The sequence below is a fragment of the Paenibacillus sp. FSL F4-0243 genome (genome assembly GCF_037963295.1).
Classification (GTDB): Bacteria; Bacillota; Bacilli; order Paenibacillales; family Paenibacillaceae; genus Paenibacillus_AQ.
In genome coordinates this window covers 2,015,251-2,476,623 of the sequence record NZ_CP150151.1, presented here as the reverse complement: position 1 = coordinate 2,476,623, position 461,373 = coordinate 2,015,251, and the positions used below count along the sequence as shown (strand labels likewise).

Annotated in this window: 374 protein-coding genes, 4 tRNA genes, 1 other RNA gene, 1 pseudogene and 1 riboswitch (2 of these 381 cut by a window edge); of the genes and pseudogenes, 100 read left to right on the top strand and 280 right to left on the bottom strand. The window is 43.8% G+C overall.

Annotated elements, in window-relative coordinates; translation table 11 throughout:
- Both NSS87_RS10805 and NSS87_RS10800 read left to right on the top strand, forming a co-directional pair.
- Positions 1 to 1,277 carry the 3' portion of an RsmB/NOP family class I SAM-dependent RNA methyltransferase gene (locus NSS87_RS10805; RefSeq protein WP_339246956.1) on the top strand. Its footprint begins 127 nt before the window's first position, so only the last 1,277 of its 1,404 coding nucleotides appear in the window; the start codon falls outside the window, past its left edge; it ends in the stop codon at positions 1,275 to 1,277.
- Between the two features lie 111 nt (positions 1,278 to 1,388).
- Positions 1,389 to 1,484, top strand: a complete 96-nt coding sequence (locus NSS87_RS10800; RefSeq protein ID WP_197069771.1) for a sporulation protein YjcZ — start codon at positions 1,389 to 1,391, stop codon at positions 1,482 to 1,484.
- A gap of 70 nt (positions 1,485 to 1,554) precedes the next feature.
- On the opposite strand, the gene NSS87_RS10795 is transcribed toward NSS87_RS10800, so the two are convergent.
- The 3 genes from NSS87_RS10795 to NSS87_RS10785 are packed head-to-tail and all read right to left on the bottom strand — an operon-like array spanning position 1,555 to position 3,767.
- Complete coding sequence (locus tag NSS87_RS10795; protein ID WP_339246954.1) at positions 1,555 to 2,145, bottom strand: class I SAM-dependent methyltransferase; 591 nt, start codon at positions 2,143 to 2,145, stop codon at positions 1,555 to 1,557.
- A gap of 15 nt (positions 2,146 to 2,160) precedes the next feature.
- The gene (locus NSS87_RS10790; protein ID WP_042186883.1) at positions 2,161 to 2,802 is read right to left on the bottom strand and encodes a histidine phosphatase family protein; all 642 of its coding nucleotides are present in this window, start codon (positions 2,800 to 2,802) and stop codon (positions 2,161 to 2,163) included.
- Positions 2,803 to 2,828: 26 nt separating this feature from the next.
- Complete coding sequence (locus tag NSS87_RS10785) at positions 2,829 to 3,767, bottom strand: 2-dehydropantoate 2-reductase N-terminal domain-containing protein (RefSeq protein ID WP_339246951.1); 939 nt, start codon at positions 3,765 to 3,767, stop codon at positions 2,829 to 2,831.
- A 163-nt stretch (positions 3,768 to 3,930) separates the two neighbouring features.
- Here NSS87_RS10785 and NSS87_RS10780 point away from each other — a divergent pair, with 163 nt between their 5' ends.
- Positions 3,931 to 4,500, top strand: a complete 570-nt coding sequence (locus tag NSS87_RS10780) for a TetR/AcrR family transcriptional regulator (RefSeq protein WP_042186879.1) — start codon at positions 3,931 to 3,933, stop codon at positions 4,498 to 4,500.
- Between the two features lie 5 nt (positions 4,501 to 4,505).
- Here the strand turns inward: NSS87_RS10780 and NSS87_RS10775 are convergent, their stop codons facing one another.
- The 5 genes from NSS87_RS10775 to NSS87_RS10755 form a co-directional block, all read right to left on the bottom strand.
- A complete protein-coding gene (locus NSS87_RS10775; RefSeq protein WP_231573419.1) occupies positions 4,506 to 5,489 on the bottom strand; it encodes an ATP-binding cassette domain-containing protein in 984 nt (327 codons plus the stop codon).
- A gap of 22 nt (positions 5,490 to 5,511) precedes the next feature.
- Positions 5,512 to 6,294 (bottom strand): ABC-2 family transporter protein, encoded by a 783-nt coding sequence (locus NSS87_RS10770; RefSeq protein ID WP_339246946.1) that lies wholly within the window; start codon positions 6,292 to 6,294, stop codon positions 5,512 to 5,514.
- The gene (locus NSS87_RS10765; protein WP_339246943.1) at positions 6,291 to 7,112 is read right to left on the bottom strand and encodes an ABC-2 family transporter protein; all 822 of its coding nucleotides are present in this window, start codon (positions 7,110 to 7,112) and stop codon (positions 6,291 to 6,293) included. The genes NSS87_RS10770 and NSS87_RS10765 overlap by 4 nt, the downstream gene beginning before the upstream one ends.
- Before the next feature lie 49 nt (positions 7,113 to 7,161).
- The gene (locus NSS87_RS10760) at positions 7,162 to 8,334 is read right to left on the bottom strand and encodes a serine hydrolase domain-containing protein (RefSeq protein ID WP_339246940.1); all 1,173 of its coding nucleotides are present in this window, start codon (positions 8,332 to 8,334) and stop codon (positions 7,162 to 7,164) included.
- 300 nt (positions 8,335 to 8,634) lie between these two features.
- Positions 8,635 to 9,483, bottom strand: a complete 849-nt coding sequence (locus NSS87_RS10755; protein WP_339246937.1) for a DUF6612 family protein — start codon at positions 9,481 to 9,483, stop codon at positions 8,635 to 8,637.
- Positions 9,484 to 9,600: 117 nt separating this feature from the next.
- A riboswitch (cyclic di-GMP riboswitch) is annotated at positions 9,601 to 9,692 on the bottom strand.
- 204 nt (positions 9,693 to 9,896) lie between these two features.
- Here NSS87_RS10755 and NSS87_RS10750 point away from each other — a divergent pair.
- Entirely contained in the window at positions 9,897 to 10,415 is a 519-nt protein-coding gene (locus NSS87_RS10750) for an RNA polymerase sigma factor (protein WP_339246934.1), read from the top strand.
- Entirely contained in the window at positions 10,399 to 12,012 is a 1,614-nt protein-coding gene (locus tag NSS87_RS10745; RefSeq protein WP_339246932.1) for a DUF4179 domain-containing protein, read from the top strand. Before NSS87_RS10750 ends, NSS87_RS10745 begins: the two co-directional genes overlap by 17 nt.
- A gap of 141 nt (positions 12,013 to 12,153) precedes the next feature.
- On the opposite strand, the gene NSS87_RS10740 is transcribed toward NSS87_RS10745, so the two are convergent.
- The 6 genes from NSS87_RS10740 to NSS87_RS10715 all read right to left on the bottom strand — a co-directional run bounded on the left by NSS87_RS10740 (position 12,154) and on the right by NSS87_RS10715 (position 18,001).
- Positions 12,154 to 12,954, bottom strand: a complete 801-nt coding sequence (locus NSS87_RS10740) for a Cof-type HAD-IIB family hydrolase (protein ID WP_042186870.1) — start codon at positions 12,952 to 12,954, stop codon at positions 12,154 to 12,156.
- A gap of 271 nt (positions 12,955 to 13,225) precedes the next feature.
- Positions 13,226 to 13,990 (bottom strand): pseudouridine synthase, encoded by a 765-nt coding sequence (locus NSS87_RS10735; protein WP_339246930.1) that lies wholly within the window; start codon positions 13,988 to 13,990, stop codon positions 13,226 to 13,228.
- A 2-nt stretch (positions 13,991 to 13,992) separates the two neighbouring features.
- Entirely contained in the window at positions 13,993 to 15,519 is a 1,527-nt protein-coding gene (locus NSS87_RS10730; protein WP_339246927.1) for an RsmB/NOP family class I SAM-dependent RNA methyltransferase, read from the bottom strand.
- Between the two features lie 102 nt (positions 15,520 to 15,621).
- Entirely contained in the window at positions 15,622 to 16,074 is a 453-nt protein-coding gene (locus tag NSS87_RS10725; RefSeq protein ID WP_042186863.1) for a DUF309 domain-containing protein, read from the bottom strand.
- Positions 16,064 to 16,876: a GTP pyrophosphokinase family protein gene (locus tag NSS87_RS10720; protein ID WP_042126350.1), complete on the bottom strand. Its 813-nt coding sequence runs from the start codon at positions 16,874 to 16,876 to the stop codon at positions 16,064 to 16,066. The genes NSS87_RS10725 and NSS87_RS10720 overlap by 11 nt, the downstream gene beginning before the upstream one ends.
- Before the next feature lie 30 nt (positions 16,877 to 16,906).
- Positions 16,907 to 18,001 (bottom strand): quinone-dependent dihydroorotate dehydrogenase, encoded by a 1,095-nt coding sequence (locus NSS87_RS10715; RefSeq protein ID WP_339246923.1) that lies wholly within the window; start codon positions 17,999 to 18,001, stop codon positions 16,907 to 16,909.
- Between the two features lie 211 nt (positions 18,002 to 18,212).
- On the opposite strand from NSS87_RS10715, the gene NSS87_RS10710 reads away from it, so the two are divergent.
- Positions 18,213 to 18,350 (top strand): hypothetical protein, encoded by a 138-nt coding sequence (locus tag NSS87_RS10710; RefSeq protein ID WP_167348489.1) that lies wholly within the window; start codon positions 18,213 to 18,215, stop codon positions 18,348 to 18,350.
- Here the strand turns inward: NSS87_RS10710 and NSS87_RS10705 are convergent.
- From NSS87_RS10705 to NSS87_RS10695, 3 genes are all read right to left on the bottom strand, one after another.
- Positions 18,347 to 19,780, bottom strand: coding sequence for a L,D-transpeptidase (locus NSS87_RS10705; RefSeq protein ID WP_339246920.1), 1,434 nt, complete (start codon positions 19,778 to 19,780; stop codon positions 18,347 to 18,349). The genes NSS87_RS10710 and NSS87_RS10705 overlap by 4 nt on opposite strands.
- Positions 19,781 to 19,914: 134 nt before the next feature.
- Positions 19,915 to 20,157: a ferredoxin gene (locus NSS87_RS10700; protein ID WP_042186857.1), complete on the bottom strand. Its 243-nt coding sequence runs from the start codon at positions 20,155 to 20,157 to the stop codon at positions 19,915 to 19,917.
- A gap of 150 nt (positions 20,158 to 20,307) precedes the next feature.
- Positions 20,308 to 21,600 carry a DNA polymerase IV gene (locus tag NSS87_RS10695; protein WP_339248521.1) on the bottom strand — a complete coding sequence of 431 codons (1,293 nt, stop codon included), beginning with the start codon at positions 21,598 to 21,600 and terminating at the stop codon, positions 20,308 to 20,310.
- Between the two features lie 218 nt (positions 21,601 to 21,818).
- Here NSS87_RS10695 and cimA point away from each other — a divergent pair, with 218 nt between their 5' ends.
- The gene (gene cimA, locus NSS87_RS10690; RefSeq protein WP_042186855.1) at positions 21,819 to 23,438 is read left to right on the top strand and encodes a citramalate synthase; all 1,620 of its coding nucleotides are present in this window, start codon (positions 21,819 to 21,821) and stop codon (positions 23,436 to 23,438) included.
- 97 nt (positions 23,439 to 23,535) lie between these two features.
- Here cimA and NSS87_RS10685 read toward each other — a convergent pair whose 3' ends face one another.
- Positions 23,536 to 24,099, bottom strand: a complete 564-nt coding sequence (locus tag NSS87_RS10685) for a TlpA disulfide reductase family protein (protein ID WP_339246917.1) — start codon at positions 24,097 to 24,099, stop codon at positions 23,536 to 23,538.
- 150 nt (positions 24,100 to 24,249) lie between these two features.
- Between NSS87_RS10685 and NSS87_RS10680 the strand changes: the two genes are divergently transcribed.
- Positions 24,250 to 24,726: a M67 family metallopeptidase gene (locus NSS87_RS10680; RefSeq protein WP_339246914.1), complete on the top strand. Its 477-nt coding sequence runs from the start codon at positions 24,250 to 24,252 to the stop codon at positions 24,724 to 24,726.
- Here NSS87_RS10680 and NSS87_RS10675 read toward each other — a convergent pair.
- Genes NSS87_RS10675 through NSS87_RS10665 form a run of 3 tightly spaced genes read right to left on the bottom strand, consistent with a single transcriptional unit; the run spans position 24,708 to position 27,961 of the window.
- A complete protein-coding gene (locus NSS87_RS10675) occupies positions 24,708 to 25,457 on the bottom strand; it encodes an exonuclease domain-containing protein (RefSeq protein WP_339246911.1) in 750 nt (249 codons plus the stop codon). The two genes, NSS87_RS10680 and NSS87_RS10675, sit on opposite strands and share 19 nt — an antisense overlap.
- Positions 25,454 to 26,527 carry a DUF294 nucleotidyltransferase-like domain-containing protein gene (locus NSS87_RS10670; RefSeq protein ID WP_339248518.1) on the bottom strand — a complete coding sequence of 358 codons (1,074 nt, stop codon included), beginning with the start codon at positions 26,525 to 26,527 and terminating at the stop codon, positions 25,454 to 25,456. The genes NSS87_RS10675 and NSS87_RS10670 overlap by 4 nt, the downstream gene beginning before the upstream one ends.
- 39 nt (positions 26,528 to 26,566) lie before the next feature.
- Positions 26,567 to 27,961, bottom strand: coding sequence for an ammonium transporter (locus NSS87_RS10665; RefSeq protein ID WP_042186849.1), 1,395 nt, complete (start codon positions 27,959 to 27,961; stop codon positions 26,567 to 26,569).
- Positions 27,962 to 28,507: 546 nt separating this feature from the next.
- Between NSS87_RS10665 and NSS87_RS10660 the strand changes: the two genes are divergently transcribed.
- Together NSS87_RS10660 and NSS87_RS10655 are read left to right on the top strand one after the other, a co-directional pair.
- On the top strand, positions 28,508 to 28,942 hold the full coding sequence (locus NSS87_RS10660; protein WP_042186848.1) for a MerR family transcriptional regulator: 435 nt from the start codon (positions 28,508 to 28,510) through the stop codon (positions 28,940 to 28,942).
- Positions 28,943 to 28,977: 35 nt separating this feature from the next.
- The gene (locus NSS87_RS10655) at positions 28,978 to 29,649 is read left to right on the top strand and encodes a zinc metallopeptidase (protein ID WP_042186846.1); all 672 of its coding nucleotides are present in this window, start codon (positions 28,978 to 28,980) and stop codon (positions 29,647 to 29,649) included.
- A 35-nt stretch (positions 29,650 to 29,684) separates the two neighbouring features.
- Here NSS87_RS10655 and NSS87_RS10650 read toward each other — a convergent pair whose 3' ends face one another.
- Together NSS87_RS10650 and NSS87_RS10645 are read right to left on the bottom strand one after the other, a co-directional pair.
- Entirely contained in the window at positions 29,685 to 30,599 is a 915-nt protein-coding gene (locus NSS87_RS10650; protein WP_042186843.1) for a LysR family transcriptional regulator, read from the bottom strand.
- A gap of 4 nt (positions 30,600 to 30,603) precedes the next feature.
- Positions 30,604 to 31,239: a rhomboid family intramembrane serine protease gene (locus tag NSS87_RS10645; RefSeq protein ID WP_339246907.1), complete on the bottom strand. Its 636-nt coding sequence runs from the start codon at positions 31,237 to 31,239 to the stop codon at positions 30,604 to 30,606.
- 116 nt (positions 31,240 to 31,355) lie between these two features.
- Here NSS87_RS10645 and tpx point away from each other — a divergent pair, with 116 nt between their 5' ends.
- Positions 31,356 to 31,874 carry a thiol peroxidase gene (tpx, locus tag NSS87_RS10640; protein ID WP_042186841.1) on the top strand — a complete coding sequence of 173 codons (519 nt, stop codon included), beginning with the start codon at positions 31,356 to 31,358 and terminating at the stop codon, positions 31,872 to 31,874.
- 299 nt (positions 31,875 to 32,173) lie between these two features.
- On the opposite strand, the gene NSS87_RS10635 is transcribed toward tpx, so the two are convergent.
- From NSS87_RS10635 to NSS87_RS10625, 3 genes are all read right to left on the bottom strand, one after another.
- Positions 32,174 to 32,563, bottom strand: coding sequence for a DUF1499 domain-containing protein (locus NSS87_RS10635; RefSeq protein WP_042186839.1), 390 nt, complete (start codon positions 32,561 to 32,563; stop codon positions 32,174 to 32,176).
- A 159-nt stretch (positions 32,564 to 32,722) separates the two neighbouring features.
- A non-coding RNA gene (gene ssrS, locus NSS87_RS10630) (6S RNA) lies at positions 32,723 to 32,914 on the bottom strand.
- Between the two features lie 104 nt (positions 32,915 to 33,018).
- Positions 33,019 to 33,843 carry a DUF624 domain-containing protein gene (locus NSS87_RS10625; protein WP_042186837.1) on the bottom strand — a complete coding sequence of 275 codons (825 nt, stop codon included), beginning with the start codon at positions 33,841 to 33,843 and terminating at the stop codon, positions 33,019 to 33,021.
- 186 nt (positions 33,844 to 34,029) lie between these two features.
- On the opposite strand from NSS87_RS10625, the gene NSS87_RS10620 reads away from it, so the two are divergent.
- Positions 34,030 to 34,125, top strand: coding sequence for a hypothetical protein (locus tag NSS87_RS10620; RefSeq protein WP_042186834.1), 96 nt, complete (start codon positions 34,030 to 34,032; stop codon positions 34,123 to 34,125).
- Between the two features lie 120 nt (positions 34,126 to 34,245).
- Here NSS87_RS10620 and NSS87_RS10615 read toward each other — a convergent pair whose 3' ends face one another.
- Entirely contained in the window at positions 34,246 to 35,892 is a 1,647-nt protein-coding gene (locus NSS87_RS10615) for a DEAD/DEAH box helicase (protein ID WP_042186833.1), read from the bottom strand.
- Positions 35,893 to 36,224: 332 nt separating this feature from the next.
- On the opposite strand from NSS87_RS10615, the gene NSS87_RS10610 reads away from it, so the two are divergent.
- From NSS87_RS10610 to NSS87_RS10595, 4 genes are all read left to right on the top strand, one after another.
- Entirely contained in the window at positions 36,225 to 37,046 is an 822-nt protein-coding gene (locus NSS87_RS10610) for a YitT family protein (RefSeq protein WP_283911229.1), read from the top strand.
- A 192-nt stretch (positions 37,047 to 37,238) separates the two neighbouring features.
- Positions 37,239 to 37,427 carry a hypothetical protein gene (locus NSS87_RS10605; protein ID WP_036689649.1) on the top strand — a complete coding sequence of 63 codons (189 nt, stop codon included), beginning with the start codon at positions 37,239 to 37,241 and terminating at the stop codon, positions 37,425 to 37,427.
- A 230-nt stretch (positions 37,428 to 37,657) separates the two neighbouring features.
- Positions 37,658 to 38,866 (top strand): putative glycoside hydrolase, encoded by a 1,209-nt coding sequence (locus NSS87_RS10600; RefSeq protein ID WP_076283173.1) that lies wholly within the window; start codon positions 37,658 to 37,660, stop codon positions 38,864 to 38,866.
- 143 nt (positions 38,867 to 39,009) lie between these two features.
- Positions 39,010 to 40,383: an MATE family efflux transporter gene (locus tag NSS87_RS10595; protein ID WP_339246899.1), complete on the top strand. Its 1,374-nt coding sequence runs from the start codon at positions 39,010 to 39,012 to the stop codon at positions 40,381 to 40,383.
- A gap of 66 nt (positions 40,384 to 40,449) precedes the next feature.
- Here the strand turns inward: NSS87_RS10595 and pfkA are convergent, their stop codons facing one another.
- Both pfkA and NSS87_RS10585 read right to left on the bottom strand, forming a co-directional pair.
- The gene (gene pfkA, locus NSS87_RS10590; protein ID WP_042126307.1) at positions 40,450 to 41,421 is read right to left on the bottom strand and encodes a 6-phosphofructokinase; all 972 of its coding nucleotides are present in this window, start codon (positions 41,419 to 41,421) and stop codon (positions 40,450 to 40,452) included.
- Between the two features lie 66 nt (positions 41,422 to 41,487).
- Entirely contained in the window at positions 41,488 to 42,570 is a 1,083-nt protein-coding gene (locus tag NSS87_RS10585) for a tetraprenyl-beta-curcumene synthase family protein (RefSeq protein ID WP_042193615.1), read from the bottom strand.
- 201 nt (positions 42,571 to 42,771) lie between these two features.
- Here NSS87_RS10585 and NSS87_RS10580 point away from each other — a divergent pair, with 201 nt between their 5' ends.
- A complete protein-coding gene (locus NSS87_RS10580; protein ID WP_076283175.1) occupies positions 42,772 to 44,019 on the top strand; it encodes an MFS transporter in 1,248 nt (415 codons plus the stop codon).
- 212 nt (positions 44,020 to 44,231) lie between these two features.
- On the opposite strand, the gene NSS87_RS10575 is transcribed toward NSS87_RS10580, so the two are convergent.
- Complete coding sequence (locus tag NSS87_RS10575; protein ID WP_042126303.1) at positions 44,232 to 44,429, bottom strand: cold shock domain-containing protein; 198 nt, start codon at positions 44,427 to 44,429, stop codon at positions 44,232 to 44,234.
- A 174-nt stretch (positions 44,430 to 44,603) separates the two neighbouring features.
- On the opposite strand from NSS87_RS10575, the gene NSS87_RS10570 reads away from it, so the two are divergent.
- From NSS87_RS10570 to NSS87_RS10545, 6 genes are all read left to right on the top strand, one after another.
- Complete coding sequence (locus NSS87_RS10570; protein WP_036689271.1) at positions 44,604 to 44,837, top strand: hypothetical protein; 234 nt, start codon at positions 44,604 to 44,606, stop codon at positions 44,835 to 44,837.
- A gap of 6 nt (positions 44,838 to 44,843) precedes the next feature.
- Positions 44,844 to 45,014 (top strand): hypothetical protein, encoded by a 171-nt coding sequence (locus NSS87_RS10565; RefSeq protein ID WP_167348490.1) that lies wholly within the window; start codon positions 44,844 to 44,846, stop codon positions 45,012 to 45,014.
- Positions 45,015 to 45,234: 220 nt separating this feature from the next.
- Complete coding sequence (gene pepF / locus NSS87_RS10560; protein ID WP_042186822.1) at positions 45,235 to 47,025, top strand: oligoendopeptidase F; 1,791 nt, start codon at positions 45,235 to 45,237, stop codon at positions 47,023 to 47,025.
- Between the two features lie 87 nt (positions 47,026 to 47,112).
- Positions 47,113 to 47,424 carry a lipopolysaccharide assembly protein LapA domain-containing protein gene (locus tag NSS87_RS10555; RefSeq protein WP_339246892.1) on the top strand — a complete coding sequence of 104 codons (312 nt, stop codon included), beginning with the start codon at positions 47,113 to 47,115 and terminating at the stop codon, positions 47,422 to 47,424.
- A gap of 2 nt (positions 47,425 to 47,426) precedes the next feature.
- Positions 47,427 to 48,467, top strand: a complete 1,041-nt coding sequence (locus tag NSS87_RS10550) for a M42 family metallopeptidase (protein ID WP_339248515.1) — start codon at positions 47,427 to 47,429, stop codon at positions 48,465 to 48,467.
- Complete coding sequence (locus tag NSS87_RS10545) at positions 48,451 to 49,281, top strand: hypothetical protein (RefSeq protein ID WP_339246889.1); 831 nt, start codon at positions 48,451 to 48,453, stop codon at positions 49,279 to 49,281. Before NSS87_RS10550 ends, NSS87_RS10545 begins: the two co-directional genes overlap by 17 nt.
- A 54-nt stretch (positions 49,282 to 49,335) precedes the next feature.
- Here the strand turns inward: NSS87_RS10545 and NSS87_RS10540 are convergent, their stop codons facing one another.
- From NSS87_RS10540 to hemE, 10 genes are all read right to left on the bottom strand, one after another.
- On the bottom strand, positions 49,336 to 49,806 hold the full coding sequence (locus NSS87_RS10540; RefSeq protein ID WP_339248512.1) for a tetratricopeptide repeat protein: 471 nt from the start codon (positions 49,804 to 49,806) through the stop codon (positions 49,336 to 49,338).
- Positions 49,807 to 49,860: 54 nt separating this feature from the next.
- Positions 49,861 to 51,798, bottom strand: coding sequence for an ABC-F family ATP-binding cassette domain-containing protein (locus tag NSS87_RS10535; RefSeq protein WP_339246887.1), 1,938 nt, complete (start codon positions 51,796 to 51,798; stop codon positions 49,861 to 49,863).
- Between the two features lie 54 nt (positions 51,799 to 51,852).
- The gene (locus NSS87_RS10530) at positions 51,853 to 52,455 is read right to left on the bottom strand and encodes a TetR/AcrR family transcriptional regulator (protein WP_042186811.1); all 603 of its coding nucleotides are present in this window, start codon (positions 52,453 to 52,455) and stop codon (positions 51,853 to 51,855) included.
- Positions 52,456 to 52,466: 11 nt separating this feature from the next.
- Complete coding sequence (locus tag NSS87_RS10525; RefSeq protein WP_339246883.1) at positions 52,467 to 53,270, bottom strand: DUF92 domain-containing protein; 804 nt, start codon at positions 53,268 to 53,270, stop codon at positions 52,467 to 52,469.
- Positions 53,271 to 53,293: 23 nt separating this feature from the next.
- Positions 53,294 to 53,917 (bottom strand): fumarylacetoacetate hydrolase family protein, encoded by a 624-nt coding sequence (locus NSS87_RS10520; protein WP_042186808.1) that lies wholly within the window; start codon positions 53,915 to 53,917, stop codon positions 53,294 to 53,296.
- A 36-nt stretch (positions 53,918 to 53,953) separates the two neighbouring features.
- On the bottom strand, positions 53,954 to 54,688 hold the full coding sequence (locus tag NSS87_RS10515; protein ID WP_339246881.1) for a glycerophosphodiester phosphodiesterase family protein: 735 nt from the start codon (positions 54,686 to 54,688) through the stop codon (positions 53,954 to 53,956).
- 18 nt (positions 54,689 to 54,706) lie between these two features.
- Positions 54,707 to 56,095, bottom strand: coding sequence for a CapA family protein (locus tag NSS87_RS10510; RefSeq protein WP_339246878.1), 1,389 nt, complete (start codon positions 56,093 to 56,095; stop codon positions 54,707 to 54,709).
- A 180-nt stretch (positions 56,096 to 56,275) separates the two neighbouring features.
- Positions 56,276 to 57,697 carry a protoporphyrinogen oxidase gene (gene hemG, locus NSS87_RS10505; RefSeq protein WP_339246875.1) on the bottom strand — a complete coding sequence of 474 codons (1,422 nt, stop codon included), beginning with the start codon at positions 57,695 to 57,697 and terminating at the stop codon, positions 56,276 to 56,278.
- A complete protein-coding gene (hemH, locus tag NSS87_RS10500; RefSeq protein ID WP_139328657.1) occupies positions 57,694 to 58,650 on the bottom strand; it encodes a ferrochelatase in 957 nt (318 codons plus the stop codon). Before hemH ends, hemG begins: the two co-directional genes overlap by 4 nt.
- 35 nt (positions 58,651 to 58,685) lie before the next feature.
- The gene (hemE, locus tag NSS87_RS10495) at positions 58,686 to 59,747 is read right to left on the bottom strand and encodes a uroporphyrinogen decarboxylase (RefSeq protein ID WP_042186799.1); all 1,062 of its coding nucleotides are present in this window, start codon (positions 59,745 to 59,747) and stop codon (positions 58,686 to 58,688) included.
- A gap of 278 nt (positions 59,748 to 60,025) precedes the next feature.
- Here hemE and NSS87_RS10490 point away from each other — a divergent pair, with 278 nt between their 5' ends.
- Positions 60,026 to 61,246 carry an MFS transporter gene (locus NSS87_RS10490; RefSeq protein WP_042126273.1) on the top strand — a complete coding sequence of 407 codons (1,221 nt, stop codon included), beginning with the start codon at positions 60,026 to 60,028 and terminating at the stop codon, positions 61,244 to 61,246.
- A 7-nt stretch (positions 61,247 to 61,253) separates the two neighbouring features.
- Here NSS87_RS10490 and NSS87_RS10485 read toward each other — a convergent pair whose 3' ends face one another.
- Positions 61,254 to 61,883 (bottom strand): O-methyltransferase, encoded by a 630-nt coding sequence (locus tag NSS87_RS10485; RefSeq protein WP_076283186.1) that lies wholly within the window; start codon positions 61,881 to 61,883, stop codon positions 61,254 to 61,256.
- A gap of 216 nt (positions 61,884 to 62,099) precedes the next feature.
- Between NSS87_RS10485 and NSS87_RS10480 the strand changes: the two genes are divergently transcribed.
- Together NSS87_RS10480 and NSS87_RS10475 are read left to right on the top strand one after the other, a co-directional pair.
- Positions 62,100 to 63,239: a class I SAM-dependent RNA methyltransferase gene (locus tag NSS87_RS10480; protein ID WP_042186795.1), complete on the top strand. Its 1,140-nt coding sequence runs from the start codon at positions 62,100 to 62,102 to the stop codon at positions 63,237 to 63,239.
- Positions 63,240 to 63,442: 203 nt separating this feature from the next.
- The gene (locus NSS87_RS10475; RefSeq protein ID WP_339248511.1) at positions 63,443 to 65,413 is read left to right on the top strand and encodes an LTA synthase family protein; all 1,971 of its coding nucleotides are present in this window, start codon (positions 63,443 to 63,445) and stop codon (positions 65,411 to 65,413) included.
- A gap of 86 nt (positions 65,414 to 65,499) precedes the next feature.
- Here the strand turns inward: NSS87_RS10475 and NSS87_RS10470 are convergent, their stop codons facing one another.
- The 9 genes from NSS87_RS10470 to NSS87_RS10430 all read right to left on the bottom strand — a co-directional run bounded on the left by NSS87_RS10470 (position 65,500) and on the right by NSS87_RS10430 (position 71,264).
- The gene (locus NSS87_RS10470; RefSeq protein ID WP_042126265.1) at positions 65,500 to 65,739 is read right to left on the bottom strand and encodes a DUF1450 domain-containing protein; all 240 of its coding nucleotides are present in this window, start codon (positions 65,737 to 65,739) and stop codon (positions 65,500 to 65,502) included.
- 41 nt (positions 65,740 to 65,780) lie between these two features.
- The gene (locus NSS87_RS10465; protein WP_042126263.1) at positions 65,781 to 66,083 is read right to left on the bottom strand and encodes a heme biosynthesis protein HemY; all 303 of its coding nucleotides are present in this window, start codon (positions 66,081 to 66,083) and stop codon (positions 65,781 to 65,783) included.
- 125 nt (positions 66,084 to 66,208) lie between these two features.
- The gene (locus NSS87_RS10460) at positions 66,209 to 66,460 is read right to left on the bottom strand and encodes a hypothetical protein (RefSeq protein ID WP_076283188.1); all 252 of its coding nucleotides are present in this window, start codon (positions 66,458 to 66,460) and stop codon (positions 66,209 to 66,211) included.
- A gap of 110 nt (positions 66,461 to 66,570) precedes the next feature.
- Complete coding sequence (locus NSS87_RS10455) at positions 66,571 to 67,779, bottom strand: M14 family metallopeptidase (RefSeq protein WP_339246869.1); 1,209 nt, start codon at positions 67,777 to 67,779, stop codon at positions 66,571 to 66,573.
- A gap of 207 nt (positions 67,780 to 67,986) precedes the next feature.
- Positions 67,987 to 68,793, bottom strand: a complete 807-nt coding sequence (gene racE, locus NSS87_RS10450) for a glutamate racemase (RefSeq protein ID WP_042193608.1) — start codon at positions 68,791 to 68,793, stop codon at positions 67,987 to 67,989.
- Positions 68,794 to 69,047: 254 nt separating this feature from the next.
- On the bottom strand, positions 69,048 to 69,500 hold the full coding sequence (locus tag NSS87_RS10445; protein ID WP_052404235.1) for a YtxH domain-containing protein: 453 nt from the start codon (positions 69,498 to 69,500) through the stop codon (positions 69,048 to 69,050).
- 100 nt (positions 69,501 to 69,600) lie between these two features.
- Complete coding sequence (locus tag NSS87_RS10440; protein WP_042186789.1) at positions 69,601 to 70,266, bottom strand: metalloregulator ArsR/SmtB family transcription factor; 666 nt, start codon at positions 70,264 to 70,266, stop codon at positions 69,601 to 69,603.
- Between the two features lie 59 nt (positions 70,267 to 70,325).
- Entirely contained in the window at positions 70,326 to 70,766 is a 441-nt protein-coding gene (locus NSS87_RS10435; RefSeq protein ID WP_339246864.1) for a HepT-like ribonuclease domain-containing protein, read from the bottom strand.
- A 210-nt stretch (positions 70,767 to 70,976) separates the two neighbouring features.
- Entirely contained in the window at positions 70,977 to 71,264 is a 288-nt protein-coding gene (locus NSS87_RS10430; protein ID WP_042126253.1) for a Dabb family protein, read from the bottom strand.
- 164 nt (positions 71,265 to 71,428) lie between these two features.
- On the opposite strand from NSS87_RS10430, the gene NSS87_RS10425 reads away from it, so the two are divergent.
- Positions 71,429 to 72,013: a helix-turn-helix transcriptional regulator gene (locus NSS87_RS10425; protein WP_076283191.1), complete on the top strand. Its 585-nt coding sequence runs from the start codon at positions 71,429 to 71,431 to the stop codon at positions 72,011 to 72,013.
- Between the two features lie 147 nt (positions 72,014 to 72,160).
- Complete coding sequence (locus NSS87_RS10420) at positions 72,161 to 72,964, top strand: MBL fold metallo-hydrolase (RefSeq protein ID WP_042186783.1); 804 nt, start codon at positions 72,161 to 72,163, stop codon at positions 72,962 to 72,964.
- A gap of 58 nt (positions 72,965 to 73,022) precedes the next feature.
- Here NSS87_RS10420 and NSS87_RS10415 read toward each other — a convergent pair whose 3' ends face one another.
- The 4 genes from NSS87_RS10415 to rpmG all read right to left on the bottom strand — a co-directional run bounded on the left by NSS87_RS10415 (position 73,023) and on the right by rpmG (position 75,736).
- Positions 73,023 to 73,763: a GNAT family N-acetyltransferase gene (locus NSS87_RS10415; RefSeq protein ID WP_339246861.1), complete on the bottom strand. Its 741-nt coding sequence runs from the start codon at positions 73,761 to 73,763 to the stop codon at positions 73,023 to 73,025.
- Between the two features lie 15 nt (positions 73,764 to 73,778).
- Positions 73,779 to 74,204: a DUF6157 family protein gene (locus NSS87_RS10410; protein WP_081382746.1), complete on the bottom strand. Its 426-nt coding sequence runs from the start codon at positions 74,202 to 74,204 to the stop codon at positions 73,779 to 73,781.
- Between the two features lie 120 nt (positions 74,205 to 74,324).
- Positions 74,325 to 75,536: a GTP-binding protein gene (locus NSS87_RS10405; RefSeq protein WP_339246858.1), complete on the bottom strand. Its 1,212-nt coding sequence runs from the start codon at positions 75,534 to 75,536 to the stop codon at positions 74,325 to 74,327.
- A gap of 50 nt (positions 75,537 to 75,586) precedes the next feature.
- The gene (gene rpmG, locus NSS87_RS10400; RefSeq protein WP_076283195.1) at positions 75,587 to 75,736 is read right to left on the bottom strand and encodes a 50S ribosomal protein L33; all 150 of its coding nucleotides are present in this window, start codon (positions 75,734 to 75,736) and stop codon (positions 75,587 to 75,589) included.
- 199 nt (positions 75,737 to 75,935) lie between these two features.
- Between rpmG and NSS87_RS10395 the strand changes: the two genes are divergently transcribed.
- The 3 genes from NSS87_RS10395 (at position 75,936) to NSS87_RS10385 (ending at position 78,874) form a co-directional block, all read left to right on the top strand.
- Entirely contained in the window at positions 75,936 to 76,964 is a 1,029-nt protein-coding gene (locus NSS87_RS10395; protein ID WP_339246855.1) for a GTP-binding protein, read from the top strand.
- 74 nt (positions 76,965 to 77,038) lie between these two features.
- A complete protein-coding gene (locus tag NSS87_RS10390) occupies positions 77,039 to 77,950 on the top strand; it encodes a permease (RefSeq protein WP_339246853.1) in 912 nt (303 codons plus the stop codon).
- Between the two features lie 48 nt (positions 77,951 to 77,998).
- Positions 77,999 to 78,874 carry a TIGR03943 family protein gene (locus NSS87_RS10385; RefSeq protein WP_339246850.1) on the top strand — a complete coding sequence of 292 codons (876 nt, stop codon included), beginning with the start codon at positions 77,999 to 78,001 and terminating at the stop codon, positions 78,872 to 78,874.
- On the opposite strand, the gene NSS87_RS10380 is transcribed toward NSS87_RS10385, so the two are convergent.
- The 5 genes from NSS87_RS10380 to NSS87_RS10360 form a co-directional block, all read right to left on the bottom strand.
- Positions 78,867 to 79,262, bottom strand: coding sequence for a NusG domain II-containing protein (locus NSS87_RS10380; protein WP_339248508.1), 396 nt, complete (start codon positions 79,260 to 79,262; stop codon positions 78,867 to 78,869). The genes NSS87_RS10385 and NSS87_RS10380 overlap by 8 nt on opposite strands.
- Positions 79,263 to 79,363: 101 nt before the next feature.
- The gene (locus NSS87_RS10375) at positions 79,364 to 82,453 is read right to left on the bottom strand and encodes a PAS domain S-box protein (protein WP_339246848.1); all 3,090 of its coding nucleotides are present in this window, start codon (positions 82,451 to 82,453) and stop codon (positions 79,364 to 79,366) included.
- Positions 82,454 to 82,674: 221 nt separating this feature from the next.
- Positions 82,675 to 83,232, bottom strand: a complete 558-nt coding sequence (locus NSS87_RS10370) for a DUF2812 domain-containing protein (protein WP_042186767.1) — start codon at positions 83,230 to 83,232, stop codon at positions 82,675 to 82,677.
- Positions 83,229 to 83,558: a PadR family transcriptional regulator gene (locus NSS87_RS10365; protein WP_042186765.1), complete on the bottom strand. Its 330-nt coding sequence runs from the start codon at positions 83,556 to 83,558 to the stop codon at positions 83,229 to 83,231. Before NSS87_RS10365 ends, NSS87_RS10370 begins: the two co-directional genes overlap by 4 nt.
- A 338-nt stretch (positions 83,559 to 83,896) precedes the next feature.
- Positions 83,897 to 83,980: transfer RNA gene (locus NSS87_RS10360), tRNA-Leu, on the bottom strand.
- Between the two features lie 271 nt (positions 83,981 to 84,251).
- Between NSS87_RS10360 and NSS87_RS10355 the strand changes: the two genes are divergently transcribed.
- Positions 84,252 to 85,013, top strand: coding sequence for a methyltransferase domain-containing protein (locus NSS87_RS10355; RefSeq protein WP_339246843.1), 762 nt, complete (start codon positions 84,252 to 84,254; stop codon positions 85,011 to 85,013).
- A gap of 86 nt (positions 85,014 to 85,099) precedes the next feature.
- On the opposite strand, the gene NSS87_RS10350 is transcribed toward NSS87_RS10355, so the two are convergent.
- On the bottom strand, positions 85,100 to 86,323 hold the full coding sequence (locus NSS87_RS10350; protein WP_076283203.1) for an MFS transporter: 1,224 nt from the start codon (positions 86,321 to 86,323) through the stop codon (positions 85,100 to 85,102).
- Between the two features lie 268 nt (positions 86,324 to 86,591).
- Here NSS87_RS10350 and NSS87_RS10345 point away from each other — a divergent pair, with 268 nt between their 5' ends.
- The gene (locus NSS87_RS10345) at positions 86,592 to 88,307 is read left to right on the top strand and encodes an ABC transporter ATP-binding protein (RefSeq protein WP_339246840.1); all 1,716 of its coding nucleotides are present in this window, start codon (positions 86,592 to 86,594) and stop codon (positions 88,305 to 88,307) included.
- Positions 88,308 to 88,767: 460 nt separating this feature from the next.
- Here the strand turns inward: NSS87_RS10345 and NSS87_RS10340 are convergent, their stop codons facing one another.
- From NSS87_RS10340 to NSS87_RS10330, 3 genes are all read right to left on the bottom strand, one after another.
- On the bottom strand, positions 88,768 to 88,941 hold the full coding sequence (locus tag NSS87_RS10340; protein WP_339246837.1) for a hypothetical protein: 174 nt from the start codon (positions 88,939 to 88,941) through the stop codon (positions 88,768 to 88,770).
- A gap of 18 nt (positions 88,942 to 88,959) precedes the next feature.
- Positions 88,960 to 90,405, bottom strand: a complete 1,446-nt coding sequence (locus NSS87_RS10335) for a DEAD/DEAH box helicase (RefSeq protein ID WP_339248505.1) — start codon at positions 90,403 to 90,405, stop codon at positions 88,960 to 88,962.
- Between the two features lie 85 nt (positions 90,406 to 90,490).
- Positions 90,491 to 91,144: an HD domain-containing protein gene (locus tag NSS87_RS10330; RefSeq protein ID WP_339246834.1), complete on the bottom strand. Its 654-nt coding sequence runs from the start codon at positions 91,142 to 91,144 to the stop codon at positions 90,491 to 90,493.
- 353 nt (positions 91,145 to 91,497) lie between these two features.
- On the opposite strand from NSS87_RS10330, the gene NSS87_RS10325 reads away from it, so the two are divergent.
- Positions 91,498 to 92,778: a histidine--tRNA ligase gene (locus NSS87_RS10325; protein WP_339246831.1), complete on the top strand. Its 1,281-nt coding sequence runs from the start codon at positions 91,498 to 91,500 to the stop codon at positions 92,776 to 92,778.
- 150 nt (positions 92,779 to 92,928) lie between these two features.
- Here the strand turns inward: NSS87_RS10325 and NSS87_RS10320 are convergent, their stop codons facing one another.
- The 4 genes from NSS87_RS10320 to NSS87_RS10305 all read right to left on the bottom strand — a co-directional run bounded on the left by NSS87_RS10320 (position 92,929) and on the right by NSS87_RS10305 (position 98,015).
- On the bottom strand, positions 92,929 to 94,962 hold the full coding sequence (locus NSS87_RS10320; protein WP_339246828.1) for a methyl-accepting chemotaxis protein: 2,034 nt from the start codon (positions 94,960 to 94,962) through the stop codon (positions 92,929 to 92,931).
- 215 nt (positions 94,963 to 95,177) lie between these two features.
- Complete coding sequence (locus NSS87_RS10315; RefSeq protein ID WP_339246825.1) at positions 95,178 to 96,203, bottom strand: bile acid:sodium symporter family protein; 1,026 nt, start codon at positions 96,201 to 96,203, stop codon at positions 95,178 to 95,180.
- Between the two features lie 175 nt (positions 96,204 to 96,378).
- Positions 96,379 to 97,326, bottom strand: a complete 948-nt coding sequence (locus tag NSS87_RS10310; RefSeq protein ID WP_042186749.1) for a radical SAM protein — start codon at positions 97,324 to 97,326, stop codon at positions 96,379 to 96,381.
- Positions 97,327 to 97,595: 269 nt separating this feature from the next.
- A complete protein-coding gene (locus tag NSS87_RS10305; protein WP_042186747.1) occupies positions 97,596 to 98,015 on the bottom strand; it encodes a hypothetical protein in 420 nt (139 codons plus the stop codon).
- Between the two features lie 129 nt (positions 98,016 to 98,144).
- Between NSS87_RS10305 and NSS87_RS10300 the strand changes: the two genes are divergently transcribed.
- Complete coding sequence (locus NSS87_RS10300; RefSeq protein WP_042186745.1) at positions 98,145 to 98,693, top strand: hypothetical protein; 549 nt, start codon at positions 98,145 to 98,147, stop codon at positions 98,691 to 98,693.
- A 465-nt stretch (positions 98,694 to 99,158) separates the two neighbouring features.
- Here NSS87_RS10300 and NSS87_RS10295 read toward each other — a convergent pair whose 3' ends face one another.
- The 26 genes from NSS87_RS10295 to NSS87_RS10170 form a co-directional block, all read right to left on the bottom strand.
- A complete protein-coding gene (locus NSS87_RS10295; RefSeq protein WP_339246820.1) occupies positions 99,159 to 100,412 on the bottom strand; it encodes a stalk domain-containing protein in 1,254 nt (417 codons plus the stop codon).
- Positions 100,413 to 100,570: 158 nt separating this feature from the next.
- Positions 100,571 to 101,521 (bottom strand): nucleoside hydrolase, encoded by a 951-nt coding sequence (locus NSS87_RS10290; protein ID WP_042186741.1) that lies wholly within the window; start codon positions 101,519 to 101,521, stop codon positions 100,571 to 100,573.
- A gap of 42 nt (positions 101,522 to 101,563) precedes the next feature.
- Positions 101,564 to 101,872, bottom strand: a complete 309-nt coding sequence (locus NSS87_RS10285; RefSeq protein WP_042186739.1) for a hypothetical protein — start codon at positions 101,870 to 101,872, stop codon at positions 101,564 to 101,566.
- 118 nt (positions 101,873 to 101,990) lie between these two features.
- Positions 101,991 to 103,172 (bottom strand): MalY/PatB family protein, encoded by a 1,182-nt coding sequence (locus tag NSS87_RS10280; RefSeq protein WP_339246816.1) that lies wholly within the window; start codon positions 103,170 to 103,172, stop codon positions 101,991 to 101,993.
- A gap of 126 nt (positions 103,173 to 103,298) precedes the next feature.
- Positions 103,299 to 104,369, bottom strand: a complete 1,071-nt coding sequence (locus NSS87_RS10275; protein ID WP_339246813.1) for a dihydrodipicolinate synthase family protein — start codon at positions 104,367 to 104,369, stop codon at positions 103,299 to 103,301.
- Positions 104,369 to 105,385 (bottom strand): NAD-dependent epimerase/dehydratase family protein, encoded by a 1,017-nt coding sequence (locus tag NSS87_RS10270; protein WP_042186732.1) that lies wholly within the window; start codon positions 105,383 to 105,385, stop codon positions 104,369 to 104,371. The genes NSS87_RS10275 and NSS87_RS10270 overlap by 1 nt, the downstream gene beginning before the upstream one ends.
- A gap of 979 nt (positions 105,386 to 106,364) precedes the next feature.
- On the bottom strand, positions 106,365 to 108,134 hold the full coding sequence (locus NSS87_RS10265; protein ID WP_339246811.1) for an IlvD/Edd family dehydratase: 1,770 nt from the start codon (positions 108,132 to 108,134) through the stop codon (positions 106,365 to 106,367).
- Positions 108,135 to 108,183: 49 nt separating this feature from the next.
- Positions 108,184 to 109,023, bottom strand: a complete 840-nt coding sequence (locus tag NSS87_RS10260; protein ID WP_339246808.1) for an amidohydrolase family protein — start codon at positions 109,021 to 109,023, stop codon at positions 108,184 to 108,186.
- Positions 109,024 to 109,035: 12 nt separating this feature from the next.
- The gene (locus NSS87_RS10255) at positions 109,036 to 109,935 is read right to left on the bottom strand and encodes a fumarylacetoacetate hydrolase family protein (RefSeq protein ID WP_339246805.1); all 900 of its coding nucleotides are present in this window, start codon (positions 109,933 to 109,935) and stop codon (positions 109,036 to 109,038) included.
- Between the two features lie 20 nt (positions 109,936 to 109,955).
- Positions 109,956 to 110,726: a glucose 1-dehydrogenase gene (locus NSS87_RS10250; RefSeq protein ID WP_339246802.1), complete on the bottom strand. Its 771-nt coding sequence runs from the start codon at positions 110,724 to 110,726 to the stop codon at positions 109,956 to 109,958.
- 17 nt (positions 110,727 to 110,743) lie between these two features.
- Positions 110,744 to 111,634: an SMP-30/gluconolactonase/LRE family protein gene (locus NSS87_RS10245; protein ID WP_339246798.1), complete on the bottom strand. Its 891-nt coding sequence runs from the start codon at positions 111,632 to 111,634 to the stop codon at positions 110,744 to 110,746.
- Positions 111,635 to 111,655: 21 nt separating this feature from the next.
- Positions 111,656 to 112,417 (bottom strand): SDR family oxidoreductase, encoded by a 762-nt coding sequence (locus tag NSS87_RS10240; protein WP_149643901.1) that lies wholly within the window; start codon positions 112,415 to 112,417, stop codon positions 111,656 to 111,658.
- A gap of 24 nt (positions 112,418 to 112,441) precedes the next feature.
- Positions 112,442 to 113,098, bottom strand: coding sequence for an RraA family protein (locus tag NSS87_RS10235; RefSeq protein ID WP_052404229.1), 657 nt, complete (start codon positions 113,096 to 113,098; stop codon positions 112,442 to 112,444).
- A 42-nt stretch (positions 113,099 to 113,140) separates the two neighbouring features.
- A complete protein-coding gene (locus tag NSS87_RS10230; RefSeq protein ID WP_339246792.1) occupies positions 113,141 to 114,145 on the bottom strand; it encodes a Gfo/Idh/MocA family oxidoreductase in 1,005 nt (334 codons plus the stop codon).
- Entirely contained in the window at positions 114,145 to 115,143 is a 999-nt protein-coding gene (locus tag NSS87_RS10225; RefSeq protein WP_339246790.1) for a Gfo/Idh/MocA family oxidoreductase, read from the bottom strand. The genes NSS87_RS10230 and NSS87_RS10225 overlap by 1 nt, the downstream gene beginning before the upstream one ends.
- A 32-nt stretch (positions 115,144 to 115,175) precedes the next feature.
- Positions 115,176 to 116,081: a Gfo/Idh/MocA family oxidoreductase gene (locus tag NSS87_RS10220; RefSeq protein ID WP_339246787.1), complete on the bottom strand. Its 906-nt coding sequence runs from the start codon at positions 116,079 to 116,081 to the stop codon at positions 115,176 to 115,178.
- Between the two features lie 47 nt (positions 116,082 to 116,128).
- Positions 116,129 to 117,196, bottom strand: coding sequence for a glycosyltransferase family 4 protein (locus NSS87_RS10215; protein WP_339246784.1), 1,068 nt, complete (start codon positions 117,194 to 117,196; stop codon positions 116,129 to 116,131).
- Between the two features lie 31 nt (positions 117,197 to 117,227).
- Entirely contained in the window at positions 117,228 to 119,096 is a 1,869-nt protein-coding gene (locus NSS87_RS10210) for a WD40 repeat domain-containing protein (RefSeq protein ID WP_339246781.1), read from the bottom strand.
- Positions 119,093 to 120,157 carry a zinc-binding alcohol dehydrogenase gene (locus tag NSS87_RS10205; RefSeq protein ID WP_339246779.1) on the bottom strand — a complete coding sequence of 355 codons (1,065 nt, stop codon included), beginning with the start codon at positions 120,155 to 120,157 and terminating at the stop codon, positions 119,093 to 119,095. The genes NSS87_RS10210 and NSS87_RS10205 overlap by 4 nt, the downstream gene beginning before the upstream one ends.
- 64 nt (positions 120,158 to 120,221) lie before the next feature.
- On the bottom strand, positions 120,222 to 121,100 hold the full coding sequence (locus NSS87_RS10200) for a carbohydrate ABC transporter permease (RefSeq protein ID WP_042126182.1): 879 nt from the start codon (positions 121,098 to 121,100) through the stop codon (positions 120,222 to 120,224).
- Between the two features lie 47 nt (positions 121,101 to 121,147).
- Positions 121,148 to 122,008 (bottom strand): ABC transporter permease subunit, encoded by an 861-nt coding sequence (locus NSS87_RS10195; RefSeq protein WP_339248502.1) that lies wholly within the window; start codon positions 122,006 to 122,008, stop codon positions 121,148 to 121,150.
- Between the two features lie 214 nt (positions 122,009 to 122,222).
- Positions 122,223 to 123,881 (bottom strand): extracellular solute-binding protein, encoded by a 1,659-nt coding sequence (locus NSS87_RS10190; RefSeq protein ID WP_339246774.1) that lies wholly within the window; start codon positions 123,879 to 123,881, stop codon positions 122,223 to 122,225.
- A 568-nt stretch (positions 123,882 to 124,449) separates the two neighbouring features.
- Complete coding sequence (locus NSS87_RS10185) at positions 124,450 to 125,859, bottom strand: extracellular solute-binding protein (RefSeq protein ID WP_339246772.1); 1,410 nt, start codon at positions 125,857 to 125,859, stop codon at positions 124,450 to 124,452.
- A gap of 158 nt (positions 125,860 to 126,017) precedes the next feature.
- Positions 126,018 to 127,382 carry a collagen-like protein gene (locus NSS87_RS10180; RefSeq protein WP_339246769.1) on the bottom strand — a complete coding sequence of 455 codons (1,365 nt, stop codon included), beginning with the start codon at positions 127,380 to 127,382 and terminating at the stop codon, positions 126,018 to 126,020.
- 342 nt (positions 127,383 to 127,724) lie between these two features.
- Positions 127,725 to 128,378 carry a deoxynucleoside kinase gene (locus tag NSS87_RS10175; protein WP_042186705.1) on the bottom strand — a complete coding sequence of 218 codons (654 nt, stop codon included), beginning with the start codon at positions 128,376 to 128,378 and terminating at the stop codon, positions 127,725 to 127,727.
- The gene (locus NSS87_RS10170) at positions 128,375 to 128,998 is read right to left on the bottom strand and encodes a deoxynucleoside kinase (RefSeq protein ID WP_042186703.1); all 624 of its coding nucleotides are present in this window, start codon (positions 128,996 to 128,998) and stop codon (positions 128,375 to 128,377) included. The genes NSS87_RS10175 and NSS87_RS10170 overlap by 4 nt, the downstream gene beginning before the upstream one ends.
- Positions 128,999 to 129,294: 296 nt before the next feature.
- Between NSS87_RS10170 and NSS87_RS10165 the strand changes: the two genes are divergently transcribed.
- On the top strand, positions 129,295 to 130,818 hold the full coding sequence (locus NSS87_RS10165) for a stalk domain-containing protein (protein ID WP_339246765.1): 1,524 nt from the start codon (positions 129,295 to 129,297) through the stop codon (positions 130,816 to 130,818).
- Between the two features lie 49 nt (positions 130,819 to 130,867).
- Here NSS87_RS10165 and nspC read toward each other — a convergent pair whose 3' ends face one another.
- From nspC to NSS87_RS10140, 5 genes are all read right to left on the bottom strand, one after another.
- The gene (nspC, locus tag NSS87_RS10160; protein ID WP_339246762.1) at positions 130,868 to 132,004 is read right to left on the bottom strand and encodes a carboxynorspermidine decarboxylase; all 1,137 of its coding nucleotides are present in this window, start codon (positions 132,002 to 132,004) and stop codon (positions 130,868 to 130,870) included.
- A 9-nt stretch (positions 132,005 to 132,013) separates the two neighbouring features.
- Positions 132,014 to 133,213, bottom strand: a complete 1,200-nt coding sequence (locus NSS87_RS10155; RefSeq protein ID WP_042126167.1) for a saccharopine dehydrogenase family protein — start codon at positions 133,211 to 133,213, stop codon at positions 132,014 to 132,016.
- A gap of 283 nt (positions 133,214 to 133,496) precedes the next feature.
- On the bottom strand, positions 133,497 to 134,873 hold the full coding sequence (locus tag NSS87_RS10150) for a DUF5808 domain-containing protein (RefSeq protein WP_339246759.1): 1,377 nt from the start codon (positions 134,871 to 134,873) through the stop codon (positions 133,497 to 133,499).
- A gap of 12 nt (positions 134,874 to 134,885) precedes the next feature.
- On the bottom strand, positions 134,886 to 135,281 hold the full coding sequence (locus tag NSS87_RS10145; protein WP_339246757.1) for a GntR family transcriptional regulator: 396 nt from the start codon (positions 135,279 to 135,281) through the stop codon (positions 134,886 to 134,888).
- An 80-nt stretch (positions 135,282 to 135,361) separates the two neighbouring features.
- A complete protein-coding gene (locus NSS87_RS10140; protein ID WP_339246755.1) occupies positions 135,362 to 136,849 on the bottom strand; it encodes a stalk domain-containing protein in 1,488 nt (495 codons plus the stop codon).
- 353 nt (positions 136,850 to 137,202) lie between these two features.
- Between NSS87_RS10140 and NSS87_RS10135 the strand changes: the two genes are divergently transcribed.
- Entirely contained in the window at positions 137,203 to 139,089 is a 1,887-nt protein-coding gene (locus NSS87_RS10135; protein ID WP_339246752.1) for an LTA synthase family protein, read from the top strand.
- A gap of 68 nt (positions 139,090 to 139,157) precedes the next feature.
- On the opposite strand, the gene NSS87_RS10130 is transcribed toward NSS87_RS10135, so the two are convergent.
- A complete protein-coding gene (locus NSS87_RS10130; RefSeq protein ID WP_339246751.1) occupies positions 139,158 to 140,879 on the bottom strand; it encodes an alpha-glucosidase in 1,722 nt (573 codons plus the stop codon).
- A 272-nt stretch (positions 140,880 to 141,151) separates the two neighbouring features.
- On the opposite strand from NSS87_RS10130, the gene NSS87_RS10125 reads away from it, so the two are divergent.
- Positions 141,152 to 142,147 (top strand): LacI family DNA-binding transcriptional regulator, encoded by a 996-nt coding sequence (locus tag NSS87_RS10125; RefSeq protein WP_339246749.1) that lies wholly within the window; start codon positions 141,152 to 141,154, stop codon positions 142,145 to 142,147.
- 39 nt (positions 142,148 to 142,186) lie between these two features.
- Here NSS87_RS10125 and NSS87_RS10120 read toward each other — a convergent pair whose 3' ends face one another.
- The gene (locus NSS87_RS10120; protein ID WP_231573413.1) at positions 142,187 to 142,396 is read right to left on the bottom strand and encodes a hypothetical protein; all 210 of its coding nucleotides are present in this window, start codon (positions 142,394 to 142,396) and stop codon (positions 142,187 to 142,189) included.
- An 18-nt stretch (positions 142,397 to 142,414) separates the two neighbouring features.
- Positions 142,415 to 142,996, bottom strand: coding sequence for an ATP-dependent Clp endopeptidase proteolytic subunit ClpP (gene clpP / locus NSS87_RS10115; RefSeq protein ID WP_339246745.1), 582 nt, complete (start codon positions 142,994 to 142,996; stop codon positions 142,415 to 142,417).
- A 182-nt stretch (positions 142,997 to 143,178) separates the two neighbouring features.
- Here clpP and NSS87_RS10110 point away from each other — a divergent pair, with 182 nt between their 5' ends.
- Both NSS87_RS10110 and NSS87_RS10105 read left to right on the top strand, forming a co-directional pair.
- Positions 143,179 to 144,027, top strand: coding sequence for an RNA polymerase sigma factor (locus NSS87_RS10110; protein WP_339246743.1), 849 nt, complete (start codon positions 143,179 to 143,181; stop codon positions 144,025 to 144,027).
- A 509-nt stretch (positions 144,028 to 144,536) separates the two neighbouring features.
- Positions 144,537 to 145,424 (top strand): NAD-dependent epimerase/dehydratase family protein, encoded by an 888-nt coding sequence (locus NSS87_RS10105; protein WP_339246741.1) that lies wholly within the window; start codon positions 144,537 to 144,539, stop codon positions 145,422 to 145,424.
- A 419-nt stretch (positions 145,425 to 145,843) separates the two neighbouring features.
- Here the strand turns inward: NSS87_RS10105 and NSS87_RS10100 are convergent, their stop codons facing one another.
- On the bottom strand, positions 145,844 to 147,526 hold the full coding sequence (locus tag NSS87_RS10100) for a methyl-accepting chemotaxis protein (protein ID WP_339246739.1): 1,683 nt from the start codon (positions 147,524 to 147,526) through the stop codon (positions 145,844 to 145,846).
- 344 nt (positions 147,527 to 147,870) lie between these two features.
- Here NSS87_RS10100 and NSS87_RS10095 point away from each other — a divergent pair, with 344 nt between their 5' ends.
- Positions 147,871 to 148,800 carry a MerR family transcriptional regulator gene (locus NSS87_RS10095; protein ID WP_339246736.1) on the top strand — a complete coding sequence of 310 codons (930 nt, stop codon included), beginning with the start codon at positions 147,871 to 147,873 and terminating at the stop codon, positions 148,798 to 148,800.
- Positions 148,801 to 148,873: 73 nt separating this feature from the next.
- On the opposite strand, the gene NSS87_RS10090 is transcribed toward NSS87_RS10095, so the two are convergent.
- Both NSS87_RS10090 and NSS87_RS10085 read right to left on the bottom strand, forming a co-directional pair.
- Complete coding sequence (locus tag NSS87_RS10090) at positions 148,874 to 152,965, bottom strand: choice-of-anchor I family protein (RefSeq protein WP_339246733.1); 4,092 nt, start codon at positions 152,963 to 152,965, stop codon at positions 148,874 to 148,876.
- 92 nt (positions 152,966 to 153,057) lie between these two features.
- Entirely contained in the window at positions 153,058 to 153,516 is a 459-nt protein-coding gene (locus NSS87_RS10085) for a DUF2798 domain-containing protein (protein WP_042186683.1), read from the bottom strand.
- Positions 153,517 to 153,653: 137 nt separating this feature from the next.
- On the opposite strand from NSS87_RS10085, the gene NSS87_RS10080 reads away from it, so the two are divergent.
- Positions 153,654 to 154,070, top strand: coding sequence for a MarR family transcriptional regulator (locus NSS87_RS10080; protein WP_339246729.1), 417 nt, complete (start codon positions 153,654 to 153,656; stop codon positions 154,068 to 154,070).
- A gap of 76 nt (positions 154,071 to 154,146) precedes the next feature.
- Here the strand turns inward: NSS87_RS10080 and NSS87_RS10075 are convergent, their stop codons facing one another.
- The 5 genes from NSS87_RS10075 to NSS87_RS10055 form a co-directional block, all read right to left on the bottom strand.
- Positions 154,147 to 156,084 (bottom strand): FAD-binding protein, encoded by a 1,938-nt coding sequence (locus NSS87_RS10075; protein ID WP_339246727.1) that lies wholly within the window; start codon positions 156,082 to 156,084, stop codon positions 154,147 to 154,149.
- 203 nt (positions 156,085 to 156,287) lie between these two features.
- Positions 156,288 to 157,100, bottom strand: coding sequence for a MerR family transcriptional regulator (locus NSS87_RS10070; RefSeq protein ID WP_339246724.1), 813 nt, complete (start codon positions 157,098 to 157,100; stop codon positions 156,288 to 156,290).
- A gap of 113 nt (positions 157,101 to 157,213) precedes the next feature.
- Positions 157,214 to 158,257, bottom strand: coding sequence for a YeiH family protein (locus NSS87_RS10065; protein WP_042186676.1), 1,044 nt, complete (start codon positions 158,255 to 158,257; stop codon positions 157,214 to 157,216).
- A gap of 224 nt (positions 158,258 to 158,481) precedes the next feature.
- On the bottom strand, positions 158,482 to 160,461 hold the full coding sequence (locus NSS87_RS10060) for an ATP-dependent DNA helicase (protein ID WP_339246721.1): 1,980 nt from the start codon (positions 160,459 to 160,461) through the stop codon (positions 158,482 to 158,484).
- A 92-nt stretch (positions 160,462 to 160,553) separates the two neighbouring features.
- Positions 160,554 to 161,405 (bottom strand): aldo/keto reductase, encoded by an 852-nt coding sequence (locus tag NSS87_RS10055; RefSeq protein WP_339246718.1) that lies wholly within the window; start codon positions 161,403 to 161,405, stop codon positions 160,554 to 160,556.
- 197 nt (positions 161,406 to 161,602) lie between these two features.
- On the opposite strand from NSS87_RS10055, the gene NSS87_RS10050 reads away from it, so the two are divergent.
- Together NSS87_RS10050 and NSS87_RS10045 are read left to right on the top strand one after the other, a co-directional pair.
- A complete protein-coding gene (locus NSS87_RS10050) occupies positions 161,603 to 162,496 on the top strand; it encodes an AraC family transcriptional regulator (RefSeq protein ID WP_339246716.1) in 894 nt (297 codons plus the stop codon).
- A 400-nt stretch (positions 162,497 to 162,896) separates the two neighbouring features.
- Entirely contained in the window at positions 162,897 to 163,649 is a 753-nt protein-coding gene (locus NSS87_RS10045; RefSeq protein WP_339246715.1) for an SDR family oxidoreductase, read from the top strand.
- 218 nt (positions 163,650 to 163,867) lie between these two features.
- Here NSS87_RS10045 and NSS87_RS10040 read toward each other — a convergent pair whose 3' ends face one another.
- The 3 genes from NSS87_RS10040 to NSS87_RS10030 form a co-directional block, all read right to left on the bottom strand.
- The gene (locus NSS87_RS10040; protein ID WP_339246712.1) at positions 163,868 to 165,373 is read right to left on the bottom strand and encodes a dienelactone hydrolase; all 1,506 of its coding nucleotides are present in this window, start codon (positions 165,371 to 165,373) and stop codon (positions 163,868 to 163,870) included.
- Positions 165,374 to 165,511: 138 nt separating this feature from the next.
- Positions 165,512 to 165,658 carry a hypothetical protein gene (locus NSS87_RS10035; RefSeq protein ID WP_339246710.1) on the bottom strand — a complete coding sequence of 49 codons (147 nt, stop codon included), beginning with the start codon at positions 165,656 to 165,658 and terminating at the stop codon, positions 165,512 to 165,514.
- Between the two features lie 113 nt (positions 165,659 to 165,771).
- A complete protein-coding gene (locus tag NSS87_RS10030) occupies positions 165,772 to 166,128 on the bottom strand; it encodes a hypothetical protein (protein WP_339246708.1) in 357 nt (118 codons plus the stop codon).
- A gap of 175 nt (positions 166,129 to 166,303) precedes the next feature.
- Here NSS87_RS10030 and NSS87_RS10025 point away from each other — a divergent pair, with 175 nt between their 5' ends.
- Positions 166,304 to 166,837 carry a GNAT family protein gene (locus NSS87_RS10025; RefSeq protein ID WP_197071313.1) on the top strand — a complete coding sequence of 178 codons (534 nt, stop codon included), beginning with the start codon at positions 166,304 to 166,306 and terminating at the stop codon, positions 166,835 to 166,837.
- 221 nt (positions 166,838 to 167,058) lie between these two features.
- Here NSS87_RS10025 and NSS87_RS10020 read toward each other — a convergent pair whose 3' ends face one another.
- The 12 genes from NSS87_RS10020 to NSS87_RS09965 form a co-directional block, all read right to left on the bottom strand.
- Positions 167,059 to 168,033: a phosphotransferase gene (locus NSS87_RS10020; protein ID WP_339246705.1), complete on the bottom strand. Its 975-nt coding sequence runs from the start codon at positions 168,031 to 168,033 to the stop codon at positions 167,059 to 167,061.
- Positions 168,034 to 168,696: 663 nt separating this feature from the next.
- On the bottom strand, positions 168,697 to 169,323 hold the full coding sequence (locus NSS87_RS10015; protein ID WP_339246702.1) for a type 1 glutamine amidotransferase family protein: 627 nt from the start codon (positions 169,321 to 169,323) through the stop codon (positions 168,697 to 168,699).
- A gap of 109 nt (positions 169,324 to 169,432) precedes the next feature.
- The gene (locus NSS87_RS10010) at positions 169,433 to 170,395 is read right to left on the bottom strand and encodes a YafY family protein (protein WP_339246699.1); all 963 of its coding nucleotides are present in this window, start codon (positions 170,393 to 170,395) and stop codon (positions 169,433 to 169,435) included.
- A gap of 652 nt (positions 170,396 to 171,047) precedes the next feature.
- The gene (locus NSS87_RS10005; RefSeq protein WP_339246696.1) at positions 171,048 to 172,004 is read right to left on the bottom strand and encodes a pectinesterase family protein; all 957 of its coding nucleotides are present in this window, start codon (positions 172,002 to 172,004) and stop codon (positions 171,048 to 171,050) included.
- Between the two features lie 27 nt (positions 172,005 to 172,031).
- On the bottom strand, positions 172,032 to 172,922 hold the full coding sequence (locus tag NSS87_RS10000) for a prolyl oligopeptidase family serine peptidase (RefSeq protein WP_076283264.1): 891 nt from the start codon (positions 172,920 to 172,922) through the stop codon (positions 172,032 to 172,034).
- 11 nt (positions 172,923 to 172,933) lie between these two features.
- Positions 172,934 to 174,295, bottom strand: a complete 1,362-nt coding sequence (locus NSS87_RS09995) for a glycoside hydrolase family 28 protein (RefSeq protein WP_339246694.1) — start codon at positions 174,293 to 174,295, stop codon at positions 172,934 to 172,936.
- A 22-nt stretch (positions 174,296 to 174,317) separates the two neighbouring features.
- Positions 174,318 to 175,439, bottom strand: coding sequence for a glycoside hydrolase family 88 protein (locus tag NSS87_RS09990; RefSeq protein ID WP_339246692.1), 1,122 nt, complete (start codon positions 175,437 to 175,439; stop codon positions 174,318 to 174,320).
- A gap of 110 nt (positions 175,440 to 175,549) precedes the next feature.
- Positions 175,550 to 176,653 carry a glycoside hydrolase family 88 protein gene (locus NSS87_RS09985; protein WP_076283267.1) on the bottom strand — a complete coding sequence of 368 codons (1,104 nt, stop codon included), beginning with the start codon at positions 176,651 to 176,653 and terminating at the stop codon, positions 175,550 to 175,552.
- Positions 176,654 to 176,694: 41 nt separating this feature from the next.
- Positions 176,695 to 177,570, bottom strand: a complete 876-nt coding sequence (locus NSS87_RS09980) for a carbohydrate ABC transporter permease (RefSeq protein WP_042186649.1) — start codon at positions 177,568 to 177,570, stop codon at positions 176,695 to 176,697.
- A gap of 21 nt (positions 177,571 to 177,591) precedes the next feature.
- Positions 177,592 to 178,560 carry a sugar ABC transporter permease gene (locus NSS87_RS09975; protein WP_042186647.1) on the bottom strand — a complete coding sequence of 323 codons (969 nt, stop codon included), beginning with the start codon at positions 178,558 to 178,560 and terminating at the stop codon, positions 177,592 to 177,594.
- A 104-nt stretch (positions 178,561 to 178,664) separates the two neighbouring features.
- Complete coding sequence (locus NSS87_RS09970; protein WP_042186645.1) at positions 178,665 to 180,227, bottom strand: extracellular solute-binding protein; 1,563 nt, start codon at positions 180,225 to 180,227, stop codon at positions 178,665 to 178,667.
- A gap of 177 nt (positions 180,228 to 180,404) precedes the next feature.
- Positions 180,405 to 181,922, bottom strand: a complete 1,518-nt coding sequence (locus NSS87_RS09965; protein ID WP_339246687.1) for an extracellular solute-binding protein — start codon at positions 181,920 to 181,922, stop codon at positions 180,405 to 180,407.
- A 179-nt stretch (positions 181,923 to 182,101) separates the two neighbouring features.
- On the opposite strand from NSS87_RS09965, the gene NSS87_RS09960 reads away from it, so the two are divergent.
- From NSS87_RS09960 to NSS87_RS09940, 5 genes are all read left to right on the top strand, one after another.
- On the top strand, positions 182,102 to 184,447 hold the full coding sequence (locus NSS87_RS09960) for a helix-turn-helix domain-containing protein (protein WP_042186641.1): 2,346 nt from the start codon (positions 182,102 to 182,104) through the stop codon (positions 184,445 to 184,447).
- A 528-nt stretch (positions 184,448 to 184,975) separates the two neighbouring features.
- The gene (locus tag NSS87_RS09955) at positions 184,976 to 185,692 is read left to right on the top strand and encodes a rhamnogalacturonan acetylesterase (protein ID WP_339246683.1); all 717 of its coding nucleotides are present in this window, start codon (positions 184,976 to 184,978) and stop codon (positions 185,690 to 185,692) included.
- Positions 185,679 to 186,779: a mandelate racemase/muconate lactonizing enzyme family protein gene (locus NSS87_RS09950; protein WP_339246680.1), complete on the top strand. Its 1,101-nt coding sequence runs from the start codon at positions 185,679 to 185,681 to the stop codon at positions 186,777 to 186,779. The genes NSS87_RS09955 and NSS87_RS09950 overlap by 14 nt, the downstream gene beginning before the upstream one ends.
- Before the next feature lie 17 nt (positions 186,780 to 186,796).
- Positions 186,797 to 187,639, top strand: coding sequence for a sugar phosphate isomerase/epimerase (locus tag NSS87_RS09945; RefSeq protein ID WP_339246678.1), 843 nt, complete (start codon positions 186,797 to 186,799; stop codon positions 187,637 to 187,639).
- Positions 187,640 to 187,782: 143 nt separating this feature from the next.
- Positions 187,783 to 188,943: a glycosyltransferase family 1 protein gene (locus tag NSS87_RS09940; RefSeq protein WP_339246676.1), complete on the top strand. Its 1,161-nt coding sequence runs from the start codon at positions 187,783 to 187,785 to the stop codon at positions 188,941 to 188,943.
- On the opposite strand, the gene NSS87_RS09935 is transcribed toward NSS87_RS09940, so the two are convergent.
- From NSS87_RS09935 to NSS87_RS09915, 5 genes are all read right to left on the bottom strand, one after another.
- Positions 188,915 to 189,379, bottom strand: a complete 465-nt coding sequence (locus NSS87_RS09935; RefSeq protein WP_042186633.1) for a DUF2269 family protein — start codon at positions 189,377 to 189,379, stop codon at positions 188,915 to 188,917. The two genes, NSS87_RS09940 and NSS87_RS09935, sit on opposite strands and share 29 nt — an antisense overlap.
- A 148-nt stretch (positions 189,380 to 189,527) precedes the next feature.
- Positions 189,528 to 195,899, bottom strand: a complete 6,372-nt coding sequence (locus NSS87_RS09930) for an SGNH/GDSL hydrolase family protein (protein ID WP_339248500.1) — start codon at positions 195,897 to 195,899, stop codon at positions 189,528 to 189,530.
- A gap of 235 nt (positions 195,900 to 196,134) precedes the next feature.
- The gene (locus NSS87_RS09925; protein ID WP_339246672.1) at positions 196,135 to 197,967 is read right to left on the bottom strand and encodes a UbiD family decarboxylase; all 1,833 of its coding nucleotides are present in this window, start codon (positions 197,965 to 197,967) and stop codon (positions 196,135 to 196,137) included.
- A 110-nt stretch (positions 197,968 to 198,077) separates the two neighbouring features.
- Positions 198,078 to 198,599 carry a serine acetyltransferase gene (locus NSS87_RS09920; RefSeq protein WP_042186629.1) on the bottom strand — a complete coding sequence of 174 codons (522 nt, stop codon included), beginning with the start codon at positions 198,597 to 198,599 and terminating at the stop codon, positions 198,078 to 198,080.
- A 359-nt stretch (positions 198,600 to 198,958) separates the two neighbouring features.
- Positions 198,959 to 202,717 (bottom strand): alpha-L-arabinofuranosidase C-terminal domain-containing protein, encoded by a 3,759-nt coding sequence (locus NSS87_RS09915; RefSeq protein ID WP_339246669.1) that lies wholly within the window; start codon positions 202,715 to 202,717, stop codon positions 198,959 to 198,961.
- Between the two features lie 257 nt (positions 202,718 to 202,974).
- On the opposite strand from NSS87_RS09915, the gene NSS87_RS09910 reads away from it, so the two are divergent.
- On the top strand, positions 202,975 to 203,559 hold the full coding sequence (locus tag NSS87_RS09910) for a GNAT family N-acetyltransferase (protein WP_042186625.1): 585 nt from the start codon (positions 202,975 to 202,977) through the stop codon (positions 203,557 to 203,559).
- 55 nt (positions 203,560 to 203,614) lie between these two features.
- Here the strand turns inward: NSS87_RS09910 and NSS87_RS09905 are convergent, their stop codons facing one another.
- Entirely contained in the window at positions 203,615 to 210,358 is a 6,744-nt protein-coding gene (locus NSS87_RS09905) for a DUF4350 domain-containing protein (protein ID WP_339246668.1), read from the bottom strand.
- Between the two features lie 255 nt (positions 210,359 to 210,613).
- Between NSS87_RS09905 and NSS87_RS09900 the strand changes: the two genes are divergently transcribed.
- Positions 210,614 to 211,771, top strand: coding sequence for a HupE/UreJ family protein (locus tag NSS87_RS09900; RefSeq protein WP_339246667.1), 1,158 nt, complete (start codon positions 210,614 to 210,616; stop codon positions 211,769 to 211,771).
- Positions 211,772 to 211,861: 90 nt separating this feature from the next.
- On the opposite strand, the gene NSS87_RS09895 is transcribed toward NSS87_RS09900, so the two are convergent.
- Positions 211,862 to 212,299: a MarR family transcriptional regulator gene (locus NSS87_RS09895; RefSeq protein WP_081951075.1), complete on the bottom strand. Its 438-nt coding sequence runs from the start codon at positions 212,297 to 212,299 to the stop codon at positions 211,862 to 211,864.
- A 163-nt stretch (positions 212,300 to 212,462) separates the two neighbouring features.
- The gene (locus NSS87_RS09890) at positions 212,463 to 213,500 is read right to left on the bottom strand and encodes an NADH:flavin oxidoreductase/NADH oxidase (RefSeq protein ID WP_042186618.1); all 1,038 of its coding nucleotides are present in this window, start codon (positions 213,498 to 213,500) and stop codon (positions 212,463 to 212,465) included.
- A gap of 221 nt (positions 213,501 to 213,721) precedes the next feature.
- Between NSS87_RS09890 and NSS87_RS09885 the strand changes: the two genes are divergently transcribed.
- Entirely contained in the window at positions 213,722 to 214,102 is a 381-nt protein-coding gene (locus tag NSS87_RS09885) for a VOC family protein (protein WP_042186616.1), read from the top strand.
- Between the two features lie 32 nt (positions 214,103 to 214,134).
- Here the strand turns inward: NSS87_RS09885 and NSS87_RS09880 are convergent, their stop codons facing one another.
- Both NSS87_RS09880 and NSS87_RS09875 read right to left on the bottom strand, forming a co-directional pair.
- The gene (locus NSS87_RS09880; protein ID WP_339246661.1) at positions 214,135 to 214,785 is read right to left on the bottom strand and encodes a suppressor of fused domain protein; all 651 of its coding nucleotides are present in this window, start codon (positions 214,783 to 214,785) and stop codon (positions 214,135 to 214,137) included.
- A 26-nt stretch (positions 214,786 to 214,811) separates the two neighbouring features.
- Positions 214,812 to 215,891 carry an alpha/beta fold hydrolase gene (locus tag NSS87_RS09875; protein WP_339246658.1) on the bottom strand — a complete coding sequence of 360 codons (1,080 nt, stop codon included), beginning with the start codon at positions 215,889 to 215,891 and terminating at the stop codon, positions 214,812 to 214,814.
- Positions 215,892 to 216,070: 179 nt separating this feature from the next.
- On the opposite strand from NSS87_RS09875, the gene coaA reads away from it, so the two are divergent.
- Together coaA and NSS87_RS09865 are read left to right on the top strand one after the other, a co-directional pair.
- Positions 216,071 to 217,006, top strand: coding sequence for a type I pantothenate kinase (gene coaA / locus NSS87_RS09870; RefSeq protein ID WP_042186610.1), 936 nt, complete (start codon positions 216,071 to 216,073; stop codon positions 217,004 to 217,006).
- 162 nt (positions 217,007 to 217,168) lie between these two features.
- Positions 217,169 to 218,194, top strand: coding sequence for a glycosyltransferase family 8 protein (locus NSS87_RS09865; RefSeq protein WP_339246655.1), 1,026 nt, complete (start codon positions 217,169 to 217,171; stop codon positions 218,192 to 218,194).
- A 112-nt stretch (positions 218,195 to 218,306) separates the two neighbouring features.
- Here the strand turns inward: NSS87_RS09865 and NSS87_RS09860 are convergent, their stop codons facing one another.
- From NSS87_RS09860 to NSS87_RS09845, 4 genes are all read right to left on the bottom strand, one after another.
- Positions 218,307 to 219,545, bottom strand: coding sequence for an RICIN domain-containing protein (locus NSS87_RS09860; RefSeq protein WP_339248499.1), 1,239 nt, complete (start codon positions 219,543 to 219,545; stop codon positions 218,307 to 218,309).
- A gap of 264 nt (positions 219,546 to 219,809) precedes the next feature.
- A complete protein-coding gene (locus NSS87_RS09855) occupies positions 219,810 to 220,619 on the bottom strand; it encodes an acyltransferase domain-containing protein (RefSeq protein ID WP_339246654.1) in 810 nt (269 codons plus the stop codon).
- A gap of 123 nt (positions 220,620 to 220,742) precedes the next feature.
- Positions 220,743 to 221,390, bottom strand: a complete 648-nt coding sequence (locus NSS87_RS09850; RefSeq protein WP_042186601.1) for a hypothetical protein — start codon at positions 221,388 to 221,390, stop codon at positions 220,743 to 220,745.
- A gap of 128 nt (positions 221,391 to 221,518) precedes the next feature.
- Positions 221,519 to 223,606 (bottom strand): alpha/beta hydrolase fold domain-containing protein, encoded by a 2,088-nt coding sequence (locus tag NSS87_RS09845; protein WP_339246651.1) that lies wholly within the window; start codon positions 223,604 to 223,606, stop codon positions 221,519 to 221,521.
- Positions 223,607 to 223,810: 204 nt separating this feature from the next.
- Here NSS87_RS09845 and NSS87_RS09840 point away from each other — a divergent pair, with 204 nt between their 5' ends.
- Positions 223,811 to 224,176 carry a VOC family protein gene (locus tag NSS87_RS09840; protein WP_052404224.1) on the top strand — a complete coding sequence of 122 codons (366 nt, stop codon included), beginning with the start codon at positions 223,811 to 223,813 and terminating at the stop codon, positions 224,174 to 224,176.
- A gap of 115 nt (positions 224,177 to 224,291) precedes the next feature.
- Here NSS87_RS09840 and NSS87_RS09835 read toward each other — a convergent pair whose 3' ends face one another.
- The 13 genes from NSS87_RS09835 to NSS87_RS09775 all read right to left on the bottom strand — a co-directional run bounded on the left by NSS87_RS09835 (position 224,292) and on the right by NSS87_RS09775 (position 256,938).
- Positions 224,292 to 228,413 (bottom strand): beta-N-acetylglucosaminidase domain-containing protein, encoded by a 4,122-nt coding sequence (locus tag NSS87_RS09835; protein ID WP_339246648.1) that lies wholly within the window; start codon positions 228,411 to 228,413, stop codon positions 224,292 to 224,294.
- Between the two features lie 19 nt (positions 228,414 to 228,432).
- Positions 228,433 to 229,299, bottom strand: a complete 867-nt coding sequence (locus NSS87_RS09830) for a carbohydrate ABC transporter permease (RefSeq protein WP_339246646.1) — start codon at positions 229,297 to 229,299, stop codon at positions 228,433 to 228,435.
- 13 nt (positions 229,300 to 229,312) lie between these two features.
- Positions 229,313 to 230,209: a sugar ABC transporter permease gene (locus NSS87_RS09825; RefSeq protein WP_042186594.1), complete on the bottom strand. Its 897-nt coding sequence runs from the start codon at positions 230,207 to 230,209 to the stop codon at positions 229,313 to 229,315.
- Positions 230,210 to 230,295: 86 nt separating this feature from the next.
- Positions 230,296 to 231,669 carry an extracellular solute-binding protein gene (locus NSS87_RS09820; protein ID WP_339246643.1) on the bottom strand — a complete coding sequence of 458 codons (1,374 nt, stop codon included), beginning with the start codon at positions 231,667 to 231,669 and terminating at the stop codon, positions 230,296 to 230,298.
- Between the two features lie 211 nt (positions 231,670 to 231,880).
- Positions 231,881 to 235,792 carry a glycoside hydrolase N-terminal domain-containing protein gene (locus NSS87_RS09815; protein ID WP_339246640.1) on the bottom strand — a complete coding sequence of 1,304 codons (3,912 nt, stop codon included), beginning with the start codon at positions 235,790 to 235,792 and terminating at the stop codon, positions 231,881 to 231,883.
- A gap of 54 nt (positions 235,793 to 235,846) precedes the next feature.
- Positions 235,847 to 236,566, bottom strand: coding sequence for a cohesin domain-containing protein (locus NSS87_RS09810; RefSeq protein WP_339246637.1), 720 nt, complete (start codon positions 236,564 to 236,566; stop codon positions 235,847 to 235,849).
- 49 nt (positions 236,567 to 236,615) lie between these two features.
- A complete protein-coding gene (locus tag NSS87_RS09805) occupies positions 236,616 to 241,496 on the bottom strand; it encodes a discoidin domain-containing protein (RefSeq protein WP_339246635.1) in 4,881 nt (1,626 codons plus the stop codon).
- Positions 241,497 to 241,592: 96 nt separating this feature from the next.
- Positions 241,593 to 245,558 carry a family 20 glycosylhydrolase gene (locus tag NSS87_RS09800; RefSeq protein WP_339246633.1) on the bottom strand — a complete coding sequence of 1,322 codons (3,966 nt, stop codon included), beginning with the start codon at positions 245,556 to 245,558 and terminating at the stop codon, positions 241,593 to 241,595.
- Positions 245,559 to 245,652: 94 nt separating this feature from the next.
- Complete coding sequence (locus NSS87_RS09795) at positions 245,653 to 250,809, bottom strand: endo-alpha-N-acetylgalactosaminidase family protein (protein WP_339246630.1); 5,157 nt, start codon at positions 250,807 to 250,809, stop codon at positions 245,653 to 245,655.
- A gap of 143 nt (positions 250,810 to 250,952) precedes the next feature.
- The gene (locus tag NSS87_RS09790; protein ID WP_339246628.1) at positions 250,953 to 251,966 is read right to left on the bottom strand and encodes an S-layer homology domain-containing protein; all 1,014 of its coding nucleotides are present in this window, start codon (positions 251,964 to 251,966) and stop codon (positions 250,953 to 250,955) included.
- Positions 251,967 to 252,065: 99 nt separating this feature from the next.
- Positions 252,066 to 253,697, bottom strand: coding sequence for a helix-turn-helix domain-containing protein (locus NSS87_RS09785; protein WP_179085719.1), 1,632 nt, complete (start codon positions 253,695 to 253,697; stop codon positions 252,066 to 252,068).
- Positions 253,698 to 253,724: 27 nt separating this feature from the next.
- The gene (locus NSS87_RS09780) at positions 253,725 to 255,020 is read right to left on the bottom strand and encodes an extracellular solute-binding protein (RefSeq protein WP_143759572.1); all 1,296 of its coding nucleotides are present in this window, start codon (positions 255,018 to 255,020) and stop codon (positions 253,725 to 253,727) included.
- Positions 255,021 to 255,138: 118 nt separating this feature from the next.
- Positions 255,139 to 256,938, bottom strand: a complete 1,800-nt coding sequence (locus NSS87_RS09775) for a sensor histidine kinase (protein ID WP_339246623.1) — start codon at positions 256,936 to 256,938, stop codon at positions 255,139 to 255,141.
- Between the two features lie 399 nt (positions 256,939 to 257,337).
- On the opposite strand from NSS87_RS09775, the gene NSS87_RS09770 reads away from it, so the two are divergent.
- Both NSS87_RS09770 and NSS87_RS09765 read left to right on the top strand, forming a co-directional pair.
- Positions 257,338 to 257,919: a TetR/AcrR family transcriptional regulator gene (locus NSS87_RS09770; protein ID WP_339246620.1), complete on the top strand. Its 582-nt coding sequence runs from the start codon at positions 257,338 to 257,340 to the stop codon at positions 257,917 to 257,919.
- Between the two features lie 24 nt (positions 257,920 to 257,943).
- Entirely contained in the window at positions 257,944 to 259,146 is a 1,203-nt protein-coding gene (locus NSS87_RS09765) for an MFS transporter (protein ID WP_339246617.1), read from the top strand.
- Positions 259,147 to 259,396: 250 nt separating this feature from the next.
- Here NSS87_RS09765 and NSS87_RS09760 read toward each other — a convergent pair whose 3' ends face one another.
- The 7 genes from NSS87_RS09760 to NSS87_RS09730 form a co-directional block, all read right to left on the bottom strand.
- On the bottom strand, positions 259,397 to 261,307 hold the full coding sequence (locus NSS87_RS09760; protein ID WP_339246614.1) for a beta-N-acetylhexosaminidase: 1,911 nt from the start codon (positions 261,305 to 261,307) through the stop codon (positions 259,397 to 259,399).
- Positions 261,308 to 261,369: 62 nt separating this feature from the next.
- Complete coding sequence (locus tag NSS87_RS09755; protein WP_256716411.1) at positions 261,370 to 262,230, bottom strand: carbohydrate ABC transporter permease; 861 nt, start codon at positions 262,228 to 262,230, stop codon at positions 261,370 to 261,372.
- Positions 262,231 to 262,286: 56 nt separating this feature from the next.
- Positions 262,287 to 263,159, bottom strand: a complete 873-nt coding sequence (locus NSS87_RS09750; protein WP_042186574.1) for a sugar ABC transporter permease — start codon at positions 263,157 to 263,159, stop codon at positions 262,287 to 262,289.
- A 32-nt stretch (positions 263,160 to 263,191) separates the two neighbouring features.
- The gene (locus NSS87_RS09745; protein WP_076283303.1) at positions 263,192 to 264,523 is read right to left on the bottom strand and encodes an extracellular solute-binding protein; all 1,332 of its coding nucleotides are present in this window, start codon (positions 264,521 to 264,523) and stop codon (positions 263,192 to 263,194) included.
- A 105-nt stretch (positions 264,524 to 264,628) separates the two neighbouring features.
- Complete coding sequence (locus NSS87_RS09740) at positions 264,629 to 266,173, bottom strand: helix-turn-helix domain-containing protein (RefSeq protein ID WP_339246611.1); 1,545 nt, start codon at positions 266,171 to 266,173, stop codon at positions 264,629 to 264,631.
- 36 nt (positions 266,174 to 266,209) lie between these two features.
- Entirely contained in the window at positions 266,210 to 267,991 is a 1,782-nt protein-coding gene (locus tag NSS87_RS09735; RefSeq protein ID WP_339246609.1) for a sensor histidine kinase, read from the bottom strand.
- Between the two features lie 409 nt (positions 267,992 to 268,400).
- Positions 268,401 to 268,473: transfer RNA gene (locus NSS87_RS09730), tRNA-Lys, on the bottom strand.
- 145 nt (positions 268,474 to 268,618) lie between these two features.
- On the opposite strand from NSS87_RS09730, the gene NSS87_RS09725 reads away from it, so the two are divergent.
- Positions 268,619 to 268,945 carry a hypothetical protein gene (locus NSS87_RS09725; protein WP_339248497.1) on the top strand — a complete coding sequence of 109 codons (327 nt, stop codon included), beginning with the start codon at positions 268,619 to 268,621 and terminating at the stop codon, positions 268,943 to 268,945.
- A gap of 16 nt (positions 268,946 to 268,961) precedes the next feature.
- On the opposite strand, the gene NSS87_RS09720 is transcribed toward NSS87_RS09725, so the two are convergent.
- Together NSS87_RS09720 and NSS87_RS09715 are read right to left on the bottom strand one after the other, a co-directional pair.
- The gene (locus NSS87_RS09720; RefSeq protein ID WP_339246606.1) at positions 268,962 to 273,092 is read right to left on the bottom strand and encodes a DUF4855 domain-containing protein; all 4,131 of its coding nucleotides are present in this window, start codon (positions 273,090 to 273,092) and stop codon (positions 268,962 to 268,964) included.
- A gap of 29 nt (positions 273,093 to 273,121) precedes the next feature.
- Positions 273,122 to 277,426: an S-layer homology domain-containing protein gene (locus tag NSS87_RS09715; RefSeq protein ID WP_339246603.1), complete on the bottom strand. Its 4,305-nt coding sequence runs from the start codon at positions 277,424 to 277,426 to the stop codon at positions 273,122 to 273,124.
- Between the two features lie 496 nt (positions 277,427 to 277,922).
- Between NSS87_RS09715 and NSS87_RS09710 the strand changes: the two genes are divergently transcribed.
- Together NSS87_RS09710 and NSS87_RS09705 are read left to right on the top strand one after the other, a co-directional pair.
- Positions 277,923 to 278,693, top strand: coding sequence for a hypothetical protein (locus tag NSS87_RS09710; RefSeq protein WP_339246600.1), 771 nt, complete (start codon positions 277,923 to 277,925; stop codon positions 278,691 to 278,693).
- A gap of 183 nt (positions 278,694 to 278,876) precedes the next feature.
- Entirely contained in the window at positions 278,877 to 279,098 is a 222-nt protein-coding gene (locus NSS87_RS09705) for a hypothetical protein (RefSeq protein ID WP_339246598.1), read from the top strand.
- A 517-nt stretch (positions 279,099 to 279,615) separates the two neighbouring features.
- Here the strand turns inward: NSS87_RS09705 and NSS87_RS09700 are convergent.
- From NSS87_RS09700 to nrdR, 3 genes are all read right to left on the bottom strand, one after another.
- Positions 279,616 to 279,688, bottom strand: a tRNA-Lys gene (locus NSS87_RS09700).
- 10 nt (positions 279,689 to 279,698) lie between these two features.
- Positions 279,699 to 279,774 (bottom strand) — tRNA-Ala (locus NSS87_RS09695).
- Positions 279,775 to 279,932: 158 nt separating this feature from the next.
- The gene (gene nrdR / locus NSS87_RS09690) at positions 279,933 to 280,409 is read right to left on the bottom strand and encodes a transcriptional regulator NrdR (RefSeq protein ID WP_042126015.1); all 477 of its coding nucleotides are present in this window, start codon (positions 280,407 to 280,409) and stop codon (positions 279,933 to 279,935) included.
- A 164-nt stretch (positions 280,410 to 280,573) separates the two neighbouring features.
- Here nrdR and NSS87_RS09685 point away from each other — a divergent pair, with 164 nt between their 5' ends.
- Complete coding sequence (locus tag NSS87_RS09685) at positions 280,574 to 280,792, top strand: alpha/beta-type small acid-soluble spore protein (RefSeq protein ID WP_042126012.1); 219 nt, start codon at positions 280,574 to 280,576, stop codon at positions 280,790 to 280,792.
- Between the two features lie 79 nt (positions 280,793 to 280,871).
- Here the strand turns inward: NSS87_RS09685 and NSS87_RS09680 are convergent, their stop codons facing one another.
- From NSS87_RS09680 to NSS87_RS09630, 11 genes are all read right to left on the bottom strand, one after another.
- Entirely contained in the window at positions 280,872 to 281,435 is a 564-nt protein-coding gene (locus NSS87_RS09680) for a lytic transglycosylase domain-containing protein (protein WP_076283312.1), read from the bottom strand.
- The gene (gene coaE, locus NSS87_RS09675; RefSeq protein ID WP_076300911.1) at positions 281,432 to 282,028 is read right to left on the bottom strand and encodes a dephospho-CoA kinase; all 597 of its coding nucleotides are present in this window, start codon (positions 282,026 to 282,028) and stop codon (positions 281,432 to 281,434) included. The genes NSS87_RS09680 and coaE overlap by 4 nt, the downstream gene beginning before the upstream one ends.
- A gap of 9 nt (positions 282,029 to 282,037) precedes the next feature.
- On the bottom strand, positions 282,038 to 282,784 hold the full coding sequence (locus NSS87_RS09670) for an MntP/YtaF family protein (RefSeq protein ID WP_076283314.1): 747 nt from the start codon (positions 282,782 to 282,784) through the stop codon (positions 282,038 to 282,040).
- Positions 282,785 to 282,911: 127 nt separating this feature from the next.
- The gene (gene mutM / locus NSS87_RS09665; protein WP_339246594.1) at positions 282,912 to 283,748 is read right to left on the bottom strand and encodes a DNA-formamidopyrimidine glycosylase; all 837 of its coding nucleotides are present in this window, start codon (positions 283,746 to 283,748) and stop codon (positions 282,912 to 282,914) included.
- Between the two features lie 52 nt (positions 283,749 to 283,800).
- Positions 283,801 to 286,470: a DNA polymerase I gene (gene polA / locus NSS87_RS09660; protein WP_339246593.1), complete on the bottom strand. Its 2,670-nt coding sequence runs from the start codon at positions 286,468 to 286,470 to the stop codon at positions 283,801 to 283,803.
- Positions 286,471 to 286,845: 375 nt separating this feature from the next.
- A complete protein-coding gene (phoU, locus tag NSS87_RS09655) occupies positions 286,846 to 287,505 on the bottom strand; it encodes a phosphate signaling complex protein PhoU (protein ID WP_042186547.1) in 660 nt (219 codons plus the stop codon).
- 73 nt (positions 287,506 to 287,578) lie between these two features.
- Positions 287,579 to 288,334, bottom strand: coding sequence for a phosphate ABC transporter ATP-binding protein PstB (gene pstB, locus NSS87_RS09650; protein WP_042186541.1), 756 nt, complete (start codon positions 288,332 to 288,334; stop codon positions 287,579 to 287,581).
- 199 nt (positions 288,335 to 288,533) lie between these two features.
- Positions 288,534 to 289,262 carry a response regulator transcription factor gene (locus tag NSS87_RS09645; protein WP_042125998.1) on the bottom strand — a complete coding sequence of 243 codons (729 nt, stop codon included), beginning with the start codon at positions 289,260 to 289,262 and terminating at the stop codon, positions 288,534 to 288,536.
- 109 nt (positions 289,263 to 289,371) lie between these two features.
- On the bottom strand, positions 289,372 to 291,168 hold the full coding sequence (locus NSS87_RS09640; protein ID WP_339246590.1) for an ATP-binding protein: 1,797 nt from the start codon (positions 291,166 to 291,168) through the stop codon (positions 289,372 to 289,374).
- Between the two features lie 180 nt (positions 291,169 to 291,348).
- The gene (locus tag NSS87_RS09635; RefSeq protein ID WP_042186537.1) at positions 291,349 to 291,735 is read right to left on the bottom strand and encodes a VOC family protein; all 387 of its coding nucleotides are present in this window, start codon (positions 291,733 to 291,735) and stop codon (positions 291,349 to 291,351) included.
- 191 nt (positions 291,736 to 291,926) lie between these two features.
- Entirely contained in the window at positions 291,927 to 293,489 is a 1,563-nt protein-coding gene (locus NSS87_RS09630) for a fumarate hydratase (protein ID WP_339248496.1), read from the bottom strand.
- Between the two features lie 102 nt (positions 293,490 to 293,591).
- Between NSS87_RS09630 and yfbR the strand changes: the two genes are divergently transcribed.
- Positions 293,592 to 294,197 (top strand): 5'-deoxynucleotidase, encoded by a 606-nt coding sequence (gene yfbR, locus NSS87_RS09625; RefSeq protein ID WP_143764010.1) that lies wholly within the window; start codon positions 293,592 to 293,594, stop codon positions 294,195 to 294,197.
- A gap of 88 nt (positions 294,198 to 294,285) precedes the next feature.
- On the opposite strand, the gene NSS87_RS09620 is transcribed toward yfbR, so the two are convergent.
- From NSS87_RS09620 to NSS87_RS09595, 6 genes are all read right to left on the bottom strand, one after another.
- Positions 294,286 to 295,155 (bottom strand): SDR family oxidoreductase, encoded by an 870-nt coding sequence (locus tag NSS87_RS09620; protein WP_042186532.1) that lies wholly within the window; start codon positions 295,153 to 295,155, stop codon positions 294,286 to 294,288.
- A gap of 229 nt (positions 295,156 to 295,384) precedes the next feature.
- Complete coding sequence (locus tag NSS87_RS09615; protein ID WP_339246587.1) at positions 295,385 to 297,568, bottom strand: S-layer homology domain-containing protein; 2,184 nt, start codon at positions 297,566 to 297,568, stop codon at positions 295,385 to 295,387.
- 190 nt (positions 297,569 to 297,758) lie between these two features.
- A complete protein-coding gene (locus NSS87_RS09610) occupies positions 297,759 to 298,187 on the bottom strand; it encodes a hypothetical protein (RefSeq protein WP_042125989.1) in 429 nt (142 codons plus the stop codon).
- A 173-nt stretch (positions 298,188 to 298,360) separates the two neighbouring features.
- Positions 298,361 to 299,302 carry a malate dehydrogenase gene (gene mdh / locus NSS87_RS09605; RefSeq protein WP_339246584.1) on the bottom strand — a complete coding sequence of 314 codons (942 nt, stop codon included), beginning with the start codon at positions 299,300 to 299,302 and terminating at the stop codon, positions 298,361 to 298,363.
- Positions 299,303 to 299,356: 54 nt separating this feature from the next.
- A complete protein-coding gene (gene icd / locus NSS87_RS09600) occupies positions 299,357 to 300,652 on the bottom strand; it encodes an NADP-dependent isocitrate dehydrogenase (RefSeq protein ID WP_042125986.1) in 1,296 nt (431 codons plus the stop codon).
- A gap of 251 nt (positions 300,653 to 300,903) precedes the next feature.
- Positions 300,904 to 302,016, bottom strand: a complete 1,113-nt coding sequence (locus NSS87_RS09595) for a citrate/2-methylcitrate synthase (protein WP_042186527.1) — start codon at positions 302,014 to 302,016, stop codon at positions 300,904 to 300,906.
- A 395-nt stretch (positions 302,017 to 302,411) separates the two neighbouring features.
- Here NSS87_RS09595 and ytvI point away from each other — a divergent pair, with 395 nt between their 5' ends.
- Complete coding sequence (gene ytvI / locus NSS87_RS09590; RefSeq protein ID WP_339246582.1) at positions 302,412 to 303,527, top strand: sporulation integral membrane protein YtvI; 1,116 nt, start codon at positions 302,412 to 302,414, stop codon at positions 303,525 to 303,527.
- Positions 303,528 to 303,617: 90 nt separating this feature from the next.
- Here ytvI and NSS87_RS09585 read toward each other — a convergent pair whose 3' ends face one another.
- The 3 genes from NSS87_RS09585 to NSS87_RS09575 are packed head-to-tail and all read right to left on the bottom strand — an operon-like array spanning position 303,618 to position 305,759.
- Positions 303,618 to 304,016, bottom strand: a complete 399-nt coding sequence (locus NSS87_RS09585) for an FxsA family protein (RefSeq protein WP_042186523.1) — start codon at positions 304,014 to 304,016, stop codon at positions 303,618 to 303,620.
- Complete coding sequence (locus NSS87_RS09580) at positions 304,013 to 304,540, bottom strand: thioesterase family protein (protein ID WP_042186522.1); 528 nt, start codon at positions 304,538 to 304,540, stop codon at positions 304,013 to 304,015. The genes NSS87_RS09585 and NSS87_RS09580 overlap by 4 nt, the downstream gene beginning before the upstream one ends.
- A gap of 37 nt (positions 304,541 to 304,577) precedes the next feature.
- Positions 304,578 to 305,759, bottom strand: a complete 1,182-nt coding sequence (locus tag NSS87_RS09575) for an MFS transporter (RefSeq protein ID WP_042186520.1) — start codon at positions 305,757 to 305,759, stop codon at positions 304,578 to 304,580.
- 109 nt (positions 305,760 to 305,868) lie between these two features.
- Here NSS87_RS09575 and NSS87_RS09570 point away from each other — a divergent pair, with 109 nt between their 5' ends.
- A complete protein-coding gene (locus NSS87_RS09570) occupies positions 305,869 to 306,564 on the top strand; it encodes a G1 family glutamic endopeptidase (RefSeq protein ID WP_231573410.1) in 696 nt (231 codons plus the stop codon).
- Positions 306,565 to 306,736: 172 nt separating this feature from the next.
- Here the strand turns inward: NSS87_RS09570 and pyk are convergent, their stop codons facing one another.
- The 6 genes from pyk to NSS87_RS09540 form a co-directional block, all read right to left on the bottom strand.
- Entirely contained in the window at positions 306,737 to 308,155 is a 1,419-nt protein-coding gene (pyk, locus tag NSS87_RS09565) for a pyruvate kinase (RefSeq protein ID WP_042186514.1), read from the bottom strand.
- A gap of 332 nt (positions 308,156 to 308,487) precedes the next feature.
- Entirely contained in the window at positions 308,488 to 309,489 is a 1,002-nt protein-coding gene (locus NSS87_RS09560; protein WP_042186511.1) for an acetyl-CoA carboxylase carboxyltransferase subunit alpha, read from the bottom strand.
- 1 nt (position 309,490) lies between these two features.
- Positions 309,491 to 310,384 carry an acetyl-CoA carboxylase, carboxyltransferase subunit beta gene (gene accD, locus NSS87_RS09555; RefSeq protein ID WP_042186509.1) on the bottom strand — a complete coding sequence of 298 codons (894 nt, stop codon included), beginning with the start codon at positions 310,382 to 310,384 and terminating at the stop codon, positions 309,491 to 309,493.
- Between the two features lie 72 nt (positions 310,385 to 310,456).
- Positions 310,457 to 310,645 (bottom strand): hypothetical protein, encoded by a 189-nt coding sequence (locus tag NSS87_RS09550; RefSeq protein WP_042125966.1) that lies wholly within the window; start codon positions 310,643 to 310,645, stop codon positions 310,457 to 310,459.
- 146 nt (positions 310,646 to 310,791) lie between these two features.
- The gene (locus tag NSS87_RS09545; protein WP_042186505.1) at positions 310,792 to 311,292 is read right to left on the bottom strand and encodes a phosphatidylglycerophosphatase A; all 501 of its coding nucleotides are present in this window, start codon (positions 311,290 to 311,292) and stop codon (positions 310,792 to 310,794) included.
- A 74-nt stretch (positions 311,293 to 311,366) separates the two neighbouring features.
- Positions 311,367 to 315,005, bottom strand: a complete 3,639-nt coding sequence (locus NSS87_RS09540) for a DNA polymerase III subunit alpha (RefSeq protein WP_339248494.1) — start codon at positions 315,003 to 315,005, stop codon at positions 311,367 to 311,369.
- A 325-nt stretch (positions 315,006 to 315,330) separates the two neighbouring features.
- On the opposite strand from NSS87_RS09540, the gene NSS87_RS09535 reads away from it, so the two are divergent.
- From NSS87_RS09535 to NSS87_RS09525, 3 genes are all read left to right on the top strand, one after another.
- The gene (locus NSS87_RS09535; RefSeq protein ID WP_042186502.1) at positions 315,331 to 315,654 is read left to right on the top strand and encodes a YtrH family sporulation protein; all 324 of its coding nucleotides are present in this window, start codon (positions 315,331 to 315,333) and stop codon (positions 315,652 to 315,654) included.
- Positions 315,655 to 315,659: 5 nt separating this feature from the next.
- Positions 315,660 to 316,166 carry a hypothetical protein gene (locus NSS87_RS09530; RefSeq protein ID WP_339246576.1) on the top strand — a complete coding sequence of 169 codons (507 nt, stop codon included), beginning with the start codon at positions 315,660 to 315,662 and terminating at the stop codon, positions 316,164 to 316,166.
- Positions 316,167 to 316,252: 86 nt separating this feature from the next.
- Positions 316,253 to 316,573, top strand: coding sequence for a YtpI family protein (locus NSS87_RS09525; protein WP_042186497.1), 321 nt, complete (start codon positions 316,253 to 316,255; stop codon positions 316,571 to 316,573).
- A 95-nt stretch (positions 316,574 to 316,668) separates the two neighbouring features.
- Here the strand turns inward: NSS87_RS09525 and NSS87_RS09520 are convergent, their stop codons facing one another.
- Positions 316,669 to 318,003, bottom strand: a complete 1,335-nt coding sequence (locus tag NSS87_RS09520; RefSeq protein WP_042186494.1) for a DRTGG domain-containing protein — start codon at positions 318,001 to 318,003, stop codon at positions 316,669 to 316,671.
- A gap of 177 nt (positions 318,004 to 318,180) precedes the next feature.
- Here NSS87_RS09520 and NSS87_RS09515 point away from each other — a divergent pair, with 177 nt between their 5' ends.
- Entirely contained in the window at positions 318,181 to 319,014 is an 834-nt protein-coding gene (locus NSS87_RS09515; protein WP_339246574.1) for a hypothetical protein, read from the top strand.
- A 104-nt stretch (positions 319,015 to 319,118) separates the two neighbouring features.
- Positions 319,119 to 319,259 carry a hypothetical protein gene (locus tag NSS87_RS09510; protein ID WP_179085720.1) on the top strand — a complete coding sequence of 47 codons (141 nt, stop codon included), beginning with the start codon at positions 319,119 to 319,121 and terminating at the stop codon, positions 319,257 to 319,259.
- A 310-nt stretch (positions 319,260 to 319,569) separates the two neighbouring features.
- Here the strand turns inward: NSS87_RS09510 and NSS87_RS09505 are convergent, their stop codons facing one another.
- Positions 319,570 to 319,854 (bottom strand): hypothetical protein, encoded by a 285-nt coding sequence (locus NSS87_RS09505; protein WP_339246571.1) that lies wholly within the window; start codon positions 319,852 to 319,854, stop codon positions 319,570 to 319,572.
- Positions 319,855 to 320,046: 192 nt separating this feature from the next.
- Here NSS87_RS09505 and NSS87_RS09500 point away from each other — a divergent pair, with 192 nt between their 5' ends.
- Positions 320,047 to 320,622, top strand: coding sequence for a hypothetical protein (locus tag NSS87_RS09500; protein ID WP_042186488.1), 576 nt, complete (start codon positions 320,047 to 320,049; stop codon positions 320,620 to 320,622).
- A gap of 126 nt (positions 320,623 to 320,748) precedes the next feature.
- On the opposite strand, the gene NSS87_RS09495 is transcribed toward NSS87_RS09500, so the two are convergent.
- Positions 320,749 to 321,087: a YlbF family regulator gene (locus tag NSS87_RS09495; protein WP_042186485.1), complete on the bottom strand. Its 339-nt coding sequence runs from the start codon at positions 321,085 to 321,087 to the stop codon at positions 320,749 to 320,751.
- Positions 321,088 to 321,417: 330 nt separating this feature from the next.
- Here NSS87_RS09495 and NSS87_RS09490 point away from each other — a divergent pair, with 330 nt between their 5' ends.
- From NSS87_RS09490 to NSS87_RS09465, 6 genes are read left to right on the top strand one after another with little or no spacing between them, the layout of a single operon-like run.
- The gene (locus tag NSS87_RS09490) at positions 321,418 to 322,785 is read left to right on the top strand and encodes a YheC/YheD family protein (protein WP_339246569.1); all 1,368 of its coding nucleotides are present in this window, start codon (positions 321,418 to 321,420) and stop codon (positions 322,783 to 322,785) included.
- 10 nt (positions 322,786 to 322,795) lie between these two features.
- Positions 322,796 to 323,974, top strand: coding sequence for a YheC/YheD family protein (locus tag NSS87_RS09485; protein ID WP_339246566.1), 1,179 nt, complete (start codon positions 322,796 to 322,798; stop codon positions 323,972 to 323,974).
- Positions 323,975 to 325,348, top strand: a complete 1,374-nt coding sequence (locus NSS87_RS09480; RefSeq protein WP_042186478.1) for a YheC/YheD family protein — start codon at positions 323,975 to 323,977, stop codon at positions 325,346 to 325,348.
- Positions 325,345 to 326,457, top strand: coding sequence for a YheC/YheD family protein (locus NSS87_RS09475; RefSeq protein ID WP_042186475.1), 1,113 nt, complete (start codon positions 325,345 to 325,347; stop codon positions 326,455 to 326,457). Before NSS87_RS09480 ends, NSS87_RS09475 begins: the two co-directional genes overlap by 4 nt.
- 25 nt (positions 326,458 to 326,482) lie before the next feature.
- Positions 326,483 to 327,001, top strand: a complete 519-nt coding sequence (locus NSS87_RS09470) for an N-acetyltransferase (protein ID WP_339246561.1) — start codon at positions 326,483 to 326,485, stop codon at positions 326,999 to 327,001.
- A complete protein-coding gene (locus NSS87_RS09465) occupies positions 326,983 to 328,113 on the top strand; it encodes a YheC/YheD family protein (RefSeq protein WP_042186470.1) in 1,131 nt (376 codons plus the stop codon). Before NSS87_RS09470 ends, NSS87_RS09465 begins: the two co-directional genes overlap by 19 nt.
- Positions 328,114 to 328,203: 90 nt before the next feature.
- Here NSS87_RS09465 and NSS87_RS09460 read toward each other — a convergent pair whose 3' ends face one another.
- The 3 genes from NSS87_RS09460 to NSS87_RS09450 all read right to left on the bottom strand — a co-directional run bounded on the left by NSS87_RS09460 (position 328,204) and on the right by NSS87_RS09450 (position 335,494).
- Positions 328,204 to 334,017, bottom strand: a complete 5,814-nt coding sequence (locus NSS87_RS09460; protein WP_339246558.1) for an S-layer homology domain-containing protein — start codon at positions 334,015 to 334,017, stop codon at positions 328,204 to 328,206.
- Between the two features lie 259 nt (positions 334,018 to 334,276).
- On the bottom strand, positions 334,277 to 334,552 hold the full coding sequence (locus NSS87_RS09455; RefSeq protein WP_042186467.1) for a hypothetical protein: 276 nt from the start codon (positions 334,550 to 334,552) through the stop codon (positions 334,277 to 334,279).
- A gap of 216 nt (positions 334,553 to 334,768) precedes the next feature.
- Positions 334,769 to 335,494 (bottom strand): HAD family hydrolase, encoded by a 726-nt coding sequence (locus tag NSS87_RS09450; protein WP_076283333.1) that lies wholly within the window; start codon positions 335,492 to 335,494, stop codon positions 334,769 to 334,771.
- Positions 335,495 to 335,688: 194 nt separating this feature from the next.
- Here NSS87_RS09450 and NSS87_RS09445 point away from each other — a divergent pair, with 194 nt between their 5' ends.
- Together NSS87_RS09445 and NSS87_RS09440 are read left to right on the top strand one after the other, a co-directional pair.
- Entirely contained in the window at positions 335,689 to 336,852 is a 1,164-nt protein-coding gene (locus NSS87_RS09445; RefSeq protein ID WP_339246554.1) for an ABC transporter permease, read from the top strand.
- A 96-nt stretch (positions 336,853 to 336,948) separates the two neighbouring features.
- A complete protein-coding gene (locus NSS87_RS09440; protein WP_042186461.1) occupies positions 336,949 to 337,458 on the top strand; it encodes a PadR family transcriptional regulator in 510 nt (169 codons plus the stop codon).
- A 143-nt stretch (positions 337,459 to 337,601) separates the two neighbouring features.
- Here the strand turns inward: NSS87_RS09440 and NSS87_RS09435 are convergent, their stop codons facing one another.
- The 6 genes from NSS87_RS09435 to NSS87_RS09410 form a co-directional block, all read right to left on the bottom strand.
- Positions 337,602 to 337,859: an AbrB/MazE/SpoVT family DNA-binding domain-containing protein gene (locus NSS87_RS09435; RefSeq protein ID WP_042125931.1), complete on the bottom strand. Its 258-nt coding sequence runs from the start codon at positions 337,857 to 337,859 to the stop codon at positions 337,602 to 337,604.
- 540 nt (positions 337,860 to 338,399) lie between these two features.
- Positions 338,400 to 339,452, bottom strand: a complete 1,053-nt coding sequence (locus NSS87_RS09430; RefSeq protein WP_339246550.1) for a CapA family protein — start codon at positions 339,450 to 339,452, stop codon at positions 338,400 to 338,402.
- A 94-nt stretch (positions 339,453 to 339,546) separates the two neighbouring features.
- On the bottom strand, positions 339,547 to 340,206 hold the full coding sequence (locus NSS87_RS09425; protein ID WP_076283335.1) for a class I SAM-dependent methyltransferase: 660 nt from the start codon (positions 340,204 to 340,206) through the stop codon (positions 339,547 to 339,549).
- Positions 340,207 to 340,359: 153 nt separating this feature from the next.
- Positions 340,360 to 341,382 carry an SDR family oxidoreductase gene (locus NSS87_RS09420; protein ID WP_339246547.1) on the bottom strand — a complete coding sequence of 341 codons (1,023 nt, stop codon included), beginning with the start codon at positions 341,380 to 341,382 and terminating at the stop codon, positions 340,360 to 340,362.
- 82 nt (positions 341,383 to 341,464) lie between these two features.
- On the bottom strand, positions 341,465 to 342,313 hold the full coding sequence (locus NSS87_RS09415) for an NAD(P)-dependent oxidoreductase (protein WP_339246544.1): 849 nt from the start codon (positions 342,311 to 342,313) through the stop codon (positions 341,465 to 341,467).
- 30 nt (positions 342,314 to 342,343) lie between these two features.
- The gene (locus NSS87_RS09410; protein ID WP_339246542.1) at positions 342,344 to 343,276 is read right to left on the bottom strand and encodes an aldo/keto reductase family protein; all 933 of its coding nucleotides are present in this window, start codon (positions 343,274 to 343,276) and stop codon (positions 342,344 to 342,346) included.
- A 174-nt stretch (positions 343,277 to 343,450) separates the two neighbouring features.
- Here NSS87_RS09410 and NSS87_RS09405 point away from each other — a divergent pair, with 174 nt between their 5' ends.
- On the top strand, positions 343,451 to 343,795 hold the full coding sequence (locus NSS87_RS09405; RefSeq protein WP_042186450.1) for a helix-turn-helix domain-containing protein: 345 nt from the start codon (positions 343,451 to 343,453) through the stop codon (positions 343,793 to 343,795).
- Positions 343,796 to 343,872: 77 nt separating this feature from the next.
- Here the strand turns inward: NSS87_RS09405 and NSS87_RS09400 are convergent, their stop codons facing one another.
- The 5 genes from NSS87_RS09400 to NSS87_RS09380 all read right to left on the bottom strand — a co-directional run bounded on the left by NSS87_RS09400 (position 343,873) and on the right by NSS87_RS09380 (position 350,755).
- Positions 343,873 to 344,874 (bottom strand): anti-sigma factor, encoded by a 1,002-nt coding sequence (locus NSS87_RS09400; RefSeq protein WP_339246538.1) that lies wholly within the window; start codon positions 344,872 to 344,874, stop codon positions 343,873 to 343,875.
- The gene (locus NSS87_RS09395; protein ID WP_339246535.1) at positions 344,871 to 345,362 is read right to left on the bottom strand and encodes an RNA polymerase sigma factor; all 492 of its coding nucleotides are present in this window, start codon (positions 345,360 to 345,362) and stop codon (positions 344,871 to 344,873) included. The genes NSS87_RS09400 and NSS87_RS09395 overlap by 4 nt, the downstream gene beginning before the upstream one ends.
- A gap of 229 nt (positions 345,363 to 345,591) precedes the next feature.
- Positions 345,592 to 346,704, bottom strand: coding sequence for a response regulator (locus tag NSS87_RS09390; RefSeq protein ID WP_339246532.1), 1,113 nt, complete (start codon positions 346,702 to 346,704; stop codon positions 345,592 to 345,594).
- Positions 346,701 to 349,787 (bottom strand): ATP-binding protein, encoded by a 3,087-nt coding sequence (locus tag NSS87_RS09385; protein WP_339248491.1) that lies wholly within the window; start codon positions 349,785 to 349,787, stop codon positions 346,701 to 346,703. Before NSS87_RS09385 ends, NSS87_RS09390 begins: the two co-directional genes overlap by 4 nt.
- 110 nt (positions 349,788 to 349,897) lie before the next feature.
- Positions 349,898 to 350,755, bottom strand: a complete 858-nt coding sequence (locus NSS87_RS09380) for a LysR family transcriptional regulator (RefSeq protein WP_339246529.1) — start codon at positions 350,753 to 350,755, stop codon at positions 349,898 to 349,900.
- A gap of 124 nt (positions 350,756 to 350,879) precedes the next feature.
- Between NSS87_RS09380 and NSS87_RS09375 the strand changes: the two genes are divergently transcribed.
- From NSS87_RS09375 to NSS87_RS09360, 4 genes are all read left to right on the top strand, one after another.
- Complete coding sequence (locus NSS87_RS09375) at positions 350,880 to 351,389, top strand: GNAT family N-acetyltransferase (protein ID WP_339246526.1); 510 nt, start codon at positions 350,880 to 350,882, stop codon at positions 351,387 to 351,389.
- A gap of 363 nt (positions 351,390 to 351,752) precedes the next feature.
- A complete protein-coding gene (locus tag NSS87_RS09370) occupies positions 351,753 to 352,709 on the top strand; it encodes an ROK family protein (protein WP_339248488.1) in 957 nt (318 codons plus the stop codon).
- A gap of 74 nt (positions 352,710 to 352,783) precedes the next feature.
- Positions 352,784 to 353,401, top strand: coding sequence for a sugar O-acetyltransferase (locus tag NSS87_RS09365; protein ID WP_042186427.1), 618 nt, complete (start codon positions 352,784 to 352,786; stop codon positions 353,399 to 353,401).
- Positions 353,402 to 353,467: 66 nt separating this feature from the next.
- Positions 353,468 to 354,667 (top strand): MFS transporter, encoded by a 1,200-nt coding sequence (locus NSS87_RS09360; protein ID WP_339248486.1) that lies wholly within the window; start codon positions 353,468 to 353,470, stop codon positions 354,665 to 354,667.
- A 117-nt stretch (positions 354,668 to 354,784) separates the two neighbouring features.
- Here the strand turns inward: NSS87_RS09360 and NSS87_RS09355 are convergent, their stop codons facing one another.
- A complete protein-coding gene (locus NSS87_RS09355) occupies positions 354,785 to 355,543 on the bottom strand; it encodes an HAD-IIB family hydrolase (RefSeq protein ID WP_339246523.1) in 759 nt (252 codons plus the stop codon).
- An 80-nt stretch (positions 355,544 to 355,623) separates the two neighbouring features.
- Between NSS87_RS09355 and NSS87_RS09350 the strand changes: the two genes are divergently transcribed.
- Positions 355,624 to 356,313, top strand: a complete 690-nt coding sequence (locus NSS87_RS09350; RefSeq protein WP_339246521.1) for a Crp/Fnr family transcriptional regulator — start codon at positions 355,624 to 355,626, stop codon at positions 356,311 to 356,313.
- A 12-nt stretch (positions 356,314 to 356,325) separates the two neighbouring features.
- Here the strand turns inward: NSS87_RS09350 and NSS87_RS09345 are convergent, their stop codons facing one another.
- The 25 genes from NSS87_RS09345 to essC all read right to left on the bottom strand — a co-directional run bounded on the left by NSS87_RS09345 (position 356,326) and on the right by essC (position 383,402).
- Positions 356,326 to 356,667 carry a hypothetical protein gene (locus NSS87_RS09345; protein WP_339246518.1) on the bottom strand — a complete coding sequence of 114 codons (342 nt, stop codon included), beginning with the start codon at positions 356,665 to 356,667 and terminating at the stop codon, positions 356,326 to 356,328.
- A gap of 411 nt (positions 356,668 to 357,078) precedes the next feature.
- A complete protein-coding gene (locus NSS87_RS09340) occupies positions 357,079 to 357,552 on the bottom strand; it encodes an SMI1/KNR4 family protein (RefSeq protein WP_339246516.1) in 474 nt (157 codons plus the stop codon).
- An 18-nt stretch (positions 357,553 to 357,570) separates the two neighbouring features.
- Positions 357,571 to 358,389: an HNH endonuclease gene (locus tag NSS87_RS09335; protein WP_339246515.1), complete on the bottom strand. Its 819-nt coding sequence runs from the start codon at positions 358,387 to 358,389 to the stop codon at positions 357,571 to 357,573.
- A 21-nt stretch (positions 358,390 to 358,410) separates the two neighbouring features.
- Positions 358,411 to 358,608: a hypothetical protein gene (locus NSS87_RS09330; protein ID WP_339246512.1), complete on the bottom strand. Its 198-nt coding sequence runs from the start codon at positions 358,606 to 358,608 to the stop codon at positions 358,411 to 358,413.
- A gap of 545 nt (positions 358,609 to 359,153) precedes the next feature.
- Positions 359,154 to 359,633: an antitoxin YezG family protein gene (locus NSS87_RS09325; RefSeq protein WP_339246509.1), complete on the bottom strand. Its 480-nt coding sequence runs from the start codon at positions 359,631 to 359,633 to the stop codon at positions 359,154 to 359,156.
- 7 nt (positions 359,634 to 359,640) lie between these two features.
- A complete protein-coding gene (locus NSS87_RS09320) occupies positions 359,641 to 361,800 on the bottom strand; it encodes a DNA/RNA non-specific endonuclease (RefSeq protein ID WP_339246506.1) in 2,160 nt (719 codons plus the stop codon).
- A 109-nt stretch (positions 361,801 to 361,909) separates the two neighbouring features.
- Positions 361,910 to 362,293: a WXG100 family type VII secretion target gene (locus tag NSS87_RS09315; protein ID WP_339246503.1), complete on the bottom strand. Its 384-nt coding sequence runs from the start codon at positions 362,291 to 362,293 to the stop codon at positions 361,910 to 361,912.
- A 41-nt stretch (positions 362,294 to 362,334) separates the two neighbouring features.
- Positions 362,335 to 365,643, bottom strand: a complete 3,309-nt coding sequence (locus tag NSS87_RS09310) for a DUF5704 domain-containing protein (protein ID WP_339246501.1) — start codon at positions 365,641 to 365,643, stop codon at positions 362,335 to 362,337.
- Between the two features lie 16 nt (positions 365,644 to 365,659).
- Positions 365,660 to 366,583: a copper amine oxidase N-terminal domain-containing protein gene (locus NSS87_RS09305; protein ID WP_339246499.1), complete on the bottom strand. Its 924-nt coding sequence runs from the start codon at positions 366,581 to 366,583 to the stop codon at positions 365,660 to 365,662.
- A gap of 16 nt (positions 366,584 to 366,599) precedes the next feature.
- The gene (locus NSS87_RS09300; protein WP_339246496.1) at positions 366,600 to 367,580 is read right to left on the bottom strand and encodes a hypothetical protein; all 981 of its coding nucleotides are present in this window, start codon (positions 367,578 to 367,580) and stop codon (positions 366,600 to 366,602) included.
- Positions 367,567 to 368,118, bottom strand: a complete 552-nt coding sequence (locus NSS87_RS09295; RefSeq protein ID WP_339246493.1) for a hypothetical protein — start codon at positions 368,116 to 368,118, stop codon at positions 367,567 to 367,569. The genes NSS87_RS09300 and NSS87_RS09295 overlap by 14 nt, the downstream gene beginning before the upstream one ends.
- A gap of 14 nt (positions 368,119 to 368,132) precedes the next feature.
- Entirely contained in the window at positions 368,133 to 368,495 is a 363-nt protein-coding gene (locus NSS87_RS09290) for a hypothetical protein (RefSeq protein ID WP_339246491.1), read from the bottom strand.
- Positions 368,492 to 369,034, bottom strand: coding sequence for a hypothetical protein (locus tag NSS87_RS09285; protein WP_094870408.1), 543 nt, complete (start codon positions 369,032 to 369,034; stop codon positions 368,492 to 368,494). The genes NSS87_RS09290 and NSS87_RS09285 overlap by 4 nt, the downstream gene beginning before the upstream one ends.
- Before the next feature lie 27 nt (positions 369,035 to 369,061).
- The gene (locus NSS87_RS09280) at positions 369,062 to 369,583 is read right to left on the bottom strand and encodes a hypothetical protein (protein WP_094870407.1); all 522 of its coding nucleotides are present in this window, start codon (positions 369,581 to 369,583) and stop codon (positions 369,062 to 369,064) included.
- A gap of 57 nt (positions 369,584 to 369,640) precedes the next feature.
- The gene (locus tag NSS87_RS09275; RefSeq protein ID WP_339246487.1) at positions 369,641 to 370,144 is read right to left on the bottom strand and encodes a hypothetical protein; all 504 of its coding nucleotides are present in this window, start codon (positions 370,142 to 370,144) and stop codon (positions 369,641 to 369,643) included.
- A gap of 13 nt (positions 370,145 to 370,157) precedes the next feature.
- On the bottom strand, positions 370,158 to 372,239 hold the full coding sequence (locus tag NSS87_RS09270) for a hypothetical protein (protein ID WP_339246485.1): 2,082 nt from the start codon (positions 372,237 to 372,239) through the stop codon (positions 370,158 to 370,160).
- Complete coding sequence (locus NSS87_RS09265) at positions 372,236 to 374,083, bottom strand: ATPase, T2SS/T4P/T4SS family (RefSeq protein ID WP_339246482.1); 1,848 nt, start codon at positions 374,081 to 374,083, stop codon at positions 372,236 to 372,238. Before NSS87_RS09265 ends, NSS87_RS09270 begins: the two co-directional genes overlap by 4 nt.
- The gene (locus tag NSS87_RS09260) at positions 374,076 to 374,909 is read right to left on the bottom strand and encodes a hypothetical protein (RefSeq protein ID WP_339246480.1); all 834 of its coding nucleotides are present in this window, start codon (positions 374,907 to 374,909) and stop codon (positions 374,076 to 374,078) included. The genes NSS87_RS09265 and NSS87_RS09260 overlap by 8 nt, the downstream gene beginning before the upstream one ends.
- Positions 374,910 to 374,915: 6 nt before the next feature.
- Complete coding sequence (locus tag NSS87_RS09255) at positions 374,916 to 375,485, bottom strand: hypothetical protein (RefSeq protein ID WP_339246478.1); 570 nt, start codon at positions 375,483 to 375,485, stop codon at positions 374,916 to 374,918.
- Positions 375,486 to 375,490: 5 nt separating this feature from the next.
- Entirely contained in the window at positions 375,491 to 376,540 is a 1,050-nt protein-coding gene (locus NSS87_RS09250) for an SAF domain-containing protein (RefSeq protein ID WP_339246477.1), read from the bottom strand.
- 21 nt (positions 376,541 to 376,561) lie between these two features.
- Positions 376,562 to 376,909: a hypothetical protein gene (locus NSS87_RS09245; RefSeq protein WP_076301096.1), complete on the bottom strand. Its 348-nt coding sequence runs from the start codon at positions 376,907 to 376,909 to the stop codon at positions 376,562 to 376,564.
- A 21-nt stretch (positions 376,910 to 376,930) separates the two neighbouring features.
- A complete protein-coding gene (locus tag NSS87_RS09240; protein ID WP_339246474.1) occupies positions 376,931 to 378,388 on the bottom strand; it encodes a hypothetical protein in 1,458 nt (485 codons plus the stop codon).
- A 27-nt stretch (positions 378,389 to 378,415) separates the two neighbouring features.
- Positions 378,416 to 378,667: a hypothetical protein gene (locus NSS87_RS09235; protein ID WP_076286996.1), complete on the bottom strand. Its 252-nt coding sequence runs from the start codon at positions 378,665 to 378,667 to the stop codon at positions 378,416 to 378,418.
- Positions 378,668 to 378,687: 20 nt separating this feature from the next.
- Positions 378,688 to 379,395: a hypothetical protein gene (locus tag NSS87_RS09230; RefSeq protein ID WP_339246471.1), complete on the bottom strand. Its 708-nt coding sequence runs from the start codon at positions 379,393 to 379,395 to the stop codon at positions 378,688 to 378,690.
- Between the two features lie 20 nt (positions 379,396 to 379,415).
- The gene (gene essC, locus NSS87_RS09225; RefSeq protein WP_339246469.1) at positions 379,416 to 383,402 is read right to left on the bottom strand and encodes a type VII secretion protein EssC; all 3,987 of its coding nucleotides are present in this window, start codon (positions 383,400 to 383,402) and stop codon (positions 379,416 to 379,418) included.
- Positions 383,403 to 384,108: 706 nt separating this feature from the next.
- Here essC and NSS87_RS09220 point away from each other — a divergent pair.
- Positions 384,109 to 384,534 carry a helix-turn-helix domain-containing protein gene (locus NSS87_RS09220; RefSeq protein ID WP_339246467.1) on the top strand — a complete coding sequence of 142 codons (426 nt, stop codon included), beginning with the start codon at positions 384,109 to 384,111 and terminating at the stop codon, positions 384,532 to 384,534.
- A 16-nt stretch (positions 384,535 to 384,550) separates the two neighbouring features.
- Here NSS87_RS09220 and NSS87_RS09215 read toward each other — a convergent pair whose 3' ends face one another.
- The 12 genes and pseudogenes from NSS87_RS09215 to NSS87_RS09160 form a co-directional block, all read right to left on the bottom strand.
- On the bottom strand, positions 384,551 to 384,802 hold the full coding sequence (locus NSS87_RS09215) for a hypothetical protein (protein ID WP_339246464.1): 252 nt from the start codon (positions 384,800 to 384,802) through the stop codon (positions 384,551 to 384,553).
- Positions 384,803 to 385,502: 700 nt separating this feature from the next.
- On the bottom strand, positions 385,503 to 385,931 hold the full coding sequence (locus NSS87_RS09210) for an SMI1/KNR4 family protein (RefSeq protein WP_076287069.1): 429 nt from the start codon (positions 385,929 to 385,931) through the stop codon (positions 385,503 to 385,505).
- 2 nt (positions 385,932 to 385,933) lie between these two features.
- Positions 385,934 to 386,500: an HNH endonuclease gene (locus tag NSS87_RS09205; protein ID WP_339246461.1), complete on the bottom strand. Its 567-nt coding sequence runs from the start codon at positions 386,498 to 386,500 to the stop codon at positions 385,934 to 385,936.
- Positions 386,501 to 387,375: 875 nt separating this feature from the next.
- Positions 387,376 to 388,020 (bottom strand): pentapeptide repeat-containing protein, encoded by a 645-nt coding sequence (locus tag NSS87_RS09200; protein ID WP_076287086.1) that lies wholly within the window; start codon positions 388,018 to 388,020, stop codon positions 387,376 to 387,378.
- Between the two features lie 140 nt (positions 388,021 to 388,160).
- Positions 388,161 to 388,409 carry a hypothetical protein gene (locus tag NSS87_RS09195; protein ID WP_339246457.1) on the bottom strand — a complete coding sequence of 83 codons (249 nt, stop codon included), beginning with the start codon at positions 388,407 to 388,409 and terminating at the stop codon, positions 388,161 to 388,163.
- Positions 388,410 to 388,572: 163 nt separating this feature from the next.
- Positions 388,573 to 389,034 (bottom strand): annotated as a pseudogene (locus NSS87_RS09190) (transposase); the annotation flags it as partial.
- 331 nt (positions 389,035 to 389,365) lie between these two features.
- The gene (locus NSS87_RS09185; RefSeq protein WP_076287083.1) at positions 389,366 to 389,773 is read right to left on the bottom strand and encodes a hypothetical protein; all 408 of its coding nucleotides are present in this window, start codon (positions 389,771 to 389,773) and stop codon (positions 389,366 to 389,368) included.
- An 11-nt stretch (positions 389,774 to 389,784) separates the two neighbouring features.
- Entirely contained in the window at positions 389,785 to 391,908 is a 2,124-nt protein-coding gene (locus tag NSS87_RS09180) for a deaminase domain-containing protein (protein ID WP_339246453.1), read from the bottom strand.
- 529 nt (positions 391,909 to 392,437) lie between these two features.
- The gene (locus NSS87_RS09175; RefSeq protein ID WP_339246451.1) at positions 392,438 to 392,917 is read right to left on the bottom strand and encodes an antitoxin YezG family protein; all 480 of its coding nucleotides are present in this window, start codon (positions 392,915 to 392,917) and stop codon (positions 392,438 to 392,440) included.
- Positions 392,918 to 392,924: 7 nt separating this feature from the next.
- On the bottom strand, positions 392,925 to 395,015 hold the full coding sequence (locus NSS87_RS09170; RefSeq protein WP_339246449.1) for a DNA/RNA non-specific endonuclease: 2,091 nt from the start codon (positions 395,013 to 395,015) through the stop codon (positions 392,925 to 392,927).
- A gap of 615 nt (positions 395,016 to 395,630) precedes the next feature.
- Positions 395,631 to 395,768: an AraC family transcriptional regulator gene (locus tag NSS87_RS09165; protein ID WP_076301039.1), complete on the bottom strand. Its 138-nt coding sequence runs from the start codon at positions 395,766 to 395,768 to the stop codon at positions 395,631 to 395,633.
- A gap of 160 nt (positions 395,769 to 395,928) precedes the next feature.
- A complete protein-coding gene (locus tag NSS87_RS09160) occupies positions 395,929 to 396,678 on the bottom strand; it encodes an AraC family transcriptional regulator (RefSeq protein WP_339246442.1) in 750 nt (249 codons plus the stop codon).
- Positions 396,679 to 396,789: 111 nt separating this feature from the next.
- Between NSS87_RS09160 and NSS87_RS09155 the strand changes: the two genes are divergently transcribed.
- Both NSS87_RS09155 and pgmB read left to right on the top strand, forming a co-directional pair.
- On the top strand, positions 396,790 to 399,078 hold the full coding sequence (locus tag NSS87_RS09155; protein ID WP_339246439.1) for a glycosyl hydrolase family 65 protein: 2,289 nt from the start codon (positions 396,790 to 396,792) through the stop codon (positions 399,076 to 399,078).
- A 20-nt stretch (positions 399,079 to 399,098) separates the two neighbouring features.
- Positions 399,099 to 399,791 carry a beta-phosphoglucomutase gene (pgmB, locus tag NSS87_RS09150; protein ID WP_339246436.1) on the top strand — a complete coding sequence of 231 codons (693 nt, stop codon included), beginning with the start codon at positions 399,099 to 399,101 and terminating at the stop codon, positions 399,789 to 399,791.
- Between the two features lie 127 nt (positions 399,792 to 399,918).
- On the opposite strand, the gene NSS87_RS09145 is transcribed toward pgmB, so the two are convergent.
- From NSS87_RS09145 to NSS87_RS09130, 4 genes are all read right to left on the bottom strand, one after another.
- Positions 399,919 to 401,634: an ABC transporter ATP-binding protein gene (locus NSS87_RS09145; protein WP_339246433.1), complete on the bottom strand. Its 1,716-nt coding sequence runs from the start codon at positions 401,632 to 401,634 to the stop codon at positions 399,919 to 399,921.
- Between the two features lie 72 nt (positions 401,635 to 401,706).
- Positions 401,707 to 403,392 carry an ABC transporter ATP-binding protein gene (locus NSS87_RS09140; protein WP_339246430.1) on the bottom strand — a complete coding sequence of 562 codons (1,686 nt, stop codon included), beginning with the start codon at positions 403,390 to 403,392 and terminating at the stop codon, positions 401,707 to 401,709.
- Positions 403,393 to 403,738: 346 nt separating this feature from the next.
- Positions 403,739 to 405,118: an MATE family efflux transporter gene (locus NSS87_RS09135; protein WP_339246427.1), complete on the bottom strand. Its 1,380-nt coding sequence runs from the start codon at positions 405,116 to 405,118 to the stop codon at positions 403,739 to 403,741.
- Positions 405,115 to 405,477: an MmcQ/YjbR family DNA-binding protein gene (locus NSS87_RS09130; protein ID WP_339246425.1), complete on the bottom strand. Its 363-nt coding sequence runs from the start codon at positions 405,475 to 405,477 to the stop codon at positions 405,115 to 405,117. Before NSS87_RS09130 ends, NSS87_RS09135 begins: the two co-directional genes overlap by 4 nt.
- 272 nt (positions 405,478 to 405,749) lie before the next feature.
- Here NSS87_RS09130 and NSS87_RS09125 point away from each other — a divergent pair, with 272 nt between their 5' ends.
- Both NSS87_RS09125 and NSS87_RS09120 read left to right on the top strand, forming a co-directional pair.
- Entirely contained in the window at positions 405,750 to 406,265 is a 516-nt protein-coding gene (locus NSS87_RS09125) for a DUF3231 family protein (RefSeq protein ID WP_339246422.1), read from the top strand.
- Positions 406,266 to 406,379: 114 nt separating this feature from the next.
- A complete protein-coding gene (locus NSS87_RS09120; protein ID WP_339248484.1) occupies positions 406,380 to 407,012 on the top strand; it encodes a LysE family transporter in 633 nt (210 codons plus the stop codon).
- A gap of 60 nt (positions 407,013 to 407,072) precedes the next feature.
- On the opposite strand, the gene NSS87_RS09115 is transcribed toward NSS87_RS09120, so the two are convergent.
- From NSS87_RS09115 to NSS87_RS09050, 14 genes are all read right to left on the bottom strand, one after another.
- Entirely contained in the window at positions 407,073 to 407,372 is a 300-nt protein-coding gene (locus NSS87_RS09115; protein ID WP_339246421.1) for a hypothetical protein, read from the bottom strand.
- A 202-nt stretch (positions 407,373 to 407,574) separates the two neighbouring features.
- Positions 407,575 to 408,144: a manganese catalase family protein gene (locus NSS87_RS09110; RefSeq protein ID WP_042186391.1), complete on the bottom strand. Its 570-nt coding sequence runs from the start codon at positions 408,142 to 408,144 to the stop codon at positions 407,575 to 407,577.
- A 50-nt stretch (positions 408,145 to 408,194) separates the two neighbouring features.
- Positions 408,195 to 408,461: a spore coat protein CotJB gene (locus NSS87_RS09105; RefSeq protein ID WP_042186389.1), complete on the bottom strand. Its 267-nt coding sequence runs from the start codon at positions 408,459 to 408,461 to the stop codon at positions 408,195 to 408,197.
- A 3-nt stretch (positions 408,462 to 408,464) separates the two neighbouring features.
- Positions 408,465 to 408,683 (bottom strand): spore coat associated protein CotJA, encoded by a 219-nt coding sequence (locus NSS87_RS09100; protein ID WP_042186387.1) that lies wholly within the window; start codon positions 408,681 to 408,683, stop codon positions 408,465 to 408,467.
- Positions 408,684 to 408,885: 202 nt separating this feature from the next.
- Positions 408,886 to 409,902: an AI-2E family transporter gene (locus NSS87_RS09095; protein WP_042186385.1), complete on the bottom strand. Its 1,017-nt coding sequence runs from the start codon at positions 409,900 to 409,902 to the stop codon at positions 408,886 to 408,888.
- A gap of 48 nt (positions 409,903 to 409,950) precedes the next feature.
- On the bottom strand, positions 409,951 to 410,445 hold the full coding sequence (locus tag NSS87_RS09090; RefSeq protein WP_042186384.1) for a DedA family protein: 495 nt from the start codon (positions 410,443 to 410,445) through the stop codon (positions 409,951 to 409,953).
- Positions 410,446 to 410,452: 7 nt separating this feature from the next.
- Positions 410,453 to 410,977 carry a CDP-diacylglycerol--serine O-phosphatidyltransferase gene (gene pssA / locus NSS87_RS09085; RefSeq protein ID WP_042186382.1) on the bottom strand — a complete coding sequence of 175 codons (525 nt, stop codon included), beginning with the start codon at positions 410,975 to 410,977 and terminating at the stop codon, positions 410,453 to 410,455.
- A gap of 41 nt (positions 410,978 to 411,018) precedes the next feature.
- On the bottom strand, positions 411,019 to 412,773 hold the full coding sequence (locus NSS87_RS09080) for a HAMP domain-containing sensor histidine kinase (RefSeq protein ID WP_339246418.1): 1,755 nt from the start codon (positions 412,771 to 412,773) through the stop codon (positions 411,019 to 411,021).
- Positions 412,770 to 413,450 carry a response regulator transcription factor gene (locus NSS87_RS09075; protein WP_060624606.1) on the bottom strand — a complete coding sequence of 227 codons (681 nt, stop codon included), beginning with the start codon at positions 413,448 to 413,450 and terminating at the stop codon, positions 412,770 to 412,772. The genes NSS87_RS09080 and NSS87_RS09075 overlap by 4 nt, the downstream gene beginning before the upstream one ends.
- Before the next feature lie 164 nt (positions 413,451 to 413,614).
- Entirely contained in the window at positions 413,615 to 414,943 is a 1,329-nt protein-coding gene (locus NSS87_RS09070) for a hemolysin family protein (RefSeq protein WP_339248482.1), read from the bottom strand.
- Positions 414,944 to 414,994: 51 nt separating this feature from the next.
- Positions 414,995 to 416,131, bottom strand: coding sequence for a radical SAM/CxCxxxxC motif protein YfkAB (gene yfkAB, locus NSS87_RS09065; protein WP_339246415.1), 1,137 nt, complete (start codon positions 416,129 to 416,131; stop codon positions 414,995 to 414,997).
- A 231-nt stretch (positions 416,132 to 416,362) separates the two neighbouring features.
- On the bottom strand, positions 416,363 to 417,466 hold the full coding sequence (locus NSS87_RS09060) for an HD-GYP domain-containing protein (protein WP_042186374.1): 1,104 nt from the start codon (positions 417,464 to 417,466) through the stop codon (positions 416,363 to 416,365).
- Between the two features lie 145 nt (positions 417,467 to 417,611).
- Positions 417,612 to 418,439 (bottom strand): undecaprenyl-diphosphate phosphatase, encoded by an 828-nt coding sequence (locus NSS87_RS09055; protein WP_042186371.1) that lies wholly within the window; start codon positions 418,437 to 418,439, stop codon positions 417,612 to 417,614.
- A 72-nt stretch (positions 418,440 to 418,511) separates the two neighbouring features.
- Positions 418,512 to 419,951 carry a bifunctional UDP-sugar hydrolase/5'-nucleotidase gene (locus tag NSS87_RS09050; RefSeq protein ID WP_042186369.1) on the bottom strand — a complete coding sequence of 480 codons (1,440 nt, stop codon included), beginning with the start codon at positions 419,949 to 419,951 and terminating at the stop codon, positions 418,512 to 418,514.
- A 136-nt stretch (positions 419,952 to 420,087) separates the two neighbouring features.
- Here NSS87_RS09050 and NSS87_RS09045 point away from each other — a divergent pair, with 136 nt between their 5' ends.
- The 3 genes from NSS87_RS09045 (at position 420,088) to NSS87_RS09035 (ending at position 422,731) form a co-directional block, all read left to right on the top strand.
- Positions 420,088 to 420,801 (top strand): molybdenum cofactor biosynthesis protein MoaE, encoded by a 714-nt coding sequence (locus NSS87_RS09045; protein ID WP_339246411.1) that lies wholly within the window; start codon positions 420,088 to 420,090, stop codon positions 420,799 to 420,801.
- A 77-nt stretch (positions 420,802 to 420,878) separates the two neighbouring features.
- Positions 420,879 to 421,919 (top strand): HD-GYP domain-containing protein, encoded by a 1,041-nt coding sequence (locus tag NSS87_RS09040; protein ID WP_339246409.1) that lies wholly within the window; start codon positions 420,879 to 420,881, stop codon positions 421,917 to 421,919.
- A 563-nt stretch (positions 421,920 to 422,482) separates the two neighbouring features.
- Complete coding sequence (locus tag NSS87_RS09035) at positions 422,483 to 422,731, top strand: hypothetical protein (protein WP_042186363.1); 249 nt, start codon at positions 422,483 to 422,485, stop codon at positions 422,729 to 422,731.
- Between the two features lie 69 nt (positions 422,732 to 422,800).
- Here the strand turns inward: NSS87_RS09035 and NSS87_RS09030 are convergent, their stop codons facing one another.
- The 9 genes from NSS87_RS09030 to NSS87_RS08990 all read right to left on the bottom strand — a co-directional run bounded on the left by NSS87_RS09030 (position 422,801) and on the right by NSS87_RS08990 (position 433,365).
- Positions 422,801 to 424,660 carry an ABC transporter ATP-binding protein gene (locus tag NSS87_RS09030; RefSeq protein WP_339246406.1) on the bottom strand — a complete coding sequence of 620 codons (1,860 nt, stop codon included), beginning with the start codon at positions 424,658 to 424,660 and terminating at the stop codon, positions 422,801 to 422,803.
- A 5-nt stretch (positions 424,661 to 424,665) separates the two neighbouring features.
- Positions 424,666 to 426,426, bottom strand: coding sequence for an ABC transporter ATP-binding protein (locus NSS87_RS09025; protein ID WP_042186359.1), 1,761 nt, complete (start codon positions 426,424 to 426,426; stop codon positions 424,666 to 424,668).
- Between the two features lie 471 nt (positions 426,427 to 426,897).
- Positions 426,898 to 428,295, bottom strand: a complete 1,398-nt coding sequence (gene sufB / locus NSS87_RS09020) for a Fe-S cluster assembly protein SufB (RefSeq protein WP_042186357.1) — start codon at positions 428,293 to 428,295, stop codon at positions 426,898 to 426,900.
- Positions 428,296 to 428,319: 24 nt separating this feature from the next.
- A complete protein-coding gene (sufU, locus tag NSS87_RS09015; protein ID WP_036684339.1) occupies positions 428,320 to 428,751 on the bottom strand; it encodes a Fe-S cluster assembly sulfur transfer protein SufU in 432 nt (143 codons plus the stop codon).
- Entirely contained in the window at positions 428,738 to 429,964 is a 1,227-nt protein-coding gene (locus NSS87_RS09010; RefSeq protein WP_042186355.1) for a cysteine desulfurase, read from the bottom strand. The genes sufU and NSS87_RS09010 overlap by 14 nt, the downstream gene beginning before the upstream one ends.
- Positions 429,961 to 431,262, bottom strand: a complete 1,302-nt coding sequence (gene sufD / locus NSS87_RS09005; protein WP_042186353.1) for a Fe-S cluster assembly protein SufD — start codon at positions 431,260 to 431,262, stop codon at positions 429,961 to 429,963. The genes NSS87_RS09010 and sufD overlap by 4 nt, the downstream gene beginning before the upstream one ends.
- Before the next feature lie 27 nt (positions 431,263 to 431,289).
- Positions 431,290 to 432,072: a Fe-S cluster assembly ATPase SufC gene (sufC, locus tag NSS87_RS09000; protein ID WP_042186351.1), complete on the bottom strand. Its 783-nt coding sequence runs from the start codon at positions 432,070 to 432,072 to the stop codon at positions 431,290 to 431,292.
- Between the two features lie 285 nt (positions 432,073 to 432,357).
- Positions 432,358 to 432,819 carry a DNA starvation/stationary phase protection protein gene (locus NSS87_RS08995; RefSeq protein WP_042125852.1) on the bottom strand — a complete coding sequence of 154 codons (462 nt, stop codon included), beginning with the start codon at positions 432,817 to 432,819 and terminating at the stop codon, positions 432,358 to 432,360.
- Positions 432,820 to 433,062: 243 nt separating this feature from the next.
- Positions 433,063 to 433,365, bottom strand: a complete 303-nt coding sequence (locus NSS87_RS08990; protein ID WP_042186349.1) for a DUF1805 domain-containing protein — start codon at positions 433,363 to 433,365, stop codon at positions 433,063 to 433,065.
- 215 nt (positions 433,366 to 433,580) lie between these two features.
- Between NSS87_RS08990 and NSS87_RS08985 the strand changes: the two genes are divergently transcribed.
- Complete coding sequence (locus NSS87_RS08985) at positions 433,581 to 434,108, top strand: hypothetical protein (protein WP_042186347.1); 528 nt, start codon at positions 433,581 to 433,583, stop codon at positions 434,106 to 434,108.
- Between the two features lie 79 nt (positions 434,109 to 434,187).
- On the opposite strand, the gene NSS87_RS08980 is transcribed toward NSS87_RS08985, so the two are convergent.
- Positions 434,188 to 434,574, bottom strand: a complete 387-nt coding sequence (locus tag NSS87_RS08980; protein WP_042186345.1) for a DUF423 domain-containing protein — start codon at positions 434,572 to 434,574, stop codon at positions 434,188 to 434,190.
- Between the two features lie 169 nt (positions 434,575 to 434,743).
- Here NSS87_RS08980 and NSS87_RS08975 point away from each other — a divergent pair, with 169 nt between their 5' ends.
- Entirely contained in the window at positions 434,744 to 435,205 is a 462-nt protein-coding gene (locus tag NSS87_RS08975; RefSeq protein WP_052404212.1) for a hypothetical protein, read from the top strand.
- An 87-nt stretch (positions 435,206 to 435,292) separates the two neighbouring features.
- Here NSS87_RS08975 and NSS87_RS08970 read toward each other — a convergent pair whose 3' ends face one another.
- A complete protein-coding gene (locus tag NSS87_RS08970; protein ID WP_076284187.1) occupies positions 435,293 to 435,760 on the bottom strand; it encodes a hypothetical protein in 468 nt (155 codons plus the stop codon).
- A gap of 204 nt (positions 435,761 to 435,964) precedes the next feature.
- Between NSS87_RS08970 and NSS87_RS08965 the strand changes: the two genes are divergently transcribed.
- From NSS87_RS08965 to yhbH, 4 genes are all read left to right on the top strand, one after another.
- Complete coding sequence (locus NSS87_RS08965; protein WP_042186343.1) at positions 435,965 to 436,609, top strand: methyltransferase domain-containing protein; 645 nt, start codon at positions 435,965 to 435,967, stop codon at positions 436,607 to 436,609.
- Positions 436,610 to 436,730: 121 nt separating this feature from the next.
- A complete protein-coding gene (locus NSS87_RS08960) occupies positions 436,731 to 443,468 on the top strand; it encodes a hypothetical protein (protein ID WP_339246397.1) in 6,738 nt (2,245 codons plus the stop codon).
- A complete protein-coding gene (locus NSS87_RS08955) occupies positions 443,465 to 445,150 on the top strand; it encodes a hypothetical protein (protein WP_339246394.1) in 1,686 nt (561 codons plus the stop codon). Before NSS87_RS08960 ends, NSS87_RS08955 begins: the two co-directional genes overlap by 4 nt.
- 86 nt (positions 445,151 to 445,236) lie before the next feature.
- Positions 445,237 to 446,400, top strand: coding sequence for a sporulation protein YhbH (gene yhbH, locus NSS87_RS08950; protein WP_042193520.1), 1,164 nt, complete (start codon positions 445,237 to 445,239; stop codon positions 446,398 to 446,400).
- A gap of 205 nt (positions 446,401 to 446,605) precedes the next feature.
- Here the strand turns inward: yhbH and NSS87_RS08945 are convergent, their stop codons facing one another.
- The 6 genes from NSS87_RS08945 to NSS87_RS08920 form a co-directional block, all read right to left on the bottom strand.
- A complete protein-coding gene (locus tag NSS87_RS08945) occupies positions 446,606 to 448,111 on the bottom strand; it encodes an alpha-glucosidase/alpha-galactosidase (RefSeq protein ID WP_042186339.1) in 1,506 nt (501 codons plus the stop codon).
- A gap of 118 nt (positions 448,112 to 448,229) precedes the next feature.
- Positions 448,230 to 449,162: an AraC family transcriptional regulator gene (locus NSS87_RS08940; RefSeq protein WP_042186337.1), complete on the bottom strand. Its 933-nt coding sequence runs from the start codon at positions 449,160 to 449,162 to the stop codon at positions 448,230 to 448,232.
- A gap of 166 nt (positions 449,163 to 449,328) precedes the next feature.
- Positions 449,329 to 451,383, bottom strand: a complete 2,055-nt coding sequence (locus tag NSS87_RS08935; RefSeq protein ID WP_339246390.1) for a methyl-accepting chemotaxis protein — start codon at positions 451,381 to 451,383, stop codon at positions 449,329 to 449,331.
- Positions 451,384 to 451,475: 92 nt separating this feature from the next.
- A complete protein-coding gene (locus tag NSS87_RS08930) occupies positions 451,476 to 452,318 on the bottom strand; it encodes a sugar ABC transporter permease (protein ID WP_042186333.1) in 843 nt (280 codons plus the stop codon).
- Positions 452,315 to 453,628, bottom strand: a complete 1,314-nt coding sequence (locus NSS87_RS08925; protein ID WP_042125830.1) for a sugar ABC transporter permease — start codon at positions 453,626 to 453,628, stop codon at positions 452,315 to 452,317. The genes NSS87_RS08930 and NSS87_RS08925 overlap by 4 nt, the downstream gene beginning before the upstream one ends.
- A gap of 107 nt (positions 453,629 to 453,735) precedes the next feature.
- Entirely contained in the window at positions 453,736 to 455,070 is a 1,335-nt protein-coding gene (locus tag NSS87_RS08920; protein WP_042186329.1) for a maltose ABC transporter substrate-binding protein, read from the bottom strand.
- Positions 455,071 to 455,874: 804 nt separating this feature from the next.
- On the opposite strand from NSS87_RS08920, the gene NSS87_RS08915 reads away from it, so the two are divergent.
- Complete coding sequence (locus NSS87_RS08915; protein WP_339246387.1) at positions 455,875 to 457,620, top strand: alpha-glycosidase; 1,746 nt, start codon at positions 455,875 to 455,877, stop codon at positions 457,618 to 457,620.
- 168 nt (positions 457,621 to 457,788) lie between these two features.
- Here the strand turns inward: NSS87_RS08915 and NSS87_RS08910 are convergent, their stop codons facing one another.
- Positions 457,789 to 461,373, bottom strand: the final stretch of a protein-coding gene (locus NSS87_RS08910) for a pullulanase (RefSeq protein WP_339246385.1). It continues 3,930 nt past the right edge of the window; the window shows 3,585 of its 7,515 coding nt (coding positions 3,931-7,515); its start codon lies off the right edge, out of view; its stop codon occupies positions 457,789 to 457,791.

The window sequence follows — 461,373 nt, the reverse complement described above, 5'->3', positions numbered from 1 at the left end:
AAAGTATCTCGGATTCAGGTCAAGTCGCAGTAGAACGCACAGTCTCACAGTTTGATCTGAAACCTATCCCATGGTGCCCTGATGGTTATTATTATGAAGAGCCCGCTCGACCAGGCAGGCACCCTTACCATGCTGCTGGACTATATTATATTCAGGAGCCTTCCGCAATGTCCGCAGCTGAACTGCTGGCACCTAAACCCGGTGAAACCGTTCTCGACCTTGCAGCAGCCCCTGGGGGTAAAACTACGCATATCGCTGGTTTAATGCAAGGACAAGGCCTCTTAATCTCTAATGAAATTCATCCGGAACGCGCAAAAATTCTAGCTGAGAACGTAGAACGTTTAGGCATTAAGAATACCCTCGTAACCTGTGCAACGCCAGAACAGCTGTCTTCGCGCTTTCCACTTGCCTTTGACCGAATTATGCTAGATGCTCCTTGCTCAGGAGAAGGCATGTTTCGAAAAGATCCAAATGCCGTTCAAGAATGGTCTCCTGACCATGTGGTTATGTGTGCGGCGAGACAATGGGACATCCTGCAGGACGCCTACCTTATGCTTAAGCCTGGGGGTACTCTGGCCTATTCTACTTGCACCTTTAACCGCAAAGAGAATGAGGAGACCATTGCTCGATTGACTGATCGGTACCCCGATATGGAACTACTTACCTGCAAGCGCCTTTGGCCACATTTAGAAAAAGGCGAAGGCCACTTTGTTGCACTCCTACGTAAGCACAGTGTCTCCGAAAACGACGTTAACGATGACGCCAAACGCAGCACCAGTAAACGTCGGAATAAAAACAACCCAAAAATTAATTCTTCCGTACGCGATGCGTACCAGTTATTCCAAGACTGGGCTTCGTTAGAGCTTCCTGGTTTCTCATATCAAGGCGTCCCTCTGCTGTTCGGAGAATCCCTATATTTACTGCCTGAATCCTTTAATGGCAACCTCCATACTGGGCTGCTGGATGGTTTGCGTATTCCTCGTGCCGGGCTACATATTGCCCATTTGAAGAAAAATCGGATTGAACCCGCTCACGCCCTAGCGATGGCGATTCAGCACACACAAGTAACACGTAGTTTTGATCTCAGTAGTGGGGGGCTGGAAATACATGCTTGGCTCCGGGGAGAAAGCTTACCAGTGCCGGTTGAATTACATGGATGGACACTTGTAACTTTAGATGGATTGCCGATAAGTTGGGGCAAAGCAAGTGCAGGCCAACTTAAGAATCATCTTCCTAAAGGACTTCGCATCTTAAAAGCCCATATTGACGAGCAATAGGCCATAGACCAGTACATCCAGTCCACTTTGGCATATGATGTCATTATCTCAGAAAGCTGCGACACCCGCCGTAGCAATGAGAATAAGACATACGTTAAGGAGGAATATATCATGGGTGAATTTCATGGAGGAGCCTTCACTTCAACTGGTGCGATCTTGGTACTCTTTATCTTGCTCGTAATCATTTCCCGTTCGTTGTTCGTTTAATACCATTCCGGCTAAATAGACGGTGAAATTAAAGCGGCTGTGTCGTCCTTTTTGGGGCGGTGCGGCCGCTTTATTTCTTTCCAGCATAACATTTCCATTTGCTGTTCTCGTGAATATTTACCGTTTGAAAGCCAACTTTCCGAAATAAATGATCTATCTCTTCGTTCTTTGTATATTGTTTCATGTGATAATTAATTTTATAGACCTCAGAAATAATAACAAACGTTCCGCCTGCCTTCAGCACCCTATACACTTCACTTATATCATGTTCAAGATCGGGCCAGAAATAATGCGTCTGAATAGCCGTGATCGTCCCGAAAAATCCATCATTGAACGGTAAAGCCGATACGTCTCCCTGACTAATCTTCACCCTACCTGCGGCAACAGCCTTATTGTTTTTTTGAATGGATGTCTCCACAGCTTGCTGAGAATAATCTAAGCCGTAGATTTTCTGATATTTATTATGTTTTGCAAGCGTATGTATAGTTTGACCGCCACCACAGCCTATGTCCAAAATAGGGGCGTTGTTCATCATTTCTATTTTTTTAAGCCCCCACGTTGTTATGCTGGAATGTGCCTGGTTCATGATCTTGATCATGATATTCCCCACGAATCCTCTCGGGTTCTTGGCTTGATCGATCAGTGCATTCAATAATCCCATATTTGTACCTCCCAATCAATTGGACATACCAGCAGCCTGATCACTTGATATATGTTCCGTAAGATTTTCAGCTGTAACTACCCACATATCTGCTTGATACTCTATTTTATGAATACTTGTATATGAAGTCGGGAAATGGGCATTCTTATTGGTCCACGTTAGCCCTTTTAAAATATGATAAATAATATTAATTACGCCACCATGCGTAACCACAATTACATTTTCTTTTGGATCAGTACTCTCCAGTTCATTACATAGTTTTGAGAAACTTATATTAATTCGCGTAAAAAAATCCTGTGGGCTCTCTCCTCCTGGAAATCTCTCATCCATTCTTAATTCTGAGAAATAGAGACCCGGGTATCGTTCATTTGCAATTTCATGGGGCATTCCAGCGATTACACCATTATTCGTTTCTCTCCAAGACTGACTGCTTTCAACAGGCAAGCTAAGCGCTCTGGCGATCTCATTTGCTGTATCTAACGCACGCTGCAAATCACTGCTAAGGATACGAGTGATGTTAAAGCTAGACTGATTTTCCTTAAGATAACAACCAAGTCGTTCGGCTTGTCTATAGCCCTCTACTACAAGTCCACGTTGACTCCAACCCCCACGATAGCCTTCATCATCTATTCCATGCCGTATAAAATATATAGCCATCGGTTGTACACCTCCAAAAAAGATTGTTATACATTTGCATTAAACTTCGAGATCGCTTGTTTTTGAAGTTGATCCCAATGGGGCGTCGCAATATTTGCTTGTTGTTTCAACTTATCAAACGAATTAAACAAAGCTGCAATTTCGCTGAAAGAACCATCTACAAATTTCATAAAGGGTAATTTATGAATTATTTTCAGACCATAGTATACACCCTGTTTATGTTTTCGAATAAAGTCTACTTGACCTGCTGGAGTGATCGTATAGTCTAGCTTCTCCATCATTTGAAACCCTTCGTCCATTACTGAAATGGCTTGTTTTAATAGCTTCTTATCTTTAGATACCTTTTTCAAATCCCCGTCATGAAGATAATTAAGGGAGTTCAAAGCCACTATAGGCACGATATGACTTTTGAGCCAAGCATCCATATCCTCATGATAAGTTAGCTTATACTTAGCGTTCTCAAACGCTTTTTCCAGTAAGTGCTTTATTGGGATCTCACCGTCAAGACTGCCAAGTACCATTTGCCCACCTGCGTGTATTTTGATAACTCGACCGCTCGCTTCACGAATTCCTGCGCTAAGCTGAAATCCAAAGAGTATATTTTTTCTTACATCGCTCATTTCCTGAAGATTCTTTTGCATTTCGTGAGCATCGCCATTATTACCCACAAGAATTATATTCTGACTCTGATTTTTAGCTAAAATAGGTAATACGGCTGGAAAATCATTGTATTTCATAACAACAAAAATAAGATCATAGTGATCATCCGGTTGAAGCTCTGAGATGACTTTTACAGAATCCATAGTGTTTTTACATTGAAAATAATGGCGAAGTACAAGACCATCTTTCGTCAATTGCTCTACACGCTTCCCTCTGGCAAGCACTGTGACATCGTTTCCCCCACGCACCAGGACATGTGCAAGATAGCTGCCTAAAACTCCCGCTCCAAAAACTAATACTTTCATGTTCAACTCCTCTATCCCTTTTTAGACATTTGTTGAATTTCGATCAACTGTTCAATAAAATCAGATTATCACATCTCCGGTAGGGTTCAATCGTTAGTTTGATCGGTTTTGTTGATTTTTCAACAAAATACAATACATTGTTTAATAAAAAGGGAGTATTACCATGGATAGAAGAATTAAAAAAAACCAAACAGCCATCATGAATGCATTAATTCAACTAATGGCTGAAAAAGATTTTGAAAAAATAACGATTAACGAAATCGCAGAGCGTGCTGATGTAAACCGCGGAACGATTTATTCCCATTATGCAGATAAATATGATCTGATGGATAAATGCCTGGCAGCTCAGCTCCAGCAACTAATCGAAAGCTGCTCCGCTGTGGAGGATGAAACCGAACCCAATCCCTCTAAGGCGTCATTACTCCGCACGCTGGAACAATTGGAGGAGAATGCTCTCTTTTATAAGACTTTATTAAGAAACAAAGCTTTGCTCTCCTTTAGAAACCAATTACAAGATATGATAAATAATCAAATCAAAACACAATTCTTAGAAAACAATTTAAACCTAGATAAGTTAAGTAAGGATATATCCGTACAATTTTTGAGTTCGGCAACTGTCGGAGTGATTGAATGGTGGTTTACCCATAGTAATCCTTGCTCTGCAAAAGAAATTACTGAAAAGTTATGGTCAATGCTAGATCTGAATCTGCAAATGATCCGTTCCCAAGCTTGACAATGTTATCCCATATCCATCTCATAAATGGAGCTGATGATCTTTTCAATTTGGATCTCCTTAATGGATATATCAAGAATCTCTACCTTTTCGCTAAGAATATGAAGAAACTCACCCATTTTACACTGCTCGGTATCGATCTCTAATTCCACTTCGTAATCCGATATTCTTTCCGATATCAGAGTCCCAGGCAGGTCAATATCTCCAATCGTTGTAGCTGCAGAAAGCCTGACCACTTTTTTAGCGCCTAGATGAAGTCGAAGTTCGGAGAACTTATCGTCATATACTTTTTTACCTTGATGAATAATTAGTACTCTTTGCACCAAACGCTCCACATCTTCCAAGTCATGTGTCGTTAGAATAAATGTGGTGCCTTCCTGATTCATTTGCTTAATGAATTCTCTGATTCTTTGTTTAGCTATAACATCCAGCCCGATCGTCGGCTCATCCAAAAAAACCACTGGCGGAGAATGAAGCATTGCCATAATAAACTCGCATTTCATTCGTTCTCCCAGTGAAAGGGTGCGCGTAGGCTTAGTGATAATATCACCAATCTCAAACATACTTACAAATCGATCTAGTCTTGTACGAAAGTCATTCGTAGGAATATCATAAATTTCCTTGTTCATATAAAAGCTATCCAAAGGAGGAATGTCCCATATTAACTGCGATTTCTGTCCGAACAGTACTCCGATTTGTTTTACATATTGATTTTTCTGCTTATGAGGGTTGTATCCTAGAACATTTATCTCTCCCGATGTGGGATAGAGAACACCTGTCAGCATTTTAATAGTCGTAGATTTCCCCGCGCCGTTTGGGCCCAAAATGCCAATGATCTCTCCTTTTCCAACACTGAACGAAAGATCTTCTACAGAGGTGATAATCGATTTTTCACGGTGAAACAGACTTTTAAATACGCTTTTTGCATCTTGTCCACGGTGATACGTTTCATATTGCTTAGTTAAATTCTTGACGGTAATAATGTCCAATGTAATTCTCCTTCATACAAATTCATCCTCCGGCACTTTTGTAACTACGAAGCATGTACGTATAGAGCCAAATTCCGAAGGCAGCAAATAACACACAAGGGATAATCGCTATAAAAAAATAGGCTTCCCATCGTCCAATCAGAGTAGATGCTGGAAAATAAGCAATCATGGAAACCGGAAAAAGAAAAGAACTTACGGCTACGACTGCTTTAGGGAAAATCGTCCCTGGATAACGCCCAAAAGACTTAATGCTCTCAAACATCTCCGGCAAGCGGGAATTCGCTACCCATTTGAAGGAAATTGCTGCCACAATAAGCGCCACGCCGAACATAACAAGCAGCCCTGCGCCAAACAACAACAGGAACAAGAACCAAGAGCCGATGGTCATCCCATCGATTCCGCTGAGTGCGTATACGAACATGACTACTCCTCCACCTAAAAGCCCGATACTTTCGAACTCAAAAGATCTGGCCAACAGCAGAAAAAGGCTCGAGGTTGGTTTAATTAATACCACTTCCAAAGTCCCTTCTACTACATGAGACATCGTATTCCACATAATTCCGTTAAAAAAAATCCCGGCACAAGCCGTAGACAAAATGAAAACAGATTGAATTAATAGTGCCTCTTTAAAGGTCCAGCCTTCAAATGAAGCATTCGAATTATAGATGAACACCGTTACTAGGGGAAACAACACATTCCCTATGAGCATGATAAGGCTATTAAGAATAAAATTAACACGATAAGTGATAGCAGAAGCAATATTCGCCTTCATGCAGGTTTTATATATTTGATACATACGTTTCATGCGCCCACCCCCGTAAAATGCTTAAGCGATACCGCATACAGCACCCGGCAGACTATTCCGGCAATAATAACGGCTACAAGCTGCAACAACAAAACTTGGGGAATAGGTAAGGTTATATCAGCTAAAGTATAGCTACCTGTATAGACCATTGCAGGCAGAAAGGTCGTATCTTGAAACGGTAAGAAAAAGGAAGCCAGCTGTAAGGATTTTGGGAAAAAGACCAATGGAATCAGTGATCCTGAGAATATCCCCTCACAAAGACTGAAAAAGTTACGAATACTGGAGGATTGCACCATCCAAAATGCGACCATGCCAATACTATAATGGATGAAAAAGTTCATCATGAATGCCATAGCTATCGATAGCATTGCGTATAGTAAATTTGCGGGTAAAACATCAATATGAAAAATAAAGAAGAAGATCATAAAACAGGGTATAAATTCAAATAGAAGCCCAAGTACCCTATGCCCTGCCTTCTGAGACAATGCATCGAACATATGATTCATTGGTCTTAAAGAGAACGTAATGAATTTCCCGGTGCGAATGAGCATTTGTAAATTCCAATCGGCAAAATCCATGGTCAAGTAGTTGATCAACATCGTGGCACAAAAATAAGAGAGCATCTGAGAGAGCGACATCCCGTTAATAGAGGATTCTCCACTATAAACAGCGCTCCATATGTAATACTGCACCAAAAAATATACCGGGCCTACAAAAATAGAAACCATCGAATGCGTTCTGTACGCACTCCATTCCTTATAAGTAACAAAAGCAACCGCTCTCATAACGCGAAAGCGGTGCTTTATCTTCTCAAACATAAGTCACATCCTGCCTATCTTTGATATCTCACAACATATAATCTTATTCTTATTCGAGTCCGGACCAGATCACATTGTTTGTACCGAAAATCGCTCTACCGTCCCATATATTTTTATGAAAAGGGATATACCAAACGGCAATCAGCTGTTCAACCGGATCAACGACCAAAGAACAAGACCCCCATCCTTCATGAAAAAAAGTGCCTTCAGAATAAGATGTACTTTCATTATATCGAAGGTCTGGCCCAAGACCGTATGGTCTATCTGCTCCTCCATCTCCCCATGCGTAGTTTGGAAGTTTTTCAGAATTGAACCGCTTGGTCATTTTCTGAACAGCCATCCGACTTAAGATATGACCACCTTCGTATTCCCCATGGTTAAGCAGCATGATTCCGAACTTTTGTAGATCATTAACGGTTGAATACATTCCCCCACCAGTTCCGGGAGTCTTGATTTCTTCCTCAGACCTTTGTTCTTCATCCGTAATTTCCCCGTTTTGCAGCTTCTTAAGATATTCCTTGGCTTCTTCCGAACGAATAGCGATCCTACCAGCTTTCTCAGGCGGTATATCAAAGAAAGTATCTGTCATGCCTAACGGTTTTACAATGTTGTCCATTATGTAATCTTCTGCAATAACACCTGTTATTTTCTCGATAATTGCACCAAGAACCACGTATCCGAACGATGAATACATCCATTGAGTCCCTACCGGAAAACGAATACCATAGGAAAGTCCAGCTTTAATCCAGTTTTCTTTTCCAAGCTCTGATTCATAAATATACCACCATGCACTTTTATAGTAGGTATCACTTATAGTGCCATGATCAGGTGCGATGCCGGAGGTATGCGTCAGTAAATGAGCAATTGTAATCGGCTTAAAAGGATCGGCATCAAACTCCGGAAGAATAGAACTAACTGGCTGCCCCATAAAAATTTCACCATCATCTGCTAGCTGCCAGATCGCTGTTGCCGTAAACAGCTTAGTAATAGAAGCGATTCGAAATATTGTATCCGTTTTCAACTCTTGGTCGCTATCTTCTTCGTAACTGAAGCGTCCCCCCGCTCCATTAGCAAATATTTTTCCATAACGACTAAGAGAATAAATATAGCCATCGGCTACTTTCTTATTACAGAGATCCTCATAAAAATGATTAAGTGCCTCTAATCGGTCCTCCCTGTAATTCACTTCGTTCAGCTTGCTAAGCTCTGTGGATGATAACATGATTCGCACTCCCCCTATCAATCATTAAAAAGAATAGTAATTCTCAAAAATGTAAATTTACACCTAACCTATAATACCTTTTCAATATAATAGTTACAACATGATATTTCATACACTATTAAATTAATTCAGATTATTAATCACATAAATAGCATGTACTAAAATCCTAATAATTGGTAGGTCAATTTTATATTTATTTATTTTTTACATATCTCACTTCCTGTTGGCTACTGTCATGAATGGAGTAAAAAGCGCTGTTCTACTGAACAGCGCTTTTTACTCCATATGAAAACGACCTTATTATTCTAGTTCGGCGGGCTTTACAATGGTTGTACCTTTGTTATTCTTGGAATACTTAGCTTCGATTTTCGTGTTGTATGTATCCTTTTCTCCATCACTTATCAGCACATAACTCAGATCGACTGTCAGTTTTTCCGTCTGCCAGGTCTTAGTATTGACGAATAATTTCCACGTTACGCTTTTGGGTTGAACTGTCTCACCATCCCAGAGGTTCTCCTGGTCATAGAGTTTGATTATTCCCTTAGCTGCTGTCGGATCGGTTACCGTGAACTGCAGGACGGTCTGAGCACCAGCAGTGCTGACTTTCATAGATTTTTTATAATTTTTTACCGAATCAAGCATGGAAACAGGATCGTATTGACCTTTGGAGTAAAAAGAATCCCACTCCATCTTCTCCAGTCCAATCCAATACTGCGCATCAGGATCGATTGGCTCACCGTCATCGTCGTAACCTTCATCTTCAGATTCATCGATCAGTTCACTTCCGTCTACAAGATAGTAAAACTCCTTGTCATTGGCATATAGACTGTACGTTGTTTCTAAAAGACTACTATCAACGGTGCCGGCTGCAGCAAAATTCGGCAGTCGATTAATATCCAGCTTCAGTGTGTTAGTGTTGCTGATACGTACCCCACCGCTCTGAATATCCTGTTTTTTGATCACATCTAAGTGAAAATTCTTTATTGCTTTAGAGGCTGCCGTTACTTTGCTAATCATTTGATCCGCGGTTACTGCTGTTGTGGTAGCGGCAGACACGACTTCAGGATTAGACATCCATCCGATCGTTCCGGACAGCAATAAAGCACCTACTGCCAAACTAGTGCCTATTGTTTTGAAAAAACTGTTCATGTACTTCCCCTTTCGGCCCCTTGCGATAATGTAACGCCGTATAGGTCGAAATAATAAAAGAGCTCAAAATTGACTACATATTCTTAGAGCTATCCTTTATGCATCATAAGACATCCCTATGGCGGCCTGGCGATCATTTCCTTCTGTAGAAAGGCTTTAGACCCATGGCTTTGTGTCATCATCTTTCGATGATTTTACCTTTAACGCGGACATTCAATTAGTTTTAATTAGCTTACGGACGCATGTCCCACCGCTAATTTTATCATGGTTATAATTACCTGTAAACGACTTATCTTCCATTCAAATTCGCTATGATGCTCAGAAGAAATACTTCACTCAAAATGAAAAATGAACGATTACATACGCTTATAAGTCTTATTAATGAGAACAGCAAAGACAGGGGGTGCAGCAAAATGTGTGACCGAGAAATTTTCGAGCTCTATAAAGAACAAGTATATTATTTTTGTTACTACTTAATGAAAAATCAGGCAGATGCAGAGGATATTTGCCAAGAGGTATTTGTAAAGGTTATCTTAGCGGATAAGTCTAAGGTAAGAAACTTGAAATCTTGGATTTTACGAATTGCTTCGAATGAGTGCAACAGTGTGATTAAAAGGCGTAAGACAGGGTGGATGAAAGAAGTACGTAATTATTTACTATCCAGGTCTGAGGAATCAAACCCTGTAGAAAAACGGTTGGATCGACAGGAAACTAAAAAAGAATTACAAGGGTTATACAGTCAGCTTCCCGACAAAATCAGAATGGTAGTAGTCCTTCGTTTTATAAACGAATTGACTGTACCCGAGATCTCTAAAGTTATGAGCATACCCGAAGGAACTGTAAAATCCAGACTGAACAAGGGACTTAAAATACTAAATAGAATGGGTGGAACCCAACTAAAGGAGCTGAATAGTAATGAGTCTCTATATTGAAAAAGATAAACATATTCCCCGACCGGATTATGATTTGATGTGGACTGCCATAGAACAAGAAGCATATACACGTCAAAGAAATCTGCATTCCTCCCAGAATACTCCTAGGTCTAATAAAAAGGTTATTCCTATCAGTATTGTCTTCTCTTGCCTCTTACTTGTAGCCATTCCTGTATTCGCTAGTATGACGATTAATTGGGATAAAATTGGTGGTCGAAGTGTGAGCAATGCATTAAATAATGGCATCGGTCAACAGTATAATCTTCAAACTTCCAGTTCAGGAGTAACAATGAATTTGAACGGTGTTGTAACTGATGGAGAAAAAATGAAAATGCTGTTATCACTTGATACTAAATCTGATCTATCCCAATATACTGGATTTGCTACAGAGAAAAACATCATGACTAGTGAGTCCGGTGCCAAGGCAAAGGTATACGGTTATTTAGAATACGATCCTGAAAGCCAGAAACTCATTGGAGTATATGAGACACCTGATACATTAAAGGATGATAAAAAGGACTACAGGTTTGAAGCACGGAATCTCATTTTTTACAGTGATCGGAATATTCCCTTACAATCTAATCATCAAGCAGGAGATACAATTGATACGGGAGTTAAGCAATACCCAAGCATTCAAATCGAATCCGTTCGACAAGTTTCCAATCAAACCATTATCCGTTACAAAGTCGCTGCATCACCATCTGACTTAGGACGGGGTAACCCACATTTGGTAGTTAGTACTGCAGGTCAAGAGAATGAGGCAATTCCAACCATCATGCCTAACGAAGGATCGGATTTATTTATTGAACAGGTTTTCAATATAACTGAATCAGATTGGAAGGAAGCTAGTCTTCATTTTAGTTACATTGAAGAAGCGAAACGAATTTCAGGTACGTGGAAGTTCGATTTTAAAGCAGATGGACAAAAAGCAAGTGAGGCGATTTACACTAAGAAACTGTATAACAGTCCTGAATTTCAAGAAAAGACCGGTATAACCTTAGATCAGCTAGTGGTTACCCCTTTGGATATCCAAATTCTAATAGATGAAAATGATTCGCTTAATAAAGGAATTGTCCACTATAATACCGCTCAGTTGGTTATAGGTGATAAAACAATCACTGGGGGTTGGAATTTGAAAGGAGATCATTCCGAAAGCTACCAGCATTTATTTCAATTCGAATCTCCGGAATGGTATAACAACTGGTCTGATGTTCCAATGAAACTTATATTAAAGGATGCTGTCATTGAGAAACGTGATACCAGCAAGAATTGGATCACAATAAACAAACCTAAAGAACAAAAACAGTTCACTTCACTTGATGTCGATGGATTAGAAATTGAATTCACGTACTATACTGAGGGCGAAAATTTGATTGTTGAATCATCATCCAAATCTCCTGGCTTCAGAAGCGTTAACCAAACTACGTTACGGATTAATGGCAAAGAAGTGGTGCCTGAAATTACACCTAAGGGCATGATATCTACAGGAACTAATATTGATAGCTACAAAGATATTCCTTTCGACGAAAAAATCGAACTGAACCCCGGTATCTATAAATATAGCGATCCTAGCCGGAACGAGGAAATTAAACTTTAATACAAGAAGTTATTCTATTGTCCCGCCCTTTCTAGTTAATCCTAAGGGCGGGTTATTTTTGGATAGTTATGTATCTCTTTTATTTCCTTCATAACAAAAAAAGCATAGAACGGACTCAAGTCCGCTTTATGCTTTCCATTATTAGGATAAACAATATTTAACCAGCGCATCACGCACACCATGCTCATTGTTCGAACCCGTAACAGCATTCGCTGCCGCTTTTACCTCTACAGGAGAATTATCCATCGCCACGCCCATCCCCGCATAGGTAAGCATAGAAATATCATTAAAATAATTACCGATTGAGAGGACTTCTTCTTGCGGAATTCCCAGCTTCACAGCGAGATTTCTTAATGCGTTTCCCTTAGAAGATTCGGGATGCATCAAATCAACGAAAAATTCACCACTCCGCAAAATATTGTACTCAGGAGCCCAAGTACGCCATTCACGTTCAGCTTCGTCAAGGATTTCTGGCTGTGTAAATACAGTAAACTTAACAACCGGTTCACGGAAATCTTCCCATGCGGGCAGCGTCGCTGGCACAATACGGAAGTGCTCATACATATAATTAGCTTCTTTAGTCAGATTCTCTACATTATCAACATACATATCAAAAGCAGTATTCACATCATAATGAATATTGTGCTTACGGCAATAGTCAATATAGGGGTCAAGACCACGTGCATCCATACCATATTGGTGCAGCACTTCTCGATCTTCCACTCGTACCGTCGCTGCTCCATTGTGACCAAGCACGTAACCAGTCAGCCCCATTTCCTCCATGAAAGGAATCGAGTTCTGTGGACTGCGTCCCGTACACAATACGATTTGACCGCCAAGACGTGTAACCTCAGCAATAGCTTCCTTATTCTCAGAGCTTAAGTGGTGATCATCATTTAATAGCGTACCGTCCACATCTAGTGCAATCAGTTTGTATCTCATACTCCACCATCCTTGTCTTTCTTTTTCTATATATAATTGAACTTGAGGCTTTTTGTGTTAAGTGTCAGTGGCAACTATGGTGAATGTTTGGACTTCCAGCCGCTGTTGTTTCCAGATTTCTTAATTTATACCGTTTAATAGCGGATGAAATCCGGAAACAAAGGCGGTCGCTATCGCTCTTACAGTTCCAAAATTCCCCTCCGTCTCTCCCTTCTCTTATCCCAATTTTCCAAATTCAATTTATATATCAATTTATATATCATTTTCTCTACTATCCTTCTGACCCATCTGTGCCTAAGAGTGCCAGTTCCTCTAACGTCAGCTCCCGACAAGCTCCAAGCGGCAGACTTTCATCCAGCTTCAATTCTCCCATAGATACACGTTTCAGAAAAGTGACTTTTTTGCCTACCGCCTGAAACATACGCTTCACCTGATGAAATTTCCCCTCAGTGATGATAAGTGAAATATGGGAAATCACTTTGCTGCCGCGCTCTCTTCCAAGAATGGTTAAGTGTGCAGGTAAAGTAACGTAGCCATCTTCCAGCTCCACCCCTGCTGCAAAAGCCGCGACATCATCCGCGTCTACATCGCCCTCGATGGTTGCCTCGTACGTTTTCGGGACATGCTTACGTGGCGACAGCAATTCATGGGCAAGCTTCCCATCATTAGTGATCAACAGCAGTCCCACAGTATCCTTATCTAGCCTTCCTACAGGAAACGGTTCAAACTGTGCATACTCGTCCTTTAAAAGATCCAAAACTGTCCGATCCCGCTTGTCCTCCGTAGCTGACAGGACACCCGGGGGTTTGTTCATCATAAGATATATGAATTCACGGTAGGTAACAACTTCTCCCCCTACCTCTATTTTATCGGCATAAGGATCCACATGGAACCCACTATCTTTTACCACGGTCCCGTTCACCAATATTAAGCCTTGTTTAGCTTGTTTACGGATATCACTGCGCGACCCCACTCCAATATGAGACAACACTTTATCTAATCGTTGTTTTTTGGCGGGCTTACCTGATTGGCTCATTGCTACATCCACCTCCAGCCTGCGGGATATTCGTTCTTGAGTATGCCATCCTGCCACTTACCCCAGCCTGCGCTGTAGCCATCAATGCAGACCAGAACGTATCCCTTTTGGGCACTTCCTATTCTAATAGAGAGACGTTCTTGAGAAATCGACAACGTCTCTCCTTTAAGATAGGAAATAGCTTCATGATTCGTACTGGAGAGTGAGACACTTCGGCAGCTTTCTTCCGGATGCAAAGCTGTAGCCATTGGATGCCCTGGAATAAATCTTCCGTTACGGATTTGTCCTACATACCATCCCGGGCGGATCGTCTTTAATCCATTTAGTCTTTCCTTAGGAAGTGGAGAAATGTACAGATGGTCACCGAACAGAACCGGATATCCTTGCGGTTCCCAACCAAGCTGATCTCGCACAAAATTTCCATACGCAGTCAAAGCTTGCTCGTCACCTGAAACTTGCCGACCACGGTCAGCGCCACCAGTAGGTTTGTGAGAGGGTTTCCCTTCTTTCCCCCGTCTTCCTTCTGATTTATTGGATGATTTAACGTGTGCTGCACTTTTTGGAGTAGTAGTTCTTGCTCTTGCAGATTCGTTTAACTTGACCTCTAAGTGATCACGTTCCTCCATTGAGCGCTTAGTTCCCCCATGTTGCAATACAGCCATGAAATGTCCTTCGCCTTTCACCTTATGCGGCCACAGTCTTGCTGTACCTGAGAGTTCTCCGAAGCCAGGAGCGAATGAGCCTGTACCTCCTACCGTCACCACTGAGAATTGTGGATGTTCAGAAATAAACTCGGCTATAATTTCCTCATTTTCTTCTGTAGCAAAGGTACAGGTGGAATAGACAAGTGTACCTCCCGGTGCCAATGCTGTTGCAGCAGAACGTAAAATATCCCGCTGCATGGAAGCATATTTGGCAGGTGTACCTGAATCCCACTGCTTCACCATATCTTCATCTTTACGGAACATCCCTTCACCAGAGCAGGGAGCATCAATCAAGATCTTGTCAAAAAAAAGCGGGAATGCAGCCGCGATATGATCTGGACTTTCGTTCAGTACAATACCATTACGAACCCCATACAGCTCCAGATTTTTAGCTAGAGCTTTAGTCCGTTCTGGATGAAGATCATTACTAACCAGCAATCCTTTACCTAACAGCTTGGCTGAAATCTGTGTAGATTTCCCCCCAGGGGCGGCACATAAATCAAGTACACGATCACCTGGTTCAATATTAAGCAATTCCACAGGTGCCATCGCACTCGGCTCTTGAATGTAATACAAACCTGCGTGGTAGTGAGGATGTTTACCAGGTCTAGCCCCATTCTCTGTATAAAATCCTGTCGGACACCAAGGAATGGGTTCCAGTCCTAAAGTAGAAAGAGCCTTTAAGCTCTCCACGGAAATCTTCAAGGTGTTAACACGGACGCCTCCGTATGGGGTTTCCTTATAAGAATCCGCAAATTGATTATAATCTGTTCCCAGCATGTCCATCATACGCTCGCTGAAAGAACTGGGCAATTGTGCCGCCATGATGCCGTCCTCCTGATAGTATTGCAAAAATTTAGGTGTTTAAAGATTCAAGGAACACCCCTACGGGTGTCCCTTATACAATACTCATATATAGAGGATCTTTTACTTACGATGAAAGGATGTCGGTCTCTGAGGACCACGTCGTTGAGGGTTATTCGGTGTGATAGCTACAGCTGCATTCTCCACTTGGTCCGCTAGACTCGGATCAACAATCTCTATGGTCAGATCGTAATAAGAAAATGGCCGCTCATCATATGATGCTAAGCGCCGAACATAATCTTTCACTTCCTCCACGAGTTTCGCCAGATTAATACCGAGTGTCGCTGCCGGATATTCTTCCAGTTTGGCAGAAGCACCACTCAGCATAATAGCTGCACCGCGCACATTCTGATTGCGAAAATGGTATAACCCTACCGCTACTTGGAGAAGTGCTTTGTACAAAGGATCTCGTTCCTGGGCAAGCCACAGTTCTTCGAGTACCTCGTGACATTCGAAATAATCCCTGTCACGATTAAAGTACACTAGGTATTCCAAGTACAATGGTTCATAAGCCATCCGGCAAACTATCCTTTTTAGCTGCGGAAAGGAGTCCCCGCACATGATCTAGAAGTTCCTTCATCGCTTCCATATCCTGAACCTGCCATATTTCGTTAAAGCGAGCCTGCGTATCTATAGCCTCATTCACCAAGTGATAGAAATACAATTGATGAATGGCCTTGAGAATCTGAGTGGTCATATTCGAGTTTTCCTCGAATGTCTTCTGTGCTTCCAGAATCTCTTCCCGAATACTGGACATTTCACTGTCGAGGATCGATGCTGCTTCAGCTGCCGTCTTTAGTCGAACACGCATTTCATCGGGTAGACTCTCCCGATATTTATAGTTCAGGGAATGCTCTATGGTAGCCCAGAAATTCATAGCTAGCGTACGAATTTGGATCTCCGCGAGCACAATTTTCTGGCCAAGCGCTGTTTGCACAGGATATTTAATAATCATATGGAAGCTGCGGTAGCCGCTCTCTTTATAATTAGTGATGTAATCCTTCTCATAGAGTACTTCAAGATCCTTACGGGCCCGGATATATTCGGCCACTCTGCGGATATCCTCCACGAATTGGCACATGATCCGAATTCCTGCAATGTCTTCAATCCCCGTCTCCAGATCTTCCATCTTCACATTCAGCCGTTTAGCCTTTTCCAGAATGCTTGACAGCCGCTTTACACGCCCCGTTACGAATTCTATCGGCGTGTATTCCTCTCTTTTCTTCAACTCCGAACGCATTGTTTTGAATTTAACTTTCAATTCTTCCACAGTCTGTTCATATGGAAGCAAAAAAGTTCCCCAGTCCCTGCCGTCCATCGCCTTCGTCCTCCTGTCCTTTCGTCTCCTTCAGTGATGATCAGCGCCCACTGCTTCAGAGATATGACTGAATCCATCCCGCCGTAATAGCTGCCGTAATCCGGCATGCAATTTGCGGTTAACCTCCGGTCCTTCGTAGATGAGAGCTGTATAAATTTCGACCAGACTCGCACCTGCTCTTATCTTGTCATACGCATCCTGACTGGTGAAAATGCCGCCTGATCCTATGATCGGCATCTTCCCTTCCGTCTGACGATAAATACTGCGAATGATCTCCGTTGAGCGGTCCCGCAGCGGTTTGCCGCTTAAGCCCCCCGTCTCATTAGCCTTTTCATGGCTAAGTCCATCACGGTTCAATGTAGTATTCGTAGCAATAATACCATCCATACCAGCTTCTGTCAGTGTCTGAACCATATACTCCAGCTCTTCATCACTTACGTCTGGTGCTATCTTAACCAACAAGCTTTTGGTAATCCCGGTCGCTTTACGCTGAATCTCCATTTCTTCCTTCACTTGAGCCAGCAGGAACGATAATTCACTGCCATGCTGGAGATTGCGAAGACCAGGTGTATTCGGCGAGCTGATATTGACCACAAAAAAATCACCGTACGGATAAAGCGTACGGATGCACTGACGATAGTCTTCATGAGCCGCTTCATTACTAGTTATCTTATTCCGGCCAATATTAACTGCTATAGGAATTCTCCGATTCTTTATTTTCTTCAGACGCTGTGCCATAGCATCAGCCCCTTCATTATTGAAGCCCATTCGATTAATCAGCGCTTCATCCGAAGGAAGACGGAACAAACGAGGGCTATCATTACCCGGTTGACCCTTAGGGGTAACCGTGCCCACTTCCATAAATCCAAACCCGATCGAAGAGAATCCGACTACCGCATCGGCATTTTTATCTAAACCTGCAGCAAGTCCAACTGGCGTCGGGAAATGCGTGCCAAACAGATCAACCGCTAAATCCGCCGTTTCAGGAACTCCGTACATTAAACGTAGCGCCGCGCTTCCACCTGGCACTGATGACGATTTATCCAATCCACCTATGACGAGATGGTGAGCCTTCTCGGGATCAATCTTGAAAAAAATTGGTTTACCAAAATTACGATACAACACCGTTCTCGCTCCTTAAGGGGTACTTCACTAATCCACGTGTCTACCCGTTTCTGTAGGTTTCTTCTTAATTTTAGCCTTTTCTTGAACAAAAGAAAAGTATTTTACAGTGCGAGTATGTTGAGTACATAACGCAGAGTATAGTAATTTTGTTGTAAACGCATTACAATATAGGTGTAATCAGCGATTAAGAGAGAAAGAAGGTATGCCCAATATGTCTACTAAACGTAAACCACCAACTTTGCAGCAAAAGAAAGAAGAAGTTAACCGTAAAGCGCTAATGTGGATTGGCGTCAGTTTAACTTTACTAATTCTTCTAATCATCGTTCTGTTTATCGTTGCAGGAAACTAATTCAGCCAGTGGTATACTTTGTGGGGGTTGGTCTGATCATGCTTAGCAGTAGAGCTGAAGCGTTTAGCCAGCACAAGCTGCTTTTCAGGCAGAACCCCTTTACTAATCACTACTGTTGTACCTTTAGGAATCAGCGCGAAGAGCTCCTCCACATCTTCTCGGCCCATTCGAATACATCCAAGGGATTCATCCTTACCAACACTGTCAGGCTCATTCGTGCCATGAATAGCATAATTACTGTCCGAAAGCTGAAGCCCTCTGCTACCGAAATCCCCATCATCTCGACCATTTGGATTGACGACTTTATCTGTAATCACGAAATTCCCCTCTGGTGTCTTATCTCCGCCAAGTCCTACCGCATAATTTCGTAGAATAATAGAACCGCTGACTACCGCCAACCGGTGATTTTGTTTATCCACAACCACCTTCAGCGGCTGATCAAAAAAAGGAACGTCTCTCGCAACATTTCCACTCACACTTAATGCTGTCGGTATAGTCCTCACACCATCGTTAGATGAGTTTGAAGGCTCCGCTATGTCTTCTGTTCCCGGTGCCATCTTGTTCTTAGCCACCGCTTTAAGAGGGCTGAATTCCCGCTTCATGACGGTTGTCGTCCCACCTATCCAGTTCTCAGGAAAAGATCCCGTCAAATCCGCTAATGTATCTGGAAGCTTCCCTTTAGCATCTTGATAAGCCCGAATTGCACTCCATAGTGTGGCAAGCTCCTCTTGGTCACCCTGCCATTCTGCTCCATCCTTGGCGAGTTGCCCTTGCTCTGGCGGCTCACATGCACATGCCTTAGGATCGTAAGACTGATATACCATCCGTCCCTTTCCATTCTTTTGCAGTGTGAAATTTAGCGGAAGCTTCTCTTTCCAGAGCAGCCATTTTCCCTCTCGCTCCATCCCTAACACAGCAGCTTCAAAAGGTTCTTTACGCATTAGCATTTTCGCCATTAACTTTCCTTGCGAAGCCTCTGTTGCATTTTCTTGCGCTGTATACATCACTTTTTTCGCCTCAATAACCGGCTCTTGGACGGAGTCTTTGGGATCTGGTAGATCTTTGACTTCTGGAGCAGCCGTGTCTTGAAGGACTTCTTGTTCTTCAGTAACACCAATACCCGGAGCCACTGCTGAAGGTACCATTAACAGTATAAGAAGCATTAGCGCCAGTGATATGTATCTCAATCTTTGTTGGCCGCGCTCACGCTGGCGACTCGCTTGCAGCAATCCATCTTCGTATTCGCGCAGCATTTCAGCAGGTACCTTACTATGCTCGAAAGCCTCATACACTTCACCAGCCTGATTGAAGCAATAATTAGCTTTTCCATGTTGACCGTTCTTATAGTATTCCTTCCCCAGCAAGTACCATGCCATTTTGTTATCTGGGTGCATCTGTACATATGCTTTGAGGTGCTGTGAGTTCTTCATCGGAACCTCCGAGAGTTTATAATTCCTACTTTATTAATATCGGTCAGACACAGCAAAAAAGACATCCCTAGCCGAACAAAATGTTCGCAGAAGATGTCTTTATCTGGTGTCGCACGTTACTCTTTATCGAGTAATTAACCTTCTTTGTTAAAAGGTTCGTCCGCAATTTTAATCGAGTCGGTTGGGCAACCATCACAGGAATCTTGGAGATCATCAAACAAATCGTCCGGAATCGCTGTCACACCGCAGTTTCTGTCATTTTCGTAAATAACTTCTGCCAAACCTTCGTCATCGTAATCAAAAATATCAGGAGCCGTTGCGCCACATGCACCACAAGCGATACAAGTGTCTTTTTCGACCCAAGTGTACTTAGCCATTTTTTTCTCTGCCTCCCGTTAAGCAATGCTGCGCTGTTGAACCAGCGTCTTATTTTTCTCATATTAATATAAAAAGAATACAATTTCAATTGATTTTCAATACGTTTGCATTTCTGACGCATTCTATAGTATCAATTTCGACACGTTTTATCAATCTTTATCTGACTCAACAGACAACAGATTATCCTTTTGCAGTGAGGTGCCTCGTTCCTTATGATTACGTAGCCTTGCAGAATGGGTGTCACTTAACATCCCAGCGGTCAAAACTGCATTTTCACCAAACTTATTGCGAAGCATATCCATGGCCTTGGTCAGTGACTCTTTCTTAGGCTGCTGTTCGTAATCGAACAAATCCAACTGTATTGCAGAATCCTCTTTAGCGATCAATCCTTGCAAGGTCACACCAAGCAGTCGAACAGGCTTCTCACCATTCCAATGTCGAACATAAAGATCACAGACAGACTTGTAGATATCTTCTCCACTCTCTGAAGGCACCTCAAGCTGCCGGGAACGTGTAATGGTCTTCATATCCGGTGTCCGAATGGTAAGCTGCACACCTGAAGCCACAAGCCCTTGCTTTCGCAAGCGCCGCGCTACCTGATCACTTAGATTCAGCAAAATGGGGCGTACCTCAGCAAGGCCAATAACATCCCGCGGCAGTGTAGTGGTGTGTCCGATCGACTTACTTTGCTCTCGCTCAGGATTTACTATCCCATGATCGATGCCGTTCCCTGCACGCTTTAGCCAGGAGCCCATAACTCCAAAATTTTCAACCAGCATTTTCTCATCAGACGCCGCTAATTGACCAATGCTGTAAATTCCCAGCTTACGGAGCTTCTCTGCCGTTTTTCCACCGATACCGAACATTTCATTACATGGCTTATCCCATAAAATCTTAGGTACATCCCGCAGCCGCAGCACCGAAATACCATTTGGCTTTTTTAAATCCGAAGCCATCTTCGCCAGGAGCTTATTTGGAGCAATACCAATGGAGCATGGCAAGCCCAATTCTTCCATTATACGGCGCTGAATAGTTTCCGCAATTTCCATAGGCGTACCGAATTGCCTGGAGCCAGTTATATCTAAGTAACATTCATCTATCGACACTGCTTCCAGTAATGGTGTATAGCTATAAGCAATCTGCATAAACGCATTAGAATATTTGCGGTATAAATGGAAGTCCGGCTTAATAACGATAAGCGATGGACAAATACGAAGTGCCTTCTGAACCTGCATACCCGTCGAGATCCCCAATCTGCGGGCGACATACGAACAAGTAACAATAATCCCTTTCCGTAATTCAACGCTACCCGCAACCGCAGTAGCCTTACCTCTGAATTGGTCAGGATCCTCTGCCTCATGTACCGAGCAATAAAAAGCATTCATATCCACATGCAGGATAACCCTGCCAGTCGTTGGATAGTACTGATCAACATTCTGCACAATATCTACCTTCTTATCCTCAGGGTCTCTATTGTCCAATTTAGAATACCTCTCCGCTGCGGTTAGGTCAACTTAAGAGGCTGTAAAGTTCTTTGTTACATTCCCGCGTAAAAATGCTATAATGTATAAATTCATTTCCCTTGCCAATGCTTCCGATGTGAGTTTTGCACGAAGTGAATCCGGAAGACGAAGCTTACAAAACTTTTAGGAGGACACTCATGTCTAAGTCCATCTCCATCTTCGATACTACATTACGCGACGGCACCCAAGGTGAAGGCATCAGTCTGTCGGCTGACGACAAGCTGAAGATTGCCAAGAAGCTCGATGATCTGGGTGTGCACTATATTGAAGGTGGCATCCCGGGAAGCAACAATAAAGACATTGAATTTTTTAAAAGAGTCAAGGAGCTTCATCTGAACGCCAAAATCACAGCGTTCGGCAGCACACGGCGGAAGAATTCCTTGGCCGAAAACGATGACAATTTAAAACGTATGATTGATGCAGGAGTTCCTGCTGCTACACTCGTCGGAAAGTCTTGGGATTTTCATGTACACACTGCATTACAGACTACGCTTGAGGAGAATCTCGCCATGATTGGCGACTCCATATCCTACTTGAAACGCAAAGGCCTTGAAGTAATTTTTGACGCCGAGCATTTCTTTGATGGATACAAGAACAATCCTGAATATGCAGCAGCCGTTCTGTCCAAAGCCCGGGAAGCCGGAGCAGATTGGCTTGTAATGTGCGATACCAACGGTGGAACATTGCCTTTTGAAATTCATGAGATTGTTACCGCTCTGGCTGGGCAGCTACCTGGAGCAAATCTCGGAATTCACACTCACAATGACTGTGAGCTGGCGGTAGCTAATACACTTAGCGCCATCGGTGCTGGAGCACGGCAAGTTCAAGGTACCATTAATGGTTACGGCGAACGATGCGGCAATGCCAACTTATGTTCCATCATCCCTACCCTTCAGCTCAAAATGGGATACCACTGTATTCCTGGTGATTCTTTACCGCAGCTTACGAACACAGCACGCTATATTAGTGAAGTTGCCAATGTTAATCTGCCGGTAAATCAACCTTATGTCGGAAATGCAGCTTTCGCACACAAAGGTGGAATCCATGTCTCTGCTATCATGCGTGATTCACGGACCTATGAGCACATCGCTCCTGAGCTTGTCGGGAATAAACAACGTGTGCTGGTCTCTGAACTGGCTGGACAGAGCAATGTGCTCTCCAAGGCGCAAGATATGGGTTTGAATTTGGATCCAAGCAGCGAGCAAGCTCGCCGGGTGATCGAGAAGATCAAAACGATGGAGCATCAGGGGTATCAATTCGAAGGTGCCGATGCCTCGCTGGAGCTATTGCTTCGGGAAGCTACTGGCGAGATGAACGAAACCTTTACCTTTGAATCCTTCAAGATGTTAGTCGAAAAAACCGCAGAGCATCCAGTTGTATCTGAAGCCTTCGTTAAACTGAAGGTTGGCAATGAGAACCTTTATACCGCTGCTGAAGGTAACGGTCCGGTCAATGCACTCGACAACGCTCTTCGTAAAGCGCTGCAGACCTACTTCCCGCAATTGAAGGAAATGCATCTATCAGACTATAAAGTCCGTGTTATAGACGAACAGGATCAGACTGCTGCGAAAGTACGGGTATTGATTGAATCCAAGAACTTCACAGACACTTGGAGTACGGTAGGCGTCTCCAGTAACGTCATTGAAGCCAGCTGGGAAGCGCTTGTTGACAGTATGCGCTACGCACTTCTGAATCAACTCTCGCTGGAAAATGAACAGTCTGGAAGTACTGAACCTAGAGGCCTGGTGAATCATTAATTCATACCTTTCATAAGCATTCATATGACGAAGAACCCCCTTCAACAGTTTAACTGTAATGAAGGGGGCCTTTTTATAATTCTTTGGTGTAGATCCTTTATGATTCGGTAAGCTTGATAATTTTTTTCTCCAGTTCTTCCGGACTAAGAATGCCCAGAATAATCTCTGAGATCACTCCATTCTTGTCAATAAGCACATTGGTAGGAAATACTGCTCCGTTATATTTGCTGTACACCTCATCTTTCACATCAAACATAACCGGGAACACAAGACCGTATTTCTTAATAAAACGTTCTGCATTGGGTTTATAATCCTGACTACTCACATTAATACCGTAAATATCTAGAACATCCTTATACTTAGTGGCCATGGTGTTAAGCTCCGGAGCTTCCTCCTTGCAGGGATCACACCATGAAGCCCAGAAATTAACGAGGACTGCCTTCTCTCGCGGTCCGTCAACTACATATGTAGCCCCATCCGTTCCTTGGAGTGAAAATGAGGGAGCGAGCAGTCCAGCCTTAGGTCCTATTTTCATTGGCGGCTCATATTGTTGTCCAAAAACAGCGGTAGCCTTCGGCTCACGATTATGCCACACCGCAAACACAGCTACACATACAATAAGAATCACTATCGTGATATTCAATTTATTTACTGCTTTCATAGGGATCTGTTCCTTTTCGAATGGAATAGTTTTCTACTATTGTACCCTCATTAACTTCAATTTCAAACCATCCATTTTTTAGACAAAAAGAAAAATAAAAAGAGGGTATCGTCAGCGACGAAACCCTAATGAAGAGAGAGGGGTGAACAAATGGCAGCATTACAGGGAAATGTCCAGCCTATAAGACTGAAATATTCCGTACAACAAGCACTGGGGAAGCACTTGCTGTCCAGTTACCCGCATGAAGCATGCGGTGTCCTGCTGGGTGCTGCCGCAGCGGGTGGCATGCTCATCGATACTTACGTACCTATGCGCAACGTAGCGCCAGACCCGCTGCACACATTTGCTCCCCACCCTGAAGAGTGGATTCATGTTCTTTACAATGAGCCGACACTCATCGGTTTATTTCATTCCCACCCAAATTCAGAACCTGTACCTTCGGTTGCCGATTATAAAGGATTAGCAGCACTTGGATCTGAATTTAAGGTCTACCTTATTGGTTCTCCCAGAACTGAAGATGGCTGCTCTCCATTTCTGAATGGATTTTATATTGAGCGGTATTCAAAAGAACAAGGAAAAGCTTTCCCTGAACTATCTCATGCCCCGCTTCACGTTCTACTTAAATAAGAATATAAATCGCCTAAGGTATCTACTTGGCCCCGCTCCGAAATTTCGCGAAGATAAGCCACCCACAGCTGGGCTGTCATTTTGGCATCCTCTAATGCATTGTGACGTCCATGAATCGGAATTTCATGGACAAATAACAGTTCATCGAGTGTATAGTTATTTCGCTGCGGCTCGAGCCAACGTGCAAGCATCATCGTGTCCAGCACCCGGTGTGTAAGCTGAACTTTAGAAGTTCTCCATAGCGCGGCATTGAGAAAAGCTTTATCATGCGAGCTTGCATGTGCCACTAGCACATTTTGCCCCACAAAGGACATGAAATTATGAAGGCCATCAATTAAGGAAGGGGCGGACCCAGTCATCTCTTCCGTTATCCCTGTTAACCTCGTAATATCTTCTGGAATTGCCGTCTGACAATTCACCAAGGTGTAAAAGCATTCATCTTCCTTAATTTCCTCTCCAACAACCTTAATAGCACCAAACGACATAATTTCATCTCCATGCTGATGAGAAAATCCCGTCGTCTCTAAATCAAATATAACCGTCTCCAGTTCAGACAGCGGAGTACGCAGCACCTCAGGACGACGCTTCTCACGCATGAGAGATCGGATATAGGCCATTTGCTGCGCAGTCTGATGAGCAGTTTCTCCCCCTCTCATCGAAGCGATTGCCGACGGCATTCCACCTTGTCTCAGGTTGTTCCAGAATCCTCCATTCTTGCTTGGCTCCCTCATGTTCGCCACCTTTCCGCTGAGCGGAGCTGACGCTGCAACGCCCGATGAAGGCGTCTAACAAGCAGCAGACTTTCACGCAGCTCAGACAATAGCTGCTTATTCTTCAGTTCACTCTCAGCAATATAATCACTGCTGATTAACAAGCCATTCTGGACACTAAATGGAGTGTTCACTCGCATCCGCATCGCCAATAAGAAAGCTCGCCGAATATCATCCAGATGTTGATATTTGTGAAGTCTTTCAAGCTCTTCAATTCGCTCTAAGGTCGAACTAGCTCTAATATGATGCAATAACGATAAGCGTCTAACAATGTTCACTACCGGGATATAGACTCCATACTTAATGTCAAATCCACCTGCATAATCCCCAAAGCGCTCTGTTAACACCTGTCCCAGCAGATTTAAAGTCGCTTTATGGCGGACTGTATTGCGAAGAACAGCCACAGACAACTCCTCATTGTCAATAAAACCCTCACAAAAAGCCTCTTGCCACAATGCTGATAACTCCGTACTTCCCGCAACATGGCGCATATCTGAAGAAATGATAAGATACCGAATTGGCTCCCATTCCAACTGGGTTCTCCATTCCTTCAGCTGCTCCTTCCATTCCGATAACGTCTTCCTCCACATCCCTTGGGAGCACATTACCTTGCCTGCACATTTCTCATATCCCACTTCTTCAAGCAGATCGGATAACATCATTCCAAAAAATTCAAAGTATCTATTCTTCTCCCCATCCGGTTCACCCTCAACGATCAAACCATTATCCTGATCGCTCCACAGTGTAGCTTCCTGCCTTCCACTACTGCCAAACACAATAAAGGAATAAGCACAGGGAGGCGGGCCATAGCCCGCCTCTTTCATCTGCGCCTCACATATTAGTACTGCAGTCTCTGCAATAAGATCATGCATTGTATTCACACGAAACATCCATTCCTCAATCGGAATTACATTCAACTGTTCCAGTAGAATACTTTGGCAGGCAATTCGCCTCTCCCTAAGTTCCTGTGGCGAACCGGCTAAAACGATGGCCCTAAAGCTTTCTTCATCATACCCGTCTGTTAACTCCATCGAAGCCACACGGTCCGCCTCCCTATCTGAGGATTCATATTATTGTTTAAGGGTTTTGGATTCCGATTCTGCAATTAATTTCATTTGTTCAGGGTATCCGTAAGTACCATGCTCACTGATATCCAGACCCATCAATTCTTCTTCTTCCGTAACACGAAGTCCTGTTGTTACCTTCATTACATATAAGATAATGAATGAAAGCACGGCTACGAAAGCAAATGTTCCTACTACCCCAAGCACTTGAACACCCAGCTGGTGGAAACCTCCACCGTAGAACAATCCTGCTTCCCCTACCAAAGCACCTTTAGTAATAAGATCCGGTGCAGCGAATAGACCCGTGGAAACCGCGCCCCACATTCCCGCAATACCATGTACCGAGAAAGCATAGATTGGATCATCAAGTCCTGCACGTTCCAGCCATTGGGAAGTCATGAATGTGAACGCACCCGCTACTAAACCAATAATGATTGCCGCCCATGGTTCAACGTAAGCACATGCACCAGTGATCGCAACCAATGCAGCTAGAACACCATTCAGCATTGCTGGAATATCAGATTTACCAAAATACAACCAAGAAGCAATTAATGCCGCCAAACCTCCTGCTGCTGCTGCGATATTCGTTGTTAATGCTACGTGACCAAAGAAACCTCCCATTGGGGACAAAGCACTACCTGGATTAAATCCGAACCAACCAAACCAGAGGATAATCACACCGAGTACAGTAAATACTTGGTTATGACCTGGAATAATAACAGGTTTACCTTCTTTATTAAACTTACCAAGTCGTGGCTTAAGCAATATGGTTGCTACTACCGCTGCAGTGGCACCTGTAAGATGGACAACCGTGGAACCTGCATAATCTTGCATTCCCAACTCAGCCAACCAGCCGCCGCCCCATACCCAGTGTGCTACGACAGGATAAATTACGATTGAGAATAAAATTCCGAATATAATGTACACACTGATCTTTGCACGTTCTGCCATGCCTCCAGATACGATAGCTAAGGAAACTGCTGCAAACGCCATTTGGAACAAGAATTTGACATTTAAAGTAACATCAGAAAATGCAAGTGATTCAAATGAAGATGCTGTTGAATCTCCGCCATACAAGAAGCCTGTAGTACCGAAGAAGCCGTTACCGTTACCGAAGCCAAGTCCAAAGCCAACGGCCCAGAAACATACACTCGCAATGGCTAGTGTCAGTACTGTCTTACCGGCTACGTGACCTGCATTCTTCATTCTAACTGATCCTGCTTCAAGCATCGCGAACCCTGCTTGCATAAAGAAAACTAAGATGAATGCCAGGAAGGTAAACGCGGTATCCAATCCGACCTGCAAATCTGCATTTGTTGGACCGTCCGCCGCAAAAGCACTTACCGGATAAACCATCAGCGTAATCATGGCCAGTAACATCATCAACCATTTCTTTTTCATTTTTACCCCACTCCCCAATGTTATATTTTCTAACAAAGCGTGAAACTCTTAATGTCATTATAATCAGAAGTCAGGTAAATTGACAAGACTATTTTTGGGAATGTTTTTATTTTATTTTCACTAAACTCACAAATTCTCCATAGTACACTTGGACTATCTCAGTATTTTAGGCCCATACAGCTATGAATTCATTGAAATAACTACGTGAAGATCCACTCTAATATTACTTTTTTATCGAATTATCCTTACTGATTCTCCAATAAACCTAACATTAAATGTCATGTTTATAGTTAGGATTTATTAATGAGCATAATCGATTCAAATTTGATATCACATAGAGTTTGAGTGTATTGTATATAAACAACGCATTTCATTTCATGAATTAACCTCTCTTTAATGCATATACTTTATGAAAGTATGACGTTTGACTGTATGGTTTCCAGTTTGTTATCATTACAGATAGCATAATAGAAACCACCAATATAGGAGACGACTATCCTTTATGGACAGTCGAATTCGATTAGTGAGGCGAGGTAGCATGGGGATATGATTCTATATCGAATTGGAGAATTAGCTAAGGCTGCTCACATCAGTGAGCGCACCATTGATTATTACACGAAATTGGGGTTAATCTCCCCAGAGTCAAGAAGCACCAAAAATTACCGACTTTACAGTCATGAAACCTTGGTCGACTTAGAACGTATTAATCAATTAAAGCATGACAAGTATTCATTGGAAGAAATCAAATCCATGATGAGCAAATGGAGCGAGGCTACTCCTGAAACTGACGTATCTGATAAATTAGTCGAGCTTGAGCAACATATGCAACGACTAGAACGTGAAGTAAAGGCACTTGAACCCATTATAAGCGGTCTGAAGCCGGGACAGGCCAGACGCGCGCTCTCTAACTTACTCCCACAAGGAGTGGCCTGCATGGAGGCGATTCGGCTTCTATTGCTTACGCAAGGACCGCCAATGTAAATACCATATTTACAATACAGTGGAGGAATGCAGCTATGGGAATGTATCTATTAGTAATTATCGCTTTTATTTTTTCATTATGGGCCCAGTTCAGAGTTAAAGGGACATTCAGCAAATGGTCCAAGGTCGCCAACTTAAACGGTCTGACAGGATATGAAGCAGCTAGACGCATGCTCGACGCAAATGGACTTCACGATGTTCCGATTGAGCCTGTAAGAGGTACGCTTTCTGACCATTATGATCCAATTCACAGAGTTGTACGCTTATCAGAGCCTGTTTATTATGAGAGTTCTATCGCAGCAGTCTCAGTCGCTTGTCACGAAGTGGGTCACGCCATTCAGCATAAAGTAAGTTATCCTATGTTAACACTACGTCACCGGATGTTCCCAGTAGTTAATTTTGCATCAGGTATAGCACCATTCATGCTTATGGCAGGATTTATATTCGGTTACTTTAATCTCGTAGGCCTTGGTATCATTTTCTTCTCGGCCGCTGTTGCCTTCCAGCTTGTGACACTCCCAGTTGAGTTCAATGCCAGCAACCGGGCACGTCAAGTCATGGTAGAGCAAGGCTACATTCGTAACGAAGAGGAACGCGGAGTAGCCAAAGTCCTAAACGCAGCTGCATTAACGTACGTTGCCGCCGCGCTAGTCTCCTTACTCGAACTGCTTCGTTTGATTACCGTCTTTTTAGGTAACCGCGACTAATACAAAAATTCAGCACAAAAAGAAACCCCGGAAGGCTAAGAGCCAACCGGGGTATTATTTTGTCTCGCTTTAAAATAGGATATCAAAAAAGTCCGAAACGAACGTGCAACCAGCGGCAACTTACTATCTGTTCGGTAAATCAAACCAACCGTCCTCGTCACAGCAGGCTCCACAACCCTTACCTGAGCTGGCTGGAGAGGATTCGTCTGATAGAACGCCATCTCCGGCAGAAGGCTTACACCCATCCCTGCCGCCACTAAACCACGTATGGTATCAGTCTCCCCACCTTCGAATGCAATCTGTGGTTGAAATCCCGCCTGCAAGCACGCTTGCCAAACGATCGGCCTCAAAGAATAACCTTGACTGAATAGAACAAACTTTTCATTTTGAAGCTGTTCCAGTCGGATCTCAGATTCTCCTGCCAGCTGATGATTCTGGGGAAGTATTGCAAATAACTCTTCAGTCATAACAATATCTCCAGAGACATGCTCATCATTTTCCGGAAAAGGCGAAATAAATGTTAAATCCACCTCTCCAGATAATACGTCCTTTATCAGCGAAGGGTAAGAGCCCTGCTTAAAGCGAAACTTGACATGGGGATAGTGCTGGCGGAATTCTGCAACGATAGTCGGGATAAGATGCGTTCCAAGACTGTGAGGAAACCCTATACGAATCTCTCCACGTTCCGGATCTAGAAATTCATGCACTTCATTTACCGAATGTTCCAATTCCTTAAGAATACTATCCACCCGCTTGCAAAAGAGCTGTCCAACCGGCGTAAGCTGCAAATTACGCCCTTTTTGCATGAACAAGTCAACCCCAAGCTCTTGCTCCAATTGATGAATCTGACGGCTTACCGCAGACTGCGCTACATGAAGTTCCTCTGCCGCTCTTGTCACATGTTCTTTTTGGGCTACCTTTAGAAAATATTGCAGCTGTCTTAGCTCCACTCCATCATCGCCCCTGTCTTAGGCTTTTTTTAAATATACGAATAATAAGTCCATATAGGAAAAAGCCAGAAACCAAGCCTCCGATATGCGCAACCCAATTCACATTTGGTGTTGCAAACGACATAATGATCCCGATTACAAGCAAACCGTATAACGTCTTTCGCGAGCCTTCGTCCATCATCGCCCGTTGAATAACAGCAATGTATAAAAATGCGCCATAGACGGCGTAGATTGCTCCAGAAGCACCTACCGAGACCGTACCTACCTCTAATACTGAGCGACTGCTGATTGCAATCGTTAGAAAATTCGCAAGAACTCCACCTACCACATAAAGAATTGCATATCGCCACCAGCCAAGCAGGCGCTCCAGAGGCGGTGCAAATACCAGTAGAGCGAAGCTATTAAAGAATAGATGGGAAAACCCATTATGTAAAAAAATAGCCGCCACATAACGCCACAGTTCCTCTTTATACGGGCTAACATCAACTATAGCACCAAAATCAACAAGTGTTTGTATATTGGTGGATCCACCATTGAACGCCATGAGCATAAACATAATCACATTAGCTACAATGAGAAGACATGTTACCGGGTAATACCGGAGATAACTTTTCCAATTTTCATACCGAATAAATATCATTACACCCATCCCTTTACATTTATATCTTGCTCTGTTGGACATCTCCCTGTAAATAAGATTATAATTTATTGTGGCAGTAAGAGCCAATATAACAATTCGAGGAGGAAAACAAGGATATGACGCAAGAAAGAACAGGCGTAGCTACTTTCAAAAGCAGCCCCATCACTCTCGTAGGACCCAAGCTTACAGCTGGTGATCCCGCTCCTGATTTTGTTCTAAGTAAGAATCTACTGGAAGAAGTGTCTCTTAGTGATTATGCCGGTAAAATCAAGCTGATCAGTGTTGTACCTTCTCTAGATACTGGTGTATGTGATGCACAGACCCGCCGGTTCAATAGCGAAGCTGCAGAGCTAGGTGACGATGTAGTTATCCTCACGGTAAGTATGGACCTACCATTTGCTCAAGCCCGCTGGTGTGGCGCTGCAGGGATCGATCGCGTAATCACTCTATCCGATCACAAAGCAGCCTCATTCGGACAAGCCTATGGCGTACTAATCAAAGAATTCCGGTTAGATATGCGTTCTATTTTTGTACTAGACAAGAACAACACACTCACCTATGTTGAATATTTGAGTGAAATGACCGAGCACCCTAATTACGAAGATGCTATAGCTGCTGTGAAGAGCTTGCTCTAATTCTCTAGAACAGTAAGTTAGCGGCCATTTTCGACAATACTTACTTATCACTGCAAGCATAAATGCCTTTGTCGTCCTTACAAGGGCGACAAAGTGTTTATGCGAGAAATATAAGACATAAAGTATAGGTGTAGAACTTATACTTTCTTATATTTTGAAAAAAGCGGAAGAAGGTCCATCCTTCTCCCGCTTTTTTTTGTAATAGAAAGATTTATCGATAATATCCAGAGCAGTCAACATTTGCGTAAACGCATTCATACAATCCCTAAGTAAGAAGGTTTAGTAAGAATCTCTGAAAATTAGTCTGCTTTGTATTTTCCTAATTTTTTGTCCAAGGACGCATATAACCGCTGAATGACACGGTAATTAGCACCCAAATCACCTAGCGAACCTCTAGATGCAGAGTACATATCTACGCCACAACGTACAGGTGTGGTATTGAGCACAGAGACAGTAATGTCCAGTGTACGGCCGAATGCCGTTCTCTTCTCCAGAGTGATCTCACCTACTGACTCCACTTCATGAAGCACCTTGAATCCAGGAATCTTCTTAAGCGTTGATGAAACTTCCTCCCAAGCTTTGTCTTTCGTTAGATTGTAATAACGCGTTTTTAATGTCGGATCTTTTGCGCGGTCGCTTGTTCCATCATGACTACGGAATAAACCGACCAAGGTTCTTTTTAACGACAAAATTCTTCCCCCTCTACAAATCCCAAGTTCATTATTCTAAGTGTAACACTCTTGTCTCAGGAACAAAAGGGTATTACTCACTTTCTCCTTGTTCCAGACACACAAAAAAGCGCCCGTTCCCAACTTTCACGGGATACAGGGCGCTTTGGCCTAAACAATAGAAAACCCGCTTATGCCGTCCGGCTACAGTGTCTTCTGAACCTGCTAGAGCAGGTGGGTGATCGCAGAAAACGTTTTTGAATTCCCCAAGTCATATAGACAGGGCTGTTCAGCTGCGCTTCGTGTAGATCTCCCAAGACATTATCATTGGTTCAAAACAACGAGCAACCGTAACGAACATCGCAGGATTTGTTATTATTATATTGCGTTTTAACGAAAAAGTAAACCTGTATGCGCTTTATTTTACACTGGAATTAAATTACTGACGATTTCCGAGTGCTTAATACTCGTCTTTGTTAAATACGTTTTACATCTTTATCCTCAACATCATCTTCATAATCATCATCGTCATCGTCGTCATCCTCTTGATTGTTCAATGCAGCTTCTCGCTCTTCTTCCTCTTTCAGTTTCTTCTGCTCCACCTGCAATTGCAGTTTATTATAGGTAGCATAGAAGTTAAAGAAAGCAGCCATCGCAATCAACGTTGGAATACAGATGAAATACAGTGCTGGATATCTAAGACCAATATAAGCTAGCACTGCAGCTGCAATCAAAGTTGAGAACACGCGAATTGGACGTGCTATAGTCAGCAATATTGAGTTAGTCATCACTTGTTTAAAGCTCATTTGATAATGAACGACAATAGAAAAGAAGTTAAACATGGACACCGATAAAATAATCATGAGCACTAACATCAAAATACCAACAATTCTGAAGTTAGGCATTTGTGTCATGTAAACCGTTACATCGACGTACATAATAACGAACATCAATGTGTAGATAATTCCACCGAGCATACTTTTTAAATAATTCTCTTTATACCCCTGAAAAAACGTACGAAAAGTTCCTACATCCGTGTTCCCCATAACCCATTTGCGCACAACGGTAAATAAAGCCGCCGAAGCAGGAAATACTGTAAATGGCGCCAGAATCCCCATAGCCCAGTTCAATGTGAGCTGCTCATTTACTCCACCTGAGCTTGTCCCAAGCATCATCAATTTCATCAATCCAAAAAATAAAAACGGGGCGGAACATAGTGCCCATAAGATATTACTAGCTGCGATACGTGTAATCCATTCTGTGATGCGGTATAAACCACCCATTGCTCCTTTAAACTCCAATTCCCTTCCTCCTCTGTCTCTTGCATACTGCTTATCTTAACTATACCTCATTTGACCTACTCTTTTCCATAGCCCAACTTTCTGAATTCTAGGTCATCGTCTATACATTAAGTCTATAGAATCCATATATTGGGATTGTGACCATAAGAATTTCCAAAATCACCACATTCTAAAGGAGGTTATTATATGTCCTCACCTGTTGGCTACGGCGGCTGGACTTCCACTGGTACGATCCTCGTATTGTTTATCCTGCTCGTTATCATCACTCGTACTTTCATTTAAATAAGCTGCTAATTCAATAAACACCCTTATATTTCAGCAAAAAGAAGACGAGAACCGCTATTCGGCATCTCGTCTTCTTTGTATTTTGATAAATCATCACCCGCGGGTTCTGATCAAGTATTAATTATCGAAATCTTCGCGTTTTGCTGGACGCGTGCTTGTGCTGCTTGGGCGAGTAGATGGTTTGCGGTCCGCACTGCGGTTCGCTCCACCATCACGGCCAGCTGCGCCATCACGGTTGCCTTTATAGCCACCGCCATAACCGCCACTGCCACTACCATAGTTACTGCCACCGCTGCTGTAGCCACCACGACTTCCGCCACCGTTGTTGTCACGGTTTCCACGGTATCCACCAGTGCTGCCACCGGAAGTACCACGGTTGCCACCATAACCACCATTAGGTTTGCGGCCACTGCGAATGTCGTTCTTACCACCACGACGTTTAGCACGGATTGGATCTTCAGGAGTCAATTCAATTGCAGAATCCTTCTTATCACCAGTCAGAAGCTTCATTGCAGCTGACAGCAATTGTACGGAATCATATTGCTCAAGCAATTGAATAGAAATACCTTTGTACTCATTCAATTCACCGTTCTCAACCATTTCAAGCAAGCGCTCTGCTGTTACGCGTTGTTTACCTTCAATAGCCTCAGCCATAGTTGGCAATGGTTTACGAGTAATACGGTGACGAGTAACGCGTTCGATCAAATGCAGGTGATCCATTTCGCGTGGAGTAACGAAAGACCAAGCTGTACCCTCTTTACCAGCGCGACCAGTACGACCGATACGGTGTACATAGCTTTCTGGATCTTGCGGCAAGTCAAAGTTAATTACATGAGTAACGCCAGATACGTCCAAACCACGAGCCGCTACGTCAGTAGCTACCAGCACATCAATGCTGCCATCACGGAATTTACGCATTACAGCATCACGTTGGTTCTGAGACAGGTCACCATGTAATCCATCAGCTGAGTATCCACGTTTTTGCAAAGCTTCTGCAAGCTCATCAACCCGGCGCTTTGTGCGTCCGAACACGATTGCAAGCTCAGGTGATTCCATATCAATCAAACGACTAAGCGCTTCGAACTTTTGACGTTCAGGTACTTCAACATATGCTTGATCAATCAGCGGAGCACTGATTTGTTTCGGAATAACGGAGACGTGTTGCGGGTTGTTCAGGAATTGCTGTGCAAGACGTTGAATGTTTGGAGGCATTGTAGCCGAGAACAACATAGTTTGACGTTCTTCAGGAACGAGCTTGAGGATTGTCTGAATATCTTCCATAAAGCCCATATCCAGCATTTCATCTGCTTCATCCAATACAACAGTTTGAACATCATCCAAACGAATGGTTTTACGGTTGATATGGTCAAGCAAACGTCCAGGTGTACCAATAATAATTTGTGGTTTCTTCTTAAGACCACGGATTTGGCGACCAATATCTTGTCCGCCATAAATTGCCAACGAACGAAGACCTTTAAAACGGCTTAGCTTACCGATTTCTTCTGATACTTGAATGGCCAACTCACGTGTTGGTGCCATGATAAGTGCCAGAATTTTTTCGTCTTCGCGATTAATCTTCGAAATGAGGGGGATACCAAAAGCAGCAGTCTTACCTGTACCAGTCTGTGCTTGACCGATCAGATCCGACCCAGTCAATGCCAATGGAATTGACTGCTCCTGTATCGGTGTTGCCTCCTCAAATCCTAACTCTGTGATTGCTTGTAGCACTTTTGGCTCCAAGCCAAATTCTGCGAATGTTTTCAAATTATTCATGCTCCTTCTATACAGTGGACATTCCACATGCTTGTCTGTATTCTTAAGTAGCGGTAAACACATTTATATGCTGTCCAATCATGCTCTTTTTTCTGCATGATATAGCGCTTTTGGGACGAAAAGCCTCCCTTTCATCAGGTACTTCATTGTACCTGAGCAACTGTAGCTTTACATCCGATGCAATGCAAAAATACCATTGTAACGTCCTACTCAAGAATATCCTGTACATTATATCACAACTCTAAGTAGGAATACCAGTGGGTTCCTTTCTTTTCATTGCATACATGGTTTATTTTTAAATTTATTTATAGAGGTGGATTTGCTTGTTAAGACAGATTTGGAATTGTATTGCAGTTATTTTTGGGGCAGCGTTGATCGCCAGTGGATTTAATCTTTTTCTAATCCCTCATCGCTTACTCAGCGGAGGAGTATCCGGACTTTCGATGTTAGTGGGTTACTTTACACCACTAAACATAAGCCTCTTGTACTTACTCTTTAATATTCCATTGCTTGTAGCTGGTTGGTTCCAGCTAGGCCGGAGATTTATTATGCTAAGCATGTTATCCGTTGTGGCAACAACCTGGTTCTTGACGATCATTCCCGAATATTTGGTAGCTACTGATATGCTGCTTTCTTCTGTATTTGGTGGCGTGCTGGTTGGTATTGGCTGTGGCTTCAGCTTCCGTGCAGGTGGTTCATCCGGAGGTTTTGATATCCTGGGATCCATCATCACTAAATTCCGCGATTTCCCAGTTGGAAACGTGGTGGTTAGCTTAAACGGACTCGTTATTCTTGCCGCGGCATATTTTGATAACAACTGGAACTTGGCTCTTGCATCAATGGTATCTATATATGTAACTGGTAAGGTACTGGACATGATTCACATCAGCCATTTAAAGGTAACCGTATATATAGTAACAAATCGTACAGATGAGCTCCTTCAGCATCTAATGGGGCTTCAACGCGGTGTCACAAAGATTAAAACAGAAGGCGCTTATTCTCATGTTGAAAAGGACATGCTAATGACAGTAACAACCCGCTACGAACTTGCTGAACTGCAACGTATTATCCGCACGACAGATCCTCAAGCATTTGTAAATATTGTCGAGACAGTTGGTGTTATGGGTTCCTTCCGAAAAAGATAAAAACTGGCAATGAAAAGTATTAATTTGGAAAATGCACCAATCACAGAATTGTGATATATTATAATCACGCAGAACCCTAACAATTTCATAAAGATTGAGATTTACCCCTCTTTTTTCCAAGCACTTCGTTTTCCGATGATTACTGAATTCCATTCAGACCTATCGAAAAAGGAAAGGGTGATTTTTGTGGAAATGGAAACGGTAAAGCTGTCAGCAATCGTCATGAGGTGGTATCCTGATATGATGCCGTTTCTCAAACAGGACGAATTAAATTCCGTAATCGTTCTGCGTGACGGGCTTAGTATTCTGGAACCTGCAGATGCCATGGATATCATCCATTACAGTATCTGTGAACATCAGAATTCTGCGTATCTTCAATGAGTAAGCCGCAAGAGAAGTCTTGATAGTTGCCGCCTTAAGTTCGGCCATGTTGCCGTGTTGAGGCGGCATTTACTTTTTAACAATACGTTTAGAATCTGTGTGTCCCGGTTATATACATCAAGGATGGATTTTCAGACCCGATCTGAGCCAACATTATTACAACACTGTTCTTTTTAGAAGCAACCGTTCCTATATAATTTAGGAAATGTACATAAAGGGAGAGAATACGAATGAACATCACCTGGGCTCTACTGATGATGGCCTTGGGAAGTGTAGGCGTGCAACAGAATCAACATGACGCTGAAGTGGCAATTGCATTGAAGTCCGCCATGAATCCCCCCATCATCGCTACGCAAAATAATAATTCAAATGGTTCAACTCCAGCTCCAAATGCTACAGCAGAAGCAAATGACTCACAAAGCATGCTACACGCAGATCCTCAGCCGGATGCGCCAAAAGTAAAAGGCATCTATGTTACCGCATACAGTGCCGGTGGAGAACGAATGGAAAAGCTTCTTTCTTTACTTGATCAGACGGAACTAAATTCTATGGTCATCGACATTAAGGATGATGCAGGTTACATCACGTATAAAACCGATAATCCTGAACTTCAGAAACTCGGTAATCCGCAGCCATTTATTGGCGACATCAACAAACTGATGGAAAGATTGAATAAACATGATGTATATCCTATCGCTCGAATTGTTGTCTTTAAGGACTCTATACTTGCCAAAAAGAATCCGCAATTATCCTTTGTTAATGCAGACGGCACAGTATGGAAGAATAAAGGCGGCGATAGCTTTGTTAATCCTTATAATGAAGATGTCTGGAAGTACAATGTCGATATCGCCAAAGAAGCTGTCAAACTCGGCTTTAAAGAAATTCAATTCGACTATGTGCGCTTTCCTGAAGGATTCGAAAAACGTGCAGACACACTTAAATACACCAAAACTAGCGATTCTCGCGTAGATATCATTTCTAATTTTGTAAAATACGCAAAAGCAGAGCTTGCTCCACTTGGTGTTCGTGTATCCGTAGATATTTTTGGATATGCCGCATCTGCTCCTGCTGAGGGCATAGGACAAGACTTCGTTAAAATATCCAAGAATGTGGATGTCATCAGCCCGATGATTTATCCGAGTCATTATTCAACGGGATGGTTTGGAGTGAAAGAGCCTGACTTAGATCCGTATGCTACCATTAAAGGCTCCATGGTTGATACCCATAAGAAGCTTGATCCTCTAGGCAGCTACAAACCTGTTATTCGTCCTTGGATTCAAGATTTTACAGCAAGCTGGCTCGGAAAAGGTCATTATATTAAATACGGTAAAAAACAGGTGGAGGATCAAATCCGCGCTTTAAAAGATGAAAATGTAGAGGAGTTTCTGCTCTGGAACGCCAATAACCGATATACCTCCGATGTCGATTATGAGAAATGATGTATATAGCCCTTATTATGTATAATTGAAATCAGGTATGATATATAAAGATAAAGACCCGGCATTTGCCGGGTCTTTTAATGGAGAAAAAGGGAACTTTTACTGTAATCATTAAAAACCAACAAAGAATGAGGCAAAGAACGATGATACAAACCACCTCTTTAAAACAAAAAGCAATACAATTCTTTCATATTTTATTTCCAATTCTGGTTACACAGATTGCTTTGTCAGCGATAACCTTCTTTGATACAAACATGTCAGGTAAGTTTGGCACAGCCGATCTGGCAGGTGTAGCGATAGGAACCAGTCTCTGGATTCCAATTCAAACGGGCTTAAGTGGAATCCTTATGGGGATTACCCCCATCGTCTCTCAGCTCATCGGAAGCAAAAAAGAAAAGGATGTAGCCTATCAAGTCACACAGGGAATCTGGTTATCACTGATCGTCTCTGTAATTGTCTTACTAATCGGGAGCTTCGCCTTGTCACCTATCCTTAATTTTATGAATCTGGAGCCGACTGTAAGAGATGTTGCATTTCGTTTCCTAAGTGCGATCTCCTTCGGAATTATCCCGCTGTTTGGATATACAGTTCTCCGTAGTTGTATAGACGCTCTGGGACAAACACGAGTGTCCATGTTGATCACACTCATAGCCCTACCCGTGAATGTTGGTTTGAACTACTTACTAATCTTCGGAAAATTCGGGTTTCCTCGACTTGGTGGTGTTGGAGCTGGAGTGGCATCAGCTATCACCTACTGGGTAATTTTTTCGGTTGCCCTGCTGTTCATTTATCGGGTAGAACCCTTTGCAAACCTTAGAATCTTCCGAAAGTTCTTCTTTATATCGCTAAAAAGCTTCAAAGATCTACTGAAGATCGGTGTACCTATTGGCTTCTCGATTTTTTTTGAAACTGCAGTCTTCTCCGCTGTAACCTTGTTGATGAGTCGGTTCGATACTGTTACGATTGCAGCTCATCAAGCAGCCATTAATTTTGCAACTACGTTATATATGATTCCGCTCAGTATCTGTATGAGCCTTACCATTCTCGTCGGCTTCGAGACTGGATCCGGCAGGCAAAAGGATGCCCGTCAATATGCCATTATGGGAATTGGACTTGCGGCTATCCTCTCCCTGGCAACTGCACTCCTGCTCTTATTTGCCGGCCATCATGTAGCTGGTTTATACACTGATGAACCTGATGTCATATCATTAATTCAGCATTTCTTAATCTATGCGATCTTTTTCCAGATTTCCGATGCGATTGCAACACCTACACAAGGAGCACTTCGTGGCTATAAGGATGTTAATCCAGCCTTCATTATTTGCTTTATAGCTTATTGGGTTATAGGGCTTCCTACAGGCTATGTACTTGCTACTTATACGGATCTAGGAGCTTATGGTTATTGGATCGGCTTGATCACCGGTCTTGCGATTGGGGCTACATTGCTCTTGACTCGGCTTGTTAAAGTTCAATGCCGTTATGCCACACAATATGCAGACGCTCAAGCACATCACTAATGATCAAAAGAATACAAAAAAAGGAACAGTGCCGAAATTCGCAGCTGTTCCTTTTTTGTATGTTAATTATTGAGAAAGACGGGATGCAAGCTCGTACAACTCCACGTCAAAGTCTTTCTTCGTATTCACTACAAGATCGATATCTGTAAGGGTTAGTTCTCCCTTGATGATACCGCAACCTTTATCAGACTCACCTTCAATTAGTTTACGAACGGCAAAGTCACCAAGACGGCTAGCAAGGTTCCGGTCTCCAGGTGTTGGTGTTCCTCCCCGCTGAATATGTCCAAGTACAGTAACCCGTGCATCCAGAGAAGCATGACGATCTTTCAACGCTTGGGCCACATCTTCGCCTTTACCCACACCTTCTGCAACGATGACGATACTGTGACGTTTACCTCTGACAAAGTTGTCGCGCATACGATCCGCAACTTCATTCAAGTCATATGGCATTTCTGGCACGAGAATTGTTTCTGCTCCAGAAGCCAGACCTGCATGTAGTGCGATATCTCCACAATGACGTCCCATAACTTCTACAATGGAAGAACGCTCATGGGAGGACATCGTGTCACGCAGCTTGTTAATAGCATCTACAACGACACCAACTGCTGTATCAAACCCGATGGTGTAATCCGTGTAGGAAATATCATTATCAATAGTTCCCGGTAATGCCATCGTCTTGATACCGAGTTTACTTAGTTTATTAGCACCTTTATAAGAACCATCTCCACCTATAACTACTAGGCCATCGATGCCCATTTCATTAAGAATATCTGCACCCTTTTGCTGACCTTCTGGTTTTGTGAACTCCAGACATCTTGCAGATTGCAGAATGGTTCCCCCACGTTGAATAATGTCACCAACACTGCGAAGATCCATAGGGAAGATATCGCGATTCAGAAGACCTTGATATCCACGTTGAACTCCAAAAACTTCAATGCCATAATAAAGTGCGCTTCTTACAACCGCACGAACAGCGGCGTTCATACCTTGTGAATCTCCACCACTAGTCAGTACTGCAATTTTTTTGATTTTTGACATTCTGTTGTTCCTCCTTAAAGTTGTGCAATGCCCCATCCGTTGTATAGATGAAGCTTCGCAGCCTTGTTACAAAAAACGATTGCGTATCCAGCGGCTATTAGCGAAGAAGAACAGCCTTGTAAGCGGACTTCCTCTCATCAGGCTTTTAGACACAGTGCGAACTTCCCGCTGTTCGCTAACTTTCGGATCAGATAAATAAAGTGCCAGCAATCCCTCAATCACCATACGATGCATAGATGATTCCGGAAGTTCACGTACATCCTTACGGGCCCACTCAACCATGGAAGCGATCCGACTTAACATGGTATCCGTGTCGTCATAATAATTGCAGAAATTAAGATCGCCGCCTGCTCGGTCCTCTTCCTGATCAATCAAATAATCCAGCATAATGTGCAATCCACAAACATGTGGAAAATATGCAGCTCGAATCGATTCCGAAGAAGACTTACTTAGCTTCGGATCACATGCAGATAGAAAAAGCATGAATACGCCTAAAGTAGAGCCCGTTGCAGCTGCAAACTCGTTCCAATGCAGATGCGGAGCACGGCTACCCTGCTGCTCCCACCATTCCTTCAGGGCTGTTTCCCTGAGTTCCGGGCGGATATGCTTATATACCTGCAAATCTGTATACAGCACAGCCAAATCACGAATCTCCGCTGCAGCAGCGGAATAACCTGGCAGCAAAGAGATCATCTCCTGGCATTTTCGAACTAGCCTATACAAGTACCCGCCGTCATTCTGTTCATCGCGAAGCGCATAATAATTGACAGGTTCAGCGTTTGGATCAATGGCATCCAGCATAGATTGATGCAGCAGCCTGAAATCTGCAGGATCAAGCGAAGTACTGCGATCACATAAGTTATCTAGATAATCACTGATAGTTTGATAAGCAACAATAAGCGGAATAAGTATATGTCTCATCGATAAATTGCCGGCGGCATAAATACCTCCACCTATGCAGTGAAACTCCTTTGTTTCAATGCTGGCAAGTGCTTGCTTCCGGAGCTCGGGATCGGGAATCCCATTCGCATCTTGGCGCCAGAAGTCCAGACTTTCTCTCACTTCTGGCAGCACGTACTTATAGACCCTGTTCATAAGCCCAATAGGGCCACGCGGGCTAAGGTAACGGCCTTGCTCTAATTCACTCAATGATAGTGCCTCCACATTGTTGTCTCCTTATCCAAATCACCACTTATTATAATATGATCAGACGTATTTGTACAAACAACAAAATCACTTTCGTAAAATTATGAAAGATTCAGAAATAACGCAATTCAAGAATAAAACACATAACCCTTCATTGCTTTATGCTATACTAGCCATATTTCAATCTCAGAGGAGTGCACTTTCATGTTTTCAAAACGGACCGGAAGCCCTTACAGCGATCAGAATTGGCTTCGTTCCTTTCTTTTTACGATTTATGGCACTAGCGTTCTTGTAGTATCCTACTTTCCTTTATTCTACACACATTTAGGGTTTAGCAGTTCTCAGGTGGGCTACTTGTATTCTCTGGGTCCCCTCATCTCCATCCTATCCAATCTCTTCTGGAGTATGATGAGCGATAAGCTAGGTACCATTCGAAAAATCATGTTTATTTTACTCGCGGGGCAATTAGTTACCGGACTTCTATTAGCCAGAGCGACCGAATTTTCTTCCGTTATGCTTATTTTGTCCTTTTTCTACTTCTTCTATTACCCAGTTTTTCCGCTTGCTGATACAATGGCCATCAAAATTGCGGAGCGACACGGACGAAACTTCATTACAATTCGTGTATTTGGCTCATTAGGCTATTCTTTCTTTGCTTTAACCGTCGGGTATGCGCTTAGAGCTTTAGGTGCTACTTGGAGTCTTACCTTATGTATTATTATCATTATAATCGCACTTCTAATTACAATTGGCCTAAAGGATGTCAAAAAAACTGTTCCAGAGCTCCCCAATCAGAAGGCTGTTACTACCAAACCAGGCAAGAAAGAGCATGGGCTTAAAGATATCCTTTTGCGAAAAGAAGTGCTGTGGTTCTTCGGATGTGTCTTTGTACTCGCACTGGGACATAGAATGAACGAAGCTTTTCTCACCATCAGTTTAAAGAACCTGGGCGCTGGTGAGGAAGTGATCGGCTGGGCATTACTTGCCTCAGCACTAAGTGAAATCCCTGTATTATTTATACTCGGCAAATACGGCGACAAATTTAAAGAACTGCCCTTATTAATTTTAGCCAGTCTCATGTATGCCCTTCGCTTTCTACTAATGGCGCTCGCCGATCACCCAGGCTCTATAATCGCGATTCAAGCCTTGCATAGCCTGACATTTGGCGTCTTTTTTGTAACATGTGTCCGCTATATCACTCGGATTATTCCTGATCGTCTCCGAGCAACCGGTCTTGCAATCTACACAGTTGTTTGGTCAAGTGCAGCTGGACTTCTAAGTGGTACATTTGGTGGAATGATCTATCAGGAAGCAGGACGCTTCACCTTCTATATGGTAGCGGTTGGCTTCAGCCTTCTTGCTTTTGTAGGCTTTTTAGGACAGCATTTATTGGATACCCATCGAGATTCAATGCGCTATTTCAAGAATAAGAACAAAAAAGCTTCCCTATAATAGAACACTTCTGATACTCAAAAATATTAAAAGGTCTTTGCTATCCCTTCGCTTGGGAATGCAAAGACCTTTCATCTAAATTGATGTCTATTAGACGTAAAAAAACACAGTTCCCGAAAGAACTGTGTTCTATAGTTGGTAACCACTCTTGCAAGGGCTTGCCAAGTAAATTATATATTTATAGCAGACAGCTTAACTGTCTTTGCCGTTTCTTATAATTTTACTACGTTTTCAGCTTGCGGTCCACGATTACCATCAGTGATATCGAATTCTACTTCTTGACCTTCGTCCAAAGTTTTGAATCCTTCACCTTGAATTGCTGAGAAGTGTACGAATACATCTTCGCCGCCTTCTACTTGAAGAAAACCATAACCTTTTTCTGCGTTAAACCATTTTACTGTACCTTTCAATTGAACAACCTCCTAAAAATAACCGCCATATATGGCGTATAACTATATTATACTGCAATCTTTTACTCAAATCAATCTATCTGGATCTTTAAATATGTGATTTAATTTGCTTTTCCCTTGACCAGTGCGTTATCATTGAGCCAAAAGCCAAAAATCGCCAGGGTGGTAATGATAATGATCAAAAAACATGAAATATACAAAACAGACAAATGGAATATGATGACGGTAGAAGTTCAAGGACGTTATATTGTACTTCGCGAAATCTCCGATCAATGGGGAGAAGAAACACATACTTTCCTTAGTCGTCCAGCTATGATGCAGTGGGTGAACAACCGATTCAACAAAGAATCTTATAAAGATAATGAAGAAGAGTATAAAAATATCATCGCAGCCTTCAAACAGGTATAACAGAATATGAACACAGAAAATATCGCGATTTATGTTGTCCTAGTCTTATGTCTAGGCGCAGTTCTAATTATGACCAAGGATCGTGTCCCGCCGCAGTTTAAGCGGGGCATGGCCTTAACTGCAGTCATTATGATTCTGTTCGCCTTCATCTTTGTTATTTATAGCTTATTGGCATAACTTATACTTTCATATATTTAAAGAAGACTAAATATTAATAATCAGGACTTAATAGGGCATAATAAGCCGACTCTACTTTCAAGAGGAGGATGTTATGCCTATTTCACCCAAGTCCATCCCTCTTCTACTTGTGCTCAGCTTGCTACCGGGTGATTTATCATCTACAGTATTGCCGAGGGAGATTATGCCTACTACATCTCATCATTCTAGGAGGGTTTCTATGGAAAAATTATTGAAAAGAAGCGAAGTACCTGCTGAGAATCGTTGGAAGCTTGAAGATGTGTTTGCTTCTCAGAAGGATTGGGATGCAGAATTTGCTGAAGCTAAATCCTTAATCAAAAAAGCTGCGGATTTTCAGGGTACACTAGATTCCGCGGATGCTCTAAAAAAATGTTTTGAAATGGATGACAAGCTGTCCATCCTAACTGAACGACTCTTCGTGTATGCACATATGCGTCAAGATGAAGACACAGCTAATCCTGACTCTCAGGCTTTGTCCTCCAAAGCGAAAAAGCTTGGTATTGAAGCAGGTGAAGCCTTATCTTTTGTAACCCCAGAAATTCTGGCGTTGCCAGTTGAGAAGTTGGACCAGTTCATCGCTGATCCGAACCTATCCGCTTATAAATTCACCTTAACTGAAATGAAACGTGAAAAAGCCCATGTGCTTTCTAAGGCTGAAGAAGCACTGCTAGCTCAGGTCGGAAATTTAGCTCAAGCACCTCAGAATATTTTCAGTATGCTGAACAATGCGGATCTGAAATTCCCTAAGATCAAAGATGAGGATGGCAAAGAAGTTGAACTGACTCATGGCAACTATATCAAGTTTCTCGAAAGTAACGACCGTGAGGTTCGCCGAAATGCTTTTAAGGCAGTCTATGATACCTACCGGAAGCAGAAGAACACTATCGCAGCAACGCTTAGCGCCAATGTGAATAAAAATGTGTTCTACTCACGAATTCGCAAATATCCTTCTGTAATGGAAATGTCACTCTATGGTGATAACATTCCTAAAGAGGTTTACACCAACTTGATTGATACGATTCACGAAAGCCTTCCATTGATGCACCGTTATATGAAACTGCGTCAGAAGCTGCTGGGTGTCGATGAGTTACATATGTATGATCTGTTTGCACCGCTTGTTGATGAATATAAATTAGATATCACCTATGAAGAAGCCAAGAAAATCACAAAAGAGGGTCTCAAACCACTCGGTGAAGATTATCTGAATGTGCTGCAAAAAGGCTACGACAACGGATGGATCGATGTGTATGAGAACGAGAATAAACGGTCCGGGGCTTACAGCTGGGGGCCATACGGTACGCATCCTTTCGTACTGCTGAACCATAATGATAATTTAAACAGTATGTTTACACTGGCACATGAGATGGGCCATGCATTACACTCGTATTTTTCGGATAACGCTCTGAATTATCGGGATGCGCAATATACGATTTTCCTAGCAGAGGTTGCTTCTACTACTAACGAGGCGCTGCTAATGGATTATTTACTCAAAAAGTCTACAGATCCTAAAGAAAAAATGTATTTGCTCACCTACTATGCTGATCAGTTCCGAACAACAATTTTCCGGCAGACGATGTTCGCTGAGTTCGAGAAAATCATTCATCAGCGTGTTGAAGAAGGTGAATCGCTTACTCCACAAGATCTTTCGAGTATCTACTATGACCTGAATGTTAAATACTATGGTAAAGAAATGGTTGTAGATCAGGATATCGAGATGGAATGGGCGCGGATTCCGCATTTCTATAACAGCTTCTATGTTTATAAATACGCAACCGGCTTCTCAGCAGCGACTAGCTTTGCCAAACAAATTCTTGAAGAAGGCAAACCTGCGGTGGATCGTTACCTCGGCTTCCTGAAGAGTGGTGGCAGTGACTACTCCATTAATATTCTGTCTAAAGCTGGTGTTGATATGTCTTCTCCTGAGCCGATTCGCGAAGCGATGAGTGTCTTCGAAGATGTTATCGCTCAAATGGAACAGTTGACCAAATAAGGCAGAGAGCTTAGTATTGCATTAATCCCTTGCCCTATTTGGGCAAGGGATTTTATTCTGTTATATCCCCTGAGGAGGAAGAATTCAATGAGAATTCAATGGTCTTTAATTGCAGGTCTAATCTTTGCGCTGCTAACAGCCATATTTGCAGTCATCAACGTGGATCCCGTTCAAGTCAATTTCGGTTTTGATGTAGTTAATATACCGCTGATCCTAGTTATTCTGGGCTGCGCGTTAATTGGTGGAATCATCGTGGGTTCTTACGGTATTTTTCGCCAGTACAAACTACAAAAACAAATTAAAAGCTTAAATGCTGAGCTAACCAAACTTCGTGATGCCGACACTTCTTTAGATTCTTTTAACACAGACAATGATGGCCTGACAGGAGGAATTAACTAATGATTACTATTCAACCAAACGAACATTACATACTCTCAATCCTAAAAAAATTGCTGGATACACCGAGCCCCAGCGGCTTCACAGCACAAGTAATGAACCTTGTTGCCGAAGAAGCGGCAGCATTAAATGTACCGCTAAGCTGGAATGAAAAAGGCGGCGTAATTCTAACCGTCTCAGGCCTAGATCCTTCCCGTACTATCGGCATCAGCGCTCACGTGGATACACTTGGAGGCATGGTTCGCTCTATTAAATCTGATGGTACACTGCGACTGACCTCTGTTGGTGGCTTCACTATGCACAGCATCGAGAATGAATACTGCGTGATCCATACCCGCAGCGGCAGAACCTATACTGGAACCATCTTAACCAGCCATCCATCCGTTCACGTATATCCAGATGCTCGTGATTTCAAACGTTCAGAGGAGAACATGGAAGTACGGATTGATGAGCTAGTATCTAACAAAGAAGATGTACTTAAGCTAGGCATCTCCGTTGGTGATTTCATTTCCTTCGATGCACGTGCGGTGATTACACCTAGCGGGTATATTAAATCCCGACATCTGGATGACAAAGCGAGCGTTGCTGCCCTTCTTGGCCTGCTGGAAAGCATGAAGCGCGAAGGCTGGAAACCGCTCCACAACCTTTCTTTCCTCATCTCCAACTATGAGGAAGTGGGACATGGCACAGCTTGGATTCCTGGCGAGATTAATGAAATGATCGCAGTCGATATGGGCGCCATGGGCGACGATCTTAGCTGTAAAGAAACCGATGTGTCCATCTGTGCAAAAGATTCTTCAGGCCCTTATGATTATGTTATGACTGGCCGTTTGATTGAGCTGGCAGAAGCACTTGCTATTCCTTATGCCGTTGATATCTATCCAATGTACGGCTCCGATGCTTCCGCTGCCCTTCGAGGCGGCAATAATATTCGTGCCGCACTGATCGGCCCAGGCGTACACGCCTCCCACTCCATGGAACGTACACATAAGCAAGCTGTAGTAAACACTGCTAAGCTTCTCGCTGCTTATGTGGGCACTAACTGAGGCAAGCACTGGCAAGTTAAAGCAGCTCTGGAGACGTAGACAATGGCTGATAGTCTCACTTCTGCTGCTCATGATAGCAGCATTAGCAATCTCGATGTTCCTGTTTTCCAGAAGCCACAAGGAAAATCCCTTTGATGGTCTTCCACACGCTTACACTTACTTAGAGACCGTGAGTCCAGAAAATGTTCAACTCTATATGATGTCACTTTCACCCGAAGATATTAAACTCAGAGCCGCTGGTGCACCCCTTCAGCAAGTGATTTCTTATGGGATTAATGGAGGCTTCTTCTATGGAGATGCACTTCTATCCATTGCTATCATGAATGATATCCCCACTAACGGTGCTAAAAAGGCGTACGGCTCCGGCTGGTTTAATGCTAAATATGCGCGCGGAACCCTGGTCTGGGATGGTGCCAGTCGTAGCTTTTCCGTACAGGTCGTCTCATCGGGAGAAGAATTGAACGTTACGGATCGCCAGCATTATTTTGCGCAAGGCGGCATTAGTATGAATCTGCAGGATGAGGATCTCTGGGAAGATGTGATAGCGAAAGAACATCTTCCTTATTCGAATGAGAAACGAATGCGCTCAGGCATGCTGTATGACGATAATGGCAAGCTGTGGCTGATTGTTACGCCAACACTCTCGACGGCGGCAGAGTTCCGTTCAGCCATCCTACAGAGCGTGCCTGCTGAAGGTCTCGAAGGTATCTTTCTAGATGGTGACGGCTCCTCACAGATGAATGCTGATGAAATCATCTTACCTGGTGACTCTCGTGCCGTGGTGCAAATGATCGCGGTGGACGGAACGAAATAAAGCAAAAAGAAGCGATACTCTACTATTAGAGATCGCTTCTTTTTGTGATTTTATTCAATCCCAGACTTGCTCCAGCTTATCTGAGTAATATGAAATGGCCTTACTATAACTTCTTATTCCTTCATCCGCTGAGGTTTCAGCCAGTAATTTAAGCAACATCCCCATAGCCAGACTATGATCTCCGAGATTGTGCAAGGTCATTGCAAGGAATACCGGAAATTCCTTATTCTCTGGGTACTCGTGAATGGCCTGCTCCAATATTGCTTTGGAATTCTCATATTCTCCGAGTGTTCGGTAGGTGCTGCCCAGTCCCAATAGAGCGCCGACTTTCTGCTCCGAAGATAAGCCTAGTGTTAAGCTTTTCTCATAATAGGGTACTGCCTCGCGTTCCAGACCGAGCACATCATGCGTCCACGCTAATTGATACAGAAGTTCTGCATTATTACTATTCTGCTCATATAGCTCTAACAGCATCATTCTGGCTTCTTCAGCTTTACCTTCGTTTCGCAGGGCTACAGCTTCCATAAGTTGATTCTCCAAACTGAGCCCTCCCTTATTGTCACACATGGACAATCCGTTTTATGCTTTACCAGCGATTTTCTCTGCAAGCTCATTCAGATAGGTCCAGCGCTCCATTAGACGCTCCAGTTCTGCTTCGGCAAGCCTCTGCTCTTCCACTAACTCCTGCAGTCTCCCAGAGTCAGCAAACGCTGCTTCCATCTCCGCACTAATATCAGTCAAGCGCTGTTCTGCAAGCCCGATCTGCTCGTCAATTCCTTCATATTCACGCTGTTCCTTAAAACTGAATTTGAGTTTGGACTTGGAAGCTGATGATGCCGCTGTGTTACTGACTGTATCTGTAGTCTCTTTACGCTTTGCATTCCCGTCATCTTTGTTCGATTCGGCATTGCGTGAAGGAACATTTTTAGCCAGCCATTCTTCATATTCCGTATAATCGCCAACATGAAGCCGAATTCCTCCATTTTCAAAGGCAATCAGCTTGTCTATAGTCCGATCCAGGAAATAACGGTCATGGGATACGGTAAAGACGACGCCCGGGAATTCATCCAGATAGTCTTCTAAAACAGCCAACGTGCCAATATCCAAGTCGTTCGTAGGCTCATCCAACAGCAACACGTTTGGTGCTCCCATCAATACACGAAGCAGATACAGGCGTCTTTTTTCGCCACCAGACAGTTTGGAAATCGGCGTCCATTGCATCGCAGGAGGGAACAAGAAGCGTTCGAGCATTTGGCCTGCGGTAATGACGCTACCATCAGCTGTACGTATGACTTCCGCTTCTTCCTTCACATATTCAATAGCTCGCATGCTGTCATCCATATCCTGATGTTCTTGCGTAAAGTAACCCAACTTAACCGTCGCACCAAGCTGAACCTCTCCCTTATCCGGCTGCAGCTTACCTGCAATCAGATTCAGAAGTGTTGATTTACCGCTACCATTTGGACCTACAATACCTACGCGATCTTGTGGTACAGCAATATAGGTCAGATCTTTAATCAACTGACGACCATCCAGCGATTTTGACAGTTCATTGATTTCAATGATTTTGCGACCCAAACGTGTGGATGCCACCGAAATATCCAACGAACCGTTCGAACTGCTTCCTGTACTTTCTTTCAGCTTCTCAAAACGGTCGATTCTTGCCTTTTGTTTCGTTGATCGAGCTTTAGCTCCACGACGAATCCAAGCAAGCTCCGTACGAAGCAGGTTCTTACGCTTTTGCTCCGCAGAGGCTTCACGCTCTTCACGGTCGGCTTTAAGCTCTAGAAAACGGGAATAGTTGGCCTCATAACGGTATAACTGTCCTCCGTCCAGCTCTAGCATGACACTTGCGACACGCTCCAGGAAGTAACGATCATGCGTTACCATTAAGAGGGCGCCACGCCGTTTCTGTAAATATTGCTCTAGCCAAGCCACGGAGTCCGTATCAATATGGTTCGTAGGCTCATCCAGAATAAGAAGCTCAGATGGCGTAATCAGGGCAGCCGCAAGTGCTACACGTTTCCGTTGACCACCAGACAGCGTATCCATCAGCGCATCGAATTTCACTATACCCAGCTTAGTAAGTACGCTCTTAGCTTCACTCTCCAAATGCCAAGTACCTGCTGCATCGATAGCCTGCCCAATCCGCACCAGTTTGCCTTCCAGTTCTGCATTACCTGGCTCTTTTTCAAGGCGAGACATGATCTCCATATACTCACGCATGGTAGCAAGATCTGGATCATCTCCGGCGAAGACCTGTTGCAGTACTGTATTTGTCGGCTCATAAGGAGGGTTCTGTGCCAAGTACTGCACTCGAACATTATTTCCGATCGCAATTTGCCCATCATCCGGGGTATCCAGACCGGCAATAATACGTAAAAACGTAGATTTACCCGTTCCATTCACACCGATCAAACCAATTTTATCCCGATCGTCCATACCAAATGAAGCATCACTAAAAAGTACTTTCTCTCCATAACTTTTGGAAAGATGTTCCACGGTCATAATATTCATGCTATTTCCTCGCTTGCCTTATATTTTCATAAAACCGGTCGCAGCATGAAGCTGCTATTCCACCGGTCTATCATCCTGACCTAAATTCAAGTAATCCATAGCCCCTTTAATAAAAAGACCCGCAGCGAAACCAGCGCGTTTATGCGCATCTTCTTCCTTAAAAGATGGATCGAACAAAATATCCATCTTCAGTCGATCCAACATCCCTATGTAGGACTGCGCCATAAGCTCAGGCTCAGACACACCGCCCTCCAGCAATACCTTCACCACTGCCTGCATATATTCTTCCATAAAAAGCGTCATATACGCCACAAGCTCTGGGTTATTGTTCGGTGCGCGGAAAAAGAGCTTCGTGTGTCGCTTACGCTCATAATAATAGTAAAGATGATGTTTGGCGATAATTGACAGTTTACCTGCCAAAGTATCACTAGCCTTCAGCTTTTCCTGTAATTGCTGAAGGAATCCCTCACAGTCCCGGCGCGTTACCGCCATGAACAATTCTTCTTTACTCTTGAAGTATAAATAAACGGTGCCCTTAGCAATTCCGGCCTGAACCGCAATTTCCGACATCTTCGTTTCGTAAAATCCACCTGAACCGAAGAGCTCGTATGCGGCATCCAGAATGGCAGTATGTTTATGATTGGACGTGCTGCTCATCGGTTCCTCCTTTAAAACATCATCCCACACAATAAGGCAATAGCCCCTCCGACGATAGAGCTAATAGCATTGACTGCATCATTAGTCATCCACTTCCAGCCACGTGCGTATTCAACCTTTTTACCGCAGTGATGTGTACTTTCCACTTCGCGTCCGCATACAGTGCAACGATTCATCTGCTGAACGGTTGCCCCTAGGATAGAATCTGTGAACGCACCCGCAAGTCCTCCAGTGAGTCCAGCCAATGTAAGCAACAAGAAGGATTGATCTGGCATGCCGGATATCATCCGTAGCAGCCATGAAGATGCACCGATAAGTGCACCTCCTGCGGCGGCGGCCAGCGTACCCAGACTGGATACGCCACCCGAGGCACCGGCCGGAAGTATTTTACCTGTCAGGACAGACCGAGGCGGCTTCTTGCTGAGTGTACCAATCTCCGTAGCCCATGTATCAGAGGTTACCGTTGCCATAACGCCGATAAATAAAAATTCCCAATGTTCCATCGGAACAATCGCATTCAATAGAACGAAAACCATCCCAAGCCCACCATTAGCAAAGACCTGCCCAGCATCTCGGCGACCTGTCTTGGCATAAGTCAGCTCAAGCTCTGCCTTATTATCATGATGAAGCTTAGACAACAGGCTTGAAGAGATGAAAAAAACCAACAATATTCCAAACCAAAAGGCATTTCCAGCACCAAAATAAATGGTCCCCATGGCTACCGCGGCAAGCATGCCGGAAAGGCTTAAGGATTGTTTCCTATAAGCCGCCCCCGCAACTAACAAAGCGCCAAGGGCGCCGATAATCCATAACATAGATTCATCTCCAACAGATGTTTTTAGCCGATCAGGCAAGTCCCCATCAGCTTGTCACCCCAGTACAATTCAAACGAATCTCCTGATACGGTAGAGCCTACACCTTCTGGTGTTCCTGTGAAAATCACATCGTCTTTACCCAGCCCGTAACGCGCAGCGATAAAATCGACAATTTTTTGGAGCGAAAAAATCATATTTTTAACATTACCTCGCTGAACTTCAACACCATTTTTTAAAACCGTGAAATCCGTTCCTTCCAGCTCTTCCTTGTCAGGAAACGCAATGTAAGGTGTGAGTGGAGCAGCGTTCTTAAAGCCTTTAGCCGGAGTCCAAGGCAGACCTTTCTTCTGCAGATCATTATGCACATCACGCAGTGTAAAATCCAGTCCCAGAGCCATAACATCCACCAGATCCTCCACGCTCATACCCGGTACATAATCACGCGCGATCCGTAGCACAAGTTCTCCTTCATAATGAACCTGACCTGAATCCTTTGGAAGCTGAATGACTGCTTTATCGAGGGAAACCGCCGCATGTGAGGGCTTCAAAAAAATGAGTGGCTCTACGGGGACATTATTTCCTAATTCCTCCGCATGTAGCTTGTAGTTCCGTCCAACACAATACAAATTATTAACAGCAGCGCACACAGACAATCAGCTCTCTTTCCCATCGAATTGGATTATTTATACTTTTAGAAATGTATCGCCCCAGATATCCGGACGGTTCGTACAAATCATTATATCAGAATGCATATCTGCTAAGCGACGCATCTCTTTTCCTTTGTTCACTGTCCAAGCCATAATCTTCACACCTTGCTCCGCCAAAACCTTAGCCAATCTAGGATTTAAACGCGAAAAGCTAATCGACAAAAGAGAACACTCCAGTTCATGCAGCCTTCGAGCAGGATTACCAAACCTTGAATCAAAAATTAAGCCTGTACGAAAGCGGGGGTCTATTTCCTTGATTTTTTTCAACACATCTGTGTCAAAAGAGGTCAAAATCACGTCGTCCCGCATGCCTTTAGAGGAAATAAGATCCGTCACCTTCTGTTCGATGCCAGGATACATATTGCCCACTGTTTTCAGTTCAATATTGAGACGAAGTCTACCGGAGGCTAATGAGAGCACCTCTTCCAAGGAAGGCACCCGCTCTCCCCGAAAAGAACGCCCTTTCCAGCTACCCGCATCGAGACGCCGGATATGTTCCCAATCCATATTCTTCACCTTACCATGACCATTGGTTGTACGGTCCAGTGTAAAGTCATGAATGACAACAGGGACACCGTCCTTCGAGAGTTGGACATCCAATTCCATCCAGTGTACAAAAGGCATGGCAATGGCCATTCGGATCGCTGCTAATGTATTCTCCGGAGCTTTACCGGAAAATCCCCGATGGGCAACACATAAATTGTTCATCATAAGGACCTCCCAGGAACCCTATTTTGTAACTTGAGTCACTTTGCCGTCACTGTTAATCTTAACTCGACCAGCAGATAAAGACTCTATTTTTTTCAGCAAAAGCTGTCCGTTCACCTGATTCATGGGCACGGGCTGAGCTAGCTCAGCAGTCATAGGCTTCAGCTGTAATGAACATTGACCTTTTTTACTACATTCCGCCTGAAATACAGCAGTTTCCCAAGTGGCAGGTACCGTTGATCTCGTAAAAATAAAATTACCAGTGCTGTAGGCGATCCACTTGCCTTTGTACGGCTCCACACCTTGCAATACATGTGGGTGACCACCAATGACAAGATCAGCTCCCGCATCGACAAAGCTACGTCCAAGGGTCTGCTGTGTATTATCGAACTGCTCTACCCGTTCTTTACCCCAATGGACAACTACGACAACCAAATCAGCTTTTTGTTTAGCTGCAGCAATCGCTTTAAGTCCTTCTCTACTATCATATACTGAAGCAAGCCCGGGTTTATTTTTTCCCGCCATCCAATCAGATGCAGGAATCACCCGTGTGAACCCCAGCAAGGCGATCTTAATCCCTTTACGCTCAAAATATTGCGCCGAGAATGCTTCTTTACTGTTAAGTCCAGCACCAACATAAGGAATGCCTCTTTCCGAGAGATGACCAAGCGTGTCTCGCAGGCCTTCCTCCCCTTGATCCAGCGTATGATTGTTCGCCATATTTACTGCATCCACTCCGGCTGCTTTAAGAGCATCTAGTGCTTTGGGCGAGCCTTTGAATACGTATTGCTTATTAGCGGCGCCAACCCCACCTGTGGTCACAGGAGTCTCCAGATTCACAACCGTAAGATCATCCTTCTTGAACATTCCATCGAGCGCTGCATACGAATAGTCGTAACCTTTCTTTTCAAGCAATTCCCCGGCTTTCCCCGAAAAAATAACATCTCCACCAAAATTCAAGGTCACTGTATTGCCAGAAGCCTGGTCATCTGATGGAAGTCCAGACACAGAACCACCATCTGCGACTTGGGAGCTACCTTCATCTGGCGAAGGGGTCTCAGTTGGTACAGGCGCCTGTGTTTCAACATTTTCTTCTCTCTTTGGCTCTGGTGTAGGTGTAGCTTCCGGGGTTACCGTTGGAGAAGGGATGGGAGACTCCGTGGCTTCAGGCGTTGCAGTCACTATAGGTGCTGTCTCCTGAGCAGTACTATCCGGAGTAGGCGAAGCCGTCATTTGCGCCACTGGAGGTGGCTCAGAACTTCCCTTGAATCTGTCATCCATAAAACTATAGCTGAGCGCCACAATAATCAACAGAAGTAGACCTGCATTGACCCACATCCAGGCCGTTCTGCGCTTACGTTTGCTCTTATATTTGTTCTTCTGTCTAGAACGCGATCGCGGCGGATACATTGTTTCTATGATCTCCTCTACTCTCAAATTGGTTCTATTATAGCATACCTAGCACCTGTCCCTCCAAATACGAGAGTCCATTAAAATAGTATAATCTAATTTTCAAACAAAAACGGTGAAGCAAAAAAATCTTCGCTTCACCGTTCATTATATAATTCTAACTCTCCCGTAAATGAACAATTAATTCGATATACGCTTTGCAGCGCTTTGTGCTGTAAGCTTAGCCTGCTTAACACAATCGGGCATTGCCACTCCATCATATCCAGCTCCAAAGACATATATCCCAGGAAGTGTGGTCTCAAGCTCCCTATGGAATTTAGAAAGATTGTCAAGATGTCCAACAGGATACTGTGGCATCGAATGTTCCGAACGAGTAATTTCCGTGAATATAGGTTTCGCTGTAATGCCCATGATCTCTCGTAAATCCTTACTCACTAGCTCCGTAAGAGCCTCATCTGGAAGTTGAACATTCTGCTCATCTCCGGAACGGCCTACATGACAGCGCATAAGCACTTTATCATCTGGACTCGTATGCGGCCACTTCGTTGACGTCCATGTACAGGCAGTAATATTACGCCCTTCCTTACGTGGCACAAGAAAACCTGCTCCAGCATCATCAATTTCGATATCCTTCTTGTCGAAGGCCATGACTAAGTTCGCAACCGATACATAATTTACCGCATCGAGTGCTGAAACATCCACATGTGGACGCAAAAGTTCGGCAGCAAAAGAATTTGGTGTGGTGATATATATTTCATCCGCAAGCAGCCGTTCGCCACTTTCCAGTTCTAGCTCATAACGAGAAGCATTAGTTCCTGTAGCATGTATAGAGACCACCGCAGCTTCAGTTCGCTGTTCTACATCATGCAGTTCATGAATCAAGCCATGCACGAGACTTTGTAGTCCTTTTCGAAATGTCAGAAAAGTGCTGTTCTTTGTGCTCGTATTTGTCTTGGAGGAATTCTGTTCTTTAATGATTCCACGAATAAGACCACCATACTGCCGCTCTACTTCTCCAAATTGCGGAAAGGTAGCCTGTAGGCTGACTTTGCGTAAATCCCCAGCATACATACCGGCTAATAGCGGTTCGGTCAAATTCTCCATCACTTCAGTACCTAAACGTCGCTCAATCAGCTGTCCGAGGGATTCATCGTCATTACTCCGCTTAGGAGGAAGGATCAAGTCCATCAGCGCGCGTATTTTGCCACCGAATGAAACCAGAGCACTTGATAGAAATGGCTTTAGTTCAGTAGGAATTCCAAGCACAAGACCGGAAGGCATAGGATGAAGCTTGTCACGCTGTAGTATATAGGTCTTCTCTGCCTTTGGATCTGTGTTCACCAGCTCGTGATCTAGCTCTAATTCCTTAGCCAATTCAATCATCTCTGTTTTGCTAGCTAAAAAAGAATCCGGACCTTTCTCAATCACAAATCCATCCCGGTGCAATGTTTCGATCTTCCCGCCAAGAGTCTTGTCTTTCTCTAGCAGTACAATATCAGGTTTCATGCCAGCTTCTTTGTAAAACTTACGAATGTAAAAGGCGGCGCTGAGTCCACTCAGCCCACCGCCTATGATAACAATTCGCCTAGAGGGACCAGTCATGACTGACCGGCCGACATTTGATTCAGTCTTGTACGAACAACATCGCTCAATACGGACATGTACGCAGGATCGCTGTTTAATGATTCAATCCGCATAAGACGCATATCCAGCTCTGAAGCTACGGCTGTTGCCTCGATATCAAGGTCATACAGCACTTCTAAATGATCGGATACGAACCCGATCGGTGCCACTAGAACATACTCTACCTGTTCCTTGCTAAGCTGCTGAAGTGTATCCAGAATATCTGGTCCAAGCCATGGTTCAGCAGTCCGTCCTGCACTTTGCCACGTAAACTGCCAATTGGTTATCCCCGCTTGATCTGCAATAGCCTTTGAGGTCTCCAATAGTTGATCTTTATAAGGATCCCCCATAGCTAGAATACGCTCTGGAAGACTATGCGCGCTAAATAATACCCTTATCTCATCGCGAGTAGCGCCTGCTTCGATATATTGATCTATTTTCGCAGTTACTCTCCGGCTTAGAACATCGATCAATACTGGGTGCATATGGTAACTCTCCACAAAACCCATGTTGATTTTACATGCATCAGCCTTTTCCTGAGCACGTTTGATGTAGCCACCCACGCTCATGCTTGAATAGTGAGGGGCAAGCACAACACCAACCGCTTGGGTAATGCCGTCCTTCGCCATAGCCTCGACGCCGTCCTCAATAAACGGATAGGCATGCTTCAAACCCTGATAGCAGACAAATTCAACATCCGCCCCAGCTTTATCCGCGTTTAGTGCTGCCTGTAATGCAGCTACTTGACGGTCTGTGTTCTCCCGCAGCGGGAATACCCCCCCGACGATCGCTTCATAGCGATCTGTTAATTCTTTAAGCTGCTCCGCTGTCGGCGGATTACCTCGCCGAATATGAGTGTAATATGCTTCAACGTCTTCTAAGCTTTTAGGAGTGCCATACGACATGACGAGAACACCTATTTTTGCTGTCACGGATTCCATCCCCTTATAGATTTAATAGGCTATTTTTAAGAACGCAGTTTGGCTGATTCTTTCAATACTTCCTGTGAATATTCGTGAATATATTCCGTTAATTCTCTAAGCTTCTCTAAAGAAGCCTCCGGGAATAAGCCATGACCCAGATTGAAGATATATCCCGGCTCTTGTACCCCTTCATCAATTAACGCTTTCGCGTGCTCCTTCAAGACGTCCATCGGCGCTGTAAGTAAATACGGATCCAGGTTGCCTTGAATCGCAAATTTCCCACCGGTTCTGCGTCGACCTTCGGACAAGCTCACACGCCAGTCCACCCCGATTACATCCGCTTGAAGCTTCGTAAGACTCGGTAGCAATTCGCCAGAGCTTACGCCAGGAAAGTATATTTTCGGTACATCAAGATCGGATAATTCGGAAAAAATACGAGAAACCGTCGGTAACACATACTTTTCAAAATCGCGAGGCGCAAGGGCACCGACCCAGCTGTCGAACAATTGAAACGCTTTTCCACCACTACGCACGTGACTGCGGAGGTAAGCGATAATCATATCGCCGAGCTTGTCCATTAGCATTTCCCAGACACGGGGTTCACTGTACATTAGCTCTTTAGTCCGAATATATCCTTTGGAAGGTCTGCCTTCGATCAGATAGCTGGCAATTGTAAACGGTGCGCCTGCGAAAGTAATCAAGGGCACGTCCAGCTCCTTATCCAGAATTGCAATCGTCTCCAAAATATGTCCGAGATCGCCTTCAACATCAATGGGCTTCAGTCTCTCGACATCTGCTGCAGAGCGAATCGGATTCTCGATCACAGGGCCAATATCTTTGACGATATCAAATTTCACACCGATAGAAGCGACCGGATTCATAATGTCTGAATACAAAATGGCCGCGTCCACACCTAGCTTGCGCACAGGCATCAAGGTTACTTCAGCCGCCAACTCAGGCTGTTTGCAGATTTCAAGCAATGAGTACTTTTCCTTGATTTTACGGTACTCGGGATCATAACGGCCGGCCTGCCGCATGTACCATACGGGAACGTGCTCCGTATCCTGCTTTCTGCAGGCGCGGATAAAAGTGTCGTTGTAGGTCATGATAAGATCTCCATTATATTTTATAAGATTTTTTAAAATAAACGCTTACCGTCCTAATAAGGACGCCGATGGCGTCTATGCTTGATCGGCATACTTACTATTATGCCCTTTTTAAAAGGTTGTAACAAGCAAAACGAAGATCGTGGAATGACAATCCTATGACATTACTATGACATGTATTGCACTTTTGAAGCTGAAAAAATGATATACTGATAAAATGTCTATTTTTCTGTGAATCATGTATTTTCTGAAATTCTTTGAAAGGAAGTGAAAGCACTTTGAAGAAATGGGAGACATGGAAGGTCAACCTCTTAGTGCTTTGGTTCGGACAATTCTTGGTAAATGCCGGAATGACGATGATCACACCGTTCCTGACCTTGTATCTTGCTAAGGATCTTGGAGTTCAGGGTGAGCATGAAATTGGAATTTGGGCGGGCCTTATTTTTGCCGCAAACTTTTTAACTTCTTTCATTTTCCAGCCACTATGGGGAAAACTTGCTGACAAATATGGACGTAAAATCATGCTCCTGCGCTCCAGCTTTGGCATGGCTATCGTTATGGTGTTGATGGGCTTCGCACAATCCCCAATGCAGCTGCTCTTACTGCGACTGCTAAACGGTACAATCTCCGGCTTCAATCCCGCTTCCATCGCACTCGTTTCGGGTACTACTCCGAAAGCACGTATGGGATTTTCGATGGGGCTGATGCAGTCAGGTTCTGTTGCAGGTACCATCCTTGGACCACTTATTGGTGGTTTTCTTGCTGATTTAATCGGATTTCGTCCGATCTTTTATGTCGTTGGCGCCTTGCTCTTCATCGCCTCTCTGCTGGCACTGTTTCTCGTTAAAGAGAAATTCGATCGTGCAGAAGCGGCACAAGAGCCACAGGTGTCAGTAATGGAGGGCTTGAAGGAATTGATCAAGATCCCTCAGCTCCCGGCGCTGTTTGGTGTAACCTTTTTGCTGCAATTTGCAATGATCAGCCCCATGGCCTTGCTGCCACTTTATGTTGAAAAGTTAAATGGGCCTGCTGAGAATATAGCCTTTTTAGCCGGAATGGTCAGCGCAGTTACAGGGATCTCCAACATGCTGGCTTCCCCCTTGCTCGGCAAGCTGAGTGATAAAGTCGGCGCACACCGCATTCTGACCTACGCGTTAATCGGGGCTTCGCTATTCCTGATTCCGCAAGCATTCGTTACTAGCGTGTGGCAGCTAATTATTGTCCGTTTTCTCATGGGGATTTTTATGGGCGGCCTATTGCCCAGCGTTAATGCGCTTATCCGGTCTTATACCCCTGACGGGAAAGAAAGCCGCGCATTCGGCTTCAACGGCAGCACATTGTCACTGGGCAATATGCTGGGAGCTATCATAGGCGGCTTTCTATCTGGTTATATTGGTATTGAGGGACTGTTTATCATCTCCGGAAGCTTGTTGCTGTTGAACACCGTATGGGTCCGGGTTAAGCTATACAAAGCTACTCCGCCACGGCTATTTCGCTAATCTTCTGCTATTTCACCATTGCCAACGCCAGTCCATCATAGGCTGGCAGACAAGTGCTGATCAGACGGTCATCGGTGGCGATCATTTCATTGAAATGCCGTACAGCCAGAATGGCAGGTCCATTTCGATCTGTATTTAGCGTCCGTCCGCGGAGAAAGATATTATCACCAGCAATAATCGCGCCTGGATTAGCCATCTTGATGGCATATTCCAAGTAATTGGTATAGTTAATCTTGTCTGCGTCGATAAAGAAGAAATCGAACTTAGCACCCTCTGCTTCAAGTGCCTTCAGGCTGTCCATTGCAGGACCGATTCTATATTCCGTAGAATCACCGAATCCGGCCAGTTCTAAATTACGGCGAGCAAGCTCGGCATAATCGGCCCTCAGCTCTAGCGAAGTCAGCGTGCCACCTTCAGTGAAGCCGCGAGATAAGCAAATCCCGCTGTAGCCGCCAAGTGCGCCAATCTCCAAAATACGCGTGGAGCGAGACAGTCTAACAAGCATAGTGAGTAGTCTTCCGTACCCCGGCTCGACAGACACCTCCGGCATACCCGCTTGGACGATAGCTTCTTTTACCTGAAGCAGGATTTCGTCCTCGGTATAAAGTTGTTCACTGTATTCTTCTTGGGTAAGCATAAAGATTCTCCTTTGATGATCCCCCGTTTTCTCGAATGAAGGGATGACGGGGAAGATTTTATGGTTTATGGAATGCCGGGCATTGTGAAGTGTCCCGCATTCCCCTATACTTGTATGGATGCTTTTCTTATGGTATTGGCTTTTCTTATGGTATTGGCTTTTCTTATTGTACTGGCTTTTTGTATTTATCTACAAGTTAAACGGAGTTGAGAGTATTTGAGCAAATTACAATTAATCGCTACTGCCCCTATGGGATTAGAAGCTGTAGTAGCGCGCGAATTAAACGAACTGGGTTATGAGACCACGGTCGAGAACGGTCGTGTATTGTTCAGTGGTGATTATATCGACATCTGTCGCTGTAATTTATGGCTGCGTACATCCGACCGCGTATTAGTAAAAATGGGTCAATTCCCCGCTAAAACCTTCGATGAGTTATTTGAGGGTGTTAAAGCGCTGCCTTGGGAAGACTGGATTCCCGAGAATGGAGAATTTCCTGTTGAAGGACGATCCCATAAATCACAACTAACGAGTGTACCCGCTTCCCAAGGGATTGTCAAAAAAGCTATCGTCGAGAAGCTGAAGCTCTCCTATCATACGGACTGGTTCCCAGAGAACGGACCTCGATATGTGATCGAAGTGATTCTGTTAAACGATATCGCGCTTATCACGCTAGACACCACCGGACCTGCTCTTCACAAACGCGGATACCGCAGACAGGCTACAGAAGCGCCACTGAAGGAAACGATGGCAGCCGCTTTAATCCAGCTTAGCCGCTGGAATGGCCACCGTCCGCTATATGATCCATGTTGTGGTTCGGGAACATTGTTGATCGAAGCCGCGATGATCGCTTGGAATATCGCACCGGGACTACGGCGTTCCTTCCCTTCAGAACATTGGCCAGTCATTCCTAAGCATCTGTGGGAAGAAGCTCGCGAAGAAGCTTTCGATGCCGTACGAGACGATTATCCATTGCAGCTAACCGGCACGGATATCGATCCTGCTGCTATAGAAATTGCTGAAGCCGCTGCTAAAAGCGCCGGCCTATCCGGAGAAATAACCTTCACCGTGATGGCTGCCGCCAAAGCAAGACCCCAAGGCGAATACGGCTGTATCATTACCAACCCGCCATATGGTGAACGGATCAGTAATGATAAAGAGGTGGAGAAGCTGACTCGCCAGTTTGGTGAAATGATGCTGTATCTACCGACTTGGTCATTCTTTGCAATTAGTCCTTATAAGGAATTCGAACAATATTACGGCCGTAAAGCGGACAAGCGTCGCAAGTTGTATAACGGACGTATTGAGTGTCAATATTATCAATACTTGGGTCCACTTCCACCTAGAAATCCGAAATAATTCGGAAGACAATTACGTCAAGCTTAAACGCCTTCGGCGTCCTTAAAAGGACGGTAAGCGTTTATGCGAGAAGTATAAGAACGGACATCTACCTCGATTGAGGACGGTGTCCGTTTCTTCTTACATACTCAACTTCTGCGCTAGGAGGCTTTAACGTGTCACGAGATCCATTTAGTAGGAGCAGCTCATCCATAACGGATAGAATGATCACCATTGTCCGCTCCCGTTATATTGGTTATATCCTTTTTCTTGTCCTTATGCTCGCTAAGCTAATGTTTCTTCAATGCGGCCTGCATGCTCCTAATATTGATATGAACCGTCTCGACAAGCTCATTGCTCTCGGTTCAGTTATGCTGTTATCCTTTTGGGTGTTATGGCTCCCCCGACGTGGACAAACCATAGCCCTGATAATCATAAATGTGCTCCTGACATTACTTATTTATTCTGATATTGTCTACTATCGCTACTTTCAGGATTTCATCACCGTTCCCGTTCTTTTTCAAGCCGGACAGATGGATGCACTTGGCGGAAGTATCTTTGCACTACTCCGTCCCTCTGATCTCTACTTGTTCGCGGATTGGCTGATATTTCTGGTTTACACCATTTGCGTAGTGTTATTCCGTCGGAACACGCCTACCTATAATAATGGACAGCCTTCCTATTATGCTCACACAAGTCATTTCCGTCCCTCTTCACGCTTAATGAGAGGACTAAGACGGAGCGTTAACGGGGTCGTTGCATTGGTATTAGGCTGTATTCTGACCTTTGGCCCTATCCACTCTTACGCCACTACGTGGGCCAAGGGTTTATTCACTGGTAACTGGTGGAGCTTGGCGATGTATAACGTTACTGGACTCATTGGATTTCACGGTTATGATATTTACTTGTATGCCAAAGATCATTTAGGCCCGCAGCCTGAGCTTTCACAAAAGGAAGCCAGCTCCATGAAGCTCTGGTTCAATGAACACAATGCTGAGCAAAGTGCTCTTAACGACAGCTTTGGAAAATACAGCGGAAGCAACATCGTTGTAATTCAGGCCGAAGCTTTTATGAATTTTGTAGTGGGACGATCGATCAATGGACAAGAGGTCACACCTAATTTGAACGCTCTAATCAAAGAGAATACCTACTTCAGTAATTACTATCATCAGACCTCACAAGGACGAACCTCCGATGCGGATTTCGCCTCGAATGGTTCACTGTATCCGCTGGTCTCCGGCTCAGTATTTGTCCGTTACCCGGATCATCAATTTGACACGTTACCTGCCATTTTAAAGTCCAAGGGCTATAGCACCAATGCCTTCCATGCGTATGAAGGAAGCTTCTGGAATCGGCAGATTATGTATAAGGCGATGGGGTATGACCATTTTTATAGCAAAAAAGATTTTAAGATCGACGAGCCCCTAGGCTGGTCATTGGGAGATAAATCATTCCTGCGGCAGTCCCTAAATATTATGGATTCTGCAGAATCGATCCAGAAGCCCTTTTACTCTTTTTTGACTACACTATCTAGTCATCACCCATATTCTCTCCCTGCGGCTAAGCAAGGGCTTGATACCGGGGAGTTTAAAGGTACCATCTTCGGAGATTATTTACAGGCTGTTCATTATACAGATGAAGCTCTAGGTGAATTGGTGAGTGATATGAAGCAGCGTGGGTTGTGGGATAACACGATCCTTGCCTTTTATGGTGATCATGATAACTCGATCCAAGAAACCTCTTATTACGAACAATTTCTTGGTAAAAGCTTAAGTAAGCTCGACATGCATCAAATCATGCATCAAGTTCCATTACTCATTCATCTACCGGGTAATAACACCTCGGTGATTGATTCTAATCCGGCTGGTCAATTGGATCTCACACCTTCCTTACTCCATCTGCTTGGGATCTCACAAGATCCTTATTATCTCATGGGTAATAATCTGTTCAGTGGCAAAGAGCGACTTGTGACACTGCGAACCGGTGCCTTTGCCGATGCGAAGCGCTCCTATCTTCCAAGTGAAAATGGACAATTCAACAGCGGCACCTGTTATAGCCTCGACAGCCGCGAAGCCATTGACGTTGCGGGGTGCAGTACCGGGTTCGAGACAAGTAAGCAACGACTGCAAATCTCAGACGATATCATGAAATACGATGGCATCCAGATGCTTCGAAAGGAAGAATCTGCACCATAAAAACTTCATTTATAAAACAAAAAGCCCTAAACTCCGTCATCAACACGGGTTTAGGGCTTTTTAAGTTGATGGATAAGACCTCTGTATTATTTCTGAACGGCCGGTTGCTTGATAAAAGCTTCTACCTTCTTCAACACTTCTTCCTCTGTTGGAGCACTCACATAACGACCATTAACATATACAAAGGCCCGTTTGCCACATGGACCACAGTACGACTTACAGCCGACCTTGATCTCTGCATCAGGCGCCATCTTTTGCAGTTTGGGTATGATACTCTTCAATTTCATAAAATTACATTCATCGCACACTTGTATATCGTTAGCCATGGAGCAACCCTTCTTTATGTCCCAAATTTAAGGCGAAACGTTTAGTGATCGCCGTGATTACCTTTAGACGGATTAGTAATAACAAAACCTTCTTCAGGAAGATATAAATAATCAACGACCACACCATCAAGGAGCGGTTGATTCGGATCAAGAATAACATCGATTTCTTTATCTGTCGAGACTACAACATCATTCTCATTAGGCGTGTCCAAATCCAGTCCGTAGTGAGCATGATCACCGTGAGCATGCGTAATCGCTACGCGAAGCTTCAACTCGCTGTTTCCTTCAAGTTCCATTTGTTTCTTTATCACTTTAGCCGCATTGCGGGTAATTTTGACCTTCATCTATCATCCATCTCCTAGTACTTAAATTAAATACTCAATTACCTATTTTAAAGGTAATTGATATCTAAAAGCAACTATATTAACAAATTAGATACACAATCCGAGGTAGATCTCACTTCACTGCCTCATTTTCCGGCCTGAAGTGCCGGGTATTTTCGTCCCATCCGTGACACGAACCAGCCCATAAGAAGCATCGTCACACCAATATCATCGATCGGTAAAAAAGGCATAAAATCCGGCAACACCCAATAGAGCAGCACTGGGATTGTGAATAAAAGCTTGTCCCCTATTGCGACTTTAGGGGAGATCACATATCGCCAGGAACTACTGAAGATAGTAGACCATTGTTTCAGTGACAGCAGTTTTTTCAGTTTCATAGTGACCCTCCTCCCAAGTAAAAAGGATACAGCCGCGGATAACGTGTAGTGACGACAGCGGCCATACCCTATGGTTTATGTTACGCAAGTTTACTGTAATTGTTTCATAATTATTTCACATTGGATAGTATCGTTCCCAAAATTAGACCCGTTTCTAGCGCCATATCCTCAAAATCTGCCAGTGGCAACGGATTTTTGCCGATCCCCAGCTCAACTGTAAATCCTGGTTTGCGAAAGGTCTGGATGAACCAATCCTTATACCCGGCATCGCTGCCAGTTAATTCGACTGCACGATAGCTGCTCGCAGCGGCCAATCGTGTTGCTAATTCGCGGCTTTCGGGAGGCTCATATCCCCGGTAATTCCAGTAGATCTCTCCTCCTTGGCTATGCAAAGACACTGCAGCTTCTCCGGGCGCGTTCTCAGCAAGTACCGCTAGAGCTGCTGCCTCAGGTTCACTTAACGCCTCAGGACCACTGTAATCACGTGGAGAGGGCAGGGTTACACCACGTCGTTCCCGTTCCTCTTCCCAATGAGCAGGGAACTGATCCCCGAGATCCACACCGCGTATATTGGCCTTCCAATGGCGAAAACTCCGCCGTCCCCCGTTCCATTTCATAAGGTCCTCATAATAAGGGTGGCCTGGTAAAACGCCCTCCTGCACTAACTCCACGCCGTCAGGGTTAGCCATGGGTACAGCCCATAGGGTCCAATTATTGTACCATTCCTCTGGACGATGACCATTCCATGCCAAACCTTTAGCATAAGCTGCTGCATACTCTTCTATGAACGACATCAGGCAAGGCGAGGTCAGCCATTCATTAGCATGTAGAGCCGCATTAACATGCAAATGGCGGGTTCCATTGCCTATTTTAAGCACATGAATTGGCTTGCGGAGCACACTGTTGCCAATTGGATATGCTTGAATAAAAGGATATTGTGCAATCAGGCTGCTGATATCGTTCTCAACATCAACCGGACCGTACTCTCCACGTAAGAATACCACTCGCTCTGGAATCGGAGGCGGAATGACGAGCACTTTTCCCGGTGTACAAAAGCGCCCTGAGGACACACCTGGATTAAGTTTCTCCAAATCATCTAAACTCACATTGAATAATGAGGTTATGCGTTCAAGATCGTCCCCTTCCTGCACCGCATACCTTTTACGCGGCGAAGACGGCAGGAATAAAACCTGACCCGGATATAAATAAGACTGTCTCCCAACCCATGGATTGCCTTGAATGACATGCTCAGGGGTTAATCCATGCAGGGCGGCAATTCGGCTTACGGTATCTCCCCTGCTTGCAATATATTGTCGCATTAGGTCTCATCCTCTCGGCCTTAAATTGCTGATACGGTGGATACAAAAATAGCAGCAAACAGCACTTAACTCTATTGTATGCAAGAGCCACTACCCTGCATGAAGGAGAAATGAATCACAAGAAAATAGGCTGGGAATTATGCTTCCCAGCCTATTTTATCTTTCACTCCGTAGAGTTTGTCCCTATTCAATTCAACATTGCTCTGCTTATAACGTGGATACTTGCCATACTACTGGGGTGCGTTTAATTTGTTCTCCAAGCCAGTCTCGGGCAATTCGCTGAAACATTTCAGCATCACCACTGCAGAAGAACTGATGAATTGGACTTTCATCCCCGATGGACAGCTTGCCTTTATCGTATAAAATCGTGCTGATCTCACGAGCTGTCTCATCTGCGGAACTGATCAGTTTGACTCCCGGTCCCATGGTCTCTCCAATAGGCTCAACAAGAAATGGGTAATGAGTGCATCCTAAAATTAAAGTATCGATGTTATTATCTTTAATGCCTTCCAATGCCTGCTCTACAATTTCATAACTTTTCTCTGAGCGGAACATGCCTTGCTCAACGAGTGGGACAAGCGCCGGGCAGGCTTGACTTACAACCTCAACAAAAGGAGACAGCTGCTTTAGTGCGTTAGTATAAGCCCCGCTGCCGATGGTTCCTATTGTACCGATCACGCCGACATGTCCGCTTTTGGTCGCGCTAATTGCAGCACGGGCTCCGGGATGAATCACCCCAATGACAGGAATAGAGACCTTGGCTGAGATATAATCGAGTGCCGCTGCTGTTGCGGTATTACAAGCGATAACAATCATTTTAGGATTAAACTGGATCAAATAATCTACAATTTGTTCTGTAAACAGTGTTACTTCCTCGGTCGAACGGGGTCCGTACGGAGCTCGGGCCGTATCTCCGAAATAAATGATTTTCTCCCGCGGGAGCTGCCTCATCACTTCTTTGACAACTGTTAGCCCTCCCACACCTGAGTCTAATATTGCAATAGCTTGCTGCACGAACACACCGCTTCCTTCTACTTGTTTTGTGTAGCTTATGTAAGCCGAAAACAAAATGTACCTGACTTTCAGCCCCAATTGCAGATATTACTCCTTTTGGACTCTTAGTTCAAGCCAAGACTTTTGCCATCATTTAACAGGTCTATAAGAATGAAATAAAAAAGCCACCTTCCGCCCAATGCGAAAAAGCGGCTCTATTAAAAGAGAATAAGTACTTTTTGACCGTAAAACCAAACACTCAATCCACTGTTTCATTATGCGATTTCGTTATTGTCCTTGTCATCTAGCTGAGCTTCTTCAAGACTAGCTTCTTCACTGCTTACTTCTTCATTTACAGGCGATACCTCTAACTCCGTTACCTCTTCCAAAGTGGCCGCTGCCTCTTGAATCGTTTCTTCCGTAGCAATTCCACTTACTGCTACAGTAGCAGTATCTTCTTCTACAGCATTCGAACATGATTTGCTCCATTCGCGAACCTCATGGACTACATGACCTATAGAATCCTTAGCTTTGTCATACAGCTCAACGCTCTTGTCTCCAGCCTGCACGGCAATTCCCTGCACCTTTTCAATGCCAGCAGCTGTTCCTTCCGCAATATCCTTGCGCAGCTCTTTACCTGGCTTAGGCGCGAACAGAAGTGCTGTCACTGATCCAACCACACTTCCGACTAAAGCTCCCCATAACAAACCTTTTGTGTCCTTTTTCATCGTTTCATCTCTCCTTTAAATTCATTGCTCCCCGCTCTACCGGGCTAATGCCTATATCTGCTATATCATAAGCAGCAGGAGTTTGTCTTGTGACTAATTATTACGACTTTTCAGAAGTTTTGTCTGTTACATTTTTGGGTGCAATTGCGTATCGGCAGCATTGTCCGCCTTCTGCCATACATTCACTTCGTGTAACCTTAGCATCCAGCAATTCCTCAAATAGGCTATGCTCGCATTGACAAGCTTTACGATACTGAGTAGCCACCTGGCGAATCGGGCAGTTGTATTCTTTTATGACATACGAACCATCCTCTTCTCGGTTCCACTCCGCCATATATCCACCAGCGTTTTGGATCGACGATAACTCAGCTACTCGCTCTTCCAAATTCCGGCGTTCCATCATCGGTGCATACTGGGTGAGCATCCGGCGACGGCGTCCCTCAAACAATGTATTAACAGCTTCCAATCCACTGCCATAATCCAATTCACGCAAAAGCTCCAAAGCCAGATTATGATAGCTTTTTGGAAAATACTCTTCGGACTTCTCCGTTAAAGAATACATATGTAAAGGCCGCCCCATCGCTTGCCGAACCACTTTTGTCTTAGCAAGTCCCTCCTGCTCCAGCTGAAGCACATGACGGCGGACACCCATCTCAGTAATTCCCAATTCTTCTGCCAGCGCGCCGATGGTCAGTGGTCCTTTCGTCTTCAGGAGCGTCATAATCAAGTGTCTTGTCGATCCATTTTCCTGCCCCATCTTCATCATAAAGGAACCCCCTCTCTTTCACGGCTACCGCCTATTTTATATGATTCTATCTTATGCTATTATAGCGTTACACCGGACCCAAGTTCCTGATCCAAATAATTCCCTACTTCAACAGCAAAATTCTCTAGCACCTCTGAAAGGATTGGTGTGAGCGGGTGTAGTGCTTCTCTTTCCCAGGCAAAATAATCCTGCACGAGCGGCTTACGAAGTGCGACAAGCTCTATTAATCGCTCGTAGATCTCACTTTTACCTAGTACTTTTTCTTCATGTATAATTGAAATGATATCCTCATAACTTCCGGCATCACGCATAATAAAACCGTCAATCAGACAACTACCAACGTCCGTAACCACCTCTATCGCCAGATGAAGGCAGCGTTCTTGTATTAGTCCGGTTAAAGTATTGCCATCCCATGAAGCTGTTACAGTCCGAAGACCTGTAGTTATATCTGGGATTTGAGCAAGAATGGTTTCGATTTGTTTGCGGTTGACATAATACACAGCAATACCCCCATGTCAAAAATAGTTAGAGAAATCTGCATTATCCCTACTTACCGCGTTTGCCGCGGCGTTTCAGCCAAAAGAACATAATGAAACATGCCGCAAGAAAAACGACCAAATAAGTTAACGCTTCCATCGGATACTCGAGCTCACGCATTCCTGTCACCGCTTCCAGTATAAAATGATGATGCTTGTTAATCAGCAGATCGCTTAGATTACGTAATCCACAGCAATTGAAAGTTCTTTAACTTCATTAATATGAGCTATAACTTCCTTATGCGCCGGATGAACCTGATAAGCCTGTAAATCATCCAGTGAAGCTACCACCGTAACTAGAGCAATATCAAAGGATCGATCAGAATGAATGATATCAGCACCCACTTCAATCGAAAGGAGCTGCGGGATTTTACCTTCCATATTTCGCAGTACGGCTACCGTTGCCGCAACGCTTTCTTCGGACCGGTCCTTCAATTTAAAAAATACAATATGCTTGATCATTCTATCTCGCTCCCTGTTGTAATATTGTAATTAGATATTAAAAATATATCATAAGCGTACGCGTTCTGGAAGAAACTTAAAAAGTGATGTCAGAAATAGCAGCATTAACCATTGCCGATGTATATGAAAGTGTTGTAGTATATTTTTAAAAAATCGGAGGAATTATGCCTAGTAACCAACAAGAAACTCATAATATCCAGGCGTGGTCTCTGATCAACCGCAAATATCTTGGACAAGGCGTTCGTGTAAAAAGATTCCGCCGTCCAAAGCGCAGCCAGATTAGAAACCGTGTGTTACTTGCTGTATTGATGGCTAAGGATATCAAACTTTCACGACTCGCAGAAGATCTTGGTATATCCTCTCGCAGCGTAAGCGCCTGGGTATACGAAGGTCGTATCCCTTCCAACAATAACATTGACAAGACCTGCCGCCTACTCGGGTACCCGCCCCACATTTTGTTCAATGAAGCACTGATTCGTCAGAGTCCAATTGTATGTCAACCAACTCCTTCACGATTTATGAAAAGAAGTATTACCAGTTCGCCTCGCAGCAATGTGATTCTAACCGGCCTCTGTATGGTTTACGATTTTTCCGTAACCGATGTAAGTATTTGGATAGGTGTTCATCCCGGGACGTTTCGAAAATGGCTGCACAGCAGCCATCTGCCTACCCCTGCTCTGCAGGAAAAAGCCGAAACCTTCTTCCGAATTCCACGACATATTCTATTTGCAGACTGCGGAACGCTCTAATGTGATCCTATCGCTTAATAAGTTCAAGGCCAGCCCTTCTTCCTTAATTAGGAGAAGGGTTTTTTGCCATATTTTTTTCTTAAAAAAGGGTCATACTACTGTTTAGGTACATTGTTCAGTACTAAAGAACGGAACAGGAGGCGTAAGATGAGACTTGACGGAATACTATCTGAAGGCTACACCGATACTTGGGACGTGGCCCCCGGTGTCATCGGACTACGAACCATGTTCGTAAATTGCGCATTCATCGGCCAGCCCAATTCGGACTGGATCATTGTAGATACGGGACTTAGCTCTTACACAAACAGAATTATAGATTATGCTAAGGAGAAGTATGAGAAGCCACCGGTGGCAATTATCCTGACTCATGGGCATTTTGACCATATCGGAGGTGTGAAAAAGCTTATTGAGGAATGGAATGTACCCGTGTATGCTCACCCACTAGAGCTTCCTTATCTAACAGGTAAAGCGGATTATCCTCCAGCCGATCCGGCCGTAGGCGGCGGGCTGATGAGTATGGTGTCCTCATTATTTTCACATCATGGCATCGACCTTGGATCAGCCATACATCCATTACCCGAAGACAGAACCGTCCCCGGAGCAAAGGGCTGGAAATGGATCCATACACCTGGACATAGTCCTGGACATATTTCACTATTCAGACCAGAAGATAAGGTACTGATTGCTGGTGACACCTTTCTTACAGTCAAACAAGAGTCCGTATTCGCAGTAGCTACCCAGCATCAGGTGGTGCACGGCCCACCCTCTTATTTCACGACGGACTGGGAAGACGCGGAAAAGTCGGTCCGCACACTTGCGTTGCTAGATCCTCATATCGTTCTCTCTGGACATGGGGTGCCTATGGAGGGTGAGAAATTATCTACTCAGCTTGCTCATTTATGCAAGAATTTCAAGGAAATGGCGTTGCCGGGTCAAGGGAAGTTCGTATGATTTCCTTGCGGGGTCCCATTTTGCTAAAATAGCCAATGCGCCCCCGCATCATTCAAGACTACACTCTATACCAATATTGATATATCTCCTTAAATCCGAGCTTGTCGTACAAAGCCGAAGCTCCAGTATTAGCTTGTACAACCTGCAAAAAAGCAGTTGTTGCACCCTGCGTCTTGCCCCAGTGTAGTAATGCAAGCAGCAGTTGTTCCGCCATACCTTGTCTACGCTGATCGGAAGCAGTGATAATATCAAAGAGACCTATGTAGCCGTTCTGAATAACACTTAGACCACAAGCGGTAGGAACGCCATTGTTAATCAACAGAATATTGCCCTGCTGCAAATGACAAGCGGATAACATTCTAGTTAAGGTGCTCCGATTGTCTTTTGAGAGCGCAGAGAGCTTTGTAAATGCATTTAACCACTCTTCAGTTAAGCTCTCCTGAACTTGTATCTCATATCGAAGATCAGGAGTAGCTAATCCCTCCAGTTCTAATAGCCTAACAGATGATGGCTCGACAACTGTGTAACCACGCTCCGCTAGCGCCTCATCCAGGTTCGCAGGCTGGATATACGGCGTTATTTTAAATACTGGCTTTAATCCAGCATCCTTATAGTACTGCTCAGCAAGCTTAATTTGGTTTGTAAGATCCGCAAGAGAGCTTTTTTCTCCGTATAACGGATTGACCGAATTAGCTCTTTTCGTATATCCAGCTGCTGTGCGCAGAACCCAGCCATTCAGGAGAACACTCTGCTCCGCTGGCCAAGTATTAAGTGTGATTTCTTCAATTGCTTTATACAAGTTATCTCCTCCTTATTAGCCATGTTCCCGCTTATTACGCATCGCTGGCAGCAGCTTCACTGCTTCATCAGCATACGAAATATAATAGTCATATTCGGGAGACTCCTTACCATAAATGGCTATTTTCCCCTCATGGTTGTAATGTACACCCCAGCCGAATCGCTTCGGAAGTAGAGAGGCTCGCAGGCATGGATGGTTTCTAGAGAATAGCTCCTTCCATATTTCTTCCCTACGGGTCACACGATCTTCTAGCGGAATTTGTTTATGGCGTACATGAACCTCAAACAGAAGCTCTTCATGATTGTATTTGTAAGGCTCATTAATAAGCAGCTCATATTGAATCACATGCGCAGGCGGGAGTGTACGGCAAGACATCGGCGGGATTCCCGTTTCCTCAGGACAATCCTCTGCTACACGTATGAAAGTGTTTGTATAACTCATGGGCATCACCTCTATTTTTAATTGAAATATATTCCTTCTATGATAATTCATAGTCACTATAATTGCACAGCAAAAATCCGGAACCTCAACCTCCTGGATTCCGGATTTTCATCTGAATTTCTATTCCTCAGCCACTGCCGCAAGGAGTTCTTCAACAGGCCACGGAAGTGGATTATTAAACGTTGTCCAATCCTGCTTCAACTCATCTTTCGTCAACAAACATCGATCCAATCTCGCTTCGATTTGTGCTGAGTCCATACTAACACCGATAAACACGATTTCATTCATTCGATCGCCCCACCGCTCGTCCCACTTGGCTTTCATTTCAGGTTCGCTTTCCAATACCTCCTGCTGCTGATCCTCAGGCATTGTAGCTAGCCAGTAGCCGGCAGGTCCGAACTGAATCGAGGGTCCAGCCTGGCTGATACTCGCTGCAAGATCACCCTCTGCGGCAACCCATACAATCCCTTTCGCTCTGACAACTTCCTCCGGCCAATGACTAAAGAAAAAGCTTAACCTTTCCGGATGAAAGGGTGTTCTCCTGCGATAGACAAAAGAAGATATTCCGTATTCCTCCGTCTCAGGCGTATGTGTCTCCTTGTTAAGCTCCGTAATCCAACCGGAGGACAAACTTGTTTTTTCAAAATCAAACAATCCAGTATTAAGAATCTCCTTCGGATCTACCACTCCGTTAACCGTACGGATCAGCTTGGCTGTCGGCTGAAGTTTGCGAAGCACAGCTTCAAGCTTGTTAAGCTCTTCTTCTTCTAGCAGATCACACTTATTAAGCAATAACACATCACAAGTCTCGATCTGATCAATGAGCAAATCCACAATATCGCGATAATCGTCTTCACCAGCCGTTTGATTACGATCGATCAGACTATCACCAGAAGAGAAGTCATGCCAGAATCGGCCAGCATCCACAACGGTCACCATCGTGTCCAATTGAGCGAGTGAAGTCAAATCAATATCCAGTTCTGGGTTCGCATAAGTAAAAGTCTGTGCCACCGGAACAGGCTCGCTAATGCCAGATGATTCAATGAGGATATAATCAAAACGGCCTTCAGCTGCCAGCTTTTGTACTTCGACAATCAAATCGTCGCGGAGTGTACAGCAGATACATCCGTTAGACATTTCCACTAATTTCTCTTCCGTTCTAGAAAGCACATTACCTGACTTCACCAGGTTGGCGTCCACATTCACTTCACTCATATCGTTAACGATAACAGCAACCTTCAAGCCTTCACGGTTGTGCAAGACATGATTTAGCAGTGTTGTTTTTCCAGAGCCCAAGTAGCCACTTAGCACCGTAACGGGGATTTTTTTCATTCCGATCACTCCTATCATTGATTAGCATTTATGTTTGGCATTTATAGCTCTTACCGGGTTTCGCGGTGTAATGTAACTCTTTTCAGACGTGGACAATATTTCTTCATTTCCATACGTTCTGGGTGATTTCGCTTATTCTTGGTAGTTGTATAGTTACGATCTCCTGTCTCCGTGCATGCCAAAGTAATGATTACTCTCATTGTTCCATCTCCTTTTTTAAATAGTAATAATTACGATTAACATATCGTACACGTTTTATTCACAATCTGTCAACTATGATCTTGTAAAAATTCCAACTCTCTTAATTTTGTGGTCTTTCTTGCGAACAAATCACGTATAGATGGAAATATAAAAATATGATTCTTGTATTTCCAAGAGAATCAGGCAGGAGTGGAGATCATGAAGATACCAGTAATTATTTTGAGCGGGTTTCTGGGGAGCGGGAAGACAACTCTGCTGTTGTCCCTGCTGAAAGAGAGCAAGGTAAGGGGTCTGAACCCTGGCGTAGTTATGAATGAGCTGGGAAAGAGAGATGTAGATGGGTATATTCTGCAGGAGCATACGGGTGCAACCGTGACTAAGCTACTGGACGGATGTGTATGCTGTAGCCGTAAAGAGGATTTGGCAGACAGCCTACTGGTACTGCTAAGAGGACGCCCCGATGCTATTTATATCGAGCTTACTGGCGTCGCGAATCCGGAAGAAATCGCCAAAACATTACAAGAAGCCGCTCTTCAAGAAAGGGTCGAATTGCATTTTACGATCACCTTATTGGATGCAGAAAACGCCTTGGAATATAACAGCAGACTCTCCTCTGACAAACAGCTGGTTCGTACGCTTCGCAAGCAGCTGTCCACCGCTGATCTCATTGTCGTTAATAAGAGCGATCTTGTAGAGCCTGAAACCTTATGGCGAATTGAAAAAGGTGTCCGAAAACAAAATACAGAGGCTGAAATCGTATATACCCATTACAGCGAAATCAACCTTTCACCGATATTATCAGGAATCACCCCACGTAAAATCATCGCTCCCGCGCCACAACGAGCACCTCAAACCTTTAAAGGCGCAACTCTTAAACAAATGAATTCAGAACAGGGAGCTACAGCAGTAAAAGAACGGCAAGAAGAGCCCCACGCTTCTTTTTCCCAAGTGACCGCCATCACGTTAACCATTCCGCAAGCAGGGACTATAATGCCTTCCAAAGAACGGCTAGAGGCTTTCTTTCAAGAATGGGGTGACAACCTGCTCCGTGCCAAAGGCCATATCCTTTTGTCCGAACAGGAACCGGTTCAACTTGTCCAATATGCGGGAATGCGTACAAGCTGGGAGGCATCACGTTACCCTGGAATGCCTTATGTGGTATTCATCGGGATAAATTTAGATGAGGAACTGCTGGCAGATCGGTGGTCCACCTTATTCGAACCTTGACTACCCTTTCCCCTTTAAAACTACTGCCGCTGCTTCTGCCGATCTCATTCCTGATTATCATTGGTTTTATATGGGTGCCAAATCACCTGGAGCTACTAGACAACGCGTACATCGACACGTTCAAAACCGGCTTTATCGGGATTTTGCTAGAAGCCTTGCCGTTTGTGTTAGCAGGAGCTTTATTATCCTCGCTGCTTCGGGTCTTTATCCCAGATGAAATGATCTCCCGCTGGATTCCACGGCAGGCGCTTCCGGCCATTTTATTCGCTTGCCTGCTCGGAATTATTTTTCCAGTATGCGAATGTGGAATGATCCCTCTCGTCCGCCGACTAATCCATAAGGGGATGCCTGTCTACGTGGCGATCGTGTTTATTTTATCCGGGCCCATCCTAAATCCAGTCGTCTATGGAGCAACACTGACGGCATTTCGCAACCACTCAGAACTGGCCTATGCCCGGATGGGTCTAGCTTTTGCAGTCGCCTGTATTATAGGCTTGATTATCTATGCAACGGTGAAAAAGTCCCCGATACGCCTTAGCGTTCAGCGGGAAACCGATAACACTCATCATAATAATTCTCGTGGAGGAAAGTTAGCCGCCGTCTTCGTGCATACCTCGGATGAATTTTTTGAGATGGGAAAATACTTAATCATTGGCTGCCTATTGACCGCTGGCATTCAGACGTTTATGGTTCAGGACAGTTTGGCTGCGATCGGAGATAAGCCGCTCGGGTCTTATTTTTTCATGATGGGCCTGGCATTTGTGCTTTCGCTCTGTTCCACCTCAGATGCCTTTGTAGCTTCCACCTTTGTACATTCTTTTCCAGCAGGAGCACTGCTCGCTTTTATGGTATTTGGGCCGATGTTAGATTTCAAAAATTCATTGATGTTACTCTCGCTGTTTAAGACCAAATTCGCTCTTTATTTGTTCTTTCTTATCTTTTCGAGCGTATTTATCGGAGCCGTACTCATGTCCTTATGGCTGTAATCATAGAGGTGGCAAGCAGATGCTTACCCCATTGTTAGGAGGAAGCGCATGAATGACTCTCGAAGCATCCGATTTCACTATTTGTTAAGGGCGGTCATTCTGCTCGCCTTTGCTCTCTATATTGGGCATTTAGTGCAGCAGGACGCTTTGCATTATTATGTAGCGCCTAAGCTAGCACGCTGGGTTCAGTTATGTCCGATTCCTCTGACACTAATGGCGCTCAGCTTGGCCATTCAAGCCTTATTTGGTAAGGGAAATGTGCTATGTGACTGCGAGCATCGCCTCCCACATTCCATATTTAAAAGTACAGCGCTTTATGGATTATTCCTGTTTCCACTGCTGCTTGGATTTGCACTTCCTGATCGTGCCTTGGGAAGTATGGCCGCTAGTAAAAAGGGGATTTCGTTCTCCTCTTTACCATCAGAGACTACCAACGCTGTTAGATTCGAATCGATTGATCCTTATCATGAGGAGCTCACCGAGCTAGCTAAGATCTTATATGCGCAGCCTACTATCCCTGTGTATTCTGATATTTTTTCTGAAACACTAGGCGCTATTGACATGTATAAACAACAATTTGAAGGCAAAGAAATTTCCGTTTCCGGTTTTCTATACCGCGATGACAGTGAAACGCCAGAGAATGCTTTTGCCATTGGCAGATTTCTGGTTCAGTGCTGTACCGCCGATGCTACTCCGTTTGGGATGTTGGTTGATTCCGGCAAATTAAAAAGCTTGCCCACTGATACCTGGATAGAGGTTCGGGGCAAGCTTCAAATTGTGCAATACAAAGGCCAAGAAATGATGCAAATACGCGCAGAAGCAATTACACCTATCGCGCAACCAACAACACCCTACATTTACACGAGTGCTGACTCCATAACCGCATGGAAAGCTTTGACGAATACGGCCAACCCTACTAAATAATTGCGTCCAGCTCATCCTCATCATCCACAGATCGGTTAGGGTTAAATACTTCAACCATAATACGGGCGGGTATACAGATGATTTGCTGCTTTGGCCTAGAAATAAAACCCATTTCCAAAGCGATTCGCAAAGGTGCGTCAGAATATGTCATTTGGATCCCGTAATCAAATACCTTTAAGGTATTGTGACCAAACTTCGATTGAATATCTATAATTTGCTCTTCTTTGGTCAAAGAAACGGTCTTGTATTCCTTACCATCAACCGTAATTATAGCTTTCAAATCTCCTTGTTGATACTGTTCATTATGGGTGTCCCACCACTTGATTCCGTAAATCAAACCCGCTGCGAATAGAGCTAAAAAAATGATTACAAAATCACCACGCTTCATCTTTAACAAGGTATGGATCCTTTCATTGACAATATATTCGTAATAATTACGATTACAAATATATTAATCTTACGCCCTTTTGTCAATGACACTCCTCATCCTTAACGAATCCGAGTAGACCAATCTTTTAATACCCTGTCAAGCTCCTTTATGGAGATAGGCTTGGAGATGAAATCCTGCATTCCTGCACTCAGACACATGTCTTTATCTTCATTTCTGGCAAAAGCTGTGGCCGCAATAATAATGGGAGACAGCCCGAGCTTCTCACGTATGATTCCTGTTGCTTCTATCCCATCCATAATAGGCATCTGAATATCCATAAAGACGAGATCATAATCCTTGGACAGCACAGCTCGAACTGCTTCCTCGCCATTTGATGCAATGTCAGGGAAGTATCCCCTCTTCTTCATATAAGCCAGCATCAGTTGCTGATTCACAGGATGATCTTCAGCGATGAGAATAGACATCGGTCCATATTCTCCCGTATCAGATGCTCTGGCGTTAGGTTTATTGCTTTTGTCTGTATCCACTGAAGGGTGGAGCGTAACCTTCTGAATCCATTCCTCTTTTGGCAAAGAGACCTCCACGGTGAAAAAGAACTCTGAGCCATGTTCCTCACAGCTCCTCACACCAATCGCTCCTCCGAGCAGCTCCACCAGCTTTTTGCTAATCGCCAGTCCAAGTCCTGTTCCGCCATATTTTCGATTAATGGAAGGATGCAATTGCGAGAACGATTGAAACAATAACCCTTGACTGGCAACCGGGATCCCCAAGCCCGTATCTTTAACCATGAATTTAACGATAATATTTCCTGACTTTTGAGAAGCTTCCAGGCTGGCAGAAATACTAATTTCACCTGTCTCCGTAAATTTCACCGCATTTCCCACTAGGTTTACGAGAATTTGGCGCAATCTTGCCTCATCCGTCACAATGACAAATGGAAGATCAGGTGCAATATTGATAGTTAATAACAACCCTTTTTCTTTGACCTTCGGATAGAATAGCTCACTAACGTTCTGTATCACTTCACGCAAATCCACCATTTGCAGTTCAAGTGTCATCATGCCTGCTTCAATTTTGCTGAAATCCAGCACTTCATTCAAAATATGAAGCAATGCTTCTCCGCTACTTGTAATGATTTGTGTGTAGTAGCTCTGCTCTTCATTTAACTCTGTCCCTGAGAGCAAGTCTGCCATTCCTATAATACCGTTCATAGGCGTACGCAGCTCATGGCTCATGATCGCTAGAAACTCCGATTTCGCCCGATCCGCTTCCTCTGCAGACTCCTTCGCTCGCACAATCTCCTTCTCTTCTGTGATATCTCGGAAAACCACTACAGCCCCGATCCGCTCTTCTCCATCAAAAAGAGGAGTCATGTGATATCTGACCAAAAAGCTGGAACCATCTTGCCTCCAAAACACACCCTCTTTCTCATCAAAAGAGCGATTATTGAAGTGCGAGGGAATCAGCGTCTTCTGAATGCCCAAGAATGGCTCATTATCCAGCCAAGTCTGATGAATCGTATGGAATTTGCTGTTCAACCATTCCGTTGGATCGTATCCTAGCATAGTAATCGCCGCTGGATTGATGAACATCGTATCCCCTTCAAGATTCATACCAAATATGCCTTCAGATACCGAATTCAATATTAGAGCATGCTCGTTACTTAACTTCTCTATTTCTTCAAAATGCCGCGCCCGTTCCGCAATGTCCCGGGTTACACACACAAGCTCCCGTCCTCCAAAGGTCTCCGAGTAAATATAGCGAAGTGTTGTTTCCGTCCAAATGTACGTTCCATCTTTGCATAGAAACCGAAAGGTCACAGGGTCGAGCTTCTTCCCTTCCATACAGTTGCTAAGATAGGACACCACTTTCTCCTTGTCTTCAGGATGTATGTAATCAATACCTCTCGTTTCGTACATTTCTTCCGGTGTATAGCCGAACATCGTCTGGCAAATGGGTGATGCATACAGATAGATGAGGTCTCCGTCCGCTGTATTACGTGAAATGAAATCCATTGAATTTTCCGACAGGAGTCGGTAATTCTGCTCACTATCACGCATCTGTTCCTCCATTTGATGACGTTCAGTCACATCCTGGGCAATCCCGCTGATCTGTAGCACTCTTCCTTCCTCATCTTTAGTCACTTCCCAGTGTGCATCCAGAAACTTCAATTTTCCATCCGCACTTTTAATTCTAACCATAACTTCGCCATTCGTCCCATTCGCTAAAGACTGGTGAACCAGCTTTTGAAGTCTAGTAAAATCATCTGGATCAATACAGGAAAGCACTCGTTTGTAATCAAAATAGGAATGATTGCTGTCGTCCAACGAAAAGCCAAAAATGTTACGCATCTCTCTAGAAACCGTCAACCGCGTTTTCGTCGCATCCCATTCCCACGATCCCATTTTCGCAAGATATTGGGCTTGCGCCAGCATATCCTCATATTTCTTACGCTGCGTAATATCGCGGCCGATCGTTAATATCTGCTTGATTTCCCCCTGATCATCGCGTACCACCTGTGAGCTGCTCTCAATCCACAAATAATGTCCGTCTTTATGCCGGGCCCTGCGTGTATACACATCCGTATCAGAATAGAGCTTTCCGTGTTTTGTCATTTCAAGGGCATCTTCTGCGTGATAATACTCAGGTCTTTTCGTACCGATCATTTCATCTGGAGGATATCCTAGCAACAACTCCACTGAAGGAGAAACGTAGTGCAGTGTACCGTCTGGTCCGCCAAAAGAAATCATATCCGGCGTATTTTGTGTGATCAAATTATATAAATGCTGATCTTCCTGAATCTTATCTTCCGCAAGCCTTCGGTCTGTGATATCCGTAAGTTCTGAGATCAAGACAAGGGGTTCACTAGAGTTCTCCTGAAGAATCAGAAATATATGTTGAGCTACCCAGATTATCTCGCCACCCTTACATAAGAACCGTCTTTCTAACTCTATTGCGGTCCCAGGATCTGCTAAGAGATTGTTCAGGATAACGTAATGATCATCATCAGCTACATCGTCTGGATAAATAAGATCTAGATAGTCCATATTTAAAAGCTCTTCTTCAGAGTAACCAAGCATATGGCAAAGTGCTGGATTGGATTGAATCAAGGTCCCTTCCTTGGGAGAGACTACAGCAACCCCTATAGAAGACCGTAAGTATAGTTGCTTAAAAAGAAATTCAGACACCTGTGCAGCCTCCTCTTTTGGTATGGGGACAAACTTTATTACAATTTCGTAATCTATTCCAGTATACCTTTTTTTCGGTAATTAAGCTTGATAGTTGAGTCCTAAATGATAGGCCGGTGAAAAGCAATGAGATTGCGCGTTATCGTCATAGACAAAAAAATAAACAACAAGTCCCGAGTAATCAGGAAAACTGCTGTTTATACATATCACAAGAATAAGGACTATTCTCTTATTAAATTCTCTTGCTGAAGCTTTTTAATTTTCTTACGGATAGGTGCGCCAGCTCTAAAAAAAACAAGTCCTAAAAGAATTAAAAACCCGCCTAGAATAACATTTACCAAACTAATGCTGTTGGATGAAGTGAAATAATTCGTTAGCCCAATGAGAATGTTGGCTAAACCAACAATGAACTCTAACCACATGACAGAATTCCATAGTGTGTTGATTCGCTTAAAGTGTTTTATTTTGGATTCCAGATCTGTGTAAATATCAAACGCACCTTCGGATGACTTCTTTCTAAGATAAATCCAGCGAACATAGCTGCTAACACACTCTACTCCATTTTCTTCTAGAAACTTGAGGTATGCCATGCTTTCCGGATGAGTAGGCACATTATCTAAAAGCTCAATTCTATACGTATACTCATTCTTAGACGAGTCAGTAAACACATATTTACACCAGGAGTAGCTTGAAAGGGCTAACCCTTTGGCAGACATTTCATTAAGCCACTGTTCTTCCTTCTCAAAATCCCAAAACAGCTTGCGAACCACATGTTTCATTTGGACTCACCTCCAGCTATTCTCTTCCCATTGGCAATCAGTTCTTCCAACCGGATAAGCTCCCCCTGAATCACTGTCTTCCCTAATTCAGTAATTTCGTATTCCTTTCTTCGGGAGCCTTCTTCCCCTTCTATAGCTCTTATCCAGTTTTTCTCAAGCAAGGTGTTGATAGCTCCATATAAAGTGCCCGCTCCAAGTTCCACTCGACCATGACTTAAATCCTTCACATTCTGCATAATCGCGTATCCGTGCATTGCGGTGTATAAAGACAATAAAATGTAAAATACAGCTTCCGTTAAAGCTCCTCTTTCTGAGCTTTCAGGCATGATTCCATCTCCATTCTATTACTGTTAGCGATATATCGGTTACCGTAATAACATTATTACGGAAGCCGATATAATTGTCAATACAAAAATGCCTATTTTTAGTAAACCTAACCGATCATAACCACGAAAAAAAGCCTATAGTACATGCCTATAGACGGTTCATGATCGCAATTCCCTCAACTTGGATCTACCCCATCTAATTAAATCTATTCCTTCCACTACGCATGGGATGTATCGGACTTAGAAGCATCTAGAATTGAACCACCATCACTTTCTTCAGACATAAAAAATAGGCTTATACAACTGCCAAAGAGCAATTGTATAAGCCTATTTGATGATGCGGTCGAGAGGACTCGAACCTCCACGATATTGCTACCACACGGACCTGAACCGTGCGCGTCTGCCAATTCCGCCACGACCGCACATTATGTACACCAATGAAATAATCACTGTACATAAGACTATACTCTTTTTCCGGATAAATAGCAACATATTTTTAAATCTATGTACAGATAAATCTAACAACAGCGATATAAGCGATATAACATATTCAAATCCCCATAGGCATAACCAATCACAGTTATTCAGTTTATATATTTCACTTATAAGAGGCTGATATGATACAACATAATTAAAAGAATGTGCTACGTCGGAAATATCACTGTAATTCCAAACCAGAAAGGACGAATACGTATGAACCAACAGTGGAATACCGGAACCTATGATACTGATATGGCCTTTGTTTCTCAGTTTGGAGAGTCATTGATTGAGCTTCTTCGCCCCCAGCCTGGCGAACAAATTGTTGATTGGGGCTGCGGAACTGGTGATTTGGCAGCAGCCATCGCCGCTAGTGGTGCCACTGTAACAGGTATTGATGCTTCAGCCGAAATGATTCAGACTGCCCGTGACAAGCATCCCCAGCTAAACTTCATCTTAGCAGATGGGCAAAACTATGTCGCGGAACAGCCAGTCGATGCCGTGTTCAGCAACGCTGCTCTACACTGGTTGACCGACGCGAACGGAGCAGCTGCTTCTATCACAGCTAGCCTACGAACAGGCGGGCGTTTTGTTGCCGAGTTCGGTGGGCTGGGCAATATCGCTTCTATCATTACTGAGCTTCCAAATGCTTTTACCGCTATAGGGTGTAGTGATAAGCTTCAATTACCTTGGTACTTCCCAAGCATCGGACAATATACAACACTACTAGAACAACATGGACTGACTGTTGACCTCGCCCTTTGTTTCGACCGTCCAACCCCACTAGAGGCTGGAGAGCAAGGGTTCCAGTCCTGGCTGAACACTTTTACTAATGGAATCTTAAGTGTCCTAACACCAACTGAACGAGAAGAAGTCCTCTCTTATATGGAACAGAAACTTAGACCGACATTATTTCAGGATGGCCGCTGGGTGATGGATTATCGAAGAATCCGGGTCGTCGCTTACAAACGCGTCTAACAATGAAGGGCGTGGCTTCTTCCTATGCAACAAAAAAAAGAGTGTACTGGCGCGTGTCCGCACCAATACACTCTTTTTATGACCATCTATCTTCTATCTCCCACATATCGATCGCTACCAGCACCAAGTCCGACAACCAGCAGCAATACGCTTGCACCCAGCAATAAAACAAGCGGCATCGTCCAGCTATTCGTTACATCATGAAGCCATCCGAATAATGCCGGGCCCATTGCTGCAAGCACGTAACCTACGGATTGGGCCATTCCCGACAGTTCCGCTGCTTCTTGAGTGCTTCTGGTCCGTAGACTGAAGAACATCATCACAAGTCCGAAGGCAAATCCTCCGGCAATCCCAAAACAGATCGCCCAGACAGCCATTAAAGCACTGCTTCCCAACCAAATGCCACCGATTCCGATGAAATACAAAATAGCCGTGATGATTACTAGAATACGTTGGTTCTTCATCCGACCTGCCCACAACGGCACGAAGAAAGTAAACGGCAGCTGGGCCATTTGCATTAGTGATAGTAACCAACCTGCATGGCTTGATGACATCCCTCGCTCACCAAGGAGAACAGAGAACCAAGCTATGAAGACATAATAGAGCAACGACTGTAAGCCCATAAAAATCGTTACCTTCCAAGCAAGTGAAGAACGCCACATATTTCCACTAGAGATCGACCCCTTGGCCCCAGTCCCTTGATCGAGCTTGCGCATTTGCGGAATCCAGAACAGGGTTGCTAGCGCAGCGATCATAAACCAAATCGCCAAAGTCCCTCTCCAGCCAAATCCAGCATGACTAGCTAGCGGTACACTAATACCTGAAGCGACGGCTGCACATAAATTCATTGAGACGGTGTAGACACCTGTCATTAACCCAATTTTGTGAGGAAACTTCCCTTTAATCAGACCCGGAAGCAATACATTACATACTGCAATAGAAAGCCCGAGTATCGCCGTACCTGTAAACAACAGTCCCGTTCCAGATCCCGACCGGATTAGAATCCCCATAGCAAGCATAACCATAGCAATTAATAACACATTAGCCAAGCCGAAACGGCGAGCTAGCTTTGGAGCAAACGGGGACAAAATGGCAAAAGCCAACAATGGTAGAGTAGTAATAGCTCCTGCTAAAGTGTTCGATAAGCCTAGATCATCCTGAATCATTTGTACCAGTGGACCGACGGATGTGAAAGGCGCTCTAAGTGCCGCTGCGATAAACACAATCCCCAACACTAGCAGCCAGCGATCATATTTGGTATCCGTTAAACCTCTATTCTGAATGTTTCCTTCTCGTTGCGATGCTTTCATCATGTATCCTCCTAAATTGCAACAAGCATAAACGCCTTTGACATTCCTGTAAGGACGGTGAGCGATTACGCCAGAAATATAAAAATGTTTATTACATGGCATTAAGACCTATCATCCACTATTATTATAAAAGTTACAAGCCTTAAGTAATTTCATAACCCTATTATTGACAAAATCGAATGACATCTTTAGTATCCATATAATCAAGACAATTGAGAATCAATTTCATTCGATCTCCTACATATTCCTATAGAAAAGAGTGAACAGAATGCTTCGAAGGTTTTTTTCCTACTATCGTCCGTATAAAAAACTATTTATCTTGGACTTCTCCTGCGCTGTTTTTGCAGGTCTGCTAGAACTAGCTTTTCCGGTAGCTGTCAATAAATTTATTGATGATTTGCTCCCGGGTCAAGATTGGCCGCTAATTCTTATTGCGTGTGTCGCGCTCCTAGCTATTTACGCCTTGAATACAGTTATGCAGTATATCGTTACATACTGGGGGCATATGCTTGGCATCAATATCGAGACCGATATGCGTAAAAAAATGTTCGATCATATCCAGAAACTGTCCTTCCGATTCTTCGATAATAATAAAACAGGTCACCTCATCGGGCGAATCACCAACGATTTAAATGATATCGGCGAGGTGGCGCATCACGGTCCTGAGGATATATTTATCGCCATCATGACACTTGTCGGTGCTTTCCTCCTTATGGCTGATATTAATCTGAAGCTGGCCATTATTACTTTTATTATCGTTCCAATTATGGCTTGGGTGATCATCTACTTCGGACGCAACATGACTTCCACCTATCGCCAGCTTTTTGGAAATGTAGGTAGTTTCAATGCCCGTATCGAAGATAATGTCGGTGGTATCCGGGTTGTTCAATCTTTTGCCAATGAGCAGCATGAACAAGAGCTATTCGCAGTAGATAACCAAATGTTCCGTAAAACTAAGCTTCTCGCTTATAAAATCATGGCCAAAAGCTTATCCGTCAGCTATATGATGACCCGCCTCATTACGATCCTTGTGATGATCAGCGGCGCTTGGTTCTTCATCAATGGCGAGTTGCAAATCGGTGAGTTTGTGGCATTTATTCTGTTGTCCAATATCTTTTTCCGTCCGATCGAGAAGATCAATGCCGTTATCGAGAGTTATCCAAAAGGAATTGCCGGCTTTAAACGTTATCTAGAAATTATTGATACGGAGCCAGATATCAGCGATAAGCCGGATGCCGTAGAGGTAAGTACTTTACACGGTGATATTACCTTCCAGAATGTCTTTTTCGGATACGATGAGGACCGTCCGGTTCTACAAAATATCAGCCTAAAAGTTAAGGCTGGCGAAACGATTGCCTTTGTTGGACCTTCTGGTGCAGGCAAAACGACTATTTGCAGCCTGCTCCCTCGTTTCTATGATGTCACTGGCGGGACTATCACCATAGATGGCATTGATATCCGTGACATGAAGCTGGAGTCGTTACGTAAGCAGATCGGGATCGTACAGCAGGATGTGTTCCTGTTCTCGGGTACGATTCGTGAAAACATTGCCTACGGAAAGCTGGATGCGAAGCTGCCTGAAATCTGGGAAGCTGCTCGGCGTGCCCATCTGGAAGATCTCATTCAGAATCTTCCAGATGGCATGGATACGGTGATCGGAGAGCGCGGTGTGAAGCTGTCCGGTGGACAGAAGCAGCGCCTAGCGATCGCCCGCATGTTCCTGAAGAATCCGCCGATCCTGATTCTGGATGAAGCTACATCCGCACTGGATACAGAAACGGAAGCAGCGATTCAGCAATCACTAGCGGATCTGTCCGTGGGTAGAACCACACTCGTCATCGCCCACCGATTGACGACGATAAAAAATGCCGACCGGATCATGGTCGTGAACGAAGAAGGCATCGCCGAGCAAGGCCGCCATGAAGAGTTAGTCCATGCCGGTGGCATATACAGCCGGCTGCATCAGGCACAGTATAACGCTTAGGGACGTTATATCTAGCTCCCTAGCTAAATGAAGCAAGCCTAGTCGCCAATAACGTGGCGACTAGGCTTGCTTTTTAGTGCATCTCGCTGCTTCCAGCGTGAGATGCTAAATTGGTGAGTTAGAGAGTTAGGGAGTTAAGAGTATTGGAGTTAGAGAGTATAAGGAGTTACGGACTTATGGATTCGTGGGAATGAAATTTAGGGAAATCCTCCCCAATTTCATCGATATTACGGTCCTGATTTCAACAATTAGGGAATTTCTCCCTTTAAATTCACCTAATTAGCTCATAACAGTGATTTCAGGCGATTTATAGGGAGAAATTCCCTAAAAAGCTTAAAATCCAGCGAAAATCAGTAATTTATAGGGAGGTTATCCTATAAATCAAACTCAAACACAACTCTGTGCATAATAATAGCTCTCCGCACCGATAAGGTAACCATGTTCAATTCCCCAAAAATTCCTACGGCTTGCTCAGCACGTTGTACGGGATTTTCACCGTTCTTTTCGGCATTTCCAGCTGAATCAGCTTCATGAACGGGATTTCTACCGTTCTTTCCAGCTTTTTCAGCCAAATCAGCTTCATGAACGGGATTTCTACCGTTCTTTCCAGCTTTTTCAGCCAAATCAGCTTCATGAACGGGATTTCTACCGTTTATTTCTTCGCAATATGCACTTTAAGCTGCTTGCCCTTCACCGTCGTCTCTCTCATCGCTTGCAGTACCATTGCACCTTTACCGTTCAAAATATCCACGTAGGTCACATTGTCCTGAATCGAGATAATACCGATATCTTCTGCAGATATACCCTCAAGCTTCGCGATTGTGCCGACAAAGTCAACGGCTCTTAGCTTCTTTTTCTTGCCGCCGTTGAAGTACAGCTTCATGATCTCTTTGTTCAAGCTTTCGCTTTTGTCCTTCTTGCGGACAGGCTGCTTGTTAATTTTCTGCTCAAACGCTTCCTTCGCGTAAGCAACGGCATCGTCCGAAGGAGCTTTCATGTTCGGGATGCTAAAGCCAATATAACCTTCGATCTCCTTGACCCACTTTTGCTCATTCGGAGTGACAAAAGTGATCGCTTTGCCTGTCTTACCTGCACGAGCGGTTCTGCCTGTACGGTGCACGTAGCTTTCTTTTTCCAGCGGAATATCGTAATTAATCACGTGAGTGATGTTCTCGATATCAATGCCTCTTGCCGCTACATCCGTAGCGATTAGATAACGGAACTGCCCTCTTTTAAAAGCATTCATGACCTCAAAGCGCTCGTCCTGCTCCATTCCCCCGTGGATCTTATCACAGGGATATTCCAAATCAGCCAGCCCTCTAAATACCGCATTCACCTGTTCTTGTGTACGGCAAAAGATAATACAGCTGTCCGGATTCTCCACCGTAATAATATCGCTCAGCAGCGAGAATTTGGCAGCTTGTCTCACTTCAATCAACGCATGTTCAATTGTAGCGGTTGTAATTCCACTTGCTTGTATCTCAATTTCCGTTGGATCACTCATATATTTCCGGCACAAATTCTTAATCACTTCCGGTAATGTAGCGGAGAAAACACAAGTCACTCGTTCCTTTGGCAGCTGCTTAATGATCTTTTCGATCTGCTCAATGAACCCCATGCTCAACATTTCGTCTGCTTCATCGATGATCAAATACTTGATCCGATTTAGCGGAAGCGTACCTCTTTCAATATGGTCGAACACACGTCCAGGCGTACCTACGACAACATGTGTTTTTTGAGTAAGTTCAATTTTTTGTGGAGCAAAAGGCTGCTTACCGAAAAGAGCCACGGCCTTAACCCGTTTAAATCGTCCAATGTTGGTGATATCCTCTTTCACTTGCATGGCAAGCTCCCGAGTAGGCGTTAGAATCAAAGCCTGCGGCTTATTCTCCACCCAATCCACCAAATCACAGACCGGGATTCCGTAAGCTGCCGTCTTACCGCTACCCGTTTGCGATTTAACGATCAGATCCTTTTGCTGAAGAGCTACAGGGATCACTTTGCTTTGAACTTCTGTTGGCGTCTCATATTTCAGGACATCCAGCGCTTTAATAATGTCTTCGTTTAACTCATAATCTCTAAATTGCAATTCACTCATCATTCAACCTCTTCTATGCCGATTGTTCTGGTTAAAGCGGAAACTCCGCGATCCTTCATCTTGTGCATACTTATCATTATAACAGCTATTGGCTCCCTTGATTCCATTCCCTATAGAACTGGTCCAGATAATTAAGCATAAAATCATGCCGTTCTTCTGCTAACTTGCGTCCATAGGTTGTATTCATCAGGAATTTTAATTTTAATAACTTCTCATAAAAATGATTGATAGCCGTTCCTTTGCTGTAATCCCTGTACTCCTTTTGAAGCGATTCATCTCTTGGAGACACTTCCGGATCATAAGCTGGACGACCTTTCGCCCCTGAGAAAATAAAGGTTCTGGCAATGCCAATCGCACCAAGCGCATCAAGTCGATCGGCATCTTGAACCACTTGGCCTTCAAGCGTCTGCATCGGTTCTCCCCCGCCACCACTAAAGGACATCGTCTCGATAATCATCATAATATGATTAATTTGTTGCTCATCTGTAAGGTTTGAAGAAAGCCAGGTACGTACTTTAAGCAAACCTTCTTCTTTAGACGGATTAAGCTTCTCGTCAGCAACATCATGCAGCAAGGCGGCCATCGTGCAAACAAATACATCTGCGCTCTCGATCTTGGCAATTTCAGCGGCGGTGTTGCGCACTCTATCGGAATGCCACCAGTCATGACCCGTAGTATCTTGTCCAAGTTGTTCTTTAACAAAATCTTCGGTCCGAGCTATAATTAAAGATTCATTCATCGTAGAAAAACTCCCTTTCCTTAAGGAATATCGAAGCCCTATTATAGCTGATAACTTGTCCATTCGCCCACAAGAAATCGAACCAAATATAAATTCTTGCTTGCACGACTCCAAATGATCCGCTATAATCGGCAGTAATCAAAATTTCGAAGGGAATTGGTTCTGATGAATACAAATACAATCATGCTGAATCAACTTCATTATTATCACAAACAGCGTTAGCACTCCTGAATTTATTCAGGGAGGCTAACGCTACTCGCGTTGGCCTCCCTGCGGCATAGATCACGCGCAGGACCAAGAGGTCCTGCGCGTTTTTTTATTTTCTAAACTATGCCAATTCAAAGGAGCTACTAATGATGCAAAACATTAAAGGAACTTATGATTACTTCGGTCAAGAGCAAGCGCTCAGAAAGAACATTCAAAATACGCTGCAGGACTTGTTCGAGCTCTATGATTTTGAATCGATGGATACGACATTATTAAATGAATTGGAGTTATTAACCTCAAAATATGCAGGCGGGGACGAAATCCTCAAGGAAATGTACCAACTCACGGATCAGGGCAACCGCAAATTGGGATTGCGTTATGATCTGACGATTCCTTTTGCCAAAGTGATCGCTTTAAATCCAGGGATAGAGTTCCCCTTCAAGCGGTATGAGATCGGAAAAGTGTTCCGAGATGGACCCGTAAAACGTGGGCGTCTGCGTGAATTCCTGCAATGTGATGTCGATGTGGTCGGCATTTCCGGCCCTGAGGCTGAAGCTGAGCTAATGCAGCTGGCTACCGAAGCGTTCCGCAAGCTGGACATTCCTATCATCCTAAAATGGAACAATCGACGTTTTCTCGGTGAGATTCTAGAGTCCATCGGCGTACCTGCGGAAGAGCAACTATCCGTTATGCTTACCCTTGATAAACTTGAGAAAATCAGCATTAGCGGAGTGGAGAACGAGTTGATTGGCAAGGGGCTAGAACCTGCAACCATCACAGCGATTCTAGCCCTTATCGAAATGGACAATCCAAGCTTTGAGCAGTTATGCGACAAATACAATCTCACAACACAACCGGGTGCGTCAGAGGTTCTCGTCCTACAAAATCTAATCCAAGACATTGGACTACAGGAGACTTGCCGCTTCGATCCTTTCTTATCCCGAGGTCTTTCATTCTACACAGGAACAGTTTACGAGATCTTTGATGCATCTGGTTCCTTTGCCTCAAGCTTGGGTGGCGGAGGCAGATACGACGCGATTATCGGACAGCTAGTGGGCAGAGAAGATATTCAATATCCTACGGTGGGGTTGTCTTTTGGTATGGAGTCAATCATGACACTCCTAGCAGAACGACCTATCCAAGAAAATAAAGCAGCAAATGTTATGGTCATTCCCATTGGTGAGACACTACCACAAGCTTTGATTGCAGCAGCCGAGCTGCGTGCCTGTTCTATAAGAACCACTCTCGTATCCGGTAAAAGAAAATTAAAAAAGCAGCTCGCCACAGCTTCATCCAAAAACATCCGTTACGTTATACTGATCGGCGAAAGCGAATCAAGTGTTGATAAGGTACGTTTGAAAGATATGGTGGAACAAACAGAGGTTATCGTTCCGCTGGATGAAGCTATTTACCTCATCACTGGCTAAGCTGGTGTTCGCTTATAAAGATTCACATAAAAAAAGACCCCGCCGACGGCCGGCGGGGCAAAGTTTATATTTAAGGGAGGTTATATATGTACTATAACCTTGCAAGCTTAATATTTTATGAATGACGGATAAAGATTCCCTTAATCCTACTTAGATCTTAAACCGGTCTACCAGCCCCTGTAGCTCCTTGGCACTTTGGGTATTCTCGTCAGCCACCGTAACTTCATGGAATGTCTTCTCAACGATATCAGACGTCTTCACCGCAATATCCTGAATCCCAATAGCCCCCTCATTTACTGTAGCAGCCACTTCATTGACCGCTATAGAAATACTAGATACAGCCATACTTAGATGATCGGCCGCAGTCTCAAATTGATTCATCAGCAAATTCACTGTAGTAGCATCTCTGTTATATTGCTGACTTACCTCCGTTAACCGCTCATAGTCTCCAAGAACATTCTGGTCAATAAAAGCTAGTAACGCCTCTGAATTTTCCTTCATTAGTTCAACAGAAGCATAAACACCTGAAACGACCCCTTGGATCCCAGCCGCAGTCTCTGACGATTTCTCAGCCAATTTGCGGATTTCACCAGCTACAACAGCAAATCCTCTACCTGCCTCACCTGCTCTAGCCGCTTCGATCGCTGCATTCAAAGCAAGCAGATTGGTCTGACTAGTAATCGATAGAATCGTATCCGCCAGTACATTAATCTCTGAGATCGCATTCGACTGTTCAATTGCTTTTTCCATATCGATACGAACAGATTCATACACTCGCTTCGCATTATCCGTAGACTCTATCGCCTCATCTTGTAACACCATCGCCCGCTCACTAATCTGCTTGGAAACTTCAGCGCCTTCCTTCACATTACTGGAGATCTCGGACACATTAATATCAATTTCAGTTATCGCTGCCGTCATCTCTTGTGTTGAAGCTGCTGTCTCCTCCATCCCTGCCGAAAGCTGCTGTGTAGTTGCCGAATTATCATGAGCATTCTCCCGTACATCTATAGACAGCTTTTCAAGAGTCTCCGCATTATCAAGCACCTTGGTGGAGATCGTGATTAGACTACCCGCCATATCACGAAGAATAACCCGTGTTCGGAGCATCGCTATGGCTATCGTACCTGTTTCGTCTTTGTTTTTCGTCAGATACTCGTACTGGGAGTCATACGTCAAATTCAGCTCTGCCGTTCTATTTATCAACTCTGTCAGTTTAGCAATCGGTGAAGAGATTTTTTGGGCAAAATATAAAGCAATCAACAATGCAATAATCAAACTTCCTGCACCCAGAAACAGATTAAAGCTTCTCATCTCATTCACTGGTTTTACAATCTCATCTAAATTTGCGGTTATCCCAAGCAACCAGTGGGTCTCAGGCATAACGGTATAGGCTGATTTTTTATCCACACCATTATATGTATAGCTAAGCAGGCTATCTTCTACTTTTTCACCAGATTTCACACGCTTCACCACAGCCATGATCTGATCATTGGCAACAGGTTGTCCTACTTGCTTCTTATCCGGATGGTACAGTGTATTCCCATTCTCATCGAGAAGATAAGCATACGAAGTCGTTGTATTTACTACTTTTGCATCTGCTAAATACTTAATCATACTATCTGCGGAAACCGCTGAAGCTACATATCCAATCATCTTCCCGTTACTCTTAACCGGATGTACAAATCCTACCACATAAGCCCCAGTAGATTTCGATTTCAGCGTTTCGCTAATTACCGGCGCCGCAGTCTCCATTACTTTCTTCGTATAATTTCTATCACTGAAATCCGTACCTATAAGCTTAATATCACTGTCAGCCACAGCGATGCCTTTCATATCACTGACAAAAGCATGTTCGAGGTTCCCAGCATCCTTCACAATTCCCTGAAGGCTGATATTCACCTCATTCTGTAGCCTACTCCCCTTGGTGACGCCACCATTCTCTGCTTGGAGTAATAATTCGACAATTTCCGACCTTCCTGCAATAAGTTCAATACTTCTCTGCTCCTTCGAAATCATAGCCGATATGGTCTGAGCTTTATTCGTATTGACCTGCTTCATTGAATTCTCAGTAAGGCTCACAATGGCCTGAGTTGACCTTAAATATGTAAAAACCCCCATTACTGCAATACATAATAGGGTCACACCTATCATCATAAGTGATAGTTTAAGACGAATCTTCATTTTCCCTCATCCTTCCGACTACTGTTCATTAGAGAACAATGCAATTGTAAATAATACAACTACTATCGGATATGATGATAAATTAGTGAATATTGACGAAGCGAAAATACGGAAAATATCAAAAAATGTCGAATTTTTGCATATAAATGCAGAAAAAACTAGTTCTACTAGTTCGGTCATCTTCTTTTTACTAGTTATTAAGACCTGTTTTATTTCTAAGATGAAATAGGCGGTTCTGACTGGGATGCTGAGGAAACTTGCGTAATTGCACCCTCTGTTAAAGGGTGTTTAGTTCTGCTACGTAAAAACAGACCAGACATTGCAGCGAGAATTTGCTGGAATAACATTCCTGAAATCACAGGGAGTGCAACAGCCGGAGGAAAATATTTTACTGCGAGCACAGCTCCCGCGCTTAAATTACGCATGCCGGAATTAAATTGTACGGCCACAGAATCTTCGTAGCTAAAGCGGAAACGGCGCGATACCAATGCTCCGATTACATATCCGAGAACTACGGTTACGAAGGTTACGCCAATAATAATCGCTAATTTACTATCCGGGTGTTTCAGATAACGAGCAATGCTAGCACCATTAATAGAGACGACCATGAACAACCCAACCTTTACAAATGGGGAAAGCGGAGGTCCACATACCGTATTCACCTTGCCTTTTGTCCATTGATTCAGAAGCATCCCGACTACCGAAGGAATGACAACCATCCATAGGAGCCCTTTCATCATTTCCCCAAGCTGAATCTCCACACTCGCTCCCATGAGCAAATACAAGGTACCCGGAACGACAATCGGTGACAAGAGCGTATCGATTAGAATAAGTGCCAAAGTTAGTGCAATGTTCCCGCCGTATATGGATACCCACACCACGCTAACGACACCCGTTGGGATCGCAAACAACAGTACAAATCCTGTCACTGTGTAAGGATCTCCCGGAAAAACAGCACTTGCAACGAGCCAGCCAATGAGCGGCATCACGATATGAAGAATAAGCATCAACACGATCAACTTCTGTGGTTTCAGCAGTACGCCCAGCAGATCCTTGAGATTAGATTTCAAGCTCCCGATCAATGTCATAAAGGCGAATATCCATGGGACGAGACCTGTGAATGGTAGCAGTCTGCTTTCATTAAGCACACCAACCACGATGGCAGTAGGTGTTAATAATGGCATGATTTTTTCGAGAACAACATTGGATTTGATGAGTCCATTTCTTATATTCGTAAGCATGTGTCGCATACCTTATGTATGGATGTCATACATTCCTTATCCGCAAATTTAAGTTATAGCAGTCTCTATAAGCTTACAGAAATCATACAGGACTTTCCATTAATCTACTACACAAAAAAGGAACCAATTCATTAAATTGGCTCCATGTCGTAATTTTATAGCAATGCTTAACGATTTAAACCCCTTGCGGAAACAATGCGTCCAGTGCTGGGCATGGCAGTTTATCCAGGAACTGAGCCAAAGGCGCTGGCATGTTACTGTATAAGTCCTTCAATGAGGTGCCCTGATAAATGTTGCCAATAATAACGGGATGACATAATTCAGAGATCAGAATGTCTCCATTGCCATGTAGATGAAGCTGTTTCTTACCCTCTATGCAGTGTGGAAAATAAACGCCCGGTTGCTCCTCGAACCCAAGCGCATCCATAAACCGGTCCATGCAAGTGAAATACAGGGTCGTATCCTCTTTCTTCATAGCGATCAGTTCACTCACAGCATTCTTTAATTGTTCACGGGCAGCTATAGACTTCCAACCCGTATGATCCATGATAATACTGTTCTGAATCTCATGTGTTCTAACACCCATCGCATATACGTGATCACTAATTTCCTTCATATTATCCTGAGTTTCGCTGAACAATAGCGTTTCCAGCACCGTATCTACACTAGTTGCCGCGAACATAGTAATGTTCTCTCTAATTTTCTCATAGATGCTTGGATGAATATTATAATAACGAGAGAATGCGTCCGCTGTAGTAAAATTGAAGGAAATATGTATCGTCGTTAATCCTGCCGCGACCAATTGATCAATCCGTTCAGCATTTAAAAGACTGCCGTTCGAATTGAGCTGTGTCTGAATCCCTCTGGATGAGCAGTAGTTTACAATCTCCACACAGTCATCGAACTTTAATGTGACCTCGCCACCTGACAAGCGTACTCTTTTCAGACCAGGAAGCTCTTCAAGAATTCGGATAACCTCTTCAGCCTTGATGCTTTGTCCATCATTTCTATTATACGCACAACAATAATCGCAGCGAAAATTACAGTTCGAAGTAACTCCTATTTCTAAGCCTTCCAGCTCATAAGTAAGCGTTTTGTCTAGTTCCAATGCTTTATATCTCATTCTCTAAAGTCCTCCTGAAAAATAATGATTTGATTCAAGGGTTCAATCTTAGAGATTATAAAGGTTTACATCTTAGGTTAATGTGAGGTATATAACAGTCGAAGTGTGTTTAAGAAATCCAGGTCAGCAGCTTCAGTCGTAACTACGGGAATGTTTGGACTTCCGGAGACAGCCTATGCTTACGAAGTGAGCTTTCCTACGGAAAGCTTTCAGGCGGTCGCTATCGCTCCTACAGCTCCAAACTTCCCTTCGTCACTACTCAGCTGATCTCATTTTTCGTAATGCTTTCCTTCTTCGAAAGAGTTGCCACCTAATGGTATCCACACACTCTGGTGAATTTTCTTCTCATTTACGACTGAATAAACATAAATCCAACCTTCTTCGTTTTTAAATCTAACTTGTAAATGATAAGGATTATATTGTCTACCTGCTTGTCGACTAATTTCCCATTCTTGATTAGGGTACTTCTCCTCCAAATAGTGATTGAGCTGTTCTGTTTTTCGGGATACTTGATAATCAATCCAGTAGGGGCGAATTGCGAAGGATAATAACAAAAGTACAGTTATGGTAGATACTATAATTAAACCAGACTTCCTAATCTTACGGGGTAAAAACAAGGCTACTCCAAATATAATGAGGACAAAAACAACCGAAAAGATGATTTCTATTGCAGTAATTGGATGCAACATAACCCTCCTCTGAATCAGGCTTCTTTCGAGTTCCATGACCCATTTACTGGTCTGAACCATTAATTTCCAGTATAATGCTTTATTGTAAGCAAACACAACTCATGCAGAACGCTTGAAAGGAGCCAAAAGATGAGGAAAATCATCCTAAATTCACTCATTATACTAATATTCATATTTGTTACAGGCTGTACATCTAATGCCGATACGGTTGATACACCGCTGTACTCAGGGAAAAGCTTATTTATAGGTGTTGTTGGCGAGGTCCCTAAAATAAGAGAAGAACATGTGCACTTCACAAGTATTTCTTTTGAGGAGTTAGAAGATTATTCAAAGCTCTCCTCCAATTATGATGCTGTAGTTATTACGAAAGAGCATCTGAAAGAAGCGGACGACAACAAGTATGTTAAAGTATACACAAATGCAGGCGTTCCTTTCTTCTTTATTGGAGCTACGAAATCATTTATGCCGTTTGTTCTTGAAGACGTATCGTATGAGCACTATTCTTTAATAAATTTTAATAGTGATATGTATGTTACTTGCTATCTTCAAACTGGTGAAACATATAAAACTTGGGGATACGGACTTTACAACGGCAAAGTAAATGAACCCAACATTAAAAATGTATACTCAGGGATGTTCACTACTATCGAGTCCATCAAGAATGGTACGTATGAATAGGCATATCCCCCTTCATAAGAGAAAGATCATTTATACCGTGAAACCTATAAATTCCGATCCATTTTAGAAATCATATCCCAAACTCCTCCACCTCCTGCACCCAGTCAATGAAATTGTGATGGAAGATGGCAAGGGAGATTTATAGGGAAAAACTCCCTATATTTAGGATGATTTCTTCACAATTACCCAGTTATGCCGAATTTCTCCCTCTAATGCGGGGAATTTTCTAAAAAACGATGATATCCGCTGAAATATAGGGAGAAATTCACTATATTCCACCTGTACAACCCTAAAATACAGAATTTATAGGGAGGATTTCCCTATACTTTAATAGATCTATTCCATTCTAGCTTTATGTGAGAAAGATAAGGATAATTTATTGCGCAAGCATATATTTTTTTCTTTTTAAGAAAAAAAGGCTGCCAAATGGCAGCCCTTTTCTTTGGATAACGTATCATAAATCGCCTACAACTCCACCGACTTGCCCATCTCATTCCAGACAGGCTGTCCAATCAAGCCCACACGCCAGATTGCAATCCCTTTAAGTCCATAACGTTTGGCAAGTCCAACCTTGGAATTTACTGATGTTTCATTCTCACTGTATACGGAAATACCGAGAATCAGCTTATCCTTACTCACTTGCTGAAGTGCAAGCCGGATGCCTTCATCAACTAAACTCATCGGCTCTGGAATTTTTTTCTCTTGCAAATAATCATAAGCCATAATGACCAAATCGTCTGCGAGGCTTCCCAGCGTCTTGTAATCATAACCTTTATAAGAGCTGTTTAATGGATGAAGAATAACCGTGAGCTTAAGACCTGCTGCATGTGCTTTTTGAGACAAATTCTTCACAAAAGCATTATAATCGGCTTGCACCTTTGCTTTATCTCCCGTTAGACCCAGTCCTTCGAGATCCAGCGTGATGCCTTGGAATCCCTTTTGTGTAGCCAGATCAACGATTCCTGTAATCGTCTGCTCTTGAAGCGTTTTATCTTCCAGATTCTTCGTGAGCTCCGCTGCAGTATCACCAGAAAAGACCATCAGATAAGGCGCTGTACCACCTGCTGCTGCATTCGAGACAATAGACTCTGGGGTTACATCCCCAGCTGCTTGAGGCCATCTAAAGTCAGTGCCTGTCGTGGTGAATTGTCCACTTTTATCAATCCCGCTCCACCCAAAAGCTACAGCATCAAAGCTAGGAAGTAACGAAATTTCACTGTATGAGCTAAGCGCATAAAAGCCCAGCTTATACATATCCGTCTTTGGTGAAGTGATCGATACCGTTTTGGTTGCTTGATCCCATGCTACGCCCGCACCAAACTGCTGGCCGAAGAAGCTAAGTGGAATCATCGTGTTATTACGGATCGTTTGCGGGGCAACCCCTAGCTTCACAACTTCGCCGTTTACACCTGCATTTTTACTACCAAGGGTCAACGTTACCACTTTAGTACCCGCTGTATCCGTCTTGGTCGCGGTAATTTTCTTAAGTGCTTGATTCCACTCTACGTTGATCCCCAGCGCTTCTGATATCGCCCGGAATGGAACCATCGTTGTTCCGTTCATCACAACAGGCTCTACTGGAAACGGTAGTGCATAACCATCCAGCACAATACTAACTCCACCTGCGGGTGCTGCTTGTGTAGTGTTTTGGAATAATGCCGTGGTGCCGCCTAGCGAAATCGCCAGGCATAAAACCAATTTGCCAATCCGTTTGTTCATGACTGTTAAGTCTCCCATCTTCCATAATATGAAGTGTAATCTCTTAAACTCTTTATATGTCTTCTACCATTTTACCAAAGATTATCCAATTGTAAAATTAATAGATTGTCATCTATGAGCTTCGAAATTATTTTTCATATTAGTAGAGGTCGACAAAATTACATAAACACGCTCAAAAAGGTTCCCACTGCTCGTTCAACATCTACATCCACAGCAACTTGTATGGGTTTACCCACTTTTGGCTGAGCCCGCAAATCCGCTACGACCATTCCCGATGTAAATTCACCTTTGTGCTCCACACGAACATTCATTTCTTTATAGGTTACTAGATCTGGTTGCAGCGCAACCATAAGCGCGAGCGGATCATGCAGCGGTGCACTGTTAATCAAAAAGTTCGCTTCACGATAGAAATTAAAATAATGAGTGAGCGATTGTTCCATAAACGAAATGATCGCTTTATTCTCTTCACGTCCAAAACGGTTTAACAAATCGATATGCTCTTGGGTAATCCGCGTCTTAAGCGTAACGTCTAAACCCACCATCATAACGGGAAGTCCAGATGTAAATACATGATCTGCAGCTTCAGGGTCTCCAGCAATATTCGCTTCCGCAACCGGTGTTCTATTGCCGGGATTGAAGATCGTACCGCCCATCACCACTACTTTTTTCAAAGTATTCTTAATGCCAGGGTCCATATCAAGCGCCATCGAAAGGTTGGTTAGATGTGCCAGTGTAACTAATACAATTTCTCCGGGATTCTCATTAGCCATCCGAACAATAAACTCAGATGCAGTTTCGCTAATGGGACGCTGGCTGGATGGAGCAATTTCCACATTACCAATACCGTTCTCACCATGCACATGAGTGGCGTAGCCTGAGTGCTCACGAACAAGTGCCTTGGATGCTCCAATAGCTACAGGAATCTCATAACCAGGTTTAGCAAGCTCAATCAGTCGCAGTGAATTGTCCGCCGCCTTGTCGACATCAATATTCCCAAAAACGGTTGTAATTCCTTCTACAATTACGTTTGGAGCGCGTAAGGCATATAGAATTGCCAGTGCGTCATCAATTCCTGTGTCTGCATCAATAATAATTCGTGTTTTGCTCATTAATGTTCTCTCCCACCCTGCAATGTCGTATGGATTATCATATCACGGCCTACCCGTACGCTCAATTTTATTCATTTGCTGTTCTTTAAAAGTATCAATAAAGCTTTCAGGATCACACTCTACCAAATAAGTATATACACCCTTACTCGTGTACAGATAGAACATCCCCTCTGAACCTCCCATTGAGCGATAGGACATATCTAAAATATCTTTTATTGGAAATTCACGATGACGAGTCACGACTCTATCTTTGTACAAATACATTAAGCGATTGCAAGTAATACTTCGTTGTTCTCCATCCTTAATTTCTCGCTGTATCTTATAATACGGAAGCTGAGCTACCCATTTCATTTGAAGTCCTCCTGCTTGACGTAATGGACTCCATTTTATTATTCTTTTTACCTTTTTGCAAAATAAAGAAGCTCGACGATCCCCTTAGATGGAATCATCAAGCTTCAGTAATTACCTTTTATTTCGCAGTATAAGCTACAGCTGCTCGGCAAAAGCGATCTAACGCTTCAACTAGAATAGATCTAGGACAAGCCAGATTGATCCGCAGATGACCTTGTCCCTCAGTTCCAAAGACAGAGCCTTCATTAAAAGCAACTTTAGCCTCTTTGTACATCAGCTGTTTAAGTCCATCTATATCCAGATTCAGACCGCGGCAGTCAACCCATAGCAGGTATGTGCCTTGCGGATGCATCACTTGGACCTGGGGCAAATGCTCCGACAGATAGCTAATCGCATAGTCCACATTACCGGACACGTACTCTAAAAGCTCATCCAACCATTCTTCTCCATCATTATAGGCAGCTTCTACTGCACCTTGGGCGAAGTAGCTAGCCATATGTAAACTCAAGGCTTTCATTTTTCGATCAAATTTAAGCTTCAATTCCGGATTGGAAGAAACGATAAAAGAAGATTGTAACCCCGGTAGATTGAAGGTTTTGGTCGCGGCAAGTGTGGTTAGTGTAATATTCGCAATTTCCTCAGATAAGGATGCAAAAGGGATATGCTCATAACCTGGAAGCGCCAAATCACAATGAATCTCATCAGAGATTACGGTCACTCCATAACGCAGACAGAGCTCACCAAGCTTCAGCAGCTCTTCTCTTTCCCATACTCTACCACCCGGATTATGCGGACTGCATAAAAGCAGCAGCTTGGCTCCACCTTGCATCAGCCCTTCCAATTGCTCATAATCCATCTCGAAGCGTCCATTACGAATAACAAGCGGATTCTTGGCGACCTTGCGATCATTCATTTGGATGACATCATAGAAGGGATAATAGACTGGCGACTGTAAAATAACCTCGTCCCCCGGCTCGGTAAACAGCTCTACAGCAAAACTTAAGGAGGTTACGATTCCGGGAGAATCCGAAATCCATTCCGGTTTAATTTCCCAATCATGCCGTCTTCTGAACCACGACGTGATAGCTTCTTTATAAGAGTCACTAGGTACACTGTATCCGTAAACCCCTTGTTCTGCGCGGCGCAGAATCGCTTCCTTCACTGCAGGAGGACTTTCAAAATCCATGTCTGCCACCCAAAGTGGCATAATATCCTTCTCACCAAACAACTTCTCGGACTGGTCCCACTTGTAAGAACGTGTATTACGGCGGTCAATTACGCGATCGAAATCATACTTCAATTAAAGTCACCTCATCCTTATAAACTTGTCCCTTATTGTATCATGAGGCGGAGGATATCGCACTCCGGATAAGAAAGAACGCACTTGTCGAAAGTGCGCCCTCCTTAACTCTTATACAACTACGTGTTATTGCAGCCACTCTTCCAAATGCGATGCCACAAATCCATCATCCACCAGATGGGGATAGTCTCTGCGCACTCTGTTGATTTCCTCCACTTGCCCCGGGGATAATCGTTCCTCCGGATTTAGACACCATAAGCCTTCAAGCAATCCTTGTTGGCGAAGCACTTCATGAATACCCGGGATACAGCCATGAAAATGATGCGCGGGATCAAATATCGCCGCATTGCTGTCCGTCACTTCAGCCCCAAGCGTCAACCAATTGGATGCCAACGAGGGTTCATTTCTGACCTTTTTAATCTCATTAAGCAGCTGGACTGCTTTGCTCGTCCAGACTGCCCAGTGACCGAGTAGGCCGCCGACTATTTTTTTCTCAACGGGCTTGCCGTTCACCATAAATCGGAAGGTCGTGAGCAGATCGCTGACAATATTATCATCATTTCCGGTGTACAGAGCAATTTCTTCGCTACGGCTGGATTCAAGCACAGCTCTGACTACATCCAGCGTCTGATAACGATTGAACGGCGCCATTTTGATGGCAATTACGCCTTCTATTTCAGCGAATGCCTTCCAAAAATCAAAGCTTAAAATCCGCCCTCCCACCGACGGCTGAAGGTAGAAACCAAACACCGGAATCACATCTGCCACTCTGCGTGTTCGTTCTAGCAATTCTTCCTCACTCAAGGTTTGCAGGCCTCCCATGCTAAGCAGCCCCGCTTCATACCCAAAGCTTGCGGCAAGGCGCGCTTCAAGAACTGCCTGCTCCGTCCCACCGCAAATACCCGCTACTTTCATGAATGGCCGATTTAGCTGGGCAAGCTCCACCTCTTCCGCAGCTAGACGTAACACAGGCTCCAGCAGCCCTACTTCTGGATCCCTGATCTCGAATTGAGTAGAATGCACGGCAACCGCGACTCCACCCGCCCCGGAAGCAACATAATATCGGGTAATTGCCCGTTGACGTCGCTCATCCAGCTTGCGCTCTTTAGTTAAGGCGAGAGGATGTGCGGGAATAGCCAACCCATCATGAAGCGCGGCATGTAATTCCGAAGTCAAAGGTACTCTTGTCAGTGTCATTAATATTTGCCCTCCCGCTCCTGAAAATGCGTGGGTTTATTCCAGGTTTCTCCGCCTTGCCCTACCCAATCGCCAATCCAGTCGATCATTTCGGCCAGCGATACCCGCGGATAGCCAAAGGTGGCAGCGGCTTTCGCTGCATTACTTAGCAGTGCAGTAGGTGCTTCTGCACCTGTAAAAATCGGCTCAATGCCTAACTTTCGGCCGAATTCATTCGCAGCCCAGCGCAGGGACAATGTCTCAGGCCCAGTAATGTTCATGACATTAGGCGGCGAACTGCAACGCAGCAGTGCTCGCAATGCGATTTCATTCGCATCCCCTTGCCAGATCACATTGGCATGACCCATTGTGATATCAATGGGAAGTCCCTCCCTGACCGATCGAGCAAGCTCCAATAACACACCATACCGCAGATCAATGGCGTAATTCAGCCGATAAATGAACATCGGCGTTCCATTTTTATGAGAGAAATGTTCAAATATACGCTCCCGGCCCAGACAGGATTGCCCATACTCCCCATTCGCGTTCGGTGAAGTTCTTTCCGTTGCGCCTCCTTGGCTGACCGGAGTAAAAGGGTAAACGTTGCCTGTTGAGAATACAACCATTCGTGAATTACGGAACCGTTCCGCAACGCGTCCCGGCAGATAGGCATTCATCATCCAAGTGAAATGTTCATTCCCGGTCGTGCCGAATTTATTCCCGGCCATATAGAGAATATTTTGGGTTTCAGGGAGTGCCTGTAGCGCCTTATCGTCAGACAAATCGGCGGAGATAATCTCGACCCCGGCCTCTTCAAGCTCTCGTCTCAGCTCCTTATTCGAGAAGCGGGATACGCCGATCACTTTCTTGTTTAGCCCCGCTTGGCGAATTGCATTCACCGCTAGCCTTGCGAGACTAGGTCCCATCTTGCCCCCCACGCCTAGTAGCATAATATCTCCATCGAGCTGGCTAAGTTCCTCAATCAGTGCTGCGGACGGACTTGCCAAGCGCTCCTCCAACTCTTGAACGGTTCGCATCATTGAACTCTCCTCTCCATTGACTCAAGTTTGTTGCTTTTGCCACAAACGACCTTATTGCTTGGTGTAAACGGACACGATGCTAGTTGTAATTGGGAACCGGGCTAGCTGAGATTAGAAACTAGCTTGTAGTGATCGGAAACCAAGCTAACTACAATCGAAAACTAACTAGCTACATTCACAAACCAGTTTGCTACATTCACAAACCAGCTTGCTACAATCGAAAACTAACTCCCTGATTGCAGAATGTGCAATAGAATTTCCAAATTCATCGCTAAAAAATGAATCTATTGCACTTCATACATCAGATTCCCGCTATAAGCTCGTTTAGAGGTGATTATCTGAAATTTCATTGCACAAAGTGCAATAGAATCAAAATTCAGCCTCTCTAGAGCGGAATCTATTGCATAAAATGCAATCACTCAAAGCAAAGCAATCATCTCTTTCAAATCAATCAAAGCAATAGACCAAGCTCAGTCCAGCCTATCCAGTTCAGTCAGACAATCTAGTAAACTCATACTAACTTTTGTCGTTGTGTAGCTTAGGCGCTTGCCTTGTAATCCGCCACTTGGCCTCATTCTCTTCCAACACCTTCAGCTCTAAGCTCCTCGCGGAAATATCCAACTCAATTTCGTCGCCATCCTGCACAAGGTCGCAATTCCTCCGATAGCCACTTCCGGAGCCGCAGATAAGTACAATTCGTGCGATATTTGCGACATGCGCGACACTTGCGATTCGTGCAATGCGTGCGATATAAGTGTATTTCGTACACTTATAACAACTCCTGTTCCCGCAGATGGCAATTTAGTTGTACTATCTACAATTAATAATCCAAAATGAGGCTAAAAACAGCGATTTGATAAGATTTAACTGTATGAAGTGCAGTTAAAGTCCACATGAGACGATTACGATATACTGTAGTTGTATAAAGTGCAGCTATTTTATCTTCACAAGCATTAGATTATTTCAGTCTCGGCTATTATTTCGAGTGCACCGATTCAGTCTCACTCAGCAACTCTTCTCTAAGCTCAACTGGGAGAAGAAAGTCAAAGTCACAACCGAGATTCGCTTGAAGCACATGCTCATGAAACAGCAAGCCATACCCCCTGTCGTAGTGCGGCTTAGGCGCTTGCCATGAGAGCCTACGTCGTGCCAATTCTTCATCCGACACCTTCAGCTCCAAGCGCCTCGCGGAAATATCCAGCTCAATTTCGTCGCCATCCTGCACAAGCGCCAGCGTACCACCAACAGCAGCTTCCGGCGCCGCATGTACAATCAATGCGCCATAGGAAGTACCGCTAATCCGCGCGTCAGAGATGCGGACCATGTCGCGTATGCCCTGCTTCAGCAGCTTTTGTGGAATCGGGATTTGCCCGATCTCCGGCATCGCTGGAGCACCCTTCGGACCTGCGTTTTTAAGCACTAGCACACTGTTCTCATCCACGACCAGATCAGGATCATCGATCCGCTTATTGAGATCGGCGGGGCTCTCGAACACTACTGCGCATCCGATATGCTTTTTGAGATGAACGGATACAGCGGTTTGCTTGATCAGCGCCCCATCCGGCGCCAGATTTCCGCGCAACACAGCAATTCCACCTTGGCTGTCGAGTGGCTCCTCCAAGGTACGAATCACATCTCCGTCAAGTGTTGCCGCCTGAACCAGATTTTCTGTAACCGTTCTGCCTGTTACAGTCAAACAATCCCCATGCAACAGCGGCTCCAGCTCTTTCATCAGCGCGGGTACACCACCTGCCTCGAAATACTCCTCCATCTGATATTTGCCCGAAGGACGCAGGTTCAAAATAAACGGGGTCTGACTACTGATCCGGTCAAATGTCTCTAAAGGCAGCTTCATCCCCAGCCGCTGGGAGATCGCTATAAGATGGATGATAGCGTTCGTCGATCCGCCGCTCGCCATCGTAACTGTGATCGCATTCTCTATCGCCGCCGCAGTCATGATGTCGCGGGGACGAATGCCCTGACGAACCAGCTCTACGATCTGCTTGCCCGTTCGCTCGGACATATGCCAGCGTCTGCTGTCCGGCGCCGGAATAGCTGCACAGCCCGGTAACGCCATGCCGATCGCTTCGGCGATCGAGGCCATCGTGCTTGCTGTACCCATCACCATGCAGTGACCGTCACTACGGCAAATCGCATTCTCTGCAACAGCCAGCTCTTCGTCACTTATATTTCCGGCTTTATGCTCCAGCGTAAAGCCATAACAATCCGTGCACGCTCCAAGGCTACGCCCGCCCAATCGGCCATTTAGCATAGGGCCACCTGTCAATACAATGGCTGGAATATTGGCGCTAGCGGCTGCCATCAGCTGAGCGGGTACCGTTTTATCGCAACCCCCAAGCAGCACTACCCCGTCAATGGGATGCCCCTTCATCATTTCTTCCGTATCCATTGCCATCAAATTACGCAGCAGCATCGTTGTAGGCTTCACATAAGGCTCACCAATCGAAATCGTCGGGAATTCCATCGGCACTCCCCCTGCCTGCCAAACACCACGCTTCACATAATCCACCAATTCATTAAAATGGGAATGGCATTTATTCAGCTCACTAAACGTGTTGCAAATGCCGATCACTGGCTTGCGGAGATCTTCTTCGGTGTATCCCATAGACTTCGTGAAGGAACGATGGATAAATCCCCATAGATCTTTTTCCTGAAAATAAGCCTCGCTCTTCAACTTACCGCCTGATTCAGCCACACTCTCCTCGCTGTCCCTGCACTCCGCCATGACCCCATCTCCTTTTAACAACCTCGCTTATAGACCAAGCATAAATGTTTTAGATAAAACCAATAATTTCCGGTGTTAGACGATGTATTATGTCCTCAATATATTTTTGCGGTATTTGTGGCAGCTTCGTTCCCTCCACTAGATCATTGATATGGTACAGAGCATCTAGCATCTTCTGTGTCCCAAAGAACGGATAATCCGACCCAAACAATATTTTATCTTGAACTCCATATTCCATCGCAGACACCAGTGCATTGTAAAATTGCCAAGGTCTACTTCCTAAAGCAGAAACATCCATATACAGATTAGGATGCTTGCGCACCAATGAAATACATTCATCAATCCATGGATGACCCATATGTGCCACAATCATCTTCAGCTTCGGAAAAGCACGGGCAATCGGGTCCAGCATCGCCGGCCTTGATGCATCCAGATAACCCTCCGGTACAAAAGAGGTTCCTTGATGCCATAGAATAGGTACATCTAGATGTTCTGCTTTGGCATAGAGGGCATAATGCCTGGGATCATCAGGATAAAAGTTCTGATAGATAGGCGCAAGCTTCAACCCTTTTAATCCCATCTCACGGATCGCAGTCTCAAATTCAGCAACACAATCCAGATGATTGGGATCTACACTTGCAAAACCGAATAATCGATCCGGATCCGTGCGACAGTAATCTGCGACATAAGCATTCGGCACAACCAGTCCCGTTGCATGCGCCGCCATGGCCAATACGATAGCACCAGAGAATCCTTCCAAATTACTACGATGTTGCTCGGGGGTTGCTTCGATATTCATATCCGGTCCCCAAGCTCGTTTGATCGCCTCATCCGTAGGTCCTGAAACCATTCCCGGTCCAAACAAATGGGTATGACAATCGAAGATCATCCCTACTCCCTCCTATTCGCTAACCATCGTATTTGTAATGGCACCAAGCTTCTCAATCTGCACCGTGACCACATCACCAGCTTGCAAATAGACCTGATCCTCTGGAGGGTAACCCATCACTACGCCTTCTGGGGTTCCAGTCAGGATAATATCCCCCGGCGAAAGCGTCATACACTGGGATACATAGCTGACAATCTGCTTACAATTAAAAATCATGTCCGAAGTATTGGAGTTCTGACGCAGTTCGCCATTCACCGTACACTGAATATTGAGCTGATTGGGATCGCCTACTTCATCCGCAGTGACTAAGTAAGGCCCAATGGGTGAAAATTTATCGCAAGACTTTCCTGCTAGCCATTGACTCGTCCGCATCTGTAAATCTCGCGCCGACAAATCATTAGCCGTACAATACCCGAAGACATAATCCAGTGCATCTTCCTCCGTCACATATTTCGCGGTTCGTCCGATGACGATGCCAAGCTCTGCCTCGTAGTCCACCTTCTGGCTGTTCCTAGGAAGCGGAACTTCTGAGCCATGTCCAGTTAGTGTATTGTTAAATTTATTGAACAGGATGGGAAATTCGGGAATGGCCATCCCAGTCTCTTCCGCATGCCGGCGATAATTAAGGCCAATACAGATGATTTTTCCAGGATCAGTAACACAGGGACCGAATGCTAATTCATCTTCCTGCTTCAGCCAGGATGGATTCACTTCTCCTTCAGGCAGCTCATTCACAAAAATCCTCAGTTGGTTAAGTGCATCCTCCCCACCATCAAGCAATTGCTTAACCGTTACTGGAACCTCCGTCCGAGTGGATAATGCAGTCTGTGCCGCCTCAATATCCACCACACCACGGTCGGTTAGAACGCCCATATGATCATCTTCTTTTTGCAAAAAGGTAACTAGCCTCATCTATAACACTCTCCTTCACTTTATGCATTTTTTCCGAAGACAAGGCCACCATCCACATATAGCGGCGAACCCATTACAAACCCGGACTCATCGGAAGCTAGAAATAGTGCAGCTCGTGCCACATCCTCAGGTTTGCCAAGCTCACCGCTAAGCTGTCTACGCTTAATGGCCGCAACCGAAGCCTCTGGATCCAGAGAAGTCTTCAAATAACCTTCTACAAACGGAGTCATAATCGTACCTGGTAGCAGCGCATTTACACGAATGCCGTAAGGTGCATAATCAACCTGCATTGCTTTAGTTAAAGATAGAACAGCTCCCTTAGAAGCACTGTAGGAAGCTCGCTCTGCGACTCCGATTTCGGCGATGCCAGAGGACATATTAATGATAGAACCCTTCTTGGTCTTCATCATATAAGGGAGGACAGCCTTGCAGGTTAAGAACACACCCGTCACATTAACCCGCATGACCCTCTCCCATACTTCCTCGGAAACCTCATGCACAGTACCTACGCCACTGATCCCCGCATTATTAAAGAGCACATCGATACGTCCAAAAGTATTAAAGACTTGATCAGCCATCGCGGTAGTACTGCTAGCATCGGTTACATCACAGGGTATGAACATCGCATTTCCAACCGTCGCCTCTATTTCAGTGACAGCGGCTTTTCCTGAATCCTCTTGGACATCGGCAATGATTACTGTCGCTCCTTCTGAAGCGAATAGTGCGGCCGTGCTTTTTCCAATCCCCGAGCCTGCTCCGGTTATAATGACGATCTTATCTTTGAGTCGCATCGCTTCGCCTCCTCATCTTACTCCTTAGCCTGAAAGTTTCCGGGCAGCAAGCCGCTCACTCCGGGCTTAACCATAAACAAACCGCCTGCAAACGGATAATCACGTAACTCTTTCTCGTGCATCCCTATCCTTGCAGTTGTAATGTAGAGTTCCGTTAGATCACTGCCTCCAAAAGTACACGAGGTCACCAGTGGTGCTGGAACTCGAATGAGTCCAAGCTGCTCACCCGTCTCCGGGTTCCAGCGTGATACACAGCCGCCGCCCCAGTGGGCGACCCAAAGCATGCCTTCACTATCTATTGTCATTCCGTCCGGATAGCCAGTTGTTGTAGGAATTCGGAATGCTAATCTTCGGTTACTTATCCTTCCAGACTTTTCCTCGTAATCAAATACATCCACTTGCCTAGTCGGCGTATCAATGTAATACATCTTACTCCGCATGTAATCCCAAGCCATTCCATTCGAGCAGCCGATGCCGGATAACAATTGGCGAGCGAAGCCGCCAGACTCCACGACATAGAAGCCTCCGTCTTTCGGCTCATCATCCATACTCATCGTCCCCACCCACAGTCGGCCTTGTCGATCGCATTTGGCATCATTTGCTCTGTTGCGTGGAAGATCCGCTTCTATTGAAGTCAGCAGCACCGGAGATCCTTCAGTTTGAGAAAGGTAGACCCCATCCTCCATAGCCAATAGAAGTCCTCCTGTTGTCGTAGGAATAACTGCACTGACCATTTGGTCGAAAGAGCGAACTACTTCACCACCAGTGATCGGGTCGTATATTCTAAGCTTCTTACCCGTTATATCGACCCAATACAACTGTTTGGATTCGGCATCCCAATGCGGCCCTTCACCAAGCTCAGCCTGAGCATCAATCATCAATTCTGCCTGAATTTCTGTAATTTCCAATACGTTCACTCCTTCTTCTATTTACAGCTCACTACCATTAGCCAAATGTCCACCATCCACACGAATGGTTTCTCCCGTTACATAGGAGGCTTCATCAGAAGCCAGAAAAAGAAATACATTGGCAGCTTCCCTTATCGTTGCCGCCCGCTTCATCGGTGTATGCTCCGAATAAGCCGGGAGCTTCGAAGCTTCGCGCAGCTTGCGGTCGAGGGGTGTATCCACAAATCCCGGTGCTACTGCGTTTACCCGGATACCATAAGCCGCCAGCTCCACTGCCATCGATTCCGTTAGCAGTATAACAGCAGCCTTAGAAGCATTGTAATGCGCGAGCTCCGAGCTTGCTGATAGACCATTTTTGGAACTCATATTTATAATGGCGCCTCCGCCACCCTGAGAAATCATTTGTCTCGCTGCAAGCTGACCTATTAAATAAACCGCCCTTACGTTGATATCAAATACTGCATTCCAATGCTCAACCGAGATGTCGAGAAAGTGTTCACGAAAGGCGATTCCGGCATTGTTCACTACAATATCTATCCCACCGAACCTTTCAAAGGCTTGGGCAACAGATTGTTCTAACTGTGAGACATCGCGAAGATCACATATCTCTACTGCAGCTTTTTCACCATAATCCTTCAAGGTTTCAAGTGCAATAAGAAGCTCCCCCTCACTTCGGTCCAGCAACACCACCTGAGCGCCTTCTTCCAGAAATCGATGGGCGATCCCCAGTCCAATTCCTCTTGCTGCACCTGTGATTAGCGCTCTTTTGCCAGCCAGCCTCATGTACATCACTCCCTCGGATCTTGTTCAGAGCACACCATATTTATCGTAGACCTGCCGCAAGGTATATCCTTCGAGCAGTTCATCCCGTGTATGATTCTCGCGAGTCACCTTATCCATGGCTAATTGGAACACTTCATCGATGATGGCGCCCGGAATCACAACGATACCATCACGATCACCAAAGATTACATCTCCGGGATGGACCATTACGCCACCGCATAGCACCGGAATGTCATAGTCGATAACAATTCCACGACCTTGAGAATCAACAGGTTTGGTCCCGGTAGCAAAGACAGGAAAACCAAGCTCCAGAATTTTAGCAGTATCACGGATTAGTCCATCTACAATGGCTCCGCGGCCACCTCTCATTTTGGAAGCCGTAGACAATAGCTCTCCCCACAGTCCGTTCTGCCGCGATTCATTCGTACAGCCGATGACAATCTCACCGGGCTTAACGCTGTCCACCGCCTCAATCTCCTTCGTGTACGGATCTTCCGGCAAATGATGAATATCCACAGATAGAATGGTCTTTGCTCTTCCGGCAACGATCCAGGTAGGATCTATCGGGTTGATATTTTCCCGCATCACCTGATTACGATAGCCCAATTGATCCAACGTGTCAGAGATTACCGCAGAGTAGAGCTTTTCACACATGCTATCGAACAATTCCTGATCCTTCATAGGCGGTTCCATCCTCCTCAAAGTTTTGTACTTACAGCATCCTCATTTAATTAAACGCACGGGTTGGCCTGCATGAGCAGATTGATAAGCGGTAAGTGCAACCTCTGTGGATCGGAGTCCATCTATTCCTGAAATCGGTACCTCCACCCCTTCTAGAAGCGCCTGTACAAAAGCCTTCAGCATCAGTTCATTCATGTCATCTCCCCAGAAGGTCCAGTTCCCTTTGCCAGATGCTCTTCCGTATACATTGTTTTTTTGGTTAAAAGCATCTATCGAGATGACACCTTTAGTTCCAATGATTTCCAGGGTCACATCCCCCCATGTGGGAAAGCCGGGATTGCGTGACCAGCTAGGATCCAGCACTCCGAACACACCATTCTCAAAAGTTACATGCACCATTCCAGCATCATCGATCGTCCGCTTGCGCTCTGAATCAAATAAGGTATCCGCATAGGCATACACCTGTTCTACAGAAGAACCAGAGAACCAGTTCATCAGATCCATCACATGCACAGTGTGATCTAGAACAGCACCGCCTCCCGATAGGGCTTCATCAGAGAACCATCTAGGTCCCGGAAAAGAACCTCTGTTAGTTCCTTTAAAAGCGATAATTTCACCAATATCGCCGCGATCTAGTGATTCCTTAGCCCGCACAACCGGAGTGAGGAAGCGGCAAGGAAAGGCTGTCATAAGCTGTACTCCCTCTTCAGAGCAGACCGAAATCATGCGTTTCATTTCTTCCACTGACAGACCTAGCGGCTTCTCGCACAGTACATGCTTGCCCGCTCGGGCTGAAGCGATGGTTAGCTCAGCATGATAGACATTTTCCGAGCAAATAATTACGGCATCTATATTCGCATCTTCCAGAAGTTCCTTGTAGTTAGCATAATAGGGAATTGAATGACGTTCTGCGAGCGCCTGTGTGCGCTCCGGCACCTCATCAGCAATTCCACTGACCGTCACTTCAGACATGTGCAGTAAACTTGCCAAATAGTCAAAAGCATGCGCATGCGCGAAACTGATCATGCCAATATTCAAACGGCTCATTAAATATCCCCCTTCACTTCAAGCTTCACCGGTTGATGGGTCATTGCCGATTGCTGAGCGGCTTCAGCCCAGCGTACAGCTTCCAGCGCATCCTGCGCAGTGACTATCGGCTCTTCCTCACTTGTTAGACAGCTTAGAAAATGCTCCAGTTCCAAATAATACGGATCCTTCAGCAGCACACTCGAAGGCGTCTCCACAAATCCCGATGTAGAGCCCGTCGTTATCGACTTGCGAATATGCAGACTTTCGCCATCCCCGGTCCCGCCTGAGATGATTCCTTCCGCATCCGCATATTCAAAAGAGGAGTGAAACGGCCCTGGATACCCCCAAAATGCTTCAAGCTGTGCAATGGTTCCATTCTTGAACCGGAAAGTGGCTGAAGCATAATTTATGTCTTCCGACTGGTGCTGGAACGCATATACTTCACGGGCTTCACCAAAAGCCCCACGAATGTAGTCAATGTCGTGAATCATTAAATCAATAATGACGCCACCACTAAGAAATGGATCCCGAAACCACGCTTGCACGTTTCCGGGATGTGAACCCGCCCGTTTAGCATGGTGTATTCCGCCTTGAACACTGCCAAGCTGCGTTATTCCCTCCGCAAGCTGTCTGTAAGAAGGAAAGAAACGAACGACATGGCCCACAAACAAACGTACACCGCGCTCGTTGCAGTAACGAATTGCTTCTTCCGCTTCCTGCGAAGTGAGTGCGAGCGGCTTCTCACAGATCACATGCGCACCATGGTCAGCCGCAATCCGTACCAGTTCTACATGCAAATAGGTCGGCACAGCAATACTGACCACCTCTGGCTTTACCTGCTCGAGCATTTCTTGTACAGATGTAAAATAGCTAACGCCCACTAAATTTCCTAGCACCTCAGCGGCTTTTTCAACGATGTCACATACGGCGACAAGCTCAGCTTCGGGCATGGACTTGTAGCGATCCGCATGAACAGTCCCCATGCCACCGCATCCAATCACTGCTGTCCTAATCAATACACTACACTCCTTTCAATTTGTGCTTTCCTTTACAGACGAACATCAGCACCGCTTACCCGGCTTTCGTTGGCCGCTTCGATGAAGCGAATCAACTCTAGTGTTAGGGAAGATCGTACCGGTGGAGAGCCCCCTCGCGCCATAGCTATAAATTTCTTCAGTAATTGCTGATGTCCTGCGTTGTAATTTGCTCCGAGCGCGTTAATTCCGTTACTCCCTCGTTCACGATGCAATACGATATAGAAATCAGAGCCGCCTGTACGGTTTCCGCGGATCGTCCCGATTCGCCCGTCCTTCCACTGGCCGACTACCCATTCTTGCGTATCGTTACTGACGGCACGTACGCAATGGCAACCTTCTCCAAGGGCGGCATATAACATCTCAGCAGCGTGTATGCCATACCAGAATAACCCCGGTTGTGTCGGCTGTAGATCGAGTGGTCCAGTGCAATCCGCACCTAGAATAGCACCTGCACTTTCATCCTCTAAGAGGGCTACCAGCGGTTCACCGAAACGTAGCATAGAGCTGGAGAAAAATGGCGTTCCATACCTCTCCGCCAATTCCACAATCACCTTCGCATCTTCAGAAGAAACCGCTAACGGCTTGTCAATGAATACCGGCTTTCCGTAAGGAGCCAGTACCGCAAATTGTTCCTTGTGCACTCTCCCATCTACAGAAGTCAATAGAATCGCATGGGATCTCTCCGCAACTTCTTCTATAGAATCAAGCAATTCAACCCCATAGCGCTCCTGCAATTCACTGCTAATCGGTCTCACACGTGAATAGCTTAGCTCGAAATCAAGAGACCCCCCCGGATAACCGCAGTGTAGCCTGCCACCCGGTATATATAGCGGATGAGATTCATCATTTAGCAGCGCCGCGAAAATCCTGCTATGTGAAGTGTCCATTCCTACCATACCGATCTGCAGCTCTTCCATTTCAACAACACCTCTTATTCGGTTGACAGCCCCATGGAGTGATCCACTTATTTAAGAATTAAACGTTCTTCCCTGAAACGTTCAAGTAGTTCCATGTATTCTTTTCCCACTTGTTCGATGCTGTAAGTAGTTCTAGCTTTCTGTTCTCCCAATGACTTCAAGCCTTCCCTCAGACTATTCTGCTCCAGCAGTGCGCTCAATCTGTCCACACACTCCTCTTCATTGCCTGATTCGTATAGGGAAACACTTAACGGACCATCCAATAGTTCCGGCAACGCTCCTACACGCGGAACCACTACCGGACACCTGCAGGCCATCGCCTCCAGTACGGTCATCCCAAAAGATTCATTGGTCGTGGTACTAATATATAACCCACCATTCTGCGTAACCGATGAATAATAGCGATGCATCTCATCGTAATCCACTTTGGGAATCCACTTGAAATACTTAATCCCCTGCTGTTCCACCTTTACTATCAGCTGTTTCTTGATCTCATCGGGAGCAGTATAACCCCCAACAAGCATAAATTGCAGCTCTGGCATCTTGGCATTCAGCTTTCCAGCAATGTTCAAATAGGACGACCAGTTCTTGTGATCATCCAGTTTACCCACCCACAAAATAGTGGCAGGCTCCTGCTCAATACCCGCTTCATATCGGAACAAATCGGTATCCAGGCAATTATTAATATGATAAGCACCCGCTATGCCGATACCGTCCAAATAATCCTTCATGTAAGCAGAGGGAGTGATCACATAGTGAAAAGGCAAACTATCTTTCGTTGCGGCCAACTTCTGCAGGGGTTCGGAGTAGGTGGTATGTACCTCATGAATAATAACCTTCCCCTCTTGTACAGGCCCAAGCGCTTCATACAGCTCGTAAGTATCAATAGTAATAATGACATCGAAATCATAGACTTCCATGTAGCTCTTAATCTCTTCAACCGTCCCCAGAATTCGGACATGCTCGTATCCATCAAAAGCGCTTGCCCCGCCGTAATCTTCCAAAAAAGCAAAATGCACTTCCGAGTGGTGCCGCAAAAATTTAAGTCTATTTGCAAGTTGAGTGGTTACCCCACCTAGAATACAGAATTTATAAAAATATAAGATTCTCATCATCCCTCACCCTTCGCCAAGGATAGTGCAGACCTTACTTGTGCATCCGATACAACGCTGTAGTTCTTGCAAAAAATAAATCACCCTCACGGTCCATTGCCAGTAGCCGCGCATCGTCATCCAACACCTCAAGCTCCTCACTCCGCATATTAAACTTGAACAAGCGATTCATCGACACGCCGTACAGCATGCCTTCCTTGTAGAGCAATTCATTGCCGCTACGCCAAAAATGAGTCACAACATTCCAGTCCATGGAGAACAAAGAGTAAGTCTTTACAGTAAGCTTAAGCTGTGGATCGAACCGAAATAACTTACCTGCCGTCAAACCCCAAAGATACCCTGCATCATCTAGAACCAAAGCAGAAATAGCCCGTTCCCCTTGTACCGGTACACCTTCCCATACTTTGCAGCGCTTCTCTAGATCCCAAATCATTAGAGACGCATCTGCACGCTGAGGAGCAATTCCAAGTCCACCCCAAACGGACCCTCCAGCGAACAAGAGCTGATCACTACTGACAAGGGACACTACACTCTGCTGCGGCAAAAGATTCCTAAACACCTCACGCACACCTCTCGCAGGATTGTACAGTGTCAACGCTCCTCCATGCCGACCATAGGAAGGAACCGTTCCAATTGCGAGCTCTTCTCCTGCCCAAGCCCAAGCAAAAGGGCGGTCCTGCTCCTCTTCCTGTAAGGAAAATAGCAGCTCTGGATTCTCTCCCGGCTTCCAATCTTCATTCGGGTCATATTTGAAAATATTCGCTCGCGGATATACACCTAGATAAAGACAATCGCTCCCAGCAAGCATACCTTCCGTCTGACCAATGCCCCGATATGAAATGATCTCGTCGGCTGCCTTATCGAATCTGGACAGCCCACCTGCGAAATACCCTCCGATGTAGAGAGCATCATCAGGTCCATAGGTCATAGACTGCAAATGGACCGATTGACCTTGCAGACCGAAGTCCTTGTCCGTATACCGATCCGTCGCCGGATCGTAAATCCAGCAACTCCCGTCCCTGTATACCCCCGTTAAGCAGCGCTCTTTCCGATTTAGAGCATGGTTATTCAGCCAGCCATAATCACCTGCCGGCTCCGGCATAGCTAGTGAAGTAACGAACAGGCTTCCAGTCCGGACATCATAACGCTGCAAATAGTCATCTTTAATGAAATACACATTTCCCAGCTCATCCGGCGGCGAAACACTAAGTCCACTCACATGATCCAAAGTGTCTCCCCACTCCTGCAGTTCCAGATCATAAATGTACAACCGTGCAGACGGTGTAATTCGAGCAAAAAGCTTGCCCTGAACGATGTTCAAGTCATACACCAGTTGCTCGCTTTTACATTCATCTGGTAGCCTGATTTCCGAGCGTTCTCCCGTCTCCGTATCCAGTACAACAATATGTGAGGTTTGTGTACCAACTCCCACATAGAGCTTACCGTTCCATGCTTCCATAGAACGCGCATACTGTTCTCCAGCTACCATAGCACCGTAATCCCTAAACACTCCTGTCGCTGGGTCATACTGGAACACTTTCCCCCCAGGATAACATCCCCCATAGATCCTGCCTTGCATATCTGCTGCCAACCGCCACGTATAGAATTCACCAGGAATCATCTCACCCAGGTTCTCTACACCATTCTCATGAGTGTACCTGTACAAAATGCCGCTTCCCCCGATATATACTCCGCTGGTTGTTAAGACTACACCCCAGCAATGATCCGAGCCTTCCAGCGCATACCGTTCCACCGCTTGTTCACCGCTCGGGTCTAGAACAAATAAGATACAAGGACTTCCGGAAGAAACAGTGTAGATCCGGTCTGCCCCTTGCCATGTTCCATAAGCTGAGGCCCAAACCGCCAGACCGTTCAGTGGTTCACCGATCCGCAGCGCCTTCATCTGCTCCCGCCTTCTTTCGTCAGCTGTTCCTCCACCTTCGTTTCACATCCAGAGACTGCCGCAGGATAAGCTAAGACCGCTCCCAACAGATCCACCGGGTCCTCTGCATAACGCCGAAAGGCTTCTTCACAGCGTTCAACCGGGAATATCGCGCTAATCAACGGCTTAACCTGAATGTCCCCTTCAGAGATTAAGCGAATATATTCAGCCATATTACGACCTTCCGTCCACCGCACGTAGCCGTAAGGATAGTCGATCCCCTTCCGCTCATAGATAGGATCATATCGTCCGGGACCTCCGGCTCTAGAAATCAGCACTTGGGCTTCCTTACCGAACATCAGATCACGAGAGAAATCAGGCTTAACATCTCCAACCAACAGTACCTTGCCGCGATCCCGTACCCACTCTAGCGCTTGATCAATAAGGTCTCCGGTTTTACCTCCGGCACATACAATAACTGCATCTGCTCCCATGCCCTCCGTCAGGTTAGCAAGATGTTCCTTAACCTTCTCCGGGCTAGTAGCGATATGTCTAATTCCAAGGCGCTCAGCCATCTCACAGCGCTCTGCAAGCAAATCATAGACGATCACCCGGCATCCTGCCGCCTTAGCAATTTGAGCAATCAACTGCCCAAGAATTCCGGCACCGATCAGCACAAGTGTCTCCCCAAACTGCGGTGCAACCTGCCTTACTGCATGTACTGCAATGGCTCCAAGCCCTACTGTTGATGCTTCCTCTGAACTAACATGGTCAGGAATGGGCACCATCAGATGCTGAGGCATTAGCAGCCATTCCGCATGCTTTGCATAAGGTCCGCCGTAACAAGCTACTCGAAGCCCCTCAGGCCAGTGCTCCATTCCTTTCCCACGTGTTCGGATTACACCTGCTGCACTGTATCCAAGTACAATTTGTTGCGTACGGTGCAGGCCATTCATCATCATTTCCGTTCCGGGGCTAATCGCCGAATATTCAGTCTGGACTAGTACAAATCCATCTTCAATGACTGGTGTCAGAACATCCGACATGCGAATCTGTCCTTCCTGAGATATTACCGCCTTCATATGTCTTCTCCTCCCGACTGCTTCAGAAACGATTCCGTCACATGCAGCATCTTCTCTATCGCTGTTACTCCTTCAACGCACCGATCATTACGCCTTTTACAAAATATTTCTGTAAAAATGGATAGATCATCAGAATGGGCACGGTAGCAATGATTATCGTAGCGAATTTAATAGATTCACTGATCCGAAATACCTCATCTTGGGTAACACCTGCCAGCATATTTTGCGCAGAGGATTGAATCAGGATTTCCCTCAATATCAATTGAAGCGGGAACAAATTCCGATCCTGTAAATAAATCATGGCCGAGAACCAACTGTTCCAGTGGCCTACCGCATAGAAGAGGGTCATCACCGCCAGAACCGGCATGGAGAGCGGAAGCACGATCCGCAGTAAAATTCTGAAATCGTGAGCGCCGTCTATCTTGGCAGACTCTATCAAACTATCAGGGATAGACTGAAAAAAGGTCCGCATCACTATCAAATTGAAGGCACTAACCGCACCAGGCAACAGCAGCGCCCACCGCGTATCATACAAGCCAAGCTCACGGACATTCAGATACGCAGGAATTAGACCACCACTGAAAAACATCGTGAACACAATGAAAGCCATAATGACATTTCTCCCCTCCAGATTCTTTCTGGACAGAGGATAAGCCCCAAGTGTAGTTAGTACCAGATTAATCAACGTACCGACAATGACATAAAAGAAAGTATTTCCGTAAGCCGTCCATACCCGCGTATCCTCAAATACCAGCTTGTAAGCATCCAGATTAAAGCCGATTGGAAAGAAGCTTACCTTCCCCGCAGCAATAGCATGAGCATCGCTGAATGAGGAGACCAGCACGTACCACATCGGGTACAGGAACAGGAAAGAACACAAGATCAGAAACAGCACATTGCAGCTGTCGAAAATGATTTCACCCATACTGCGTTTCACAACCATTGTCTACCCTCCTAAAAATCGTACAAAACTCGTATCGGAAGCTATGCTCACCATAGACTGCTCTCAGTTGTTTTCCGGCTAATACGGTTGGCTAGAACGAGTAATGTGAAGTTAATTATGGAATTGAATAATCCTACCGCGGCAGAAAAACTGTAATTCGCCTCCATAACACCTCGTCTATAAACAAATGTTGAAATAACATCCGCAGTGACGTACGTTCCAGGATTGTAAAGCAATATAATTTTGTCCCAGCCCACATTCAGCAGGGTACCCACATTCAGAATCAAGAGGATTAACACCGTAGGCAAAATCCCAGGCAGCGTTATATTCATTAGCTGCTTCCATCGCCCTGCTCCATCTACAACTGCAGCCTCGTACAGGCTCGGATTGATGCCAGATAACGCCGCTAAGTAGATAATTGAGTTCCAGCCCAGGCTCTGCCACATGCCAGAACCCACATAGATCGTTCGAAACCATTCCGGCAGAATCAGGAACTGAATAGGCTCCGAGATCAGGCCGATGCCAAGCAACAGGCTGTTAATAATGCCTCCGGGCTTGGTGAAATCAATAATCATCCCGCAGATAACGATCAGCGAAATAAAATGCGGCAAATAAGACACGGTCTGCAGAAAGGACTTCAGCTTCTTGAGCCGCAGCTCATTGAGCAGCAGTGCAAAAGCAAGTGAAGCAGGAAAAATGAAGATGAGTGAGTAGAAACTCATTAAGAAGGTATTTTTAAGCAGTCTGAGAAAATAATAGCTTTCGAAAAACTTCTCGAAATTCTTGAAGCCCACCCAAGGACTATCCGTGATCCCTAAGTAGGGGTTGAAATTCTTAAAGGCAATGATCGCCCCATACATCGGCTTGTATTCAAAAATCAGAAAATACAAAACCGTAGGAAGGAGCATGAGATAAAGATAGCGATTGGAGGCTATCCGCTTCCAGGGAATCGGACTCCTCTTGACCGGAAGCTTCCTGCTTTCAACTTTAGCGACTTTTACAGGTACAGCCATATAGTTCTCCTCTCCCGGACACTGGCGTTAGTCATAGCTGTCATGTGGCGAGCGGTCACAAAGTACTCTCTGAACCGCTCGGCCCACAACAACCTCCTCACAAGCTGAATCATTTCCCTTTAAATCGCTCGTATGCAACCTGATACTCTTTTAACACATCGTTAATTCCCATCTTCTCAAGTTGCTTCATTACTTTGTCATAGTCCTCAATCTTTTGGCGCCCCATGATCATGGCATTGATTGTTTCGGCTACATAGGTCTGAATATCGGCCATCAATGGAACAACTACATCGTTTTCCTCTGTTGTGAATTGGACTGGAGGCAACTTGCTATCAAAATCGATATAGTCACTATATAACTCGAGCGGATTCTCCGTTTGCCCGTTAGCTTCTCGGATTTGTTCAGCATATCTGGTATCCGCTACCGTAGCCCAGCTTCCGCCCCCGATCGTATGGTTCAGCAGCTCTTGCGTATTTGTGAGGCCATTGGTCGGATGAGTTACTTCTTTCTTATAAATCGGTTCTCCGTTTACCAGATCATATGACTTGCCTTCAACCCCAAAGTTGTTCAGCAGAATGCCTTCTTCTGAGTATTGATAATCCAGCCATTTCATCACTTCCTCAGGATGTTCCGTCCGCGAGGAAACCGCTAATCCGTGTGCTGCTGCTTGCCAGCGGAAGGAGACATGACGTTGATCACCGTTCGGTCCTTTAGGTGGAATGGTTGGTGCAATTTTGAAGGTTGGATGTTTGCCCTCCATTAGGGTAGTAAAGTTCCCCATGTAGGAGCCAGACCAGCCAAACCATGCCCCTGCCACATCGGTAGTCACCTTCTCAGTCAGCGTCTGGAATGTGGTATCTACCAGATAGTTCGGGTCAAGCAATTGTTCATCGTAAAGACGGTGCAGATAGGTTACGACATCCTTGAATTTAGGATCATTCGGGCCATATTTTACTCGGCCATTATCCACGAAGAATCCGTAATCGACGCCAAAGGCAGGCGCGAATAACATCATGATATTTTCCAAGTTGACTGTGACTAGTGGAATTTCATCCTTCTTGCCGTTTCCGTTGGCATCCTGCTCCCTAAAAGCCTTGAGCATGTTATACCAATCTTCGGTAGTTTCCGGCATAGACAGACCCAGCTTATCGATCCAGTCTTTCCGTACTTGCGGGAACATTTGAGTGAGATCCTGTGAATCAAGAACGAGATTAGGCAGGTAAAAAATGTGGCCTTCAGGCGAAGTAATTTGTCCCCGGATATCCGGGTTGTCGTCGAGGATTTTCTTGAAGTTTGGCGCGTTTTTCTCAATTAAATCTTCCAGGGGAAGCAGCGCGCCTTGTGTACCATATTTTCCGGAATCCGTGCCCCATAGATCATTGTAGATAATGTCCGGCAGCTTACCAGATGACATCAATAGGCTAAAGGCTTCCGCACTGGCTTCCGTACTATGCTGAAAGTCAATATGAATGTTAGTGTTCTCTTCCATTTGCTGAAAGGATAATTTCTCATTAAAATTAGTTCCTCTGAAATTGCCGCCGCTGGGTGACCAAAGTGACAGTTCAAGCTTATCTGAAACAATCGGGAGCTGCAGACCACCTACTATTTTACCTTCCTTAGCGGGAGCTTGCGTAGCCTTCTGAACTTCCGCAGTAGGATCTGCGGTATTGCCAGTCTTAGTATTCGAACCGCCGCAAGCAGATACGAGTATAACTAATGACAACAGGACAGGCAGCAGCAGAACTAATTTCCTTTTAGCAACATTCATAATTCAACCCCCTATTAATAACTAAAAAATAAGATAATCATTATGATATATTCACTAACATCAATCAGAAGGAATCAACGATACATTAATAAATTTTTAAATGAGTAATCACTCTGAAAATTACCTTTTATAGGGAATATCCTCCTTTCAACTGCCTTTTTTCTACTTTAATTAGAGGAAAACATCTGTTCTGACTTCTTTTTGATTTACATTTCAGAGTATCAGATCTCTTATTTCGCTAATCTGATATATATCTGATGTATTTCATTATATTTTCCAGCCTACATGATGTCAATATAATAATAAGAAATATCTCTAATTAGTGTAATCTTATATAACATGTACCTGTCGCAAAATGTTGAAATCCCTCAAATTTAATAGAAAACGCTTACAAAATCACTCGTATTTAACCACTTTAAATAAACCATCTCTCATCTCATACAGATTAGGCACAATATACAACTTCTGCTTGCTTTTATTTAAAAAAATGCGTAATAATGGCCCACCAGCACCATTATCACGCTTTACTGATATTCTAAAGAGAACAGCCTTCGCAGAAAAACACCTTTTAAACCTTCTGATCGGCAGCATCCTGTTCCGAGATTAAGAGACTCAATTCCTCATGAAGCGTTTCCTCATCAATCATCTTTGACCAATAAGCGTTCAACAATTTACGAAAGCTTTTTAGAACGGCTATAGAAAGTCCTAAATCTTTAAGGTAGGAGAAAGTTGGAAATAGCTCTCTGTACATCAGATATCTCGAAGGACGATTCAAATGATCCGCCGTACTCATCTCAGCGATCCGCTTTCGAGCTGGAATACTTACTGTGCGTTCCCGAATAATTTTCTGCGCTTCTACGGAAGCAAGGAAGTTAACGAATTGACGAGCCGCTTCCTTTTGTCGTGAATTCCCGACCACAGCCGCTCCGATCGTGACCAGTAATGTCTTCTGCGGATCTTTTGTTTTCAGCCTAGGTAACGGAGCAAGATCATAGTCCAGCGTTAACGCCTTGAATTCATTTAAATTAAAAAAGGTCGTCAGAATCATAGAAACTTGTTCTTGGACAAACAAAGAAATCGTCTCATCTTCATGATTGCCAGCAAGATATTTAGGGAAAATCTGATGGTTGTTCACGAGCCTACTATACACACTAAGACTATTTGCCGTCTCCGGACTAAGTGTACGGTGCTCGGTCCCGTCTACCACGGTTTGAATCCCGCTCTGCAGCAGGAATACAGAATAACGGTTCTCGGAAGCAGGCACAAAATAAATGGCATGTCGTCCACGTTTCTCTGCCAACTGACGAGCCGCCTCAATTAAGTCATCCCAGGTCCAATAGCTATCCGGCTCAGGAAGATCTGCTTCCCGAAAATGGGCCTTGTTGTAGCACAGCACCACGGGGGAGAAGGAAATCGGATAAGCATACAACTGTTCTTCATGATAGAAAGCTTCTGTCGCAATTGGATATAATTCAGGATCAGGATCAAGCGATTCCAGCAGCTCAGCCGAGCCATTTTCAGCCATTTCCTGAAATTGCGTGCTATTCAGCGATACGGCATCAAGCATCCCATTATTGATCATCTCTACGGCAGAATTCACATGGTCAAAATCATTTAGCGCCAGCGGAAGAATATGAATACCGGGATGCAGTCGATGAAATTCACCAATTAGATCATCCAGCAGAAAGTCCTTGGACAGCGAGGCACTGCAGCCAAAATGAATACGAATTCTCTCCTGCACGGACTCCATAACCTTGCTTCCGACACGGTCGATTTTGACGATAAGGCCTTCTTGGACTAACACATCCAGCCCTCTTCTGACCGATTTATTGCTTAACTCAAACTGCTTGGCTAGCATACTCTCTGCTGGCAGATAAGCACCTGGCTGTAGCACTCCACTTAGGATATCCGTACGAATCTTACCCACCATATGATCCAGTCGCTCTCGGAAGGAATGACGACCTGATTTATTATTCATGTACAATTCTCCCCGAAAAATTCAAATTTACATCATCTCCCTCTTATTTTGCGTCAACTCTGAATTGAAGTCAAATGGAAATTCCAGCAAATGCCATAAGAAAAGCCACCTGATTAGAGGTGGCAAACTTCCAAATTATCTATACGTAGGAGATTTCGCTATGCTAATTGTGTAATAACGAGATGAGCTGAAACAGATCTTGTTCCTCCAGCAAGAGGAGTAATAGTAAGTGCAGTGGAATTGCCAGCAGGATTCCGAACTGTCAGTATGGTGTTAATGACCGTTGTTTGCACTATAGCCATTTCTACGATTTCTGATGTACCTGTCGCACGTCCAACTACCGTATAGGCCAGATCTGCGCCATTAAGAGTCAAGATGAGTTGGCCTGCTTCGGTTACACTAACCTGAAACAACACCTGATAAGTCCCTATTGCCGCTAAATTAAAAGAACTAGGGCCCGTTCGTGCAATCGTCGTCCCGCTGGTAGGGCCATTTTGAGGAAAACTCACGTCTGTGCCCGGTGCTACAGTTGCTGCATTATCAGGGGGCATCAGGGCAAAAAAATCAGCAAAACCTAATACTCCTCCTGCTGCTCCGGTCGCTCCGGTTGCTCCTGCGACTCCTGTCGCACCGGTTGCTCCGGCCGCTCCTGGTGCCCCGGTTGCTCCTGCTGCTCCTGCTGCTCCTGGTGCCCCGGTTGCTCCGGCCGCTCCTGGTGCCCCGGTTGCTCCTGCTGCTCCTGCTGCTCCTGGTGCCCCGGTTGCTCCTGCTGCTCCTGCTGCTCCTGGTGCTCCGGTTGCTCCTGCTGCTCCTGGTGCCCCGGTTGCTCCTGCTGCTCCGGCCGCTCCTGGTGCCCCGGTTGCTCCTGTCGCTCCCGCGGCTCCCGGCGCTCCTGCTGCTCCGGTTGCTCCCGCTACCCCTGGCGCTCCTGCCGCTCCAGTTGCCCCTGTCGCTCCCGCGGCTCCCGGTGCTCCTGCTGCTCCTGGTGCTCCTGCCGCTCCGGTTGCTCCCACTGCCCCCGGTGCTCCAGCCGCTCCAGTCGATCCGGTTGCTCCCACAAAACCTTGTGGTCCTATTGCTCCTGCAGGACCAGGTAAACCTTGCGGTCCCTGAGGACCTACGGCACCTTGTGCACCCGGCACTCCTTGCGCACCCTGAGGACCAACGGGTCCCGCTACACCCTGTGGACCTATTGCTCCCGCTGGTCCAGGTTGACCTTGCGGTCCTTGGGGTCCTGGGGGTCCACCGGCGGGACCTTGAGGTCCTTCTGCTCCTTGGATTCCTCGTGCTCCTTGGGGTCCTGGTACTCCTTGGGCCCCTTGTACTCCTTGGATTCCTTGTGCTCCTTGAGGTCCTGTAGCACCAACGACTGTTGGAGTGGTAACATTTACTTCGGGCGGAGGACATGTGACTTGTACAATCTTCTTAATAACTTTTCGACGATGTTCTTTTCTTTTTCTTTTCGAAGGATATACAGTGGCGATTTTTTTCTTATGACATTTTTTATCGTCTGGACAACTCAATACGTACACCTCCCTATAAAGATAGTTCAGTGTACGCATCTTATTAATTTTAGTCATGGACCAATAACTAGTTTTCGCTAGACTGGAATCTATATCCAGAAAAAAGGGCTATAATTATAGGGTGCCGCCCTTGAGCATACTACAATGTCCACACCAATTTGGATTGCTTTTCGTATTTTATTACTAGGACAACTGACACTTCCCTATTAGACCCATATCTATGATTTGGGTCTTTTTTTATTTTTACAAATCATCCCTCAAACTCAGTTTATATCGCTTAATCCGCTTTCTGATTTCATAAAAAACAGCCCCCAAATCCTGGGGGCTCCTAACCATTAATTATTATATTTTATCAGCAGGCTTACGAATCGCATTGCCCACCTTCACAAGAATATCAGACATCGAAGTCTCATCATTTACATCATAATCATCAATGTTCAAACGAAGCACTGGGCAAGCTGTAAACTCATTGATCCATTTCGAATATCTGCCATGCATATGCTCCCAGTAGGAAACATCCGTTTGAATTTCCATCTCACGGCCACGTTCATTAATTCGGGTCAGGATGGAAGGCAGGCTGCCTTCAATATAAATCAACACATCAGGGTGCGGGAAGTAAGGCGTCATAACCATAGCTTCATACAAGCTGGTGTAGGTTTCATAATCCGTTTTGGACATTGTACCTTGATCTGCATGCATTTTCGCAAAAATACCGGTGTCTTCATAGATGGAACGGTCCTGAACAAAACCACCGCCGAGTTCGAACATCTTCTTCTGCTCTTTGAAACGTTCAGCAAGAAAATAGATTTGCAAGTGAAAGCTCCATCTCTCAAAATCATGATAGAACTTTTCGAGATAAGGATTGTGATCGACCTGCTCTAACGAGGTTTGAAAATTAAGTCTTTTGGCCAAGGCGCCTGTTAAAGTGGATTTCCCCACCCCGACAGTTCCAGCCACGGTAATTATGGCATTTTCCGGGATATGATATGAATTCATTTCATTAGCTCCTTTATATAAGAGACAATTTCAGTGAAGTGTTCTGGATTCTCCACGAAATCGACTGCATTTCCATCAATGGTAATAATAACGGTCGAAGGCTCCTGAATGGCAAGAGCGGCCATCGCGTCATCATAATCTTTAATTAATTGCTCCAAATACGCAGTATCCATCCCCTCTTCAAAGGGCCGCCCACGTTTTTCAATTCTGGTTAATAACGTATCTAAATTGGCCTTAATATAGAGGATAATATTTGGCTTTGGCAGGTCATCGGTAAGCACATGATAAATTTGCCGATACTTTTCACGTTTCGTTCCATTCAGCGTTCGTTCTCCAAAGATCAGGTTCTTATAAATATGGTAATCCGAAATGACCGGGATCCCTTTATCTATGTATTGTGTAACGGTATCTTCAAGCTGTTTATACCGATTACAGAGAAAAAACATCTCCAGTTGAAAGCTCCAATCGTCCATGTTCTCATAAAATTTAGCTAGAAACGGATTCTCATCGACAATCTCTTTAATGATCGGTAAATTTAACTCCTCTGCTAGCATAGACGCTAATGTTGTTTTTCCAGCCCCGATTGGGCCTTCCACTGCAATAAACGGTGCATGTCTCATTGACGCTGACTTCCTCCTCAGATACGAACCTTTCAATAGCTAATCAAGCATAAACGCCTTCGGCGTCTTTATAAGGACGGTAAGTGTGTATGCGAGAAATATAAGGATAAAGTATAGTGTGAAACTTATACTTTCTTTATTTAAAACAGACTAAATTATTGTATCACATGAGACCTTTCTTGTGAGCGGGTAAATATGAAGAAACTTTTCCAGTAGTTCTAGCGTCTAAATGTAAGATAATGGATTATATCGTGAACATATCAAATTTATCTAATAAGAAAAAGAGAGGTATTCCTATGAAAAAAAAATGGATCAGCATGGTTAGTGCTCTTCTAGTATTAAGCCTCGCCTGTAACGTAAGCGCAGCTGCAGCTGCAGAGAACACAACCACGACATCCAACCTCACTTCGTATGGCGCGGATTATCTGACCAAAACAGATGGTTCCTTCTGGGTATGGGGCGGTAATCGCTCCGTCCCTACTCAAATCCATGACCTGAATGAGGTACAAGCATACTTTGGTTCCCAATATGTAATGAAGAAAGACCTTTCGGTCTGGCAATGGAGAACATCGGCATACTCTGAAGCTGTTAAAGTGACCCCCGTTCAAGAGCTAGACAATCTGGTCGATATGTTCATGACCGGAAATAGAACGATAGCCCTTAAAGGAGACGGCACAATTCTAAGCGCCCCCCTTTCATCCGATGGACTCACTACCTCCGCGTTCACACCGGTTTCCGGCGTCGATAACGTGGCTGCTGTGGGCGGTTACTATGAGTCTGATCTTCATAAGAGCTGGACACGTTACGTGTTCTTAAAGAAAGATGGAACTGTTTCTACTACACGCGATGACTTCGAAAGCTTCGAAACCATCCAGAATTTAACGGATATTATTCAAATCAAAAACAATCTTGCACTTAAGAAGGACGGCTCCATATGGAGTTGGCCAGTCCAAGATTATTACAAGAACCAGGGAGCTCCAATAGATCTATCTGCGACCCCTCTCAAGGGAATCAGTAATATTAAAAGTTTAAAAGGAAATCAGAACAGCCTATTAGCCATTGATGGGTCCTCTCAATTATGGTTCTGGGGCGCTACCATTACAGGTTCCTCAGACGGAACAACCTATCATGAACAACCACCGATTCTTCTAAAAGGGATCAAGAATGTAGTTGATGCTTACATCGTAGAACGCTCTATTGTTGCGTTAACCGGGGAAGGAAACGTCTATCAAACTTCTATTGAAAACGAAATGATGCCCGCAGATTCAAAATTCACATTTCTCGAAAAAGAAGTAAGCAGCCTAAAGAAAGGCGGACGACATCTCATCATGCAAAAGAAAGACGGCTCACTCTGGGGCTGGGGGGTCAATAAGGACGCACAGCTAGGCTATGGCGACTATGAATTCAGCCATAACGGGCCCGTTCCAGTGCAAAAGCCTATTTCGATCTCCTTAAACGGAGAATCTATCCCACTCTCAAATGGAGTTATTACTAGAAACGGACAAAATTTCGTCCCGCTTCGATCGCTGTTCGAAAAATTAGGTGCCACAATTACCTATAAAGAGAACATTACAGCTGCGAAAACAATAGATAAACAAATTATGATCACACGAACCTCTACAGATAAACCGGCTCTCGCCATTAGTATTAACGGTGTAACTGGAGCGACAATGGTGAACAATAAAACCGTAAATCTTCCTACACTACCCTTCATCGTAAACGGTTCCATGTATCTGCCACTTCGCTTTATAAGTGAGCAACTCGGAGCAAAGGTTGAGTGGCTCCCACAGGAGGAGCGCATCGCCATCACGATGCAATAAGGAGTAATCAAAAAAAGGTGTCCCATCACGGGACACCTTTTTATTAATCTTAAGATAAACGTTCGCTGAAATCTTCGAAAGCAAACTGTTTGATTACTTTGATTCCCTCTTCTTCATTGTAACTAACAATAGAAGGCAGATTCACACCGTTAAACATATGGTTCTTCACCATGGAATAATGGGCCATATCAAGGAATACGAGTCTGTCGCCGTATTTCAAAGGCTCCTTGAAGGAATAATCTCCGATAACATCTCCCGCAAGGCAAGTCATTCCACCTAATCTGTACGTATAAGGAAATTCCCCAGGTTGTCCAGCATCGATAATGTGCGGACGGTACGGCATAGCCAGTACGTCCGGCATGTGGCACTCTGCTGAGGTATCGAGAATCGCAATGTCCATTCCGTTATGCATCACATCAAGAACGGTAGCTACCAGATATCCGGTATTGAGAGCTACTGCCTCTCCCGGCTCCAGATAGATTTCCACACCGTAAGTCTCTTTCATGTGTAGAATACACTTCACCAGGGTCTCCAGATCATAATCAGGGCGTGTAATATGATGACCGCCACCGAAATTAAGCCATTTCATTCCTTTGAGATAAGGTCCGAACTTCTCTTCGACTACCTTGAGCGTACGCTCAAGTGTATCCGAATTCTGTTCGCACATGGTATGGAAGTGTAGTCCATCAATGCCCTCAAGCTCTTCCGGTCTGAAGTTAGGGAGAGTTACTCCCATTCTGGAATAATTGTAGCACGGATCATACAGCGGAACTTCGATCTCGGAATATTCCGGATTCACTCGAATGCCGCAGCTGATGTGTTTCGGTGCATTCTTAACGCGATCCTTGAATCGATTCCACTGGTCAAAAGAATTGAACACAATGTGATCGGAGTATCCAAGGAGCTCATCAAACTCACTATCTATATAAGCTGGTGCGTACACATGAACCTCTTTGCCCATCTTTTCATAGCCAAGTCTGGCTTCGAACAAGGAGCTTGAGGTTACACCATGCAAGTACTTCCCAACTAACGGATACAAGGAATGCATGGAGAAGCCTTTTTGCGCGAGCAAAATCTTTGCTCCAGTGCGTTCCTGTACAGAATTCATAATCTCAAGATTACGTGTAAGCAATCTTTCATCTACAAGGTAACATGGTGACGGGACCGCGCTGATATCTATATCCATTATCGCGCCTTAGTCTAACAGCGTTGGCGAGAAATCTTCTTGCCAAGGCAGACCATGTTTATTTAAAGCTTCCATGAATGGATCTGGATCGAACTCTTCAACGTTGAATACGCCCGGCTTCTTCCAGATACCTTTTATAATTAACATCGCTCCGATCATTGCAGGAACGCCTGTAGTGTAAGAAATGGCTTGGGAGCCAACCTCTGCATAGCACTCTTCATGATCGCAAACATTGTATACATAATAAGTTTTTGGCTTTCCGTCTTTAGTTCCTTGGATGATACATCCAATGTTCGTTTTGCCTTTTGTTCTTGGTCCCAAAGAAGCTGGGTCCGGTAAAATAGCCTTCAAGAATTGCAGAGGAACGATCTCTTTTCCTTCATACATGATAGGCTCGATAGAAGTCATGCCCACATTCTCAAGCACTTTCAAGTGAGTCAGGTAATTCTGCGAGAAGGTCATCCAGAAACGGATCTTCTTTACACCCTTAATGTTAACGGCCAAAGACTCTAATTCTTCATGATACAAAAGATAAATATCTTTTGGTCCAATTTCCGGAAGATCGTATACTTTTTTCTCGGAAAGCGGTGCAGTTTCAATCCACTCGCCATTCTCGAAATAGCGGCCATTGGCTGTAATTTCACGAATATTGATTTCAGGATTAAAGTTTGTTGCAAATGGATATCCGTGATCACCAGCATTGGCGTCTACAATATCAATGGTATGAATCTCATCAAAATAGTGCTTTTGAGCGTAAGCTGTGAACACGCCCGTTACACCTGGATCAAATCCACTACCAAGCAACGCGGTAAGGCCTGCTTTTTCGAATCTTTCTTTGTAAGCCCACTGCCAAGAGTATTCAAATTTCGCTGTATCTTGTGGTTCATAGTTGGCAGTATCCACATAATGCACTCCTGTTGCCAGGCACGCATCCATGATTGTCAGGTCCTGATATGGGAGAGCGACATTAATAACGACATCCGGCTCAAAGCTCTTGATCAGTTCAATGACTTCGTCCGTATTATCTGCATCGACCTGAGCAGTAGAAATCTTCGTGCGGCCTCCGGCTAATTTATCTTTCAGAGCGTCACATTTCGCGACAGTTCTGCTAGCTATGCAGATCTCTTCAAATACATCCGGGTTCTGGCAGCATTTGTGAACAACAACACTGGAAACACCGCCAGCGCCAATAATTAACGCTTTTCCCAAAATAAAAACCTCCTAAAATTCCATTTGCAAAATCAACAAGGCTGATTATACATAATATTTTTGAACAAATCAATAAAAACCGACAAAAAATGATGTTTATTGTGTAAAATCTTCAAGGATTCTTGTTAATACTCTTGAATGCTCATATTTCCTCGATTATCCACCTATATATCTAATGAAAATCGCTGGAATGGAGTAAATTTCCGGAAACTAGGACAACTAGATTATTCTATCACAATAGGGGGCTACTTCATACGTTTTATTTTAAGTTCAATGAGAAACCTCACCACCCTTTCAACTCCGCGTAGAGACGTTCAGTTTCAGTGGCATCCTTATTGTTGTAAAGCACATATATATCTGACAATTTGATCACAATGTACGGCGGAGAATTTTTCACAAGATAGACCTTACTTTTTCCAAACCCGTCAAACTTAAAGTTTCCAATGGCTACTGTATCCGTCGCAACACCATTTGTTCTTCGGCCTCTTGGTAAGCTGTCCACAAGCGTCAGTTCTTGCACATCCTTCATGGCAAAGCTGTAATTGTACATCGGATATTCAATCGAGACCCTTCCATTTGTATCTGTAGTTAAGGTAGGTGTTGAGAAATCAGTCTGAACGCCCATCCAACCCGTCCCGATCAACAGCAATGCAACGAATACAAAGAGGCCGTAATATATACTCTTACCCGTTTTTGTCCCAATATTAATCGTAGTACCAATCCCAAGACGCTTCGGAACCATAACAGAGCGATCATTGGGGTTATTATACGTTGTCCCATTAATCCAATATTCATCATCATCCGTGTAAAGTATCTCATGATCACCTTTTAGCAGCGCAGCTTCAAGTTGTTTCAATTTATTATGTACATAAAAAATACCTGTCACCGGAATAACGGAGAAAAAGAAGACCCTCAAACTCCATACTATAGATGAAGCCGCTCCATTTAAGGATAAGGAATACACCGAAATTACGGCGATACAGCTATTGATGATCGCCATGCCAAACCATAGCAAGGACCAGTATCTGCGATTAGCCTGGTTAAGCAGGATATTAGTCTCGCTGTTATGCGTGTAAACTTTAGGCTTCATTCGATTAAAGGAGATAGCAATAATACAGAAAAATACGGTCAACCCTAACGCTATGCCACCAGCCATTCGAAGAATTTCAATACTATCCTCCGGAACTGGAATCATAAAACATAACGCAGCAATCAGTGCAGGGATTATGTACCAGTATAAAGAAAGACTCATTTTCTTTTTTAGCAGAGATAGCTTGGTATCCATTCGAACCATTCGCTTCTCTCCCACGAACCACTCATTTTCCCGTTTCAGTTCTACCGCTGCACGATGTGCCTTAAGGAATGGAATTCGAAGCAGAAGCATCATTCCACACGTCCAAACATAAAAAAAGATCAGTGTGAAAGAGAGATAGGAGCTTAAGAACAAGATAGGAATCAATGCTAGAACTGATAGGAGTCCATATTTTTTATACCTCTTCTCAGTTGAAATTTGCAGTTCGCGCAGACGTTCATCCTCAAGAGCAAACACCGGCAGACTAACCCCAAACCACAGATTATCCTTCAGCTTCAAAGTACTCATATACGTAAAAAACAAAATAACTAAAATAAATATAGCTATACAAAAGAAGACGATAGCCATCTGAGTGTCCCCCTAGTCCGTGATAGATGTAGACTTAAACGATACGGATGAAAAGATTCCGGCACACATTTGCATAAACTCCTCCCGCCCAATCCCTTTTACACTTGCCTCCGAGATGACTAACCGTAGTTCATTTTCCAGCTTCTCCTTAAACTCTGGCTGTCCATTCCCTATCGGAGCAACTGTTGCACCAAACCTGCGATCTATCGATATGAAGCCTTCATTCTTCAAAATCGCGTACGCTTTGTTCACGGTCATTGCATTTATCCCTAAATCTTCAGCCATTTGGCGCACCGTCGGTAATTTCTCCCCATCCGCCAGTTCACCTGAGCCTATTCCAATCACGATCTCATTACGAAGCTGTACATAGATTGGCGTATCACTGTTAAAATCAAGCGTAATAATCATATTATCCATCCATTCAAAAAAAGTATTATTTGTATTAGTTATACTAATACAAATAATACTTAATGTCAAAATACTCCTATTTAATTGGAATGAATTTGAACAGCATAAGCTTCGGCATCCCATTCTACCTTAGCGCCTAACATTTCACTCACCAGTCTTAAAGGTACATATACACTATCATTAATAAAGACTGGCTTTTGATCTGTGGCTATCACTTTTCCATTCACTGCCGTTTGTCCATTAACCGAATTTAAGATCAGCGTAGTAGAGGTAGATTCCTTCACGGCAATAACTGATCTCGATGGAACGTCCCAACGTACATCCACTCCCATTTGCTGAAATATTCCTCTTAAAGGAACGTAAGTAGAATTGTTGAGCAGTAAAGGAGGCATGGTCAGATCCATTTTACTATTGTTCAACAGGACCTCTATCGATTTCTTCACTGGCTGAGGCGTGTCAATCATAAAATCTCTAACCCCTAACCCTGTCTGTCCAAATTCATTCGTCCCCCATGCAAGAACATGACCGTCTTTTAAGAGCACATAATGATTTCTGTTCCCGCTGGTAATCGAAACTGCATTTTGAATACCACTAATCTGTTTAACATTCATCTTATTCTTATCGCCAACTGTCCACTGCCATACGGTTCCATCGGATTTTACTGCAGAGTCCGTTGTCATCGATACGACATCAGTGAGTCCTGGAATCTGAATCGGCTGTAAAGTTCCACCCGGATTCATATCTGTGTAATTATTCCATAACCAAACGGTACCATCCCATCTCAAAGCTACTCCATTCCACCCATCAGTATCAACAGCTCTATACTCCCCGCCGCCTTTAAGTAGGGTAGGCTTTAGAACCGCATCCTTTTTAATGCCTCTAGTTTTAGATGAGCCCCATACCCACACCTCTCCGCCGTTTCCAAGTGCCACTGAATTATTCGATCCTGCAGCTATAGCTAAAATGGAGGGTAGTCCTTTCACCTGCACCGGTGTTAGCCCGTTTTTCCCCGAATTATCACCGAGTTCTCCTTGCTCATTGCCTCCCCACGCCCATACCGTTCCGTCTTTTCGAAGCGCTAAGCTATGTGTGTCTCCTGCTGAAACAGAAATCACATCCGTTAGCCCCTTCACTTGAACCGGCTCTACAAGGACTGTCGAGGACTGCGCTCCAGTGCCAAGTTGTCCATGTTCGTTCCCCCCTACTGCCCACACTGTTCCATCGTCTTTCAACATCAAATTATGACGGTAGCCACCTGAAACTTGCTTAACATGATCGATGCGCATTTTGACTGGAGTATACGCTGGCGTGGTTGCCCCATTACCAATAGAACCGTATCCACCCCCCCAAGCCCAGGCTGTTCCATCCGCAGTGATGGCATAAGCGCTCCTATCCCCCGCATCCAGCCCTGTGATGCCAGACAATAACTTCTTTTCATCCGGGAAATTCACAACACTGTCCGCTTTTACTATTAATGGTGAGGCTGTAGCTAGGATAATAGCTGCCCCAACAACTACAATACCTATTCGTCTTATCTGAATTTTAATGCTTGAAATTTGTCTTCCCACTTAAGATCACTCCTTTTAGAATCGGTAGGGTCAAACTGTTGATCTGCAACAATAAGGACCCCCAATGTATTCAATCTTCTTATATAGACTGTGGAATATTATGTAAAGTTGCGAGAAGCTGTAATTTTTTAAATCAATTTATACTCATTTAACCTGTAGTTTAGGATTGAAGCTGATTTTAACTGTTTATATGGCATAAATCGCTTGTTGCTGCGCTCTAGGTCTCTCGTCCGTCTTTTGACACACTAAAACTTCAAGAGCATAATAAGCATCGGCATATTGCAACGGATTCCCACAACATACAGAGTTATGCAGGATTTTAGTTTGTTTTGCACCAGAGAGGATGATTACGAGTGAAAAAAGATTTTCAAATAAAAAACAAGCCCTTTCTAATTTTTAGCTTTATCCTGCTCTTAAAATGCGCAGTGGCCTGGTTCGTAGTATTTAGTGACGGCCCTAATTGGAGCATGCTGCTCACAGAGATCCCGTTCTTCTTTATCGTCTTTGGACTCATTGAATGGATGGCTTCCAAACGGAAGTTTCTGTATTACATGATTGCGAACTTATTAATTTCAGTGATTTATTTTGCCGTCCTGATGTATTACAAATATTACGGCGTAATTGCTACTTACCATGCTTTGCAACAGGCAGATAAGGTAACCAAGGTCGGAGAAAGCACATACTCCTTGCTGGATCCATACTATTTGTTCATTTTTGTGGATATTGTAGTCTTCATGTTCTTCATGTTCCGTCCCAAATATATTGCGATCTGGAAAGATAGAGGCATGAACCGGCGTATGAACCGAACTGCCTTGCTTGGGATCATCAGTGTTTCACTTGCGATCTGTGTCTTTAATATTTGGCCGAATCATGCCAGTATGAACGAGAACAAAAAGGCAGAGCGTATGGGGATTCTCAATTACGAGGTATATACCATTTTTGCCGACACCACAGAAAAGAAAGAAATGATCGACAGCAAAGAAATTACGCAGCAGTCTGTGGACGCTACAAAGGGGATTACGGAGCCAGTCTCACCAAAGTATTGGGCAGCGGCTCAAGGTAAAAATCTCATTGTAGTGCAAATGGAATCTTTTCAGAATTTCCTGCTTGGCTTAAGCATTGACGGACAGGAAGTAACTCCCAATCTAAATAAACTTATTTCAAGCGAACATTATTTCAATAACTTCTATACAAATGCGGGGCAAGGAACAACATCGGATGCTGAGTTTGTTGTGAACACCTCTCTCTATGTTCCTCATCACGAAGTAGCCACTTCGTCCAACTATATGACTAAGGAACTTCCAAGTTTGCCTAAGCTGATGAAAGCTAATGGATATAACACGGCCACCTTTCACACCAATAGCGTAGAATTCTGGAACCGCAAAACCTTATACAAGGTGCTAGGCTTTGATAAATACTACGATCAGTCCTTCTATGGAGATGATGATCATATCGCATTTGGATCTTCCGATGAGGTGCTGTATGCCAAGACCGTTCCTGAATTAGTCAAAATGGATGCGGAAGACGATCCTTTTTACGCAATGGTCATTTCTATGAGCGCTCATCACCCTTATAAAATGCCAGAATCTAAATTTAAAATGACGTTGCCTAAACGGTACGAAGGGACCTTAGTCGGCGACTATATTTTAGCCCAAAATTACGCAGATTACGCTATGGGACAATTCCTAGATCAATTAAAGTCCAGCGGGTTATGGGAAGATAGCGTTATTGTCTTTTATGGAGATCATCAAGGTGTATCCCTGTATTCCCTTGACGGCAATGAGAAATCATTAATGGAGGAAATGGTCGGACACGAGTATGGATATACCGATATGTTCAACGTTCCTTTCATAGTTCATGCCCCAGGTATAGACCAACCTACTGTGTATACCCAAACTGGCGGTCAGATTGACATCTTACCAACCGTAGCTAATCTGTTAGGGATTTCTATGAAGGACCAGCTCCACTTCGGAGAAGATCTGATGAATCAACAGACCAATCTGCTACCTGTTAGACATTTTCTTCCTACTGGTTCTTTTATTAATGACACAAGCTTGTACTTGACTGGTGTTGATTACGATGATGGAAATAACTATAACCTAATCGACGGCTCTGAAACTGAGGGCGGCTCAACACAAGCGCAATTTGATGCCGTTCAGCGGCTCCTGAATATGTCTAATAGTTATATTCTGCAACGGCCGGATTTATCTTCTACGGATGATGGCGAACAGAGTAAATAATTGATATTTAATAAAAAGAATGCCCTTCAGCCATTGGCCGAGGGGCATTCTTGCGTTTATTAAAATAATTAAACCGTTGTTGCAGGCACACTCTCACGAATTGCCTCTTGCTCTACAGGTGCGTTAACCAGCATATACACACGAGATTCGTAAGGGCGTAATGCCACTGTCTCGATCTTCTCGGCAGGGTCAACTTCATAGTTATTCAACAGCAACTCACTGGAGTCAAATTCCAACTCAAACGGAAGGTCGAACAGCGCTTCCTCTGAAGTCAGGTTTGACATGACCAGTAATTTCTCATTGCCAAGTGTACGAGTATAAGCGTAGATTCGTTCATCTTCAGGCAGGATCAAATCATAGGTTCCATAAACGGTAATAGGATTAGCGGCCCGAAGTGCGATTAGCTTTTTATAATGATGATAGATGGAATCAGGGTCCTGCTTCGCACGCTCCACATTGATCTCCGTGAAATTAGGATTGACCTTAATCCAAGGCTTGCCGCTACTGAAACCAGCGTTCTCAGAGTCATCCCATTGCATTGGCGTTCTAGAATTGTCGCGACCGTTCTTCCAGATAACCTCCATTACTTCTTCATGTGATTTTCCGGCTTCTGTCTCTAAACGATACAGGTTCTTCATCGCCACATCATCATAATCATCCATGGAATCAAATCGTACATTAGTCATCCCAATTTCTTGACCTTGATAAATAAACGGTGTTCCTTGCATTAGGAAATACATTGTAGCCAGCGATTTGGCCGATGTCTTCCAATACTCGCCATCATTTCCCCAAGTGGAAACTGAACGTGGTTGGTCATGATTCTCGATAAATAATGCATTCCAGCCTCTACCCTCAAGACCTTTTTGCCAGCGGGAAAGTGCTGATTTCAGCTGCAGAACATCCAAGCCACCCGTAACACTCTTATTCCAAAGAGCTAAATGCTCGAATTGAAAAATCATATTGAATTTGCCCTGCTCCTCGCCTACCCACATTTCCGCTTGATCGACACTAACACCACTCGCTTCACCAACGGTCATAATGTCATAACGATCAAATGTTTCCTGTTTCAGCTCCTGAAGAAAATCGTGAATTCCTTCCCGATTCATATGACCCGCGCCGGACGAAACGAACGGAAGATTATCTGGATTTGGCAGATCAGGAAGACCTGGAATTTTCTTAATATGTGAAATAGCATCCACTCGGAAACCGTCGATCCCTTTATCTAGCCACCAATTGACCATACCGTATAATTCCTGACGCACTTCAGGATTCTCCCAGTTGAGATCAGGCTGTCTTTTGGAGAATACATGCATGAAATATTGCTCTGTAGCAGGGTCAAGCTCCCAGATCGAACCGCTGAAAATACTCTCCCAGTTATTCGGTTCCTTTCCGTCCTTAGGATCTCTCCAAATATAATAATCACGTTTAGCATTATCCTTGCTTGAACGCGCTTCTACAAACCAAGGATGTTCGTCTGAAGTATGGTTAATGACAAGATCCAGAATCAGCTTCATGCCCCGCGCATGAACCTCGCTTAGTAGCTGATCGAAATCAGCCATACTGCCGAACTCCGCCATAATATCCTGGTAATCTGAAATATCATATCCATTATCATCGTTCGGGGATTTATAAATAGGACAGATCCAAATGACATTAATACCAAGGTCCTGTAAATAATCAAGTTTTGAGATGACTCCCTGCAGATCTCCAACACCATCGCCATTGCTGTCCATAAAGCTCCGTGGGTAAATTTGATACGCTGTGGCTTCTTTCCACCATGTTCTGTTCAATGTATGCAGCTCCTTCGTATTCATATACCCTCTCAGGAAAATATTTTCCTATTTAATTCACGAATTAGTGATTTTCATAAAAAAACTTAAGATTATCGACTAAAAAACTATCTATTTAGGGTTTATTTAAGGAAATTATTTTCCTATGCGATCATTATAGGATCTTTTATTTTCCTGGTCAATAACAATCTTTTGGATTCTTGAAGCTATCCGTGATATGCTTGCGATATATTCTAGAACGAATACAAGATTGGAAAGTTATGGTGATATTCTTGAAGGTAAAAATTAAAGATATAGCCAAAATGGCTGACGTTTCAATAGCTACCGTATCAAGGGTTGTCAATAACAGCAAACCGGTAAACGAGGAAGTTCGTAAGCGTGTATTGGAAGCCATGAAACAAATGAATTACCGTCCTAATGTCATCGGTTCAGATGCAGGTAAATCGGATACACCTCTGATTGGTGTCATTATTCCGCAGAACAGTAATACCGTGCTTGATGATTTCAATATTGGCATACGTGATCTCGCCGAGCTATATGGTTATGATGTTTTGGTCGGGTTAACAGACGGAAGTGTTAATAGTGAACTTCATTATTTGAACTTATTCCACCATATGGGGACTGAGGGTTATATATATGTAGGCTCGGTTCCGAGTAAGGAGCATTTGGAGATTATCCAGAAATCCGGGTCACCTTGCGTGTTAGTTGGAGAACAATCTCAGATTGATTCGATCCCTTCTGTCCATCTGGATAATGTTACCGCCTCCTATGAAGCCGTTACTTATCTGATTCAAAAAGGACATAGAAGTATCGGCATGATCCGGGTATCTGGAGATAATGCAGTGGGTGGCGATCGATATCGCGGCTATCAACATGCGCTTATGGATGCAGGCATTACCTTAAGAGAAGAATGGGTAGTAGAAAGTGGAATGGCCGTAGAAGATGGAAGTGACGCTATGCGCCGGATTAAGGATAGCGGGGAGCTACCTACTGCGGTTTTTTGCTCCACAGATTGGATAGCTGTAGGGGCGATGAATTTTCTGATTGATAACGGTATTCGGGTGCCAGAGGATGTTGCGGTGTTCGGATTCGATAATAGCTTTATCGCTTCTGTCGTTCGTCCCAAGCTGTCCTCGGTGGAATACTCCGGAACGGAGATTGGAATGACTGCTACCCGAACTTTAATCAAGCTGATTAAAGGGGAGACGGGTATTCAGCATCATGCAAATGTAGCTCATTATTTGGCAATTCGTGAAAGTACGGGTTAGGGAAAGCTTCCCTAACCCTATTTTTAAATCCGATAATGGTTATTGTGTAAATCCTACACGGGCGCGTTCCCGTCCTTTAGTATCTAGTGTGATGGAACAGACGGAAGTCATGGGAATATAAAGCTCCTCGAATTCTGTCCGATATTTAATAAACTTCTCAGTTACCGTTTCCAAAATGCCTTTTCTAGCGTTAGAGCCATCTACAAAATAAATGGTTACCTCTTTGCCCTGCAAAGCTTCCAGCATCATTCACTTCACTCCTTCGACTTACAGATTTGTGATAACTTTGTCGATAATCCCGTACTCCACTGCTTCCTCGGCTGACATAAAATAATCCCGATCCATATCTTGTAGTACCTTTTCCACCGTCTGTCCGGTTCGGTCCGCTGTAATCTGGACAAGCACTTCCCGTAGCTTCAAAATACGTTTGGCTCTAATCGCAATATCACTGGCCTGCCCCTGCGCACCACCATGTGGCTGGTGAATCATAATCTCACTATTCGGCAGCGCATAACGTTTACCTTTAGCCCCAGCTAACAATAGAAGTGAACCAAAGGAAGCCGCCATACCTGTGCAGATCGTATTTACTTGCGGTTTAATGAGCTGCATTGTGTCATAAATACTTAATCCCGCTGTTACGGAGCCCCCTGGACTATTGATATACATGTGTATATCTTTATCTGGATCCTCAGCTGATAAGAACAGCAATTGGGCAACAACACTATTCGCTAATTGATCCTCAATCTCCGCCCCTACAAACACAATTCGGTCCTTTAAGAGCCGCGAATAAATATCGTAGGATCTTTCCCCTTGATTCGTTTGTTCAATGACATAAGGAATGTACGCCATGCGTATGCGACCTCCATCCGTTTATTTTATTTGAAATCTACCCTGTAAACGGATTAGTCTATGGATAGGATACGTTAAGCGGGCAAAATATTATTTTTATTATTGCGTATCTTAATTTGGAGCTCATTCGTTTATTATTAGAAGTAACCGAAAGCACTTTACCGGAAAAGGGGTTATGCAGAGTGATCAGCCTTGAGAAGCTTAGCGCCGGCCATGAACCGGATGAGAATCATACCACGTCTTTGCAAATGGCCCTGAAGCGGTATTGCCTTGCACTGACACAATCCCCGTGGGAAGCCGAAGATTTGGCTCAGGATACGTGGGTCAAAGCACTGGGCTATATGAAGGCTTCCAAACATTCGAAGCTGAAGAGCGATATGAACGATACAAGTCAAATGAACAATAATTCAGAACATACAAGTCGTACAAATTTCAGCTCGCTAACGAATCACCCCAATCCCGAAGCACTGCTCCTGCGGATTGCCAGAAATACCTGGATAGATATTATGCGGCGAAAAGCGACGTTATCACGGGTGCTGGAAATGGATCATTCGCGGACAGAGGAAGCCGCAGGTAACGGCTTATTTGAGATTGAGGCTGCTTTTCAAGCCTTACAAAAGCATCTGTCCCCGCTTCAGCAAGCGGTCTTCCTGCTCCGCGATGTATTCGAGCACTCCGGTATCGAAGCTGCCGAAATCCTCGAAACCACGGAAGGAGCGGTTAAAGCCGCTCTGCATCGAGCTCGGCAAGCCCTTCCTGCAGTCAGACAAGAGCTTCTTCAATCTGACGGTCCTTCCATACTGCAGGATACGGAATTACAGATTGCCTTGAATCGTCTTGCATCCGCCTATGAACAAGGACAAATCGCCGAGTTGATTGAGCTTGTCCTTGCAGATGAAAGTCAAGACACTGTAATGGCCGTGTCCAGCCAAAACTTCCAGAGCTTCCAAAGCGTTCAACCTTTCCAATCTGGCGGATTCAGCTCTATGGGCTGGAACTATTCCGAGACAGGAATGCGGATGGTGGCTTAGTCTTTCGTGACGCTATTTCGTAATACTGGAGTAAGCTTAGCTAAATGAAGCACATTACGTTACGATATAACCGAACAAATATTAGTTTTGAAAAGTGTGAGTTTGATGAGATAGGTATGTTTTGTGAGTTAGGTCAGTTTGATGAGTTGTATAGTTGGGTGATGTTTTAGCTTTGAGCTAGTGACGTTGCAAAATGTGCAACAGAATCCATGAAATCAACGCTAAAAAACGAATCTACTGCACTATCTGCAATAGATTCTTAATAAAAGTGAGTTTTAAGTCGATTTCTCATCTTTTGATTGTATAAAGTGCAATAGAATCAAATTATGTCCTATATAGTTCAAATTCTATTGCACAAAGTACAATCACACTAATGAAATCTCCTCACATATCTTTATGCTTCATTCATCACCACTCATCACTCTTTAAGGTACAATTCCCCTGCTTTCTACGGAAACCTTTAATTAGACTTATAAATAAATATTAATGTTAGTTAGGAGTGATATCTTATGAGGAAGATTCTTGTCTTAGGCGGCACGCGCTTTTTTGGAAAAAGGTTAGTTGAACGATTGCTACAAGATTCCGTAAACGACGTAACAATACTTACACGCGGGGAGACTAGCGATTCCTTTGGAGATCACGTTCACCGGATCCATGCGGACCGTTTCCAAGCAAACGAGCTCGCTCAGGCGGTAGGAGATACACTATGGGATGTTGTGTTCGATAATATTTGTTATTCACCGGACGAAGCGGATCAGGCACGCCGGATTTTTGATGGTAAAACGAAACGGTATATCCTCACCTCAAGTTTATCCGTCTATGATTTCAGCGAAGAAGCGCTGACCGAGGACATTTTCGATCCTGAAACTTACCCTATCCGCCACGGAGGGCGAAATGATTTCACCTATCAAGAGGGAAAAAGACTGGCGGAAGCCGTCTTCATGCAGCAGGCTACCTTTCCAGTCGCTGCGGTTCGCTTTCCAATTGTGCTGGGCATAGATGATTATACGCGAAGACTTCATTTTCATATTGAGCATGTCCGTAATGAGTTGCCGATTGGTATACCGAATCCCGAAGCACATATCTCCTTTATCCGTTCGGATGAAGCTGCTGATTTCCTATATTGGCTAGGCTGTAGCTCTACTATGACAGGACCGTTCAACGCTTGCTCAGACGGTACGGTTAGAATTAAGGATATTCTCACAATGATTGAAGAAGAAACAGAGAAACACGCCATCATCCAGAAGCAAACCGCAGACGAGCATATGTCACCCTTCGGAATTGAACAATCCTGGTTTATGGATACGACAAAAGCCCGGTCGGCGGGATACAAGTTTCTCAATCTAAAGAATTGGCTCCCAGAGCTAGTTAGCTCTCTGAACAAAACCTACGAGTAATAACTTCTCCCACACACAAGCCCTCTTCACTCATTCATCTATGTGACAAAAGCTACCCCTAAGTAGATATCTTCTACGAAGGTGGTAGCTTTTTCATTTTACAAAACCTCTGCGAACATTTCAGATAACTGCACTCTATACAACTAAATCGGATCGGCCAAGCTTATGTTCGACTTTAGTTGTAATCAGTGCAATTAAAAACTAGCTAAACACCACAACAGTCATTTTCCGGAGAAATAACTGCACTAAGTACAACTAAACACTCTTTAAGGAAAACACATCCTTCAATAGCTGCATTAAATACACTTAAAGTGCAAAAAAGGTAGTTAGAAGAATCTCTCCTCTAAGCTACCTTTTTACGTTACAGAATTAGTGAATCAAGTCGCTTCCGATGTGCGGGCAGTCAATCAAATCTTCCCCTAAGCGGAGATTGTCAAATAAGAGCGTTCTTCAGGTGTTTCAGCGCCAGGTGAGTCACTGTCATCCCCAGCGATAATCTCGTCTGCTATGTCCGAATTAATCTTGAAGACGTTGATTTCCTTGAATAATTTTTGCGAAATCTCATTAATCTCAACGGCTTGGCGGGCAATGTCGTGGATCGCGTTGTCCTGCTGCACACTAGAGGCATTCACTTCCTGAACCCCTGCCGCAGTTTCCTCAGCAATGGCAGCCACGTTGTGAACAGACTCTGCGAGTCTACGATTCATAGTCTGTGTCATATCTACCTTGTCATGGATTTGCCCAATCTGCTTACTAATCTCAACGATCGACTGATCTATCGCTTCAAAAGATGACAACGTTTCTGCCACTTTTTGATCTTGCTCTTCAAGATTTCCTTTGGTCTCCAGCATATATTGCTGAAATTCATCCATCCCTGCTTGCAGCTCGTTAATAATCTGACTGATATGTACGGAGGACTCTTTGGTCTGATCAGATAATTGTCTCACTTCATCTGCTATGACAGCAAAGCCCTTCCCATAAACTCCCGCCCGCGCTGCTTCAATCGCTGCATTTAGTGAGAGAATGTTGGTCTGGTTTGAAATGTTTGTAATCGATTTGGTAATTCTGGAGATATCCTTCGATTGGTCGCTCAATTTGGTTAAAGCAAGATATACTTTATTCACAGACTCACGTGAGTGCTCTGATACCTCGCGCAAAGCGATGACGGACTCGGAACCTTTTCGAGTATTGTGATTAGCCGTTTGACTTGTCGAGAGCATAACCTCAGTATATTCCGTAATTTCATGAACTTCCCTTTCCAATTCCTGAATCAAGCTTGCGCTCTGCTCCGATTGTCCGGCTTGCTGCTCAGCGCCTACAGAGATTTCCTGTATTGTACTTACGATTTCTTGGTTCGTATGAGCGGTAATCGATGAAGATTGTTGAAAAGAGTGCGAATAAGTAGCGAGCGAAGAAGCTACCGATTGGGTCTGCTGAAGCATCTCTCGAACCCGCAACACCATATGGTCGAAATGATGACTCAGACTTCCTAGCTCATCGTTATATGGCGAATTAATCTGCTGCCGCAAATCTCCCTCAGCAATTTTACGTAGAGCAACTTGCAGCTTATTTATAGGGTTCAGGAAGGAACGAATAAGCATAACAGCAATAATAAGTGTGAAAATGAATACTAGTATTGCTGCATAAGCCCCCATAGAACTAGTCAGATTTAACAAATCAAAAGAATAGTCTTGAGCCTTTTCTGCGTTCTCTGCTGCTGCTGTATATAGTTTCTCATTGGTCTCCAGCATAGCTTTATTCATAGCCAACGCCTTCGTATGTAATTCATCAATTCGTTCCAGAACGGCCATGGGATCAAGCTGCTCATCCTTTAGGGTATTCACTAATCCGTCAAAATAGCCTGTATATCCTCCAACTTGATCATGTAATTGTTCTAACTCCTTAGACGCTGGCGAATCTGCTTCAAACTTCACTTTGCCCAATTCTTCCATTAACTTTGTCTGTTTGTCTTTAAAAGGCTGAGTAAACTCTAAATCGCTAGAACCCGCTAGAGAGGTCTCCACACTGTTCATTTCTTGAAGCAGTTGAGTAATGGTGGATACTGTAATTCTTTTTTCCATCTCCATTTTTTGTGTTTCCATAGAGATTTCTACTTGATTGATTTTATAGTTTTGGTATAGCGCTACCCCTAGAAAGAATAGTACCACGGCAGAAAAACTCAAGATCAACTTCCACTTTATTGATAGATGCATAGACCTAGCCTTCAACAATATCATCCTCCGTATAAAGCCTCATATGGCAATAGGTACTTTTTACTAATATCTAAATTGTAGAAGCTGTACATTAAATACCGGACACAGTTTTGTATGAGAAATGTAAATTTTGTCGAGTACACGTTCACAACTATCCTTGCAATTGACGTAACGTTAAGTGCTAAAATACTTCCCATAGGGCGCCTTATCAATCTATAGAACGGGAGTTGTCTATGAGTGAATTTGTGACCATTGATAAGCTTTCTACGCAAATCGGACTGACGAGTCGGACGTTGCGTCACTGGGAAGCACAAGGATTATTTGAAAGTCACCGTGAGGCTAGCTCGGGTTGGCGGATTTATGATGAGCACGCAATCCTTGCCATTCAAATCACTGCATTATTAAGAAAGCTTGATATTAGTATTAAAGATATCGGAACTGTTCTAAAGAACATGTCCGTACAGTCCTTGTATGAAACACTTCTTCAGCAATCCGCTTCAATTCATAATGAGAAATCCAAGCTTACACAAAAAGATCGCGAAATCCGCTTCTTATTACAATTAATATCCGCACGTACGGAGGAGTCCATAACTAACCATTTGTTATTAGAGCTAAATGAAGAATCATGCAATACATTGGATGATTTGAATGAGAATGAGGAGGTTCTATCTATGACAAAAATTAAACACTCTCCACCTATCCATGTAAGATTCATTACACTTCCACCTATGAGATTCGCTTATAACATTGCAGTCAGTACATCCCCAGAGGATGAAGCTATGCTACCTGTCTTGGAATGGTTGGAAGCTAGCCACCTCTTGGGGACGGCACGTTTATTTGGCGGGAATACAAATCCGCATCCTAGTGGTGAGAATAACCCTTATGGCTATGGATTCTGTGCCTCCATTCCTGAAAATGTAGAAATACCAAGCCAACTTAAAGAGATGCGGTTCGACGGCGGTCTCTATGCGATGACGGAAAGCAGTGATGATATCTACGGCTCATGGCAAGCACTGATGAGTTTTTTGGATAATAACCTTGATTATCAAGCTGACCACGATTCAAGATTATGTCTTGAGGAGCATATCCGTAACGATAGTCCCAAAGGCAGCGGAAATGAGTATGTATTAAATCTGCTCGAACCTGTTAAAAAGAGAGCATAAAACAAAACGCTCTCCTTTGCCCATCAAGGCATTGGAGAGCGTTTCTATTGTCATCAAAAAATATGATGATCGCTTAAGATTGACTCAGCTTTAACAGCTTCGCTAACATTTGAGCTATTTCTTCACGAGTCGCTGTATCTTTTGGAGCAAAGTTAAGCCCCGTACTTTCTGCAACAGGCTTGCCTGAAATAATCCCTGCCTGCTGAGCAGCTGCGGCTGCTTCAAGAGCATAAGAGCTTATCGACTTCTGATCCGCAAAAGCTGAACTGTCGCCACTTACAGGCAATGTCCAGTTCATAGCTTTCGCTAATCGCACGATCATGACAGATAGCTGCTCACGAGTTACATTAACCCGAGGATTGAACTGTCCATCACTCACGCCGGTAACAATTCCCTTGCGATTAGCCCACGCTACCGCTGCCGCATAATAATCGTCAGCCTTAACATCTGTGAAGTTTCCTGCTCCTTCTGCGCCCAGATTAACACCAGCCAATCGAGCTAGGAGCAAGGTAACATCTGCTCTGGTTAGTTGACTCTTAGCTCCGAACTTACCTTCACCAATGCCGGTAATTACATCACGAGCTGCCAAATACGTAATAGAATCTTTAGCAAAGCTGCTGCCAATATCAGAGAAGCTCACTTTGTTGTACCCTACTGCATACGTGGAGAATTGTGAAGTTTGGAAATTCAGTTGTCCCTTTGCTGCGTTATAGCTACTGCCTGCTAGTACAACCGCTTGCCCCGCATTCGTCAAATCATAAGCTACGACTGCATTAGCATCTTCATTTGCTCCTAGTGTATACGGCACTGTTATTGTCGCAAAACCAGCACCTAGATTAGATAGACGCTGACTGCCAGCGGAAATCGCCAGGTTTATTACTGGACGACTGCCAACCACAGCCTGAGCTTTGCCTTTCCCATCCGTGTCCACACTGCCGATGGACAGCTTAATGTCCTCACCCTTTGCTGCTGTGTGCACAGCCAAGAGTGCATTACGATCCAATGTTATCGTACTAGCTCCTGCTTCAACTACAACTGACTTTGCAGTACTACCTGTAAGTGCCGCAAAAGCACTCGATGGGAAGTTAAGTAGAACTTCACCTGAAGCTGCATCAACCTTAGAGCGGAATATCAACTGACCATTAGCATTATTCGCCAGAGACTTAAGTCCCTCTGTAACCATATCCAAAGTAACGGAGGCAACTAACTTACCTTCTGCATCCGCTGAAGCCTTAACCTCTACGACAATCTTATTACCTTCTGTGGTTACAGCTGGTGTTGTCGCCTGTTTAACTGGATCTTTAGTCGTTACCGTTGTACCAGGTCCCGGATTTGAAATCACCGGATCTGCTGCAGATACGGTCACAGTAGATTCAGCTACGCCATAACCATCTGCGCTATAGGCGGAGATAACCGCTGTCCCCTTTGCCAAGGGAGTGACCTTTCCGTTGTTATCAACGGAAGCAACACTTGGATTCGAAGAACTCCAAGTTACCACATTCGATCCACCCTCAGCAGGAACTACGCTAGCCTCAAGCGTTGCTGAAGCTTCGCCAACCTTCAATGACAAAGAAGTCCGATTCAGTGTTACCTTCGATACATTCAATTGATAAATGGCCACAGTACCACCAACTTCATTCGCTACGAGTACTAATGGCAATCCAGTCGGGCTTGATGTTGCCGAAATAAATTCGATACCTTCTGGACCAGTGTCCGTTTCAATGGTGTTCGCAGGTGTGAATTGACGTGTATTAATATAGTTCACAAAATTCGGTTCCTCTGGATTCGTCACATCATAAGTCATCAGACCACCGATTCGCTCAAGACCAATAAAGGCCAGCGCTTTTTGTCCAACCTTGCCTACCTTGACATACTCAGGCTCAGGTCCTTTTTTGGTACTACGGTTATCCATGGTCGTGTTACTGTTGCTTGCATTGAAATATTCTGGCAGGCGTTCTCCGGTAATCTTTTCAAAGTCGCTGCCACTATCGTAGACCTGTTCCATCGAATCTGCTTCCCAAATGGAAAATGAACGGCCACCGTACAAGTAAATTCCATCATTGCCCATGTCAGACATAACTTCTACACTATCATATTTATCTTTATTTTTATTCAGAAACTTAGCCGCATCTGATTCCGGATCTAATGAGCCCTTCATTTTTTTGACTGAGCTCACGTTCACTTTACTATCCCATTCCGTTGCGTCACCTTCGTTGGCCGTGAACAGATAACTTTTACCTCCGACCGTGTACTGATCTATACCATCAGGCATATACGTACCGAAGAATGGAACATTTTCTAAATTCACTTTATTATCTTTTACCAGGTCCAGAGCATTGTTAGGAAGGCTTAAATCCTTGAAACCTAATCCTTTAACCCATAGAACCTGCTTGGAGGCAATATCGATGGCAGCAATAGCATTATTCTCTTGAAGCGCTACATAAGCAATGGTCTGGTCATCAGAAAGCACCACAAACTCCGGCTCCAGATCACGTATCGCATCCTTTTTTTCGCCTTTGCCCGTAATCTGTTTAGATACCGGATCAGCTACTCCACGAATATGGACAAGATCGTCAATTACATCAGGGTTATCGAACTTCACCTGAATCGAAGTGTCCTTGAGCGTATCAATGATCGTTACACTACCTTCAGGATCACCGACAGTCGTGCGTGGTTCAGCTTCGTCCGCTGTCAAAATGTAACGGCCATCATCGGTATACTTCACCATGTCCGGTTGTACTCCAGCTTCATAAGAAGCCAACATTTTACCATCATAATCGAGTACAAGAACCTTACCGTTCTTCATAGCATCTTCTTCTTGAATGGCTACAGAGATTCGTTTAGTAGCGGTGTTGATATCTACACTCGTCAGGTCTCCGTATGTAAATCCATCCACTTCGGATAGCTGTTCTACATTTATACTATATTCTTTTTGCGGATTAGAAGGGTCCTTGAGATTCACAATATCGACTGTTGCAGGGTGAGATGAACCATTAACGAGGTAGAACTTGCCGTTATCACGGTTAAACTTCACGATCTCCGCCACGCCGCCATCTTTATTGGTCACGCCTACAGCGTATCCGCCGATCTTAGTTACACTAAGTAGATCTGGAGTCAAAGGTGCTGCGGCTTCCGCCACATTCAGTGGTACTATAGCTTCTGTCTTCTTCCGGGGTGTCGAACTGTCATACACTGCGATACTTACGGTGGCCGCCCCTACTTTCGTAGGAGTTCCACTAATATTCCCAGATGCTGCATCCAGTGATAATCCGTCCGGTAAACCCGTAGCTTCAAAAGAATAAGGCTGTACTCCCCCATAAACGGACAATGTTACCGAATAAGGCGATCCGAGCTTTGCTTCTGAAAGATTCTGAGTTGCGATGCCAAGATCGCCTACATTTATTCCCCATTGTCCATCTGCGCTGTTATGCGGCTTTGCCAAGGCCAAAGCTGAAGCATCTAAGGCATCAAAGCTAATCTGTTTGAAATCTGCTTTATTGTTGTCTGAATCTACGAAAGCAACGCGTCGAACGGACTTTTGTTTAGAAGTACCTTCCGCTTTCCCCGTAGGATAGTCCGTCTCGTATCCATCTATCTTAGCATTATCATCATTTGCTGCTACACCAATCATGTCCACGTAACTACTTGACATTGTTTGAAATGGATTCACAACCTGCAGCAAGTCTGTACTGCTTAGCAGAACAACCTTCATGCCTTTGTTATTAAAATACATCCCCGGCCAGGACTGATCGCCTTTGGCACTGATATCGTTTTTGTGATCCTTGTTGTTGGCATCATCGGTGATGAGATAAGAAGAATGAGCTTTAATGGTTCCGTTCAAATCCAACTTGCTCCATTGTCCAGCGAGCTTAGGATCCGAATATTGTACAGACCAACCTACTAAACTCACATCGGAATCGGTTGGGTTATATAATTCAATGTAACCTTTCGAGAAAAATCCACCTGATGCATCGGCAGTGTTACCCCCACCATAAACTTGATTAACAATAATATGAGGAATCTTCACATTGTATTGACCATCTGCCGTATAAGGCGTACCTGATTGAACGGATGCAGCCACTGCTGGACCTGCCATCCAAGCGGAACCTAACAACATCTCAGCTGTAAGCATAAGAGAAACAATAGCTTTACCTGTGGGTTTCAAGTAGATTTTCACTCCTATTGATAGTTTCTATCAATATAGAGTAATAGTATTACCTAACCTGCAGATTTGCGTAATGGTGATGTAAACATTCTCTATGCAGTAGCAGGAGTAATTTTCACAAATATAAATCGTGTAAGAGGCCCGACTAATAGAATTTGCAGTGGAAGTGCAACAATGAAATTCTTACCTATCGCAGACAGATAAGCCATCGGTAGTGCTGAGGTGAACCCTACATGAAGAACTGCGCCATAGAAGGACATAAACAGCACCATTCCGGTCACCATAAAAAAGGAGATGAACATGATTTTTTTGATCATCGGATCATTCTCTTTTACCAGCTTATGTGCGATCCCTTTCGCAACTTTCCCTACAACAAAGACATCCAGAATAAATGCAACTACAAACGCAGGTACGTAGCCGATGATCACATCTTTAACTAACGTACCTGACCAGCCCTCCATCAGCGCTACATTGTAAATGCTCATACCCAGCACCATCAAAGCACACATGATGAATGTAAATAATAATGCTTCTTTTTTGTTTCTTCCCATCTTCAAGCTCCTTTTATCTTTCAGTATTGTCAACCTGGATTACAATATCACAGCCATTCGAACTAAGTCAACCAAGTTGACAATGAATACAAATGACTTATACTTGGATTAATGAGCGATGATTTAGGAGTGTTCACATGGATAACCATCTGCAAGAAATGAATCTTATTGATTTACTTAGTGAGAAACATCTAGCCCTACGTAAAATAGTGACTGACCAAGACCCGGATCAAATTAATAAGACTGAATCCCATATCCTGGCAGTTCTTGAAACACATCAAATGCTCACAATCTCGGAAATCAGTAGAATTATTCATATTTCAAGACAGGGTACGCATAAAAGTATTCAAGGATTGTTATCCCGCAACTATGTAGAAGCCGTGGAGGTCAAAGGAAATCAACGTGACAAAAACATCATCCTTACCCAGAAGGGTATCGAATGCAATCAAAGAATGATGATCACCAAAATCGAATTAGAGCAAAGAATCGCTAGCAAGCTTGGGGCAGCTAACGTAGAGCATCTCAAATCTTTGTTAAAAGAGGAATGGCTCTAAGCTCCAGCAAAAAAAGACGCAGGGCTCTCCACCCTGCGTCTTTAAAAATCTTCAATTATTTTCCGGGAAATTGTCGTTAATTAGCTGTCAAAGCACTGTTTGCCGCGCTCTCCCCGCCAAGACGACCTGAGGTAAAGGAGTACCCAATACCAACGCCGTTTCCAACATAAGTATCGTTAAACAACACGCCTTCAGATTCAAGACCCACAGCAAACAATCCTTTCACTGGCGTCCGTTTATCATTCAGAACTTGGAACTTTGTATTTACTAGCAAGCCCCCAACAGAACCCAAGTTATTGATCTCAGCTATGATTGCATAATATGGACCTTCTTCACCCATAGGTTCTAAATACTCAGCAGCTTTACCAAATTCAGAGTCAACACCAGTTTTTGTCGCTTCTTTATAACTATTGTAATTTTCTACAAACACGTCAACATCCATTCCTGCATTCGTAGCTAATTCTTCAATCGTATTTCCTTTGAAGCCATCTCCGTTCTCCACCATCGAATCAAATACTTTCCCGACATTTGCCCAAGGGTTCTCAAGTGTAAATTGATCCGCAAATTCAGCATAGAATTCCGGTGGCATTCCTGGAAGACTTGGTGCATGAACACCGTTCATTCCTTTGGTCTGAAGTGCATCCAATTGGGATTTCGAGACAATAACCATATGATAGGGTCCATTAAATGCACTTGTATTCGCTGCTGCAACCGAAGTTAGAGTCGCTGCTTCATCTCTGAATCTTGCGCCAGAAGTACCTACATTCATGAAATTCGGAAGATAAGTCATCATTAGTGGATAACTTGCTTCAAAAGGCTCATATTGTGCTTTTAGACCTTGGGTTGCTCTAGCTAATGTTTGGTGAAGCATTTGTCCACCGAAGTTGTCCGGTACCTTGGCTCCAGCTTCCCATGCCATTTCGAGACCTTCCCCTACGTTTTGTCCTAATCCACCGTTAACCCCTTCGAAACCAAAAGCCTCTTTAACCATCTCTTTATTTGCAGCATAACCACCCGTTGCCATTATGACACTCTTCGCTGAGATTTCTAGCGTTGTACCGTCTGCTTTCTCAGCAACTACTCCCGTAACTTCTCCAGTTTCATTCGTAATCAGCTTCTTGGCAGTCGTTTCTGTGATCACTTGTCCGCCATGTTGTTCAACCGATTCGGACAACATTTTCCGAAGGGTTTCTTCACGGGTTTCATAAGCCGGCAGCACATGTAATTGTTCACCGAAGAAGTTCAGGAAGCTAGTTTTATATCCTTTTTCGGCTAACCAATCGTAAGTTTCACCGGATTTAGTAACATATTGTCTAATCGCTGCTGCATCCACTCTCCAGTGATTGTTGACAATCCAATCCGCAATTTCTTTTTCCACATTTACTTTTAGATTATTACTAGTAGCAGCAGAGGAGTTGTAGAACTTACCTGCCCAAGACAGATTACTTGCTCCCCCGATGACACCAGTTTTTTCTATAATAATAACCTTCGCACCTTTATCAGCTGCTGTAACCGCCGCAGATACACCGGATGCTCCAGCGCCCACTACAACAACGTCGGTTTCCAGTTTTTCTGTTTTCCCTTCACCGGCTTTTTTGACACCTCCAGCTTTGAGGACTTCTAGATTACCTCCACCTTTGGTTACGGCATCCTCTACAGCGGCAAGCATGGCTTCACTGGAAAGACTGGCACCACTAACAGCATCAACCACCAAGGTTTGTCCTTCTAGAATTTGTTCTTTCATTTTTTCAAGTGCGCTATCGCCTAGGCCCCCTGTTTCCGATTGGCTTACAATCTTAATATCTTTAATTTTATCGGGCTCATCCATAGTTACTTCTACCTTAATAATTCCCTCTTTACCTTCCGCTTCCCCAGTGAACGTACCCGCTTTAAAGGACGATGACGACGAATTAGCCGACTCCCCATTTCCCGTACATCCGCTCAGCATGGAAACGATCAGCACCATACAAAAAGATAACATGAGCATTTTCTTGACGAAATTTCTGTTACGCATTCTGTTCTCCCCCAGTGTCTAAAATCTTATAACCTGAAACCGATAACGTGATAATTTTCACAAACTTAATGATTAATCAACAACGCAATCTGACAGGCTATATACCGAAGTCTAAACCTTGGTGCTGCACCAAGGTCAATGTATACTTTTTGTCCAACTAGAAAAAAACATCTGCTCAAAGAGCAGATGTTTAATAAGAGAAGCTATTGGATTGGGATATTCACTTCCAAATAAGATCTATTCTGGCCTTCGATTTTCTCAGTAAGCAATAATTTCCCGACCACATCTCCCGCTATGGCATAATGATTAGCCTCGATATAGTCGATCATGAACTCCAAAGAGTTCTTCGTGATATATTTTTCATCCGGACATAATATGGTAGCTGAGATACAATGACTTGGGCTAATATACTCTGCATATTCTTCGCTATCCATTTCGAATTTTTGCGCTTCTTCCTCTAGTAAGGTAAGGCCCCAGCTGTAATCAAAATTATTGTTTTCGCTGACAAAGTTATCTGTATCTTCAATTCTAAAAGAATAAAATGCATAAGGAAGTAAATCCATCCAAGTGTTGACCAAACTTTTAACCATATCATTTTTTATTAATGCATTCTTATCCGTTTGCTTTAGTCTGTACATACCTGGCAGTTGTTTAAGTTTACACGTATATAAAGAGGACTCTAATCCCCTGAGTTCTTTATGAATTTCATTCATCTTATTAAGCAGCATCGTCTTCTGCTTGATCTCTTCTTCTAAATTCAACGCTGTTTCTTGCATCCTACCCATAACTTGTTCTAAGGAAGACTCCTTCATCAGGTTTGCCACTTCAGGCAATGGAATCCCTATACTTCTGTACCATCTACTCATTAGCAAATCTCTTGCATCTAAATCATTAAAATATCTGTAATTATTGCTGTTATCTTTAGTGGGCCTAACAATATCATGTTTCTCGTATAACCTCAGCGTATCCGCAGTCACACCGAGAATGGAAGCAAATTCCCCTATGCAATATTTCAACTGATGTCCCTCCATCCATATCATGTATACCCAGCCACATGAAATGATACACAGAAGGACCATTTTTAGATATGAAGTAGTTCATTTCTTACGATTCTAATGTATGCAAAAGATCACGCCAGACCAAACCAGTGAACTAATGTAAATCCAACTAAGGACAACAAGACCGAACCTATAAGCCCTGCTGCAAAAGATTTCATCCCCAGTCGTCTAAATGCGGCCAAATCAACGTTTAAACCAAGTCCAGCCATCGCCATAGCGATTAGCATATAAGCTATCGTTACAATTCCATTTGCCACTGATGCTGATACGATCCCTAATGAATTCACACCACTGACGAGTAAGAAGCCTAGAATAAACCAAGGAATAGGAATGCTTTTCCATGAGGCTTTAGATTGTCCACCTTGCACTTTTCTTTCTGCACGATTGGTCCAAACCCCAATTAAGATAGCAACAGGAACGAGTAAGGCCACCCGAGTCAATTTAACGATAACCGCCATATCTACTGCTGCGCTCCCACCTGCATCTGCTGCTGCGATGACGTGAGCAATTTCATGTAAGGTAGCTCCAGAGAAAACCCCATAGCCTAGATTCGATAAGCCTAGTAAAGGATACAAAAATGTGTATAGCAACGTGAATATTGTACCTAAAATTGCAACTATCGCCGCGCCAATCGCAGTTTCGTCGTCTTTGGCTTTGATTTGTGGAGCAATCGCCACCACCGCTGCCGCACCGCAGATCGCTGTTCCGCACGCTGTTAAAATACTGAGTCGCTTATCAACTTTGAACAGTCGGGCAAGTCCGTATACAACAGAGATCGTAAATACGATCACAATCACAGCCAGTAGAAATACCCGTGGACCTGCAGCAACAATATCCATTAAATTTAATCGCATACCGAGCAGGATAATCCCTAGACGTAGCAGCTTTTTGCTGGAAAAATCAGTGCCATGGGTGATCGTACCCGGCACTCCAACGGTTGCCCGCCAAATAATTCCGATTAAGATGGCAATGACCAATTGGCCCATAATAGAGAGAAATGGAAAGCCTGCTAAATATTTTGCGACTAATGCAATGATTAAGGTTAACCCAATACCAAGTGCAAAACCAACTTGTTTCTTATTGTTCGATTGGTATAATCCCTGTGAATCCCCCATGTCGTGTACACCCCTTGTATGAATCTCTAGATGACGGAGGTATGTATTTCCCTTCCCCCATGAATCAACAATAATACGCCATGGATCGAAAGTTAAATACCAATATACTATCCGTAAGATTAGTATTCCTTATGCTTGAATTCACGCAAAAAAAAGCTCCTTCGAGAAGCAGCATGCCAGAGCATCCACCTCACCAAAAGAGCGATTGTGTTCCTATATTATATTTACACTTCAAGCTTCTGAAGCTTAGTTCCCTTCGGTAGTACAGAAGTAATATACTCGTGAACGGGATGTTGTCCTTCAGCTTCCGCAAGTACCGTCACAATTCCTTGGTCCGTACCCGTTCTGATCAGACGTCCCATTCCTTGTTTAAGTCTTAGCAGCATGTAAGGCAAATCCACATCTTCAAAAGGATTGGAGGTCTCCGCACGTTTTGCCATAAATACAGGGTCGAGCGGAGGATAAGGTAGCGACCAAATGATCACATTAGATAGTGAAGGTCCTGGTATATCTAATCCTTCCCACAGCGTCACCGCACAAAGCACACTATGCTCATCCCGTTGAAAAGCTGAGATCAGATAGCTGATCTCCTGATCCCCTTCATAGAGGAAAGAATACTTGCTGGATTCTGCTCTCTGCGAGCTGAGCTGCTTGAACTGCAGAAGTTCTTCTCGAGTTCGGAATAGTAGCAGGGCTCTTCCTTCTGTCTGCTGGATAAGCTTTAGGGAGATTTCCATTTTCTCAGCAAAATCACCACTCCGAAGCTCTGGTACATAGACATTCATCTGGTGCTCATAATCATAAGGTGAGTCTACAGAAAAAGACAGGAAGTCGTGTATCCCAAGACTATCCTTCAAGTATTGAAATGATTTATCCACGGATAAAGTAGCCGAAGAGAATACAATTGGCATTTTTTGCGTGAATAAACTGTCTTGAAGTACTTCCTTAACATTACGCGGCATGACCGACAGCGTTAAGCCATCGCTATCTTCTGTCGCCCAGCAGATTAATGCACCTGAATCCTCAAACAATCTCAACGCGATCTCTATAGTCTCCAAACGTTCTTCCACAATCCGCAATTGATATTCATCAATCGTGTACAGTCCACTTTCGAATACTAATTCTTCTTCAATAGCGGCAATTACACTACGCATGCGATGCACCTCACGGATTAGCGATGCATTTAGCTCAATGCTTTTTCGATCCGATCCAGGAATGGTGCGGCATTGACGACGAATGTGTTTAAACATTTGCTCACTTTGCATAATCGCTTCATCGATAAGAACAGCAAGCGTTTCACGAATCTCATTCTGTAACAGACGAGAGATTAGTTCTTCAAAGACGACATGCTTCATTTTATAGCCTAACGCCTTCATGGCGGCAGATTCTAACAAATGCCCTTCGTCAAACACAACTGCACAATGCTCTGGAAGCAGAGGAATTTGACCCTCTCGTTTACGCGCTTCATAAGTCCAGACATGCTCCATGTAATAATCGTGGGAACAAATGATCAGGTCGCTTGATTTCCGGTAATGATCACGGGACAACGTTTGTCCACAGCGATGACGCATATCACAAGTAAAACAATCCTGAAACGTATCCCAGTTGATCTTATTCCATTGTTCATCATTCAGATCTGAATAATCCCTACGGTCGCCGTAGGCATGGAACTGCTGCATCGGTGCATGAGAATGTACAAAATCAGGTAAAGTACCATACAAACTCTCCAGCGGCAAGCTCCCATCATCATTGTTGCGAGCATGGTCCAGCTTTTTCAGACACATATATTTATCTGGAGATTTCGCTAGTCTGGCATCAATATTCATATTCAGATGCTTCGCAAGCTTGGCAATATCACCCTCTGGCTTCACCAACTGCTCAATCAAGGACTCGTCCGCACAGGCGATAATCGCAGGTTTGCCCATATACCTTGCATAACAAATGCTATACAACAAATACACTAAAGTCTTACCCGTACCGACCCCTGCCTCAGCAAAAATCGTCTTCTTCTCAGCAAAAGCTCGCTCCACCTGAAACGCCATGTAAATCTGTTCATCACGAACTTCAAACCCTGCCTCAGGAAGAATTTCATAGAATACATCGCCGACCCATTCCCCTACTTGCTCCATAAAAGGTCTGGTCCGATCATATTCAAAAGGATACTGTGTCGCCAACAAGCCTACCTCCAATATTTGATCAGGCATATCACGTTATGCCATGAAAAATAGAATCAACGGAAAAACTCTATTATCTCATAAGATTGGAGTAATTACAAAGTAGTTCATTCGAAAATATGTTAGATATCGAGTTTACGAGTACCAATCCATTTCACCATTTCAGGATCCCGATGTGAAAAGAACAAACTCTGATTCGTATCTAACTTAGCAATGGATGCCATATCCTCTTGGCTTAATTCAAAATCAAAGATATTGAAGTTTTCGATAATTCTTTCTTTACGAACTGACTTCGGAATCACAACGATTTCTCTTTGTGTGAGCCACCGTAAAATCACCTGAGCCACGGATTTATTATACTTTTCAGCTATGGATACCAGTAACTCATTCTGGAACAAATTATTTTTCCCTTCAGCAAAAGGCGCCCATGACTCGATTTGAACATTATTTTCAGTCATAAATTCCGCATTTTCGATTTGCTGGTTGAAAGGATGCGTTTCAACCTGATTTACAGCTGGGACTACTTCATTATGAAGAATTAAATCAATCAAACGATCCTCATGAAAATTACTAACGCCGATCGCACGGATCTTGCCCTCACGATATAATTCCTCCATAGCTCGCCATGAGCCAAACACATCGCCAAATGGCTGATGAATTAAATACAAGTCCAAATAATCAAGCTGTAATCGGTTCAGTGATTGTTGAAATGCTTTCTTTGTGCGCTCATAACCCGTATCTTGAACCCAAAGCTTTGTAGTGATAAATAATTCCTCTCTTGCCACGCCACTCCGTTTAATAGCCCTGCCAACTGCTTCTTCATTTAGATAAGAGGCGGCAGTATCAATCAGGCGATAACCTGCCATAATAGCGTCATAAACGCTTTGCTCACATTCATTTGCATCTTGAATCTGATAAACACCAAAACCGAGTATAGGCATTTCAACATTATTGTTCAAAACTACTTTTTGCATAATATTACCCTCCAAGTTTTCAATGATTATGTGTAAATCCTCTTTCTGTTTGCATATCCTTATTATGTACCTGATGACAAAGTGACCGTTATCCCATTCTTGCCAAATGTTTGCCTAATCCTCTCACTAACACTTATGTAAGGGATGAATATAGACTATAATCAGACTATAAAGAGATAACGAAATGAGAGGATCAAATGCCTGAAATAATCACTAAACAGCAGAATGAACTCGTAAAAATCATTGACCATTTCACAGAAAAAGATGGTGTTCACCAAACTGCTATTCCCTCTTTATTTTTCATGCGTGACTCGAATGCGTCCATACCAAAGCATGGAGTTTACAAGCCTTCCTTATGTTTGGTGGTACAAGGGGCTAAGGAGGTATGGCTGGCACAGGAGCGTTTTAGATACACCCCCTCCGATTACCTCATTGCATCCGTTCACCTGCCAGTTACCGCCCAAGTCACTGAAGCCACTTCCGATGTTCCATACTTAGGGTTCAAGCTTGAATTTACAACAAGTCAAATTTTAGAGGTTTTACAGGAATCTGAAGTTCGAATTTATGCTAAAGAAAATCCTAAGCGAGCTATGTTTGTTAGCCAGATGGAGTCTTCCTTAATGGATGCGGTCCTACGGTTAGCTCGATTGTTAGATCAGCCTAAAGACATTCCAGTGTTAGCTCCATTATTTACAAAAGAGATTCTTTATCGGGTGCTACAAGGGCAAAATGGGATTGCATTGGAGCATATTGTAATGGAAGGAAGCTCAACTCATCTAATCAAAGATGTTATTGAACATATCATGAATAACTATGCTAGTTCTTTTAAGATTGAGGAGCTTGCCGAAATAGCGAATATGAGTGTTTCTTCGTTTCATCGGTACTTTAAAGAAGTAACTGCAATGAGCCCTATTCAGTTCCAAAAACATCTGAGACTTCAGGAAGCCCGCCGGTTATTACTAACCGAGTCAGCAGATGCCACCGATGTGGCATTTCGAGTAGGCTATGAAAGTCCTTCGCAATTTAGCCGTGAGTATTCCCGCATGTTTGGTTTTCCTCCTAAACAGGATGTAAAGCGTCTGAAGGCATAACACGTTTAGATAAAACCTAATCTTAAATAGTAACTGACCCAAATAAGGGCGAGCATAGCTAACTGTAAGAAACGATAACTTAGCAAGACTAGTAGGCAGCCGGTCATCACGACAGCCAGATGCCGCAAGCTTGCAGGTCGATCAATACCTCGTAGGGTGCCAATAACGGAACTTCCGTCGTTGCGACTCTGAAATTCTGCGGTCCAAAGACTCTAATTTGTTTCATATGCCCCTCCATTAAGTAGTTCAATTATTTTGTTAGTTTTATTATGTAATAACAACATTAAAATAACTAACAATGTGCTATCAAATTTATTATTTACAGTGTAAAATAGGATATAATCTATCTTTATTCTGATAGCATTAGCAAATTAACTACTGATTACAAGGAGGGCTTATTATGGTAAACGTACAAGGACGATGGGCACTTATTACGGGGGCAAGCAGAGGCGTCGGTTATGAGACAGCGATTTTCATGGCCAAGCAAGGGTGTAACCTTATTCTACATAGTCGAAACTTAGAACATACCAAGAAAGTGAAGGAAGAGGTACAAGCGCTTGGTGTTGATGCATATTGCGTACAAGCCGAGCTTGCCAATCACGAAGAAGTAGTTGCCATGCTAGATGACATTGAAGCTAAAGAAATCCCTGTTGATATTATTTTCAACAATGCAGCCGTGCAAATCGCTTACAGAAGAGATTACTGGCAAACTCCTGTGGAAGACTTCGATATGAGCTTCCGAATTAATTTCATTTCCATTGCGACGATTTGCCACCGATTGATTCCTAAGATGATTGAACGGGGCTTCGGACGTGTCATCAATACAACAAGCGGAATTAAGAATGAACCAGAGCAGGCAGGATATGCAGCAAGCAAAGCAGCCCTTGATAAATTTACGAAGGATTTGGCATCGAGGCTGGAAGGCACCAACGTTATGATTAATATTACGGATCCAGGGTGGTGCAGAACAGATCTAGGAGGCCCGAACGCACCTGGAGCAGTGGAGAACGTTATTCCCGGAATCGCGGTAGGTGCTTTTGTGGATGACAAGAAGAGCGGACGATTCCTCCATGCGCAGAATTTTACTGGCATGACATTGGAAGAAGCCGTTGCCAAAGCGGAAACAATCGAAGCAAATCCCTATATTATATAATTCATGAATTCTAGAAGGCCAGTGAGCTCAAAAAGAAGCCAAAAGCCATTTCAAAGATGAAATCATACACTCAATTACGAGTATCCATTGATTATCCAAAAGATCTTGTATTCATTCTTCTTAGACAAAATAATAACTCCCCTTCAAGTAACGGTTATTAATTAAACCCCTGTCTACTTGAAGAGGAGCTTATCAAAATCGGTAACCTGTTACGTAATTTATAATAGTGAGGTTACGAACTTTACCTCCGGAAAGCGACTATTCGGTCCTTTCATTAAGATTCCGCCTTGATTTTTCAGATACATATCGAAGAAATCAAGCATATAGGCATTAATAACGGAGTTTGCTCTTTCGGGAGCAATCTTTCCGGTAACGCCGAGTATTTTGAATATCGGAGTAATGAACTGTACGTCGGTGAAATTCAAATGCTCCGTATTTTCGATATAAAGGACTTGTCCCCCTTCGTCGACTGTTTGGCGCATCCGTTCAAGCTCCAACTTTTTATCTTCCGTTACTTTATCCTCCCACTCTCTTGTTGAGCCCATACGGTTAAGCTCTGAATCCGTGTAGACCCGGTTATCCATCACCATTTTTAATTTTTCAAATTCGCTTTCCGAGTTGATGAACAAAAACGGCTTACGCAGACCCTCTCTGTCACGCAAACGATAAAGCCCTCCATCAAAGTCTATTCCAACCGCGATTCGCGGATCGTAAGAAGCGTCATAGGCCGTCGCTCCACCGATGGAATGACCGAACACACCGACATTACCGAGATCAACTCTCCCTTTTAGATGACTTGGAATCTTCCCCGATTGGATGAGCTCGAATTGGTCCAGCACAAACGCCACATCGTCGGTTAAAACTTTACCCAACTTGTCGCGATTACCTCTTTCCGTCTGGTAATCATGGTCAGGCGAGAATAAATCGTTGGTTGTGCTGGTCGTGATTCGACCGTCCGGAAACTCGGTTGCAAATGTATTATAGGTGTGGTCAATCACTGCCACGATATATCCGTGACTCGCGAGATATTCAGCTTGCGCCGTGTGGAGGAACCTGGAAGAGCCGAAGCCGGGATTCGCAAGGATCAGTGGGTATGAAATCTGTGCAGAAGAGACTTCAGCCCCCGAATAAGAATGACTGGATACGTACTTTAGGTGTTGTAAAGTAAACTGGGGAAGGCCATAGTTCGTGGCCATATAACGTAAAATCTGGGTATCTGGAATAAAGGGAGCGTACTTGCCAGTGCCATCTTGAGCCGGATACCATACCTGAACCATCAATTCTCTCTTGCCTGTCGCGGTTTTGCTAAATGTTTCCTCACGGTTTTGGTCTATGAAATGAAAGATTTGCGTGCCTACCTGCAACTCGCCGGTTGGCGCCGGAAAGTCGAATACAGGAAACACATATAGGAAGCACCCCGTTGCGATTAGCCCAAACACGATAAAAAGGCGGCCCAGCACCCTACGAATTCGCGAAGCAGTCCGAGCGACTTTCCGCGTTCTAAAAACGTCTATAAGCGAAAGCATAAGCATCAGGATTGTAAATCCGTATAAAAATACAAGCTGAACCCTGTATCCTTCGACAAGTAAATGTATCACTAAAAAAATGGAGCCTGCTCCGCTTGTCAGGAGCATAGCAGATCTTCGAATACGTTGATTTAAAATGAACAGGAGTCCAAAAAAACTAGCACTTGAAAAGAATAGCAGCATTTCAAAAAACCTCACGACCAACTCCCCCTTAAAATTAATCCTCTCAATGGATTAGTATAGAGGAGCTGTTAGGTTGATGCCATTGATCTAGATGACATTTCATTGATCTAGATGACAATTACCTAACACTTTTGTAAGGTTTCGTGAAAAAAATTACTGAACATGTATTTCTGATTTGATATCATGTTGACTTAAAAATTTCATTAAATCATTACTCAGCTGCACAAACTCATTGTTAGCATTATTCGCATAATCCGGCAGCATCATATCCCTAACCATTTTAGTTCGTAGCCATGTCATAAAGAAAAGATCCAACAATAAGTTTGGAAATTCAAGCACCATTTTAAGCATTGGTGGGTCAATTGAAACACCAGCTTTTTGTATTGCCCTTAGATACGCTTTTAAAGTGACTGTTATTTTGCGTGCAGCCTTTCTAGTTCTGGCTCTTTTTTGTCAATGATCTTATTCTCAGAATGCAAAATGCTCAACATGGCAATGTCTGATACGGAATGTGTGATTAGATACGACTGCATATCCTTTTTAATAACGTAGGGAAGCTTTGCTAATTTAAATAATTTTGCGAGGTTTTCTATGCGTTCTGTCACTACACCATTAATTTCTCCAAATGCAGTTGCCGCTATAATCTTTGGTAGAAATCGAGCATGCAATACTTCATCTTTAATCTGTCCACCGAAGCCAGGAATAGCTGGTAAAAGTCTATCCCCTACGATATCCAGCCACGAAGAAAATCCAATTGAATTACTAGACATTGCGCTTGTTGGACTATCTTTTTAGGGTAAGTTTAAGTAAAATATCCTTACAATAATAAAGGAGTGTGTGCCAATGATTGTCACCCTGATTTCTCTACGGTTCAAATTTCAACTGTAAACAGGGGGCATTAATGAACACGTCCCCGTTTGCAAGATATGGGGGATTACAGTGTCAATTAACAAATCACTTTTCTCTGGGCAATTAGTTCGTTTATGCGCATCCCGCCCTGAAGATGCCACAACCTTGGCGTTATGGAGTGAAGATGCGGAATATCTAAGGAACTTGGATACTGACTTCGTCATGCCGGATTCTATTGAATCATTCGAGAAATCGAACAACAATAGTACAAAAAGTATGGAATTTCATTTGCGAACTATCGAAAGCGATATACTTATTGGATTTGTTGCTCTGTTTAGCATCGAATGGAACAATCAATGTGGAAAAATGGCAATTGGCATTGGCGATCCAAACTTTCGGGGCAAAGGCTACGGCACTGATGCGTTGCGTTTGATTCTAAGGTATGGATTCTGTGAACTGAACTTACATCGAATCGGACTCGATGTCATCAGTTACAATAATAGTGCAATCCATGCCTATCAAAAAGTCGGATTCCAAGTTGAAGGCACGATGCGGGAATCTGTACTAAGAGACGGGCAGAAGTATGATCGTATTCTAATGAGTATCCTGCGAAACGAATATCAGAAATAACGAAAACAAGCTTTTCTTAAAATCGGTTTGAGCAATTTCGAGTCCATACATCACATTTGTGACCTAGAACCAAGCCCCTTTTCGAGGGGATATTTTATTTCACCTATAAAACTTGCCGCTACTTGTGATAAGGTTCCGCGCTGTCTGTAACTGCAAGTTTAAAGGCCATCCTTTGTGGGATGGCCCTTCCTTTTCTGGCTTTGTTAAAGTATCGTACCCGGTTAACACAAAAAGTCCATATCAATATAGGGAGTGTTATTTAACAAATTTTCATAGTAGAAGCGTCGGGCTTGCTCATCCCATTCGCTCCAATCAGGAGCGTTAAAATCTCTGCTTCTATAGAGCGCGGCTAAAACTCTAGCTTGCCTTAAATTAATAAATAATGGGATTTTGTTTAACCAATCTTGACTCACAGTATTTTCCTTACAATAGCCGTTTAAGAAGTTGCAATAGAAACGCTTTGCAATCTCCTTCCTTACATCTCCAGACACAACCCACGAAATAGGGATTTCATAAAATAATGGTGTAGCAATATCAGAAACAAACCAGCTATATTCCGCGTCATCAAAGTCAATAATAAAGGCTTTGTCCCCATCATTAAGATAATTGCCAGGGCTGATATCCCCATGAATAAGACCGTACGTATCTTTTTCTTTGGGTAGAGCGCTAACTTCAGTAATTAAACGATCAAAGTTATCGTGTAATTCTAACGGACAATATTTCTTAAATGAGGCTAATAGGGCATTATCATTCCATTCATAGCGTGAATGTTGGGACGAATAATTAAGTGAAAACTTATGTATTTTCCCGACCATTTGACCGATATTCTCATAAAACGTATTGCTCTCCTCGGCTATTACTGCATTTCTGCCGGGTGCTTTCTCAAAAGCTGTCACAACAAAGGACTCGTCAATTATATGAATAAGATCCCCTGATAAAGACTGAATGGGCTTCGCTACTTTCATTCCGCGATCGGCCAGGAACATGATAAAATCTAGTTCCGCTCTTGTTAATAATTCATTCTGATGTGTGACATGGGCAATTCTTAAAATAACTTCTCGATCTCCAACTACCCCGGAATAAACGAAATTTTGAAACCCATTTAATTCGAAAATTGAGTCTTCACGTATTCCAAAACATTGCGCGGACTGTCTCAAAATATCTTGTGTGTATAGTAGTTTAATCTTTTTATCCATATAACCTCTCCCCCTTTACTTTTATGGTATCAAAAGGTGCTGATTGAAAATATACTGAATTTGATTTAAAATCAAATTCTACACAAAAAGCCACATCAGAAAGCTTGATGTGACTTACAAGTGAATCCCCATTTTTTATGCAACTTTTCAGGGGTCGGGACATAAACCATGCGGCCATGAATGTACTTCTGAATTTCTTTTAGCAACTCTTCCGGAAAGATAATATCTGCATTTACATATTTTATGATAGCTCTGCTCCTTAAATTTTTTTTTGAAAATTTAAGGGAGCAAAGTCATTCTATCTGACGGGGCTCATGAGATGCCCTCAGTGCGGGGCAACGCTTGTCGCGCATCGAATATACGACACGCTGAAAGCTACGTCATCGAACGGATCGCGGCGGTAGTACAAACGCCAAAACTGCTGGACGACATTGTCGTTAGCCTCAATAAGTCGCGGAGCAAGAGCGTTGCTCCGCTTCAAAAAGAGCTATCACGATACCCACTTCCTTTCGTGGGAAGTGACGAGATGTTCCACTCAAAAAACGATAGATTTAAGTACCTTAACCCTTTATGCTTAACTATCGTACTCCGTTAGAATTCCTGTTGAACGAACATTTATATTGTTACTCATGTGGCATTTTGTCCATATTAATGCTGATACCTTCATTGTATTGAATTCATCAACTCATAGTAATATTTAGAATCACTAGTCTTATTCAGGCTATACCAGGCGTCTAATGTTTTTGGAGAAAACACATCCAAAGCTTTCAAGATGTGTGCAGAAAATTCCAACGGAGCTATTCCAGATGCTGTGATCAGTTTTCCATCAGTTACAGCAGACTCCATTTTGTAATACTTTTCTCCTGTATAAGTGGGACAGATCATTTTAAGGTATTCCAGATCATTGCTTGTATGCCCACGTGAATTCAGCAATCCTGTCTGGGCAAGTCCCATTGTAGCACCACAAATCGCTGCAACCCATATACCTTCCCTTAAACACCTCTCAGCGATTTTTAAGAGGGGGTCGTGAATGGTTTCTGTCCATGTATCTCCACCGGGTAAAATCAATAGATCTGATCTTTCAATGCTGCACTCATCCAATTTGATGTCAGGCAGTATTTTCAATCCACCCATTGTAGTTACTGGAGTCTTATCAATTCCCAGGGTAACTATTTTTGATGGGGCCAGCCCCTTTTTATAATATCTTCCCGAGTTCAGTTCGGCAGTTAAGTAGCCTATTTCCCAGTCTGCCATTGTGTCAAACACATAAAGATATACCGTATTATTCATTTGCAAGTTCTCCTTATTTTATAATTCATCAAGTGATACCAACCATCGGTAATCAATGATTATCATCATTATAAAATGACTTCACTGACATCCACTGTCAGTGAAGCTATTAAAGTTGATAATATTCCATTAACTCCGACACAACACCAACTAGTTTTTCCTTCAAACTCTGTGGTTCGATTACTTGAATGGATTTCCCGTAGGATAAGAGAAAATTAGGAACATAGGTATGAATTGATTTTTCCTCAAGTAAAAAGATTGCTTGATTTGATGTACGCTCTTTCAGATGATGCCCCAAAAACCAATGCAGGCATAAGTCATCCAACGCCTCTGAGCTACCTTCGATAATTAAAGCAATTAACCCGTCCTTGCCGACTAAATCAGGTAATAGATTTTGCAAAAAAAATTCCCGAGCCAAAAAAGCTTCGGAACGCTTAAATATGTTTTGAGTACGCTTGATTTGTAAAATCCGTTCTACCCGAAAGCTGCGAATCTCATTTCTCAGGTGGCAAAATGCAACAATATACCATTTATTGTTCCAGTAAACCATTCCATAGGGATCTATCACCCTAGTCTTGGGTTGATCATCACGGCGTGTGCGATAATCAATTTCTACAGAGAATTCGTTTGCTACAGCTTGCTCCAATTCCGCCAATACTGGCTGAATAGAAGGGTCTCCCATACGGTTTATAACTTCAAATCCGGCTAAATGACGGCTGAGAACACTTTCCTGTTCCTGATTCGAATACATTTTCAATTTGGATGTCGCATTACCTAATGCCTCACTCAAAGGGTATCCGGCTTCTTTTGCAAAAACAGCAGCATGAAGAAGTGCTTTTTTTTCTTCAATATCAAATAGCAGAGGTGCTCTGATAAAATTATTCAGCAAGCTATACCCGCCATTATGACCAGTGTCGGATATTATAGGCACTCCACTGGCACCTAGCGCATCAATGTACCGATAGACTGTCCTTATATTTATTTCTAACTTTTCGGATATTTCTTTTGCGGTCATTTTAACGCCCGAATTCAGCATCCATAGGATTGCCAGCATATTATCGTTTTTTGGCATCACATATACCTCATCTTTTATTAGGAACGCTCTAAATTATTAGCTTTGCGAATCGCCTGCATCCCTTTATTCATCAATCTAACAAAATATAGAGGAGATTAGCTCATATAATGAACTAACCATCCTCTATTTATGTTACTACAATTAACTCAGTCTACAACTTTATTTGCCGAAATATTATTAGATAATCAATTTATAGGCATCAGAACCATTCATTTTATCAATAAGATATTCACTACAAACTAGCCTTCGACTTAACTTAAAAAAACATTCATAATCATTTTAATAATTGTACTGACTATCCATTAAGTGATCTTGGTATACAAGTGCATTAACACTCAAAGCTAGCAAAATATTTTTTTAGTATTAAACAAAAGGTGGGAAGAAGAAATGCATTGGAAAAAGTATTTTATTCTATTGCTACCAACGATATTAATTGGGCTATTTTTATTTTACATTCTTCCAGCAATCCAGAGACCTTATGTTTTAATAGTTCCTATGGTATTTTGGTTGATCTATTACTTTTGGATATATATTGAAAGAAAACAAAAGAATAAATGATAAAGAGCTCATTCATTTAAAAAAGGCAGCCTAGGACTTTATCTCACTCGTCCATGACTGCCTCTCTTTTATAAACTAATCAATTACAGTATTACTTCCAAAAGTCCGTCCCAGCAAAAACAAACGCTTTATCCAGCGCTTCTCCCCCATCCTCATAGCAATCCGCCCAGGGAACACGTTGCTTTCGTACATTAGTAGCATCCTTCACGCCATATTCCTGATAACCTACGGTTAGCTCATTGGCGGCATTATTCCAGTTATCCCAGCCCAAAGGATGAATATGCGAACCCATCTTGCAACCCACAAATACTGTCTTAGCGTGCTCGCGCCAAGGGCGTCCTAGATACACCGGAGCAATATCACGCACTGCTGTTAAGAAGCAATTTTTAAAAATAAAACCATGTGACTGTCCCTCGGGTGTCGAAGCTGCTGTTATATACCCTGCTTGATTCTCGCTATGACGCAAGCTTCGGATCTCACATTGATCGAAATAAGCCGTTGCACCGCCAAAAATAAAATCAACCGTTCCTTCTATATAACAATGCTGATACAACTGGCGATAATGGATATGATGATCTCTCAGTGGAATGCCTCCGAATGCCCCTCGCTCTCGTGGAGCAGGCGGCAAAGGTCCTGTAAATAACGTGTCTTGATACCCTTTGAAGGTACAATGTCTGAACACGGTTTGGTCGCAATGTGCATAAACGGCTACCGCCTGACCAATATGTTCTCCCTGCCCAGCACTGTTGGTAATCACCAGGTTCTCTAAGACCAGGTCGGTACCTCCCAGAAATAACGTTGGTGTAGCAAACGTATTGATTTCTTCACCCGCTTCATCACGCTCTTTGGCATAATGATTCATGGTTATTTCCACGAGGCCAATCCCTATAATCGTTAAATAAGAACGATAAATCCTAACTGTCTCATTATAGATGCCTGACAAAATATAAAGCGTATCTGCTTGGCTAATTGGCTCACGCTCTAGCGAATTTATCGCCTCTTGAATCGTGTGATAATCGCAACAGGATTCTTTGCCTACTACTAGCATCGGTGGCTAAGTTCCTTTCTATGGATTTTAGAGATGCTTCGCCAAAAATTGCTGCCATAAAGTCCGCATTTCCAAGGTCTCCATATGCCCACCACTAGAAATGACAGGTTGCCAATGTTCTGATTTCCCTGCCGTTTGATAAGCTTCGGACAGCCCTCTATCCAAGAGTGCTACTCCTTCAGTGGGACATAGCCGATCATTTCTGCCTACTAGGCTCATTCGCGGGCGGGGAACGATCCGCTTTTGAATATCGAGCGTTGTGAAATACTTCAATAACCCGGGCACATAAGAATAGTAACCATGGTGATCTAGTCCTCTTACCGCAATTAGGGTATGTGCATCTACTTGACCACAAATATCGACAATCACCCCGACTCGTTCGTCTAATGCAGCCAGCCACCATGCCATCAAACCACCCATGGACATACCGATTGTTGCGATTCGTGACGTATCAATATCCTCACGTTGGCACATGTAATCTAGCATACGAATATTGTCATATAGCATCATGCCCCACATGACCTGCCCCTGCCACAGCATTTCCTTCACTAACTCACTCTCAGTTCTGCCACCACGCTCATTAAATCCCCACATGTCGATACAGCAAGCAGCGTAACCCATCTCTGTTAAGACTTTAGCAAAAGAGGGCTGTTGCAAATAGGAACTACTCTGAACAAACTCGTTACGTCCATTCGTGTAATTCCCTCCATGAGAATGATTAAAGATAACTAGTGGAAACGGCCCTTCCTTATCCAAAGGGATTGCCACATAAGCCGGCACCTGTTCAATTCCATTAAGATCCAGTAAAAGAGATACCAGACTATATCCGTCCCGCTCCTCTTGGTTCATCACAGTTACGGCAATCGGCTTATCCGACGGAAGATCGCCCAACAGTTCCTTCAGTTTATCACGCTCCATGGTTCCCTCCCTTACGGACACACATTCTGTTCTGTGGGCGAAACTGTAACTTGTTCTACTAGTTTTTCAGGCTTGCTCGTGTTCTTCGAATGACAATTCATGATCTCAATCGCTTCGCCATTTTCAATATAAAAAGCAGGCCCTTCATGATTCTCGATGGTCACCTGATGAAATTGCACATCCCTTGCATTGCCCAGAAAAAATCCGCGATTGTTCATGTTCTCGATCCCTGTCATCATATCCGGATGCCCGGGAACTGCATTGCGTGCCATGGAGATATCAATATTTGTAAAAGTAATCTCCGAAACATACTGCTCCGCAAGTCCATATAAGAATCCCGCAGATGCATGAACATTACGTGCGGTAATATTGGCGAAATAAATTCGTCTAAAGCATGGCGTTTCATCTGTAATCGGATAAGGATTTTTGTCCCACACATACTTCTCTTTCCCGCGTGGTCCACAGAAATAGTATAGATTTAGTGTGAACGGACAAATGACTTCTTCCATTACAATATTACTGATCCGAATATCTTCAATCGTCCCTCCGCGTCCACGTCTTGATTTCATGCGTATGCCACGATCGGTTTGTTTAAAGACACAGTTACTAATGGTTACATTACGAATATCTCCGCTCATTTCACTTCCGAGTACAACACCCCCATGCCCATGAACCATGGTACAATTGGTGATCGTGATATTCTCGCATGGAATGCGCTCTTTCGTATCTTCAGTTCCCGCTTTGATAGCAATACAGTCATCACCTACATCAATATTACAGTTACTAATCCGAACATTCGTACAAGATTCTGGATTAATACCATCTGTGTTCGGAGAATCAGCCGGGTTCAAAATAGACAGATTATCGATCGTCACATTGTAGCAGCCCACAGGATTAACGGTCCAGCTTGGAGAATTCACTAGCGAGACATCCTTAATCGTTACCCGCTGACAGCTATCAAATCCAATCAAAGTTGGACGGGGATATTCGAGCTCTTCAGGGCGGTTCCGAAATATATCCCACCATGCTTTGCCATTACCATTAATAGTTCCGCTTCCGGTAATCGATACATTGACTAAACCTTTGCCATGAATACAAGGCGTATGAACCTGCTGCTTCACTCCTTCCCATCTGCATTCCACCGCAGGATAATTCACCGGATTCGTACTGAATGAAAGAATCGCTCCTGGATTTAAATTTAATTCAATATTGCTTTTCATAACAATCGCACCCGTATAGAAAGTACCTGCTGGCACATAAACGGTTCCTCCACCAGCCTCACTTGCCGCTTCAATCGCATGCGCAATCGCCCCTGTCGCTAACATCCCGCTATTCTTAAGCGCGCCAAAATCCTCAATATTATATACGGACATTTTATAGCACTCCTATTCTATATCAGATCCAGCCTCTTAATTGTTCGTACTCCACACAGGCTTGCAAGAAAGCACCGACACCCTTTTGGTCGTTAGTGACAATAGGCTCACTAATGTAATAAGCGAACGTGCCGTCTCGTTGATCTGCTCCACCTAACCCTGCTACTTGGCAATTCTTATTTAGATTGACCCATCCTTCTTTGGTCTCCAGAACAAACTCTGAGATAAGTCCTTGGAAGGCGAGATCTAACGGTTCGTACCAACTAGCCTCTAATACGCCTAATCGAATACCTTTTGCCATAGCATACACAATCATGCTAGAAGCAGAAGCCTCTAAGTAATTCCCTTTGCGTTGCCCCAGATTCACTACTTGATACCAGACGCCAGATTCAGGATCCTGATATTTCTTCACAGCTGATAAAGTATCGTTTAGAATACGCACCAGCTCTGGATAATCGGAATGCTCACTCGGCAATAACTCTAGAACATCTACTAAAGCCATAAGATACCAGCCAAGTGAACGCGCCCAAAAGTTTGGAGAGCATCCTGTTTCGCGGTCACACCAAGGTTGAAGACGCTGTTCATCCCATGCATGATATAACAGACCTGTTTCCGAATCCTTCGTATGCTTCTCACACAAGATAAATTGTTTCGTAACATCTTCAAGCCCCTGCCCTTCTTCAAAAGCTAGCAAGTAGGCTAAATAGAAAGGCGCGCCCATATAAAGACCATCTAACCAGATTTGATAGGGATAAATATTTTTATGCCAAAAAGCACCTTCCGAGGTTCGCGGATGTGTCTCTAGCTGCTTTCTAAATAAGGTAGCCGCTTGTTTATATTTTTCCTGCTTGGTTTCTTTATATAGCGTAAATAATAATTTCCCGTTGTTAATGTGATCGATATTGTATTCATCTAGGCGATAACCCTTAACGCTGCCATCCTCCTGAATAAAGTTATCCATCTGATCTTGAATGAATTGCAGATACTTCGCATCACCGGTTTGCTTCCAAAGCCATTCAAATCCATTCAATACGACACCATAGTCATACGTCCAGCTTCCGTTGTAGCCTTTATCTTCATAGAGCTTTGGTGTCCTCGCCATGATTGAGTCTGCTGTGCGGATTGCCCAATGTGATCTCTTCATCCCAACCCCCTGATTATCATTAAATTTAAGAATATCTTTCCCACAAAATAATAGGACTTGATTCTCAGTCCCAGAGAATCAAGTCATTGTCTAGTAAGAATTCAATCGAATCACCCTTGGATTAAGCTCTCCATCTCAACACAAGCCATCACCAACGCGCCTACGCCATGTAAATCATTTTTAACTTTAGGTCTAGTGACGTAACTCTCGTAATCTCCAGCCGAAGTACCGATACAGATGTCCGGCAAAATCAACCTATCCTGCTCATCCCACTGAATGATTTGGATTAACCCTTCATACCCTTTTCTAGCCGAGGCTGTAGCGACTTCCACATCGCTTACAATGCCATGCTTCACTGCTTTGGCAATCGTGTAGACGAATAAACATGAACCTGAGGTCTCCAGCCAATTATCCGGCTCATGCCCCTTATCTACGACCTGATACCAAAGTCCACTTACGGGATCTTGATAACGAATAAGGGCATCAACAAAATCACGTAAAGTAGAAGATAATTCAGCTCGGGCTGGGTCTTGGACGGCCAACAGATCAAGAAATTGCGACAATGCGAGACCATACCAGCCCAGCGATCTGCTCCAAAATTCCGGTGAGCACCCTGTCTCCGGGTTTGACCATGGCATCCGGCGGCTCTCGTCCCAAGCATGATACAATAACCCGGTTGTCTCATCTTTCATATACTTACGCATTAACATCTCTTGATGGAGAACTGTATCACGCAAGCTAGGATCGCCATAGACATTAGCATATTTTAACGAGAATACGCCTGCCATATAAAGCCCATCTAACCACATTTGGTTAGCATATTTATCCTTATGCCAATACCCACCTTCAGAGGTTTTGTTTAACGTAAGCAATAAATTCCTCAGCTTCTCCGCAGCAATGTGATACTTGAGTTTACCTGTCCGTTTATGAAGAATAAACAGCAGTTGTCCAGCTTGAACAGCATCCAGCTCATCGCGGGCGAAATAAAAGTTACCATATTCATCTACCAAATCATCCACGTATTCCTGAATATAGTTAATATAGCGGTCTTCTTGATAAGCATTCCACAAAAGCTCCATACCACACAGAAATACACCTTGATGGTAATGCCAACGATGTGCTGGAGGAAGCTCTCCCGCTCTATAAGTATCCATTAAAGAATCGCATGCCTTTTTTGCCCAATCCATTGGTGTTGTTGGTATCCTGCCAGTCATCTCCAAGCTCCTTCCAAAGAATAATCTCTCTCTTCCTCTTATTAGCCCTTCATAGAACCTAACATGGCACCTTTGGCAAAATGCTTCTGTATGAATGGATATACACAAACTATTGGTAAAGTAGCAACAACGATAACAGCCATTTTAATTGTTTGGTCTGGCGGTGGAACAGTTGTATCCAGTGTAGAGCTGTGATCCATACCGCTGGCAAGGACAACAATTTGTCTGAGCAGAACCTGTATTGGCCACTTCGAACTATCATCCAAATACAGAATCGCATTCATGTAAGTATTCCAATACGTAACCGCATAGAACAATCCGATAGTCGCTAACGCAGGTAAGGATAATGGCAATACAATTCGAAATAATATTCCGAAGTCGTTGCAACCATCAATTTTGGCCGACTCCTCCAGACCTTCAGGTATATTTTGGAAAAAATTTCTCAAAATGATCATGTTAAACGCACTAATTGCTGAAGGAAGAATAAGCGCTGCATAACTGTCTATTAGTCCCAATTCCTTTACCACGAGGAAGGTTGGGATCATTCCACCATGAAAGAGCATCGTGAACACAACCATAAAGTTAACCACTTTACGTCCGTCCAGATCTCTTCTGGTAAGAGCGTAGGCCATCAAAGAAGTTATAAACAAACTAAGGAAAGTACCGACTGCCGTAACACCAATGGAAACACCCATGGCTTTAAATATTGTATTCGTTGAAAAGATGAACTTGTATGCTTCCAGACTCCATACCTTTGGGATCAGTACAAACTTACTAGAAGCTAGTTCTGCACTCGTTGTGAAAGAGCCTGCTACAACGTGAACAAGGGGGAGCACAGTTATTAAAGCAATGATCGCAAGCAGCGTGAAGTTTATAGCAGAAAAAATTCTGCCACTGATTGTTTTATCTTCTACCATTTCTATTCCTCCCACAACATATCAATAAACGCCTTCTTCTCCCATTTTCTTAGATGCTTTATTCACCAACATAACCATGATCAAGCCGACAATTGATTTGAAGAATCCAATGGCTGTACTGTAACTAAACTGCCCCTGTCTCAGACCAGCAGTATATACATACGTATCGATAATTTCCGCAACTTCTCGATTCATGGAGTTAAGCAGCAGAAACACATGTTCAAATCCAAGATCCAGAACGGAACCAATTTTCAAAATAAATAATGTGATAATTACGCCTCTAATCGCTGGAAGTGTAATATGCCAGACTTGTCTGAGTCGTCCAGCTCCATCCATACGTGATGCTTCGTAAAGTCCTGGATCAATGGCAGCTATGGAAGCTAAATAAATAATCGTTCCCCAGCCTGCTTCTCTCCAAATCACCTGAATAATATACATGGGCCTGAACCATCCAGGATTCAGCAGGAAATTAATTTTTTCAAATCCGAAATAGGAAAGTAGCTCGTTGATAATTCCTCCATCCATCGTAACCATTACAAAAGAAATGGAGACGATGATAACCAACGACAGAAAATGGGGCAAATAGAAGATCGTCTGAAAGGTTCTTTTGAAAAAGCTGCCTTGAAGTTCATTCAACATCAGGGCAAGAATAATCGGCATTGGAAAATAGATAAGAATGTTTAATCCGAAAAGCACAAGTGTGTTCACTAAAATATTTAAGAAATCCGGCTCTGTGAACAACCTGCTGAAATGCTTCATTCCTACCCAGTTACTGCCTGTTATTCCTTGATAAGGTTTGTAATCTTGAAAGGCGATAATTAGTCCGTACATAGGAAAATATTTAAAAATAATAAAATATAGCACTCCCGGTGTTAGCATGACGTAGAGCCATTTATTTCTCCACAGACGCTTTTTAAGTTCACTGCTGCTCTTGTAAGTCTCACGCTTTATTTGTGGAGCTGGACTGGGCTGTGCGGTGAGTTCCTGCATGATTCTCTTCCTTTCTCCTTCTTTATTCAAACTCTTTATTTCTCCATGTGACTATGAAGAGAAAAGGTTGTTGAAACAAAATCAACAACCTTTTCAGCTAGGTTTTATTTCTTATACAATGCGTTGTACTCATCAATAATCTTAGCTCCGCCACGGTTCTTCCAGTTCTCAACTTCTTTTTCGAACCCTGCTTTGTCGATCTGTCCATAGATATATTTATAAGTTGCATCGGTAATAATCTGTTGAAGCTCAACACCTTTTTCTGTGTACGTAGCCGAATCCATCGCAGCTGTTGGATCTGGTACCCCCACCTTGACATTCTCAAGAACCAATTGATCCGCATGAATTCTTCCTGGCAGCGTGTTATAGTTCTCGTACATTCCATTGGTTTCAGCTTCGCCGATAACGCTGTCCTTATATCCTTTTACTTCACGTTCAATCAATTCTTTGTCATCTGTAGCTTTTGCTTTACCGTCTTCAACGGTATAGTGAGTACCCTCTATTCCCCAATACATCAAATTAGCTACTTCTGGGGTCATCATTTGATCAAAGAAAGCAAGAATCTTCTTGAGTTCTGCCTCATCCTTTACAGCAGATTTTGGGAACAAGACAACATTGTTATAGCCTGGAATCATCCATTGAGCATACTTTCCATCTGGACTTGCAACCATACTATGCGCATCCAAAACAGCATCAGGGTTATTCTTAATAGTATCTTTATTGAGGGAATCAATATCTTGCATGGAGCCCCCAATATAGAGTCCACCCTTTCCAGCCTTAAACATATTTACAGCATCTGTTTTACTGGTAGCAGCGAAATCTTGATTAATGTATCCGCCATCACGAGCTTTTTTGAAGAAGTCCATCGTGTCGAAATATTCATCGAATGTAAATTCAGGCGCTAATTTTCCATCCTTCTCTCCCCAGGTGTTCGGTGTTCCGAACCAAGAAGAGACAGTTTTGAAAGCTCCATAGGTCAACTCATTACGGTCAATAATACCTGTAGTATCTTTCTGTCCATTACCGTCTGGATCTTGTTCCGTGAAGGCCTTAGCCATTTCGAATAATTCATCTACATTTGCTGGTGCAGCAAGTCCTAATTTATCAGCCCAGTCTTTTCTGTAAATGATACCTTGACGTGCTAGAGGGCGGCCGATATATAAGGTGTACAGCTTGCCGTCCACTTTCGTGTTATTCAGAATTTCTGGTTTCAATTTACTCAAATTAGGAAACTCGCTTAATAGCGGACCTATTTCCCAGAATTGTCCGTCTTTTATCGCTTCTTTCATCTGAATGAAGGTTGTCTGATTCTTCAAGTACGTCACTTGCGGCAGTGAGCCGGTTGCAAAAGATGAATTAAGTTTTTCTTCATAAGTATCAGCCGGGAAAAATTGATAGGTCAGCTTCGTGTTGGTCAATTTTTCAAGTTCAAGCTTAATCGTATCAGGCGGGGTCTCTGGAATATTTAACGGAAGCATAATCTTAATTTCTGTTGGTCCTGCTTTCACTTCTTCTTTAGGTGCTTCTGTCTCAACCGGCTTAGCAGTGCTCTCACCACTTGCAGTTTCAGAACTTGCTTGATTGTTGTTGTTACCACCACATCCAGCTAACAATGTGCTGAACGCTAACAGTGCCGTCAACAACATGGTGAAGGATTTCTTCTTCATACCATTTTGACCTCCATAATTTGTATTGGTTACGAGTTCCACGTTACATCGTCGGCAAGGTTACGAAAACAATCATTTCCCCATAAAGGCCCGTTCTTAAAGGGATCTGAGCAAATGATTATGGTGATAACACAAAAAAATCCACCGCGTCATCCGCAGTGGATCAAACTAACCTATTTACTTTTCTATCCCAAGCTCAGCCTCACCATATTCCTTAATAATCTGATCTCCTCCGCTAGCTCTCCATTTCTCAACTTCCTTCTGGAATCCCTCAGCGGTTATATTGCCTAGTATGTAATTGTACGTAGCATCCACAATAATGGTAGACAGTTCCACATTTTTCTCATCATAGGTGGATGAGCTTAAAGACACGGTCGGATCGTCGACCAGAAAAGATTCATTATCTTTACTTAGCTGATCCGCAAGTGAGGTCAATTGCTCCTTCTGAGCCACCTCCATAATGTTCTTATTACTAATATCTGCAATCATCAAAGAATATAACGGATTTACTTCTTGCACCCGCAGTTCTGAGGTTTCCTCGGGAAGAATGATTTTTCCACCCTCAAGCTTATAATGGCGCCCTTCAAACCCATACATCATTATATTCGCTACATCTTTATCCATGGTTCGATCAAAGAATTCGAGTACCTCGCGGAGTTCATCCTCCGTAGCAATGGCTTTTTTGGAGAAGAGATAGAGTCCATTATAATTGGGTATCGACCACACCTTATATCCTTCAGGCCCTTCGATCCGATTGATTAACGTAAGTTCTGCCTTTGGATTCAAATTCTGAGCTTCAATAGACAGCCGCTTTACATCTGTCATACTGCCAATAAATACACCAGCAATACCATTAATGAACTTATCGCGTTGTACTTCTTTGCTCGTTAAGGCGAAATCCTGATTAATAATTTTCTCATCATATAATTTCTTCATGAAATTCATGGTGTTCATATACTCAGCGGTCACAAATTCAGGAACGAATTGATGATTCTCTAGTTTCCAATTATTCGGGGTGCCAAAATACGAACTTAATGTCTTGAATACCCCATACACAAGATCATTTCGATCGACTAATCCGAAGGTATCCTGTTTGCCATTCTGATCTGGATCGTTGTATGTAAATTGCCTCATAACCTCATACAGTTCATCCAGTGTTTGTGGATTATTTAAATGGAGATTGTCGAGCCAATCCTTACGAATAATGACCCCCTGTCTGGAAGAGGGGCGTTCCGTATATAGGCCATAGATCTTACTATCTACAGAAGTCTGCTTAAGAATAGCGGGGTTCAGTTGTTTAAGATTGGAGAACTCCTGAAGATAGGGGCCGATCTCCCAAAAGGCATCCGAACGAATAGCATTTTTCACCAGATTGTAGTCTGAGAATTTTACAAATGTGACCTTTCCGAGGGAATTGGTCGTAAGCGCCGTGTTCATCTTATCCGTGTATACCCCCTCTGGAACCCACCTTATATCGAGCTTCACACCTGTCAGTTTTTCGATCTCTGCCATAATCTCTTTCGAAGGCTGTTGTGGAAAATGAAGGGGTGCCAAAATTGAGATGCTAGGGGAAGATACTACTGGGCCGGCTTCGGCAGATTCCTTATCGTTGCAAGCGCTTAAAAAAGAGAAGACGAGCATGGTAAATAAGCAGAAATACAGCGTTGCCCTTTTACCCATAGATACTTTAGACATTTCTGTGGCCTCCTAGGTATTGTAAGGATTATCACTCTATATCTTGAAAATTTTACAATTTATAAGCATAATTAGAGCTAATGATTATCACAGAACGAGATGATTATTGTTATTTCATACCAAGTTACATACACTTAGATCAAGTGTCTACTTCTACATAAGTAAAGGTGCTGAGTCCCGTGAGACCATTAAGCTTTCTAAGTAAGCTAACGATGTTTGCCTTTGTAATTAGCACGCTGCCTGTATTGTTCATCGGTTCTTTTTCATATTTCACATCTTCAAAAGAAATTCAAAAGAACGTTAACAACAGCAAAATGGAATTAATCTTACAAATCACCTCAAATGTAGAACATAAGTTAACAACTGTCAATCAAACATTAAACCAAGTGATCAATTCTAGTGTATTAAAAAAAGCACTAAACAACCCTTTAAATGAAACCGATTTCATTTTATACAATGATTTAAGAAACGAAATTCGCAATATGCAGTCCTTCGATACGAAGCTGGAAGATGTCATCTTATTAAATCAGCAGCAAAATTGGATGATCAAAAATTCTGGTGTTTATCGCTTAAATGAGTACAAGGACCATGCGCAGCTCACCAACCTGATGAATATTGCCGAAGATACCTCGTGGATCCTGAACCCGTCCTCCATATTTTACAGTGAGGAAAGCATTAACGTCACAGGCTGTAACTACAGCATTAGTCTTATCAAGAAACTCCCAACCAATAAGCTGCAAAAATATGGGCTTGCCTTAGCTAATATTCCTGTCTGCAGTCTTCAGGATTTCATTAACTCGGATGTACAGCCACTCGATGATATTATCGTTCTGGATAAGACAGGTCGATTCCTGCTCCATCCGGACCGCAACTTGATCGGGAAACCAATGAAAGAAGGCGGATTTACAGAAGATTCTTTCATTACTAATCCATCTAAACTTTCAGGACAGTTTAAGACCAGGATCCACAAGAAGGATTACTCCGTCACTTACATGCGCTCTCAGATGAATGGCTGGGTCTATCTTTCGGTCACATCCATGGAAAGTTTAACGAAAGAATCCAAAAAAATTAGCCTGTTTACGATATTCGTGTGTAGCTTTATGCTTCTATTGTCTATTCTCTTGGCATGGATCGGTTCAAGACGGATGTACACTCCCATTGAAAGACTACTCAATCAAATGGGCCAACGCAAACCGGACATTAAATCCAGACACACGAATGAATTTCAGATTATTGGAGAACAAGTTCATTCTTTATTCCAATCCAAATCACAGCTGGAAAAAGAAGTCCGTCAGCATATCCAACAAGTGCGTACCTTCTTCCTAATCAATGCTTTCCATGGCAACGTTAAGAAGCGCGATCTGCACGAAGAGCTGGAACAATTCGGCTACCATAAGCAGCTCGAAGAATGGAAGACGATGGCTGTGATTACGTTGTCGATTGATTTTGCCGATGATTCCAGCTATGAGAAAAAAGATCTTAATCTCTTATTATTCGCTGCCCACAATATAATCGAAGAGTTAGTCTGCCCTGAACAACGACTGGCACCAGTAATTATGGATCATGCAGTAGTCGTCTTATTGGGGAGTCCAGACAGTGATACCGAGTCTTTTCACAAGACATTATATTCATTAACGGAGAAGCTGCAGCAGGAAATAAACAACTACCTAAAGCTTCAGGTGAGCATTGGTTTGAGCCTTCCCTTCAACACCTTCGATAAATTATCCACGGCTTACAGAGAGGGACTCGAAGCATTGAAGCATCGGATCAAACTTGGTAAAGGTGTCATTATCCAGTATGAAAATATTAACTCTGGCAAGCACTATCTGAATTTGAACTACCCTACTCATAAAGAAAATGACTTACTGGATGCTATCAAATTAGCTGAAACAGATAAAGCAAAAGAACTCATTCATTTGCTCTTCAAATCTATCTTTGCTCATGAGCTTTCACCACAGGAATACCAGATCCCGTTGACGCGCTTACTCAATAATTTACTCATTATGATGCAGGAATCCGGTATTAGCTTAAATCAAATTTATCATGCTAATGGTTCCATATTTGAGGAGCTGCATGACCTCCATACTGTAACGGAGATTGAAGATTGGTTTTGGAGCATGGTCATTTATCCGATGATCAAGATTTTTAACAGCAGACAAAATGCTCAATACCACAACATCTCAGAGAAGATTATCGATTTAATACAACATGATTACGATACAGATCTTACTTTAGAAGAATGTGCTTCACGTCTGCATTATAATGCCAACTATATCAGCAGCGTCTTCCGTAAGGAGACCCAGTACTATTTCAGCGAATATTTAACGATGTACCGATTTAAAATGGCGAAAAAATGGCTGAAGGAAACTGACATGCCCATTAAAGATATTGCAGCCAAATTAAGATATAACAACTCTCAGAACTTCATTCGCTCTTTCCGTAAGCAGGAAGGCATGACACCCGGACAATACCGGGATCACAACGCTGGCACAAAACTTAAATCCACCTTTGACGAATCAATGTAAAAAGAGAGAACTGTTGTTCAGGTGGAACAAGCATAAACGTCTTCGGCGTCCTAATATGGACGGCAAGCGTTTAAGCGAGAAATATAAGACATAAAGTATCGTGTGAAACTTATACTTTCTTATATTTTCAAAAAAAGAGTCTCTCTTTTTTTCTAAAATATGTTAACGTGTGCATATAATCTTTTAAGGAGGAATTGGAACACAATGTTGAGCTTCCGTGTACATTCCAACCATGCAGAACAAACCGAGCTCTCTCTGGAAACCTCACTACTCACCCTTTATCCTCTTGCAACGCCTGGGAGACCGCCCAACACAAGCTGAGCTTCACGCCTACTCCTCAGAATCACAGATGACTTCTCTATCACCTCCAACTTTTATATGGACTACAGCAAATGATGCCAGCGTTCCTGTGGAGAATAAGGACGGCATGGTTTAAGGCTTGCTTAAGAACATCCTCATTGCCAGCAATGGCTTTCCCTTTCTGAGAAATGGCTAAGTAAACACCACTACATTCAAGGAGAAGATCCTATGACACCCACATTATTTATCGCGGGAGATTCCACTGCGGCTATCAAAGGCGCTGGAGAAAAACCTATGACTGGCTGGGGAGAATACCTGCAAGGTTATTTTGGGATTTCTGTTCGAATCGAGAATCGCGCCATTAATGGTCGCAGTACCAAATCCTTTATAACTGACGGCCGTTTGGAGGACATCCTTAAAGACTTCAAGACCGGTGACTACCTCTTCATTCAATTTGGACATAACGATGAGAAAAAAGAAGATCCTTTGCGTTACACTGATCCCGACACTGAATATCGCCGCAACCTAATTCAATATATTGAAGCTGCTCGGCAGTTAGGCGGGACTCCGGTTCTACTAACCTCTGTAAGTCGCCGCCGCTTCAACTCCGATGGAGAGCTTGACCCGCTTGCAGTAGGCGCTTATCCCGAGGCTATGAAGCAGGTAGCTGAAGAAACGCAAACACCACTGCTTGATATTTTCGCAGCTTCGCAAGTGCTCTATCGTTCGTTAGGTGTTGAAGAATCCAAAAATTTATTCATGCATTTGCCTGAAAAAGCACATCCGAATTACCCAAATGGAGTTATGGATGATACTCATTTCTCTGATCAAGGTGCTCAGCACATCGCCAGACTTGTGGTTCAGGCTATTGAACAATCTACTGCCTTACCATTAACAGACTTACAACAACTACTACAAGGAGTGATCACAGATGTCTCTAATTAAAGAAGTTATTACAGAGTACTATCGTATCCCTTTGCCGGAAATCATGGAGGACGCTAAACACGGACTGCACACTCACTTTGAAGTTCCCATTGTCAAAATTAGAACCGATGACGGTCGTGAAGGGGTAGGTTATACCTATACTGGCGGATTTGGCGGCAAAGCGATCTGCTCACTAATTGCGAATGAATTAACTCAGATCTTAATCGGTAAGGATGCTAGCTGTGTGGAAAGTATCTGGGAGCAGATGAACTGGGGAATACATTATGTTGCTCGCGGGGGTCTGGCTAGCTTCGCCATTGCAGCATGTGACATCGCTTTATGGGATTTACGTGCGAAGAAAGCAGATGAACCGCTTTACAAACTTCTGGGTGGCGCAAGCAATGAGGTCAAATGTTATGGCGGAGCGATTGATTTGAATTTCCCATTAGAAAAGCTCCTCCTCAACAATCAAAAATACTTAGATATGGGCCTGCAGGCTGTCAAAATTAAACTAGGCCAAAAAACATTAGCTGAAGATGTGGAACGAGTGGCTGCGGTGCGCCAATTAATCGGTCCAGATGTGGCCTTTATGGTCGATGCGAATATGAGCTGGAGTGTAGAAAAAGCGATTAAAGCCGCTCGTGAATTTTTGAAATACGATATCCTCTTCTTAGAAGAACCAACGATTCCGGAAGATTATGCCGGCTATGCGCGTATTGCAGAAGAATCAGGCATTGCTGTTGCAGGCGGAGAAAACCTTCGGACCTTAACCGAATTCCATCACATGCTGCAATATGGCCATGTAGATTTCCCTCAACCGGATGCTTCCAATATAGGCGGAATTACGGGCTGGTTAAAGGTAGCTCACTTAACACAAGCCTATAACCTTTCCGTTTCCACACATGGGATGCAGGAATTACACGTTAGTTTATTAGCAGCTATGCCAAATGCTGGTTATCTCGAAATGCATAGCTTCCCTATCGATCAATACACTACACGTCCGCTAGTGATTAACAAAGACAATGGGATGGCAGTTGCGCCTGAAGTAACAGGCACTGGTGTTACCTTTGACTGGGATAAATTAGCACCTCACAAACAACAATACTAATAGGAGCGATCGATCATATGAGTATTCCCCTGCACCTAGGTGTTCGAGCACATGATTTCACACAAGTTCCATTGAAGGATTTAATTGAGAAGCTTCAGTTTTATAATTTCGCTCATATTCAGTTTGCACTTAAGAAATCTTTTCCTGACAGCACTCCGAGTCTGACTGCTATAAGCCCTGGAACAGCTAGTTATTACGGAAATGCCTTTAGACAGGCTGGTATTCAGATTGCGGTGCTTGGCTGTTACGTTAATATTGTAGACACCGATCCATACAAACGGGCACAAGCGTTAGCCGAGTTCAATACCCATCTTCGCTTGGCCAGAGATTTCGGTGCCAGTCTAGTAGGTACGGAAACCGGAAGTATGGGACTTGGGTATACCACAGATAATTTTACAGAAGAAGCTTTTCAACAGGTCGTTACTTCGGTAAAGCTAATGGTCGCAGAGGCCGAACGTTTTGGTGTGACGGTAGGTATTGAAGCAGGACTTCATCATCCACTGTATTCCGCTTCCTTAACTCGCCGACTGCTGGATGAGATTCCTTCTAATAATCTTCAGATCATATTGGATTGCGCAAATCTAATGTCACCTACAAATTACTTGCATCAGGAAGCTATTATTATGGAAGCTTTGAAGCTCTTAGGAAATCGAATTGCCATCATTCATTTAAAAGATTTTATCGTGCAAGATGGAGCCATCAGAATTGTTCCTGTAGGTCAGGGCTGGCTTGAGTTTGAGCCGATTCTCCGTTATATGAAATACGAGCGTCCGCATATTCAGGGCATCTTAGAGAGTACTCCTGAATCGCATCTAAGAGAAAGCATCGCTTTTATACAGCGGATATATGAAGAAGTGTAAATATAAGATCTATACAAAAAAATCCACTGTACACCTCATTACCTTGTGCAGTGGATTTTTATATTCTGTTTAACATCCGTTTGACCTCCATGAAATAATGGGCTGTTATGATCAAGACATCAAGAGTACCTGGGAGGGGTTCTATGCGTCTTGCTTTATTTACAGACACATTTCTTCCGCAAACGAATGGTGTCTCACTTACGCTTCAGCGCTTAACCACTCATTTGAACCGGCGAGGTATCGAGCATCTGCTATTTTCGCCGAAATCTGCTCCTGAAGACAGTTATGCCGATCCCATACGTCCCATTACCAGTATCCCCTTTTTCTTATACCCGGAATGTAGACTCGCGCTGCCGAATATGTCCTCCATCCAGTCAGAGCTAAAAGCTTTTCGACCCGATCTGCTTCATTTGGCTACTCCATTCAATATTGGTCTATGCGGCCTTCGCTATGCGCGAAAGCTTGGCCTGCCTCATGTCGCCTCCTATCATACCCATTTTGATCGCTATCTTGAATATTATCGGATGAAAAAAATTGTTCCTCTTTATTGGAAGTACATGAAGTGGTTTCATCGGTCCTGCGATGCTACCTTCGCTCCCTCCAATGAAACACTCGATTCCCTACAAGCTCAAGGTTTTCAACGTTTGAAGCTTTGGTCTAGAGGCATCGACTGCAATCTCTACACTCCGAAAAAACGCAGCTATCAGGTCCGTGATCGTTACGGAATTACCGCACCGATATTACTTCTGTACGTGGGAAGGATTGCTCCTGAAAAAGATATCAACACCCTTGCTCTCGCCATGCAGCAATTGCCCGAGTCTATGCAAGCTCAGGTACATTGGTTAGTTGTTGGAGACGGTCCCTTATTATCAGAGATGCGGGCGCAGGCGCCGCAAAATGTCACGTTTACGGGCTACAAACACGGTGAAGAGCTTGCCCAATTGTATGCCTCAGCTGATCTATTCGTCTTCCCTTCCAGTACGGAAACCTTCGGTAATGTTGTCCTTGAAGCCATGGCCTCTGGACTGCCTGTCCTCGCCGTAAATGAAGGCGGGGTGAAGGATCTGGTTACACCCGGTCGCACCGGAATAATCGCCCCACCTCGTTCCCCGGATGCTTTTATTCGTGAGATTTGTGCATGTATAGAGCAACCCCAAAAGCTGGCTGCTATGGGTTATGAGGGGCGACAGCTGGCGCTCGGCCGCTCGTGGGAGAGCATTTTTGATGGACTCATTCGCGATTATGAAGAGATCATTGAGAATAGACGCTTCGATCTTATACCGGCTTTACTACCATTAATATAATAATGACGATAGTGAGCACATGTACAGCTGCTTCTAACGGAGCGATCTTATTCATAGCGGCGTTGTAGCCTACAGGGATTTCGTCGCCTTCACTCGCCATCACGAGCTGGGTCAGCTTTTTCAATCGAGGCTCAACAAATCCAATAATAATGACTTCTATCACGATAAAAAATAATAATGAAAGATTGATCCACAACACCGACAAGCCCATTTTATCAATGATCATTAACAAAATGCCTGTAACGATCAGGGTAATCCCACCCGTTTTAGGGAATCTGTTGATTGTCTTCATCATGCCAAATACAAAACGAAGCTGGCTGCCTGTCTTGGCAGAGCTTGTCAGTATTGGCAGCACAAAAGCTGGTCCAATTCCCACTATGGCCGCTATAACATGTATGACTACCACAATCTTAGAGATAATATCCGTCAATTCCATGATTACAATCCTCCCTATCATTCGTTGTTTAGATTCATATGACGATGATAGTGGAAATAGTCTTGCAGAATCCTTTAAATCTTAGATAATCTCAAAAAGCGCCTAGCCGGATATTACCGACGTAGGCGCTTTTTTAACTATTGCTTAATTATTTTACCGAGACTTTCATAACTGTACTTTCACTAACGCCTTGATCATTCATCAGTTCTACACGGTATTCATAAACACCCGGAGATCGATTCGTGATCGAAGTAGAAGCCGTTTGGGCATTCGGAGTATTTGCTGTTAAAGTCTGTGTATCGATCAGCACTCCATTCTCATACAAGCGATACACTTTGCCGTTCATCCCCCACCATAGATTCATGGTCACTTTATACTCTCCATCACCATCCCAGTTGTCATTAGATAACACTGGCTTACCTGGCGCAGCATCCTTCACAGTAACCACATGAGAAGTAGATACCGTCGTTCCAAAAGAATTGGTTAGCTCAGCCGTGTAGGTGTAGGTACCGTTTTCTTTTCCAGTAACACTAGTCACTGCGGTCTGTGCGGTTGGGGAGTCGTCACGTAAGGTTTGCGTGTCAATCAAGGTACCGTTCTCATAAAGCTTGTAGACCGTACCGTTATTGCCCCACCACATATTCATTGTGATTTTGTAATCCCCGTCCAAGAGTCCTGTATCCTGCCCATTGTTATTGGATAGAACCGGTTGTCCCGGAACTCCTGTTGCCTTCTGAGGTCCACTTACGACCACAATTACTTGTTCAGTCGTCGAGAGTCCAGCGTTATTCACAGCTGTTGCGATGAACGTATGCGATCCCGCAAGTCCTTTGAGTGGAATCTCATCTCCATAGACAACTTCTTTTCCATCAAAGGTGATATCCAGACTACGAATACCAGACTCAGGATCTTCTGCTACGACCTGTACCTTCAAGATATCCGATTCACTCATTTGAATAGAAGGTAAACCAGTGATTACAGGCGTCGTAGTGTCCTCTGTTTCCACAGGCGAGCCTACATATTGAATTTTAGGTGCTGCTGGTTGTTCCATGCCTTCGCCAAGAAAAAATCCAGGATGCGGAGGTTGATTATAACCCACGTTCTGCCAAGCCACTCCCAGTCGGTAGATCGGATCATGCATCAAAGTGCGAATACGATAATCTGTCATATCCGTTGTTGTATAGATTCGTAATTCAGAACTGTCCGTTGCTCGCCAGATCACTTCTTCACGCCAATCCCCGAACAGATCCGCCTGCAAGCTTGGATTCGCCTTGGTGCCATTATTAGAAGAGGCTCCAGTTGCCGTCAACAAATTAGCTGTTGTCTGGTTGGTATAATCCCACTTATCCACTCGATTAGAATCCAGCAATTCACGTAAAAGATCACCGTCCCACCAAATGCCAAAATTCGTAGAAGAAGGCAGCTTATTCGTGATTAGCTCTCCCTGTGCACTATATATGCCTGTAACAGGAATCTGCACCTCATTGGTAATCGTTGCAGCCCATACCTCTTCACCGGTATAACGCGGGTCAATATCTGCTGACATTCCGCGTCCAGTATCAATTCCCGTGAACACACCCCATATGGTTTCCCCTGTAGCTGCATCACGCATTTCAATACCATACTTGGAATCGGTATGCTCATGTACATCAAAGACCTCCAACCCCGGTCTGGTAGGATCAAGATCTCCGAAATGGATCGCATCCCCATGACCAAGCTTTGTATTATACAGTGGCAATCCATCATCATCGATCGCCATCGCGCCGAAGGTTATTTCGTCCTTGCCGTCACCATCTACATCTCCTACTGAAAGGTTATGGTTTCCTTGACCGGCATACTCTCCATATCCTTCATCGTTGGAATCGAAACGCCATACTTTTTCGAGCTTGCCACCACGATAATTGTAAGCTGCAAGCACGGTTCTAGTGTAATAACCACGGCTAAAAATCACGCTTGGCTGTTCACCATCTAAGTAAGCTACGGCGGCTAAAAAGCGGTCCACCCGATTACCATAGGCATCGCCCCAAGCGCCCACATCACCACGCGGCGGATCATAACTAACCGTATCCACTGCCCGGCCTGTTGCCCCTTCGAACACTGTTAAATACTCATTGCCGAGGAGCAAATAACCCGAGCTATTGCGATAGTCTGCACTTGCATCACCGATCACGGTACCTTGACCATCAACCGTACCATCTGCTGTCTTCAGCATAATCTCAGCACGCCCGTCACTGTCCAAATCGTAAACCATGAATGGTGAATAATGCGCGCCCGCACGAATATTAGGCCCTAAATTAATCCGCCATAAACGTGTGCCATCTAGCTTATAAGCATCCATATAGACTAGTCCTGTATAACCTGCCTGAGAGTTATCTTTACTGTTCGAAGGCGACCATAACATAATGATTTCGTAGACCCCATCACCATCCACATCCCCTACACTTGCATCCCCTGCACTATACGTATAAGGCTGACCGTCTTTGGTGTAATCATCTGCTGGTTTTTGCAAGGGGATAGATAGGTATTGCTTCTGCCATACGCTGAATTCTTCCGAAGCCGCTTTTTCGACTCCATTGATTACTGATGTAATTCTATATTTGGCGTCAGCTGTACCGGAAGTGTCAAGATAGTTCGTGCTTTGAGTAATTAACAAATCATTTAGCTTCTCTTCCCCACGATACAGATTGAATCCAATCGATTCTGGATCCAGACCTAACATCCGCCAGCTGATATAAACACCCGCATCTGTCTTAACCGCTATAGGCGCACGATCCAGCGCCTCCATCTTCCGGTATAGCGTTGTCACCGCTGAGGTTTCCAGCGAAGCGGAAAGATCAGAGATACCGCCTGCATTTACCGAGGCAACTTTGTAATAGTAAGGAATTGTACTTAAAATGGTCGTGTCTGTGTATGAAGCTTCGAATGATTTGTCGATTAGAATGAACTCACCATCCGCGGATTTCGCACGATAAATGTTGAACATCCTTGCATCTGATACCTCATTCCACGTAAAGGTCACATCATTTTTGTTCGTAGATTGTACTGCTAGACCACTAGGTACGGCTGCTTTTGCTACAGCTGGATCAATCATAGACACCTTTAAGGCATTAGATGTTACGGATTCCAGTCCCGTGCTGTCCACCGAAGTTACCGTATAGATGTATTCCATACCGATATCCGCAGTGGTATCTGTGTAAAGCGGCTCTGTTGTATCGCCCAGCAGCTCTGCACTATTCGCAACCGTTGCCTGACGATACACTCGGTATTTCAGCGCACCATCCATACCATCCCAAGAAAGATTAGCTGTGATAGGCTCATTGTTTAAGTCCAGACTACCCAGTTTCAGATTCGTTGGGGCTAATAATAGCGGTGTGATTTCCAGTCCATTGAGATGAGCCGTTGTGCCACTAAAAACAAGATTCATCTGACCGTCTTTGACAGCGATCTGGTTATACAGCTTCTCAGCAATATTTTCCTTACCTGAAGAGACTGTTCCATAATCTTTGCCTTCAATCGCTACATTCGTCTTGGTAGAACCAATCCAATCTCCGGTATAGGTCTTAACGGAATAATAACCATTCGGTAAATCAACTTTAAATTCATACGAGCCTCCAAAATAGATCACGAAATCTCTACGAAGGGCATCAGTTGCACTACCGCGATCTCGATCACTCATACCTTCACTTGAGGACAAGCCATAACCACGTTCTGTTGTATAAAGTACATTACGATTCACTTCCGTATAACCGGCGGCAACGGGTGAGCCAACAGGTCCAAAATCATAACGATATTGAGCGGACTTCGTAGTCAGCTTAACTTCATCTGAAGGCTCAGACTCTCCTAACCCATTTACTGCAGTCACTCGAACGGAGTAGCTGTTACCTTCCGCCATTCCGCTTAATGTTAAAGTTGGAACAGTGGCAGTTCCCGCCAATGCGTAAGCAGTTTCAGCTTCGGACGCTAGCTTACGATAGATTTTATAAATATCAGCACCCTCTACTTTATCCCATTTCAGTACTGCACCTGCATTACTGATACTTCCCGCTACAAGACCTTGTGGCTTGGCAGGCACTGTTTCTGGCTGCTTAATGTCCTGTACAAAGCTGGAGAGCGGAATGTTTAATTGCTCTATTCCTTTGGCCAACAGACGAGCCATTTGAATCGCTCCGTACTCTTGAAAGTGAGTATCGTCTGCTGACCCATTCGGGAAAGCACCATATATCCCTGCATCGAGGTGAAGGAATACAGAGCGTGTAGCTGCAAAACCAATCGAATTGTAATAAGCGACACTTAGCGCGCTAAGATCAACCATTTCCACATGCAGCTCATTGGCTACCTCTTTCATCGCCTGCACATATTCAGGGAAACTCACATTAAATTTTTCCGTGGCAGCATTATAATCTCTGCGGCCCATCGGGGTCACCAGAATCGGAGTCGCTCCTCTTTGTCTGGCACCCTCGACATACGTTTTTAAATAATTTTTGTAATCTGCTGGAGAGGCATACCGATCAGGAACACTGATCGTTGCGTCATTGTGACCAAATTGGATAAGGAAATAATCACCTGGCTGTATCTTTCGCAGTACTTCATCCAGCCGCCCCTCTACAATAAATGACTTAGAGCTGCGGCCTCCGATAGCGTGATTCTTAAACGTTACTTCCTCACTAAAGAAATCAGGAATCATTTGTCCCCAGCCAGCCTGTGGTATCCAGTAAGGATCGTAAGTCTGCACAGTGGAATCACCCGCAATATAAACTGCAGGCAATTCATTAGCAGGACGATCTGGCTGCTTAGTAATCACCAGTGCATTGATATTAGGCTTCATGCCAGAGAACACCAAGTTCATTTGTCCATCCACCAGAGCAATGTCAAAGCTCATTTCCAAATACTGACCAGCTGTTTTACTTGTCTGCTGAACTTTTTGAATGGATTCTACTTTGATGCCAATGTCCGTGTCTCCGGCGCTATCTCCAGCGATAAGCGACACAGTATAGTCACCATTCGGTAAATCTACATTAAAGGTAGTATCCTTAGGGACTACCAAATCCGATCGCAAAGGATCAGTGGTTTCCCGGTCTACACCAGTTACCTTTGATATATCCGTAAATCCATATTTAACCGCAGAGGAATAAGATACCCCCGCATCGACCTTAAGATAACCTTCCGCCGCAGCACCTGGGCCAAAATCAAAGGAATATACATTTCCTTCTGGCAATGTTACAGGTGGCGTGTATACCATACTTTCCACTTTGTTAGATAACTGGGATTCTCCTTGGGCATTAGCAGCTTTTACTCCATAATATTGCCGTTTAGAGGTATCCACTGCTACATCCGTAAATGTCGCCGTCCCCGACTGCCCAATCTCATGGAAACTTCCATCTGCTGAATCAGACCTTAAGATTGTATAACGGGTAGCTCCCGCCACGTTGTTCCAACTTAGCTGAACAGAACTCGCACCCACGCTGACAATCGAAAGGCCCGTTGGTACTGCCGGAACCTCTGCCCCCGGAATTTCATCTACCGTCACAGATGCACTCAAAGCAGACTCCTCACCGCTGCCTTTAACAGCAGACACATTATAAATGTAGCCACTGCCTTCATTTACGTCTGAATCCACGTAGTTGTTCGCAGCAACTTGACCTATCGATTGAATGGCCCCGCTAGGAAGCTCTGTCCGATATATATTGTAATAGACTGCTTCTGTCACGCTGCTCCACCCGAGGGAGACTGCAGTGGGCGAGAGATTCGTAACCGCTAAGTCCTCAGGAGCCTGCAGTGGACCCGGCACGATTTGCTGAATTATAAGTTCATTTAAATACCCGCCAACCCCTGTACCCGTGATGCCAACGGTTAGTTGACCGTCTTGGACAGTCGTGCGGTAAGTGGCTTGATTTACAGCCTGCTTGCTGCTTATTGAACCAGCCGTAACATCTTCTAAGGTAATCGTAGTTTTAGTTGTACTTGTGCCTGCCAATAAATCTCCTGAGAATACAGTCACATCGTAATCCCCATTAGGAAGATCCACTAGAAAGGCGTAGGACAATCCCAGTACAAAATCATTAGTCAGTTCATCTCCGCCCGAGCGATTTCTTGAGGCAACCGCCTGATCTAAACCATATCCTAGCTCCTTCGTATACAACTTTGATTCATGCACAGCTGTATAACCACTCATTACAGGACTTGTTGCCGTTCCAAAATCATATCGCAAAGTTATTGGACCTGAATCCGCACTGGCTGGTTGCACTCCAAATGTTGTAGAGGGAAATAGAGATGAACAAATGAAGACCCACGACAATAACACAATAAGTATTTTATTCCCCATTTTATTTCTCTTCATCTTCCGTGCTTCACCCGCTTTCTTATGATTGAAAGAACTTAGTACGTATCTGGCCCCGTTGTAGTAAACGCTTACAATAAGTTTCATTGTCATTCGTTCTTCAAATATAAGTTCACTTCGTGCGCGTATCCCCTCCTCCTTGCTCAGACACTTTTCTGGATAATTATTTCCAGATGCACTCATATCCAACACGATACTACCACCTAAGTTTCACTATGAACATTTAAAAAACAGAGTTTATCATACACTAAACCGTTCAAATCACTCGCCTATAGTTATAAAATCCTACGATTTCGTGACAAGCTGGGACATAAAACCCAGAATACACCTATACATTTTTAATTTCATATGAGTAAAATCATTTCAAAAAACAGCAAAAAGACCTCTTTGGTTTCCCAAGAAGGTCTTTGAGTTATGGTTAGATCTTACCGTTTAAGCTCCCACCTGGAGCAAATAATCGTTCGATATGCTTTTGAACCACTGGATCCGGAATTAATGGTGGCGCTTGATGAGGTTTTACACGCGCATCAATAATCACGTTATCACATGACCAATGCTTATACTCCGTTGAACTATTCACGCCATATATATCATGAGAAGGATTGCTGCGTGTGAACGTCGCCCATAGGAAATTCTCAATTCTATCACTTAAGAACTCGCTATTATCACATACAATAATCATCGGACAAGATGGGAGTGCTCCCTGTACTTGAATCGCTTCGCTAAGCTTGTTCATTTCCTGCGCTGCTTCAGCGTAAGTAGTGAATTTAGAGCCTTGAAGTGCCACGAGACCCGGCATCACCATCTTTGCATGTCCAAATCCCTGTAGTTCTTCAAGTATGTCAGGAACCTCTGTACATAGCTCTCTTTTCTTCTCCCCAACCGCAGCGAAAATCACCTTACTTCCGCTGTTTAGTCCTGTACCAGAATAATCAAGGGTATCAATCGTTGTATTCGTATAGAAATGAATATCTCTGCGAAGATTAATTCGCTCTAAAATATACGTCAAGAAATCCTCAACATCATGTGTGCTGATAGGTTGTTTCTCTTCGGCTGTAATAAACAAGAATTTAGCTAAACTAAGCTGACCTGTGCCTAATATCCGATTCGCAATCGTAAGAATCTCCGCTGGCTGCTTCACTTGTTGATAAGGTGTATAACGTTCACTGCCAATCGCAAACAAAAGGGGATGAACACCAGCAGCATCTACTGCATGAACTTCTTTGACACCCGGGATTTCTTGTCGGATAGCTCCACCCGTTAACTCGTGAATTAACTCACCAAAAGCGGTATCCTCTTGTGGGGGTCTGCCGACAACCGTAAATGGAAAGATTGCATTCTTTTTAGCGTACACTTTATGTACTTTCATAACTGGAAAAGGATGCACTAAGCTGTAATAGCCTAAATGATCGCCAAAAGGTCCTTCCGGCTTCGTCTCACCAGGATGAATTTCCCCTGTGATCACAAAATCCGCATCATTACTAATGCAATATCCATCTACATAGCTATAGCTGAAATGACGTCCCGAAAGTAAACCGGCAACGATCATCTCACTCATACCCTCAGGCAAAGGCATTACAGCCGATAACGTATGCGCTGGAGGTCCGCCGATAAAACAGCTCACTTTAAGCGGTTCTCCTTTTCGATTGGCTCTTTCTTGATGCACGCCGATACCGCGGTGAATTTGATAGTGAATACCAACCTCTTTATTGAGTTCATAATCATTACCATTCAACTGAACACGGTACATCCCCAGATTGGAATTCATAATGCCAGGCTTGTCTGGATCTTCGGAATACACTTGCGGCAATGTGACAAAAGCGCCACCATCCTCCGGCCAATGTGTGATCAGCGGAAGATCAGAAATACTGATTTCCTGAAAACCACTTGGTAGACCACCCGGCTTTTTAATAGGCAATGCTTTTCTCGCAGATAGTCCTGTCCCTACATATTTAAAAGGATTCTTAAGTGCCTTCATAGGATCGTTACGAAGTGCAATTACGTTATGTGTGGAGTTCCAAGTACGCCGAAAAATAAACTTACTGCGCTCTAGCGTTCCAAAAAGGTTAGATAAGGCACGAAATTTCGAGCCTTTTACATTTTCAAATAATAATGCAGGGCCACCAGCTTCATAAACCTTCAAGTGAATCGCGGCCATCTCCAGATAAGGGTCCACTTCTTCACGAATACGAACCAAATGTCCATGTTTCTCTAAATCATTAACACACTCTTCTAAATTGCTATATTTCATTTCATTACTCCGATCTCTAGAAGGTTATTACAAGATTTCTTGGATGCTTTAATTATACCCTGTAACTTTTTAAAATAAAGCGATACCCTATGTAATAGAACATCCCGCCGTTATCTTGTATTCTCAGGTTTGGGTTCATCTCTTAAAATATTTCTGGCAGGAATCCCTACTGCCGAAGCATTATCCGGCACATCTTTAACCACAACAGACATAGCTCCGATATTAACATCGTTCCCCAGCGTAACCGGGCCTAGTATCTTAGAACCTACTCCGATAAATGCTCTATCACCAATCACGGGTTCCCCTAAGTTATTTCTCCCCCCAATGGTCACTTGGTGAAAAATAGTAGCGTTGTTGCCAATCACCGCTTTAGGACTAATGATAATTCCATTTAACCCATGCGGTAAATGAAGTGCATCACCAATTTGAGCCTCTGCATGAAGCTCTCCACTGGCAACAATTCGAACAAAAAGCACATCCATTATTCGATATAGGAGCCACAAAGGTTTGCGGATCAGGCCACTTTTCACCCGATAATACACCCAATTTCCAAAACGATAAGTAAACAAAGCCATAATCGTTTGTGGATTTTTTAGATTTGCCTTCCAGTCCGTTTTGAATAATTTCATCATTGTATCATCCTCCTATTGGGGCAAGATATGAACTATATTCTCGTGAAATGAAAGCCTTAGTGTGGCAAGCATAAACGCCTTCGGCGTCCTTACAAGGACGGTAAGCGTTTAAGCGAGAAATATAAGGATGATGTATAGCGTGAAACTTATACTTTCTTATATTTTGAAAAAATATTCTGGGAGGATCGCAGGATGGAGAGTCATTCGGGTGATTGTGCTTTCACCAGTGTATGTTAGATTCAGAGATTCATCAAGAAGTGGACAGTTCTCCCTATATAAACATCAACCGATTACAAGCCTTCTTAAACAACAACACGCGCCGAGGTGATATCGGCGCGCGCTGAATGCTATCTTTTCTATTAAATAAGATCCAGAACAATCACGTTCACAGAATGGGCAGCTAGATTTACAATTGCAGTGTCTTTATCAAACCTGATTTCCGTTTCAACTGGAGTAACCTTCTCATCATTTTTTCTGTTCACATTAGGTGTGTGAACTAGCGAAGCATCGCCCGTTAAAGTAATCCATTTACCGGTAGTAGCTACGTTTAAGCCTTTCAGATCAAGCTTCGTTGCTTTATCTACACGATCCGCATTCACAAGCTTCACATAGAGATGCTTATCATCTTTAGTAACGGAATTGTATAATTCTCTGTTATACGCTTCGAGCTTATAATCAAGCACTTTGCTTGTTGCCTTGCCATCTGTGTAAGAGCAAATCAAATGCTTGCCATCTGCTCCACCATAATTAACAGTGATGGTATATTCCGTATGATCCGCTAGCTCTTCATAGCAACTAGCTCTAAGGTTACCCGCTGCTGTACTAGAGGAATAATCGCCGAGTGTATAAGCCTCAATCCCTTGCTTGTACACCTTGACTCCTGTGGCATCGCCATTATAGCCAATCGCATATTCGATAACATCTTTATTTTCCGGTGAAATGTCTGTCAGACCTGCACCTACATAGAAGCCATCTTCGCCGGAAGCTTTTTCAAGAACGACCTCTACTTTATAATTAGTCCACGCGTCATTGAGAATATACAATCCATTCAGCCCGCTGTTCTGTGCCTTCAAGACTAGACCTTTGGAAGGATCAATCGTATATCCGGCAGAACCAGGAATGACTTTCCAAGCTTCATGCAGCGGCTGTGTAAAATCTTGCTCTAACATAACGCTGCCATCCGTATTCGAAGTAACCTTCACCCGCTTCACAACTACAGATGATTTCCCGGCAGCCACTTCAATTCCTCCGTGAGGAATGAGGTCTACCTTTTCCCCGTTGCGATATGTCGAGAACGATGTGCCAACCACTTTGGTGCCGAGATATTTAGCGTACAGCTGTTGAACATAGTAGTTCGGCGTGTACCATACAGTTTCATCATCAAACCAAATACAATCTGGTGTCCATCTGTAGGTGCCATCTGTTAATACCTTATTGAACAAAGGTGCCGTTGCAGCTAGTCTAATCACATCAGAGTTATTCTCGAAGCTGGACATAATCGCTGCTTCAGCAATCGCTCCTGCCAAAGTATTTTTATCTGTCGAAGCATATTCACCCACAAAAACCTTCGAAGTTTCAGCCTCGTCCAAGCTGCCATCTTCTTTATAAGCTCTGTAATAGTAATTGTAGCGATCCGCATTCTCTAACAAATACTCGTTGGAACGGTAGTAATGCTCGTCCGCAATCGTATCCATGTAGTTCTTTTGTTTCTCATACCAGGTAACCGTCTCTTCAATACTCGATGTTCCATCCGTGAAGCTGATCTGTTCCGAGCCCTGTAGATTTCCGCTTAGGAATTTCCAGCCTTGTTGATAGGCATCATCATCTGCTTGTGCTCCAACCGTAGAAAGAATGGTCAGTTCATGATCAGGGTAGTTTTTCACCATATATTCATCAATCGTTGTTTTAAAATACTCGAAGTTGGCAAAAAACTCTGTGCCCCAGTTTTCATTCCCCACACCCAAGTAACGCAGGTCAAACGCTGCTTCATGGCCCATCTTTTTACGCAAAGCGGCCCACTCGTTATTGTCAAAATCCATGCTAATCGCGAAATCAATCAGATCCGTAAAGTTCTTCACATAATAATCTCTTAACGCACCGCCAGCTGGATTCGCATAATCCGAACGAGCTTGACACAGTACGCCGCAGGCCATAACCGGAAGTGGTGTTGCATTCAAATCTTCGGCTAATTGAAAATACTCCATATATCCAAGACCCATGGTCATCATATAGCCCCATACATTATAGTTCTCTTTGCGAAGCTCAATATCGTTGACAGACTCTTTCCAATCGTACACATTCTCCCAAATGTGAGAGCCTTCAGAAATACAGCCCCCCGGGAAACGTAAGAATGTAGGATGAAGATCAACAAGTGCATTCACTAAGTCTTTTCGCAATCTATAGTTGGAATTCCCTTTATAGTTAGCATGAGCTGTTGCAGAGCGTTCTTCTTCCCCAGCGCCCCAAACATCTTCCGGCATTAAGGAAACCATATCAATGGAAATCTCACCGTTAAAGGTTAAAGCAAGCTGACCAAGTATAGTTTCAGATCCTGTTAATACAAGCTTAGACTCTACACCATACTTCTTCCAGTTACCGTCACCATTCACCTCAACTACCGTTGCATCACTAATGGCTTTACCATCTTTGTCGAGCAATTGCAGGGTGATTGTTCCCGCTGCCTCAGCCTTCGCCCAAATCGTGAAGTTATACTTAGCATCCTTCTTAATAAACATTGAGCAGTGCTGATTGGAATCCGCAAAGCCTCTGTTATTGATCGTCGCGCCATCTGCCACTGTCACATAATGCGCATTCATATCTTTATCTTCGATTCCAAAGAAATCGTTCAAGCCGCCTGTATGATGAACCGTCATTTTGTCCGTGTCACCGGACCATGCATGAAGAGGTGTATAATTTCTTCCTGTTGAAGTCCCGTGCACACCACATACATGCGAATAGCTGTCAAAAGCAAACGACTCAAAGGAACGATTCTGCACTAGCTCTGCATAAATTCCACCATCTGCCGCATTATTAATATCCTCATAGAAAAGGCCATATAAAACTTCGCTAACATCCAAAATCTCATGGTTTCCATCGATCGTTAAGGTGTAGGGTGGCAAACCTTCTGGGAGCACAGATACGGTGAAGCTCTTCTCTACTGTACTGTCACCTTTTTTCAAAACTGCTGTAAGCGTTACACCTTTAGCAGAATGGACGGTTTTATTCACAACTCCCGCATTAGAAATAATTGCTGAGTCACTGGATACCCAGGACACGTCAACTTTTCCACCCATGAGCGAAGCTGGTAATTCGATATCTTTGGTGATGATTGAACTAGTGAAGGTTAAATATTTATCTTTTGCGAGCTTAACGATCTCTTCATCTGTCAAAGACTCGCACATAATCTCAATCACTTCGTCCTGCGTTAATCCCGCTTTATATACACGGAAGTCCGAAAGAGAGCCGCCAAAATCTACATCTGCAGCGTACTGGGACTTGCCGATCGTATTGTTACTATAATTCACTTGATCCTCAAATGTAGCAAACCACGTGCGTAGCTTAGCATATGTACCGCTAGAAGTCTGACTTATCATTCCATCTGCAACGATCTCACCATTGATATACATCACAGGTCCTGCACTGCTTAGTGTTCCACCTTTTGTTCCTGTGACCGCAAAGGCAACGTGCACCCATTCACCAGCAGCAAAGGATTTACCAGGATCTGCGACTAAATCTTCCCCCGCAAAACAAGTCCCCCGGAAATTACGCGTTAAAAAAATATAGGGCCCTGTCTCGCCTTTGCCGAAATCGAACAGTCTTTCCCATAAGCTCCCGCCAGCACTTACATGCATCCAAGTCGAGACAGTAAGGCCAGTTTGGTCGCTGACCTCTTTAAGAAGATCATCTGGCAAAGAAATATAGGATGTACCATGTTCTCCACCCGCTAGTGAAACAGCACTTCTACCCGCTACAGTCTGTATGAATGGCAGCTTAGTCCCTGAAGCGGTTCCATCGTTACCATTCCCTGAGTAATCTTGACCCACATGATCGGGGTTATCAAACTTATAATGCGCTATCAAGTTACCATTAATAGATTTGTTACTGTTGTCATTGTTCATAGAAGATCACCTGTCATCTTTTGTATTAGAAATCATAAAAATCTAACCAATCTACTGATTACTACGACAAAAACGCTACATCCGTGAATCATTTAACCTTTATACGAAACATAATAACACACTTTATAATCAATTAATATATTAACTAATTAATATTTGTGTGAAATAAAAGAAAACTTTTTTATAATTAAAAATTACCAAATAGACCCTTTTATTCATGATAAAATGAATTTGAATGTATGAAGGAGAGATGAAATATGAATAACCATGTAGGTTATGAAACAACAAAACGCGATTTATTTACAATTGAATGTAAAGATATCCTGTTACGAGAGTTTAGAGTGGAGGATTTAGACGAGTTTCACGCACTTACCACGCAGCCTGAAATCATAGAATTTCTGCCCGACTGGAATGTCCCTAAAGAACAACGGCTAGATTGGTTAATAAACTATGAAATAAAAGAAAACCAACAGTTTCTACAAGCGGTCTCAGCGGATGGAAATATCGGGGAGCTTCGTCTTCGTTTAGGCATTATTTTAAAAGAGACGAATGAGTTTATCGGTTGGTGCTGTACAGGAATGAAGGATGAATTACCCGCTCCGAACAGAGAAATCATGTATGCCATATCCAAGGATCATCGCGGCAAAGGGTATACCACACAAGCTGCCAAGGGGTTAATTAAGTATTTGTTTGAGCACACTTCTACTGATGTATTAAACGCTATTGCTCTGGTACACAATACACCCTCAAATAAAGTTATACAGAAATGTGACTTCGAGTTAATTAATGAAATTACGATTGAAAATGAAAGTTATAATTATTACCAGCTTTCTAAGCGATAATGGTATAAGAAAGAGCTGCCTGAATAATCTCAGGCAGCTCTTTCTTTAGTTCCAATTAGTTTATGAATTTAATGGATTGTAGAGATTGTTTAAGAATCTTAACCGCTTGTGCACGAGTTGCCAACGCTTTAGGAGCGAAGGTAGTCTCTGTCATCCCATTCATAACCTGGTTAGCGATTAATTCGGAGACAGATGCTTCAGCCCAGCTTCCAATAGATCCTTTATCTTTATAAGAAGCTAAAACATTACTTGGGTTCGCTGCAGATGAAGTATAGCCTGCATAGGTCAGTGCACGAAGCGTCATCACTGCCATTTCTTCACGGCTGATCGGTGCTAATGGGTGGAAGCTGTTATCTTCAAGCCCATTTACAATCTTCGCATCTGTTGCCGCGGCAACAGCGCCATAGAACCAATCACTCGCCTTCACATCCTTGAACTTCACCGTTGTCCCTTGAGCATCCAGCCCAAGGGACCGTACTAGTAAAGCTGCGAACTCCGCTCTTGTAATTTGCTGCTCAGGTGCAAAACGTGTAGAGGTTTCACCCTTAACAATTAATTTAGATGCAAGAAGCTCGATATCGCTCTGCGCCCAATGACCTTTAATATCATTAAACGTAACATCAGAGTGGATAACTGTGTAGGTGCTGTTTCCATTTCGTTTCATCTCTGCTACGGTTTCATTGCCTTTTACAGTAAAGAATGTCGGTACGAATACAAGCTCACCAGTTGCTTCATCATAACGGACTCCCGTACTGACTCGTGGATCAAGTACTGTATTCAGATTAATGCCCCTAGATACATAATACGTACCAAAGTTATTAATCTTTATCATCTTGCCATTACCCTCTGCGGTAATTTCAAACTTCAACGCCTGGCTTATCAAGCTGGCATTCTTTCGATTCGCTGCTTGATTGATAAGACTAGCTAATTGATCATCCACTTTTGAAATCACAATCGTAATCGTAATATCTTTCATATCCACACCTAGACTACTAATCAACTCTGCCGAAGGAATCACACTAGAAGGAAGATTATAGAAGTAGCCGTTATTCTGAATCAGTAGACTAGATCCTTTTCTAGAACCGTCCGTTGGTGCAAATGCCTGTAAAGGCAGTTCGATTTTAATCGGATTTGTGGAAACCTGAACTCCTAAAACTGCTTGTGCATGCGCTTGAAGTGCTTTAGTAAGTGAATTGGCATCGACAGATACTTTATCGTATGTCACGCCATCCTTACCCACTTCAGTGGTCACGGATATCTTACTGTTATCCAATAATGCCGAATGATCTGCTGGCACTGGTGTTGACGTCGGTTTCGGTGTCGACACTGAAACTGGTGATGTTGGATCTGCTGATGGAGATGGTGTTACCACCGGCGTTGCTGTTGCTGTTGATGTTGCTGTTGCTGTCGGCGTTGGTGTTACTGTCGACGTTGGTGTCACTGTTGGCGTTGCTGTCGCTGTTGCTGCCGGCGTTGGCGTTGCTGTCGCTGTTGGTTCCGGCGATACTGTTGCCGTAGGTGTTGGTTCATCTGTACCTTTAGCCAATTCCTTAGTATCCCGTACCCGGATACGAGTTCCTTCCGTATTCTTGCCGGTAACCCCCACGGCTACCAAAGTGTCACCGATTGCCAATACCGGAACAGGACCACTCTGTTTCACGATATACCCATCGGCAAAGACCAGAATTGGACCTGAGCCATCATCAATAACATAGGAGTTCTCATCGAATTGTGAACGAACCTTCCCCTTCACTTTTACTAACAGCCCTTGATTACTATCCAGATTAGCCTGTGCTGTAGTTAATATAAGTGGTTGTACCGGATCCGTATGTCCTGTTTTAATTACGTCCATCGCGAACGAATCAAATTCAAGTTCATAGTTATTCTCGAATAGTTTCGTTTTTCCGTAAATTCGTACGGTATCCCCTTCAACCAAACTCTTCTCAGGAACTTCTTTAAAGGCCATAATCCCACCGGAAGCATCCTGAACATAGAACGCATCGAAGAAGATGTCCGAGCCCGTAACGACTGTTCCCTCAACTACTCCAGCTGTTCCTTCTGGTTGTGTCTTAAGACTAGCAATAGTGTCGATCTTCGTTTCTCTGTGAGCTAGCCAATTGATAGAATTCAATCCAAGTTCATTATTGCCTTTAGGATTATAAGATTCATCCAATTGCTTATCATTCACAAAGTTCATACCGGAGACAATAATGCGCCCTTTCCCTACTTCTTCTGAAGCAATTGCAGGAATTGCCGAGCCACCAATACCGTCATCGATAATATCATAAACGTATCCGCCGGCAGCGATCTTATCTTGGTATGTCGTTTCATTACCTGATACAAGGATGGTTACTTTATCCGTATCTGCTAGTGCTTGATGTCCGACTTTTTCCAAGCTGGCCCCACTGTAATACTCAACGGTCAATGCCCGGTCTGTAATATAGTTTTTCACTAATCCTGGATGTAATCTAACCGTATATGTGTTCGTTCCTACAGGTTGAGACCAGAAGTTACCTTCAGGACTTGTATCAAAAATACCGTCATTACTGACCTGAATCGTAGATCCAATCTTCGCTAGTAGATCATTACTGATGGTAGGTCTTGAACTACCATTATTACTCTTCTCTGTTAAGAACAATGAACCTCCGCGCGCTACAAAATCTTTTATCGCCGTGCTTTCAGCATCAGTCACAGCCGCCGAAGGATGTGTAAACATTAGTACACTTACATCCGTCAATGTTGTATCTGTGATAGCTCCAGTGTTCTCTACGACAGTGTATCCTTCCTGCCGAAGCTGTGTGGTGAAACTTTTCAGATTGTCTTTATACGTACTTCCATCGGTTGATGTGTTCTCATTTTTATGTGAGGCATCGATCAATACTTTAATTCCCAAGGAAGCCTTAATGGCCACTTCCAACTCGAACTGGTTATCATCCGGTGAATCGCCAGGCGGCGCATCTACTACTGCAATTAATTTATGATTGCCTTGAACTGGATTGGACCATAACACTTGAGCAGTTGCTGTACCCTTAGATAATACGGAAGGAACTACAACTTCGTTAATCAAATGAGCGGAGTCAACAACATCATAATAAAAGTGAACCTTAAGATTACTTAGATCCTGTGATCCAAGGTTAGTTAATCCCGCTTCCAAGGTAGTCGGACTACCGGAAACCAAGCTGTTGCCTACAATATTAATACCGCTAATCTTAATGTCTGTAGTTACATCTTGTGACCAGATTGGAGCGGAATAAATTTGCTCTCCGTCCATTTGTGTTACCTTTACAACGAACCATTGTTGACCGCCTGTTACTTCAACAGAAGGACTCCAAGTGAAATCTTTAGTCATTGGTTTTGCTGTTTGGATAATTTTGTTGCCATTCGTGATCAATTCTACCTTAGCAACACGATCGTCTGATTTATATGAACTGCTGAGGTAACTATATTCAAGCTTGCTCTTCTCTTCAACAACATCATCTTTCCCTGCGATTGAGAAGTTAAGGGTATTGCCCTTCACTGTTGCTCCCATGTAACTGCCATTCGCAAGAACATCTAATGTAAAGTTTGGATCTTCACTCATGTACACGCGCATATTGCGCATCGACTGTAGCAAAGATTCCTGCGACAAATCATCGGATACGATTACTGTTCTCGCATTGGTCTGACCCCATGTACCATCATGGTTATCTTCACCATAAGTTGGGGCTACATGCCATCCCAAATCCAGTGCTTTGAAATATTTACTTTCTGCATTCGCATAGCCATAATGACCTGATCCATTACCCACCTCAAACATGGTGAACAATTTATCAACATTTTTGTCATAAGGTGCGAAATTATTAAAAGCGTTCGCTGACATATCGGGATGATTGAACTGCGCCACGATATCATCATACGTCAATACCCATGCATAATACTTACTCAAATCTTGATATTGACCGGAGTTTTGTTTACGATCAATAAAATTGTCGGTTCCAAATACGTTGGAATGACCCCAAGTAGTTGAAGTCATTTCAAACGCTGGGAATACAACAAAGCTATCATTTTTAGTGTATTGCTTCGCTAGATCCTTCGTTAATTTCCAGTCTTCTCCACCCGTACGTTCCGGTTGACCTTTATGATCTACGGTATCCGAGCCTACCATCGCGGCATCAATATCATGCGAATGATCTGAAAAAGCGAAAAAATCATAGTTATGTGCTTCGGCCGCCTTCAATGCGTCTTCAGGCGTACCCGCAGCATCATGTGAAATATTCGTGTGATTATGAGTGGTTCCACGATAGTGGTTACCGCCTGTAAAGATAGGTGTAATTGTAAAAGTCCATTTATACGTTCCCGCATTATGCTTGTTATCACTAACATTCACGACAACCGTATGATCACTAATCGCAAGTTCGCTGCTATTGGTAATCATAATGGTATCTCCGTTAATGCTAGCCGGAACAGTATTTCCATCCAGCTTGACCACTAAAGTGGATGCATCCAAACCGCTTGGTTCATCATATTTCACGGAAATTACTGGCTGTCTATCTTCAATCCTCGTACCTGACATTGGAGTCTCTTCGAAAAACTCAGGTGCAAATGTATCCTCAACTACAGAAACCTTAAGGGGTGCATCCGGTGTACCCGACTGCTTAGTGACTTCACCCATCTTAGCCTCTATGTAATACTCAAAACTATTACCTGAAGCAACAAAGCTAGAATTCAAATGTGCTGTATAGCTGCTGCCATCAGTAGTACTCATAGGTAATGAAGCATATACCCCACCAATGGTTCTGTAGTGAATAATTACAGAATCAGCATTTTTAGCTTTAGCGGCAAATTGAATATCCGCATTAGCGTAAGCCTGTGTAATCGCTTGATGTGTAAGTGCAAGCTCTTTAACTTCTTTTACATCTTCGATGGATCTAGGAAATACCTGATACCCACTCTTAAAAGTAGTGCCTGACACATACTGACTGAATATCCCGGTAAATGTGTAGGTTAAATCCTTCTCCAGCTTCGTCGGAACATCAATTCCACTAGCTGTAGTAACACGAACCGTAATCGTTTTGTTCGTTACAGTCTCTGCAACGGTAATGTTATAACCATTCCCAGCCATCGCTGGAATGTTAGTGATTTTACCTGTGAATTGAACTAATGTGCCTTCCAGTGGTTCTGCCTTTGTGTAATTGATTAAATCTAACAAAGTAGATTCTGTAGGAATAGGAAGCGCGGCTTTTCCATTCTTCACAACTTTCGTAGGGGTTATTTCTGTTAAGCCATTATAAAATTGAATCGCACCTGTGACTGTAACTAAATCACCTTGTGTTACTGTAACACCCGTTGGAAGGGTTCCAAAGACCGCGATTCCTCCTGTAGCATCTTGCATATAGAAGGTATTGCTTGCTGTCAATTCACTATTACCAATGACTACACCTTGAATCGTAAACACTTGATTAATTTTATCCGATTTACCGTTGCTATCATTTGTGTGTATCGTGCTGATCGGTGTAATAACCGATGTGTCTTCTTTAGTAACTACAGTTCGAGGACCCTCCAAATTTCTACCATTAGAGGTTACGGTCAACTGTGATACATAAACATCATCCATACCACCTGTGAAAGTAAAGGTGAACGATCCATCTGCTCCAGCAACAACATAGTCTTTTCCATCTGTTGTATTGGAGTTACGGCTTCCAGTTGTGGAGCTATTGTAGCTGTAGATTGTTGAATTAGGAACAGCAGCACCTGCAGCCCCTACAATTCTACCTCCACCTTGGGAATCAAGATAATAGTTAAGCTTGTCCGGAATAAGAGCTGCACTCGGCACAGCCAAACGAATAACTACAGGACTACTTGCACTTTTATCTAGATCTTTAGCCGTTAGGTAAACTTGTGTACTGCCGCCAGTATTATCAAAGGTTAAATTGTTAAATGCCCCTGACGCATCTGCATAAACAGCATTCGTAACCGCAACTGAACCTGTACTTGGATCATTGAGATACAAGGATACATAAGTGTCTGCTGTAACAGACGCGATATTTCCTGTGACCATACCCAATGTACCTTCATTAGTGAATTGAATGTTCTGCCCAAGCGGTTGTGAGCTTTTGGTAATCACAATAGCTGGTGTAACAGAGTTTCTTGGAGCAAGGACAGGTCCCACAACGAAATCCGTACTGTTGTTATCTGTATCTAATCCAGCACCTTTACCTGGTCCAGTGTTACTTCCATCCTCTGATCTCCGTTGTGCACTGGTCGAATTACTTAGAGCCGATAATTTAGTTCCTTCTGACTCGTTGGCACCACCGAAGCCTAGAAAGTCAACCACACTAGGATCTGAAATACCTGAAATGGTAGCCTGTATGCTTGTAAGTGCAACCTTTCCTTCAGTTCCTGATAAATTAATATTTCCAATCACATCAGCTTGAACAGGAAGGTCTGCCGGAGCATTAGCTCCCTTTGCACCCTGAATTAATAAAAATCCATGTGATTTAATAACTTTACCCGTGAGTGGTGTCATACTTACGGTCCCTGAGGTAACAGCCGTAAATGCCCCCGCCTTGGAAGCATACTGAACAGCATAATTATTCAGATCCACATCATCGTCAGTTGGGTTATACAGCTCTATAAAATCATAGGAATATGGAGCCCCGTTATTTCCTCCCCCACCAAATACTTGGCTGATTACTACATGCGCAGAAGCAGCTCCTGCAACCTTAGGCAATAGCAATCCTTGCGGAATCATAGACAAGAACAGCAATACAGCTAATGCTAAACTTGTCCGTTTTTTCACTTTCTCAAACTTCAAACTCATGAACAAAATTCCTCCTCGTATAACATGTCAGCTATATTTTCATCATAAACCTGCTTTGTAAACGAGTTGTTATTGTTTTATTTCGTTTTGTAAAATTTAATTAAAAAAATATTAGAATTTTTAGTTTTTATTTAAAATATTCGCTCATACAACCCTTATTTTATCTTTTCAGTTAACACTCCAATGACAATTTAAGATTATGATCAACTGTAATAACATCATTTAATACATATTTATCTTCAAGGGGGAACAACTTTGCCAGCTCGTAAGAACCGCTCCAACCTATTAAAATCATTAATCTTTATTGTGATTTTCCTTATTTCTATGACTTCTTCTCAACTAACGGCTTCCGCACATCCACTTAGTGCCAGTTATACTACCGTTACTTTTGATAAGGACAAGACCGATTTTTCATTTTCATTGGACGTCATTTCGATTATTGAAAGCATGGATAACGTAGATATGAACGGAAATGGAATATTGGAAGAGAATGAGATTGAGAGCAATAAGCATCGTTTAGAAGAATGGATCGAAGATAGCGTCATCTTGGAAATGAATGATCAACAGCAAGCTCCAGAGCTTCAAGATCTATTCCTTGATAAAAAAGGGGATAAAGAGGTTCTTACCTGGAATTTTACCTATCCTGCCTTTGAGCCTGGACAAACCATCGCAATCAACGACGGCCTATATTCACAAGCTACAAGTTCACCGTATGTCAATTTAATTACTGCACATAACGGAAATCAGACTAGCGAAACCGTAATGCAAGGAAAAGACCGGACGTGGACCATGCTGCTAACAGAGGATCAACAGGAGCAGCAATTATCATCATCCACCAATTCGTCTTCATCAGGTAATTCTGGGTCCTCATCCGATTGGTTTTCTTTTTTCAAACTGGGAATGAACCATATTCTTACTGGTTATGATCACTTGTTATTCCTATTCGCTCTACTATTAAGAAAACAAACGCTCAAACAATATGCTGCAATTATCACAGCTTTCACTTTAGCACACAGCATTACGTTAACACTCGCAGTTCTGGGCTGGATCTCCTTGCCTTCACGAGTTGTTGAATCTGTAATTGCACTCAGTATTTGTTATGTAGCGCTTGAGAATATTTTTCGTAAAGAAATCCGTTTACGCGCGCTCATAACTTTCCTGTTCGGACTCATTCATGGCATTGGCTTTGCAGATATTCTTCAAGAAATGAACTTGCCAAAAGCACATTTGGCTGTGGATCTGGTGAGCTTTAATGTAGGAATTGAATTTATCCAATTATGTATTGTTATTGTTTTGCTTCCGGTACTTATTTTTCTCCAAAAAAGAAATTTCTACAAACCGGTTATCGCATATGGTTCATGGTTAATTACTGCACTTGGCGCCTTTTGGCTAGTGGAGAGATTGTTCTTCTAGAATAAACCCTATAGTCTCACGCAAAAAAACCCCTGCATGGGAAATGGAGATACGATCCATTTACCTAAACAGAGGTTTTTTTGAGCTGATTCATGATTGCTGCTTCATACGAAGCATTTGCGCTAGAAGCTGTTCCACATCTTTTTCCGGGAATGCCTTCATTAGCGTGTCTTTAAAGGTTTCTTGTGCACGGATGAGCTTGGCCTCACCAATGGAGGTTAGGGAGGTATAAATACTTCTGCGATCACTGTCGCATGCTTTTCTCTCTAAAGCTCCGCAGCCCTTGGCTTCAAACCGGCTAACTAAACGTGAAACGGCACTTTGGCTTAAACCAACCATGGATTCAAGTTTCTGCAATTTCAGTTTTTTCTCTGGGGCTTCCGACAAGAATAATAACAAGTAGAACTCTTTTAAAGATAATCCATGATTCGCTTGCAAATTAACTTCTAATTCATTCGTCACATTCATTTGTATATGCGTTAACGTCAACCAATTCGCGATAAGGTCATTGTTAAGAATTTTGTCCATCTATCTCTTCATCTCCTGAGCGTATGACTATTCATGAATTTTTTCTTCTATATAATAGTACTACACTCCCCATCCATTGTGCCAAGCTTAATCCAAAAAAGAGAAAAGACCGTTTCTCCAAGAAGTCGGTCTTTCCAAATGATTCCATTTAATTCGTTAGTCCTTAGCCTTTAATTCTAGGAAATCCAAAGGCATACTGCCGAGGAATACTAGGGTCTTGCTGAAGCTCAACCCCAGCCTCCAGCGTCCAATATGGATTTCTCAGCATCCCCCGACCAACCGCAACAAGATCTGCTTCCTCATTCCCAATGACTGCATTAGCAAGAGCAGGTTCATCCAATCTGCCTACAGCAATCACCGGTACATTCAAACCATATTTGATCTCTCTTGCCAAAGGAACTTGATACGCCGCATGTGTTCCTGGCTTGCCAGCAGCCGCGATAGGACCTTCACCACCTGCACTGATATGGAAAATATCTGCGCCAGCTTCTTTATAAGCTTTACTAAATGCCAAGCTTTCTTTAATGCCGTATCCGCCCTCTACATATTCTTGAGCTGAGATACGCATGATCAATGGCATTCCTTCAGGCATTTCACTTTTCGCTGCACGAATGATTTCAGTACCAAACAAGGTCAAATCTTGGCCATATTCATCTGTTCTTTGATTTGTTAATGGTGAATGGAACTGATGAATAAGGTAACCGTGCGCACCATGAAGCTCGATAACATCAAACCCCGCTTGAATCGCACGCTTCACGCCTAACCGGAATTTTTCAACCATACCCTTCACTTCTTCAGTCGTTAGGGCACGTGGTGTTTTGGAGTCAGCATCAAATGGAACGGCAGAAGAGGATACAGGAACTGCTGCATCTTCAGCCTTACGCCCAGCATGAGCAATTTGAATACCTACTTTTGCCCCATAAGCATGACAAGCATCAACAATTCTAGCCAATGCAGGTATTTGCTCATCGGACCAAATGCCAAGGTCAAAATCAGTAATTCGGCCATCAGGCTCTACATCGGTCATTTCAATAATAATTAATCCTGTTCCTCCAATGGCGCGGCTTACGTAATGATTATAATGCCAATCGGTAGCAATTCCGTCCTTGTTAGTCACTGAATACTGACACATTGGAGGCATAACCACGCGGTTCTTCAATTTCAAATCCTTCATTTCATAAGGGGTAAACAAGTTCTTCATGATATCTCTCCTCTTTATAAAAAACTAAATTTATTATGAACATTAAAAACATGTTTTAGCAGAAATTAATTAATGTATGCTCATGCATGTATATTAGTATAGAATATCTATGGTGTCAACCATGAATGTCTCCTGCGGTTTAATAACTCCACGTATTGTTGAAATCTTTGTCGCAAGGTAATATATGGGTATCTATTTTCTTAGAAAGGATGATCTCACAAGTGGACAAAAAGCTTTTACAATCACATAGTATCTTTCCTACCCTGAATATTGAGCGCACCGCTGCTTATTACAATCAGTACTTAGGCTTTCAAGTTGTGCCCTATTTAGATACGGAAGAACCGCATGTTTGCCTCTATCGTGATGATACAGAAATTATCCTTACTCAATCCCAAGGACAAAGGGTTATTCCTAATCGAGAATTGTATGGCTATGGTTACGATGCCTATTTTATTACGAAACAGCAAGAGCAGTTGGAGAAAGAATTTGAAGCGGCTGGTGTTAACATTGTCCGAGCATTAGCAAACACCGACTATAATAACAAGGAATTTGTTATTGAAGATGTTGATGGGCGCTGGATTGCTTTTGGGATTAAAGGATAAAAAAAACGGCCCTCGGCCGTTTTTCTTATCCTTTAAAAGAGTCCAAATATCTTCTTACAGCTATTTTTACGGGAAGGATTCAGAACATCGGTAACCCCAATCTTATTTAACTTATTAAGAAGTTCTTCCTCGCCATGCTTAACTTTATAATCTAACTCTTCTCCATAAAGCGGAATTAAAGTATAGAAGTGCACCACTTTCTCACTGTTCATTTCCAAATTAAAAAATCCAGCTTTATCTTCAACATCTGGCACCCACACAAACATCCCTTGAAATCCTGTATCCTCACTATAAGGCTTTACTGGATTACCGTTGACTAGCGTATGCCCCATATAGAGCCATGTATTATATTCATGTGGAAACCTAGCCGTTGTTTTTAGCGCACGAACTGGCCAATAATTTCTTTCGTCCTTAAAAGCCTCATCAGACAGCTTCCATGTAGGAGGAAGGCAAATCATTAATTCAGTAAATTGATATTCTTCTGCACCATCTGGTACCTGCATCGCAAATTCACTCATTCCTGATGTAATTAAAGTATAGTAATTCCGCTCAGGCGTCGGGTTAACAATTAGAATATCAATGGACAGAACATCTGAAATAACCTCTTTAAAAATATTATCAATAACCCCTATGTATTGTTCAATATGATTACATATCATCTGATGAGTTTGAGCTGAATGCATTTAAAATCCCCTCCCTTATTACTAGATTACAGAATTTCATCTCCACTGCCATTGATTTCACAGAAATCACTATGATTATGACTTATGAATGTAGAATAAGCATTCCCCTGATTTAATAAATGCTCTTGAAAAAACTTAGCGACAAGCTCATTTATCTGATTATGAATCCCACAAGTTCTATGATATAAAGTCTCGTCCTCCTCAAAAAGAGGCATATCACTAAAGGACATATGCGTTGCCTTTCGTATTTTCAAAAAAGATTTATATCCATTCCAATTCCGGAAAAGCTTCTCTTGTCCTTTGATGAAATCATTTGCTATTTTCTCCTGTAAAATAATGCTTAAGGATTCTAAAGCAGAAGCATTTTGCCTTAATACAAGTAGGGGTACCGAGTTGTTGTTCACTTCATTCTCAATATATAAATGCATACTTGCATCTAATAAAACTGCGGCTTTAATTCTATCATCTTCCATAGTTAAATCTAATGCAGTAGCACCACCGATTGAATGTCCAACAATGCCAACCTTGTCCATATCAAAACTTTCCATTCTTGAATTCAGATTGGATAGGTGATCTAATACATACTTTATATCCTTTTTTCGAATAGAAATTAAGTGATGTAATTCGCTATAATCTGTAGCCTGTATTGTCCTCATGACCTCTGATTGATTCATAAATTCTCCACTTGGACTAACTGTAAACATGGCTTCATAAGCAGCACTGACGGTTACCACTATGAATTCTTGCTTTACCAGCGCTTGTATATTGTAAATATACATATCTCTATCTAAGCCTAGTGCAGGAGAGTAGATAATGACAGGATAGGATCGTTTGGATTTTTGTTGCAATGCTCCCTCGCTGATTGAGGTAGATAATCCATCTATGATATCCATATTCATTCCAATATCTTGTAGAATTTCTCTTGCTTGTTGTTCACAGGGCCGGAAAAGATCCATATATTTCATTTCAGATTCGTTGTTATCGGGTAAACCATCCGTATCCGGATAATAAATACTTATCACGATTTTTCTGGGCTCTGACTCTTCTTGGAACGTACCCTTGCGCGTGTAATCCGTTAATACTTCAACTTTTCGAAAAACTCCCATGGTTCCACTCCATTCTTCCTCGTTCACTATATTTTAATTTATTTTCCTATTTATTGAAATGAATTCTCCATAATGTCCATACTAATGTCGATTGCTATGAATGGAATCAAGTTGAATGAACGGTTATAATACCTAAGTGCAGGTGAATCTTTAAAAAAATCAGGGATGTGGAAACTTTAATGGTGAATAATTCAGCATATACACTTTATTTACGTGAGGATTGGAAGAAGCTAAGCGATTTCACCGCTATCCAATTATCAGAAGAAGAGCTTACCGATATCCAAAGTATTAACGATAAAATTTCGATTGAGGATGTAAATGAGGTCTATCTTCCTCTGTCCCAATTGATACATTTGCAGCTTCAAGCCTCTCATACATTTAAAGATTCTATAAATCACTTTCTTAATAACGATCTTAAAAAAGGTCCATTTATCATAGGCATCGCCGGAAGTGTCGCTGTTGGCAAGAGTACAACCGCTAGACTTCTTCAGAAACTCCTCTCTCAATTACCTTCTCATCCAAAAGTAGATTTAGTTACGACTGACGGGTTCCTACTTCCCAATGCTGAGCTGGAAAAACGTGGAATTATGAAGAAAAAGGGATTTCCTGAAAGCTATGACACACGTAGTTTAATTTCATTTTTAACTAAAGTGAAGTCTGGTGTTTCGGGTGTTCAAAGCCCTGTATATTCGCATCTAACTTATGATATCGTGCCAAATGAATGTATTACGATCGAGAACCCGGACATCCTAATTGTTGAAGGATTAAATGTTCTTCAGACTAGTTTGACAATTAATCAAAGTATGCCAAACTATTTTGTATCTGATTTCTTTGATTTTTCAATTTATGTGGATGCTGATGTGAATAATATTGAGAAATGGTATATTGACCGGTTTATTAAGCTTAGAGATACCGCCTTCCAAGATGAGCAATCTTATTTTAAAAAATATGCACAGTTATCACTAGAAGAATCTATCGAGATCTCGAAAAGAATATGGAAAGAAATCAATTTTGAAAATTTGATACACAATATTTTGCCTACCAGAAATCGTGCAGATCTTATACTATTTAAAAATAACAATCATCACATAGATCGTATTAAGCTGCGAAAATAAGAAATTGTTCTCACAAACCAAGTCTCTGATTTGCAGAGCTTGGTTTTTTTATGTGCAAAAAAAATTGGGTGAATATCGTAGGTGTAATGCCTTTATCCTCTTGCCAGGGCAAACGTATACTGTGGTACATTCGTACACTAATGTAGAGAGAGGATAAATCAAATGATCGAAATTGCCTTGGCCTTTCAAGATAAGGATGGAAAGTATGTAGAGCATGCCGGTGTCGTTTTAGCGTCAGTTTTTCATCATACAAGTTCCCCAATCCATGTTCATATTTTACATGATGCCTCTTTAACCGAAGTTAACAAGCGAAAGCTCACCAGATTAACCACTAAACATCAGCATACGATTAGCTTTTATTCGATTACTTTACCCGAAGATATGCTCCAGGTTCTTGCCAATATTAATTCTATCGATATGTGGACACATGCAAGTATGTACCGATTGCTGCTTCCCGCGTTAATTCCTTCTGACAAAATTATTTATCTGGATTGTGATGTATTGGTAAACATAGACATCGCGGAGCTGTGGCAAGTCGAGCTGAATGAAAAATATTTAGGGGCGATTTGGGATCAGGGCATTATGGATGTTGCATCTATTGTGAGCGCCAAAGGGCTGAATCCCGAGATTTATTTTAATTCTGGAGTGATCGTATTTGCTTTGAATAATATCCGCCAGAATACGAACTGGTACCAAGAGATGCTGAACTTCTTGCGCACTTTCCCTGATGTCACCATGCCTGACCAGGATGTTCTAAATGCAGTTTTTGGAGCGAATTACCTCCCTCTCGATATCCGTTTTAATTCATTTAACATGGCCATCCCAGATCATGACTACAATAATAAAATTGTCCATTTTGCCGGGGATGAGAAATGCTGGAATAAAGATTCCTCAGGATTTGCGCTATATCGTAAGTTCCTAAATCTAACCCCTTGGAGAGCTTTTAAAGCCAAATTAAAACGAAGAAGACGGAAGGTCAGCTATGTAAAGCGGCGGTTCATACGAAAAAGTAATAGACGAATCATTTATAAACGTAGAATTAAAATTATTCGCACAAGAATCTCGCCCCTTTCGCTGTTTCAATTGAAATTAATTAGAACGATTAGGAGAAGAAAAGGGACAGTAATCAATACAAGAATTCAATATCAACGACGTATTAAACGTAAAAAAACAGCCCCTATTAGATAGAGGCTGCAGGATCTCGAGAAACCCAAGGCCATCCAGTGAATTGGGTTTCTCGTCATTCTGAAAAACGGTATCTCTGCCGTTTTTCTTAAACATGATCGTATAATAGATCCTTTTAGTTCACTTTAGTAAAAAACCATTTCTGAGCATCGCTTCCGTTATCCGTCCACTGCTGAACCGCTGCGCCATCTGCGGTTGAGGCTCCGTTTACATCCATAGCTAATCCACTCACTTTAGAAATTAGTTTGTAGTAGCCACCCCCTACATCTACAATGCTCCACCGCTGAGCGTTGGTACCATTGTCATCCCATTGCTGCAACTGTACGCCGCTGACGGTTGATGAGTTCGGCACATCCAACACTTTTCCACTATGCACTGCTGTCAGCTTATAGTAGCCGTCTCCTGTACTTTCCACCTTAAATTTCTGATTATTGGCTGTGTAATTGGTCCATTGCTGCATCTTTGCCCCACTTGCTGTGGATACATCCACTACGTCCAGAACCTTGCCACTAGCCTTGTCGGCTAAAGTATAAATCCCACCACTAACGATGTTTGAGGTAGGCGCGGATTGATACACACGTACATAATCAACCAGCATTTGCGCCGGGAAAGCAGTTGAAGCGTTTGGACTTCCAGGCCAATTCCCACCAACAGCAAGGTTTAGCAGGATAAAGAAGGGTTTTTGGAACTCCTCCGTATTTCCCGTTCCATTCTCGATATAAAAAGCATTAAATTGGTTGCCATCTACAAACCACTTGATATAATTCGCATCCCATTCAACGCTGTACACATGGTATTGAGAGAAATCCAGATTTCCGGATACCTGCCCATACTCGGCATGCCCATTGGCATCCCAGTGTACCGTCCCATTAACAAAAGCATTATTGTTCACACGTTCCATAATGTCTGTTTCACCGGATTTAGGCCAACCTACTGTATCAATATTTGATCCAAGCATCCAAAATGCCGGCCAGAGTCCTTGACCTGAAGGCACCTTGATTCTAGCTTCAATTTTCCCATAGGTAAAACTTTTGAGTCCTTGTGTTTTGATCCGTGCAGAGGTGTAATTCATTCCACCGTAGGATTCTTTTTGCGCTGTAATAACCAGATTTCCACCCGTAACTTGCAGGTTCTGCGGACGACTAGTATAGTACTGAAGTTCATTGTTACCCCAGCCACCGCTCCCTGTGCCGATTTCGGCGGACCAATTACCAGTATTCAGAGAATTCCCGTCAAATTCATCACTCCATACCAGATTCCAGTTCGAGGCTGCACTTGAATTACCTGTAGGCACTAGAGCAATCATGAGTGTAAACAGCAGAAATAGACTTAGCATTTTTCCTTTTCTCAACATCATCGTCTCCTCCTAATAAATAAAAAAATTATAGGACACAGGAATGCTTAAGACGATATCTGCCCAGGGTCAGCCCAATGGAATCACCTCTTTGATCTTATTGATTTCATTGCACGGCGCGCTCGTACATTTGAAACCGGTTTCGTTTTTGGATAAAACAAAGCACTATCCCCAAAACCAGCTATTACAGCCAGAGTCAGGTTAACGCATCACTTCATTTGCAGTGTACGTCTTCTCTATCCGTAATATGCCAAGATTTCAACCTTACTTATGTACTTTAATCCCATAGCCACTTCCTAGTTTGCCTCCTGCAATTAAAAAGGCTTTTGCACGCCGTTGCAGTTGGGTGTTCTCTTCGTACGCTTGTGGGGTCATACTTAATTTACTAAATATTCTTTCTTCTGCTTCCTTGGAACTTTTATCCACTTCATAAATGTAGAACCGACTTTGAAACTGAATAATGTTCGATTCTGGGTTCAAAATCTCACTTAATTCCGGATCAAGCAGCCATGAATGACAAATAAACACTGGAGTTATACCTCTGAAAAAAACTCTGGCTAACTGAAAGGACTCCTCGACACTTTGAACGGATAAAGGCTCTCCCGCTGGAATGTGCACATTAAGCACGATTTGATTGGTATAGATTTTACAACCATCAACATCTAAATCGCGGTCCATCGCAAAAGGTTGAAATTGCATTCTTCCCAAACGAAATAAACGAAGCTGAACATGCTCTTGCAGCCAGTTATATTCTTCAATACCATATTCACCGTAATCACGTAGACATTGCATGCACCAGATCTGAATATCTGAGAATGTATCATAATAGATCTCATCCTCAATGTTACGAATACGATACTCTTCATAAGCTTCTACTGCGAATCTCACAAATAAATATAATAGTAGCTTTCGATAGCCCTCCGATGCTTTCACAGATTCAAAAAAAGAAAATCTGTCAAAATAAAAATGTTGTTTATAAACTAGATATTCATCCTCTTTTATCTGAAACTCATAAACCTGCTGTCTAGCCGCTGGATCAAGCTTTATCCCTTCACACAATGCTCTGATATTCACTAGAAAACCTCCCTATTTCCTATGGATACAGCACACCACTTGTAAAAACTCATAAAATATAACAAAGAAACGGCATTTCTGCCGTTTCTTTGTTATATGGATGGCCAAGGCTCAGAGCCTGTTTTACTCCAACCCATGTTCCTTACGGATGTTATACATGCCTTGAACAAGCAGCTCGGAAGGATCCCGATTCAATTGCAAGTGCGTTAACAATAAATGCAGTGGGAACGCACAAACGTTATTCCCATCGCTTATCGCTGGAAATCCAGCCTCGAAAACCGGACCTAGTTTTTCATTCCAAGCTAGTCCAACATGTACATCTTCTGGCGCAAATTCTTCGGTTATTTCTTTAATACATTGCGGAACTAATACATTGTCTATGATCGCTTTAGCTTCTTCTTCACTTGAAGGCGGTTTTGGAAGCGTTTTGCCTCCCTCAATCTTCATCAGATCAACAAAGAATGAAGCCATCCATGCTGCAGGATCCTTACCCGATTGGAATCTTGCAATCAATTCACGCAGAAAAAAGCCACAAGAATAGACATGGTCTAACTCAGACTTTACGTGAAAAACAAAAACCGGGCCGTAGGCCTCCATATTCAACACTTGTCCTTCAACGTCTTGAAAGTGCACTCTCAAAGCTACGAGACCGTTATGATGAACAGCCATCACTAGCTTATTCATATCCTCCTCAGACATTTCTGGATCATTGGTTATTTCCTCGTTCTCGTTTAATGTTTCTTCGTTCTCATTGGTTATCTCATTGGTCATTTTAAATTCCCTCCCGCTCCTATCATACCATCTAGTGAATTGAACTGACACTTTAATAATAGACAAATTCCTACCAGTTGAGGAGAAAATAAAAAAAACGGCATCTCTGCCGCTTATTAAATATCCTCTTAATCCATCAGGTACATATCCCCGAAGGCATTAACATCCTTCGAAGAACCTATGCCACTATTGTATTGCAGCCAGCCTCTACGCCCCTCGCCGTCATTATCATTGACCAGCAGCGAAAACTTAAGCTTCATTCCTTGCTTCACCTGCGTAATGTCATGGCTCAGTTCACGCCAGGGTATGGCTAATTCGTAGCTGGTTGTTGAATCTGAACGACTCACCGCATACTTTAGCTCTAGGACATCATTTATATTGAATCCCCTTGGGGTTAGCCAGCGCCACTTGAGTAAATTCCCTGCATTTCCCCGAGCCACACCTAGTTCATGATACTCCGAGGGTACCGTTTCGTCTGAGTTTGCAATGCCAATCCCAATCTGAATGCTGTCCCCACTCCAAATGGCATCGCCTGATGCCGACTGTTCATGCTTGTCATCTATAACTTCTACCCCTAGATAAAGGTTATCCGCGTCCCAAGCTAAGGAACCGGTCGCACTGATATCCTGCTCACCTCGCCAACCATTGATTTTGATATCCTTCACATCAAAGCGAGCCAGATCACTCCAATCTGATAGGTTACCATCGATTTCAACGGGCTTACTGAGTTTTGGCAACAACAGTGCGTTAAAGGAATCTAACGTCGTCTGCAATAGATTACCTATGTCATTATAAGATTTAAGCGTCCGTTGTCCTCTAGCAAGCTCAGGAATCTCTAACCGCACACTCTTTCCTGATTCTAGATTCTCCACAGTGGCGTTGTAGGTCCCCTGAGTAGAACGTCCTGTTTCATAATCGGCTTCCACTGAACCATTGAAATTGTTCGTAGACTGATTAGTAACATCCATATGAGTTTTTAATTCCTTGGCAGCTTCATCATAAAATGTCTCATATTTCACCGTCAGCGGGTCGATTACGTTAACATTGACAGCGAAGCTCATTGCCGTTTTAGGATCTTCGCCTCGTGAGACAAACAGTGTATCGTTTCCTCGTACCAAGCCTTCCGGAACCTGTATCCGAAGTCTGTCTTCTTCCTCCTGTTCACGAAGTATCCAGCCCTCAGGCAAATCGATGTTCATCGACTCCCTCGCAGGAATGCGATAGGCCTCAGGCAGCTTAATATCAAAGGCATCGCCGGAAGCAATCGAAATTCCGGAATTCTCTGGCAGCTTTGCAAGATCAGAACTATTCATGACATTCCATAGAAAATGTGTTGTCGTCTCCATAATCTCATCGATGTATTTATCATTCTTGTAGTCATGTCCGACACCTTCCATGGTGAGTAGATTATGATACACCCCCTTCTCTTTCAGCTGTTCGGCCAATTTAACACTTTGCTGGTACGGCACCAGTTTGTCTATCGTTCCATGAATGATGAGGACCGGCGGCAGCTTACTGTCCGCACTTTTCGTCAGATCACCGCCATAAATATCAACAATAGAAAATACAGATTTAATGATGGAAGGATCCTGTGATACATATTGATTGACAAAATTTATGGCTAGATGTCCCCCCGCCGAATCACCACCGATAACAATACGGCTTGCATCCATCCCGTAAATCTCTGCGTTATCGTTGATCCATTTAATCACATCGGTTATATCTTCATAAGCGTCATTAAGTGTGCGGCTGAAATTAGTAAATGGATCTTTTTTCAGCCTATAATCAACGGACAATACAGCATATCCTCGCTTCGCCAATCCCGTAGAAAAATCTGCTGCATCGTTCTTATTCCCTTCTGTATAACCACCACCGTGAATGAAAATAAATACAGGCCTCTTCTCGTTATTATCGCCAGACGGCTCGTACAGATCGAGTTTCAGCGGTTCTAGAGCATCTGTCTCATTCTTCTTGCTCGCATACAAAATATCTCCTTTCACTGTAACCTTATAAGCGGGAGTCAAGTACTGAACCGAAATTTGTCCGTTATTGACAGTAACTTTAGCCGCTGATGTACTACTGTCAGTAGTAATCACGTTAGTCACTTCTTTTCCTTCCTTTTCTAAAGCGCTCTTATTCTCTTGGTTATGCAGTAACAACCAGGAACCTAGAACGATTACTAGGATCGTAAGAACGTAAAAAAGCCTACGCATCATTATGACAACCTCCCAGAATGATTTTGGATTTGAAAAAGTAATATAATTCCAATATCATCATTCTAGAATTCAAGGCATCGTTTAACAATTATGTATTCCTTCGTGAATTAGGTTTAATAATACGAACTTTTAGTGAACAAGAAAGCGTATAATTAGGTAGAATCGGCTTTGTCATAGAAATAGATAGAGGAGGACATTACAATCATGAAGTTGAGCATGAATTGGGTAACGCTTAGGGTGCGCGATCTGGAGGCTTCCCTTGATTTTTATAACCGGATTCTGGGGCTTCCCATTGACCGCAGATTTGAGAGTAGAGGAAAACAAATTGTTATGTTAGGCACGGTGGATCAGCCCAAAATCGAGCTTATTCAGGGTAGTGATCCGGCACTGAAGCCGGAATGCGGCGTTTCTGTTGGTTTCGAAGTGGAATCGCTCGACGATGCCATAGCGTATTTGAAAAGCCAAGGTATCCCCGTCGCACGCGGACCGATCACACCAAATCCCCATCTGCGATTCTTATATATACTGGACCCGGACGGCTTCGAGGTACAGTTAGCGGAGCATAGCTAGGCTAGCACTCTTCAAGCAAAAAAAGGAAGTGTCCCAAAAGCCATGAAATGGCTGCGGTGACACTTCCTTTTTTTTGATTATATCTGCTAATTTGTTATGGGTTGAAGGCTACTACTCATTCTGTTATCTTACGAGCTACCAGCGCTAAGTCTTTCAAATCAATCACACCATCTTTATTGATATCGGCACGTTTAGCCTCAGCCCAATCCGGACTGCTGGTATCCTTGCCATAATTAGCAGCGACAATCGCTAAGTCACCGATGGACACTTTGCCATCTTTATTGATGTCACCAGTCATACCAGGCTCCGGCTCTTCTGCTGTTATCTTGAGCTTATGGCTCGACGTGACAGTTTCGCTCTCCTTGCCTTCCGCATCGGCTACGATCACTTTTTCAATCTGAATAGTACTCTCTGTAGCTTCCGCTACTGTCTTAGTACCAAAATCCAAGGATAACAGCTGCAGATTGCCAGTCACAGCATTTCCCGCACCTTCACTCACCACCAGCAGTCGTAGTTTTCCAGGCGTGTGATTAGCAGTTTCAAGCACCTGGATTCCACTACGCAAGGAAGTAGCAGCCTTGAATTCCAACAGCTTAGGATCATAGTTCATGGTTATATCCATCGCATATACAGCATCTGTTACACTTTTTACCCCAAACGCCAGTTGAAAGTCATTACCTCCAGCTACAGTGTCTACCCCAGACAGAACAGAAGTCATCTTACCCGATGGATCAACTTCACCATTCCCGTCTTTTTTAACGGTAATGATCTCGTGGATTTTGGGTTTAATCGAACCCTCCCACTGAATCTTCACTTCAAACACATAACTATACTTGGAGGTATCAAATGTATTATAAGATGAGGACAGGTTACCAACCTTATGCCATCCAATCGCATCTCGAACGGACACCACAGCGTTTGAATTATCCGATGGATTTTGCAAAACTATCACTTCTTTTACCTTCGTATCCTTCGACAACTTATAATTTAAGGAACCCGTATTCCCAGCACCCGGCATATAGAAGGTGGAGAGCTTTTTGTCAACGGACAGCAATGCTTCATTTCCTATGTTTCCAGCAGGTTCAGCCTGGATAGCCGGATTGGAAGTTCCCGGTCTTTCAATCCCTTCATTAACCAAAATTTCATTAAGCGCGAGCCATGCATCATAAGTTTCAGTTGAAATCAATCTTACATAGCGGGCTTGCTTGCCGCCGTCAACTTGAACACGCTTATAACGGTAAGGCACCTCATGCTCAGGGAAATTCAAACTCCGATCATTTGGATTAGTAAACGTATGGATCGTATCCCATGTCTGTCCGTCTAGTGACAGCTGTAAATCTCCCTTACGGAAGAAATCTCCTTCACCGTCTCCAATCACGACAGCTACATTCTGGACATTCACCACACCGCCCATGTCGATCTGAATATACTTCCCTTTCGATTGAATCGAGCCGAACCAAACCTTGTTCTCTAAAGAAGCATTGTACACGTTGTTGATAGAACCTTCATAAATGCTTCCGTAATTATGAGTAATCATAGGTGGAGAGAATTTGTTCAACTTGATCATGAGCCTTGTCAAATCTACAGTGATATTCTCAGTTCCCTTGTTTATGATCCGGAAATAGGCAGCACTAGCAAACGCCCCATTCCCCTCATTAACCTGTTCCCATTCCACACCGTTCTTTGAGGATTCTAACCGAACTTCTCCGTTTGAAGCTTCCAACACCACTTGCGTGATCTCTTCAATGGATTTCAAATTAATCCCAACATATTGGGATGGCTTTAATGTGATTCCGTTCATATTCGATAATTGCACAGAATTATCTGCTACCATAACAGGAGTATCCTTCAACTCTGTCACATCGGTGTAAATGGCTACCTTATCTTTACCTGCATTTACGGAAAACTCGCGAACTGCTGTCCATAAATCAGGCTTACCTCCAGGTATTCCAGCATGAGTCAATCGATATCGAACCATCCTTGCCTCCACATTGAGCCCGGAAGCAGAAATTTTATACCCGGAACGCTCTTCTCCGATTGCAGTCCATTCTTGACCATTCACGGAATACTCAAGAATCCCCCTTTGGAATATATCGTGATCCGCATCATTTCTTCCTTGTGTGATCGCAATTTCTTCCACTTTAATGGTTTTTCCAAAATCAACACCATACCAGTCTCCATTCTGTTGAAGGGTCTGAATATAGACGTTCGTTGCTAAATCTCCGTCTACCATCAGGTTTAATCCTGAAGGAGAACCATAAGAGCTTACAGCTAGAGGTTTAACATATTCCGGGTCCACCAAAGTATAAATCTGAGCATCCAGTTTATTGATGAGCTGCTCAGCAAAAGGAACCAGCCGCTTTGCTCCTGCCTCGACCGTCACATCTGGAGAATTAAGCTTCTCAATTTTGAATGTTTTGGATAAGCTTAATGCGCTTGTGGCCTTAGCCAGTGCTTCCCATGCCTGATCAACATTCTCTTTCTGGATTGCTATCGCAGAGAGAACTGCCGATTTATCGGCAAGAACGACATTCTGCAAGCTATTTAGCCATGGATCAATTTCTTCTTCCATATTTTCATTCGTGTTATTTACTCTAAACGACACGATGGCATCCAATACTAGATCAAATTCTTTAATCAATGTATTCCCCGTCGTTTCTATCGGCTGACCACTTGAGTATTGACTTAAGAATTGCGTAAGCTCAGCTTTGATATTTTCCGATTCACCTACCACAAGTCCATGACCGCTAGGCGATGGGTCACTCATATGATAGGCGATCGTATTAAGCTCAGAGGCAACTTCAGGAGCAATATGCTTAAATGAATCGAGCCAGCTCTCCTCTTGATCAAAATCATCTACATTCCAAGTGTAATCCGCAACCGCGAAGATACCGATCTTAGATAATTCCGCATGCTTCATAGGATTTGACACTACACCTGAAATATTATGTGTACCTGGAATGAGCACTTCTGCTTTACCGAGCAGCAGTCTTGCATCCTTATAGTCATTCACTGGCCAGTTTAACCACATATATGGGTCTCTTCCATGTGCATCTTTGGGCCACTGCATATCTGCTGCATTAACAGAGGCAACAACGCCGTTTCCGGTCCACATTATATCTACATTCTCTGGCACATTTCTCAAGGCTTCAAGATAGGGTCTGCCAGTCGTTCCTGTCCAGCTTTTATTATAATATGGAGGACAATAAATTAATGATTTGACGTCTTTCTTGGACGTTACCCAATTCGCAACATCCGTAATAAGCTTAACATGTTTATCCTTATCCACTAATGATTGTGATGTGCTGATATCATCCATAAATAGTCCAAATTGACGTACGCCTACACTATACAATTGTTCAAGCTTTGCAAGTAAGGTTTGGAGTTCTGCATCATAATTGTTCCAATTAATCATATTGAACCCTGGATGAATTGCCCATACAAACTGCGTCTTGGATTCATGGCCGACATCAACCAGTTCTTTGATCTTGGCAAGCTCAGCTGCAGGATAGGGTGTTCTCCATTGCGCGTTATGGTACTTGTCATCTTTAGGTGCAAAAATATAAGTGTTCATCTTTAGTTCTCCACCAAAACGCATCAAGCTCATTCGATCTTCATGTGACCAAGGTGTGCCGTAAAAGCCTTCGATAAATCCCCGTGAGCGAGTATCAGAGAAATCTTCGATGGTGAGATTACGAACCTGCAGATCAGGAATTTGATCAAAAATCATCTTCAGCGATGCCAGGCCATAATATGCCGCATCCGTATTTTTACCTAATATCGCAATAACACCTTTATTCTGTTGCTTGGTGCTAACGTTAAGAACATAAGCGTCCAGCTCATTGAAGTGATCCGCCTCATAGGGAATATTCTGAGTGAAGTAGTTGTCTACATAGCCTGATGAATTTCTAGTTCCCAAAAAGATATTTGTTTTCCCTGCTACTACAGCTCCTGACTCAGTGACCTGAAGTGATTTGGAATCCAGTATCCTTTGAAGCAGCTTTCTTGTCGGCTGGTCAATCGAATCTTCAATAACAACGTTTACATTTTGTGTAATGGTTAAGGTTGTCTCTTCTTCTGTTTGTTGCTGCGGTAATGGATAGATTTCATAGGATTCCTTTAATTTTGCATCTTTTTGCGGAAGATCAGAAGCTACATCCGCTGCAGCTGCAAAACTGGAGAACAAGCCGGCCACCATCATAAGTGTAATGAAGATACTGAGAATCTTCTTCGGCATTTCCTTAACCCTCCTATAATTAACCTTTCAACGCACCTGCTGTTAACCCACCCGTAATTTGACGTTGATACAACACATACATCACAATGACGGGAATCATAGAAATGGAAAGACCCGCAAACAATGGCCCCCATTCCGTTCTGTACTGCATTTCCCCTTGCATAATGGCTATTCCGACAGGAATGGTGTATTTCGCTGGATCGTTGATCAATACCGTGGCCATGATGTACTCATTCCACACGGTTAAAGCATTCATAATTCCTACTGTGATTAATCCTGGCTTCGATAATGGCAACATGATCTTGAAGAAAACGCCGTATAGTGAAGATCCATCAATTGTTGCGGCTTCTTCAAGCTCACGGGGAAGTGCCTTGAAAAATCCAACCAGAAAGAAGATACCGAATGGAAGGATGCCAATCGTTCCGACAGAATAAACAAGCGTGAGCCCTACTAAGGAGTTGGACAAATTCATATCTCCGAGAAGAAAGAACAACGGTATCAATCCGAGTGTGGTTGGAATCATCATTGAAGCAACGTATACAAAATAAAACAGGCCTCTAGATTTAAAGGTAAACCGAGCTAATATATATGCTGTTGTAGCAGCCATAATAAGCGATAACAGTGTACTAGCCACGGTTACTATAATGGAGTTCAGGAAGTAATCGCCAAAGTTTGCTCTGCTCCACACATTTGAATAGTTTTCAAAACGAAAAATAGATGGGAAATCCCACGGTTTCCCGAGCATAACCTGCTGATTATCCTTTAAGGATGTCAGGAATGTCCAAAGAACAGGATATAAGACTACCAAGCTCCACAAGATGAGGAAAAATCGAACTGCAATTTTTGATATCAGCAGAAGTGGTTTTTTGGCGGGATTATCGTTCAAAGTATTTTCCTCCTTACATTTCAATGGACTCTCGGTGAAGAATGCGCTGCAAAATTAGAGTAGTGATTAAAGATAACAGTAAGATCAGCACCCCGATGGTTGCCCCGTAGCTTAAATGGAACTGTTTGAAGCCCATCTGATACAAATAATAACCGAGCACTTGTGTCTGATTATCCGGGCCACCATCCGTCATCAGCTTAACGATAATAAAGGAGCCGTTCAGTGTTGTGATTACGATGTGAATGATAGAGGTTTTGAATTGCTCCCAAATCAGGGGTAAAGTAATTCGAGTAAACTGTTGCCATTGCCCCGCACCGTCAATACTGGCTGCTTCATATAGCGAGGAAGGAATACCTAGAATAGAAGCGATAATGAGCAGCATATAGAATCCGATACCAGCCCATACACTAGGAGGAAGAAGTGACCACATTGCGAGGTTTGAATCACCTAACCAGTTCGTTTCCACTGGTTTTCCTGTAAATAACGAGATGAATGCATTCAGGAATCCAAGACGGGGATTGTATATAAAACTCCACAATACACCGATAACGGCTACGGAAATGATATTCGGAAAGAAAAACACCACTCGGTAAAAACCGTATTCTTTCAATTTCAAACGGGTCAATGATACTGCGAAAAACGTTGCAAATAACATGATTAAGATGACCTTCCAAAAAATCAAGAAATAATCATTCGAAATGGCTTTTGGTATGATCTCATCCGAGAATAATTGTCTATAATTATCAATACCGATAAAATTCATCGATTCGGAACCGCCTGACCAATCGAAGAAGCTTAAGTACAAGCCTCGAAACAACGGATAAATAGTGAATAAACAAAAGATAGCAAACGTAGGCAGCAAGAAACTCGCAATAAACAAATTACGTTTCCACAATTTATTGTTCTTCATGGGCGTAAGCCATCCTCCCCTTAAATTTGAAAGAACAATCAGAGGCACGTATGTCCTCTGATTGTTTAGAAAGAAGAGTCATGAACTTACTTCCGGATTTTGGCTGCCGCCTTCTCCATACGGTCCATCCATTCTTCTGGTGTAATGGAACCTTGCAGCAATGCAATGGTTGCATCATTCTCAGCCTGCTCAATGTCCGCGGCCAATTTAAATACAGGAGCAACGATCGTGTCACTACCGTTGAAATATTTCATTGCCGTTTTAACAACATCACTTGCGCCTGAAGATTCCAGATCTGCCTTGACGTTCATCAAAGCGCCAGTCAGCTCAGCCCAACGAACTGCGGCTTGTTTCGTAAAGATAAATTCAATAAATGCTTTTGCTGCATCTGGATTTTTAGCCTTCTTTGCAATTGCAATGTTACTAGTGTAAGGAATAGCTACAAATTTACCGCCTGGCTTTTGCATAACGGAAGGAATGAATCCAAATTTGAAGCCTTCTGGAACATCTTTTTTCATTTCATTTTCGAGCCACAAGCCATTAGGAATCATTGCATCTTTATGCTGTAAGAAGAGCATTTGGGAGTCTGTATGACTCATACCGAACGATGCGTTATCGAAATACCCTTTGTCCCTCATATCAACGATCTTTTTCAAGGTATTCGCTACAGCATCATTTTTGAAAGAACCTTCTTTTGCTGCTTCTTGATCCTTCAAGATTTGCGGATTGTCTCCATTCTCAGATACAAAACCTGTATTTAAGAGACCTCCCACGATGTAGTATGGGTATTTACCGGTATGGATGTAAGGATATACGCCATCCGCTTTGATTTTTTCACTTGTGGCGAGGAAGCTATCCCAATCCTTCGGAACATCCCACCCCTTTTCAGTAAACAGGGTTTCATCATAGAAGGTTCCCCATGATCCGAATACGAGTGGAATCGTATAGTTTTTGCCACTGTAGTCTTGTGGAGGTGCGATCAAGTTGCTCGTAAGCGGCTCGCCGTCCACATTTTTCGCATCTTTAACCCAATCTGTAATATCCATCAATTGGTCGTCGAGCACCATTTGCGTTTCGTTCGAGCCTGCTCCATCGATGTATACAACATCTGGCGGATTACCTTGGATCCAGCGGGGCTTCATTTGCTCGTTGATTTGTGAACCTGCGGATTCTTTAATGTTGACATCTGGGTACTTCTTCTTGAATTCACCAATGACTTCTTTCCACCAACCGTCTCCATAACCACCGACAAAGTATTGGATTTCGAGGTCTCCCGCTACTTTCGGCTCTTCAGGCTTGGGCTCGTCTGTCTTCGCTGGCTCAGTCTGCGTCGCAGCTGTTGTTTTCTCAGGAGCTGGAGCTTCAGCCCCATTTGTCCCCCCGCCACATCCTGCCAGAGACAATACAATGGACATCATAACTAGACTTAATGCCGCTTTCTTTTTACCCTTGCTTTTCATTGGCTATCCCCCTCGAATAAACTTGCTCGACTTCTCTAAGCACTTGATTTTACAATTCTGACTGTAATTCCATTAACACTTTTCCATTATATAGGCTATAAAAACGTAACCACATGATCTCTTTTGATGTGGAGTTGATACTTTTTGTCCTATAGAACCTTTTTTGTTTACAAAAGAAGGACACCTGAGTAAAAACTCAGGTGTCCTTCTCTCAATTCAATATTTTTTGAGCAATTGCTGCTAAATCCATAATGTCGATCTTTCCATCATTGTTAAGATCTGCACGCTTAGCCGTCTGCCAATCTGCACTGTTCTGATCTTTACCATAGTGCGAAGCTGCAATCGCCAAGTCACCGATGCTCACTTTACCATCCTCATTTAAGTCTCCGGATTTTATCGGCGGCTGCTCATCTGCCTTAATCTCGACTTCGATGTTTGAAAGATCGGCTTCTGTCTCCAGTCCATTCGCGTCACCAAATACAGCACTGCTTACCTTTATGCTCGCTAACTCAGACTTCGTCACTGGCTTTGCTTTGAAGCTTAGTTCAAGCACCTTGGCATCACCGGTTAGCCCAGTTCCCGTACTAGCCGTGATTAGGCGAATGATTCCGATTGGATCATTCTTTGATTCTAACACCTGTATCCCATCGTTCACCGATTCGCCCGAGATGTACTCTAGAAGATTCTCATCGTACTTCAATCGAATGTCTTGCGCATAGGTCGCATCCGTGACATTGCTAACGCCCATGTCAACTGTAAAGGTCTGACCTTGATTTATCGACTTAGGTCCACTTAAAGTTATTGCAGTAGGTTCATTCCGTTCAACAGGAACATATTCGAAAGCATCAATCATCGCAATGGTATTCGAAGAGGCGTTGTTCTTCGCCCCTTTCACGACAATCTTAATTGTATGTTCCCCTTTGGAGAGATCGGATTGTTGGAATAATACCTGCTGCTTCATCGTCGATGGACCATATCCATCAACACCCTCAGCGACTAGCCCTCCATCGAGATACACATCGAAATGTCCGTGGTTTGCCTGCAAAGCGCTGATAAATTTAATTGATGTTCCTGTAAACGTGAACGACGCTGAAGCCCCTTGCTGATTACTATAGCTTTCTGTGCCCTTGTAATCGCCTGCGTCACTGTAAGGACTCCACGTTCCGGTATATACAATCGACGGATCTTTATCATCTACTTTTATTGGAAGCACTGGTGGCTTTACACTGGATACAATCTTATATTGCTGTCCTTTCACTGTTGGGAATTCAATCAAGTTCCCATTCACCGTGAAGTTGATGGATTCCCCGCTTCCTGCGCGAACGACCTTGAATTTATTGGATTGTACAAATCCAGGGTATTTAACAGAAGCCTTATTACCCTGCTTAGAAGTAAGCAAGGCTTCTTTCAAGATCGTACCTTCCCAGCGCATATCCACTTCAAATCCACCTCTTGCCACAAGTCCTTTAACGTTTCCGGTAGCCCATGCATCTGGTAAAGCAGCTAATAAATCGATACTTCCAGTTTGGCTTTGTAGAAGCATTTCTGCGATTCCTGAAGTTGCTCCGAAGTTACCATCAATTTGGAACGGTGGATGTGTATCGAACAAATTGTCGAGCGTGCTGCCTCTAAGCTGCTCACCTAACAGTTTATGTGCACGGTTACCATCAAGCAGACGTGCCCATAAATTGATCTTATTCGCTTTACTCCACCCCGTTCCACCATCGCCACGAGAATTCAAGGTGACTCTTGCTGCTGCAAATAACTCCGGATTGTTCACTTCATTAATAAGCGTACCTGGATACAAGCCGATCAGATGCGAGATATGGCGGTGCTGATCTGTTGGACTATCGATATCATTCTTCCACTCCTGCACCTGCCCCCAGCTTCCGACCTGCGGCATCCATAGCTTGCTTCGTTTCTCCATGACCTCGTTACGCAGCTGTTCATCCACACCCAAGATTTCACTAGCCTTGATGAACTGTGTGAACAACTCCCAGACTAATTCCTGATCATAAGACACACCGACGGATATATCCCCTTGCTCTGGAGAGTAGGAAGGAGATGATACTAGACTTCCGTCTGAATCTTCGACCAGGTATTTAATCCAGAATTGTGTTGTTTCCTTGATAATGTCATACACTTGGCCTCTTAAAAGATCTTTATCTCCACTAAAAGCATAGTGATCCCACACCTGCTGCACCATGAAGGCGTTAGCAGCCGGTGACCAGCCCCAATAAAAATCAGAGCCTGGCGCAGTATAACCAAATGGGTTGTTGACGGTATGAATCGCCCAGCCTTCCCCTTCAATTCCATGATGTCTTTGGGCTGTTTCCCTACCCGGCTCGCGCAGGGAATCAATATAATCAATGTACGGAATATCGGTTTCCGCTAAGTTAACAACCTCGGAAGGCCAATAATTCATCTGCACATTGATATTCGTATGATAGTCACTGTTCCATGGTGGATTATTTACTTGGTTCCATACCCCTTGTAGGTTAGCAGGCAGTGAGCCTTCCCGGGAGGATGCGATAAGCAAATAACGACCATATTGGAAAAATAATGCCTCCAAGCTTCTTTTCTCTTCGTCACTAGCATTCGTTTTATAACCATTCAAAAGCTCATTCGTAGGAAGATTTGTAGCAACCCCACCAAGTTCAAGTGAGACTCTATCGAACAGTTCCTTATAATCTGTCAAATGGGATGCACGCAACTGATTGAATGATTTAGCGGATGCTGCGTTTAGGTTCGCTTCTACAATTTCTTTTGGCGTCTTGTCACTCTTATACGTAGGATAATTATTGGCATAATCTGTTGCAGCGGTCATCAGGATCGTGACAACACTCGCACCGTTCACAGTAAGTTTCCCATCCTTCGCTGTTACAGTTCCTCCTTCATGCTGTACTTGAAGCTGCGCTTCGTATGCCATCTTATTACTGGGTACCTTTCCACTTAACGTCAGTTTATTTCCTTCCCCCTTCACCGTATTGGACGGCTGAGCTCCAGTAAGGCGAACATCGAAGGTCATCGGCTGATGCTCATCCGTTGTCAGTCTCAACACCATGACCTTATCCGGATAACTGATGAAATACTCACGCTTGAATTTTACATTGCCCGAAGTATAGGACACTCTTGCCATGGCATCATTAAGATTCAATTCACGCCGATAATCAGAGTACGTCTGAGCACCGCTGTTACCCGATGCGCTTGTCATCTCCATCTCGGACAATTGAATTTTCGTTCCACCCTTGCTTACAAGATCGAATTTATAGAATTTATAAGCTGTAGCATTGGAAAAAGTATATGATTTCTTCTGTTTGCGGCTTGCAAACTCTTCATTGGATCTGTTATCTAGCGGGGTCCACTGCTGCCCGTCATTCGAGCCTTTCAGCGTCCAGCTCTTCGGATCCCGATCAGGCACATCATTCCCTGAAGTGAACGAATAGCCGGTAATTACCTTAGCCTCTTCATATGCCCACTGCACCCAAAAAGGTGGTGCTCCATCACCTGAATACCATTTCGTATTTACCGAACCATCGGTTAAATTGGAAATAGGCTCGCCGTATTGTGGATTATCCGAGCTCGCTGTTACCGTATACGCTGACTGACGGTTAAAATCTAAGAACACGTCACCAAATGCTTGATACGCCCCGAAAGAACTATCACCAGCACCCATAACACCAGTAATCTTCCCTACAAGAGCCTTAGCTTCATTAATTTTCCCTTCTTTTAGAAGCTGTCTTATGGTCTCAACATGTTGCTGAGCACCGTCTTTAATACCATATTGATAATTTGAATCTGCTCCAGGCCCACCGCTCCACAGTGTCTTTTCATTAAATTGAATTCGCTCCTGCTCAACACCACCAAATACCATGCCACCCATATAACCATTTCCGATAGGGAGCGCCTGCGTCTCCCAGTTCGTGGCCGGTGCTTGATACCATAATGACAAATCCTGATCTGCCGCAGGCGCAGTTTCAGCTGCCGACTGAACATCTGCATACACTTTTGGACCTAAGACACCATTAGACGGAAGTATGCTGATAAGTAGCTGCGAGCAAGCGATCCATACAGATAGTAGAATTGCAGTCTTTCTGACTAATCTACTTTTACCGATTGGCATGCGTTGATCCCCTCTCATAATAACAACCACTGATTGTAAAAATGAGGCAACCTACTACTCCACAATCTTTTTCGCAAGTGCAGCAAGATCAGTAATATCTATTTTGCCGTCCTTGTTCAGATCTGCGTGATTAATCTTACTCCAATCTGGACTGGAGGAATCCTTACCGTAATGGGCAGCCATGATTCCTAAATCGCCGATACTCACTTTGCCATCGCCGTTTAAATCTCCAGGTAATCCCGTATTTACTGTGATCTGAATGGTTAAGGATGCCGGTTGGAGCACGGATTCTTCCCCTTGACTGTCACTTATTATCGCTTGAGTAAGCCGGATAACTCCCTCTGTGTCTTGTGTTACATCTGCTGCTTTGAAACCAAGTTCAACAATTTCAGCATCGCTAGTAATCGGATACTGACTACCCAAACTTGCCAAGAGAACCCGTAGCTTACCGGGAGTACTTGTAGATGGTTCATTGATAATAATTACGCCTTCCTGCAGTGAGCGGATTGAACCTGGAAGGTATTCCATGACAGCCGGATCAAAATCAAAAGTAATGTCCTGTGCATACACATCACTGGAGACACTGGTGATCCCATACTTCACGGTAAAAGACTCCCCCGGCGCAACAACCTTCTTACTCCCTACTAAAGTAGCAGAAGGTGTAGGATCAGATGCATCTGCGTTCACTACAGGGTTCGTAAAAGATACACAGCTTAAAACCACGGCGATAATGGTCATCATTACCGCCTTTTTGTACCATCGACTACTGTTCAAATTCTTCTCACCTTCATCTTTTAAATTTTGTTCAGGATGTTAGTGTGTGTTATTGAGTTACGATTTGTTTCGCTAATTGAGCAAGATCTGTAATATCGATCTTACCGTCACCATTCATATCCGCACGCTTCGCTTGCTGCCAATCAGGACTTGATGAATCTTTGCCGTAGTGTGCAGCAACGATACCCAGGTCACCAATGCTGACTTTTCCGTCGCCGTTAAGATCGCCTGATATTCCTGTTTGTTCTGGTTTCACTTTTACAGAGATTGTAGCTGGTGCAGCTGTAGTCTCTGTTCCGTCTTCATCACCTAGCAATACCTCTGACACTCTGATATTAACGGTAACCGTCTCAGATACTTCCTTTGCCTGAAATGTCAGTTCGGCAATTTGTTGATTTCCGCTTAATCCGTATTCCGCACCTTCACTCGCCATAATCAAACGAAGCTTTCCAGGTGTATTAATTGTCTCTTCAACAATCGCAACACCTTGGATCAGTGATTTAGCGGACACATAATCCATGCGGTCAGCATCGTACTGAATGGTGAAGTCCTGTGCAAATACCTTCCCGGAGATATTGTTCACATCATACCGGACAACAAAAGGCTTGCCGGAAGTAACGGATGCATCAGCACTCAATACGGCTTGCACTTGAGCCGTTTCCTGCTGCACTTGATACACTGTAATCTCGGCTGCGGATGCGAATTCACCCACGCCTTTTACAGCTTCCAGCTTAATGTGAGTCGCTTCCACCGGAGCGAAATTCACTTCCTTGAGCTGTTTGCTTCGCAGCCAGTTCCCGCTTGTCATGAGCGTGTAATTCACACCATCGGTGCTTGTGTACACGTTGTAAGCAGTAATTGTGCCATTGCCTTCATCCGGCCGAGGTAAGTATCCTAGCTTGCTGATGGTATACTTTCCGCCCAGATTCACCATAATCGATTGCGGAAGTGGATCAACGTTAAACCACCTCGTATGCCAATGTGTATCCGGATCGCCGTCCAATGCCAAATTCGGATCGTTTTCACCTGCTTCATAGCTCGTAGCTTCTGCACTCATTTGACTTTGCGGAATTTCGGTTAGGTTGCTCTGTCCAGTAACCGTCACCACACTTGTTGCTGTAAATCCGCCTTCTTCCGTCGTCGCGGTAATCGATGTCGTGCCCTGCCCTTTTGGTGTGACCATTCCCTTACTGTCCACGCCGGCAACACCAGGATCACTGCTTCCCCACTTAACTGTCTTATTACCGGCATTCTCAGGCTCAATGCTCGCTTTCAATTGAACCGGTGCGTCCAACGCCTTAAGTGAGAGTGTCTCACGGTCAAGCTTTATGCCAGTAACCTTCTGTCCGTCTTCCAGCGGGATGCCGAACAGCTTGAATTCACGAATAGCAGCCTTTAATTGAGCATCAGGCAGTCCGGTGATCGTAATTCTAGCGAATCTACCCTGGCTTCCAAATGTATCCTGAATGGTGCCAGTTTCCTGATTATTCGTTCGATTCGTTACTGTAATCCAATTGGAGTTCGCGGTTTCCCGAACTTCAATTTTGTACTGATAAGCCTTGTTACTGTGTTCAAAAGAAACTTCGGAGGATTTAATGGAATGCATCATACCGAGATCAACCGTCCAGCTATGGCTATTGTTCTTATCCGCTGCTGACCAGAATGTGTCCACATTCCCATCATTAGCGAGGCCAGCCGGATGCGCTTGATCCTCACTGTCCGCTGTAGCAGGTTTACCTTCTGAAATCAATCGAACTTCAGGAGCTGCCTTCGGCGCCTCATAGACATCGATCTCCGAAGCCGAAGCGAACCCTCCAAGTGCAACAGCTGCTTCAAGCTTCACATAGCGGGCGGAAACACCATCGAAAAGGATGTATTTTTTCAAGTTGTTTCTGAGCCAGGTACCACTGGATACCTTCGTATATGCTTCTCCATCTGTGCTGACGTAAAGGTTGTATGAGGTAATGGTTCCGTTCCCAGCATCCAGACGTGGTGCATACCGGAATTGGCTAACATTGCGAACCTTACCTAAATCGAGAATGATGGATTGCGGGAGCTTATCGGATCCATCCCATTTCGTATGCCATGCGGAATTCCGGTCCCCATCAATCGCTTTAGCTGCTTCCGCACCAGGCTGAAAGCTTTTCGCTGAGGCTGTCATCTCATTTTTAGGTATCACTGTCGGTGAAGGCTGTGATAGATCACGATACAGATTGATCTCTGCAGCAGATACGACACCCCCAACAGCTTCTGTCGCTTCAAGTTTCACAAAAACAGCTTCAACTGTATCAAAATTCACCGTCTTCTCTAGTTTGTCATCATTCCATTGTCCACTGCTTACGAGCGTATAGTTGGTTCCATCCATACTCGTATACAGCTTGTAACCTGTAATTGTGCCGTCTTTGCCACCGTACTGTCTTGGCAAGTATTTCATTTTATTCACATACTGTTTAATCCCCAGGTCTAAAGTGATGCTCTGCTTACTTCCAGCATTTGCTGAAGAAAGCCATATCGATTCATAGCTGCCATCCAGCACATTAGCTGCCGGCGTATCCGAAGCCGCATTCGTTGCAGTTGCAATCATATCTTCCTGCGGAATACGACTTGGGTCTGTGTCCACCTGAGGCAGCTCAATTTTGACAGCATCTACAAGTGGAGTCGTATCTGCTGTAAAGCCTGCGACTTTCACAATAAATTCCTTATCAGTGGATATGGATGGTGTTTTAATGTACAGGATGCCGCCTTTATCTTGCTTAGCATAGTACCAGCCACTTGTTGCGCCATCCCATGCTGCTTTGGACTGCAATTCAGGATAGGATGTTCCATCTACAGAAACAGCCTCCGGGTGATCTGGCATGTGGATTGTAAACTGATTCTTACGTGACTCCAATTTGCCTTTATAGTCACCTACGCTTGCTCCAACCTTGATAATCAAGTCTCCACTCCCTTGCTCAGGAGCGGTGGAGGTTATTAATGTTTTGGCAAATTTGCCTGTACGATGCTCCTTCGATATACCATCATCTTCATACATCGTAAAGCTTGACGATTTATAAGGATAAATATCATAAGTAATTGGATCAGGAGGAACCTGACCGTCGTATAACGATTCAGGATACATCGGGATGATAGCCCCGCCCTTTACTAGAAGCGGCAAGCGATCCAGTGGAGCATTGTATTCGTCTAACATTTTTGAACCGTAATGTTCTTCTCCTGTCCAGTAATCGATCCATTTTCCTTTCGGAAGATATATTCCGTTTCGCATAGTCGTGTCGGTATATACTGGCGCAACCAGGAACGATTCCCCAGACATGAATTGATACTGTGTTAAAGTTCCTTTGGAGTTCGGATCATTCGGATAAGAATAGATCATTCCCCGCATGATCGGAGCCCCGGACTCGTAAGACTCATTGAGATAGGTATACAAGTATGGTGTCAATTGCTGTCTTAGCTTCAATGCATCCCTGTTATAGCTCGTATAAGGTTCTCCCCATACCCAAGGCTGCTTATCTTTGGCTGCCCAACCAGACATGTTCATCAGGATTGGAGTGAAGATCTTCCACTGTAAGTCTCGAACGTAGGTTTTAGCGCTTCCTCCGAAAATCCCATCAATATCTCCGGTTGAGTACGGCATCCCAGATAGCCCTGCTCCGATCATCGACGGGATATGGAATCGAATGTATTCCCAGTTGCCCGACTGATCTCCGGACCAGACGGTAGAATATCGCTGGGTACCTGCCCATCCACCAACGGACCAGACATAACCTCTGTCATCAGAGTTATCTTCAATTCCTGTAAACGCCTGTTTGCTGGCACCCAGGGCGAAATCGTATCCAGGTCCCACCCAGGCAACGTCGAGTTTAGCGAGCCTTGTACCCTCTACGCCAACTTCTTGCGCAATTTTATCAACACCATTTTGAGTCCATAGTCCGGTATAGAAACCTTCCTTATGTAGTTCGTCAACGGTGTTGCCTAGATCCGTATAACCGCAACCATATCCGTCATTCGGCAAAATCCAGGCTCCAGGCATATCATTTTCCCGATATTTTTTAGCAATAAGGTTAACGACATCGGAGGTCTTTTCTGGATCTCTGTTGTAACAATCCGCATCACCAAGTCCCATGCCCCAACGAGGAATCAAGGATGGTTTACCTGTAAGATCTGTATATGCGTTCAAAATATCTTTCATTGTCTCACCGTAGAAATAATAAGCATCAAACCGATTTTCGTTATGCGTCAGCTTGACGGTCGAATCAAAATCATAAGTACCGCTTTGAAAAGTGTTACGAAGCACTCCGTATCCTGCAGTACTCAAGTAGAATGGTGCAGGATTCGAAACCGTGCCGCTTCCCCAATCCCCATAGTTGTTAGCGATAGTAATTTTGCGATCACGATGATTGAAGAATCCATTCTGCATACCGCCGCCGTAGAAATATTCATCCTCACCCCGGATAAGCTGTTGTGAGGCTGACTGTCCGTTATAGTTCAAGCTAGCAGATTCTTCCCACACCAAAGTTTGGTTGTCACTTTTGTACATGGCGAACTTTAACGGATTTTTGTAGGCTCTCAGCACGAATTTTCCTGTTTCCATCTTGTAATACGTACCTTCATCAGACCACTTTACGTTAACAGGTCCGAAATCATCCTTGATGACGATTGGCTCGATCGGCTTTTCCGCGCTTTTTCCTGTCAATTCCTTGAATTGCCCGTTCACACCAAGCCAAATCCGGAACATATCCTCCCGCTGAAAAATCACTTTAATCTTGTCAGAGCCTGACGTAATCTCAAACGTGTTATTATCTTTCTTTACGAAGTCAGAAATGTTACCAACGGAAGCACCATGGGCGGTTTCCGGGCGAATCATGAGCCCTGTAACCATAAGGATCATCAATGCCAGCATCCACATACTAAAGCGATTATAAATTGATCTCAATCCATTCCCTCCATTCAAATGAAGCGGCAAGACAGGATACAGCCTCCACTGTAGTTTGAATTCCTTGTCTTGCCGCTTGGATTCAAGTTGCTATTGTTATTCGATAACAATGTCTTTAGCTATAAGCACCAGGTCCGTCAGATCGACCTTGCCGTCACTATTGATGTCTGCCCGTTTCGCCTTATCCCAATCTGGGTCTGCAGAACTCTTTCCGTAGTTAGCTGCGACAATAGCCAGATCGCCGATGCTGACTTTGCCATCACCATTCAAATCCTTAGAAGGTTCTGGCACTGTTGTTGTAAACTCCACCTGAGCCGAGGAAGTGGCTGCGCTTATTTCCTGTCCATCGCTATCCCCAAGCGTTGCACACTTTACAGTAATTCGTCCGGTTTGGGGTTCTGTCAGATCCTTAGCCTTAAAGGTAATCTTAGCTACATCAACATCCCCTTTAATCGCACTCCCTGAACCTTGGCTAGCCAGAATCAGACGTACAGTGCCTTCTGTATTCTTCGTCTCAAGGATACTCACGCCGTCCACCAACGCATTAGCGGATACATAATCCATTAGTGAAGCGTCGAATTCAATCGTGATATCTTGGGCGTACACCGCCTTTGTAACATTGTGGAGTCCTAACGTTATGTCGAAATTCTGACCATAAGGAACGCTTTTCGGAGCAGCTAAACTTGTTGCCACTTCACCGGGAACCTCCCTAGCCACTGTAATCTTACTCACCGCTTTATGTCCTCCGGATACGGTAGTTGCAGTAATATCAGCGGTTCCTGCCTTTAACGCAGTCACGACAGCCTTCCCGCCTTGAACTTGAACAGTCGCAATAGCTTCATCGCTGCTATTCCAGGTCACCTGTTTATTCGTTGCATTCCCCGGTTGAAGGGAAGCACTCAGCGTTTGTGTTTCTCCGGCCTTCATCGAAATTTCAGTTTTATCCAGCTTGATACCGGTTACCGGAACTTCAGGAACGTTATTGCTGTACATAAAATTATCAAACACGGTAACTGAAGGACCGAATACTCTAGCCCCCATTTTCCCAGCGTCTGTTGGGATCTGTGCAATAGCATCATCGAAATAAGTCGTTCCATTGATAATCAGCGTTACATGTTTCCCTTCAAACTTCACTTTTACGGTCGATGTTGTGCCTTTTTTCAATTTGGCGGCCTGAGCATTGCTCAATAAACCGTACGAATCCTGAGCGTTCACCCAGTACCAAGCACCTTGATCAAAGCCTATAGAAGCCCAAGCATCATTATTGACATAGCGCAAAATAACACCCGTTCGTATAACATCACTCTGCGGCGTAATCTTAAACTCGATCTCACCGTCTCCAATGCTCGGAGATTGCTGATCGATAAACAGATTATTTACACTGTTGGAGGTGAACTTAACGGCATGCTCACCCGCTTGATCAGGTGCTTCTACAAGCTCCATACGTCCGACACCTTTACCGATGACATGCTCCCAGCCTTCGAGCGAGTTATTCTCAAAGCTCGCTGAATAGCTCACAGGCGCTGGAACTTCTACAGGATCCTCTGGGTTAGGAGCGTAGACTTCAAATTCATACATGGAGTAACCATAGGTTCCCACTCGCTTCGTACCTAACATTCGGACATATCTCGCTTGTTCAGTTGGGAATTTGACAATCTCTACTCCGCCAATGCCAGCGTTAGTCGTGTAAACGTCCCGCCAGTTCTCCGCATTATCGGATACTTGAACTTTATAGCCTTTGGCATAAGCACTTTCCCATTTGAAAATAACCTTGCTAATGTCAGTACTTTGGCCTAAATCAACATAGATCCACTCGTTGTCGGTATATTTAGAGGACCAGCGAGAAGCACCCGTATCAGCCTCATCCACTACAAGACTAGCCGGAAATTGAGGTACTTCGACGGAAGAAGCTACTGCTGTTTTGTGAGCAGCTAAATTGATGGTCCAAGCGGGTGATCCTGCTTCCTCCGCAATTTCTTTTCCTGATAGTACCCGATTAAAAATCTTGAATTCATCCAGTAGTCCAGTGAATGCTTTGGATGAACTGCCGATTATAGCCGCAGGTAGCATTGTAGTTACAGCAACAGAGCCTTTTAGATCTCCATCAATATACAGAGAAGTTCCATTTAGATCTCCTCTGAAGGCAACATGTACCCAGCGCCCAACAGGAATCGCTGTATTAAAGCTGTAATCATAGCCCTCTCGGGTGAATCCGGCATTTGGTGTCCCTTTCTGCTTCAGCTTAATTGCACCATATTCGGATTCCATCAGTATTTTTTCATCTGCTTCTTGTTGATCATCAAGCTTAACCCACGTGGAGACCGTCCAAGGGAAGCCCTTTACTTGAAGCGGTGTTTGAATATGATCTGAAGTCCCTGCAAACCGTACGCCTTTTCCTGTTTTTCCATCATCCACGCGAGTAACGCCAGCTCCTAATGTAGCATCATAGGAATTTCCGGACTGATCAGAGACCGTCTGCGCGCCTTCTTCAAATGGATAATGAACAACAAGATCAGTGGCCGTATTCACTTCATGTAATAAATTCGTTCCAGGACCTTCGCCTAGCTTCGCTGACAATTGCTGGAACTCGGTGAATGTGCTGTCCGTGGACTGGCCTCTCCACATCTTTTCTGCAAGGACAGGCATCGCTTTCTTCACACGATCGTGGACGTCCGCCTCACTTACTTTCTTGCCCATCATATCATTCCAAGCTCCAAACATCGCACCGAGCAGGTTCGACTCACCTTCCTGCAGCTTCGTATTTCCACCAAAGTTCGTTGGGTCCCAGTTATTAAACAACCACTGTGAATCCAGATAATCATGGTAATATCCAGCTTTCGGTACAATGTAGAGCGTGGAATCCACCGTATTGATAATTTTGAATCCATCTCTCACCGATGCTACCGGATCTTGCCAACCGTTATTCCAGGCGTTTACGGCAATATCCTTATCTACAACCGTTGTGCCTGGAAATGCACTCAAGCTACCCCACATTCTTGATTTCTTTCCCTTGCTCTTTAAGTGTTCGTTCATCGTGTTCAAAAACTCGCGATACTTCTCAAAAGTAGTCCGATCATTAGGTGCGAATTCATCGCCTCCAAAATGAACCGTTTCTGAATCAAACCATTCCCCATCTAAATATTCGTCCCACACATCCTTGATGAAATTGACCGTTTCCTGACGTGTAATATCCAGATGATCGACAGGCAAATTATCCTTAACCAGATCTGGTCTAACCTTTGTAAATGAAAGAGCATGGCTGGGGGTATCAATTTCCGGCGTGATGTTAAGCCCCCGTATTTTGGCGATGTCCTGCAATTCACGCATATCCTGTTTCGTGTAGTGTCCATCCTTTGCCGTTAATTCCGGATACTTGGTACTTTCTAAACGAAAAGCCGTATATTTGTTCCAATGCTCCCTGCTGTTATCCTTAAAAATCTCGTTATCGTTCAGATGGAGCTGGAAATCATTCATTTTGTAGTAGGACATAAATTTGGCGTAATCCTTCAGGAAGTCTATCGTGAAAAACTTGCGTCCTACATCAAGCATAAAACCGCGTTCTCCATACTTAGGAAAATCCTTCGCTATCCCTTTTACAATGCTTGCCTTCTCAGGATCTTGCTCCAAAATTTGTAGTGCCGTTCTTGTTCCATAGAACACACCGGTCTCAGTGTTTGCATGTATTTCCACATAATCTCCTACTTCAAAGTAGTAGCCTTCCTTGCCAATCGATTCATCAGCTGTCTTATCGAGCCTAAGCAGGAAGTCCCCTTTAGAAGCAGGCTTATTTTGAACAATTGGCAAATCATATCCAGTTAATTCTTTAAGATCCGCTTGAAAGACCTCTGCGGTAGCTGGTAGTTCACATAAACATTCACTCGTGGGGACTACGATTCTGGAACTGTCAGTCATCTTGAAAGAACCACTACCGCCAGTCCACTCTTGTAAACTTGGTATCACTTTTGGTTTAGCATTCTCTGCTTCAGCCGCTGCTGCAAATGGTAGTGGAGTAGAGTAAAGCACTAGACAAAAAACTGTAAAGCCGTACAACCATTTTTTCATCTGTCATCCTCCTACTAGTCAAATCATCAATTTTGAAAAAAACCAGGTACATCATGTTTAGTTACTCACACATGTACCTGGCCTATGACTTTGATTACTCTACAATTTTGCGTGCTACAATAACCAAATCTTCCAATCCGACTTTGCCGTCACCGTCAATATCTGCTTTCTTCGCTTTCTCCCAATCTGGGCTTGCTGTAGTCTTGCCGTACTGCGCTGCAACCATTGCCAGGTCACCAATCGTTATTTTGCCGTCACCGTTAATATCGCCTTGCGTTCCTTTCTTACCAATCTCTACGTTTACGGAAGAGATCGCTGCCGAAATTTCTTTACCCTGATCATCTGAAATGATTGCACTCTTAACTGCGATTGCCCCATTTACCGTTTGGTTAACTTCCTTCGCTTTAAAGGTTAATTCGAGGACGTCTGCACTGTTACTAATTCCATGGGTCGCACCTTCACTTGCTACAATAAAGCGAAGTTTACCTGGGGTGCTGTTGATTGAATCAATAACGCTTACCCCACTAATTAACGAACGCGCCTCAACGAATTCCATAACATCCGCTGCATACTCTAGGGCGATGTCCTGCGCAAAAATCTTATCAGACAGATTCCGTAGTCCATATTGAACTTTGAACACTTCTCCTGGCTGAACTTGACTTGGCGCTGTCAAAGTAGAGGAAGATTTTAACTCACCGTCTGTTTCTGTTACGATAACCCGACTGGTCGCAGAGAAGCCTCCATCCATTGTCGTTGCCGTAATTACGGCTTCGCCTGCTTTCAATCCCCTAACAAGAGCATGATCGTCTTGCTGTTCAACAGTTGCTACAGCTTCATCACTGCTGCTCCAGAGTACTTTTTTATTCGAAGCATTAAGAGGCTCTATCACAGCGTTCAATTCGCCTGTGCTGCCTACTTTAATCTCTAGCCGTTTTTTATCCATAACGACGCCTGTGACTTTTACTACCTCTGCCTCATCTTCCGTCTTGAACACATTGAGTTCGGCAGCAGATGCGAAGGTACCCACGCCTTCTATAGCCTCAAGTCTCAAATGTGTTGCTTCTATAGCTGTAAAGCGAACAATTTTTGTGGTCTGATCGAGGGGCCATGATCCATCTGCAATTTTTGTGAAATTCGTTTCGTCAACACTCGTGTACAGGTTATAGCTTGTAATCGTTCCATTGGTTCCAGATACTCTAGGTGAATAATTGAATTGATTAATGTTATATTTGCCTCCGAGGTCCAAAGTAATGGATTCCGGTAAGTGTGCCGGGGTCCATTTCGTATGCCAGATTGTAGACATATCTCCATCGAGTGCAAGACTCGCTTCACCTCCAGGCTGGAAGCTACTCGCCGTTGCAGTCATTTGCGATTGTGGAATTTGCTTGTTAGGCATATACACATTAATCGTCGAGGTTGCACTTTTTTTACTTCCATCCTTTGCGGTAGCAGTAATGATGGCTGTTCCCGCTTGAAGTGCAGTAACTTTTCCGGCCTGATCCACCGATACAATTTCCGGATGGTCAGAAGTCCAGAGCAGTGTCCGGTCCTGAGCATTTGCTGGTTTTACCTGAGCGCTAACAGTGCTTGACTGTCCTTTGTTCAGATCCAGCTTATTTGGCGTTAGTGTAATAGTCGAAACAAGTACACCTTCCTCCGGAACGATCGCACCCTCATCATCGACGCGAATGTTATCGACCACCAGTGTACCGGTTAACTCCTTCTGACTATTCAGCTTGTTTTTGATAATGGCCAGATAGGCATCTTTCGCCCCTTCGGTTGTAAAGGATAGATCCAGCGTGTCGCGTCCTTCTTTCAAATTCTCACTCACCAGATCACGAACTACCCCATTCTCCTTCACTCGAATAGCCACTGTGTACATATCCGTCTCATCTGAATTGTAGTCCATCGTCAGATGGTAACGGTTATCCTCCTTCATTCGGAGCGTGTGAGGCAATGTAAGCAGCCATTCACCGGTTGCATCTTCATTCGTTTTAAGCGACCAATTACCATCCAGAACATAATTCATGATCTGATTGTCGCCTTTTTCAACTAAATGCGTACGAACTGGACCTATTTTAGAATAAACGAAGGGACCCCAGCCCTCATCAACGTTCTCGAAATCCTCGAACAATACAGAATTACCAGCGTCTGTCTTGGTTGGATTCTCCCATACTCTCACATCGTCAAAGGTTACCGTCGAACTTCCATCTTCTACATTCAAATAGAGATTTGCGGTTTCATTAACCGCATCAAAGGTAACCTTAATCCGCTGGAAGTTCGTGCTCACATATTTGTGCTGCTGGGCTAAAAAGCCATGCTCTGTGTTATCCAGTGTATTGACAACCTTGTCAGCCCCTTGCTTCACACCGATTTTCACGGTGCGTTTCCCATCTACTTTCACCCATACTGATGCAGAATACGTCTTGCCCGGTGTAAGTCCGGTGATCTCCTGCTGAATTACTGCATCACCAGGACCCTTCACTTGAAGCTGGTCATCGGCGTTACTGTTCTTCACAAATTTAATGTGATCATCACTTGTGGCTGTGGAAGATTTCTTCCAGCTGCCGAATGTTTGGCTGTCAAAGCCAGGGTCCTTTACCGAACTCCCTTCGCCCCATTCCATTTCCGGCTCTTCAGCAGCTGTTGTCTTATACAGGGCATAACCAATCCCCGGCTGCGCGGTAAGTGTGACTTTACCTCCAGTTACTTCTACACTGCCAACATGCTCACGTCCTAAATCTGTCAGCTTATACAACTGTGCCGTCGTTACATTACTCCATGATTCTGGAAGACTCCAAGTCGTTTGGCCACCCGCTGGATTCCAGTGATAGATTTTATCTTCTGTCTCAGGACTCCATGGAATAAAGACCGTACTGTCACTAATGTTGCTGCTATCTGTCATGATAGCGATTTCACGACCATCCTTACTTAAATGGATCTTACCGTCCTGCTTACGTTCAACTACAACCTTCTTTTCAAAATCGATACGGTTATCGGTCATCTTGATGATCGGGAAATGCTGCATATATTTTGTTGGTAGATTGTGATTGAAGAATGCCGCACTAGTTGATTGGTAGCTGTAGAATGGAGCACTGTTCTGCCAATAACCCACGCCTACCTGCTTATTCCCTTTCAGTAAAGGGGTTGTTAAGAAGCCATCCAGCGATTGATTCCGTAGGAAACGGGTAACCTTGCTGTCGTCACCTTGGTTCGGGTACCCCGGATCTGTTCCCCAGTGAACCCAAGCTGCCTGCTCAAACAGAGGTCCTGCAAATTCTGTACCGAGCATCCAGCCGTTACCATTGATATAATCTGCGAGTTTCTTCGCATTGTAATCGGCACCATCATATACATCTACATATACAAAGGAAAGGTTGTCACCTGTATCGCTTTTCAGCATATCCAGACGTCTTTTCAATTCACCGGACTCCACATCTTTGGTTTTGTTAACATAGAATGTCTGATCCAGCCAGCCCCAGCCTTTACTCAATGGCTGATTCATATTTTCCATTTTGGTACCGAAAGCATCCAGCGCGTATTCTGTTGCGTTAATGTGTACACCGCCACGGATATTGTATTTCTTGCCTTCACTCAAAATATAATTAAAATCCTTCTCTCCACCCTGACGAATACCGATATGGCCGCCGTAATCTGGGTGAGAGTCATCATGACCTTCCGCTTGATATCCTTTGAATAGAATCAGCTGTCCAAAGCCATCCGTGAGATTAGAGATCTTCTTCGCATTATCAAAAGCACGCAAAAACGGAGAGGTTGTAGTAGATCCGATGTTCATGCTGATATAGGAGATATTGTCCCTTATCATTTCACTGCCGGTTGGAGCATCTGTATTCTGACGATATACAATGGCTCCATCTTGCCAGTCAACAACTTTGTCTCCATTCGCATCTGGAGTCAGTACAACCTTAGCCCAAGGCAGTGGCTCCGGATCAAGCACAGTACTTCCACGATAAACCCATGAGCCTCCTGATAACGCTGCTTTCTTTGTATGGAGTGCTGTATCATCGCCTACCTTAATACGTACCTTATCAAAGCCATTTACTACATTAGTGATTACACTCGCAGCTAAGACGTCGGAGTTAACGAATGCATATGCACGCCCCCCACTCACGTCTGCTCCTCCCGCCTTAAGGTCGTTAAATTCGTCCTGTACAACGTTCCAGCCCCCAGTTATCCGGACAGCCGTTTCCTGCGCTGTAGGCTGGGTTCCAATTACAGAGACAAGGTCATGATCAGGGAATTCGATCGTTCTTACTTTTTCAGTACCATTCTCTTCAATGCTGGCCACTTTGAACTGAAGAATGTTATCCTGAACCTCCATTTCAACTTTGAGGTTCACTTTAATTTCTGGAATCTGAAGCGTGTAGGCTGCAGACTCACCATGAGTGGCATCTGCTGCTTTTTTACTAAAATCAGAAGCGACTATGAAATAGGACTTCTCGTTGATTTTTATCTCATTAAATCCATTTAACTGTCCATACATTTCCGCGCCGCTGTCTAACCATGTGTATTGTTTAACCCGAGGGAACTCTTTATCGATTTCAACCTTCATGGTGTCAGAGCTTAGAGTTTCAGTAATCGTAATCGGCCTCGGTACTGGATCAGTGGATACAATTGGAGTTACCTTCACATCGTCAATCCATAGGGTCTTGTTATTAAACCAGCTGCGTAGTCCAATCTTCCCTGCACTTGTCGATAATGAGGGAAGACTCGTCGTAAGCACGTTATTGCCATCGATCGATAAAGCTACGCTACCTTTCTCATAGCGCAATTTGAGGGTATACTGTTGGTCAGCAGCAAAGGTAAAACTAGGAGCCGTAATATTTCCATACGATTCCGTCCCTCCTTTCATTGCATCCCAGCCCCAAGAACCCGCATCATATTGGATAACATTGTAGTTATTGCTATCGACGAATCGGTAGACCAGTCCAAATCGTGTGGCAGGCTGACTAAATTTTAACTTCACCTCATATTCAGCATTGGCAACCTGAGGTGAATCTTGGTCTGCTAAAATAACAACCCCTTGTGTCACCGCCTTAACAGCACCTTGATCCGCCGAAAAAGTAATGGTCCCCTTAGCTGCAGCCCATCCGTTGATATTGCCATCATTGTAATCTCTGAAATACACGTCCGATTCTTGAGCCGCGAATACGGCTGCCGATGGCAAGCCAAGCTGTACCCCTAGCAACAACGTCAATAGCAAGCTAACCGCTTTGTAACGTTTTCTCATCTCTACGACCTCTTTTCACTTAAATATAAGTAGAATGAACATTATCAATTCACATATTTCCTTTAATTGTATGTTTTTGACATCACAAGACCATAATGAGCCCTCCTTCCATAAGAAGGTGCGTCATTATATGTTTTTTTGTATTACTTGGAATTTAACAATCGCTTGATAACAGCGGCTGATTCCGCTCTTGTAGCAGATTCTTTGGGTGCAAATGTAGTCTGAGTTCTACCTTTCATTATTCCAGATTTCAAGGCAAAGCCCACCGACGCTTTAGCCCACGGGCTTATTTTACTATCATCTTTAAACGTGGTAGTGGAATCTGAGGCCATACTATCGACCCTTACACCGGAAGCATAAGCTTTCGCTCGCATCAGCATCGTTGTCATTTCTTCACGAGTAATGCTTTTTTCCGGAGCAAATTTCGTCTTGGACAAACCACTAATAATTCCGGCCGCATAAGCTTTCTTTACCGTATCTTCGTACCAAACTCCTGATTTCACATCCGTAAACGGATTACTTCCAGAACCTTCTGTAAGATCTAATGCTCTGGCTATAAGAGCTGCGAATTGTGCGCGAGTGATGTTATTATTAGGGGCAAAGCTGTCGGCATCCATGCCTTCAACAATTCCTTTAGTGACCATTTCCATGATATCTTGCTTCGCCCAATGTGAGACGATATCGCTGAAAATCTTGGTGAATGTTGAGGATTGATTCGGGGTGAATTCCTGATCTTTCAGATTACGATCAAGAACCTTTAATGCGGTCCATTTTACTGCAGTTGTACCAGCCCTTTTAGCTTTAAAGGTAATCGTGGCAATGTCCAAATTACCCTTTTCACCATTCACATTACCAATCTTAGTATGGGCTATCGTAATTTCATTGTTTTTAACGATCGGAGATACTGAAAAGCCTTTGATCTTCGTTTCTGCTTTTACAATCTCAAGCACTTTCGGGTCAAAATTAAATTTAGCTTCATATGCATATAAGTCTTGAATATCTTTCCCCTTTAATGTAACGGTGAACGTAGAATTAGCAGATTCAGTAGCTGATGTCTGCATCTCGAAGTCAGAGACTTTTTCAGCATGGACTGTACTCAACCACATGGAAGAACATAACGTACAGATTAGTGCGAATGTGAATCGTTTGCGTCTCATAAGAACATCCCTTCACCCGTGAATTTTAACTCCCCCCTATCATATGGATTTTGAAATCGGATACACATGATTTATTTTGTTCAACATTGATTATTTTTGTTATTCATTCTCTCTGCGATAAGCTAAAGGACTAATCCCTGTGATTTTTTTAAAAATACGACTGAAATGTTCTGGATTCACGTATCCTACTTGCTCAGATACCTCGTATATTTTCATTCCGCTCTCCAGCGCCTTTTTAGCCTTCTCGATTCGCAGATTCGTCAGAAACTGAATGAAATTAACACCTATTTCTTTGGAAAATTGTTTACTTAAATAGCTCTCGCTTACACCGACAATCTGACTAATATTCGACAAATGGACATCTTCGTTAAAGTTTTTCTCTATGAGCTCTTTCGTTTTAGCAACAACAGGGCTAAGAAAGCATTCCTTGGGTTGATCTTTCGGATGCAGCTTTTGATGCAGATGTTCCAAGAACAGTCGGCACCAATGCACCGTATTCTCCCAGGTTTCCTGCTTATAAATATGATCCGTGATGGGATAAGGCAGCTTATCATGAAGCTTTTCCCAAGAAACGCCTTTTTGATAAATTAATGCGCTTGCCTCCCAAGTCATATCGACTACATCTGATTTGATAAGCTCAGGTGAACAAGGGTATCGCTGAATCAACAAGCTACAGCAGTGTTCATAGACCTCCTGCCATTTCATTAAATCCGGATCACTTAATGACTTCAGCATTTCGGTTCTAGCCAAATACCATGCTTCTTTCCAGTCACTTTCCTTAATAGATGGACGTCTTTCAGCTTCCGGATAATATAATCGATTGTACCCCTGGTAGAAACTCAACCCTGCTAATCGTTCAGCTTGGCGGAATAATCGGTTCCACTGCTGATGACCATCCACAATATCGCTGATCCCCATAGAAAGCTTCAAATTAATAAATTGCTTTAATCTCATGCTCACCTCAGACAAGATTATGTCTGTCAATCTACGAATGGCGATGATGCTGCATTGCTCTGGAAAAGAGAAGAACAAAACATAATGCCTGTCATCATATCTGCATACTTTGCAGATCCCTTCACTTCTACTTCGATTCGTTACCGTTCGTATCGTCTGCATAATCATACGGTGTGAATCTTCAAATTGAACGGTATCTGATAGCCTAAGAAGCGCAACCTCCAGATTTTTTTCCCCCATATGCTTTCGAACAAGCTCCAACGAAGGCGTTATATCATCATCTGTCACTTCTAAAGAATCCGATAGGCAAAGTCGATGCAGAACGGAACAGATCGAAGCTTCTACGTCCTCTAAGGTTGATACTGTCTTTGAGGAGCTTTGCCGCCGCTTCAATTCATCCACAGTCTTAGTCAGTACCGGTGCAATATAAGTTTCATCTAACTTGGCTTTAACAATGTAATCAAAGGCGCCGAGCACAAAGGAATCTCTTACAAAAGAATAATCTCCGTATGCGCTAAGCATGATGGTTAACGGTTGATTCGAAAAAGTAGTGTTATTCAGTGCTTCGAGTAGCTCTACTCCATTCATATTTGGCATTTGAATATCCGCCAGAACTAGATCCACATCCTGATGGATTTTCAGCATATTTAATGCCTCCTTACCATCTCCTGCTTCCCCTGCAATCTCAAAATCGGTCGAAGCAATGGATATATACTCCCGGAGGGCTAACCTAGCTAATGGTTCATCATCAACAATGAGAGCTTTAAATTTCATCATAAATCCCTCCATAATTGATCTATAGGATTACCTCAAAGCCTCAACCGCTATCTCCCAATCATCATTCAATTTTTCTTGAATATCGGACACCTCAGCACCTGAAAAAATTTCTTGTGCAGCCTTCTTTTCATCAAACTGTATGGCATTTTTTACTTTTTCAAACTTCTCATCGATCCCCAGATACATAAACGGCTCAAAGGGGTGCTTCTCTTGAACATTGTTGAAGAACGGCAGGAATGATTCAATATTGATCACTGTCGATGAATTTTGCGAATAATTAATATACACTTGGTAAACATCCCGGCTAAATACCCACTCCAAAAATGCTTTAACTTCTTCCGTATTTTTGGAATTTTTATTGATCGCCATATATTGATCTGGCATAGTGATTGCCTGCAAACGCTCTGAAGTTGTCTCTCTCCAGGGCAATGTGAACGCATCTAAATCTTTATCATCCTTCATTTTGGATAAATGATCTCTAAGGTACCACTGACCAAGTGCAAGCATAGCCGCTTTATTATTTTGAAACAGCAGCGTTGCCTGATCCACACCAATATTGAGTGCATCGGGCCCTGCTAGTTCATTCTCTGCTATTTTCTTAATCATCACTGCTGCTTTCTCGAAAGGAGAACCTTTTCCGAAAGGGCGTTTCGTCTGTGCGATTGAAGATAAATAATTTTCATCCTTGGATAGTAGAGGCGGTCCGAACTCAGTGAAAGGATAAAACGTCCAATTCTCTTTCCCGCCAATCGCAATCGGAATATATTTGCCATGCGCTTTAATCTTCATCATCACATCCATAAATTCATCCATCGTTTGCGGAATCTCTACGCCGGCCTCTTGAAAGATACTTGGATGGTAATAGACATATTCAGAGAAGGATACAAGTGGTAGACCAAGAATGGAATGATCTAATCTAGCGGGATATTTATTGTTTTTTGCTGCGGTTAATCCATCCAGTGGAAGAAGTACTGCTTTGTAAGTGAGTAGGTCATCTGGCTTCAGGTAAAAAATATCCGGCAAATCATTGGCTGCTAAACGAACCTTTAAATACTGACCGCTATTATCGGGAATTGTCTCTACTTCAACCGTTACATTAGGCTTAATTTTAGAGTAGTCTCTTACCTTTTCCGTCCAAAATTTGATATCTGTCTTCGCTTCCCACATGCCGAATTTTATTTTAATCGGTTGATCCAGATTCACCTTTCCCTGTTGTTGCTCTATTGCCCCTCCTTTGGGACTGAACTTACTTAAAGAGAAGAAACCACCTACAAAAATAAGAGAAATGATCCCTATTAAAGATACACGGAGTATTATTTTCACTTCTATTAATCACAGCCTTCGAAAAAAGTTTATACCATCATACCTCCTCTGAAGTTACACATGAATGATGTTTTCCCTCTGGACTATGATCTTTTATGCTCCTCCGAAACATTTTGCTTCATCCTCCCTCCCCTAACATTTGATCCTGTATCTCCTCTTCCGGTGTGTCGATTAACGGTAGCCTTATCGTTACTATAGTTCCCTGGAGTATATTCTTCTCGTACTTTAAACCGTAACGCGCCCCGTAATGCAGCTGAATTCGCTTATTAACGTTACTGTTTCCCATACCACTGAAAGAATGCTGACGGCGTATACCATTGCTGTCAGATTCCTGAGCGTCTATATCTAACATGCCTACACCATTATCGGCTATCGTTATAAGCAGATCTTCCGCTTCTTTTCTCACAATGATCTCAATGATACCAGGATAGTCAACATTCTTTAGTCCATGAATAATACTGTTTTCTAGAATAGGCTGTAATAGCAATTTCAATATATAATAACCGGCTAAGTCCTCATCTACTTCCCATCTCGTATGGATTGGTCTACCGAAACGAATCTCCATGATATATAAATAATGCTTTAGATGATCTATTTCCTCATCAATCGTAGTCAGAATTCCACCTCGATTAAAAGAAGACGCCAGAAGACGAGTTAGCGCATGAGTCATATTCCGTATGTTATCTGCTTTACTGATTAAAGCCATGAACTTGATTGAATTTAGCGTATTTATTAAAAAGTGTGGATTAATCTGCGACTGAAGTGCTGCAAACTCCGCCTTCCGCTTCTCCACTTCTTGCCTTTCGTGGTGGTAGAGCAGATCCTGAATGCGCTCCGTCATGTGATTAAAAGAATGCCCAAGCTTAATTAGCTCCAGGCTGCCGGTTCTCATAAATTTAGCGTTTAAATCACCTTCAGTAACCAGATCCATTTGCCGGAGAAGCTCATTTAACGGCTTAGTAACATTAGATACAAAGTAAAATGAAACCAGAATAAACGCTAAGATGATCATCAATGCAAACACCCAGACGATATAATTCACACTAAGGTAATTGGCTGTTAGATCAGCATATGGAATAGACTGTACAAGCCACCATCCGGTCTGATCAATCTCGGCGTAGGTTATCAGATTTCTATCATCACCATTAACATCCACAACGTACCCTTTTTCCTCCGGCCCACGATTTGCGAACCAGTGCATTTGGAATTCTCCCCCTCTAGAGGCAAGGGTATTGGATGAGATAATTTGACCTTCCTCTGTGACGATAAAAAGGCTGGATTCCGTATTATCACGTGACTGCAAAATATGATCAAAGGCACTACTCTCAAACGTAAAAAGAATCATTTCTAGCTGGGATAAAGGATTGATTACACTTGGAGATAGGGCAGCAACCATATTGTAAGGATTGTAGTTACCATATAAAATATTGGGCATCATCCCCAGAAAATGAACGCTATCGGGATTATTTAGCACCTGCCCATACCACGTTTTTTGGCGAAAATAAGAATCATCCAAATTCAAATTCTTTAAGTACGAATAGGATTGATGGTCTTTAAATAGGAAGTTCACCGACAATACTCGTCCTGATATGGATGCCGTGTACTTCTCTATTAAGACCTTTAGCTCATAGTAAGCCTGCTGTTTCTCGACTCCACTCTTACGATTAATTTCATAAAGCTTTGCCATCACATCCCTGTCCATACCAATGGAAGCAAAAAGACCCGTCAGCCTCCTAATTTCCTGACTAACAGAATAGGAGATCGCTTGAGCCGTTTGCTGAGATCGTGATGTATTTTGCTGAAGAATATCTCGCTTATAAATATTTAGAATAATGATGGAGAATAAGATGATCGGCAGAATGACTACCAGTATAAAAAAAAGCCTTAATGTGCTAGACATCCGCCAATTTTTTCTCATAAGTTCCCTCCCCTTTATAAGATAACTTATAAACGCTCACTTCTACCTCACCATGAATATTGAACAACATATTCCCTTAAATTTGTGCTACTTCCTGCATGGCGACAAAAGTACTCAGAATATTACACACAACCATTCACTTAATCTTTAAATCTGAGTTTTTTCCCAGTTTTCGACAACGTTTACGAGTTGATTCAAAAAGAAAAAGAGCTGACATTAATGTAGAAAGTTCTACTTTAGGATCAGCTCCTTTAGTTCGGTCAATCGTCTTTTCAAACCGCTTGAGAATTAAGGATATGTTAAAAGGGAAGACTCACTTCAAACAATATTCATTTGCATAAAATAATTTAATTTGATAGTATAACTGACGAACGTTCGTTAATATCGAGGTGATTTTTTTTGAAAAGTAAAGAAATTAAAGACATTGCTTTGAAATGTTTCACAACTCATGGATATGAGGGGGCTTCTTTGTCTCAAATTGCTGAGCAAGTCGGGATGAAAAAACAATCTCTTTATGCTCATTTCAAAGGGAAAGATGATCTTTTTCTACAAGTTCTACAAGATGCTAAAGAGACAGAAATCTCATCGAAGCTACAATATTTGAGTAAAGTCGGTACCCAAAATCCTAAAACAGATTTATTAGGATATCTGCAATTGGTCATTGATATGTTTCAAAAGAACGAGCAGTTAAAGTTTTGGCTGCGTATCTCTTTTTTTCCACCGCCCCATCTTGCTACAGCGATTGATGAAGAAGTAATCGACACAGAGAAAAAGATTCAACCCGTACTTGAAAGTAAATTCCAAGCTTGGATCGATGCCAAAGTCATCATGGAAGATGCTGCCTCCATCCCAACGCTTGCCTTTTTAGGTGTAGTTGATTCGATCATGCTAGAGCTTGTGTATGGCAATAATGAAATCCGTTTAAATGAAAAACTAAATGCCTCATGGACCGTATTTTGGAGAGGTATTTCACAGCTTTGATTCTACAAAGAGAGGTATTACTTCATGAAGAAACCATTGAAAGAACAAAAAACAGTCTTACTCATTTTGCTAAGTAATATATTCATTGTTTTTCTAGGCGTTGGGTTGATCGTCCCTGTTATGCCATCCTTTATGAACATTATGCATTTGTCAGGTAAAACGATGGGGTATCTTGTAGCAGCATTTGCATTCGCGCAATTACTCATGTCTCCTCTGGCAGGGCGTTGGATTGACACTTACGGCAGAAAAAAAATGATCGTTATCGGCTTAGTGCTCTTCAGTGCATCGGAATTAATCTTTGGTTTAGGCACACATGTATCCGTTCTTTATATCGCCAGAATTCTTGGAGGGATTGCTGGTGCATTCATTATGCCTGCCGTCACAGCCTATGTTGCGGACATCACCTCAGTAGAGGAAAGACCTAAGGCAATGGGTTATGTTTCTGCCGCCATTAGTATCGGTTTTATTATTGGCCCAGGAATCGGAGGATTTATTACTGAACTAGGTATACGTGCTCCATTCTATTTTGCTGCTGGCTTCGCCTTAATCACTTGTATTTCGTCGATATTTATTCTGAAAGAGCCACTATCCAAAGAGCAGCTTTTGGAAATCAGTAAACTTAAAAAAGACACCAACTTTATCAGTGATCTGAAACGCTCGTTTCATCCAGCATATATTATTGCGTTTATAATAGTGTTTGTCCTCGCCTTTGGCTTATCGGCATATGAAACTGTGTTTAGCCTGTTTTCTGATCATAAATTTGGCTTCACTCCACGGGATATTGCAACCATCATTACAATAAGCTCAATCTTCGGGGTGGTTGTGCAGGTCTTTTTATTCGGTAAAATGGTAGATAAGCTCGGTGAAAAAAAGCTCATTCAACTCTGCTTAATTGCTGGCGTAGCCTTAGCTGTAGCCTCCACCATGATCAATAACTATTTAACTGTTCTGCTAGTAACCTGCTTCATCTTTCTCGCATTTGACCTACTCCGTCCAGCACTAACGACCTATTTATCAAAAACGGCTGAAAAAGAGCAAGGCTTTGTCGCTGGCATGAACTCAACCTATACTAGCCTTGGTAATATCATCGGACCTGCATTAGGCGGAGTATTATTTGATGTAAACATCAACTATCCATATCTCTTTGCGGCGGTCATTATGTTTATTGGTCTTGTAATTACGATGGTATGGAAAGAAAAACAAGCTACTAGTGGGTTGGTAAACTAAGGTAAGGAACAACTGCGAATAGTAAGATTTACAAAATAAAAACAGCTCGCCCTCTATGAGGACACGAGCTGCTCAGGCTGTCGAGAATGTCTCGACAGCTTTCTTTATATCTAATCATTTACAGTCTTCATCACGTATTTTATCCTCGTTCCCACTGCTTGTACATTAAATATACAAAAAACAGAGCCCCTAACCATCACTTCATGACCAGTACCATTGATTTCAATTTGCTTGAGAATAATTCTTCAACCTAGAATGGATTGATCACATGGAAAAAGACGTTAGGCGACGCCATACGGTAATAATAGCTGCACCAACCTGCACCTTTGTCGGTGAAACGGTTCGTCGTGCTATACAGCAATCGTTCCTGCTCCAGCTCCTCGATCCGTTCGAGCTTTCCGTCCGCATATTCTAACAGTCTCATGCTCGCTGTATCCAGCCGGCTTACAACACCGCCGTAACGAATATCGAGCACCTCCCAGCCGAACGGTTTGAACATCGATAGCCATTGCTTCCGGTGTGCGGCGCGAAGATTTTGCACACCCAGCGAAATTTCGGGCAGAACATCCTCTGCAATCCGCCTAAGTACTGCCTTGTCTCCACTGTCATAAGCTCGCTTCAGCTCAAGACCGATTTCGCTCTTCTGCTTCAACACCGCACATAGCTTTTGTGGCACCTCAAACAAGTAATCTAGCTCTGCCTCAGCTTTTCTGCGGCTTGCAATTTCGCCTTCCGCCCATGCATAATGAGCCGCCATATCTAGCCCATCAATCTGTTTGTCGAACAGCCCCAGCAGTACATCCTGATACAACAGAAACTTAGACGGATTGCTCTGCTTCTGATTATTTGGTGCAGCTCCCGGTGTCTCGTCCAAATACTTCAGCCCCATGTAAGCATCCGCCTCGATGCCGGTGCAGAACCGAACGCGCTCGGCCAACGCCTTGTCAGTCGGCGTCGACGAAGAATAAGCATGCTCCGCATAAAACTGCAAGCCGAGCAAAGCGATGTACGGATTGCTCTCCATTCCGTCATCACCCCACATCGTCGCATAAACTTCCCTGATGCCTTCCTTCTTACATACCGTCAGCGCTGCATCAGTCGCCGGCAAGGATAGCCCGTAATTGACGCCGAACGTATTGAATACCCACACAGCACCCGCAAAAATAAGATTATTACCGAGCGGCCGGTGTTTGGCGATCAATGTTTCGTAGTCCTTCTCCTCGACATGGTTATAGTCCCAGTAAACCATATCTATGTCCTTAGGAATGCGGCTCGACATGTCCTCTGATATTTGCGTCTCATGGCCATAATAATCTTCACCGTTAGCTGAAGCCAGCTTCAGGAACATATCGCTCCACATCATCGGTTTCAACCCTAGGCGCCGAGTTACTGCGAGCACCCGCTCCAGATGGCCTGTCATAATATCAAAACGGTTCATATGTCCATTGCGATCCAAAAATTTACCGCGTCCAAGCTCTTCCGCTTCATCCATGCCGATGTGGATTTTCCGGCTGCGGAACGGCGCGCTAATGCTGACAATCATATTTTCGACCAGACGATCGGTCTTCTCCGCTCCAACTAGCAACGCGCCTTTTGTATCTTTATATTCCTTTACCGGCTCCCATTTCAGAAACTCCTCCAAATGAGCCAGTGTCTGAATGCTCGGGAACGCTTCAATGCCGAATTGATCGGCGTAATCGTCGATTTCCTTCAACTCCGCCGCCGAGTAGCGGCCGCGCATATAGCCGAAATAAGGCTCGCCTTCTATCTCGTAAGTGTCTTCCAAATAGAGCATGACGCTATTCAAGCCCATCAGCGCCATTTTGCGCAGCATAAACTTGAAGCTTTCAACGGTTAGCACTCCATTGCGGGATAAATCAAACATCGGCCCGATCGCATCGAATTGTTGTTGCTCTGTAATTTGAAATTGCTCTCCGCCACTAATCTTCTGAATCAATAGTCCCAAGCCGCGAAAAAATTGATGTTTAGCGCCATAACGAATATAAGCGCTTTTACCATCATAACCCACTTCCAGTTCTCCTGAAGACGGTTCTATCAAAACAGGAATTCCATCCTCCGACCATTCTGTCTTAAGTTCGGCAAGCAGCAACTGAAGTCCTGATTGAAGCTCGCTCAATTCTCCTATAAAATGTAACTTCACTATCAATCCCTCCACAAAAATGAAATATATATAAAATTACACCAAAAACTCGATCAAGGGTGTTAACCTTTGACCGAGCCTGCTACCATGCCTTTCATAATTTGCTCTTGGAAGATCAAAAAGATGAGAATGGTTGGTATTGCAGCAATAAACATCGCACCCATCGTTAAGCTGTAGTCCGTTCCGAATCCATCGGAGAAGAGCGACAAGCTGAGGGGCAGCGTCTTCAGCGCTTGAGAATTAATAAAGACGAGCGCGAAGGAGAAATCATTCCAAAACCTCAAAAATGCAAGAATTGTAATCGTAGCGACGATCGGCAGGGACAATGGGAAAATGATGCGTCCGAAGATTCCCCACCAGCCGTTGCCGTCGATCATCGCCGCTTCCTCTACTTCTCTCGGAATGGATACGATGTAGGACATTCCAAGGAAGATCGCAATTGGTAATTCAAATGCCGTATACGGTAGGATGAGTGACCAGTACGTATTCAGCATCCCGAGCTTGTTCATGAAAATAAACAATGGAACGAGTGTGCTATGAATTGGAATGAGCATGCCTAGCAAGAACAATCCTTTTATAACGCCACTCAACTTGAATGGGAACCGGGCAAGCACATAAGCTGCAAGCATACCGAGCACAATGGTCAGCAGCAGTGCTGAGAGGGTAACAATTGTGGAGTTGAGCACCGCCCGGCCCATATTTCCGAGATCCCATGCCCGGGTTATATTGTCGAACTGCCATTGCTGCGGCCAGGAATAGGGACGATTGAAAAATTCCTGATTTGACTTGAATGCACTTATTCCTAACCAGTATAGCGGATACAATGTAATTATGGCATAAAATAACAGGATGATTTTCGCAATTCCGGAAATCGGCTTACGCCACAGCGAGCCTCTCATCTTCTCCGACCGAGCGTCTATCATTGCTTGCATAGCGATTCACTCCTTCATCGGCCGGGCTAACATTAGCCGACCGCCCATTAGCCGCGTCTCTTCGTGATGATATGATTTAGGCCAATGAGAACGGCGCTAATCAGAATAATCATTGTGGATACCGCAGAGCCGTAGCCGTAACGGTATACCGTAAAGGTGTTATTGTACATATATGTGGCGAGCAATTCTGTCGATTGTGCAGGACCGCCGCGCGTCATGACGATAACATGGTCGAATGCCTTCAAACTTCCAGATATGCACAGTACGATGGTTACAACAACTGTTCCCCAAATTATCGGGAGCGTCACGAAAAACAGCTTTCTCCAGGCTACCGCCCCGTCGATCTTCGCAGCATCTTCAATTTCTGAAGAGATATTTTGGAGTGCAGCGATAAAAATGATAAGATACGGGCCGATATTCGCCCAGTTAATCGGGATCGATACGGCAAACATATTGATTTTAGGGTCGTCTAGCCAAGGCCGGCGCCAAGATTCCAGTCCCAGCGTCTCCAATAATTGATTCAGCAAACCGATTTGCGGGTGATAAATATAGCCCCAGATGAGACCGACGACGACTGTAGACAGCACCATCGGGAGAAATACAGCGGAGCGCATCAACCGATTGAACATCGTGTTCTTGAGCAAGAACAATGACAGCAGCAATGCGACCGATACTTGACCTATTACTGCCGAGACAACAAGGATCAGGTTGTTTTTCAGTGCTCTCCAGAATACTGGATCCTCTAGTATCATTCGATAATTATCCAACCCGATAAGCTTAGCAGCACCGAGTCCCTTCCACTCAAAGAAACCGTAGTAAGCTGACCAAAAAATCGGGACGATCGCAAAGATGATAAAGATGAGTAGTGCAGGAAGCAGCGCCATGATGACGAAGCTTCTGCTGCGCAATGATGCAGGCATGGCGACAGCCTCCTTTACGTACTTTTGTCTGATTACTTTTTAGTCGAACGCGCTTGCGCATCCTGCAGTTTTTTAGCTACATCCTCCGGCTTACCGCCCATCATAAGTTCTTGAAGACCGTTGTTGATCACTTCGCCTGCTTCAGCAGATAAATAGGCGTCATATACCGGCGTAATTTCAGAATTCACAGCCAATTCATAAGCTTTGAAGTAAAGCGGGCTTACTTTCGACTTATCCAGTTCTACTTTGTACATAACCATTGAGTTGCTTTCTGCGATCGCCTTTTGGCCATCCGGTCCGCTTACTGCGTAGATCAGATCAAGCGCTGCCTGCTTCTGTGCGCCTTTTGTATTTTTGTTAAGCGCGAAGCCTGCGCCTGCGCCACCGGAAATCGTATTCGGTTTGCCTGCTCCACCTTCTATGCCAGGCATTGTTGTAACTTCGATAGGTGCCAACTGCTCAGGAGTTGCGGATGCTGCAAGATTCGTAAGCGACCATGCGCCGTTAATCATCATAGCTGCCTTTCCTTGAATGAAGTATTGCTCTGCTTGCGTGTTGTCGATGCTGTTTGCGCCATCTTGAAACGCTTTATTGTCAACGAGCTCTTTGTACTTGCCCAAAGCGTCAATGAACACAGGATCTGTAAAAGATGCTCCATCTTGAGCTGCAGCTTTCAAGAACCATTCCGTGCCAGTCACGCGGTCAGCCAACGAACCGATAATCGTCGATTGTGCAACCCATGGCGCTTTATTGCCGAGGGCAATCGGCGTAATGCCGTTGTCGTTGAACGTTTTAATTGCAGTCATCATCTCTTCCCAAGTCGTCGGCACTTTTACACTATGCTTCTCGAAAAGATCTTTGTTATAATACATGAACGAAGTTGCTGACATACCGAGCGGCGCTGTGAAAATTTGTCCTTTTTCAAACTCATAGCGGTCGAATGCACCTGCCAAGAAACTGTTCTTCCATTCTGGGTATTTATCCATCAACTCTGTAATCGGTTGAAGCTTACCGGCATCATAGAACTCTTGGGATTGGCTGCCCGCATATACGAAAAATACGTCTGGCATTTCATTTGCCGCAGCCACCGTGCTTAGACGTTGACGATAACCGTCAACCGGGATCGCTTGCGCGTCTACCTCAACGTCTGGATGCTCCTCTTTATACTTGTCGATCAGGTCTCTAACCGCTTTGGCACGAAGGTCGTCACCCGCGAAGTTATGCCATATTGAAATTTTCGTTTTTTCTTCAGAGCTTTTGTTGTCTCCATTGCTCTGCTCTTTTTTTCCGCTATTGTTGCAAGCGGTTGCCAAAAGGGCAATCATCAAGATAATTGTCGTTACAAACGCAAGTCTCTTCTTCATTCAAATATTCCCCCTTTAGTGATAACCCTAGTATAGATAAGACAGACGAGAAGTCGTAGGGGGGAAAGTTAAGCCCATACGGGGGATATTTTCACCTTCGTCTATTCATTTTGAACGATATTGCGAAGGGGTTTCGCCACTGTAACGCTTAAACAGCTGGTTAAAATGCTTCATATCCTCGTAACCTACCCGCTTAGCAATCTCACTTACCTTCGCTGGCGTTTCCTTCAACAAACGGCTAGCCCATTCCATTCTCGCCTCAGTTACATACTCAATATAGTTCTTACCTGTTTCCTGTTTAAACAGCTTGCTAAAATAGTTCGGATTCATATGTACGCATGCCGCTACCTGCGCCAAAGACAAGCTGTCTGCAAGATGCTCGCGGATATAGGCTACAGTTCGGTCAATGGCTTCATTCCGGCTGCCATTTAATCGTTCATACTGCGCATGGATTGCAAGCAGCATCTGCTGCAAAGTTTCTTCTGGATTCGCAGTAAGCAGCTTTATGTCCAGCTGTTCAATCTGTGGAAGCTTTGGCATCGATTGACCAACGGATGCTGCTGCACGCTCTAGCCAGCGGTACCCCCCAACAATCAAGGAATGCAAATACGCTTGAACGGAACAAGGCGTCGCTTCCGCATTCTGTCTAATGCTCTCCAGTTCACCTTTAATCCACTGTTGTACGACTTCTCGGCTCCCGCTTCTCAGAACGGCGGTTAGCTTACTCTCCACTTCTTCCGTACAAACGGTCCGCATTCCTTTCCGGTCTTTAATATCCTCATAGGCCAGCATTCTTGCTTCCTCTGCCAACCAGCGGTACGAGGCGGTATGTTCGGCGGTGCGAAGTGACTCCCTAAGTTCTGCCAAATTGCTGGCCCATACACCGCATGCTGCAAAAAAAGGCTGGCTATAAACGCGCTCCGCCCGCTCCATCGACGCCTTAACCAATCGCTTCGCGCCCGGCTGCCCCCTGCGGAAAATAAGCAGCCATCCATAGTCCCAATCCAGAATGACACAGCCAAGTGAATCCCTAATCATCGCAGCCGCCTCATTCATTTCACTTTCCGTCTCCTCCTTCATTGTCAGTGGATAAGCAGATGTCACTAGCCATAGCTCTAGCTTCTCCATATCCGATCCGAGCCTCAGCTCAGGATAATAGATCAACAGTTCCTCACTTTCACGCTCCGTCAGGAGATTGTCCCCGCGAAGAAACCGATCCAGTTGCTTCCAACGGAACGCCGTTTGATGGATGGCGCCTTGATGATCAGCCTCCCGTCTATTGACGATACGCTGCTTCACGCGCATAACCGCAGTCATAATATCGCCAGGACGGCTATTTTTAAGCAAATAATCACTTATTCCTTCCCGCATCGCTTGCTGTGCATATGCGAAATCATCGAATCCAGACAATATAACAATTTCAATGTAAGGAAAATTCCGCTTAACCTCGCGAGACAATTCCAATCCCGTCATTCCCGTCATCCGAATATCGGTTAGAATGATGTCAGGACACTCTATCGGAATGCGCATCAGCGCTTCCTCCGCGGAAGCAGCCGGCGCGAGCAGCTCAATGCCATTCTCTTCCCATTTAATAACCGTGCTAAGGCCGGTCCTAATAATGACTTCGTCATCTACAATTAACAGCTTCATGTACAGATTCTCCTTCCTTCCCACAAAGGTTGCAGCCTATTTGATTTCTGATTGGAGCGGTATAATCGTAAAACTAACTTTAGTGCCGCTTCCTTCTACGCTTTCGATCCGTAAACCGGCTTCATGCCCATAATGAAGCTGCAGCCGATTATGAACGTTGCGCAATCCGTAGCTGCTGCCTGCCGAGTCATTATTCTTCAGCGGATCAATGCCCAAGTTTGCGCTTACCTTCTCCCTCAACAGCTCCAATCTTTCCCTGCTCATGCCTACACCGTCATCTTGAACAATAAAGGTTATATGCTCTCCCGCTGACGCCGCTTTAACGATAATGCTTCCTTTACCCTCTCTTTTCAAAATGCCATGAATCATCGCATTTTCAATTAGCGGCTGAAGCAGCAGCTTCAGCATTCTCATATCGAGCAGCTCCGCCGGAATATTCGCCTCGTAATCAAATTTATCCGGATATCGAATGGACTGGATCTTCACATAATGATCTACATGCAAAATTTCTTGGCTGATTGCACAATATTCCTGTCCTTTATTTAAGCTGAAACGAAGAAAATCACTCAATGAGCCGACCATATCTGCAATTTTTTCGTCTCCCTTCATTAGTGCCATCCAGTGGACTGACGATAACGTATTGTATAGAAAATGCGGATTGATCTGCGCTTGAAGCGCCGACATATCCGCTTCCTTCTTCAACGCTTCGTTTTGCTTCACCTCATCGGTTAAATTAATAATTCGCGAGCTCATCCGATTATAGCTAATAATCAGTTGTCCAACCTCATCGATCGATGTGACGGGCAGCGTCGGCAGCGGTTCGTCCGGGCTGGAATTTCTAAGAAAATTCGTTAATGCTGACAACGGTTTCGTCACCTTTTGAATAAGTACAAGTACAAAAGCGATGACAAAAAGCATGGAAATGCTGACTGCAATTGCAGTTAACGTTAAAAAATACTGGTTCTGCGCTTTGTAAGCTTTTGCCGGAATGATGCCTACGAGCCTCCAGTTAACATTAGGCATCTGATAGTACAGTACGGTACTCCGCTCCTCCGCTTCTCCGTAATCGAACGAACCCGACTTACTCTTGAAATCAACTATTCCGGAAAAATAATCGTTCAAGTTCTTGTTAGTCGAGTACCCTTCCGGCCCAGCCAATATCCGATTTTGTTCGTCCAACAGCAGGGCGACGCCTTCACCCTCTAGTCCAGCTTGCTTTAAATGGCTAGAGATAACCGATTGTGTCAAGCTAATTTTAAGCATGCCGATATCGTAATATTTTGATGTGCTGCGAATCGGCCGTGACATCGTAATGACATCCTCTTTGCCGTCCGATGTAACGAAGTGATGCACCGGAGACCACCATTTAGGATGTTTCTCATAATAACTGGGATATTCGCTCTGAATATCGGCCCATTCTGATTCGAGGACGGATCTGAAGGAAACCGACGGCTTATTATCTTCATTCGATTCGATCATGACATTGGCGATATATGGTTTGGAAATCGATAATGTTGTAAGTAAATTAACGATCGAGGTTTGCTTTAGCAAATCGTGTTCCGGTGTTTTCAAATAGCTTTGGACATCAGGGTGGCCGATGAGGAATAGAGATAGATTCTCAACATCGCTCACCATATTTTCCAAATAGGCCCCAATTTGCCTAAGCGTGTTCATGCCTGAACTTTTCGCTTTCTCTTCCGTTAAGCTTTCAGCAATATAATAGGAGAACAGTCCCAGAGACAACACCGGTACCAATACCGAAATAATAATCAACAAGCTCAGCTTCTGCTTTAACGATTTACCCAACCAGTTTTCCATCTTATCCTCCGTTCAGATTACCTTTATGCTCTGTTGCTAAATTGTAGCTTTCAAGACTTCCAGAAAACATGTTTGCGCTTTCATATTAACCTAAGTCGCTCGTCCCGACTAGAGTCTATTGTTGACTTGATGAAGCATTGCCTGGTCTTGAGGTTGTCGATGTACCGGGAGAGAGCACCGGATCTTACCTCAGCACAAAAAAATAGACCGCCCTCTCGCAAAGGAATACGGTCTATTTCCTGTTTGATCCTTCGAAAAGCACCTATTGCACCGGCAGTCGTGTTTCCACACGGCTCGCTTGCATTGCACATTTTTTCTCTCCAAACTATTCCATGAAAGAAACCTAATAAAAAGCCACTCCACTCTCCACACAACAAAAAAAAACGGCATTTCTGCCGTTTCTTTAGGATGGGCTCTCAGGGGCTCGAACCCTGGACAAATAAATTAAGAATCTACTGCTCTACCAACTGAGCTAAGAGTCCATATGATGTTTGGTGGAGCCAAGGGAGATCGAATCCCTGGCCTCATCGCTGCCAGCGATGCGCTCTCCCGCCGTTGTTGGTTTCACTACCAAAGACACCCCGAGGCAATCAAAAATTTTCCAAAAAACAACTTGCAATCCATTCTATGGATTTCGTCGGGACGACGTTATCCGGCTATACGCCGCATGGCCCTCGGTCCGAAGGCACCGACCTGGAGCTCGTCCGGTGGAAGAGCGAAGCGCTGTGCGTTACCGTTCGTCGCGGAAGGCGCATCAGACACCCGAGGAAGCGGCGTCGGCCATGCGCACCGGGGCGGCTTACGTGGGTCGGAGGCGCCATCACGCGCCCGCAGTTCATCACGGAAGCGCGGGACGGCTTACCAGCTTCACCCGTCCATTCAGGAAGTTTTATTCTGTATCGTCGAAAAAGCACATTCCGGTCGCGTTGCCGCACTAATCGGAATGTGCTTTAATCAATTGTTTCCGCGTCTACTCCTGCTGCCCCTCGATTAATTGAAGAACGCGATACAAGAACGTCGCCGCTTCCGCTCTGCTGGTCGTACTCTTCGGCTTCATATAGCCGCCCGAGCCCGTAACCAGCCCATGCTCGAACAGAGTTACCACGCTGTCCGCAGCATATGGCGCAATCTGGCTCGCATCACGGAAGCCCTCAAGTGTTGAACCGGATGTGGACGGCTTGATTGCCCCCGTCGTTTGAAGCGCTCGGGTTAGCATAACCATAGCGTCCTGGCGGCTGATTGAGTCACGAGGAGCAAAGTTAACTTCGTTCACTCCCGAAACGATTCCCAATTGCTTGACGATGGACACCGCATCGTAGTAATAATCATTCGGTTTCACATCGGTGAACGTCGAGGTAATCTCGGCGCGCAGGTCAAGCATGTTCACCAGCATAAGGATAAAATCAGCTCGCGTTACTTGATTTGCGGGGCTGAAAGTGCCATTTTCGATCGAAGTGCCTTTGACGATGCCTCTTTCGGCCAGCTTCTCTATTGCCTCGCGCGCCCATTCATACTTGCCAAGGTCAGTGAACGCAACTGGTTTCTTGCCGCCGACAGCATAGACGCCGACTTGGTCGATGGAGAATCGCAGTACGCCCTTGTCTTTGTCATAAGACGTGCCATCAATTACTGCCGCGCTGTCGCCCGTCAGCTCGAAAGCTTGCAGATCAGCAGCTTGCTCGCCCGCTTGAAGCGAATACGGAATCGCAATGGAAATCGGTGCCTTCGCATTATTCCAAGACAGAGCTTCACCGTCCAGTTGCAATGCAACTTCAACGATTGGCCTGTTGCCGATCCGGCCAGCCGCTTCGTTGCCGCGATACTCGCCTGCATGGTCGCTTACGATAACGAGCAGCTTTCCGGCATTCTCCTTGACTCCAGCCAGCATGTCGCCAGTCAATGCAAGCTGGGCATACGGCGTGGAGATATGCAGAATCAGATTAGACTGGTTCGTCAGATTAGCTGCGGGAAGCTCCAAAGCATAGCTGACAGCCGCGTTCGACAGCTTCAATTCAAGACGAATATGCTTGTTGCCGTTGCTGTCGGCTGTTGCCTTGAGAATCGCGGCATTCAGATCTGCTACTCCGACCGAAGCCACAGCCTGATTGCCTTTCAATGTCGGGACAAGCACGGCTTTGACTGAATCGTACGTTTGCAACGTATACGGATCTTGCGCCGAACCGCCTCCAATGCTGCCCCCATTGCCTCCGCCAGTGGAAGGCGGCTTGCGATATTCGAAGGCGGCCTGCGCTGGAGTCGTCATGTCATCCGTTTCAAGCTCGACCGTATACAGTCCTTGCTCTTCTCCGGTCAACGTAAAGGCGATGCGGAAGCTTCCGTCATCCTCAGTGCCCGTCTGGCCGGTATATTGAATGTTGCCTTTTGGGTCAAGCACTTTGACATACAAATGTTCTTTCTTGCCGTTCATGACTAACCCATTGATCGTAACTTTCTTCGTGGAGGCGTCCACGGCGGCTTGTATGCCGTCCAATGTCTTCAGCTCTTGCCGCTGGGAAAGATTGTACACGCCGAATTCATAGAAGGAATAACCGTAGAACGTAGCCCGATTCAGTCCCTCAAACTTGATGTATCTCGCCGTCGTTGCCGGGAATACCAGCGTATTCTTGCCGTCGGACGCTTTAACCACGCCATTGTTGCCGACTTTCAAGGGCTCCCACGTCTGCTTATCATCCGAGACGCTCAGACGGTATTGGTCCGCGCGCGCATATTCCCAATCGATGCGGACCGTATCGAAGGTTTGCTTGCTGTCCAGATCGATCTGGAACCAAGCCGTATCGCGCACTTGGCTCGCCCAGCGCGTACCCGGTGCGCCATCCAGCGCCTTAGAAGGCTCTAGACCTGCGGCTTCCGTCGAGGATGCCTCTGCTTCTTTGTCTTGTGCGATGCTGCCAATCTCGTAATACACGCCTTCCTTCAGGGCCGTATAAGCGCCTTCCGTTACAAATTCAAGGCCTTTAGCCCCATCCAGCTTCGCATTGAATGCCAGCAAATAGCCTATGGCTTCCTCAGGATCGCTCTCTTGCGTACGCTCCATCATAATCAGAGCGTTGCGCATAGCGCGTACCGTATCGGCATTGCTAAGCTGCTTGTTGTCTGCGTATTTATCAACAAGAGCCAATAGACCTTCAGCGCCCAAACGAGCTTCTATTACGAACTTAACCGTCTTGGATTTGGCAGCCGCCACCGTCAGCTCCAGCACATGCTTGCCCGGCTTGCCCGTCAGATCTACTATAGTTCCTTGCGTATAAGGTTTGCCGTCATACTTGGCCGTTACTTTGACGATACCGCTGTCATCATCTCCCGGAATGGCCCAGGTGAAGGCGGCCTGTGTCGTATCAGGCACAATCGTATGCTCCGAGATCGGCTCCCCGTTCATGAGCGCTACAACATCAGGCGCAGCGGCGTCTTGCTTCTGATAAGTGCCCTTCACGAATTGGTACAGCCAATCGTAGAGGACGCGGATAGCAGGATCCTCGCTTTTCGCCGCGCTGAAAATGGCGTTGTTGCCTTGATAATACGCTCTATACCCTTGCTGCATTAGCCCTGTATCCACGCCGCTGTTCAAGTAATCGATGAACCGCTCGCGGAAGACGGCGTCATTGATCATCCGGTCATCGAACTCCAGCTCCAGCGACATGCCGTACCGTTTCGCCATATCCGCTGTATCTTCCAGACGCGAGAACTCCATTTTCTCGAAGAAATAGTTCGGCTGCAGAGATACGGCATCGATGCCGACATCCTTCCACATGAATTTCTTATAAGCCAAAGAATGAGGGATCCAGAACAGCTTCAGGTCAGCGTTATGAACGATGTCGCTCGCTTTCTTGACCATCTCCGGGCCAGTCGAATGCGTGCTTATTTGTTCCTCCAGCCAATACATGCCGACGAGCTCCAGGTTCGAGTAGCCCGCAGCCGCCCATCTTGCTTGCACTTCATCGGTCCACCACTGAATCGCTTTGGCCCGGTTGTTCAGCGATACGTCATTACCGACCACACTTAGGTTGAAGTCCAGATTTTCATCGTTAATGCTGCCAAAATCGGACTGATATTCGCCCGGATCGGGTATCATCATAACAACCTTCGTCTTACGGTCAGGCTCGCCAAGCTTCGCGCCTACCTCGGCCGTCGCCTCGTTCAGCGCGCTCATATCGCCGCCGGTGTTAAACGTTTTATTCAAATACCATTCCCATTCCACTCTTCTGGCTTTGCCGGCCGCTTCAACCGCGCCGAAGCCTCTGCCGTTTTCCGACGTCAAACCCAGATATAGCACGCCGTCGAACAGCCAATCGACAGGCTCTCCCTGCTTGTTCACATAGCTGATATTAGGGATAACCCGTTCCTTCGTCCAGGTTCCTGTACCATCCGGGTAATGCCCGTTATACAGCAAGCCCAAATTTTCAATCCCGCCAGTAGCCTCCCCAGGTTGCTGGAGACCATAAGGTTCGGGCTGCACTGGCTGGGCTCCGTCGATCAAGCCGTCCGCGCCGGTTATCGTCACCTCGTCGATCATAGTCCACGCCCTCGGATGCACGGAGAACACCACTTTCACATACTGAGCGTAAACCAATCCTTCGGTATAATCGCCACGCTTTACGACTCCGGTCTCTGGGCTGCCGTCCCATTTATACGTCTCGGTGTTGGTCTGATCGCCCCATAACAATTTAGTCGCATTATGAGACAATACGCCCCAGTTCACCCCATCGTCAGACGCGTAGAATGAAACGGTGAGCGGTACAAGCGTTTCGTTGTTCGGCCAATCTTGCAAGAAACGCGCGCTCACGTCCTTGATCGTTTTTTGCTCGCCTAGATCAAACACAACCGAACGGGATTTCTTGTAGCGGTGGCCCACCCAGTTGCCGCTGTCACGGGATGTGTCTACGGCATTGCCGTCCGTCAGCTTCGTCCCGTCATCCGGGAAAGCGTCCTCCGGCTGATCCAACCATGTGTACGTTTTCCCTTGAACCAAATTATAAAAGCTGGCACTCTCTCCGCCCGGCTCCTCCGCATACACGGAGGATATCAACGAGAACAGCATGACCGGGACAAGCAGCAAAGCAGTCAAACTTCGTCTAGTTTTCACTTAAGCTCACGCTCTCTTTCTATACATAATTAGTTCTGCTCCTGCGCTTGCAATTCTGCAAGCGCATCGAGCATGTTCAGAATGACGACCACAGCTTCAGCACGCGTCGCCGAGGCGGCCGGGGCAAACCGGTTGTCCCCGCGACCGTTCATTACTCCCGCCTTCTGGGCTGCTGCCACATACGGCTTCGCCCAAGCCGGGATTTGATCCGCGTCAGCATAAGAGAGCTCATGCCCTTCCGAAGTCTTCAGGCCCAAGCTGCGAACAATCATCGCTGCCAGTTCTGCTCGGCTAATCGAAGCCTTCGGACGGAAGGTCCCATCCGCATAGCCGCTGATCAGGCCGGATTCCAAGGCTTGCGCAATATAAGGATTCGCCCAAGCTTGAATTGAGCCTGCGTCCGCGAAGTCCAGCGAACTGTTCGTACCTTGCAGTTTCAACGCTTTGACCAACATGACGACGAATTCGTCCCTGCTGACCGTCTTATTCGGCTTGAACGTCTCGTCGGTATAGCCCGCTACGAATCCAAGCTCGACGGCCCGTTTGATGGACGCTTTTGCCCAATGACTCGCAATATCGTTCAGTCGAACCGTTGTCGATCCGCCAGACTCCCCGCCATTGCCGTTGCCGTTCTCATTGCCATTGCCTGGATCTCCGCCTCCCGGATTCGAACCGCCGTTTTGGCCTTCTTCCGGATCTGGAGTTATTGGAGTCGGAACCCATCCTCCGCCACCAGAGCTAGGCAACGCTTTGATTTTGATCTTGAACGTTTTTTTCGCGGATGCATCTCCCTTGCTGATCGTCGCGGTCAGCACGACCTCCATGTCGCTGCCTGACGGACGTTGCAACAATTGTCCGTTGGCATTCAGATAGTCGGGCTTCGAGCTGCTCCAGACGATACGCGTGCCGAGCTGTCCTTTCTGCGGTAGATAGAGATTCGCGGCAATGCTTTCATTCACATTAAGCTCGATCAGACCCATTACGTCTTCGATCGTTAGACGATCGCGTGCAACGCTCAGCCCGGTATACGCCTGCTCGGCCTCAGGACGAGTCAGCTGGGCGGTTTGAATCGCCGCAGTCGCTTGTACCATCGCCTGTTGAAGCTGTGCCCAGCCCTCAGGAGAATAATTGTCCTCCACGAGCTTGTAGGCCTCGATAGCCGTCAACAGGTCGATAATCGGCCGTATATTGCCGAGCTTATATTCCTCGCCGTACACTTCAAATTCCTCAAAGGAATAGCCGAACATGGTAGCTCTGGATACGCCTTCAAACTTCACGTATCTGGCCGGCGTGCTTTGGAAGGTAGTCAGGACGCGTCCCGGCTTGCCGTTAATCTCGCCGTTGTTGTCTTTCACGACATTCGTCCAGTTCTCCTTGTCCTCGGACACGAGAATGCGGTAATTCGAACCGTAAGCCGTTTGCCACAAAATAGATACAGCATCAATGTTCTTCACTTCACCCAGATCCACCATGAACCAGGTATCGTCCACCCAATTGCTGGACCATCTGGTGTCCCCTCTGCCGTCCACCGCTTTGTCCGCCGTGTAGGACGAGGATTCCGGCAGTGAGGATTCGGCTTGCTTATGCAAAGCCAGATTTCCATGCAGGTCCACGTAGGTGTTCCTTACGATGAGTTCGTCAATCAAGCCTTTAAAAGCATTCGTTTCACTGCCTATTTTGGCTACTGGCAATACGAACGTTTCCAACTTGGAGCCGTCTTTTAGAGTAGCCGTATACTCACTGCCGTTAATGAAGATGGAGGTCCCCGTGTCGTCGCCGATCATAATGACATGGGTCCAGCGGTCGGTCGGCAGCTTATAATTGAATTCGCTTACGTAGTTTTCTTTCGTGATGGCCAGTTTGCCGCTGCCCCCGATGTTATATTTCAGCTGTCCATCCGGAGATTCCAGCAGCACAGCTCCTTGCGGGTTGTCAGCGTCCGGTTTGATCCACATGGATATCGTCCATCCGAAACCGAGCGTGCGAAGCGGCGTTTCCACGTAGCTGGCTCCGCCTTTGAGCCTTACTGCTTGCCCGAAGATTCCCTTCTCCGTGCCTGCATTCACCGCGTTCCCGTCAAAGCCGTTGCCCGAACGATCCGCGAAGCCCTCGTCGAAAGTATAATCGAGAACGATATTGCGCTCATTGTCGACTTGAAGCTTGTGCGACTGATGAACACCCGGCGGGTCCACGTACTTTGCGGCATCCGCCTGGAAGCTTGCAAAGTTCCGGTCGACGCGGTTGCCTCTCCACAGCTTCTCCGCCAACACTTGCATGGAAGGCAAGATACGCTGATGCGAGTCCGCCATGGAGACGCCCTTCTCTACAGACACGTCGTTCCAGAGCGCGAACATGCCGCCTTTTACCTGCGGGTGCCCATAAGGAAGCTTCGTCTCCAGCCAATCGTTAGGCTCCCACTCATTGTAAATAAAATCGTAATTCAAATAGCTGCGGTACAGTTGCGGAACGATATAGAGCAAGTTCGTGTTGGTATTGACAACGTCGTAGCCAAGCTTAATGGCCTGCAAGACACTTCCGTACGGCTCATACCAGATGTCCATCGTCGCATTGTTGCTGACTGGCGTCGTGCCGTCATATGCGGACAGACTGCCCCACAGACGTGCGCGCTTGCCTTTGCTGTTAATGTGGTTAAGGAGCATATCCGCGTACCTGCGGAACGCCTCCTTGTCGTCGCCGAAATATTCATCCGTGCCGACGTGCACGTCCGGGCCGACGAAGGTCGGATTGCTACCGTCGAGATACTCGTCAAAGAGTTCTTTAATGAAGTCGAGCGTCTCCGGACGATTGATATCCAGCTGATTGTTGCTGCCCAACCTAGGGTCGTAAGCGATGAACGCGCCGGAATGGCCCGGTGTATCGATTTCCGGCACGACGTTTACGCCGTATTCCATCCCAAGCAGCTGCAGGTCTCTGAATTGCTGCTTCGTATAGAAGCCGTCCTTGCTCGTCACTCCCGGGAATTTCTCGCTCTCCAGACGGAAGTAACCGACATCGCCGACATCATCGTTCAGATGAATCTGGAACCGGTTCATCTTATAGTAGGACATCAACTTCACATAATCCCGCAAAAATTCGATCGTATAAAACTTGCGGCCCACATCGAGCATGAAGCCTCGATCCGCGTATTTCGGATAATCGCGCGATTGCCCCTTGGGCATCGTCTTATGATCGGCATCGTGGCCGAGCAGTTGAAGGATCGTTTTTGTGCCGAACATGACGCCCGTCTGATCGGAGCCAGCGACGGAAGTATATTCGCCGATATTCAGCTCATAGCCCTCTGTCCCCAATCCCATTTGCGCGGCATCCAGCACCAAATAGATGTCCCCCTCTTGAGGTGAACCAACCGTAACCGTCAGCGGAAGCTTCGTTAAATCAAGCAAGTCCTTCCGCAAAATATTGGCCGTCCCCTGCAGAGCCGCTTCATCCTCCGCGCGAATGACGATATTGGATTTATCCGTCAAGCGGAACTCGCCGGTTGTGCCCAGCCACTCACGCAAAGAAGGAATGACTCGCGGCTCCGGGTTCCGATCGCTCGTCTGCTCGTAGAGACCGGGTACGGTGACTAACGCATTATCCGCTAACAGATATGTCGGATCGCTGTCGCTCTCGATTTGCAACAGCAGCTGAACCTGAGTATCCACAAGCGGCGCATGAATATTGCCCTGCTCGTCGATCACCGGCAAGCTGTCCGTGTTCACCAGCGTCAGCGTATAACCATCCGGTACAGCGGGCAGGTTCAGCTGAGTGTCTCCCTCGGAGACGACGATGCTGTTTTTGACCGCATCCATCATAGGCGGCAACAGCGGTTTGCCCTTGTATACCTCGAATTCCCAGAAGGAGTATCCGTAATAGATATCCTCAATTGGACGTCGCGTTACTCCTTGGAACTTAACGTATTGCGCCAGTGTCGGCTCAAAATCGATCGTATCCTCGACTGGTCCGCGGGCGACGAGCACGCGGTTGTCCGCGAATACGTTCCTCCAGGTTACCGCATCGTCAGACACAAGAACTTGATATTGTTCCGCCGGAGTCTGCCAGTTGATGATTACTCTTCCAATTTCTACAGGCTCGCCTAGATCAACGTAGAACCACTGGTCATCCGTTCTTTCCGAAGACCATCGGCTTGCATCCCGATTGCCACCGTCGACCGCTTTCTCAGGCCCGAAAAAGTCTACTTCGTTCGACGACGAATAAGCCGTCTTTCCTAAAGCCAGATTACCTGTTGCGGCGTCGGACTTCTCCGATGAAACGGCAACTAAAATGAAAGCGGTAACAAAAAACACTAAAAAAATATTCCTATACCGTAAACGCACTACGATCCCCCCCGTTGTTTATTAGCTCGAAATTTACTCCAGCTTACCGCATGACCCTCCATGCTCAACTGCTGCAGCAATTTTATTATAAGTAGGGGCATTCGTTTCATCGATATACTTATCTTTACAATACATATACAAATGTGGACATTCGGCCTTCTATAGTGAATCAAGCATGCCAACATTTCTGTCATATCTCATGCTAATTAATAGTACAAAATCGTGATCCTTTCGAAGAGTAGTGAAAAAGAAAAAAGCCATTTCAGTAGAATTGGCTTTTCTTCATGTTATGGAAATAGAGCCTAGGGGGAATCGTCCTAGGCTTTAAGCCCTATTCTCGAGGGGGAGTATATCCGTTGCCCTATTCAGGACCCGCCGATCTTATAGGATAATATAGAAAATGTATCCACTTGAATAGGGATGGGAGTGATTCCTCTTGTTACAATTAAACAGCGAACTGTGGGGCAAGCTAACCGGTCCTTACGAGTCGGGCGAAATGGTACCTGAACTGTTGGAGCGTCTGATGCTTGATTTCGATAAAGAAGTTTTCGACGAACTATTCCAGGAGCACTTATATCACCAAAATACGATCTATACCGTCACTTACGCGGCAGTACCTTATCTGGCCAAACTTGCTCTCGCATCAAAAAATATGGAAGTGCGCCATGAAATCTACATCACTTGCGGGATTATCGAGTCGTGTCATGACAAAACAAGATCTGAGCCGTATCCCTCGGATTGGAACGAACTCGCTGCTGAAACGGGAAACGAGGTTTGTACGGAGATGTACCAATCTTACTTAAAAGCGATAGCGGAGCTTGCTTCGCTGGTTCCAGAGATGTTGGCCTACGCCAAACAAGAAATAAGCAGCGATACCGAAAAAAGATATGTTCTCATTGCCGACGCAGCTTATCGGGAATCCCAGAGCGTGGCAAACATGTTTCTGAATTTTACGGCTGGCGACGAATATGTGGCCGTTTGCGGAGTATGTAATCAAGAGGCTTACTTGTGGCCGAGCGGAGAAGGCGGTCGTATACAAGCATTCGCGGAAGATCCGGTATTCGAACCCCTTCAGGCAGCACATGAGGTTACTCCCGTTGAGGCATTCGTTGAAGCGGAACATCAAATACTGGCGGAGCGAGCCGATCAGCTGGGCGATTCCTCTTTTTTGAACCAATTGCCGTATTTGGCCGGGGAAATGAATTGTCCTTCATGCGGCGCCAGAATGCAGGTTTGGCCTAGTTTCCTTTCGACTTTTGGAGGGTAATAAACAAGAACTGGATATTGCATCCATTTCTATGTTTGGGGGGAATGACTTATCAGTGTTTCTATTTATTACACATGCACGAGGGAATACGTCCTAACAGAAAGCGAACAACAAGCAATCACAGCCATTGTCCAACGTTATGATCAGGATTTTGAAGGGAAAGACCGGGCGGAGTCTTTCACAGTGTACAAATTCGATTCGTCCAGATCAACGGAGATCTTCGCTGGCGCTACCAAGCTGTCCATGACGGATCAGATTGAAGATTTGCTGAACGATTTATTTCATTGGTTGAAATGTTTGGCCGAGATACGTAGAAAAGTAGACGGTGGTGAATGGCATGTTCACCTGGATGATATCGATGCCGTGTGGGATGATGAATTAGGCTGGAAAATGCCTGAAAACTGATTTCCATAATGAATGCCATGCACTTGCTTGCCAGCCTTCAAATCATAATCATTACCTTTTAGACTACTTACACTTGAAGTCGCTAAAAACGAGCTAATGTTCAATTTTAACGTCAGTTCTACTGAATCTCGGTAAACCCTAACACACTCAATGATCGTACTAAGCATCATTTTCTTTTTAGCAGTAGAAGCTTTCTTAAATACCTCGCTCCAAACAGGAATATAGGTCTGGAGAGCCTGCATTTCAACTTGTTCTACCTTTTTAGCATTGAGCTTCTAAATTACCTCAAAAAGAAATAGACCGCCCTAGTCCAAAGGATGCGGTCTATTTCTGCCCGTAATACCTGAAATCAGCCGCCCTTAAAAGCGGCTATTGCACTGGGAGCCGTGTTTCCGCACGGCACTCTTTGCATTGTACGATTTATCTACCCAAACTATACCACGATCAAAACCAAATAAAAAGTCACTCCGCTTCCTGAACAACAAAAAAAAACGGCATTTCTGCCGTTTCTTTAGGATGGACTCTCAGGGGCTCGAACCCTGGACAAATAGATTAAGAGTCTACTGCTCTACCAACTGAGCTAAGAGTCCATATGAAGTTTGGTGGAGCCAAGGGGGATCGAACCCCTGACCTCATCGCTGCCAGCGATGCGCTCTCCCAGCTGAGCTATGGCCCCAAACGTAATTTTCAGATGTATGTAATCACACATTCTAAAATTCAGTTCGGTGTATTTATGTCATTCTGACAAATCCAAGCGCCGTAGGCGACTCCTATATAATATAAAAAATCGCCTTCGCTGTCAACACTTTTTTTAGTCATTAGACTAGCCACACTCTACAATCTGTCCAGATCCCCGGTGCTCTTAGATAACAGACCCTTCAGTTCCTTCATAAACATGTTAATATCCTTGAACTGGCGGTATACGGATGCAAAGCGAACATAAGCGACTTCATCTACTGGATAGAGCTGCTCCATAACCAACTCACCGATCTGTTGGCTCTCCACCTCAGCTACGGCGATACCGCGTAGGGATTTCTCTACCTCAGAGACGATCTTCTCTAGACGTTCTACAGAGACGGGGCGTTTCTCGCAAGCACGGATAAGACCACGCAGTATTTTATCACGGCTGAACTCCTCGCGGCTGCCGTCTTTTTTGATCACGATTAACGGTGTTTCCTCGATCATTTCAAAGGTTGTAAACCGTTTGCTGCAACGCTCACATTCACGCCTGCGGCGGATGGACTTATTCTCATTCGCTGGTCGCGAGTCGAGCACTTTAGTATTTGTGTGATCGCAGTAAGGGCATTTCATAAGCTTCATCACTTCCTATTACATAATGTTTTTAGTCCCGGTATGTTAAACATCCGGCTTTTGAAGGGCTATTTCATTTTTTCCAGAAATCACCGTTTTTTTATTGTAATGATTATGGCAAGTCCGGCACATAATACAGTTACCAACAGAGGAGGTGAACAGCAATGAGCCAAAACAACAGCTCCAATAACCTTGTAGCTCCAAATTCCCGTGGTGCTTTGGAACAACTTAAATATGAAGTTGCCCAAGAACTCGGAATCACGCTTTCCCCAGATGGTTACCAAGGCAATAAAACTTCTTATGAAAATGGTTCGATCGGTGGTTACATCACTAAACGTCTTGTAACCCTGGCAGAACAACAATTGGCAGGTCAATACAAATAACCTGTCCACATAAGCTTACTGAAGAAGTATTAAACGATCGCAAGATCGTTTAATACTTCTTTTTATACATAACACGGTTTTAGAATTCGTTGTAAATATCCGTGTACTGATCATAGTAATAGTTGACGCGCTGTACATAATGGCGGGTTTCACCAAACGGAATATCCTTAATCGTAGCATCCGTTCCATCCCAGATCCCCTCATCCAGCCATTTTTGAACTTTACCCGGTCCAGCATTATATGCAGCGATAACCGCTGTACGTTTTCCTTCGAATTGACGGGATAATGTTGAAAGATACCAGGTACCTAGTTCAATATTTGCTGATGGTTCATGCTTTAGCTCCTCCATAGAAACATCAGGAAGCTTGGCCTTTTCAAGGGCCCATTTGGCGGTATCCGGCATAAGCTGCATTAAACCTATAGCACCTTTTCTGGATTCTCGTCCAGTTTTGAAGTTCGTTTCCACTCGGATAATCGAAGCCACTAGAAATGGGTCAATATCGTACGTAACGCTGTGCTTACGGATCTCATCTTTATAATGGATCGGATAAAACCAGGACATCCAGTTCGTACTCAGAAACAATATCGCAGTAAAACCAATGAATAACAGAAGAAGGACTCTTTTTTTACGTAACCATTTCATGATAAGCCCAGCCTGTCCCAAAGAACAGCAACCTGTTGCTCAGTGTGCGCAAGTTCGCCACTGTTGTCAATGATATAGTCCGCTTTGTTACGCTTCGCTTCAATATCCATCTGTGCATTTAAGCGTGCTTCTGCTTGTTCTATAGAAAGTCCGTTACGTTCCATTAATCGAGCGATTTGCACTTCACGAGGCACGTAGACCACCAGTATTTCATGGAACATGTTCTCGAGTCCTGATTCGAAAAGAAGAGGGATATCCACAATTGTTAACTTCTTTGGATCTTCTTCCTCCATGCTGTTCATACGTTCTTTAATCTCCCGCCGGATTGCGGGATGCGTCAGATTGTTCAGGGCTTGCAGGGCCGCCGGGTCTTGAAATACAATGTCCCCCAGCTTGCCCCTATTCAGTGTGCCATCCGAAGAGAGGATCTCGCTTCCGAATTGTTTCACAGCCGCAGCCAGCACCTCATGACCGGGGAGCATAACTTCTCTGGCGATCACATCCGCGTCAACCAGCCTCGCTCCCTTGCTCACAAGCAGTGCGGACACCGTGCTTTTTCCGGATGCAATGCCTCCGGTTAAGCCAATAATCATGTACTCACCTCATAATAGCTTCAGTATTCCCATTGTAATTAATAATAACGCGGGTAGTGCAGCAGCATGCTTCATCCAGTAGTTCCCGGCGAATCTTAATCCAGTCTTCATGCCCAGCAATAGAAATGTACCACTAAACAGAGCAATTGTAAGTGATGTCCATATCGGATTGAACCCCAGCAATGCTGCGCCAAGTCCAGCTCCAAAAGCATCTAGAGAGAGGGCAATCCCGAGCAGCATAGCCTCCATCGAAGAAATACTCCCGGAATCATCCATATCTGCAGAAGACGGAGTACGTAAGATCTGTACAACAATCCCCAATCGTCGTAACTCAAGGGAAAAGACAGCCGACTTTGCCTGCTCAGGAGCCATGGTAACCTGTTCTACAACATCTTCAGTATCAACAGCTACCTCTGCCCGAGCTTCTGTGGATAGTACATTTTCTTCACTACCTACTTTACGCTCACCTGTCTGTTCCTTCTCTTTCTGCATTAACATCTGGACGAGCGACCAGCACCCCATTAGCACGAGTATAACAGCGCCAACCTCAGAAGCTGCATGTGGAGACACTACCTTGGCAAGCAGAACACCCACTTGCATAGATACACAGATAACTACCCCCGAACAAAGCGAGATAATCAGAATGGAGAGCAATGGTATTTTCATTTTACGCAGTCCATATGTAATACCAACGCCAAAACCATCCAAACTCAAAGCAAAAGCTAGTAATATTAGTGAAAAAAATGGGCTGAGCACCCGCAATCCCTCCTGTGAAGAACCGGAACACTGAAGAATGCACTTCATTCAGCTTCCGTTCTCTATTAAGCATTCTTCACACAGTATATGGGCGGGACAAGTAGTGGGTGCCAACCTAATTACTTCTTCAGTTTTCAACCTTACGCTGACAGCTTGGACAATAATGCGTGCCGCGGCCACCTACAACCGTTTTCTCAATCATCGTTCCACAGTGGTTACACGGCTGATCTTTACGACCGTAAATCAACAGCTGTTGCTGATAAGTGCCGCTCTCACCTTGACCATTCACATATGATTTTATAGACGAACCACCAGCGTTTACCGCTTCCGTTAGCGTACTGACAATAGCGTAATGTAGCTGATCAAGTTGCTCATCCGAAAGATCTTTGGCGCTGACTTCAGGATGTATCCCTGCACGATGTAACGACTCATCTACATAAATATTACCTATGCCGACGATATATTCCTGATTCAGCAGCAGTGATTTAATTTTTGTGCTTTTGCCTGATACAATCTGCTTAAACCTCTCCCGCGTAAAGGATGGCTCCAGCGGCTCCTGTCCTAGTTTATTAAGAGGAGGCAGCTGGAGGTCTTCACCAATCTGAAAAAGATGCATTGTACCAAACTGACGAACATCCGTGTAACGCAGCTCAGTGCCATCGGTAAAATGGAATATCACATGCGTATGCTTGTCCAGTGGATCTTCGTTCGAAAAAAGTCCGTAACGGCCCTCCATCCGTAAATGAGATACCAGCACCAAACCGTCTAACACGATGCGCAAAAATTTCCCTCTTCGTTCAACATTAACAATGCTATGACCTGCGAGCAGGTTGGCAAAAGCCTGAATATCATCCGGCCGCTGAATAATCCGGGCCAACCGGACGGTTACACTCTCTATCTGCTTTCCATTAACTAAATCATTCAGTGTTCTCTTGACTGTCTCTACTTCCGGTAATTCCGGCATGATGTCTTCACCTCAACTACATTATAGCTGATATGCACACCTTAAAGGGAGCCTATTTCGCTTCGTACCAGTTGCTACCAAAACTTACCTCTGCTTTAAGCGGCACCGATAACTGCAATGCTCCACCCATTACTTCCGGCAAAAGCGTCTTCATGAGCTCCATTTCATCCTCTGGCACCTCGAATACAAGCTCATCGTGTACCTGAAGCAACATACGGCTCTTTAGCCCACGCTCAAATAGCGCCTTGTCCATATGCACCATCGCCAGCTTAATAATATCAGCGGCAGTTCCTTGTATAGGTGTGTTCATTGCTGTACGTTCCGCAAAAGAACGTAGATTAAAGTTCTTCGCATTAATCTCAGGCAAGTAACGACGGCGTTCCAGCAGCGTGGTTACATAACCATGTTTCCTTGCATCAACTACGATATCATCCATATATCGACGTACACCTTGGTATACTTCGAAATACTGCTCAATAAATTGAGCGGCTTCTTTGCGAGGAATATTCAAGTTCTGCGACAGACCATAATCACTGATTCCGTACACGATACCAAAGTTAACGGCTTTAGCAGCACGACGCATATTGCTATCAATCTGATCGGCGGTAACTCCAAATACATCCATCGCTGTCTTCGTGTGAATATCCATATCATGGAGAAAAGCTTCCTTCATCCGCTCATCACCGGAGATGTGCGCAAGTACCCGTAGTTCAATCTGCGAATAGTCCGCCGCCAGAATGGACCAGCCCGGTTCGGATGGAACAAACACTTTACGGATTTTACGTCCTTCTTCTAAGCGGATTGGAATGTTCTGCAGGTTCGGAAATTGGCTGCTAAGCCGTCCTGTCGCAGCAATCGTCTGCCGATAGAATGTATGCACCTTCCCTGTTTTCGGGGAAATTTCCTTGAGTAGCCCCTCTACATAGGTGGATTGCAATTTGGCAATCGTGCGATATTGTAGAATCAAACGTACCACATCGTGATACGGTGCTAACTTTTCCAGCACCTCTGCGTCTGTTGAATATCCGGTCTTCGTCTTCTTGACGACAGGAAGACCCAGTTTTACAAATAAGATCTCGCCCAACTGCTTAGGTGAATTCAAATTAAACTCTGTGCCACAAATTTCATAAATTTCGGTGACCAGCTTTGAAATCTGAGCTTCGAATTCTTTTCCTAATTCTTTAAGATCCCCTTCGTTGACTGCAATCCCCTGTTTCTCCATATCCGCAAGAATACGTGATAATGGCATTTCGAGATCCTCGAACAGTCCGGTCATCGCCGTTTCGATCAATTCCTGCTGTTGTTTCTGGGCGATGCCAAGTACCGCAGCACTCTTACGTGCGACATGATTTCCTAAGATTTCAAGCTCAGGAATCTTATATTTGGCGCCTTTACCAAATACATCTTCATCAGGTGACAATCTTGGCAAGCCGTATTTCGTAGCGAGATCGTTTAGGTTCTGATTAGCTTCCGTCGGATCCAGCAAATAAGCCGCCAGCTGCACATCATGGGCTGCACCTGCAAAAGCAATCCCCTGCCAATGCAGTGCCAAATCAGCACGGTGAAGATCATATCCGCTCTTCGGAGCCTTCTCATCTCCTAACCAGTCGCGTAGCTTCGCAGCCGCTGGTTTCTGTAGTAATTCAAACGGCACATAATAATGTCGCTCCAGAGTAGATAGCCCTACCCCGATCACCTCGGCACGATGCGGATTATCCCCATTGGATTCTACATGCAGTGCCGAAATACTAGGGAGCGCTTCATTTAGCGCCTCAAGTTCATCTTCACTCACGATCGAAATATCGAGTGTAGCAGCTTCTACTTCCGCTGCACTCTCTTCTCCATCAGCTACTGGAGCATAGGCACTAAGTGACAACCTTTCCAGAAGTGATTTGAATTCTAATTTTGCGAGTGCGGGTCCTGCTGTATCCGCAGAAATTCCGTTAAAGATCATATCTTCCCACGAATGCTCAAGAGGCACTTCACGATAGATGGTTGCCAGTTTCTTACTCATGACAGCGTCTTCCGCGTGAGCTTCCAGCTTTTCTTTCATTTTACCTTTAAGCTCACCGGTGCCAGCTAATACACCTTCAACCGATCCGAATTGATGCAGCAGCTTGAGCGCTGTTTTCTCACCAACACCCGGAACGCCCGGAATGTTATCACTCGCATCACCCATCAGTCCCTTAAGGTCGATGATCTGCTCGGGTGTTAAATCATATTTCTCTCGAATTTGTTCTGGTCCATAAAGCTCAACCTCAGTAACTCCTTTGCGGATCAACGCAACGGTCGTATGTTCGGAAGCCAATTGAAGCATATCCTTGTCTCCCGACACGATCATAACCTTCCGGCCTGCTTCATCTGCTTGGCGAGAAATGGTTCCAATAATATCATCGGCCTCATAATTGCCAATTTCAAACTGCGGTACACCCAGATTTCTGAGCAAATCTTTCAGCAGTGGAAACTGCTCGGAGAGCTCGGGAGGTGTCTTTTGCCGACCGCCTTTATAATCCTCATAACCTTCATGCCGGAATGTGACTTTCCCTGCATCGAAGGCAACAATCATATGTGTCGGCTTGTGTTCTTCAATTAAACGGAGCAGCATCGTTGTGAAACCGTACACCGCGTTCGTCTGTTGCCCTGCTGTATTCGTTAGCGGGGGCATCGCGAAGAATGCGCGGTAAATAATATTATTTCCATCTATAAGTATCAACTTGTCCATAGTGCACCTCGCCTTTTTCATGCTTACTTCTTACATCTTAACATATGGCCTGTCCAAGTAGAAACGGCTATACCAACTTAAACAATGGGATTAGCTGAAATGTTAGTAACATTAAGAGCTAATATGGGGTAATACAACAAGTAGCCGCCCTTATAAAAGGACGGCTACTTTCATTTACCTAAAAACACAAAAGATGTGAAGGTACGATAGTAATGGAGGAGAAGTTTGGAACTGTAGGAGCGAAGCGCCCGCCTTTGTCTCCGGATTTCAACCATAAAAAGCGGTATAAAATCAAGAAATCTGGAGACAACAGCGGCCGGAAGTCCAAACATTCTCCGCAGTTACGACAAGTACCAAACATCTTTTGAATCAAAACTATTCATTCAAATCTGGACGACTACCGGTAACCAGGTAAACTACGCTTTCACCAATGTTAGTAGCGTGATCGCCAATCCGTTCGATATAACGGCCTACCAGTGTCAATAACATAGCTTGGGATACTGTCTCCGGCTTTGTTACCATATAAGAATACAACTCATTAATCATCGCACCATACAATTGATCGACCTGATCATCATCCTGTGCCATTTTATAAGCCAGATCAGTGTTCTCATCCAGATAAGACTGGATCGCCTCATCGATCATAATTGTCACGATTTCAGCCATACGAGGAATGTCTACAAGGGGCTTAATCAGCTGTTGGCCTTGAAGACGCATGGTCGCCTTAGCTACATCAATCGCCAGATCCCCCATGCGTTCCAAATCGCTTGATATTTTGAAGGCAACGATAATGCGGCGCAAATCCTTAGCTACGGGCTGCTGCGTTATAATTAAGCGTGAGCCAATTTCCATGATTTTATCTTCCATGGCATTCAGCTGTAAATCCGCTTCAACGACTTCCTGTGCGAGCGTTGTATCTAGATTTTGTAATGCATTAATTGCACCTTCAAGAGCATCCTTAACATGCTCACCCATCTGCTGCAGCAGACTGCGCAGCTCTTCCAAGTCTTTATCAAATTCTTTTCTGCGAATCATAATAAGAGCGATCCTCCTCATTAACGTATGGTCAGCTTGCCATTTCCAGGGACGAACACCCTTTTAAATCTGATCAGCCGAAACGTCCGGAAATATAATCTTCAGTGCGGGAATCTTTAGGGTTCGAGAAAAGCACCTCTGTGTCCGCCGCCTCTACAATTACACCATTTAAGAAAAACACGGTTCGACCGGATACACGTGCGGCCTGATGCATGTTATGAGTTACCATAACAATGGTATACTCACTTCTTAGTTCCTGAACAAGCTCTTCTATCTTGAGAGTGGATACAGGGTCGAGCGCAGAGGTTGCCTCATCCATTAGCAGAATATCAGGCTGTACCGCTAACGCTCTAGCAATACAAAGCCGCTGCTGCTGTCCACCAGACAAGCTAAGGGCAGATTTCTTCAGAAAATCTTTCACTTCCTCCCATAGGGCGGAGTGACGCAAGCTTTTTTCTACGATCTCATCCAGTTCACTTTTGGAACGGATGCCGTGTAAACGGGGACCGTAAGCTACATTGTCGTAAATCGACTTAGGAAAAGGATTCGGCTGTTGAAACACCATACCGACCTGCTTACGCAGGCTTTCCACCTCTACCTCATCACTATAAATATTTTTGCCACCGATGTTTACAGTTCCTTCTATACGTGTGCCAGGAATCATATCATTCATACGATTCAATGTGCGAAGCAACGTGGATTTCCCGCAACCGGAAGGTCCAATAAAAGCGGTAACCTGTTTCTCCGGGATTTGCAGATTCACATTCTTCAGTGCGTGGAACGACTCATAGTAGAGATCAAGATTCTCTATGTCAATGATGGATTTCATTAGTGTTTACGTCTCCTTCTCATCATCTTCGATCTCCATGATAAGCTTTTAGTGTAAATACAGTTGGAGAGAAATGTTAACGCAATGTAAAATCAGTGAGATGAATGGGTCCACATCACAGTATTTCCCCAGAAGCCAACTAGTACTCCGAGCATTTCTTATTTATGAAAAGTATAGAAAAAATAGAACTCCAGTCACTCTAAATGACCGGAGCTCTTTTTTTATTAACCACTAATTTATAGCCTACGCCTCGAATCGAATCGATATGAACGGATTCTGGATCCAGCTCAAGCTTTTTACGAAGTGAACTCACATGCACGTCCACCGTACGCTGCCCACCAATATAATCAAAGCCCCATACAGCATTCATGAGATCATCTCTCGTCAACACAACCCCTGGCTTACGAGCCAAATATAATAGCACTTCGAACTCTTTAGGCCGTAAATTAATACTATGACCACCGAGGGAGACTTCATATCTCTCAGGGTAAATCTCTAATTGACCTAAGATAATGGTAGAAGCAGAGATAGGTGTTTCTGTCGGTGCTTCCTCAGCAAGTCCAGAAATCCTCCGAAGTACAGCACTTACTCTAGCGAGCAGTTCAGAGACGCCGAATGGTTTGGTTATATAATCATCAGCACCTGATTTCAGCCCTCTAACTACATCTTCTTCCGCATTTTTAGCGGTCAACACAATAATAGGTGTTCGGATACCTTGTCCACGCAATTTATCAAGGATGTCAATGCCATTCATACCTGGCAACATCAGATCTAATACGATCAAGTCAAAAGGTTCCCTCGTCGCACGATCATATCCTGCCGTACCATGATCCTCTACTGTTACCTCGTAACCTTCCTGCGTTAAGTTATAGGACAGCAGCCGGGCCAGTGTCGGTTCGTCTTCAATGACAAGCAATCGTTGAGCCATAGGTTCCCCCGTCTTCCATATAGTTTGATTTTTACAAAGCAACAACAAAACAATCATATCACCACAATGTTAACTTGGTGTAAAATCAATAAGATGAATTTACAAAAATCTAATCCACCTTTTCTTCCTGCAAGAGCGGCAACTCAATAATAAATGAACTTCCGATCCCCAGATCACTTTTAACCGAAATCACACCATGGTGCAGATCTATCAAGTGCTTCACAATAGACAGTCCCAGCCCCGTTCCACCGGAACTTCTTGATCTTGCTTTATCCACTCGATAAAAACGTTCGAAAATGCGCGGCAGATCCTTTTTGGGAATTCCCATCCCTGTATCGGTAACGGTAAATTGGACATTCTCTGAACCATCTGGCTTCAGTATATTCTTAACATAGACTTTTACGCTACCCCCTTCATGCGTGTAATTAATCGCATTGGAGAGCAAATTCATAAAAATTTGACGTAGTTTATCTTCATCGGCCTCAATGAACAGCTCCTCAGGAACCTCTACGTTAAGACTAATACTTTTCTTCTCAGCCACTTTGCTAATGGTTCCCAGCACGGAATCAAAGAATTCAATGATATGAACAGGTGAGCAATCGAGCTGCACACGTTTAGATTCGATTTTAGATAATTCCAGAATATCTCCAATCAATCGATTTAAGCGTTCGTTCTCATCATAAATAATTTGCAAGAAGGAACGGGCTGTCTTCTCATCCTTAACCCCACCACCCAGCAAGGTCTCGGCAAATCCTTTAACAGCGGCAACCGGCGTCTTCAATTCATGGGATACGTTAGCGACAAATTCACTTCGCATCCGCTCCAGGCGACGAATCTCTGTTACTTCCTGCAGCAGGAAGAGCATGCCTCTATACGTCCCGTCCTGGATCATAGGTACTGCGTCCATACGTACAATCCGCTCTCTCGGATTGTAAATACTTCGTTCTTCATGGAGCGGTTCTTTATTCGATACCCCTTCTTCAAGCAGACGTGTTAACTCATAATGACGCTTTAGCTCCTTGTACGAATGACCCGCCATTTCACTGTTGCTAACATCCAGCATCCGCTCTGAGGCTCGGTTCAGCAGGGCAATTTCTTCGTCCGCATTGATCATTATGATGCCGCCAGTCATATTGTCCAGTACGCTTTGCAGCAGATCCTCATTATCACGAATAGTCTTAAGCTGAGCTTGAAGACTGTCAGCCATGGCATTTATCGCTGTCGCCAGCTGCCCAACCTCATCTTTACGCTTCAAATGGACTCTTGCATCATAATCAAGATCTGTAATACGCCGCGCGACTCTCGTGATTTGTTCAAGCGGTGAAGTCATGCTCGATGCCACTTTGTAGCTGACAATAGTTGCTGCCAGGAACAAAACAACTAACCCCCCAGCCATAATCATCCAAGCACGGTTAAGCCCTTCCGTTACTGCATCCAGTCCCATCGAGACCCGAATGTAACCGTCAAAACCATGATCTGAGGTCACCCGCTCAGCTACATATAACATCTCGCGATCTAAAGTTTCGCTGTAACGAATGGCTCGTCCAGTCCCCTCTTTAGCCGCAACAATCTCCTCTTCACGATTGGCGTGATTGTCCATCTCCAGAGGATTTTTCTCTGAATCCCCTAAAACTTTGCCTGACTTACTAATAAAAGTAATCCGGGAATCCAGAAGCTTGGCGATATGCTCTGCCTGCTCCGTGTAATACGGAATGGAATTGGAGGCGTCCATATCTACAAATTCCAATGTACCTGCGAGTAGATTTATTTCCCGGGACATGTTCTCTTCGAGAGCAGCTATATGGGAGCTCTTAAACAGATGAGCCATCGTAAATCCAGTGCCAATCATGGAAATACCGATTAAGGCCATAAGTATAAACGTAAGACGAGCGCGAAACGGTTTCATCTGAAGTGTGCCTCTCCCTTTTTCATTGTATCTTTTATCCTAACTTCATTTTCATCAAAAAACCAGTGCGACTATTTTCGTGACATAAATCCCTACTATAATAGATTATATAAAAATAACAGCCCAAGTTGATTATCTCTGGACTGTTACTTTGTATTACTTTTGTAAAATATCATGATTTCATTCTATACAGGTTGCAAGAAACCATTGATTGCCCTGAGTATCTCTAATACCCGCTCCTCTTTCCCCATAAGGCTTATCTAATGGTTCTTCAATGATGGATGCCCCGGCATCCAAGCACTTACGAAAGGTCTCATCCACATTTCTTACATATAGATGAATAGCGAGCTGTACTGGTGAATATTTCTCATTAGCCTCGGAAACCTCGATGATCGAATCTCCTATTCTAAGTTCTGCATGTCTAATCTTGCCTTCATCATTCCGCAGCATATCATTAATTCTTGCATCAAAACAGTTCACAACAAAATCAATCAATTGATCTGCACCAGCCACGATAAAATACGGAGTAACGTTAAGAAGACCATTTCTAATATAATGTGGTACCATTCGTCAACCTCCTTTAGACAAGCATAAACACCTTCGGCGTCCCTATATAGACGCTAAGTGATTACACGAGGAATATAAGGATAGATTATAGCGTGGAACATATAAATTCTTATATTTTCGATAAAACCGGAGAAAAAGCCATAGCAGCGGATGTCCCCACTATATGACTATTTCACCGGACTGTACCCGACTTATTTAAATACAGGTTCTTTAAACTGAGTTAATTTTGCTGCGGAATCTTTCTCTACATCTGCGTGCAGACTGTTGCCATGGGCATCCATCGTTACAATAGCAGCGAAACCATCCACATCCAAATGCCACATTGCTTCAGGAATGCCAAATCCCATAAAATCAACAGCATTTACCTTCTTGATGCATTCCGCATAATACTGTGCAGCGCCACCAATCGCATTGAGATATACGCCCCCGTGCTCCTGAAGAGCTTTTAACGTTTTAGGACCCATTCCACCTTTTCCGATGACGGCACGAATTCCAAATTTTTTGATAATATCGCCTTGATAGGGCTCTTCACGGATACTAGTAGTCGGACCCGCTGCTTTAACATGCCAGCCTTCCTCGTCCTTCATCATTACAGGACCACAGTGATAGATAACTGCACCGTTCAAATCCACCGGAGCCTCATGATCCATTAGATATTTATGAAGTGCGTCACGGCCCGTATGCATTTCACCGGATAAAATTACTACATCCCCAACTCGTAAACTACGGATATCCTCTTCACTAATCGGTGTAGTCAGGTGGACTTCGCGAGATCCAGTAGCCGCATTGTCTTCACCTGCATCTGCCACTTCCGTTTCCGACGCCTGGTCCCGTCCATCATCAACCGAAATCCCTGTACCACTCTCGTACAACCAGTCCTCTATATTGCCTGTTGACGGATCAACCAGCACACCTTGGCGACGGAAAGCCCAACAATTGTAGGCAACAGATACGAAAAAGCTGGCTGGCAAACGATTCATAACGCCGACCTTACAACCAAGCAGCGAAACTTCCCCACCAAAGCCCATCGTTCCAATACCCAACTTATTGGCATTCTCCATGATATAGTCTTCCAGCTTGCTGAGATCCTCTATTGGATTAACATCCTCCACTTTGCGGAACAGCTGCTTCTTAGCCAGCTCATAGCCAGTTGTGCGGTCGCCGCCGATACCAACACCAATAAAACCAGCGCTACAGCCTTGCCCTTGTGCCTGATAAACAGCATGTAAAATACATTTACGAATTCCGTCCAGATCACGGCCTGCCTTGCCCAATCCTTCTAATTCTGCTGGAAGGCTGTATTGAATATTCTTATTCTCGCAGCCGCCACCCTTCAGAATCAGTCTGACATCTATTTTTTCCTCTTCCCATTGTTCAAAATGAATGACCGGTGTACCTGCTCCCAAATTATCTCCGCTGTTCTCACCTGTCAATGAATCTACAGAATTTGGGCGAAGCTTACCATTCTTGGTCGCCCGTACAATGGCGTTGTGAATATCTTTTTTCATCTCAATCTGATTGATTCCCACAGGTGTGTGAATGATAAATGTAGGCATTCCCGTATCCTGACAGATCGGTGATACTTGCTGCTCAGCCATTCCGATATTTTGAGCAATCGTAGTTAACGCAAGACCTGACCGGGTAGCTCTGTCCTCTAGTGCGCGACCCTTGGCGACCGCCCGGCGTACATCACCCGGCAAGTTCGTGGACGTTTCAACAATTAGATTATAAATGCTGTCTTCAAAATGCTGCATATTCATTCAAGCTCCTCTCAGCAGATCCAGATTATCAAAAGTCTGATACAATTAGTATAATAATATCATACCTAGCAGCTCATGAAAGGGGTTACTTTAAAATTGAACTACCATTTTTCCGCCTATTTATATCGGCTTCAATATATTCAGCGCTGGAGCCTAATGCGCAGCACCGCACCTGAGAACGTTGCTGAGCATTCTTTCCATGTAGCTCTGCTCACACATATGCTCTGTTCCATTGGTAATATTCATTATGGACGTTCATTAAACGCCGAAAGAGCAGCAACTATGGCCCTGTTCCATGATGCCAGCGAAGTGTTCACGGGTGACATTGCCACACCAGTGAAATACAATAATCCTCGGCTACTAACCAGCTTCCGCGAAATGGAAAGAATTGCTGCGGAACGCTTGACCGGTATGATTCCTCCCGAGCTTCAGGGCATTTACACGCAGCTCATGCAGCCAGAAGACAGTTCTCCCGATTCGGAGGACGTTCTCCTGCACAGCTACGTTAAAGCAGCAGATCGACTGGATGCTTACCTAAAGTGTGTCTGGGAGGTTGCTGCGGGCAACCGTGAATTCGCAGCGGCGAAAGAGCAGACAGGTGCGAAGCTACGCGGACTCGGCTTACAGGAAGTAGATTATTTCCTCACTCATATGGCTCCGAGCTTTGAAATGTCGCTCGATGAGCTGTCTGCTGGAAACTAAATCCCAAGATCAATACAAAAAGCTCTAATTCGGCTAACCCCGAATTAGAGCTTTTTATATAAGTATCTAGGTTTGGTTGGTTGAGCATCTACCCGTTTACGACCTCGCCACCATTTACATGGATGACCTGTCCGGTCACATAACTCGAATCGTCGGAGGCTAGATATACATAAGCTGGGGCCAGCTCCTCCGGTTGTCCCGGTCGCTTCATAGGCTGCGTACCGCCGAACTCACTAACCTGTTTTGCATCAAAAGTAGATGGAATAAGCGGTGTCCAAATTGGACCCGGAGCAACGCCATTTACCCGAATGCCTTTCTCTGCCAGATTCGTAGATAAGGAACGCGTGAAGCTCAGAATGGCTCCTTTCGTTGACGAATAGTCCAGTAATTGTGGACTACCACGATAAGCGGTAATCGAAGTCGTATTAATGATAGCTGATCCTGCTTTCAGATGAGGCATAGCCGCTTTGGTCAAATAAAACATTGCAAAAATATTCGTACGGAATGTACGCTCTAGCTGCTCGGACGTAATATCCTCGATCTTAGCTTGTGGATGTTGCTCCGCCGCGTTATTGATGAGAATATCCAGTTTCCCGAGGCCCTCTACCGTCTGTTTAATGAGATCTTTACAGAAGGTTTCCACACCAATATCTCCTGGAATCAGAATGCATTTGCGACCTTCCTGCTCCACCTGGCGTTTCGTTTCCTCTGCATCAGAGTGTTCATTCAGATATGAAATAACTACATCGGCGCCTTCTTTTGCAAAAAGAACAGCCACTGCCCGTCCGATCCCGCTGTCTCCTCCAGTAATAAGTGCCGCCTTGCCCTGCAATTTACCTGCCGCCTTATAATTAGCCGGCTCATATTTCGGCAACGGCTTCATTTCGCTCTCAATTCCTGGCTGATGATGCTGTTCTTGCGGGGGTAAGGTTTTCGTAGCTTGCTTGTCGTTTGACATAATCCTAGCTCCTCTCGTTAAGTAATTGATAGTTAACTGATCGTCTTAGGATGGCTCAAGCGTATACGTTTATACGCCCGCTTTATCATTTTTTTAAATTGCTGTATGAAAAGTTACTTACCACAATGCAGGTAGAATCAAACAATCCGAAGTTTTTTGAACACAAATAAGGACTGTCCCCTAAGCCATGAAATGGCGATGTGGAACAGTCCTTATCGTTTAATGAAATTTAGCTTTGCTTCAGAAGAAGCAATTTTGCCTTAAGCTCTACAATTTTAGTTATAAAATCTCCCGCAATCAGATTCTTTTGATCGTCGGTTAGCTTGATATATCTGTCATACACCCAGTTTACTGCTGCCTCATCATTCAATACTAACAAATCTACAGCAGGAAGCTTGCCAATCTTAAAACCCACATTATTTGCTTTCTGTTGGTCGGTTAAGTTAGTCTTTCCCTGATAGTAACCCAACACCTTTAACTCCGAGTCATATAGAAGAACCATATATTCCTCTTCAAAATTCGGTTGAGTATAAAATGGTGATTCATCGTAATCAAAACTTTCATACGAATACTCAACAGCGCTATAACTTTTAGAAACCTCATTAAGATACGCTACCGTAGATGAAATATGTTCTACATTAAAATCCTTAGTAGGGTCCAACATATAGAATGCTGTATTTGGGGTTGTAGTAAAGTACTTCACTTCAGGATGTTGCTGAACAAATGCACCAGCTATCGAGATGCTATTTTGAATGTATTGCGAATTGCTCGCTCCTGTAATGTTTACACCTTCACTATATTTAGTTACCATTGACATATCAAGAGTAGTATATTTCACATTAAGATCCAATTTTATTGTCTTAAAGCCAATGGGTGCACCATTCTTATCAAATAAAATTATCGTCATGTAATCCTTAACATGCTCTGAGTAGATTGGAAAACTAATTAAAGGAGATACAGGGAAGCTCTCACGTTCTTTTTCCCAATCTAATGCTTCTTCAGGAACGGTAGTGAAATAATACTCTGCGTGATTAGTTTTGCTAAATATTTCGTGTGATAATCCAGTCATCTTAATTGTAATTGTAGCTGCATTCGTATATTTATATACAGCCTCCTGTACTAAAGTTATGCCGTTCACTTCGGGAACATTCACCGCAGGTGTTGGCGTTGGTGTTGGTGTTGGTGTTGGTGTGGTTGTTGGTGCTTCCCCGCCACTACCGCCTCCACCACCGCTCGAACCGCCAGCAGCCGCTCCTACAGTAGGTGTAACGGTGGGAGTAGGCATAGTGATGGAATCCTTCTGAGATCCCTCTAACAGATCGGGCTTTTTCTCAAACGAAGACCCTTTAGCCCCATCGTTCACTGTTGCAGATAATAGCTGACCTTGTCCAGTTACCTTTGTGAGTGCATCCAGAATAACCTTACTCACAGTAGTACCTTGGCCTAGATTAAGAATTGCTCCAGTCTGTATAAATATACTCTTGATTTGGGTTGCTCCTTCAGTTACAAGACGAACAACTCCGCCTTTTCTCTGAACGACTACTTGCTCTATGATAGAATTCTTGAAGTGTATAGAATCAACACCTCCACCCTTAACAAAGACTTTTCCTTTTACAGTTACATTATCTAGTGATACTTCACCTTCTCCAATGCCTTCATCCAAAAGCAAATCCCCGTATATAACAGCGTTCTGAAGGTTAACCCCATAAGTACTCACTGTTACACTCTCATAACCCGTTAGGTGAGCAGGGTCTTTGCTGCCAAAAACTCCTGACTGTGTGATATGAAATCCACCACCCATTGGTGTATTCAAGGATTCCAATATTGCTACTGCTTCAGCCCGGGTCATAGCTTGCAATGGAGCAAAATTCCCGTTAGGATATCCTTTCATTGCTCCTAGATTCACCATTCCCGCTACCTTGCTCTCACTCCATGACGCTATCTGGTCCCGATCTTTGAATTGATCCAATACGACAGGGTCTGGATCTTCCAATTTCAGTAGCTTACTGATTATTACCGCAACCTCCTGGCGGGTAACAGGATCATTTGGGCGAACCTTATCGCCATAGCCCTTTATGTAACCTTGCGTAACTGCCTTGGAGAATTCCTCATACACCCAGCCGCTTGCAGGCAAATCAGTAAATTTCACTGGTTGACTCTTTGTGATCTCGAAGAAACGATTCACAAGGGCAACAAATTCAGCTCTCGAAATGCTTTGATTAGGCTTTACCGATCCATCTTCAAATCCTTTTAACCAGCCCTTCTCTAACCAGCTTTCGATCTGCTGCTGCGCCCAGTGACCCTCATAGTCTTTAACCGAGCTATCTGCTGCTGCGGATACGGAACCCAACGAACTAAATACTAAACTGAGACCCAAGCTTACACTCACAATCCTTCTTAACTTCACACCCATCCAAACTCCCCCGTAATCCCTCAGATAATAAAATAATTGTAATTTTAAACCAATCGCATAAACATTTTTATATTACTCTATTACTACGTAATTGAAAACGTCTTTTTCTCTAAGAAATAACTACTGTGATTTTCTCAACACACAAAAAAACCCGCTCTCCTTTACGGAAGCGGGCTCATAGTGCTACAGATTAAATAATATCGTTAAATACCATGAAGAATACCATCAGCAGCAATGACACGGACAGCAGCGCACTAAGCGTACGCAATTTGCCTGTTTCTGCTTTGACATCACGGTTCTCACGAATTCCAGCAGCAGCAAGACGCAAAGGCTTGCTCATAATACCACCAAGTGCAAACATTGCTAGCAACAATACAACGATAATGATCATCCATGCTACAGAATAATCACCCTTGGTCATCATGTAACCACCTGTAAGTAGTTGAATCACTAAACCGTACTGTGCAAAGCGGTTAAATCCAGTAACTGCACTTAACGTACCTTCTTTTGCTGCAGGCGACAATTTTTCAGCACGACCGATGATGAAAGGCAGTACAAGGTAAAATCCTAGTGCCAGCGTCCCGATCATATGTAAGAAAAACAAAACGTTCCAATCCATATCATATCTCCTCCAATTTAACTGTGATAATAGTTACATATAATTATACCCATAATATTAGAATAAGAAAAGCAACTTAGGTGTCCATTCTTTGAAGTTGTTGATATAAAAAAAGAGGGCGCCCTTAAGCCATTTCACGGCCTTCGGGACCCTCCCCTTTCATCTGACACAATCTACACAGATAATATTGCTGTTACACTACGTACGGACTCTGCGGACTTATCTAAAGCCGCTTTCTCCTCAGCCGTAAGCTCCAGTTCAAAGATCTTCTCAATCCCATTCGCACCAAGAAGAGCTGGAACACCCAGAAACAGATCGTCATAACCATATTCGCCTTCAAGCAAGGCAATAACCGGAATGATCCGTTTCTTATCCTTCAAGATCGCTTCCGTCATCTGAACTAAAGAGGCTGCAGGAGCATAATACGCACTACCATTTCCTAAAAGGTCAACGATTTCCCCGCCACCCACACGTGTACGCTTCACAATCTCCTCGATACGATCCGCAGAAATCAATGTATCGATTGGAATGCCTCCGACACTAGAATAACGAACGAGCGGTACCATATCATTGCCGTGTCCGCCTATTACGAAACCACGTACATCTTCAACGGATACGTTCAGCTCTTGTGCAATAAAAGTGCAGTAACGCGCTGTATCCAGCACACCGGATTGTCCAATTACGCGGTTTTTCGGAAAGCCTAACGCTTCAAATGCAGCATAAGTCATCGCATCTACCGGATTACTCAAAATAATTACGATGGATTCCGGTGCTACATCTCTTACGTTCTCGCATACCGACTTTACAATCCCTGCATTGATATTCACAAGATCGTCGCGGCTCATCCCAGGTTTACGGGCAATCCCTGCAGTGATAATTACAATATCAGAATCTACAGCATCTTCATAACTTGAGGTTCCAATAATATGACTGTCGAATCTCTGCACAGGACCTGCTTCTTGCATGTCAAGCGCCTTACCCTTGGTTGGGTTCTCCATTTGTGGAATATCGAGCAGCACAACGTCTCCAAGTTCCTTTTGAGCTAACATAAGAGCTGTAGTAGCGCCGGTAAAACCGGCGCCTACCACTGTAATTTTATAACGCTTGATCGCCACAGATTCGCCTCCTAGAAATGATAAAGGTAAGGCTAATGTTATCTGGCTAAGAACCTATAGGTGGTTAATAATTTCGTCTGCAAATGCGGAGCATTTCAGCTCAGTTGCACCTTCCATCAGACGAGCAAAGTCATAAGTCACGGTCTTATTGTTGATAGCAGTTTCCATACCTTTATAAATCAGGTCCGCTGCTTCCTGCCAGCCCAAGTGCTCCAAGAGCATTACGCCGGACAGAATGACAGAACCAGGATTCACAACGTCTTTGTCTGCATATTTAGGAGCTGTACCATGGGTAGCTTCAAAGATGGCGTGGCCAGTAATGTAGTTAATGTTCGCTCCAGGAGCGATGCCGATGCCGCCGATTTGTGCAGCCAGTGCGTCGGACAGGTAATCCCCGTTCAGGTTCAACGTAGCAATAACATCGAAATCAGTTGGACGAGTCAGAACTTGTTGCAGCGCGATATCCGCAATTGCATCCTTGATAATGATTTTGCCAGCAGCTTCAGCATCCTTCTGAGCAGCATTAGCGGCAGCCTCACCGTCACGTTCCTTAATCACATCATATTGACTCCAAGTGAAGACCTTATCTCCGAACTCTTGCTCAGCTACTTCATAACCCCAGTTTTTGAAGGCACCTTCAGTGAACTTCATGATGTTTCCTTTGTGAACAAGCGTTACGCTCTTACGTCCGTGTTTGATTGCATATTCAATTGCAGCGCGCACCAAGCGCTTCGAACCTTCGGAGGATACCGGTTTGATACCAATACCAGAAGTTTCAGGGAAACGGATTTTGTTAACTCCCATCTCTTTTTGCAGGAATTCAATGACTTTCTTCACTTCAGCAGAGCCTTCTTGATATTCAATCCCTGCATAGATATCCTCTGTATTCTCACGGAAAATAACCATATCCACCAGCTCAGGACGTTTAACAGGAGAAGGTACACCTTGGAAATAACGAACTGGACGCAGACATACGTACAAATCCAATTCTTGACGCAAAGCTACATTCAATGAACGAATACCGCCTCCGATTGGAGTAGTAAGTGGTCCCTTGATCGCCACAAAATATTCGCGGATTGCTTCCAACGTATCATTTGGCAACCATTCACCATATGTATTGAAAGCTTTTTCGCCAGCAAATACTTCGTACCAAGCGATTTGCTTAGTGCCACCATAAGCTTTAGTTACTGCTGCATCAAGTACGCGCTTGGAAGCTTTCCAAATATCACGGCCTGTGCCGTCACCCTCGATAAAAGGAATGATTGGATTATTCGGAACTTGTAGTTTTCCTTCTTTAATCGTGATTTGTTCGCCTTCTGTAGGTAGATCGAATTTTTCTAGTTTCAACATTTGAGTGTATTCCTCCTAAAGTTTTGTGGGATTTAAATAGCATTGACAAGCATCGAAGCATAAACGCCTTCGGCGTCCTTATAAGGACGGTAAGTGTTTAAGCGAGAAATATAAGACATAAAGTATCGTGTGAAACTTATACTTTCTTATATTTGAACAAAACTCTCATCATCATTAAAATCAAAAATTTAAAACACTATTGCTAGGGTTCATTCTACTAAACTTTAGGAGCAGCCCGCAAGGCTGCTCTTCTATCTTTCGTCTACTGGAACGTATTTCTGTTCAACCATACCCGTATATTCTGCACGTGGACGAATAATGCGGTTATCTGTATATTGCTCCAGAATATGCGCAGTCCAACCTGAAGTCCGGCTAATTGCAAAAATAGGAGTGAACAGTTCACGATCTATGCCTAGCTGTGTATAAACAGAAGCCGAATAGAAATCAACATTCGGTCTTAATCCCTTTTGCCCGGTAATCAATTGTTCAATATTTACGGACATGTCGTAAAGGGTGGTGTCATTTTTCATCGTGCCAAGCTCCAGCGACATTTTCATCAAATGTTTTGCACGTGGATCACCATTCTTATATACTCGATGACCGAAGCCCATGATTTTCTCACGGTTATCCAGTTTCTTACGGATAAACGGTTCAACCGCTTCCAAACTTCCTATCTCCTCTAGCATCTTCATAACAGCTTCATTCGCCCCACCGTGAAGCGGGCCTTTGAGCGCACCAATAGCGGAGGTGACCCCAGAATAAATATCGGATAATGTCGCAACTGTAACCCGGCCAGCAAAAGTTGAAGCATTCAGCTCATGGTCCGCATGAAGAACAAGTGCGGTATCAAGTGCTTTGACAGATACGCTGTCCGGCTCTTTTCCCCACAGCATATACAGGAAGTTCTCAGCAATAGAAACGCCTTCTTTCGGAGCCACTGGTTCAAGCCCCTTGCGAATACGCGACAGTGCCGCCACAATTGTTGGGAGTTGTGCCTGCAGTTTTACCGCCTTAATTTCGTTCGCTTCTCTGCTCATATCGTCAGCCGCTTCATCATAGAGAGCAAGGCTTGATACAGCCGACCGCAATGCTGCCATGGTGTTGGCGTCTTTTGGATAGAGCTTCATTTGCTCGATTACCTGTTCAGGAATCTGTGCGAAGGCACTAAGATCCCGCTTGAGCGCTTCCAGCTCTGGCACCGTCGGCAGACTGCCGAACCATAACAAATAAGCTGTTTCTTCGAAGGTAGCATGTTCTGCAAGTTCATCAATATCATAACCGCGGTAAGTGAGTACACCATCCACAATAGAACTAATGGATGAAGTTGTTGCAACGATACCTTCCAAGCCTTTGGTAGCTGTCATAGCATATCTCTCCTTTGCCAACAAGGTATAAAAACAATCTTAGTTCCATGAAAACATTTCCAATTCAAAGCATTAAAAAATCTAATAAGTGCGTGTAAGAACATTTCCGTCAGGAATGCTGTATGACCAACATGCTTCGTATCTTTATTCATCATACTGGATTTTGTCGGTTATGTGAACAATGTGGAAGCTTTGGAGCGCATCAAATGATTTTATCAGAGAGATAGAAAAAAACTTCTAATCCTCTGATTCAATTTTTTCATTTCAGTTTACAGATTCCGACCCGTTCTAATATTTATCCCGCATTCTAGTCTTTAAATCGATCCTATGAATATATATGAAGACGAGCTCTTATTCCCCTGTCTATGCAGGAATGAAGAAGGTGTGGTCTCGGTATGGATCGTTTGGTATTAAAAAGACTGCTGCGCGGCCTGTGGGTCGTTCTGGCAACTTCCATCTTCCTGCTCGCAATCTATTTATTACTTCCGCTGTTATACCCCCTGTTGCTCGCTTGGCTTCTCGCATATATCATGCATCCATTAGTACTTATTCTTAAAGGCTTTAAATTACCAAGCTGGCTTGCGGTATCACTTGCACTGCTATTTTATATAGGCGGAATCACACTAGTCTTAACCGCGATGATTACAAGACTCGTAAAAGAATTAATCGTCTTGCTGCAAACCTTTAATCTCCACACCGACCAATGGAAGGATCTTCTGATGTCCTTAAGCCAGAATGCAAGCATTCAGAACATCATCAACCAGATTAATCAATTCTACCGAGACAATCCTGACTATCATGCTACGATTGACAGCAACATCAGCAGAACAACGGAAACTGTAGGTTACGCAGTCACGCAAGTGGTCACGGGATTTTTTAATGTAATATTGAAACTGATCTCCGCACTTCCTAGTTTGGGTACGATTCTTATCGTGGTTGTCCTTGCTGCCTTCTTCATAAGTACGAGTTGGGAGCGTCATAATGATAAACTTACAGGCTGGCTGCCGACAGTATTCCTAAAGCCTGTGTCAGATATCTGGAGAGATTTACGCAGAGCGCTCTTCGGTTATCTACGCGCCCAGGTCATCCTCATCTCAATCACAGCGATCATTGTAGTAATCGGGCTGCTGCTGCTGGGTGTGAAGTCTGCATTTGCTATCGGCTTAATGATTGGCTTTGTGGATCTACTACCTTATCTCGGTGTGGGAATTGTGATGCTGCCTTGGGCGTTATATTCTTATATGACGGACAATCTGGCACTAGGGATAGGACTATCCATACTTTACGCTGTTATTCTTATTACCCGGCAGGTGCTTGAGCCGAAAGTGCTCGCCAGCAGCATAGGACTCGATCCCCTTGCCATGTTAATTGGCATGTTCGCCGGTCTGCAGTTGTTCGGTATGCTAGGGCTGATCATCGGCCCCGTTGTCCTAGTAGTCCTTGTTGCCTTTAACCGAGCGGGCGTATTCCGAGCTTTGCACAGCTACATTGTTAGCGGCAGATTAAGATAGGAACCGATAATCATCAATTCGTAAAATAGCAAACAGAGCGGTCCCTTCAGCAATGACAGGGTCCGCTCTGTTATTGTTGTAAAAAGTATACTACCGACGGTAAAAGGTGAAGGTGCCATTCTTCATCTTCTTCTCAATCCACTTCAGCAAAAATATACGGTACAAAGGCCGAGTCAATGGAAATACTAGCGTGAAACCGACAATATCGGTTACGAAACCCGGCAATATCAGTAGCAATCCTCCGAAAAAAATACATAAACCATCCAGCATCGTCCGACCAGGAACGCGGCCCTCCTGCATATGTGTTCTGCTGTCCTGCAGCACCTTCTTACCTTCAAATCGCATCATTAGTAGACCGATTACTGAAGTGGTCAGCATAAGCAGCAACGTTTTAAATGCTCCAAGTTGATCTGCTACGTAGATAAAACCGAATAATTCCACAGCAGGAATAATAAATAGTCCAGCCCATAACCATTTGCTTCTAATCATACTGAACCCCCTTCTTCCCGCAGCGCCTCTTTTATTGCGTGAAAGAGCTCTGGAAGGGCTCTATCCAGCCTAGCAGGCCTCCATTCCTGGTTCACCCAAACATGACTTGTCGTGCCGGTAACCAGCAGCTCCCCAGGTGGATCCATCGACCGCAACTCCCCTAGAGTAGCCAATAAATCTTCTGAATTTCCACCTTCTTCTTCCGAAAGCCTCCGCACTTGATACTCAAATACGACTCGTAACGCTGAGAAGGTAGTCATTCGCGCATACACGGAGATAAGATCATCATATCGCGCCGGACTTTTAAATTGCAAATCTGCTGAGGTGACAGGAAGTAGGACGCCTTGTTTCTCAAGTTCGCGATAAGTAAAACCAACCTGACGAAACATCTCCGTACGACCAGACTCAAACCAGTTCAAATAATTCGCATGATACACGACACCCATCTGATCACTTTCCTGATAGCGAACACGCAGGGTCGACTTATACCATCGGCTGGGCAAGCCAGCTCGTTCTAATTCCATCTATAAATACTCCTTTCAGCATAGCAGCAGGGAAGCGTTAAGCCTGGGCCCCGCCTGAAGATAGCGTGGTCGATAATTTGCGCCGAGAGTTTCTGGCAACATAGAACAGCAGCATTGCTCCTGCGATAGAGCTCAACATACAAGACAGATTCATTACTTCTACCCCGCCTTGATTGAGCAAGAATCCATTCAGTAAATTACCGACAATGCCAGAAAAACCTGCAAACACCATATTAAATACACTTTGGCCAGTGGCCTGCATCTCGTTAGACGTGATCTGAGATACATATTCGACTGCAGCAATATAAAAGAACCCAAATGAAAGACCATGCAGCACTTGCACTCCGATCATTACCGATGGATAAGGAAAAGCAACCTGAATACCCCACCGCAAAACATAAATAAGAGCCCCAAGGAGCAAGGTCCGCTCACGACCCAACCTCTTAATCACCTTAGAAGCAAACAGCATGGAAGGCACATTCGTCACCGATGCGAGAAAGAGCGCAATCCCTGCATAGCGCGTAGACCCTCCAACCGATTGAAAAGCAATTACAAAGTATGTACCAAAAGCAGCCATCGTCTGGTTCACAAGAAAGCTGCCACCCAAAAACGCAAGGAAGACCCGATTCCCCAGCAGTTGTCTTACCCCCTGAGTAAACGATTGCCTCATCATATGATTCTCTTCCGCCTGCTTCGGCAATGTAAACGCAATAAGGACTGCAATCAGATTAAAAAAGAGAAAAGGTAGCCATATCGTGGATACAGAGAAGGTAGATACGTACACCCCTCCTGCATAAGCTCCCAGAGCCGCTCCAATGCTCATCATAAGCCGGATGCTACCGTAAGTGGCTCCGGCTCTATTCGCCGCCGAGATCGCGTAAGAATCGGCTATAGGAGCCTGTGTAGAGGAGAAGATCGTTGAGCACGTATACACCAGAAGAAGTACAATGAAATATTCCGAACGATAAAAGACGGCTAGTAAGGCCGGAACCGCCACACTTAGGATTAGTACTAAACGCGTCTGATTATACCGATCAGAGATAATCCCCCACATCGGCTGAATGGTGATTGCAACTAGTGTGCCTGTTGCCATTAGTATACCTATCTGTCCACTATTAAGTCCATTATGGACCAGCAGCAGCGAAAGATAAGAGCCAAATGAACCGCCGGCCAATCCTAAAAATAGATAAAAGCCGCGCAGCTTCGATAATTTTTCCATTTGTACTATGAGTCCTCCAGCTTTATATTTTTATATTTTAACAGAACACCCGTACTTCATATGTAATCATCGCATTTAATATAGCAGTACTATAAAGGCGGTGGACAAGTTGAGCATAAAATATAACTCTCTCATGGTAAATCATCCTTGTCTAACAGACAAATCTAATGCGAGCAATAGACAAAGCTCTGCTTTTGGCTGGTCATCTAAGAACTGGAGTGGCTACACTGTTACTGGTAGAAAAGGTGCCTTCAATCGCATTTCCGGTGAATGGACCGTCCCATACGTAAAACCAACCCACAAATCCACCTATTCCTCCGCATGGATTGGCATCGACGGCTTCAAGAACAGTAACCTTATTCAGACGGGAACAGGTCATGAATTCGTAAATGGGATAGCCCGTTATTACGCCTGGTGGGAAATACTACCTGACGTCGAGACCGTAATCCCTTTTCCAGTATACCCTGGAGATCATATGAAGGGTACTATCACAAAAATAAACCACACGAAGTGGTCTATCACACTCCGGAATTTAAGCCGAAATTGGACCTTCCGAACGCTTCAGCGATATACTGGTCCGCAGACCTCCGGCGAATGGATTATGGAGGCTCCTGAGGTCGATGGTTCCATCGCAAAGCTGGCCCGCGTTGGTACTACCTATTTCAACTGTTGTCGAATCAATGGAAAACGACCTAGGTTAACTCTTTCTAATGGAGGGATCATGGTCCAGAATAACACCACCGTTGCGGTTCCTTCCAGTCCAAGCCCTCGAGGGGACTCTTTTAGCGTCAAACGTATATACTAACAGCATAAATGGATTCAGCACAAAAAAAAGAGCTGCCTCGTTTGTAGATTTTCACTACATCTGAGACAGCTCTTTTATTTCTCGCATAAACGCTTACCGTCCTTTAGGGACGCCAACCGCGTTTGGGCTTGGCTAATTAAAAACTATGAATCAGGCAAAGCACAGTCGAGTACTACTCGATTGTGCTTACTTTTACCAAGTTAGTGGAACCGGAACGTCCAAGTGGAATTCCTGCAGTAATCACAACTAGGTCGCCAGCTTGAACCAGACCGGAATCCTTACCACCTTGGATTGCTGTTTCAAGCAATTCATCTGTGGAAGTAGCTACTTTACCGAATACTGGCGTTACGCCCCAAACGAGGGACAATTGACGCATAGTTCTTTCTTGTGTCGTAACAGCAATGATTGGTGCTTTAGGACGGTATTTGGAAACAACGCGTGCAGTATGACCTGTAACAGTCGAAGAAAGAATAGCCTTAGCGTTCAGATCCAAAGCGGAAATTGCAACGGATTGGCTGATAGCTTCTGTAACTGTAGTTTCTTGTAAAGTTTGTTGTTTTGAGAAAATTTCACGGTGGTCCAGAGCGGACTCCGCTTTCTCAGCAATACGGGACATTGTAAGAACGGATTCTACTGGATATTTACCAGCAGCAGTTTCTCCGGAAAGCATGATTGCATCTGTTCCGTCGAAAATAGCGTTTGCTACGTCACTTGCTTCAGCGCGAGTAGGACGTGGGTTACGTTGCATAGAATCCAGCATTTGTGTAGCTGTGATTACTGGTTTGCCAGCAACGTTACATTTTTGAATCATCAATTTTTGAGCCAAAGGTACATCTTCAGCTGGAATTTCAACACCAAGGTCACCACGAGCAACCATCAGGCCATCGGAAGCTTCTAAAATTTCATCAAGGTTGTCAACACCTTGTTGGTTTTCGATTTTGGAAATGATTTGAATGTGAGAAGCGTTGTTTTTCGAAAGCAGCTCACGAATTTCCTGAACGTCGCTAGCTTTGCGAACGAAGGAAGCGGCGATAAAATCGATGTCCTGTTCGATACCAAAAAGAATATCGTTGGTGTCTTTTTCCGTAATACCCGGCAAGGAGATGTTTACTCCTGGTACGTTAACGCCCTTCTTGCTCTTGATCGTACCACCGTTTACAATACGGGTCTTGATTTCAGTTCCTTGAATGTCGACAACTGTCAAACCAATCAGACCGTCATCAATAAGGATGGTGGAGCCTACTTGAACATCATTAGGAAGCTCGCTGTACGTGATGGAAATACGTTCTTGGGTGCCAAGGATTTCTTCCGTAGTTAGTGTCAGGTACTCGTCCTGAACTAGTTCAATCGGTTCTACTTCCAACTTGCCTGTGCGAATCTCCGGTCCTTTTGTATCGAGCAGGATAGCAACAGTTTTGTTCAGTTCCTTAGATGCTTGACGGATCGTTTTAATCCGAGCACCATGCTCTTCAAAATCGCCGTGGGAGAAATTCAAACGGGCCACATTCATACCAGCCAAAATCAATTTTTTGATATTCTCCAACGATTCACTCGCAGGTCCGATCGTACATACAATTTTACTTTTCCGCATTAGGTTTTCCTCCGTTTTTTCGTTCTCTCTGTCTCACTTTTTCCAACTACAAAATCTACTACAAGGCTAACTAATTAAATAGGAACTTTGTCACATGTGCCTTTAACTACGCCCTTATGAATATTACTGCAACTTAGACACAAAATCAATGTTGTAGGCTCTTTTAGATGTAATTTGAGCTCGAATTATCTGAACGCACAAAAAAAATTAAAATAATCCCGGCATTGCGTCGAGATTATTTTAATTCCAATAAAATGTATAATTTACACTTAATTCAATATGGTCCACTAAGTATGGTTATATGTCTTAAAGTGCAAATGGAAAGGCACGATTCACACTTCAGATTCCACTTCTTCTTCAAGGAAAATCTGCTCCTGCTGGACTTCAGCAAACTCACCAATTTTACGGAATTTACGATAACGATCTTCTTTCAATTCCGCTCTATCCAGAGGAATTAGCTCCTGCAAGTGACGCCATAATGCATCCTTAATTGCAGCTGCCGTAGCTTCGTAATCACGATGTGCGCCGCCTTTTGGCTCAGGAACAATCTCTTCGATGACTTCCATTTCAAGCAGATCAGATGCCGTTATCTTCATAGCTTCTGCCGCTTGATCAGCCTTCGAAGCATCCTTCCATAGAATTGATGCAGCACCGTTAGGAGATATCGCCGAATAAATGGCATGTTCCAGCATAAGCACTCTATTACCAACTGCCAGTGCTAATGCGCCCCCACTTCCGCCTTCACCGATAACCACACAGATTACAGGAACACCAAACTGAGACATCTCGCGTAAATTACGGGCAATTGCTTCGGATTGTCCTCTTTCCTCAGCTGTATTGCCTGGATATGCACCTTTCGTATCTACAAAGGTTATAATGGGACGATTGAACTTGTCCGCTTGCTGCATCAGACGCAGTGACTTACGGAAGCCCTCAGGGTGTGCACTGCCGAAAAAGCGTAAAATATTCTCCTTCGTATCTTTACCGCGCTGCTGGCCAATGACCGTAACCGGGACGCCGTTAAGTTTAGCGATACCGCCTACAATTGCAAGATCATCCCCAAACATTCGATCCCCGTGAAGCTCGATAAAATCTGTGAAGATCTGCCCCATAAGATCAAGAGAAGTCGGACGTCCTTGATGTCTAGCTAGATGCATTTTTTGGGAAGGCGAGATATTAGAATAAACTTCCTCCTCAAGCACACGGTACCGTTCTTCCAGTCTTGCTACCTCATCCGTAAAATCAATACTTTTCTCTTCGCCAAACTGCTTTAGCTCGGCAATTTTCTTGCGCATTTCAACCAGAGGCATTTCAAAAGGCAACTCTCCTGCCAACCTAAAATCCCCCTTTCACATCATGCAATTCCAAAATTTTGGTCAGTGTGGCGCGCATTTCTTTACGGTGCACAACCATATCAATCAAGCCATGCTGCAGATTAAATTCAGCCGTCTGGAAATCATCCGGAAGCTTTTGGCGAATTGTCTGTTCAATGACTATACGTCCTGCGAAACCGAATACCGCCCCAGGCTCAGCAATAATAATATCGCCAAGACTAGCAAAACTCGCAGATACTCCGCCAGTTGTCGGATCCGTAATTATAGAAATATAAAGGCCGCCCACTTCGTTGAAACGAGCAAGCGCTGCACTGGTCTTCGCCATTTGCATGAGACTTAGAATACTCTCCTGCATTCTCGCTCCGCCAGAAGTAGAGAAAATAAGGAGTGGAAGCTGCTTCTCCGTGGCTTCTTCAATCGCCCGGGTAATCTTCTCACCAACTACAGATCCCATACTGCCGGAGAAAAATTCGAAATTCATCACAGCTACGATCACTGGATGTCCGCCAATAGATCCCTGCCCCGTAATCACGGCATCAGTTTGTCCCGATTTTAGTTGCTGTTGCTCCAGTTTTGAGGCATAACCCGGGAATTTCAGCGGATCTATAGAATACATTTCACTATCAAACTCAATAAAGCCCTCTGGGTCTAACGTCATAGCAATACGCTCTACGGCGTTCAAGCGCAAATGATGACCACAAGTAGGACATACTTTTAGATTCTTTTCCAATTCCTTGCTATACTGGATCGTTCCGCATTTATTACATTTACTCATTAATCCTTCTGGAATTTCCCGTTTGGGGCGTTCGCCTTCTGCAGGCACGCCGCTTCGCTCCAGACGTTCTGAAGGAATAGTCGCGTACTTCCGTTTCTTCTGAAATAAATCTTTGAACACACCCGCACCTCTTCAGCCGTTTATTTGCGTTATGCAGCTTGCCGCTGTCATGACTTTTCTCTTGATAGAAATTCAGGGATGCAGAATAAGATTAAGGACTTCCTGTACTTCCTCCAGTTCACCTGAAGGAACCAATATCTCAAACTGCTGCTTGGACATATTGATTGGACGGCATTTTACTAAAAAACCTTCTTCAGTCAGCTTACTCTTAATCATATCCGCCACTTTGGCGGTCGGCGCGATATATATTACCGTCCACATGCCTTGCAAGGCCTCCCCAATCTTAATTCCCAGCCGTATCCCGTATAATGGAATTATGATAACACAGTTTTCTTTTTTCCCGCAACAGGCGTAGGGCAAAGGAAGCAAGACTGAGGAACTCGTTCAAACGAAATGAATCGGGTCATTTATTCCGTATCCGTGACCAGAGGATATACTTTTGCCCCTTCCTGCCGATGAGCGATTCTAGCAGAAGCAGCTGCAGCGATACCCGCTACTAAGTCATCCAAGAACACGTGAATCCTCCCCTTATCATCGTTCAATTCACCAATGATTCCAAGCTTTATTTTGTCCAAGTACCCAAATCCTGTAAGTCCGATCATCCCATATACCCCTGTGATGCCAAGGGCTAGAGTCTCGTCCGCTCCATAAAGTGATTCATCCGCTTCCATTACTGCCTGGAGCGGCTGCGGAAGCAGTCTTTTCTCTGCCAGCTCATCAAGTGCGATCCCCGTCATTAACGTGTACTGCACTTCTCTTTTTCCCAATACAGATTTCACACTGGAAAGGCATTCTTCCTTGGATAAACCGGGATAATAGACCGATTGTAAAATATATACGATTTCAGCAATGGAAGAAAGTGATACGCCTCTACGTTCCAACAGATCAACTGCCATTTGATAGGACATGATGTGATTCCCCTTTCCGCCCAGGGATTCGCCCTGTGGTTTCCTAATGTATGCGGAAAAGGGTGGAATTGTTCTTATTTTATTCTTACGGTACCTGCCCCCAGCATAGACTCGATAGCCGCGATTAGCTCCTCGGTAGGCTTAATCCGATAATTATCGCTAAGGGCCAGGAGCTTCTGATCCCGTTCGTAGAACAGAATCGTCGCTACTGGGCCTGGATGATTCTGCAGCAGCTCCTTCAGGCGCGACAGCTGCGCAGCATTCTCGGCGGCCGGCGTGATCTTGATAAAGACACGCTGGCCTGAGCCCGGCGCTGGCGCAGCGGCCGGTGCAGGTGTTGCAGGCGCAGCTGCGCCGCCTGCAGGTCTGCCAGCGGGGCCAGTGGCGGCCCCGCTAGCCCGCGAAGCAGGAGCCGCGCCACGCGGCTGCGCTCCTGCTGAGGCCGAGCGTCCCGCGCTATATGGGCGGGACGCGGCGGCACTACGGCGCTGCAGCAGGCCGCGGAGTGTCTCCGCGGATAGCAGCGCCACTTCCTCGGCCAGCAGCTTGAAGCCTTCGTCCTCCTGCTGCACCTTGGCGCGCAAGGCCAGCAGCGCGCCCTTGGCAATCAAGCCGCGGCTTCGCTTCCACACCTCGGGGAAGAGCACGACTTCGCAGCGCTCGATCTGATCTTCCCATTCGATGAAGGCCATCGATTTTCCTTGCTTCGTCGTAATTTCCTTAACGGATACGACCATGCCGGCCGTAACCGTCTGGCTCTCATCTGCGGCTTCACCGAGATCCATCAGCCGCTGTATGCCCGGCTCCTCAAGCAGCTCAGCGCTATCGTCGAGCGGATGACCTGATAGATACAACCCCAACAGCTCACGTTCCATCTCCAGCTGCTGTCCTACTGTGAACTTAGGGATATCCGGATAGCGAATCTCCCAATTCGGCGTCTCCACCAAATCGTCGAACAACTGGATTTGCAGTTCATCCCGCTCCTTGCGCCATTTCGTCGCGGCGTCAACGGTCTCGTCCAGCATAGCCAGCAGCTGGGCCCTATGACCCGGCAGACAGTCAAAGGCTCCTGCCTGCAGCAAAGACTCCACTACCCGCTTGTTGCAGACCCGCAGATCCACACGTCGACAGAAATCGAGCAGGCTGTCGAACGGCCGCTCCTTGCGGACCGACATAATATTCTCCACTGCTAGAGTGCCGACGTTCTTAATCGCTGCGAGCCCAAAGCGGATATGCCCTGTTCCCGTTTCCTCTCCTGGAACAGGGGTAAACAGTACGCCGCTCTCATTCACATCCGGCGGTAATACGCCGATGCCCGTCCGGCGGCAGTCCAGTACATATTCCGCCACCTTACGGTGGGTTCCCATCACGGCGGTCAGCATAGATGCCATAAACTGTACCGGATAATGCGCCTTAAGATAAGCCGTCTGAAAAGCCAGCACACCATAAGCCGCCGCATGCGCACGAGGGAAGCCATAATCCGCAAACCGTACGATCATATCATAAACGGCATTCGCATCCGTTTCGTTATATCCTTGCTGCAAGCTCCCCTGTACAAAATGACTGCGTTCCTTATCCAACGTATCGCGCTTCTTCTTAGAAACCGCTCGGCGGAGCAGATCCGCTTCACCAAGCGAGAATCCAGCCATAAGCGAAGCAATCTGCATGATCTGTTCCTGATACACAATTATCCCATAGGTATCCGCTAATATAGATTTCAAATCAGGATGTGGATACTCTACTTCGATCTGACCGTGCTTACCTGCTATATATTTCGGGATAAACTCCATCGGACCCGGACGATACAAGGCTAGAACCGATACGATATCTTCAAAACCATTAGGCTTCAAATCCTTAAGCACACGTCTTACTCCCGCCGACTCCAGCTGGAAGACCCCAGTCGTCTCACCAGCACCTAACATTTCATACGTGAGCGGATCATGATCTGGTATGATTTTAAAATCTGGAACACTGCCACTCATTTCTTTAATCGAATTCATACAGCGTTCGATAATCGACAAAGTACGCAGGCCCAGAAAATCCATCTTCAGCAGCCCAACACTTTCCAAATGCTCCATAGAGTACTGAGTTAACGCTGTACTTTCGTTGCCCTCTTGAAGGGGTACAGCATCAGTCAGTGGACCTTTGGAAATAACAACCCCGGCAGCATGTGTCGAAGCATGACGAGGCATACCTTCCACTTTCATTGCCATATCCAGCAAACCTTTGATCTTCGGATTACTATCATACAGCGCTTTAAGGTCTGGAGTAGTCTCTAGCGCTCTAGCAAGGCTGATACCTAGTTGTCCTGGGATGAGCTTGGCAGCCTTATCTACCTCGTTATAAGGTAAATTCAGTACCCTGCCCACATCACGAACTGCAGCCCGTGCAGCCATGGTTCCGAACGTAATGATCTGTGCCACATGTTCTTTGCCGTATTTCTCCACCACATAAGCGATAACCTCATCACGACGCTCATCACTAAAATCGATATCAATATCCGGCATCGTGATCCGTTCTGGATTTAAGAAACGTTCAAAGAGCAAGTTATACTTAAGCGGATCTACATCCGTGATTCGTAGGGAATAAGCGGTAAGACTCCCCGCGGAAGAACCCCGGCCCGGACCAGTAGCAATCCCCTGACGATGACAATAAGCGATAAAATCCCACACAATTAGAAAATAATCGCTAAAACCCATATTCTCGATGACGCCAAGCTCATAGGCAAGACGCTTTTCAGCGGTTTCTCTTTGCTCAGGCGATGCCCAAAGCGGTGTGTCTATATACCGTTCTTCAAGCCCTTTAAAGCACAACTCTCGCAAATATGCAGCGGAGTCCTTACCTTCTAGAATTGGTGAATAGGCAGGCAGAATATGTTGACCGAAGGTAAGCTCCAAATTACATTTTTCTGCGATCAATAGCGTGTTACTGATAGCTTCAGGCACATGCGGGAACAACGCCGCCATCTGATCACTGCTTTTGAGAAACAGCTGATCTGTTCCGATCTTGAGCCGTTCCTCATCATCCACAGTTTTACCTGTTCCAATACAGATCAGAACATCCTGTACCTCTGCATCTTCCTTGGCTAAATAATGAACGTCATTCGTAGCTACAAGTGGGATCTCACAGGCCTTGGCAAGTGCGATCAGCTTCGGATTTACTCGCTTTTGCTCGGAAATTCCGTGATCTTGAAGCTCCAGGTAGAAGTCTTCGCCAAAAATCTCCTTATATCGCAGCGCAGCTTTTCGCGCCTCGTCATCTCTTCCATGCAACAAATGCTGCGGCACTTCGCCGCCAAGACAGGCACTGAGGCATATGATCCCCTCCGAATGAGCGGCCAAAACCTCCATATCAATACGAGGTTTATAGTGATGACCTTCCAGATGACCGATAGAGATCAGCTTCATCAGGTTCTTGTAGCCGGTTTCATTCTTGACGAGCAGAATCAGGTGATAAATCGGTTGATCTTTACGACTGCCTCGCTCACGGCGAGAGCCCGCGGTTAAATAAGCTTCACAGCCGATAATCGGCTTGATTCCATTCTCTTTACACGCTTTATAAAAGGGGATCGCCCCATACATCACTCCATGATCCGTAAGCGCCAGCGACTTCATGCCGTATTCGCCGGCCCGGCGCACGAGATCGGTAATGCGCGCCGCCCCGTCCAGTAAACTGTATTCGCTGTGCACATGCAAATGCACGAAAGGGCTCATCATCCCACTTCCTTTCTACTACAAAAATCAAACATAAATAGTTGTTCAACAAGTCCGCTTATGATCACGAAGTAACCCAAGAAGCTTACTCGACATCGAATATTGAATTCAGGCGAAACTTCCGGTGCTCACGTAGCTCCCATTACGCTCCGCTCCTCATTTTCTACCTTCTTTCAATCTTCTCGGTGCTGAAAACCGTACTTTTTGAACTCGCACTATAAGATGAAACTATTTTATCATATTAAAGGGGGACCCGCCCATAGAATGGATTAAGAGCACATGGACAGGCAACGTTTATAGATGCCTCGTCCGGGAAGGGGCCTTTATGAGCATATTTATGAGCAAAGCCATCCTCGATTTCTTTATCGCCTTCGGCATCGTACTTGGCGGAGCTATGGTCGGCGGAATCGGCGCCGTAGTATCCCTGCAACCACCGACGCAAACAATGCTAGATGTAGCAGACCGGATTAAAATATGGGCACTTGCCGCCGCTGTAGGGGGTACTATGGACCCTTTACGGGTCATTGAAAGCAATGTGATTGGAGGTAACCTCTCCCCCGCCATCAAGCAAATCATGTATATTGCCTTCGCTTTTCTCGGAGCTCATATGGGCAGCGAGCTAGTAAAATGGGTGTGCGGCAGGGGGTAACGCCAGTGAGAGTTCCACCATTCAGTCGTTTTCGTAGATTCACCCAAATTTCCGCTATATTCATGCTGGGAATCGTCGTAGGAGCCGTCATATACAACGGTATATACCATGTTGGATTTAACGTGTTATGGCTGAATAATGCAGACCTGCGTGCACAGATCGAGCAATATCAAGAGGATATTAAAACACTCAAAAAATACAATAATACCTCTACGGTAATCAGAGAAATCAAAATTCGATCAGAGGAAAGCAAAGCCCAAGCAGAAGGCTCACCCTCAGTTGACCCCGTAACTTTAAAATTAATACTTAGTGAAATACGATCAGATCTGGAGCCCATGCGTGGCCGCAGCATGTTCGATATTGACACAGACAGTAAACTGGTTAGACTGCTGCTGGATGGCAAACTTTACATTGTGCGTGATAAGGAATACTCTGTCAAAATCCGGACGATGCTCGTCATGGAAGGTGTTCTGCAAATCTGGGTGGAAATCAGTCCTTTTAAGCGCAACTAACAACAATCGTGTGATACAATAATGGACAGACAAAAGTGGAAATTACTTCAAGGTTTTTCACGACATGATAAAGGAGCTGGCTGTCCATGGTTTTATTTATCAAGTACTTATTGTTTATCCTTCTGGTGATCTTTGTAATCGGTGCCGCTGTGTACAGCTTATCCTCTCGCCGTGCCTTAAATCCCCAAGATAAGGGGCTAAAACGCTCCGTCATGAATGTGATGCTGGGCGCTATGCTCGTAACGCTCTCCCTGATTTCCATGTTTCTATTTCGCGGATCCACCGTTAATATCATTGTTGAAGCTGCCTTTCTTCTAATCGGTGTGTTTAACATCTTCTCAGGAATACGCAGCTATAGTTATTACAGCCGTAGCCGTAGCCAGGAACAACACCAGTCGAAAGCCTAGACTATCCCTCTGATAGGATTACAAGAATAAAATAGACTACCCTCACTATCATCGTTGAGGGCAGTCTATTTAGCATGTTTGTGATTCATTATCTATTAGCCGTGATCAATGGATTGCAGCATCAGGACAGCTTTTGCTACCAGGGTATCCGAATAGCTGATCTCTATTTCAAGCTTACATGTACGGCGACTAATTTCGAGCAGCCTCGGCATTACAATAATCGCATGTTCGATCTGTACCGGCCGGATAAAATAGGTGGACATATTATCTAATACATAGTCATTTCCTGTAATATCCTTAGCTGCCTTAAACGCAGAGAGCGTCATTAGCGTAGACAATACACCTTCAGAAATGGTACCAAGGTCTGTGGCCATCTGAGGCGTAATAAAGCCGTGAAAAAACAATCGTCCCTCTTCATCCCGCTCATCCGCAAAACCATTCCAGATGAGATGATCGAAGGTCTCCCCAAGCTGTGGAGTGTTACGGACATCTCGCAGACTTTGCAGCACTTCTTTACGGGTTAGGGAGCCCACCAATTTGCGGTTACGGTCTACAATGGGTAGGAAATCGACACCTTCCCACATCATGATCTGCGCAGCTGAAGCTAGTGAGGTATGCAGCGCAGCGGTAACCGGACTCCGAACCATAGCCTTTTCAATACTTTGCCCTTCTGTCAGGTTCTCTACTTCGCGTCGGCCGATAATCCCAATCACTCGGTTCCATTCATCTGTAACGGGAAAACGTTGCTCTCCAGTTTCCTCTGAAATCTGTCGTAGTTCACCTACGGTACTTGAAATTTTTAACGTAATCATACGCGGTTTGCTGTCGACAATATCTTCTACCAGCATAATTTTTTTCTTAATCAATCTATCAAAAATCGCTCGGTTAATCATTGATGCTACGGTAAACGTGTCATGTCTTGATGAAATGATGGGGAGATCCAGTTCGTCGGCTAATGCCTTCACTTCACGACTCGTCCCGAAACCACCTGTAACCAGAACTCCGGCACCCTGCTCTAGCGCCAAGGAGTGAACATCATCGCGGTTACCCACAATAAGCAGACTGTCTGCGTCTATATAACGAATCATCGCGTCGACCTTCATCGCACCGATTACATATTTATGTAGATGTTTACTCAGTCCGCTAGCCCCGCCGAGAACATGACCTTCCACAATATCAACCACGTCACCAAACGTCAGCTGTTCAGAAATGTTACGAGGCTTCTTTTCTACCCGTACTGTACCAATCCGTTCCTTCGTAATGACAATTCCAAGATTCTCAGCTTCCTTAACGGCACGATAAGCCGTTCCCTCACTGACCAACATTTCTTTTGCAAGCTTACGAACAGATATTTTGGAGCCTACCTTAAGACTTTCAATATGCTGCAGCAGTTGCTCGTGTTTAGTAATTGCATCGCCTTGACCTTCCAACTGTTACACCCCCGTACTCCGATCTGTACTATACTGTACTCATTATACACGGAGAGAATGGCACAGTACAACCGATTCATAAGCATCGAATTCGAATTTAACTGCCCGTTATTTAGCAACCTTTTCCTCTTTTTTATAGTCTGAGAGTTAAAGAAAGAGGAAAGGAGCATTGTGGATATGAACAAGACCATGTTAATAATATTTACCATTACTTTGCTTTTCATAGGACTGATCGGCTGTGGAAATGCGAGAACCGAAGTAAAACAATCAAGCCAAATAGAACTGGATGCACAAAATATAGTTTCTATTAACTTAATTGAAAAAAACCAGCCGGTGACGACTATTTCTGAAGCATCATCCTTGGAACGTTTCGTTCAAGCCATAACTGCTGCTGAATATGATAAAGGACAACTAGATATTGCTCCAAGCGATTACAGAACCACCGTAAACATGAAGGACAGCATAAGTTATGAGTTCTCTTTTTGGATCGTCGAAAGCAACAGTGGGTTACTCATTAAATCGGGACAAACGGGTCACTATCGTCTTTCGGATATCAGCAAAAAAGATCTGTTGGACTTATTCCAATCGACTGTTAAAGAAGATAAGATTTCTCCAGCAGACACTACTAACCCACAGCCCCCTAACGTTCAAGTTACTGTTGGCGGTGAGCATTTCGATGCCATTCAAGGCTCTTATTGCTGGAATGACAATGGCAAAGGCTCCTGTGTAGATATGGCTTCTTACGATCAATTAGTTACCAAACAGAAGGTACATCCCAAAGCCATCAGCCGTGATCAGGTAGAACTCAAATTCTCATCTGCACCCAAGGAGATAGAGGTTGTGGCTTCATTTCCTGGTGAGGAACGTCCGGACGAAGCTCTTTCCGTAGAAAATAACAGTTTTCAGCTCGCAGCAGGTAGCGGAAAACATCTGTATATAATCCAAGCAAGATGGCCTCAGGGGAGCGCCAGTTATGTATTTGAAGTAGAATGCTCTGCCAGTAAAGAGTAACCCGTTTGTTAGACAAACTGGGTAGTGGGTAGGCGAATAGAGAATAGTCCCTTAAGAAAAAAGGAAAAATATGTTATAATGGAGAGGTGAAAGGGGATGACTTTATGCAATTTCTTTTTATACTCGCGATTCTCGTTCCTGCGGTGTGGTACTACGCGGCTCTAGGTAAAAGGATATCTGCAGAAGAAAAGAAAGCTGGAAAAGATCTCTCGGATGAGATCAATCCTTTTACAGGTGCAAGATAACTTTAATCCCCCTGCTTTGCGGGGCAATTTTAAAGCCCACTGGCTTAAGCTAGTGGGCTTTTCTGTGAATCTAGGGGATTTATACCCCTCTTTCAGCTAATTCGGCGCTTTTCACGGCAATATAGGGGATTTATACCCTTCTTTTCGCCATTTCAGCGTTTTTCACGGGAATTTAGGGGATTTATACCCCTCTTTTCGCCAATTCGGTGCTTTTCACGGCAATATAGGGGATTTATACCCCTCTTTCTGCTAATTCGGCGTTTTTCACGGGAATATTTAAATCTAGTTACTTAAGAACGCAGCCCCAATTCTATGATCTTTGTGTAACTCTAGTTTCTTCTTTCCATTTGGACTGCCATTGCTCCAATTTTGCTTTTCGCACAGCTTCCAAACGCTTGGTCTTCTCCTCATCAACACCGATAATAAAATGCAGATGTGCCGCAATGACCATAAAGGCAAAAAGTGACCAGACCACCCCAAAACCAAATACCCAGCTAGGCCCATTCGCAAGCGATAACTTCGGCAGAGCATACAAAAGCATGGCCAACGCCAGCAACAGATAGACAACATGTTTAAACTTGTTTCTTTTTCTCATTACTAACAGCTCCTCGTAGACAAGATATTCGATTGAATCTATATCTCTACTCTATGAACATGAAGCCCGTAATATGAGACAAGTCCATAAAAATATACTTCTACTCAAAAAATTATATAAAATAGTATGCATTTATGTAGCTAGCAAAGCTTATATATGAGATGATTATTTCATTTAGGGGGCGATTTAGAATTGAATGCAACTTATACTCATACCGAATACATAATTCGAAAAAAGGTATTTTCGATCATGGGTGCGAAACTTCATATTTATGATAACGCCGAGCAGCTTGTACTCTATTCACAAATGAAAGCATTCAAGTTGAAAGAGGATATTGCACTGTACACGGATGAGTCTATGCAAAAGGAGCTTCTGCGTATAAAAGCCCGCAATGCCATCGACTTTAGCGCTGTTTATGATGTGCATGATTCGGAGACTGGCGAACACGTTGGTGCTCTTCGGCGTAAGGGACTCAAATCGATTTTGAAAGATGAATGGACAATTCTCGATCATCATGATCAGGAAATTGGAAAAATCAAGGAAGATAGCACCGCGATGGCTATACTCCGCCGCTTCATCTCTATTATTCCTCAAAAATATAATATCGAGATGAATGATACAACGATCCCGACTTTCAAACAAAATTTTAATCCATTCGTTACAAAAATCATCGCTGACTTCTCTGAGGATCCCAAGGGAATGCTTGATCGCCGCCTAGGTTTGGCTGCTGGTATTCTTCTCTGCGCAATCGAAGGAAAACAAGATTAGCGAGTTTACTCATGTGCTAGTCACAAAAATAAATAGGGTGTTCCCGATGCCAAACGGCTTCGGGAACACCCTATTTAGATTGCACCTTTAAAACTTTTCAGGTGAATACCCGCTTACTAAAAGCGTTTATTCGCCATACAATTGCGACAAGCTCTCGGTAATGATCTTGTTTACATCCTCGATTACAACACTCAGACGGCGTTCTGCATCGAACAGACGGCGAATCCCAAGATTCATGTTAAGCACCTCGAATAATTTCTCCATTTTCTCCATTTCTTCCTGTGGAGGCATATCTCCGCTCATCATCCGTTGTTGAAGCTCCAATTGACCATTGCGGAAGTTGTCGAGCATCGCCTTGGCTTCAGGATCTGTTTCTACCAGTTTCATCGCGTTGGTGATATCCGCTACCTCAGTGCTTTCTTTAATGGCTTTCGCCAGTTCATGTGCTTTGTCGTGAATACTCATTATGATTCCTCCTAAAAGTTTTGTAAGTCACTACTTCTCGATTCGTCTTCGTACAAAACTCACTTCGAAAGCGTTGCTTAAGTTTTGTTTGCGTTCGCTTCCTAGAGTTACTTCGTACAAAACTCACTTCGAAAGCGTTGCTTAAGTTTCCAAATATTGATTCATCCCATGCTTGTTTCGCTTCTTGGGTCAGACTTATGAAATGATGCGGCAAGGTTTTTAAAGAGTAGGTCAATCACCAAGGGTCATATGTCTCCATATGATGAATGATATGTAACCCTTAGCTACCAAATTGCCGGCATCATGCTGCCTACCGGAAGGAGATCCACGATGTCCCAATTCAAGATCCCGGTCCATACGGTCCACACGGGCATCCTGCAGGAAAACGCTATAATGCTTGGCGAACGATCCATGAAAAGACTCAAAATCCCGGCTCACGGAACGCTCCAGCTGGCTTTCGGCTCTTTCCGGCAGGAGGTTACCATTATCCCGGCTCCCAAATCCGAAAGCCTGCGTGTAAGCGAAGGACTGGCGCGGCGGACCGGATGGAAACATCGGCAAACCCTCAACGCCTCTTACAGCTCCGTAAGTCGTACCTTGCGACTTGGCCCGTTGATCGGTGTACTCGTCAGCCGTGACCATCCAGATAATCTCGACAGGCTGTTTGGACCCATTACCATGTTCTGTCGAGAATTAACAAATGCCTGCCACTCACAAGGCGCCTATGTATATTTCTTTACCCCGGAAGCGCTGGAAACAAGCAGCTCTTCCATCCAGGGCTGGGTATACAACGAGGGTTGGAGGAAAATGAGTCTGCCCATCGCCGATGTAATTAACAATCGGCTAACGACGCGAAAGGTGGAGAATAAACCTAGCGTACAGCATTTTTTGGCGGATGTAAAATCACGGTATGGAACGCATTTCTTCAACGAAAAATTTCTTGACAAGACAGAAGTATTTGAAGCTTTAACGCAAGACCCTTCATTGAAGCGGTATTTACCGGAATCGCATGTTTTAAACGGTTTTGCCGTTGTAAAGAAGATGTGCAGCCAATATCCAAGCGTGTTTCTAAAGCCTGTACGAGGCAGTCTCGGCAAAGGCATTCTCCGAATCTCCAAAGATGAAGGCGGAGGATACCGTTTGTTATCTACTACCTCTATAGGTACACGCAAGCAAAGCTACCCAACATTAGCTAAACTGTATCAATCCATTGCTCCCAAGATGAAGACAACGCGTTACCAGATTCAACAAGGATTGCCCTTGATGGAGCTCGGTAAGCGTCCTGTAGATTTTCGAGCACTTGTACAGAAGAATGGTACCGGGAAATGGGGCGTTACCTCCATTGTCGCTCGCACCGCTGGAAGCAATCATTTCGTCTCCAATCTAGCAAGAGGTGGCAGTCTCAGTACTGTCCGTGAAGCCGTTAGCAAGAGCAGCCTTCCTCCAGGTACCAAGGATAGCGTGCAGCTTCAGCTTCCAAGAGCAGCACTTGCCATTGCAAGAGGAGTAGAAACCTTTATCCCTGCTCATTTTGGAGAGCTCGGAATCGATCTGGCACTGGATCAATCCGGACGAATATGGCTCTTGGAGGTTAATTCCAAACCTTCCAAGAACGATAATACACCGCTAAACGATCAAAAAATCAGACCGTCCGTCAAGCAAATGATTCTGTATTGCCGCTATTTGGCCGGTTTATAAGGAGGACACAATGACTGAAACAGCTATGGGGTTCCTCGGAATTATGACGGGCCGTCGCCACGGGAATCCTCCGATTGCCGAGCCAGAATTTTGCAGTCATTTATGCCGTGCAGCTCCGCGATACAACCTTAAAGTCCTCGTGTTTCATCCGGACGGAGTAGCGGCAGACGGGTCATCTATAACCGGTTATACATGGAAAGACGGAAGCTGGCACATTACGACCTCTACACCACCAGATATCATTTATAATCGTTGTTTTTACAATAGTCCGAAAGAAAGAAAAGAAGCCTCGTCTGCACTCTCTTTCCTTCACCGCTCACTACCTTGGTCAAGAGGTTTACCTGATAAATGGGGCGTATACGAGATCTTGAAGCGCAACCGAAGAGCCGCTATTTTACTGCCGGAAACTGTTCTCTATACCGGTACACGCAAGTTAAGCAATATGCTCGCTGAAAGAGAATACGGGGTCTTCCTAAAACCCAAAGCAGGCTCTCATGGCAAACGTACATTGCATGCCATACTGCAGAACAGACGCTCTGGAGGAGGCATAAGAGTACGAGGGCGTGATGGGACAAATACACCCTTTCAATATGTATTCAGCTCGCAGGATGAAGGACTGAACTGGATTCATGAATTTATCGGCACACGCCGCTATATTATACAGCCTTATCTGCACCTAACTAATCGTAAGGGGCAACCGTTCGATGTGCGTGTATTGATGCAAAAGAATGGCCTCGGTCGCTGGGATCTTACTGGCATGGCCGTTCGGCTGGGTAATCATGGTTCACTGACTTCGAACCTGCATGGCGGTGGAACTGCGGTTCCTCCTTTGCCCTTTTTACTTGCAGAATATGGTCAGGACGGAAAAGACATCATGCAGGAGCTTGCTGCAGAAGCTGCATACTTGCCTCCTCTTCTGGAGGCCGCATGCGGTAGGCTTGGAGAACTCGGCCTAGATTTCGGTATTGATTCGAGCGGTCGGATTCATTTACTAGAAGCAAATTCCAAGCCAGGGCGCACGGTATTCCGGCTGACGGGCGACCGCCGGGCTGCTAAGCTCGCCGCCGAGAATCCACTGTCTTATGCGCGCCATCTGCTACTCACACAGCGACGGATACCATCCCTATCTACGGACAGCTCCGTTATAAACGGGAGAATGATAACAATGGTTCCTAAGGAGGATTCATAAATGAGTCTCACTTTTTGCAATGTGCATTTTACTAAGCAGCCCCAAAGAGTTGTATATGTATCAGGTGCACTGATGAAAAGCTTGAAATTAACCGGGAAGAAGAACATTCGCCTTAGACTCGGTAAAGATGCCATCCCGACCATGATCAAGCCCATCAAGCGCGCCGGAAATCATCTATTCCTCGCCACTGGTGTAAAGAGTGCTATCAAGGTTCCGAAATCTGGTGGTATCTATTTACGCAATCTGCAAAACGACGAGGTACAGCTTGGACCTTTGGTCGGTGTATTGACCGATGGGCCAGCATCTTCAAATCAACCCTTCGGTTCTCGCACTGGCTTTATAAAGCAATTACTGCGGGAAGGCAGTAACAAATGTTATATATTTGCCTTTATGCCGCGTGATATCAACTGGCAACAGGAGCAGGTCTATGGTTATTTCTTAACCGCAGGCGGCAAATTCGAACGTAAAATGGTTCCTCTGCCTGATGTCGTCTACAATCGGCTACCCAGTCGGAGAGCGGAGACTTCACCTTATATCAACCAGCTTCGCGAACGCTTTATGCGCAAGAAAATCCCTTACTTCAACTGGAGCTTTTTCAATAAGTCCGATATTTATCGGTTGCTAGAGAATGACGGAGCAGCAAACCGTTACGTCCCTGAGACACACAGCAATCCCTCCTCCGAAAAAATGAGAGAAATGCTGGATCACCACCATTTTGTATATTACAAACCTTCCGCAGGCAGCCTGGGTCACGGGATTTACCGACTTACCTATCTGCCGAAAAAAGGATATTTTGCCCGCTACCGCAAGGGTGGAAAAAACGTACTTCTGCGCTTCACTACCTTTGAAAGCCTCATGCGTATGCTTCGGTCACGACACGGTCAAGGCCTGCAAAATTATATCGTCCAACAAGGAATACGTTTGATTGAAATTGATGGCTGCCCCATTGATTTCCGATTCCATATGCATAAAAACGGCAGTAATCAATGGATTGTAGTTGGTATTGGTGCGAAGAAAGCCGGCCGGGGCAGTGTCACCACTCACCTCAAAAATGGGGGGGCATTGCTTACACCTGGGCAGGCGCTCGGGCGTGTATTCGGCAGCCGAGCAGATGAAGTATTACAGCGTGCGAAGAGTACAGCCATTAAGCTGGCAGAATCCTTAGAAATCCAGCATCGTCATTTGCTCGGTGAAATTGGCTTTGATCTCGGCATTGATCAGGATGAAGACATCTGGATGTTCGAGGCCAACGCCAAACCAGGACGTTCCATCTTCCGTCATCCTTCCCTGCGCGCTGAGGGCAAAGCTTCCATCGAGCACATTCTGGAGCATTGTCTATACCTCAGCAAATTCCGCAGGAGGGATGAGATGTGAACACCCATATTCCGGATGAAACAAAACCCGTTATTGCCATACTGACAACCAGCGATAAAGTAAGGCATTTTAATGGCAACCGTAATAATTTCCGGGACATCATTCGCACAGGCAAGGAACTGGGATTTCTTGTCTACGTCGTCACTGTCCGTGACTTGAAGCTCGAGGAACGGATGGTGAACGGTTATGTCCCATCATCCAGCGGAAGAATATGGTACAGCATTCCTGTACCTCTTCCACAAATCATCTATAATCGAATTCCTACCCGTGAGGATGAGGAAAAACCTGCTGTCGTACGCAAAATAGCTCAATGCCTGGAACATCCAGGCATTAAGCTATATAATCCATATTTTTTCAATAAATGGAGTCTATTTGAATGGCTGAAGGGCTCGCATGCCACCTCGAAGCATGTTCCAAAAACCAGACGTTTACGCAGTGCAAATACGCTTATTGCCATGCTAAATAATCATACCAGTCTCTACCTAAAACCTGAGAATGGCAAAGCAGGTAAAGGAATTATGCGTTTAAAATACCGTGCAGATACCACCTTACCCTATCGTCTGCAAATTCAAAGCGGCAAAAAAAATGTGACCTACAAAGCTGCCTCAGTAGAACGCCTCTGGGCACGGATAGGAAAAGAAAAGGGAAGCTCACGCTATATCGTACAGCAAGCTATTGAACTAGCAACTCACCGAGGACGACCATTTGATCTACGTGTACTTCTGCAGAAAAATGGCAGAGGCGGCTGGGCAATGACCGGCATAGGTGCACGTCTAGCTGGTGCCCGCAGCATCACTACGCATGTACCTCGTGGCGGAAGTATCGAGGAGCCCTCCACCATGCTGGAAAGCACATTTGGAACCGAAAGAGCAGCCTCTATCTTAAAAAGTGTACCTACAACTGCTCTGTTAATTGCCAGACAAATTGAAAGAGCCTCTGATTCTATGCTTGGGGAGATGTCGATGGATCTCGGTGTCGATGAGAACGGTGGACTCTGGTTCTTTGAGGCAAACTCCCGTCCGATGAAATTTGATGAGCCTGCGATTCGCAAGCTTTCTTTGGAGCGAATCTTTCAATATGGCCAGCACTTAGCACGCCATATCAAGTAGAATTCATTAAAGGATGTGACACAGCATGCAGATATCCTCTATCTACGACACTGATGCTAAAAAGTGGAAATCGCGGCTAACCGGACTGCTTGAGTTTATAAGAGAGCATGGGGAGCGTCGGATTACAAACCAGGCTTGCAAGGTAATGGCCCGATTAACTCCAGAACAGTTGTCAGAGCCGGGTGTCTCGCTGCTTGTCGCCACCGTACGCGGTCAGAATGGGCGCCAGCTAGCAGGAGTAAGCTTCGTATCCAGTTTCGGTGAAGAGGCCTGTCTCGTTGCCGTGCATCCCTTATACCGAAATAGGCATACCGGCACCGCCCTTATGGCCGCCCAGTTAAAGCGTTTAGGCCGTCTGGAATGCAGTGTTGCCAGCGATAATACAGCCAGTCTGAAAATGTGTTTCAATGTTGGTCTTGCCGCAGTGGCGCTTTCTAGTGGCCCTACTGGCAAGCCAACTTTATTGATCCGGTCACCACAGAATACCGTCAGTACTACAAACTCTCCACAAGAAGGTGAACTCCTGTGCCAGAGCCCGTCTTAGGCATTCTTACTTTGTATATAAATGAAGCCAAGCAGCTTGAAGAAAAGGCCGTGTACCGGAGAATGATCATTGAGGGTAATCGAATGGGCTTGGATGTTTTTGTGTTTACCCCCATGGATGTCCATCCCAGCAAAGAGCAGATCCATGCCCTAGTCTTTGATCCAAAGAGCGGGAAATGGTCACGCAAATGGCGTTCCTTCCCGAACATGATTTATGACCGTTGCCGTATCCAGCGCAGCACGCGCTTTCAACAGTTGCTTCGTTTCCGTGAACGCTATAAACATCTGCTGTTTCTGAATCGTCCACTGCGCAACAAATGGACCATTCACCAAACGTTCTCACAAAAGAGTCGCTTCCGGCAGCATATGCCAGAAACATTACTATATAACTCCTCTGCGGATCTGCACCGAATGTTAAAGCAGAGCCCGGTCCTCTATATCAAGCCTGCAAACGGCACAGGTGGACGCGGTATCCTTAGAATTGAGCGGGTAAAGAACAGTAAAGGGGTATTTGATATTCAGGGCCGCCGCCAAGATCGCCGGATTATTCCACCCCGAAAGGTCTCTGCCTCCCGATTGGATTCCATCGTTCGACAATGGTGTATTGGTGGACGTTTCCTCGTCCAACAGGGGATTCCACTACGTTTGCCTGGCGGACGTTTCCATGATTACCGCATGCTCGTTCAAAAGAATGGGCAAGGCGTCTGGGAACTGACAGGTATGGCAGCAAGGGTCGGTGCGGCGCGAAGCGTAACCTCCAATCTTCATGGCGGTGGGCACGCCGTTCGAGCTGAAACGCTCCTGAAGGAATGGCTGGGTAGTCAAGATAAAACCGATAAGGTTATGAAAACTGCCGAAAGGTTAGGTCTTGATGCCGCTGCCTTCCTGGAAGAAAGTTTCGGAGCCTTATGTGAACTTGCACTGGATCTTGCCATTGATCGAGAAGGAAAAATCTATGTGCTGGAGGTTAATCCAAAGCCTGCACGTGAAGTGTTTGCCCGATCAGGGGACGGCAACACCTATCGCAAAGCACTAGTGCGACCTTTAGAATATGCGTTATGGCTATATAATAACAAAGGTGCCCCAACCACAGCTAAGACTACTGAGGAATAAATTGATACTCAACAACAAAAGCAGCGGCTTCCCAACTTGGGCAACCGCTGCTTTTGTTAAAAATAGGAATTAATAAATTCACTGCTACAATTAAGGATTTATGATTCCCGACTGAATCAGAAGTCTTCTTACTGCAGCGGCTGCCTCGGCACGAGTAATATTCTCGTTAGGCGCCAGCCACTCATTTCTACCTACAATGATGCCGGCAGAAAGATTCATTTTCACGTCTTTTTCTGCCCATTTGGCAATCGATTTCGAATCCGTAAAAGACTGAAGCAGCTCTAAATACTGCTCTTCACTGCGGGTAGATACTAGCTTGGTAATTTTCATCGCTCTGCTGACGATGGTCATCGCTTCTTGTCGCGTGATGCTGTTATTCGGTCTGAATGTATCGTCAGGATAACCAGCAATTAGACCATTCTCTATCGCAACTTCCATTTCCCGTTCATACCAGACATGTGCCGGGACATCACTGAAGGATACAGACCGCTCATCATAATTGACAATTCCCAAAGCTCTGACCATCATAGCCGTGAATTCCGCTCTGGTGATTGCGCGCTGCGGCTCATAGACCGTATCGCTCGTGCCATTCGCAACGAGCCTGGAGCCCATAACATTAACATCCTGTTTGCTCCAATGCCGCTCAACATCCTGGAACTCTTCCGGATTCCAGATTAATCCGAAGACTCCGCTCTCGAGGCTGTTAATGCGCGCATAGTAACGTCCATTCTCTATATTCACATAAGTTGGCTGATGATAAATCTCACCATCCTTGTAGAGAACACCTGTTGTAATCTTCATTCCTTCCGGTACCGGCAACGTATATTCTCCCCAACCTTGACTTGAAACGGATCGGGTCTGATTTTTATACGATGCTTCGATATAGAACTTGACAGGTTGACCTACAGGCTGTACCTGCTCCCTCTTGGCTGCCAGTTTGAATCCTTCAATGTAACTCTGATCGGCTGTGGTTAATCCTACACGAATCACAATGTCTTTTGGATTCATATGTTCTTGTCCAAATAGCTTCTGGATTTTATCCAGACTTACATTACCAGAATTCAGCTTGATAGTACCTAAGTCGGTTTCAACCTTAATCACTCCATCCTGATCCTGCAGCTCCTTCAACTTCTCGCCAGTCAGTTCAGTACTTCTGGTGTCTGCTGGTACCGGTACAGGAGCAGTGCTGACAACAATCGGGTTGCCGGAGTGCTGAGAGTCGTCCGATTTCTTATCTGCGATTTGAATCATTTGGAAAATACTGAATTTATCAATCTGGAACTCTGCAAATTCCGGTTCACCTTTAGCGGTGTATCCAATCCGGAGAGGAGAATACACTACAATGTCTCCGTCACTATGCTCAACATAGATTCTCAGACTATCCAGGAAGGCATCTCTGGCAACGGAGCTCTGAACAGGAATCTTGTCAGTCAGCTCAGACAGCGGAATCCGGATATACGTATTGATCCCACTGTAGTTAGTCTCAATCCCCCGCGGTATTCCCTGAACTTTAACGGTCTGGTTATTGGCTAGTATAAGCTTCGTAGTACCAATATTAACGGCGTTCGTCTGGAAGGTCTGCTGTTCCTTTAAATTCCGTACCGGTACAATTCTGAAATACAAGTCTGTACCGGCAGCTTCAAGCTGCTTGATACTTGCTTCATCCAAATGAATGGATGCCAGACTGGTGACGATATCCAATGCAATGTTGCGCCCTGCAAGGGTCAATATGGCCGATGCCGGAATTTCTATGGCAATCTCATCCGCATGTTCAGAAGGATCGTCCACGTGACTTATGGTCAGGCTTCGATTCACCAGATCTGGATCATTTGGATTCACAGCTTCCACCAAATTAAACATTTGATTGTCGTCCACAATGATTGTATCGATCTTAGTCCCATCCGACATATTCGTTCTTAGAATGTTGATACCTTGCTGCAACGGCTTGCCATCGTTATTAATAGACAACTCTGCCTGTCTGGAGGTCACTTGACGGATAGCTCCGTCCTTCGCCACTCCTAGCGCCTTGACAATCAGCAGATATTTTTTGGTCGCAGTTTTGCCTTTTCGGCTAAAGGTTGCTGTCAGAATGACGTTGGTCTCTTCATTTTTCCGGTTAACCATGCCTTTAGCTTGATCAACGTTCTGATCAATTCCGATTACTGCCGGGTGATTAGAGGCCCATGTAATATCAGTGTTGTACTTTCCAGTCTGCAGCAGCAGGAAGCCTTCAGTTACACTTTCCCAAATGTCACCTTCTGCAAAGACTGCGGCATCGTCTATCTTCAAACTTCTAGCTGCCTCGTCCACTGCTTCTTGATCACTCAGCTTTTTGACGATGACCGTAAACGTCTTGACTCTAAATTCGCCCGGCTTGTCCGGATCGGCAAGCCGCACGGTAAGCACTATCTTTACATCCTCTTCTTCCGGACCTGGTCTGCTGACCCGGCCAGTGTTCGAGATGATGTCAGGATTACTAGATGTCCAAGTCAGTAAGGAACCCGTATCTCCTTTAGTCGTCAAAAATAAATTTTTCTTTACAGAATTCTCGGAATCTCCTGGTGCGTATACAATATTCGCATTAAGTTCATCCTTGGGAAGATCAACCAGACTTGTTCCCTTAACCGTGATGTAGAAGTCCTTTTCATGAAAGAAGCCATCCTTCGTTACCCGGGCGGTCAATCTGACAATCGTATCTTTCAATGGTCGCTGGATTTCTCCTGTGTTACTGACAATATCGCTTCTATGGCTGGTCCATACTACTTTGGAATCATAGAAGCCATTCGAGATCAGCTGGATATTTTGCGTTACGCTGTTTACCGAATCCGGATTGGTATAGCCAATTCTCAACATACCGATTTCTTCGGCCAATTGTTCATTAATATCTGCAATCTTTGCCTTAACAATAAGGATGAACTCTTTCTTAAAGGTGACTTCACCCTTGCTTATCACTGCGGTCAGGGTTACCGTCTGGTCCCCTTCCAGATAACCAGGACGCGTTACCTTGCCGTCTGTATCAATCACTTTCTTATCCGACGCACTCCAGGTAATGCTGCTGCCGTTGCTGCCTTTTGTCAGCAGTTTCAGCAGCGTCTTCACGTCTTTCTGGCTTTCATTATCGGCCCGAATCATCTCCCAGGTTAACCGATCTAAATCTTCAGCAACCGACTGTTCATCGGTTCCCGCTTCTTTTTTGACAATAAGAATAAAGGTCTTCGTCTGGACAGAAGAACCGTTCTTGAATTCCGCTGTTAATGTAACCTCTTGATCCCCTTTCTCGAATGAGGGTCTAGTAACAGTACCGTCAGGCGAGATGACCGCTTCATTCGTAGATTTCCAGATAATCTTACTTCCGTAAGTCCCCTTCTCAGTAAGATATACATCCGAGGTGACAGACTCTTGCTGGATATTCTCTTCCCGGATCGTGTCCCAGGTAAGATCAGTCATATCCCTAACAATTAGAGAAGTTGCATCCGGCACCTGCAAATCGAAATTATTTGAGGTGAGTGATGCTGCAGCGTCAATGACAATTGCAGGATCAACTGTGACCGAAGCAAATGCGGAAGCATCGGATTTCTTCGTTGCCTGCCCCGTAAAGTGGACTTCGAGTATAGTGTCACTGATGCGCACCACAGTGAAGTCCAGTCCCTCCGGTAGGTTATTGATCGTTACACCAGTGTTAACCTCTTCGGTAAATCTGCCGTTCTTCAGGGTTACCCTCAAGGTCTCCTCGACCGAGCCGTCGCCCGCATCATGGAGAACATCTGGAGAAGCCGAAATGGACGGCGGCGGAGAACGGAATAGGACCGAGAAGGTAGTTGACGGGATTCCCGCGACCGTCACCTCCGCATTATTTATACTATCCGTGATTTCGTGGCTGTTTGCATGTCCGGCAATAGATAAGGTTATTTGGGTAGGATTGTCAATCGTAATATCGCCTATATCCAACCCATCCGGCCAATTCACCGCGTATACTGAATCTGTAACGGATGCATCAAAGATTCCGTTCTTGAGCTCCAGAACCAGTACATCGGCAATACTGCCATCATTAAGATCGGATTCATAAACAGGTGAGTGAACGACCAGAAAAGGCTCCTTGTCCTTAAAATCAATCTTAAACGTATTAGTGCTTAGAGATTTCGGACTTCCGACAAGCTTATCAGCCGCTACCGTTACGTAGGCATTGTATACGTCCTCCGTCTCCATTGCGATGCCGTCAAAGCCGATTTGAAGCTCCTTATCAGAGATTCTCTTCAATGTCGCGCTTAGCCCGTCAGGAAGATTTCGAATCTCGATATCATTTGAACCAATATCCGAAGCAAATTTGCCGCCGGTAACGGACAACAGCAATGTCTCGGAAATCTGCCCACTACCGTATACCGCTTCCGAGACAATGCCTTTATCCAAGCTCAGCATAGCTGGATCAATAAAGGTAAGACTGAAGGTCTTGGTTGTTAAATCAGCGGAAGTCCCGATCAGATTCTCTTTGCCGACTGTCACAGACAAGTTATCTACACTAAATTCCTTACTGTGGTTTACCGCTGCACCGGTCAGCTTGAAGTTGAGCTCGTTCTCACTCAACCGGGTCACCTCAAAGCCCAGTCCGGCGGGCAGGTTGTTGATCCGAATATGGTTCACGTCAATCGGATCGGTAAGGGTAGCTCCAAGGATGTTGACCTTCTGGTTGCCCTTCACCGTACCATCATTGGCCTCCGTCTCAGTCAGAGGGCCGCTGCCCTCATCCAGCTCGATTTCCGCGAGAACCTCTTTGAAGTCCCGCTCGTCTAGACTGGTGTAGTAGGTGAAGCTCTTGCTCTCACTTGGAGCCAGAGCGCCCGAATCCCAGGTCATCGTGATACCCGTATCAGCCACCACTTCCTGATTTTTAGACTTCGGACTGTCATACGCCTCAAAGGCATAAGGATCTACATTGGTAAATCCGAATACGGATGCCTTGGCCTGCGGATTGCTTGAGTAGAAGAAGATAGGTGCTCTCGAACTAAATGCTTTAAAGAGCGGGTCTGCGTCCGAATTGGTCTTCGCTTCAACGACAGCAACGCCATCCTCCTCTACGGTATGAGTTACCCTATTAGCCGTTGCATATGATCCGCCCTGGTCTACCGTATTATCCGGATCCATTGAACGCATATACCGAGCTCCATCCCAGGTCTGGTCGGAGAGATTCTTAATGGTAACGTCATTACGGTAGAACTTGTAATCTTCTTTAAAGCTTATAACCTGCTTAATTTCCATTGTTCCGTCCCATGTAGAGACGATAGTCGCACTCAGGAGCCCTTTATCCTCCTGCGAGGTATTCAATACCGTAGTCGGCATTTGCTTGGTGTTCATCACAGCTGAATTGGATTTCGCATATGTATTTCCACCCACCTTATAGCCTACCGCGAACCGTTCCTCGGGAGTCCCAGGCAAATAATAATCCACGGGCAGATCCAAGCCAGTGCCATACCCGTCATGATCCGCACTCATGCCAAGATTATTTCTACTGCTTGTTCCGCGGAAGTTCGCGGGTTTATTGCCCTCAGTGCCGAAATCGCCCCAGTTGCTGATTCCAAGCTCTATATATCTCCCTCCCAGGAATAGCTCAGACCCGCCTAATCCGCCATATTCGGCCCTTGCCCCCGCTGAACCTGCAGCCGCGTTTCCTGTTGCAGGTGCAACAGGAAGCATGGACAATACCAAAGACAACACCAACATTATCGAAAACAGCTTATACCTCTTCATTGTCCACTCTCCATTCCTCATAGTAGTTTTACTGCCTTCACTTTTCCGGTGTATGAAAAATGATGGCAGGAGACTGCGAATGTTTACAGCCTGCCACCCCCAATGGGGGAACTTGCTAACAGGCAGGATGTCCAATTCGCGCCAATCTTTCAGTTTGAGCACCTACACTCCTCCTTTTAGAGAATGATGTAGTTTCATAAAACCAAATCAATCTCACAAAAAACTCACAAAAACTCGATTGGTGTCGAGATATTTTCCAGCAGCACAAAAAAAGCAGAGCGAACGATGGCTCGTTGGCGCTCTGCCTGCATAGGTTATGAAAATTGCCGAAAGGTTAGGTCTTGATGCCACTGCCTTCCTGGAAGATTCTGATGTTCTGAGGAACTTATATTAGAAAAACTCGTTGTATTGAAGATTTTGATTAGCTCAGCCAAGGCGTTAGAAAAAAGAAGAGCATAGTGGTACCCACACAAATATGGAGCAAGAGCTGTAAGTCCTTTTCTAATAGATGTTTTATAAACAAAAGATAGCTCACGATACACAATAAAAAAACAGCAATATAAAAAAATAAGGAATCATAATGAGTAACTATAAATAAGTCTCCGCCACCAATAGAAAAGACTATACCTATTACTAAAAACCACATGCCCACTCCAAGTGCAGCGCTTAAAGCAATAAAAAGGAAGCTCATTATCATTTTTCATACTCCTTTAACATGCTTCTCGATTCCTTATCATCACATAGGAATAACCCCTTTCCATGATCTATCGGATCATCCCCTTTGTTTATGTATATCTTTTTAGCTTTGAGCTATTCCTGCATCTGCATTTAGAACCTTAACATTAAAAAGGCAACCCTCTGCCTAGATGAGGTTTGCCTTTTATTCGTTTACCAAATATAAATCGCGATATTCCTATTCGCTAACCGATGCGTTGTCGTACAAGTCTATCAACTCATCAAAGGAAGTGATAATTACATCGGAGCCCTTCAGCTCATCCTGACGGCCAAAACCTGCATACGCACAGCCGATGACGGTTTGAGCATTTCCCTTACCTGCCTCCACATCGGACGAGCGATCGCCTACCATCCAGGCACTCTTGATTCCATGATTGTCCAGCAAAATGCGTAGCAATTCTGTCTTCGTCGCAGTGCCTTGACCACCGGCACTATACAATCCTTCAAATAACTCTTTAAGCTCATGCACCACAACTATACTGTGAATGTATTCCTCCAGCCCATTACTAGCCACAAACAACCGTACTCCACGCTCTTTTAGGGCAGTCAGTGTTTCGACCACCTGAGGATACAGTAACGTCCCACCTGCTTCAAGTCCTTCGACCTCAAGCTGCAATAGCAGCTCATCTGCACGGCGGTGCACCGCCTCATCGGCATCAGGCATAACCTTCTTCCAAATATCTGCCAGCAGCATCCCTAAGCCGCTTAGAATAAGCTCTTCAGGCGGTGTTGGTCCTGAGTATAATCCCTCTTCCCGCAAAATATCGAACATTTTATGATATGCAGGTAATAAAAGACTTTCAGTCTGGAACAATGTTCCATCCATATCAAAAACAATCGCTTCCGGCTTGTTCAACTCCGAGTGAACCGCGTTCAGTTCTGTTCCTTGTACCTCTTTACTCATCTGTTGTTCCTCCCCATTCTCTTTTGCTTCAGGTAAGCACATTCATCTGCACGAAATTTCCAGTACAAGCCCTATGATATATGATATCACTTCGGAATGTCCATGCTCTCCACTTTTCTTGTTGCAGTCTATATTTCAACATGTTATATTACAATCTGTAATATAACATGTTGAAATATAAAGGAGAGATAACCATGTCACGTCCATTAATCATGCGCTTCCTCAAGCAGCCCGCTACCATCGTCGGGATTATAACCGCACTGTTGTTCCAAGTCTTTTTCAGCTTAATCTGGATTACAGGGTATGACCATGTAACTGATCGGGTAGATCGGTTGCCCATTGCTATTGTGAATGAGGATGGTGCGAATGCTCAGCCTGTAGTCGATGGCATTACCCAGTCCCTTCAGTTCGTAACCAGACAGGACCTTCCACTACAAACTGCCAAGGAAGCCCTTGAGCATAGAGAAATCCGCATGATTATCAATATTCCACAAGGGTTCACCGGAGCGATTAGTAATCCATCCGGAAAGACTGAACTCCGTTACCTCATAAATGAATCTAATCCGCAAATGGTTAGCAATGTTATGCAGACTGTAGCCCTTAAAGTCACGGCTGCCATGAACACTCAAAGCAGTAATACAGCACTAAACCAAACCCTCGAAGCTATGAAGCTGCCACAAGAACAAGCAGAGATCATCAAAAGTGCGGCAAGCAGCCGAATCTCCGCAAACGTTGAAGTCATCCATCCCACAACTAATTTTGCACAAACTATGGTTCCGTTAATGATTGTTACTGCCTCCTTTACCGGAGCTATGCTACTCGCCATGAATCTGCAAAAAGCTTCTTCCAACTTATCGGGTCAATTTGGTAAATGGGATCGCTTTGGAGCCCGGTTTGCCATTATGGGTGCAACGGCTGTACTAACCTCTCTAGTGGGGACTATCATGGTTAACTCACTCGGGATCCACTCCAGCCATGGCTTTCTGCTCATGTGGCTGTTCGAATTCATTGTGATTCTCTCCTGCATGATTCTTGCACAGTTCAGTCTGCTGCTACTCGGCGACGCTGGTGCCTGGCTAAATATCGCACTTCTTTCCATACAAATGTTGGCTTCCGGAGCAACAATTCCTCGTGATGTGCTTTCTCCTTTTTATAGCTGGATCGGTCCCTTCTCACCTGCTTACTACGCGGTAAATGGCATGCTCGACCTAGTTATCGGAGGCAATGGTGTATGGAAAGATATGTTCTATCTACTCTGCATTGGTGCAGCAATAGCTGGATTAAGCATTATCCTAACCTTCATTCGCAAGGAAACTCAGTTATCACAAGAACAAGAGCCCGTACCAGCAAATGCGTAATTATTTAGTTTGCCTCCTTGGTTATGCCTTTTCAAATTGAGAGCGAAATGCAGTTGTGATATGGTAGGAGGTGAAAGAGAGGAGCGACAATGATTCATGAATATACAAGATGTCATTCTAGGGATATTAAGTGAAAAACCTCATTCGGGTTATGAGATAAAACGGCATTTCGAGGAATACTTTTCTTTTTTCTTTGATGCCAGCTACGGCACCATCTACCCAACCCTGAGCAAGATGGAGAAGCTGGACCTAATCACCAAAGAATCCATACGGCAGGAAGGCAAACCTGACAAAAATGTATTTACCATTACCCGTGCCGGCTTGGATCAGTTCCATGCTTACTTGCAAACACCGGCTGAAAAGGAAGTTCTGCGTTCAGACTTTTTTATGCATCTGTATTTCGGAGATAAGACCGATAAAGAGAACATAGATAATCTACTTCGGCAAGCATTGATAGAAAAGCAGGCAATGTACGATGATCTTGATCAGAAATTAAAGCAACTAGATTGCAAACTGTCCCCTTACCAGAAGCTGTGTATGGAATTGGGCCTTGTGCAATATGAAGCCTTTATCAAAAAAATTCAAAGTGTGCTGGAGTCTGAATAAGGATCGTGTGGGCAGTAGGTTTCCTATTATTCTAGGGGATTTGCTGCTTTTTTTGTTGTGCTATCATAAAAAAGAACCGGCAGCATGCACAAATCGTGCTTGCTGTACCGGTTCTTTTTTAGCAAAAATGTGTAATCTATCGACTACACTCTGTCAAAGCTAGAAATCAGCTCATCGAGAACATCTTTGCTTACCATTTTACCTTTGAAATTGATGAGGTTCTCTGCGCTTCCGGAGAAGATACAAGTTGGCTCGTATTTTCTAAGAATAATTTTCTCTCCATCTACAAAAATCTCGAGCGGGTCTTTTATGTCAATTCCCATCGTTCTACGTAGTTCAATAGGAATTACGATACGTCCCAATTCATCTACTTTTCTTACTATGCCTGTCGCTTTCATCATCGTACATCCTCCCTTAAATTCACATTAATAATCATTTTTGCTAAAAGCTATGTAGGCTTCTAAGTGATAGTAATGATTACGCTATACTCTAATATTAAAGTGCTATTCATTCCCTGTCAATTTTATTTCTACAAAATATGATATTTATCGACAATTATTCGACAAAAATATGTACACTTTCGACAAAATGCTGTAAAGCGATCCAAATTATTTGTCTTGAAATTAATAAATATCCAACATTGCGATTACAAATCAGCTTGAAGAGTATCCCAATTGATACCCTCATTTACCCAATACATCAAGTCTGGAAACACTCCGACGTATATCAGAGCAAAAAAACGTTTAGTAGAGTTAATACAGACTATTTATGCTTTATGCATCTACTTTTTTCGACAATCCAGCTTTCTACTATGTACTGATTTAATATAAGTATTACATATTATTAATAGAAAGATCAAATATTGGATAAATTTAGTACAATTAATTGAATTTAATTATAAAAAAAACCGACCAGTGATCTCTGGTCGATCTATTCTATCGTTATAATGATTTCTCCGTAACCCTGCCATTCGCATCAATAATGGCATTATAAGATAGGCTATTCATTAGCTTGATCGTCTTCTTATTATAAGAATCGTCCATGAAGTTCGGCTGTCCCCCAATAATCTTGACTGGCGTAATCTTACTCGTCACCTGCGCATCATTAATCTCAAAATTCACTAACATCGAGTGAAGCGTCTTTTCTCCACCACGTGTTGAACGATTAAACACAAAGTTTCCAAGTGAATAATAGATCGGTTTATTTTTGTAGTATTCGATGCCCATCAGGCAATGGCTGTGTGCGCCGAGTATGATATCTGCACCACTATCAATCATCTGTTTGGCTAGCGTGCGGGCGTATTGTTCAGGATAATCCTTAAACTCTTCATTCCAGTGAATGTACACAATCGTGTAATCATTCTCCTTAGACATCTTCTGAATAGCCGTAAGCATAGGCTGCGAGGTGTACGCTGAGGCAGCTCCCGGTTTATTGTTGCCGGCATACCAAGAAGGGCCTGAAAGCACTCGACTTACACCTAAGATAGCGATCTTCTTCCCCTTTACCGTCCTTGTATACGGTTTGAACGCTTCCTCTACATTTTTACCAGCTCCTGTATGGCCAATCTTGTTTCGATCCAGATGCACCAATGTATCGAGCATAGCGTCTGTTCCGAAATCTAAAATGTGATTATTAGCCAATGAAACGCCGTCAATCCCAGCATAGGTTAAGCCACTAAGCACTGCTGGTTTAGACCTAAAGGCAAAGGTTTTCTCTGCTGCCTTCCCTCGAATAGACACTGGCGTTTCCAGATTCGCGAAGGCGATATCTGCCTTTTGCAAGGTAGGTGCGACTTTCACAAACGGAAAGTTCACTCCGTATTTCGCGATCTGATCACCCACAAAACCGTCCAAGAGAATATCACCAGCAAAAGCAAGTCTGATAGGTTCTGAAGATGGCGAAGCTGCACTAGATGCAATCGTCGAAGGGAGAATCAGTGATAATAGAAGTGTAGTAAGTAGCATGCTGCGAAGTACATTCGACCCTAATCTCAAAAAATACAGCCTCCTATCCTCATTATGGAATCTATATTAGCTATTATTCTAGCTTACTGGAAATAGATTACTAATTTAAGGGTAAGAAGACCTGTTATGCCTTTGATTTTTTCAAAACAGCCCGGAAGCATTGTAACCCACCCCACAAATCTGTGGACACAGCATCTGCAGGCAACTCAAAATCCGTCTCCCCCCAATATTGAAAACCAGCCTGCAGCAGCAAATCATTCATAAGATTTAAGTTTACCGTCGGGTAATCAAACGTTAGCACGAGTAGCCCCTCTTCATTCAACGTTCGGTGAAATTCCCGTAAAGTGCCGACCGTATCCTCTAAGGTCAAATGCTCCAGCACTGATATGCAAAAAATAGTGTCAAAGCTCTCATCCTCATATGGAAGAGCCGCAAGATTGGCCTGAGCAAGATGCAAGTTGTTCGTTCTTCTAGCTATAACCTGCTTTGCCGCTTTTTCCCCGATCTCATCAGTAATCGCATCTAGGATGTCCTCCCGGTAAATAACCCTGCTGTCCATATCGCAAGCATAAACCTCTGCACATACCCCAGCTAAATAAAATTTCAAGGGATGAGGAATTCCACAAGCAGCATCCAGCACCACACCATGTGGAGAAATAAAGTTAATACACCACTCATATTCAAAGGGACGGCTCCACCAGGATTCTGGCAAATCATAAATTAACTTCTCACGGCTTGCATCTGAGTTTACAAAAAAACGCGAGACAAAGGGATGTGTTGGCATGGCCAGGACTCCTTTTTAACGGAATTTAAGGTAGTGAGAGTATATTCATGATTTGCTGATTCATTCCATAACCTTACATTGAGCTAGACAAACCCAAAAAAAACGGCTGCTCCCTTAGGAACAGACCGTCTTTAAATATTAACCGTACAAATCTTATGAGTAAAAGGATAGAGGCTTGGCCTCAACTCCATGTTTCTCGATCAAATGATCTAGTAAAGCAGACCATTCCGCATCAACTGTGCATTGATCTGGATGAGCCTCGAACCAAGCAATTGACTGCTTTATCCCTTCAGAGAAAGGAACGGCAGCCTGGAAGTCAGGCACGAGACGTTTGATTTTACGATTGTCAAAAACACTGCTGACCGCTTGATCGCCGATCAAGCCATCCGCCGTCCCTGGAGGGGAGAAGGCTGTGATAAAGTCTGTAGAGATATGAACCACTTTCGGCTCCACACCTGCCGCTTGCCCAATGGCCGCATAGATCTGATTCCAGTTCAACACCTCATCAGAAGTAATATGAATGGCCTCCCCAATTGCTTCCGGATGCCCAAGCAATCCGACGAACCCTTTGGCAAAATCTGAGTTATGCGTCAGTGTCCACAAAGATGTTCCATCTCCATGGATGACTAAAGGCAAGCCACGACGGATACGATCAATCAGGGACCAAGGATGCTGTCCGCTCGTGAGTGCCGCAGGGATGGCTGTATTTCCGTAAGTATGGGAAGGGCGAACAATCGTAACCGGGAATCCGCTGTTCTTGTGAGCTTCCATCAATAGCTGCTCGCAAGCAATTTTATTTCTCGAGTATTCCCAATAAGGATTCTCCAGAGGTGTCTCTTCTGTGATTATATAATTACGCTGTGGCTTCTGATAAGCCGAGGCCGAGCTGATAAAAATGTACTGCTTCGTTTTACCTGTAAACAGGTCAATATCTGTCTGCACATGTTCCGGTGTAAAAGCAATCCAGTCTACCACTACGTCAAATTCATAATCTCGCAATACTTCGGCAGCCTCCGCCGGATTACGAATGTCACCTTGAATCACCTTCGCCCCATCCGGAACGAATTCGCCTCTTTGTCCTCTGTTGAACAAATACACCTCTATTCCTTGTTCTACCGCGTGCGGGGATACAGCCTGGCTAATCAGTCCCGTACCTCCGATAAATAATACCTTCATTTCACACGCTCCTTATAGAGGATGTTCAAAAACCGTACTTTTTGAACTCTCATTTATAGTAAAAGTAAACCTGGCTCGTCATTTATTCATTAACGTAATCTCGCCATAAGTGCTTGGGCTGCCAATTCAGCAGCTTCTTCGCCTTCGCATTGCTGAGTAACGACTCATGGCCTTCCAGCGGCTGGCGGAAATCCGTCACCTCTGGATAACGTGCGGCCATTAACTCTCTGCTAGGAACAGCCATACTGGTCTCATCTGCGCATATATTAAGAGCAACTGCGCCCAATCCGTCCGTTTCAATCGCCAATTGGCAAGCTGTCGCTACATCCCGTGTATCAATATAACTCCACAGAATCCGATCACGCTGCGCGGGATCATGAATGAAGGAAGGGAAACGTTCATACGTCGATGGGTCAATGACATTTCCGATTCTTAGGGAAACGACTTGTATACCCGTTCTGCGCTGGAACATCTCTGCTGTCTTTTCATTCACAACTTTAGATAGACCGTAACTGTCCTCAGGTAATTGTGGATGCTCCTCATCCATAGGCACGTACTGCGGACCCAATGGGTTAACCGCAAAACAGATGCCATAAGAGGATTCACTGGAAGCAATAACTGCTTTGCGAATGCCTAGTCCAGCAGCAGCCTCCAGAATGTTATAGGTGGATACTACATTATTTTGAAAGGTGACTTCACTCGTCTTTATATTTGCGGCCGGGATCGCAGCCAGATGCACAACTGCATCAGCGCCTGCAAGTACGCCGTACACTTCACCTAAATTATTCAAATCAGCAATGATCGTTTGGCACAAGGAATCTGGAGATTTTTGCGTATCCACATTCACAACCTCATACCCTTGCTCAACAAAATGCCGGACCACCCATCTGCCGAGCATCCCGCTTCCGCCAGTAACAACTACTTTCGCCATGATCATATCTCCTTTTTTATGAATCTATCTCTAGTTAAGAATCTCTTCAATTTTCTTCAAAATATCCTCGGAAAGTTCTATTCCCGAAGCCTTAACATTCTCTTCGACCTGCTGCGGACGACTGGCACCTACTAGCGCACTTGCTACATTAGGCTGACGCAGAATCCAAGCCAAAGCCAGATTTCCCACAGAAATATTCAGCTCCGCAGCTACCCCGCTCAGTTGGCGAACCTTTTCAATCTTCTCTTCTGTAATCGCCTTTTTCAACCGATCCAGCTTAGCCGCACGGCTATCTTCAGGGATGTCCGCGTTATACTTTCCTGTTAACAGCCCTTGAGCCAGTGGAGAGAAAACAACCTGTCCAATGCCACGTCGCTCGCCGAGCGGAATAATTTCTTTCTCAATATAACGTTCGAACATATTATAAATCGGTTGGTTAACCACGATATGATCCAGTAAATAGCGGTCTGCTACAGCTAGCGCATCTGTCATTTGCGCCGCAGTCCACTCACTTACACCGACATAATATACCTTGCCTTGACGAATCAGATCATCCAGCGCACGTAAGGTCTCCTCAATTGGAGTTTCCGTATCGAAACGATGGCAATACATAATATCCACGTATTCTACGCCGAGACGCTGCAAGCTTGCGTGACATTGTTCCGTAATATGCTTGCGGGATAGACCACGATCGTTAGGTCCCGTCCCCATTTCGCCAAATACTTTAGTGGCCAGCACATAGGATTCTCTCGGATAGTTCCGCAAGGTCTCGCCTAGCACTTTCTCAGCAGCACCCTTTTCGTAAACATTTGCCGTATCAAAAAAATTTACGCCTAGTTCGTAAGCGGTTTCAATGGCTTTAACAGCATTATCTCTTTCTACATAGCCTCCGTATGTCAGCCAGCTTCCCAGACTAATCTCGCTAACTTTTAGGCCTGTTCCACCTAATCTACGATATTTCATAATAACTGCTCCTTTCCATAGTTCCGTGTTATGATTTCGGCAGGTTGCCTAACGCACATATTCATTCTAGAATAGTTTGTATATAATAGGAAGAAGTGAAATTTAGTTTACTATATGATCTCTAGAGTAGTTACTATACAAGAGTATAGTGGCACCAAAACAGGAGGAGATTCCTTGACAACAGCTAAATCTAGCAATAATTATATCCCTAAAACCCCACTTACTATTGAATGTAATGTAGAAAAAACACTTGAGGTATTGGGCGGAAAATGGGCTTTTCTCGTACTAAGGGAGTTATTCGACGGTACCCAACGCTTTGGAGCGCTTCAGCGAAAAATCACTAATGTCAGCCCTCGTGCTTTGACTAGTACTCTACGCCATTTAGAGGAACACGGTGTACTAGAACGCCATGTGTTTCCTACCGTCCCGGTAACAGTGGAATATTCTTTAACTCCAAAAGGTGAGGATTTGCATCAAATTTTGAAGGAAATGAAGCTGTGGTCCGCCAAATGGACGTAGCATAAATAATTGGTTGAAAAATGATCAAAATAGACCCGGGATCATCGTTCCCGGGTCTTCTTTGTTTTACTATAAGCTTAATATTTATCCACAACCGCGCCGAGTACTGCCGTATTTACATACGGTTTTCCTCTAAGGCTTTGCAGCTCCTTAGCAGTTCCTGTAACAACAACTCCCAATAGCTGTACGTCACTGGCATCCGGTGCCGCTTTATCCTTTTTCAAATAGTTCGAGATTCGCTCAAATTCTCCGTAATACTTGCCCTCTTTCTGAAGCCCATATGCTAGTGATTGTAAAAAATCCTCTGGTTTCGGTTTAAATAAGCCTTCCCAATTGACACCGTAACCGTATACTTGTCTCGCTGATTCCGGTAATGCATATTTATTCGGGCTGCTATCATTCGTAATAAACTCAAGCTTCTTTTTATTGTCATACGTATCTACCCAATACCACTTCTGTGTCAGCTCTGTTGGCAGCATCTTCTCTACTTCTGCTTGTGTATAGCTTTTATCAAACGAAACTGCCATTTCTACCAGCTTACCAGGTTCCATTTGTTCAAGTGCAGGTAGGTCATTCAACACCTTACCGTTATAATTCACCCCAGGTACATAGAACATCATTTCCCGCTGTCCATTTTGACTGTTATATCCTCGGTAATATTCATAATTTTGGCTTGTCATTATTGGATCAGGAACATTAATACTAGAGTATCCCCTGTAAAGTAGAGAAAAACGGCTGCTCATACTGAATTCCAGCTTTTTAGTATCCCACACGACAGGTACACCCTCAACAACCTTGTACGTACTCAGTTCAACTTTGCCCGATAAAAATCCTAAATCCAGCTCAGTTCTCAGCTCATGAAGATTAGGACTGCTAATTTCCATCATAATCCTCTCCTCATCCAGCCCACGCATCGCTAACCAGCTGGTCAGTTGAGAGATACCCAGCATGCCACCGAACAATACTATAATGGTCACGATCAGAGAAATGACCGTATTACGGATCATTGTTTTTCGTTTTGCTTTCTTAATTATTTTCGAAAGGTTTGGATCATCCTTTTGTTCCCATGGAGCCGTCATTCCGCTTCACCTCTGTATTTTTTTTGAAATTGCTTGCGGGCACGAAACAATGCCGATTTGACCGTATCCGTTGTAATCCCAAGGAGCTCAGCTATCTCCTGATAGGACAGCTCCAGCTCGTACTTCATAATAATGAGCTGTTTGTGGAGAGGAAGAAGCTCATCTAGTACACGTTCGATGTCCTCTCGTTTCTCTTTTAACAGCACATGATCCTCTGGCAGTTCCATGTCTGGAACATCCACATAATCAATAGGAATGACTATCCGTTTGCTGCGGCGGCACAGATCATAATAACGATTAATCGCTACTTTATATAGCCATGCACTGAATTTGTTCTCATCAATAGAATCGATATACAAAAGTGCCTTATATACCGTATCTTGTACGATATCCTCCGCGTCGGCTGCAGGTGCCCCGAGACGAATCAAGTATTTTTGGATTTCTTGCATTTTCGGTTGAAGTATCTGATGTAGCTGCCCGGGCTTCATCCTGCACCTCCCTTCGTATGTATAACGGTTAAGTTCTCGAAATGTTAGCTGAAAGTAGAAAAAACTTATAAAAGAAAAGTTTCGCAAAAAAATCCCCTTACCGCTAACAGTATATAGATACCGTATAGCGTAAAGGGGTGCTTTTTAAAAAATATTATTTATTCACTTATAGAAGATTCATTGATACTAGTAACATACGCCTTTTGAAATACCAAGTCCGCATCAAATTTTAGGCCAGATATGCAGCTACATAATCTTTAAACTCTGTTGAAGGAACCATTCCCAGCTCCGTACGATAAGCAATCTCGAATTTCTCATAGAGCCGTGCGATCTTATCCTTATTTCCGAGCCTAGCATATATATCAATCATTTGCTGGTTCATCTCTTCATGAAGAGGATATAAACCCAAGAACTTTTCTAATCGTTGCTCCGCTTTATGCCAATCCTGAGTAGCACAATCTCTATCCACTAGCAATCGAGTCCAGGTTGTAAAATACTTGCAATAAGCTTCCTCCAGCGAAATCTTCCATAGATAAGGCTTTCCATCCAACAGGGGCCCCTGATATAAGAAACAAAGCCGCTCCATTTGAGTAGTGTTTTGTTTCCCTTCAGCCATTTCTAAATGAAACCTTTGATAATCAAGAGCATCATAACTTTCATTTCCGGTCTCCAGCATATAACCATCATTCATTTTACGGATTTCCATGCCGAAGCCCTTTTCTTTTAGCATTTTTTTCAAGAGGTAAATCGTATTATACAGGTTGGATGCCCCTCTCTCATCCTGCATATCTGGCCATAACAAATCAATTATTCTCCATTTACTGATATAACGACCTGCATTGCATAGAAAATATGCGAATAATTCCTCTGCTCTGCGCGTTCGAAAATGAATGGGCTTGCCTTCTGAATCACAAACTTCAAATCCGCCAAAACAGCGGATCATAGGCCCCGTTTTCTTTGGCTCTAGGATCACCGCAGGTCTCATTCGTTTAATAAGTCGTTCAGTGACCCTGTGGATCGCTTCGGGAGTTATTGGCTTAAGTATATAATCTAGTGCACTAACCTCGAACGCTTCCAGTGCATAATTCTTGTAGGCCGTTGTAAATACAATCTCCGGTTGATGCATTAGCTTCTGAATTCTGCTTGCCAGCTCAATACCATTCATCTTAGGCATTTCAACATCTATAAACACGACATCCGGTTGTAAATCAGGTATGCACTCCAGTGCCTCTAATGGATTTGAGAAGGCCCCGCTAATGGTATAATCTGGATTACGACCGATCAGTACCTTCATCAAATTCAAAATTGGCTTCTCATCTTCAACAATCACTACACGAATCATCGTGTTTCTCCCTCCATGCCCCCAAGGCTTGCTGGTAAATACATTGTTACTTTGGTCCCAAACCCAAGGTCGGAATGAATGGTTAGGGTAGCTCCGGGTATAGCGCCTAGACGCTTTCGAATGTTATGGATTCCAATACTGCCATCCGGCTGCTCGTCTCCGGTTAATTGATATAGCAAGTCATCTGGCATACCCACACCATCATCTTCGATGATAACTTTCATATAGTTACTACCTGCTTGAACCGTGAGCGAAACTCTGCCCTGACCCTCTTTTTCAAACAATCCATGTCTGATCGCATTTTCAACAAATGGCTGAATACATAAGGAAGGGATTTCAACAGAACGCAGACCCTCATCCATAAAAAAAATAAAATCAAACCGTTCTCCAAAACGCGCTTTTTCGATCTCCACGTAGGCTTGAATCAGCTCTAACTCCCGGTGCAAAGGAACAACTAAAGTGGAACGGTCCATATCGAGAATATAACGGATGTATTGACTTAACATGGATAACAAATAGGCGGCTTTCTCTCCATCTGTATAACAGAAAGAGATCACACTGCTCAGTGCATTATACAGAAAATGCGGTTTGATTTGCGCTTGATGAAAAGCATACTCATTTCGTATCGCTTCTTGTATCGATGTCTTCATTGCAATCAGCGTTTGAATTCTCGCAATCAGCGTTTCTCCATCAAATGGTTTAGTTATATAATCATTCGCCCCAGCCCTGAAGCCAAGCGCAATATCTGTTGGCGCGTCTTTTACTGTAGCAAACAAAATAGGTAAATCCAGAATGGAGTAACGCACCCGCAACGTTCGGCACAACTCAATTCCTGAAATCCCCGGCATCATGACATCTAATATAACTAGGTCCATATTAGGGTACTGCTCCATTTTGTCCATTGCTTCATTCGCTGAAAACGCCGTAATTACATTGTAATGATGCCGTCTTAAAATATTCAGCAGAATATGAATGTTAGAGGCCTCATCATCCACAATTAAGATCGTATATCCACTCTGATCCACTATATCAAGCGAGGTCTGCTCAAAATGCGCGTGCTGCCCCACCCCTGTAGCTGCTACTTCGCGGTAGCCTGGGATCCGCTCGATTTTGGGCAAGGTGAAGATCATTCGAGTGCCTTGACCAACCTCAGACCAATCCACCCGAATCTCACCGCCCATCCGCTCAATTAGCTTTCTGCTAATATACAGACCCACACCCATTCCTGTGTAACCATCTTGCGGAAGTGGTTTATCGACTTGTTCAAAATATTCAAATATGGCGGTATGCATATCAGGGGATATCCCAGTTCCTGAATCTTCCACCGTAACAGATACTGTACTTCCCTCTACATAAGCTTTTATGGTAATAAATCCTTTATCCGTATGCTTGATCGCATTGTGAACTAAATTGTACATGACTTGTCTTAATCGACTATCATCCGCAAGCACCCAAACATCGGGTTCCACCTGATTATCTAATCGCACAGATTTCCCTGCGAGCTCAAACTGCAACACATCAAATACAATTTGTGAAGCCACCCTTAGATCAACCACTGTCTGCTGTAGTCGTAATTCTCCATGCTTCAAAAGACTAACATCAATCAAATCCTGAATGAGCATAGACAGTTTTGTAGAAGTGTCCTTAATTAACCAAAGATTCTGTTTCTGTAATGGATACAGATTATCTTCGCCATCTTCTAATAAAAAGGATGTCATATTCATAATGCCATGCAGCGGAGTTTTGATCTCATGAGAAGTGTTCATCAGAAATTCATCTTTAAGCTGGTTCGAGATTAGCAACTGACGGGACAGCATTTCCGTCTTATCATAAGTGTTTGAGAATCGTACAGCTAACATAATATTGAAGAAAACAATAAAACCAATGACTCCGCATTTACCCACCAAATCGGTCTGCAGAACATTTTCAGAGTAAAGACTTACATCAAAGAAAAATATCAGGAGCGAAATCGCACCGCCAATGAACAAAAATAGTTCTTTTCGATCCGTCGTCTGGCTCTGGCTGCGAACATATAAATAGATCATTCTGACTATGATTACCACCATAACGATTCCAAGATAGGTTACAAATAGATACTTCATACGAATGTGTACACCATACGGGAGCACCAAAACCGATACAAGATATAGGACAAATGGAGACAACACAATCTTCATCCTCTTACTTGACATCAACCGGGACTCGACCGAGCAGTAAAACATAATAATGATAATCGAACCGACAAACTGGCTTATTTCCAATAGCTTGTAAGTTGATTCAAAAGGGAAATGGGGTAGTAACTGTTGAAATATCTTCTCTCCATATAGAGAATTGTTCAAAGAAAGAATAAGCAAATATAAACCGCTGAGCAAATAGGCCTTTTCTCTACGCCCAACGAAATAGAAGCTGAGATGATATGCTCCAAACATCCCCAGGATCAATATAATTCCAATGTCAGTACCCGTCTGAATACTGTTCAGTTTTGTAATATCCGTGTGCACGCCCAGTGGGATTGAATTCACGATCCCCCCAGTAATAAAGTTGAAGTTAGACACTTGAATTACAATTTCTATCTCTTGGGTATTAGATTGAAAAAATACCGTATACGGAGTATTCCCTGGTCTAAATGACTCACTTTCCGTCGAAGGAACCCCGTCCTCTCCTTCTTGCTTCCCATTGATAAACAACTTTTGAGACATACGGATACTTCTTATTTTCAAACCAAGAATCTCATCCGAATCTTTCACCAACACTTTAAGTCGATAGGTGCCAGCCCCTTTACGGTCCATTCCATCTTCTATGATCTTGCCTTTCCATGTGCCTGGGACAGATAGATATGTAGTATTCTTATCTATACTTTGCTGAATCTCAGATGGACTCAGTAATTTATTTTCATAAAACTCCCATTCTCCGTCTAGATCAACTAATCCCTGTTTCTCAAAGTCCCATCTCGACAAATCCAGTACGCCCTGCTTGGCCACCGGGGTATCTTGGTCCTGAATCGTTGGGGAAATAATACTTACTAATAGGGAAAAGGCAAGGATAAAAAACAACCCCATCCCAACTATTCCACGATATTTCATCGTCCTCAACCTTCAGGCTCCTCTCACCAGCGAGTAATTCTACCATTCTACTCCACTGCTCTCACAAAAATCTCTCAAAGTCCCGCCTGTAAGTCACTTCCAGACACTGTTTACCTATCCACCCCAAGCATCTCCAGCCCAAGCCGTACACGAATATCTTCGGCATTCTCTGTTAAATATAAGGCGTAAGCCTTTATAATCGGCGTGTCTAACTCACATTGAAGTTGAAATAGCTTCTGTTGATCGAGATAAGGTTGTGCTATAGATCGTGGTAGAAATCCAAAGCCTGCCCCTAGTAGCAGCATGTCCAGCATAATCATCGAGTGATCGGTCTGAAGTGTCGGCACATAGCCCGCTCCAACGATACTAGTAAACCATTCCGGAAACGGACCTCCCCACTCTAAATGACAATACTCCCGCTGAAAAAAATCCTCCCTGCTTACAGGTGTTTCTCTTAATTGTGTGGAGACCAGAATAATCTCATCTTCAAACAGGAGATGTCTGGTCACCTTAGGATGTTCCGGCGGGTCATATTTAATCGCAACCTGGACTATTCCATCCAGCAAAAGATCACGTATCATATAGCTAGAATCAATATAACTTAGGAATTTGATAGCTACCTTGGGATGATCACGTCTAAATGAAAGAATATGCTGCAGGTAATAATAATGCCATACGGATCCGGGTCCACTCAAAATGATATAGTTCTCCAGTTCTTCGGATAGAGTCACCTTACTCTCTTCAAACAAACGAAGCATCCGCTCAGCATATGGAACAAAAGATATCCCTGCCTGCGTTAAGCTAACATTCCGGTTATCACGTGTAAAGAGCACCTTGCCCACCGAGTTTTCTAAAGCTTTTATTCTTGCGGTAACGGCGGACTGGGAGATATGTAGATGTTCCGAGGCCTTGGTGAAATTTCGAATTCTGCATACCGCCAAAAAAGCTTCTATTTGAGATAAGTCCATGGATAACACCCTCTATGATTCAAAATATTAATGATTATGATCTATAAAATTCGTTATACAAATTATATGTATTCAGTTATGATTTCGCTATATTTTTAAATTTATAAGTGCTGGAGGAATTTATATGGTTAGCAATGTCAGAATCGAACAATTATTTACGATTAAGGAATCTATTAATGAGCTTTCAAAGCTTCTAATACAGGTGGTGGAGGATGGAGCCTCTATTGGTTTTTTACCACCCTTAGATCCGTCAGACTCTACATCATATTGGCACAATGTTTTGGCGCCCGATGTGATCCTTTTTGTCGCAACAATGAATGATATTATCGTGGGAAGTGTACAACTACATTTATGTACAAAAGCAAACGGAACGCATCGAGCCGAAATCGCAAAGCTAATGACACACCCTAATTATCGTCGTAATGGTATTGCTCGTTCTCTTATGGAAAAGGCTGAAGAAAGAGCTAAGCAGGAAGACCGGTCTTTAATAGTGCTTGATACAAGAGAAGGTGACCCTTCCAACCTCCTCTATACTTCAATGGGCTACATACAAGCTGGACGTATTCCGAGCTATGCGATATCAGCAAATGGTGAATTACATGCGACGATTTTTTATTATAAGGTTATTGGCTAGACATTTTGAACTTAAAAACATTCTAAAAGGAAGAGTGGCGAAGGGGAATCTTGAAACTGTAGGAGCGATAGCGCCCGCCTTTGCCTCCGGATTTCAACCGTGAAACACGGTATATAATCAAGAAATCCGGGGACAACAGCGGCCGGAAGTCCAAGCATTCACCGCAGTCACACAATTACCTTAATAGAAAAATCTTAAGTTGAACTAATATAGACATTTATAAAACACCAAGTTATAGTATTAACAGCACTTTTAATAACCATTTTCAAAAGTCTAGAGGTGATTAAAATAAACCAAATCGCAAACAATTCTATTCGTGTTAAAAAGATAAATCAGGAGCTTATCAAGCAAGCCTTGAAATCGATGAAAGAAGGAACCAAATCAACGATTGCAACCGCCACCGGGTTAAGTATTGCCACTTGCGGAAATATTCTGAATGAGCTTATGGAGACAGGTGAAGTCATTGAGACGGAGCTGGAGGCTTCGAATGGAGGCCGGCCGGCCCGAAGATTCATCTATAATGCCGATTTCTCCTACATCGCATGCATCTATGCCAAAATTGAAGATGGCCAACAATCCTTAACCTATGCAGTAACAAATTCCGTTGGCGAACGTGTAGATGATGGATATATCAAGGCTGAGAGTATTGACGCTACAACCATTGATCATTTAGTAGGCACACTAATTCAAGCCTATAACAACATCAAAGCCGTTGGCATTGGAATCCCGGGACTGGTTCACCGAGGCGTCATCAATATTTGTGATATCAACACTTTAATTCACGCTCCCTTAGAGTCACTCCTCAGAGAGAAATACGAGGTTGAAGTCACAGTTGAAAATGACATGAATCTAACCGTTTACGGATTCTATAAACAGCAGGATTACGAAGAGAATAAGACCATCGTCGTGTTGACCTTTATCAAAGGTGCCTTTCCAGGTGCAGGGATGATGATCGACGGGCATATCCACAAAGGCAATACTAGATTCGCGGGCGAAGTCTCATTTTTACCGTTTGGAATCTCGCGTGACGAGCAATTCATTCGTTTGGGGCAGACAGAAACGTTTATCCCATTGGCAGCTCATACCATCGCTTCATTGACGGCAGTTATTAACCCTGAGACGATTGCGCTCACAGGTGAACAAGTTAGACAAGAGGATGTGCCACATATCTATCAAAGTTGTCTGGCGTTCATTCCAGAAGAGCATATGCCTCATCTAATTGTGCTGGATCACCCTGATGATTATTACATGAACGGATTAATTGCGATCACGCTGGAAAGCTTGACCTATTCGTTGCAGCTGGTTGAGAAGCGGCGGTAAGTATTTTTTATGACCCTAACATTTGCATCATGGATTGGATCTAAAACCAACAAGAACTTCAGGAGGAACTACGAATGGCAACAAACAAAGAGAATATGATTGCAGGAAAGCTTTACATGGCTGGTGGAGAAGAATTAGCTAGAGATAGTAAAAGATCCAGAATGCTCACTCGTTTATTTAACAATACGACGGAAGAACAAGGCGAATATAGAGTAGAATTACTTAAGCAATTATTCGAGTCTACGGGTGAATCGTTGCATATTGAGCCACCTTTCCGCTGCGATTATGGCAGCAATATTACTGTCGGAAATAACTTTTACGCCAATTTCGACTGCATTATCCTGGACGTAGCAAAAGTAACGATAGGTGAGAATGTCCTCTTTGGACCTAGAGTAAGCGTATATACCGCTGGCCACCCTATAGATGCGGACGTTCGTATTAGTCTGCTCGAATTCGGTACACCGATTACCATTGGAAACAATGTCTGGGTTGGCGGAAATGCCGTTATCAATCCCGGGGTAAATATCGGCAACAATGTAATCATCGGCGCAGGCTCTGTCGTGACTAAAGATATACCTGACAATGTAATCGCAGTGGGGAATCCTTGCAGAGTGCTAAGAGAAATTACAGAGGACGATAAACAACACTGGGAGAAGCTTAAAGAAGAGTACTACAGAGACATCGAGCAATAAAGATACCCGATTCTGGAGGTTCTCACGTTGAAAAAGCGTTTTGGCGGATTTAATAAGGTTTATGCCATGCAATTGGCTACGATCTTTTTGGGGTTTATTGTGTTTGGGATATCGGAAAATATTAAAGGGCCAGCCATTCCAAGAATTCAGTTTGACTTCAGTCTGGACGAAAAGCAGCTGGGTACCCTTCTATCCCTAAACGCACTAGGTTATTTGATCGCCTGTTCCTTCACAGCTGTATTGGTTCGTAAGTGGGGGATCAAGGCTGTCAGTATTATCGCTTTCGCATCCATGATATTCTCTGGCGTTCTAATTTACATCTCCCATAGCTATCCCCTCTTCTCGGCTTCATACTTCCTGATGTATATCGGAAACGGAATGCTTGAGATTGGACTTGCCATTCTGGGAGCACGTATCTTCGTTAAAAATACCGGGACGATGATGAACTTATCCCATTTCTTTTACGGGTTTAGTTCCACGTTAGCTCCACTAATGGCAACAGGGCTGATGACAGTAAGTATATTCGGTCATACTCTGGATTGGCGCGGAATGTATCTAATAATGCTTAGCTTATCTTTACTGCCTATACTATTTGCCTTACGGAGTACTTTTCCAGGTGACGATCTTCCACATGAGGACCGTATTCCCTTAAAAACGCTTGTCCGTGACCCTGCTTTATGGCTAATGGTTCTTATCCTTTCCTTCGGAGTAGTGTCGGAGCTTGCTGTAGGCGGATGGCTCGTAAATTTCCTTGAAAAAGCATACCTGTGGGATACGGTTACTGCATCTGGGATGCTGTCTACCTTCTTTCTCTGCTTCTCGTTAGCAAGACTCCTGCTCGGACCCGTTACTGATAAGATTGGATTTAACCTATCGCTTATCATCTTTTCAGCCTTCTCTGCCCTGTGTACGTTTGCCGCAATTTTGGGTGGAGAAAAGCTCGCATTTCTATTTGCCGCTGCAGGAATCGGGATTGCGATGATTTATCCTACGGTTATGGCTTTTATCGCCAAAAGATATCCACATGGTAGCGACACCGCCATCACATTTACAGTCACGTTAATGGGAGTAGGTAGCGTGATTGGTAACTATGCTATAGGTGCTGTGATCGAAGGCGTGAAGCGGCTTTACGGTGCAGAGACGCAAATAGGCTTATTACGCGGACTTCAAGCCGGTTATGGTTTTATCGGATTATGTGCAGCGATATGCGCAATATCCGGTTGTATTCTATATCGTTTTTTACATCACCGCCAAGAACTTATCTAACCTCATCTATATTACTTAAAAAACCTGTCGATTTAATCGGCAGGTTTTTTGGATTTGAACTATAGTTTCCCTGTATGTGCTGCACTGTACGATGAGCTAAGATCATCAGTTGATGGACTAAGCGATCCGCAGCCCACTCATCAGCTCCAGTATTTTTCTAACAATTTGCTCCTCTTCGTTGCACACCTTTTCCGTTGCCAATTCACCAAGCTCTGTGTGTTCTCCAACATATACCGAATGAGCGGAATGTCTAAACATTTCTATGTCGTTAGCATCGTTACCAAAAGCAATAAATTGCTGCATTTCTACGCCTAATTGTTGTAATCCTGTCCATTTATTTATACCTTTAGGGCTAATATCAATAATGTCCTCTTGACCATGTCTATAAATCACAACAGGTAGTCTATGTAATTGATCTAATAACTGTTCCCCGTTTAGGCTTCTCAAAATAACTACTTTCACAAGCTCATCCAGCTCAGATGGACTTACATTTTTGGCGCGTTGTTCTGGATCTACATTTCTTCGAATGGGATGATCATCAGAACCCGAGTATGCATAATCCCAGTGACTGTCAATCAAATAAGTGGCTTCAAATTCTTGAATCAAATTCAGTATGTTCTCCGCAGTCTGCGCGTCAAAATGTATGGTCGAAATCACCTCTCCACCCTTTGCAATAAACGCGCCATTCCCACCTACCATCGGATAATGGTGCATATGTGCAGGCAACACAGGCAATAAATCACGAATAGGCCGGGCTGACGCAAAAATAACCTCATGACCTTTTTCAATTAGAGTATCCAAGGCTTGTACGATTCGTATACTCAAAGGTTTACCGCTAAAACATATGGTTCCATCTAAATCAAAAATAAATTTCATCGTCTATATCCTCCCCTTTTTCTCTATAATAACGAGTTCGTATATAATAGAAAGGACCGATGTCCAAAAAGGAGTACGCAATGAAAACTATTCAGGATCCAAATCTTATAGCACATTACATTACCCAATTTAATCTAAATCAAGTATTCACGACATCAAAACATGCTTTAATTCAGTTACGTGTCTATGAGCAGAATGAAATCATTTTGCATGAGGGCGATGAGCTGGACGGAATTTATTTTCAAGTGGAGGGGCGTACTAAGGTCTCTTCTAGTGTGGGAACGGGAAAATCCTTGGTATTACGGTTCTGCTCACCCTTGTCATTATTCGGGGACATTGAATACGTGCAGGAGGTTGTGGTCCAATCACAAGTGGAAGCCGTACTGCAAACCAACCTCTTATTTATCCCGAAACAAAAGGTTGAGTCTGACCTAATGGATAACCATAGCTTTAAAGACTTATTACTGAAACATCTCTCCTACAAGCTTCTAACCTGCACATCGGCATCCCGAACGAACTTGCTGGGCTCTGTAGAGGAACGGTTTGCAAGTTATTTATTAACCATTCAACTCCAACGTGAGTTTGGAAAAGAAATTCAGACGCCATATATCCCAGATATAGCCTCTTTGATCGGGACTACCCCCCGCCATTTAAACCGTGTCATTCAGCGGCTCACCGACATGGAGATCTTATATAAAGTTAAGCAAGAAATTGTAGTACTCGACTGGGATCGTTTGGATGAAATGTCTAACGGAATAAGATTTGAATAACCTAAAAGCCCATCATTTAATTCGGATAAAATGATCGATGTCATCATAACGGATATCGATCTTTTCTCCGTTTCTTTTGACAAGATTTATATACAGAGGAGCTGTATCAACACTTCCGCCACCAACTAATACATGGTAGTCATCATTGATTTCATATTTGCGGATGTACAAACCTGAACCGACGTCTTCAAAGGGATAACCTTCAAAATCCTTCCACGACAACGCCTCGCCTTGCTGAGCTAGATCCCGTACTTCATCCATGGACAATATCGCAGCTTTTTTATCATTACAGGCTGAAAGTATAATCGTCAAAGCAAACAATAACAGCATTATCAAGTTACGCTTACTTCTCATTCATAAACCTCCCAACTCATATTTTGTTATTTATAGGAAAATATAAGGTAATAATATCATAGCTTAGACTAGATGTTAAAAAGGAGTAAAGCCCTTTTGGGGGTGCTTTACTCCTTTTGAAATCTTTAATTGGGAGGGATATTGGATTGGCACCGCAAGCTACAACACCGGAAAATGAATATAAAAAAACAGGTCAGTCATGGTGGTATCTGACCATAATCGACCTGTTCTATGTAAGGCTCTAGCGTTAATTAGGTTACGCTTTTCAAGAATTTTCGTACGTACAAAGGAAATCAAGAGATTCTTGTTGCGGCATTACATGGGTTATACGTATTAAGGTTGAATAATGGATTCATTCGGCACTGAATAGGGCTAATCATCAATCACGTGCTAACATGAACTAAAATAGTATTACTCTTTTAGCATTTCAAAAAATTCTGATATATTTGTGGCGACATTTTGTGTTACTGGTGAAAATTCCTCTGACTCTTCGTGAAACCAAATAACTACAGTAGGTTCTTCTATTTCTCTAAAATCCAAACAAATAAAATCCCCTGAAAAAAGTGCTGCAATAGGAACTACATTCATCCCCACTAAATCTTCATTATCAGTTAATCTATCACCTATTTGTGTAATAATAACTTCAACATCATACCATCCATTAATAGGGTCAGACTCACTATCATTCAATATACAAAGAAACTTTTCAATTATATATTCATGTTGATTAAAACTAAACATATTTGTGATTGGTACAGCTCCATTATTATCCTTAATAAAACTCCTATAAGCCTCAGGAAATGAAACTCTCAAGCTTCGCTCAACTACATCTAATAATTCATCGGTTGGCAATGGAAGGACAATCGTATTAACATCCAATCTCACTTCTCTCACTTCCTATTCTTATCTTTTAGCATGCGCCCAACCACCTGGAGCTCTCCCACCCTGATGATTTATGGAATTATGTATACCAAAAGGTACTAATTCCATTCTACCGTCAATTTCAGAATGATGCCATGTTGTGCCAGGTGCGCGTTTTCCACCTGGAAGTTGTGAATCAAGCCATTGGAACTGTTGTGGATCAGACTTCTTCCAATAGTCTTTCGGCAACTGTAAAATAACAGGATTCTCATCAATCTTTATAATTAAATCAGCTTTCTCAAAATCAGGATGTTTTACACCAGGCTTCATAGGTACATCTGGTATTTTCTCTAGTTCCTTCGCTCGTTCTCTAATCAACTTAATTTGCTTTTGTGTTAGTGTATCTCCCCCTGGTACATTTCTCCACTTCCAAGGGACATTTGAATTAACTTTCTCTGCATACACTGTAGCATAATCATCTAATACTTCACCAAACTTTTTATTGCCTGACAAGAAATCATCAATGTTTTTTGGATAAGACGGTTTACTGCCACTTACACCATTACCCGTCCCCTCAACCGCCTTCAATTCTACATCCTTTATTGAATGATCACTGTCACTTTTTCCTTCCATCTTCTCTCTTAATATCCGGTCCATTTCATTCTTAAAATTGATTTGCATCGGAGCCTTTGGAAGTGCCGGGGTATCTATATCTAGATTATCTATCTTGAATTGAAAACCTTCATTTGTGCTAAATGCCGGCAACGGTTTTTGTACCTCAAAACCTTTTACAGAATCTAAACCTTTTGGAGGCTTTAGACCTCCGCCTCCTGTAGGAGGCAAAGATTCGATTTGTAGCATGCACTTCCTTGACTTCTTCTGTCACCACGGTTGATACCGCAAATAAAGATAGGCGTCATCTAATACCAAATTCCAATGGTATAGATACCCTTTGTGACGATTTGCAGGTTTAATATCAAACCATTTTCGAAATGAAAGTGTCAGTTGATTGTAAATGTTGACTGTCACTCCATGATATTCAACGGAAATTTTATCGACAGAAAGTTGTACATTGTTCATGAGTCCCCTCCGGCATAACTTTTAACGGATTTGCCCCTTGTATTATAGAGATGAGGGAGTCGGTGGCTAGCCCTTAACCCATGACCTTCCCGTTAATAGATTTCCGGCCTTAACATAACAGCAGTCGTCTTACTCCATTCATAAGCTGCGACCAAGTCCTTTCACCATATCTATCGTTGTGGTAATGTACATTGTTGCAATTCATTTTGAAAAAATGCAAGAAAGCGAAGATAACAAAAAACAGGTCAATCATGGTGGGATCTGACCATACTCGACCTGTTTTTTGTAACTCTCTAGCGTTAATTAGGTTATTCTTTTCAATCATTACTGTAGTCACTAAGAAACGAATAAATCTTTATACGGGTATTATGTTATTAGTTGAATACAGAATTCATTCGACACTGGGTATCCCCCACCAAATCCACAAATCTTCTCATCACGATTCCAGATGGAAGTAAGGACTTTAATAAAAAGATGTTTAGACATGACATATTTATAATTTCCGCCCATATTTTGATTCTGTCACAATGAGATTGGTTCTACAGCTATTTATCTTGACTATTAACATAGTTCTCAACAAACAGTCTATTCTTCTCTTTTTCAGGAAGCAAACCTAAATATCGATACTCAAATATCATTTGTCTTTGAGTTGGAGTTACTTTTGAAGCTATTATATCTTCATAATCGTAATGAATCTTTAACTTACCAGGATACTTCAATGTTAAGGTTAAATTTGTCCATGCCTCTTGGTCGTTATCAATAAATATTTGTCTTAATTCCTCGAATTTTACTTGTAACTCCAATAATAAATCATCATATATTTTCTCACTTACTCCATATTTCTCAGGAATATCATGGGAGTATAGAAAGTTATCATTCTCGAAAGTATTGAAATAAAAGTATACATTACTAGAGTCATTCAGTATTTCAGCATGCAAATAGATCTCATGCCATTTGTCTACAGGTATCATATCTAGTACATGCTCTGCAATCTGAGGATATAATTCATCTAACTGTTTCTCCATAACTTTCTCAACCTCCATTTTGATTGTTTATTTTGACTTTTTGGGTTCTACCGCCATCAATTGAATACTCCACTATAAAACTATCAGGTCTAGCGGAATCACCCGTGTATTGGGGTTTTATTTTCACCTTAGCACTTTCTCCTCTTTCTAATGCTGCTGCCCATTCTTGTTCCATCTGATGCCATTGTCCACCGGCTTCATTAATTTGGGAATTCATTGGAACTAAGTTATCAATGTCCCCAGAACCATTAAATTGACTACCTATTAAATGACCACCATCATCTCTCTCTGGATAATCACCTCGGATTCTGTCTGTTTCTCCTACATTACTTTGAGCGTATTTATTTCTTGTTCCTTTACCTAGTTGTAAGTCAGCCTCGACACTATCAATACGACCAAATTCATTTGTCTCATAAGTATATCCTTCTGGTGTTGTGTACTTTGCATTCGGTTTTAGTATTTTTTTGTTACCGACTTTATCAATTTGTGTTCCATAAGGAATTTCAACATTACCCGTCCCTTCAACCGCCTTCACTTCCACGTCCTTTATTGAATGATTACTCTCACTCTTCCCTTCCATCTTCTCTCTAAAAATCCGATCCATTTCATTCTTAAAATTGATTTGCATCGGAGTCTGTGGAAGTGCCGGGGTATCTACATCTAGATTATTTATCTTGAATTGAAAACCTTCATTTGTGCTGAATGCCGGCAACGGTTTTTTTACCTCAAAATCTTTTACAGAATCTAACCCTTTTGGAGACTTTAGACCTCCGCTTCCTGTAGGAAGCAAAGATTTTTCTACCGGACCATACAACAACGTTACCATTCCCAGACTGTTGAGCCAATGATCCGCTGACCATGCTTCGTCTGGATTAAATGCTCCTTTCGCCATCTCCACTGTTCCCAGTGTTAACCAATTCGCAAACTTCTCCTTTGAATCAAACATATGCTCTGATCGATCTTTGGCTGCTTCATATATCCCGACCGGGATATCTCCTGTTATCCCTAATGTTAACCAGTTGAAGAAGTCATAGGGGGAGTCTGTGGCCTTATCCGCACGAGTTCTTAATGTACCTACAAAACCCGTTCCAATCTCTTTAAAACTGTCTATCGATTTATAAAAGGCATTTTTAGAATCCTCGGGTTTTGCTTGAACCTCCGGTTTATTCTTTCTAAACAGATTATAGGAATCCAGTTGGGCGACTGATGAAGTCAATTTTATAACATCTCCCCAAGCCTTTCCACCTTGGTTTGTCATCACGTGCACACCCAGACTTACTCCAGTAGCAATCATCTGTTCCATGGTGGTTTGAATGCCTTTCAGTTGGCCTTTTGCCCAGGCTCCCTTCTCCCCTTTTTCCATTGCCGTCCGTAGTAGCAACTGATACGCTTCATTCTGCACTAGTGGTACGCTTCTACTAGTGATAGACGGATCATAATCACATGCCTTAACCACTGGTTTCTTAAAATAAGTGCTTAGATCCTTACCCGCCTGGTACTGGACCTCGTCTATACCCAAGGATTCCAGCTTCTTGCGTGCCTCTTCCGCCAGCTTATGCATTGCGTCCATTTGAGTCTGATTTCCAAACGCTTGATATACCTTATAGGCGGTTTGCGCCTTCGCGATCTGATCCCGCGTTAGGTAGATATCCTTCAGCTTACTTTGCGCGGCTATGGAGTCGATCGTTCCCAGTCCTGAATTTTTAACAGTTGCCTGGAGCTTCTGCACCATAGGATCCCTACTCAACTCATCCCAACCCATCAGAGTAGCAACCGAGGTGATCAGATTCGTGACTGCTTTCTGAGCCGTCGTCGGGATAGAAGAATTCCCTATTGCACTTCCGCCCCCAAACCTTTCGAACATACCGCCAAGAACACCGAGCTGTTGAAAAAGTTGATTTGCCTGCCTCTTGTTCTCATCCTGTGCGCCTTGAACACCTTTTATTGCGCCTCGAATGATGTCTTCCAGTTTTTCCGCTTCTACCGTCAGTTCGTTGATGATTATCTGCGCCTGCACCTGGTTTGATCCTAATGGGATGCCACTCCAGCCACTAGCTTGACCTTTGAACTGGAGGTACAGCCGGTTGGTGTCCTGACTTACCTGTCTTATTTTCATCTGCAGGCGCTCGACTTCATCTACGTTAAATGTAAGCTTCGTTGATGCCATATGATTCCCCCTGCTTGCTTCTAATAAAATTAGCTATGCAGCACTCTGCATAGCTAATTACAATTCTTATGTAGTGGGGCTCATGAAGTTTGATTTACTTAAAACTATATTAGAATTTTTGCGAATTCTTAACCGCAGCGGAAAGATCTTTATACTTTATAGATACATTATTCATATGATCTCCAAGATCCTTAAGCGACTCTGCAAATTTATCAAATGTCGGTTTCAATTTTTCCACCTTATCTGTAAAATCTTTTGCTGCATCATCCTCCCAAACACTGTTAAGATTTTTCATTGTAGTCATAACTTTTTTAATCAATGCGTCTACTTCCGTACCGTAATTTTTAATAATTTTTGCCTGTCCAGCCAATCCATCATAACTCAGTGTAACTTTACTTGTTGCCATCATTAATCTCTCCTTTAAGTAATTGTTTTTATATAAAAATGAACTTAAAAAATGCTTTTTCAAACCTATAAGATCTTTTAAGTTCATTATTATAACTCCAGTTTCCTTATTAGTTATTATTTCAAGTCCTATCTACCCTGTCCCTGATAATCGTTTCGCACAGAATAATCTGACTCGAACAGAATGATATCCCCAGAGGAAAAAGAGAACGTTTGCCCCATTTCATCTGTGCTCCCAGTCATCTGACCTTCAATCGCCCACATGTTAGCAATCGGTGCCTTGTAGCCTAAAATACGAGTGTCTGCATCTCCATTTTTAGTCGTATAGATTTGGAAATTCACCAGAATATAACCACCAATGATGAACTCCTTCTCATGCCCATCTAATGCGCCTCCATATTGATTCGCCAGAGTGACGATGTTTGTTCCCTTTGGCAGGATATATGGTGCAATCGGCAAGTTATACTCCCCGTACCAATGCTGTACGCTGCGGACGGCTGTGATCGGATTAACTACATTCGGGATGTCGGTCGGGCCGACTAAAGTTCGCGATTCAAAGGGCAGGACTTCCATGTCATAACCGTAAGCGATTTTGGTTTTTCGCTTTAGATACTGTTTGTAGAACTTAAACCAAGGCGTCTTATCTCGCTCCGCTTGAGTCATTATATAGTTGTATTCATAGCTAGCTGCTATCGATAATTCACCACTTGAAATATTCCGCAAGCCATCCGCCAAGCGGTAGGTCCGGGTGTAGCTCAGCTTGTCCTTTGGGGAGCCGACGCCGATCATCTTATTCTTCGAGCCGGAAATATCATAGTACAGATCGACGGGTGTCGCTGTGCCTCCAGTTTTAGGAATAAAATAGAAGCTTGGCTCGATCCGGATACCTTCGCCCGGCTGCCACAAGTTCCCGATGGTCCGGAAGTCAAACAGGAAGGAATAGCCGTTATGTGGTACCGTCCTTTGCTCCGTGGGGTGAGAACCCTTGCGGATCGGCAGCTGCCACTGTAGCTGTCCAGTTAAAGCGGTCGGTATGCCATTCTCATCATTTCCGCCGGTATAATACATCGCGTTGCTATGCTCAAATGTCCCGACACCCGTTCGAAACACCTTCTCAAACCGGAAATCCCCAATGTCCCAAATCCGAAAATCGAACAGACGACCGACCACACCCACATTGAAGCTCTCCGATGCGCAGTAATTCGTCAAATTACCGTTCAAGTTCACCTCACAAAGATCCGATCCATCTGATGGGGCGTTAATAGCCCAAGACTGCGTATGAATGGTATAGTCGCCTTCATTCACCCAGGTTGGCATAGTAAAGGTCATGGACGGTGTTCCAACAGGGATGTAGATCCAGGTGTTCTCTGGGTAATATTGGCTACCTTGAAACACACCAAACGGAAATTGAATCCGCTTGTTTTTCGTGTATTTGGCATAATCCCGGTTGCCGTAACCAGGGATATTGAGATGCTGGCCGCTCTCTGTAAAATGTATGGCGAACGGCCGATCCAAGATCAGCACCGCCCTAGTCATATCCGGTGTCATACGTTGATCGAATGGGCGGTTATCGTCTGGAAGAAGCGAGTAGTTGACGACCGGTGTGTGCACGGTGACGGAGTTTATCGGAGAGATCAAAAATTCCTGATCTCCGTTTCCCTCTACGTTCTCCGACAGCATCGTATAATAAATGGTACCTGTGCTGGTTGTATTCTGTCGATTGAGTAAACCGCTATTGATCATCAACTGGCCCTCGTACAGCACCTCGTCTCCTATGATTTGCGGATCAGGAATCCTCCCCGGAGCTAGTCCAGTCTTGATTGAGACGGTATCATCCATAATCGTTTCACCGTTAAATACAAGACGGTCATTCTGCACCTCAGGATCTTGGGTTTGTATTTCAGCAAGAGCTATGAGCTTGTCTGTATCATCAACATCGCCTGGACCCGGCTCGCGATCTCCACCATCTACCACCTCTGGCGTAAATTTTATCCCTCCCGTATCTTGGGGAACAACATGGTCTTCCACTTCTATACTATTGATAAGCTCGACCGCCGGTGAGTCATAATTATTAGGATATAGAGTGACTTCTCCTCCAGGCAGCGCATAGTTCTCCATACGTGCCTGATCTATTTGATAAACGGCCAACTGATCTACCTGCCAGTACGCGTACTCTTTTGGAGTCAAGTCAAAGGTATAGGTTTTATCAAATTTCCCTGTTCTAGGAAGTGGCGATTGGGGAATCGATGTTCCATTCGGTCCCGGAAGATTCGGCCGATCTTCCTCCCACTTCGTCGGATAGGTAACCTTTACACTGCAAGAATAACGAATCACTCCTGCCATATTGGCGAAGGTATGTTCAAATAAATAGTCCTTTGCCCAGGCATTGGCATATAGATTCTCTGATGTAGGGATTCCCAATGACACATCAAAATGACGTCCATTTGCCGCGTCGTCACCAAGAATTACTCCGTTCGCATTGGGTTCCATAAATGACGTTTGCGGAGCAGCGATCTTGTTAGGCGGTTCAATAGTATAGGTACACTCGCCTGAACCTTCCCCCGGATCAGGTGGATCTTTCACTTTGTAATAGAAGGACAAATAATATACTGGGTAGCTTCCATCATATGTGAATCCATACGGATCACCCGCTTCAATGGTACCTCCGCTAGGGGCAGCGACTGTACTTTTTTTGAACCCCTGATACTCATAAGTAGTATTTCCAGAGGTATGAGTAAACGAGTAAGCACTGTTTTTTATTAATACTTCCTCTCTGTCTGTAAAGCCACTTATTCCGTTCAACGATTGTCCCGTAGTTGTGTAATGTTTAATTATGGCCTTACCACCTTCCGGCTCCAACTCAATCGTCAACATACTTGGAAAATAATATCGGTAACTGATAACTCCCGGATCAACGGGTCCCCCCTCTGAAGTTACATCTTCTCCTACATCATTATTAGAAGAAGTATTAAGATCCCCAACTAAACTGACATCAAATGAAACTGAGCTAGTACCTAAACCAGTAATAGGATATTGAGTAGGAATGAAATTTTGGCTGGTATATTTGCTAATATATCCCCAAGTCTTCTGATAGTACCTGGAATGATTCCATATCTCTTCACCATTACTCCAGTTGGAGGGACTAACAAATCTTGCAACTTTAACACTTTTTATCTTTCGGCCAGGAAAATCAAAGGAATAATCAAATTTCGGTATACTCTTGTTAAGCTGACCGGGATAACCATCTGAAGTCCAGGTTACTCCATCTGATCTTCTCCAAATATCATAAGAAAACAGAGCTACAAAATAATATATATTAGGATTATTTGTATCCACTGTAGTAGGAAGTGTCCCCGCTGCTGCATGTTGATTGGATACAAATAAAGAGCCTTCAAATAAAAGAAGAAATGAAAATAAAACAATCAATAGCCTTCTCACATTCAATTTCCACCCCTTACTTAAATGGGTTTAACATTATTGAAGCTGACTCCTTATCAAACATTTCGATTCCAATATATTCAATTTGATTCAGCTTTATCATAAATTCATCATCAACAAAAGGCACTCTGTACGTTAATATCTTGGTTCCGTCCGAGTTGTTTTTCATATAGTACCTCATTGAGCCTCTATATTTAGCTTCAAACTGCGAACTCAGATAATAGATGCCCATCATTTCCTGAGAGGTCCTCGCCCTCATATATTCCTGTTTCCCGTTTGTGACAGGCCAAATATCATAGTATATTAATCTTCCCGCCCGAATGGGGAGTTGATCGATCGTCAGTATACTTATAGTAGAGTACAACTGTTCATATTCATTTTTCATTAAAAACGGTTCTCCTCCCTGAAATAGTTTCTTATATGGGGCAATAGGGACAGGCTTAATCCCCGCCTCTTCCATAGTCGGAATTACTTTCTCACCTATCCATGCCCAATTCCCTATTTGATCCCACTCCAAAGCCACACCGAGGCCAAGGGAAATAAAACGGAGCGGCACATAGACACTCCCGTTTTTCTCAACTGCCTTGGCGTCTATAGTTTTTGCTGCCCCATTAACATAAACCTTGTCCGCTCCAACTTGGATATCCACAGAACGGTCAGCCAGTGTAAATCCTGCCGTACGGGTCGTGGCATTCCATGTAACTTTTGCACCCAGTTTTTCTGCCACATTTCGAATAGGAACCATAACCCGCCCATTATCCATATAGGGTTTTGCATCGCTAAACTTCACTTTTCTACCGTTCACCAGAACTGCCAGATCCGGCCCGCCTATTAACTCTGCCGCTGAAGCAGCACTCGATGCAATCAAACTCATCATGCCAAACAAGAATAAAAAGATAATTTTTTTCTTCAAAGCAAGCCCTCTTTTCTCAAAATTCACTTATATATTCTCTCTATCACCTAACCGCACAATCCTCAATAAAATACCCTTTTCGAGCGGCCTCCTCTGGATCGAATAGACTTTCTATAACAGTAACCCCCGAGGGTACACAGCTTTCACCGTAAGCAATATGTCGCCCAGCTGAATTTCGGGTGCCTACCAGAACCTTTCGTCGCATCACCGCCCCGCTGCCTAAGGAATACGCATCCAACAGCTCTCCACCAGGAAGCGGATAACCTTGAATAAAAGCCATGATCCCTACATCCTGTATGGATTGATCCTTCAGTCCTCTGGGTAGTGTGAACTGCACCGATAGGCCCATTCGTTTCACCAGCTCCAAATGTCTGTTAATGGCTGTTGCCAAGTCCTTTTCAACCAGTGATGTTATCGTGCTCTGCCGTACTTCTCGAAATAAATCTAAAGAGGTAAGAGGGGCGAGATTCGTCTCCGCCGTCAGCGCTGTGTAATCTCCCTCATAAAATTCATTAGAGCCTGTATCATATACCCGCGCATTGTCATCCAAAGTGAAATAGAGCAAATTTCCGTTCCGAAGTTTATAGTAATAGGGACGCTCAGGCCAACTCACAGGCTTAAGTTCATCCTTCCCATCAACACTGGCTGTGTCGTCCAGAGTAACCAACGTATAGCCGCTATATCCAAACATCACCAATGCGGGTATATGCATTTTTAAATTGTTCATTTCAGTCTGGTTGTTCTCCAGCCCAAATTTCAAAGCTAAATTACTGTAAAAAACACTTAGCACATCCTGATCCAGTTGCAGCTGGCGTTCCCGCCCATAGTGCACTGCTGTGGTAGTAGGCTGCTGTTCCAGTCGTGACAGATAATCACCAGCATCATCCACTGCGGCTTGAAAATCATCCGAATAGCGTTTATACATGTCCTGATTGAAGACCTGAAGATCTTCTCGAGTGTCGCCCATAAGAACAAGAGGAATGACCAGAATTAGAAAAACAAGCACAACACTAAGGGGCTTCACTACGTACCATCCCCCCATACTTCAAATTGACTGGAATCATTTCACTATGAAACAAGAGCGATCTCATCCGTGAGGCAAGTGTCGTCCCTTCAGATTCTAGCCGGACATTGAACAGATCGCCTACATGCATGGTAAACCTTCTACCTGGATCATCTGCAGCCAGTAAAGGTCCTGAATGCGGATATAAGATTTCCAAAATATCCTTGCTGAAATATCCGTCATATCGGACACTAAAGCTGTTCTGGAATGTAGAATAGTCATCAGGATTCGTATATAAGGGCTGTAAATTCTTTTTGTAATACTCCATTTGCACTTTGAAAACACCATATGAAGCATCCAACGAATGAAGAAACAGCTCATAATCGGAAGTATCCACGTATCCTTTAGCACGAACGGTATCCACGAATTCCACCACAGCCGCATTGGCGGCGAGCTTAGTATTCCTTTCTACAACTTCGGATTGACGGAATGCCGGATAGACTCCGAAAACAAATGCCAGCAAAATAATAATAATTACACCTTTCAGCGCGTCTGCCATACGGCTCCTCCTTTCTAGCGGGTGGCGGAGATTTCCGTAATCATCTCATCGGTTCGCGTGACTCTTAACTGATAAGCAGCATCAGGCACTCCACGTAAATCCACTGCTGTAAGGTCCGTTTCCTCATTAATTGCAATGCCATCGATATATAAAATATATTCCCCCTCCAATGCTGGAGGGATCATACCGATGACCTGCTCACCGCTAATTTTGTTCAAATCACCTGTCCCTTTGTAAGGTGCCGCTGCAACTGTCGGCAGCTCATAGTGCCTGTTTGGAACAGCACTCTCCATCTCCAGCCGCAAAAACGTAAATCCGCCTACAGCGAATAAAATCCAAGCAAAGAGGGTTAGTAGAAATTGGGTGCTATTTTTCATTTATGATCCGGGTTCTGATTAAATTCAATAATTCGAACCTCATCATTTTTGTCCTTATGTAAGGTAGCTCTAAAAATAGAAAGCGTATTGACATTACAGTTTTTACTGTTATCTTGGTCTGAGCTCTGGTCAAGCATTGCTGATACACTAAAGTTATCGGCACCACTGTTCTTATCTCCAAGATCAAGCTCTGATGCCGGGTCTTCACCACTGGCCGCTTTCGCTGGCGCATAATAAGTTTTATATGTGTTTTTCGCATAAAAACCTGTTTTATTTACGCCAGTCTTTATCAGAATGGAAAATTGCGGACGCCCCTTATATCTCATTGCCGCATTAATCACATCCTGGCCAGATACATCCTTATTATCATAAGAATTGAACTCCGCTTGATTGATCATCTGAGTCTGGGCCAATGTCTGCTCCTGGGCACGAATAAAATAATTATTAATGACAAGATATATACTGACACCTGCGGCAATAATCAGAATTGTGACAATAATGCCAATAACCCATTTAAGTCCCGTAGAAATATTCTCCATCTATACCCACCCTTTTCGATATCGTTTTTATTTCTGTTTAAAAACAATTAAACGAACTTCCTCATTGCTGTCCTTATAAACAACCGCTTTAAAGACAGAGAGTGTATTCACCAAATAATTATCTCTGTTATATGAATCTGTATTTGTTTGATCAAGCATTGTCGAAACACTGACACCCTTTGTATATTTGTTATTCTTAGATAAATCAACTACCGGATTAGACGTATCTTTAGGTTCTTCGTAACTAGATTTATAAGTATTCTCCGCATAGAACCCAGTCGTATTTTCCCCTGTTTTAATCAAAATCGCGAACTGCGGACGTCCCTTATACCGCATTGCCGCATTAATCACATCCTGGCCGGATACATCCTTGTTATCATAGCTGTTGAACTCCGCTTGATTAATCATTTGGGTTTGGGCCAGAGTCTGTTCCTGTGCGCGGATGAAGTAGTTGTTGATAACCAGATATATACTTACGCCTGCGGCAATAATCAGAATGGTTACAATAATGCCGATAACCCATTTAAGTCCGGTCGAGATATTCTCCATGATGTTTCCTCCTCACCTTATTTGAAGCTAGTTTTTATTTTATTGCTCTTGACGTATCTACTCCGCTACGAAATAAATAGCTGCAATCCGTTCATTTTTGTCTTTTATCAGCTTCGCCCTATATCTAGCTTGTGGACTGATATAATATCTTCCAGAAGCATTCGAAATTTCTTCTTCATCTATGCCTCTTTCGGTCCCCTCCTTGAACTTCGCTCCGGAATAATCAAATGCACGACAATAACCTTCTCCGTTTGGATTCATGCTAAATCTTCTTTCTGCCTCATTCTGACCATTGGCATATGGTTTTTCAATGTATAAGCAGAAGCCCTGCTGCGATTCGTACCTCCGATAAGCCGTAAGAATCTGAGAGCCACTGACGATCTGATTGTCAAATGCGGAATATTGCTGCTCCGAAAGCTCCCTGGCCTGTGCCGCCGCCTGGCTATTCGCCAATTCGACAACGGGTTGTGTCTTCCCCCACAAGAACAGACCGGATGATATAATGGCCAGCGTGATCAGAATCGATATCGTTGTTTTCAAAAAGCTTGCTATATTCTCCATGCCTGTATCTCCTTCACATTTTGCCAGTTACAACAGTCAGGTCACCCAGCTGTTGGAAGGCCATATAGACGAAGGGAAGCAGTAAATATAAGGTGAACGTTGCCTGCATCGGCAAGAACCCGAACATTTTACCCAGTGTACTTTTCCTGCTGATGACCTTCTCATAGTGCTCCTTGCGCTGATCCATCGCGAATGCCCTCTCCGCATCCATATCATCAAACGCCTTCTTCACCGGGATCAGATCGGCTGCTACCTGCAAACGGTCTGCGAGCCGTTCGAGGGGAACGAAACGTGCGTCCTCCTTCAGATTCTCAATAGCACTCCAGCCTCCTGCCTCATAATCCAGCATACAGCGTAGCAGCTGCCGCTCAAAAATATAGCTGTAACGATGCAGCCACTCTATCATTTCGTACACGCTGATATTCGGAAATTGAGACAGCATCATGGAAAGTGTATTGAAGCCATCCACCTCATTCTGCATTTCCCACTTTCGCAGCTGGGTACGAATGATTAAATAAGCATCCGGAAGATAAAACCCTGCCAACGCCAGCCCAAAAGCCAGCAAAAGCTCATACCATTTGTAATACTCCTCATGATATTGCTCTACCCTGTTCATTAACTGTGCAGCATAGGCATTATGGTTCAGATTGTTCTGAAGGAAAGACTTATTCTCCGCTTTCTCCTGAATGTAGGGCAACATCTGATCCGGTGTAATATCCTTCGCTACCAGTTCTCCAATTAAAGTCTGCTCAAAAGCGTACCGTTCCTCGCTAAGCATCTTCTGAGATTCTGTCTGATTGCCGCCTGTGGTGATCTGCTTATTGGGATACAGGATGTTATGCTTGATATTGGCATGGATCGAGAATTGAAGCGATACGATCAGCATAAAGATAACGAGTGCCGCTAATGTTTTCTGCAGAAAGAAGGCATGTTGCGACAACCCAGAGTTAGCATCCTTCAATTTACCGGCTACCTTGAAATGAAGAGGCTCATGTTCTGCCGGCGTGATCCGATCCACCAGTTTGAAAATCCATTTGTTCTTTAGGATCCGATTTAACCACTTACCCTCATCTTTGATAGATTGAGTGTCTTCATCCACACCTTTGAGAATCCGCAGGGCAATAAACGATATTATGAACGTGATATAAAGTAAGATTAAAGAATATAACCCCCAGGCCGAATTGTAGTAATTAGATACAATAGGAAACATTCCCTCCGCCCAATTGCGGATCGGATCCAGCATGAATACCGGTGAAATGGCTACAAAAACGATACCGTATAACAAACGATCGATTCGCTCACGGCGATTAATATCCATATGAATCTCTTCTCTGATATTGCCAAGCATCGATAGATAAATCGAACGCTCCCCTTTATGGATATCCGCATCGCCATATTCACCTATTTTGTAACTCACCCCAGCCAGTTGCTTCATATAACGGTTAGGTGCAATCTCATAATATTTCTGCAGTTCATCTTCCGGGTCCACCGCTGCCAGAATTCCAGCAATCTGCCGAGCATGCACGGCTACCATTGGTTTCGAACGTTCCGCAGAATTCTCCAAGCTGACTTGTACCATATGTGTCTGATGATATTCATGGCGAATATCCAGAATCATGGACGATTGGTCATATAACATCTGCTTCACTAAACGCCCAATGAAGAGATCACTAAGGACACCTCCAAGATAAACTGAGACTAGCATAATAGTCGCACGGCTTACCCAGGATGAAGTCCAGAGGAATGAACTCAACGAAATGATCAGAATACAAGCAACAATCATTAGCGTCAGCGCAGCCGCGCGACTTCTGATCATGATTTCATTGCCTGCATGAACCAAGGTCAGACGCGAGCGCATCCGGTGAAGAAGTTTCTTCACTAATGGCAGTTCATCAAGTACCGGATAAGTTTTATGGGCCTGCTCCAACCATCTTTTTTCCTTTGTTCTCGTTGGCAGGAGAGCCTTTAGTCGCCTTTGCTCTTGATATTGTGTTCCCTTCAATTTACGCTGCACTATGTTAAGCAGCACAAGCAGGACAACCAGTAGCACTCCCGAGGTTCCCAAAATAATCAATAATAGGTTTTGCAGATTCATGCGGATTGCCCCCAATACTTCTCAAGAAATGCAGTGAATTCTAGTGCATCCTCTTCATCCATATTTTTGCGCATTTCATCGATTTTACGGCTGCTGATCGGATGCTTGGTCACGTATTCTCCGGCTTCCCACACAATGACATCCTTATAGTCATAGGAACGCCGATCTGTCATCCGGCCAAAATATTCGGTCATGGTATCCATAAAAGCATCCAGCTTGTCCGTAATATTCTCAGGATCCTTGTAGTTCTGAGGATATTCGAACTGTGGATCTGCCGGGATAATCTCTGTAATCCGTTCGATATATCTTTTCCCAGCACGCAGGACCAGATGGACGTTGAAGCCAAGCGCCTCAACAACCTGAACCTCAGCAATTTTCTCATTACTGAAGGCTCCCGATGCGATAAGACTATTGCGCAAAGCGCTGACCAAATTGGGCAGTGTTTTGCCGTGGTGTGTAAATAATGTATATTCAGAAGCTACCTGGGCTGCCTGAATCACATAACTGACCACACTATGAGTAGCCGCCTCACCAACAATATTCACAGCGCCATCCGTTTTTTTCTGCACATCCAGCCCATCCTGCCCACTAACGGAGGGGGTTTCTCTAAAGGATAAAATATTTTTACCCGGATACATTTTTCTTGCCCAGATCTCGAAGGAAGTCTCCTGAATCCGGATATTCTTCGCATCAATATATTTGATCAGTGCCTTAAGCAGGGTTGTTTTGCCCGAGCCTTGTCTGCCAGTGATGGCTGTGACCTGATGGCCCAGAATGAGAAAAACAAGCATATCAATCGCAAGCTGTGCCCCTTGATCTTGGATTTGCTGATCCAATTCCACGAGTGAATCGTTAAATTTGCGGACAAAAAAAGCCCAGCTTTCAGCCATTTTGGGCCGCACAACCACGACCCGGCTGCCATCAGCCATATCGTTGATGATATAACCCTTGGATTCATTTAATTGCCCGGGGTTACCAAACCCATAGATATTTTGGCAAACCCGCTTAAGCTCCTTCTCAGAACCAAAACTTAAGAATTCCAGGTGAAGCGACTTTCCGCGGTAGAAAGTCCACACTGCATCATAGGATTGTGGTATGAAATGCTGCTGCTTCGTATATTCCAGAAAATCTGTAGTCTGCACGACATCAGGAGGCATGCCACTTGTTCCTCCATTGACTCCGTCGATGTTCTGATCTCGAAGCTCATCAATAACGCCGAGCCCCTTATAAATTTGATAAGCTCTCTGAACAATAATTTCAATCTTGTCCTGGATGGACAATCTCGGCTGCTCGGACTGATAGATATGGCGAATCTGCTCTTCGGTGATCTTATACCCCTTAGATCCATCAGGCAGCTTTTGCAGTGTATCCAGGCTATATTTGCTTACTATTACATTAAATGCATTCTGACCATGATCTTTTTTGAAAACATAAAGCAAGATATCGAAGCAATCCTGTGAAGTCAATCGATTCGTATGGCCGAAGCTGATAATCTTATCTACATTTCCTTCATCCAGACCGTAGGTCTGAACCAATAGATCCTTCATATAAAGCTTCACGTATTTCTTAGCGGATAGATCGCCGTGCATGCAACTTCGGAGCGCTTTCTGCAATTCTCTTCGCCGCGCCTTCCGACGGTTGTATTCTTCCTCACTTGGACTTCCTTCATAAAGAGACGCAGCTATAATCTCCTCAAAAGCCCTTCTCAGAAACAGCACGATTTCATTCATATCATATTTCAGTTGGACGGAAGGTGGAGCAGCATCCTTACGTCTGCCCAGCCATAAGTAGAGGAACACTCCAATAGCTATCAGGACTACAAAGATCAGAATCAGATTAATCATTCGCAACATCCAATTCCGATACTGGAGAAATCTCCAGCATCCGGAGAATAAGCTGTCCCATATGTCGTACCGCCTCAGTGAAGTTTCCGTCCTCACTAAACTCCAGAAAACGGGATTTAGCCTCTCTTGCCTTCAATAGAAACTGAACAAAACGCCGTTCATTTTGAGCATCCATATAACCAATATGATGTGGGATAACACCTACTGCTTTTTTCTTCAATTCATACAGCTTAATAATTCTCTCTTTATTGAACCTGGAGCTGCGCTCATAAGCCCCAATACAATAGAGGACTGGCTTATGGCTCGGAACAGGAGCTTTGTTCTTGTTCAAAAAATAGGTATCCAGACTTACCTGATTCTGATTTAGGTTAACCACAATCAAATCTGCCTGCTCCATAACCAGAGACACAACATCCGGATCATCTTCAGAGGAAAGGTCCACAAATAACAAATCATAAAACCTGCGATAATCCTTGTAGATATGCGGAAGCAAGAGCTTTGTCTCATGTTTCTCAGTACTCATAGATCCCCTAAGCAGTTCCAACCGATCCTTAAGAATGGACTCCGCATGATCTCTAATTCCTTCAGGTGTCAGCATTCCACACTGCACTAATCTCTCAATCGCATCCATTCCGCCGGTGGTCTGTGCAGACTGAAGCGTTGTTCTTGTCTGTGAGAACAAATGCTCAAGCACCCCTTGCTCCAAATGCGTATGTGTCATTAACACGCGGATATGATGATCTAGCGCTATGGTAGCCGCAACAGCTGCCATATTCGAAGTTGTTCTCCCCTGCCCTTGAGCAGGTCCCCAGAAAGCTACAAGCACAATTACCTACCCCCGTTTCCTTGCATACTGCCACAGCTTCTTGATGTCTTGCTTTGGAACATCGCAAATTTCAATCAAAAAGTCATTTACAGCTTCGGCAAAATCTTTATCTACCTTAAGATCCACCCTTCCATCATGGACCCAATCAATTCTTCGCTCCGCACTACTGATGTAACTGATTTTTGAGGTAATCACTGGATAATATTTATCCACATACTTCAGTCCAAGTCCGCATTCTTCTTCTATGATAAGCAGTACAGTAGGCATTCGTTTCTGATCCAGCAACATATCTACGTTCTCCATAGCCTGACGTTCATAGGTGGTTGCGAAGACAATAATCTCCTCCTCAAGACCCTCAGGATACCCATGATGCCAGTCATACAGAACGATATCCGGTTTGTCAGCTACGCTTGAATCAGCAATCTTTATACCAGACACTTCGCCTTCAAAATACTGATAATTCCTGCTGTTATCCGAAATAATCATGACATCGTTGTTGAAATAACTTTTCAACAGAATAGCCGCTGCCAGTATGAAATCGTGCTTCTCGCAATCCCCTGCGACAACAATGTGCAAATCGGTCACTCTCCTTCCAGCAGACTGTCATCTGTGGTTGCTTCTTTATTCGTCACACCCGCTGAACTCTGGTCTGCACTTGAATCGATCGGCGCTTGATTGGTCCGATCTATCACTCCGTTCACGGATTGGCTGTCATCAACTTTCGCAGCTTCCTCTGCTGCCGCCGCTCCCTGAACAGCCTTTCTCTGGATCACACCACTGCCGCTTGGTGCCTGTGCTCCCACACGAATTCTATCTTCATCCTCCATAACTTCGAGCCGTTTCTCCAGTTCCTTACGAAGATTGGCAGCAAGACTCCACTTGGCCTGATCTATAATGAAAGGATTATCCTTAATTACTCCAAGTACATCCAGATTAGGGACATAATTGACTACAGGTTCAGGCTGAAGCTCCGGTTCTACGTACTGTTTCATATACAGCTCTGCGTTATTTATGTATGCATCCACCAGGGCAGCTTGCAGGAGCTGTGCTTCTTCTTCATTGTCATTAAAAAATGTATATTGATTCGCTAAATCTACGTCCTTCAGCGACTTCTTTCCTACGACTATGTAATCCTCGCCATTTGGGAAAACTATCCGAATATCTACGACATCTTTTTTCGTTAACCGAAGCGGCAGTTTAATATATTCAGTCTCTTCTTTTCGTTCTGATGGCTCCAATCTCGCTTCATCACGTACCATTTCAGTAGTTACCGCTGTGCCTGACAATGCATCAATCTTCAAGTACTTGCCTACAATCGCTTTAGACTCACTGATCAGATTATCCGGTGAGGAGAATTTGGGTAGCTTCTCTTCCATTACATCCTCAGCGGTAATCACCTCTCCAGCTAGCTTTGGAGATATCAGAACATAGGCTGTCTGGGATTGATCCATATAGCGCTGCAAGACTTCATCTTTATCATTCAGCTGTTCTTCGTAAGCTGCCCGCTCGTCGATCAGCTTAGCGTTATAATGGCGATAAGTTGCAAACCATACCCCGGATGTGGCAACGGCAACAAGACAACCTGATAGGATCGTATATCTCAGTATTTTTTTCCGCTTACGTATTGCCACTTCAAGACCTCATTTCCATCCCTATTTGATTTTCCCTTTCGATTTTGCGGCCGCGGCTGCCGCTGCTGCCCGTTCGGAGGCTTGTCTCTCAGCTTCCTTAAGTCTGGCTGCCTCCGCTCTCTCTTCCTCCACCTGTAATTTATCTGCATATTTCATCATATTTGATTCAATTTGGGCTATGGCAGCTTTAAATTCGTTCATTTTCTTAATCCATTCCTCACAATGCTGCTTAAACTCTTCCCCACCCAAATCTACCCAATAACCTGACACTCCTGTGATTGCTGCTCTCATCTTATCGCTGCACTCCTGGGCAGGGGAGAGAAGTCGATGGCAATCAAAAGCAATGCCCCTTACCATACCTGAATTCATACCCAGCCTCCTGATTGATAATTACCGGCTCTCCGGAACAAATGAAAATCCTATGCCTATTAATAACAAGGTCACAAACAAGACCGTCCCAACAATTCCCCAGAGCAGCGTTTGCTTGCGAAAGAGCTTTTTCTGAACGGTCAGCAGCTTCATTACCCATTCGACAGCCGCTTTATCTGGATACAAAGGATCTTGATGTGCAGGCATCAGAGTCGTTTGAATTTCTGCAAAATCCTTTTTTAACATTTGTAATACTTCCTGATGTCCATTTTCCAGCAGTAGCCTGCACCGCTTGCGCTCATAAGGATTAAGGGTGTTCAGCTTCTCTTTCAGCAGTTCATACTTCCACATAGCCCCGTTGCCTACCAAAATAGGAATTTGCGAGTTCCACCACAGCTCGAGTCCGCTGGTGCCCTTCCGCTCCCGATGGATATCCACCCATAGAATGATATGCGTGAACTCACTGGCCAAAAGCTCCGAAATATCCCACGAATACCCTCTGCGATAGAAAGTGACTCCTTCATATTCAAACATGGTAGAAACCGAATCTTCTTTCTCACCCTTAAAAACAATCTGTTCAAGCGAACTGATTTCGGGCCTGTCATCTCCGCATACCAGAGGCTTCCAGCCCAGTTCTGCCAGACCCGCGGCCAGCAGAAATGCCGCCGCACCTACGTCTTCTTCCCCTCCGACACCACAAACTCCGATGACAAGTGGTACATTGCTGCCCAGAATTCTCGTACTTGCTGCTGGCGTCGACTCCTCTTCTACCGGAATAGATTGTTCCAGACTCTCCAGCGTTTCCGCTTCGGCTAATGACGGGGTCTCCTTTCTGGTCGGAGGCCCCGGTCTAGGCGGAGTTGATCCTGCTGAAGAGCGAGGAGCAACAGAAGGTCTCCTGTTGGCGGCATCCGCTACATTGCTGGAACCGGCCACTGGCTGTGGACGGGTAAGCGACTCCACCGGTCTCGGAGGAGCAGACGGTGCCTCTTCCACTGCCGCGTCAGAAGCTGCTCTTGATGATGAGCCTTTAAACGAAGAAAAAAGGCCTTTCTTTTTACCCAGGATATGATAATAATCCCTTGTAGTTTTTTTCTCTTTGATCCAATTCAGAAGATCATCGCCCTGAAATTCCGTAGTGAACTGAAGATCATGTATGTTCATATTTACCAGGGTCCGTATAAATTCAACATCCGTTTGCAGCGCCGGGTCTAACTGAACAATCAGCCGCGTATGTTTAAGATATTTGCGGATCAGTGTCATGAAACTGATAATATCCGCAGCCTTGACCGGTGTGCCCAGACCCGCACCGCCCTCCATAATTACAATGGATGAAGGATCGACTTCCTTACTACTGAAACCACTTATAAAACTATGTAATGTAGAATGTTTACCGGAAATTACATAACCCTCATGCTCCAGCGACCTGGATAGCAGCATTATAAGTTCAGGTGAGCAGACTAAGTGTACGCTTTTCATAGGAATCCTCCTTTACGATCTCCCAGTTCAATAGGGCAAAATACGAACTATGGCTCCGTCCCCTTGTATAATCTCTGCGAGAACAGCATGCGGCCCCAACTCAATCCATTCTTCGCCCGTACGGCTGGCTTCACATTTAAATTCCCAGTTATCCGGAAGCCAGTTGGCTTGCTTAAGTAGCTCGATACATTGCCCTGTAGAAATAGAAAGAGAGACTTCCAAATCCAAATACTTCTCTCTTTCACCTTTAAATACAAAAGTAGTCAGTGCAGTTGACATAGTCTGATCCCCCAGATTTGTTAAACTTCTTGCAGCCAATTACATAATTCATTTACTACTGTAGACAAGGATTGCGTGGTTTGACTGGCGTCTTCTTCCACCCCACGCAGCAGCCACATTTGATCTTCATGAATCATCAGGTTCAGTTCGCGAATCACCTGTGCCTCCTCGGTAATACATTGGATTTCTGCTAAGGAAGTTATGAATGCACCTGCTTGAAGAGACTTCCCCACCCACGTTTCAAGATCTACTTCTTTATTTATCGCTTTTTGTAATTTATCTTTATCGCTCAATTCCCACACTAAAGGGATTCTCTCAATGACCTGATACATCAGCTCATGTAGTGCATAAATCTCCTGAAGCTTATAGGTGTTACTTTCCGGCTGATGCTCAAGTTCAAACCAAACTTCATCCTGAACAAAATAGAAGACCTTGCAAGTCTGCTGATTTGTATGCATAAGCTGGCAAAAATAAGATTTGCAGCTGGATGCAATAGCGATACCTCTATGAAGCACTTCATTCACTTTAGCGAGCCCCACAAAATCAACCTCTAAATATCCCTTCACTTCCAGCGACCTCATCTGAGTATCCATTAGGGAGCGTAAATTGCGCTCCGATTCGCCTTTGAGATCGATATCCAGACCTGGAAAACTAGTTTCTCCTATCAAAGCAGTCAAATAGATAATTTCTAAAGGATGCAATTCAAACATTTCACGAGCCGGCTTCATCGCTTTCTTCACCTGCTTATCTATAGTTCTGTAATCATTTTGAGGCGTGATATGGTCCCCTCAGTTAGCAGCATCGCTTCAGTATTGTCCAACACTTCGTTCAGCTCATGGTATTCCATATTCTCGAGTAATGGAGCATAAGACAAGTGATCGTTGGGTCTTCCATCGGACAACAATGCATGTCCACTGTTAATCAGTTCACCCGCAAAATCAGTGACCAAATGCATTTGATTCAGTTCAAACGAATCGCTGCCGACCAGCAGCAATACACCAAGTCCACCGCCAAACCTTGCTATCCGCTCCAAATGATCCAGTGAATCATTCTCCATCAGATCAAAAGCGGACTTAAGATGTGGCATTACAATGACAAGAAGCGGATACTTAGACAGAATATACTCCGCCTCGTCAAATTCTTCACGATTTTGGGCATCTGCAAAAGCTTGCCGGGCATCATTTTTCCTTAGTTGCAGCTGATCCACTAAGGATTGTGTGAGCTGTAAAAACTCTTCAGCTGTACTCATATAGCGCGTAATCGTTGAACTAGCTTTCAGACTCGGTATACTGACAACACCACTGTCAAACAGATGGAATTCCATATTTACTTCGCCTGCCGATTTATCAAGAGCTTGTATTAAAGCGTTAAATCTAAAGTCCACATGCTTTTGAGTAGTATAAGATACTACAAAATTGCTAACCTGCTTTACATTAATCTCTACCGGAAGTGTAGTATCCCAATCCAGCCCGAGCGGTACCAGATAATTCCCCTGCGGTTGTTCCTTCGGCACACGTTCCAAAAGCTCTGCCAGTGAAAGCTTGTCCGGGATCACTGAAATCCCCACAGGGTTATTCACTCCTGCCACTGCTTTCATCTCCGAACTAATCCGGCGGAGAGAGGCAGCAATCTGATCATCAGAGCTGCCATCCACAGGAAGCGCGGTATGAAATTCCAGAATCCGGTTATCTTTGAGCAGTCCGCGCCCTACGGTATTCGTTGGCTCCATCCCTTCTGTTCTGCCCAGAATACTGGAATAATCCAATCTATCAGACATTTGATATACTAGAGCCTGCTTAATATTCTGGCTGATTCGGTAAGGATAAGAGTTTACAGCATTGGCAGCGAACACGAAGTATATCCCGTAATTACCGCCTTCACGCACCAACTTGGAAAGCTCTAAGATAAAGTCATCATAGGCTTCTGAGAATCCTGTGTAATTATCGAGCAGAATAACAATATAAGGAACCTTCTCTCCAGTGGCCGCACTGTACGAGACCAAATTGCTGATTCCAAGCTGAGAAAACTTACGTTTGCGTTCATCCAATTGGGACAACAACCAACTGATCAGTTTTCCAAGCTTTTGTTCATCCTCTGGAAAAATAATATCCCCTACATGTGGAAGCTCGTGGAATACTCCCAAGGTACGTGTACCAAAATCCAATATATAGAAATGAACGTAATCAGGTTCATATTTCAAGGCGAGGGACATGATAATTGTCTTTAACAGCGTAGTCTTACCGCTGCTCGGCGCTCCATAAACCAGTAAATGTCCATCCTGATTAAAATTAATATCCAGATTGTATTGCTCCTGATCTGACGGATTATCAATTCGTCCAACGGTGGCAATAAGATTCTGATCTGGCTGCTTCCATGATTGCCCATCCCAGATCTGATTCTGATCCATAACATCCGCTAAAGTCATAGTCTCCGGAAGTGGAGGCAGCCACAGCTGAAAGGCCTCTCCGATCGATTGCTCAGCAGAAATGGCAGCTATATGATTAACTACAGCCTGCAGCTCACTCAGTTGCGAGGCATGATCACTGTTTTTCGCTTTCGGAATCAGAGCTCTACGTTCACCACTTAGTGAAACGATATCCATCTTGGGACTTCCATCCTGATCTGTCTCCCCTGCTTGATAAGGCGCTCCGCTCCAGGAGGATTGGAACAAAGTGAATACTTCATTATTACCAACTTGCAAATACCCACGGCCTTTTTCTTTGATCTCTGCTGCCTCCGTGCGTTTCAGCATCTCCTGACTATCCGAAGGTGTCTGCACCTTCAGACATAGCTTAAATCTGGAGTTACTCCAGATCTGGTCATCGACTACGCCAGAAGGTTTTTGTGTTGCCAATATTAAGTGAATCCCCAAGCTTCTTCCGACCCGTGCCGCACTGACTAGCTCTTTCATAAATTCCGGTTGATCTGATTTAAGTTCTGCGAACTCATCTACCACTATGATCAAATGCGGCAAGGGAAGGTTAACTTCTTTATTGCGGTAAAGAATGATGTAATTATCAATGCTGGTCACTCCGGCTTCACTGAACAGTCGCTGTCTCCGCAAAAGCTCACTTTTGATGGAGGCAAGGGCCCGATTGATCTGATTACCGCCAAGATTGGTGATTGTTCCCACCAGATGTGGAAGTCCAAGAAAAGCATTAGCCATTCCTCCACCCTTATAGTCGATCAGTACAAAAGCAATCTCATGCGGATGATAATTTACCGCCAGACCCAAAAGTAGAGACTGAAGCAGCTCACTTTTCCCCGATCCGGTAGTGCCGGCTACTAGACCATGTGGACCATAGCTTTTTTCGTGCATATCGAACAAAAGAAATTTCCCGCCTGCCCCGAGCCCCAGAGGAATGGACATTGTACGGTTAGCCTGGTTTTTTGACCAGCGCTCCATTACCTTTAGATCCTCTACCTGCTCAACCTCAAAGCTCTCCAGAAAAGTAACCATTGGTGGGATATAGCTGTTATTTTGACCTTCCTTAATTCTGAGCGGAGACAAGGAACGGGCAAAAAACTCTGAATTTTTTTTATCCAGAGAATCGGCATAAAAATAATCCGCTAAATGACTTAACAGCTGATTAGTATCTTTTCGAACCATCCCCTTACCATCCTTGATTTCCAGAATAGCCTGGGAATTCAGCGGCAGCGCAACATCAATCTTTTCTGATGTAAAAATGCTGGTCACTCCAAGTGAAGCATTGCCCGAGAGCAAATACTTCATCATATCCGTGCTGTCCCACAGTTCAGGAGCAAAAACCAGAAAAACATAATGCGGGGTCTGCATTGGCTGTAGTCCATAACCATTCGTGCTGTTTTCTTCTCTTTTTCTAAGCTCTGGAAGTAATTCATCCGCAATATTGGAGGCATCAAAGGATGTTGTAGCCAAACTTCTCTGGCTTCGATTTTTATTCCATGTATGGGGCAACCATTTCAACCATTCCCAGTGTTCCAGATCATCAGGCTGCATCACGCATATTACTCTTACATCATCGTAGCCTTGGTGTGTTGTTAAATGAACTAGAACTCCATTGAGGAAATCACGAACCTCCTGCTGTTTGCCGTATATTCCGAGCGTATTAATATTCCTTAGCGGTATGTAGACCGGAATATCTCGCACAAAATACATCTCTTCGCATATTTTACTGGCGATTTCTTCAAGTGGGTTGTCATCGTCAATTGCTTTCGCTTTCGAGCTATATATTGGCACCAGAGCAATCGGCTGGATACCAACACCAACCCTGAGATTCAAAAAGTCATCTTCAATTCCGGTTTTTTCCCACAACTGCTTGCTTCTCCCCCGTACGATTTCTACGCAGGATTGAATACTTGGATGGATATATGTATAGGCTTCTCGTTGCGTACTGGCGGCACTTTGTAAATCATTACGAACCTGGAATAAGTAGTTGAGATATTTCTTTTCAAGTTTCTTGTTCTGTTCATGATGTTTTTTCACACTGGATTTATAATTCAAAATTGAAACCATGACCGTCAGAACAGTCATACCCATGGTTGATATCAGCATGGTAAACGACCTGGTCAATGTTGACATAAATATAGAGATGACTAACATCCCGATGGGGGGGACTATAATCGTCAACCATGAGAAGGTTGGTTTTCCCGATGGTCGGGCAGGATCCTCCAAAACCAATTCACCTTCCGGGTAATTTGGTTTAATTCGAGGGGTTCTTTGTACCTGATTAGTTAGCATTTCTTGAGCACTCATCTTTTTCATCACCACTGGATAGGAATTTTGGATTAACAAGGATAAATAGTGTAAATTTTAAATAAAAAATAAATTATTTTCCAATTTAGGAGATACATACTGCATTATCGGTTCGACGACTAAATAGTTTATATTTTCCATAACATTTTTTGCTAAAATGGTTCAAAGATCCCCAATAAATTACCATTATTTTCATAAAAGTAAAATTACTAGTGTACATAGATCCAGTTCTAAGGTCACCTCACCGTTCTTTCTTTTTGATATAATTTAAGACATTTGGCACATTTACTTTTTTTATTTCTTTTTGTTCACCTTACTTTTCAGTACTAAAATTACGAGTTTTTTGTATCCAATATTCCATTTTAGACCCTATGTATCAGACCATTTCTACCAAACTGGAGAGAATTCATACTTCTGATAAGGAATTAACCCGTGAAAAAACTAGGAAATCCCTGCTAACTCGAACTATTTCCCGATATTAAATCTCATATATGTTTAAGCAAATGCAAACAGACAACCTCGTATGAGGCTGCCTGATGTATTCTTTAATCCAAGCAGAATGAAATCATTTTGCATGAGGGCGATGAGCTGGACGGAATTTAATTTCAAGTGGAGGGGCGCACTAAGGTTTCTTCTAGTGGGAACAGGAAACTCCTTGTTATTACGCTTCTGCTCATCCTTGTCTTTATTCGGAGATATTGAGTTCGTGCAAGAGGTTGTAGTCCAATCACAAGTGGAAGCCGTACAGCAAACCACCCTCTTATTTATCTCAAAACAAAAGGTTGGATCTGACCAAATGGATAATCATAGCTTTAAAGATTTAATGCAGAAACATCTTTCTTACAAGCTTCTAACCTACACATCCGCATCACGAACGAACTTACTAGGCGCTGTCGAGGAACGACTTGCAAGTTATTTATTAACGATACAGCTCCAACGGGAGTTTGGAAAAGAAATTCAGACGCCATACATCCCAGATATAGCCTCTTTGATTGAGACTCCCCCCCGCCATTTAAACCGTGTCATTCAGCGGCTCACCGACAAGGAGATCTTATATAAAGTTAAGCAAGAAATTGTTGTACTCGATTGGGAGCATTTGGATGAGTTATCTAACGAAATAAGATTTGAATAACCTAAAAGTCCATCATTCAATTGAGGATAAAATGATCGATGTCATCATAACGGATATCGATCTTTTCTCCGTTTCTTTTGACAAGATTTATATACAGAGGAGCTGCATCAACACTTCCGCCACCAACTAATACATGGTAGTCATCATTGATTTCATATTTGCGGATGTACAAACCTGAACCAACGTCTTCAAAGGGATAACCTTCAAAATCCTTCCACGACAACGCCTCGCCTTGCTGAGCTAGATCGCGTACTTCATCAATGGACAATATCTCAACTTTTTTATCACCACAGGCTGAATGTATAAATCGTTTAAGCAAACAATAACAGCATTATCAAGTTACGCTTATTCTCATTCATACACCTCCCAACTCCATCGGGATCTTCCCTACATTGAAAGGTACACCTTCTGGTGCGTTTAAAAATGGCTTGAATTTCGGGAGTTCAGCTAAGTGCTCGGAATTCTAATTAGTTAACTTACCTGTATATGTTGACTGGTCGTCACCAGATTTCTTTCTTGCACCGTCATCATCTTTGCAAGTGTCAGTTATGTTACGGACAAAGTCCTATTCTTTGAATAACACCTTACTATAGATGTCGTGCTCTCCATCTTAAAAGGTGCGATTTTTCTTTTTCAGTGTCACTATAGTTATATAATATTTTACAAGTGCGAGTAATTTTAAAAAAAACGCAGATAACAAAGGTAACAAAAAACAGGTCAATCATGGTGGTATCTGACCATAATCGACCTGTTCTATGTAACGGATTACCGCTATTTGGGTTATAAAAATAAAGCCTTTAATGTGCGTACAATCAAAATAACCAAATCTTTATACGGGTATTACATGGGTTAAGTCTGCTTAGGCTCAACCGCCCGACTTATTCGGCACTGGGTAGGGTCTATTCATCAACAACCTAAATAGGATAAAAGACCAATAGTAAGGGCGGTATTTCTCGTATTAATAATCCTTAATATAAATTTTCAAAAAAATCGTTAAAACTGTTTTTCAAAAAAAACATATTTTCCATTTCTACATCTGACTCCATGTCATGCATCCAAAAATATATTTTTCCAAAGTATTTCTCACTAACTCCAATACAAATCTCGTTTCCTCCTGGATCACTAGCAATCGAAATAAATCCCTCAGGTAGCTCACCATCTAAAACCTCAAACACCTTAGCCAAATTTCCCTTCATATCACCGATCCCGTAAAATTTATTTACGACACTTTCACCCTCTTCATCAGAAATCTTAAATGTAGATGTTTCAGGATAGCCTCCATTATATTTAAGCAAAAAATCAATATACTGTTCAGGAAGATTAAGAACATATTTACCTTCAAATTCACGAATTTCATTTATAGTTATTTTCTCATTTGCTCGATCCATATTCGCCATGGTTATTCTCCTTTTTTATTTTTTCCATTTACTGTAGACTGACCACCGATATGTCTAAACTCTCTATGAATATCTTCATCAACAAGAATCATTGTCTTTCCATCTTCATGATGATGCCACGAATAACCTTCAGGAGGTTTATTACTTGCTGGCACAGGCGGATCAGAATCCTTATTAAGCCCTGCTTCTAAATTAGCTTTTTTGAAGTCTTCTTGAGGGTTCTTAGGCACAGTAACTTCAATTGGTACTGGTTTAACAGTAGGGTGGTAATATGCTGAAAAGTCAGGATACCCATTAGGATAACTAATTGATATCCCTTCTTTATTAGTATAAGTCCAAGTCCCACTCTTATCTAACGAAATAGTACCGCCTTTATCATACCACTTTTTAGGAACAGGTGAGTTCATAGGCTTGGTATTCATTATTTCTTCTTTAAAATCTGACAGTTCTAACTTCCCTGTCTCTTTACCCGTCCCCTCAACCTTACCACCTTTCACATCCCCAAACCCATTCATCTCATTTATATAATGCTCCTGCACAAATGTTTTGGGCAGTGGATTCGAATCCATGGGGATCTTTCCTACACTGAAAGGCACACATTCTGGCGTGCTTAAAAATGGCTTGAATTTCGGGAGTTCAGCCAAGTGACCGGAATTCTAATTAGTTATCTTAACTGTATATGTTGACTGGTCGCCACCAGATTTCTTTCCTGCACCGTCATCGTTGCAAGTCAGTTATGTTACGGACAAAGTGCTACTCTTTGCTTTTTATTTCTCAGTATTACTATCGTTATATGGCATTTTACAGTTGTTAGTAATGTCGAAAAAAACGCAGATAACAAAGGTAACAAAAAACAGGTCAATCATGGTGGTATCTGACCATAATCGACCTGTTCTATGTAACGATTTAACGTTATTAAAGTTATACCTTTCAAGAATTACTGTGCGTACAAACGAAATGAACAAATCTTTATACGGGTATTACATACTTAAGTGCGTTACTCGTTCAATAAAGAATTCATTCGGCACTGGGTAGCCCCGTTGAAGTCGGATGAAATCCCATGTTTTTTTATTCTTCGCTATAAGAATAGTCAAGCAAACTAAGTAAACTTCGATTTAAGTACTTTATGTGGCATAGATCCAAATAACTATTGATAATTAACTTATTCTCTTTTCTAAGTAGCTGATCTGAACCATTTTCTAAAAACAACAGATTCCCACCATATTGTTATATAAACTTTCCTATAACTTTAATCAGAGCTTCTAATCCTTGATAAAAGGTGTTACCAAACAAGTGACCCCTAATGCAATTATTAACATTTACGTCATAATGGTTTCTAACAAAATTCATGTCAGAAATATCCTCAAGTTCAAGAACCAATTAGATTTCTTCTTTATCATTGTGAACCGATGCCTTATCTTTCCCCTGATTTTCCCAAGTCAACCTAATCTAATCCTTTATTCGGTTTTCTAGTATTGCTAAAATCTATTAGAGTTTTCATCTCATGGCTTGATATGCCAACTAGCAATTCTCCATGTATTGTAATACTTGAATTCACAAAATGTATTTCATCAAAACCAGTGATATTTAAGAATTTCGTATTTTCAAAGTGACAATTGAGGAATTTCACATTTTTAAAAGTAGAATTATTAAATGTTGATGATAAAAATTTAGTCTTTTTAAATTCTACTTCAGAAAAAGTTGAATCATCCATATATGTTAGTTCAAGTTTAGCATTTGAAATTTCCACATCAAAAAACTTCGATTCATAAAAGGTCGTTCTAAAAGAATCTAAGTTTTTGAAAACAGTTGAACTAAACCTCGAATTGTCCGCCTTACCTTTCCTGAATATATTATCTGAAAATTCACACCTATTAAAGTTACTACCGCAGAGCGATGCTCCACTTAAATACACATTTGAAAAGTCACACTCGTTGAATACTATTTCTAAAAAACTACTATTGTTTAAATCATAACCTGTAAACACTATCCCATCAAAAGAAGTATCTTGATAAATAAGTTCGCACACTTCATTTGAAAGCCCCATTGAAAACTCAGTGTATTTCTTTAGTTTTGTAAGTAAATCCATTTAATACCACCTCCTAAGGCCATGTAACTACTTTATCTATTAAACCTTGAATTGATAATTCATGCAAAAGTTCTGCTTTGTTTTCGATACTTAAGTTAGAGACATCTAGTATCACATTTTCATCTTCGCTTAGAGATTTATTAATTGATCTCATAGCGCTCGAAAGTTTGTAACACTCCCTTTTTAGGCGGATAATTTGAATTAAAGGACTTGACATCCCAAGCTTGCCCTTTTGCATCTATAAATTCTGCTTTTCCAGATGGATCTCTAGTTATAGGTCCATCTAATTTTTTCATTTCCTCAAGTTCTAACCCAACCCTTGCCTCATGTTTTCCTTTTTCAATATCAATCTGCCTTGTGGAACCTGCATGAGCTGGATCATGTGCCAAATCGTCAATCTCAGATTGTGTTCTTTTGCCAATAAAATTCTCAGCTTCGTCAAATTGGTGAACAATTCTATCATCTGTCTGACCTTTACCCGTTCCCTAAGTAGTAATCTTAAACTCGACTAAAAGAGAGGTGATAACTGTTTTACCAATTACCACCATTATATCATCCGGCTTTTAGTTCCGTTAGAGGACTCAATGCTCTGTATTCTGTTTTGTTCTTCATCATGCTGTAGATGATGTTCACAAGCCTTCTCATTACGCATATAAGGGCTTGTTTCTTGGTTTTCCCTTCTGCTAGCTTCCGTTGATAGAACTTGTAGAACAAGGGATTACGCTGTCTCTTGTTCTTCCCTTTGGCTACTTGTATTTGTTGTACGGCTAGGTTGTGGAAGATGCTATTCAGAACATTACCTTGACCACTTGCTTGGTCTTTGCCCTTGCCGCCCGAACTAAAGCGTATCGGTGCGATTCCTGCGAAACGGGCTAGCTTATCTGCATTTGAGAAGCGATAAATGTTTCCGATTTCAGGGACCAGTTCCGCTGCTGTAACGATGTTGATTCCGTCCATCGACTCGAGTTTGTAGTCGGTTTGGGCTACTTACTATAGTTGTCGTGCTATGTATCTTGAAAGTTGTGATTCTGTCTACCTCTTCCTCACTATCGCTACAGGGTAATCTACAGTTGCGAGTAAATTTGAAAAAAACGCAAGAAAGCGAACATAACAAAAAACAGGTCAATCATGGTGGTATCTGACCATAATCGACCTGTTATATGTAACGCTTTAGCATTAATTAGGTTATACTAATCAAGCATTACGTGCGTACAAAGGAAATCAAGAAATTCTTGTAGCGGTATTACATGAGTTAAGTGTGCTATTGGTTGAATGATGAGTTCATTCGGCACTGGGTAGCCCCCACATGATTATGTTCGTAGCAACCACCTATACAACACTACAATTAATCAGCTTTCAAACCTAAGATGTATTCTACTCTTGATTTAGTAGAATCGCTTGTTTCCCTGATTGTGTATTCACTTTTATTATTAATTAATTGTTTACAGATTTGAATGTCTTGTAACAGCTTATCAATGTCATATTTATCTATATGCTCTTCAAAGTTAGTGATTTTCAGATAACTCTCTAGTTTAGAATATATAAAATCAGCAATTTCTTTATATTTCAAACTCTCTATTGTAATAGAAACAAAATATAATGTTTTAGTAAACAAACTATCGTTTACTATTCTCCAATCCTCTTCCAAAGTTTTTGCTGAAACCTGCGCCACATTTAAACCTTCTTCTTCAATATATTCTTCAAAGTCTAAAACTATAGATGATTTTATTGATTCATAACTTGTCATGTTCATATCATCAGTCCTTATTTCATATTTTTAGAGTAGACATTTAACTCAATATTTGGGAACTTACGTCTAAATTCCATAATTAAATTGGAACAACTTTGACATGCATCTAGTTCTGTAAACAAATCTATTCGCCCTTTAACATTAGGGTCTTTTATTTGAGAAGCAATATCTTCAAGAATCTTTGCCTCCGTGTCATTAAATCTTGGAAATTCATCATCAACATAGGTTTCCAATGACTTATCAACTTTGGAAGAACTAAAATCTCCAACATTACTACCAACGCTATCAGAGGAATGAATCTGACTGTGTGCTTGAAATTCTTTTTTAATATCAGGAATGCTTACATCTGCCACTGCGACATTCCCACTACTTAACTTTCTTAGTTTTCTATCAAGTTTATCTCTCTGTGTTTTTGAGAGATTTTTGTATTCGTCGGAATTCCCTATTTTTTCTATTTCTCTGTTAATATCTCCTCTAACATTTTGAGTCTTCTCATATAAGCTATCTATTGTCCGATTAGGTAATTTATTTTTACCCGTCCCCTCAATCTTACCACCTTTCACATCCCCTAACCCATTCATCTCATTTATATAATGCTCCTGCACAAATGTTTTGGGCAGTGGATTCGAATCCATGGGGATCTTTCCTACACTGAAAGGCACACCTTCTGGCGTGCTTAAAAATGGCTTGAATTTCGGGAGTTCAGCCAAGTGACCGGAATTCTGAAGGACTTTATTAAGGTCTTTTACGCCTTCCATCGCTTTAGTGGCAAAATCTTGTACCCCATCGGCCACTTTTCCTACCTTTGTACCCTTAGTCACAGATAGCCCCGGTACCAATACAGAAGCAGCTGCACCCAGCATGGAAGCCTTTTCCTCCGGCGTTCCCTCATTAAAGTTATGATACATCTTCTTCGCTGCTTCTGCCAATACTTCTGGATGTTGCATGAGATAAGATGCTGTATCTGCCATTTCCTGTGTCGTCTTCTCCGGGTCTATGACAAAATGGAATGTAAACGTCACCGTATCCACAACACCCATAACGGTTTCCTCGATAAGAGATCCTACAAATGCCCGCGTAACCGCATCCGCTTGTACCACTTTTTTCCGCCATTCTGTCATTCCGTAGGTTGATTCCAACCACAAATAATATGCCGATAACGAATTGGTCTCGTTAGGTTTTAATACATGCGCATTAAAATAGTTGAGTGTTATCTCATTTTCATTGTTATATGCGGTAATCGGTGTCCCATCTGGAAGCTCCATCGGCGGAATATTCAGTCGTTCCCCTACGAGTTGGCGCTTAGCCCAGGCTCCCTGATCTCCTGGTTCCATCGCCATTCGGAGCATCAGCAGATACGATTCATTCTGAACTAATGGTACGCTGCTGGTAGTAATTGACGGATCATAATCACACGCCTTAACCGCTGGTTTCTTGAAATACCCACTTAGATCCTTACCTGCTTTGTAATGGACGTCGTCTATGCCTAGATATTTCAGATTTTGGCGTGCGTCTTCCGCCAGCTTATGCATTGCGTCCATTTGGGTCTCGTTTCCAAACGCTTGATATACTTTATAAGCAGTCTGCGCTTTTGCAATTTGATCCCGTGCCTGGTAGATATCCTTCAGCTTGCTATGGGCTGCAATAGAGTCGATCGTTCCCAGTCCGGAATTCTTAACCGTTGTTTGGAGTTTCTGCACCAAAGGATCGCTATTCAACTCATCCCGTCCCATTAAAGAAGCAATCGAGGTGATCAGTTTCGTGACCATCTTCTGGGCATACGTTGGGATCGGAAACTGCCCACTTGCACTGCCTCCCCCAAGTTTTCCGAACATCCCTCCAAGAGTACCAAATTGCTGAAAAAGTTGATTAGCCTGCCTCTTGTTCTCATCCTGTGCGCCTTGAACACCTTTTACTACAAGACGAATAATATCTTCAAGCTTTTCAGCTTCTACCGTCAGTTCATTGATAAGCGTCTGAGCTCGTATCAAATCTGAACCTAGCGGAATACCACCCCAGTTATTGGTCTGACCTCTCAGCTGCAAGTACAGCCGGTTGGTATCTTGGCTTACCAGTCTCATTTTTGTCTGCAGGCGTTCGACTTCATCTTCTTTAAATACCATTTTGTCCAATGCCATTTATGACCTCCAGTTCTTACACTTAGACCATCCAATGCACTACTTTCTTCGACCCCACAGGTCTTTATGTACTACTTCATCTTTAAAAACTTAAGTATTTGGAGCGCACACCTATATATCGGCTTAACTTCCCATTATTTTACTTTAAATCCTTTCTTTAAATTTTTTTAATTCTAATTACTGCTATAAGAATAAGTAGACAGCACAAAAACAGGTTGATTATAGTGGTATCTGACCATAATCAACCTGCTAGACGTAACGCTATTGCATTATTTAAGTTATAAAATTCAAGAGTTGATGAGCGTACAAACGAAATAATGAAATCTTTATATGGGTATTACATAGGTTAAGTGTGTTACTGGTTGAATGATAGGTTTATTCGGCACTGGGTAGCCCCCACCAAATCTACAAATCTTCTCATCATGATTCCAGATGGAAGTCAGGACTTTAATAGAAAGATGTTTAGACATGACATATTTATAATTTCCGCCCATATTTTGAGTCTGTCAAAGTGAGATTGGTTCTACAGCTATTTATCTTGACTATTAACATAGTTTTCTACAAACTGTCTATTCTTCTCTTTTTCAGGAAGCAAACCTAAATAACGGTACTCAAAAATCATTTGTCTTTGAGTTGGGGTTACTTTTGAAGCTATTATATCTTCATAATCGTAATGAATCTTTAACTTACCAGGATACTTCAAGGTTAAGGTTAAATTTGTCCATGCCTCTTGGTCGTTATCAATAAATATTTGTCTTAACCCTTTAAATTTTGTTTGTAATTCTAATAATAAGTTATCGTAAGTTTTTTCACTCACGCTATATTTTTCTGGAATATCATGAGAGTATATAAAATCCTCATTCTCAGAAGTATTGAAATAAAAGAATACCTCTCTAGAGCCATCCAGTATTTCGGCATACAAGTAAATCTCGTTCCATCTGTCATCAGGTATCATACCTATAACATGCTCTGCTATCAAGGGATAAAGTTGCTCCATCTGTTGCTCCATAATTCCACTAACCTCCAATTTGATTCTCTATTGTAATTTTTTTTGTCCTACCACCATCTATCGAGTACTCCACTGTAAAACTATCAGGTCTAGCAGCATTACTAGTGTATTGGGGGGTTATCTTTACTTTTACGTTTTCTTTTCTTTCTAACGCTGATGCCCATTCTTGTTCCATCTGATGCCATTTCCCACCGGCTTCATTAATTTGGGAATTCATTGGAACTAAGTTATCAATGTCCCCAGAACCTTTAAATTGACTACCTATTAAATGACCACCATCATCTCTCTCTGGATAATCACCTCGGATTCTGTCTGTTTCTCCCACATTACTTTGAGCGTATTTATTTCTTGTTCCTTTGCCTAGTTGTAAGTCAGCCTCGACACTATCAATACGACCAAATTCATTTGTCTCATAAGTATATCCTTCTGGTGTTGTGTACTTTGCATTCGGTTTTAGTGTTTTTTTGTTACCGACTTTATCAATTTGTGTTCCATAAGGAACTTCAATCTTACCACCTTTCACATCCCCTAACCCATTCATCTCATTTATATAATGCTCCTGCACAAATGTTTTGGGCAGTGGATTCGAATCCATGGGGATCTTTCCTACACTGAAAGGCACACCTTCTGGCGTGCTTAAAAATGGTTTGAATCTCGGGAGTTCAGCCAAGTGACCGGAATTCTGAAGGACTTTATTAAGGTCTTTCACGCCTTCCATCGCTTTAGTGGCAAAATCTTGTACCCCATCGGCCACTTTTCCTACCTTTATACCCTTAGTCACAGATAGCCCCGGTACCAATACAGAAGCAGCTGCACCCAGCATGGAAGCCTTTTCCTCCGGCGTTCCTTCATTAAAGTTATGATACATCTTCTTCGCTGCTTCTGCCAATACTTCTGGATGTTGCATGATATAAGATGCTGTATCTGCCATTTCCTGTGTCGTCTTCTCCGGGTCTATGACAAAATGGAATGTAAACGTCACTGTATCCACTACACCCATAACGGTTTCCTCGATAAGAGATCCTACAAATGCCCGCGTAACCGCATCCGCTTGTACCACTTTTTTCCGCCATTCTGTCATTCCGTAGGTTGATTCCAACCACAAATAATATGCCGATAACGAATTGGTTTCGTTAGGTTTTAATACATGCGCATTAAAATAGTTGAGTGTTATCTCATTCTTATTGTTATATGCGGTAATCGGTGTCCCATCTGGAAGCTCCATCGGCGGAATATTCAGTCGTTCCCCTACGAGTTGACGCTTAGCCCAGGCTCCCTGATCTCCTGGTTCCATCGCCATTCGGAGCATCAGCAGATACGATTCATTCTGAACTAATGGTACGCTGCTGGTAGTAATTGACGGATCATAATCACACGCCTTAACCGCTGGTTTCTTGAAATACCCACTTAGATCCTTACCTGCTTTGTAATGGACTTCGTCTATACCTAGATATTTCAGCTTTTGGCGTGCGTCTTCCGCCAGCTTATGCATTGCGTCCATTTGGGTCTTGTTTTCAAACGCTTGATAGACTTTATATGCGGTCTGCGCTTTTGCAATTTGATCCCGTGCCTGGTAGATATCCTTCAGCTTGCTATGGGCTGCAATAGAGTCGATCGTTCCCAGTCCGGAATTCTTAACCGTTGTTTGGAGTTTCTGCACCAAAGGATCGCTATTCAACTCATCCCGTCCCATTAAAGCAGCAATCGAGGTGATCAGTTTCGTGACCATCTTCTGGGCATACGTTGGGATCGGAAACTGTCCATTTGCACTGCCTCCCCCAAGTTTTCCGAACATCCCTCCAAGAGTACCAAGCTGCTGAAAAAGTTGATTAGCCTGCCTCTTATTCTCATCCTGTGCACCTTGAACTCCTTTTATTGCAAGACGAATAATATCTTCAAGCTTTTCAGCTTCTACCGTCAGTTCATTGATAAGCGTCTGAGCTCGTATCAAATCTGAACCCAGCGGAATACCACCCCAGTTATTGGTCTGACCTCTCAGCTGCAAGTACAGCCGGTTGGTATCTTGGCTTACCTGTCTGATTTTTGTCTGCAGGCGTTCGACTTCATCTTCTTTAAATACCATTTTGTCCAATGCCATTTATGACCTCCAGTTCTTACACTTAGACCATCCAATGCACTACTTTCTTCGACCCCTCAGGTCTTTATGTACTACTTCATCTTTAAAAACTTAAGTATTTGGAGCACACACCTATATATCGGCTTAACTTCCCATTATTTTACTTTAAATCCTTTCTTTTAATTTTTTTAATTCTAATCACTGCTGTAAGAATAAGTAGATAGCAAAAAAACAGGTTGATTATAGTGGTAGCTCCCTATAATCAACCTGTTCAGTGTAACGCTTTAGCGTTATTTAGGTTATACTTTCCAAGTATTATTGTGCATACAAACGAAATGTCGAAATCTCTATACCTGTATTACATGGATTAAGTATTAACAAGTAAATCAGAATAACTCTCCTCTAATCTACATTTGAGTTCATTCATTTGAGGTAATACTTGTATATATATAAATCTCTGTGATTTTATGGCTATCAGGATCAAGAAACATCGTAACATTAGTAATGTCTTAATTGGGATTCCCTTTTCTAAATATCAAGACTAGATCAACTAACAAACCATCGAGAGGCTTTTCAAAGAAATCTTTTTGTAGTGCATCCCATTCATGATCAATAAAAGTAAACCAATTAGGGGTTTCAAGCTTTCCCTTTAACAATCCAGATAATTTCCATTTCCTTATGCCAATGTGGTGTAGTTAATATACTGCCATCGTTCTCAATACAGCGGTAAGGAAAGGCTTTATCCAGTCGTGGGAATTCCAAATAAATGGCCATCTGATCGTCTCTCTTACTTATTTAGTGGATTTATAATCTCATTTATAGCGGACAAAGGCGAGTTTGGCTATTGAAGCTGTAACGTAAAAAGAGCTATCCAGTACCCAACCAGGGAAGCATGGACAGCAAATTTTAGGGATCGTTAATGATTCAATTTCTCTCATTTCGTAATTGCTCCACCGTCCCGACGAAACTGCTTGGGGGTCAAGCCAGTGTATTTTTTAAATAACTGTGTATAGTAACTTTGGCTGCAAAATTTAAACATCAAAGCGATTTCGGATATAGACTGATTCGTGTGAATGAGGATCGACTGCGATTCCTCAATTCTACGCCGGTTGATAAATTCTGTGAGCGGCATACCCGTTTCACGCTTGAAGCGGTCGGACAAATAACTGGGATGCACACCAACATGCCGGGAGATCAGGCTAAGGTTCAAATCTTGAAACAGATGCTCGCGTATAAAATATACGGATAGATTGACAATATGTGAATAGTGAAGGTTCTCCTTCTGCTGGCGCATCACTGCAATGAATTGCAGGACCATCTCATATTCGTATCGATGAAGTGCCTCAAGCTCTGTCGTAGTCTCCACCGAACGGATGAACGTATCACTCAGCTGAAAAGCGGTCTCAGGGTCAACACCACCCCGGATAATCGCACGTGTAAACAAGGTGCAGGATGCAATCATAGCGTTTTTCTTGGAGCGCAGCGGATATCGGGCTAGCGTAGCAGCTTCCATTGCGTTAATTCTATGCAGTGCTTCCAGTGCCCGGTTCTCGTCACCAAGTCGGATAGCTTCCAAAAGCTCATGTTCATAATCCAGCGGAGGATGGACAAATCCCTCTGACAGATCCACAGAACGTGTGGACCAATATTCCGGCAGTTTATGTTGTCCTTTAAGTTGATCCATACTTGTTAACCTCACCTAAAAATTTTGATAATATCCTAAATAATTTAGTATAATTCTAGCTCTTTCGGACTTAAAATTCAATTCATAACCATCAAGGGAGGAAACATAAGCATGAGCTGGAGCATTGCCAATCAGGGATTGTCGGCAGATACCCTACTGAATTTGGAAAGTATTTTTGCGCTGGGGAATGGATATTTGGGCGTGCGTGGCAATTTTGAAGAAGGGTATTCCGATAAAGAAATCCGCAGTATCCGCGGAACATATTTGAACGCCTTTCACGATGTGATTGACATTCCCTATGGGGAGAAGCTATTCGCCTTTCCAGGTACCCAGCAAAAACTGGTTAATATTATAGATTCCCAAGGGATAAATATTTATATAGGCGAAGATATGGAGCCATTTGCACTTACAGCAGAGAATGTCCTCGCCTATGAGCGTAAACTCCATCTGGACAGGGGATACTCGGAGCGTAAAATCCACTGGAAATCCCCCTCCGGTAAAGAACTCAAGCTGCATTTCCGTAGACTCATTTCTTTCACTACCCGTGAACTCTTTGCCATTCATCTGACTGTTGAGCCTGTCAATTTCACCGGTCCAATCCGGGTTGTCTCTCGTGTAAATGGCGATGTTAGTAACTATACTAACCCGAATGACCCGCGTGTAGCTGCAGGACATTCCAAACGCCTGAGCGTAGTATCTTGCGAAGCTCGGGGTGAATATGTATGCCTGGAGAACGAGACAATGGCTTCGGCCCTGCGGACCTCCTGTGTTACCCGGCATGAATGGGCCGGTGACTGGCAGGTTGAAACTCAGGCTGGAGAAACCGACGCTACAGTGACGGCAACCGCCTCCTTGTCTGGGCCACTATCGCTGACCAAATGGAATGTCTATACCGATACACTACGACATGAACAAAGGCTTGTAGATACCGGTATTCAGGTACAGGAATCATTAAAGCACCTCTCCTTTGAAGACATGCTGGAACAGCAGGAGCATTATTTGGCTGACTTCTGGAAGCGTTCCGATGTAGTCATTGAGAACGACTTGTCGCTTCAGGAGGGCATACGTTTCAACCTTTATCAGCTGCTGCAATCAGCCGGACGCGACGCGCATAGCAACATCTCCGCTAAAGGCTTATCCGGTGAAGGGTACGAAGGCCATTATTTCTGGGACACGGAGATTTATATGTTCCCTGTGTTCCTAATGACTTCGCCTGACTTGGCCCGGCAGCTCCTATTGTACCGGTATTCCAAGCTGGAGGAGGCAAGGGAACGTGCTAAAGAGATGGGCCATGCCCAAGGTGCATTGTTCCCATGGCGGACGATTTCAGGTACGGAATGTTCCTCCTTCTTCCCCTCCGGCACAGCTCAATATCATATCAGCGCCGATGTAGCCTACAGCTATATCCAATACCATCTAGCGGAAGAAGATGACGCCTTCTTGCTCCAATACGGCGCCGAGGTGCTATTTGAGACAGCGCGGCTTTGGATGGAGATCGGTCATTACTACGAAGGCAAGTTTCACATCGATGAAGTGACTGGACCGGACGAGTACACATGTCTTGTGAACAACAACTATTACACCAATGTAATGGCCAAACATAATTTAAAATGGGCGGCACGCAGTTTTGCGCGGCTTCAAGAATATGACGAGGCTGCATTCCAAACTTTGTGTATGCGCCTGCATGTAACTGGACCAGAAGCAGACAGCTGGCTGAAGGCGGCGAATGCCATGCTGCTTCCTTACGACGAGAAGCTGGGCATTAATCCGCAGGATGATACTTTTTTACGCAAAGCGGTCTGGGATTTCGAGAATACACCACCGGAGAAACATCCGCTGTTGCTGCATTACCATCCGCTCACGCTGTACCGTTATCAGGTCTGCAAGCAAGCCGATACTGTACTGGCTCATTACTTGCTGGAAGACGAGCAGTCGCATGAGACCATTCGTAAGTCGTATGATTATTATGAGCAAATCACTACCCATGATTCCTCTTTGTCCTCTTGCATATTCAGCATCATGGCCTCGAAGATCGGGTACAAGGATAAAGCGTATAACTATTTTATAGAGACGGCGCGGCTCGATCTCGACAATACGCACGGAAACACTAAAGACGGATTACATCTCGCCAATATGGGTGGAACGTGGATGGCCATTGTGTACGGTTTTGCCGGAACACGTCTCAAGGAAAATGGCCTGTCGCTCGCTCCGTCCCTACCTGCGGGCTGGCAGAAATATAACTTCCGCCTCACCTTCCGCGGCCGCCTCATTGCTGTAACCATTCGCGAGGAAGGTGTGGAGCTTGAATTGCTAGAGGGTGAAGCCCTTGAGCTTACGCTCTACGGCCAATCGGTAACTCTGGGAAATGAGAAGCCGGTAACTCAGCCGCTGCAAGCCTAATTCATAAGGAGCGAAACACAATGAATGCAACATCTCAAATTCAAGCCGTAATCTTTGATCTAGACGGCGTTATTACCGATACCGCAGAATATCACTATCAGGCTTGGGGCATGATTGCGAAAGAGCTGAGCCTCCCGTTCACCCGAGAGTTCAATGAGAACCTCAAAGGTGTATCGCGAATAGCCTCACTGGAGTTGCTACTTGGACAAGCGGCAACTCCGCACACCTACTCTCCCGAAGAGATGGAGGAGATGGCGACCCGCAAAAATGAGTTTTATCAGCAGCTCATTCAGCAGGTAACCCCGGCCGATGTGTTGCCTGGCATTTCTGAATTGCTCGCCGAGCTGAAGGACCACGGAGTGAAGACTGGCATTGCCTCCGCTAGCAAAAATGCCTTTACAGTTATCCGCCTTCTAGGTATGGAGAATGACTTCGGAGTTATTGTAGATGCAGCCAAGCTTGCCCGCAACAAACCAGACCCGGAAGTGTTCCTGACCGCCGCCGATGCGCTTGATGTAGATCCGCAATTTTGCGTCGGGGTCGAAGACGCAGTCGCCGGGGTAGAAGCGATCAAAGCGGCCGGTATGTTCGCTGTATATATCTCCTTACAGGAGAGCTTGTCCAACGCTGATATGAACTTGAACAACACTGCTGAACTTAACTACTCCGAGCTAAACCAACAATTCGCTAATAAGAATAGAGTAACTAAATAATCGGGTATCCCAGTCTCAATATATGTAAGTCACGAACTAAGCCGGCAAGCTCCTAAGGGAAGCTTGCCGGCTTTTGTTTGAAATATACTTTTCAGAACAGCCGCTTCTGATTTCGATCATCAATAACCTATTGATAATATTGTGCTTGCGCTTTCCACATCGAACTATACTCTTGTTGGTCTTTCAACAATTGATCATGTGGACCGTATTCGCGCAATTCACCATTGTTAAAAAGTGCGATTTTATCGCAGAATTTACAAGCAGATAAACGATGTGAGATATAAATAACAGTATGATTTGCTGCCAAAAGATTAAAGTTGTTGTACATCTCAAACTCCGCATAAGGGTCCAACGCCGCTGTAGGCTCGTCCAAAATAAGAATAGGTGGCTTTTTGAGTAAAGCCCTAGCAATTGCAATCTTCTGACTTTCACCACCCGAAAAGTCTATGCCTTTTTCATCAAAGATTCTAAATACCTGTGTATCTAGTCCTTTGTCCAAACCTTTCATTTTTGCTTCCAATCCTACTTGATTAAGCATTTCTTCCATTTCTTTTTCTGATGTTTCGCTATCCATCGAGCATAAGTTGTCTTTGATAGAAAATGAAAATAACTTATAATCTTGAAATACTACGCCTAAGATTTTCATATATTCATCGTATCGATAATCTTGAACAGATCTTCCATTCAGAAGAATCTCTCCTTGATCAGGTTCATACAATCGGCAAAGCAGTTTAATAAAAGTCGTTTTACCTGCGCCATTTTGACCTACTATGGCTAATTTCTCTCCATTTTTTATGGTCATTGACACATTTTTCAATGAATAGGTCTCACTTCCCGCATATTTAAAAGACACATTACAAAATTCAATCTCAACATTCATAAGTTTCTCAAGACGCTCTTCTCCGCTTTTCATTGTTGGACTTAGACTTTCAAATTCACTAAACACCTCAATGTACTTACACATTTGGCGAAAATCAACATAAGCATTCATTCCCAGAGACACTTGCGTAGAAAAGCTATTGGCTGCGGAGATATACATAACAAAATCACCAATTTGAATTTTCCCCGTAACTACTTTCACAACCATGTAGGCGTAGATAATGACCATTTGCAATTGAAGATTAACACTGGTCAGGCCCTTATATCTCCCCACTTTTTCGTAAAGCCCTCCAAAACCACAAACGCTTTCATTATGATATACATCCACTTTATTCAGCAAATAAGGAGCCATCCCAAACAAACGGACATCTTTAGCCATGGAAAAATCAACGGCCAGTTTGGAATAATAGCCAAATTTCCGATTTAGAGGAGCTAATAATTTATGAAATTTGAATTGAGCTTGTTGCGACTTTTTAAAGATAAAGGTATTAAGTACAATCATCCCAATAATTAGCACGATGATTCCAATGTTTAACGTAGAGATTAAGGCCGTTAGTCCCAATAGGGAGAGCATTGTTTGCAGCAAAATCTTCATACTATCTAGCATTTTACGTATAACATCCTGCTGCCTAATGGGAGTAAGCGCCTGTTCTTTAAGATCTAGCACTTTGGAATTCTCTAAACTCTCATAATCCAGATTCATAATATGATTTCCAATATGTAGCTCTAAACTATCCATGACCAATAAATTGGACAGTTCAATTTGTTTAGTAAGATAACTCTGAAGTAACCCCAAGACAGCATTACCTGCCACCAAAATTCCTATCCAAAGGATAATATTCATTTCGCGGCCAGCTCCCATCAATTCATCAATCAAATATTTGGGAAGGATAATGTTTATAAATGGAAAGATTGCGCTACATAGTGAAGAAACTACCATTAACGGAACATAAGATTTTGACATGGAATGTACCAGCTTCAAAAAGTAAAGGGTCACATGCCAATCCTTTTTCAGAGCAGGGAATGGATTCATAAGCTAGGTATCACTTCCCTTATAATATTGTGCTTGAATCTGATACATTTGATTGTACTTTCCTCTGCGTTCCATCAATTCGCTGTGAGAACCGGCTTCGGAAATCTCTCCTTGCTTCATATACAATATCTGGTCACAGAACCGTGTGCTGGACAACCGATGGGAAATATATAATGCTGTTCTCTCTCCGATCATTTCATTAAATCTTGTATACAGGTTGAATTCGGCAATTGCATCAACTGCTGCAGTCGGCTCATCCAAAATAATCAATTCTCCATTCTTATATAGCGCCCTTGCCAACATCATTCTTTGGTTTTCCCCTCCAGAGAACTCAACGCCTTGATCATCCAAAAACTTTTGCATTGGGGTGAGAATACCTGATTTCAATGAGGCGACTTTATCGCTTAGTCCCGCTTTTTCTAGACTGTCATGAATTCTTAAAGCGTCAGACTCTCTATGTTCTTTTAAAGAAATATTCTCTGCTAATGAGAAAGCGAGTACGCGAATTTCTTGAAATACCGTAGAAAATAATCTCCAGTAATCCGTTTTAGCAAAATGTTTGATATTGATTCCATTCAGCGTAATCTCTCCACTATCGGGTTCATACAACCTGCATAACAATTTGATAAGCGTTGTCTTGCCAGCACCATTATGACCCACAATAGCAAGTCGTTGATGCGGAGGGATGATGAAGGATATTTTATTAAACACAGGCTGGCTAGTACCAGGATATGTAAAGGAAACTTCTTTAAATTCTATCGAATAAGGGCCAGTTGGGAGTGTATGCATAGCTCCTTCCCCCTGCTTATCTTGCGGTATCTCTAAAAAGTTACGGAGTTCCTCTATGTATAAATTCTGTGTGCGCAGATGGGCTAAATCTTTCATAAATCCCTGAAGAACGCCAGAAAATCCAGCGACAGCAGTTGTGTACATCACAAAATCACCTATAGTTATCCTCTGATGAAGGTAAAGATACGCCAAATAACCATATACAATCCCCTCACGGAACAACCGGATCAAAATATCTAATGTTTCACTCTGAAAATAAAAATTGCTGATAGCAGACTGAATTTTCTGTCTATTTTGAACAGTTGAATGGTATAGGGACACCAATGTATTGTTAAAGGAATTAATCCGAATTTCCTTACCAACAGTAAAATCTTGCATAATATCCGAATAATACTTTCTCTTCCTCTCCAATTCCGAAAGCTGTTGTTCATGTTCATACTCATAACGTTTAGCACGAAGGGAAAACACATAAGAACACCCAATACTTACAATTAAAAAAATAATAACAGCAAAATTTAATCCTCCAATTACAGTGATATAACCCGCAAAAGCAAGAAATCCAGCCAGACATGCAAAAAATGTATGAAAAAGTCCCTGAAACCCATTCTGCACACTTTGTAGAAAACGCTTGGCCTGCTCCATCTGATTAAGATAACCGGGATCTTCTGTATTTTTGAAATCAACATTCATATTTTGCGCAGTGTGGGCGTGGATCTGTTTAAATACAACTTTCAGTAATTGAGTTAAACCCAAATTTTGTAGATATCCTGTAAAATAGCTAGTGATAGTCAGTATTAAAAACATCAGTGAAATTAGGAAGATAAACTGTTGAGGTCTTTGCTGTCCCGTCAGTTCATCTATAATAAATTTTGGGAATAGGATTAAAAGGAAGGGCTGCATAGCTAAAAGAAGCGTTACAGTAGAGTAATAAATAATGGAACGTCTACTGTTAATCCAGGATGTGGAGAGGACATAGCGGATGCTGGTCCAAGTGGAGGTTAAGGATTTTGTTCTCATTACATAAAGTTCCCCTTAGTATTTAAAATGTTTCTTGATTACATTTTATCAATACTATTATTTGGAAACAGTATGAATAAATTAGTATAAACAGTATTATTTTAGGTGGATTAACGGGTGAATTCATGCATCACAAATAAAAAGGTTCTTGCTAGCCGAAGCTAGCAAGAACCTTAATCTTTAGTTTCATCCTCAGAACACCGACTTCTATTCGCCATTGCGGGCATCCTCACAGCATTCCAACTTTATCAGACCTATCTTTAAAAAGCTTCTTTATAGTGAGTCCAAATAAAACACAGCAAGTCACTGCCGCACAAAAATCAGCAATAGGCTCAGCAATAATCACTGCATCTGTTTTCGGGCTAATAAATGTCGGGAGCAAAAGTACTAATGGAATAAGCAAGATAATCTTACGCAAGATCGCGATAAAAATAGAAACTCGTGCTTGTCCCAAAGCAATAAATACTTGTTGAAACGCTAATTGAATACCAAAAATACAAGTGCCAAGGAAAAATATCTTCATTAATCTAGCGGTCAGAGCCACAAGCTCAGGATTATTGGTAAAAATGATAATGGGCAGCTTCGGAACAAAAATGGCCACGCCCCACATCGACAATCCGAAAGCCGCGCAAAAAACACTGCAATATAAAATGGTGGATTTTACACGTGCGAAATCGCGAGCTCCATAATTATAGCTAATAATAGGCTGTGCCCCTTGCGCAAAACCAGATAACAACGTCCCAAAGATTTGCATCAGCGTGCCCATAATCCCCATGGCAGCAACGTACATATCGCCTCCAAATTTAGCTAAGGACGTGTTAAATACAATTTGAATTAAACTTTCGGTCGACATCATAATAAACGGAGAAAGCCCCAATGCAAGTACACTTGCAGCTTCTTTAGGTTTAATGCGCATATTCGATAGACGCAAGCGCAGATGAGCTCGTTTAGAGATTAAGAACCCTAATACCCAAATAGCCGAAATAAATTGGGCAATTACAGTTGCCAACGCTGCACCCTTAATGCCCATATTCATCTCAAAAATAAAAATCGCGTCAAGGACGATATTCACAACCGCTCCAATACATACCGTGAGCATGGCTGTTTTGGCGTATCCTTGTGCTGCAATGAACGGATTCAATCCTAAAGAAATGAGCACCGCCACAGTTCCTAGAAGGTAAATGCTTAAAAAATCGTTGGCTAGCGGCAATGTATCGTGGCTCGCTCCGAATAAAGTTAAGAATGGCGACTTAAAGATAAGAAATAAAGCGGTTAGGATTATGGATGCCATAACCAGCATAGTAAAACAACTTCCCAGTAATTCTTCTGCTTTTTTATGTTCTCCTTCGCCCATCTTTATGGAAGCTAGGGGTGCCCCACCAGCTCCGATTAGAGCTGCAAATGCTGAAATCAACATAATGATCGGAAAAGATATCCCTATAGCGGATAAGGCTAGCGTCCCCCCCTCCTCCATTCTTCCGAGGAACATCCGGTCAACTACACTGTACATGGCATTGATTAGCTGAGCTATAACGGCAGGAATAGCCAATAAAAAAATAAGCTTGGGTATACTTTGGTTGGCAAAACGATCCTTCATTTGATTATTCATTTATTCATTTCCAATATAGCTTCACGGAGGCTTTTAGGAAGCTTTTTGACAACCATATCGTAGGAATGGTCTATCATGTCAAAGACATCCGACGCTGGCAAGGAACCATCGATCATGATTGAATTCCAGTGCTTTTTGTTCATATGAAATCCCGGTCGAACGCAATCATGTTGCTCTCTTAAGTTCTCCGCAATGATCGGGTCACATTTTAGATTTAAGCGAACAACCTTCCCTGTTTCCTCAAAAATAAGTGCGAACATTTTATCAGCCACTTTGATGACCAATGGAGTAGGCCCAAACGGATGCTCCTGAGTCGCCCCTTTCTTTTTCAAACAATATTCGATGATGTTATTCTTCAACTCTCTCTCTCCTTTGCTGATCAACAATCTGATCATTTCTGCCATTAACCATGTTTCTTAATTATATCATTTTGTTCTGCTGAGCAGTTTCTGCATAATTTCTCAGGGAGGAAATCATGAACTTATCTAGGATTGTTAATTAAGAGCTAACCAAAGGAGCTATTTCATAGTTTTGGGTAGCTCTTATTTTTTGAAGCAGACGAAAACTGCAACATCTGAACATTTATGGGCATACTACATACGTTTAAATTTAAATATAAAGGAGCTTTTTTATGACAGGAATTTTAGGTGGCAACCCCAAGGATGAACCGATGCATTATGGAGAGATCTTTAGTGTATGGCAAGCTTCGATGGTAGCAAAGGGTGCCCTTTCGTGTTACCGAGCTTACTTGTATCATGCCGGTGATAATGATCTCAAAAAAGTATTAGCCGCATTAATTGATCAAGCCGAGCTTGAGGTTAGTGAGTGTGATACGCTGCTGGCAGATAACGGGATTGCTTCAGTACCAGCGATGCCGAATAGACCCGAAGCCAAGCTTGAAGATATTCCTGTAGGTGCACGATTCACGGATCCCGAGATTGCTGCTAAAATTGCTGCTGACACTGCTACAGGATTGGTAGCTTGTAGTCAGGTTATGGGTCTTTCTATCAGAGAAGATATCGGTGCATTATTTGCAAAATATCACCTAACTAAAGCAGCGATAGGCGTTAAAATCCTCAATTTGAGCAAGAAAAAAGGTTGGTTAATTCCTCCCCCACTTCAGGTAAAAAGACCAGAGTCTGAATAAGATTGTACCCTGAAAAGGCCTTCGATAAATCGGAGGCCTTTTTGGGTTGTCCTACAAAATGTTTCCTTTGAATAGGCTAGTACTACACACAAACATTAGAGAGGAGGGAATGCTATCAATACTTTCATAGGATATATTTTTCTTGGTCTTTCGCTATCCGCACCTATTGGTCCTATTAATGCCGCTCAACTGGACAATGGAATTCGTAAGGGCTTCTGGCATGCTTGGGTAGTGGGGCTTGGAGCCATAAGTGCTGATATCATATTCATGTTACTAGTTTACTTTGGGGTGATCCATCTGCTCGAATCCCCTTTTATTAAAGCATTCTTGTGGTTATTTGGTTTCTTTGTGCTGGTGTATACGGGCATAGAGAGCATTAAAAATGCTGGTGTGATTTCTGAACCCGGTATGAGAAGCAGTGATTCATCTTTAACTAAGTCTTATTGGTCCGGTTTACTGATGTCTTTATTCAATCCGCTTTCCATATTATTTTGGCTAGGGATATACGGGTCCATTTTGGCCAAAGCGGCCATGGAGTATCCGATGCAACAGCTGTTGATTTATAGCGGAGCTATTGTACTCGGAATTTTGATCTGGGATGTATCTATGGCGGTCGCCACAAGCATGTTTCGTAAAGTCCTGACAATCCGTGTTTTAAAATCGATCTCCGTGCTGTCAGGTCTTTCGCTTGTTGGTTTTGGGCTTTATTTTGGTATACAAGCTGCTCAGCTATTGTTTTTTCATTAAGTTTTGTTTTTTTGGGGGTCTAATGATTTTTGTCGGACCCTTTGAGTAATCTATTATTCCCTAAATTTCTAACAATAAATTTCCTTTACTCGCTTCCTTTTCCGTATCAACGGTATATTTCTTACGAACACGTGTCACGATCCAATCACACACGGCGATCAGTGTGACAAGCAACAGACTAATATATAACCCTGGGCGGCTGAGTGAATGAAAAAGAGTACCTGTGACCGCGAGCCCAATGAGCAGCAATCCTAGCCAACGTTTAATCGTGCTAAACCAACTTCCTTTTAACAGTTTTCCAGAAGACAGCAGGATAAACGACCAATTATACCTGCAACGCCTAATAAGTTTAACTGCCACCACTTCAATTTCTTTTCATTTTTTGAATTACGAGAAGCTTGGTTCAAAGAATTCAGTCCTTTTGTAAAGAAGATATAAGCTCACCTTCTGAATTTTACTCTCACTCCAATAAGCTGTCCTTATACTCTTAACTACATGCAGACGTATAAATTTAAAAAGAGTAAAGCGACCTATTGGTCGCTTTACTCTTTTTTAGTATCACTCAGAATACCCGCTTCTGATTCCGGTCATCAATAATAATCTGCACAGCTTCTTTAAACCGAATCGCATGAATAATTTCCCGCTCCCTCAGGAACTTAAGGCTATCCTGCAGATCCACATCATCCGTCATATCAATCAGCCACTGGTATGTAGCCCGAGCCTTTTCTTCAGCCGCAATGTCCTCATAAAGATCAGCCAGTGGGTCACCCTTAGCTTGAATATAAGCCGTTGTAAAAGGTACGCCTGAGGCATTATTGTAGAACAAGGCATGATCATGTGCTGCAAAATGCGGTCCTAATCCAGCTTCCTCTAATTCGCAAACCGACGCATCCTTTGTCAGCTTGTAGATCATCGTGGCAATCATTTCGAGGTGGGCGAATTCTTCTGTAGAAATATCGTTCAAAACGCCAATAACTTTATCCGGAATCGTGTATCTTTGATTCATATAGCGCAGGGCTGCGGCGAGCTCACCGTCGGCTCCTCCGTATTGCTCACTTAAATAACGCGCCATCCGGATATCACATTTACCGACCCGTACCGGATATTGCAGCTTCTTCTCATATATCCACATTCGGGAACTTCCCCTCCTCTAGAAACTTAGTTCCTTACAGTACACACTTCTTACACCTGCCAAGGCCAAGGAGCCTGATTCCATTCCCACGGACATTTCGAATAAGCGCGACCAAAATTCTGCAGCGGACCATATAATTCCTGAAATTGATTCGCTAGCTTGGTACGTTCCTGAGTCAGCTGATTAAATTGTTCAATACTTCTTAAATCATCTGGATGAGTATTCAGATATAAGTTTAACTCCACCAAGGCAAAATCAAGAGTCTGCAGCTGTTCAAGCATTTCATAATATCGTTGATCGCAAGGGTTTGCCTCCATAGTCTACTTCCCTCCTCCTTTGCACTTAGATTCATACGGGCTGAACAGTGCTGGCCAGAGCGTGCCATACTTCAAAGCTTCCTGTAAACTAAACTGCGGAAGATCGGGTGGCTGAAAGTTAATGAACTGATTCGGTGGAACTACATATGTCTTGAATGGCACCGGTGGGCAAGGATCAAACGGGCCCCTAAACGGGGTATACCTCCGTAGCTGTGATTCCATTTTTCTTACCTCCTTTGTTCCTGTTCCTTGTTTATTACTCCCTTAGCTAACTTATGACAGCAGGACACATTATAAAACGTTATTTATAAAAAAAGCACTGGAGCAAGATTTGTCATGCAATTGCACAACAAATAAGCTGCCTTCGGAAAAGTACCGAAAACAGCTTATAACTTGGATCTTATTGAATATTAAGATCTAGACTTCATTTTTTTGACGAATCTTCGTGGGTAATCTCAAGGATATCCAACATAAAAACAAAGATGGGAATGCCAAGAAGAAGTCCCCAGACACCTATATAATGCTCAGAAAACAACAACACGATAAAGGTGTAGAACATCGGCAAATTCATTTTTGTGGACATCAACTTGGGATTCAAGAAATAGCCTTCGATAAAATGTAATACCGCAATAATCGCCAGCACATAAGTGACTGTTGTCAGACCGCCGATGTTGTAGCCGATGATTAAGAGCGGAATGAGCGAAATCAAAAAACCAACCACCGGAATGAGACTAAGCAGAAAAATCAAGATCGATAAGGCAAATAAATATGGGAAGTTAAGCAGCCACAAGCCAATAATAGTAAGACAGGTGTTGAATAAGGCAATGAGAATTTGCGCTTCAATTACTTTCCCAAAGGAAACGATGAATTTTCGGCTGAAATACTCCAGATCTATATAAAACCAGGCAATTCGGCTCTCTCTCATTCTAGAAGTGAAACTGACGACCCGGTTCTTCTCCAGAATAAACACAAAACTTAGAATGGTCGATATAACGAAAGTCGCACCCCAGTTGCTAACCTTCAGCACATAATCGATACCTCTTTTGATATAGGACTGATAGTTAAGGTCCCTGAGCATATCATACAAATACAATGTAATCTTGTTCTGCGGGAGATCTTCTGGTTTGAGATTGGTAAGGAAGATGGTTAATTGCTTAATCTGTTCCAATACTTTAGGGAGATATTTAGCAAGGGCCAGTACAATCACTGCGATTAAAGCGAGGTATAAAATGACAATAATTACCTTACTGTTAACCTTCATAAATTTACCAATTCGTTTACTAAGCAATGTCTGAAAGCTGTTCATGACAAAAGCAATCAAAAACGTCAGTAACACCAGATTAAGCATCCCTCGAATACTGAACAACAGCAACCCGATAAGTGCGAGAATAAAAAAACGCCTGGTGGTTATATTCGCGTAGAATCGCTTCAATACATTCATAGATCTTGCTCCATTCGATTGCGATTAATATTGCTGATCTTCCATTGGCTATAAAAAGGAAAACTTAGCCCCCACAAAAAAGCCGATGGAAACAAAAAGGAGTGACCAGGTTAGCGCTCCTGCAGTCGTTATGAGTATATATTTTTTGAAAGACATAGCACTGATTCCAGAGATATAGCTTGATACATGCCTCAGACCGGGAATGAAATAGGCAATGAAAATCGCCCAGTTGCCGAACCGCAAAAACCATCTTTTCATACTGGCAAAACGCTTGGGTGTAAGGCCAACCCACTTGCCGAATTTTTCTACCACAGGTTGCCCTAGTCTTAAACCAATGGTATAGCTGATAAGCATTCCGGTGATAGATCCCATGAAACAAACCAATACCGAAAGTGAAAAGTCCAAAACCATAACGGAGGATAAATAGCCTACAAACAGCATTAACACCTCATCCGGTACAGGAAGTCCGATAATCCCAAGTGCCATAAGGGCAAATATGGCTAAATATCCGTACTGCGAAATGATCTCAATAATCCAAGGCATGGGTGTATCACTTCCTGTTGAAGGATTTTTTAAGTGACGGAAATGGGATACGACTGACCATCATTACGGACAGTATTGCCATTAATACGATGACTAGTCCTGGTTTCATGCGTTCATCTAGTAAAGAAATCATCGACAGAATGACTCCAGCAGCAGTAATGGGCATCCCCACGAACCCTTTGGAAGGTGCCGATAGATTAAATCTGGCCAAACGAAGTGCACCACAGATCAAAAAGAATACTGAAGCTGCAGGTCCAATCCAGTGAGCATCTTCTAACCTATACAATAAGATAAGGAAGGTTGGCGCTAAACCAAATGATATAATATCCGCCAATGAGTCCAATTGTTTACCGAATTCACTGGTACATTGCAGTATCCTTGCCAGTAATCCATCGAGTACATCGCATATTGCCGCAAGCAATATCATAAATAAAGCCAGGCTGTATCGTTCTTGAATCGTGAAATACAAAGATAGTGATCCGAGTCCCAAGTTTGCAAGTGTGCACATTGAAGGCAACCAATTCAATTTCATACGATTTCACCCCTTTCATTGTAGTATTTTTGTTGATCCGTTTAACCTTCAAAGGTCACAGTAAAGCTGACGCCGTTCTCCGTATTTTTCACAGAATAAAGACAAGCGTGCATATCTAATATTCGCTTCGCAATGGAAAGCCCCAGACCTGTACCGCCCGTCATTCGACTGCGAGATGGCTCAGACCGATAGAACCGTTCCCAGATTTGCTCTAGCTGATCTTCGGGGATGGATTCTCCTATATTTTGAACAGTGAACACAATAGTCTGGGCATGACTCTCAATATTGACGGTGATAGAACTTTTTTCTTCTGCATGTCTGATAGCATTAGTCATAAAATTCAGCAGAACTTGTTCGATCCAGTTCACATCAGCATATATCGGTAATTCGTTTGCAGGAATAATGATGACCTCCAAATGTTTTTCACTCAGCAAGTGAACCAGCTTGTCCGTCACCTTTTCCGTCAGTTCACTTAACATAAAGGAAGTTTTCCGAAGTTTAATCGTGCCCGACTCCAACCGCGCTAGATCTAGCATATTTTTAACAAGAAACTCCATTTTATCTGCTTCCTCAATAATCACCTTAATGTAGTGATCCTGCTTGCCGGCGCTAACGCCGTCTTCTAATCCCTCGGCAAAACCTTTGATAATACTGAGCGGTGTCTTCAATTCATGGGAGGCATTAGCAAAAAAGTCCTGCTGCATGATCTCCATTCTTTGTTTCTGCTCCATATCCTCAACTAGCTGCTGATTGGCCTCTCTTAACTCTCGTAAAGCAGAATCCAGACTTAGTGATAAGGTGAACATGCTATTAGAAAGACTGCCTAGCTCATCCTTCTGCCGAATCGATGTGTCCCCTGTAAAGTCCAGAGAAACCATCCGTTTGGCTATGTTGTTTAACTTAATTAGCGGACGCGTTACCATTTTCGAAAAAAAGAGAGAAAGAACCAAAATCAGAACAATGCCGCCTATTCCCAGATATAAAAAGAACCAACGCAACGCCTCGTTCGAATCCTTGACTTCCTGTAATGAGGTGACTGTGAATAGTAGTTCAATTTCTCCAGTACTTTGTTTAAGAGGCAAAATAATCACAGAATTACGACTCCCACTCCAGGGAGCAATCCAGTCTTGCTTCTGCATTTTCAAATTTTTGAAGTCGTCTATCTGCGCCGGTGTCAAAGGAAACCATTCCTCTAGAGCCTCAAACAGTATTCCTTGGCGTGGATTCCATATTTTCATATCAGGTAGTACAATTTCTGCAACTGTACCAGATGCATGAATCATCCCGGTCTCTTCCGTATCCCCTATTGTTCCGCTCCCTTTTTTTGTAATACTTATGGGATAGAGTATAACGGGTGAAGAACTGTCTTCATCCAGAAGTTCGCCTTCAACGCTCAACCGGTCATCTACTTTTATGTTTGCTGCTCTAAGCGCATCTCCGTACTGATTCATGAATAGGGATAAAGAGACAACCATACTCTTTCCGTCATCATCGATTAACTTTATGTGAAATGGATCTTCCGAATTCATTTTTCCGTCCAGCTTCAAAATAACCATTTGTGTTTTATTCCGCAGCATAAACCGAACGAGCTCCTGGGAGGTTCGAGTGCTTCCCCACGGCTCGCTTATATATCTTGCAGCAAAGCTCTTAAGATGTTTCTCCACGCGGTTCTCTTTTTGCTTCTGATAGAAATTGTCAAACAACAGCAATTGGCTTAGAATCACCATGCCATAAAAGCAGAGGAAAAAGATAACGGTCATCACAAACAGTTTAAAAGTAATTCCGCGTCTTCTCATGCCTCTTCCTCGAACATGTACCCTGTACCAATCACCGTACGAATAAACCGAGATTCATAACCCAATTTACTTCGCAGCTTTTTAATATGACTGTCCACAACTCTAGAATCTCCTTCAAATTCAATTCCCCAGATCCGACTAAGGATCGTATCCCTTGAAATGACAATCCCTTTGTTTCGTATTAAAAGCCATAAAAGATCATATTCCTTAGGGGTAAGCTCCACTTCCGCATCTTCTACCTCTAAGCGATGAGCTAAGGTGTTAAACATCGCGGAACCAAATTTTATTATGCTGGATTCAGGCTGATGAGAGCCTTCAACACGCTTCATAAGTGCATTTGCCCGGGCTACCAGCACCTTTGGACTAAATGGCTTTGTAACATAATCATCGGCTCCTAATTCAAAGCCGTAGATTTTGTCGTCATCCGTAGACTTGGCGGTTAACAAAATGATAGGTACCGCTGATTTTTCACGAACTTCACGGCATACTTCAAAGCCATTCATAGCAGGCATCATGATATCCAAAATCAGCAGATCCGGCAGCAGTGAGTCAAACCAAACCAATGCATCTATTCCATTATCGGCTTCGAGTACTTCCCAATCATTCTGTATGAAATAATCAGACACCAGTTCACGAATACGAATTTCATCCTCAACGAGAAGAAGCTTCTTTTTCAATCTAGACCCCGCTTTCAAACCATTTATAAATATTAGCATAGTCGAACGCTATGTCCTTTATGTGTCCACAAAAAACTCCTCCTGTCATGAGCCATGCAGCTCTAGCAGGAGGAGTTCATTTTATCCCTGAACATCCGGAACAATACTTTACTATTTTCAATAGGTTATTCTTTATTTCCGTCCGGCTCTGATGGATTTTCTTCGTTCTCAACAGGGGGTTCCCGATGGATATTAATTCGAGTAATCCGCAATCTTGTCGATTCCTCGACTTCAAATATCACATCTTCTACTTTAACCCGTTTTCCTTTGGTTGGATTCCCCTCTAGCTCCTTAAACAACCAGCCACCAATGGAATCCACTTCATCATCCTCGATCACTACACCCGTAAGATCATTGACATCTTCAATCAACATCCGGCCTTCAACGGAAATATAATCTCCATTGCGTTCCACACTCGGACGCTCATCTTCGAATTCGTCATGCAGATCGCCTACGATTTCTTCCAGAATTTCTTCTGCTGTCAGTAGCCCGGCTGTACCGCCGTATTCATCGACAACTAGCGTAAGCTGAGCTTTATTCTTCTGCATAAAACGAAGCGTATGGCTAATCTCCATCGATTCCGGCACGTTAAGGATTGGTCGAACCAGCGTCGTAAGATCATTCTGCTGCTCAGGTGGAGCAAACAGCAGGTCGGTAATATGAATAAAACCAATAATACGGTCCTTATCTTCAAAAGCAACCGGATAACGTGAATGCCTTGTTTCGGTAATAATCTTCATATTTTCTTCGAGCGAAAGATTGCTGTACAGCACATCCATATCCGTACGAGGCAACATGACTTCACGAGCGAGAAGATCAGAGAATTCAAAGATGTTATCCATCAGCTTCATCTCATCTTTATCAATGACACCACTCTTAGCACTCTGATTCATCAGGATACGAATTTCCTCTTCCGAGTGGGCTGCCTCACTCTCATTCGCGGGCTCAACACCCACTAAACGAAGCAATGCGTTCGCCGATGCATTCAGTATCCAGATAAAAGGCATAAAGAGATTATAGAAGAACATCAGCGGTGCCGAGAGTAGTAGCGCAGATCCTTCTGTTCTTTGAATCGCAAGCGATTTCGGTGCAAGCTCACCAAGTACAATATGTAAAAATGTAATAATCGAAAATCCGATAACAACAGAAACAGTAGAAATCAGAGTACCGTCGGTAATCCCCATTTTATACATTAACGGTTCAACGAGCAGCTCTGAAATGGCCGGCTCACCGACCCAGCCTAATCCCAGTGACGCGAGTGTAATCCCAAACTGGGTGGCAGATAAGTAAGAATCCAGTCTCTTATTTACCTTGAGTGCATATCCAGCCATTTTATTACCTTCACTGACAAGTTGGGTCAGACGAGACTGCCTGACCTTAACTAATGAGAACTCCGCTGCTACAAAAATACCGTTCAATAATACGAGCACCAGAACAAGCAAAAGATTAAGCATTAATCTCCCTACTTCAAATTCCGTATGCGCCACTTTAACAACGCCTCATTTCTACAGATTGATCGCTTTTCTAGTTTTGAAATCAACTTCCGGATAATACATATCCGCTACTAACAGGTTAGGTCCGCAACAACCTGCTGCATCGCAGTAACAATTCACCTTCTGGTTCAGCGGATGCTTCGTCTGCCAATCGATAAATATATCATCCAGTTTTTGGTTGTCTATGTTACCAAAGGCTGCGATATCAGCGAAATCTGTAACGAAAACATCTCCAGTAAACATATTAACGTTCACACGATTCCGACCATCCGGATCGTTACGAAGCGTAACATTCTTCTCTGCACGCATTCTACTTAGCAATTTCTGATCTTCTTCAAGGAAGCTACAAGCAAAAAACGGAAGCGTGCCGAACAACATCCATACCTCTGGATCACGTTGGTCCAGTAACGAATGGATCGCTGTCCGCATTTCATTTAAAGATAACACTGGCAAAGCGGAAGCAAAGCTCGAATTGTACATCGGATGAACTTCATGGCGTTTTGCTCCCATGTCGAGAATCAGCTTATGAATTTCAGGCAGCTTAGTGTGGGTACGGTAATTAATCATAGTTTCCGCAGAAATTAACATACCATCCTCACTTAGTTGGCGAGAGTTCTCAATCATTGTATTATATAGCCGGTAAGCGGCATCCTTGGCAACCGCATGACCACTGTTCGCAAAACCGACTTCATGAAAATCGTCACCGTTCACATAATTAAATGAAATATGCATAACGTCCAGATATGGAAGCAGCTTCTCATAACGGGAATACGGCATCGTCAGATTAGAATTAATTTGTGATCTGATTCCCCGCTCTTTGGCGTATTTCAACAATGGCACAATGATATTATCCACCGTTCCGGCGCGGAACATGGGCTCTCCGCCCGTAATACTAATAGTTTCTAGATGCTCAACTTCCTCTAAACGGTCTAGCATATTCTTAAGCGGTAGCATATCTCCTTCTTTGGAGGTTAGACTATCACCAACAGCACAGTGCTCACACCGCATATTGCATAAATTGGTTACAGTGAATTCCACACTCGTTAGCACATGGCGGCCATGCTTACGTAGAGAAGTGATTGGATCCCATGGATCGTAACTTGGCGACAGCTCCCTCGGTGAAGATGTTAATGGTCTTAAAACATTCATTTGCACTAGCTCCTTTAAATCTTATTCCTATTATTAACCCAAAATCATGAAGAAAGAACGATGACTTACCCTATATCATACCACGTTAGTCAAAAAAACTGCACTTATGATGTCTTTCTGGCCTTCTATACTTACCCTACATTTCAAAAAAATAAAAGCAGCGAGACGAAAAATAGGCTTCCGACATATCTTCGGACAAGCCTAATCTTCTCTCCACGCTGCTATAAATAATCAATTTGGCGTTTCCAGAGAACCGCCTTGTTCTGCGACGTCAATAATAACAACGGAGAGGGCTTTACTAAGATCTCGTTCAAACGGTACGACTTTCTCTCCTTCAGGACCCGTAAGCACACGTACGGTGGGTCTGTGAGGCGTACTTGGATCTATTTTGACCACAACCCCGCTCTCCCCGGTACTGAGCTTCACCGTAAGCCCCAGCGGATAGATAGCTACGCGATCTCTAAACAACTCTAAATGCTTCTGCTCATATAAAGTACCGGAACCAACATAGAGGGCCTCAACGGCTTGATGTGGCAGCATAGCCTTTTTGTAGACTCTATTGGAGGTCATGGCATCGTAGGAGTCCGCTACACCCAGCCACTTGGCATATTCATGGATTTGGGGCCCTGTTAATCCGCGAGGATATCCGGAACCGTCAATGCGTTCATGATGCTGCAAGGCACAATGTGCTGCGAGCAGCGGGATATTCGGCTCCTCCTTTAGAATCTGAAACCCAATCTCGGTATGAGCCTGCATGTGGCGGAATTCTTCATCACTGAGCCTGCCGGGTTTCTGTACGATTTTTATCGGGATTTGTGTCTTCCCAATATCATGCAGCAGCGCGCCTAGCCCAATCACTCGAAGTTCCTCTTTACTATACCCGTGAGCAATACCTAGCACTAAAGTGTACAAGCAGACATTCAGGGAATGGACATATAAATAGTTATCAGCAGTGTGCATATCCATCAGCATGATCATCGGATCTTCTTGTAAAGACATATCGTCTAAAATGTTATCCATGATCTTAGAAAATTTTTTGTCCAGATGATACAGACCCTTGGTAATTCCTGAAGCCCCAGACATTTGCTGAAATTGATTACGAATCACCTTTAGCGCCTGATTGCGCGTCTCATCCTGTAGAATACCAGTAATCACAATATCGTCCGTGACAGAATCCTCTATGTAGATATAGCCGATATCAATTCTTGCAAGACGCTTGATCAATGCATCCGTAAGCTCCACCCCGTCTGCGAGTAGAGTTAGACCTTCATCATTATATATTTTTTTACCTAATTTCATGCCTGCTTGAAGCTGATTCACGGATACTAAACGCACTAAACTCACTCCTGCCTTTAACGGTAAAATACTATTCTGTATTGAAATCCTTGGGTCACACGCTTTGTCTATACCGTTTCTATGGAAATTCAGACAGGTGTACCTTAAAGAAAATCAGATGTGTCTAGGTCTATGCCAACGGGCATTAACGCATAATAAACAACCAGAATACAGCAGCAAGAATAAATCGATAGATCGCGAAATGCGTTAATCGAATCTTTTGAATCCATTTCATAAACAAAATGACCACTAAATATGCCACTACAAAAGAAATCAGAAAACCAATTACAAAATAACCAATCGTCTCACTTGTGAAGTTTTTATACGAATCCAACAGTTCATATCCGGAAGCCGCACACATAATAGGAATGGCTATGAGGAAGGAAAAATCCGCAGAAGCCTTGTAGCTGACCCCGCTTAACATCCCCCCGGAAATAGTAGACCCGGAACGGGAGAAGCCCGGCCAAAGTACCGAAATAATCTGATACAATCCAATCGCGAGCGCCTGTCCGTAAGACAAATCATCCAGTTCGTGAGCAGTAATTCGTATTTTGCGTCTGTTCACCCATTCTGCAACAATCATTAGAATCCCTCCGGCCACCAGTGCCCAGAGTACAGTCGAAGCTCCAAAAAGACTTTTGATAAAATCGCGGGCAAAAAATGCCACAGCAAGTGCTGGGGCAATCCCGAGAATCACATGAATTAAGTTCAGACGGGATGCCGGCATAACGCCTCCTCTACCTGAACTACTACGTCCAATCCCTAGCAAATTGAGTACTCGCTTGCGGTAAACAAGTGCAATCGCCAAAATCGCCCCTAGTTGAATTACAATTTCATAAGTCTTCATAATCGAATCTTGCTCAGCGAAACCTAATAGCTTCGTGGTCAAGATCATGTGTCCGGTCGAAGATACAGGAATAAATTCAGTGATCCCTTCGACAATTGCTAAAATAATAGCTGTAATCGTGTCCATAATGTCCTCCTATTTTTGGGAATCTAGCACTGTTAAATGGAGTCTATAAGTGTAGATTATGAGCTGTCGGCCTTATTCAGACTTAGCCTCCCAGCGAGTGAGCATGCATTCATCGAGGCTGTTTGGACGCTGTAACTCCATCCGCAAGAGATCGCGCAAAAAATGAGGTAATAGAAACAAAGCATCCTTCCCATTCGCGATCGTCTCATAGCCGGCCCTGAAAGTAAACATGTCCAGCGTACCAACATTATACTCTCTTTCATCCTCCAGTGGGTTTCCTTCGACAAAAACTGCAACACTCTTATCATACGGTATCATTAGTGGGTCGTACAAGATTTTTAATCCATCTACTGCCAAGCTGCCCAGATGATTCCCGCGGAAACCGTACCCGTAAATGACCTTACTATAAAACTCCTCTGTAAGGCTCTGTTCCAAAGCTGTGCGAATATCTATACCCTTCAGCTTAATGATGCAAGTATTGATGGGAGAAGGACAAAGTGCGTGCAGCATCCCTGTCGTAACCTCGCCTTCCGGCAATGGTCCTAGCAGCTGACCCGTATTAACTAATGACATACTAGTTCCTGTAAATCCACGTACTGCTTGTGCCAAAAGATTGCCAAAGGGGGACTCTCCCCGCAAGTTCAAAGGAAGCTCACGGTCAGTAATCGCAGCGATCGTCTGAAGAGATTCTTGGCCATGCTTCAAATGAATAGCGACTGCAGGACCTATAACCTCCTCCTTTAGAAGGGGGTCAATAGGAATACATTCACCCGTCACTAAGCTGAAATCAGACTGAGGATCTAGTCGCTCAAATTGTAGGCGCCCGAGATACCGACCGAATTTCCCAGCACCGCATACGGCAGTACCATTAATCATAATAGGCTCTTCTAACAGATGGTGCGTATGTCCACCAAGAATGGCATGTACGCCCTCTAACCGTTCTGCCAGAATTTTATCCGTAGGAAGTCCGAGATGAGATAGAACGATTAAAATATCCACCTGTGGCGCTAAAAGTAGGCATTGTTCCCGGAGCGCAGTCTCAGGATCTAAAGCATCCCAGCCCAAAAGGGAATAGAACGAAGTAAATGCCGCTGTTGCTCCGGTCACTCCAATTTTAATTCCATCCTTCTCCAAGACCGCATGACGCTTCATCCAGCTTGGCGGCTCTCCTGTCGAAGACTCTACAAAATTACAGCATACTACCGGGCACTGTAACCCGGAAAAAATAGATGACAACATCTCCTGAGAGAACGTGAGCCCCTCATTATTGCCAATGGTTACAGCATCATATCCTGTTAAATTTAATACATCGATGTTAGCCTGACCCATAGTGCCTTCTGTCTCAACAGCTGCACGATCCATATGATCACCAATATCCAGCAGCAGTACAGGCTCTTCTCCCGCTGCAGCCCTTTGTGCGGCGATTTCCGCTGCCACCGGACTTACCATTTCAAAATGGCTATGTATATCATTGGTATGAAGTATGGTCAGTCTTTGTGGCACATGCCCCATAAGCAACATTCCTCCTACCCTTGAGCTGCTCTTTAATGAAGCAGTCTGTGCGTGATCTTATAGAGCCTAGCATAACATTTTCAGACACATTATGGTATATTGAAGACATCAGATCATACATCAGAGGAGAATAAAAATGCATATTACTATCCGACTATTCGCGGGTCTGGCTGAGACAATCGGCTCTTCTTCTCTGTCCTTCCAAGCGACTGAGATTCCCTTAACAGCTGGCAAGCTGAAGGAGCTTCTATCTGCCTCTTATCCGAATGCAGCATCCCAAATTGGGGCTTCTTTAATTGCCATTGACCGGGAATATGCTCCTGATGATTCTATCATCGCAGCGTCTTCCGAAGTCGCACTTATTCCTCCAGTTTCCGGGGGAGAGAATGGCACTATATATGAAACTACTACTGATGGTCTCTATAGCATAACGGACCAGCCTCTAAATACAGAGAAGCTTCTAGATGCCGTTCTTGACGTCAATCACGGAGCATCCTTATTATTTATCGGCACTACACGTGAAATGACCGGAGAACAACGTACAACCGCACTTCATTATGATGCCTATATTCCTATGGCCTTAAGTAAACTAGAGGAGATTGGTAAAGAAGTGAAGAACCGCTGGAACGCAAACTGCGCCATATCTCACCGCATTGGGCTTGTAGGATTAAAGGAAGCAAGTGTTATCATTGCCGTCTCCACACCCCATCGCGATACCTGCTACGAAGCCAGTCGCTTTGCCATTGAACGATTGAAACAGACGGTTCCCGTTTGGAAAAAAGACATTAATGAATCGGGCCAACATTGGGTGAACTCTGATCAAAAAGCTAGCCATACAATCCACAAATAATCTTTTCTCCTTTTTGATTGAAAAATCTGAACTTTGTTGATATTCTGGATAAAATCGGATAAAAGGTGGCATAGGCATTGAGAGTACACGTCTCGGATCTAAAACCTGGTAATCACCTTAACGCGGACGCGTATAGTTCTAGGGGTTTACATGTATTACCAAAAGGATCACTGCTCCAAATAAATGATATCGCCAAGCTGATGCAGCTTGGAGTTGATTATGTTGATATCGAGACGTTAGAGGAAGAGGTATCCCCCCTCAGCAGACCTTCAATTATTCAGACGGTGACCACTAGTTTTGATACCATGATTGACGGCTTCGAGTCTCTTTATATGGAAGCGTTATTAAAAGGAAGCTTCAACCAATCCGTGGTAAACGACATTCTTCAGCCTTCGCTTCAAACTTTGGACAAGCATAAAGATGTAGTGTCCCTCCTGCTTTTGCTAGATCGGGAAGATAACTATACCTACAATCACTCCCTTCAGGTAGGCATGCTCTCTTATTATATTGCGATATGGCTTGGTTATTCCAAACAAGAATGCTATGAAATTGGTCGTGCAGGCTATTTGATTGATATTGGAAAATGCCGAATTTCACCCTCCCTCTTGAATAAACCAGGGAAGCTAACGCCAGATGAGTTCGAGGAAATCAAACTACATACTAAGTACGGCTACGAAATTATACGTAATTCCATGGACGATTCTTACACAGCTTTGGCTGCTCTCCAACATCATGAGCGTGAGGACGGCTCTGGCTATCCGAGCGGTCTAACCAAAACCGATATTCATCCTTATGCACAAATTGCAGCTGTAGCTGACATTTATAGTGCGATGACTTCTAAACGAGTCTATCAGTCGAAGCAAGAGCTTATTTCCGTCTTGCGTGAAATAAACAATCTAAGTTTCGGCAAACTGAACGCTAAAACCGTTCAAGCCTTTATCCAGCATTTAATGCCCAACTTCATCGGCAAGCGTGTGTTGCTGAACACAGGTGATATTGGCGTAATTATTATGAACAATCTGGTCGATATTTTCCGACCACTGGTAAAGGTTGACGGAATGTTCGTGGATCTTTCCCGCGAACGGAACGTTGCCATTGTAGAAATTTACATGGACTAAGGCGCTTCGCTCCCTCCCAAACCCTTTCTTCAAAGGGAGGGCCCCTAGGGTTCCAACCTCTGGACAACCAGAAGTTTAGTGTAAACTTGTGGCGGTGGTGGATAGAAGGAACGCCTTGTGTAACCTCGCTTTGAGGCTCCTTCTTTGCTTCGCAAGAATCGGGGCCTCAAAGCTATCTTTCGAAATCCATGATCCTTCGTTTTCTTTCGGGGGATTTTTTCTGTTGTATTTTATGCAATCAAAAATAAAAAAAACGCCTTTTATAAGCACATTTTCCTAATACTGTTGCACAAAGTGCAATAGATGTTATTTTATGAGTGGATAAGGTGCTTTCTATTGTAAATACTGCAATAGAAAGCTCCGAATCCAGGTTCCTAATTCCTTACCTTCTTTAATCTGTACCTACCTAAATTCTTCCTTCCTACAAATCCCCAACAGATCCTCCCATTGCCCATAACCCTTAGTCAGTTGTACCCCTCCTATCATTAATTTCTTGATGATTGAATTACAATTTTCTTGGCGAGACTAATATGTGCCTTAAATATTTCTAGGAGGTAAAAAGTATGCTTCCAGTCCATGAACGTCTTGCCGAGCTGTTCACTCTAAGTCGTCTACGCCAGCTTACAGCCTCCGAAGAAACGGAACAACAGCAATGCCTACAGGTGAATGCCACTTACTGTTGGGAGATGGCACGACTACAAAATGAAATACTGTTAGCGGAACAAACAACGGATACACAGTGGCATCAGGATATTTGTGCCCAAATGTTTGAGCTACGTATAACTGGTAGATTGCCTAAACGTCCGAAATAATTGGACGTACGATATAAAACAGCCCACTCCTCATTTGCTTTCGCAAGGGGAATGGGCTGTTGTCCTTTGCTATAGAAAGCGGAACTGCGCTTCTATTAATCCGTTATACACACCATCACGTGATGTCAGTTCTCGGTGGGTTCCTTCTTCTTTAATCTCACCATGGTCCAGAACTACTATTTTATCCGCATGGCGGATGGTAGATAGTCTATGAGCGACGATAAAGGAGGTCCGGCCCTGAAGTAAGATTTTGAGTGCCTCTTGAATCTTCAGCTCCGTCTCTGTATCAATACTTGCCGTAGCTTCATCAAGGATCAGAATCCGTGGATTCGCCAATAGTGCACGGGCAAAGGAGAGCAGCTGACGCTGTCCCATGGACAAGGCACTACCACGCTCTTCTACCTCTGTCTCATACCCTCCAGGAAGCTTCATAATAAAGTCATGGGCATCTACTGCTTTCGCGGCATTTTCCACTTCTTCATCGGTAGCATCCAGTCGACCAAACCGGATATTATCGCGAATCGTTCCTGAGAAAATGAAGGTGTCCTGCAGCACGATTCCGATCTGCCTTCTCAGACTATCTAGAGTAACTTCACGGATATCTTCACCGTCAATCGTAATTCTTCCGCTCTTAATATCATAGAACCGGCCAATCAGGTTAATAATCGTGCTTTTCCCCGAGCCAGTATGACCCACCAGCGCGATCGATTGCCCAGCTTTTACATCCAGATCGATGCCTTTTAAAGCCGCCCGACCTTTTTCATATTCAAAAACGACCTTATTGAAGTTAATATCTCCACGAATCGATCCTAGTGGTTTAGCCCCTGGATTATCTTGAACCGAAGGCTGCTCATCCAAATATTCAAAGATCCGTTCTGAGGAGGCCATCGCTACCAGCAGCTGGTTATACATCTGCCCCAGACGGTTAATCGGGTCCCAGAAGTTGCTGACATAAGAGCTGAACGCTACCAGCAAACCGACAGTAAGCTCGCCAGATTGGATGAGATACGCCCCTAACCAAAAGAGGATCATCGTTCCAAAACCACCAGTGATCTCGATCATCGGCCCGAAAGCTTGGTTCATCGCAGATGCTTTATTCCAGGACTTTTTGCTATCTGTATTCATAAAATCGAAATAATTCATGTTTTCACGTTCTTGTGTATAGGCCTGTGTGACTCTGATCCCCTGAATCGATTCGTTCAAGTGAGAATTAATTCTAGAGTTCTTCATCCGCACATCCTGCCAAGCGATCCGAATCTTCTGACGCAGCTTAGTAGAAATAAAGAACATGATCGGAACCGTAACCATTACTGCAAGACCAAGTTTCCAGTTGATCAATAACAGAATAATGGTAATCCCTAAAAGCTGTACACAGTCAATCATCAGATTGACTACCCCGTTCGTGAACAAATCCTGCAGTGAGTTGATATCATTCGTCACACGTACTAATACCGAACCTGCTGGGCGTTTATCGAAGAAGTTAAAAGAGAGCTTCTGAATATGCTTGAACAAGTCAGAACGCAAGTCATAAATGACTCTTTGTCCAATGATGTTCGTGTACTTAATCCGGTACACACCTGCAATCCATTGAATGAGATATAAGACAATGACACCTGCCGTAAGCGAATAAAGAAGTGTTAAGCTTGGATTCCCAACCTTAGGCGCTATAGCACGGTCGATAGCTAAACTTGTCAAGAAAGGAACGGTCAGCTTCGTAATGGTTCCCAGAATCATCATGATAGAAACCAGTGGAAGCATCTGTTTGGCGTAAGGCTTCATATAGCTGAATAATCTGGTGAACTGCTTCCAGTCAAACGCTTTGTCGATCACATCATCATCTTTGTACACGAAACGTTCATCAAGTGTCTTCTGCTCGGCTGCTTTACGCTTTGCTCCCGAAGCGGTGTTCTGTTTGGCTTCAAGTTTCATATGCCTCACTCCTCCCCTCTTCCGGTAGCTCTGGCCAGATAGTCAGCATATTGTATCCGGTATACATCCTGGTATGGACCTGGAACTTCAATTAGCTCCTGATGAGTACCACGCTGCTGAACATGACCTTCGTTCATGACAATGATCTGATCCGCATGTCGCAAGGAGGATATCCGATGGGCAATTATAAGTGTTGTACGCCCATTCATGACCTCCTGGAATCCCGCTTGAATCTCATGTTCCGTTTCCATATCCACCGCACTGGTCGCATCGTCGAGGATGAGGATACGCGGATTCTTAAGCAGGGCTCTTGCGATCGCAATCCGCTGCTTTTGTCCGCCAGAGAGACCCATCCCGCGTTCACCCACTACAGTGTCATAGCCGTCTGCCATCTCCATAATGAAATCATGCGCCTTTGCCAGCTGTGCAGCACGGATAATCTCCTCCATGCTTACATTTTTCAAGCCATATGAAATATTGTTGCGGATGGATGAGGAGAACAGGAATGTTTCCTGGAATACGGTGGCAATCTGTGACCGCAGGCTGCGCACACTGTACTCTCTAATATCAATGCCATCCAGCGTAATACTCCCTTCATTGACATCATAAGCACGCATCATCAGTTGAGTAATAGTGGATTTACCTGAACCTGTGCCTCCAAGAAATCCGATAATCTCACCTGATTTAGCTTCAAAATGGATGTCAGTAACAGCAGGCATTTTGTTCCCGTACGCAAAGGTGACATGATTAAAGGCAACGTCCCCCTTAACCTCGGAAGGTACCAGTTCACGGGCATCTTCTTTATCCTTAACATCAATTTTTTGATTAAGTACTTCAAGTACACGTTCTCCCGAAGCTTTGGACTGTGTATAGTTATTAATATGAAAGCCTAGACCCCATACTGGTCCAATGATGTACCAAATCAAACTGAAGAAGGCAACCAATTCACCTAGTGACATTTTCCCGTTAATGACGAGTGTACCACCTACGCCTAACAGAATAGCTATACTGACCGATGCTAAAAGCTCCATGACCGGAAAAAACTTACTCCAGAGCTCAGCGGCAAAAATCTGATTATTCTTATAACGTTCATTACGGTGTGAGAATTTTTCAACTTCGTGAGCCTCTCTAGCAAACGATTTGACAGTTCGCACACCCGTGATATTCTCCTGTACAGCCGTTGTCAGAGAACTCAGCGCAAGGCGCATCTCTTGGAAGGCCGGATGAATCTTGGACTCAAATCTTAAAGCTACTGCTGCCAGAAATGGCATAGTAATCAAAGTAACCAAAGTTAGCTGCCAATTAATGGTGAACATCATGATAGAACCAAAGAGCACCATAAAAAACACATTTAGCAACTGAGCAAAACCAAAACCGATAAAGTTCCGAATCGCTTCCAAATCCCCGGTCAGCCGGGACATCAGATCTCCTGTTTTCGCGGTATCATAATAACGGAAAGATAGAAATTGTAATTTCTCATAACAAGCGTTACGTAGCCGATATGCTAGAAAATTACCTAACCGCCCTCCAAAAAAACCATGTGCAAATTGCAGGCATGCTTTTACGATAACTACAGCTAACACACTGAGAGCCAACACCGGCACCTCTTTAAACTTGAGTGGAACAATTACTTCATCGATCAGCTTCCTTAACAAATTGGGGGTAATTAGCCCCACTGCAGTTGCGGCGGCCAAGCATACAATCGAAAGAATCAAATAATGTAGCTTCTCTCGGTAATAGCCTCGCAGTTGCCTGAGAACATCCATATCTCTCCTCCTTAAAGCTTTACGAAGTAAAGCTGCTTCGTAAGCATAGACTTAGCTTTACAAAATAAAGCTATTTTTTAGCGCTTTCAATTTTAGTGACTTTAAGCAGTGTATCATCCCTAATTTAAAGCGGCAAAGGGTAGAATTGAGCGTTTATCCTGTTATTTCGGAAAAAAGACCCATATATAGGTGATAAACGACCATCATTGTCTTAAAATACTCGAGTTTCCTCCTTAATGCTGTTGAATTAAGAAACATCATGATCCTTGATGTGATCGCCCCCTCCAAAATAAACTTTTATCAAGCTTTTTTGCATAAAATTTGGATTTAACCCTCTAGAATGAAAACCCCATCTCAATTTCCAATAAAAAATACGTATTCGAGTGACTTGAGCATAAAAGCATCAAGATCACTGCGAATACGTATTTTGTATTACTTATTAGAATGAAGCCGGAACCTTGAAGATCAAGGTTAACCGATACTTCCTTCCATTTCGAATTTTATCAAACGGTTCATTTCGACCGCATATTCCATCGGCAGTTCTTTGGTGAACGGTTCGATGAAGCCCATAACGATCATTTGAGTTGCCTCAGCTTCTGTTAGACCACGGCTCATTAGATAGAACAGCTGCTCCTCAGAAACTTTGGATACCGTTGCTTCGTGCTCAAGCACGATGTTATCGTTCATGATTTCATTGTAAGGAATCGTATCCGAAGTGGATTCGTTATCCAAAATGAGTGTATCACATTTGATGTTCGATTTCGCACCTTCTGCCTGACGGCCAAAGGAAGCAAGACCACGATAAGTTACTTTACCGCCGTGCTTACTGATCGATTTCGATACAATAGTGGATGTTGTGTCTGGAGCCAAATGGATCATCTTGGCACCCGCATCCTGATGCTGGCCTTTACCCGCTACCGCGATGGACAGTACTGAACCTTTAGCTCCACGGCCTTTAAGAACAACGGCAGGGTATTTCATAGTCAGCTTGGAACCGATGTTGCCATCGACCCATTCCATCGTAGCATTCTCTTCTGCAACCGCACGTTTAGTAACGAGGTTGTAGATGTTTGGAGCCCAGTTCTGAATCGTAGTATAACGAACGCGTGAGTTCTTCATACACAAGATTTCAACAACCGCACTGTGCAGAGAATTCGTGCTGTAGATTGGCGCTGTACAGCCTTCTACATAATGCACGAAGCTATCTTCGTCAGCGAGGATCAAGGTACGCTCAAATTGTCCCATGTTCTCGGAGTTAATACGGAAGTAAGCCTGCAAAGGAACTTCACATTTCACACCTTTAGGAACGTAGATGAAGCTTCCGCCTGACCAAACTGCACTGTTAAGTGCTGCAAATTTATTATCGGTTGGAGGGATGATCGTCCCGAAGAACTTCTTAAGAAGTTCTGGATGTTCACGCAGTGCAGTATCGGTATCTGTAAAAATAACCCCTTGATCTTCAAGGCTCTTCTGCATGCTGTGGTATACAACCTCAGATTCATATTGTGCCGATACGCCGGCGAGGAACTTCTGTTCCGCTTCAGGAATACCCAGCTTATCAAAGGTTTCCTTGATTTCGGAAGGAACTTCTTCCCAAGTCTTCCCTTGTTTCTCGGAAGGTCTTACATAATATTGAATATCCTCAAAATCTAAATCATCCATATTGCCGCCCCATGTAGGCATCGGCATTTTACGGAACTGTTCAAGGGATTTTAAGCGGAAATCAAGCATCCACTGTGGTTCATTTTTGATTGCTGAAATTTCTTTAACAATTTCGGCCGTCAAACCTTTACCAGACTGGAATATCGACTTATGCTCATCACGGAACCCGTATTGGTACTCTTCCATATCAGGCGCTTTCTTAGCCATGGTGTCAGCCTCCTTGTTCTACTGTTATTTATGTTGCTCTTCTTCGTCAATTCCTTTACGAAGCGCGTTCCAAGCCAGTGTTGCACATTTGATCCGCGCAGGGAATTTATTCACACCCGATAGGGCTTCAATGTCTTCATAATCTCCAAAATCCACATCTTCACCCTTCATCAGTAAGGAGAAGTTATCGGCTAGTTCGAGTGCTCGTTCAACCGTTTGTCCTTTGATCGCCTCAGTCATCATCGAAGCCGATGACATACTGATCGAGCAACCTTCACCGTTATAACGGGCATCCTTGACGATTCCATCCTCTACCTTAAGCTGAAGTGTAATACGGTCACCACAAGTTGGGTTATTCAGTTCAATTTTCAGAGCATCATCTTCAAATGAACCACGATTCCTAGGACTTTTATAATGATCCATAATAACGCGTCTGTACAAGTCATCCAAGTTCATAGCCGAAGTACTCCTTTGTCTTGATTAAAGCGTCCACCAGTCGATCTACATCCTGCTCGGTGTTATACAGGTAAAAGCTCGCACGTGCTGTTGAGCTGGCTTCCAGCCAGCGCATCAGCGGCTGACAGCAGTGATGACCAGCACGGATAGCAATTCCCTCCGCATCTAGTACTGTAGCGACATCATGCGGGTGAACGTCACCCAGATTAAAAGTCACAACGCCAACTTCACGATTGCGCGGACCATAAATGGTCAAGCCATCAATTTCAGATAAACGCTGTTCTGCGTATGCGGCAAGCTGCTTCTCATGGCTGTGAATCTCATCCATGCCGATTTCTTGTAAGAAATCTACGGCTGCACCTAATCCAACAGCTCCTGCAATGATCGGTGTACCGCCCTCAAACTTCCAAGGAAGTTCTTTCCATGTCGATTCATAGAGACCCACATCATCAATCATTTCGCCACCGAACTCAATAGGTTCCATGGCTTCAAGGAGTGCTCTTTTGCCGTACAAAGCCCCAATTCCAGTAGGTGCTAGCATTTTATGTCCGGAAAGTGCATAGAAATCACAATCCAGATCCTGCATATCGACCTTCATATGAGGTGTGCTCTGTGCGCCGTCTACGACAATTACCGCACCGTTTCGATGAGCAATCGCCGCAAGCTCTTTAATCGGATGAGTTACTCCCATAACATTAGACACATAAGCGATAGCAACGATCTTGGTTTTATCCGTAATCGTCTTCTCAGCATCTTCAAGCGTAATCGTTCCGTCAGGTTGCAACGGTATATATTTTAAAGTAGCACCTGTCTTCTTAGCTAGCTGCTGCCAGGGGATCAAATTACTATGATGCTCCATCAGGGTGATAACAATTTCATCGCCTTCACCCACTGCAGATGGCCCGTAAGAAGAGGCAACAAGATTTAGGGCAGTGGTTGTGCCGCGCGTAAAGATGATTTCTTTAGTGCTGCGGGCGTTAATAAACTTAGCTAGCTTCTCCCGGGCTCCCTCGTAGGCATCTGTTGCACGGCTGCCTAGAGTATGGACGCCACGGTGTACGTTGGCGTTATCCCACTCATAATACGACTTGACCGCCTCAATCACTTGACGAGGCTTCTGTGAAGTAGCAGCACTGTCAAGATAGACCAGTGGATGGCCGTTCACATTCTGGTTCAGTATGGGAAATTGCTCCCGGATGGCGTTGCTAATCATTGACCTAACTTCCTTTCCACAAGAGATTGGAGCTGATTGCGCAGTCCCTCTAGTGGAATTTGCGACACAACAGGAGCCAAGAAGCCATAGATGATCAGAGTTTCTGCATCATGCCGTGTAATTCCGCGGGACATCAGGTAAAAGACTTGCTCGTGATTGACCTGTCCTACGGAAGCGGCATGGCCTGCTGTAACATCATCTTCATCAATCAGCAGGATCGGATTGGCGTCACCACGGGCTTTTGGACTCAGCATCAATACTTTCTCCGTTTGCTGACCGTCGGCTCTTGTAGCACCTTTCTCGATCTTAGTAATTCCGTTGATGATAGAAGTAGCATTATCACGCATAACCGCACGAGTGATCATGTCACTTGGGGTATTTTTGCCGAAATGCTGAGCTTGAGTAGTGTAATTCAGTTTCTGTGATCCCGTACCTACAGCAATTACTTTAGCATCCGAGCTAGAGCCATTACCTTTGAGCACAGACTTGGTATCACTTGCTGTATCACCATAGTTCATCTCTCCAACAATCCATTCGATCGTTCCGTCATTCTCAACAACAGCGCGGCGGTAAGTCACATCTGTTGTATCCACGCCCAGCTGATGCACTGTAGCATAACGGACTTTAGCACCTGCACCCACGAATACTTCTACAGCACCATTGTGCAAGCCAGCTTCCTCTTTATCCGACACGTAGTTGTCTACGTATGTCAGGGAGCTGTTAGTATCCGCTACAATCAGAATGTGAGGAACAAATGAAGCTTCCGCATCATCTGTTAACAGCACCGCCTGAAGTGGAGTTTCAACCACTACATTCTTAGGAACATAGAGGAATACTCCCCCGTTCCATAGTGCTGCATGAAGTGCAGCGATAGAATGCTCGTCAGGCTGAATCGCCTTATGAAGGTAACGTTGTACCAAATCTCCGTGCTCTTTAACAGCCGTTTGCAGATCGGTAAAAATAACACCTTGTGCTGCAAGTTCAGGAGCTAGTCGTGTATATACTGCACCAGAGTTACGTTGAATAATCAGACTGCCTTCTTCCTGATCCTTGATCAAGGAGGAAATGGAAGCAGGTGCATCCTTCAGTGAAGCAATGGTTTCGCTTGCTTTGTAGCTACCATAATTATTCACATTCCAACGATCAATCCGTGTCTTCTCTAATTTAGGCAGTGTCAGAGTAGCTGCCAGTTCAAGTGCTTTCAAGCGGCTTTCTTTCAGCCAACCCGGTTCGCCGCTACTATGCGATAATTCGCTCAAGCGCTCGGCATCCACCGGAAGAATGGTCTGTGTCGTCATAAGTGTTCTCCTCCTTCCTGGCGTTTCTTACGCGTCTTGCCCTACTGTTTCGTCTTCAATTCCAAGTTCTTCTTTAATCCATTCGTAGCCTTCTGCTTCCAGACGTTGTGCAAGCTCAGGACCACCGGATTTTACAATTCTGCCTTGCATCATAACATGTACAAAATCAGGCTTGATGTAGTTCAAGAGACGTTGATAGTGGGTAATAACCAGGAAACCGCGATCTTCACTCCGCATGGAGTTTACGCCTTCGGCAACAATTTTCAAAGCATCAATATCAAGACCAGAGTCAATTTCGTCAAGAATCACGATTTTTGGATCTAGCATCATCATTTGTAGAATTTCGTTACGTTTCTTCTCACCACCGGAGAAGCCTTCGTTCAGGTAACGGTGTAGGAACTCAGGATTCATGTCCAGTTCTTTCATCTTCGCTTCCATAAGACGGATAAAACGAATCAAAGAAATTTCGCTTCCCTCTTCACGACGGGCATTAATGGCTGAGCGCAAGAAATCGGAGTTTGTTACTCCGGAAATTTCACTTGGGTACTGCATAGCAAGGAAAAGACCTGCACGTGCGCGTTCATCAACCGCCATCTCCAGGAGATCTTCACCTTCAAGTGTTGCTGTTCCTTCAGTTACTTCATATTTAGGGTGACCCATAAGAGCTGACGCCAAGGTACTTTTACCTGTACCGTTTGGTCCCATGATGGCGTGAATTTCGCCACCTTTCATTTGAAGGTTAATCCCCTTCAAAATCTCTTTTCCCTCAATCGTCGCTTTAAGTCCCTCAATGACAAAATCTGCTGCCATAATATTATTCCCTCCATTGATCGATTTGCGAAATCAAAAGTTGTATTGAAACAGGATGATCCTGATTCCCAGCACAATTAGATTCTATATCACATTATAATTATTATAAATTGAATCACAATGATTATCAATGATTCTCAACAATTTTATAACAAACCCTGTCTTTTTACAAATATCTCTTTTTATTTATCCTTTAATGCACCGCATGTTTCGCTATTTTCCGTAACCACCTAACGCAAAAAATAAGACCTCCCGCAGGAAGCCTTATTTCATATACTTTATCGTTTAGCTAAGGTAGGAACGCAGCATCCATTGATGTTTCTCAAGATCACCACGAATTTTAATAAACATGTCAGAGGTAGGCTGGTCCTTAATTTCCTCAGCAAGCTCAATGCCTTCTGTCAACTCTTCAGAAATAGTAGCAAAGTCTTCAATCAGAGACTGGACCATACCACGAGTATCCTCTTTACCAGTAGCTTCTTGAATCGTTGCCAATTCCAGATATTCTTTCATCGTTGCAGCGGGACTTCCTTTGATGCTTAGCAGACGCTCTGCAACTTCATCCATTTGCAGCGTCACTTCATTATATAGATCCTCAAATTTCACGTGAAGAGAGAAGAATTGTTCTCCTTTTACGTACCAATGAAAATTATGGATTTTAACGTACAATACATTCAAGTTAGCAACCTGACGATTCAAAATTTGTTCCAGTGAAGTTGTATTTACTTTATTAGATGCTTTAGCCATGAGATGATCCCATCCTTATCCTTTATATTTACCGGGCTACTTAATCCTTCATCCGGCAGCAACTTGTCTATTCTTAATTTACCCCTTAGCATGTAAGACGAAACAAGAAGAACCCTTCCATAAAATCTCTGTTTAAATTATTTACACTAAAGACGCTCTCTATAATGTTCAAATTCTGATTCTTGCAAAAAAACACAAGAGGCCATTGGCCTCTTGTGTTTTGGATTTTGTAAGATTGTTCAGTCAGACCATGAGAAGTAATGCATCCGCACCCGTCATGCCGGGTACGATACCTAGACGCTCCGCTTCTATGGTTACAGACTCCAATGGGGCAGCTAACAGCTGTGACAGCGTACGTACACCAACCGCCCGGGCTGCGATAATATGCCGATCACTGAGCTTCTCATTGAGCAAACCAACATCCAGCGCACCACACATAATATACCCTCGGCTTGTGCTGATTGAGAGCAGCGTTGTTTTCGGAAGCTTAACTTCTACCCCGATCAGCGTATGTTCACCTACGGTAATGGGCTCCATAGTAACCAATAGCAGCACCTCCTTTATTCACCAACCACGATGTATATGTATGCTTCACCCCCTGCTGATGTGCAGTTGGTAGTCCTAGGCTTTTCGTAAAAAACACAGTACCTTGGTCCCATTTTCTCTAGTGTCAGGTATATGATTATTACTTGTTTAATGTTATAGTTTATTTACATTCTTATAATTGTAAAGAAATGTTCAAACGAAAAGCTGGGGGATCTATGGACGAGAAACTACAACACACAGACGGCAACTATTTATTTAATGTCGACATCCTGATTAATGCCCGTACCAACCCGCTTGCATTGCAATATCTGCTTGAAATGTTGAACAATAATGACAAAATCACAGATTTCAACATTAACTCCGGTCTTGAATTGGGGAGAACCATTGACAGCTTGCTTCGTTCTGCCAAACTAGCCTTGAATCAAAGCTCTGCTCCTCCAACTTCATTTAAGCTGCCACCAAAGACCACTAAAAAGCAGCTCGATAAACCGATTGATAAACAGGCAATATTGCCTGCACAACAGTCAGCTATTGAGACGCCAGCTGATGCATACGGGAAAATTCGACAGTATATTCAGAACAACCAATTAGTACGTTTACGAGCGAATCGGTACGGAAAACAAGTGTCCATGCCCTGTCGTATTTTAAATTTTGATGAAGCAGCCAACTCTATTAGTGTCTATCACGTGGATGAGAAACAGGTATACAGCTTTAATTTAAATGAGATCGACGAATTTCTGTAAACGTATACGTTACAGATAAATAAGCATCCGCCCCTTTATGGAACGGATGCTTATTTATCAACTTCTGTAACTTGATTGCTTAGGATGTCTCTTTGCTGCGTGAGAATGCTTCCACAGCCAGACATAACCAGCCTGCTATGAAGCATACACCACCAATAGGTGTTATCGCTCCAAGCACCTTAATCCCGGAAATGCTCAGTACATATAAGCTACCAGAGAACAAAATCGTCCCTGCTATTAATAGCCTTCCTGCCCAGCGTAACCGGGTACTTTCTCCCCATTGACCTACAGCCAGTGCTATCAGAATTACACCCAGCGCATGTACCAAATGATACTGTACACCCGTCTCATATACCTTCATATATTCTTCGCTAATAACAGGTTTTAATAAATGAGCGCCAAAAGCGCCTACTCCTACTGCCAGCATTGCTAGCACAGCCCCCCAGGCCATAAGTTTCCGTTGCATGCGATTACAACTCCTTAATATTAGACTTCTTCTATCATAAACGATTACCGATTGCTTTTTCCAGCAGCCATTTACGAATTAGCCACAATCAGGGGTTGCTTTTTTAGCATCAATATGAAAAAGTGGATATTAACAACATTTCATTCTTATCTCTCAAGGAGTGCAACCTATGGACCTTAATTCTCTCTCAAAATCTGACGCGCCTACAGCAGAGGTAGGAAATACCCAACCTGATCTGAGTCAGCCAAGTGCTGGTTCGTCGTATTCGTACCAGAAAGTAGATCATGACCTTCAACACTCTGGACCTGGTATTGCTTCTTTCATCATCAGCCTCGTGACCATAATGGGTTATGCAGCTCTCTTCGTTTTCATTATTATGAAGGCTTCTTCAATGGTTAACGAGAACTCGAATCTATTAGCCGAATCATCGCAGTCCATCATGCTTCTTGGAATGACTGTTATTATTCTTTCAGCTCTTAATGTAATTGGTGTTGTTATCGGCATTATTGGGCTTTCCATCCGGAAGAGACGTAAGGTTTTCGGCGTTATAGGCACTATCATCAACGGTGTGATTATCCTACTCTTTATGCTGCTTATTACTATTTTCTTAGTCAATGCCGGGACGCTATAACGTTCATTTCTAATTCCAAGACAAAAGGGCTGTTCCTGAAATCAATCAGGAGCAGCCCTTTTGTTATTCATAAATGATAGCGTTTCTTTATTTTGCAAGTGACAGCTTCGAAAGTACACGCTGTTTAACTGTAGCATCGCCTTCCACTGCTTTTTCAACATATTCAAAAGCTACAGGATCATCCGTATTTAACTTCTCAATAACGCTCTCCATACCAGCTGTGATCTCAAAAGCCGTAGGACCTTCTTTGGTCTCAATCTCAACAGAATGACTATCTATTTGGCCGACGTAAACGCCTGTTCCTTTAAGAATTTTAGCTTCTGGATTTGCAGTAGGTTTGGGTGCGGGAGTACTTGGATTCTCTGTTGGTGCAGTGGTACTTGTACCTTCTGTAGGTACGGGTGTGCTTGTGGTCTCCTCTGTTGGCACTGGAGAAGCTGTTGCACTTGGTTCTGCAGATGGCTGTGCTGAATTATTAGTAGCACCGCAAGCGGTTAGGGCTAGCGTTAATGCTGCGATTGCAGCTATAGCGGGTAAGGAACGTTGTTTTTTCATGTTGACTGCCTCCTCTATGTTTAGCGGTTGTTTGCAAAGTCATTTTCTATAAGCCTACTCCTATAAACGTATCAACTCTGCTAAGGTTTCATAATACGTTATTTTTAGTAACTTCCAATCTTTAATAGGCATCCGCCGGATGCAGGCTTAAGCGAGATTAATACAATAGTGTTGAGCCTGATTTATCCCTAAGGAGTGGTCCCCTTGAGAATCGATATCGGCTGCGGATCCAGTAAAGAAGCAGGTTATCTCGGGATCGATCGTATCGCGGGTCCCAACGTAGATATTGTCTGTGACATTAGCCAAGGCATCCCTTTGCCGGACAATACCGCCGAGTTTGTAATGGCTAGTCGTGTATTACCTTATATCGACGATTTATCCGCGGTTATGTCGGAAATTCACAGAATTAGCACCCACAAAGCCATTGTTTGTATACTGGCCCCGTATGCCCACAGTTTTGTTCATATGTCCAATCCTTCCTTTAAGCAGAAGTTTGATGAATATACTCCGAGGTATTTCACAGGATCCTTTTTCCAGCCCCCGTCCGGTCCAGTATGCCCATCGATTCCTGACTATCCCATCCCGGTGCCGCCGTTCGATTATCGATTGCTGCGGATGGAGCTTTTCTATCAATACCCTTATGAAGATCCTCTTTATGAAACAGAAGAATTAGAAATACTAAAGACGCTTCAAGCCAATGTTGTGCATGAAATCATGTACCACTTCACCGTAATCAAAGAAGATATTTCTATTCATGAGCTGGAATTGATGAGTAGAGGGCATTACGCTGAACCGCGTGTTCTTATGAAACGCAGGCTAAAATCACACGATAGACAAAATTTCCTATAATTTATTGATGGGACATACAATAATACCCGAATTACATCATAGGCTAACATACAGGTATTAACTATGCCGTCCTGATTATGGGACGGTTCACTTTTTTAAAAGCAAATTAACCTCGAAGGAGGTGAGAATTATTCCACTAGTCGTACGGGCAACGATCAATGCGACCGGTGCTATCACATTTACGGGCAACACACTTGGACTTAGTCGCTCCGATACGGTCGGAGTGCCAGGGACACTAGACAGCATCGGCGGTTTCACCACTGTTAACACTACATCTATTTTTGGCACCTATCCTAATGGAACAACAAGTCTTTATACGAGCAACAGTTCATCCGCTATACTGGTCCTGCCATCAGGCAGCACTGTGCTATACGCAGAGCTGATATGGGGCGGTACTTATATTAACGGAACTGTGAATCTCAGTGCGGCCATAAACAACCCAGTCTCTTTAATTACGCCTACCGGAAGTACGTTCAGCATAACTCCCGATGCAGCTACTAGTAATACTGTTGATTTGGGAGGTGGTGCTTCCGCATATGTCCGTTCTGCCAATGTCACCAGCATTATTTCACAAGGCGGCGCTGGGACCTACACCACTGGCGGTGTAGTTGGCACGATCGTTATTCCTAGTGATTCCACAGCTAATCATGCGGGCTGGACACTTGGTGTAATCTATCAAAATACATCCTTGCCCTTCCGTAATATGTCCTTACGGGCAGGCGCAATACTTGTACAGGCAACTTCTGCACCAGTCTCTACTACAATAACAGGCTTTGCAACTCCAATTACAGGTGCACTTGGAGGCAGGGCACTATTTAGCGCACAGGAGGGTGATGCGAATCGTTCGGGAGACCAGGCATTGTTCGGGCCTACATCAGCTACGCTTGTAGCTTTATCAGGACCCAATAACTTTGCCAACAACTTCTTCGCTTCACAGATTAACAACGATCTAGGTGTACTGGATACCACTGGAACATTCGGAAATCGCAATCAAACAAACGGAAATCCAGGCACCAACATTATCGGTGGCCGACAAGGCTGGGACATTACTAATGTTGACGTGTCAGCCAGACTTGTAAATAATCAGTCTTCAGCGATTTTACAATTAACTACCTCTGGTGACGCTTATGTGCTTAATGGAAATGCCATACAAGTAGATATAAATGCACCCAAAATAAACCTTACTAAAAGTGCCAATGTGTCCGGGCCAATAGTCGGGGATACGGTAACTTACACTGTAATTATCAATAATACTGGTACAGCGAGTGCAGCTAGCGTCGTTTTATCAGATACGCTGCCAGCAGGATCAACCTTTGTTACCGGAAGCGTTGTAGTGGCCGGCGTCGCAAGACCAACCTTTGATATTACAGCAGGAATCTCTCTAGGTTCATTAGCTTTGGGTACTTCAATAACGGTTACATATCAAGCCAAAGTTACTTCATTACCACCAAGTCCGCAAAATATCGCGAATACCGCAAATGCTGCCTTTACGTTTCAAAGTGTAGCAGGAGGCCCTATCATGACCGGGGTCATTCCATCCAACACTGTAACTTTACCCGTATATTCACCCGTTCTTAACATTGTAAAATCAGCCAACACTGCAAATGCGACCGTCGGAAATCAAATCACATATACGCTTCAAATCACCAACACCGGAAACATCGGTGCGCTAACGACACTTACGGATAACATTCCTGCAGGGAGCTCTTATGTTGCAGGAAGTTTCACCGTCAATGGAACACCATTCGCTGGAAATCCTGCTACAGGTATTGCTATTGGAACGATAGCTGCTGGAGGTAGTTCTACCGTTCAATTCCGTGTATTAGTGAACAGTCTTCCGTCCCCTCCACAACTGGTCGATCAAGCAAGCGCCGCTTATACCTTTCAGGTTCCAGATGGACGAATTATTGCTGGATCAGCCTCGTCCAATACATTGTCTATTCCCGTTAGACTCCCAAATGTTGCCGTCGTTAAAAGTGTAGGTTTTGCCGATGTCGCCGTCGGCGATACACTCCTATATACTTCTGTAATCACCAACAACGGAATCGAAGCAGTTACTAACGTCACCCTTACAGACACCATTCCCGCAGGGACTTCGCTGGTTACGGGAAGTGTTACCGTTGCGGGGACGTCACAACCCTCTGCAAATCCAGGAACAGGGATTACTGTGGGTTCAATCGCTGCGGGAAGTTCAGTTGCCGTCACCTTTCAAGTCAGTGTTACCTCTTTACCTAGTCCAGCACAGCTATTAAACAAGTCTACGGCATCCTACAGTTCAGGGGTCTTTACTGGCATTTCGCTTTCCAACACGACTACGACCCCGGTATACCAACCCATCATTCAAATTGTCAAAAGCTCTAACACCGCTAGTGCAACCGTAGGCGGTAATATTCTTTATACATTAAATGTTCAGAACTCTGGAAACATTGGGGCAACCGTAACCTTAACCGACAATATTCCCTCAGGCGCATCCTTTGTATCGGGTAGCGTAACCGTCAATGGAGTCACACGACCCACAGACTCTCCACTTACGGGTATTAATCTAGGTACAGTAGCCATAGGAACGGTTGTGCCCGTAACATTTCTTGTCTCTGTGCAATCTTTGCCTTCACCACCTGTTCTGAACAATCAAGGCAGCAGCAGCTACACCTACCAACTACCAAGCGGTAGATCCTTATCCGGAACTAGCCAATCAAACACCGTTAGCATCCCAGTCTCCGCTCCAAATATTACGCTAACCAAATCCGCAAGCCTTGCTGATGTCACAGTCGGCGAGAATCTGACTTACACAGTCCAAGTGTCCAACACAAGCAGCGTAGCTGTGAATAACGTTGTCGTCTCTGACCCCATTCCTACGGGAGGCACTTTTGTAGCAGGCAGCGTTATTGTTGGCGGCTCATCGGTACCAGCCGCAAATCCAGGTACAGGAATATCTATCGGTAGTATTGCGGCTGGCAGCTCTATTACAGTCTCTTTTAGAGTGAATGTTTCTTCTTTACCAAATCCATCACAATTTACAAACAGAGCTAGTGCGTCTTTCTCATCCGGTGCCTTCACTGGTTCTTCACTTTCGAACACGGTAGTAACCCCTGTGTATCAACCTATTATTAGTATGGTCAAAAGCGCGAATACCGCTCAGGCATCCGTAGGAGGATCTTTGTCTTTCTCGATTCTCATCAGCAATACCGGGAATATTGCAACCACTCTACTATTAACTGATAATCTTCCACCCCAAGCTTTATTTAACGCGAACAGCGTAATCATCGGGGGAACACCTTTACCCGGATATAATCCAGTAACCGGAATCCCTGTAGGCCCATTGGCACCAGGTGACAGCGTATCTGTGAGCTTTCTGGTCACGATAACAACGTTACCTCCTTCACAGATGTTACTGAACTCCGCTTCGGCAACATATAGCTTCACCCTCCCGGACGGGCGTCAACTCGGAGGAAATGTAGTATCAAATACGCTCTCTGTCCCTGTATCCGCACCTAATGTCAGTGTCGTAAAAAGTGTGAATGCAGCTACTGCCGTTACGGGCGATATCCTTACATTCACCTCAGTATTGACGAACAACAGCATAGCTACTGTAAGCAACATCATTCTCAGCGATCCTCTGCCTGAGAATGTAGCTTTTATTCCCGGAACCGTAATTGTAGGCGGCATTACTCAGCCGCTAGCAGTTCCGTCCGCCGGCATTCCAATCGGTAGTCTAGGTCCAGGCGCCACAGCTACCGTAACATTCGAGGTGAGGATAACGATGCCGATACCATCACAAATTAATAATCAGTCATCCGTCAGTTTTACATCCGGTGTATTCTCCGGTTCTTCTTCATCCAACATTACTAGCACACCAGTCATTCAGCCACAGATCTCCTTATTAAAAAGTGCTGTCGATGGAGATGGTGACGCCGATGCTCTTGTTGTAGGTGATACCGTCATCTACACAGTGGTTGTAAGTAATGCAGGTAATCTTGCTGCAAATGTAACCTTAACCGACAACATTCCTACTGGAACTGTCTTCAATCCTAACAGTGTTATTGTAGGAGGCATGCCGCAACCAGGTGCAGCACCCAATACCGGCATAGCTGTAGGAAATGTCGCGCCGGGAACCAGTGTCCCTGTTAGCTTCTCTGTTAATATCGTTTCCTTGCCATCACCACAACAAATCAGCAATCAGGCTTCTGCAAGCTTCACCTTTACTCCGCCTGACGGTAGACCCTTAAGCGGAACTGCTGTATCTAATACCGTCACACTACAGGTCTCAGCTCCTAATATCGTGGTAGTCAAAAGCTCCACCTCAACTTCCGTAGCGATCGGAGATACGGTCACTTATAACGTAAATATTTCAAATAACGGTATAGAAGCTGTCAATAGCATAATCCTTAATGATCCAACACCAGCAGGTGCTGCTTTTGTAACGGGTAGCGTATCCGTGAACGGAGTACCTTTCCCAAACCTGAATCCTTCTTCGGGGATATCAATTGGTACCTTAGCGCCTGGAGCTTCAGCTCTGGTTGCTTACAGTGTTACCGTGACATCTGTTCCTCCTACTGCTACACTTATCAATAAGGCATCCGTAACCTTTACATCAGGTGTTTTTTCCGGTTCGACTTTCTCCAATACCGTTATCATCCCTGTTTACCAGCCGAACATCTCGGTCGTCAAAACAGCAAGTACGAATAACGCTACAACAGGTGACGCTGTCAGCTATACCCTGACCGTGAGTAACACAGGAAACTATCCGGCAAGCTTAATCATTACGGACAATATTCCTGCGGGTACCACCTTCGTTCCGAATAGTGTGCTCATTAATGGACTGCCCTTAGCGCAAGCAGATCCATCTACGGGGATTCCAGCTGGAGTTATTGCACCCGGTGCTACTACTGCAGTAATATTCACTGTTGATATCACCTCACTGCCCAATCCTCAGCAGTTGGTCAATCAGGGTACCGTAGCGTATAGCTTCACTTTGCCTGACGGCCGCACACTTGGCGGTTCCGTCCTATCCAATACAATTACTATCCCTGTCTCTTCACCAAATCTGGCTGTAGTAAAATCTACGCCTACCACATCAACTACAGTTGGAGACACGATCACCTATTCAGTTACAATTACCAATAACGGAATCGAAACGGTAAATAACGCAGTCTTCACAGACGCACTTCCTGCGGGTACCACATTTGTATCTGGCAGTGTATTAGTAGATGGTGTGCCTCGTCCAGGGGGTAGCCCTTCCACCGGGGTAACCTTGGGCAGTATTGCACCAGGTGTAACTGTAACTGTGGCATTCACAGTGAATACAGTCTCATTGCCACCTTCAGGCCTCCTAAATAACCAGTCAACGGTGAGCTTCACCTCTGGAGTTCTCTCGAATGTTGCCTTCTCTAATATTGTATCAACGCCTATTTACTTACCGATTCTAGCCGCAGCAAAAAGCTCGAATTCAATTCAAGCGACCGTCGGAGATACGATTACCTACACGATTAATGTAACCAATTCAGGGAATTACGGGGCTTTGGCTACTCTGAGTGATACTATCCCATCTGGAACAACATTTGTGCCAAACAGTGTGCTCATTCAAGGTGCCCCAGCTCCGGGAGCAGATCCAGCGGCTGGCATTCCACTCGGTGTTATATCCGCAGGTGCAACACTATCTGTTATGTTCTCAGTACTCATTTCAACACTGCCAGCAAGCCAGCAACTAATTAACCAAGCATCGGTAGCATTTGCTTACACCTTGCCTGATGGGCGGACGTTTAACAGTTCGATCAATTCCAATTCGACAACGATTTCGGTATCCTCACCGAATGTGATCGTAACTAAGTCATCACCAGCAACAGATGCCGTTGTTGGCGATACAATTACCTACAACCTTACAGTTACCAATAGCGGAATCGCCAATATCAGCAACGTAAACATCAGTGATCCAATACCAGCAGGTTCTTCGTTTGTTGCTGGCAGTGTGATCGTTGATGGCACTCCACGTCCTAATGCCAATCCAGCGAATGGCATCTCGCTCGGCACAATTGCACCGGGCGTTTCGGTCAATATTTCGTTCAACACTATCGTCAATGTACTGCCTAATCCTGCCACGCTCACCGATCAAGCTTCCGTCAGCTTCACATCTGGAGCATTCTCGGGATCCTCATTCTCTAATACACTTGTTATTCCGGTGTATCAGCCTATCATCGTTGTAGTCAAAAGCGCAGACAGAACCGCCGCAACTGTCGGAGATACGATTACTTACTTCCTGAATGTTACGAATACCGGTAATCTCATAGCAAATGTAGTCGTAACCGACACAATTCCTAGCGGAGCCATCTTTGTTCCAAACAGCGTGCTCGTAAATGGAGTGCCACAACCGGGCTCTGATCCGTCCGCTGGATTAAATATTGGAGCAGTTGCTCCGGGAAGCACGATAACAGTGACCATAACCCTGCAAGTTACTGTAGCCTCCCTCCCTTCACCGCAGCAGTTAGTCAATCAAGCTTCGGCAACTTTCTCATTCACACCACCAGATGGTCGTCTGCTCACCGGAACTTCACTTTCAAACGTCCTAATCATCCCTGTCTCTTCTCCGGATGTGAGTGTCGTTAAGAGCACTACCTCTATAGATGCAGTTGTCGGCGATATCATCACCTATACCATTGTTGTTACCAACTTGGGGATTTCAGCAGTCAATAACGTTATCATGGTTGACCCTATCCCAGCAGGCAGTCAGTTTGTAACAGGCAGCATCACTGTAGACGGAACCCCACGACCTAATGGCAGCCCGGCTTCCGGCATTGCCATCGGAACGATTGCTGCTGGCGCTTCCTCAACCATCACCTTCCAGGTTCAGGTAGTAGCGTTATGATTCCCGGCTCACGTACCCAACCTGTCGTAACCAATCAATCTATGGTACTCTTCAACTCGGCAGCGGGTGTTGACGGCATTGTCTATTCCAATACCGTTAACACCCCGGTCGTGGGCCCCGTGCTTTCATTGCTGAAGAGTACAGACAAACTCCATGCCTCTTTAGGTGACACTCTGGTGTATACCATTAAAGCTTCTAATAATGGAAACACAGATGCTTTGCTAACGGTGTATGACATTCTTCCAGAGGGTGTATCCTTTATTTCCAACAGCGTGCTTAGAGACGGTGTGCCTCTCCCAGGGGCTACACCGTCTTCGGGCATACCGCTAGGTTCTATTGCTCCGCAGAGTCAAGTAACCATCGCCTTTCAAGTGGTTATCATTTCACTTCCCTCTTCACTAGTGCTGCAAAATAAAGCACTGGGCCGTTTTTCTTTTGCCACACCCGAGGGAAGAATCGTTAACGGAGATTTATATTCTAATTCCGTACTAGTTTCTTTACGCTCCTACCAGCTCTCTACCTTGTTGTCTGCAAGCACTCCGACCTCTTTTATAGGTGATGTAATTACCTATACATTACGGCTTACGAACGAAGGTAACAGCCTATTAAACCAAATCATCGCAACGATTTCTATTCCTAACGGATCTGTGTTCATTCCAGGGAGTGTCATTGCAGGTGGCGTCTATTATCCAGAATCAGAGCCTACGCAAGGAATATTAATTGGTCAACTTGATAAAGACCTAAGCATTGATATTACCTTTCGCGTTCGAGTTACAGAGATCCCCTCATCCTTGGACCTGACTAACCGTGCAGCTGTCACTTATACCGTCGACGACGATCCCAATACAACCGAGAGTAACACCGTCGTTATCTCACTTGTTTTGGCAGGCGTCACCATCAGCAAGAGAGTAGATCATGTTACAGCAGCTCCAGGTGACAACCTAAGATATGAACTTACGGTAACCAACAGCGGGAACTTGGCCGTAAATGCGGTTCTGACCGATGCTATCCCTTCGGGCACTCTTTTCGTATGGGATAGTGTTCTCTTAAACGGAGTGATGCAAAAAGGCGCCCGTCCTGCTGATGGCATTCAGCTAGGCACATTAAGAGGCGGAACTTCAGCGGTCGTGGTCTTTCAAGTGAGCATTCCTGCAGCCATAAACATTCATGCCCACGCAGCTGTCCAAAATCATGGCAGTGTTCAGTATACTTTTGTGCTCCCGGACGGACGGACGGTAAGACAAACCTCTCGTTCCAATATCGTTACTACCTTAATAGTCCTGCCTATCATTTCTCTCGAAACTCATGCAAAGCCTACCCTTGTAGAAGAAGGAGAACATGTCCAATGCTGGATCTCCCTAACGAATAGTGGGAATTGGCCAGCAGAAGTATCCCTTGATCGGCTCACACCGGAGGAATGTCTTATTGATCCTAGCAGCATTGTGATTGATGGGATTCCAAATCCACAATCTTCATTTAACGGTATCTTGTCGCTAGGGACAGTCAAAGCTGCTGCCACTGTAAACATCCATTATTTTGTCAGGGTTAGTGAACATGTACTGGGTCGTTTTCTTAAAGGCTTAGTAACCGCTCCATACTTCTTCAATCTGGATGGACGTGAATACACTGGCGAGAGCCAGTCGAACAGTTATATATTGACCGTGGAAGAGATCAGTGAATAAGAAATCACATATCCCCCATCCCCATGAATATACTTTAGTTACAACCCCAAAACATAAATATTTATATCCCATGGGAGGTGGTCATCCTGTCGCAATCATCTGGTCCCTTTTCCTTTGTAGTCTCAAAAGAAGACTGGTCCCTTCATCGCAAAGGCCATCAGGATCAGGAACGTCATCAGCAAAAGGTCAGAGAAGCTATCAAGGATAATTTGCCGGATCTCGTGACCGAAGAAAATATTATTTTGTCAGGCGGTAAGCAGATTGTAAAGGTTCCGATTCGCAGTCTGGATGAATATCGAATTATCTATAACTTTCGTAAGCAAAAGCATGTAGGACAGGGCGACGGGGAAAGTCAGGTCGGTGATGTACTTGGGCGGGATTCACAGTCGGCACAGCCCGGCAAAGGGGAAAAAGCAGGCGATCAACCCGGTCAGGACACCGTGGAAGCAGAGGTCAATCTGGAGGATCTGGAGGACATCTTGTTTCAGGATATGGAGTTGCCACATCTGAAGCCCAAGAATAAGGAAGAGATCGAGGTTAAATCCATCATCTTCAACGATATTCGTAAAAAAGGCATGATGTCCAACATCGATAAGAAACGTACCCTGCTGGAGAACCTTCGGCGTAATGCAAGCAGAGGTAATCCCGGCATTCACAGTATAAGTCCTGATGATCTGCGCTACAAAACATGGGATGACATTCGAACGCCTCACTCCAATGCGGTCATTATTGCGATGATGGATACGTCAGGTTCGATGGGATCTTTTGAAAAATACTGCGCCCGCAGCTTCTTCTTCTGGATGACCCGCTTTCTACGCCGCCAGTATGAGAAGGTGGAGATTGTCTTTCTCGCCCACCATACGGAGGCTAAAGAGGTCAGCGAGCATGATTTCTTCACTCGCGGAGAGAGTGGAGGAACCATCTGTTCCTCAGCCTATCAAAAAGCGATTGAGATTATCGACAGCCGATACCCGCCAGCGCAGTACAACATTTATCCGTTTCACTTCTCTGATGGCGATAACCTCACCTCCGACAACGAACGCTGTGTAAAGCTAATTGGAGAACTGTTAAAACGAAGCAATATGTTTGGTTACGGGGAAGTGAATCAGTACAACCGCAGCAGCACACTAATGTCCGCTTATCGTCATCTGAAGCACGAGCAATTCATGCATTATGTGATTAAAGACAAAAAAGAAGTGTACCAGGCGCTAAAGACCTTCTTCAGTCAAAAGGGCACTGTTAATTCATAATTCCTACGTTTGATTATAGCCCACAGCTAGACTACCTTTTTTATTGTCCTACCCATATAAAAAAACCTCCATTCCAGAGCTTGGTAGGGGAGGTTTTTTTATTGAAATCTATTCAACTGTCCTAAACCGTTCCACAATACTTTAATTACCTCTTAGAAAATAGATGGCAAGAGTCATATTCCAAGTGAGCTTTAAACTCTACTGCCTATTGTACCTTCTCTCTATCCTTGCCTTTATCAGATTCACCCGCATTTCTATTCGCTGCTTCCCGGTCCTCCATCATCTCGTCCACCGTCTTTACCTTCAGGCGGGCTGCGCCTTCATTGTTGGCATTCGTTGGAATAAGATCTCCTGAAGCTAAGCGTTCCTTCGCTTTTGCAATGGCCTCGCTATATTGTGGCAGCCACTGCGCCCCAGCTACGAGCATCTCATCGACCATCTGCCAGATTTCTTTCGGGTTACATACGGCGCCTACCAACGGATCCATCATAAATGCTTGACGTAGCAGCTTGTCATCGCCGTGCACAGCAGCTTCGACGGCTAAACGTTGCACCGAGATACTAACGTTGCACACTGCGGCTGCTCCTAAAGGCAATTCACCCACAAGCGGCATCGATATACCGTTCCGATCCACATACCCTGGTGCTTCGATGATCGCATCATCTGGCAAATTAGAGATCACGCCATTGTTCACAGTGTTAAAGTGACCTCTATACACTCTGCCCGTTTCCAAGCCTTCAATAATAAACGAACCATGTTCTTCTCCGCGATTCTCCACTGTATACTCCAATGCCGAGTCCTTCATCCAATTTGGAAAATCCGTTTCGAACCAATTCCGCCCTTCGGTGCAGACACGTAGATATCCACCAGTCTCACCGTTAATCCAGCTTCCCAGGTCGATCCAATCCATAATTTCATCGCTGCGTTTACGATACCATGGCACATATTCACTTAGGTGACCATTGGATTCTGTACTGTAATATCCAAAGCGTCGCAGCATGTCGATCCGAACTTTTTCTGTGCGGCTGAATTCTGGATGACTCTCAAAAGCTTCTAAAAGACCTTCGGTCAAATCTTTGCCCTTATGACTCGCCGAAATATACCAAGTCTGGTGATTGATACCCGCACAAATAATATCGACTTCCGACTTCTTCAGCCCATACACATCTGCAATTTGTCCATGCCCATGCTGCACCCCATGACACAGACCAATCGTCCGTACACCACCGTATTTGTTGCATGCCCAAGTCAGCATAGCCATAGGGTTCGAATAGTTAAGTAGGAGTACATCCGGCGCAGCCATTTCCCTAATATCACGGCAAATATTCAGCATTTCCGCAATCCCGCGCTGACCATACATGATGCCTCCTGCACAAAGGGTATCCCCTACGCACTGATCGACTCCGTATTTCAATGGAATATCCACATCCGTAGCAAATGCTTCCAGTCCACCCATACGAATAGTACAAAATACATACTTCGCATCCTTCAAGGCTTCTCTTCGATCCGTCGTTGCCTGGATTTGAATATTTAATCCATTCTCTTTAATATCACGTTGGCACAGCTCGGTAACCATCTCCAAGTTGTGGCTATTAATATCCATAAATGAGACTTCAATATTATTAAATTCCGGCACGGTTAGTAAGTCCCGCAACAATCCACGGGTAAATCCAATGCTGCCTGCCCCTATAAAAGACACTTTAAATGACATCCTTATCATCCTCCGGTAATGAATTGATTGTTCCTGTCCATTGTAGCAAGGGCGCTAGGGAAAGCGTAACCAATATCATGACCTCTTTTGAAGGAAGGTGTCAAAAATCCTAACTTATCTATTGAACATCCATCTCTTCATAACTCCAAGAATGACGCTCAATGGAATTACGATATTCTACGGGCGTGTTGTCAGTATATTTTTTGAAGAGGAGATGAAAATATTGTCTGCTACTAACCCCTACATAATCGGCAATTTCAGCAATCGGAATATCACTCTGCCCCAGCAGCATCTTCGCTTTCTCCATTCGCAGCATATTCAAATAATCACTGAGTGTCCTACCTGTCTGTGACTTAAAAATACGGTGCAGATATCCGGGATGCAAATTGACCGCGGCAGCGATATCCTTAACCTGAATACTCTGGTCGTAATTCTGATGCAGGAATTCGATACTGCGCCGCACATAGAGCTGTGACGGCTGTTGACTGGCATGAAGCTGATCCTGGCGCAAGCTAGATAATCGAAGCAGAAGCTCGCAGAACAATAAGTCGACCATACTTCCGCCTTTCCCGCCACTTTGATCAAGCTCTAGTACAAGTCCTTTTAGAACATGATAAATTTCCTCCGGATCAGGCATGACTAGACTGGAAAAGGGAACCTGTAACCATTCAGCAAGCGCCGCTTCTTTCCGAGCGAGCTTGCCGATAGATGGAGCAACCCCTGTATAGTCCATAAATCCAAACTCCACATTCAGCATTCGGCAGGGCGTCCCATCCTCGACAATCAGTCTGTGCGGTACATTTGCATCGAGGATGATCAGTTCTCCCCGCTTTAACCTAAATCTCTCTTCTTCACCTGTTTTTGAACGGACATCCACAACACAGCTTCCTGAGATCAAATACATGATTTCGGTTGAATTATGCTGATGGTAAGACATACTGTAGTTGTTCCACTGTTTATAATAGTAAGCAAAAAAATGAGGACTATAATCTCTTTCAATTAATGCCTGCTGAAAAAGACTCCCACTAAGATTTAGAGGAAAATTCGTCAATCGATCACTCCTTTCTTCTATTAAAATGTTAACCCAAGTGTATCTCTCAAACTACTTCTAAGACAAGAAGAGCTACTTGAAGTCATTAAATTAGAAAAAAACGAGCAAAACTCCAATACAGAGGAGAGTTGCTCGTTTTATTGTTTTTACTAATAAGATTTAATTCTCATACTTGAAAAGAAACCATAGATTGCTTAAGATCTGCTGCTAAGCTCTCCAGCTTTTGAGATAAGGAAACTAGCTCCTCACTTACAGTAAATTGCTGTGAAGACATAGAAGCTACCTCCTGCGTCGAAGCCGTCGTCTGCTGCACAATAGAACTGACACTCGCCATGGATTCACCTAATTGACGCTGAAACTCTATCAGTTCATGAATAGAAGCAGAGGATTCACTAAGATGCCCCATGAAGTGCTCCATTTCCTCTTTGACACTTGCAAAGATCGTTGACGACTCTCGTACAGAAGAAATCTGTTCACGGAACTTCGGAGCGGTCTCATTGATATCTTTAACCGTATTCTCAATGTGTAGACCAATCTCTTCCGTAATCTTGGAGACCGATTGGATCGAATCATTCGATTGGTTAGCAAGCTGTCTGATTTCATCAGCAATCACTATAAAGCCTCTGCCTGCTGCACCGGCTCTTACCGCCTCTATAGTGGCATTTAGCGCCAAAATATTGGTCTGCTTATTTACGGCAATCATAGGACTAAGAATACTACGAATTAAATGAGTACTCTCTCTTAGCTTATTGGAATTCTCTTGTATGCGATTGAACATCTCCACAGTAGATTCACTCTGCTCTACTAGCAGCTTCATCAACTCTGTCCCCTGATCACTAACCTCAATCACTCGCTCCGCCGAAGCGTCCATTACTGTATTTAGTTCAGTCACTTCACTCATCTTGCTGCCAATGATTTCGACATTAGCATGGCTTTTTTCTGCTTCGACAGCAAGGCTTGCTGCTCCAAGTGCAATCTCACCCGTAGCAGATGCAACCTCTCTGGCATGAAGTGATGTTGTACCTGACGCTTTGACTAATTGTTCTGAAGTACCAAGCACTTCATCTGCTGACATTTCACTCTGGCTTGCAAGCAGAGAAATTTGCTCCATCATTTTGTTAAAGCTATGCCCGAGCCGACCAATCTCATCCTTACCCTTAAAATTCGTGCGTACACGAAGGTTTCCTCGCTCACCTTCTTCCATTAAGGTTGCCAGTTTACCTAGTGGACGCCCAACCAAACGAACAAGGACATAGCCAATTAACAGGGCTATCACGGCAGCTGCAAGCACAACAGAGAACGTAATATAAAGGAGCTTGTCCGCTGACTTCGTAAAATCACTAACTGGCGCATACCCCATGAGCGTCCACTTTGCAGTCGTTAAAGGTTGATAAACGACAAGCTGAGGACTTCCGTTCTCATCGGCTGCTGTAAAGGAATGTTTCTTTTCCACATCTTGCTCTTCTGATACTTTTATGTAAGAGAGTTGACCCAGTTTAGCATTATCCGCACCATAAACAATGTTACCATCTGTGTTCAAAATTCGAATCTCACCGGTCATTCCAATCTGAAGATTAGACAGCATTTCGGTCAAGGCCTTCCCTTTAACTTCGATCAGCATGTAGTACTCCGCTTCAGGATGTAATAGATTCCGAAGCAATCTCCCCATAGTTAAAGATGGCTCTGTATAAGCATCAAAGAAGCCCTTCTCACGAACTGGAAACCATACTGGCTCTCCTTTAGCATCTGCAATTTGTTTCAATCTTTCAGCAATACCTTCATCACTACGAAGGCCACTAACACCGGCAGATTTATACGATTCTGTTTCTTCCAAGCTCTTAGATACCAGTCTGACGCCATACATCCGCTCATCTGATCCTTTAACTAAGTCTAGCTTTCTACGAATCCGATCTTCTGCAGCGACTTTGGCTACCGTTGTAAGTTCTCCACTATTTATTTTTTCCAAGTCACCTTTTAATGCGGAGTCGAGTGCAAATTGCCTTGAGAGCGCTTCATATTCGGTTAGAACAAAATCCAGCTTGTCCGCTGCTTGAACTATAGACTGTGAGGAGGCCGCGGCAACCTCATCTGTAATGATATCTTTGGCAGCAAAATATGAAGTCAATCCTAGAACAGAGGATAAGAGCACTATGGAGCTGAAAAGAATAACGAACAATTTTATCCCAACTGATCTAAACTGTAGGGTCCATAGCTTTTTCATTAAGTTCACTCCCTATGATGGAAAAAGGGTACAGCCTTGCATTTCTGTACAAAGGCTGTACCCAGTTCATTCTGTAGTATGAAGCGAAATTGTTACCCCTTACTAGCTCCTGCAGTCAATCCATCAACAAGCAGACGTTGCAAGAATACAAACAAAATCATAATTGGAATAGAGATCAGAACAGCACCGGCAGAGAACAAAGTAAAGTTAGTGTTTTGGTTCGAGTTAACCATATCCCACATTCCGACTGCTACGGTCCAGTTCTCCTTCGTCCGCAAAATAAGTCTGGCAAAAATGAAATCCACCCAAGGTCCGACAAATTGAGTCAGTGCCATGTAAGTGATCATAGGACGTGACAAGGGAAGAATAACTCGCATAAATATCCCGAAATTACTCGCCCCGTCTATTCGAGCCGCCTCATCCAAAGAACGAGGAATCGTGTCGAGGAAGCCTTTGGCGATAAATGTTCCCCCGAGCGGCGCCCCAGCCGCATAAACAATAATCAAGGCAATATGTGTATCCAGCAAATTAAACTCCTTAAGGAGCATATAAATGGCAATCATACTCATAAAACCAGGGAACATACCAAGAATCAGAACGGTCGATAACGCTGTTTTACGCGCTTTAAACCGGAATCTGGATACAGCGTAACTGGTTAACAAGGTAAGAACTACACCGATAAGCATGGAGAATACGGCTATCTTCAATGTATTCGCATACCAAGTTCCAAACATATAGCTCGGTGATGTGAACAATTCTCTGTAGTGATCGAAGGTGAATTGCTCAGGGATAAACGTTTTACTGTACAGTGATTTACCAGGTCGGAAGGAAGCAAATAGAATCCAGAGGGCCGGATAGAGTGCCGCAATCGACAAAGCAATCAAGATGATGTAACTACCACTTAAGCGAATAAAGTTCGCGATCTTTCTGCTCATTGGATCATATCCTCCTCTTTGAATGATTTCGTCCGGCGGTAATTGTACAGGGAGAATGATGCAACAATGATAAAGATAATAATCCCTATTGCCGAAGCCATGTTGTTTTTATTCTGATCAAGTGTTAATTTGTATAGCCAGGTTACTAGCAAGTCAGTGGAACCGGCATATTGATAATCACCATTTACAGGACTACCACCTGTTAATAGGAAGATCGCATTAAAGTTGTTAATGTTACCTGCGAATTGCGTAATTAAAGTAGGCGCTGTGGAGAACAATACCATCGGTAGCGTAACAATACGGAACTTCTGATAACCTGATGCTCCATCTACCTCAGCGGCTTCATACATATCCCGAGGGATTGTAGTCAGTACGCCCATGATAAGTAACATCGAGACTGGAATACCAACCCACATGTTAACAATAATTACGGTAACCTTAGCCCAGAATGGATCTGTCAGCCATGGTAATCCGCCCATTCCAAAATACCCAAGGTATTGGTTGATCGGACCGAATTGACCGTTAAATAAATTGCGCATGAGCAGCAAAGAGATTAACTGAGGTACTGCGTAAGGCACAATCAGAATAACTCTCCACATTCCTTTGAAACGAATACCTTTTTGGCTCACCAATAAGGCTACCAATAGTCCTCCGAAATATGTAGTAATCGTTGAAAGAACTGCCCATATAATCGTCCATGTTAATACACCATAAAAGGTGTGGCTCCATGTTTTGAGAACTAATAAATTTCGGAAGGTCTGAAATCCAACCCAGTCAACCAATTTAGCGGGTGGAAGATGATCAGGTGCGGAATAGTTCGTAAACGCTAGCAGGATCATGAAGATGATTGGCATGATCGTAAAGAATAGAACACCAATACCCGGCAAGACCAAGAACGTCTGAGCGAACTTATAATCCAGTATATAGCGAACACTTTGTTTAAAGGTGTTTGCCTGAAGACCGTTATCGCGTTTCTCTCCAGTCTTATAAGCATCTTTAATGTTCAAATACCAAGCGAGGATTATGATGATAAGCATTAGAATGGTAATCAAGCTTTGAATCAAAATATAAATCGAGTGATCCCCAGCTACCATCTTAGCGATGCCTTTTACTTTTACCAAACGGCTAGGGTTCTCTCCTAGTGTGACAAAACCCCATAAAGCAGTAGCAAGATTCTGAATAAAATAATAAACAGCGGCGGCTTCTACAACTAAAAACATGATTCCTTTGATGAATTGGCGGTTATATATTTGTCCCAATCCCATGAAAATCGTCGACAGTACTGCGGCCCTCGTGCGATGTCGCTGCATTTCGCTTCCGTTCTCCTCTCCGAGTGAAAATAAGAAGCTGCCCTCCGCTAAACATGCGACGGGCAGCTTGATTCACTGTATGCTTTTAAGACTGTGATTTATGATCCTTATTGCGATGAACTGTTGTTCAAATCTTTGATTTGTTGAACGGCTTTGTCCATAGCTGCTTTTGGATCCACATTTTTATCCCAAATTTCTGGAAGTGCTGCATTTACTGGGCTCCAAACGTTACCCATTTCAGGGATAGAAGGCATAGGCTGGGAGCTCTTAGCTTGTGCTGCAAAAGCGGATACAAATGGATCATTAACGATTTGTGGATCAAGAAGCGCTTCGTTGTTTGTAGGAACAGAACCGATCGTTTTGTTCAATAGCAATTGAGCATCTTTGCTTGATGCAAAATGCGCGTACAATTTAGCAGCATTCGGATATTGAGTAAACGAGTTAACTGCGAAAATTTTGATACCAGAGAATGTAATGGCTGTTTTGCCATTCACTGTAGGGATCGGTGCGATACCAAGGTTGTCGCCAAGAGCTGCTTTGTATCCTCCAAGCTCCCAAGGACCTGTGATATCCATTGCTACATCACCTGAGTTGAACAAGCTGCGTTTGATATCAGCGTTGATATCTCCGCTCTTAATTGGCAATGCTTCTTTCATTTTCACAAATTCTTTAAGTCCTGCAACAGCTCCATCATTAGCAAGTCCGATATCGTCTTTATCTGTACCGTCTTTACCGAACAGATATCCGCCATCGGAAGCGATAAACATGTAGTTGAAGTACAAGTTTCCTACTTCCCACATAATTCCGTATCTGTTCTTGGATTTATCTGTGAATGTTTTGCTGAAAGCAAGAACATCGTCGAAAGACTTAGGTGCTTCTTTAACAAGTGATTTATTGTAGAACAATGCATAAGTTTCTGCTGCTCTTGGGTAGCCATACAATTCGCCTTCATACGAAGATCCGATAATCGAAGCTTCAGTATTGCTAGCTTTTGTTTCTTCACCGAAGACATCGTTAGGAAGAACCAAGCTCGCACTTGCCGCTTTACCTAAGTTGTCGTGAGGAATAAGGATAACGTCTGCTGCTAATCCTGAAGGACCATCTTGAGTAAGTTTAGTTACTTGATCTGGTGGTGCCAACTCTTCAATCTTGACTGGAACGTTATATTTTGCTGTGAACTGCTTAGCAATTTCGTCTGCGAATGGTCTTTCTTCCTTACTTTCCCATACAACTAGAGTCGCTCCATCTTCAGGTACAATCTCATCTGTCGCTGCTGCATCTGTGCCCTCTGGCGCTGCAGTCTCTGTAGTGTTATTAGCAGCATTAGTAGCTTTTGCTGCGTTGTTACCCCCGGCATTCCCATTGTTACTCGAACCACACGCTGTAACGGACAGTGCCATAGAGACAGCAGCGGTGATAACCATCACTTTTTTTAACTTCATTACTTTAACCCCTCCCAATTTTAAAAAAGCATAAGATGATAAAATAGTAGAGCAGAAACTTGCGCAAACGATTTCAGAAAAGCTAAAAAAAAAGTTATTCTTTTAGCTCACTCCTTCTAAAGCTGCATTTAGCAGATCAAGAAAGCGCTTCATTCATGAATACATCATACAACAGTATCGTTTGTTTTTAAAAACGTTTGCACATACCATATTTGACCATTTTCCATTAATTGATAAACAATATAGGCATTTATCTCCATTTTTCACATGATATCTTTTAATTAATCGATATTTCATGTGTTTAAAAATGGAATTGCTATTTTATTTGCCCCTGATATACCACAAATTCACTTTTCCAGTAGATTTACAATTATCGGGCAGTAGAAACGCTCATATACTCAAGTGAAAATTTGTGCAATGGTTTGAACAAGAGTATTGAAAGCCCTTTTATTCCATGCTATAATCCAAATCGTTAAGAGGCAATCCAACATGAGTCATTGCATCTATTGTCTGCCTCCTGTTCTATATAACTAAAAGGCAATGTTACTTATGAAAGGTACAACCTCGGACAAGCTACTTCGCGGCGGTTGTGCCTCTTTGTTATGTGCAAGTTTGCCTCATCATTTGCGCATGTTGCATAAAAAACTGTGCAACCATTAACAATAGCGACATTCTAAACCCCACGCGCTGTGGTGAATGGTTCGGGAAAGTATCGCTCACAAAACTTAAGCGTATACTTTCGAGTTAATTTTGCCGAAGCTGGTCAGGGAAGTATCGCTTACAAAAATTTAGGAGGACTTATTCATGTTACTGGAAGCTGTGTACCATCGCCCGCGGTTAAATTGGTCTTATGCCTATAATGACAGTACGATTCACTTGCGTCTCCGCGCTAAAAAAGGGGATTTAACAGAAGTATTTGCTTTTGCAGGGGATAAGTACACTTGGGATACCACGAAAGAGCTAATTCCCATGACCCTCTTCACCTCTGATGCGATGTTCGATTATTGGGAATGTGCTTCAGTTCCCATCTATCGCCGATTGAAATACGGATTCTTACTGCAAAAGGATAACGAGAAGGTTTGGATGACCGAAAATGATTTTCAAACGAACCGGCCAGAAAATCCAAACAAGCTTTTCGAGTTCCCATTTATTAACCCCGTTGATGTGTTCACTCCACCTGCCTGGGTAAAGGATGCTGTATTCTATCAAATCTTTCCTGAACGCTTTGCAAATGGCGACCCTAGCCTTGATCCTAAAGATGTTCAGCCATGGGGAGCAGAGCCAACACCAACCAATTTTTTTGGCGGGGACCTTCAAGGGGTTATTGATCATCTGGATCATCTTAACGAGCTTGGCATCAATGCTATTTATTTCACACCACTCTTCACTGCAACTACTAATCATAAATACGATACAGAAGATTACATGAAAGTTGATCCGCATTTCGGGGATATTGCAACGTTAAAAAAACTCGTCGACCTCTGCCATAAACGTGGTATTCGTGTGCTGTTAGACGCAGTATTCAACCACTCCGGTGGAACCTTCGCTCCATTTTTAGATGTTCAGGAAAAGGGAGAAGACTCCATTTATAAAGACTGGTTCCATATTCGTGAGTTTCCGCTTCAAGTTGTAAACGGGATTCCTACTTATGATACTTTTGCGTTTGAACCACATATGCCAAAGCTTAATACCGAACATCCTGAAGTTAAAGAGTACTTACTGAAGGTCGCTGAATTCTGGATTACAGAAGTTGGAATCGATGGTTGGCGCCTCGACGTAGCCAATGAAGTAGATCATGATTTCTGGCGTGAATTCCGCAAGGTGGTAAAGCGCGCTAATCCGGAGGCCTACATCCTTGGAGAAATCTGGCATGAGTCTGCTCCGTGGCTGGAGGGTGATAAATTCGATGCCGTCATGAACTATCCCTTCACTGATGCTGTCTTAGACTTTTTTGTTCATGGTAACCTTGATGCAGAGGGGTTTGCCAACTCTATTGGTAGACAGTTATCGCGCTACCCACTGCAAGCAAGTGAAGTTGCCTTCAATCTGTTAGATAGTCATGACACTCCACGCTTACTTACGCTGGCTGCTGGGGACAAAAATAAAATGCGATTAGCTGCACTATTCCAGTTCACCTTTATGGGTACTCCTTGTATCTATTATGGCGACGAGTTCGGAATGGACGGTGAAGGTGATCCAGGTTGTCGTAAATGCATGGAGTGGAACCCTGAGAAGCAGGATCGTGATCTGTTCGAATTCTACCGTCAGCTCATTCAAATCCGCAATGAGCAACCTGCACTTCGTACGGGGACATTTACTTTCTTAGAGGCAGGTCGACAAGGCAGTAAGATAGCCTATGAGCGCCGATTGGATCTTGAGACTATAGTTGTACTGATCAATAGCGAAGAGACCGCCCAAACGTTCCGTATTGACGTAGACGAGCGAAATTGGGAGAACTTGTTCACGGCCGATACAGTGCGTGCTGAGCGTGGCAAGCTGAACGTGAAGATGCCCGCTTATGGTTTCGCTATACTTAAAGCAATCAACTAGATTTAAATGCCTTTGGCCGTATAAAACATAACAAAACAGGGTATCTCACTAGCTATGATAGCTGTGGGATACCCTGTTTTCTATTAGAGATGACTAAGAATGACTGTCACATTACTAGCCAATTACTAATACTTCGGTGCACTAACAATCAGCACACCGAAGTCCAGTTTACTTGCTCAGTAGTGTATAAATAATCTGTGCGCTTTCGGCGCGGGTCATCCACCCTTTTGGAGCAAATTGATTGTTCTCTCTGCCTTGGAGAAGCCCTAGACCTGCTGCTGTCTTCACGTAGCTATCTGCCCACTTGCTAATGCTAGATGCATCTGCAAATGTCGTGACACCCACTGCTGGTTCGATCTTCTTACCAGACTTCACTTCAAGCGCACGGATCACCATGATAGCCATTTCCTCACGGGTAATGGAAGCATTCGGCGCAAAAGTATCCTTGCTTCGACCACTAACAATGCCCAGCTTAGACGCTGTTGCTACGTATGATGAATACCATGCATCTGACTTGATATCAGTAAATTGAACCGGCCCTTCCGCATTTAAACCAAGTGCACGAACTAGTAATGCGGTAAATTCCGCACGACTAACATTGCTCTTCGGATTAAATTCGGTTGTCGTAACCCCTGAAACAATTTGTTTTGCAGCAAGAGACTGAATGGCATGGAATGCCCAATAAGTAGTTGGAACATCCTCAAACGACTTCACAATCTCTAATACGGCATATTTACTAAAGTGCGTGACTTGTGTAGATATCACGTCTCCATTCAGCTTTCCACCTACGTACTCAAGCTCGCCATTATCGCCTAAATAGTAAATCCCCAATAGATCTTTATTCGATTGGCCTTTAATCTTAAACGATATCGTGATTGGCTCATCGAACTTCTTAACAACAATCCGGGTACCATCTTTCTTCAGAATGCTAAGTCTCAATTCAAACACATCAGAAAGCGAAGTTACGGTCCCCACCTCTTTGTTTAAACCGTCGATTAATGCTTTTGTAGCAGACTGGACCAATGGTTTCAGCTCCAACAGGATTTGAGTACCTTCCGCATCCACACCTGAAGCTAAACTTGGTATTGTGCTTAACAGTTTGTTAGGGATAGTAAGTAATAGATCCCCCACTTTAAATACTAGATCATTAGATCCCAATGTTTTTGCTGCTTGCAACGGTAACAATACCGCTGTCTTACCTGCAGCAATATCGATTTGTACCTTTCCATCTTTACCATTCTTCAAACTGTCCTCACTGACAACTTGCATATCAGCAGGAGTTGTTGGGCTAACTTCAGCACCACCTGAGGTTGGTGTTGGTGTCACTTTAGATACAGCAGCTAGAATAACCGTACCCCCATCATCTCTACCTGGTAGATCAATGATTACTTTTTGATCTTCGGATACCGTGTATGTTTTACCGCTGTACTCATCCTTTACAGATGAATTGGCAGCAAACGGTACTGGAATCGTTGCGGATTCCTCACTTGTTTTAGTGTTAATAACCGTCACGACGTTCTCATTATCGTAAGACTTATTGAAGGCTAAATAACCTAAATCATCTGAACCTGCCAGCTTCGTGCGCGTACCTTTAGAATACACTTTGGAGTATTTTGCACGGATATTCAACAGCTTCTGATAATGATCATGAAGTGGCTTTTCTGCAGTCAACTGATCCCAAGGCATATCTTTACGGTTCTCACTGAACTCACCTTTAGACATGTCTCCTGCATTTTTACCCGATTTCCCCAGTTCTTCTCCGTAGTAAATGACTGGCTGTCCCTTGGCTGTGATTTGTAGAGCGGCTGCGATTTTCAGCTTGCCTTTATCTCCATCCACATAATTAGACAAGAAGCCATCCTCATCATGACTACTCAGGAATTGAGCCATCATCTTCGTGTTATCAATCTTTAACTCTCGTTCCTGCAAATAGGAATCAACACTGTTAACTTTACCATCAGTAAAGTCTTTCGCAGCATCATTAAATCCAAAATCAAGCAGTCCGTCCATCTGGCCTGTTTCGAGCATTCCACCATTGCTATCAATGGTTCCGCCGAAGTATTCACCGGTCATTTTGAAGTTTGGATCAATTGAAGTCAGTGCATTTTTAAATGCTTTCCAAGTTGTATCTTCTACATGTTTGACTGTATCCACACGGAAATAGTCAATCGTATCTCCACGTTCCGTCCGAGCGTTATCTAACCACCCTGTTTGCCAAGCGATAATTTTTTCACGAACGGCTGGATCTTCCGTTTTGAAATCCGGCAATCCTGCAAGCTCGCCTTTGATTGGATCTGTATCCGCGGATACACCATCCGTACGAAGCATTCCTTCAAAACGTGCTTTATCCTCAGCTGTAATCGTCGGCTCTTTATCCTCAGCCTTTAAACCGTAGCCCGTATGATTGAGTACAACGTCGACCATGATCTTGATGCCCTTGTCATGTGCCTTTTCGATCAATTCCTTGAAGGTCTCCATATCACCAAGATGCTCGTCAAGCTTTGTAAAGTCCTTGGCCCAATAGCCATGATATCCGTATTGTTTGAAGCCATCACCTTTATTAAAATCAATATTATCTACAATTGGCGTAATCCAAAGCGTGTTAATACCAAGTTCTTGCAAATAATCGAGATTGTCGATCATTCCTCGGAAATCACCACCGTGGTATGCTTCCAGTTGATCTTTATCTACATTCTCATTATTTGTTGGATCTCCGTCTTTGAAGCGGTCTGTAAGCGCAAAGTATATACGAGCCTCATCCCAATCAAAATCCAGCTTATCTCCTGTGTAGGTTCTCGCTTTTACCTCGAGTTTAGCATTTTCTTTATGTGAATTTCCGTACTGGTCCACGAGCGTAATCGGAATATTTTTGATCCCCGCTGACACCGTGTCCTTCACAGCAACTGTCTGTTTCATCAGCTCCGTATCCAGCTTAACTTTGCTTGGTCCTCCAAGATTGGTTAAATCCATGTATCCCTCTGAATATGTTACCTCTTCTGAAGTCACTACATTGATGGTTACAACCGCATTCTGATTAGATGTAACTGCTTCAGGATTCACGGATGTCGTAATCTTAACGTCAGGAATATGATACACAACAATAGATTCATCATTCACTGTATTCTTAGGATCTGTAAATTCAGTAGTGATTCCGTTTTTCGTGATCAAGAACGTATACTTATACGTACCTTCTACTAAATCAGCCAACGTGTAAGTGAACCACTCGTTAGCGGAATCATAAACCATTGGATATGTTTTTCCGTTCACTTTTACTTTAGCAGCCGTGATCGCTTCCATATTTCCAATACGGAACAAGGCATCATTGCGGTATAAGAAAGTGATTGATCCATCTTTTAGAATTGGACCACTAATACTTGGGCTGATATCAAACTCCTTCACCCCGCTAATTACGTTCACTTTAGTGAATAATTCACCCGGCGTCAGCGGAATGATTCGGTCATCCCCGTAGGCATCCTTATACTTCCAAGGATCATCCCCTTCACCTTTACGAAGGACGAACCCTACACTTGTCGCATTCTCAGCAACCTCAATCAAAACACTCGCTGTGCCATTCTTAAAGGTTGTAAAATCAATCTGATCATTTTTAACTCCTGTATTCCAGACCCAGATGTTCCAATCCTTATAATCCTTATCACTACGGGTATAAGTGAACAGAACATATCTCTTATCCGTAACCTTAACTGTAACAGTTGTAGAAATACCGCCATAAGTGATGGTAATTACAGCTGTTCC

What these genes read in the sequence shown, in the direction of transcription:
- NSS87_RS10800 (WP_197069771.1), top strand. Translation starts at nt 1,389, where the DNA reads ATGGGTGAATTTCATGGAGGAGCCTTCACTTCAACTGGTGCGATCTTG.
- NSS87_RS10795 (WP_339246954.1), bottom strand. Translation starts at nt 2,145, where the DNA reads ATGGGATTATTGAATGCACTGATCGATCAAGCCAAGAACCCGAGAGGA.
- NSS87_RS10790 (WP_042186883.1), bottom strand. Translation starts at nt 2,802, where the DNA reads ATGGCTATATATTTTATACGGCATGGAATAGATGATGAAGGCTATCGT.
- NSS87_RS10785 (WP_339246951.1), bottom strand. Translation starts at nt 3,767, where the DNA reads ATGAAAGTATTAGTTTTTGGAGCGGGAGTTTTAGGCAGCTATCTTGCA.
- NSS87_RS10780 (WP_042186879.1), top strand. Translation starts at nt 3,931, where the DNA reads ATGGATAGAAGAATTAAAAAAAACCAAACAGCCATCATGAATGCATTA.
- NSS87_RS10770 (WP_339246946.1), bottom strand. Translation starts at nt 6,294, where the DNA reads ATGAAACGTATGTATCAAATATATAAAACCTGCATGAAGGCGAATATT.
- NSS87_RS10765 (WP_339246943.1), bottom strand. Translation starts at nt 7,112, where the DNA reads ATGTTTGAGAAGATAAAGCACCGCTTTCGCGTTATGAGAGCGGTTGCT.
- NSS87_RS10760 (WP_339246940.1), bottom strand. Translation starts at nt 8,334, where the DNA reads ATGTTATCATCCACAGAGCTTAGCAAGCTGAACGAAGTGAATTACAGG.
- NSS87_RS10755 (WP_339246937.1), bottom strand. Translation starts at nt 9,483, where the DNA reads ATGAACAGTTTTTTCAAAACAATAGGCACTAGTTTGGCAGTAGGTGCT.
- NSS87_RS10750 (WP_339246934.1), top strand. Translation starts at nt 9,897, where the DNA reads ATGTGTGACCGAGAAATTTTCGAGCTCTATAAAGAACAAGTATATTAT.
- NSS87_RS10745 (WP_339246932.1), top strand. Translation starts at nt 10,399, where the DNA reads ATGAGTCTCTATATTGAAAAAGATAAACATATTCCCCGACCGGATTAT.
- NSS87_RS10740 (WP_042186870.1), bottom strand. Translation starts at nt 12,954, where the DNA reads ATGAGATACAAACTGATTGCACTAGATGTGGACGGTACGCTATTAAAT.
- NSS87_RS10735 (WP_339246930.1), bottom strand. Translation starts at nt 13,990, where the DNA reads ATGAGCCAATCAGGTAAGCCCGCCAAAAAACAACGATTAGATAAAGTG.
- NSS87_RS10730 (WP_339246927.1), bottom strand. Translation starts at nt 15,519, where the DNA reads ATGGCGGCACAATTGCCCAGTTCTTTCAGCGAGCGTATGATGGACATG.
- NSS87_RS10725 (WP_042186863.1), bottom strand. Translation starts at nt 16,074, where the DNA reads ATGGCTTATGAACCATTGTACTTGGAATACCTAGTGTACTTTAATCGT.
- NSS87_RS10720 (WP_042126350.1), bottom strand. Translation starts at nt 16,876, where the DNA reads ATGGACGGCAGGGACTGGGGAACTTTTTTGCTTCCATATGAACAGACT.
- NSS87_RS10710 (WP_167348489.1), top strand. Translation starts at nt 18,213, where the DNA reads ATGTCTACTAAACGTAAACCACCAACTTTGCAGCAAAAGAAAGAAGAA.
- NSS87_RS10705 (WP_339246920.1), bottom strand. Translation starts at nt 19,780, where the DNA reads ATGAAGAACTCACAGCACCTCAAAGCATATGTACAGATGCACCCAGAT.
- NSS87_RS10700 (WP_042186857.1), bottom strand. Translation starts at nt 20,157, where the DNA reads ATGGCTAAGTACACTTGGGTCGAAAAAGACACTTGTATCGCTTGTGGT.
- cimA (WP_042186855.1), top strand. Translation starts at nt 21,819, where the DNA reads ATGTCTAAGTCCATCTCCATCTTCGATACTACATTACGCGACGGCACC.
- NSS87_RS10685 (WP_339246917.1), bottom strand. Translation starts at nt 24,099, where the DNA reads ATGAAAGCAGTAAATAAATTGAATATCACGATAGTGATTCTTATTGTA.
- NSS87_RS10680 (WP_339246914.1), top strand. Translation starts at nt 24,250, where the DNA reads ATGGCAGCATTACAGGGAAATGTCCAGCCTATAAGACTGAAATATTCC.
- NSS87_RS10675 (WP_339246911.1), bottom strand. Translation starts at nt 25,457, where the DNA reads ATGAGGGAGCCAAGCAAGAATGGAGGATTCTGGAACAACCTGAGACAA.
- NSS87_RS10670 (WP_339248518.1), bottom strand. Translation starts at nt 26,527, where the DNA reads ATGGAGTTAACAGACGGGTATGATGAAGAAAGCTTTAGGGCCATCGTT.
- NSS87_RS10665 (WP_042186849.1), bottom strand. Translation starts at nt 27,961, where the DNA reads ATGAAAAAGAAATGGTTGATGATGTTACTGGCCATGATTACGCTGATG.
- NSS87_RS10660 (WP_042186848.1), top strand. Translation starts at nt 28,508, where the DNA reads ATGATTCTATATCGAATTGGAGAATTAGCTAAGGCTGCTCACATCAGT.
- NSS87_RS10655 (WP_042186846.1), top strand. Translation starts at nt 28,978, where the DNA reads ATGGGAATGTATCTATTAGTAATTATCGCTTTTATTTTTTCATTATGG.
- NSS87_RS10645 (WP_339246907.1), bottom strand. Translation starts at nt 31,239, where the DNA reads ATGATATTTATTCGGTATGAAAATTGGAAAAGTTATCTCCGGTATTAC.
- tpx (WP_042186841.1), top strand. Translation starts at nt 31,356, where the DNA reads ATGACGCAAGAAAGAACAGGCGTAGCTACTTTCAAAAGCAGCCCCATC.
- NSS87_RS10620 (WP_042186834.1), top strand. Translation starts at nt 34,030, where the DNA reads ATGTCCTCACCTGTTGGCTACGGCGGCTGGACTTCCACTGGTACGATC.
- NSS87_RS10605 (WP_036689649.1), top strand. Translation starts at nt 37,239, where the DNA reads ATGGAAACGGTAAAGCTGTCAGCAATCGTCATGAGGTGGTATCCTGAT.
- NSS87_RS10600 (WP_076283173.1), top strand. Translation starts at nt 37,658, where the DNA reads ATGAACATCACCTGGGCTCTACTGATGATGGCCTTGGGAAGTGTAGGC.
- NSS87_RS10595 (WP_339246899.1), top strand. Translation starts at nt 39,010, where the DNA reads ATGATACAAACCACCTCTTTAAAACAAAAAGCAATACAATTCTTTCAT.
- pfkA (WP_042126307.1), bottom strand. Translation starts at nt 41,421, where the DNA reads ATGTCAAAAATCAAAAAAATTGCAGTACTGACTAGTGGTGGAGATTCA.
- NSS87_RS10580 (WP_076283175.1), top strand. Translation starts at nt 42,772, where the DNA reads ATGTTTTCAAAACGGACCGGAAGCCCTTACAGCGATCAGAATTGGCTT.
- NSS87_RS10570 (WP_036689271.1), top strand. Translation starts at nt 44,604, where the DNA reads ATGATCAAAAAACATGAAATATACAAAACAGACAAATGGAATATGATG.
- NSS87_RS10565 (WP_167348490.1), top strand. Translation starts at nt 44,844, where the DNA reads ATGAACACAGAAAATATCGCGATTTATGTTGTCCTAGTCTTATGTCTA.
- pepF (WP_042186822.1), top strand. Translation starts at nt 45,235, where the DNA reads ATGGAAAAATTATTGAAAAGAAGCGAAGTACCTGCTGAGAATCGTTGG.
- NSS87_RS10555 (WP_339246892.1), top strand. Translation starts at nt 47,113, where the DNA reads ATGAGAATTCAATGGTCTTTAATTGCAGGTCTAATCTTTGCGCTGCTA.
- NSS87_RS10545 (WP_339246889.1), top strand. Translation starts at nt 48,451, where the DNA reads ATGTGGGCACTAACTGAGGCAAGCACTGGCAAGTTAAAGCAGCTCTGG.
- NSS87_RS10540 (WP_339248512.1), bottom strand. Translation starts at nt 49,806, where the DNA reads ATGGAAGCTGTAGCCCTGCGAAACGAAGGTAAAGCTGAAGAAGCCAGA.
- NSS87_RS10535 (WP_339246887.1), bottom strand. Translation starts at nt 51,798, where the DNA reads ATGAATATTATGACCGTGGAACATCTTTCCAAAAGTTATGGAGAGAAA.
- NSS87_RS10530 (WP_042186811.1), bottom strand. Translation starts at nt 52,455, where the DNA reads ATGAGCAGCACGTCCAATCATAAACATACTGCCATTCTGGATGCCGCA.
- NSS87_RS10525 (WP_339246883.1), bottom strand. Translation starts at nt 53,270, where the DNA reads ATGTTATGGATTATCGGCGCCCTTGGCGCTTTGTTAGTTGCGGGGGCG.
- NSS87_RS10515 (WP_339246881.1), bottom strand. Translation starts at nt 54,688, where the DNA reads ATGATGAACAATTTATGTGTTGCCCATCGGGGATTTTCCGGTAAAGCT.
- NSS87_RS10510 (WP_339246878.1), bottom strand. Translation starts at nt 56,095, where the DNA reads ATGTATCCGCCGCGATCGCGTTCTAGACAGAAGAACAAATATAAGAGC.
- hemG (WP_339246875.1), bottom strand. Translation starts at nt 57,697, where the DNA reads ATGACTGGTCCCTCTAGGCGAATTGTTATCATAGGCGGTGGGCTGAGT.
- hemE (WP_042186799.1), bottom strand. Translation starts at nt 59,747, where the DNA reads ATGACCTACAACGACACTTTTATCCGCGCCTGCAGAAAGCAGGATACG.
- NSS87_RS10485 (WP_076283186.1), bottom strand. Translation starts at nt 61,883, where the DNA reads ATGCTTACCCAAGAAGAATACAGTGAACAACTTTATACCGAGGACGAA.
- NSS87_RS10475 (WP_339248511.1), top strand. Translation starts at nt 63,443, where the DNA reads ATGATCACCATTGTCCGCTCCCGTTATATTGGTTATATCCTTTTTCTT.
- NSS87_RS10470 (WP_042126265.1), bottom strand. Translation starts at nt 65,739, where the DNA reads ATGGCTAACGATATACAAGTGTGCGATGAATGTAATTTTATGAAATTG.
- NSS87_RS10465 (WP_042126263.1), bottom strand. Translation starts at nt 66,083, where the DNA reads ATGAAGGTCAAAATTACCCGCAATGCGGCTAAAGTGATAAAGAAACAA.
- NSS87_RS10460 (WP_076283188.1), bottom strand. Translation starts at nt 66,460, where the DNA reads ATGAAACTGAAAAAACTGCTGTCACTGAAACAATGGTCTACTATCTTC.
- NSS87_RS10455 (WP_339246869.1), bottom strand. Translation starts at nt 67,779, where the DNA reads ATGCGACAATATATTGCAAGCAGGGGAGATACCGTAAGCCGAATTGCC.
- NSS87_RS10445 (WP_052404235.1), bottom strand. Translation starts at nt 69,500, where the DNA reads ATGAAAAAGGACACAAAAGGTTTGTTATGGGGAGCTTTAGTCGGAAGT.
- NSS87_RS10440 (WP_042186789.1), bottom strand. Translation starts at nt 70,266, where the DNA reads ATGATGAAGATGGGGCAGGAAAATGGATCGACAAGACACTTGATTATG.
- NSS87_RS10430 (WP_042126253.1), bottom strand. Translation starts at nt 71,264, where the DNA reads ATGATCAAGCATATTGTATTTTTTAAATTGAAGGACCGGTCCGAAGAA.
- NSS87_RS10425 (WP_076283191.1), top strand. Translation starts at nt 71,429, where the DNA reads ATGCCTAGTAACCAACAAGAAACTCATAATATCCAGGCGTGGTCTCTG.
- NSS87_RS10420 (WP_042186783.1), top strand. Translation starts at nt 72,161, where the DNA reads ATGAGACTTGACGGAATACTATCTGAAGGCTACACCGATACTTGGGAC.
- NSS87_RS10410 (WP_081382746.1), bottom strand. Translation starts at nt 74,204, where the DNA reads ATGAGTTATACAAACACTTTCATACGTGTAGCAGAGGATTGTCCTGAG.
- NSS87_RS10405 (WP_339246858.1), bottom strand. Translation starts at nt 75,536, where the DNA reads ATGAAAAAAATCCCCGTTACGGTGCTAAGTGGCTACTTGGGCTCTGGA.
- rpmG (WP_076283195.1), bottom strand. Translation starts at nt 75,736, where the DNA reads ATGAGAGTAATCATTACTTTGGCATGCACGGAGACAGGAGATCGTAAC.
- NSS87_RS10395 (WP_339246855.1), top strand. Translation starts at nt 75,936, where the DNA reads ATGAAGATACCAGTAATTATTTTGAGCGGGTTTCTGGGGAGCGGGAAG.
- NSS87_RS10385 (WP_339246850.1), top strand. Translation starts at nt 77,999, where the DNA reads ATGAATGACTCTCGAAGCATCCGATTTCACTATTTGTTAAGGGCGGTC.
- NSS87_RS10380 (WP_339248508.1), bottom strand. Translation starts at nt 79,262, where the DNA reads ATGAAGCGTGGTGATTTTGTAATCATTTTTTTAGCTCTATTCGCAGCG.
- NSS87_RS10370 (WP_042186767.1), bottom strand. Translation starts at nt 83,232, where the DNA reads ATGAAACATGTGGTTCGCAAGCTGTTTTGGGATTTTGAGAAGGAAGAA.
- NSS87_RS10365 (WP_042186765.1), bottom strand. Translation starts at nt 83,558, where the DNA reads ATGCCTGAAAGCTCAGAAAGAGGAGCTTTAACGGAAGCTGTATTTTAC.
- NSS87_RS10355 (WP_339246843.1), top strand. Translation starts at nt 84,252, where the DNA reads ATGAACCAACAGTGGAATACCGGAACCTATGATACTGATATGGCCTTT.
- NSS87_RS10350 (WP_076283203.1), bottom strand. Translation starts at nt 86,323, where the DNA reads ATGAAAGCATCGCAACGAGAAGGAAACATTCAGAATAGAGGTTTAACG.
- NSS87_RS10345 (WP_339246840.1), top strand. Translation starts at nt 86,592, where the DNA reads ATGCTTCGAAGGTTTTTTTCCTACTATCGTCCGTATAAAAAACTATTT.
- NSS87_RS10340 (WP_339246837.1), bottom strand. Translation starts at nt 88,941, where the DNA reads ATGAAGCTGATTTGGCTGAAAAAGCTGGAAAGAACGGTAGAAATCCCG.
- NSS87_RS10335 (WP_339248505.1), bottom strand. Translation starts at nt 90,405, where the DNA reads ATGAGTGAATTGCAATTTAGAGATTATGAGTTAAACGAAGACATTATT.
- NSS87_RS10330 (WP_339246834.1), bottom strand. Translation starts at nt 91,144, where the DNA reads ATGAATGAATCTTTAATTATAGCTCGGACCGAAGATTTTGTTAAAGAA.
- NSS87_RS10325 (WP_339246831.1), top strand. Translation starts at nt 91,498, where the DNA reads ATGATGCAAAACATTAAAGGAACTTATGATTACTTCGGTCAAGAGCAA.
- NSS87_RS10320 (WP_339246828.1), bottom strand. Translation starts at nt 94,962, where the DNA reads ATGAAGATTCGTCTTAAACTATCACTTATGATGATAGGTGTGACCCTA.
- NSS87_RS10315 (WP_339246825.1), bottom strand. Translation starts at nt 96,203, where the DNA reads ATGCTTACGAATATAAGAAATGGACTCATCAAATCCAATGTTGTTCTC.
- NSS87_RS10310 (WP_042186749.1), bottom strand. Translation starts at nt 97,326, where the DNA reads ATGAGATATAAAGCATTGGAACTAGACAAAACGCTTACTTATGAGCTG.
- NSS87_RS10305 (WP_042186747.1), bottom strand. Translation starts at nt 98,015, where the DNA reads ATGTTGCATCCAATTACTGCAATAGAAATCATCTTTTCGGTTGTTTTT.
- NSS87_RS10300 (WP_042186745.1), top strand. Translation starts at nt 98,145, where the DNA reads ATGAGGAAAATCATCCTAAATTCACTCATTATACTAATATTCATATTT.
- NSS87_RS10295 (WP_339246820.1), bottom strand. Translation starts at nt 100,412, where the DNA reads ATGAACAAACGGATTGGCAAATTGGTTTTATGCCTGGCGATTTCGCTA.
- NSS87_RS10290 (WP_042186741.1), bottom strand. Translation starts at nt 101,521, where the DNA reads ATGAGCAAAACACGAATTATTATTGATGCAGACACAGGAATTGATGAC.
- NSS87_RS10285 (WP_042186739.1), bottom strand. Translation starts at nt 101,872, where the DNA reads ATGAAATGGGTAGCTCAGCTTCCGTATTATAAGATACAGCGAGAAATT.
- NSS87_RS10275 (WP_339246813.1), bottom strand. Translation starts at nt 104,369, where the DNA reads ATGACACTGACAAGAGTACCTTTGACTTCGGAATTACATGCCGCGCTT.
- NSS87_RS10270 (WP_042186732.1), bottom strand. Translation starts at nt 105,385, where the DNA reads ATGCGAACCGTTCAAGAGTTGGAGGAGCGCTTGGCAAGTCCGTCCGCA.
- NSS87_RS10265 (WP_339246811.1), bottom strand. Translation starts at nt 108,134, where the DNA reads ATGGCGGAGTGCAGGGACAGCGAGGAGAGTGTGGCTGAATCAGGCGGT.
- NSS87_RS10260 (WP_339246808.1), bottom strand. Translation starts at nt 109,023, where the DNA reads ATGATCTTCGATTGTCATACCCATTTGTTTGGACCGGGAATGGTTTCA.
- NSS87_RS10255 (WP_339246805.1), bottom strand. Translation starts at nt 109,935, where the DNA reads ATGAGGCTAGTTACCTTTTTGCAAAAAGAAGATGATCATATGGGCGTT.
- NSS87_RS10250 (WP_339246802.1), bottom strand. Translation starts at nt 110,726, where the DNA reads ATGCGACTCAAAGATAAGATCGTCATTATAACCGGAGCAGGCTCGGGG.
- NSS87_RS10240 (WP_149643901.1), bottom strand. Translation starts at nt 112,417, where the DNA reads ATGAGGCTGGCTGGCAAAAGAGCGCTAATCACAGGTGCAGCAAGAGGA.
- NSS87_RS10235 (WP_052404229.1), bottom strand. Translation starts at nt 113,098, where the DNA reads ATGAAGGATCAGGAATTGTTCGATAGCATGTGTGAAAAGCTCTACTCT.
- NSS87_RS10230 (WP_339246792.1), bottom strand. Translation starts at nt 114,145, where the DNA reads ATGAGCCGTTTGAATATTGGCATGATCAGTTTCGCGCATGCGCATGCT.
- NSS87_RS10220 (WP_339246787.1), bottom strand. Translation starts at nt 116,081, where the DNA reads ATGGAAGAGCTGCAGATCGGTATGGTAGGAATGGACACTTCACATAGC.
- NSS87_RS10215 (WP_339246784.1), bottom strand. Translation starts at nt 117,196, where the DNA reads ATGATGAGAATCTTATATTTTTATAAATTCTGTATTCTAGGTGGGGTA.
- NSS87_RS10210 (WP_339246781.1), bottom strand. Translation starts at nt 119,096, where the DNA reads ATGAAGGCGCTGCGGATCGGTGAACCACTGAACGGTCTGGCGGTTTGG.
- NSS87_RS10205 (WP_339246779.1), bottom strand. Translation starts at nt 120,157, where the DNA reads ATGAAGGCGGTAATATCTCAGGAAGGACAGATTCGCATGTCGGATGTT.
- NSS87_RS10200 (WP_042126182.1), bottom strand. Translation starts at nt 121,100, where the DNA reads ATGGTTGTGAAACGCAGTATGGGTGAAATCATTTTCGACAGCTGCAAT.
- NSS87_RS10195 (WP_339248502.1), bottom strand. Translation starts at nt 122,008, where the DNA reads ATGCTCCTTCCTACGGTTTTGTATTTTCTGATTTTTGAATACAAGCCG.
- NSS87_RS10190 (WP_339246774.1), bottom strand. Translation starts at nt 123,881, where the DNA reads ATGAATGTTGCTAAAAGGAAATTAGTTCTGCTGCTGCCTGTCCTGTTG.
- NSS87_RS10185 (WP_339246772.1), bottom strand. Translation starts at nt 125,859, where the DNA reads ATGAATAATAAATCAGGTCGTCATTCCTTCCGAGAGCGACTGGATCAT.
- NSS87_RS10175 (WP_042186705.1), bottom strand. Translation starts at nt 128,378, where the DNA reads ATGAATTCATATCATATCCCGGAAAATGCCATAATTACCGTGGCTGGA.
- NSS87_RS10170 (WP_042186703.1), bottom strand. Translation starts at nt 128,998, where the DNA reads ATGAGACATGCACCGTTTATTGCAGTGGAAGGCCCAATCGGGGCTGGA.
- NSS87_RS10165 (WP_339246765.1), top strand. Translation starts at nt 129,295, where the DNA reads ATGAAAAAAAAATGGATCAGCATGGTTAGTGCTCTTCTAGTATTAAGC.
- nspC (WP_339246762.1), bottom strand. Translation starts at nt 132,004, where the DNA reads ATGGATATAGATATCAGCGCGGTCCCGTCACCATGTTACCTTGTAGAT.
- NSS87_RS10150 (WP_339246759.1), bottom strand. Translation starts at nt 134,873, where the DNA reads ATGGCTATCGTCTTCTTTTGTATAGCTATATTTATTTTAGTTATTTTG.
- NSS87_RS10145 (WP_339246757.1), bottom strand. Translation starts at nt 135,281, where the DNA reads ATGATTATTACGCTTGATTTTAACAGTGATACGCCAATCTATGTACAG.
- NSS87_RS10120 (WP_231573413.1), bottom strand. Translation starts at nt 142,396, where the DNA reads ATGATGCTGGAAGCTTTGCAGGGCAAAGAGGTAACCATTTATTTTGTA.
- clpP (WP_339246745.1), bottom strand. Translation starts at nt 142,996, where the DNA reads ATGGCGTACATTCCTTATGTCATTGAACAAACGAATCAAGGGGAAAGA.
- NSS87_RS10105 (WP_339246741.1), top strand. Translation starts at nt 144,537, where the DNA reads ATGAGGAAGATTCTTGTCTTAGGCGGCACGCGCTTTTTTGGAAAAAGG.
- NSS87_RS10100 (WP_339246739.1), bottom strand. Translation starts at nt 147,526, where the DNA reads ATGGAAACACAAAAAATGGAGATGGAAAAAAGAATTACAGTATCCACC.
- NSS87_RS10095 (WP_339246736.1), top strand. Translation starts at nt 147,871, where the DNA reads ATGAGTGAATTTGTGACCATTGATAAGCTTTCTACGCAAATCGGACTG.
- NSS87_RS10085 (WP_042186683.1), bottom strand. Translation starts at nt 153,516, where the DNA reads ATGGGAAGAAACAAAAAAGAAGCATTATTATTTACATTCATCATGTGT.
- NSS87_RS10080 (WP_339246729.1), top strand. Translation starts at nt 153,654, where the DNA reads ATGGATAACCATCTGCAAGAAATGAATCTTATTGATTTACTTAGTGAG.
- NSS87_RS10075 (WP_339246727.1), bottom strand. Translation starts at nt 156,084, where the DNA reads ATGCGTAACAGAAATTTCGTCAAGAAAATGCTCATGTTATCTTTTTGT.
- NSS87_RS10065 (WP_042186676.1), bottom strand. Translation starts at nt 158,257, where the DNA reads ATGGGGGATTCACAGGGATTATACCAATCGAACAATAAGAAACAAGTT.
- NSS87_RS10060 (WP_339246721.1), bottom strand. Translation starts at nt 160,461, where the DNA reads ATGCCTGATCAAATATTGGAGGTAGGCTTGTTGGCGACACAGTATCCT.
- NSS87_RS10055 (WP_339246718.1), bottom strand. Translation starts at nt 161,405, where the DNA reads ATGCAAAAAGTAGTTTTGAACAATAATGTTGAAATGCCTATACTCGGT.
- NSS87_RS10050 (WP_339246716.1), top strand. Translation starts at nt 161,603, where the DNA reads ATGCCTGAAATAATCACTAAACAGCAGAATGAACTCGTAAAAATCATT.
- NSS87_RS10045 (WP_339246715.1), top strand. Translation starts at nt 162,897, where the DNA reads ATGGTAAACGTACAAGGACGATGGGCACTTATTACGGGGGCAAGCAGA.
- NSS87_RS10035 (WP_339246710.1), bottom strand. Translation starts at nt 165,658, where the DNA reads ATGACATGGCTACGAACTAAAATGGTTAGGGATATGATGCTGCCGGAT.
- NSS87_RS10030 (WP_339246708.1), bottom strand. Translation starts at nt 166,128, where the DNA reads ATGTCTAGTAATTCAATTGGATTTTCTTCGTGGCTGGATATCGTAGGG.
- NSS87_RS10020 (WP_339246705.1), bottom strand. Translation starts at nt 168,033, where the DNA reads ATGGATAAAAAGATTAAACTACTATACACACAAGATATTTTGAGACAG.
- NSS87_RS10015 (WP_339246702.1), bottom strand. Translation starts at nt 169,323, where the DNA reads ATGAATAATACGGTATATCTTTATGTGTTTGACACAATGGCAGACTGG.
- NSS87_RS10010 (WP_339246699.1), bottom strand. Translation starts at nt 170,395, where the DNA reads ATGCCAAAAAACGATAATATGCTGGCAATCCTATGGATGCTGAATTCG.
- NSS87_RS10005 (WP_339246696.1), bottom strand. Translation starts at nt 172,004, where the DNA reads ATGCTAGTAGTAGGCAAAGAATCCTGTTGCGATTATCACACGATTCAA.
- NSS87_RS10000 (WP_076283264.1), bottom strand. Translation starts at nt 172,922, where the DNA reads ATGGAGCGTGATAAACTGAAGGAACTGTTGGGCGATCTTCCGTCGGAT.
- NSS87_RS09995 (WP_339246694.1), bottom strand. Translation starts at nt 174,295, where the DNA reads ATGTCCGTATATAATATTGAGGATTTTGGCGCGCTTAAGAATAGCGGG.
- NSS87_RS09990 (WP_339246692.1), bottom strand. Translation starts at nt 175,439, where the DNA reads ATGAAGAGATCACATTGGGCAATCCGCACAGCAGACTCAATCATGGCG.
- NSS87_RS09985 (WP_076283267.1), bottom strand. Translation starts at nt 176,653, where the DNA reads ATGACTGGCAGGATACCAACAACACCAATGGATTGGGCAAAAAAGGCA.
- NSS87_RS09980 (WP_042186649.1), bottom strand. Translation starts at nt 177,570, where the DNA reads ATGGTAGAAGATAAAACAATCAGTGGCAGAATTTTTTCTGCTATAAAC.
- NSS87_RS09975 (WP_042186647.1), bottom strand. Translation starts at nt 178,560, where the DNA reads ATGCAGGAACTCACCGCACAGCCCAGTCCAGCTCCACAAATAAAGCGT.
- NSS87_RS09970 (WP_042186645.1), bottom strand. Translation starts at nt 180,227, where the DNA reads ATGAAGAAGAAATCCTTCACCATGTTGTTGACGGCACTGTTAGCGTTC.
- NSS87_RS09965 (WP_339246687.1), bottom strand. Translation starts at nt 181,922, where the DNA reads ATGTCTAAAGTATCTATGGGTAAAAGGGCAACGCTGTATTTCTGCTTA.
- NSS87_RS09955 (WP_339246683.1), top strand. Translation starts at nt 184,976, where the DNA reads ATGACACCCACATTATTTATCGCGGGAGATTCCACTGCGGCTATCAAA.
- NSS87_RS09950 (WP_339246680.1), top strand. Translation starts at nt 185,679, where the DNA reads ATGTCTCTAATTAAAGAAGTTATTACAGAGTACTATCGTATCCCTTTG.
- NSS87_RS09945 (WP_339246678.1), top strand. Translation starts at nt 186,797, where the DNA reads ATGAGTATTCCCCTGCACCTAGGTGTTCGAGCACATGATTTCACACAA.
- NSS87_RS09940 (WP_339246676.1), top strand. Translation starts at nt 187,783, where the DNA reads ATGCGTCTTGCTTTATTTACAGACACATTTCTTCCGCAAACGAATGGT.
- NSS87_RS09935 (WP_042186633.1), bottom strand. Translation starts at nt 189,379, where the DNA reads ATGGAATTGACGGATATTATCTCTAAGATTGTGGTAGTCATACATGTT.
- NSS87_RS09930 (WP_339248500.1), bottom strand. Translation starts at nt 195,899, where the DNA reads ATGAGTGCATCTGGAAATAATTATCCAGAAAAGTGTCTGAGCAAGGAG.
- NSS87_RS09925 (WP_339246672.1), bottom strand. Translation starts at nt 197,967, where the DNA reads ATGAAATATAGCAATTTAGAAGAGTGTGTTAATGATTTAGAGAAACAT.
- NSS87_RS09920 (WP_042186629.1), bottom strand. Translation starts at nt 198,599, where the DNA reads ATGATGAAATTATTCAAAACGGACTGGAAGGCAAATCTAAAAAATCCA.
- NSS87_RS09915 (WP_339246669.1), bottom strand. Translation starts at nt 202,717, where the DNA reads ATGAACAATGACAACAGTAACAAATCTATTAATGGTAACTTGATAGCG.
- NSS87_RS09910 (WP_042186625.1), top strand. Translation starts at nt 202,975, where the DNA reads ATGAATAACCATGTAGGTTATGAAACAACAAAACGCGATTTATTTACA.
- NSS87_RS09905 (WP_339246668.1), bottom strand. Translation starts at nt 210,358, where the DNA reads ATGAGTTTGAAGTTTGAGAAAGTGAAAAAACGGACAAGTTTAGCATTA.
- NSS87_RS09895 (WP_081951075.1), bottom strand. Translation starts at nt 212,299, where the DNA reads ATGGACAAAATTCTTAACAATGACCTTATCGCGAATTGGTTGACGTTA.
- NSS87_RS09890 (WP_042186618.1), bottom strand. Translation starts at nt 213,500, where the DNA reads ATGAAGAACTTGTTTACCCCTTATGAAATGAAGGATTTGAAATTGAAG.
- NSS87_RS09880 (WP_339246661.1), bottom strand. Translation starts at nt 214,785, where the DNA reads ATGCATTCAGCTCAAACTCATCAGATGATATGTAATCATATTGAACAA.
- NSS87_RS09875 (WP_339246658.1), bottom strand. Translation starts at nt 215,891, where the DNA reads ATGGGAGTTTTTCGAAAAGTTGAAGTATTAACGGATTACACGCGCAAG.
- coaA (WP_042186610.1), top strand. Translation starts at nt 216,071, where the DNA reads ATGGTGAATAATTCAGCATATACACTTTATTTACGTGAGGATTGGAAG.
- NSS87_RS09865 (WP_339246655.1), top strand. Translation starts at nt 217,169, where the DNA reads ATGATCGAAATTGCCTTGGCCTTTCAAGATAAGGATGGAAAGTATGTA.
- NSS87_RS09860 (WP_339248499.1), bottom strand. Translation starts at nt 219,545, where the DNA reads ATGTTGAGAAAAGGAAAAATGCTAAGTCTATTTCTGCTGTTTACACTC.
- NSS87_RS09850 (WP_042186601.1), bottom strand. Translation starts at nt 221,390, where the DNA reads ATGACCAATGAGATAACCAATGAGAACGAAGAAACATTAAACGAGAAC.
- NSS87_RS09845 (WP_339246651.1), bottom strand. Translation starts at nt 223,606, where the DNA reads ATGATGCGTAGGCTTTTTTACGTTCTTACGATCCTAGTAATCGTTCTA.
- NSS87_RS09840 (WP_052404224.1), top strand. Translation starts at nt 223,811, where the DNA reads ATGAAGTTGAGCATGAATTGGGTAACGCTTAGGGTGCGCGATCTGGAG.
- NSS87_RS09835 (WP_339246648.1), bottom strand. Translation starts at nt 228,413, where the DNA reads ATGCCGAAGAAGATTCTCAGTATCTTCATTACACTTATGATGGTGGCC.
- NSS87_RS09825 (WP_042186594.1), bottom strand. Translation starts at nt 230,209, where the DNA reads ATGAAGAACAATAAATTGTGGAAACGTAATTTGTTTATTGCGAGTTTC.
- NSS87_RS09820 (WP_339246643.1), bottom strand. Translation starts at nt 231,669, where the DNA reads ATGAAAAGCAAGGGTAAAAAGAAAGCGGCATTAAGTCTAGTTATGATG.
- NSS87_RS09815 (WP_339246640.1), bottom strand. Translation starts at nt 235,792, where the DNA reads ATGCCAATCGGTAAAAGTAGATTAGTCAGAAAGACTGCAATTCTACTA.
- NSS87_RS09800 (WP_339246633.1), bottom strand. Translation starts at nt 245,558, where the DNA reads ATGAAAAAATGGTTGTACGGCTTTACAGTTTTTTGTCTAGTGCTTTAC.
- NSS87_RS09795 (WP_339246630.1), bottom strand. Translation starts at nt 250,809, where the DNA reads ATGAGAAAACGTTACAAAGCGGTTAGCTTGCTATTGACGTTGTTGCTA.
- NSS87_RS09790 (WP_339246628.1), bottom strand. Translation starts at nt 251,966, where the DNA reads ATGAGACGCAAACGATTCACATTCGCACTAATCTGTACGTTATGTTCT.
- NSS87_RS09785 (WP_179085719.1), bottom strand. Translation starts at nt 253,697, where the DNA reads ATGATGAAATTTAAAGCTCTCATTGTTGATGATGAACCATTAGCTAGG.
- NSS87_RS09775 (WP_339246623.1), bottom strand. Translation starts at nt 256,938, where the DNA reads ATGAGAAAAAATTGGCGGATGTCTAGCACATTAAGGCTTTTTTTTATA.
- NSS87_RS09765 (WP_339246617.1), top strand. Translation starts at nt 257,944, where the DNA reads ATGAAGAAACCATTGAAAGAACAAAAAACAGTCTTACTCATTTTGCTA.
- NSS87_RS09755 (WP_256716411.1), bottom strand. Translation starts at nt 262,230, where the DNA reads ATGATAGACGCTCGGTCGGAGAAGATGAGAGGCTCGCTGTGGCGTAAG.
- NSS87_RS09750 (WP_042186574.1), bottom strand. Translation starts at nt 263,159, where the DNA reads ATGCCTGCATCATTGCGCAGCAGAAGCTTCGTCATCATGGCGCTGCTT.
- NSS87_RS09745 (WP_076283303.1), bottom strand. Translation starts at nt 264,523, where the DNA reads ATGAAGAAGAGACTTGCGTTTGTAACGACAATTATCTTGATGATTGCC.
- NSS87_RS09740 (WP_339246611.1), bottom strand. Translation starts at nt 266,173, where the DNA reads ATGAAGCTGTTAATTGTAGATGACGAAGTCATTATTAGGACCGGCCTT.
- NSS87_RS09735 (WP_339246609.1), bottom strand. Translation starts at nt 267,991, where the DNA reads ATGGAAAACTGGTTGGGTAAATCGTTAAAGCAGAAGCTGAGCTTGTTG.
- NSS87_RS09725 (WP_339248497.1), top strand. Translation starts at nt 268,619, where the DNA reads ATGGATTTCGTCGGGACGACGTTATCCGGCTATACGCCGCATGGCCCT.
- NSS87_RS09710 (WP_339246600.1), top strand. Translation starts at nt 277,923, where the DNA reads ATGGTACCTGAACTGTTGGAGCGTCTGATGCTTGATTTCGATAAAGAA.
- nrdR (WP_042126015.1), bottom strand. Translation starts at nt 280,409, where the DNA reads ATGAAATGCCCTTACTGCGATCACACAAATACTAAAGTGCTCGACTCG.
- NSS87_RS09685 (WP_042126012.1), top strand. Translation starts at nt 280,574, where the DNA reads ATGAGCCAAAACAACAGCTCCAATAACCTTGTAGCTCCAAATTCCCGT.
- NSS87_RS09680 (WP_076283312.1), bottom strand. Translation starts at nt 281,435, where the DNA reads ATGAAATGGTTACGTAAAAAAAGAGTCCTTCTTCTGTTATTCATTGGT.
- coaE (WP_076300911.1), bottom strand. Translation starts at nt 282,028, where the DNA reads ATGATTATTGGCTTAACCGGAGGCATTGCATCCGGAAAAAGCACGGTG.
- mutM (WP_339246594.1), bottom strand. Translation starts at nt 283,748, where the DNA reads ATGCCGGAATTACCGGAAGTAGAGACAGTCAAGAGAACACTGAATGAT.
- polA (WP_339246593.1), bottom strand. Translation starts at nt 286,470, where the DNA reads ATGGACAAGTTGATACTTATAGATGGAAATAATATTATTTACCGCGCA.
- phoU (WP_042186547.1), bottom strand. Translation starts at nt 287,505, where the DNA reads ATGATTCGCAGAAAAGAATTTGATAAAGACTTGGAAGAGCTGCGCAGT.
- pstB (WP_042186541.1), bottom strand. Translation starts at nt 288,334, where the DNA reads ATGAAATCCATCATTGACATAGAGAATCTTGATCTCTACTATGAGTCG.
- NSS87_RS09645 (WP_042125998.1), bottom strand. Translation starts at nt 289,262, where the DNA reads ATGGCTCAACGATTGCTTGTCATTGAAGACGAACCGACACTGGCCCGG.
- NSS87_RS09640 (WP_339246590.1), bottom strand. Translation starts at nt 291,168, where the DNA reads ATGAAACCGTTTCGCGCTCGTCTTACGTTTATACTTATGGCCTTAATC.
- NSS87_RS09635 (WP_042186537.1), bottom strand. Translation starts at nt 291,735, where the DNA reads ATGGTACCACATTATATTAGAAATGGTCTTCTTAACGTTACTCCGTAT.
- NSS87_RS09630 (WP_339248496.1), bottom strand. Translation starts at nt 293,489, where the DNA reads ATGCAGCATTTTGAAGACAGCATTTATAATCTAATTGTTGAAACGTCC.
- NSS87_RS09620 (WP_042186532.1), bottom strand. Translation starts at nt 295,155, where the DNA reads ATGTCAAACGACAAGCAAGCTACGAAAACCTTACCCCCGCAAGAACAG.
- NSS87_RS09615 (WP_339246587.1), bottom strand. Translation starts at nt 297,568, where the DNA reads ATGGGTGTGAAGTTAAGAAGGATTGTGAGTGTAAGCTTGGGTCTCAGT.
- NSS87_RS09610 (WP_042125989.1), bottom strand. Translation starts at nt 298,187, where the DNA reads ATGGATTGGAACGTTTTGTTTTTCTTACATATGATCGGGACGCTGGCA.
- icd (WP_042125986.1), bottom strand. Translation starts at nt 300,652, where the DNA reads ATGTTGAAACTAGAAAAATTCGATCTACCTACAGAAGGCGAACAAATC.
- NSS87_RS09595 (WP_042186527.1), bottom strand. Translation starts at nt 302,016, where the DNA reads ATGACAGCTACCAAAGGCTTGGAAGGTATCGTTGCAACAACTTCATCC.
- ytvI (WP_339246582.1), top strand. Translation starts at nt 302,412, where the DNA reads ATGGATCGTTTGGTATTAAAAAGACTGCTGCGCGGCCTGTGGGTCGTT.
- NSS87_RS09585 (WP_042186523.1), bottom strand. Translation starts at nt 304,016, where the DNA reads ATGATTAGAAGCAAATGGTTATGGGCTGGACTATTTATTATTCCTGCT.
- NSS87_RS09580 (WP_042186522.1), bottom strand. Translation starts at nt 304,540, where the DNA reads ATGGAATTAGAACGAGCTGGCTTGCCCAGCCGATGGTATAAGTCGACC.
- NSS87_RS09575 (WP_042186520.1), bottom strand. Translation starts at nt 305,759, where the DNA reads ATGGAAAAATTATCGAAGCTGCGCGGCTTTTATCTATTTTTAGGATTG.
- pyk (WP_042186514.1), bottom strand. Translation starts at nt 308,155, where the DNA reads ATGCGGAAAAGTAAAATTGTATGTACGATCGGACCTGCGAGTGAATCG.
- NSS87_RS09550 (WP_042125966.1), bottom strand. Translation starts at nt 310,645, where the DNA reads ATGTGGACGGTAATATATATCGCGCCGACCGCCAAAGTGGCGGATATG.
- NSS87_RS09545 (WP_042186505.1), bottom strand. Translation starts at nt 311,292, where the DNA reads ATGTCCTATCAAATGGCAGTTGATCTGTTGGAACGTAGAGGCGTATCA.
- NSS87_RS09540 (WP_339248494.1), bottom strand. Translation starts at nt 315,005, where the DNA reads ATGAGCCCTTTCGTGCATTTGCATGTGCACAGCGAATACAGTTTACTG.
- NSS87_RS09535 (WP_042186502.1), top strand. Translation starts at nt 315,331, where the DNA reads ATGAGCATATTTATGAGCAAAGCCATCCTCGATTTCTTTATCGCCTTC.
- NSS87_RS09525 (WP_042186497.1), top strand. Translation starts at nt 316,253, where the DNA reads ATGGTTTTATTTATCAAGTACTTATTGTTTATCCTTCTGGTGATCTTT.
- NSS87_RS09515 (WP_339246574.1), top strand. Translation starts at nt 318,181, where the DNA reads ATGAACAAGACCATGTTAATAATATTTACCATTACTTTGCTTTTCATA.
- NSS87_RS09510 (WP_179085720.1), top strand. Translation starts at nt 319,119, where the DNA reads ATGCAATTTCTTTTTATACTCGCGATTCTCGTTCCTGCGGTGTGGTAC.
- NSS87_RS09505 (WP_339246571.1), bottom strand. Translation starts at nt 319,854, where the DNA reads ATGAGAAAAAGAAACAAGTTTAAACATGTTGTCTATCTGTTGCTGGCG.
- NSS87_RS09495 (WP_042186485.1), bottom strand. Translation starts at nt 321,087, where the DNA reads ATGAGTATTCACGACAAAGCACATGAACTGGCGAAAGCCATTAAAGAA.
- NSS87_RS09490 (WP_339246569.1), top strand. Translation starts at nt 321,418, where the DNA reads ATGTCCCAATTCAAGATCCCGGTCCATACGGTCCACACGGGCATCCTG.
- NSS87_RS09485 (WP_339246566.1), top strand. Translation starts at nt 322,796, where the DNA reads ATGACTGAAACAGCTATGGGGTTCCTCGGAATTATGACGGGCCGTCGC.
- NSS87_RS09480 (WP_042186478.1), top strand. Translation starts at nt 323,975, where the DNA reads ATGAGTCTCACTTTTTGCAATGTGCATTTTACTAAGCAGCCCCAAAGA.
- NSS87_RS09470 (WP_339246561.1), top strand. Translation starts at nt 326,483, where the DNA reads ATGCAGATATCCTCTATCTACGACACTGATGCTAAAAAGTGGAAATCG.
- NSS87_RS09455 (WP_042186467.1), bottom strand. Translation starts at nt 334,552, where the DNA reads ATGATAATGAGCTTCCTTTTTATTGCTTTAAGCGCTGCACTTGGAGTG.
- NSS87_RS09450 (WP_076283333.1), bottom strand. Translation starts at nt 335,494, where the DNA reads ATGAGTAAAGAGGTACAAGGAACAGAACTGAACGCGGTTCACTCGGAG.
- NSS87_RS09445 (WP_339246554.1), top strand. Translation starts at nt 335,689, where the DNA reads ATGTCACGTCCATTAATCATGCGCTTCCTCAAGCAGCCCGCTACCATC.
- NSS87_RS09440 (WP_042186461.1), top strand. Translation starts at nt 336,949, where the DNA reads ATGAATATACAAGATGTCATTCTAGGGATATTAAGTGAAAAACCTCAT.
- NSS87_RS09435 (WP_042125931.1), bottom strand. Translation starts at nt 337,859, where the DNA reads ATGATGAAAGCGACAGGCATAGTAAGAAAAGTAGATGAATTGGGACGT.
- NSS87_RS09425 (WP_076283335.1), bottom strand. Translation starts at nt 340,206, where the DNA reads ATGCCAACACATCCCTTTGTCTCGCGTTTTTTTGTAAACTCAGATGCA.
- NSS87_RS09420 (WP_339246547.1), bottom strand. Translation starts at nt 341,382, where the DNA reads ATGAAGGTATTATTTATCGGAGGTACGGGACTGATTAGCCAGGCTGTA.
- NSS87_RS09415 (WP_339246544.1), bottom strand. Translation starts at nt 342,313, where the DNA reads ATGGCGAAAGTAGTTGTTACTGGCGGAAGCGGGATGCTCGGCAGATGG.
- NSS87_RS09410 (WP_339246542.1), bottom strand. Translation starts at nt 343,276, where the DNA reads ATGAAATATCGTAGATTAGGTGGAACAGGCCTAAAAGTTAGCGAGATT.
- NSS87_RS09400 (WP_339246538.1), bottom strand. Translation starts at nt 344,874, where the DNA reads ATGACGGCTCCATGGGAACAAAAGGATGATCCAAACCTTTCGAAAATA.
- NSS87_RS09395 (WP_339246535.1), bottom strand. Translation starts at nt 345,362, where the DNA reads ATGAAGCCCGGGCAGCTACATCAGATACTTCAACCGAAAATGCAAGAA.
- NSS87_RS09390 (WP_339246532.1), bottom strand. Translation starts at nt 346,704, where the DNA reads ATGATTCGTGTAGTGATTGTTGAAGATGAGAAGCCAATTTTGAATTTG.
- NSS87_RS09385 (WP_339248491.1), bottom strand. Translation starts at nt 349,787, where the DNA reads ATGAAATATCGTGGAATAGTTGGGATGGGGTTGTTTTTTATCCTTGCC.
- NSS87_RS09380 (WP_339246529.1), bottom strand. Translation starts at nt 350,755, where the DNA reads ATGGACTTATCTCAAATAGAAGCTTTTTTGGCGGTATGCAGAATTCGA.
- NSS87_RS09375 (WP_339246526.1), top strand. Translation starts at nt 350,880, where the DNA reads ATGGTTAGCAATGTCAGAATCGAACAATTATTTACGATTAAGGAATCT.
- NSS87_RS09370 (WP_339248488.1), top strand. Translation starts at nt 351,753, where the DNA reads ATGAAAGAAGGAACCAAATCAACGATTGCAACCGCCACCGGGTTAAGT.
- NSS87_RS09365 (WP_042186427.1), top strand. Translation starts at nt 352,784, where the DNA reads ATGGCAACAAACAAAGAGAATATGATTGCAGGAAAGCTTTACATGGCT.
- NSS87_RS09360 (WP_339248486.1), top strand. Translation starts at nt 353,468, where the DNA reads ATGCAATTGGCTACGATCTTTTTGGGGTTTATTGTGTTTGGGATATCG.
- NSS87_RS09355 (WP_339246523.1), bottom strand. Translation starts at nt 355,543, where the DNA reads ATGAAATTTATTTTTGATTTAGATGGAACCATATGTTTTAGCGGTAAA.
- NSS87_RS09350 (WP_339246521.1), top strand. Translation starts at nt 355,624, where the DNA reads ATGAAAACTATTCAGGATCCAAATCTTATAGCACATTACATTACCCAA.
- NSS87_RS09345 (WP_339246518.1), bottom strand. Translation starts at nt 356,667, where the DNA reads ATGAGAAGTAAGCGTAACTTGATAATGCTGTTATTGTTTGCTTTGACG.
- NSS87_RS09335 (WP_339246515.1), bottom strand. Translation starts at nt 358,389, where the DNA reads ATGCTACAAATCGAATCTTTGCCTCCTACAGGAGGCGGAGGTCTAAAG.
- NSS87_RS09330 (WP_339246512.1), bottom strand. Translation starts at nt 358,608, where the DNA reads ATGAACAATGTACAACTTTCTGTCGATAAAATTTCCGTTGAATATCAT.
- NSS87_RS09325 (WP_339246509.1), bottom strand. Translation starts at nt 359,633, where the DNA reads ATGGAGAAACAGTTAGATGAATTATATCCTCAGATTGCAGAGCATGTA.
- NSS87_RS09320 (WP_339246506.1), bottom strand. Translation starts at nt 361,800, where the DNA reads ATGGCATCAACGAAGCTTACATTTAACGTAGATGAAGTCGAGCGCCTG.
- NSS87_RS09315 (WP_339246503.1), bottom strand. Translation starts at nt 362,293, where the DNA reads ATGAACTTAAAAGATCTTATAGGTTTGAAAAAGCATTTTTTAAGTTCA.
- NSS87_RS09295 (WP_339246493.1), bottom strand. Translation starts at nt 368,118, where the DNA reads ATGGCAGACGCGCTGAAAGGTGTAATTATTATTATTTTGCTGGCATTT.
- NSS87_RS09290 (WP_339246491.1), bottom strand. Translation starts at nt 368,495, where the DNA reads ATGAAAAATAGCACCCAATTTCTACTAACCCTCTTTGCTTGGATTTTA.
- NSS87_RS09285 (WP_094870408.1), bottom strand. Translation starts at nt 369,034, where the DNA reads ATGGAGAATATTTCTACGGGACTTAAATGGGTTATTGGCATTATTGTC.
- NSS87_RS09280 (WP_094870407.1), bottom strand. Translation starts at nt 369,583, where the DNA reads ATGGAGAATATCTCGACCGGACTTAAATGGGTTATCGGCATTATTGTA.
- NSS87_RS09275 (WP_339246487.1), bottom strand. Translation starts at nt 370,144, where the DNA reads ATGGAGAATATAGCAAGCTTTTTGAAAACAACGATATCGATTCTGATC.
- NSS87_RS09270 (WP_339246485.1), bottom strand. Translation starts at nt 372,239, where the DNA reads ATGAATCTGCAAAACCTATTATTGATTATTTTGGGAACCTCGGGAGTG.
- NSS87_RS09265 (WP_339246482.1), bottom strand. Translation starts at nt 374,083, where the DNA reads ATGATTAATCTGATTCTGATCTTTGTAGTCCTGATAGCTATTGGAGTG.
- NSS87_RS09245 (WP_076301096.1), bottom strand. Translation starts at nt 376,909, where the DNA reads ATGAATTCAGGTATGGTAAGGGGCATTGCTTTTGATTGCCATCGACTT.
- NSS87_RS09240 (WP_339246474.1), bottom strand. Translation starts at nt 378,388, where the DNA reads ATGAAAAGCGTACACTTAGTCTGCTCACCTGAACTTATAATGCTGCTA.
- NSS87_RS09235 (WP_076286996.1), bottom strand. Translation starts at nt 378,667, where the DNA reads ATGTCAACTGCACTGACTACTTTTGTATTTAAAGGTGAAAGAGAGAAG.
- NSS87_RS09230 (WP_339246471.1), bottom strand. Translation starts at nt 379,395, where the DNA reads ATGAAGCCGGCTCGTGAAATGTTTGAATTGCATCCTTTAGAAATTATC.
- essC (WP_339246469.1), bottom strand. Translation starts at nt 383,402, where the DNA reads ATGAGTGCTCAAGAAATGCTAACTAATCAGGTACAAAGAACCCCTCGA.
- NSS87_RS09210 (WP_076287069.1), bottom strand. Translation starts at nt 385,931, where the DNA reads ATGGCGAATATGGATCGAGCAAATGAGAAAATAACTATAAATGAAATT.
- NSS87_RS09205 (WP_339246461.1), bottom strand. Translation starts at nt 386,500, where the DNA reads ATGGATTCGAATCCACTGCCCAAAACATTTGTGCAGGAGCATTATATA.
- NSS87_RS09200 (WP_076287086.1), bottom strand. Translation starts at nt 388,020, where the DNA reads ATGGATTTACTTACAAAACTAAAGAAATACACTGAGTTTTCAATGGGG.
- NSS87_RS09185 (WP_076287083.1), bottom strand. Translation starts at nt 389,773, where the DNA reads ATGAACATGACAAGTTATGAATCAATAAAATCATCTATAGTTTTAGAC.
- NSS87_RS09180 (WP_339246453.1), bottom strand. Translation starts at nt 391,908, where the DNA reads ATGGCATTGGACAAAATGGTATTTAAAGAAGATGAAGTCGAACGCCTG.
- NSS87_RS09175 (WP_339246451.1), bottom strand. Translation starts at nt 392,917, where the DNA reads ATGGAGCAACAGATGGAGCAACTTTATCCCTTGATAGCAGAGCATGTT.
- NSS87_RS09170 (WP_339246449.1), bottom strand. Translation starts at nt 395,015, where the DNA reads ATGGCATTGGACAAAATGGTATTTAAAGAAGATGAAGTCGAACGCCTG.
- NSS87_RS09165 (WP_076301039.1), bottom strand. Translation starts at nt 395,768, where the DNA reads ATGGCCATTTATTTGGAATTCCCACGACTGGATAAAGCCTTTCCTTAC.
- NSS87_RS09160 (WP_339246442.1), bottom strand. Translation starts at nt 396,678, where the DNA reads ATGGATCAACTTAAAGGACAACATAAACTGCCGGAATATTGGTCCACA.
- NSS87_RS09155 (WP_339246439.1), top strand. Translation starts at nt 396,790, where the DNA reads ATGAGCTGGAGCATTGCCAATCAGGGATTGTCGGCAGATACCCTACTG.
- pgmB (WP_339246436.1), top strand. Translation starts at nt 399,099, where the DNA reads ATGAATGCAACATCTCAAATTCAAGCCGTAATCTTTGATCTAGACGGC.
- NSS87_RS09145 (WP_339246433.1), bottom strand. Translation starts at nt 401,634, where the DNA reads ATGTCAAAATCTTATGTTCCGTTAATGGTAGTTTCTTCACTATGTAGC.
- NSS87_RS09140 (WP_339246430.1), bottom strand. Translation starts at nt 403,392, where the DNA reads ATGCAGCCCTTCCTTTTAATCCTATTCCCAAAATTTATTATAGATGAA.
- NSS87_RS09135 (WP_339246427.1), bottom strand. Translation starts at nt 405,118, where the DNA reads ATGAATAATCAAATGAAGGATCGTTTTGCCAACCAAAGTATACCCAAG.
- NSS87_RS09125 (WP_339246422.1), top strand. Translation starts at nt 405,750, where the DNA reads ATGACAGGAATTTTAGGTGGCAACCCCAAGGATGAACCGATGCATTAT.
- NSS87_RS09110 (WP_042186391.1), bottom strand. Translation starts at nt 408,144, where the DNA reads ATGTGGATATATGAGAAGAAGCTGCAATATCCGGTACGGGTCGGTAAA.
- NSS87_RS09105 (WP_042186389.1), bottom strand. Translation starts at nt 408,461, where the DNA reads ATGGAGGCAAACCCTTGCGATCAACGATATTATGAAATGCTTGAACAG.
- NSS87_RS09100 (WP_042186387.1), bottom strand. Translation starts at nt 408,683, where the DNA reads ATGGAATCACAGCTACGGAGGTATACCCCGTTTAGGGGCCCGTTTGAT.
- NSS87_RS09095 (WP_042186385.1), bottom strand. Translation starts at nt 409,902, where the DNA reads ATGAATGTATTGAAGCGATTCTACGCGAATATAACCACCAGGCGTTTT.
- NSS87_RS09090 (WP_042186384.1), bottom strand. Translation starts at nt 410,445, where the DNA reads ATGCCTTGGATTATTGAGATCATTTCGCAGTACGGATATTTAGCCATA.
- pssA (WP_042186382.1), bottom strand. Translation starts at nt 410,977, where the DNA reads ATGAAATTGAATTGGTTGCCTTCAATGTGCACACTTGCAAACTTGGGA.
- NSS87_RS09080 (WP_339246418.1), bottom strand. Translation starts at nt 412,773, where the DNA reads ATGAGAAGACGCGGAATTACTTTTAAACTGTTTGTGATGACCGTTATC.
- NSS87_RS09070 (WP_339248482.1), bottom strand. Translation starts at nt 414,943, where the DNA reads ATGCTTAATCTTTTGCTTGTTCTGGTGCTCGTATTATTGAACGGTATT.
- yfkAB (WP_339246415.1), bottom strand. Translation starts at nt 416,131, where the DNA reads ATGAATGTTTTAAGACCATTAACATCTTCACCGAGGGAGCTGTCGCCA.
- NSS87_RS09055 (WP_042186371.1), bottom strand. Translation starts at nt 418,439, where the DNA reads ATGGACACGATTACAGCTATTATTTTAGCAATTGTCGAAGGGATCACT.
- NSS87_RS09050 (WP_042186369.1), bottom strand. Translation starts at nt 419,951, where the DNA reads ATGGGGCATGTGCCACAAAGACTGACCATACTTCATACCAATGATATA.
- NSS87_RS09045 (WP_339246411.1), top strand. Translation starts at nt 420,088, where the DNA reads ATGCATATTACTATCCGACTATTCGCGGGTCTGGCTGAGACAATCGGC.
- NSS87_RS09035 (WP_042186363.1), top strand. Translation starts at nt 422,483, where the DNA reads ATGCTTCCAGTCCATGAACGTCTTGCCGAGCTGTTCACTCTAAGTCGT.
- NSS87_RS09030 (WP_339246406.1), bottom strand. Translation starts at nt 424,660, where the DNA reads ATGAAACTTGAAGCCAAACAGAACACCGCTTCGGGAGCAAAGCGTAAA.
- NSS87_RS09025 (WP_042186359.1), bottom strand. Translation starts at nt 426,426, where the DNA reads ATGGATGTTCTCAGGCAACTGCGAGGCTATTACCGAGAGAAGCTACAT.
- sufB (WP_042186357.1), bottom strand. Translation starts at nt 428,295, where the DNA reads ATGGCTAAGAAAGCGCCTGATATGGAAGAGTACCAATACGGGTTCCGT.
- sufU (WP_036684339.1), bottom strand. Translation starts at nt 428,751, where the DNA reads ATGAACTTGGATGACTTGTACAGACGCGTTATTATGGATCATTATAAA.
- NSS87_RS09010 (WP_042186355.1), bottom strand. Translation starts at nt 429,964, where the DNA reads ATGATTAGCAACGCCATCCGGGAGCAATTTCCCATACTGAACCAGAAT.
- sufD (WP_042186353.1), bottom strand. Translation starts at nt 431,262, where the DNA reads ATGACGACACAGACCATTCTTCCGGTGGATGCCGAGCGCTTGAGCGAA.
- sufC (WP_042186351.1), bottom strand. Translation starts at nt 432,072, where the DNA reads ATGGCAGCAGATTTTGTCATTGAGGGACTTAAAGCGACGATTGAGGGA.
- NSS87_RS08995 (WP_042125852.1), bottom strand. Translation starts at nt 432,819, where the DNA reads ATGGCTAAAGCATCTAATAAAGTAAATACAACTTCACTGGAACAAATT.
- NSS87_RS08985 (WP_042186347.1), top strand. Translation starts at nt 433,581, where the DNA reads ATGGACGAGAAACTACAACACACAGACGGCAACTATTTATTTAATGTC.
- NSS87_RS08980 (WP_042186345.1), bottom strand. Translation starts at nt 434,574, where the DNA reads ATGCAACGGAAACTTATGGCCTGGGGGGCTGTGCTAGCAATGCTGGCA.
- NSS87_RS08975 (WP_052404212.1), top strand. Translation starts at nt 434,744, where the DNA reads ATGGACCTTAATTCTCTCTCAAAATCTGACGCGCCTACAGCAGAGGTA.
- NSS87_RS08970 (WP_076284187.1), bottom strand. Translation starts at nt 435,760, where the DNA reads ATGAAAAAACAACGTTCCTTACCCGCTATAGCTGCAATCGCAGCATTA.
- NSS87_RS08955 (WP_339246394.1), top strand. Translation starts at nt 443,465, where the DNA reads ATGATTCCCGGCTCACGTACCCAACCTGTCGTAACCAATCAATCTATG.
- NSS87_RS08945 (WP_042186339.1), bottom strand. Translation starts at nt 448,111, where the DNA reads ATGTCATTTAAAGTGTCTTTTATAGGGGCAGGCAGCATTGGATTTACC.
- NSS87_RS08935 (WP_339246390.1), bottom strand. Translation starts at nt 451,383, where the DNA reads ATGAAAAAGCTATGGACCCTACAGTTTAGATCAGTTGGGATAAAATTG.
- NSS87_RS08930 (WP_042186333.1), bottom strand. Translation starts at nt 452,318, where the DNA reads ATGAGCAGAAAGATCGCGAACTTTATTCGCTTAAGTGGTAGTTACATC.
- NSS87_RS08925 (WP_042125830.1), bottom strand. Translation starts at nt 453,628, where the DNA reads ATGCAGCGACATCGCACGAGGGCCGCAGTACTGTCGACGATTTTCATG.
- NSS87_RS08920 (WP_042186329.1), bottom strand. Translation starts at nt 455,070, where the DNA reads ATGAAGTTAAAAAAAGTGATGGTTATCACCGCTGCTGTCTCTATGGCA.
- NSS87_RS08915 (WP_339246387.1), top strand. Translation starts at nt 455,875, where the DNA reads ATGTTACTGGAAGCTGTGTACCATCGCCCGCGGTTAAATTGGTCTTAT.